The organism is Pseudomonas sp. DG56-2 (genome assembly GCF_004803755.1).
GTDB classification, from domain to species: domain Bacteria; phylum Pseudomonadota; class Gammaproteobacteria; order Pseudomonadales; family Pseudomonadaceae; genus Aquipseudomonas; species Aquipseudomonas auratipiscis.
The window spans coordinates 4,533,271-4,986,562 of record NZ_CP032311.1 but is presented as its reverse complement, the minus strand read 5'-3'; the positions used below and the strand labels follow the sequence as shown (position 1 = coordinate 4,986,562).

At 58.7% G+C, this 453,292-nt stretch carries 415 protein-coding genes, 2 tRNA genes, 3 rRNA genes, 5 pseudogenes and 1 riboswitch (2 of these 426 running past the window's edge); of the genes and pseudogenes, 254 read left to right on the top strand and 171 right to left on the bottom strand.

The features are described from left to right. The 5 genes from D3Z90_RS22945 to D3Z90_RS22925 all read left to right on the top strand — a co-directional run. A protein-coding gene (locus D3Z90_RS22945; RefSeq protein WP_136478184.1) for a MexW/MexI family multidrug efflux RND transporter permease subunit crosses the window boundary here: on the top strand, positions 1 to 962 show its final stretch. The gene continues 2,128 nt to the left of window position 1, outside the view; the window shows 962 of its 3,090 coding nt (coding positions 2,129-3,090); its start codon lies off the left edge, out of view; the stop codon is at positions 960 to 962. 9 nt (positions 963 to 971) lie between these two features. Beyond that, positions 972 to 2,411, top strand: coding sequence for an efflux transporter outer membrane subunit (locus tag D3Z90_RS22940; protein WP_136478183.1), 1,440 nt, complete (start codon positions 972 to 974; stop codon positions 2,409 to 2,411). A gap of 20 nt (positions 2,412 to 2,431) precedes the next feature. Further along, a complete protein-coding gene (locus D3Z90_RS22935; protein ID WP_136478182.1) occupies positions 2,432 to 2,920 on the top strand; it encodes a DUF2165 family protein in 489 nt (162 codons plus the stop codon). Positions 2,921 to 3,322: 402 nt separating this feature from the next. After that, positions 3,323 to 5,758 (top strand): membrane-bound PQQ-dependent dehydrogenase, glucose/quinate/shikimate family, encoded by a 2,436-nt coding sequence (locus D3Z90_RS22930; protein WP_136478181.1) that lies wholly within the window; start codon positions 3,323 to 3,325, stop codon positions 5,756 to 5,758. Positions 5,759 to 5,846: 88 nt separating this feature from the next. Further along, entirely contained in the window at positions 5,847 to 7,139 is a 1,293-nt protein-coding gene (locus D3Z90_RS22925) for a carbohydrate porin (protein WP_136478180.1), read from the top strand. Between the two features lie 95 nt (positions 7,140 to 7,234). On the opposite strand, the gene ychF is transcribed toward D3Z90_RS22925, so the two are convergent. From ychF to D3Z90_RS22885, 8 genes are all read right to left on the bottom strand, one after another. Continuing rightward, the gene (gene ychF, locus D3Z90_RS22920; RefSeq protein WP_136478179.1) at positions 7,235 to 8,335 is read right to left on the bottom strand and encodes a redox-regulated ATPase YchF; all 1,101 of its coding nucleotides are present in this window, start codon (positions 8,333 to 8,335) and stop codon (positions 7,235 to 7,237) included. Positions 8,336 to 8,356: 21 nt separating this feature from the next. Continuing rightward, positions 8,357 to 8,941: an aminoacyl-tRNA hydrolase gene (gene pth / locus D3Z90_RS22915; protein WP_136478178.1), complete on the bottom strand. Its 585-nt coding sequence runs from the start codon at positions 8,939 to 8,941 to the stop codon at positions 8,357 to 8,359. 73 nt (positions 8,942 to 9,014) lie between these two features. Then, complete coding sequence (locus D3Z90_RS22910; RefSeq protein WP_136478177.1) at positions 9,015 to 9,614, bottom strand: 50S ribosomal protein L25/general stress protein Ctc; 600 nt, start codon at positions 9,612 to 9,614, stop codon at positions 9,015 to 9,017. 138 nt (positions 9,615 to 9,752) lie between these two features. Then, positions 9,753 to 10,694, bottom strand: coding sequence for a ribose-phosphate pyrophosphokinase (locus tag D3Z90_RS22905; protein ID WP_028944092.1), 942 nt, complete (start codon positions 10,692 to 10,694; stop codon positions 9,753 to 9,755). A 47-nt stretch (positions 10,695 to 10,741) separates the two neighbouring features. Continuing rightward, positions 10,742 to 10,816: transfer RNA gene (locus D3Z90_RS22900), tRNA-Gln, on the bottom strand. A gap of 34 nt (positions 10,817 to 10,850) precedes the next feature. Further along, complete coding sequence (gene ispE / locus D3Z90_RS22895; RefSeq protein ID WP_136478176.1) at positions 10,851 to 11,696, bottom strand: 4-(cytidine 5'-diphospho)-2-C-methyl-D-erythritol kinase; 846 nt, start codon at positions 11,694 to 11,696, stop codon at positions 10,851 to 10,853. 1 nt (position 11,697) lies between these two features. Then, positions 11,698 to 12,318, bottom strand: coding sequence for a lipoprotein insertase outer membrane protein LolB (gene lolB / locus D3Z90_RS22890; RefSeq protein WP_136478175.1), 621 nt, complete (start codon positions 12,316 to 12,318; stop codon positions 11,698 to 11,700). Positions 12,319 to 12,322: 4 nt separating this feature from the next. Next, the gene (locus D3Z90_RS22885) at positions 12,323 to 14,047 is read right to left on the bottom strand and encodes a tetratricopeptide repeat protein (protein WP_136478174.1); all 1,725 of its coding nucleotides are present in this window, start codon (positions 14,045 to 14,047) and stop codon (positions 12,323 to 12,325) included. Between the two features lie 176 nt (positions 14,048 to 14,223). Between D3Z90_RS22885 and hemA the strand changes: the two genes are divergently transcribed. The 6 genes from hemA (at position 14,224) to D3Z90_RS22855 (ending at position 19,585) form a co-directional block, all read left to right on the top strand. Further along, a complete protein-coding gene (gene hemA / locus D3Z90_RS22880; protein ID WP_136478173.1) occupies positions 14,224 to 15,501 on the top strand; it encodes a glutamyl-tRNA reductase in 1,278 nt (425 codons plus the stop codon). Continuing rightward, positions 15,498 to 16,580 carry a peptide chain release factor 1 gene (prfA, locus tag D3Z90_RS22875; protein ID WP_136478172.1) on the top strand — a complete coding sequence of 361 codons (1,083 nt, stop codon included), beginning with the start codon at positions 15,498 to 15,500 and terminating at the stop codon, positions 16,578 to 16,580. The genes hemA and prfA overlap by 4 nt, the downstream gene beginning before the upstream one ends. Further along, complete coding sequence (prmC, locus tag D3Z90_RS22870; protein WP_136478171.1) at positions 16,581 to 17,411, top strand: peptide chain release factor N(5)-glutamine methyltransferase; 831 nt, start codon at positions 16,581 to 16,583, stop codon at positions 17,409 to 17,411. It abuts the gene before it with no gap. Then, positions 17,405 to 18,160, top strand: coding sequence for a molybdopterin-synthase adenylyltransferase MoeB (locus tag D3Z90_RS22865; protein ID WP_136478170.1), 756 nt, complete (start codon positions 17,405 to 17,407; stop codon positions 18,158 to 18,160). The genes prmC and D3Z90_RS22865 overlap by 7 nt, the downstream gene beginning before the upstream one ends. After that, positions 18,153 to 18,953 (top strand): glutamate racemase, encoded by an 801-nt coding sequence (murI, locus tag D3Z90_RS22860; RefSeq protein WP_136478169.1) that lies wholly within the window; start codon positions 18,153 to 18,155, stop codon positions 18,951 to 18,953. The genes D3Z90_RS22865 and murI overlap by 8 nt, the downstream gene beginning before the upstream one ends. 113 nt (positions 18,954 to 19,066) lie before the next feature. Further along, positions 19,067 to 19,585 (top strand): acyloxyacyl hydrolase, encoded by a 519-nt coding sequence (locus D3Z90_RS22855; RefSeq protein WP_136478168.1) that lies wholly within the window; start codon positions 19,067 to 19,069, stop codon positions 19,583 to 19,585. A gap of 38 nt (positions 19,586 to 19,623) precedes the next feature. Here D3Z90_RS22855 and D3Z90_RS22850 read toward each other — a convergent pair whose 3' ends face one another. The 4 genes from D3Z90_RS22850 to D3Z90_RS22835 all read right to left on the bottom strand — a co-directional run bounded on the left by D3Z90_RS22850 (position 19,624) and on the right by D3Z90_RS22835 (position 23,885). Beyond that, positions 19,624 to 20,277 (bottom strand): SDR family NAD(P)-dependent oxidoreductase, encoded by a 654-nt coding sequence (locus tag D3Z90_RS22850; protein WP_168198495.1) that lies wholly within the window; start codon positions 20,275 to 20,277, stop codon positions 19,624 to 19,626. Further along, a complete protein-coding gene (gene phrB / locus D3Z90_RS22845; RefSeq protein WP_136478166.1) occupies positions 20,237 to 21,766 on the bottom strand; it encodes a deoxyribodipyrimidine photo-lyase in 1,530 nt (509 codons plus the stop codon). The genes D3Z90_RS22850 and phrB overlap by 41 nt, the downstream gene beginning before the upstream one ends. A gap of 26 nt (positions 21,767 to 21,792) precedes the next feature. After that, the gene (locus tag D3Z90_RS22840) at positions 21,793 to 22,758 is read right to left on the bottom strand and encodes a DUF523 and DUF1722 domain-containing protein (protein WP_136478165.1); all 966 of its coding nucleotides are present in this window, start codon (positions 22,756 to 22,758) and stop codon (positions 21,793 to 21,795) included. A 140-nt stretch (positions 22,759 to 22,898) separates the two neighbouring features. Continuing rightward, positions 22,899 to 23,885, bottom strand: a complete 987-nt coding sequence (locus D3Z90_RS22835; protein WP_136478164.1) for an NAD(P)/FAD-dependent oxidoreductase — start codon at positions 23,883 to 23,885, stop codon at positions 22,899 to 22,901. Positions 23,886 to 24,072: 187 nt separating this feature from the next. Here D3Z90_RS22835 and D3Z90_RS22830 point away from each other — a divergent pair, with 187 nt between their 5' ends. Both D3Z90_RS22830 and hemH read left to right on the top strand, forming a co-directional pair. Then, positions 24,073 to 24,978, top strand: a complete 906-nt coding sequence (locus D3Z90_RS22830; RefSeq protein WP_136478163.1) for a TIGR01777 family oxidoreductase — start codon at positions 24,073 to 24,075, stop codon at positions 24,976 to 24,978. Between the two features lie 13 nt (positions 24,979 to 24,991). After that, on the top strand, positions 24,992 to 26,005 hold the full coding sequence (gene hemH / locus D3Z90_RS22825) for a ferrochelatase (protein WP_136478162.1): 1,014 nt from the start codon (positions 24,992 to 24,994) through the stop codon (positions 26,003 to 26,005). A gap of 90 nt (positions 26,006 to 26,095) precedes the next feature. Here hemH and D3Z90_RS22820 read toward each other — a convergent pair whose 3' ends face one another. Continuing rightward, entirely contained in the window at positions 26,096 to 27,370 is a 1,275-nt protein-coding gene (locus D3Z90_RS22820) for a uracil-xanthine permease family protein (protein WP_136478161.1), read from the bottom strand. A gap of 2 nt (positions 27,371 to 27,372) precedes the next feature. Beyond that, on the bottom strand, positions 27,373 to 28,011 hold the full coding sequence (upp, locus tag D3Z90_RS22815) for a uracil phosphoribosyltransferase (RefSeq protein ID WP_136478160.1): 639 nt from the start codon (positions 28,009 to 28,011) through the stop codon (positions 27,373 to 27,375). 164 nt (positions 28,012 to 28,175) lie between these two features. On the opposite strand from upp, the gene D3Z90_RS22810 reads away from it, so the two are divergent. From D3Z90_RS22810 to D3Z90_RS22795, 4 genes are all read left to right on the top strand, one after another. After that, positions 28,176 to 28,733: a hypoxanthine-guanine phosphoribosyltransferase gene (locus D3Z90_RS22810; protein WP_136478159.1), complete on the top strand. Its 558-nt coding sequence runs from the start codon at positions 28,176 to 28,178 to the stop codon at positions 28,731 to 28,733. A gap of 4 nt (positions 28,734 to 28,737) precedes the next feature. After that, positions 28,738 to 29,211: a WbuC family cupin fold metalloprotein gene (locus D3Z90_RS22805; RefSeq protein WP_136478158.1), complete on the top strand. Its 474-nt coding sequence runs from the start codon at positions 28,738 to 28,740 to the stop codon at positions 29,209 to 29,211. An 85-nt stretch (positions 29,212 to 29,296) separates the two neighbouring features. Then, positions 29,297 to 29,764, top strand: a complete 468-nt coding sequence (locus D3Z90_RS22800) for a hypothetical protein (protein WP_136478157.1) — start codon at positions 29,297 to 29,299, stop codon at positions 29,762 to 29,764. Positions 29,765 to 29,834: 70 nt separating this feature from the next. Continuing rightward, positions 29,835 to 30,122, top strand: coding sequence for a PA4642 family protein (locus D3Z90_RS22795; protein WP_136478156.1), 288 nt, complete (start codon positions 29,835 to 29,837; stop codon positions 30,120 to 30,122). A 54-nt stretch (positions 30,123 to 30,176) separates the two neighbouring features. Here D3Z90_RS22795 and mqo read toward each other — a convergent pair whose 3' ends face one another. Both mqo and D3Z90_RS22785 read right to left on the bottom strand, forming a co-directional pair. Then, a complete protein-coding gene (gene mqo / locus D3Z90_RS22790) occupies positions 30,177 to 31,682 on the bottom strand; it encodes a malate dehydrogenase (quinone) (protein ID WP_136478155.1) in 1,506 nt (501 codons plus the stop codon). Between the two features lie 605 nt (positions 31,683 to 32,287). Beyond that, on the bottom strand, positions 32,288 to 32,521 hold the full coding sequence (locus D3Z90_RS22785) for a hypothetical protein (RefSeq protein ID WP_136478154.1): 234 nt from the start codon (positions 32,519 to 32,521) through the stop codon (positions 32,288 to 32,290). Between the two features lie 177 nt (positions 32,522 to 32,698). Here D3Z90_RS22785 and D3Z90_RS22780 point away from each other — a divergent pair, with 177 nt between their 5' ends. Together D3Z90_RS22780 and D3Z90_RS22775 are read left to right on the top strand one after the other, a co-directional pair. Beyond that, positions 32,699 to 33,283 (top strand): YajG family lipoprotein, encoded by a 585-nt coding sequence (locus D3Z90_RS22780; protein ID WP_136478153.1) that lies wholly within the window; start codon positions 32,699 to 32,701, stop codon positions 33,281 to 33,283. Positions 33,284 to 33,489: 206 nt separating this feature from the next. Beyond that, entirely contained in the window at positions 33,490 to 33,750 is a 261-nt protein-coding gene (locus tag D3Z90_RS22775) for a hypothetical protein (protein WP_136478152.1), read from the top strand. Between the two features lie 42 nt (positions 33,751 to 33,792). Here the strand turns inward: D3Z90_RS22775 and D3Z90_RS22770 are convergent, their stop codons facing one another. Then, positions 33,793 to 34,959, bottom strand: coding sequence for a 1-acyl-sn-glycerol-3-phosphate acyltransferase (locus D3Z90_RS22770; protein WP_168198494.1), 1,167 nt, complete (start codon positions 34,957 to 34,959; stop codon positions 33,793 to 33,795). A 121-nt stretch (positions 34,960 to 35,080) separates the two neighbouring features. Between D3Z90_RS22770 and D3Z90_RS22765 the strand changes: the two genes are divergently transcribed. The 4 genes from D3Z90_RS22765 to D3Z90_RS22750 all read left to right on the top strand — a co-directional run bounded on the left by D3Z90_RS22765 (position 35,081) and on the right by D3Z90_RS22750 (position 37,065). After that, complete coding sequence (locus D3Z90_RS22765; RefSeq protein WP_010225771.1) at positions 35,081 to 35,263, top strand: CPXCG motif-containing cysteine-rich protein; 183 nt, start codon at positions 35,081 to 35,083, stop codon at positions 35,261 to 35,263. After that, positions 35,263 to 35,523 carry a putative signal transducing protein gene (locus D3Z90_RS22760; protein ID WP_136478150.1) on the top strand — a complete coding sequence of 87 codons (261 nt, stop codon included), beginning with the start codon at positions 35,263 to 35,265 and terminating at the stop codon, positions 35,521 to 35,523. The genes D3Z90_RS22765 and D3Z90_RS22760 overlap by 1 nt, the downstream gene beginning before the upstream one ends. Positions 35,524 to 35,536: 13 nt before the next feature. Then, positions 35,537 to 36,160 (top strand): SOS response-associated peptidase, encoded by a 624-nt coding sequence (locus D3Z90_RS22755; RefSeq protein WP_136478149.1) that lies wholly within the window; start codon positions 35,537 to 35,539, stop codon positions 36,158 to 36,160. An 89-nt stretch (positions 36,161 to 36,249) separates the two neighbouring features. Further along, a complete protein-coding gene (locus tag D3Z90_RS22750; protein WP_136478148.1) occupies positions 36,250 to 37,065 on the top strand; it encodes a M48 family metallopeptidase in 816 nt (271 codons plus the stop codon). A gap of 48 nt (positions 37,066 to 37,113) precedes the next feature. On the opposite strand, the gene D3Z90_RS22745 is transcribed toward D3Z90_RS22750, so the two are convergent. The 5 genes from D3Z90_RS22745 to D3Z90_RS22725 all read right to left on the bottom strand — a co-directional run bounded on the left by D3Z90_RS22745 (position 37,114) and on the right by D3Z90_RS22725 (position 40,953). Further along, positions 37,114 to 37,701, bottom strand: a complete 588-nt coding sequence (locus D3Z90_RS22745; protein ID WP_136478147.1) for a TMEM165/GDT1 family protein — start codon at positions 37,699 to 37,701, stop codon at positions 37,114 to 37,116. 88 nt (positions 37,702 to 37,789) lie between these two features. Beyond that, positions 37,790 to 37,909, bottom strand: a riboswitch (yybP-ykoY riboswitch). Positions 37,910 to 37,948: 39 nt separating this feature from the next. Beyond that, on the bottom strand, positions 37,949 to 38,947 hold the full coding sequence (locus D3Z90_RS22740; RefSeq protein WP_136478146.1) for a class I SAM-dependent methyltransferase: 999 nt from the start codon (positions 38,945 to 38,947) through the stop codon (positions 37,949 to 37,951). A 51-nt stretch (positions 38,948 to 38,998) separates the two neighbouring features. Beyond that, complete coding sequence (locus D3Z90_RS22735) at positions 38,999 to 39,964, bottom strand: 2-hydroxyacid dehydrogenase (RefSeq protein ID WP_136478145.1); 966 nt, start codon at positions 39,962 to 39,964, stop codon at positions 38,999 to 39,001. A 26-nt stretch (positions 39,965 to 39,990) separates the two neighbouring features. Further along, positions 39,991 to 40,362, bottom strand: a complete 372-nt coding sequence (locus D3Z90_RS22730; RefSeq protein WP_136478144.1) for a MerR family transcriptional regulator — start codon at positions 40,360 to 40,362, stop codon at positions 39,991 to 39,993. A 12-nt stretch (positions 40,363 to 40,374) separates the two neighbouring features. Next, entirely contained in the window at positions 40,375 to 40,953 is a 579-nt protein-coding gene (locus D3Z90_RS22725; protein ID WP_136478143.1) for an NAD(P)H-dependent oxidoreductase, read from the bottom strand. A gap of 142 nt (positions 40,954 to 41,095) precedes the next feature. On the opposite strand from D3Z90_RS22725, the gene D3Z90_RS22720 reads away from it, so the two are divergent. From D3Z90_RS22720 to D3Z90_RS22680, 9 genes are all read left to right on the top strand, one after another. Continuing rightward, on the top strand, positions 41,096 to 41,725 hold the full coding sequence (locus D3Z90_RS22720; RefSeq protein ID WP_136478142.1) for a LysE family translocator: 630 nt from the start codon (positions 41,096 to 41,098) through the stop codon (positions 41,723 to 41,725). 123 nt (positions 41,726 to 41,848) lie between these two features. Next, positions 41,849 to 43,531, top strand: a complete 1,683-nt coding sequence (locus tag D3Z90_RS22715; RefSeq protein WP_136478141.1) for a fatty acid--CoA ligase — start codon at positions 41,849 to 41,851, stop codon at positions 43,529 to 43,531. A gap of 337 nt (positions 43,532 to 43,868) precedes the next feature. Further along, positions 43,869 to 45,752, top strand: coding sequence for a DUF1302 domain-containing protein (locus D3Z90_RS22710; RefSeq protein WP_136478140.1), 1,884 nt, complete (start codon positions 43,869 to 43,871; stop codon positions 45,750 to 45,752). Between the two features lie 27 nt (positions 45,753 to 45,779). Next, on the top strand, positions 45,780 to 47,144 hold the full coding sequence (locus tag D3Z90_RS22705) for a DUF1329 domain-containing protein (protein ID WP_136478139.1): 1,365 nt from the start codon (positions 45,780 to 45,782) through the stop codon (positions 47,142 to 47,144). Positions 47,145 to 47,350: 206 nt separating this feature from the next. Beyond that, positions 47,351 to 50,074 (top strand): LuxR C-terminal-related transcriptional regulator, encoded by a 2,724-nt coding sequence (locus D3Z90_RS22700; protein ID WP_136478138.1) that lies wholly within the window; start codon positions 47,351 to 47,353, stop codon positions 50,072 to 50,074. A gap of 73 nt (positions 50,075 to 50,147) precedes the next feature. Beyond that, on the top strand, positions 50,148 to 50,738 hold the full coding sequence (locus D3Z90_RS22695) for an MliC family protein (RefSeq protein WP_136478137.1): 591 nt from the start codon (positions 50,148 to 50,150) through the stop codon (positions 50,736 to 50,738). A gap of 164 nt (positions 50,739 to 50,902) precedes the next feature. Then, positions 50,903 to 51,079, top strand: coding sequence for a diguanylate cyclase domain-containing protein (locus D3Z90_RS22690; protein ID WP_136478136.1), 177 nt, complete (start codon positions 50,903 to 50,905; stop codon positions 51,077 to 51,079). Positions 51,080 to 51,176: 97 nt separating this feature from the next. After that, entirely contained in the window at positions 51,177 to 52,784 is a 1,608-nt protein-coding gene (locus tag D3Z90_RS22685; protein WP_136478135.1) for a response regulator, read from the top strand. After that, positions 52,781 to 53,473, top strand: a complete 693-nt coding sequence (locus tag D3Z90_RS22680) for a sensor histidine kinase KdpD (protein ID WP_136478134.1) — start codon at positions 52,781 to 52,783, stop codon at positions 53,471 to 53,473. Before D3Z90_RS22685 ends, D3Z90_RS22680 begins: the two co-directional genes overlap by 4 nt. Positions 53,474 to 53,557: 84 nt before the next feature. Here the strand turns inward: D3Z90_RS22680 and D3Z90_RS22675 are convergent, their stop codons facing one another. From D3Z90_RS22675 to D3Z90_RS22655, 5 genes are all read right to left on the bottom strand, one after another. Then, entirely contained in the window at positions 53,558 to 54,763 is a 1,206-nt protein-coding gene (locus tag D3Z90_RS22675) for an MFS transporter (RefSeq protein WP_136478133.1), read from the bottom strand. Positions 54,764 to 54,835: 72 nt separating this feature from the next. After that, positions 54,836 to 55,873, bottom strand: a complete 1,038-nt coding sequence (locus D3Z90_RS22670) for a DUF3445 domain-containing protein (RefSeq protein ID WP_136478132.1) — start codon at positions 55,871 to 55,873, stop codon at positions 54,836 to 54,838. 17 nt (positions 55,874 to 55,890) lie between these two features. Beyond that, complete coding sequence (locus tag D3Z90_RS22665; RefSeq protein WP_136478131.1) at positions 55,891 to 56,859, bottom strand: PDR/VanB family oxidoreductase; 969 nt, start codon at positions 56,857 to 56,859, stop codon at positions 55,891 to 55,893. Continuing rightward, positions 56,856 to 57,461, bottom strand: a complete 606-nt coding sequence (locus tag D3Z90_RS22660; RefSeq protein WP_136478130.1) for a dimethylamine monooxygenase subunit DmmA family protein — start codon at positions 57,459 to 57,461, stop codon at positions 56,856 to 56,858. Before D3Z90_RS22660 ends, D3Z90_RS22665 begins: the two co-directional genes overlap by 4 nt. Positions 57,462 to 57,524: 63 nt before the next feature. Further along, complete coding sequence (locus D3Z90_RS22655; protein WP_136478129.1) at positions 57,525 to 58,949, bottom strand: gamma-aminobutyraldehyde dehydrogenase; 1,425 nt, start codon at positions 58,947 to 58,949, stop codon at positions 57,525 to 57,527. 283 nt (positions 58,950 to 59,232) lie between these two features. Here D3Z90_RS22655 and D3Z90_RS22650 point away from each other — a divergent pair, with 283 nt between their 5' ends. From D3Z90_RS22650 to D3Z90_RS22615, 9 genes are all read left to right on the top strand, one after another. Continuing rightward, on the top strand, positions 59,233 to 60,009 hold the full coding sequence (locus tag D3Z90_RS22650; protein WP_136478128.1) for a FadR/GntR family transcriptional regulator: 777 nt from the start codon (positions 59,233 to 59,235) through the stop codon (positions 60,007 to 60,009). Positions 60,010 to 60,077: 68 nt separating this feature from the next. Continuing rightward, positions 60,078 to 60,833, top strand: a complete 756-nt coding sequence (locus D3Z90_RS22645; protein WP_136478127.1) for a cache domain-containing protein — start codon at positions 60,078 to 60,080, stop codon at positions 60,831 to 60,833. Between the two features lie 200 nt (positions 60,834 to 61,033). Further along, complete coding sequence (locus D3Z90_RS26880) at positions 61,034 to 61,753, top strand: hypothetical protein (RefSeq protein WP_256658273.1); 720 nt, start codon at positions 61,034 to 61,036, stop codon at positions 61,751 to 61,753. 86 nt (positions 61,754 to 61,839) lie between these two features. Beyond that, positions 61,840 to 62,676, top strand: a complete 837-nt coding sequence (locus D3Z90_RS22640) for a DUF6502 family protein (protein WP_136478126.1) — start codon at positions 61,840 to 61,842, stop codon at positions 62,674 to 62,676. Continuing rightward, positions 62,673 to 64,373, top strand: a complete 1,701-nt coding sequence (locus D3Z90_RS22635; RefSeq protein ID WP_256658272.1) for a DUF5666 domain-containing protein — start codon at positions 62,673 to 62,675, stop codon at positions 64,371 to 64,373. Before D3Z90_RS22640 ends, D3Z90_RS22635 begins: the two co-directional genes overlap by 4 nt. 104 nt (positions 64,374 to 64,477) lie before the next feature. Beyond that, positions 64,478 to 65,227, top strand: a complete 750-nt coding sequence (locus D3Z90_RS22630) for a hypothetical protein (RefSeq protein ID WP_136478125.1) — start codon at positions 64,478 to 64,480, stop codon at positions 65,225 to 65,227. 75 nt (positions 65,228 to 65,302) lie between these two features. After that, positions 65,303 to 65,947 carry an MBL fold metallo-hydrolase gene (locus D3Z90_RS22625; RefSeq protein ID WP_136478124.1) on the top strand — a complete coding sequence of 215 codons (645 nt, stop codon included), beginning with the start codon at positions 65,303 to 65,305 and terminating at the stop codon, positions 65,945 to 65,947. 96 nt (positions 65,948 to 66,043) lie between these two features. Continuing rightward, positions 66,044 to 66,739, top strand: coding sequence for an OmpA family protein (locus D3Z90_RS22620; RefSeq protein ID WP_136478123.1), 696 nt, complete (start codon positions 66,044 to 66,046; stop codon positions 66,737 to 66,739). Positions 66,740 to 67,116: 377 nt separating this feature from the next. Then, positions 67,117 to 67,419 (top strand): DUF3077 domain-containing protein, encoded by a 303-nt coding sequence (locus D3Z90_RS22615; RefSeq protein ID WP_136478122.1) that lies wholly within the window; start codon positions 67,117 to 67,119, stop codon positions 67,417 to 67,419. Positions 67,420 to 67,513: 94 nt separating this feature from the next. Here the strand turns inward: D3Z90_RS22615 and D3Z90_RS22610 are convergent, their stop codons facing one another. The 4 genes and pseudogenes from D3Z90_RS22610 to D3Z90_RS27250 form a co-directional block, all read right to left on the bottom strand. Next, entirely contained in the window at positions 67,514 to 68,092 is a 579-nt protein-coding gene (locus D3Z90_RS22610) for a hypothetical protein (RefSeq protein WP_136478121.1), read from the bottom strand. Positions 68,093 to 68,241: 149 nt separating this feature from the next. Next, positions 68,242 to 69,144, bottom strand: coding sequence for an acyltransferase (locus D3Z90_RS22605; RefSeq protein ID WP_136478120.1), 903 nt, complete (start codon positions 69,142 to 69,144; stop codon positions 68,242 to 68,244). 2 nt (positions 69,145 to 69,146) lie between these two features. Then, positions 69,147 to 71,243 carry a phosphate acetyltransferase gene (gene pta / locus D3Z90_RS22600; RefSeq protein WP_136478119.1) on the bottom strand — a complete coding sequence of 699 codons (2,097 nt, stop codon included), beginning with the start codon at positions 71,241 to 71,243 and terminating at the stop codon, positions 69,147 to 69,149. 174 nt (positions 71,244 to 71,417) lie between these two features. Next, positions 71,418 to 71,533 (bottom strand): annotated as a pseudogene (locus D3Z90_RS27250) (DUF3565 domain-containing protein); the annotation flags it as partial. Between D3Z90_RS27250 and D3Z90_RS22590 the strand changes: the two are divergent. The 3 genes from D3Z90_RS22590 (at position 71,502) to D3Z90_RS22580 (ending at position 73,880) form a co-directional block, all read left to right on the top strand. Then, positions 71,502 to 71,987 carry a peptidylprolyl isomerase gene (locus tag D3Z90_RS22590; protein ID WP_136478118.1) on the top strand — a complete coding sequence of 162 codons (486 nt, stop codon included), beginning with the start codon at positions 71,502 to 71,504 and terminating at the stop codon, positions 71,985 to 71,987. The pseudogene D3Z90_RS27250 and the gene D3Z90_RS22590 overlap by 32 nt on opposite strands. Positions 71,988 to 72,143: 156 nt before the next feature. Continuing rightward, positions 72,144 to 72,626, top strand: a complete 483-nt coding sequence (locus D3Z90_RS22585; RefSeq protein WP_136478117.1) for a glutathione peroxidase — start codon at positions 72,144 to 72,146, stop codon at positions 72,624 to 72,626. A gap of 150 nt (positions 72,627 to 72,776) precedes the next feature. Then, positions 72,777 to 73,880 (top strand): NADH:flavin oxidoreductase, encoded by a 1,104-nt coding sequence (locus D3Z90_RS22580; protein ID WP_136478116.1) that lies wholly within the window; start codon positions 72,777 to 72,779, stop codon positions 73,878 to 73,880. Here D3Z90_RS22580 and D3Z90_RS22575 read toward each other — a convergent pair. Continuing rightward, positions 73,849 to 75,063 carry a glycosyltransferase family 1 protein gene (locus tag D3Z90_RS22575; RefSeq protein ID WP_136478115.1) on the bottom strand — a complete coding sequence of 405 codons (1,215 nt, stop codon included), beginning with the start codon at positions 75,061 to 75,063 and terminating at the stop codon, positions 73,849 to 73,851. The two genes, D3Z90_RS22580 and D3Z90_RS22575, sit on opposite strands and share 32 nt — an antisense overlap. Positions 75,064 to 75,177: 114 nt before the next feature. On the opposite strand from D3Z90_RS22575, the pseudogene D3Z90_RS27450 reads away from it, so the two are divergent. Together D3Z90_RS27450 and D3Z90_RS27445 are read left to right on the top strand one after the other, a co-directional pair. Beyond that, a pseudogene (locus tag D3Z90_RS27450) lies at positions 75,178 to 76,011 on the top strand (PAS domain-containing protein); the annotation flags it as partial. Positions 76,012 to 76,125: 114 nt separating this feature from the next. Further along, positions 76,126 to 76,557 (top strand): methyl-accepting chemotaxis protein, encoded by a 432-nt coding sequence (locus tag D3Z90_RS27445; protein WP_371922332.1) that lies wholly within the window; start codon positions 76,126 to 76,128, stop codon positions 76,555 to 76,557. A 58-nt stretch (positions 76,558 to 76,615) separates the two neighbouring features. Here the strand turns inward: D3Z90_RS27445 and D3Z90_RS22565 are convergent, their stop codons facing one another. Beyond that, positions 76,616 to 77,608, bottom strand: coding sequence for a cytochrome-c peroxidase (locus tag D3Z90_RS22565; protein ID WP_136478113.1), 993 nt, complete (start codon positions 77,606 to 77,608; stop codon positions 76,616 to 76,618). Positions 77,609 to 77,691: 83 nt separating this feature from the next. After that, positions 77,692 to 78,447 carry a sulfate transporter CysZ gene (gene cysZ, locus D3Z90_RS22560; RefSeq protein ID WP_136478112.1) on the bottom strand — a complete coding sequence of 252 codons (756 nt, stop codon included), beginning with the start codon at positions 78,445 to 78,447 and terminating at the stop codon, positions 77,692 to 77,694. Between the two features lie 266 nt (positions 78,448 to 78,713). Between cysZ and D3Z90_RS22555 the strand changes: the two genes are divergently transcribed. Both D3Z90_RS22555 and trxB read left to right on the top strand, forming a co-directional pair. Next, the gene (locus D3Z90_RS22555; protein WP_133216766.1) at positions 78,714 to 79,313 is read left to right on the top strand and encodes a peroxiredoxin; all 600 of its coding nucleotides are present in this window, start codon (positions 78,714 to 78,716) and stop codon (positions 79,311 to 79,313) included. A 136-nt stretch (positions 79,314 to 79,449) separates the two neighbouring features. Beyond that, positions 79,450 to 80,406: a thioredoxin-disulfide reductase gene (gene trxB / locus D3Z90_RS22550; RefSeq protein WP_136478111.1), complete on the top strand. Its 957-nt coding sequence runs from the start codon at positions 79,450 to 79,452 to the stop codon at positions 80,404 to 80,406. A gap of 86 nt (positions 80,407 to 80,492) precedes the next feature. Here the strand turns inward: trxB and nadC are convergent, their stop codons facing one another. Beyond that, the gene (nadC, locus tag D3Z90_RS22545; protein WP_136478110.1) at positions 80,493 to 81,341 is read right to left on the bottom strand and encodes a carboxylating nicotinate-nucleotide diphosphorylase; all 849 of its coding nucleotides are present in this window, start codon (positions 81,339 to 81,341) and stop codon (positions 80,493 to 80,495) included. 151 nt (positions 81,342 to 81,492) lie between these two features. On the opposite strand from nadC, the gene D3Z90_RS22540 reads away from it, so the two are divergent. The 7 genes and pseudogenes from D3Z90_RS22540 (at position 81,493) to D3Z90_RS22515 (ending at position 89,727) form a co-directional block, all read left to right on the top strand. Further along, positions 81,493 to 83,685, top strand: coding sequence for a DUF1631 domain-containing protein (locus D3Z90_RS22540; RefSeq protein WP_136478109.1), 2,193 nt, complete (start codon positions 81,493 to 81,495; stop codon positions 83,683 to 83,685). A gap of 80 nt (positions 83,686 to 83,765) precedes the next feature. Further along, on the top strand, positions 83,766 to 84,332 hold the full coding sequence (gene ampD, locus D3Z90_RS22535) for a 1,6-anhydro-N-acetylmuramyl-L-alanine amidase AmpD (RefSeq protein ID WP_136478108.1): 567 nt from the start codon (positions 83,766 to 83,768) through the stop codon (positions 84,330 to 84,332). Then, on the top strand, positions 84,329 to 85,162 hold the full coding sequence (gene ampE / locus D3Z90_RS22530; protein ID WP_136478107.1) for a regulatory signaling modulator protein AmpE: 834 nt from the start codon (positions 84,329 to 84,331) through the stop codon (positions 85,160 to 85,162). Before ampD ends, ampE begins: the two co-directional genes overlap by 4 nt. 188 nt (positions 85,163 to 85,350) lie before the next feature. Then, positions 85,351 to 86,493 (top strand): annotated as a pseudogene (locus D3Z90_RS27440) (HAMP domain-containing protein); the annotation flags it as partial. 141 nt (positions 86,494 to 86,634) lie between these two features. After that, a complete protein-coding gene (locus D3Z90_RS27435) occupies positions 86,635 to 87,348 on the top strand; it encodes a methyl-accepting chemotaxis protein (RefSeq protein ID WP_371922331.1) in 714 nt (237 codons plus the stop codon). A gap of 171 nt (positions 87,349 to 87,519) precedes the next feature. Continuing rightward, entirely contained in the window at positions 87,520 to 88,719 is a 1,200-nt protein-coding gene (fabV, locus tag D3Z90_RS22520; RefSeq protein ID WP_136478105.1) for an enoyl-ACP reductase FabV, read from the top strand. A 60-nt stretch (positions 88,720 to 88,779) separates the two neighbouring features. After that, complete coding sequence (locus tag D3Z90_RS22515; protein WP_136478104.1) at positions 88,780 to 89,727, top strand: alpha/beta fold hydrolase; 948 nt, start codon at positions 88,780 to 88,782, stop codon at positions 89,725 to 89,727. Here the strand turns inward: D3Z90_RS22515 and D3Z90_RS22510 are convergent. From D3Z90_RS22510 to D3Z90_RS22495, 4 genes are read right to left on the bottom strand one after another with little or no spacing between them, the layout of a single operon-like run. Next, on the bottom strand, positions 89,714 to 90,052 hold the full coding sequence (locus tag D3Z90_RS22510; RefSeq protein ID WP_136478103.1) for a HopJ type III effector protein: 339 nt from the start codon (positions 90,050 to 90,052) through the stop codon (positions 89,714 to 89,716). The two genes, D3Z90_RS22515 and D3Z90_RS22510, sit on opposite strands and share 14 nt — an antisense overlap. Further along, positions 90,045 to 90,341 carry a DUF1244 domain-containing protein gene (locus D3Z90_RS22505; protein ID WP_136478102.1) on the bottom strand — a complete coding sequence of 99 codons (297 nt, stop codon included), beginning with the start codon at positions 90,339 to 90,341 and terminating at the stop codon, positions 90,045 to 90,047. Before D3Z90_RS22505 ends, D3Z90_RS22510 begins: the two co-directional genes overlap by 8 nt. A 24-nt stretch (positions 90,342 to 90,365) precedes the next feature. Beyond that, positions 90,366 to 91,064, bottom strand: a complete 699-nt coding sequence (gene folM, locus D3Z90_RS22500) for a dihydromonapterin reductase (protein WP_136478101.1) — start codon at positions 91,062 to 91,064, stop codon at positions 90,366 to 90,368. A 55-nt stretch (positions 91,065 to 91,119) separates the two neighbouring features. Beyond that, positions 91,120 to 91,689 (bottom strand): antibiotic biosynthesis monooxygenase, encoded by a 570-nt coding sequence (locus tag D3Z90_RS22495; protein ID WP_136478100.1) that lies wholly within the window; start codon positions 91,687 to 91,689, stop codon positions 91,120 to 91,122. Between the two features lie 225 nt (positions 91,690 to 91,914). On the opposite strand from D3Z90_RS22495, the gene D3Z90_RS22490 reads away from it, so the two are divergent. After that, entirely contained in the window at positions 91,915 to 92,865 is a 951-nt protein-coding gene (locus tag D3Z90_RS22490; RefSeq protein WP_136478099.1) for a MerR family transcriptional regulator, read from the top strand. On the opposite strand, the gene D3Z90_RS22485 is transcribed toward D3Z90_RS22490, so the two are convergent. Together D3Z90_RS22485 and D3Z90_RS22480 are read right to left on the bottom strand one after the other, a co-directional pair. Further along, positions 92,850 to 93,467, bottom strand: coding sequence for a hypothetical protein (locus D3Z90_RS22485; protein WP_136478098.1), 618 nt, complete (start codon positions 93,465 to 93,467; stop codon positions 92,850 to 92,852). The two genes, D3Z90_RS22490 and D3Z90_RS22485, sit on opposite strands and share 16 nt — an antisense overlap. Before the next feature lie 72 nt (positions 93,468 to 93,539). Continuing rightward, a complete protein-coding gene (locus tag D3Z90_RS22480; protein WP_136478097.1) occupies positions 93,540 to 93,998 on the bottom strand; it encodes a PAS domain-containing protein in 459 nt (152 codons plus the stop codon). Positions 93,999 to 94,137: 139 nt separating this feature from the next. Between D3Z90_RS22480 and D3Z90_RS22475 the strand changes: the two genes are divergently transcribed. Beyond that, positions 94,138 to 94,593 carry a flavodoxin gene (locus tag D3Z90_RS22475; RefSeq protein WP_136478096.1) on the top strand — a complete coding sequence of 152 codons (456 nt, stop codon included), beginning with the start codon at positions 94,138 to 94,140 and terminating at the stop codon, positions 94,591 to 94,593. Here the strand turns inward: D3Z90_RS22475 and D3Z90_RS22470 are convergent, their stop codons facing one another. Then, the gene (locus D3Z90_RS22470) at positions 94,594 to 95,481 is read right to left on the bottom strand and encodes a LysR family transcriptional regulator (protein WP_136478095.1); all 888 of its coding nucleotides are present in this window, start codon (positions 95,479 to 95,481) and stop codon (positions 94,594 to 94,596) included. Between the two features lie 97 nt (positions 95,482 to 95,578). Here D3Z90_RS22470 and D3Z90_RS22465 point away from each other — a divergent pair, with 97 nt between their 5' ends. The 5 genes from D3Z90_RS22465 (at position 95,579) to D3Z90_RS22445 (ending at position 99,200) form a co-directional block, all read left to right on the top strand. After that, entirely contained in the window at positions 95,579 to 95,965 is a 387-nt protein-coding gene (locus D3Z90_RS22465) for a CidA/LrgA family protein (RefSeq protein WP_136478094.1), read from the top strand. Continuing rightward, complete coding sequence (locus tag D3Z90_RS22460) at positions 95,955 to 96,641, top strand: LrgB family protein (RefSeq protein ID WP_136478093.1); 687 nt, start codon at positions 95,955 to 95,957, stop codon at positions 96,639 to 96,641. The genes D3Z90_RS22465 and D3Z90_RS22460 overlap by 11 nt, the downstream gene beginning before the upstream one ends. A gap of 184 nt (positions 96,642 to 96,825) precedes the next feature. Next, on the top strand, positions 96,826 to 97,728 hold the full coding sequence (locus D3Z90_RS22455; protein WP_136478092.1) for an alpha/beta fold hydrolase: 903 nt from the start codon (positions 96,826 to 96,828) through the stop codon (positions 97,726 to 97,728). 126 nt (positions 97,729 to 97,854) lie between these two features. Beyond that, positions 97,855 to 98,769, top strand: a complete 915-nt coding sequence (locus D3Z90_RS22450) for an SDR family oxidoreductase (protein WP_136478091.1) — start codon at positions 97,855 to 97,857, stop codon at positions 98,767 to 98,769. A 74-nt stretch (positions 98,770 to 98,843) separates the two neighbouring features. Further along, positions 98,844 to 99,200: a hypothetical protein gene (locus D3Z90_RS22445; RefSeq protein WP_136478090.1), complete on the top strand. Its 357-nt coding sequence runs from the start codon at positions 98,844 to 98,846 to the stop codon at positions 99,198 to 99,200. A gap of 280 nt (positions 99,201 to 99,480) precedes the next feature. Here the strand turns inward: D3Z90_RS22445 and D3Z90_RS22440 are convergent, their stop codons facing one another. Continuing rightward, a complete protein-coding gene (locus D3Z90_RS22440) occupies positions 99,481 to 100,275 on the bottom strand; it encodes an IclR family transcriptional regulator (RefSeq protein ID WP_136478089.1) in 795 nt (264 codons plus the stop codon). Between the two features lie 172 nt (positions 100,276 to 100,447). Here D3Z90_RS22440 and hmgA point away from each other — a divergent pair, with 172 nt between their 5' ends. The 3 genes from hmgA to maiA are packed head-to-tail and all read left to right on the top strand — an operon-like array spanning position 100,448 to position 103,687. Then, a complete protein-coding gene (hmgA, locus tag D3Z90_RS22435) occupies positions 100,448 to 101,749 on the top strand; it encodes a homogentisate 1,2-dioxygenase (RefSeq protein ID WP_136478088.1) in 1,302 nt (433 codons plus the stop codon). Between the two features lie 3 nt (positions 101,750 to 101,752). Next, the gene (fahA, locus tag D3Z90_RS22430; protein ID WP_136478087.1) at positions 101,753 to 103,045 is read left to right on the top strand and encodes a fumarylacetoacetase; all 1,293 of its coding nucleotides are present in this window, start codon (positions 101,753 to 101,755) and stop codon (positions 103,043 to 103,045) included. A 12-nt stretch (positions 103,046 to 103,057) separates the two neighbouring features. Continuing rightward, entirely contained in the window at positions 103,058 to 103,687 is a 630-nt protein-coding gene (gene maiA / locus D3Z90_RS22425; protein ID WP_136478086.1) for a maleylacetoacetate isomerase, read from the top strand. On the opposite strand, the gene D3Z90_RS22420 is transcribed toward maiA, so the two are convergent. Continuing rightward, complete coding sequence (locus D3Z90_RS22420; protein WP_136478085.1) at positions 103,684 to 104,490, bottom strand: SirB1 family protein; 807 nt, start codon at positions 104,488 to 104,490, stop codon at positions 103,684 to 103,686. The two genes, maiA and D3Z90_RS22420, sit on opposite strands and share 4 nt — an antisense overlap. Before the next feature lie 125 nt (positions 104,491 to 104,615). Between D3Z90_RS22420 and D3Z90_RS22415 the strand changes: the two genes are divergently transcribed. Then, positions 104,616 to 105,635 (top strand): Glu/Leu/Phe/Val dehydrogenase dimerization domain-containing protein, encoded by a 1,020-nt coding sequence (locus tag D3Z90_RS22415; RefSeq protein ID WP_136478084.1) that lies wholly within the window; start codon positions 104,616 to 104,618, stop codon positions 105,633 to 105,635. Positions 105,636 to 105,642: 7 nt separating this feature from the next. On the opposite strand, the gene D3Z90_RS22410 is transcribed toward D3Z90_RS22415, so the two are convergent. Continuing rightward, entirely contained in the window at positions 105,643 to 105,906 is a 264-nt protein-coding gene (locus D3Z90_RS22410; protein ID WP_136478083.1) for a YebG family protein, read from the bottom strand. 238 nt (positions 105,907 to 106,144) lie between these two features. On the opposite strand from D3Z90_RS22410, the gene D3Z90_RS22405 reads away from it, so the two are divergent. The 10 genes from D3Z90_RS22405 (at position 106,145) to D3Z90_RS22360 (ending at position 115,873) form a co-directional block, all read left to right on the top strand. Then, positions 106,145 to 106,651, top strand: a complete 507-nt coding sequence (locus tag D3Z90_RS22405) for a disulfide bond formation protein B (protein ID WP_136478082.1) — start codon at positions 106,145 to 106,147, stop codon at positions 106,649 to 106,651. Between the two features lie 563 nt (positions 106,652 to 107,214). After that, positions 107,215 to 108,159, top strand: coding sequence for a ubiquinol oxidase subunit II (cyoA, locus tag D3Z90_RS22400; protein ID WP_136478081.1), 945 nt, complete (start codon positions 107,215 to 107,217; stop codon positions 108,157 to 108,159). A 3-nt stretch (positions 108,160 to 108,162) separates the two neighbouring features. Then, positions 108,163 to 110,181 carry a cytochrome o ubiquinol oxidase subunit I gene (gene cyoB, locus D3Z90_RS22395; protein ID WP_136478080.1) on the top strand — a complete coding sequence of 673 codons (2,019 nt, stop codon included), beginning with the start codon at positions 108,163 to 108,165 and terminating at the stop codon, positions 110,179 to 110,181. A gap of 3 nt (positions 110,182 to 110,184) precedes the next feature. After that, the gene (locus D3Z90_RS22390) at positions 110,185 to 110,814 is read left to right on the top strand and encodes a cytochrome o ubiquinol oxidase subunit III (protein WP_136478079.1); all 630 of its coding nucleotides are present in this window, start codon (positions 110,185 to 110,187) and stop codon (positions 110,812 to 110,814) included. Beyond that, positions 110,815 to 111,147, top strand: a complete 333-nt coding sequence (gene cyoD, locus D3Z90_RS22385) for a cytochrome o ubiquinol oxidase subunit IV (RefSeq protein WP_045188206.1) — start codon at positions 110,815 to 110,817, stop codon at positions 111,145 to 111,147. A gap of 11 nt (positions 111,148 to 111,158) precedes the next feature. Beyond that, positions 111,159 to 112,046 (top strand): heme o synthase, encoded by an 888-nt coding sequence (cyoE, locus tag D3Z90_RS22380; protein WP_136478078.1) that lies wholly within the window; start codon positions 111,159 to 111,161, stop codon positions 112,044 to 112,046. A 154-nt stretch (positions 112,047 to 112,200) separates the two neighbouring features. Beyond that, positions 112,201 to 113,334 (top strand): hypothetical protein, encoded by a 1,134-nt coding sequence (locus D3Z90_RS22375; protein ID WP_136478077.1) that lies wholly within the window; start codon positions 112,201 to 112,203, stop codon positions 113,332 to 113,334. Between the two features lie 143 nt (positions 113,335 to 113,477). Next, positions 113,478 to 114,695, top strand: a complete 1,218-nt coding sequence (gene alaC / locus D3Z90_RS22370) for an alanine transaminase (RefSeq protein WP_136479028.1) — start codon at positions 113,478 to 113,480, stop codon at positions 114,693 to 114,695. Positions 114,696 to 114,845: 150 nt separating this feature from the next. After that, positions 114,846 to 115,220, top strand: coding sequence for a YkgJ family cysteine cluster protein (locus D3Z90_RS22365; protein WP_136478076.1), 375 nt, complete (start codon positions 114,846 to 114,848; stop codon positions 115,218 to 115,220). Positions 115,221 to 115,315: 95 nt separating this feature from the next. Beyond that, positions 115,316 to 115,873: a hypothetical protein gene (locus D3Z90_RS22360; protein WP_371922222.1), complete on the top strand. Its 558-nt coding sequence runs from the start codon at positions 115,316 to 115,318 to the stop codon at positions 115,871 to 115,873. Here D3Z90_RS22360 and D3Z90_RS22355 read toward each other — a convergent pair. Continuing rightward, positions 115,866 to 116,348 carry a DMT family transporter gene (locus tag D3Z90_RS22355; RefSeq protein ID WP_136478075.1) on the bottom strand — a complete coding sequence of 161 codons (483 nt, stop codon included), beginning with the start codon at positions 116,346 to 116,348 and terminating at the stop codon, positions 115,866 to 115,868. The genes D3Z90_RS22360 and D3Z90_RS22355 overlap by 8 nt on opposite strands. Before the next feature lie 89 nt (positions 116,349 to 116,437). Here D3Z90_RS22355 and D3Z90_RS22350 point away from each other — a divergent pair, with 89 nt between their 5' ends. Beyond that, positions 116,438 to 117,349: a LysR family transcriptional regulator gene (locus D3Z90_RS22350; RefSeq protein WP_136478074.1), complete on the top strand. Its 912-nt coding sequence runs from the start codon at positions 116,438 to 116,440 to the stop codon at positions 117,347 to 117,349. Positions 117,350 to 117,462: 113 nt separating this feature from the next. Beyond that, complete coding sequence (locus D3Z90_RS22345) at positions 117,463 to 117,843, top strand: lysozyme inhibitor LprI family protein (protein WP_136478073.1); 381 nt, start codon at positions 117,463 to 117,465, stop codon at positions 117,841 to 117,843. Between the two features lie 8 nt (positions 117,844 to 117,851). On the opposite strand, the gene mnmH is transcribed toward D3Z90_RS22345, so the two are convergent. Next, the gene (mnmH, locus tag D3Z90_RS22340) at positions 117,852 to 118,955 is read right to left on the bottom strand and encodes a tRNA 2-selenouridine(34) synthase MnmH (protein ID WP_136478072.1); all 1,104 of its coding nucleotides are present in this window, start codon (positions 118,953 to 118,955) and stop codon (positions 117,852 to 117,854) included. Next, complete coding sequence (gene selD / locus D3Z90_RS22335) at positions 118,955 to 119,989, bottom strand: selenide, water dikinase SelD (protein WP_136478071.1); 1,035 nt, start codon at positions 119,987 to 119,989, stop codon at positions 118,955 to 118,957. Before selD ends, mnmH begins: the two co-directional genes overlap by 1 nt. A gap of 124 nt (positions 119,990 to 120,113) precedes the next feature. Here selD and D3Z90_RS22330 point away from each other — a divergent pair, with 124 nt between their 5' ends. Genes D3Z90_RS22330 through phnE form a run of 4 tightly spaced genes read left to right on the top strand, consistent with a single transcriptional unit; the run spans position 120,114 to position 123,344 of the window. Next, positions 120,114 to 120,968 carry a putative selenate ABC transporter substrate-binding protein gene (locus D3Z90_RS22330; RefSeq protein ID WP_136478070.1) on the top strand — a complete coding sequence of 285 codons (855 nt, stop codon included), beginning with the start codon at positions 120,114 to 120,116 and terminating at the stop codon, positions 120,966 to 120,968. Next, on the top strand, positions 120,965 to 121,759 hold the full coding sequence (locus D3Z90_RS22325; protein WP_136478069.1) for a phosphonate ABC transporter ATP-binding protein: 795 nt from the start codon (positions 120,965 to 120,967) through the stop codon (positions 121,757 to 121,759). The genes D3Z90_RS22330 and D3Z90_RS22325 overlap by 4 nt, the downstream gene beginning before the upstream one ends. Continuing rightward, the gene (locus tag D3Z90_RS22320; RefSeq protein ID WP_136478068.1) at positions 121,753 to 122,580 is read left to right on the top strand and encodes an ABC transporter permease; all 828 of its coding nucleotides are present in this window, start codon (positions 121,753 to 121,755) and stop codon (positions 122,578 to 122,580) included. Before D3Z90_RS22325 ends, D3Z90_RS22320 begins: the two co-directional genes overlap by 7 nt. Next, positions 122,577 to 123,344 carry a phosphonate ABC transporter, permease protein PhnE gene (gene phnE / locus D3Z90_RS22315; RefSeq protein WP_136478067.1) on the top strand — a complete coding sequence of 256 codons (768 nt, stop codon included), beginning with the start codon at positions 122,577 to 122,579 and terminating at the stop codon, positions 123,342 to 123,344. The genes D3Z90_RS22320 and phnE overlap by 4 nt, the downstream gene beginning before the upstream one ends. Here the strand turns inward: phnE and D3Z90_RS22310 are convergent. From D3Z90_RS22310 to D3Z90_RS22295, 4 genes are all read right to left on the bottom strand, one after another. Continuing rightward, positions 123,341 to 123,814: a DoxX family protein gene (locus D3Z90_RS22310; RefSeq protein WP_136478066.1), complete on the bottom strand. Its 474-nt coding sequence runs from the start codon at positions 123,812 to 123,814 to the stop codon at positions 123,341 to 123,343. The two genes, phnE and D3Z90_RS22310, sit on opposite strands and share 4 nt — an antisense overlap. Before the next feature lie 37 nt (positions 123,815 to 123,851). Further along, entirely contained in the window at positions 123,852 to 124,598 is a 747-nt protein-coding gene (locus tag D3Z90_RS22305) for a DNA-binding domain-containing protein (RefSeq protein WP_136478065.1), read from the bottom strand. Further along, positions 124,595 to 125,410, bottom strand: coding sequence for a DUF692 domain-containing protein (locus tag D3Z90_RS22300; protein WP_136479026.1), 816 nt, complete (start codon positions 125,408 to 125,410; stop codon positions 124,595 to 124,597). The genes D3Z90_RS22305 and D3Z90_RS22300 overlap by 4 nt, the downstream gene beginning before the upstream one ends. Before the next feature lie 67 nt (positions 125,411 to 125,477). Then, on the bottom strand, positions 125,478 to 125,759 hold the full coding sequence (locus tag D3Z90_RS22295; RefSeq protein ID WP_136478064.1) for a DUF2282 domain-containing protein: 282 nt from the start codon (positions 125,757 to 125,759) through the stop codon (positions 125,478 to 125,480). A gap of 182 nt (positions 125,760 to 125,941) precedes the next feature. On the opposite strand from D3Z90_RS22295, the gene D3Z90_RS22290 reads away from it, so the two are divergent. Beyond that, the gene (locus D3Z90_RS22290) at positions 125,942 to 126,511 is read left to right on the top strand and encodes a sigma-70 family RNA polymerase sigma factor (protein WP_136478063.1); all 570 of its coding nucleotides are present in this window, start codon (positions 125,942 to 125,944) and stop codon (positions 126,509 to 126,511) included. Next, a complete protein-coding gene (locus D3Z90_RS22285) occupies positions 126,511 to 127,152 on the top strand; it encodes a DUF1109 domain-containing protein (protein WP_136478062.1) in 642 nt (213 codons plus the stop codon). The genes D3Z90_RS22290 and D3Z90_RS22285 overlap by 1 nt, the downstream gene beginning before the upstream one ends. Before the next feature lies 1 nt (position 127,153). On the opposite strand, the gene D3Z90_RS22280 is transcribed toward D3Z90_RS22285, so the two are convergent. After that, complete coding sequence (locus D3Z90_RS22280) at positions 127,154 to 127,630, bottom strand: GNAT family N-acetyltransferase (RefSeq protein WP_136478061.1); 477 nt, start codon at positions 127,628 to 127,630, stop codon at positions 127,154 to 127,156. Between the two features lie 101 nt (positions 127,631 to 127,731). Here D3Z90_RS22280 and D3Z90_RS22275 point away from each other — a divergent pair, with 101 nt between their 5' ends. Then, positions 127,732 to 128,913, top strand: coding sequence for a YeeE/YedE family protein (locus D3Z90_RS22275; RefSeq protein WP_136478060.1), 1,182 nt, complete (start codon positions 127,732 to 127,734; stop codon positions 128,911 to 128,913). Positions 128,914 to 128,915: 2 nt separating this feature from the next. On the opposite strand, the gene D3Z90_RS27430 is transcribed toward D3Z90_RS22275, so the two are convergent. Beyond that, positions 128,916 to 129,023, bottom strand: a complete 108-nt coding sequence (locus D3Z90_RS27430; protein ID WP_168198492.1) for a DUF3077 domain-containing protein — start codon at positions 129,021 to 129,023, stop codon at positions 128,916 to 128,918. On the opposite strand from D3Z90_RS27430, the gene D3Z90_RS22265 reads away from it, so the two are divergent. After that, complete coding sequence (locus D3Z90_RS22265) at positions 129,024 to 129,266, top strand: addiction module antidote protein (RefSeq protein WP_136478059.1); 243 nt, start codon at positions 129,024 to 129,026, stop codon at positions 129,264 to 129,266. Here D3Z90_RS22265 and D3Z90_RS22260 read toward each other — a convergent pair. Further along, positions 129,263 to 130,129 carry a LysR family transcriptional regulator gene (locus tag D3Z90_RS22260; RefSeq protein ID WP_136478058.1) on the bottom strand — a complete coding sequence of 289 codons (867 nt, stop codon included), beginning with the start codon at positions 130,127 to 130,129 and terminating at the stop codon, positions 129,263 to 129,265. The genes D3Z90_RS22265 and D3Z90_RS22260 overlap by 4 nt on opposite strands. 132 nt (positions 130,130 to 130,261) lie before the next feature. Between D3Z90_RS22260 and D3Z90_RS22255 the strand changes: the two genes are divergently transcribed. From D3Z90_RS22255 to D3Z90_RS22240, 4 genes are read left to right on the top strand one after another with little or no spacing between them, the layout of a single operon-like run. Next, positions 130,262 to 131,314 (top strand): agmatine/peptidylarginine deiminase, encoded by a 1,053-nt coding sequence (locus tag D3Z90_RS22255; RefSeq protein WP_136478057.1) that lies wholly within the window; start codon positions 130,262 to 130,264, stop codon positions 131,312 to 131,314. A gap of 3 nt (positions 131,315 to 131,317) precedes the next feature. Next, the gene (gene aguB, locus D3Z90_RS22250) at positions 131,318 to 132,226 is read left to right on the top strand and encodes an N-carbamoylputrescine amidase (protein WP_136478056.1); all 909 of its coding nucleotides are present in this window, start codon (positions 131,318 to 131,320) and stop codon (positions 132,224 to 132,226) included. Between the two features lies 1 nt (position 132,227). Next, a complete protein-coding gene (locus tag D3Z90_RS22245) occupies positions 132,228 to 133,331 on the top strand; it encodes an extracellular solute-binding protein (RefSeq protein ID WP_136478055.1) in 1,104 nt (367 codons plus the stop codon). A 48-nt stretch (positions 133,332 to 133,379) separates the two neighbouring features. After that, on the top strand, positions 133,380 to 134,504 hold the full coding sequence (locus D3Z90_RS22240; protein WP_136478054.1) for an agmatine/peptidylarginine deiminase: 1,125 nt from the start codon (positions 133,380 to 133,382) through the stop codon (positions 134,502 to 134,504). Between the two features lie 10 nt (positions 134,505 to 134,514). Here the strand turns inward: D3Z90_RS22240 and D3Z90_RS22235 are convergent, their stop codons facing one another. Beyond that, entirely contained in the window at positions 134,515 to 135,918 is a 1,404-nt protein-coding gene (locus D3Z90_RS22235; RefSeq protein ID WP_136478053.1) for an amino acid permease, read from the bottom strand. Positions 135,919 to 136,278: 360 nt separating this feature from the next. On the opposite strand from D3Z90_RS22235, the gene D3Z90_RS22230 reads away from it, so the two are divergent. Then, positions 136,279 to 136,467 (top strand): YhfL family protein, encoded by a 189-nt coding sequence (locus D3Z90_RS22230; RefSeq protein WP_136478052.1) that lies wholly within the window; start codon positions 136,279 to 136,281, stop codon positions 136,465 to 136,467. A gap of 198 nt (positions 136,468 to 136,665) precedes the next feature. On the opposite strand, the gene D3Z90_RS22225 is transcribed toward D3Z90_RS22230, so the two are convergent. The 3 genes from D3Z90_RS22225 to D3Z90_RS22215 form a co-directional block, all read right to left on the bottom strand. Beyond that, positions 136,666 to 139,143: a TonB-dependent receptor gene (locus tag D3Z90_RS22225; RefSeq protein ID WP_136478051.1), complete on the bottom strand. Its 2,478-nt coding sequence runs from the start codon at positions 139,141 to 139,143 to the stop codon at positions 136,666 to 136,668. Between the two features lie 118 nt (positions 139,144 to 139,261). After that, on the bottom strand, positions 139,262 to 140,230 hold the full coding sequence (locus D3Z90_RS22220) for a FecR domain-containing protein (RefSeq protein WP_136478050.1): 969 nt from the start codon (positions 140,228 to 140,230) through the stop codon (positions 139,262 to 139,264). Next, positions 140,206 to 140,718: a sigma-70 family RNA polymerase sigma factor gene (locus tag D3Z90_RS22215; RefSeq protein ID WP_136478049.1), complete on the bottom strand. Its 513-nt coding sequence runs from the start codon at positions 140,716 to 140,718 to the stop codon at positions 140,206 to 140,208. The genes D3Z90_RS22220 and D3Z90_RS22215 overlap by 25 nt, the downstream gene beginning before the upstream one ends. Positions 140,719 to 141,225: 507 nt before the next feature. On the opposite strand from D3Z90_RS22215, the gene D3Z90_RS22205 reads away from it, so the two are divergent. The 3 genes from D3Z90_RS22205 (at position 141,226) to rrf (ending at position 146,222) form a co-directional block, all read left to right on the top strand. Continuing rightward, positions 141,226 to 142,762: ribosomal RNA gene (locus D3Z90_RS22205) — 16S ribosomal RNA — on the top strand. A 315-nt stretch (positions 142,763 to 143,077) separates the two neighbouring features. Next, positions 143,078 to 145,968: ribosomal RNA gene (locus tag D3Z90_RS22200) — 23S ribosomal RNA — on the top strand. 138 nt (positions 145,969 to 146,106) lie between these two features. Beyond that, positions 146,107 to 146,222 (top strand): 5S ribosomal RNA (gene rrf / locus D3Z90_RS22195). Together the 16S, 23S and 5S rRNA genes form the textbook arrangement of a ribosomal RNA operon. Positions 146,223 to 146,743: 521 nt before the next feature. Here the strand turns inward: rrf and D3Z90_RS22190 are convergent. After that, positions 146,744 to 146,828, bottom strand: a tRNA-Leu gene (locus tag D3Z90_RS22190). A 108-nt stretch (positions 146,829 to 146,936) separates the two neighbouring features. On the opposite strand from D3Z90_RS22190, the gene queA reads away from it, so the two are divergent. The 6 genes from queA to D3Z90_RS22160 all read left to right on the top strand — a co-directional run bounded on the left by queA (position 146,937) and on the right by D3Z90_RS22160 (position 153,017). After that, positions 146,937 to 147,986 carry a tRNA preQ1(34) S-adenosylmethionine ribosyltransferase-isomerase QueA gene (queA, locus tag D3Z90_RS22185; protein WP_136478048.1) on the top strand — a complete coding sequence of 350 codons (1,050 nt, stop codon included), beginning with the start codon at positions 146,937 to 146,939 and terminating at the stop codon, positions 147,984 to 147,986. Between the two features lie 14 nt (positions 147,987 to 148,000). Next, positions 148,001 to 149,116 (top strand): tRNA guanosine(34) transglycosylase Tgt, encoded by a 1,116-nt coding sequence (gene tgt, locus D3Z90_RS22180; RefSeq protein ID WP_168198526.1) that lies wholly within the window; start codon positions 148,001 to 148,003, stop codon positions 149,114 to 149,116. 46 nt (positions 149,117 to 149,162) lie between these two features. Beyond that, the gene (yajC, locus tag D3Z90_RS22175; RefSeq protein ID WP_010223473.1) at positions 149,163 to 149,498 is read left to right on the top strand and encodes a preprotein translocase subunit YajC; all 336 of its coding nucleotides are present in this window, start codon (positions 149,163 to 149,165) and stop codon (positions 149,496 to 149,498) included. Between the two features lie 63 nt (positions 149,499 to 149,561). Then, positions 149,562 to 151,427, top strand: a complete 1,866-nt coding sequence (gene secD, locus D3Z90_RS22170) for a protein translocase subunit SecD (protein ID WP_136478046.1) — start codon at positions 149,562 to 149,564, stop codon at positions 151,425 to 151,427. Between the two features lie 9 nt (positions 151,428 to 151,436). Continuing rightward, the gene (gene secF / locus D3Z90_RS22165) at positions 151,437 to 152,348 is read left to right on the top strand and encodes a protein translocase subunit SecF (RefSeq protein ID WP_136478045.1); all 912 of its coding nucleotides are present in this window, start codon (positions 151,437 to 151,439) and stop codon (positions 152,346 to 152,348) included. Positions 152,349 to 152,468: 120 nt separating this feature from the next. After that, positions 152,469 to 153,017: a glycine zipper 2TM domain-containing protein gene (locus D3Z90_RS22160; RefSeq protein ID WP_136478044.1), complete on the top strand. Its 549-nt coding sequence runs from the start codon at positions 152,469 to 152,471 to the stop codon at positions 153,015 to 153,017. 84 nt (positions 153,018 to 153,101) lie between these two features. Here D3Z90_RS22160 and suhB read toward each other — a convergent pair whose 3' ends face one another. Continuing rightward, positions 153,102 to 153,920 carry an inositol-phosphate phosphatase gene (gene suhB, locus D3Z90_RS22155; protein WP_136478043.1) on the bottom strand — a complete coding sequence of 273 codons (819 nt, stop codon included), beginning with the start codon at positions 153,918 to 153,920 and terminating at the stop codon, positions 153,102 to 153,104. Between the two features lie 145 nt (positions 153,921 to 154,065). Between suhB and trmJ the strand changes: the two genes are divergently transcribed. The 21 genes from trmJ to D3Z90_RS22050 all read left to right on the top strand — a co-directional run bounded on the left by trmJ (position 154,066) and on the right by D3Z90_RS22050 (position 172,739). Beyond that, positions 154,066 to 154,839, top strand: a complete 774-nt coding sequence (gene trmJ / locus D3Z90_RS22150; protein WP_136478042.1) for a tRNA (cytosine(32)/uridine(32)-2'-O)-methyltransferase TrmJ — start codon at positions 154,066 to 154,068, stop codon at positions 154,837 to 154,839. Further along, entirely contained in the window at positions 154,840 to 155,622 is a 783-nt protein-coding gene (cysE, locus tag D3Z90_RS22145; protein WP_136478041.1) for a serine O-acetyltransferase, read from the top strand. A gap of 153 nt (positions 155,623 to 155,775) precedes the next feature. Next, the gene (gene iscR / locus D3Z90_RS22140; protein WP_136478040.1) at positions 155,776 to 156,267 is read left to right on the top strand and encodes a Fe-S cluster assembly transcriptional regulator IscR; all 492 of its coding nucleotides are present in this window, start codon (positions 155,776 to 155,778) and stop codon (positions 156,265 to 156,267) included. Positions 156,268 to 156,309: 42 nt separating this feature from the next. After that, positions 156,310 to 157,524, top strand: a complete 1,215-nt coding sequence (locus D3Z90_RS22135; protein WP_136478039.1) for an IscS subfamily cysteine desulfurase — start codon at positions 156,310 to 156,312, stop codon at positions 157,522 to 157,524. Positions 157,525 to 157,570: 46 nt separating this feature from the next. Continuing rightward, positions 157,571 to 157,957, top strand: coding sequence for a Fe-S cluster assembly scaffold IscU (gene iscU / locus D3Z90_RS22130; RefSeq protein WP_002552476.1), 387 nt, complete (start codon positions 157,571 to 157,573; stop codon positions 157,955 to 157,957). 28 nt (positions 157,958 to 157,985) lie between these two features. Beyond that, positions 157,986 to 158,309, top strand: a complete 324-nt coding sequence (gene iscA / locus D3Z90_RS22125; RefSeq protein ID WP_136478038.1) for an iron-sulfur cluster assembly protein IscA — start codon at positions 157,986 to 157,988, stop codon at positions 158,307 to 158,309. An 8-nt stretch (positions 158,310 to 158,317) separates the two neighbouring features. Further along, positions 158,318 to 158,839, top strand: a complete 522-nt coding sequence (gene hscB / locus D3Z90_RS22120; protein ID WP_136478037.1) for a co-chaperone HscB — start codon at positions 158,318 to 158,320, stop codon at positions 158,837 to 158,839. Positions 158,840 to 158,881: 42 nt separating this feature from the next. Beyond that, entirely contained in the window at positions 158,882 to 160,744 is a 1,863-nt protein-coding gene (hscA, locus tag D3Z90_RS22115) for a Fe-S protein assembly chaperone HscA (protein ID WP_136478036.1), read from the top strand. A 3-nt stretch (positions 160,745 to 160,747) separates the two neighbouring features. Beyond that, on the top strand, positions 160,748 to 161,089 hold the full coding sequence (gene fdx, locus D3Z90_RS22110; RefSeq protein WP_133216617.1) for an ISC system 2Fe-2S type ferredoxin: 342 nt from the start codon (positions 160,748 to 160,750) through the stop codon (positions 161,087 to 161,089). Between the two features lie 12 nt (positions 161,090 to 161,101). Beyond that, positions 161,102 to 161,302: a Fe-S cluster assembly protein IscX gene (gene iscX, locus D3Z90_RS22105; RefSeq protein WP_136478035.1), complete on the top strand. Its 201-nt coding sequence runs from the start codon at positions 161,102 to 161,104 to the stop codon at positions 161,300 to 161,302. Positions 161,303 to 161,393: 91 nt separating this feature from the next. Continuing rightward, a complete protein-coding gene (gene ndk / locus D3Z90_RS22100; RefSeq protein WP_136478034.1) occupies positions 161,394 to 161,819 on the top strand; it encodes a nucleoside-diphosphate kinase in 426 nt (141 codons plus the stop codon). 28 nt (positions 161,820 to 161,847) lie between these two features. Further along, complete coding sequence (rlmN, locus tag D3Z90_RS22095) at positions 161,848 to 162,993, top strand: 23S rRNA (adenine(2503)-C(2))-methyltransferase RlmN (RefSeq protein ID WP_136478033.1); 1,146 nt, start codon at positions 161,848 to 161,850, stop codon at positions 162,991 to 162,993. A 13-nt stretch (positions 162,994 to 163,006) separates the two neighbouring features. Further along, the gene (gene pilW, locus D3Z90_RS22090) at positions 163,007 to 163,765 is read left to right on the top strand and encodes a type IV pilus biogenesis/stability protein PilW (RefSeq protein ID WP_136478032.1); all 759 of its coding nucleotides are present in this window, start codon (positions 163,007 to 163,009) and stop codon (positions 163,763 to 163,765) included. Continuing rightward, a complete protein-coding gene (locus D3Z90_RS22085; RefSeq protein WP_136478031.1) occupies positions 163,765 to 164,802 on the top strand; it encodes a RodZ domain-containing protein in 1,038 nt (345 codons plus the stop codon). Before pilW ends, D3Z90_RS22085 begins: the two co-directional genes overlap by 1 nt. A 3-nt stretch (positions 164,803 to 164,805) precedes the next feature. Further along, positions 164,806 to 165,915, top strand: a complete 1,110-nt coding sequence (gene ispG / locus D3Z90_RS22080; protein ID WP_136478030.1) for a flavodoxin-dependent (E)-4-hydroxy-3-methylbut-2-enyl-diphosphate synthase — start codon at positions 164,806 to 164,808, stop codon at positions 165,913 to 165,915. A gap of 24 nt (positions 165,916 to 165,939) precedes the next feature. Further along, on the top strand, positions 165,940 to 167,229 hold the full coding sequence (gene hisS / locus D3Z90_RS22075) for a histidine--tRNA ligase (RefSeq protein ID WP_136478029.1): 1,290 nt from the start codon (positions 165,940 to 165,942) through the stop codon (positions 167,227 to 167,229). A 39-nt stretch (positions 167,230 to 167,268) separates the two neighbouring features. Next, on the top strand, positions 167,269 to 167,910 hold the full coding sequence (locus D3Z90_RS22070; protein WP_136478028.1) for a tetratricopeptide repeat protein: 642 nt from the start codon (positions 167,269 to 167,271) through the stop codon (positions 167,908 to 167,910). Between the two features lies 1 nt (position 167,911). Further along, entirely contained in the window at positions 167,912 to 169,054 is a 1,143-nt protein-coding gene (bamB, locus tag D3Z90_RS22065; RefSeq protein ID WP_218571412.1) for an outer membrane protein assembly factor BamB, read from the top strand. A 116-nt stretch (positions 169,055 to 169,170) separates the two neighbouring features. Then, on the top strand, positions 169,171 to 170,634 hold the full coding sequence (gene der / locus D3Z90_RS22060; protein WP_136478026.1) for a ribosome biogenesis GTPase Der: 1,464 nt from the start codon (positions 169,171 to 169,173) through the stop codon (positions 170,632 to 170,634). A gap of 177 nt (positions 170,635 to 170,811) precedes the next feature. Beyond that, positions 170,812 to 171,960 (top strand): pyridoxal phosphate-dependent aminotransferase, encoded by a 1,149-nt coding sequence (locus D3Z90_RS22055; RefSeq protein WP_136478025.1) that lies wholly within the window; start codon positions 170,812 to 170,814, stop codon positions 171,958 to 171,960. Continuing rightward, positions 171,948 to 172,739 (top strand): amidohydrolase, encoded by a 792-nt coding sequence (locus D3Z90_RS22050; protein WP_136478024.1) that lies wholly within the window; start codon positions 171,948 to 171,950, stop codon positions 172,737 to 172,739. Before D3Z90_RS22055 ends, D3Z90_RS22050 begins: the two co-directional genes overlap by 13 nt. Positions 172,740 to 172,806: 67 nt before the next feature. On the opposite strand, the gene D3Z90_RS22045 is transcribed toward D3Z90_RS22050, so the two are convergent. Both D3Z90_RS22045 and D3Z90_RS22040 read right to left on the bottom strand, forming a co-directional pair. Continuing rightward, complete coding sequence (locus D3Z90_RS22045; protein WP_136478023.1) at positions 172,807 to 175,356, bottom strand: sulfite reductase flavoprotein subunit alpha; 2,550 nt, start codon at positions 175,354 to 175,356, stop codon at positions 172,807 to 172,809. A gap of 105 nt (positions 175,357 to 175,461) precedes the next feature. After that, the gene (locus D3Z90_RS22040) at positions 175,462 to 177,741 is read right to left on the bottom strand and encodes a TonB-dependent siderophore receptor (RefSeq protein ID WP_136478022.1); all 2,280 of its coding nucleotides are present in this window, start codon (positions 177,739 to 177,741) and stop codon (positions 175,462 to 175,464) included. 219 nt (positions 177,742 to 177,960) lie between these two features. Here D3Z90_RS22040 and D3Z90_RS22035 point away from each other — a divergent pair, with 219 nt between their 5' ends. After that, positions 177,961 to 178,641: a Fe2+-dependent dioxygenase gene (locus tag D3Z90_RS22035; protein WP_136478021.1), complete on the top strand. Its 681-nt coding sequence runs from the start codon at positions 177,961 to 177,963 to the stop codon at positions 178,639 to 178,641. Positions 178,642 to 178,644: 3 nt separating this feature from the next. Then, the gene (locus D3Z90_RS22030) at positions 178,645 to 179,403 is read left to right on the top strand and encodes a tetratricopeptide repeat protein (protein WP_136478020.1); all 759 of its coding nucleotides are present in this window, start codon (positions 178,645 to 178,647) and stop codon (positions 179,401 to 179,403) included. Positions 179,404 to 179,485: 82 nt separating this feature from the next. Here D3Z90_RS22030 and D3Z90_RS22025 read toward each other — a convergent pair whose 3' ends face one another. Further along, positions 179,486 to 180,649, bottom strand: a complete 1,164-nt coding sequence (locus D3Z90_RS22025; RefSeq protein WP_136478019.1) for a type III PLP-dependent enzyme — start codon at positions 180,647 to 180,649, stop codon at positions 179,486 to 179,488. Positions 180,650 to 181,306: 657 nt separating this feature from the next. Here D3Z90_RS22025 and D3Z90_RS22020 point away from each other — a divergent pair. The 3 genes from D3Z90_RS22020 to D3Z90_RS22010 all read left to right on the top strand — a co-directional run bounded on the left by D3Z90_RS22020 (position 181,307) and on the right by D3Z90_RS22010 (position 185,344). Then, positions 181,307 to 181,795 (top strand): RNA polymerase sigma factor, encoded by a 489-nt coding sequence (locus tag D3Z90_RS22020; protein WP_136478018.1) that lies wholly within the window; start codon positions 181,307 to 181,309, stop codon positions 181,793 to 181,795. A 17-nt stretch (positions 181,796 to 181,812) separates the two neighbouring features. Continuing rightward, positions 181,813 to 182,787 (top strand): FecR family protein, encoded by a 975-nt coding sequence (locus D3Z90_RS22015; RefSeq protein WP_136478017.1) that lies wholly within the window; start codon positions 181,813 to 181,815, stop codon positions 182,785 to 182,787. A 109-nt stretch (positions 182,788 to 182,896) separates the two neighbouring features. Beyond that, positions 182,897 to 185,344, top strand: coding sequence for a TonB-dependent siderophore receptor (locus tag D3Z90_RS22010; protein WP_371922221.1), 2,448 nt, complete (start codon positions 182,897 to 182,899; stop codon positions 185,342 to 185,344). A 95-nt stretch (positions 185,345 to 185,439) separates the two neighbouring features. Here D3Z90_RS22010 and D3Z90_RS22005 read toward each other — a convergent pair whose 3' ends face one another. The 8 genes from D3Z90_RS22005 to D3Z90_RS21970 form a co-directional block, all read right to left on the bottom strand. Next, positions 185,440 to 186,198 (bottom strand): hypothetical protein, encoded by a 759-nt coding sequence (locus D3Z90_RS22005; protein ID WP_136478016.1) that lies wholly within the window; start codon positions 186,196 to 186,198, stop codon positions 185,440 to 185,442. Positions 186,199 to 186,505: 307 nt separating this feature from the next. After that, on the bottom strand, positions 186,506 to 187,261 hold the full coding sequence (locus D3Z90_RS22000; RefSeq protein WP_136478015.1) for a hypothetical protein: 756 nt from the start codon (positions 187,259 to 187,261) through the stop codon (positions 186,506 to 186,508). Positions 187,262 to 187,386: 125 nt separating this feature from the next. Beyond that, complete coding sequence (locus D3Z90_RS21995; protein ID WP_136478014.1) at positions 187,387 to 188,148, bottom strand: hypothetical protein; 762 nt, start codon at positions 188,146 to 188,148, stop codon at positions 187,387 to 187,389. Positions 188,149 to 188,165: 17 nt separating this feature from the next. Next, positions 188,166 to 191,636: a T6SS effector BTH_I2691 family protein gene (locus D3Z90_RS21990; RefSeq protein WP_136478013.1), complete on the bottom strand. Its 3,471-nt coding sequence runs from the start codon at positions 191,634 to 191,636 to the stop codon at positions 188,166 to 188,168. Positions 191,637 to 191,881: 245 nt separating this feature from the next. Next, positions 191,882 to 193,036: a betaine/proline/choline family ABC transporter ATP-binding protein gene (locus tag D3Z90_RS21985; protein WP_136478012.1), complete on the bottom strand. Its 1,155-nt coding sequence runs from the start codon at positions 193,034 to 193,036 to the stop codon at positions 191,882 to 191,884. Further along, positions 193,033 to 193,680: an ABC transporter permease gene (locus tag D3Z90_RS21980; protein ID WP_136478011.1), complete on the bottom strand. Its 648-nt coding sequence runs from the start codon at positions 193,678 to 193,680 to the stop codon at positions 193,033 to 193,035. The genes D3Z90_RS21985 and D3Z90_RS21980 overlap by 4 nt, the downstream gene beginning before the upstream one ends. A 2-nt stretch (positions 193,681 to 193,682) precedes the next feature. Continuing rightward, on the bottom strand, positions 193,683 to 194,591 hold the full coding sequence (locus D3Z90_RS21975) for a glycine betaine ABC transporter substrate-binding protein (protein WP_136478010.1): 909 nt from the start codon (positions 194,589 to 194,591) through the stop codon (positions 193,683 to 193,685). A 14-nt stretch (positions 194,592 to 194,605) separates the two neighbouring features. Further along, positions 194,606 to 195,319: an ABC transporter permease gene (locus tag D3Z90_RS21970; RefSeq protein WP_136478009.1), complete on the bottom strand. Its 714-nt coding sequence runs from the start codon at positions 195,317 to 195,319 to the stop codon at positions 194,606 to 194,608. A gap of 333 nt (positions 195,320 to 195,652) precedes the next feature. Between D3Z90_RS21970 and D3Z90_RS21965 the strand changes: the two genes are divergently transcribed. Continuing rightward, complete coding sequence (locus tag D3Z90_RS21965) at positions 195,653 to 197,236, top strand: peptide chain release factor 3 (RefSeq protein WP_136478008.1); 1,584 nt, start codon at positions 195,653 to 195,655, stop codon at positions 197,234 to 197,236. A gap of 105 nt (positions 197,237 to 197,341) precedes the next feature. Here D3Z90_RS21965 and D3Z90_RS21960 read toward each other — a convergent pair whose 3' ends face one another. The 13 genes from D3Z90_RS21960 to D3Z90_RS21900 all read right to left on the bottom strand — a co-directional run bounded on the left by D3Z90_RS21960 (position 197,342) and on the right by D3Z90_RS21900 (position 212,918). Next, positions 197,342 to 198,421: a polyamine ABC transporter substrate-binding protein gene (locus tag D3Z90_RS21960; RefSeq protein WP_136478007.1), complete on the bottom strand. Its 1,080-nt coding sequence runs from the start codon at positions 198,419 to 198,421 to the stop codon at positions 197,342 to 197,344. A gap of 54 nt (positions 198,422 to 198,475) precedes the next feature. Then, positions 198,476 to 198,817, bottom strand: coding sequence for a cupin domain-containing protein (locus D3Z90_RS21955; RefSeq protein ID WP_136478006.1), 342 nt, complete (start codon positions 198,815 to 198,817; stop codon positions 198,476 to 198,478). A 33-nt stretch (positions 198,818 to 198,850) separates the two neighbouring features. Next, a complete protein-coding gene (locus tag D3Z90_RS21950; RefSeq protein ID WP_136478005.1) occupies positions 198,851 to 200,257 on the bottom strand; it encodes an FAD-binding oxidoreductase in 1,407 nt (468 codons plus the stop codon). Positions 200,258 to 200,320: 63 nt separating this feature from the next. Continuing rightward, complete coding sequence (locus tag D3Z90_RS21945) at positions 200,321 to 201,130, bottom strand: nuclear transport factor 2 family protein (protein WP_136479023.1); 810 nt, start codon at positions 201,128 to 201,130, stop codon at positions 200,321 to 200,323. Between the two features lie 99 nt (positions 201,131 to 201,229). Further along, complete coding sequence (locus tag D3Z90_RS21940; RefSeq protein ID WP_136478004.1) at positions 201,230 to 202,198, bottom strand: peptide ABC transporter ATP-binding protein; 969 nt, start codon at positions 202,196 to 202,198, stop codon at positions 201,230 to 201,232. Further along, complete coding sequence (locus D3Z90_RS21935) at positions 202,198 to 203,166, bottom strand: ABC transporter ATP-binding protein (protein ID WP_136478003.1); 969 nt, start codon at positions 203,164 to 203,166, stop codon at positions 202,198 to 202,200. Before D3Z90_RS21935 ends, D3Z90_RS21940 begins: the two co-directional genes overlap by 1 nt. Positions 203,167 to 203,176: 10 nt before the next feature. Beyond that, entirely contained in the window at positions 203,177 to 204,106 is a 930-nt protein-coding gene (locus D3Z90_RS21930) for an ABC transporter permease subunit (protein WP_136478002.1), read from the bottom strand. 10 nt (positions 204,107 to 204,116) lie between these two features. Beyond that, the gene (locus D3Z90_RS21925) at positions 204,117 to 205,127 is read right to left on the bottom strand and encodes an ABC transporter permease subunit (protein WP_136478001.1); all 1,011 of its coding nucleotides are present in this window, start codon (positions 205,125 to 205,127) and stop codon (positions 204,117 to 204,119) included. A gap of 74 nt (positions 205,128 to 205,201) precedes the next feature. Next, a complete protein-coding gene (locus D3Z90_RS21920; protein WP_136478000.1) occupies positions 205,202 to 206,797 on the bottom strand; it encodes an ABC transporter substrate-binding protein in 1,596 nt (531 codons plus the stop codon). A gap of 74 nt (positions 206,798 to 206,871) precedes the next feature. Then, the gene (locus D3Z90_RS21915; RefSeq protein ID WP_136479022.1) at positions 206,872 to 208,197 is read right to left on the bottom strand and encodes an OprD family porin; all 1,326 of its coding nucleotides are present in this window, start codon (positions 208,195 to 208,197) and stop codon (positions 206,872 to 206,874) included. Positions 208,198 to 208,419: 222 nt separating this feature from the next. After that, a complete protein-coding gene (locus D3Z90_RS21910; RefSeq protein WP_136477999.1) occupies positions 208,420 to 210,012 on the bottom strand; it encodes an ABC transporter substrate-binding protein in 1,593 nt (530 codons plus the stop codon). Positions 210,013 to 210,263: 251 nt separating this feature from the next. Continuing rightward, positions 210,264 to 211,889 carry an ABC transporter substrate-binding protein gene (locus D3Z90_RS21905; protein WP_136477998.1) on the bottom strand — a complete coding sequence of 542 codons (1,626 nt, stop codon included), beginning with the start codon at positions 211,887 to 211,889 and terminating at the stop codon, positions 210,264 to 210,266. Positions 211,890 to 212,204: 315 nt separating this feature from the next. After that, a complete protein-coding gene (locus D3Z90_RS21900; RefSeq protein ID WP_136477997.1) occupies positions 212,205 to 212,918 on the bottom strand; it encodes an SIMPL domain-containing protein in 714 nt (237 codons plus the stop codon). Positions 212,919 to 213,120: 202 nt separating this feature from the next. Between D3Z90_RS21900 and D3Z90_RS21895 the strand changes: the two genes are divergently transcribed. The 4 genes from D3Z90_RS21895 (at position 213,121) to D3Z90_RS21880 (ending at position 217,411) form a co-directional block, all read left to right on the top strand. Beyond that, positions 213,121 to 214,377, top strand: coding sequence for an ATP-binding protein (locus D3Z90_RS21895; RefSeq protein ID WP_136477996.1), 1,257 nt, complete (start codon positions 213,121 to 213,123; stop codon positions 214,375 to 214,377). Continuing rightward, positions 214,377 to 214,937 (top strand): response regulator transcription factor, encoded by a 561-nt coding sequence (locus tag D3Z90_RS21890; protein ID WP_136477995.1) that lies wholly within the window; start codon positions 214,377 to 214,379, stop codon positions 214,935 to 214,937. The genes D3Z90_RS21895 and D3Z90_RS21890 overlap by 1 nt, the downstream gene beginning before the upstream one ends. Before the next feature lie 107 nt (positions 214,938 to 215,044). Further along, positions 215,045 to 215,986 (top strand): AEC family transporter, encoded by a 942-nt coding sequence (locus tag D3Z90_RS21885; RefSeq protein ID WP_136477994.1) that lies wholly within the window; start codon positions 215,045 to 215,047, stop codon positions 215,984 to 215,986. Between the two features lie 51 nt (positions 215,987 to 216,037). Next, entirely contained in the window at positions 216,038 to 217,411 is a 1,374-nt protein-coding gene (locus D3Z90_RS21880; RefSeq protein WP_136477993.1) for an amino acid permease, read from the top strand. A 24-nt stretch (positions 217,412 to 217,435) separates the two neighbouring features. On the opposite strand, the gene D3Z90_RS21875 is transcribed toward D3Z90_RS21880, so the two are convergent. From D3Z90_RS21875 to gatC, 6 genes are all read right to left on the bottom strand, one after another. Next, a complete protein-coding gene (locus D3Z90_RS21875; RefSeq protein WP_136477992.1) occupies positions 217,436 to 217,813 on the bottom strand; it encodes a carboxymuconolactone decarboxylase family protein in 378 nt (125 codons plus the stop codon). 10 nt (positions 217,814 to 217,823) lie between these two features. Further along, a complete protein-coding gene (locus tag D3Z90_RS21870) occupies positions 217,824 to 218,867 on the bottom strand; it encodes a calcium/sodium antiporter (RefSeq protein ID WP_136477991.1) in 1,044 nt (347 codons plus the stop codon). A gap of 62 nt (positions 218,868 to 218,929) precedes the next feature. Beyond that, positions 218,930 to 219,301, bottom strand: a complete 372-nt coding sequence (locus D3Z90_RS21865) for a septal ring lytic transglycosylase RlpA family protein (RefSeq protein WP_136477990.1) — start codon at positions 219,299 to 219,301, stop codon at positions 218,930 to 218,932. A gap of 91 nt (positions 219,302 to 219,392) precedes the next feature. Next, the gene (gatB, locus tag D3Z90_RS21860) at positions 219,393 to 220,838 is read right to left on the bottom strand and encodes an Asp-tRNA(Asn)/Glu-tRNA(Gln) amidotransferase subunit GatB (protein ID WP_136477989.1); all 1,446 of its coding nucleotides are present in this window, start codon (positions 220,836 to 220,838) and stop codon (positions 219,393 to 219,395) included. Between the two features lie 11 nt (positions 220,839 to 220,849). Beyond that, positions 220,850 to 222,301, bottom strand: a complete 1,452-nt coding sequence (gene gatA / locus D3Z90_RS21855) for an Asp-tRNA(Asn)/Glu-tRNA(Gln) amidotransferase subunit GatA (protein WP_136477988.1) — start codon at positions 222,299 to 222,301, stop codon at positions 220,850 to 220,852. A gap of 16 nt (positions 222,302 to 222,317) precedes the next feature. After that, positions 222,318 to 222,605, bottom strand: coding sequence for an Asp-tRNA(Asn)/Glu-tRNA(Gln) amidotransferase subunit GatC (gene gatC / locus D3Z90_RS21850; RefSeq protein ID WP_136477987.1), 288 nt, complete (start codon positions 222,603 to 222,605; stop codon positions 222,318 to 222,320). Positions 222,606 to 222,808: 203 nt separating this feature from the next. Between gatC and mreB the strand changes: the two genes are divergently transcribed. From mreB to tldD, 8 genes are all read left to right on the top strand, one after another. After that, on the top strand, positions 222,809 to 223,846 hold the full coding sequence (gene mreB / locus D3Z90_RS21845) for a rod shape-determining protein MreB (protein WP_008371426.1): 1,038 nt from the start codon (positions 222,809 to 222,811) through the stop codon (positions 223,844 to 223,846). A gap of 214 nt (positions 223,847 to 224,060) precedes the next feature. After that, a complete protein-coding gene (gene mreC / locus D3Z90_RS21840) occupies positions 224,061 to 225,065 on the top strand; it encodes a rod shape-determining protein MreC (protein ID WP_371922330.1) in 1,005 nt (334 codons plus the stop codon). Beyond that, complete coding sequence (gene mreD / locus D3Z90_RS21835) at positions 225,065 to 225,553, top strand: rod shape-determining protein MreD (protein WP_136477985.1); 489 nt, start codon at positions 225,065 to 225,067, stop codon at positions 225,551 to 225,553. Before mreC ends, mreD begins: the two co-directional genes overlap by 1 nt. A gap of 34 nt (positions 225,554 to 225,587) precedes the next feature. After that, a complete protein-coding gene (locus tag D3Z90_RS21830; protein ID WP_136477984.1) occupies positions 225,588 to 226,193 on the top strand; it encodes a nucleoside triphosphate pyrophosphatase in 606 nt (201 codons plus the stop codon). Between the two features lie 76 nt (positions 226,194 to 226,269). Continuing rightward, on the top strand, positions 226,270 to 227,727 hold the full coding sequence (rng, locus tag D3Z90_RS21825) for a ribonuclease G (protein ID WP_045184755.1): 1,458 nt from the start codon (positions 226,270 to 226,272) through the stop codon (positions 227,725 to 227,727). A gap of 85 nt (positions 227,728 to 227,812) precedes the next feature. Further along, positions 227,813 to 231,622 (top strand): YhdP family protein, encoded by a 3,810-nt coding sequence (locus D3Z90_RS21820; RefSeq protein WP_136477983.1) that lies wholly within the window; start codon positions 227,813 to 227,815, stop codon positions 231,620 to 231,622. Positions 231,623 to 231,636: 14 nt separating this feature from the next. Then, complete coding sequence (locus D3Z90_RS21815) at positions 231,637 to 232,488, top strand: carbon-nitrogen hydrolase family protein (RefSeq protein WP_136477982.1); 852 nt, start codon at positions 231,637 to 231,639, stop codon at positions 232,486 to 232,488. 2 nt (positions 232,489 to 232,490) lie between these two features. Then, positions 232,491 to 233,930: a metalloprotease TldD gene (tldD, locus tag D3Z90_RS21810; RefSeq protein ID WP_136477981.1), complete on the top strand. Its 1,440-nt coding sequence runs from the start codon at positions 232,491 to 232,493 to the stop codon at positions 233,928 to 233,930. A gap of 42 nt (positions 233,931 to 233,972) precedes the next feature. On the opposite strand, the gene yjgA is transcribed toward tldD, so the two are convergent. Then, positions 233,973 to 234,494 carry a ribosome biogenesis factor YjgA gene (gene yjgA, locus D3Z90_RS21805; protein ID WP_136477980.1) on the bottom strand — a complete coding sequence of 174 codons (522 nt, stop codon included), beginning with the start codon at positions 234,492 to 234,494 and terminating at the stop codon, positions 233,973 to 233,975. 108 nt (positions 234,495 to 234,602) lie between these two features. Between yjgA and pmbA the strand changes: the two genes are divergently transcribed. From pmbA to D3Z90_RS21775, 6 genes are all read left to right on the top strand, one after another. Beyond that, positions 234,603 to 235,949, top strand: coding sequence for a metalloprotease PmbA (pmbA, locus tag D3Z90_RS21800; protein WP_136477979.1), 1,347 nt, complete (start codon positions 234,603 to 234,605; stop codon positions 235,947 to 235,949). A 178-nt stretch (positions 235,950 to 236,127) separates the two neighbouring features. After that, positions 236,128 to 236,529 (top strand): FagA protein, encoded by a 402-nt coding sequence (locus D3Z90_RS21795; RefSeq protein ID WP_136477978.1) that lies wholly within the window; start codon positions 236,128 to 236,130, stop codon positions 236,527 to 236,529. Next, positions 236,522 to 237,898 (top strand): class II fumarate hydratase FumC, encoded by a 1,377-nt coding sequence (gene fumC, locus D3Z90_RS21790; protein ID WP_136477977.1) that lies wholly within the window; start codon positions 236,522 to 236,524, stop codon positions 237,896 to 237,898. The genes D3Z90_RS21795 and fumC overlap by 8 nt, the downstream gene beginning before the upstream one ends. 20 nt (positions 237,899 to 237,918) lie before the next feature. Next, complete coding sequence (locus D3Z90_RS21785) at positions 237,919 to 238,380, top strand: hypothetical protein (RefSeq protein ID WP_136477976.1); 462 nt, start codon at positions 237,919 to 237,921, stop codon at positions 238,378 to 238,380. Between the two features lie 2 nt (positions 238,381 to 238,382). Continuing rightward, positions 238,383 to 238,994 carry a superoxide dismutase gene (locus D3Z90_RS21780; RefSeq protein ID WP_136477975.1) on the top strand — a complete coding sequence of 204 codons (612 nt, stop codon included), beginning with the start codon at positions 238,383 to 238,385 and terminating at the stop codon, positions 238,992 to 238,994. A gap of 11 nt (positions 238,995 to 239,005) precedes the next feature. Then, positions 239,006 to 239,899 (top strand): ZIP family metal transporter, encoded by an 894-nt coding sequence (locus D3Z90_RS21775; protein WP_136477974.1) that lies wholly within the window; start codon positions 239,006 to 239,008, stop codon positions 239,897 to 239,899. 17 nt (positions 239,900 to 239,916) lie between these two features. Here the strand turns inward: D3Z90_RS21775 and D3Z90_RS21770 are convergent, their stop codons facing one another. The 10 genes from D3Z90_RS21770 to D3Z90_RS21725 all read right to left on the bottom strand — a co-directional run bounded on the left by D3Z90_RS21770 (position 239,917) and on the right by D3Z90_RS21725 (position 246,920). Next, positions 239,917 to 240,189, bottom strand: coding sequence for an HPr family phosphocarrier protein (locus tag D3Z90_RS21770; RefSeq protein WP_136477973.1), 273 nt, complete (start codon positions 240,187 to 240,189; stop codon positions 239,917 to 239,919). Positions 240,190 to 240,209: 20 nt separating this feature from the next. Further along, the gene (gene rapZ / locus D3Z90_RS21765; protein WP_136477972.1) at positions 240,210 to 241,064 is read right to left on the bottom strand and encodes an RNase adapter RapZ; all 855 of its coding nucleotides are present in this window, start codon (positions 241,062 to 241,064) and stop codon (positions 240,210 to 240,212) included. A gap of 2 nt (positions 241,065 to 241,066) precedes the next feature. Further along, positions 241,067 to 241,531, bottom strand: a complete 465-nt coding sequence (gene ptsN, locus D3Z90_RS21760; RefSeq protein WP_136477971.1) for a PTS IIA-like nitrogen regulatory protein PtsN — start codon at positions 241,529 to 241,531, stop codon at positions 241,067 to 241,069. Between the two features lie 12 nt (positions 241,532 to 241,543). Next, complete coding sequence (hpf, locus tag D3Z90_RS21755; protein WP_028942831.1) at positions 241,544 to 241,852, bottom strand: ribosome hibernation-promoting factor, HPF/YfiA family; 309 nt, start codon at positions 241,850 to 241,852, stop codon at positions 241,544 to 241,546. A 78-nt stretch (positions 241,853 to 241,930) separates the two neighbouring features. Next, positions 241,931 to 243,424, bottom strand: a complete 1,494-nt coding sequence (locus D3Z90_RS21750) for an RNA polymerase factor sigma-54 (RefSeq protein ID WP_136477970.1) — start codon at positions 243,422 to 243,424, stop codon at positions 241,931 to 241,933. A gap of 178 nt (positions 243,425 to 243,602) precedes the next feature. Further along, positions 243,603 to 244,328, bottom strand: coding sequence for an LPS export ABC transporter ATP-binding protein (gene lptB, locus D3Z90_RS21745; protein WP_038614382.1), 726 nt, complete (start codon positions 244,326 to 244,328; stop codon positions 243,603 to 243,605). Continuing rightward, positions 244,329 to 244,853 (bottom strand): lipopolysaccharide transport periplasmic protein LptA, encoded by a 525-nt coding sequence (lptA, locus tag D3Z90_RS21740; RefSeq protein WP_133217060.1) that lies wholly within the window; start codon positions 244,851 to 244,853, stop codon positions 244,329 to 244,331. Then, positions 244,840 to 245,412 carry an LPS export ABC transporter periplasmic protein LptC gene (gene lptC, locus D3Z90_RS21735; protein ID WP_136477969.1) on the bottom strand — a complete coding sequence of 191 codons (573 nt, stop codon included), beginning with the start codon at positions 245,410 to 245,412 and terminating at the stop codon, positions 244,840 to 244,842. Before lptC ends, lptA begins: the two co-directional genes overlap by 14 nt. Positions 245,413 to 245,420: 8 nt before the next feature. Next, a complete protein-coding gene (locus D3Z90_RS21730) occupies positions 245,421 to 245,945 on the bottom strand; it encodes an HAD family hydrolase (RefSeq protein WP_136477968.1) in 525 nt (174 codons plus the stop codon). Continuing rightward, positions 245,946 to 246,920 carry a KpsF/GutQ family sugar-phosphate isomerase gene (locus tag D3Z90_RS21725; RefSeq protein ID WP_136477967.1) on the bottom strand — a complete coding sequence of 325 codons (975 nt, stop codon included), beginning with the start codon at positions 246,918 to 246,920 and terminating at the stop codon, positions 245,946 to 245,948. It lies immediately after the preceding gene. Between the two features lie 245 nt (positions 246,921 to 247,165). On the opposite strand from D3Z90_RS21725, the gene D3Z90_RS21720 reads away from it, so the two are divergent. The 14 genes from D3Z90_RS21720 (at position 247,166) to D3Z90_RS21655 (ending at position 258,113) form a co-directional block, all read left to right on the top strand. Then, positions 247,166 to 247,975, top strand: coding sequence for an ATP-binding cassette domain-containing protein (locus tag D3Z90_RS21720; protein ID WP_136477966.1), 810 nt, complete (start codon positions 247,166 to 247,168; stop codon positions 247,973 to 247,975). Next, complete coding sequence (gene mlaE / locus D3Z90_RS21715; protein WP_136477965.1) at positions 247,975 to 248,772, top strand: lipid asymmetry maintenance ABC transporter permease subunit MlaE; 798 nt, start codon at positions 247,975 to 247,977, stop codon at positions 248,770 to 248,772. The genes D3Z90_RS21720 and mlaE overlap by 1 nt, the downstream gene beginning before the upstream one ends. Further along, positions 248,772 to 249,239, top strand: coding sequence for an outer membrane lipid asymmetry maintenance protein MlaD (gene mlaD, locus D3Z90_RS21710; protein ID WP_136477964.1), 468 nt, complete (start codon positions 248,772 to 248,774; stop codon positions 249,237 to 249,239). Before mlaE ends, mlaD begins: the two co-directional genes overlap by 1 nt. 9 nt (positions 249,240 to 249,248) lie before the next feature. Further along, entirely contained in the window at positions 249,249 to 249,899 is a 651-nt protein-coding gene (locus D3Z90_RS21705; RefSeq protein WP_136477963.1) for a phospholipid-binding protein MlaC, read from the top strand. Next, positions 249,896 to 250,201, top strand: a complete 306-nt coding sequence (locus D3Z90_RS21700) for a lipid asymmetry maintenance protein MlaB (protein ID WP_136477962.1) — start codon at positions 249,896 to 249,898, stop codon at positions 250,199 to 250,201. Before D3Z90_RS21705 ends, D3Z90_RS21700 begins: the two co-directional genes overlap by 4 nt. A 115-nt stretch (positions 250,202 to 250,316) precedes the next feature. After that, a complete protein-coding gene (locus tag D3Z90_RS21695; protein ID WP_010223373.1) occupies positions 250,317 to 250,556 on the top strand; it encodes a BolA family protein in 240 nt (79 codons plus the stop codon). A 24-nt stretch (positions 250,557 to 250,580) separates the two neighbouring features. After that, the gene (gene murA, locus D3Z90_RS21690; protein ID WP_136477961.1) at positions 250,581 to 251,846 is read left to right on the top strand and encodes a UDP-N-acetylglucosamine 1-carboxyvinyltransferase; all 1,266 of its coding nucleotides are present in this window, start codon (positions 250,581 to 250,583) and stop codon (positions 251,844 to 251,846) included. A 107-nt stretch (positions 251,847 to 251,953) separates the two neighbouring features. Further along, positions 251,954 to 252,589 carry an ATP phosphoribosyltransferase gene (gene hisG / locus D3Z90_RS21685; protein WP_136477960.1) on the top strand — a complete coding sequence of 212 codons (636 nt, stop codon included), beginning with the start codon at positions 251,954 to 251,956 and terminating at the stop codon, positions 252,587 to 252,589. A 126-nt stretch (positions 252,590 to 252,715) separates the two neighbouring features. Further along, complete coding sequence (gene hisD / locus D3Z90_RS21680; RefSeq protein ID WP_136477959.1) at positions 252,716 to 254,041, top strand: histidinol dehydrogenase; 1,326 nt, start codon at positions 252,716 to 252,718, stop codon at positions 254,039 to 254,041. 2 nt (positions 254,042 to 254,043) lie between these two features. Further along, positions 254,044 to 255,090: a histidinol-phosphate transaminase gene (gene hisC / locus D3Z90_RS21675; RefSeq protein ID WP_136477958.1), complete on the top strand. Its 1,047-nt coding sequence runs from the start codon at positions 254,044 to 254,046 to the stop codon at positions 255,088 to 255,090. A gap of 135 nt (positions 255,091 to 255,225) precedes the next feature. Beyond that, positions 255,226 to 255,876 (top strand): FadR/GntR family transcriptional regulator, encoded by a 651-nt coding sequence (locus D3Z90_RS21670; protein ID WP_136477957.1) that lies wholly within the window; start codon positions 255,226 to 255,228, stop codon positions 255,874 to 255,876. A 15-nt stretch (positions 255,877 to 255,891) separates the two neighbouring features. After that, positions 255,892 to 257,175 (top strand): MFS transporter, encoded by a 1,284-nt coding sequence (locus D3Z90_RS21665; RefSeq protein ID WP_136477956.1) that lies wholly within the window; start codon positions 255,892 to 255,894, stop codon positions 257,173 to 257,175. Positions 257,176 to 257,303: 128 nt separating this feature from the next. Then, positions 257,304 to 257,774, top strand: a complete 471-nt coding sequence (locus tag D3Z90_RS21660; protein WP_136477955.1) for a nuclear transport factor 2 family protein — start codon at positions 257,304 to 257,306, stop codon at positions 257,772 to 257,774. A gap of 39 nt (positions 257,775 to 257,813) precedes the next feature. After that, a complete protein-coding gene (locus tag D3Z90_RS21655) occupies positions 257,814 to 258,113 on the top strand; it encodes a GIY-YIG nuclease family protein (protein ID WP_136477954.1) in 300 nt (99 codons plus the stop codon). Here the strand turns inward: D3Z90_RS21655 and yejK are convergent. After that, positions 258,094 to 259,101, bottom strand: coding sequence for a nucleoid-associated protein YejK (gene yejK / locus D3Z90_RS21650; RefSeq protein WP_136477953.1), 1,008 nt, complete (start codon positions 259,099 to 259,101; stop codon positions 258,094 to 258,096). The genes D3Z90_RS21655 and yejK overlap by 20 nt on opposite strands. A 408-nt stretch (positions 259,102 to 259,509) precedes the next feature. Between yejK and D3Z90_RS21645 the strand changes: the two genes are divergently transcribed. Beyond that, the gene (locus D3Z90_RS21645; protein WP_009398256.1) at positions 259,510 to 259,791 is read left to right on the top strand and encodes an HU family DNA-binding protein; all 282 of its coding nucleotides are present in this window, start codon (positions 259,510 to 259,512) and stop codon (positions 259,789 to 259,791) included. Between the two features lie 75 nt (positions 259,792 to 259,866). Here D3Z90_RS21645 and rlmF read toward each other — a convergent pair whose 3' ends face one another. The 5 genes from rlmF to D3Z90_RS21620 all read right to left on the bottom strand — a co-directional run bounded on the left by rlmF (position 259,867) and on the right by D3Z90_RS21620 (position 266,214). Next, the gene (gene rlmF, locus D3Z90_RS21640; protein WP_136477952.1) at positions 259,867 to 260,811 is read right to left on the bottom strand and encodes a 23S rRNA (adenine(1618)-N(6))-methyltransferase RlmF; all 945 of its coding nucleotides are present in this window, start codon (positions 260,809 to 260,811) and stop codon (positions 259,867 to 259,869) included. Positions 260,812 to 260,912: 101 nt separating this feature from the next. Further along, positions 260,913 to 263,759 carry a valine--tRNA ligase gene (locus D3Z90_RS21635; RefSeq protein WP_136477951.1) on the bottom strand — a complete coding sequence of 949 codons (2,847 nt, stop codon included), beginning with the start codon at positions 263,757 to 263,759 and terminating at the stop codon, positions 260,913 to 260,915. Between the two features lie 114 nt (positions 263,760 to 263,873). After that, a complete protein-coding gene (locus tag D3Z90_RS21630) occupies positions 263,874 to 264,233 on the bottom strand; it encodes a DNA polymerase III subunit chi (protein WP_136477950.1) in 360 nt (119 codons plus the stop codon). 5 nt (positions 264,234 to 264,238) lie between these two features. Then, positions 264,239 to 264,667 carry a DNA polymerase III subunit chi gene (locus D3Z90_RS21625; RefSeq protein WP_136477949.1) on the bottom strand — a complete coding sequence of 143 codons (429 nt, stop codon included), beginning with the start codon at positions 264,665 to 264,667 and terminating at the stop codon, positions 264,239 to 264,241. A gap of 53 nt (positions 264,668 to 264,720) precedes the next feature. Continuing rightward, on the bottom strand, positions 264,721 to 266,214 hold the full coding sequence (locus D3Z90_RS21620) for a leucyl aminopeptidase (RefSeq protein WP_136477948.1): 1,494 nt from the start codon (positions 266,212 to 266,214) through the stop codon (positions 264,721 to 264,723). Positions 266,215 to 266,499: 285 nt separating this feature from the next. On the opposite strand from D3Z90_RS21620, the gene lptF reads away from it, so the two are divergent. Both lptF and lptG read left to right on the top strand, forming a co-directional pair. Next, entirely contained in the window at positions 266,500 to 267,615 is a 1,116-nt protein-coding gene (gene lptF / locus D3Z90_RS21615) for an LPS export ABC transporter permease LptF (RefSeq protein WP_136477947.1), read from the top strand. Beyond that, positions 267,608 to 268,669, top strand: a complete 1,062-nt coding sequence (gene lptG / locus D3Z90_RS21610) for an LPS export ABC transporter permease LptG (protein WP_136477946.1) — start codon at positions 267,608 to 267,610, stop codon at positions 268,667 to 268,669. The genes lptF and lptG overlap by 8 nt, the downstream gene beginning before the upstream one ends. A 49-nt stretch (positions 268,670 to 268,718) precedes the next feature. Here lptG and D3Z90_RS21605 read toward each other — a convergent pair whose 3' ends face one another. The 12 genes from D3Z90_RS21605 to arcD (D3Z90_RS21550) all read right to left on the bottom strand — a co-directional run bounded on the left by D3Z90_RS21605 (position 268,719) and on the right by arcD (D3Z90_RS21550) (position 282,945). Further along, positions 268,719 to 269,207: an RDD family protein gene (locus D3Z90_RS21605; protein ID WP_136477945.1), complete on the bottom strand. Its 489-nt coding sequence runs from the start codon at positions 269,205 to 269,207 to the stop codon at positions 268,719 to 268,721. A gap of 173 nt (positions 269,208 to 269,380) precedes the next feature. Beyond that, positions 269,381 to 269,593, bottom strand: a complete 213-nt coding sequence (locus tag D3Z90_RS21600) for a cold-shock protein (RefSeq protein ID WP_007931076.1) — start codon at positions 269,591 to 269,593, stop codon at positions 269,381 to 269,383. A 349-nt stretch (positions 269,594 to 269,942) separates the two neighbouring features. Then, a complete protein-coding gene (gene gcvT / locus D3Z90_RS21595; RefSeq protein ID WP_136477944.1) occupies positions 269,943 to 271,067 on the bottom strand; it encodes a glycine cleavage system aminomethyltransferase GcvT in 1,125 nt (374 codons plus the stop codon). A gap of 28 nt (positions 271,068 to 271,095) precedes the next feature. Then, positions 271,096 to 272,472, bottom strand: coding sequence for an L-serine ammonia-lyase (locus D3Z90_RS21590; RefSeq protein ID WP_136477943.1), 1,377 nt, complete (start codon positions 272,470 to 272,472; stop codon positions 271,096 to 271,098). Positions 272,473 to 272,564: 92 nt separating this feature from the next. After that, positions 272,565 to 275,420 carry an aminomethyl-transferring glycine dehydrogenase gene (gene gcvP / locus D3Z90_RS21585; protein WP_136477942.1) on the bottom strand — a complete coding sequence of 952 codons (2,856 nt, stop codon included), beginning with the start codon at positions 275,418 to 275,420 and terminating at the stop codon, positions 272,565 to 272,567. A gap of 9 nt (positions 275,421 to 275,429) precedes the next feature. Next, on the bottom strand, positions 275,430 to 275,813 hold the full coding sequence (gcvH, locus tag D3Z90_RS21580; protein WP_136477941.1) for a glycine cleavage system protein GcvH: 384 nt from the start codon (positions 275,811 to 275,813) through the stop codon (positions 275,430 to 275,432). A 274-nt stretch (positions 275,814 to 276,087) separates the two neighbouring features. Continuing rightward, positions 276,088 to 277,596: a sigma-54-dependent transcriptional regulator gene (locus tag D3Z90_RS21575; protein WP_136477940.1), complete on the bottom strand. Its 1,509-nt coding sequence runs from the start codon at positions 277,594 to 277,596 to the stop codon at positions 276,088 to 276,090. A gap of 97 nt (positions 277,597 to 277,693) precedes the next feature. Next, positions 277,694 to 278,056, bottom strand: coding sequence for a DUF5064 family protein (locus tag D3Z90_RS21570; RefSeq protein WP_136477939.1), 363 nt, complete (start codon positions 278,054 to 278,056; stop codon positions 277,694 to 277,696). A gap of 54 nt (positions 278,057 to 278,110) precedes the next feature. Next, entirely contained in the window at positions 278,111 to 279,043 is a 933-nt protein-coding gene (gene arcC, locus D3Z90_RS21565; RefSeq protein ID WP_136477938.1) for a carbamate kinase, read from the bottom strand. Positions 279,044 to 279,148: 105 nt separating this feature from the next. Next, positions 279,149 to 280,159: an ornithine carbamoyltransferase gene (locus tag D3Z90_RS21560; RefSeq protein WP_028942868.1), complete on the bottom strand. Its 1,011-nt coding sequence runs from the start codon at positions 280,157 to 280,159 to the stop codon at positions 279,149 to 279,151. A 70-nt stretch (positions 280,160 to 280,229) separates the two neighbouring features. Continuing rightward, positions 280,230 to 281,486 carry an arginine deiminase gene (gene arcA / locus D3Z90_RS21555; protein ID WP_136477937.1) on the bottom strand — a complete coding sequence of 419 codons (1,257 nt, stop codon included), beginning with the start codon at positions 281,484 to 281,486 and terminating at the stop codon, positions 280,230 to 280,232. Positions 281,487 to 281,517: 31 nt separating this feature from the next. Then, complete coding sequence (arcD, locus tag D3Z90_RS21550; RefSeq protein ID WP_136477936.1) at positions 281,518 to 282,945, bottom strand: arginine-ornithine antiporter; 1,428 nt, start codon at positions 282,943 to 282,945, stop codon at positions 281,518 to 281,520. A gap of 441 nt (positions 282,946 to 283,386) precedes the next feature. Here arcD (D3Z90_RS21550) and arcD (D3Z90_RS21545) point away from each other — a divergent pair, with 441 nt between their 5' ends. Beyond that, a complete protein-coding gene (arcD, locus tag D3Z90_RS21545) occupies positions 283,387 to 284,814 on the top strand; it encodes an arginine-ornithine antiporter (RefSeq protein ID WP_136477935.1) in 1,428 nt (475 codons plus the stop codon). A gap of 134 nt (positions 284,815 to 284,948) precedes the next feature. Beyond that, positions 284,949 to 285,749, top strand: coding sequence for a hypothetical protein (locus D3Z90_RS21540; RefSeq protein ID WP_136477934.1), 801 nt, complete (start codon positions 284,949 to 284,951; stop codon positions 285,747 to 285,749). Between the two features lie 40 nt (positions 285,750 to 285,789). Here the strand turns inward: D3Z90_RS21540 and D3Z90_RS26870 are convergent, their stop codons facing one another. From D3Z90_RS26870 to gap, 7 genes are all read right to left on the bottom strand, one after another. Beyond that, positions 285,790 to 285,933, bottom strand: coding sequence for a hypothetical protein (locus D3Z90_RS26870; RefSeq protein WP_168198417.1), 144 nt, complete (start codon positions 285,931 to 285,933; stop codon positions 285,790 to 285,792). Between the two features lie 79 nt (positions 285,934 to 286,012). Then, a complete protein-coding gene (locus tag D3Z90_RS21535) occupies positions 286,013 to 286,438 on the bottom strand; it encodes a YbaN family protein (protein WP_136477933.1) in 426 nt (141 codons plus the stop codon). 59 nt (positions 286,439 to 286,497) lie between these two features. Further along, positions 286,498 to 287,112, bottom strand: a complete 615-nt coding sequence (locus D3Z90_RS21530; protein ID WP_136477932.1) for a biliverdin-producing heme oxygenase — start codon at positions 287,110 to 287,112, stop codon at positions 286,498 to 286,500. 127 nt (positions 287,113 to 287,239) lie between these two features. Further along, entirely contained in the window at positions 287,240 to 289,834 is a 2,595-nt protein-coding gene (locus D3Z90_RS21525; RefSeq protein WP_136477931.1) for a TonB-dependent receptor, read from the bottom strand. 119 nt (positions 289,835 to 289,953) lie between these two features. Next, positions 289,954 to 290,916 (bottom strand): FecR domain-containing protein, encoded by a 963-nt coding sequence (locus D3Z90_RS21520; RefSeq protein ID WP_136477930.1) that lies wholly within the window; start codon positions 290,914 to 290,916, stop codon positions 289,954 to 289,956. Positions 290,917 to 290,984: 68 nt separating this feature from the next. Then, positions 290,985 to 291,503 (bottom strand): RNA polymerase sigma factor, encoded by a 519-nt coding sequence (locus D3Z90_RS21515; protein ID WP_136477929.1) that lies wholly within the window; start codon positions 291,501 to 291,503, stop codon positions 290,985 to 290,987. 118 nt (positions 291,504 to 291,621) lie between these two features. Further along, the gene (gap, locus tag D3Z90_RS21510; RefSeq protein ID WP_136477928.1) at positions 291,622 to 292,623 is read right to left on the bottom strand and encodes a type I glyceraldehyde-3-phosphate dehydrogenase; all 1,002 of its coding nucleotides are present in this window, start codon (positions 292,621 to 292,623) and stop codon (positions 291,622 to 291,624) included. 263 nt (positions 292,624 to 292,886) lie between these two features. On the opposite strand from gap, the gene edd reads away from it, so the two are divergent. The 10 genes from edd (at position 292,887) to D3Z90_RS21460 (ending at position 304,584) form a co-directional block, all read left to right on the top strand. Continuing rightward, a complete protein-coding gene (gene edd / locus D3Z90_RS21505; protein ID WP_136477927.1) occupies positions 292,887 to 294,713 on the top strand; it encodes a phosphogluconate dehydratase in 1,827 nt (608 codons plus the stop codon). Then, positions 294,710 to 295,669, top strand: a complete 960-nt coding sequence (locus tag D3Z90_RS21500; protein WP_136477926.1) for a glucokinase — start codon at positions 294,710 to 294,712, stop codon at positions 295,667 to 295,669. Before edd ends, D3Z90_RS21500 begins: the two co-directional genes overlap by 4 nt. 15 nt (positions 295,670 to 295,684) lie before the next feature. Next, entirely contained in the window at positions 295,685 to 296,401 is a 717-nt protein-coding gene (locus D3Z90_RS21495) for a response regulator (protein ID WP_136477925.1), read from the top strand. A 43-nt stretch (positions 296,402 to 296,444) separates the two neighbouring features. Then, positions 296,445 to 297,839, top strand: a complete 1,395-nt coding sequence (locus D3Z90_RS21490) for an ATP-binding protein (protein WP_136479021.1) — start codon at positions 296,445 to 296,447, stop codon at positions 297,837 to 297,839. A gap of 142 nt (positions 297,840 to 297,981) precedes the next feature. After that, positions 297,982 to 299,244, top strand: a complete 1,263-nt coding sequence (locus D3Z90_RS21485) for an ABC transporter substrate-binding protein (protein ID WP_136477924.1) — start codon at positions 297,982 to 297,984, stop codon at positions 299,242 to 299,244. 57 nt (positions 299,245 to 299,301) lie between these two features. Then, positions 299,302 to 300,210, top strand: a complete 909-nt coding sequence (locus tag D3Z90_RS21480; protein WP_136477923.1) for a carbohydrate ABC transporter permease — start codon at positions 299,302 to 299,304, stop codon at positions 300,208 to 300,210. Beyond that, positions 300,203 to 301,048 (top strand): carbohydrate ABC transporter permease, encoded by an 846-nt coding sequence (locus D3Z90_RS21475; protein ID WP_136477922.1) that lies wholly within the window; start codon positions 300,203 to 300,205, stop codon positions 301,046 to 301,048. The genes D3Z90_RS21480 and D3Z90_RS21475 overlap by 8 nt, the downstream gene beginning before the upstream one ends. 5 nt (positions 301,049 to 301,053) lie before the next feature. Next, positions 301,054 to 302,211 (top strand): ABC transporter ATP-binding protein, encoded by a 1,158-nt coding sequence (locus tag D3Z90_RS21470; RefSeq protein WP_136477921.1) that lies wholly within the window; start codon positions 301,054 to 301,056, stop codon positions 302,209 to 302,211. 54 nt (positions 302,212 to 302,265) lie between these two features. Beyond that, complete coding sequence (locus tag D3Z90_RS21465) at positions 302,266 to 303,612, top strand: carbohydrate porin (protein ID WP_136477920.1); 1,347 nt, start codon at positions 302,266 to 302,268, stop codon at positions 303,610 to 303,612. 117 nt (positions 303,613 to 303,729) lie between these two features. Beyond that, positions 303,730 to 304,584, top strand: a complete 855-nt coding sequence (locus D3Z90_RS21460; protein WP_136477919.1) for a D-hexose-6-phosphate mutarotase — start codon at positions 303,730 to 303,732, stop codon at positions 304,582 to 304,584. On the opposite strand, the gene hexR is transcribed toward D3Z90_RS21460, so the two are convergent. After that, the gene (hexR, locus tag D3Z90_RS21455; RefSeq protein ID WP_176794343.1) at positions 304,577 to 305,437 is read right to left on the bottom strand and encodes a DNA-binding transcriptional regulator HexR; all 861 of its coding nucleotides are present in this window, start codon (positions 305,435 to 305,437) and stop codon (positions 304,577 to 304,579) included. The two genes, D3Z90_RS21460 and hexR, sit on opposite strands and share 8 nt — an antisense overlap. 215 nt (positions 305,438 to 305,652) lie before the next feature. Between hexR and zwf the strand changes: the two genes are divergently transcribed. Genes zwf through D3Z90_RS21440 form a run of 3 tightly spaced genes read left to right on the top strand, consistent with a single transcriptional unit; the run spans position 305,653 to position 308,514 of the window. Beyond that, positions 305,653 to 307,122, top strand: a complete 1,470-nt coding sequence (gene zwf, locus D3Z90_RS21450; protein ID WP_136477918.1) for a glucose-6-phosphate dehydrogenase — start codon at positions 305,653 to 305,655, stop codon at positions 307,120 to 307,122. After that, positions 307,109 to 307,822: a 6-phosphogluconolactonase gene (gene pgl / locus D3Z90_RS21445; protein WP_136477917.1), complete on the top strand. Its 714-nt coding sequence runs from the start codon at positions 307,109 to 307,111 to the stop codon at positions 307,820 to 307,822. The genes zwf and pgl overlap by 14 nt, the downstream gene beginning before the upstream one ends. Before the next feature lie 17 nt (positions 307,823 to 307,839). After that, the gene (locus tag D3Z90_RS21440; RefSeq protein ID WP_136477916.1) at positions 307,840 to 308,514 is read left to right on the top strand and encodes a bifunctional 4-hydroxy-2-oxoglutarate aldolase/2-dehydro-3-deoxy-phosphogluconate aldolase; all 675 of its coding nucleotides are present in this window, start codon (positions 307,840 to 307,842) and stop codon (positions 308,512 to 308,514) included. 1,172 nt (positions 308,515 to 309,686) lie between these two features. On the opposite strand, the gene D3Z90_RS27425 is transcribed toward D3Z90_RS21440, so the two are convergent. The 5 genes and pseudogenes from D3Z90_RS27425 to xseA form a co-directional block, all read right to left on the bottom strand. After that, positions 309,687 to 310,394, bottom strand: coding sequence for a methyl-accepting chemotaxis protein (locus D3Z90_RS27425; protein WP_371922329.1), 708 nt, complete (start codon positions 310,392 to 310,394; stop codon positions 309,687 to 309,689). Between the two features lie 156 nt (positions 310,395 to 310,550). Further along, positions 310,551 to 311,531 (bottom strand): annotated as a pseudogene (locus D3Z90_RS27420) (nitrate- and nitrite sensing domain-containing protein); the annotation flags it as partial. A gap of 392 nt (positions 311,532 to 311,923) precedes the next feature. Continuing rightward, a complete protein-coding gene (gene leuA, locus D3Z90_RS21430; protein ID WP_136477914.1) occupies positions 311,924 to 313,597 on the bottom strand; it encodes a 2-isopropylmalate synthase in 1,674 nt (557 codons plus the stop codon). Between the two features lie 311 nt (positions 313,598 to 313,908). Further along, entirely contained in the window at positions 313,909 to 314,733 is an 825-nt protein-coding gene (locus D3Z90_RS21425; RefSeq protein WP_136477913.1) for a M23 family metallopeptidase, read from the bottom strand. 3 nt (positions 314,734 to 314,736) lie between these two features. After that, positions 314,737 to 316,116: an exodeoxyribonuclease VII large subunit gene (gene xseA / locus D3Z90_RS21420; RefSeq protein ID WP_136477912.1), complete on the bottom strand. Its 1,380-nt coding sequence runs from the start codon at positions 316,114 to 316,116 to the stop codon at positions 314,737 to 314,739. Between the two features lie 72 nt (positions 316,117 to 316,188). Here xseA and D3Z90_RS21415 point away from each other — a divergent pair, with 72 nt between their 5' ends. The 3 genes from D3Z90_RS21415 to guaA all read left to right on the top strand — a co-directional run bounded on the left by D3Z90_RS21415 (position 316,189) and on the right by guaA (position 319,958). Then, positions 316,189 to 316,746 carry a sugar ABC transporter ATPase gene (locus D3Z90_RS21415; RefSeq protein WP_136477911.1) on the top strand — a complete coding sequence of 186 codons (558 nt, stop codon included), beginning with the start codon at positions 316,189 to 316,191 and terminating at the stop codon, positions 316,744 to 316,746. 85 nt (positions 316,747 to 316,831) lie between these two features. Then, a complete protein-coding gene (gene guaB / locus D3Z90_RS21410) occupies positions 316,832 to 318,301 on the top strand; it encodes an IMP dehydrogenase (RefSeq protein ID WP_136477910.1) in 1,470 nt (489 codons plus the stop codon). 79 nt (positions 318,302 to 318,380) lie between these two features. After that, entirely contained in the window at positions 318,381 to 319,958 is a 1,578-nt protein-coding gene (guaA, locus tag D3Z90_RS21405; protein WP_136477909.1) for a glutamine-hydrolyzing GMP synthase, read from the top strand. Between the two features lie 65 nt (positions 319,959 to 320,023). Here guaA and D3Z90_RS21400 read toward each other — a convergent pair whose 3' ends face one another. After that, positions 320,024 to 322,693: a dermonecrotic toxin domain-containing protein gene (locus D3Z90_RS21400; protein ID WP_136477908.1), complete on the bottom strand. Its 2,670-nt coding sequence runs from the start codon at positions 322,691 to 322,693 to the stop codon at positions 320,024 to 320,026. A gap of 217 nt (positions 322,694 to 322,910) precedes the next feature. Between D3Z90_RS21400 and D3Z90_RS21395 the strand changes: the two genes are divergently transcribed. Together D3Z90_RS21395 and tadA are read left to right on the top strand one after the other, a co-directional pair. Next, positions 322,911 to 324,290 (top strand): multicopper oxidase family protein, encoded by a 1,380-nt coding sequence (locus D3Z90_RS21395; protein ID WP_136479020.1) that lies wholly within the window; start codon positions 322,911 to 322,913, stop codon positions 324,288 to 324,290. Then, the gene (gene tadA, locus D3Z90_RS21390) at positions 324,290 to 324,772 is read left to right on the top strand and encodes a tRNA adenosine(34) deaminase TadA (protein WP_136477907.1); all 483 of its coding nucleotides are present in this window, start codon (positions 324,290 to 324,292) and stop codon (positions 324,770 to 324,772) included. The genes D3Z90_RS21395 and tadA overlap by 1 nt, the downstream gene beginning before the upstream one ends. A 30-nt stretch (positions 324,773 to 324,802) precedes the next feature. Here the strand turns inward: tadA and mltF are convergent, their stop codons facing one another. Then, complete coding sequence (gene mltF, locus D3Z90_RS21385; RefSeq protein ID WP_136479019.1) at positions 324,803 to 326,263, bottom strand: membrane-bound lytic murein transglycosylase MltF; 1,461 nt, start codon at positions 326,261 to 326,263, stop codon at positions 324,803 to 324,805. Between the two features lie 245 nt (positions 326,264 to 326,508). Between mltF and purL the strand changes: the two genes are divergently transcribed. Beyond that, positions 326,509 to 330,408, top strand: coding sequence for a phosphoribosylformylglycinamidine synthase (gene purL, locus D3Z90_RS21380; protein ID WP_136477906.1), 3,900 nt, complete (start codon positions 326,509 to 326,511; stop codon positions 330,406 to 330,408). Positions 330,409 to 330,410: 2 nt separating this feature from the next. Continuing rightward, entirely contained in the window at positions 330,411 to 330,722 is a 312-nt protein-coding gene (locus D3Z90_RS21375) for a YqfO family protein (RefSeq protein ID WP_136477905.1), read from the top strand. An 83-nt stretch (positions 330,723 to 330,805) separates the two neighbouring features. Here the strand turns inward: D3Z90_RS21375 and D3Z90_RS21370 are convergent, their stop codons facing one another. From D3Z90_RS21370 to D3Z90_RS21355, 4 genes are all read right to left on the bottom strand, one after another. Further along, positions 330,806 to 335,347, bottom strand: a complete 4,542-nt coding sequence (locus D3Z90_RS21370) for a hemagglutinin repeat-containing protein (RefSeq protein ID WP_136477904.1) — start codon at positions 335,345 to 335,347, stop codon at positions 330,806 to 330,808. Between the two features lie 24 nt (positions 335,348 to 335,371). Continuing rightward, the gene (locus D3Z90_RS21365; RefSeq protein ID WP_256658267.1) at positions 335,372 to 337,006 is read right to left on the bottom strand and encodes a ShlB/FhaC/HecB family hemolysin secretion/activation protein; all 1,635 of its coding nucleotides are present in this window, start codon (positions 337,004 to 337,006) and stop codon (positions 335,372 to 335,374) included. A 250-nt stretch (positions 337,007 to 337,256) separates the two neighbouring features. Further along, on the bottom strand, positions 337,257 to 337,811 hold the full coding sequence (locus D3Z90_RS21360; RefSeq protein WP_136477902.1) for a murein L,D-transpeptidase family protein: 555 nt from the start codon (positions 337,809 to 337,811) through the stop codon (positions 337,257 to 337,259). A 19-nt stretch (positions 337,812 to 337,830) separates the two neighbouring features. Next, complete coding sequence (locus D3Z90_RS21355) at positions 337,831 to 338,385, bottom strand: NUDIX hydrolase (protein ID WP_136477901.1); 555 nt, start codon at positions 338,383 to 338,385, stop codon at positions 337,831 to 337,833. Between the two features lie 133 nt (positions 338,386 to 338,518). Between D3Z90_RS21355 and D3Z90_RS21350 the strand changes: the two genes are divergently transcribed. The 5 genes from D3Z90_RS21350 (at position 338,519) to purT (ending at position 341,705) form a co-directional block, all read left to right on the top strand. Then, the gene (locus D3Z90_RS21350; RefSeq protein ID WP_136477900.1) at positions 338,519 to 339,118 is read left to right on the top strand and encodes a CoA pyrophosphatase; all 600 of its coding nucleotides are present in this window, start codon (positions 338,519 to 338,521) and stop codon (positions 339,116 to 339,118) included. A 43-nt stretch (positions 339,119 to 339,161) separates the two neighbouring features. Beyond that, a complete protein-coding gene (locus D3Z90_RS21345; protein ID WP_136477899.1) occupies positions 339,162 to 339,686 on the top strand; it encodes a gamma carbonic anhydrase family protein in 525 nt (174 codons plus the stop codon). Then, the gene (locus D3Z90_RS21340) at positions 339,686 to 339,898 is read left to right on the top strand and encodes a DUF1289 domain-containing protein (protein ID WP_136477898.1); all 213 of its coding nucleotides are present in this window, start codon (positions 339,686 to 339,688) and stop codon (positions 339,896 to 339,898) included. The genes D3Z90_RS21345 and D3Z90_RS21340 overlap by 1 nt, the downstream gene beginning before the upstream one ends. 63 nt (positions 339,899 to 339,961) lie before the next feature. Beyond that, positions 339,962 to 340,429 (top strand): VUT family protein, encoded by a 468-nt coding sequence (locus D3Z90_RS21335; protein WP_136477897.1) that lies wholly within the window; start codon positions 339,962 to 339,964, stop codon positions 340,427 to 340,429. Between the two features lie 94 nt (positions 340,430 to 340,523). After that, positions 340,524 to 341,705 carry a formate-dependent phosphoribosylglycinamide formyltransferase gene (gene purT, locus D3Z90_RS21330; protein ID WP_136477896.1) on the top strand — a complete coding sequence of 394 codons (1,182 nt, stop codon included), beginning with the start codon at positions 340,524 to 340,526 and terminating at the stop codon, positions 341,703 to 341,705. A 91-nt stretch (positions 341,706 to 341,796) separates the two neighbouring features. On the opposite strand, the gene D3Z90_RS21325 is transcribed toward purT, so the two are convergent. From D3Z90_RS21325 to D3Z90_RS21315, 3 genes are all read right to left on the bottom strand, one after another. Further along, complete coding sequence (locus D3Z90_RS21325) at positions 341,797 to 343,101, bottom strand: MFS transporter (RefSeq protein ID WP_136477895.1); 1,305 nt, start codon at positions 343,099 to 343,101, stop codon at positions 341,797 to 341,799. A 268-nt stretch (positions 343,102 to 343,369) separates the two neighbouring features. Next, positions 343,370 to 344,584 carry a transporter associated domain-containing protein gene (locus D3Z90_RS21320; protein WP_136477894.1) on the bottom strand — a complete coding sequence of 405 codons (1,215 nt, stop codon included), beginning with the start codon at positions 344,582 to 344,584 and terminating at the stop codon, positions 343,370 to 343,372. Positions 344,585 to 344,597: 13 nt separating this feature from the next. Further along, positions 344,598 to 345,410: an inner membrane protein YpjD gene (locus D3Z90_RS21315; protein ID WP_136477893.1), complete on the bottom strand. Its 813-nt coding sequence runs from the start codon at positions 345,408 to 345,410 to the stop codon at positions 344,598 to 344,600. Between the two features lie 196 nt (positions 345,411 to 345,606). On the opposite strand from D3Z90_RS21315, the gene ffh reads away from it, so the two are divergent. From ffh to D3Z90_RS21285, 6 genes are all read left to right on the top strand, one after another. Then, positions 345,607 to 346,983, top strand: coding sequence for a signal recognition particle protein (ffh, locus tag D3Z90_RS21310; protein WP_136477892.1), 1,377 nt, complete (start codon positions 345,607 to 345,609; stop codon positions 346,981 to 346,983). 263 nt (positions 346,984 to 347,246) lie between these two features. After that, a complete protein-coding gene (gene rpsP, locus D3Z90_RS21305; protein ID WP_136477891.1) occupies positions 347,247 to 347,498 on the top strand; it encodes a 30S ribosomal protein S16 in 252 nt (83 codons plus the stop codon). A 5-nt stretch (positions 347,499 to 347,503) separates the two neighbouring features. Then, on the top strand, positions 347,504 to 348,040 hold the full coding sequence (gene rimM, locus D3Z90_RS21300; RefSeq protein WP_136477890.1) for a ribosome maturation factor RimM: 537 nt from the start codon (positions 347,504 to 347,506) through the stop codon (positions 348,038 to 348,040). A gap of 3 nt (positions 348,041 to 348,043) precedes the next feature. Then, positions 348,044 to 348,796, top strand: a complete 753-nt coding sequence (gene trmD / locus D3Z90_RS21295) for a tRNA (guanosine(37)-N1)-methyltransferase TrmD (RefSeq protein ID WP_136477889.1) — start codon at positions 348,044 to 348,046, stop codon at positions 348,794 to 348,796. Positions 348,797 to 348,839: 43 nt separating this feature from the next. After that, positions 348,840 to 349,190 (top strand): 50S ribosomal protein L19, encoded by a 351-nt coding sequence (gene rplS / locus D3Z90_RS21290; protein WP_038996821.1) that lies wholly within the window; start codon positions 348,840 to 348,842, stop codon positions 349,188 to 349,190. Between the two features lie 94 nt (positions 349,191 to 349,284). Then, complete coding sequence (locus D3Z90_RS21285; protein ID WP_136477888.1) at positions 349,285 to 349,692, top strand: acyl-CoA thioesterase; 408 nt, start codon at positions 349,285 to 349,287, stop codon at positions 349,690 to 349,692. 52 nt (positions 349,693 to 349,744) lie between these two features. On the opposite strand, the gene D3Z90_RS21280 is transcribed toward D3Z90_RS21285, so the two are convergent. Beyond that, positions 349,745 to 351,547, bottom strand: coding sequence for a sodium:proton antiporter (locus D3Z90_RS21280; RefSeq protein ID WP_136477887.1), 1,803 nt, complete (start codon positions 351,545 to 351,547; stop codon positions 349,745 to 349,747). A 76-nt stretch (positions 351,548 to 351,623) separates the two neighbouring features. Between D3Z90_RS21280 and xerD the strand changes: the two genes are divergently transcribed. The 6 genes from xerD (at position 351,624) to D3Z90_RS21250 (ending at position 361,276) form a co-directional block, all read left to right on the top strand. Beyond that, positions 351,624 to 352,520, top strand: coding sequence for a site-specific tyrosine recombinase XerD (gene xerD, locus D3Z90_RS21275; protein ID WP_136477886.1), 897 nt, complete (start codon positions 351,624 to 351,626; stop codon positions 352,518 to 352,520). Positions 352,521 to 352,664: 144 nt separating this feature from the next. Beyond that, positions 352,665 to 353,399 (top strand): bifunctional protein-disulfide isomerase/oxidoreductase DsbC, encoded by a 735-nt coding sequence (gene dsbC / locus D3Z90_RS21270; protein ID WP_136477885.1) that lies wholly within the window; start codon positions 352,665 to 352,667, stop codon positions 353,397 to 353,399. 81 nt (positions 353,400 to 353,480) lie between these two features. Continuing rightward, the gene (locus D3Z90_RS21265; RefSeq protein WP_136477884.1) at positions 353,481 to 354,785 is read left to right on the top strand and encodes a homoserine dehydrogenase; all 1,305 of its coding nucleotides are present in this window, start codon (positions 353,481 to 353,483) and stop codon (positions 354,783 to 354,785) included. 104 nt (positions 354,786 to 354,889) lie between these two features. Continuing rightward, positions 354,890 to 356,299 (top strand): threonine synthase, encoded by a 1,410-nt coding sequence (gene thrC / locus D3Z90_RS21260; protein WP_136477883.1) that lies wholly within the window; start codon positions 354,890 to 354,892, stop codon positions 356,297 to 356,299. Between the two features lie 83 nt (positions 356,300 to 356,382). After that, complete coding sequence (locus D3Z90_RS21255; protein ID WP_256658266.1) at positions 356,383 to 359,985, top strand: transporter substrate-binding domain-containing protein; 3,603 nt, start codon at positions 356,383 to 356,385, stop codon at positions 359,983 to 359,985. Positions 359,986 to 360,061: 76 nt separating this feature from the next. Then, positions 360,062 to 361,276: an EAL domain-containing protein gene (locus tag D3Z90_RS21250; protein WP_136477882.1), complete on the top strand. Its 1,215-nt coding sequence runs from the start codon at positions 360,062 to 360,064 to the stop codon at positions 361,274 to 361,276. 8 nt (positions 361,277 to 361,284) lie between these two features. Here D3Z90_RS21250 and D3Z90_RS21245 read toward each other — a convergent pair whose 3' ends face one another. The 3 genes from D3Z90_RS21245 to D3Z90_RS21235 all read right to left on the bottom strand — a co-directional run bounded on the left by D3Z90_RS21245 (position 361,285) and on the right by D3Z90_RS21235 (position 364,277). Next, positions 361,285 to 361,947, bottom strand: a complete 663-nt coding sequence (locus tag D3Z90_RS21245) for a response regulator transcription factor (protein ID WP_136477881.1) — start codon at positions 361,945 to 361,947, stop codon at positions 361,285 to 361,287. Positions 361,948 to 362,143: 196 nt separating this feature from the next. Beyond that, entirely contained in the window at positions 362,144 to 363,031 is an 888-nt protein-coding gene (locus tag D3Z90_RS21240; RefSeq protein ID WP_371922218.1) for a TIGR02285 family protein, read from the bottom strand. Positions 363,032 to 363,077: 46 nt separating this feature from the next. Next, entirely contained in the window at positions 363,078 to 364,277 is a 1,200-nt protein-coding gene (locus tag D3Z90_RS21235) for a CaiB/BaiF CoA-transferase family protein (RefSeq protein ID WP_136477880.1), read from the bottom strand. A 131-nt stretch (positions 364,278 to 364,408) separates the two neighbouring features. On the opposite strand from D3Z90_RS21235, the gene D3Z90_RS21230 reads away from it, so the two are divergent. The 3 genes from D3Z90_RS21230 to D3Z90_RS21220 all read left to right on the top strand — a co-directional run bounded on the left by D3Z90_RS21230 (position 364,409) and on the right by D3Z90_RS21220 (position 367,923). Continuing rightward, complete coding sequence (locus tag D3Z90_RS21230) at positions 364,409 to 364,951, top strand: YaeQ family protein (RefSeq protein ID WP_136477879.1); 543 nt, start codon at positions 364,409 to 364,411, stop codon at positions 364,949 to 364,951. Positions 364,952 to 364,989: 38 nt separating this feature from the next. Next, a complete protein-coding gene (recJ, locus tag D3Z90_RS21225; protein ID WP_136477878.1) occupies positions 364,990 to 366,699 on the top strand; it encodes a single-stranded-DNA-specific exonuclease RecJ in 1,710 nt (569 codons plus the stop codon). A 117-nt stretch (positions 366,700 to 366,816) separates the two neighbouring features. Continuing rightward, the gene (locus tag D3Z90_RS21220; RefSeq protein ID WP_136477877.1) at positions 366,817 to 367,923 is read left to right on the top strand and encodes an NADH:flavin oxidoreductase/NADH oxidase; all 1,107 of its coding nucleotides are present in this window, start codon (positions 366,817 to 366,819) and stop codon (positions 367,921 to 367,923) included. A gap of 505 nt (positions 367,924 to 368,428) precedes the next feature. Here D3Z90_RS21220 and D3Z90_RS21215 read toward each other — a convergent pair. The 6 genes from D3Z90_RS21215 to ydcS all read right to left on the bottom strand — a co-directional run bounded on the left by D3Z90_RS21215 (position 368,429) and on the right by ydcS (position 375,732). Next, positions 368,429 to 370,291, bottom strand: coding sequence for an FAD/NAD(P)-binding protein (locus D3Z90_RS21215; protein ID WP_136477876.1), 1,863 nt, complete (start codon positions 370,289 to 370,291; stop codon positions 368,429 to 368,431). A gap of 13 nt (positions 370,292 to 370,304) precedes the next feature. Next, entirely contained in the window at positions 370,305 to 371,729 is a 1,425-nt protein-coding gene (locus D3Z90_RS21210) for a gamma-aminobutyraldehyde dehydrogenase (protein WP_136477875.1), read from the bottom strand. An 18-nt stretch (positions 371,730 to 371,747) separates the two neighbouring features. After that, on the bottom strand, positions 371,748 to 372,554 hold the full coding sequence (locus tag D3Z90_RS21205) for an ABC transporter permease (RefSeq protein WP_136477874.1): 807 nt from the start codon (positions 372,552 to 372,554) through the stop codon (positions 371,748 to 371,750). Beyond that, a complete protein-coding gene (locus D3Z90_RS21200; RefSeq protein WP_136477873.1) occupies positions 372,544 to 373,458 on the bottom strand; it encodes an ABC transporter permease in 915 nt (304 codons plus the stop codon). The genes D3Z90_RS21205 and D3Z90_RS21200 overlap by 11 nt, the downstream gene beginning before the upstream one ends. After that, on the bottom strand, positions 373,459 to 374,499 hold the full coding sequence (locus D3Z90_RS21195) for an ABC transporter ATP-binding protein (RefSeq protein WP_136477872.1): 1,041 nt from the start codon (positions 374,497 to 374,499) through the stop codon (positions 373,459 to 373,461). It abuts the gene before it with no gap. Between the two features lie 81 nt (positions 374,500 to 374,580). Beyond that, positions 374,581 to 375,732: a putative ABC transporter substrate-binding protein YdcS gene (ydcS, locus tag D3Z90_RS21190; protein ID WP_136477871.1), complete on the bottom strand. Its 1,152-nt coding sequence runs from the start codon at positions 375,730 to 375,732 to the stop codon at positions 374,581 to 374,583. Positions 375,733 to 375,888: 156 nt separating this feature from the next. Between ydcS and D3Z90_RS21185 the strand changes: the two genes are divergently transcribed. From D3Z90_RS21185 to D3Z90_RS21115, 15 genes and pseudogenes are all read left to right on the top strand, one after another. Next, positions 375,889 to 376,617, top strand: a complete 729-nt coding sequence (locus D3Z90_RS21185; RefSeq protein WP_136477870.1) for a tellurite resistance TerB family protein — start codon at positions 375,889 to 375,891, stop codon at positions 376,615 to 376,617. 129 nt (positions 376,618 to 376,746) lie between these two features. Next, entirely contained in the window at positions 376,747 to 378,369 is a 1,623-nt protein-coding gene (locus tag D3Z90_RS21180) for a methyl-accepting chemotaxis protein (protein ID WP_136477869.1), read from the top strand. A 6-nt stretch (positions 378,370 to 378,375) separates the two neighbouring features. Further along, positions 378,376 to 378,912: a chemotaxis protein CheW gene (locus D3Z90_RS21175; RefSeq protein WP_136477868.1), complete on the top strand. Its 537-nt coding sequence runs from the start codon at positions 378,376 to 378,378 to the stop codon at positions 378,910 to 378,912. Beyond that, positions 378,909 to 380,183, top strand: a complete 1,275-nt coding sequence (locus tag D3Z90_RS21170; protein WP_136477867.1) for a protein-glutamate O-methyltransferase CheR — start codon at positions 378,909 to 378,911, stop codon at positions 380,181 to 380,183. The genes D3Z90_RS21175 and D3Z90_RS21170 overlap by 4 nt, the downstream gene beginning before the upstream one ends. Further along, positions 380,180 to 380,845 (top strand): chemotaxis protein CheW, encoded by a 666-nt coding sequence (locus tag D3Z90_RS21165; RefSeq protein ID WP_136477866.1) that lies wholly within the window; start codon positions 380,180 to 380,182, stop codon positions 380,843 to 380,845. Before D3Z90_RS21170 ends, D3Z90_RS21165 begins: the two co-directional genes overlap by 4 nt. Continuing rightward, on the top strand, positions 380,842 to 383,136 hold the full coding sequence (locus tag D3Z90_RS21160; RefSeq protein ID WP_136477865.1) for a hybrid sensor histidine kinase/response regulator: 2,295 nt from the start codon (positions 380,842 to 380,844) through the stop codon (positions 383,134 to 383,136). Before D3Z90_RS21165 ends, D3Z90_RS21160 begins: the two co-directional genes overlap by 4 nt. Further along, on the top strand, positions 383,133 to 384,146 hold the full coding sequence (locus tag D3Z90_RS21155; protein ID WP_136477864.1) for a chemotaxis response regulator protein-glutamate methylesterase: 1,014 nt from the start codon (positions 383,133 to 383,135) through the stop codon (positions 384,144 to 384,146). The genes D3Z90_RS21160 and D3Z90_RS21155 overlap by 4 nt, the downstream gene beginning before the upstream one ends. Before the next feature lie 51 nt (positions 384,147 to 384,197). After that, a pseudogene (locus D3Z90_RS21150) lies at positions 384,198 to 385,231 on the top strand (diguanylate cyclase). A 106-nt stretch (positions 385,232 to 385,337) separates the two neighbouring features. Then, a protein-coding gene (prfB, locus tag D3Z90_RS21145; RefSeq protein ID WP_136477862.1) for a peptide chain release factor 2 occupies positions 385,338 to 386,433 on the top strand; the annotation gives its coding sequence in 2 pieces (ribosomal slippage) (positions 385,338 to 385,409 and positions 385,411 to 386,433; 1,095 coding nt in all). A gap of 100 nt (positions 386,434 to 386,533) precedes the next feature. Then, the gene (lysS, locus tag D3Z90_RS21140; RefSeq protein WP_038614096.1) at positions 386,534 to 388,036 is read left to right on the top strand and encodes a lysine--tRNA ligase; all 1,503 of its coding nucleotides are present in this window, start codon (positions 386,534 to 386,536) and stop codon (positions 388,034 to 388,036) included. 111 nt (positions 388,037 to 388,147) lie between these two features. Further along, positions 388,148 to 388,852 carry a TetR/AcrR family transcriptional regulator gene (locus tag D3Z90_RS21135; protein ID WP_136477861.1) on the top strand — a complete coding sequence of 235 codons (705 nt, stop codon included), beginning with the start codon at positions 388,148 to 388,150 and terminating at the stop codon, positions 388,850 to 388,852. A gap of 28 nt (positions 388,853 to 388,880) precedes the next feature. After that, on the top strand, positions 388,881 to 389,426 hold the full coding sequence (locus D3Z90_RS21130) for a hypothetical protein (RefSeq protein WP_136477860.1): 546 nt from the start codon (positions 388,881 to 388,883) through the stop codon (positions 389,424 to 389,426). Positions 389,427 to 389,450: 24 nt separating this feature from the next. Next, the gene (locus D3Z90_RS21125; RefSeq protein ID WP_136477859.1) at positions 389,451 to 390,728 is read left to right on the top strand and encodes a flavohemoglobin expression-modulating QEGLA motif protein; all 1,278 of its coding nucleotides are present in this window, start codon (positions 389,451 to 389,453) and stop codon (positions 390,726 to 390,728) included. Continuing rightward, on the top strand, positions 390,700 to 391,626 hold the full coding sequence (locus D3Z90_RS21120) for an alpha/beta hydrolase (protein WP_136477858.1): 927 nt from the start codon (positions 390,700 to 390,702) through the stop codon (positions 391,624 to 391,626). The genes D3Z90_RS21125 and D3Z90_RS21120 overlap by 29 nt, the downstream gene beginning before the upstream one ends. Next, positions 391,623 to 391,952, top strand: a complete 330-nt coding sequence (locus tag D3Z90_RS21115; protein WP_136477857.1) for a hypothetical protein — start codon at positions 391,623 to 391,625, stop codon at positions 391,950 to 391,952. The genes D3Z90_RS21120 and D3Z90_RS21115 overlap by 4 nt, the downstream gene beginning before the upstream one ends. A 64-nt stretch (positions 391,953 to 392,016) precedes the next feature. Here the strand turns inward: D3Z90_RS21115 and D3Z90_RS21110 are convergent, their stop codons facing one another. The 3 genes from D3Z90_RS21110 to D3Z90_RS21100 all read right to left on the bottom strand — a co-directional run bounded on the left by D3Z90_RS21110 (position 392,017) and on the right by D3Z90_RS21100 (position 393,868). Further along, positions 392,017 to 392,805, bottom strand: a complete 789-nt coding sequence (locus D3Z90_RS21110; RefSeq protein ID WP_136477856.1) for an OmpA family protein — start codon at positions 392,803 to 392,805, stop codon at positions 392,017 to 392,019. Between the two features lie 51 nt (positions 392,806 to 392,856). Further along, complete coding sequence (locus tag D3Z90_RS21105; protein WP_136477855.1) at positions 392,857 to 393,270, bottom strand: DUF4398 domain-containing protein; 414 nt, start codon at positions 393,268 to 393,270, stop codon at positions 392,857 to 392,859. A gap of 253 nt (positions 393,271 to 393,523) precedes the next feature. Next, positions 393,524 to 393,868 (bottom strand): pilin assembly protein, encoded by a 345-nt coding sequence (locus tag D3Z90_RS21100; RefSeq protein ID WP_136477854.1) that lies wholly within the window; start codon positions 393,866 to 393,868, stop codon positions 393,524 to 393,526. A gap of 134 nt (positions 393,869 to 394,002) precedes the next feature. On the opposite strand from D3Z90_RS21100, the gene ppc reads away from it, so the two are divergent. The 7 genes from ppc (at position 394,003) to D3Z90_RS21065 (ending at position 401,147) form a co-directional block, all read left to right on the top strand. Next, on the top strand, positions 394,003 to 396,630 hold the full coding sequence (gene ppc / locus D3Z90_RS21095) for a phosphoenolpyruvate carboxylase (RefSeq protein WP_136477853.1): 2,628 nt from the start codon (positions 394,003 to 394,005) through the stop codon (positions 396,628 to 396,630). A gap of 253 nt (positions 396,631 to 396,883) precedes the next feature. After that, positions 396,884 to 397,534, top strand: a complete 651-nt coding sequence (gene adk, locus D3Z90_RS21090; RefSeq protein ID WP_136477852.1) for an adenylate kinase — start codon at positions 396,884 to 396,886, stop codon at positions 397,532 to 397,534. Positions 397,535 to 397,619: 85 nt separating this feature from the next. Continuing rightward, positions 397,620 to 398,294: a tRNA (adenosine(37)-N6)-threonylcarbamoyltransferase complex dimerization subunit type 1 TsaB gene (tsaB, locus tag D3Z90_RS21085; protein ID WP_136477851.1), complete on the top strand. Its 675-nt coding sequence runs from the start codon at positions 397,620 to 397,622 to the stop codon at positions 398,292 to 398,294. 129 nt (positions 398,295 to 398,423) lie between these two features. After that, positions 398,424 to 398,711: a hypothetical protein gene (locus tag D3Z90_RS21080; protein ID WP_136477850.1), complete on the top strand. Its 288-nt coding sequence runs from the start codon at positions 398,424 to 398,426 to the stop codon at positions 398,709 to 398,711. A 3-nt stretch (positions 398,712 to 398,714) separates the two neighbouring features. Continuing rightward, a complete protein-coding gene (locus D3Z90_RS21075) occupies positions 398,715 to 399,584 on the top strand; it encodes a DUF72 domain-containing protein (RefSeq protein WP_136477849.1) in 870 nt (289 codons plus the stop codon). 33 nt (positions 399,585 to 399,617) lie between these two features. Then, positions 399,618 to 400,448 (top strand): oxaloacetate decarboxylase, encoded by an 831-nt coding sequence (locus D3Z90_RS21070; RefSeq protein WP_136477848.1) that lies wholly within the window; start codon positions 399,618 to 399,620, stop codon positions 400,446 to 400,448. 6 nt (positions 400,449 to 400,454) lie between these two features. Beyond that, positions 400,455 to 401,147: an extensin family protein gene (locus tag D3Z90_RS21065; protein ID WP_136477847.1), complete on the top strand. Its 693-nt coding sequence runs from the start codon at positions 400,455 to 400,457 to the stop codon at positions 401,145 to 401,147. Between the two features lie 3 nt (positions 401,148 to 401,150). Here the strand turns inward: D3Z90_RS21065 and D3Z90_RS21060 are convergent, their stop codons facing one another. After that, positions 401,151 to 401,771, bottom strand: coding sequence for an energy transducer TonB (locus D3Z90_RS21060; protein ID WP_136477846.1), 621 nt, complete (start codon positions 401,769 to 401,771; stop codon positions 401,151 to 401,153). A 94-nt stretch (positions 401,772 to 401,865) separates the two neighbouring features. On the opposite strand from D3Z90_RS21060, the gene D3Z90_RS21055 reads away from it, so the two are divergent. Continuing rightward, entirely contained in the window at positions 401,866 to 402,645 is a 780-nt protein-coding gene (locus D3Z90_RS21055; protein WP_136477845.1) for a class I SAM-dependent methyltransferase, read from the top strand. Here D3Z90_RS21055 and D3Z90_RS21050 read toward each other — a convergent pair whose 3' ends face one another. Next, entirely contained in the window at positions 402,646 to 403,314 is a 669-nt protein-coding gene (locus D3Z90_RS21050; RefSeq protein WP_256658265.1) for a TetR/AcrR family transcriptional regulator, read from the bottom strand. It abuts the gene before it with no gap. Between the two features lie 161 nt (positions 403,315 to 403,475). On the opposite strand from D3Z90_RS21050, the gene D3Z90_RS21045 reads away from it, so the two are divergent. Together D3Z90_RS21045 and D3Z90_RS21040 are read left to right on the top strand one after the other, a co-directional pair. Beyond that, the gene (locus D3Z90_RS21045) at positions 403,476 to 404,576 is read left to right on the top strand and encodes an efflux RND transporter periplasmic adaptor subunit (protein ID WP_136477844.1); all 1,101 of its coding nucleotides are present in this window, start codon (positions 403,476 to 403,478) and stop codon (positions 404,574 to 404,576) included. A gap of 6 nt (positions 404,577 to 404,582) precedes the next feature. Further along, entirely contained in the window at positions 404,583 to 407,651 is a 3,069-nt protein-coding gene (locus tag D3Z90_RS21040; protein ID WP_136477843.1) for an efflux RND transporter permease subunit, read from the top strand. A gap of 64 nt (positions 407,652 to 407,715) precedes the next feature. Here D3Z90_RS21040 and D3Z90_RS21035 read toward each other — a convergent pair whose 3' ends face one another. Genes D3Z90_RS21035 through plsB form a run of 3 tightly spaced genes read right to left on the bottom strand, consistent with a single transcriptional unit; the run spans position 407,716 to position 411,334 of the window. Next, positions 407,716 to 408,405, bottom strand: coding sequence for a DUF4197 domain-containing protein (locus D3Z90_RS21035; protein WP_136477842.1), 690 nt, complete (start codon positions 408,403 to 408,405; stop codon positions 407,716 to 407,718). Positions 408,406 to 408,437: 32 nt separating this feature from the next. After that, positions 408,438 to 408,836 (bottom strand): YbaY family lipoprotein, encoded by a 399-nt coding sequence (locus D3Z90_RS21030; protein WP_136477841.1) that lies wholly within the window; start codon positions 408,834 to 408,836, stop codon positions 408,438 to 408,440. Between the two features lie 11 nt (positions 408,837 to 408,847). Then, positions 408,848 to 411,334: a glycerol-3-phosphate 1-O-acyltransferase PlsB gene (gene plsB / locus D3Z90_RS21025; RefSeq protein ID WP_136477840.1), complete on the bottom strand. Its 2,487-nt coding sequence runs from the start codon at positions 411,332 to 411,334 to the stop codon at positions 408,848 to 408,850. A gap of 219 nt (positions 411,335 to 411,553) precedes the next feature. Here plsB and D3Z90_RS21020 point away from each other — a divergent pair, with 219 nt between their 5' ends. Continuing rightward, positions 411,554 to 411,763 (top strand): cold shock domain-containing protein, encoded by a 210-nt coding sequence (locus tag D3Z90_RS21020; RefSeq protein WP_136477839.1) that lies wholly within the window; start codon positions 411,554 to 411,556, stop codon positions 411,761 to 411,763. A gap of 72 nt (positions 411,764 to 411,835) precedes the next feature. Here the strand turns inward: D3Z90_RS21020 and D3Z90_RS21015 are convergent, their stop codons facing one another. The 4 genes from D3Z90_RS21015 to D3Z90_RS21000 all read right to left on the bottom strand — a co-directional run bounded on the left by D3Z90_RS21015 (position 411,836) and on the right by D3Z90_RS21000 (position 416,953). After that, positions 411,836 to 412,213 carry a hypothetical protein gene (locus D3Z90_RS21015; RefSeq protein ID WP_136477838.1) on the bottom strand — a complete coding sequence of 126 codons (378 nt, stop codon included), beginning with the start codon at positions 412,211 to 412,213 and terminating at the stop codon, positions 411,836 to 411,838. 18 nt (positions 412,214 to 412,231) lie between these two features. After that, the gene (locus D3Z90_RS21010) at positions 412,232 to 413,044 is read right to left on the bottom strand and encodes a putative RNA methyltransferase (protein ID WP_136477837.1); all 813 of its coding nucleotides are present in this window, start codon (positions 413,042 to 413,044) and stop codon (positions 412,232 to 412,234) included. Next, positions 413,044 to 414,195, bottom strand: a complete 1,152-nt coding sequence (dapE, locus tag D3Z90_RS21005; RefSeq protein WP_136477836.1) for a succinyl-diaminopimelate desuccinylase — start codon at positions 414,193 to 414,195, stop codon at positions 413,044 to 413,046. Before dapE ends, D3Z90_RS21010 begins: the two co-directional genes overlap by 1 nt. Before the next feature lie 166 nt (positions 414,196 to 414,361). Beyond that, entirely contained in the window at positions 414,362 to 416,953 is a 2,592-nt protein-coding gene (locus D3Z90_RS21000; RefSeq protein ID WP_136477835.1) for a glycosyltransferase, read from the bottom strand. Positions 416,954 to 417,242: 289 nt separating this feature from the next. On the opposite strand from D3Z90_RS21000, the gene tcdA reads away from it, so the two are divergent. Further along, entirely contained in the window at positions 417,243 to 418,064 is an 822-nt protein-coding gene (gene tcdA, locus D3Z90_RS20995; protein WP_136477834.1) for a tRNA cyclic N6-threonylcarbamoyladenosine(37) synthase TcdA, read from the top strand. Here the strand turns inward: tcdA and D3Z90_RS20990 are convergent. Genes D3Z90_RS20990 through D3Z90_RS20975 form a run of 4 tightly spaced genes read right to left on the bottom strand, consistent with a single transcriptional unit; the run spans position 418,037 to position 421,149 of the window. Beyond that, positions 418,037 to 418,453: a SufE family protein gene (locus D3Z90_RS20990; RefSeq protein WP_136477833.1), complete on the bottom strand. Its 417-nt coding sequence runs from the start codon at positions 418,451 to 418,453 to the stop codon at positions 418,037 to 418,039. The genes tcdA and D3Z90_RS20990 overlap by 28 nt on opposite strands. Next, entirely contained in the window at positions 418,450 to 419,655 is a 1,206-nt protein-coding gene (locus D3Z90_RS20985; protein ID WP_136477832.1) for an aminotransferase class V-fold PLP-dependent enzyme, read from the bottom strand. Before D3Z90_RS20985 ends, D3Z90_RS20990 begins: the two co-directional genes overlap by 4 nt. A gap of 54 nt (positions 419,656 to 419,709) precedes the next feature. Next, entirely contained in the window at positions 419,710 to 420,744 is a 1,035-nt protein-coding gene (dapD, locus tag D3Z90_RS20980) for a 2,3,4,5-tetrahydropyridine-2,6-dicarboxylate N-succinyltransferase (RefSeq protein ID WP_136477831.1), read from the bottom strand. A gap of 42 nt (positions 420,745 to 420,786) precedes the next feature. Beyond that, positions 420,787 to 421,149 (bottom strand): ArsC family reductase, encoded by a 363-nt coding sequence (locus D3Z90_RS20975; RefSeq protein ID WP_136477830.1) that lies wholly within the window; start codon positions 421,147 to 421,149, stop codon positions 420,787 to 420,789. A gap of 230 nt (positions 421,150 to 421,379) precedes the next feature. On the opposite strand from D3Z90_RS20975, the gene D3Z90_RS20970 reads away from it, so the two are divergent. Continuing rightward, positions 421,380 to 423,026 (top strand): Na+/H+ antiporter, encoded by a 1,647-nt coding sequence (locus tag D3Z90_RS20970; protein ID WP_136477829.1) that lies wholly within the window; start codon positions 421,380 to 421,382, stop codon positions 423,024 to 423,026. 62 nt (positions 423,027 to 423,088) lie between these two features. On the opposite strand, the gene dapC is transcribed toward D3Z90_RS20970, so the two are convergent. Genes dapC through map form a run of 3 tightly spaced genes read right to left on the bottom strand, consistent with a single transcriptional unit; the run spans position 423,089 to position 427,808 of the window. Continuing rightward, a complete protein-coding gene (gene dapC, locus D3Z90_RS20965) occupies positions 423,089 to 424,282 on the bottom strand; it encodes a succinyldiaminopimelate transaminase (protein ID WP_136477828.1) in 1,194 nt (397 codons plus the stop codon). A 22-nt stretch (positions 424,283 to 424,304) separates the two neighbouring features. Further along, positions 424,305 to 427,004, bottom strand: coding sequence for a [protein-PII] uridylyltransferase (locus tag D3Z90_RS20960; protein WP_136477827.1), 2,700 nt, complete (start codon positions 427,002 to 427,004; stop codon positions 424,305 to 424,307). 21 nt (positions 427,005 to 427,025) lie between these two features. Continuing rightward, positions 427,026 to 427,808 carry a type I methionyl aminopeptidase gene (gene map / locus D3Z90_RS20955; RefSeq protein ID WP_136477826.1) on the bottom strand — a complete coding sequence of 261 codons (783 nt, stop codon included), beginning with the start codon at positions 427,806 to 427,808 and terminating at the stop codon, positions 427,026 to 427,028. Between the two features lie 434 nt (positions 427,809 to 428,242). On the opposite strand from map, the gene rpsB reads away from it, so the two are divergent. The 22 genes from rpsB to ftsB all read left to right on the top strand — a co-directional run. Beyond that, on the top strand, positions 428,243 to 428,977 hold the full coding sequence (gene rpsB / locus D3Z90_RS20950; protein WP_130263453.1) for a 30S ribosomal protein S2: 735 nt from the start codon (positions 428,243 to 428,245) through the stop codon (positions 428,975 to 428,977). A gap of 188 nt (positions 428,978 to 429,165) precedes the next feature. Then, positions 429,166 to 430,029: a translation elongation factor Ts gene (gene tsf / locus D3Z90_RS20945; protein ID WP_136477825.1), complete on the top strand. Its 864-nt coding sequence runs from the start codon at positions 429,166 to 429,168 to the stop codon at positions 430,027 to 430,029. 181 nt (positions 430,030 to 430,210) lie between these two features. After that, a complete protein-coding gene (gene pyrH / locus D3Z90_RS20940) occupies positions 430,211 to 430,954 on the top strand; it encodes a UMP kinase (protein ID WP_016392310.1) in 744 nt (247 codons plus the stop codon). After that, on the top strand, positions 430,951 to 431,508 hold the full coding sequence (gene frr / locus D3Z90_RS20935) for a ribosome recycling factor (RefSeq protein WP_136477824.1): 558 nt from the start codon (positions 430,951 to 430,953) through the stop codon (positions 431,506 to 431,508). Before pyrH ends, frr begins: the two co-directional genes overlap by 4 nt. 18 nt (positions 431,509 to 431,526) lie before the next feature. Beyond that, positions 431,527 to 432,282, top strand: a complete 756-nt coding sequence (gene uppS / locus D3Z90_RS20930) for a polyprenyl diphosphate synthase (RefSeq protein ID WP_136477823.1) — start codon at positions 431,527 to 431,529, stop codon at positions 432,280 to 432,282. Continuing rightward, positions 432,282 to 433,097 carry a phosphatidate cytidylyltransferase gene (locus D3Z90_RS20925; RefSeq protein ID WP_136477822.1) on the top strand — a complete coding sequence of 272 codons (816 nt, stop codon included), beginning with the start codon at positions 432,282 to 432,284 and terminating at the stop codon, positions 433,095 to 433,097. The genes uppS and D3Z90_RS20925 overlap by 1 nt, the downstream gene beginning before the upstream one ends. After that, entirely contained in the window at positions 433,094 to 434,284 is a 1,191-nt protein-coding gene (gene ispC, locus D3Z90_RS20920) for a 1-deoxy-D-xylulose-5-phosphate reductoisomerase (RefSeq protein WP_136477821.1), read from the top strand. The genes D3Z90_RS20925 and ispC overlap by 4 nt, the downstream gene beginning before the upstream one ends. A 42-nt stretch (positions 434,285 to 434,326) precedes the next feature. Continuing rightward, positions 434,327 to 435,679 carry an RIP metalloprotease RseP gene (gene rseP, locus D3Z90_RS20915; RefSeq protein WP_136477820.1) on the top strand — a complete coding sequence of 451 codons (1,353 nt, stop codon included), beginning with the start codon at positions 434,327 to 434,329 and terminating at the stop codon, positions 435,677 to 435,679. A 74-nt stretch (positions 435,680 to 435,753) separates the two neighbouring features. After that, the gene (bamA, locus tag D3Z90_RS20910; protein WP_136477819.1) at positions 435,754 to 438,102 is read left to right on the top strand and encodes an outer membrane protein assembly factor BamA; all 2,349 of its coding nucleotides are present in this window, start codon (positions 435,754 to 435,756) and stop codon (positions 438,100 to 438,102) included. 44 nt (positions 438,103 to 438,146) lie between these two features. After that, positions 438,147 to 438,650, top strand: coding sequence for an OmpH family outer membrane protein (locus tag D3Z90_RS20905; protein WP_038996736.1), 504 nt, complete (start codon positions 438,147 to 438,149; stop codon positions 438,648 to 438,650). Between the two features lie 2 nt (positions 438,651 to 438,652). After that, positions 438,653 to 439,708 (top strand): UDP-3-O-(3-hydroxymyristoyl)glucosamine N-acyltransferase, encoded by a 1,056-nt coding sequence (gene lpxD, locus D3Z90_RS20900; protein ID WP_136479015.1) that lies wholly within the window; start codon positions 438,653 to 438,655, stop codon positions 439,706 to 439,708. Positions 439,709 to 439,819: 111 nt separating this feature from the next. After that, positions 439,820 to 440,260 (top strand): 3-hydroxyacyl-ACP dehydratase FabZ, encoded by a 441-nt coding sequence (gene fabZ, locus D3Z90_RS20895; RefSeq protein ID WP_010224833.1) that lies wholly within the window; start codon positions 439,820 to 439,822, stop codon positions 440,258 to 440,260. Next, positions 440,257 to 441,033 (top strand): acyl-ACP--UDP-N-acetylglucosamine O-acyltransferase, encoded by a 777-nt coding sequence (gene lpxA, locus D3Z90_RS20890; RefSeq protein WP_136477818.1) that lies wholly within the window; start codon positions 440,257 to 440,259, stop codon positions 441,031 to 441,033. Before fabZ ends, lpxA begins: the two co-directional genes overlap by 4 nt. A gap of 2 nt (positions 441,034 to 441,035) precedes the next feature. Next, on the top strand, positions 441,036 to 442,163 hold the full coding sequence (gene lpxB, locus D3Z90_RS20885) for a lipid-A-disaccharide synthase (protein ID WP_136477817.1): 1,128 nt from the start codon (positions 441,036 to 441,038) through the stop codon (positions 442,161 to 442,163). Beyond that, positions 442,164 to 442,793 (top strand): ribonuclease HII, encoded by a 630-nt coding sequence (rnhB, locus tag D3Z90_RS20880; protein WP_136477816.1) that lies wholly within the window; start codon positions 442,164 to 442,166, stop codon positions 442,791 to 442,793. It abuts the gene before it with no gap. A 108-nt stretch (positions 442,794 to 442,901) separates the two neighbouring features. Beyond that, positions 442,902 to 446,423, top strand: coding sequence for a DNA polymerase III subunit alpha (gene dnaE, locus D3Z90_RS20875; protein WP_136477815.1), 3,522 nt, complete (start codon positions 442,902 to 442,904; stop codon positions 446,421 to 446,423). Positions 446,424 to 446,521: 98 nt separating this feature from the next. Then, positions 446,522 to 447,469, top strand: a complete 948-nt coding sequence (locus D3Z90_RS20870) for an acetyl-CoA carboxylase carboxyltransferase subunit alpha (RefSeq protein WP_136477814.1) — start codon at positions 446,522 to 446,524, stop codon at positions 447,467 to 447,469. Positions 447,470 to 447,523: 54 nt separating this feature from the next. Then, the gene (tilS, locus tag D3Z90_RS20865) at positions 447,524 to 448,810 is read left to right on the top strand and encodes a tRNA lysidine(34) synthetase TilS (RefSeq protein WP_136477813.1); all 1,287 of its coding nucleotides are present in this window, start codon (positions 447,524 to 447,526) and stop codon (positions 448,808 to 448,810) included. Positions 448,811 to 449,082: 272 nt separating this feature from the next. Then, the gene (locus tag D3Z90_RS20860) at positions 449,083 to 450,711 is read left to right on the top strand and encodes a CTP synthase (RefSeq protein WP_136477812.1); all 1,629 of its coding nucleotides are present in this window, start codon (positions 449,083 to 449,085) and stop codon (positions 450,709 to 450,711) included. Between the two features lie 3 nt (positions 450,712 to 450,714). After that, positions 450,715 to 451,560: a 3-deoxy-8-phosphooctulonate synthase gene (gene kdsA, locus D3Z90_RS20855; RefSeq protein ID WP_136477811.1), complete on the top strand. Its 846-nt coding sequence runs from the start codon at positions 450,715 to 450,717 to the stop codon at positions 451,558 to 451,560. A gap of 154 nt (positions 451,561 to 451,714) precedes the next feature. Then, positions 451,715 to 453,004: a phosphopyruvate hydratase gene (gene eno, locus D3Z90_RS20850; protein WP_136477810.1), complete on the top strand. Its 1,290-nt coding sequence runs from the start codon at positions 451,715 to 451,717 to the stop codon at positions 453,002 to 453,004. 162 nt (positions 453,005 to 453,166) lie between these two features. Continuing rightward, positions 453,167 to 453,292 carry the 5' end (the start) of a cell division protein FtsB gene (ftsB, locus tag D3Z90_RS20845; RefSeq protein WP_136477809.1) on the top strand. Its footprint extends 153 nt past the window's final position, so 126 of the gene's 279 nt are visible here — the first part of the coding sequence; the start codon lies at positions 453,167 to 453,169; the stop codon falls past the right edge of the window.

Genomic DNA, 453,292 nt, shown 5'->3' with positions numbered 1-453,292 from the left:
CTGCCAGCCTGGGTATCAGCATGGAGGATATCGGCGAGTCGCTTGGCGTGTTGGTCGGCGAGCAGTACATCAATCGTTTCGCGCTCTATGGCCGTTCCTATGACGTTATTCCGCAAAGCATCCATGATCAGCGATTGAGCCCCGCGGCGCTTGCCCGTCAATACGTGCGTGCCAGTGACGGTCGACTTGTGCCGCTGTCGGTGGTGGTGCGCCTGGAAATGACGGTGGCGCCAAACCGCTTGCTGCAGTTCGATCAGCAGAATGCAAGCACGCTGCAGGCGATAGCCGCACCCGGTGTCTCAATGGGCAAGGCCGTGGATTTTTTGCAGCAGCTCGCTGCCGAGTTGCCGCCGGGCTTCAGTCATGACTGGCAATCGGAATCCCGTCAATACGTGCAGGAAGGCTTTGCCTTGATGTGGGCTTTTCTTGCCGCCTTGGTGGTGATCTATCTGGTGCTTGCTGCGCAGTATGAAAGCCTGATGGACCCACTGATCATTCTGGTGACGGTGCCCTTGTCCATTTGCGGCGCCTTGCTGCCACTGGCACTGGGCTGGGCCACGCTCAATATATATACCCAGATAGGCCTCGTTACCCTGATTGGCCTGATCAGCAAGCACGGCATTTTAATGGTGGAGTTTGCCAACGAGATACAGGTTCGTGAAAACCTCGATCGAACGGCAGCAATCGTTCGCGCTGCGCAGATTCGCTTGCGTCCGGTACTGATGACCACGGCGGCGATGACATTTGGTGTGGTGCCACTGTTGTTTGCCAGTGGGGCGGGAGCCAATAGCCGTTTCGGCCTTGGCGTGGTGATCGTCTGTGGCATGGTGGTGGGGACCCTGTTCACCCTGTTTGTACTGCCGACGATCTACGTCTGGCTGGCGCGGGATCACCGAGTCCACAGCCCGCGCCAACAGCAACTTGAAGAAGCCGAACGGCGTCTTGGCATCCGTGCTGCCTGAGGAGCGACCATGAACAACCTGAAACGTTATCCGGTCCTGCTGAGTGCGCTGCTGAGCCTTGCTGCTTGCTCGGTCGGCCCCGAAGGCAAGGCCCCGCAGGTGGCGCCAATCGAATACGTCAGTCCCCAGGTGCGGGAGTTTGCAAACACGGCCATACAACCTGACGCAGCCTGGTGGACGTTTTTCGACGATGCTCAGCTGGAGCAACTGATCGCTACCGCTGTGGCGCACAACCGCGATGTACGTCAGGCCCGAGCGAGCCTGTTGCTGGCGCGGGCGAACTTCGATGAGCAAGCGCTGCAACGACTGCCGGTGGTTACCAGCGAGCTCACCTATCAACGCAGCATTGAGCAACGGGAAGCGCCGGACACTCGACCGCAGCGCAGTTTGTCCGAATCATGGCGAGCAGGGCTCGACGTGCAGTGGGAGCTGGATCTGTTTGGCCGTCTCGATCATTTGAGCAGCGCTGCGCAGTCACGAGTCGAAGCGTCGCAGGCCGATGTCGAACAGGTGCAACTGAGCATTGCCGCTGAAGTGGCGCAGACCTATTTCGCGGCGCAAGGTTTGCGCCAGCAATTATTGTTGGCCAATGATGAAGTGCGCAGTTGGGGGGAGACTGTGCGCATGGTCGAAGCACAGATGCTGCTGGGCAGTGGCTTGCCTGAAGACCGTGAAAGCGCCCAGAGCAAGTTGCTGCTTGCGCAGGCGGCGATTGCGCCACTCCAGGGCCGATTGCAAAGAAACCTGTATCGCCTGCAAGTGCTATCTGGCCGGCGTCCAGGCAGTGCTCCTGTGCCGCTTGAGGACGCGCCACCACTACCATTGGCCCGGCAGATGCCACTCGGGGATCCGAATGCCCTGATTCTCAATCGTCCTGATGTGATTCGCGCTCAGCGGCTGCTGGCGGCGCGGGTCGAGGAAGTGGGCGCGGCAACCGCAGATTTCTATCCCCGACTCAGTCTTGGCGGCTTTATCGGTTTTTTTGCCTTACGCAATGCTGATGTCGGCAGCGCCTCGCGCGCGTTCGAACTGACCCCCGGGGTGACCTGGCCGGCGTTTGATCTAGGGAGCGTTCGGGCGCGTCTGCGCGCTGCGCAAGCATTGTCCGAGGCTGAAACCGAACGCTTCGAGCAGGTGCTCCTGCTCGCTATCGAAGAGGTGGAAGGGGCGATTGTGCAGCTCACCGAGCATCAGCGGCACCTGCAAACCCTGGTGCGTTCAGCCCGGCATGCCGAGGTTTCGTTCGATATCGCCAGTCGGCGTTATGACAGCGGATCGGGCAGCTATCAGGCAGTGCTGGAAAGCCAGCGCGAGTTGCTCCGAATGCGCCAGGACATCTCCCAGGCAGAAACCGCGTCTTATCGAAATGTCGTCGATCTGTACAAAGCACTCGCTTGGAGAACGCCTGCAACCAGCACGCAGCTCCAGCAGGCAATGGCCTCTCAATAATTAATGTGCAAGGACTTGTGATGGATACGGAAACCTCGCAGCTGTTTTTTCTGGCTGTCCACTTCCTGGGGTTCAGCCTGTGGCTGAGTATTGCTCTGATCAACAACCTTCAGGCGTTTTCCGCTTCGGTGGGGGCCGTTGGCGCCACCCTGTCGATGGCTCCGCTCAAGCAGCACCCGCGGATCGATATTCCGTTGCTCAAGCGAAGCATGGACTCTCCTGCTCTGCACAAATTGGCCCTGTCGATCATTGTGTTGCTGCAGTTGGCAGCAGTCGTCAGCGCGTGGACGGGCTGCTACAACCTTGTATTTGGCGATAGCTTGGAAGTCGCTCGGTCGTGGCTGAATCTTTCCTTGAGTGCAGCGCTGGGTTCTATTTTCGCCATGTTGCTGGGAGGACTCTGGTTTGGTTACTGGATACGCCAGGAGGGCCTGCAGTTAACCCATCTGGCACTCGTATTATGGATGATGCTCAGCTTCATATTGCTCAACTCGAGTTGGCTGAGTTAACCCAGCGAGTCGCCGGATTGTTACTGTTTCATCAACATTGTTTTCCAGTCTTTTGGAATTATCCCCAAAGGCCATCGCGATAAACTGTCCCTAGAGTCAGGGCGCGCAGCTATCTATCCAAACCGGTAGCGGCCGCCTTGACTCCATCTTGAATATCGAACTCGCGTCGAGTTTCGATTCCAGACTGCCGGGTTGCGGCGACCTAACGTCAGCATCCGGGCCTAAACGTATTGGCGGCAATGTGCGCCGCTGATCTTCCATGCTTACTTGCCTCGGCAGGGTAGTGCATAGGGATTTTGAACTAACCACGCGTAGCCAGATACAGGACGGTCCGATCATTCGGCCGATTTGCTCACCTTCTGTGGGAGCCGTTCTGTATTCACCAACAGGGCATATTTACATATGACGGACGACAATCTTTCCCATAAGGGAAGACGCTCAATCAGTGACGTCGCAAGGGTGCTGTTTTCTTTGCTGGCTTTTATCGTGGCGCTTGCATTGATCTATGGCGGGATCAAATTGCTGGCGTTGGGCGGATCAAGTTATTACTTGATAGCAGGCCTGGCGTATTTGCTGTTAGCTGCACTTTATCTACTTCGCAAGCGACTTGGCCTTGCACTTTCTGTGGTTATATTCCTGGCGACGTGTGTCTGGGCCTTTTACGAGGTACGCCAGTTCAGTTACTGGCAATTGCTTCCGCGCCTGGTCGTTCCGGCCGTTATTCTCACGCTTAGTCTGTGGGTAAGTGCAGCACTTGCTGGCACTTCCTTGCGCACGCAGCGCTTGGCTAACCGTTTTGGTTTTGCCGTGTTCCTGGGACTGATCGCTACATTTGTTGCGGCGTTTTTTCCGCACGGTGCGATCTCCAACCCAGTGGCTACGACGGCCATGCCTGCTTCGAAGGCATCCCAATCAGCCCCGGAAAACTGGGAGTTCTTTGGCCGCAATGCGTCGGGCACCCGGTTTGCACCCTACACGCAAATCACTGCGGAAAACGTCAATGAGCTGCAGGTTGCCTGGACTTACAGAACAGGCCGCAGAACCACTGGCGCGGGCGCGGGTGTGGACGAAAACACCCCGCTGCAGATTGGCAGTGTTCTGTACTCCTGCACCCCGGAAAATCTGATTACAGCGCTCGACGGTGACACAGGCAAGCCGATCTGGAAGTTCGATCCGCATGCCAAAAGTGAAGAGCACGTAACCTGCCGCGGCGTCGGTTACTACGATATCGACAAGGACGACAGTCTCACGGCCGAGGTCAAGGCGTCGTACAGCAACGACCAGCAATGCCGCCAGCGCATTCTGGTGTCGTCGGTGGACGCCCGCTTGTTCGCGCTCGATGCCCACACCGGCGAGCTGTGCCCAAGCTTTGGCGACAACGGCTATGTCGACCTCAAGAAAGGCATGGGCCCGACAGAGAACAGCAAGCGCTATCACCCAACCTCGCTGCCGGTGGTCATGGGCCACCTGACCGTCGTGGGTGGCTGGGTACGCGATATCGTCGCAAACGAGCCTTCAGGCGCTGTGCGGGCGTTCGACGTGCTCACCGGCAAGTTGGTATGGGCTTGGGATGTAGGCGCGCCTGAGAGCGCAGATGCAGCCGCCGACGATCATCAGTTCTCGCTCGAAACGCCGAACGTATGGACCATTCCGACCTACGATAAAGCGTTGAACCTGGTCTACCTGCCAACCGGTAACGGCCCACCCGACTATTGGGGGGGTGATCGGAACCAGGCCAAGGAAAAATACGGCTCGGCAGTGGTCGCCGTCGACGCGTCCACAGGCAAGGCCAAATGGGTCTACCAGATCGTCCACCACGATGTGTGGGACTACGATCTGCCTTCGCAGCCTGTTCTTTATGACATGAAGAATGCTCAGGGCGAGACCACCCCGGTGCTGATCCAGACCACCAAGACCGGTCATATCTTTGTATTGGATCGGCGTACCGGCAAGCCGGTGACTGAAGTTCAGGAGCGTCCAGTACCGACCTCGCCAGCAGCCGAAGGCGAGCACCTGTCGCCGACGCAGCCGTACTCGGTTGGCATGCCGGTGATCGGTGCCGAGCCACTGACGGAAGAGTCCATGTGGGGCGTGAGTACCTTCGATCAACTCTATTGCCGAATCATGTTTAAGGACTCGGTCTACGTTGGACCCTTCACGCCGCCAACTGAAAAGCCCTATATCGAATGGCCAGGCTTGTTGGGTGGCATGAACTGGGGTGGCATCTCCATCGACGAAAACACCGGCATGATGTTCGTCAATGACATGCGTGTGCCGCTGCGAATGTCCTTGGTCACCAAGGAAAACACCAAGAAATTCAAAGTTTCGACTGATGAAGTACCAGGCTTCATGGGCACAATTCGTCCGCAAGTTGCCGGTATCTATGGTGGTATCAGAATCGACATTCTGCAGTCGCCACTGGGCGTGCCATGCAACAACCCGCCTTTTGGCAGCATGAGCGCGATCGATCTGAACACGCAGAAGCTGGCCTGGCAGGTTCCATTGGGAACCGTCCAGGACACCGGGCCTCTGGGTATCAAGACGAAGATGCCGATCCCCCTGGGTATGCCGACACTCGGTGGCCCAACCTCGACCGCGTCCGGCTTGGTGTTCTTTGCCGGTACCCAGGACTACTACCTGCGTGCACTCGATTCGGCAACCGGTAAAGAGGTGTGGAAAGCGCGCCTGCCGGTTGGCGCAGTGGCGGCTCCGTTGATCTACAAGTCACCCGCCACAGGCAAACAGTACGTGGTCATCTCCGCCGGTGGGATGAGCCATTCCCCGGATGTGGGCGACTACATCATCGCCTATGCGCTGCCCGACAGCGCTAGCAAGTAACGCCTCGGCTGACCTTGTTGAAAAATAATCCCCGTTTACGGGGATTATTTTTGCAGCACCCACATCTTTGAAACGGAGCACATCTGGGATGTTTTTTTCTTTCCGCGCACTGCTGACCAGCAGCCTGTGCAGCGGTCTGTCGCTATGCATCTTGCCACTATCCTCAGCACAGGCTGACACCTCCGATCTGATGAGTCGTTCGACACTCACCGGCGACTGGGGGGGCGAACGCCAGAAACTGGCCGACGCGGGGGTCAAGCTCACGGGGGACTACAGTTCTGAAACCATTTCCAACCTGCACGGCGGGATCAAGCGCGGTACACGCTACGCCCAACAAATTCGCATTGGCGCCCAGTTCGATCTGAGCAAACTGCTGGACACGCCTGATGCGGGAGTGGTGCAGATCATCGTCAATGATCGTCGCGGACACAGCGCTACGGAAGACTTGCTCGGCAACCGCCTGTCCGCACAGGAGAACTATGGTGGTCAGTACACTCGGCTGACCGAGTTCAGCTATCAGCGCAAGCTGTTTTCGCCAGACCTGTCGACCAAGGTTGGCTTCATGGTAATGGGCACCGACTTTGGCGGCATGCCAATCCTGGCCAACTTTGTCAGCGCAGGCTTCTGTGCACATCCGCTGACCATGGGCAGCGGCAGTGGCTGGGGCAATTATCCGACGGCACATTGGGGCGGTGAGTTGCGCTACAACGTCAACCCATCATTGACGCTGCAAACGGCTGTATTCCAGGTTAACCCGGAGTACAACATGCGCTCCTCCAAAGCCTTCTCCATGCCCAGTAACGGTACCACCGGTGCAATTTTGCCCCTGGAAGCGATCTTCGATAACGACGATTTTCTTGATGGCCAGTACAAGGTGGGGTGGTACTACGACACCTCCGACGCTGCCAAAATTGGCAGCACGGAAAAAAGCAGCAACCGCACAGGCGCCTACGTGTTGATGGACCAGGCAATCTGGAAAGATGAGCAAGATCCGGAAAGCGTGCTGCGCCTTTTTGGCCAGGCGGCCACCAGCAATGCGGCAACCTCGCCGATGCGCCGCTGGTACTCGATAGGACTGGTCAAGCAAAAGCCTTTTGCAAGTCGCCCGAAAGACTCCATCTCGTTTGGTTACGGCCGTGCGGTGCTCAACTCGCGCACGCGAGACGTACAGGAGGCGGCTGCCGGCAGCCCGGGGGAATACGACATGATCGCGGGGCTGGACAATGCAGAGCAGATGCTGGAGCTCAACTATGGTGCGCAAGTCACACCCTGGCTGCTTTTGCGCCCGGACCTGCAGTACTACATTGAGCCTGGTGCGTTCTTTGGCAAGAAAAGGGGGAATGCGTTGGCGTTAGGGTTACAGGTCAAGGCGACGTTTTAACGGCATCCAGAAACAGAAAAACCGCGACCAGGCGCGGTTTTTCAGGGAGCAGTTTCTCAGTGCGTGAGTTAACACACTGAGACGGGATGCTCCAATCAGACGTTGAAGCGGAAGTGCATCACATCACCGTCCTTGACGATGTAGTCCTTGCCTTCCAGGCGCCACTTGCCGGCTTCCTTCGCGCCGCTCTCACCCTTGAACTGAATGAAGTCGTCATAGGCGATCACTTCGGCACGGATGAAGCCTTTTTCGAAGTCGGTGTGGATCACGCCAGCAGCCTGTGGGGCGGTGGCGCCGATGCGTACGGTCCAGGCGCGAACTTCCTGTACACCTGCAGTGAAGTAGGTCTGCAGGTTGAGCAGACCGTAGCCTGCACGGATAACGCGGTTCAAGCCAGGCTCTTCAAGGCCCAGGGCCTCGAGGAACATGTCTTTTTCTTCGCCTTCGTCGAGCTCGGCGATTTCTGCTTCGATCTTGTTGCACACCGGTACCACGACGGCGCCTTCTTCTTCAGCGATGGCGCGAACAACGTCCAGCAGCGGGTTGTTCTCGAAACCGTCTTCGGCAACGTTGGCAATGTACATGACCGGTTTGCTGGTCAGCAGGTGGAAGCCACGGATCAGTGCCTTCTCGTCATCTGCCATGTCCTTCATCAGGCTGCGCGCAGGCTTGCCTTCGGTGAAGTGCGGAATCAGCTTTTCCAGGACAGCCTTCTGGGCCAGGGCATCCTTGTCACCGCCTTTGGCATTACGCGTGACCTTTTGCAGTTGCTTCTCGCAGCTGTCGAGGTCGGCGAAGATCAGTTCCAGATCGATGATCTCGATATCGCGCTTGGGGTCGACACTGTTGGAAACGTGAATCACGTTCTCGTCTTCGAAGCAGCGGACCACATGGGCAATGGCGTCGGTCTCACGGATGTTGGCCAGGAACTTGTTGCCCAGACCTTCACCTTTGGATGCACCGGCTACCAGGCCTGCGATGTCGACGAATTCCATGGTGGTCGGCAGCACGCGGTTCGGCTTGACGATGGCCGCCAAGGCGTCCAGGCGCGGATCAGGCATCGGCACGATGCCGCTGTTCGGCTCGATGGTGCAGAAGGGGAAGTTCTCTGCCGCGATGCCGGATTTGGTCAAGGCGTTGAACAGGGTGGACTTGCCGACGTTGGGCAAACCGACGATGCCGCAATTGAAACCCATGGTGAATCCCTCTTCGTGGAGTCAGGCCTTCTGGCTGTGCAGCTCTCTCATCGCACGCGTCCAGTCGCCGGCGAGGATGTCCGGCAGCACGCCGAGGGCAAAATCGATACTGGCGTCCAGCTTTTCCTGCTCGGCGCGCGGCGCCTTGCCCAGGACAAAACCGGAGACCCTGCTGCTGTCACCCGGGTGGCCAATGCCAAGCCGCAGACGGTGAAAGTCGTTGTTGTTGCCGAGCTGCGCAATGATGTCGCGCAGACCGTTATGCCCACCATGGCCGCCGCCTTTCTTGAGTTTGGCGACGCCAGGAGGCAGGTCGAGTTCGTCGTGAGCCACCAGGATGGCATCTGGCGGGATGCGGAAAAAGTTCGCCAGTGCAGCAACGGCCTGGCCGCTGCGGTTCATAAAGGTGGTCGGGATCAACAGACGAACGTCGTTGCCCTGAAAGCTGAATTTAGCTGTCAGGCCGAAATACTTGCGGTCAGCAGTCAGATTGACACGCTGGGCGCTGGCAATACGTTCTACGAAAAGAGCCCCTGCGTTATGCCGGGTCTGTTCGTATTCGGGGCCAGGGTTTCCCAGGCCGACGATCAGTTGGATGGCGGTCACGTCAGGGGCTCTTCCTTGGAGTTGGGGTTACAGTGCGGGGCACTGTAACCCGATCAACACCGGCGTGCTGAAATTACTCAGCAGCGCCTTCTGCAGCTTCAGGCGCAACACGCGGAGCGTGGACGTTGGCAACAGCCAGGTCGTTGCCGTGGGCCAGAGCGACGAACTCGACGCCTTTCGGAGCTTTGAGGTCCGACAGGTGAACGATGGTGCCGACTTCGGCGTTAGCCAGGTCGACTTCGATGAACTCAGGCAGGTCCTTGGCTTCGCAAGAAACTTCGATCTCGGCCACTACGTGGGAGATTTCGCCGCCTTTCTTGACCGGGGCTTCTTCGTTGACGAAGTGAACTGGTACTTTGGCGGTCAGTTTCTGGCCAGCAACAACGCGGACGAAGTCAGCGTGCATGATGAACTGCTTGGCAGGGTGACGCTGCATCGCTTTAACGATGACGTTTTGCTTGACGCCGTCAACGTTCAGTTCGATCACGTGGCTGAAAGCAGCTTCGTTTTCGAACAGTTTGGCGATTTCCTTGGCCACGATGGTCAGGGATTGAGCTTCCTTGTCACCACCGTAAACTACGGCAGGGATGCTGGAGGCGAGACGACGCAGGCGGCGGCTCGCACCTTTCCCCAGGTCGTTACGCGCTTGGGCGTTCAGAGTGAATTCAGTCATTTTGTATCTCCAAAATAGCCATCTCCCGCAGGCGTTTGCGACCAGCGCCAAACGGGGTGGGCAAAAAAGCCCCGCCCCAACAACAGGTGTTGGGGCGGGGCGCTTTTCGTCAACGAGCGTTTCGCGAGGGCAGGACCCTCAGCGGAACATTGCGCTGATCGATTCTTCATTGCTGATGCGGCGGACCGCTTCAGCAACAACCGGTGCGATATCCAGTTGACGGATACGTGCACAGGCTTGTGCAGCAGCGGACAACGGGATGGTATTGGTTACCACCAGTTCGTCCAGCACGGAGTTCTCGATATTCTCGATCGCTCGACCCGACAGGACAGGGTGCGTGCAGTAGGCGTAAACCTTGGCAGCGCCGTGTTCTTTCAAAGCCTTGGCCGCGTGGCACAGAGTGCCGGCGGTATCGACCATGTCGTCGACGAGAATACACGTACGTCCTTCGACGTCGCCGATGATATGCATCACTTCGGAGTGATTGGCCTTTTCACGGCGTTTGTCGATGATACCCAGATCGACACCCAGGGACTTGGCAACAGCTCGTGCACGCACGACGCCGCCGATGTCCGGGGACACGATCATGAGATTCTCGAAACGCTGGTCTTCGATGTCATCCACCAGAACGGGGGAGCCGTAGATGTTATCTACCGGAATATCGAAGAAGCCCTGGATTTGGTCTGCGTGCAGATCGACGGTGAGAACACGGTCGATACCAACGACGGTGAGCATGTCAGCGACAACTTTGGCGCTGATTGCAACACGCGCCGAACGCGGACGGCGATCCTGGCGGGCATATCCGAAGTAAGGAATCACGGCAGTGATTCGGGACGCTGAGGAGCGGCGGAAGGCGTCGGCCATCACTACCAGTTCCATCAGATTATCGTTGGTTGGCGCGCAAGTCGGCTGAATGATGAAAACGTCCTTACCACGAACATTTTCATTAATCTCAGTGCTGATTTCGCCGTCGGAGAACTTACCGACAGAAACATCACCCAGTGGGATATGCAGCTGACGTACGACACGCCGAGCCAGATCGGGGTTAGCGTTCCCCGTAAAGACCATCATCTTGGACACGCGCAGTACCTGAAGGCTGAGGGTATACCTGGATGAGTATAGGAAAATGGCAGGGGCGGCTGGATTCGAACCAACGCATGGCAGGATCAAAACCTGCTGCCTTACCGCTTGGCGACGCCCCTGTATCTGTTGCTGCGAGTACTTGGTACTCGATTCCTAGAGCAGACTTTGAAGCTTGCGATGCAACATCGAAACGTTGCTTCCCTTTGCTACAAACCCTGATTGGGTATCTGCAAGAAGGGCCAAAACTTTATCAGCTTCAGCTTTGCTTGGGAAGGCCCCAAACACACAACTTCCAGTTCCGGTAAGTCTAGCTTCAGTGAATTTGTTTAGCAAATTCAGTGAGTTACGTACTTCTGGGTAACTTTGCTCTACTACCAGTTGACAGTCATTTCGACTGTTTCCCTTGGGAACGGGGCGCATCTTAAGGGGCAAAGAATCACGTGTCAACTGCGGATGCGAAAAAATTTCTGCAGTACTAACAAATACTTGCGGGACCAGCACGACGTACCAGGGTTCTTCCGGGTCTGCGGGGGTGAGGATCTCGCCTACACCTTCGGCGAATGCAGCGTGACCACGGACGAAAACCGGAACATCGGCGCCCAGGCTCAGGCCCAGTTCGGCCAACTGATCTTCACTGCATTGAAGTTTCCACAGGTGATTCAGACCGAGCAGGGTGGTGGCGGCATCAGAGCTGCCACCACCGATACCGCCGCCCATGGGCAGGACTTTTTCCAACCAGATGTCAGCGCCTTGGGTGCAGCCGGTCAGTGCCTGCAGTTTGCGCGCTGCCTTGACGATCAGGTTGCTGTCATGGGGTACGCCTTCAATGTTGCTGTGAAGACGGATTTCACTGTTATCGCGCACTGCGAAAGACAGCTCATCGCCGTAGTCGAGAAACTGGAACAGTGTTTCCAGCAGGTGATAGCCATCGGCTCGGCGACCAAGAATGTGCAGCATCAGGTTGAGCTTGGCGGGTGCCGGCAAGGTCAGTCGTGACATTTCAGTGCCCCAGCTGGCGTGGTTGCCAGTCTTTCACTACCACCGTAACGTCGATGTTCTGGCCATGCAGCTTGAGGCGTTCGGGCAGCCAGTAGCCGTTCTGCTCGGTGTAGCTCAGGTACTCGACGTTCCAGCCATCCTGCTTGAGGTTTGCCAGGCGGCTGTCGCTACCCAGGGTCAACTGGCTTTTGCTGTCGGGTGCGGGCAGGCCGCGAACCCACCAGACCAGGTGCGAAACCGGTAGCTCCCAGCCCAGTTGTTCGGCCAGAAGTGCTTCCGGGTTCTTCGCTTCATAGCGTCCCTGGTTGGCAACCTCCAACACTACGCCTCCCGGGCGACCGGTCAGCCGCGCAGCGCCACGACCCAGCGGGCCGGACAGGCGAATGTCGTAGTAGTCCTGGCGTTGCAACCAGAACAAGGTGCCGCTGCCAGAGTCTTTCGGCGCGCGGATTCCCACCTTGCCGTTGATCTGCCAGCCATCAAGCGTGCTCAGCTGTTGTTTGTGCTCGCGCCAGAGTTGTGGGCTGCCCTGGCCCTGTTGTAGGGCCTCGCGGGAACCGAATCCGGCACAGCCGGTGAGCAGGGCGATCAGGCTGAAGGTGATGCAGTGGCGCAAAAACATAGGCTTAAAGAGTCTCGGATCCGGTCAGGCGCAAAATAGTCTTGCGCAGGATTGGGCTGTCTGGTTGGGCTTCGAAACCCTTGGCCCAGATCTGGCGTGCTTCGCGGCGCTTGCCGTTGGACCACAGCACTTCACCCAGGTGGGCGGCCACTTCATGGTCAGGGAAACGTTCCAGGGCCTGGCGCAAAAGGCGCTCGGCCTCGTCGAGATTACCCATCCTGAAATTGACCCAGCCCAGGCTGTCGAGCACTGCGGGGTCGTCCGGATTGATCTGATGGGCTTTGTCGATCAGCGCCTTGGCTTCTGCATATCGCGAGGTGCGGTCAGCCAGCGTGTAGCCCAGGGCGTTGAGGGCCATGGCATTTTCCGGCTCGCGGGCAATAATGCTGCGCAAATCCTTTTCCATCTGGTCCAGGTCGTTGCGTTTCTCTGCCAGCATGGCCCGGGTGTACAGCAGGTTGTTGTCGTCCGGGTATTGTTTCAGTGCTTGCTCCAGCACCTGCAGGGCCTGGGCATCCTTGTCGTTGTTGCCAAGGGCTTCGGCTTCGATCAGGTACAACTGGATGGCATAGTCGGGCTGGATCTCACGGGCCAGGGCCAGGCGCCGCGAAGCTTCGGTGCTGCGGCCGTTGGCAACCAGGATGTCTGCCTGACGCAATTGGGCGGGCAGGTAGTCGTTGCCCGGGCCGACCTGGGCGTATTCGTCCAGTGCCGCTTGCTGTTGATTGCGCTCCTCATGGATGCGACCCAGGTTCAGGTGGGCAGCATCGACATGGCTATCGCGCTCGATCAACTCTTCCAGATAACCGGCTGCTTCATCCCAGTTCTTGGTTTCCAGGCAGATGAGGGCCAGGGAATAGCGCAGCTCATCGTCATCCGGGTACTGTTCGACCAGGCTGGAAAACTCGATCTTGGCATCGTCCAGGCGATCCTGTTCAACCAGGGTGCGGGCGTAGGTAAGGCGCAGACGTTTGTCGTCCGGGTACTGGCGGATGGTTTTCTGCAGCAGCGGCAGGGCCTCATCCCCACGACCTACGCTTTGTAGCAGGCGCGAGCGCAGGAGTACCGGGGCGATCTCGCCGTCTTCCGGTGGGTGCTCCTCCAGCAGTGCCAGGGCTGCGCTGGCATTGCCGTCCTGTTGTAGCAGCAGGGCTTTGCCGAATACCAGTTGGCTATTGTCCGGGTACTTCTGCAGCAAGCGATCGAAGCTTTTTTGCAGGCCGTCGCGAGTGTCCTGATCGGTTTCCGCAGCCGATAGCGCGAGGAAATCGAAGTGGGTGTCGCCTTTGCCCTGGAGGACCTTCTCCATGTAGGTCATCGAATCATCGTAGCGTCCAGCCCGCGCCAGCTGAATCGCAGCGGCACGTTGGGCGTCGAGATTGTCTGGATCGTTTTTCGCCCAGATCAGGGCGGTGTCCAGCGCCGGTTGATCGGCGCCCAAATATTCGGCAATGCGATAGGCACGCTCGGAAATGCCGGCGTCCTGGGTCTTGATCGCTTCGCTGACGTAGTTGTCCAGGGCAATGTCGAAGCGATTGCGCTGGCCGGCCAATTCCGCGCTCAACAGATTGTAGATGGTGTCCTGGCTGAACGATCCATACACCACAGGCTTGTCCGGCTGCTGTGCAGCGTCAAGGGCAGGCGCCTGGGTATCCGTCGATTCGGGGGCCAGGGTCTGACAGCCCTGAAGCAGGGCAAAGGCAAGGAACAACGCGTAGGATCTATTCATATTGAGGATTTAGGCGGCTTACCAGCGGTCGGATCATCATGACACAAGCGCAGGGGCAAACCCATAAGCGAAGGTCTTAGTAGAGGTAGACTATAGAGACAATAGCGAGCGGTGGTTGTTCTGGAACCTGCGAAGTAGGACAATTATCGGCTTCTTGTCATTATCAGCGACTTTGCATGGCCTTTCTTGCACTCGGTATCAACCATAAGACTGCCTCGGTAGACGTTCGCGAGCGCGTGGCGTTTACCCCTGAGCAGCTGGTGGACGCCTTGCAGCAGCTCTGCCGACTGACTCCCAGCCGCGAAGCCGCGATCCTTTCGACCTGCAACCGCAGCGAGCTCTATATAGAGCAGGACCACCTGACAGCGGAAAGTATTCTGCGCTGGCTGGCCGAGTACCATCAGCTGAGTCTCGATGAACTGCGGGCTTGCGCCTACGTCCACGAAGATCATGATGCGGTTCGGCACATGATGCGGGTAGCCTCCGGGCTCGACTCGTTGGTGCTCGGTGAGCCGCAGATCCTCGGCCAGATGAAGTCTGCCTATGCCGTGGCCCGCGAAGCCGGCACCATTGGTCCGTTGCTTGGCCGACTGTTCCAGGCCACTTTCAGCGCGGCCAAGCAGGTGCGTACCGACACTGCCATTGGTGAAAACCCAGTCTCGGTGGCCTTTGCCGCGGTCAGCCTGGCCAAGCAAATTTTCAGTGACCTGGGCCGTAGCCAGGCATTGTTGATCGGCGCGGGTGAGACCATCACGCTGGTCGCGCGGCATCTGCACGAGCAAGGTGTCCGGCGTATCGTGGTTGCCAACCGTACCCTGGAGCGAGCCAGCACCCTGGCCGAGCAGTTCGGTGCTCACGCTGTACTGCTGGCAGATATTCCGCAGGAACTGGTCAACAGCGATATCGTCATCAGTTCCACCGCCAGCCAACTACCGATTCTGGGCAAGGGCGCGGTTGAAAGCGCCTTGAAACTGCGCCGGCACAAGCCCATCTTCATGGTCGATATCGCCGTACCGCGCGATATCGAGCCCGAAGTCGGTGAGTTGGACGATGTGTATCTGTACACCGTCGATGACTTGCACGACGTAGTCGCTGAAAACCTCAAGAGCCGCCAGGGCGCTGCCCAGGCTGCTGAGGAGCTGGTCTCGTCAGGTGCCGAGGATTTCATGCTGCGCCTGCGCGAGCTGGCGGCGGTCGATGTACTCAAGGCTTACCGTCAACAGAGCGAACGCCTGCGTGACGAAGAGTTGCAAAAGGCCCAGCGTCTTTTGGCCAATGGTGGCAGCGCTGAAGAGGTGCTGGTGCAATTGGCGCGCGGGCTGACCAACAAATTGCTTCATGCACCCAGTGTGCAACTGAAAAAGCTCTCTGCCGAAGGCCGCCTCGATGCGTTGGCCATGGCTCAGGAACTCTTTGCCCTCAATGAGGGATCGACGGATAAACCCCCGCAATGAAAGCGTCGCTGCTCAATAAACTGGATACCCTCCAGGACCGATTCGAGGAATTGACCGCCCTGTTGGGTGATGCTGAAGTCATTTCCGACCAGACCCGCTTTCGCGCCTATTCCCGTGAATATGCCGAAGTCGAGCCCGTAGCCTTGGCCTACGCCCAGTTGCGCAAGGTGCAGGATGACTTGGCCGGTGCCCAGGCATTGCTCAAGGACAGCGACCCGGACATGCGCGAAATGGCCGTGGAAGAAGTGCGCGAAGCCAAGGAGCTGCTGGTCGAACTGGAAAGTCAGTTGCAGCGCATGCTATTGCCCAAGGACCCCAACGACGGGCGCAACGTGTTTCTGGAAATCCGAGCCGGTACCGGTGGCGACGAGGCAGCGATCTTTTCTGGCGATTTGTTCCGCATGTACGCGCGCTATGCCGAGCGGCGGGGCTGGCGCCTGGAAATTCTCTCGGAGAATGAGGGGGAGCACGGCGGCTACAAGGAAATCATCGCTCGCATCGAAGGCGATCATGTCTATGGCAAGCTGAAGTTCGAATCTGGTGCGCATCGTGTGCAACGGGTGCCGGAAACCGAATCCCAGGGTCGCATTCATACTTCGGCCTGCACCGTGGCGGTACTGCCCGAACCAGACGAACAGGTGGCGATCGAGATCAATCCGGCGGATTTGCGGGTAGACACCTACCGTGCTTCCGGTGCGGGCGGTCAGCACATCAACAAGACCGACTCGGCAGTGCGTATTACCCACTTGCCTACAGGTACAGTAGTCGAGTGTCAGGAAGAACGATCCCAACACAAGAACCGCGCTCGCGCGATGTCCTGGCTGTCGGCCAAGCTCAACGACATTCAGACCAGTGCGGCGCAGAATGCAATTGCCAGCGAGCGCAAGCTGCTGGTTGGCTCGGGCGACCGTTCCGAGCGTATTCGCACTTACAACTATCCTCAGGGCCGGGTTACCGATCATCGTATCAATCTGACCTTGTATTCCCTGGATGAAGTGCTGGCCGGAGGAGTCGATGCCGTGATCGAGCCGCTGCTGGCGGAGTATCAGGCTGACCAACTGGCCGCATTGGGTGAGTAAATGACCATTATCGCCAGCCTGCTCCGCGCTGCGGAGCTTCCGGATTCGCCAACGGCGCGCCTGGATGTCGAATTGCTCTTGGCGGCTGCAATTGGCAAATCGCGTAGCTACCTGCATACCTGGCCGGAGCGCATCGTCAGCAGCGAAGCGGCATTGACCTTTGCCCAATACCTGCAGCGCCGCCGCAGCGGCGAGCCGGTGGCCTATATTCTCGGCCAGCAAGGTTTCTGGAACCTGGACCTGGAAGTTGCGCCCCACACCCTGATTCCGCGCCCGGACACCGAGTTGCTGGTAGAAACAGCGCTTGAGCTGCTGCCGCGTGAGCCCGTTCAGGTGCTGGATCTGGGGACGGGTACCGGGGCCATTGCACTGGCACTGGCCAGCGAACGCCCGCAGTGGCAGGTGATGGCTGTCGACCGTGTACTTGAGGCAGTCGCCTTGGCCGAGCGCAACCGTCAGCGCCTGCAACTGGATAACGTCCAGGTGCGTAGCAGCCACTGGTTCGACTCCGTCGATGGCGAGCGTTTTGATCTGATTGTCAGCAACCCACCCTATATCGCCGCCCTGGACCCGCACCTGCAATCCGGTGATGTGCGCTTTGAGCCGAGCAGCGCTCTGGTGGCCGGGGCTGATGGCCTGGACGATCTACGGACTATTATCAGCCAGGCGCCTGCGCACCTGAAACCGGGCGCTTGGTTGTTGCTCGAGCATGGCTTCGATCAGGCCGCATTGGTACGTGAACTGCTGGCATTGCATGATTTCGAGCAGATCGAGAGTCGTATCGATCTGGGTGGACACGAACGTATCAGCCTGGGGCGACTATCGTGCTAAGTGATCAGGAACTGTTGCGCTACAGCCGGCAAATTTTGCTCTCCCAGGTAGATATCGACGGTCAGTTGCGGCTGAAAGACAGCCGGGCCTTGATCGTCGGTCTGGGTGGCCTGGGTTCGCCGGTGGCGTTGTATCTGGCCGCAGCGGGCGTCGGAGAACTGCACCTTGCAGACTTCGACAGCGTCGACCTGACCAACTTGCAGCGCCAGGTCCTGCACGACACGTCATCGGTTGGCTTGAGCAAGGTCGATTCGGCCCTGAAGCGGCTGCAGGCGATCAACCCTGAAATACGCCTGGTCGCCCATCGCAGTGCCCTGGACGAAGACTCACTGGCCGCAGCCGTGCAGGCTGTGGACCTGGTGCTCGACTGCACCGACAATTTCGCTACCCGCGAGGCGGTCAATGCCGCCTGCGTAGCGCAAGGCAAGCCACTGGTCAGTGGTGCAGCCATTCGCCTTGAGGGGCAATTGTCGGTGTTCGATCCGCGACGTCCGGAAAGCCCTTGCTACCACTGCCTCTATGGTCATGGCAGCGAAGCCGAGCTAACGTGCAGCGAAGCCGGGGTGATAGGCCCGCTGGTAGGGTTGGTCGGCAGCCTGCAAGCGCTCGAGGCGCTCAAGGTCCTGGCGGGTTTTGGCCAGCCGCTAGTGGGGCGGTTGCTGCTGATCGATGCCCTTGGCAGCCGTTTTCGCGAGCTGCGCGTCAAACGTGATCCTGGTTGCAGCGTTTGTGGCGCACAGGATGACTGATCCGGCAGCAGCGCCTATCGGCGTTTTTGACTCCGGCGTGGGTGGCTTATCGGTGTTGGCCGAGATTCAGCGTTTGTTGCCCAACGAGTCGCTGTTGTACGTCGCCGACTGTGGAAATATTCCTTACGGCGAGAAGTCTCCCGAATTTATCCGCAAGCGTTGCCGCCTGGTTGCCGAATTTTTCCGCGAGCAAGGTGCCAAGGCTATGGTGCTTGCTTGCAACACGGCGACTGTCGCCGCAGTCGCCGACCTGCGTGAGCAGTATCCGAGCTGGCCGTTGGTGGGCATGGAACCTGCGGTCAAGCCAGCCGCTGCCGCCACCCGCAGTGGCGTCGTCGGTGTACTTGCCACCACCGGGACTCTGCAGAGTGCCAAGTTCGCCGCGCTTCTTGACCGTTTTGCCAACGATGTTCGTGTGATAACGCAGCCCTGTCCTGGGCTTGTGGAGTGCATCGAAGAAGGCGACCTTGGCAGTCAGCATTTGCGTGACTTGCTTGAGGGCTACGTGAAGCCGTTGCTCGATGCAGGGTGCGACACGCTGATTCTGGGCTGTACGCACTACCCGTTCCTCAAGCCATTGTTGGCGCAATTGGTGCCAGCACACATTGCCATTATCGATACGGGGGCGGCTGTCGCGCGTCAACTGCAACGGCTGTTGGGCGAACGGCACTTGCTGTCTGACGGCCCTGCACGTGCCGCGCAGTTCTGGACCAGCGCCAGCCCGGATCATTTGCACAAGATACTGCCAATGTTGTGGAATAAATCTGACAGTGTGCGAAGCTTCTTGCTGTAGAAAGTGCGATAAACGCAGATATCCAGATGAACTAACGCCACACCACTGATTTCTATAATTTGTCCGATGAGACAAAAGAATCAATATTAGCATTAGGAAAAAGGACGTTTCTCATGAGGAAACTGCTTTGTTTGGCTGCTATTGCAGCTGTGACCCTGGGGCAATCGTTTACAACTCAAGCGGCTGATGTTTCCCTGTCGGTTGGGCAGACGGGTGATTCAACCATGACCTATCGCCTTGGCTTGCAGTCGAACTGGGATGCCAGTTGGTGGCAGACCAGCGTTGGTCGGCTCACTGGCTATTGGGATGCCGGATACACCTATTGGGAGGGCGACGAAACCGCAAGTAATCACAGTCTTTCGTTTGCTCCTGTATTTGTCTACGAATTTGCTGGCGAGTCGGTCAAGCCTTATATCGAAGCCGGTATTGGGGTCGCGGCGTTTTCCAGTACCGAGATCGAAGACAACAAACTGGGGTCGTCCTTTCAGTTTGAAGACCGTATCGGTTTTGGCCTGCGCTTTGCCGGTGGGCATGAAGTGGGCGTACGCGCTATTCACTACTCCAACGCCGGGCTACAAACCCCCAACGATGGCGTAGAAAGTTATTCGCTGCACTACCGTATGGCGCTGTAGTTCAACGTCGGCCCCGCAGTAACTGTGGGGCCGAATGCCTACTTCGGAAGTGGCCAGAGATCGTGCTGGTGCAACGCTTCCAGCACCAGGTTGCCTTGACGTTTTGGCAGGTGCTCAACAATCACCTCCGCGGCGCTTTTCGCTGTCCAGCGTTCTGGTGTAACGGATGCCGATGTTTGCGGTGAGTTCCTGTTGAGCGCAGCGATGAGCGTCATGTCGATGAACTGAGCAGCCAGCGCGGCGCGGTGAGCCTCGAACAATCCGGTCAGGCTGTTGTTGGCTCCGGGGGGATGGCTGGGGTCGTTCAACTGTAGCGCTGAGTATCGGCTGAGAATACCCACCAGTTGGGGCGAGTTTCCGCTTTGCAGTAACGTCAAGGCACTGTCCAGGCAATACCGGGCGGCGTTGAGGTTGCTGCGCACGAGGCTTGCGAACAACGTCGCGGCCGAGACATCGCTTGCCAGGTAATCACTGGTGCCGGCGTTGATAATCAAACAGTCCAACGCGCCCCATCGATAGTAGATCTGTTGGGCCGCCGCTGTCGCTTCAAGCGGATTGCTGAGATTGCCATCCAATAGCAGAAATTTTGCATCGTATTGCCATTCCAGGTTGCGCAAGGCTGCACTGGAGCGACCACTGGCCGCTACAAAATCACCTTCTTCCAGTAGTTTTTCTACCAGTGCAAGTCCCAAACCGCTGCTGGCACCTGTAATCCAGGCACGCCGGGCAATAGGGTGGCTCAAATGATGGTTCCTCAACCTGTTTCGTAAGCACATCCTTGTAAGTGCTCAACGCCCGAAGACGGCTGCCACCGAGGTCCACAATGGGTGGGGGGTAATCATTTGTAGCAAACAATCCGTCTTGTAGGACAGGGTTGTGAACATTTTTTTCATCGGAATCTGCCAACTCCGGTAGCCATTGCTTGATGAAACGGCCCTTGCTGTCAAAACGTCGCGACTGGCTGATCGGGTTGAACAGGCGGAAATACGGCACCGCGTCGGTCCCGGTGGAGGCGCTCCACTGCCAGCCTCCGTTGTTAGCGGCCAGATCGCCGTCGATCAAGTGGCGCATGAAAAAGCGTTCGCCTTCGCGCCAATCAATCAGCAGGTTCTTGGTCAGGAACATCGCCACTATCATGCGTAGCCTGTTGTGCATCCAGCCGGTTGCGAGCAGTTGGCGCATCGCCGCATCGATGATCGGAAAGCCGGTACGGCCTTCCTGCCAGGCTTTGAGATCTTCAGGGGCGTCACGCCAAGGCAGGGCCTCGGTTTCCTGGCGGAAGGCACGGTTTCGCGAGACGCGCGGATAACCCACCAGGATGTGTTTGTAGAACTCACGCCAGAGCAGTTCGTTTATCCAGGTCACCAATCCGCTACTACCGCTATCGAACTCCCCGTAGTTGTGTGCCAGGGCCCGGTGCAGGCACTGGCGAGGCGAAATGACGCCTGCGCCAAGGTAGGGGGACAGTTGGCTGGTGCCAGCGACGGCGGGGAAGTCCCGTTGCGTCTGGTAATCGTCAACGGACTCATCGATAAATCGTTGCAAGCGCGCATTCGCTTCATCTTCACCGGCAGGCCAGAGATTGCGCAGACTGGCGGGGGGCACTGCAAATCCCGGCACCTGGGCAGGAACTTCGTCGCTGGTGATTTCCAGCGGTTGTTGAGGTGTGAGGGCGCGTTGCAGGGCCGGCGGGCTCAGGCGCAAGCGCTCAAGGCAAACCTTGCGGAATTGGCCGAAGACCTGGAAATAGCCGCCGCTGCGAGTAAGGATGCTTCCAGGTTTGAATAGCAGTTGATCCAGGTAGGAATGAACGGCAATGCCTTCCTGTGCCAGCCTGTCGCTCACGGCCTGATCGCGCCGGTGCTCATTGACGCCGTATTCTTCGTTCAGGTGCAGCGCCTGAATCTGATACTCCTGACACACCTTGAGCAGCACGTCGGGTGCCTGGTCCCAGGTGTCGGCGTCGCGCACCAGCAATGGAATGTTCAGCGAGGCGAGTTGTTTTTCCAGCAATGCGAGGTTGCGTAACCAGAAGTCGATCTTGCACGGTGCATCGTCATGATTGCGCCACTGTTGCGGGCTTACAAGCCAGAGCGCCACGCTAGGGCCCCGCTCGCAGGCAGCGGATAGCGCGGTGTTGTCCAGTACGCGCAGATCGCTACGCAGCCAGATAAGTTGCATGGTCATTCCTGTTGGGTAGCTGCGTCTCAGATGGCATTGCGCAGGCTAAGGCTTTCCGGGTGCGGCTGCAGGTACACCTGCTGCTGCAAGTAGGGATCGGGATGGCAGCGCAAATGATGCTTGAGCAGCGTTAGCGGTACGACCAGAGGGACGATGCCTGCATGATACTGATTGATCAGTTGGCGGATTTCCTGGCGGTCATCCTGGCTAAGCGCAGTGCGCAAATAGCCGCTCAGATGAAGCAGCACGTTGCTGTGGTTGCCGCGACTCGCACAGCGGCGCAGGGCGAGCATCAACTGAGTGAAATAGTGTTGGCCAAGTACCTGCGGATCATCATCGCGGGTCATGCTGCCCAACAGCTTGCCCAATACCTTGTACTGCTGTGGATTGTTGGCCATCAACTGGTACTTGTAGCGCGCATGAAAAGCGATCAGCGCGCCACGGCTCAGACCCTTGGCCAGCAATTGCTGCCAGTCAGCGAAGGCGTAGACGCGAGTGATGAAGTTTTCCCTCAACACGGGATCGCACAGGCGCCCATCTTCTTCGACCGGCAGATCCTGGCGTTGCTCGCAGAACGCTGCCGCGTACAAGCCGCGGCCGTCAACGTGTGCAGGCTTGTCGTTCGCCCGGTAGACCTTGACGCGCTCGAGCCCACAGGATGGAGACTTCTGCATGAAAATGTAGCCGCAGATATCGGTGAGCTCTCTGGCCATCTGGTGCCCATAGGCTTGCAATGGCCCGGAAAGCTCCAGCGCGGAGTCGTGGCTCATTACGGCCTGCGGGGATTGCGAATTACCTACCAGTCGAATCGGGGCGCGAGGAATCCCCAGGCCAATGGCTACTTCGGGGCAGACCGGAACGAGTTCGAAGTAGTCGCCTAATACTGCACACAGGCGCGACGCTTTGTGCCCGCCGTTGTAGCGAACCTGGGCACCGGTCAGGCAGGCGCTTACAGCGATTTTTGGCTTGCGGGCGGAGTGAGAGCTGTCCATAGGCGGGCCCCGTGTTTAATCTTGTACAAATAAAATTAATTGTACAGGTTTATCATAGAGACAAAACTGCACAAGTAAATGAGTTTGTACAAAACATGCCCAGGCCGTTGTTGCAGATACCCAGCGAGCGTCCCCAGGACCTATTCAAGATGCTCGAGTAATCGTCGTGCCGCTTCCTGGCCGCTGAGCCAGGCGCCTTCGACGCGTCCGGACAGGCACCAGTCGCCGCAGGCATACAAGCCCTGATCGGCATCGGCCAGGGCTCCCCATTCATGGTTGCCGGCCGGGCGTGCATACAGCCACCGATGGGCGAGGGCGAAATTGGGCGCCGGGACCATGCAGCCCACCAGCTCGGCAAACTCCCCGCGTAGGTGTTCGATCACCGCTTCCTTGCTCAAGTCGATGTGCTGTTTGCTCCAGTCAGAGGTCGCATGCAGCACCCAGGTATCCTTGTGCGCGTCGCGGCCGGGCTTGCTGCGATTACGTGCAAGCCAGTCAAGGGCGCAGTCCTGGACGAAGCAACCTTGCATAGGGGTATCCAGCGGTGAATCGAAGGCCAGGGCGACAGCCCATGTCGGGTCCATCTGCACCCCCGCAGCGGCAGCTGCAAGCTTGGGTGTGGCAGCCAGCAACTGTGTGGCTTGAGGTGCCGGTACCGCGACAATGACCCGACTGAACGGGCCGTGGCTACAGCCCTCTGTATCTTGCAAGTGCCAGTAGTTCTTGCCGCGAAACACTTCGGCAATTCGGCAGGTGAAGTTGACCGTCAGATCCTTGAGCAAGCCGCGGGTAATGGCGCTCATACGCGGCACGCCGACCCAGCGGGTCTGCTCGTCCGGTGACGGGCTTAGAATGCCGTTTTGATAGGTGTACAACTGGGGTTTCCATTCGGCGACCCAGCCGGCAACGACCCACTGCTGGATCTGCTCGACAAAGCGCCGGTCGCGGGCAGTAAAGTACTGCGCCCCCAGATCAAGCGCGCCGGCCTCGCTGCGTTTGCTGGCCATGCGCCCCCCGCTACCGTGGCCCTTGTCGAACAAGTGGACGGTTTGTCCGGCTTTCTGCAGAGCCTGGGCGGCGGACAGCCCGGCAATACCGGCACCGATGATGGCAATAGGTACGGTCATGATGGCCTCTTTGAACCGTGATGGTTTAAGACTACTCCGTTGGGCAAACCTGTACAGCTTCTAACTTCCGTATAAGATGCCTTCCTTCGTTCCCGCTGGTTGGCCTATGTTTATCCGAGGGTCGTTGGGTCAAAAAAGTGCCTTGATCTTAAAAATAGACCAGGGCGCGCCATGTGAGGACACAGCCATGCATATATTGCTGACCGGTGGCACAGGTTTAATTGGTCAACAGCTTTGTCAGCGCTGGCTGGGCCAGGGGCATCGCTTGACTGTGTGGAGCAGGCGGCCTGAACAGGTGCCCAGGCTGTGTGGTGCCGGGGTACAAGGCGTCGCCAGGCTAGAAGCCCTGAATGAGGATGATCCCATTGATGCGGTGATCAATCTGGCCGGCGCACCGATAGCGGATCGCCCCTGGAGTGCTCATCGTCGCGCCGTGCTTTGGGGGAGTCGCATAACGCTCACCGAGCAATTGCTTACATGGCTTGAGAAGCGCCAGCAGCGCCCGTCAGTGCTGATCTCAGGGTCAGCGGTAGGTTGGTATGGCGATGGTGGCGAACGTGAGCTGACCGAGGCTTCACAGCCCGTCAAGGAGGATTTTGCCAGCCAGCTGTGCATTGCCTGGGAGGAAACGGCGCTACGTGCGCAGGCTTTGGGTATGCGTGTGGTGCTGGTGCGCACGGGGCTAGTGCTGTCCAGTGAGGGCGGCTTTTTGTCGCGTTTGCGGCTGCCGTTCAAGTTAGGCCTGGGCGGGCCGATCGGTGATGGCCGACAATGGATGCCGTGGGTTCATATAGACGATCAAATCGCCTTGATTGATTTTCTCTTGCAGCACAACGATACCAGCGGTCCATATAATGCCTGCGCCCCGGAACCGGTGCGCAACCGTGAGTTTGCCAAGCGCCTGGGACGCACCTTACATCGCCCGGCCTTCATGCCGTTGCCGGCACTGGTGTTAAAAGCGGGGTTGGGTGAGCTGTCGACGCTGCTGTTGGGCGGGCAGCGAGCACGCCCGGTGCGCTTGCTCGCCGCAGGGTTCACTTTCCGCTTCAATGATTTGCAATCGGCGCTGGATGACTTGTCTGGTCGCCTCTGAAATAGGACGTTGCATGACCGATCACGCTCTGCTGCTGGTCAACCTGGGTTCGCCAGCCTCCACTTCGGTGGCTGATGTGCGCAGCTACCTCAATCAGTTTTTGATGGACCCTTACGTCATTGACCTGCCTTGGCCGGTACGACGCTTGCTGGTGTCGCTGATCCTGATCAAGCGTCCTGAACAATCGGCCCATGCCTACGCGTCGATCTGGTGGGATGAAGGCTCGCCACTGGTGGTGCTGACCCGCCGCCTGCAAGCAGCGATGCGTGAGCATTGGCAGCATGGCCCGGTGGAAATTGCCATGCGTTACGGTGAGCCATCGTTGCCGACTGTGCTGCAGCGCCTGGCCGCGCAGGGTGTGCGTAAGGTCACCCTGGCGCCTCTGTACCCTCAGTTTGCAGATAGCACGGTAACCACGGTGGTCGAGCAGGCTCGGCAAGTGATAGCCGATCAGCATTTGCCACTGCAAATGGTGGTGCTGAAGCCATTCTACGATCAGCCGGAATATATCGATGCCTTGGTGGAAAGTGCGCGACCCTACCTTGAACAGGATTACGACCATCTGCTGATGAGCTTCCATGGCTTGCCCGAGCGCCATTTGAAAAAGCTCGATCCCACGGGCAAGCATGATTTTCAGGCTGAGGATTGCTGCCGGGACTCTTCAGCGCAGATGCTTGCGGTCTGCTATCGCGGACAATGCCTGCGAACAGCGCAGGCGTTCGCGAAAAAGATGGGGATCGCCGACGGCAAATGGTCGGTGTCGTTCCAGTCGCGCCTGGGGCGGGCGAAATGGATCGAACCCTATACTGAGGCGCGCCTGGATGAGCTGGGCAAAGCGGGAGTGAAGAAGCTGCTGGTCATGTGCCCGGCCTTCGTCGCCGACTGCATCGAAACACTGGAAGAGATCGGAGACCGTGGGCGTGAGCAGTTCACCGCGGCAGGCGGGGAGGAACTGGTGTTGGTGCCTTGCCTGAATGACCACCCGCAGTGGGTGCAGGCGCTGAAAAGCATGTGCGAAAAAGCCTGAGCCTTGAGTAGCCGGTAGGAGCGGCTTGCCCCGCGATTGCGATCGTCGAGTCCTATCGCATCGCGGGGCAAGCCGGCTCCTGCCGATTGATCAAGGCAACTGGTCGTCCAGCGCCTTTTTCTTCCAGCCGTCATTGCCTGGCAGCAGCAGGTTCAGGGCGATCGCCACCACCGCACACAGTGCGATGCCTTTGAGGCCCCAATCGTCCGGGCCAGTACCGCTACCGACCAGCACGCCACCAATACCGAACACCAGGGTCACCGAAACGATCACCAGGTTGCGCGCTTCGCTCAGGTCGATCTTGTGGCGGATCATGGTATTCATGCCCACCGCGGCAATCGAACCGAACAGCAAGCACAGAATTCCGCCCATTACCGGTACTGGAATGCTCTGCAGCAGGGCGCCGAACTTGCCGATGAAGGCCAGGGTGATAGCGAATATTGCCGCCCAGGTCATGATCTTCGGGTTGTAGTTCTTGGTCAGCATTACTGCGCCAGTGACTTCGGCGTAAGTCGTGTTGGGCGGGCCGCCGAACAGTCCGGCAGTGGTGGTGGCGATACCATCACCGAGGAGGGTGCGGTGCAGGCCTGGTTTCTTCAGGTAATCACGCCCTGTCACGCTACCTACTGCGATCACCCCACCGATATGCTCGATGGCTGGCGCCAGGGCGACAGGTACGATGAACAGGATTGCTTGCCAGTTGAAGGCGGGCGCGGTGAAGTGCGGCACGGCCAGCCAAGGCGCGGCGGCGATCTTGGCGGTATCGACCACACCGAAGTAGAACGACAGGCCAAAACCTACCAGTACACCTGCGATGATCGGCACGAGACGGAAGATGCCCTTGCCGAATACGGCAACGATCAACGTGGTCAGCAGCGCTGGCATGGAAATCATCATTGCGGTGCCGTACGGCAGCAGCTCTGCTCCGTCACCGGCCTTGCCCATTGCCATGTTGGCGGCAATCGGGGCCATGGCCAGGCCAATGGAAATGATCACCGGGCCAATCACTACAGGGGGAAGCAGGCGGTCGATGAAGCCGGTGCCCTTGATCTTCACGGCAAGGCCGAGGAAGGTGTAGACAAACCCGGCTGCCATCACCCCGCCCATGGTTTCGGCCAGGCCGAACTGGCCCTTGGCTAAAATGATCGGGGTGATGAATGCAAAGCTGGACGCCAGGAACACAGGCACCTGGCGACCGGTGACGACCTGAAACAGCAGAGTTCCCAAACCGGCGGTGAACAGCGCGACGTTCGGGTCGAGGCCGGTGATCAGTGGCATCAGTACCAGCGCACCAAAGGCTACGAAGAGCATTTGTGCGCCGGAGACGACCTGACGCCAGAGCGGGTCGTTGAACTCATCCTGCATGTTCAGGCGTCCTTCTGCTTGGTGCCGAAGATTTTGTCGCCAGCATCGCCCAGGCCCGGAATGATATAGCCGTGCTCGTTCAGGCGTTCATCGACCGAAGCGGTGTAGATCTGCACATCCGGATGCGCCTTCTCGACCACGTCAATACCTTCCGGCGCAGCCACCAGGACCATTGCGCGGATATCCTTGCAGCCGGCTTTTTTCAGCAGGTCGATGGTGGCAACCATCGACGCGCCAGTGGCCAGCATCGGGTCAATGATCAACGCCAGGCGTTCATCGATTTCCGGGGCAAGCTTTTCCAGGTAGGTATGGGCTTCGAGGGTTTCTTCGTTGCGGGCAACGCCTACGGCGCTGACCTTGGCGCCTGGAATCAGGCTGAGCACGCCTTCGAGCATGCCAATGCCTGCGCGTAGGATTGGTACTACAGTAATCTTCTTGCCGGCGATTTTCTCGACCTGGACCTTACCGCACCAGCCATCAATCTCGTAGGTTTCGAGTGGCAGATCCTGGGTGGCCTCGTAGGTCAGGAGCGTACCGACTTCCTGGGCGAGTTCGCGAAAATTCTTGGTGCTGATGTCAGCGCGGCGCATCAGGCCGAGCTTGTGGCGGATCAGCGGATGGCGGATCTCACGGATAGGCATAGGAAAAGCTCCGGGGGGCGGGCAAAAAAACCGCGGTAGATTAATCTATTCAGCCGTGTGTGTCCTCTAGGCAATCTGGACGTTAGTCCATAAATGCTTGATCTGACGCCCTGGGATGCGTACCTTTGCCCGCTTTTCTCATTTGCAGCCCCCTGGAGAGCGCCATGTCCGCTGATCTCGAGCATATCCGTCAAGTCATGCGAGAGGCTGACTGCCTGTACAACGAAGCCGAAGTAGAGGCCGCCATTGCTCGTGTTGGCGCCCAGATCAGCGACGTGCTCGCCGAACGTAACCCGGTGGTATTCTGCGTGATGAACGGTGGCCTTATCTTCGCCGGCAAGCTGTTGACCCACTTGCAGTTCCCGCTCGAGGCTTCCTACCTGCACGCTACTCGCTATCGCAATCAGACCAGCGGCGGCGATTTGTTCTGGAAAGCCAAGCCCGAGGTTTCGTTCATTGACCGCGACGTACTGATCATCGACGACATTCTCGACGAAGGGCACACCCTCAGCGCGATCATCGATTTTTGCAAGCATGCTGGCGCCCGCGCCGTGCACACGGCGGTGCTGATCGACAAGGATCACGACCGCAAGGCCAGTGCCGAACTCAAGGCTGACTTCTGCGGCTTGAGCTGTGTCGACCGTTACGTGTTCGGTTACGGCATGGACTACAAAGGCTACTGGCGCAACGCCAACGGTATTTTTGCCGTCAAGGGACTCTGACCCCATGCGCCAGCCCGGATTTCTCGACCAATCGTTGTTTACCGAGCTGGCCAGCAAGGCTGCCGCCAACCCACGTGGCCGCCAGCACCATAATTTTCACGCCATGGAAGAACCCTGCCACCGCATGGCGGTAGGGCTCCAGCCTTCGACCTACATCCCGCCGCATCGGCATCTGTCGGCTGACAAGGCGGAATGCCTGATCGTGCTGCGTGGCAAGTTGGGGCTGCTGATCTTCGACGAGCAAGGCGTGGTGCTGGACAAGCGGGTGCTCGAAGCCGGTGGGGAATGCCTGGGCGTGGATCTAGCGCCAGGCACCTACCATGGCCTGGTTGTGCTGGAGGCCGATAGCATGATGTTCGAATGCAAATCCGGTCCTTACCGCCCGGTCGGCGAAGGTGAGATGGCGAACTGGGCGCCGCGCGAGGGCGAGCCAGGGGTGGCTGAGTATCAAGCCTGGATGCGCGCTCAGTTCGAGTGAATCGGCCACGCCTTATCAACCGTGGGCTTGCTCCGCGATATGACCGTCCCATGCTAAAGTGCCCGGCCGCCTCGAGGAGCCTGTCATGCGTGCGATCGTCCCTGTCCTTCTGTTACTGAGCATGCCGCTGGCCGCTGCGCCCTTGCACAGTCAGTTCCTGCCACCGGATGACTTGTCCTTGCGTCAGGAAGTGCCCGAGTTTCAGCAACTGCTCCAGGTCACCGACTACTCAGTAGTCGTTGGTAACCAGCGACAGTCAAACCAGCAGCCGATCCCGGTGACGTCACCTTTGACCCTGCGCCTCAAGGGCAAGCCGCTGAGCAAGGGGACTACGGTCAGCCAGGTAGTGATCAGCTTTGACGCCGAGAGTAAGAGCCTGAAAAAAGCCGTGTTCGATGACAAGCGCAAAGTGCTGAGCCTGAACTACCCGTCGAGCCAATATCAGGTGATTATCGATCTGCTGCGCAACAACACGGTCTACGTGCAATTCCTCAGTTACGCCAATGGTCACGTCTGGGCCGATTTGCATACCGGAGCCGTACGCGCGCGTTGAGCGCCGACGCCGGGCAGGGGTAAACTGCCGGCCCGTGAAAATGTCCGTGATGGTTCAGTTGGAGTCGGTAATGCGTAAAGACAAGAAGCAAGTGATTGGCGACGAGATCAGTGACGACTACATCAAGTCCTTCCTGCAGTTCGAACCGGCGGATGCTACTTCACCTTCGCTGCACAAGCTGATCAAGGCTTATCGTGGCCTGCGCATCGATGACTTCGAGCGTTTTGTCGGTTTCTTTGTTGAGGCGGGTCTGGATGTCGACGGCAAGGACGAGCATGGTCAGACGTTCGTCGACGTGATCAAGGATCAGCGCAACGCCGCTGACTACATCGAAATCATCGACAAGGCACGCAGCTGATTAACGTGCGTGCATAAAAAAACGCCCCGAAGGGCGTTTTTTATTGCCGGTGCGTTACGCGTAATGCTGCGCCGGGCTGTTTTCGACCAGGCCCAGGGCTTCGTCGTTTTGCACGCTGATCTTGTGATACAGGGCAGCGTCGGTAGCCAGGACTTTTTCCCGGGCCGGGAAAATTTCCTTGAGCTTGGCGGCCCAGGCACCCTTGGTCTGCTCGGGGAAGCAGCGCTCGATCAGGTCAAGCATGATCGATACGGTCACCGATGCACCTGGGGAAGCCCCCAGCAGCGCGGCCAAGGTACCGTCCTTGGCTGATACCAGTTCTGTACCAAACTGCAGCACGCCGCCTTTTTTCGGGTCTTTCTTGATGATCTGCACGCGCTGCCCTGCCACTTCCAGGCGCCAGTCTTCGGCTTTCGCTTCTGGGTAGAAGCGGCGCAGGGAGTCAAGGCGTTGCTCCATCGACTGCATCACTTCGCTGACCAGGTATTTGGTCAGGTCCATGTTGTCGCGGGCCACGGCGAGCATCGGGCCGATGTTGCCCATGCGCACCGACAGCGGCAGGTCGAGGAACGAGCCGTGCTTGAGAAACTTGGTGGTAAACCCGGCATAAGGGCCGAACAGCAGCGAAGTCTTGCCGTCGACGACACGGGTATCCAGGTGTGGTACCGACATCGGTGGCGAGCCAACAGCGGCCTGGCTATAGACCTTGGCCTGGTGCTTCTTGACCACTTCCGGGTTGTCGCAACGCAGCCACTGACCGCTGACCGGGAAGCCACCGAAGCCCTTGCTCTCTTCAATGCCCGACTGCTGCAGCAATGGCAGTGCAGCACCACCGGCGCCGAGGAATACGAAGCGAGCATCCACTTCACGGCTGCTGCCGCTGTTCACGTCCTTGATGCTGACGGTCCAGCCGCTGCCGTTACGGCGCAGGCCAGTCACGCGCTTGCAGTACTTGACCTGGGCATCCGGCGTGCTTGCCAGGTGCTTGAGCAGTTTGTTGGTCAGGGCGCCGAAGTTGATATCGGTACCTTTCATGACACGGGTGGCGGCGATTGTCTGGTCGGCAGGGCGACCCGGCATCATCAGCGGCATCCAATCGTTCATGACCGATTTGTCTTCGGTGTATTCCATCTCGGCGAAGGCATGGTGCTGCTTGAGCAGCTCGAAGCGCTTCTTGAGGAAATCGACGCCTTTTTCACCTTCGACGTAGCTCAGGTGTGGAACCGGGTTGATGAACGCCCGTGGAGAGCTGAACGCGCCTTTCTTGCTCAGGTAGGCCCAGAACTGCCGGGACACTTCGAACTGAGTGTTGATGAGCACCGCTTTCTTGATGTCGATGCTGCCGTCGGCGGCCTGCGGCGTGTAGTTCAGTTCACACAGCCCGGCATGGCCGGTCCCGGCGTTGTTCCACGGGTTGGAACTTTCCGCGGCACCCGAATCCATCAACTCGACGACTTCCAGCTTGATGGCCGGGTCGAGTTCCTTTAGCAGTACGGCCAGGGTGGCACTCATGATGCCTGCCCCTACCAATACCACATCGACTGCTTCGTTCTGCGCCATTTAACGCGTCTCCAAAATCTACAGCACCAAATTGACAGCATAGGATCACTGGCCTAGCCAGGATCGCCATGTCCGATTCTTCGCAGTTTTTGCAACTTCAGCGGACACCGCCAAACGGGCTTTACGTTGCTTATGAACGCATTTTAAGACCGATGCGGCAATTCGACTTATGGTCAAGGTGTCCGTCGTGCGTTATGGACCGGCCTCAGGCTCTCATCCTGGAAGAGAGCTGTTGCCAGCTGTTCAGGGCTGCTAGGGACACTTTCGGTGCTTTTGCACATGCCAGACTGTTCATTGCTCGCCACACTCTCGTGAAGTTGTGAAAACCCGTTTTTTCACGCTCTTTTGGAGTCGTGAACCTCAAAAAGGGCTGCGCGATGGCAGACCCGGCAGGTTCAGGCAGAGCAGAGGGCCGAATGATGCTGGCACTGGCTGGTGCAAGACCTGTGTGGAAGGCTCTCTGTGGGCGGTGCGGAGGATGCCGAATGGTGAACATTGGCGGTGCTGCGAGGCCCGATCAGGAGACGTCCTTATAATCGGGGGGAGATTATAACGATGTCTCGGGCAGAAATGATCTTTATTAGCGACTTTTATTGATGCACGGCTCAGGCGGCCAGGCTGCGCTGGATCCAGTTGCCGCCAGGGCGCGCGCAAACCCTTGCGCTAGAGGGCAGCGGGCGATTGAGCCAGGTCAGGCAGATTTCGTTGATTTGCACCCAATTGCCGACAGCAGGCTGATCGGCGCACTGCTTGAACGCCAGGCAAATACCCTGAGCATCCAGGCGCGCGAAGTTGCGCATGGGGCGGCGGGTCAGCAGTGAAGTCCAGAAGTTGGACATGGCGGTCTACCTCTTCAAGTGTTCTTGGCGCCAGCATACCGGTGGGGTCATTAAACGATTGTGACAACGAACCGGCGCCGCGCTTGCCTGTCTCATTCGCTAATGGCACAGCGATGGCTGGGCCGCGCTGCGCTGAGTATACTGGCGGCCTTTGCTGCCTATTCTGGAGAGATGAGCATGTTGCAACGTTTGTTGTTCGGTTTGATCGCGGTGACCAGTCTGACCCTGGTCGGTTGTGCCCACAGCCCGCAACAACTCAGCCCGCAACCAAAACTCACCGCCCAGCTCGCGCCGGTAGGCCATGGCCAGCCGGTCGTGGTCAAGGTGGTCGATGGTCGTGCGTCGCAAACCCTGGGCACCCGCGGTGGCCTGTACCCTGAAACTAGCGCTATTACGGTTACCGGCAACGATATCCTGCCCAAGCTGCAAGCTCAGGCAGAAGCGGCAGTACGCCTGCTGGGCTTCACCCCTACGCCGAACGCCTACAACGCCCCGCAGCTGACCGTGACCCTGGCAGAGCTCAAGTATCAGTCGCCAAAAGAAGGCATGTACGTCACCGAGGCCACCATTGGTGCGACCTTCAAGGCCGACGTTGCCAATGCCAACCGTCGTTACAGCGGCCGTTATGGTGCCTCCCTGGACCAGCGCTTCGGCATGGCGCCAAACCAGGAAACCAACACCAAGCTGGTCGGTGATGTCCTCAGCGACGCGCTTACCCGTCTGTTCAAGGACCAGGCCATCGGCCAGATCCTCGGCGAATAAGCCCGCTAAACCCGTACACCTGAAGAAGCCCGATGACTGTGTGGCAGTCGTCGGGCTTTTTTGTAGGTGATTTCAGGCTGCTTCAGGTGAGGCATCCGGATGACGCTCGCATGACGATGATCGTCGTTGGTCGCAAAAGCCGGGACACAAAGGGAGGCTTGGGTAAAATGCGCGCCGTTGTTACGTCGCTTTTCGAGGTGCTGTAAATGTCGTTACAAATGTTCTGGGGGCTGATCGCTGCCCATCCGGCCAAGCTGATCAACCTGTTGGCACTGCTGATTACCTGCCCTGGCGGCCTGTTGTTGCACAGCGCGCGGCGTCGTGAAGCGCTGGCAGTGGCCAAGGCCCCGAGCGACGAGACGGTGGTCGATGGCATGACGCTGCGCATCAACCGCTTCTACTACATCCTGGGCTTTGCCTTCCTGGCGCTGGCCTTGCTGTTGTCCTGGTTCAGCACCTGGGTATGAGAGGGGGCGGCTACGCGCCCCGTTGGTGCCTCCAGGTAATTCTCAGAGCGCCAAGCCTGCCTTGACCCGGTACTGGTTGCGCACTGGCGTGGCGTACTGCTGCACCAGGTAGGGGCGCTGTTCGAGCGGGCAAGCGTCCAGGCGGCGCTGCCATTCGGCTTGGGCGCGGTCCAGCTCTGGGGCCGGGAACACCTGGTCGGCCGTCGGCACCTGCAGTTGCGGGTCGGCATCGGCCCACTGCGCATAAGCCAGGTAGTGCACCGGAAACAAGCGATAACCCGCCAGAATCTGCCGATCGATCTCCACTGCCAACTGCTTGGTGTCTTCGAAGAACGTCGTTACCGGTGGCGCGAAGTTGATGTGTACGCGTCCCTTGTAGCCGGTAATGCCCTGGGCGATGCTCAGGTCATCCTCGCCCGGTGCCTTGGTGTAGGTACCGGTCGTGGCGCGAATGTACAACTCGCGCGCCTTGGCCTGATCGCAGGGGTCGTATTCGTAGCTGATCGACACCGGGCTCAGGTTCAGCGACTGAATAACCGCGCCGAACGGCTCGTCCTTGCGGCTCATGTGGAACATTTTCAGGATCGCTGAATCAGTGCGATCGTCACCATCCTTGGCACGACCTTCGGCCTGGGCGATCCAGATCGACTGGCCGTCGTTGCGGATCGAATGGTTGATATAGGCTGAAAGCAGCTGGTAGGCGGCAAGCTTTTCCCGCCGCCCGCTGATTGAACGGTGAACGATGAAGCTTTTGTTCAGGCGCATCATGTCGCTGACGAACGGCTTTTGCAGCAAGTTGTCACCGATGGCGATCCGCGGCGTAGGCAGGCCGGCGTGGTACACCGCGTAATTGACGAATGCCGGGTCCATGACGATGTCGCGGTGGTTGGCCAGGAACAAATAGGCCGTTCCGGACTTGAGCAGTTCGACGCCTGTGTAGGTGACCCCGTCGGTTGCCCGCTCGATGGTATGGTCGACGTAGTACTCGACTTTGTCCTGCAGGGTCGAAACGCAAGTAACGCCAGCAAACTCTTTGCGTAGGCGTCGGGCGATCAGTGGCTTGAGCAACCAGCCAAAGGCTCCGGCAGCGCGCGGAAAGCGGAAGTGGGTGAGGATATCGAGAAATGCCGGGTCGCTGAGCAGGCGTGCCAGAACGGCAGGGACCTCAGCGTCGTTGTACGGTCGGATGGCATCGAATTCGCCCATCATGCTCTCTTGTTGGAAACGGCTAGGGTAATAGGTAGGACCGGGCTTCGAAAAACGGCTCGAACACGCGCAGGTCCTGTAAATAGACCGGCAATTATACGCACAAGTCACTCGGGAGGCCGCGATGCTGGAAACTGCGATCTACGATTGCCCTTATTGTGGTGAAGAAGTCGAGACAACGGTGGACCTGTCCGGTGGCGATCAGGAATATATCGAAGACTGTCAGGTCTGCTGCAAGCCGATCCGCTTCGTGCTGCAAGTGCACGGGGAGGAGTGGATGCTGGATGTTTACGGTGAGAACGACTGATGCAGCGAATTTATGAGCCGGAAAGCCTGCTGGAAGCCGAAATGCTGATCGGAATGCTTGAAAGTGAAGGGATCAAGGTCCACCTGATCGGTCGGGACCTGATGGGCGCCATGGGCGATCTACCGATGCAGGGCTTGCTGGCCCTGGCGGTTGCCGATGACCAGGCCGAGTACGCACGGCAGATGATCGCCGCGTACAATAGTGCCCAGCCACTGGCTGGCGACGAACCGGAGCACATTCCGGGAACCCTGATTTGCTAGGTCTTTATCCCCCATGTGTGGACGTTACGCGCTGTTTAGATGGTCGCCTGCCTTTGCTGCATTGCCGGGGTTTCCGGCCGACCAGCAGGCTCAATGGAATATTTCTCCCGGCGCTTCGGTACTGATCCAGCGAAATGCAGAGCAAGGCCAGGTGGAACTTGCCCGCGCGCGCTGGGGGCTGACCCCAGCCTGGTTGACGGATTTGTCGCGAACGCCCGCGCATGCCCGGGCCGAAACCTTGGCCGAGCAGCCGATGTTTCGCGAGGCGTTTCGCCTGCGTCGGTGCCTGATGCCGGCCAACGGTTTTTACGAATGGCGCGGTACGGTGCGCAAAAGGCCCTATTGGTTGACGCCTGGAGAAGGCTCTTCGTTGTTTTTTGCCGCGATCTGGGAGGCCTATCCGGTGCAGGACCAGGTCTGGCTGAGTACTGCGGTGGTAACCCAGGCTGCAGTGAACCAGCGTCGGCCGCTGATTCTCGATGCCGCCGGTCAAGCAGCATGGCTGGACCTGCAAACACCTGTGGCACGCTTGTATGAGTTACTGGCCAGCGCCCAGGCACCTTTACGAGAGCGCGTGCTGGCCAACTTCGTCAACGATCCCAAGGTCAATGGGCCTGAGTGCCTGACCCCGGCGTAACCAGCCGCCTGGAGATTTCTTCGTTTGGGGTGTAGCGGCCTCAATCGACTCGGCCTAGGATACGCGGCATGTTCGAATGGAGTGTTTTCATGCGTAAGTCATTTGTTATCGGTGCTCTGAGTGCCAGTGTGCTACTTGCCGGATGCCAGGCAGTAAACACCACCAGCGGCGGCGCCGTGGGTGTCGAGCGTAAGCAATATATGTTCAGCATGCTCTCGACCGATGAAGTCAACCAGATGTATGCACAGTCTTACCAGCAGACCCTGGGCGAGGCGTCCAGTAAAGGTGTGCTCGACAAAACCAGCGCCGATGCCAAGCGGGTGCAGGTGATTGCCGATCGTCTGATTGCCCAGGCACCGAAGTTTCGCCCGGATGCGGCGCAGTGGAACTGGGAAGTTAACCTGATCAAGAGTGATGAGCTCAACGCCAACTGCGGCCCAGGTGGCAAGATTTTCTTCTACACCGGCCTGATCGATAAGCTCAAGTTGACCAACGACGAGATCGCCGCGGTCATGGGCCATGAAATCGCCCATGCCCTGCGTGAACACGGGCGTGAGGCTATGTCCAAGGCCTACGGTGTGCAGATGGCGCGTCAGGGTGCGGGTGCATTGCTGGGGCTTGGCCAGGATAGCCTGGCGATTGCCGACACTGTGGTGCAGTACAGCATGACCTTGCCCAACAGCCGCTCGAACGAGAACGAAGCTGATCTGATTGGCCTGGAGCTTGCGGCCCGTGCCGGTTACAACCCGAATGCCGCGATCACCCTGTGGGACAAGATGAGCCAGGCTTCGGGTGGTTCGCAGCCGGAGTTCATGAGCACTCACCCAGCTTCCGACAGCCGCCAGGCTGCGTTGCGAGCGGCGATCCCCAAAGTGATGCCGCTGTACGAACAGGCTAAGAAGTAAGCTGGGCCCGGGCCGCCGAGCGGCCCATCGCCGGCTTGATACGAACAGTCAGCCTATCCAGCCACTGACTTCCATCGCTGAGTACACCGCCACGGCAGCCAGGACAAAGAAGGCCGCCGATGCGAGGCGACGAATCAGGGTCAGTGGCAGTTTTTCTGCGGCGAAGTTGCCCGCCAGCACCACCGGTACGTTGGCAATCAGCATACCCAGGGTGGTACCGATGATAACCATGATCAGGTGCGGATACTGGGCGGCCAGCATCACTGTGGCGACTTGAGTCTTGTCGCCGATCTCGGCGATGAAAAACGCAATCAGGGTGGTCAGGAAAGGCCCGAAGCGCCGGGCGGAGCTGGCTTCGTCGTCATCCATTTTGTCTGGAATCAGGGTCCACAGGGCGGTGGCAGCGAAGCTGGCAGCGAGAATCCAGTGCAGGGTGGCTGCAGAGAAGAAAGTGCTGAACCAGGCGCCGACAGCGCCAGCAGCAGCATGGTTGGCCAGGGTGGCGGCGATGATACCGGCGATGATCGGCCAAGGCTTGCGGAAGCGGGCGGCAAGGATAAGCGCGAGCAATTGGGTCTTGTCGCCAATTTCGGCAAGGGCCACGATCGCGGTTGGGACGAGCAGTGATTCCAGCATCAGGGTTCCTACGGGGGCGGGTCGACACGGCTATGACACGTACAGCCTTCCCGCCCCGGGTAAGGTGTTCGTGTCATAGGTCTTGTCAAACCCTGGGTCCGTCTATGCGGACCGTGGGTCGCACGCGCCATGGTCTGTTGACCAAGTATGTTGACGCGTACCGGGCGAGCTGGGTGCTCGCGGGAGACTACTCCCCTAGGACGGAGCGGATTCTGCCTAGGCAAATCCGTTTCGGCAAGGGTTGATTTTAACCGCGTGTTGCCTGATAGATTTTGAAGCCCTGTCCTTCGGCCCGTATCTGGCAATTGCCCAGCGCACTTTCGATGAGCGGTTGGTAGCGCAGGAAGCTGTTGGCAACAAGCCGAAGTTCGCCGCCTTTTCTCAGATGATCGGCTGATTTTTTTAGCAGGTTTTCCGATGCCTGGTAATTGGTGTGTACCCCGGTATGGAACGGCGGGTTACTTAGAATCACATCCAGATCGTAAGGTGCAGCATCGATGCCGTCACCACAGATTACCTCTCCCTCCAGGCCGTTGGCAGCCAGGGTCAAGCGGCTGCTGGCGACGGCAAAGGCGTCGACATCAAGCAGCGTGATCCGACTTTGGGGATAACGGCGCTTGAGCGCCGAGGCCAACACACCGGCACCGCAGCCGAAATCAAGAACGTGGCCGACCGGCAATTGCTGAAGATTTTCCAGCAGCAGGGCACTACCGCGATCCAGGCGGCCGTGACTGAATACACCCGGCAGGCTGACGATCTTCAACGGCCCTTCGGGCATGTCCAGTTCGAAGCGCTCGGCCAGGCTCTCCAGCGGTTTGGCGTCGGGTGCGTGCTCGACGGTGACTTGCCACAGTTGACAGTGGCGTGCGCTGTCGAGCTTGCGAGGCTTGCCGAAGGCATGCAGTTGTTTGGCCGCGCCTTCGATACCCCCGCGTTTTTCCCCCACCAGATACAGCTCGCGGCCTGCCAGGCGCGAGGCCAAGGCATTGAGCAGGTAATTGGCCAGGTCGCGGGACTTGGGCAGAAACAGCACAGCCGCTTCGAAATGCTCGGCGGGTGCCTCTACACCAAAATGGCTACGGCCTGCAAAGCGGGCATCCAGAGCCGTCTGGTCACCGGCGTGCCAGCACCAGCCATGTGCTGCGGGCAGTTTGCCGAGCAGGTCGTCGGCAGGCAAACCGGCCAGCAACAGCGAGCCCTGGAATAGCTCGGCCTGACGAAGCAACACTTCACTGCGCGGGTCCATGGATGGCGGCTCCTGAAAAAAGTGGCGCAGTTTAGCAGAGCCGGGCGTGGCTTAACCGACCTGTCGGCGTGGACGGCCGGCAAAATAGGCTTCTGCGTTTTCGCTCAACTGCTCGACGATGCGCTGGCGCGATTCCACGGCTCCCCAGGCGCTGTGCGGGGTGATGATCAGCCGTGGGATGTCAGCAGCCAGTAACGGGTTGCCATCGACTGGGGGCTCGACACTCAACACATCGGTGGCAGCGCCACCCAGATGACCTGCCCGTAACGTATCCGCCAGGGCTTGTTCGTCGATCAGGCCGCCCCGGGCCGTATTGATTACAAACGCACCGGGCTTGAGCAGGGCCAGCTCTTTGGTGCCAATCAGGTTGCGCGTGTGTTCGTTGAGCGGGCAATGCAAGGTCAGGGCGTCGATCTGGGGAAGCAGTTCGTCCAGGGGCAGGCGATCTTCACGAGCCGGGCGTCCCGGCAATTGCCCTAGCAGAACACGCATGCCAAAGGCCTCTGCCAAGCGAGCAACGGCACCGCCTAGCTCACCGTGACCGAGCATGCCAAGGGTTTTGCCTTCAAGCTCGACGATAGGGAAGTCCAGAAGGCAGAACTGCTTGGCCTTGCCCCATTGCCCGGCGGCAACAGCGTGCTGATAGTCGGGCAGGCGAGTGGCCAGTGCCAGCAGCAGGGCCAGGGTGTGCTGGGCGACAGAGGGCGTGCCGTAGCCCTGGCAATTGCTCACCACAATGCCGTGAGCCCGCGCAGCCTGCAGGTCGACATTATTGGTGCCGGTGGCGGACACCAGGATCAGTTTCAGGTTCGGACAGGCGGCCAGGGTGCTGGCATCGATCATCACTTTGTTGCTGATCGCCACGGTCGCCTCCTGCAAGCGCTGCGCTACCTGCTCAGGGGCGGTCGCCGGATACAGTTGCAACTCGTCGAAACAACCGCGCAGGCGATCCAGATTGAGGTCGCCCAGGTCCAGGGAGTGGTGGTCGAGAAATACGGCGCGGCGTGGGACAGACATGGAAGCTCCAGTAAGGTCGGTCGGGCTCAGGTCGGGTAGCTGAAGCAATCGTATCGGGTCTGCTCAAGGCTCGCTGCAAAAGCTTCGAGGTTTTGCTGTTGCTGCTGCAGGTCGGCGATTTGGGCCTGCAGTTGGGCGCTCTTGCTGGCAATGGCCTGGTGAATGCGAGCCAACGGTAATGCGCCGGGATCGTTGCCATCGACCAGCGCCTGCATCTGCTTGAGACTGAAACCGAGCTTTTGCGCGCATTTGATCAGGCTGACCAGGGTCACGCTCTGTTGATCGTAGATGCGATAGTTGCCTTGGCGTCGAGGCGGGGGGAGGAGACCGATCTTTTCGTAATGGCGTATGCATTTGATCGTGGCACCGGAAAGCTGCGCCGCTTTGCCAATGTACATCGAAAATCCCTTTTAACCGGTGCCGGCCAGCGTGCGGGCCTGTTGCAGCCAGGCATCGCGTTGCTTTGCGGTCGAGCTGATGATGGGGCCAAACGTTAGCGTCTTTTTTGGCCTGATTCCACAAAAGCGCAAGGTCGTACGGCGCATCTGTTCCAGACCTGGCATTCGGTAGACCCAGCGGTAGTACCAAGGGGGTGTATCCATGCACACCAGCAGATCGGCACTGCGACCCTTGAGCAGTTGCTCGGGGAAGGGCGAGCCACTGCGGTACTTGAAAGCGAAGCCTGGAAGCAGGACACGGTCCAGGAAACCTTTCAACAAGGCAGGAATTCCGCCCCACCAGATGGGGAACACGAACACCAGGTGTTGCGCCCAGCTCATCAGTGCCTGCGCGTGCAACAGATCGGACTCCAATGGCTGCTCTTGGCGGTACCCCTGGCGTAACAGAGGATCGAAGTTCAGCGTGCCAAGCTCCAGTACCTGCACATCATGGCCAAGCGCTCGGGATGCACTGATATAGGCGCTGCTCAATGCGGCGCAGAAACTTTGGCTCGAGGGATGTCCGAGAATCACCAGTACACGTTTGTTCATTGAAGGCGGCCTGTGATGTAAAGCAGCCACGCTAGCGCCTGCCCCTAAGGGGAGAGTCAAGCGGCTCACAGGTTGTTACATGGTATGTCGAGGGCGTAATGTACGTGTTCTTTGTATTTCCCTTTTCGCGCAAGGAGCCCCCATGTATTGGGCTGAATTTTTGACGGTTGCCCTGATTCACCTGCTCGCCGTGGCCAGCCCCGGTCCTGATTTTGCCGTGGTGGTGCGCGAGAGCGTGACACATGGACGGCGCGCTGGCACCTGGACTGCCTTTGGCGTCGGCATGGCGATCTTTCTGCATGTCGGGTATTCGCTGTTGGGTATCGGTCTGATCGTGTCGCAGTCGATCGTGCTGTTCAATGCCTTGAAATGGCTGGCAGCGGCCTACCTGCTGTACATCGGTTTCAAAGCCCTGCGCGCCGGCCCGGCTGCACCCGGCAGCGAGACAGTGCAGGCCTCCACGGTCGAGCGCACACCACGCGCAGCCTTTGTTGCAGGCTTCATGACCAATGGCTTGAACCCGAAGGCGACCTTGTTCTTCTTGTCGCTGTTCACCGTGGTCATCAATCCGCACACCCCGCTGGCGATTCAGGCCGGGTATGGCGTTTATCTGGCCGCCGCCACCGGTCTGTGGTTCTGTCTGGTCGCCATGTTGTTCAGCCAGCAGCGCGTACGCGCCGGATTCGCTCGTATGGGACATTGGTTTGATCGCACCATGGGTGCGGTACTGATTGCCCTGGGTGTGAAAATCGCTTTTACCGAGATGCATTGATGGCAAATTGCCTGTAATCACACCTCCGGCTAAATCATTCCTTTGGCTGATTTAGCCGGCGTTAGGGCGTTCTAGAGTGGGCCATGTCTTGCCCAGCACGTGCACTCCAGAAAAGGGACCCTTATGTTGCAGACTCGTGTCATTCCTCCCGCCGAGGGCGCTTATCAGTTTCCCCTGTTGATCAAGCGTTTGCTGTTGTCAGGCAGCCGCTACGAGAAAACCCGCGAAATCGTCTATCGCGATCAACTGCGCTTCAGTTACCTGACCCTCAACGAGCGTATTGCGCGCCTGGCCAACGTGTTGACCGAAGCCGGGGTCAAGGCTGGAGATACGGTGGCGGTGATGGATTGGGACAGCCATCGCTATCTGGAATGCATGTTCGCCATCCCGATGATTGGCGCGGTGGTGCATACCATCAACGTGCGCCTGTCACCGGATCAGATCCTCTACACCATGAACCATGCCGAAGACCGCTTCGTGCTGGTCAACAGCGATTTCGTCGGCCTCTACCAGGCGATTGCAGGGCAACTGACCACGGTCGAGAAGACCCTGCTATTGACCGACGCCGAGTCCAAGACCGCCGACCTGCCCAATCTTGTGGGTGAGTACGAGGCGCTGCTGGCTGCGGCCAGCCCGGTCTATGACTTCCCCGATTTCGACGAAAATTCGGTAGCCACCACCTTCTACACCACCGGTACTACCGGTAACCCCAAAGGTGTGTATTTCACTCACCGGCAATTGGTTCTGCACACCCTGGCTGCCGCTTCCGTTACCGGTAGTATCGACAGCGTGCGCCTGCTGGGCAGTGACGATGTCTACATGCCTATCACGCCAATGTTCCATGTGCACGCGTGGGGAATTCCCTACGTGGCGACCATGTTGGGAATCAAGCAGGTGTATCCGGGGCGCTACGAACCGGAACTGCTGTGTGAACTGTGGCGCAAGGAAAAGGTTACGTTCTCCCACTGTGTGCCGACCATTTTGCAAATGCTGCTCAATGCCAAGGGCGCGCAAGAGCAGGACTTTGGCGGCTGGAAGATCATCATTGGCGGAAGCGCCCTGAACCGAGCCTTGTACGAGGCAGCCAAAGCCCATGGCATTCAGTTGACGGCGGCCTACGGTATGTCCGAAACCTGCCCGCTGGTGTCTTGTGCCCACCTCAACGAGGAGCTGCTGGCCGGTAGCGAAGATGAGTGCATCACTTATCGGATCAAGGCGGGTGTACCGGTGCCCTTGGTGGAATCGGCGATTGTCGACGGTGAGGGCAACTTCCTCCCGAACGATGGTGAAACCCAGGGTGAGTTGGTGCTGCGCGCCCCTTGGTTGACCATGGGTTACTTCCGCGAGCCGGAGAAAGGCGCCGAGCTGTGGCAGGGAGGCTGGCTGCACACCGGGGATGTGGCTACGCTCGACAGCATGGGCGTGATCGATATTCGCGACCGCATCAAAGACGTGATCAAGACCGGGGGCGAGTGGATTTCCTCGCTGGAGTTGGAGGACCTGATCAGTCGCCATCCAGCGATCCGCGAAGTGGCGGTGGTGGGCGTGGCCGATCCTCAGTGGGGTGAGCGTCCTTTTGCGCTGTTGGTGGTGCATGAGCAGCAGAGCGTCGATGCCAAGGCACTCAAGGAGCACCTCAAGCCGTTCGTGGAGCTTGGCCACATCAACAAGTGGGCGATTCCGAGTCAGATTGCCCTTGTTACTGAAATTCCCAAGACCAGCGTCGGCAAACTCGACAAGAAGCGTATCCGTCTCGACATCACTCAATGGCAAGCCAGTAACAGTACCTTTCTCTCGACGCTGTGACCCGCCCTGGGTCGCGCCTGCTTGGGCGCGATCCGCGGGCTAGACGCATCCCAACCTTGTAAAATGTCGTTTTTCGGCCATTCTTCCCCTCGCCAGCGCTGTGGCCGGTTCAACAACCACGCCACTGGGGCAAACATGCAAATCACACTTTAGAGGGATCAAGCAGAAGTACCTGCTGGCTATAGTCGGGTCAGGGGATTTTCAGGAATGGGGGGCAGCACACGCATGTGCCTAGCCACTTGCTCGACGTACAAGGTGCGCTCACACCTGTCGAACGAGGCGTTTCTGCAAAGGACTCACTGCCATAAAAATAAAGAAAGTACATGGAGTAGCGTCGATGACATCAGCAAATCTGTTCTGGCGCCGGGCGAAACTGCCTTTGGCTGTCAGCCTCGCTTCTACGCTCGCCGGTCCTGCATTCGGCGTCAGTTTCAACATCGGTGAAATTGAAGGGTCGTTTGACTCCTCGCTGTCTGTCGGCGCCAGTTGGTCGACGGAGAGTCCGAACAAGAATCTGATCGGCGTCAACAACGGCGGTCAGGGTCTGTCGCAGACCTCCGACGATGGTCACCTGAACTTCAAGAGCGGTGAGACCTTTTCGAAGATCTTCAAGGGCATTCACGACCTGGAACTCAAGTACGGTGATACCGGTGTATTCGTACGCGGCAAGTACTGGTACGACTTCGAGCTCAAGGACGAAAGCCGTCCATTCAAGGATATCAGCGACTCCAACCGCAAAGAGGGCGCCAAGTCCTCGGGTGGTGAGATTCTCGACGCCTTCGTCTATCACAACTACGCCATTGCCGATCAGCCAGGCTCGGTGCGCCTGGGTAAGCAAGTCGTCAGTTGGGGTGAAAGTACCTTCATTGGCGGTGGTATCAACTCGATCAACCCTATCGACGTCGCCGCCTTCCGTCGCCCAGGTGCCGAGGTCAAGGAAGGTCTGATCCCGGTCAACATGTTCTATGTGTCCCAGAGCCTCACCGACAACCTGTCGGCTGAAGCGTTCTACCAGATCGAATGGGACCAGACCGTTGTTGATAACTGCGGTACTTTCTTCTCGCAACCTGACGTCATCGCCGACGGCTGTACCGACAACCTGCGCCTGCTCAACAGCAGCCGCAGCCTGTCGCCACAAGCGCTGGGCTTCCTCGCCAGCCAAGGTGTCGACATCAACCAGGAAGGGGTGAAGGTAGCCCGTGGCCCGGATCGCGATGCCCGTGACAGTGGTCAGTTCGGTGTGGCACTGCGCTACATGTTCGAGCCGCTGGACACCGAGTTTGGCGCCTACTTCATGAACTACCACAGCCGCGCACCGATCTTCAGTGCCACCGGTGCTGATCCTTCGGTTTATGCCGGCTTGAGCAACCTTCAGGGGCCGCTGGCGCAGTTGGCGCCGTTGATCGTCGCCGGTAACTCGCAGTACTTCGTCGAGTACCCGGAAGACATCCGCCTCTACGGCCTGAGCTTCTCCACCACGCTGTCCACCGGCACCGCGTGGAGCGGTGAGCTCAGCTACCGCCCCAACGCGCCAGTTCAGCTCAATACCACGGACATTCTTTACTCCGGTGTCACGCCAATCCCAGGCTTTGGCAATGCCTCGCTGCTCAAAGGCGTTCCAGGCCAGGACCAGCATGGCTACACCCGTAAGGAAATCACCCAGTTCCAGACAACGCTCACCCACTTCTTCGATCAAGTCATGGGCGCCAGCCGCCTGACCGTGGTCGGTGAAGTTGGTGTGACTCACGTGGGTGGTCTGGAAAGTGCGCACAAGATGCGTTACGGCCGTGACCCAGTATTTGGTCCGGGGCCACTGGAGCCTACGGGGCCGGTCAGTACCTGTGAGTTCCTCAACAGCCGAACCATCGCCGGTGCGGGCAACAACGCTTCTTCGGCCAACCTTTCACGCAAGTGCGAGAACGACGGTTTCACCACCAGCACTTCCTGGGGCTACCGCGCTCGCGCCATCTGGGACTACAACGACGTCTTCGCCGGGGTCAACCTCAAGCCTAACGTAGCCTGGTCCCATGACGTTTCCGGTTACTCGCCGGGTCCTGGTGGCAACTTCGAGGAAGGCCGCAAGGCAGTCAGCCTGGGTCTGGACGCCGAGTACCAGAACACCTACACCGCCAGCCTGTCGTACACCAACTTCTTCGATGGTAAGTACAGCACTGTGGATGATCGCGATTTCGTCGCCCTCAGCCTTGGCGTGAACTTCTAAGAACACCGATTCAGGACGAGCATAAACATGAAAATGACCAAGAGTCTGCTGCAAGCCGGTGTACTGGGCCTGTCGCTGCTGGCCACCAGTGTCATGGCGGCGGTGTCCGCCGACGAGGCCGCCAAGCTGGGTTCGACCCTGACGCCAATGGGCGCGGAAAAGGCCGGTAACGCCGATGGTTCGATCAGTGCCTGGAAACCGCTGACCAAGTCGGCCGGCGCCGTTGATAGCAAAGGTTTTCTTGCTGACCCCTACGCGGGTGAAAAGCCGCTGTACACCATCACTGCCCAGAACGTTGACCAGTACAAGGACAAACTGTCGCCTGGCCAGGTAGCGATGTTCAAGCGCTACCCGGACACCTACAAGATCCCGGTGTACACCACTCACCGCGGCTCGACGGTTCCGGATGCAGTGTTTGCCGCGATCAAGAAAAATGCCACCAGCACCAACCTGGTAGGCGGTGGTAACGGTCTGGAGAACTTCGATACAGCAGTGCCGTTCCCGATTCCGAAAAGCGGCGTGGAGGTGATCTGGAACCACATCACCCGCTACCGTGGTGGCAGCGTGACCCGCTTGGTAACCCAGGCCACGCCGCAGCAAAATGGCTCGTACAGCCTGGTGTATTTCCAGGATCAATTCGTCTTCCGTGACCGGATGAAGGATTACGATCCGAGCAACCCTGGCAACATCCTGTTCTATTTCAAACAGAAGGTGACGGCGCCTGCGCGTCTGGCCGGTACCGTGTTGCTGGTCCACGAGACCCTCGACCAGGTCAAAGAGCCGCGTAAGGCATGGGTGTACAACGCCGGTCAACGTCGTGTACGCCAGGCGCCACAGGTGTCCTATGACGGTCCGGGTACTGCCGCCGATGGCCTGCGTACCTCCGACAACCTGGACATGTTCAACGGTGCTCCGGATCGCTACGACTGGAAGCTGGAAGGCAAGAAAGAGCTGTATATCGCCTCCAACAGCTACAAGCTTGACGATCCAAAGCTCAAATACAGCGACATTATCAAGGCCGGTCACATCAACCAGGACCTGAGCCGTTATGAGCTGCGCCGTGTCTGGCACGTGGTTGCTACCCTCAAGCCGGGTCAGCGTCACATCTACGCCAAACGTGACTTCTATATTGACGAAGACACCTGGCAAGCGGCAGTGATCGACCAGTACGACGGTCGCAACCAACTGTGGCGTGTGTCCGAAGCGCACTCCCAGGACTACTACAACGTCGAGGTGCCGTGGTACACCCTGGAAGCCATCTACGACCTGCAGTCGGGCCGTTATCTGGCACTGGGCATGAAGAACGAAGAGAAAAAGGCCTACGACTTCGGGTTTACCGCAGTCAAGGCTGACTTCCAGCCTGCAGCGCTTCGCCAGGAAGGTGTGCGCTAAGTTTCAAACCTCCTTGTGATCTCCCAGAACGCCCCGGCTTGCCGGGGCGTTTCTGTTTATGCAGGTGGGAGCGGGATAGGAACTGTCGCTTTTTGTTGTAGTCTTTTTTCGGCAAGACGACGCAATCATCTTCAAATGCGCGTTTATAACCGCTAGTCTGCCCAGATCTGTGTTGCCGAAGATTCTCTAACTAAAACGAGCCGGCCATGACTGATCTGTCCCGTACGCAAGGGTTCGCCAGCCAGGCCATGAACGTCCTGGAAGGACGCTTCTATCGTCCGCCACTGCCCGAAGGGCACGTGCCGCGGGCGCGCTTGTGCCAGCGCCTGCAATCTGGTCTGGGTGGTCGCCTGTTGCTGGTGACAGCACCAGCAGGATTCGGCAAAAGCTCGCTGGCCGTGGAGTTCTGCCAAAGCCTGCCCAACCACTGGAGCAGTCTCTGGTTGGGGTTGAGCCGCCGCGACAATGACCCGGGACGTTTTCTCGAACGTTTGCTTGAAGGTTTGCAGCAGGTTTGCCCGGCCGTGGGCAACCAGTCACTGGGCCTGCTCAAAATGCGCCAGCGCCACCAACCCTTTGCCTTCGAAGAATGGCTCGATGGGCTGCTCGATGAGCTGGCCCGTCACCTGCAGCCGCAAAATCCTTTGTTGTTGGTACTCGATGACTACCATCTGGTGCAGGGGCCAGTGCTCGACCGTTGCTTGCAGTTCTTCCTCAACCATCTGCCACCTGGGCTGGTCCTGCTGGTAACCAGCCGCCTGCGCCCTGACTGGCACCTGGCGCGGCTGCGCCTGTCGCGACAATTGCTCGAGCTCAACGAGCAGGACCTGCGTCTGACACCCGACGAGTCGCTGGCTGTATTGGGACAACAACCCAGCGGTTTGCGCGGTCAGGCGCTGGACAATCTGATTCAACGCAGTGACGGCTGGATCGCCGGCCTGAGGTTCTGGCAACTGGCGGTCAGCGAATCGGGCGGCGACAACGCGTTGCCGCAGGCTTTGCATGGTGGCGAGGGTTTGATTCGCGATTATTTGCTTGAAGAAGTGATCGACATTCTGCCTGCCGAAGTACAGGGCTTTCTCAACGACACAGCCTGTCAGGAGCGATTCTGCAGTGAGCTGTGCGATGCGCTGCGGGAAAGCCATGACAGTGCCGAGATCATCGGTTATCTACAGGCGCATCAGGTATTTCTGGTGCCGCTGGACGAACATGGCCGCTGGTATCGTTACCATCACCTGTTCTCCGACCTGCTGCGCAGCCGTCAAACCAGCTTGCCGCTTTCGAGCTTGCACTTGCGCGCCTGTCGCTGGTTCCACGGCCAGGGATTGCTTGACGAGGCAGTCGAGCAGGCATTGCGTGCGGGGCACCTGGATGTCGCCGCCAACCTGGTGCAGAACCTTTCTGAAGAGCAACTGCTGGCCGAACAGAACGTCGGTATGTTGCTGCGCTGGAAAATGGACCTGCCTGACAGCTTGCTGATCAGCACACCACGGCTGATCGTCTTGTACAGCTGGGCCCTGGGCCTGGCTGGGCAACTGGACGCCGCCGAAGAACTGGCCAGCCACTTGAGTCGGTTTCTGCCGGCCCCCTCGGCAACCGCACAGAAATCGATGCTGGCGCAGTGGCTGGCGCTCAGTGGAGTGATCGCTCGCGGTCGTGGTGATCGCGAACGTACCCGCATCTTCTGTGTAGAAGCCTTGCGCAGCTTGCCGCAAAAACGCTACGGCCAGCGTCTGGTGTGCTTGTCGACGCTATCGAACCTGGCCATTGCCGATGCCGATTTTTCGCGGGCACGCACGTGGAACCGCGAAGCGCTGGAACTGGCGCAACGGATCGGCAACCCACTGTTCGAAGCCCTTGCTCATTACGATCGCGCGCGGGTGCTGCATGCCCGTGGCGAGGTGCTGCGCGCGCTGGATGAAGTGCGTCAGGGCTTGCAACGCCTGCAAGGGCTGTCGGCGCAACGCTTGTATGCGGCAAGAGCGCGCTTGACGTTATACGAAGGCTATCTGCTGGTTGCGCGCCTGCAGCCGGAGGCCGGACGCAGCCGCCTGCGGGCGGGGCTGATCGAAGCGCGAGCCTGTCGCGACATCAGCGTGTTGATCGGCCACTGTGTGATCGCTTCGCTGGATGGCCGCGAAGGCCGCTTCACCGAAGCGTTTGCCGAACTGGCCGAAGCCGAACGGCTGATGCACATATGGGACGTGCCACCGATTTTCTACTTGGCCATGATCACCCTGATCAAGTGCGAGCTCTGGTTGGCCCAGGGGCGCATCGACCTGGCCGAGTCCTGGCTGTTGCGTCTGGGGCAGACCTACGGCGGCAAAAAGCCTGCTGCAGCACCGGAGTTCCATCCCTTGCTGCCACTGCATATCGAGGTGCTGCAAACCTCACTCGACCGTACCCTGGGGCGCCTGGAACAGGCCGGTCAACGTCTGCAGGCGCTGGTTGCACGTGGACAGGCAAGCGGTGGGCATATGCTTTGTGTCACCGCGCTATGCCAGTGGACAAGTTTGCTGCTGGGCAACAACAACCCGGCGCAAGCCCGTGACCTGCTGACCTTGAGCCTGGAGGCGGCGCGAGGTGGCGCCCTGCAACCTTTTCAAAGCTTGTTGAACGAGCATCCGCAATGGTTGCGCGAACAGCTGCTGCTGCAACCGGCTAGCGCAGCGCAAGCCAGTTTGCTGGCGCTGCTACCGGTTCAGGACATTCCGGAGGCAGTGGGCGGCAGTTGTGAAGCGTTGAGTGCACGCGAGAAGTCGGTGCTGGAGTTGATCGCCCAGGGCTGCTCCAATCAAGAGATCAGCGAGCGTCTGTTTATCTCGCTGCATACCGTCAAGACCCATGCCAGTCATATCAACAGCAAATTGGGCGTCGAGCGCAGGACCCAAGCTGTCGCTCGAGCCAAGGCCCTGGGTTTGCTAGCCTGACGATTGGATAAGGGCAGGGGAAAAATATCTGCTGTACTCTCTGGCAGATTATTTTTTGCTGGAGGTTTCACCAATGATCCGCGCGCGTACGCAACTACTGCTGGCCGCTTTATTTTGCGCAGGTGCAGTACAAGCAGCTGAAGGGCCGTCGTTTTCTTGCGACAAAGCGCAGGGTGTGGAGCTCAAAGTCTGCCAGAGCCCGCAACTGAGCAAACTTGATCGAGACCTTTCCGCGCTTTACAAGCAAATGCTGGCAAAGGCCGATAGCGACGGACAGAAACAACTCAAGGCAACCCAACGGGGCTGGATCAAAGGCCGGGACGAATGCTGGAAAGCCTCTGACGCCGATGCCTGTGTGCTTGAGCAATATCAGGTGCGCATCGTCAAACTACAGATCCAGTCTGGCGCTGTGCAAGTACCGCCAGCGGTCGAGTTTGACTGTGACGATAACAACAACGACAAGCCCTTCACCGCGGTGTTCTACAACCAGCTCGAGCCCCAAGCGGCGGTGCTCACCTACGGCGGTGATCAGACCATCGCGATTGCCCAGCCGGCGGCAAGTGGCAGCAAGTATGGCAGCCAGGGCGTCGAGTTCTGGGAGCATCAGGGCGAAGCCAAAGTGAAATGGTACGGCTCGGAGATGACCTGCCAGGTTGCTCGCTGAGGCTTCTTTTATCCACAGCTTTACGAGCAAGTGCGGATCCAGGATGATGGCTACTAGCTATCATTGTTGAGCGCTTGCTCATGACGCCGACGCCGTGATCCGGGCCTGCGCCAGAGCACGTCCGGCGTGGTTGCGCGTGAAGATATCGAGCGTTATCAACGCAGGTGGCGCAGGACAAGGTGCGCAACAGCACTCGCGGCGCCTTGGCGTTTCTGGACTTGAACGATTTCAAGGTGATCAATGACCGCAATGGCCCTGCTATTGGTGATCAAGTACTGACCTTTACCGCCAAGCAGCTCAAGCAAATGCTGCGCCCGGCCGATACCACAAGCCAAGGGTGACGATGCTGATGTCGTCCCTGGATTTACCCGCGAAGCCAGGCTGAGGTTGTTGAGCTCTGTGCATCCTTCTTATTTTTTGCCATGTCAGGTTTCGTGGATGCAGGTCTACAGCCAAAAAAGTTTTCTGATCGTCGACGACTTCTCGGATTTTCGCAGTTCGGCCCGTTCCATGCTGCGTGAGTTGGGTGTGCGCGATGTCGACACAGCCGACAGTGGTGAGCAGGCCCTGCGCATGTGCGCACAGAAACGCTACGACTTTATTCTTCAGGATTTTCACCTTGGGGACGGCAAGAAGAATGGCCAGCAAGTGCTCGAGGACCTGATCCTCGACAAGCTGATCAGCCATGAGTGCGTGTTTCTCATGGTCACCGCCGAAACCAGCCAGGCCATCGTTCTCAGTGCTCTGGAGCACGAGCCGGATGCCTACCTGACCAAGCCATTCAACCGTATTGGCCTGGCCCAGCGCCTGGAAAAACTGGTGCAGCGCAAGACCTTGCTCAAGCCGATCCTGCAGGCCCTCGATCGTGGTCGCCCAGCCGAGGTGCTGGCGGCGTGCGCCGAGCTGTGCAAAAAAGACCCGCGCTTTGCGCCGTTGTGCCTGCGCTACCGCGCCGATGCCCTGCGCGACTTGAACCGCTTCGATGAGCTGGGCAAGTTTCTCACCAGTATTATTTCCAGCCGGGCCACCCCTTGGGCCTACGCGGCCCTGGGTAGCTTGCTGTACAAGCGCAACCAGTTGGCCCAGGCCCAAGGGGTGTATGAGCAGGCGCTTAAAGCCTTCCCGATGATGCCGGGCCTATACGACGGGTTGGCCGAGGTGCTGATCGCCCAAGGGGAAAGCAAGCGCGCCCAGGGCGTCCTGGAGGAAGCGGTGCGTTTGTCTCCGTTGGCGGTGCGCCGGCAAATGATGCTGGGCAAGCTGGCGCTGAGCAACGATGACTTCGACACCTCTTCCAAGGCTTACCGGCATGCAGTCAGCCAGGGCCAGAGTTCTCGATACAAAGACCCGGAAAGTAACCTCGGCCTGGTCCAGGCACTGATGAATAAGAACGCTGGCAACGGCCTCGATGCGCGCACGCGTGTGGAGATCAACACCGTGCTTAGCGAAGTTGCCAAGGAAAACGTCGAAGACCAAGGTTTGCAGGTGCGTGCCCGGTTGATGAAAGCCGCCAGCCTGCAGCAGGCCGGCGACCCGGAAACCGCTGCCAAACTGACCGAGCAAGCCATGACCCGGCTGGACAAGATGGAGCAGTTTTTCTCCGTTGAGGCCGCACTGGTTGTGGCCAGCCAGCTGCAGAAGCTGGGTCAGGAATCGGCCGGTACGTCGATTCTGAAAAGCTGCGTGGAAACCTACGGTGACGATCCCAAGGTGATGCAGAGCGTGTCGCGCCTGACGGAGGACCCGACGGTGCTCGGCGCGGTGACCGAAGCGGTGGACCTTAACCGTCAAGGCGTTCGCAGCTATCAAGCGGGTGAGTTGAGTGAAGCGTTGGGGCAGTTCCGTCGCGCGTTGAGCTTGCAACCGAAGAACATCAGTATCGCGCTCAATACCGCTCAAGCCTTGCTGCGCATAGGTGGGGAAACGCCGCCACCGGCAATCATGGAGGAATGCCGAGCGTGCCTGACCTGCGTCGCCGGCATCCCCGAAAGCGACAGTCGTTATGACCGTTACCGCAAACTGCACATCCGGGCTTTTGGCGCATGAACCAGGACAATCAGGGGTTGGATTTCTCCACGGTGATCGCCTCCACCGTACACGACATGAAGAACTCGCTGTCGGCCCTGACCCAGGCACATGGCCAGTGGTTGGCACGTCTGCCAGAAGCCCAGCGCAGTGGTAGCGAACAGGGGGTGATGGAGCATGAGTTCACCCACCTCAATGGCATGCTGGTGCAACTGTTGGGGTTGTACAAGCTCGGCATCAACCAGTTACCGATGTGCCCGGACTACCATGAGCTGGATGACTTTATCGAAGCGCAATTGGCGGCCCAGCAGAACCTGCTCCAGCACCGCGATATCCTTGCCAGCTGGCGCATCGAGACGGCCAGCCCATTGGGTTTTTTCGACCGTGAACTGGTCAGTTCCGTGGTTGCCAACATTCTCAACAATGCTATCCGCTATGCCGGTCATACCCTGTTGATCATGGTGACTGACGAAGATGATCAATTAGTACTGAGCATCAACGATGACGGCCCGGGCTTCTCTGCGCGCATGCTCGAACGTCAGCAGGATTATGTGCAAGGTATCGATGCGCAGACGGGTAGTACGGGCTTGGGCTTGTACTTTGCTGCGCGGATCGCAGCGTTGCACGAGCGCAATGGTGTTCGTGGGCGGATCGAAATCGCCAATGGCGGGGCCTTGGGTGGTGGCATGTTCAGACTGTATCTGCCCTGATTTATCGCGGGGCCAATCGACCCCTACCGGGTGACGGCGGTCTTGCCGCACACGGTAGGGCTTACCCTGCGAAACGATGACTGGCTAGATCGCTGCAGCCAGCTTCAAACCAGCCTCTTCGCGACGAATGCTCGCCAATGGGACTATCACCAGCAGCAAGGTCAGCAGCACGGTGACGGCAATTCCCCACGCCGCCAGGCTGAATCCACCCAGCGAAATCAAGCCGCCGGAAATCGCCGGGCCGACAGCCAGGCCCAGGCTCAGGAAGCTGCTTGCCGCCGCAACTACCCGGCCTTCCCGATCCAGCGCCGCAGCCAGACCAGTGAGGTAACTGAGGGCGTAGAAGTAGGTCACGCAGATGGTCATCACACCGATGGTGTACAAGGTCTTGGAGTGCTCGCCAAGTACATAGCTCAAACTGGTTGCGCCAGTCAGCAGGATCGCCAGGATCACCGGGGTGCTCAGACCGAAACGCTTGCCGACCATGGCTGCCAGTAACGGGCCGATCAACCCGACGAAGGATTGGAAGGACAGCAGCACGCCGACTTCATCTCCGCTGTAACCGACCATCGTGCCAATGCGCTCGACAAACGCCCAGCCCATGGTGTCGCGTGCCTGGAAGACGAACATGGCCAACATCATGCAGATTGCAGGCAAGCTCAGCAGGATATTGCCCGAACCCTTACTAGCGTACAGATTCACAGGCGCAGCCACCACCGGCGCCCGCTGCGGCATCGCCGGAATCGCCAGCAACATCACCGCCATGGTTGCGGCCATGGCGTAGTACAGCCCCGGCAAACCATAAGCGGCCATGACTTTGGCGTAGCCGAGCATCACCACGATCATCAGCAGCACCGACAGAACGTTCATGTGTCCGGCAATTCGATCGGGTTGCTTGGCGCTGGAAACGCACGCATTACCGCAAGCCAGCGCCAGGCCCGCGCCAATGCCCGCCACACAACGTACGGCAGCCAGCGAATAGAGCTCGGTCATGCTCGCGCTGACCAGGTTGGCAGCGATGGCCAGCATGGTGCCGAGCAGCGCCAATGTGCGTCGCGGCGCTCGCCCCATGAAGGGCGCAACCAGCAACGATGCGAGCATGGTGAAGACAAATTCGGCTGACATGAGAATGCCGGCCTGTGCCTCATTGAGCTTGAGGTCATTGATAATTGCGCTGATCAGGAACGGCAGCGCCCACAGCCCTAGAAGGCCGACGCCGTAGGCCGAACCTGCAGCGGAGAACACCAGACTCCAGCTTTCAGGCAGAAAACTGTTTATTGTTTTTTTCATCGGGGTAATCCCTGGTTGGCTAGCACGCGGTGCAAAAAAGCGCGCCTTAGGGCGCGCTCATCATCTGGAAACTTACTGCTTGCTCTCGTCCACTGGTGTGCCGTCGTCGTATTGCGACAGCCAGGTGACCATTGCATCGCGATAACGGGTAAAACCCTTGTAATCGACCAGTTCCTGGTCCAGGTCGCGGATTACCCGGTGCATGCGTTTGGCCCACTGCGGAGCGAACTCGGCCAGTTGCTTGAGGCTTACCAAGTAGGTGCGCACCGGGAACAGCACGGCGTTACTGCGCGGCAGACGATGCAACGGTTGCAGTTCAACACGCAAGTTGACCAGATCACCGGCATTTTCCGCTGTGACCACGGTACGGTCCGGCGCCCAGTCCGGCAGGGTCTCGGCCGAGGTTTCCAGGCGTGGGTTAACCGTGATCGACCAGTTGGTGCGGCGAACCGGGTGACCCGGACGCAGGCGCAGGAGGAACTTCAATGCGCGTTGCAGAATGCCCATTTCATGCAGTTTCGGCACCGGACCGTGGAACTCCATGAAGCTCATGCCCAGGTTGAAGCGCAAAGAGTAATCGGCGCGTTGGGTAGCCATGCCGGCCCCCATGATCAGCGTTTCATCGCGCTCTTCGAGGAGAATGAATTCGCCTTGGGCCTGACGGGTGATGTATTCCATCGGGTCCATCGGCAGGGTGCTGGCGTCGCCGAAGGTGAAGGTCTGATCGATCTGCAGCGGGCGGTTGATCCAGTGCCACTGGCTGCCGTTCTTCTCCAGGGTGAAGTGCTCGGGAAAGTCGCGGGAGTAAGATTCCATCAACAGTTCAAGCAGGTCCCACTGGGCTTCCATCATGTGCGGCAAGGCGGCGTAATGCACACCAGGTTGTTCTTCGAGGGTTTTCGCCCGGTGATGGCACTCGGAGATATAGTGTTCGTCGATATCGAACTGGGCGCGCAGCGCTCCGGTACCAAAAGGAACATGCGGCTCGACGTTCATCGAGTACATGTACTGGTCTTCTGGGTAGGGGAACGGCAAGCGCGTAATGGCTTCGCGGCTGTTGCTGTAGGTGTAGTCGTCGGAATAGGTTTCGATGGGCTTGAAAGCGGTCATGACGTTTGTTCCTGTTATTAGAGGTCTACGACCAGGCGGCTGCCGCAGGCGCGGGATACGCACGGCATGAATTTGCGATTGCTTTGTTTGTCTTCTTCACTAAGCCAGTCGTCGCGGTGATCCAGCTCGCCCTCGACCTCCAGCACTTCGGTTTCGCAGTATCCACAGGCGCCGCCACGGCACAGGTAAGGCACTTTGTAGCCAGCTTGTTCGGCTGCTTCGAGCAACGACTGGTCTGGTGGCACCTCGATGGTTACGCCTTGGCGAGCCAGGGTGACGCTGAATGGCTGGCCGTTTGAGCCCTGTTCGACAAAGCGCTCGTAGTGAATGTGACTGTCGGTCCAGCCCAGCGCGCGTGCGCTGTCGAGGGTGTCATCGATCATGCTGTCCGGACCGCAGACATACACATGACTGCCCAGTGGCCGTGCAGTAAGGATCTGGCGGATATCCATGCGCGCTTCCTGACCCTGTACGTAGAGCTGCACGCGCTGGCCATAACGTGCCTGCAGCTCCAGGCCCAGCGCGGTGTGTTCCGGCCCACGAACTGCCAGGTGCAGCTCGAAATCAGCCTGTTTGATGTGCAGCTCTTCCATCTGCGAGTACACCGGGGTGATACCCACGCCACCGGCGATGAACACGTGCTGGCGAGCATGCTTGGCCAGCGGGAAGAGGTTGGCAGGTTGCAGGATCTGCAACAGCGCACCTTCTTCCAGGGTGTCATGCAGGTAGCGTGAACCGCCGCGGCCATCGCTGACCCGGCGCACGGCGATCTGGTAGGCGCTGGAGTCGTAGGGCGAACCCATCAGCGAATAGGCGTTGCGATGGGTCTTGTCACCGTCCTCGACCACCACGACCACGTGGCTGCCACCGGAGAATGCAGGCAAGTGCTTGCCATTGAGGTCCACCAGGGTAAAGCGCTTGATTTCCGGGGTGAGGTTCTCGATGCGCGCAACCCGAACACTGAGGGTTCCGTTGTGGGTATTCATGTATCGAGCTCCTCGGCAGCAGGCATTTCGCCTGGGACTTCACCGTCGGCCTTGATGCCCTGGAAAGCGGCCAGGCGACGGGAGTAGTGATCGCGCACGACCAGGTCGAGCTTGCAGCCGGGGCAGGTGAATACGCGGTGGGTGACGTTTTCGGTGTAGGTGTCGCAGTGAGCGCACCAGACGCGACGAACCAGGGTGCCGCTGTGTTCACGCAGTACTTCATCGCGGTTCAGATCGACCGCATTAGCCGCCTGCATAGTGGTGCCGATGAAGCTTTCCGAACCGCTGAGGTACAGACGCGTGCCCATGTGGGCGGTGTCGAGCAGGCGACGAAGGCCTTCGATCAGCGCATGGTTGCTGTCAAAAACCTGCAAGTCGCCCGCCGGGGCCTGGCGTAGAGCTGCCAGGTGGTTGTGTCCGGAGAAGGATTCGGTGGAGTACAGCAGCGTGCTGTTTTCACGCTGTGCCGGGGTCATTTCCTCGATCAGCCGCAGCATGGCCGTGCCGCCGCTGCCCTGGCCGACGACCAGGTGGCGTAAACCACCTGCCATCGGGTGCAGGTGGTCGTAGACCGGGCGGCTTTTGATGCCGGTGATAAGCATGGCATATTACCTATTATTTTATATGTTTATAGTGGTGCAGCTCAGCGCAAATGTGCGGCGTCCTTAGTGCTTGAACATCACGTGGCGTACGCAGGTGTAGTCTTCCAGGCCGTACATCGACATATCTTTGCCGTAGCCCGACTGCTTCATGCCGCCGTGGGGCATTTCACTGATCAACATGAAATGGGTATTTACCCAGGTGCAGCCGTACTGCAGGCGTGAGGCCAGGCGGTTGGCGCGGCCTACATCGCGGGTCCATACCGATGAGGCCAGGCCATAGTCGGAGTCGTTGGCGAAAGCCAGCGCCTGGGCTTCATCGCTGAATGGGGTGATGCTGACCACCGGGCCGAAAACTTCGCGCTGAACGATTTCGTCCTCCTGGCGAGCGTCGGCCAATACGGTTGGCTCGAAGAAAAAGCCGGGACCCTCAACACGCTTGCCGCCAGTGATCACGCGAATGTGCGGCTGCGCCTTGGCGCGCTCGACAAAAGCTTCGACGCGTTGCAGATGGTCTTGAGTGATCAGCGGACCGAGTTCGGTTTCTGGGTCGTCCTGCAAGCCATGGCGAATGCTGGCCACGGCTTCGCCCAGCTTTTTCACGAAAGTTTCGTAGACACCTTGTTGCACATACAGGCGGCAGGCAGCGGTGCAATCCTGGCCTGCGTTGTAGAAGCCGAAGGCGCGAATGCCCTCTACGGCTGCATCGATATCGGCATCATCGAAGATCAACACCGGAGCCTTGCCACCCAGTTCCATGTGCGTGCGCTTCACGCTGCTGGCGGTGTTGGCGACGATGCGTGCGCCAGTGGCCACCGAACCGGTAAGCGAAACGAGGCGAACCTTGGGGTGGGTGACCAGAGGCTCGCCCACGCTCGGACCGCGGCCGAAGAGAATGTTGACGACGCCTGCCGGGAACAGCTCGGCAATGATTTGCGCCAACTTCAAGGCAGTCAGTGGCGTTTGCTCGGATGGCTTGAGCACCACGCAGTTGCCGGCAGCAAGGGCCGGAGCAAGTTTCCACGCCACCATCATCAGGGGGTAGTTCCAGGGCGCAATCGAGGCCACGACACCCAGCGGGTCACGACGAATCATCGAGGTGTGGCCTGGCAGGTATTCGCCACCGGCCGAACCATTCAGGCAGCGGCTGGCACCGGCAAAGAAGCGGAACACATCGGCAATTGCCGGAATCTCGTCATTCAGCGCTGCCTGGTAGGGCTTGCCACAGTTTTGCGATTCCAGGCGCGCCAGGGTCTGCGCGTCGGCCTCGATACGGTCGGCCAGCTTCAACAGCAACTGGGCGCGATCCTTGGGCGGGGTTTGAGACCAGGCGTCGAATGCCTGATCGGCGGCCTGCACAGCGGCATCGACCTGGGCACTGCTGGCCTCGGCGATGTTCACCAGCACGGTGCCCAGGGCCGGGTTGTAAACGGCGTACTGGTCGCCTTCACCGTCGACCAACTGGCCGTTGATCAGGAGTTTGGTTTGCATGGCGTGTCCCTTGATTAGTCTTGTAGGTTGAGAATCGCTGGGCCAATGCGGGGGCGCAGAGGTTGAGTTGCCCGCTGTTCACACTAAACATATAAAAACATATCTTAATGTTCGAGGTTCGGCAACTCTCCATCTGTCGGCTTGAAAACCGCGTTTGAACGGATTTTTAATCGATCAAGAGCCGAAATCGCCGGTGTCGGAGGCAGTGCAATCTCTATAAGATACGAAACTGAACGTTTAGCAGGCTCCATCTGGGCCAATACATGCTGACTATGGAGAGCCAATGAATGCCCTGAATACTGCCCGTAGTACTGCCTTCATCCGGCTGCGCCAGGAAGGGCGCACCGATGAAGTAGCGCGGCGGCTGGTTGAAGCTATCGAACTGGGCCTGTTCGCCGAAGGGCAGCAGCTCCCGAGTGAAACCGAATTGGCGATGCAATTGGGGGTGGCCACCGTTACTCTGCGCGAAGCGCTGGTGGTGCTGCGTCAGCGGGGTCTGATCGAGACCCGGCGCGGACGCAATGGCGGCAGTTTCGTCTGTGCGCCAGTGGAGTTGCCCGAAGGCCTGCTGCTGCAGCGACTGCGCGAGATGAGCGGGCCAGACCTGCGTGACCTGGGTGATGAGCAAATGGCAATTTCCGGCACGGCCGCACGCCTTGCTGCCCAACGCGGCTCACGCGAACAGTACGCTCGCATCGCGCAACACATCGACACCTTGAAGCAGGCAGGCACTCGGTTGGCGCGGCATCGCGCCGATGCACGTTTTCATATCGAGGTGGCGGCTGCCGCACAGTCGCTGCGCTTGACCCATGCCGAAATGCGCCTGCAGTCAGAGGTGGGTGAATTGCTTTGGCTTGAAGCAGCCGGGGGCGGCGATGTGACGGTGGTCGAGCACGAACACCGCGCCATTCTCGAAGCCTTGCTCAGCAATGACACGGTGCTTGCCGGTGCTCTTGCCGAGGCGCATGTCAGCCGTGGAATCAAGCGTCTGATCAGCCTGCGACTCGAGTTATTGGCTGGCAGCGACGACGAAGATCAGGCCGGCGCGATAATTGCCTAGACCTTCGTGGGTTTTTACCCAAAACCCGAACGGATAATAATAAAGCCAACCCTGCGTGAGGTAATACCATGTTCGCCCTGAGCGAAAACGACCCCCTGTGTGCTTGCGCTCGGCAGCTCAACAGCACGCTGGAGAGCATCTTCAGCCAGGTCCGCCAGTTGGTGGATGAAACCATCGGTATCTGGGAGCGCGTACTCTCTGAAGGCCGTGTACCCAACGTCAAGGACCTGGCTTTACTCAGGCCGGCAATTGATCAGCAGCTATTGGCCACAGGGGCCTTCGGCTGTGGCGGTGGGGTGATTATTGAGCCGGGCAGCTTGAGCGACCAGGCGATGCACCTGGAATGGTGGTATCTGGCAGATGCAGGCAAGACTCTGCCGCTGCGGCCCAACTTCGATCGTCGGCGGGAAAACTTCTACGATTACACCGCCGCACCCTGGTTCAGCCGTCCGCGTGACTCCGGTAACAGCAGCGTCGAGGGACCCTACGTCGACCTCTACGGCACCAACATGTATGTGCTGACCTTCACCATGCCCATTTTCGTGCAGGGGCGTTTCGTTGGCGTGGCGGGGCTGGACCTATCGTTGCACAACGTCGAACGCATGCTGGTACGCAGCCTGATGCGCCTTGAGCATGAAGCGGTGCTGGTTTCCGCCGATGGCCGCGTGATCGCTTCCAATACAGCCAACTGGATGGTGGGTGATCTGGCGCCGAGGCTGCTGGACCCTTCACTCAGTCACGGGGTGCGAGTGGTATTGGCTGAGCCTGAAGGGGGCTGGTCATTGATTCGTCTGCCGGACCTGCGTAAAGCCGCACCCGTTTAGGGGCGGCTACACCGCGCAATCCTTGTTCACTTCATCTGGCCACCACTGGTCGGCTTTCTCCTGCGTCGCTTGAATCCGTGGATGAACAGGTCTAGTTTTTTGATGTGGGAAAATTTCCCACGAAAATATAAAGTAGAAAAACAAACATCGATTTCCAACTTTATTCGACGTTTCTCACGGCAATGACCAGGAGACGGAAGATGCACACTCACAAGTTATTCACCAAGGCATTGTTGGCGATAGCGATTGGAGGCGTGCTGTCGGCCTCCATGGTTCTGCTCCCCGATTCGATTTCCCATGATTCCAGTGCATACGCCAAAGATGGCGGTGGCGGAGGTGGCCACGGCGGAGGTGGCGGCGGTGGTCATGGCGGCGGCGGTGGTCATGGCGGCGGCGGAGGTGGTCACGGCGGCGGCGGAGGTGGTCACGGCGGAGGTGGTGGCGGAGGCCACGGTGGAGGTGGTGGCGGTGGTCATGGTGGCGGCGGCGGAGGTGGTCACGGCGGAGGCAGTGGCGGCGGCCATGGTGGTGGAAGCGGAGGTTCAGGTGGCCATGGTGGAAGCGGCAGTGGTGGCGGCCATGCTGGCAATGGTAGTGGCGGCAGCAGTGGCAGCGGTCATAGCGGCAGCGGCCATAGTGGTAGCGACCATGGGGACGCCGGCCAAGGGCAGGCCGGAAACTCGAACTCCGGTCGCAGCAGCAACCATTCAGAACCTGGCGATGATCATGGCAATCATGTGGGTGGCGAGCCCGGCGATGACCATGGCAATCACGTTGGTGGTGAGCCCGGAGACGATCATGGCAATCATGTTGGCGGCGAGCCTGGTGATGATCGTGGTGATCATGTGGGGGGCGAGCCGGGTGATGACCGTGGCGATCACGTCGGCGGCGAGCCTGGAGACGATAACAGCAGAAGTTGACTGACTGAGGGTTCTCGTACAAAACCCAGGGGCGGGTTTTGTACGAGCACTGTATTACTGCAACCATCTGTCAAGGAATGTCCCCAATGCCATCGCCCACACTTGCACCTTCCCTCATAAGCGCGCTGCGACGAGTCATGCGTCCGCTGGTGCGTCTTATGTTGCGCAAGGGCATCACCTATACGGTGTTTGTCGATTTGCTCAAGGAGGTATTCGTTGATGTGGCCGATCGAGAATTCCGTCTGGACGACAAAGTTCCAAGTGACAGCCGCATCAGTCTACTGACCGGTGTGCACCGCAAGGACGTCCGGCGTTTACGCCATGAGGCTGACGCCTCCAGCATGGCACTCCCCGACAACATCACCTTGGGCGCCCAACTGGTCAATGTCTGGAGCAATAGTCCACCTTTCTGTAAAGAAACTGGCCAGGCTTTACCTCTGCCGCGCTTGGCGAGCGTTGGCGGCGAAGCCTCGTTTGATGCCTTGGTTGCGAAAGTCAGCACGGACATTCGTGCGCGCGTGGTGCTCGATGAATGGTTGCGCCTGGGCGTGGTGCGACTCGATGAGCAAGACTGTGTGCACCTGGAGGCTCAGGCATTTTTGCCGCAGAAGGGCTTCGATGAGAAGGCGGCGTACCTCGGCCATAACTTGCATGACCATGCGAGCGCAGCTGTTCATAACCTCAGCGGTGAGGAGCCGCCCTTCTTCGAACGAAGTGTGCACTACGATGCGCTGGCCCCGGGCAGTGTCCAGGTCCTGCGTGATGCAGTTGCCAGTGAAGGCATGCAGACGCTGCTCGAATTCAGCCGACTTGCCGCAAGTCTGGAAAACCGCGATCTATCCAGCCTGGAGCCACGCCAGCGCATCACTATCGGGCTTTATTTCTACACTGAGCCTAACTCGCCGACGACGCCTCGCTCATGAACTCACTCCTGCGCCGCGCTCATACCTTTATTGCTGCCCTGGGGCTGTTGTCAGGCCTGGGGTTCTGCTCCTTGGGCAGCGCAGCACCGGCCTGCGTCAGCCGTGATGAGATTGGTATGGCGGGCGCATCGAGCCTGCAGTTTCCCGGAGGCACGGGAGGCACCGGGGCCCGCTCGGGCGGCGTGGGCGGCACGGGGATTCAGAGTGATAACGGGGGGATGGGCGGCAGCGGTGCGCCAATCCAGCAACGCCCGGGTGGAACGGGTGGTACCGGTGCGCCGATTTGGTCTCCCGGTGGAACCGGCGGCACCGGTATCGTCGGCACCATAACCGGCTTCGCTTCAATCTGCGTCAATGGCGTGGAGGTGCATTACGGCAAAGATGTACCGGTGAGTGAAAATGGCGTCGCAGCCAGCAGCGCAAACCTGGCAATCGGGCAGGTAGTGGCGGTGGAGTCTTTCGCCGGCAAGCGAGGCCTCGAGGCTGGACGCATTTCGATCCTGAACGTTTACGAAGGCCCGCTGACGCAGCTGCCAAATACCACCTCGCCACTGCGAGTAATGGGCCAGCCCGTGCACCTGGCCAAGGGCGCAAGAGTCGCAGAAGGCCTGCGACCCGGTGAACCGGTCAAGGTCAGCGGCCTGCGCAATGCCCGTGGCGAGGTAGTTGCCAGCCGTATCGAGCGAGCGCCGGGCCTCAAGGAGTCCAGCGCCATTGGCGTGGTGGACCGCACGGGTAGCCTTCAAGGGCTGAAGCTGGGAAGCCGGGTAACGGCAGCGCAAGAAGTGCTCGTGCGTGGTCAGTGGACCGGTCGCCAGTTGGAAGTCGCCCAGAGTCGCCCCGATCCGAGCATGCCGTTTACCGCCAGAGTGCATCAGGTAGTAATCGAAGGGCTGGTGCAGGGCCGGCAGGAGCGGCGCCTGGTAGTGGGAGGCGTCAATGTGACCCTGGGCCACGACACGGTAATTGTCGGTGAGCAGGGCTCGGCATTGGCAATTGACCAGCGGGTGCGAGTGAGCGGCGTGCTCAGTGGTGCTAGAGAGGTGCGTGCCACTCGGGTTGAACTGCACAGCGAGCGCGCCGAAACACCGGGCAGGGACCGCTCCGGTCACCACGAACATTCCGACGATGACCACTCGGGCAGCGGCAGTAGCGGGAAGGGTGGCGTGACCGTGAGCGCTCGTTCTGATGCCAGCCACGGGGGTGATGACCGTGACGACGGCAGCCATGGCAGTGGTCGCGAAGACAGCGGCACGCCTGAGGCTGTGGATAACTCTGGAAAATCAGAGCACGTCGAGAAAGTTGAGCAAGCCGAAAAGGAAGACCGCAGCGGACGATCCGAAAAGGGCGAAAAGGCTGAAAAAGTCGAGAAGGTTGAGAAGGTTGAGAAGGTTGAGAAAGCCGAAAAGGTAGATAAGCCTGAGAAGGTAGAAAAGGCCGAAAAGATAGAGAAGCCTGAGAAGGTGGAAAAGGCCGAAAAGGTAGAGAAGCCCGAGAAGGTGGAAAAGATCGAGAAAGTAGAGAAGCCCGAGAAGGTGGAAAAGGTCGAGAAAGTAGAGAAGCCTGAGAAGGTCGAAAAGGCGGAGAAAGTAGAGAAGCCTGAGAAGGTCGAAAAGGCGGAGAAAGTAGAGAAGCCCGAAAAAGTGGAAAAGGTCGAAAAAGTCGAAAAGCCCGAGAAAGCAGAGCGCCCCGACTGAGCGTATCGGCGTTTTTTCTGCCCTGTCGGCAGCCAACAATTTGCTGATAAGCAACTAGGCTGACAAGGCCTGATAGCGTTTCCCTGCGCGGCCTTGAGGTGATGATGAGACCTACGCTCACTTTGCTCGCTAGCCTGTTTGCCAGTTTAAGCCTGCCGGCTCTGGCCGATACGTTCAGTACTGCTGTTGGCTTCGATTACTCAAGCGGTGACTATGGCACCGACACCACCTCGGAAATCTGGTACGTGCCCGTTGTCGGCAAGTACGAAACCGGGCCCATGACCTACAAAGTGACCGTGCCCTGGTTGCGGATTACCAACCCCGAAGTGGGCCCGGACGGAGACCCACTGCCCGGTGGTTGTCGGGATGTAGAAAGCGGCCTCGGCGATACGGTGGGCAGCGCAAGCTATGCGCTGCTCGATGGCAGTGAAAATGGCGTCTTCGTGGATCTGATAGGAAAGGTGAAGTTCCCCACCGCAGATGAAGACCAGTGTTTGGGCACGGGCGAGACCGACTATACCGCTCAGGTTGATGTCGCCAAGGCATTTGGCCCGGTAACCGGCTTCGCTACGCTGGGCTGGAAAAAATACGGCGACCCGCGCGATAGCGATTTTGATGATCCGGTATTTGCCAGCCTGGGTTTCGCCACGCCCATCGCAGTACGCACCACTGCAGGAGCGTCCTACGATTGGCGGCAGAAAGTGGTTTCCACCGGTTCGCAAATCCAGGAGCTCACGTTATTTGTCACTCATAAGCTCAACCAGCAATGGAAAGTCCAGCTGTACGCTGTAAAAGGTTTTTCCGACGCCAGCCCGGATGCCGAGGGAGGGATGCTGGTCTTCCACTCGTTCTGATCGGCTTGCTGCCAAAGTGGTCGCCCACTTTCTTTTACTGCGTCAAAATGGGCCATCAATGTTCAAGGAGCACCCATGGAATCCGGAAAACCTGCGCTCATTCGCGAAACCTTCCCTGTCGGCCCGTTGCAGTGCAACTGCACCATCATCGGCGACCCGATCAGCAAGAAGGCCATCGTCGTCGACCCCGGTGGCAACCATGAACAGATCCTCGCACGCCTGGATGCGCACGGCCTCAAGGTGGTGAGCATCATCCATACCCACGCACACCTGGATCACTTCCTGGCCTCTGGGCAGTTGAAGGAAAAGACCGGTGCAACCTTGCACCTGCACAAGGACGATCAGTTCCTCTGGGACAACCTGGAAATGCAGTGTCAGATGTTCGGCGTGCCCTACACGCCGGTGCCATCGCCAGACAGCTGGTTGGCCGATGACGAAGAGCTGGCGTGTGGTTGCGGCGTGGCCCTGCACACGCCGGGGCACACGCCTGGCTCAATGAGTTTCTGGTTCGCCGATGCCAAGCTGTTGATCGCCGGTGATACCTTGTTCCGCCGGGGAATTGGTCGTACTGATTTGTGGGGCGGTGACCAAGCGACTATCGTTCGCTCGATCAAACAGCGTCTGTACAGTCTGGATGAGGACGCCACGGTAGTCACCGGGCACGGTCCGGACACTCGTCTGGGTGACGAAATGCGTCAGAACCCATTCGTACGCGCTTGAGCGTTACGGAATTTTTTTACTATTTCGCAATCCAAGGCTGGCACAGAACCGCTAATCGGTCTGCCTGCACTTTTGAATTTCAGTAGGAGCTTGTCCATGTTCACCATGCGTCGTTTGATTATCGTCGCTACTGTTGCCGCCTTGATGTCCGGCTGTGCCAGCCAGAACCCGTACGACAGTCAGGGTCAGGCACAACAGGGCTCCACCGGGATGAGCAAAACCGCCAAGTACGGCGGCCTGGGCGCGTTGGCCGGTGCAATTGCCGGTGCGGCCATCGACCATAACAATCGTGGCAAGGGCGCGTTGATTGGTGCCGCTGCCGTAGGGGCTGCCGCAGCAGGTTACGGCTACTACGCCGACAAGCAGGAAGCTGCCTTGCGTGAAAGCATGGCCAATACCGGTGTAGAAGTGCAGCGTCAGGGCGATCAGATCAAGCTGATCATGCCGGGCAACATCACTTTCGCGACCGACTCGGCGAACATTGCTCCAAGCTTCTACTCGCCCCTGAACAACCTGGCCAACTCCTTCAAGCAGTTCAACCAGAACACCATTGAAGTCGTGGGCTATACCGACAGCACCGGCAGCCGCCAGCACAACATGGACCTGTCCCAGCGTCGTGCGCAATCGGTCGTGTCTTACCTGACCTCCCAAGGTGTTGACGCCAGCCGCGTTACCGCTCGTGGCATGGGCCCTGACCAGCCGATCGCGAGCAACGCCGATGCCAATGGCCGTGCGCAAAACCGTCGTGTAGAGGTCAACCTGAAGCCGATTCCTGGCCAGCAGTACCAGTAAGTTTCAGCGAATGTAAGAAGGGGAGCCAAATGGCTCCCCTTTTTTCTGAATTGCTGTCGGTAAAAGCGGTCTGCAACAGGCTTGTACTGGCTTTGCTTGGTTCCTAGGACCTATCCTACGAATTCTGTCGCTCTGCAGATGATTGCTCCGAGGGAAGTACGCCACTAGGCTAATTGGGTCGCTGCATTATCAGCGATCGGGTTTGGCGACTCGGAGCGAACAAAAGACCTCACCATAGTTTTTATGGTGGCTGTGCGCGGGAGGGCTTTCGCCCTGCCGGGTTTTCCTTTTGTCTCGGTTCGCCAACCCGCGTACAGCCGCCACCCATTCGTTTGGCGACGATTTGGTGGTGGCTCCACTTCAAAAGGAGTTCCATCATGAAGAAAACTGTTCCCGATCTTCCAGAATTTCACCTCCTCGAAACCACGGAAACCCCTTTTGGCCTCTGTGATGTAGGCCATCCGCCGTTATTTTCCGTGTGCAGAGGAGTCAATGTCGAAGATGCCTTGGTGCATGCAGCGCTGTATCTGAAGTGCGCGAGCATGACCGCGCCACTGGCGGTTGAATACACCCGCGAGCCTGGCCGAGGATTCGTCCAGTCGTCCTTGCATTCAATGGAAATGGCCAAGGGCCTGATCGATTCGTTGCTCGATGGCCTGGAGAGTCGCACAATGCGCTAACTGCAACTCACCACTGCGGGAGCGGGCTTATCCTGGGATGCGATGTAACAGCCAGTTCGCAATCGTAGGGTAAGCCCGTTCCTAATCACAGTGGTCAGTGTTTGGTGGTGATCTTCAGTACATCGGTGAAGACGATGTCGACAGTCTGACCCACCTTGAGGTTTTTCATCCGAGCCTGCAGTTCTGGGTCTTCAACTTTCACCACTTTCTGCGGGCCTTCTGGCGGCATCAGGGTGACTTCGTGAGACTTCAGGTCGATCTTGGTGATCTTCGAGGTAATTTTGATCTGGCGGAACGCTTCGCCGCCCGGATTGGGGTTTTCCTTGGTGGCGCGGATGATTCCGGCTTCCTTGCTGGCACCTGGCTCGCCGCCGACGTTGGTATCCAGCACCGTCGCCACAGAGCGGGTTACATGCACGTTTACATCATCGCCGACCTTCAGGTTGCCCAGCGCCTTGGCCTGTTCTGAAACCTGAATCGGGACCTGGGTGTCATTCGGGCCTGCGACCGTTACCAGGCGCTTGTCCATGTCGATCGCCAATACTTTGGTTACCACATCATCCTCAATGGCCGTGCCACTGATCAGGATATCCTGCGCCTGCACCGAGAAACTGGCTGCAGTCATGAGCGAAGCGAGAGCAATGGCGTGAGTCAGGGTGCGCAGCGGTTTCATAGGCATGCTTTCCATGTGATGGCTATTGAGAAACATCGTGGAGAGAGCATAGATGCTGAAAGGAAACTTGGAAGCGCTAGGTGATTTTCTGTTGATTTGACTCAGTCCCAAGGGGAAGAAAACTTCCCGCTTGGGCAGGGCAGGTTTACTCAGGCAGGGTGTTGGGCCTTGAGGCGCTCGAGCAGGGCGTCTTTGTCTTGCCACAGCTGGTTGATCCATTGCTGGAAGGCCAAGCGGTAGGCTTCATCCTGGTCGTAGTTTTTACCCAGGAATTCAGCCGGAATGGCCAGCTCTTCGAGATGTACGACAAAGTGCTTCACTCGCCCGCACAACAGGTCCCAGAACCCGGGTGCGCCGGCTGGGTAATGGAGGGTGACGTTGACGATCGACTGCAACTGTTCGCCCATGGCATCGAGCACGAAGGCGATGCCGCCAGCCTTGGGCTTGAGTAAATGCTTGAAGGGCGATTGCTGTTGGTGGTGTTTGCCCAGGGCGAAGCGGGTGCCTTCGGCGAAGTTGAAAATGGCGGTGGGTTTGCCACGGAACTTGGCACAGGTTCGCCGGGTGGTCTCCAGGTCTTTACCGGCCTTTTCCGGGTGCTTGGCCAGATACGCCTTGGTGTAGCGCTTCATGAACGGAAAACCCAGGGCCCACCAGGCCAGGCCTATCACTGGCACCCATATCAGTACCTGCTTGAGGAAGAACTTCAACGGGCGAATACGTCGATTTAGCACGTACTGCAGGACCAGGATATCCACCCAGCTTTGATGATTACTGGTGATCAGATAGCTGTGCTGATAGTCCAGCCCAGCCAAACCTTCGACCTGCCAGCGGGCTTTGCCCAGCAGATTGATCCAGGCGTTGTTGTTGCTGATCCAGGCTTCGTGGATGTGCCGCATCAGTTCATCGGTAACCCGCTGCGCCGCCGCGAACGGCAGGCACAGTTTGAACAGGCTGACGATGAACAACGGCGTGCAGCAGACGATGGTGTTGAGGCCTAGCAACAACGAGGCTATTACCCCGCGCAGCGGCGCGGGTAGAAATCCGAGCATGGTCAGCTATCCAGTGAGCGGTTGGCCTGAATCGCAGTCAGGGCAATGGTGTAGACGATGTCATCGACCTGGGCGCCGCGTGGCAGATCGTTGACCGGTTTACGCAGGCCTTGCAGCATCGGCCCAAGGCTTACACAGTCGGCGCTGCGTTGCACTGCCTTGTGGGTCGTGTTGCCGGTGTTCAGGTCGGGGAACACGAAGACCGTCGCACGGCCCGCTACCTGGCTGTTGGGCGCCAGTTCGCGAGCGATCTGCAGGTTGGCGGCCGTGTCGTACTGCAAGGGGCCATCGATCTGCAGATTGCGTTGAGTTTCCTGCGCCAGCAAGGTGGCCTCGCGCACCTTCTGCACTTCTTCGCCGCTAGCCGACTCACCGCTGGAATAACTGATCATTGCCACGCGTGGAGCGATGCCGAAGGCTTCGGCCGAGTCGGCACTTTGCAAGGCGATCTCTGCCAATTCATTGGCGGTAGGGTGCGGATTCATTACGCAATCGCCGTACACCAGGACCTGTTCGGGAAACAGCATGAAAAACACCGAAGACACCAGGCTGCAGCCCGGCGCAGTCTTGATCAGTTGCAAGGCGGGGCGGATGGTGTTGGCAGTAGAGTGGACCAGCCCGGAAACCAGGCCATCGACTTCGTCCAGTGCCAGCATCATGGTGCCGATCACTACCGGGTCTTCAAGTTGTTGCTCGGCCATGGGGGCGTTCAGGCTCTTGCTTTTGCGCAAGCTGACCATCGGTTCTACATAGCGCTCGCGAATCAGGTCCGGGTCAAGTATTTCCAGACCTTCGGGCAAGGTGATGCCCTGAGCCCGCGCCACGGCCTGTACATCGTCAGGCTTGGCCAGCAACACGCAGCGGGCGATGCCGCGGGCCTGGCAAATGGCCGCAGCCTGCACGGTCATCGGCTCGGCGCCCTCAGGCAAGACGATGCGCTTGTTGGCTTGTTGGGCGCGCTGGATCAACTGATAACGGAACACCGCTGGCGACAGTCGCAGCTCGCGTGGGGTACCGCAGCGCAGGTGCAGCCAGTCGGCATCCAAGTAACTGGCGACGAAGTCGGTGATGATTTCCGCACGCTCGCGGTCATCCACCGGGATTTCCTTGTTGAGCTGGTTCAATTGGTTGGCGGTGTCGTAGGAGCCGGTGCTCACCGAGAGAATCGGCAGGCCTGCCAGCAAAGCGCCCTGGCACAGTTCGAGAATGCGCGGGTCAGGCTTGCTGTCGCTGGTCAGCAGCAGACCAGCAAGCGGTACGCCGTTGATCGCTGCCAGGCTTACCGCGAGGATGATGTCGTCACGGTCACCCGGTGTTACCACCAGGGTGCCCGGCTTGAGCAGGGGCACGGTGTTGGCCACGGTTCGGGCGCAGATAATGATCTTGTTCATCCGCCGCTGTTCGTAGTCACCAGCGTTGAGCACTTGGGCACCGAGCAACTCGGCCACATCGCGGGTGCGTGGGGCGTTGAGGTCTGCCTGGTAGGGAATGCAGCCCAACAGGCGGAAGTCACCACCGCGTAGCAACGGCGAGTGCTCTTTCAAGCGGTCGGCGAACACGTTCATGCTTTCGTCGGTGCGCACTTTGTTGAGGATCACACCTAGCACTTTCGGGTCTTTCGGGCCGCCGAACAGTTGCGCCTGCAACTCGACTCGGCCGGACAGCTCGGTGAGCACTTCGTTTTCCGGCGCCGATACCAGAATTACCTCGGCATCCAGGCTTTTGGCCAGGTGCAGGTTGACCCGAGCGGCATAGCTGGCGTGGCGGGTAGGGACCATGCCCTCGACCACCACCACGTCCTTGCCAATGCATGCCTGCTGATACAGGGTGATGATTTCTTCGAGCAATTCATCCAGCTGACCATCACCGAGCATGCGTTCGACATGACCCAGGCTCAATGGCTGGGGTGGCTTGAGGCCGTGGGTGCGGGCAACCAGCTCGGTGGAGCGCTCCGGGCCGGTGTCGCCAGGGTGCGGTTGGGCAATCGGCTTGAAGAAGCCGACTTTCAGGCCGGCGCGCTCCAGGGTACGAACCAGGCCGAGACTGATGGAGGTCAGGCCGACACCAAAGTCGGTCGGCGCGATGAAAAATGTCTGCATGCGAGCTTCTCGAAAAGAGCTGTGGCAAAAAATTCAATTGCCAAGGGTATCGTTATCGACACCCAGCCGATAGCGGGTATTGCGCCGGAGCGGGCTTGTTCCGCGATTGCCGGCCACCTGCCCGCGACATTCTATCGCAGGGCAAACCTGCTCCTGCAGGCCAGGTGCGGGGGCCCGTTGGTCCGGGTTGCGTTCGCTTTCAAGCGATGCGTTGGTTACACTTGTTGCTCTACATTCTTATGCAAAAGGTCTCGCCCCATGCTGATCGCCGCCAACAAGGCTGTCTCCATCGACTATACCCTCACCAACGACGCTGGTGAGGTCATCGACAGCTCCGCCGGCGGCGCTCCGCTGGTTTACCTGCATGGCGCAGGCAACATCATTCCTGGCCTGGAAAAAGCCCTGGAAGGTAAAACTGCCGGTGACGAACTGGAAGTTGCCATCGAACCAGAAGACGCCTACGGCGAATACCTGGCCGAACTGGTCAGCACCCTGAACCGCAGCATGTTCGAAGGCGTCGACCAACTGGAAGTGGGCATGCAGTTCCACGCTTCTGCTCCAGATGGCCAGATGCAGATCGTTACCATCCGTGATCTGGATGGCGACGACGTAACTGTCGACGGCAACCACCCACTGGCGGGTCAGCGCCTGAACTTCAAGGTCAAGGTCATCACCATTCGTGACGCCAGCGAAGAAGAAGTAGCTCATGGCCACGTCCATGGCGAAGGTGGCCATCACCACTGATTTTCTGCGCTAAGCTCAGAGAGTCGCGAAGGCGCCCGGGCAAGTCCGTCGCACTCCAGATAGGGGAAGACGGCTTGGCAGGGCGCTTTTTTAATGGGCTGGTGTTACTGATTGCAGCCTGCAGCGGCAACCGGGATCTGGAGAGGGGAGTACGTCATGAGTGCATTTCACGACCTGAAGTTGCAGGCGTTGAATGGGCAGGAGTTGCCTCTGGCGCCGTTCAAGGGCCAGGTGGTGCTGGTGGTCAATGTCGCCTCCAAGTGTGGCCTGACCCCGCAATATGCAGCGCTGGAAAACCTTTATCAGCAATACAAAGGCAAAGGTTTCAGTGTGCTGGGCTTGCCATGCAACCAGTTTGCCGGGCAGGAGCCGGGCACTGAAGAAGAAATCCAGCAGTTTTGCAGCCTGAATTACGGAGTGAGCTTTCCGCTGGGCAGCAAGCTGGACGTCAACGGCGCTGAACGCCACCAGTTGTATCGTCTGCTCGCCGGTGAAGGGGCCGAGTTCCCTGGCGACATTACCTGGAACTTCGAGAAATTCCTGGTGGGCAAGGACGGTCGGGTGCTGGCACGTTTCTCACCGCGCACCGCACCGGATGATGCGACCGTGGTGCAGGCGATCGAAAAGGCGTTGGATTAGTCGATCTGATCGCGGGACAAGCCCTCTCCCATGAGACTGTGGGAGTGGGTTTGGCCCGCGATGCTGTTAAATCACTCAAATCAATAGTGCTGGGCCACCCACACCGCTGACCCTATGCTTTGGCGCATTCCTACTTCTTTGGAGCGTCGCATGTCCGCTACTGCACTGTTCACCCCTTTCCAACTGGGCTCTCTTGAGCTGCCAACCCGTGTGGTGATGGCGCCGATGACCCGCACGTTCTGCCCCGGTGGCGTGCCCCACGCCAAGGTCGTCGAGTACTACCGTCGACGTGCCGCTGCAGGTGTCGGGCTGATCATTACCGAAGGCACCACCGTCGATCATAAAGCCGCTAACGGTTACCCGAACGTTCCACGCTTTCACGGTGAAGACGCACTGGCGGGTTGGAAACAGGTGGTTGATGCCGTGCATGCCGAAGGCGGACGTATCGTTCCGCAGCTCTGGCACGTGGGCAGTGTGCGGCGTGTGGGCACCGAGCCTGATGCCAGCGTGCCGGGCTACGGCCCAAGTGAGAAGATCAAGGACGGCCAGGTAGCGGTCCATGGCATGAGCCATGACGATATTCGTGAGGTTATCGAAGCCTTTGCCCAGGCTGCTCGTGACGCTCAAGCCATCGGCATGGACGGCGTGGAGATTCATGGTGCCCACGGCTATCTGATCGATCAGTTTTTCTGGGCCGGCAGTAATCAACGTACCGACGAGTATGGTGGCGATTTGGCTGGACGTTCGCGTTTTGCCATCGAGCTGATCCAGGCTGTACGGGCCGCCGTGGGTGCTGATTTCCCGATCATTTTCCGCTTCTCGCAGTGGAAGCAGCAGGACTACAGTGCCCGTCTGGTTGAAAGCGCCGAAGCGCTGGGTGCATTTTTGCAGCCGCTGGCCGATGCCGGTGTGGACATTTTCCATTGCTCCACTCGCCGCTTCTGGGAGCCAGAGTTCGCAGGCTCTGACCTGAACCTTGCTGGCTGGACTCGCCAGCTCACCGGGAAACCGACCATTACCGTGGGGAGCGTTGGCCTGGATGGCGAGTTCCTGCAGTTCATGGTGGCCACTGACAAGGTGGCGCAGCCGGCCAGTCTGGAAAACCTGCTGGTGCGTCTGAGCAATGATGAGTTCGACCTGGTAGCAGTAGGGCGTGCGTTGCTGGTCGATCCGGATTGGGCGGCCAAGGTGCGCGATGGGCGCGAGCAGGACATTTTGCCATTCAGCCGTGAAGCGTTGACGACTCTGGCTTGATGATCAGCGCTGGCGGCGGTGGCTGCATTACGTTGCGGCCTTGGCGACAGGCAGCGTGAAGATGGCCCTCGAACTGCTCGACAACTGCTGACCAGCCTTGCCGGCTGGCGTGTTGTCGGGCGTTCAAGCGTACTCGTCGTAACGCTTCGGGGTCATTGAGCAGCCAGTTACAGGCATCGATAAAAGCTGCTTCGTCGCCCGGCATGGCCAGCGCACCGCTGTGGCCGTGCCGGATGTGCTGGGCGGCGGCTGCCTGATCGTAGGCCACCACTGCCAGCCCCGCTGCCATTGCTTCAAGCACCACGTTGCCGAAGGTTTCGGTCAGGCTGGGGAATAGGAAAATATCCCCGGACGCGTAATGTTCGGCCAGGGCTTCAGCGCGTTGGGCTCCGCAGAACAAGGCGTCAGGTAGCTGCTGTTGCAAAGCCCTGCGCTGCGGGCCATCACCGACCACAATCAACTTGATGCGTCGCTGTGGATAGTTTTTCTGTGCTGCGTGCAGGCAGTGTTGCAGCACGCCGAGGTTTTTCTCCGGCGCCAGACGTCCGACATGCAATAACGCGATGTCGTCGTTTCCCAGTCCCCACTGTTCACGCAATGCCTGGCTTCGCCTTCCCGGCTTGAACAATTGGCTGTCCACGCCGTGGCCCATCAGCGTGAGGTTGTCGAAACCGCGACGTCCTAGTTCAAGATGCTGGCTGACGCTTGCTACCAGGGTGGTATGGGTACGACGGTGGAACGCGCGTAGGTAGTGGGTAAGCAACCTGGCCAGCATCCCCAGCCCATACTCGCTCGAATACTGGTGAAAGTTGGTGTGAAAGCCGCTGATCACGGCTATTCCCAGCCTGCGCGCCGCCCTCAGAGCACTTAAGCCCAGCGGCCCTTCGGTGGCGATGTACAGCACGTCTGGACGCTGTCTGCGCCAGCGTCGCATCAGCTTGTGCATAGAAACCTGGCCCCATTGCAATCCTGGATAGCCCGGTAACGGCCAGCCTCGGCAGAGCAATTGCCAGTCACTTTTGTCACCCGGCGGATCCTCCGCCTGACGTGGGCGGATCAGCTCGACGTGATGGCCTCGCTGGCACAACCCCTCGATCAAGTGGCCAAGGGTAATTGCCACGCCATTGATTTCCGGTGGGAAGGTTTCGCTGACCAGGGTGACGTGCAGGGATGGGGCGCTCATAAGGCCAGTTTCAGCGGCCTCGATTGCGCAGCAATGACATATTGATGACTGATTTGTGATGCCCGGTTTTTAGTGCTTGCTGGCTGAAAATATTTCCCAGGCGGGTACTCAAGAATGTGTGCCGATCTGCCGATGCAGAGGCACTCGAATGACCGATTTCGCTCCAGGAGAGCGTTGATGTTCAACAGCAAACTGAAAAAAGAAAACCTCAAGTTGCGCGAAGAGCTGCTGTCGATGGAGCAGGTCAAAAGCAGTCTGGACAGCGAGATGCTGGTTCTGGAGCTTGACCCTCAGGGGCGGATTGAATCGGTCAACAGCAATTTCGAAAAGGAAATGATCTACAGCAGCCATCAACTGATTGGCCGTAATATCGAGGAAATAATCCCGCCTCACGTCAAGCAACTGGATTTCTACCAGCGCATGAAGGCTGCAATTACTCGCGGCGAGCACCTCAACGGTGCGTTTCGCCTGCTGCGCGGCAATGGTGAAGAGGCTTGGCTGCGCTCCATTCTGCAGCCGGTGAAAAACAGTGAGGGACGCCTCAAGTTTTTCACTCTGCACTCCAGTGATCTGACCCGTACGATCGAGACCTCGCGTGAACATGAGAGCCTGATCAAGGCACTGATGCGCTCTACTGCCGTGATCGAGTTCAATCTGCAGGGCGAAGTACTGACCGCCAATGACCGCTTCCTGCAGACCATGGGCTATCGCCTGGAGCAAGTTGTCGGCAAACATCACCGTATGTTCTGTGAGCCGCAGGAGTACAACTCCACTGCCTACCATGCGTTCTGGGAGCGTTTGCGCCACGGTCAGTTCGTTGCCGAACGCTTCAAGCGTGTGGACGCGCATGGCCGGGTGGTCTGGCTGGAAGCGTCCTATAACCCGATCATCGATGCTCATGACGTACTCTACAAAGTGGTCAAGTTCGCTACCGTGATCACCGAACAGGTCAATCAGGAAATTGCCGTGGCTGCAGCGGCCGATATCGCCTACACCACCTCGCTGGAAACCGACAGCAGTGCGCGCAAGGCTACGGATGTGGTGACCCAGACCGTCGATGTCATGCGTGGCCTGGAGTCGTGCATGCAGGAAGCGGCGGAGGGTATCGAAGCGCTGAACAAGCAGTCGCAGGTCATCGGTTCGATCATCAAGACCATCAGTGACATCGCCGGACAAACCAACCTGTTGGCCCTCAATGCCGCCATCGAGGCAGCTCGCGCCGGAGAGCAGGGGCGCGGCTTTGCCGTTGTAGCCGACGAAGTACGGCAGTTGGCTTCGCGCACCAGCACGGCCACCGAGGAAATCGCCCGGGTGGTGCAGCAGAACGAGCAGTTGGCCAAGGCTGCGGTGGATATCATCGACAGCAGCAAGCGTCAGGCCGAGGAGGGGCTGATGCTTGCCGGTCACACCGGTACGGTGATCGTTGAAATCCAGGACGGGGCGAAAAAGGTCGTCAATGCCGTGGGGCAGTTTTCAAGTCAACTGAACGTCTGAGTACGGGCGCCTGCCTTGCACACAAGGCAGGCGCCCGCATTGACCAAGCCGATGTGGCTCAGTTGAACGGTGCCGGACGCGGCGTTTGCGCCGAAGACGGTGGCAGTATTGGCAGTTTGAAACTCGGTTGATCGCCGGTCAGCGTATCGAGGAAGGCGACGATCTGGGAGACCTCGTCACCGCTCAACTTGCGCCCCAATTGCAACCGCGCCATCACATCCACTGCTTCTTCCAGTTGCCAGTAGGCGCCGTCATGGAAGTAGGGGTAGGTCAACGCGACGTTACGCAGCGTCGGCACCTTGAACATCATACGGTCCTGATCCTTGCCGGTCAGCCCCGCGACACCTTGGGCCGGGTTTTTGGTGGCATAGGGTTCGACCATGCCCATTTTCTGGAACGAGGCGCCACCTACGGCTTCGCCATTATGGCAAGCGACGCAGCCGATGCTTTTGAACAACTGATAGCCTTTCTCGGCGGTGGCGCTGATGGCTTTTTTGTCCCCCTTCAGCCAACGATCGAATGGAGCGTTGGGTGTGACCAGGGTTTCTTCGAAGGCTGCAATGGCGTCGGTTACCTCGTCGATGGTGACGTTGTCATTGCCGTACACCTGCTTGAACGATGCTTTGTACTGGGGAATCGAGCGCAGCACGTCCACCGCCAGGTCGTGGGTGAAGCCCATTTCTCCGGGGTTGGCGATGGGCCCACCGGCCTGCTCTTTGAGGGTAGCGGCGCGGCCATCCCAGAACTGGGCGACGCTCATGCTCGAGTTGAGCACGGTAGGGGAGTTGATCGGGCCTTGATGCCAGTTGTGACCGATGGAGGTTGGCAGGTTATCGCTACCGCCCATGCTCAGGTTGTGGCAAGAGTTGCAGGAAATGAAGCCGGACTTGGACAGGCGTGGATCAAAGAACAACTGCTTGCCCAGCTCAACCTTGGCTGCATTGGTGATCTTCGCCGGTTGTACCGGCAAGATGGGCTCGTTGGCAGGGGCTGAGCCCCATGCCTGTCCTCCCGCCATTAACCCGAACATCAGCATCAGTGGTCTAAACATGGTGCACTCCCCTACAGGCTTATAGTTTTAATAACCATGTTCCATGTAGGGGTTTGCTGCCGTGATACAGATCAACGCCGATATCAGCGTTTCTGTACTGCTGCTGTTTCGGCTCCGCGCTCGCGCACCCAGAACAAGGTGGCGCCAGCAACCGCGGCGGGCATCATCAGGATGTTGACGAAAGGAATCATCAGCGCCAGATAGGTGATGCCACCAAAGCCCAGGCTCTGCCAGCGCTTTTCGCGCAGCCAGGCGAGCATGTCTTGCCAACTCATCTTGTGGTTGTCGGCCGGGTAGTCGATGTACTGGATCGCCATCATCCAGATACCGAACAGCAGCCACAGCGGCGCGGCGATGATGTTGACCACTGGAATCAGCGACAGGACGAAAAGCGCCAGGGCCCGCGGCAGGAAGTAGCCCAGCTTGCGCATCTCGCGGCTGAGGGTGCGCGGGACCATGGCGGTCAGTTCGGCCCAGCTGAAGGCCGGGAAGTCATCCGTGCCGCGTACGACCACTTCGACCTTTTCAGCGAGAAAGCCGTTGAAGGGCGCAGCGATAATGTTCGCCAGCAACGTGAAGGTGAAGAACACCATCAACACCACCAGTGCGACGAACAATGGCCACAGCACGTAGTTGAGAAAGCTCAGCCAGCTCGGCAGGCTTGGCATGAGTGAATCGACCCAGAGGCTGAATTGATGGCCAGCGAAATAGATCAAACCGACGAACAGCAGCAGGTTGACTGCCAGAGGCAGCAATACGAATAGGCGCAGGCTCGGGCTCAGGACCAGATTCAGTCCTTCACGCAGGTACTGAGGGCCAGAGAGTACAGGGGCTTGCATAGAGAACTCCGGGTAAAGGCAAACGCGCTGACCTTACCGAGTTTGAGCGGCTGGCGAAAGCGCGGCGCTATGGAGGAAACGGGCTGTAACAAAGCTCGGCTCCTGGCTAGGCGTACTGTCATAGGCAAACAGCTGTAGTCCCTGATGATGAATAGAGCCGGCCTATAAGGTGGATTGTCTAAGGATATTTCCTTAATCTCTGCGGCCTCGCTAAAGTGCGCACATATTTTTCAACGCCTTCGAATTCTGATCTTCAAGGAGTTTTCATGAGCATTCTGGTCAACAAGCAAGCCCCTGATTTCGATGCGGCGGCAGTTCTGGGCGACGGTTCTATCGTCGACAGCTTCAAGCTTTCCTCGCTGCGCGGCAAATACGTCGTGCTGTTCTTCTGGCCGCTGGACTTCACCTTTGTCTGCCCGTCGGAAATTATTGCCCACAACAACCGCATGGATAAATTCCGTGAGCTGGGTGTTGAAGTGGTAGGTGTCTCCATCGATTCGCAGTTCACTCACCACGCCTGGCGCAGCACGCCGGTGGAGAAGGGTGGTATCGGCGAAGTCGAATTCACCATGGTTGCCGACGTCAAGCACGAAATCACCCGTGCCTACGGTATCGAACACGATGCTGGCGTAGCACTGCGTGCCTCGTTCCTGATCGACCAGCAAGGCGTGGTCCAGCACCAGGTTGTCAACAACCTGCCGCTGGGTCGTGAAGTCGACGAGATGATCCGTCTGGTCGAAGCACTGCAGTTCACCGAGCAGCACGGCGAAGTTTGCCCTGCTGGCTGGCGTCCGGGCCAGAAAGGTATGAAGGCTGATGCCAAAGGCGTTGCCGACTACCTGGCGGAAAACGCCGCCAGCCTGTAAGGCTGCGTTTAAACGGTTTTCAGAACCTGCGGCCAAAAGCCTTCCCCAAGTGCTTCGCAGGTTCTTTTTTATCCCAGCCGGCCACCCCGGCGATACGAAGCGGGCAATCCAGCGCCCGCTTTGACAGGAGAGCGTCATGTCTGAAGTTCGTCATTCGCGTGTGATTATTCTTGGCTCCGGCCCTGCCGGTTACAGTGCCGCCGTGTACGCCGCACGTGCCAACCTCAAGCCGCTGCTGATTACCGGCATGCAGGCTGGCGGCCAGCTGACCACCACCACGGAAGTCGACAACTGGCCGGGCGATGCCCATGGCCTGACTGGTCCGGCACTGATGCAGCGTATGCAGGAACACGCCGAACGCTTCGAGACCGAAGTGGTGTTCGATCACATCAACGCCGTTGACCTGGCCAGCAAGCCGTACACCCTCAAAGGTGACAGCGCCACCTACACCTGCGATGCCCTGATCATCGCTACCGGTGCCAGCGCTCGCTACCTGGGCCTGCCATCGGAAGAAGCGTTCATGGGCAAAGGTGTTTCTGCCTGCGCGACCTGCGATGGTTTCTTCTACCGCAACAAGCCAGTGGCAGTCGTCGGTGGCGGTAACACCGCTGTTGAAGAAGCCCTGTACCTGGCCAACATCGCCAGCAAGGTTACGCTGGTTCACCGCCGCGAAACGTTCCGCGCCGAGAAAATCCTGGTCGACAAGCTCAACGCACGTGTGGCTGAAGGCAAGATCGAGCTGAAGCTCAACGCCACCCTGGACGAAGTTCTGGGCGACGACATGGGTGTCACCGGTGCTCGTCTGAAGAACAACGATGGCAGCTTCGATGAAATCAAGGTTGACGGCGTGTTCATCGCTATCGGTCATACCCCGAACACTTCGCTGTTCGAAGGTCAGCTGACCTTGAAGGATGGCTATCTGGTGGTAAACGGTGGGCGTGATGGCAATGCTACCGCTACCAACGTTGAAGGCGTGTTTGCCGCGGGCGACGTAGCCGACCACGTGTATCGCCAGGCGATCACCTCGGCCGGTGCTGGTTGCATGGCTGCGCTGGATGTCGAGCGCTACCTGGACGGTCTGCAGAACGCTTGATTCTGCTGTAGCAAAAATTGCGGGGCAATCCCGCTCCCACCGGTGGCTGCACTAGCCGGTAGGAGCGGGATTGCCCCGCAATGCGTTTACAGGCTCAGACGCATGGACAAGTCCACAGCCTTCACATCCTTGGTCATGGCACCAATGGAGATGTAGTCCACGCCGGTCTCGGCAATCACCCGCAGGGTGTCTTCGTTTACGCCCCCGCTGGCCTCAAGCTTGGCCTTGCCGGCATTCAGGCGCACGGCTTCGCGCATGTCGTCCAGGCTCAGTTCGTCGAGCATGACGATGTCGGCACCGGCAGCCAAGGCTTGCTCGAGCTCTTCCAGACTTTCCACTTCGACTTCCACCGGCTTGCCGGGCGCGATCTTGTGGGCGGCGCTGATAGCCTGGGCAATTCCGCCGCTGGCGGCGATGTGGTTTTCCTTGATCAGGAAGGCATCGAACAGACCGATACGATGATTGTGGCAACCGCCACAGGTGACCGCGTACTTCTGCGCCAGGCGCAGGCCCGGCAGGGTCTTGCGGGTATCGAGCAGCTTGACCTGGGTATCGGCGACTTTATCGGCGAAGAACTGCGCGCGCGTTGCCACACCCGAGAGCAATTGCAGGAAATTCAGCGCACTGCGCTCCCCGGTCAGCAGCGAGCGGGCGGGTCCTTCCAGATGAAACAGCGGCTGGTTGGGCTGGGCACGCTCGCCGTCCTTTACCTGCCAATGCACCGCTACCCGCGGATCGAGCTGACGAAACACGGCATCGACCCAGGCACTGCCGGCGATGACGCACGCATCGCGGGTAATGATAGTGGCTTTGGCAAGGCGCTCGGCCGGGATCAACTGGGCGGTGATGTCGCCACTGCCAACGTCTTCGAGCAACGCACGGCGCACGTTGGCTTCGATTTCGGCGGTCAGGTCGGCGAGGCGTAAATTCGGCATGGCAGGCTCCACAAGCTAATTGCCCGGGATTATAGGGCAGCCCGTGCTGGCGAGTGTCTTGATTTTGCCAGATAATGCGACTTGTATTTGACGTCATGGCTTTGACGATCTGTCGCCTCACTACAAAAATCTACCCTGCAAGGAGTCCGGGATGCACAAAGACGGGAAGGTGGTGCCAATCAAGGCCACCATCGATCAGGCGCTCAACGCGCCTATGGCTCGTCTGCCGGTGGTGCTTCTGCAGGTGCGTGACAAAGCTGCATTACAACTGCGTCAAGGGCTGCAGGCGTTGTTCGAGAATGCCGACGACATGCTGTTCGAGATGGCTGATAAAGCGGTCAGTAACAGTGAGCAGAACGCACTGTTCGAAGCCATGCGAGACCTGCGGCTGAAAAGCAAGAATATCGAGCGTGGCTACCTGGACTGCTTCTATGAAGCCTTCGGGCGCATGGGGCAGGCCGAGATGCTGTTACCCGGGCAGTCTGGCAGCCGTGAACAGTCAGCTCAGACGGTTTTGAACGAGCAAGAGCGCTCCAGCGTGCTGGAGGCGATGGTCGAGCGGATTCTTGCGCGCGACGGCTTTGCCCTCAATCAGCTGACCTTGCGTTTCAGCGCACTGACCGGCCAGCCTCTCGATGACCGACGCAATCCACTCGGCCCGGCCATGCTATGTGAGTACTTTCTCCAGGCTGGGCGCAATCTGGGGGTGGGCATCAAGGTCAAGCTGATCATCCTCAAGCTTTTCGAGCGTTACGTCCTGCAGGACGCCCAGCAACTGTATGGCGAAGCCAATCAGTTATTGATGGCGACCGGGATTCTGCCTGAACTCAAAGCGGTACATCGGCGTCGAGCGCAGCACCGTCCCATACCAAGCGTCGAGGACACCTCCTGCCAATGTGGTGAGCCGAATATAGAGCTGGATGCCAACGAGCAGGCGGTATTCGCCTCTTTGCAAAGTTTGCTGTCGAGGGTGCGTGGACGTGTAGCGCCGCGGCTTGAGGCGTGTAGCCCGGTGCAGCCGATCAGTACTCGTGATCTGCTGCGCCTGCTTTCTCATCTGCAGCACTATGTACCGCCGGCCTGCGAGGCTGATGATTTCGACCTGCACCAGCAGCTTGAGCAGTTGTTGACTCGCGTCAGTGTAAAGAGCGGCACCTACCGCAAGGTCGAAGGGGTTGATGAGGATGTCATCAACCTGATTGCCATGCTCTTCGATTTCATTCTTGCCGATCACAACCTGCCGCATTCTCTGCGCAGCCTGATCGGACGTATGCAGATCCCCATGCTCAAGGTTGCAGTGCTGGATAAGCGCTTTTTCAGTCGCAGCTGTCATCCCGCCCGACGCCTGCTCAACGAAATCGCCACCGCAGCCGTGGGTTGGGAGGCAGGCGATGACGGCCAGCGCGATGCCTTTTACCTGCGCGTGGAGAAAATCATCCAGAGCCTGCTTAACGACTTTGACGATGATCCGGTGATTTTTTCCGAACTGCTTAACGAATTTGTCGCCTTCAGCAGCGAAGAGCGACGGCGCAATGAACTGCTGGAACAACGCACGCGTGATGCCGAAGAAGGCCGCGCACGCGCGCATCTGGCGCGTCAACGCGTGCAGCAGGAGCTCAATCGCCGGCTCTTGGGCAAAAGCCTGCCACGGGTGGTGGTGCGCTTGCTCGAAGAGGCCTGGAGCCAGGTGCTGCTACTGGCTTATCTCAAGTATGGTGATACATCGGTTTCGTGGCTCGAAGGGCTGGAGACCATGGATGAATTGATCTGGAGTGTCGAGCATTCCACCGACGAGCCGCAGGCGCGCCAGCGCTTGCTTGAGATTTTGCCGGGGTTGCTCAAGGCTCTGCGTGATGGCCTGGCCAGCGCTGCTTTTGATCCCTTCGCCACCAGCGAGTTCTTTGCGCAACTGGAAGCCTTGCACATACAGGCATTCGACAATCCGTTCACTGACAGCCAACTGAGCAACGCCGGATTGGAGCGTGTGCTGGTGCTCGATGAAATCAACCTGATCGGCCCGGAACAGGCAATGCCGGTGGACAGCGTGATGTGCATGACCAACGACGATCCGGCTTTACTGCAAGTGCAACGCTTGCGTATTGGCAACTGGGTAGAGCTGAAGGATGGCGAAGATGTGCAGCGATGCAAGCTGATTACCCAGATCGACAGCACTGACCGGCTGGTGTTCGTCAACCGCACCGGCCTCAAGGTTTGTGAGTATTCGCCGCTCGCGCTGGCAGCTGCCTTTCGCCGCGGTAATGCGCGCGTACTCGACGACACGCTGCTGTTCGACCGGGCGTTGGACTCGGTAGTGAGTCAATTGCGCCGACATCAGCTGCGTTAGTTTTCCCACGTGTTTTAACCATGCATCCCTTTACGCCTCGGGGCATACTGAGAGCGTGCTCTCGTGCCTCAGGATTTTCTATGCAACTGGACCGCACTACAGGTTGGTTCGCCGGCATCACTCATTGCCCTTCGCCGAACTTCAATGCCCGCGCCGACGGCGAAGTCATCTCTCTGCTTGTGATTCACAATATCAGTCTGCCGCCCGCGCAGTTTGCTACCGGCAAGGTCCAGGAGTTCTTTCAAAATCGCCTGGACCCGGACGAACACCCCTATTTCGAAGGGATCAAGCATCTGCGCGTGTCAGCGCACTTTCTGATTGAGCGAGACGGCAAGGTGACCCAGTTCGTTTCCTGTCTGGATCGCGCCTGGCATGCTGGGGTGTCCTGTTTTGCCGGACGTGAATCCTGCAACGACTTTTCCATCGGCATCGAGCTTGAAGGCACGGATGAGCTGCCTTTCACCGATGCCCAGTATCAGGCTCTGGAGCAACTGACCCGTCAGATCCAGGTTGCCTGGCCGGCCATTGACGAGCAGAGAATCCAGGGCCACAGCGATATTGCCCCGGGGCGCAAGACCGACCCGGGCCCAGCTTTCGACTGGTCGCGATACCGTGCGGCCTTGCAGAACAAAGAGGGCAGATCATGAGTTTTCTGGTGTTGTTACTGGTGCTGTGGGTCGAGAAATTTTCGGCATTGCGCCAGCGACTGCAACGCGACGGTTTCTTTCGTGCCGAACTTGCCCGCCTGGAGCGCAGCGGCAAAAGCCATCCATGGTGGCTGCTGCTGATACTGGTGCTGTTGCCGGTGCTGCTGGTGGCTTTGCTGGTTCATGTGCTGCAACCGGTCGCCTACGGCTTGCTGGCACTGCCAGTGCATTTGCTGGTGCTGATCTACAGCCTGGGCCGCGGTGACGTCAAAGCATCACTGGGCCCGTTTCGCGACGCCTGGCGGCGCGGCGATGAGCAAGCTGCGGTGCACGTGGCCGAACGTGACCTGAATGTGACCGGCGACGACGCGTCATCTCTGCTCGAGCGGGTTCAGGGGCACTTGTTGTGGCAAGCGTACCAAAGCTTCTTTGCGGTGATTTTCTGGTATGCCCTGTTGGGCCCGGCGGCGGCGCTGGCCTATCGTTTGCTGGCGTTGAGCGCCGAGCATGCCAATACGGCAGCGCTGCGTGAACGTGCCCAGCAATTGCGTCATGCCTTCGACTGGGCGCCGGTACGAGTGCTGGGTGTGAGCTTTGCCCTGGTCGGCAATTTTGTTGCAGTAAGCCGAGTGATGCTGCACGAGTTGCTCAATTGGCACATCAGTGCGGAAAAATTGATCGCATCGGTCGGTAAAGTCGCCGGGGACATGCCAGCAGATGTGCCAGCAGGACCTGTTGGTCTGGTCGGGCTGGATTCGCTATGGGAGCTGCTGCTTCGCTCTGCAGTGCTCTGGTATGCGTGTTTCGCCCTGTGGACCGTCCTTGGCTGACTCCGCGAGCGGGAGCAGCCGCTGGTCTGCTCCCGCATCGGTTTACCTTAAGTTACAAAACCTCCTTCCGATATGCGTTATACAGGTGCTGAAATTTCATCAGTGGCCTAGTGCCATTGTGCGCGCATAACAATAAGAATCGGAGGGGACCGCCTGTGAAGAGTCTGTTGTATCCGGCCATCGCACTGATGAATCGGCTGAGCTTCGGGATGAAATTCAGCCTGATCAGTATTCTGTTCTTCCTGCCTATGTTGGTGACCAACTACTACCTGGTCCACGACTCCTACGCGAAATTCCATGCCACCCAGGTCGAGCTCAAGAGTCTTGAACTGCTGGGTAACAGTATGACCTTGCGTGGTGACCTGGAAACCCTGGGCAACCTGGTACAAATCAACGCCATACTCGGCCAGTCGGGTAAGGCCGGCGATCTTGAGGCGCAGATTTCGACGCTTGAGCAGCAAGTGTTCGAGCGTTTGTCGGGTATTTCTGCTGTTATCGCCGATGAGGGCCAGGCGCGGGACCTCCATGGCAAGCGCGATGACATGCTCAACTTGCTTAAAGCTGCCCAAGCCGAGTCGTCCCTGACCAGCAAGGTTGCCCATCTCGACAAGCTTCTGGCGCAGGCGCAGGTGTTGAGCAAAATGATTGCCAGTCAGGCCGGACTTACCCAGGACGGCGATGTGGCAATTCGCCAACTGACAGAATTGATGGTCAACGTCACTCCTGAAGTGACCCAGACCCTGGGCGAAGGCCGGGCGATGGGGGCTTATTCGCTGGGCCAAGGCTTTCTCAACTCTGCTGTCAGTACCCGCTTCGAAGATTTGCTGCAGCGACTGGACAAGCTCTCAGCAAACTATGCGTTGAGGGTCCAGGAGGCATTGGCCAGTGAGCCTGCTGCGCAGGCGCGTCTAGGCAGCCTGGCCAGCAGCAGCCAGGCTTCGTTGAAGCAGGCCAGTGAGCTGTTCGAAGAACAGGTGGTCATGGCCGAAACCTTCGACGCACCGTGGTTGGGGTTCTACCAGCAAGTCAGCGCGCTGATGGCCCATACCTACGCGCTCAACACGGCTACAGGGGAGTTTCTGGATCAGCAATTACAGCAGCGTCTCGGCGAGCATCGTTTGCACATGATCTTGCTGGTATCTGCGCTGGCAGGCGTATTTTTACTGATCGTCTATCTCTACGGCGGTTTCTACGCATCTACCCGTCATACCCTGAAAAGCCTGGGCGAGGTGATGGACAAGGTTGCTGCCGGGGATATGACCGTAAGCTTTCGAGCCAACAGCCGTGACGAACTGGGTGAGCTGGGGCAGGTGTTCAACGGTACGGTCCAGCGTATTCATGATCTTATCGAGCAGGTCGGTCGCACTGTGGTTGAAGTCGAGCACCAGGCAGAGCAGGTGCATGCGGTGTCGGCACGCAGCAATCAGGCGGTCAGTGGCCAGCGTGGGCAGATCGAGCAGGTGGCCACGGCCATGAATCAGATGTCGGCCACTGCCCAGGAAGTGGCGCGCAGTGCCGCGGCGGCGGTCAACAGTGCTCATAGCGTCAATCAGGAAACCGTGAGTGGCCGCGGTCTGGTAGAGGTTCAGCAAGGCAATATTGCGCGACTGGCCGGAGAAATCGATCAGTCAGTGGCGGTCATCAATCAACTAGCAGGTGACAGTCAGGCCATCAGTCGCGTACTTGAAGTCATCAAGAGCATTGCCGAGCAAACCAACCTGCTGGCACTCAATGCTGCCATCGAGGCCGCGCGTGCCGGAGAACAGGGGCGTGGCTTTGCCGTGGTGGCCGATGAAGTACGTACCCTGGCCAAGCGTACCCAACACTCGACCGAAGAAATCGACCAGATGATCTCGCGCCTGCAAGGCGGTGTCGGTGCTGCGGTCAAGGCCATGGATGCCAGCCACCAAGTGGCTGCCGGTACGGTCGGGCAGTCGCAGCAGGTGCAGCAGGCCCTGGAAAACATACTGGGCGCGGTTGGTACCATCGTCGATCAGAACCAGCAGATTGCGGCGGCGGTCGAGCAGCAGACAGCGGTTGCCCAGGACATCGACCAGAATATCGTGCAGATCAATCGGGCAGCCGAACACACCACCCAAGGCGCTCACCAGACTGAAGATGCCAGCCGCCAGCTGTCAGCCCAGGTGATGGAGCTCAAGCGCCTGATCGGAGCATTCAGAGTCTGATATCAGCAGTTGCTGAACTTTTCCACGCTGTGACAAAGTAGCGCCCTTAAGGATTCCAGGGAGCCGGATGTGTCGGCAACGCTGCGGGTGTAGTCTCACCCTCACAGCAACGGAACCACGAGTCCCCCGCGATTCGGCTCCCTCAGCATATTCACTGACGAGGTACAGACATTGGCCATCATCCACCCTAAAGTTCGCGGTTTTATCTGCACCACTACGCATCCAACCGGTTGCGAGCTGAACGTACGTGATCAGATCGAAGCCACCCGCAAGCAGGGCGTGCGCAAGGATGGTCCGAAGAAGGTCCTGGTGATCGGTGCATCCAGCGGCTACGGCCTGGCAGCACGCATCACCGCCGCGTTCGGCTTTGGTGCAGACACCCTGGGCGTATTCTTCGAAAAGCCGGGTACTGAGACCAAGCCAGGCACTGCCGGCTGGTACAACGCCGCCGCATTCGACAAGTTCGCCAAGGCCGAAGGCCTGTACAGCAAGTCGATTAATGGCGATGCCTTCTCCGACGAAGCGCGGGCCAAGGTCATTGAACTGATCAAGAACGAAATGGGCGGCCAGGTCGACCTGGTGGTCTACTCGCTGGCTTCGCCTGTGCGCAAACTGCCACAGACCGGTGAACTGGTACGTTCGGCCCTCAAGCCGATTGGCCAGCCGTACAAGTCGACTGCCATCGACACCAACAAAGACACCATCATCGAGGCCTCCATCGAGCCTGCTACCGAGCAGGAAATCGCTGATACCGTTACCGTCATGGGTGGCCAGGACTGGCAACTGTGGATCGATGCCCTGAATGCTGCCGGCGTTCTGGCCCCGCAAGCTCGTACTGTTGCCTTCAGCTACATCGGTACCGAGATTACCTGGCCGATCTACTGGCACGGCGCCTTGGGCAAGGCCAAGATGGACCTGGACGAAACGGCCAAGCGTCTGAGCAGCAAAGTCGGTGGTGGCGCCAATGTGGCGGTGCTCAAGTCCGTGGTTACCCAGGCAAGCTCGGCTATTCCGGTGATGCCGCTGTACCTGTCGATGGTCTTCAAGATCATGAAGGAAAAGGGTGTTCACGAAGGTACTCAGGATCAGTTGGACCGTCTGTTCCGTGACCGTCTGTACCGTGAAGATGGTGCACCGGCAGCACTGGACGAAGAAGGCCGCCTACGTCTGGACGATTGGGAGCTGCGTGATGACGTCCAGGATGCCTGCAAAGCCCTGTGGCCAACTGTGACCACCGAGAATCTGTTCGACGTTACCGACTATAAGGACTACAAGCGCGAGTTCCTCAAGTTGTTCGGTTTCGAGCGTGCGGACGTTGATTACGACGCCGATGTAGCCACCGACGTTAAATTCGACTGCATCGAGCTGTAAGCAGTCCTCTGCCGCCGTTCCCGTATTCGTGCGGGAGCGGCGACTGTTTGAGGTTTCCCGATGAGCAGCCTCGAAGCATTTTCACCTCTATTGGCCGCCAGCAGCGCTGCACAAGCGTTTCGCGAAACGGCAAGCGATGGTTATTCCATTGGCGGTTTCAGCTGGCACCATCCCTTGGTCGACAGCGCACGCCCGGTGGTGATCATTAACGCTGCCACCTCGGTGCGTTGCAGTTACTACGCCCGTTTTGCCCAATACCTGTTCAACCACGGCTTCGATGTCATGACCTATGACTATCGCGGCATTGGAGAGTCGCGCCCGGCATCGATGCACAACTTCAAGGCGACCTGGACCGACTGGGGCGTACTGGACTTCGAAGCGGTATTGCAGCGTGCTCATCGAGAGTTTCCCGGCCAGCCGATCGATGTTGTCGGCCATAGCTTCGGTGGCTGTGCGGCAGGATTGGCGGCATCGTCCACCCAGTTGCGCAGGTTGGTAACGGTGGGCGCGCAGTTTGCTTATTGGCGTGACTATGCCGCCGACAGCCGCTGGCAGCTGTTTGGCAAGTGGCATGTAGTAATGCCGCTGCTGACGCAGCTCTTCGGATATTTTCCCGGCAAGCGCCTGGGTTGGTTGGAAGACACCCCGGCCGGCGTGGTCAAAGACTGGAGCACGTTGAGCGCAGCCTACGAGCGGCGTCCCAGCGGCAAGGCGTTGATCGAACGGCCGTTTACCCGGTTCAGGGCGCAAACCTTGGCGATCAGTCTGACCGATGATCCTTTCGGCACGGTTGCGGCAATCGAGCGCTTGCTCAGTTACTGTGCCTCCAGTTCACCCAGCCATTTGCGCATTGCACCGGCCGATATCGGCGAGGCGCAGATTGGCCATTTCGCTTTTTTCCACAATCGTTTCGAGACCCGGCTCTGGCCAATTGCCCTGCAGTGGCTGCAACACGGGCAATTGGCCGATGGCGCGCCGGGACGCCTGCTCGCCCTTAGCGAGCCTTGAGCGGCGGTGCCGCAAACGTGACGCCGGCCAGGCCGTGCTGCATCAGGGCGCGGATGTTGCCGTGGTCGCTGCCTTCAGGGGTAGCCAGGACCGAGCGGTAGTGTTCGCCGAATGCCAGCAGCGTTTCTTCGTTGCTCAGACCTTCGAGCAGGGCCAGGCCCAAGGTTTTGCATGAGCCTTCGTTCTGTCCGGCAGTACTTTCCACACCGCCATTGCTGAATGCTTGTGGCTGATACTCGTAGTGGGCAGCGACAAAAGCCAAGGTGTCCGCGAAGGCATGTTCGCCACTGTTCAGGCTTTTGCGCAGGGTGTTCAGATCAGTCATGGGGTTTTCCTTTGGCAAAGGCAGCTTGCTGTTCGGAGCTGGCTTCTTTCTGGTATTGGGCTTTCCACTCGGCATAGGGCATGCCGTAGACCACTTCGCGGGCGTCATCCAGGCTCAGTTCGATCTGGCGCTCGTCGGCGGCGGCCTTGTACCACTTGGACAGACAGTTACGACAGAAACCGGAAAGGTTCATCAGGTCGATGTTCTGTACATCCTTGCGGCTGTCCAGATGAGCAACCAGCCGGCGGAAGGCGGCGGCTTCTAGCTCAAGTTTTTGTTGGTCGTTCATGGTCATTCTCGTGACAAGGACAATTCAGTCTACCGCGATGCGGTTTTTCAGATGGCGGCCACCGTTGATGACCACATTGCTGCCGGTGCTGTATTGGCTTTCGAGGAGGAATTGCACCGCCTCGATCAGCGGCTGCGCGCCCGGCTCAAATTCCAGCAAGGCCTTCTTCAGGGTTTGTTGACGGTACGCGTCGTCGCTGTTTTCCTTGAGAATCAGCAGCCCGGGCAGAATCGCATTGACCCTGACCACCGGTGCGTATTTCTCGGCAAAGGACAACACCATGTTCTGCAGCGCAGCCTTGGTAGCGGCATAGCCAATGTGGCTCTTGCTGCCGCGCGAGGAGGTTTCGTCGCAGATATGGATGATATCGGCCTTGGCCATTTTCAACAGCTGCTCGCCCAGCGCCAGGTTCAGGTGGTACGGCGCTTCGACGTGCAGTTTGAACATGGTGTTGAGATTGACCAGATCGTCGTCGAGCCACAACGAGGCGTTGTGAATAATTGCTCTGAGGCCGTCATAGTTGCTCTTGAGATGCTCGATCAGGGCCTGGCGGTCGTCTTCCCGGCACAAATCGGCCTGGAACTGGATGATGTTCGGGTGCGTAGCCTCGGGGTTTTTGCTACGGCTGGCGCTGACCACGGTATGGCCGGCCTGCGCCAGGTTCAGGGCCAACGCCAGTCCGACTCGTTGGCTGGCTCCGGTGACAAGAATTGGGCTGTTCATGGTGGGGACGGTCAACTTTTGCAGGTTCGCTTGGATGACCGCCAGCATACCCGAACTAGACCGCGTTGCGCGCACCCTGCGGCCTGCAGCTGCGTGCCGGGGCGTTGAGCCAGTTGGCCAGCAGGCGGGTGGACAAGGGAATGAACACATACACCATCAAGGGCGTTAACCCTAGCGTGCTCAGCAGTATGCGCGGAACCAGGTCGAGGGCGCCCAGCCATTGGCCGAACAACAGGTTGAACAAAAGTGAGACCGGAAAGAACGCCAGCCAGATTGCCACAGCTTGTTTCCAGCGTGGAGGGCGCTGTACCGGATTGGTGCCAAACCAGCCGTCCAGGCCACTGGCCCGCAGCTCGTGCGGCTGCTCGAACAAACCGTCGCCACGGGTCAACCAGGCGTTACGCGAAGCCGAGTGCTCCCAGGCATGCATGGTGTGCTCGTTGGTAAAGCGGAAGATGATTTGAAACTCGTCGCCCTGTGGCGGTGGCGCCAGTACGCCCGAGCCCAGGTAGCCGGTAAAGTCGGTGGCCAATTGTTCGCCTTCGTGAAGCCAGCTCATCAGATCCTGATAGCGGCCTTCGGCGACGCGGCGCGTTACCATCAACGTAACGGGAGGGGTAGACATTGTGTATCTCCTGGCAACGGGGCAGGGCGGATGGCCTTGCCCGTATAATGCGTCCGGGGTGGAGGACGGCATTGGGTTGCATGCAAAAAGCGGGCACGGATTATTCCTGAAATAACCTGACTCGTCAGTGCTGGGTTGTCGCCAACTGACAGAAATGCCAATAGTCGCTTTTGTATTGCCCGGAGTAGAATGTGCTCTACCCCAAAAGAGTCGTGGTTTCTGGCAATGCTTGAGTCTGCCCAGCCTTCATCGAACGCCGGTGACCTCGATCATGAGGAGCTGTTTCCCATTCGTGAAGTCTCGCGCCTGACGGGTATCAACCCGGTTACGCTACGCGCGTGGGAGCGTCGATATGGGCTTATCCAGCCGACACGCACCGAAAGTGGGCACCGCCTCTATTCCCAGGCCGATATCGATGAGGTGCGTAATATCCTCGGTTGGATCGAGCGTGGCGTTGCCGTGAGTAAAGTAGGCAAGATCCTGGCGCGCAGCCAGAGCCTCAAGCTGCAAGGCGAAGTTCGACCCAACCCGATTTCCAAAGACGATTTCAAGCAGTGGCAACTGCAACTGCGCCAAGCTGTAAGAGCGTTCGATGAGCTGCGCCTGGAGCAGGTGTACGGTCAGGTGTTCAGTACTTATCCACAGGTGGTGGCATTCCAGGACATCTTTTTGCCAGTCTGGCAGGAGTTGCGCAGCACCCAGGAAGCGTTCGGTCACCTCAGCGAATGGCTGTTTCTCGATGGTTTCCTGCGCGGCCGCGTGCTCCAGCGCCTGCAGTTGAGCGCTGGGCAGCAGGAGATCAGGGTGGTGCTTGCGGCGATACCTGGCCACTGCCGCGAGCTGGAACTGCTGGTAACCGCGCTGATGCTGGGTACCAGTGAAATTGGGGTGACAGTACTCGGTCTGGGCCAGCCTGTGGAAGAACTCACCCTGGTCTGCGAACGCATGAGTCCACACGCCCTGGTGCTGTTCTCCAATCATCCTCCGGCGCATGACTTGCCCAAGCGTTTGGCTCGGCTTGCTCTGGGCTTGGAGTGTCCGTTATTGCTGGCGGGAGAGGCTGCGGAAATGGCCCAGGACAGCCTTATCGGGTCGCAAGTGGCGTGCCTTGGCAATGAAGGCCGCTTGATGCTGCGTCGTTTGCAGCAATCGCTGGCAGGTCACTTGGATAGTTGAGGATGCAGTTCCGGGTGAGCTTGGCGATGGGCCTGGAGAATGTACTCGCGTAGCCGGTCGATTTCTCCCTGCTGGCTCTGGCTCAGCTTGTACGCAGCCAGGTTTTGCCCGGTCCGACGCTGCAGAATCCCGTGCAAGGCAATGGGCGGGCAATTGTCCGGGGCGAACCAGAGGTCGAAGGTTTTCGGCGGTTTGGGCTGATCCCGAAATTCCACCAATACGCCCTTGAAGGAAATCTCCCGTACCCACAAACCGGTGCTCAGGCCCAGTTCATCTACCAGCGCGACTGGAGTATCGAGGGTCAGGCGCCATGGCCGTACCATCGGGCCTTCTTCATAGATGTGCGGCGCACCCAGTTGCAGCTGCAGGGAGTGGAACTCATCTTCGACCAGATGCAGGGGGAAGGTCATCTGGTGGTTGTCGAACTGCGCCTGCAGGGTGACTTGCTCCTGGGCAATCAGTTGGGTCAGCAGGTGCTTGATCTCGGTGCCGCCATTGACCATCAGGCGCGAAGGCGACTCAGCCGAAGAAGGCTGCGAGGCGCGCTGCATGGTCCTGATAAAGTCCAACTCATCCTGAGTCAGGAGGGCATCTGCTTGCATGGTCGAACTCGAATGGGTCAGTCGTGAATGCATTTAGTCACCGTGATGGACAACCATACGGTAGTTTTGTTTTTACCGTTCGTCGCTTTCCAGCCTGAAAATATATGCCTTGGCTTCGGCGAGCTCGCGTTCCAGTTCCACCAGCCGATGTTCGCTCTCGACCTGGCGGGTGACATCCTTCTGAATACCGATGAAATACTTGAGCTGATCGGCCTCATTGAGCACCGGGGTGATCGACAGTTCATTCCAGAACATGCTGCCATCCTTGCGGTAGTTACGCAGGATTTCCCGGCTTGGTCGGCCGCTGTTGATCGCCTCCCGGATTCGCGCGCGGGCGTCCTGGTCTCGATCATCGGCCTGCAGGAATCGACAGTCTTGATAAAGAATATCGTTGGCTTGGTAACCGGTCATTCGCTCGAACGCCGGGTTCACATAAATCAGGATGGTGTCATCATCACCTTCTTGCTCGGCAATCACGACGCCGTCGACCGAGGCATCGACCATACGTTGCAGCAATGTTGCGTTAATCATTCGACGAGGTCCGCAAGGCTGAAACAAGAACGGCGGTTGATTCTAGAGGATTGGCTGGCGCCTCACATCCGGAGAATGAGGCCTTTTGCCAGTGTCCGATGCTAGTATCCTACGTTTTTACTCAGCTTCGGAATCCTTTATGAAAGTCGCCATCCTTTCCGGTTCGGTCTACGGTACGGCCGAAGAAGTCGCCCGGCATGCTCAGTCCCTGCTCAACGCTGCAGGATTCGAGGCCTGGCACGCCAATCGCGCTACTTTGCAAGATCTTCAGGGCTTTGCTCCTGAAGCCTTCCTGGCGGTGACCTCAACCACGGGGATGGGCGAGTTGCCTGATAACCTGATGCCATTGTTCAGTGAAATTCGCGACGTGCTGCCCGCAGCCTGGCGCGGGCTTCCCGGCGCAGTGATCGGCCTGGGTGATTCCAGTTACGGCGATACCTTCTGTGGAGGTGGCGAACAGATGCGTGAGTTGTTCGCTGAAATGGGCGTGCGCGAAGTGCTACCAATGTTGCGCCTGGATGCCAGCGAAACCGTCACTCCGGAAACCGATGCCGAGCCATGGCTGGCAGAATTGACCAGCGCGCTGCGCGGCTGATCAGTCCGCGTGAGGTTGCTCACGCAGCAATTGCAGCCAGGCCTGCGCTGCGCGTGACAGATAAGCGCCTTTTCGCCAGATGAAGGCGATGTCCCAGCGCAGTTCGGTTGGTTCGCTCAACGTCAGGCGAACCACGCCTGGGCGTTCCAGGCCTCGGGCTACTACGCTCGGCAGCAACACGACGCCCTGGCCTGCGGCGACTAGCGCAGCGAGGAAGTCGGCTTGGCCGCTTCGTCCACCCTCCCTCGGGGTAAAGCCCAGTTGCTGGCACGCGCCAAGCAGCCGGTCATTGAGCACGAAGCTGCGCTGATAGAGCAAAAATGGTGTCTCAGCCAATTGCGCCAGACTGACTCGTCCGGCCCCAGCCAAGGGGTGATCGGTGGGCAGCAGTGCATCGAGCGGCTCATTGCAGAACGGCTGAAACGCGAACGCCGGATCATTCGGTGTCAGGCTGCCACCGAGCTCCAGCTCACCGCTTAGCACGGCCTGCTCGACACTGCGGCTACCGCCTTCAAGCAAATGAATGGTGATGTTGGGATGGCGCCGACGGTACTCGGCGAACAGCCTGGCAAACAGCGCGTCGCTACCAAGCTGCGGCAGTCCAAGACGCAGTTCGCCGCGGCCCAGTTGGCTCAAGTCATCGAGCTCATTGAGCAGTTCCTGGCGCATGCGCAGCATCGCTTCGCCTCGTTCCAGCACAATCCTGCCGGCAGACGTCAGGTGTAATTGTGAACCTTGGCGTTCCAGCAATGGTGTGCCCAGGTCGTGCTCGAGCTGGGCCACTTGCTTGCTGACGGCCGACTGGCTGATGTTCAGGGTGTGCGAGGCTTGAGTGAAACCACCGTGGTGGATCACTTCGATGAAACTGCGTAGCTGTTTGAATTCCATGTTCTGAATTCCATTATGGAATGGAAGCTAGTCTAACAATTCGTTTTTAGCGTGGTGAAGGGGACTCTAGAATAGAGCCTTGAAGAGGTCCACTGCGATGAAACCCGCATCATTCAAACGCTTCCTGCGTCTACTTGCCGAACTGGCAGTATTTCTTTCTCTTTATGCAATTGGCGGCCAGTTGGCAGCTTGGCTCGGCTGGCCAATTCCCGGCGGAGTCATGGGGCTGGCGCTGCTGCTGATCGCATTTGCCCTGGGTTGGCTCAAGCCTGCAGCCTTGCAGCTAGGCGCCGGTTTGTTGATGGCCGAAATGCTGCTGTTCTTCATTCCAGCGCTGATGAGCCTGCTCGACTACGGTAGCTTGCTGCGCGATGAGGGCTGGCGAATTCTTCTGGTGATCGCGGTCAGTACCTTGATGGTCATGGTTATGACCGCCGTCACCGTGGAGTGGGTGTGCCGCTGGAGGATGCGTCATGACGCTTGAACCCATGCCCCTGTTCTGGCTGATGCTGACGCTATCGGCTTACCTGGGAAGCCGCTGGTTGTACCGGCGCACAGGTCGTTACCTGTTGTCGCCACTGATTCTGGTGCCAGCGTTGCTGCTGGCGGTTGCGGTACCGTTGAACACGGCTTACGCCGAATACTCACGGGACACCCATTGGCTGATGGCGGTCCTGGGGCCGGTGACGGTGGCGTTCGCGGTTCCGATCTGGCAACAGCGGGCCCTGCTGGCTCGTCACTGGCCGGCATTGACCCTGGGAATGCTGGTGGGCAGCGCCGCATCTATCTCCAGTTCCTGGGGCTTGGCGCACCTGCTGTCGCTGGATAACTCGGTGAGCCTGTCGTTGTTGCCGCGCTCGATTACCACGCCCTTTGCCATGCCGATGGCCCGGGATTTGGGTGGGGTGCCGGAGCTGACAGCGGTTTTCGTGATGTTCACCGGCGTGCTGGGCGCGATGTTTGGTGGGGTGTTGCTGAAGTTCCTGCCGTTGCGCACGCCCTTGGCACGAGGCGCGTTGTTTGGTGTTGGCGCGCATGGCGCAGGGGTCAGTCGGGCCCATGAGGTCGGGGGCGAAGAAGGCTCTGTAGCGGGCCTGGTGATGGTACTGACCGGGCTTCTCAACCTGTTTGCCGCACCGTTGCTGCTATTGGTGGTGTGACCGGTCGAGTTATTTTACTACCTGACTCACAAGGTCAATAAGCTGGCTGCCAATGCAACTTACCTTTGCCAGTGTGCTGATTAGACTGCGTCACTAGAGCACACGAATGTGCCGAGGTGATTGCAATGATCGCAACTGATGCCTTGCCCAACCCGCTATCCCCCTGTTCAACGGGGATACGCTGATGCCCTTGACCGAAATTCCATTATGCGTCTGGCGCACTCGAGGGCTGAACTTTACCTTCCGTGGCCAGACCATTCGATACTGGACAGCAGGTCAAGGTGAACCACTGCTGCTTATCCACGGCTTTCCCACTGCAAGCTGGGACTGGCACTACCTGTGGGCTCCACTGACCCAGCGCTTTCGGGTAATTGCCTGTGACATGCTCGGCTTTGGCGATTCCTCCAAACCCGCTCATCACCACTACACCTTGATCGAGCAGGCCGATCTGCAACAGGCTTTGCTTGAACACCTGCAAGTTGATCAGCCGGTTCACTTGTTGGCCCATGACTATGGCGGCAGCGTCGCTCAGGAACTGCTGGCACGCCATCATGAAGGTCGGGCCGACATTGCCAGTTGTGTGTTCCTTAATGGCGGGCTGTTTCCTGAATGCCATCGTTCACTGTTGATCCAGAAACTGCTGCTCAGCCGGCTCGGTTGGTTGGTGGCGCGCTCGTTCGGCCGTGATGATCTGGTGCGTAACGTCACCCAGGTCTACGGGCCTTGCACGCATCCCAGCGAGAGTGCCCTGGATGACTGCTGGAGCCTGATGGTTGCCAACCGCGGCACCCGTATCCTGCACAAGTTGGTGGCCTACGTGCCGGAGCGGGCGACCCACCGCGAGCGTTGGCTCGCGGCGATGCAGAAAGAGGGCATACCGCTGCGTTTTATCAACGGTGCAGTGGATCCGGTTTGTGGCGCACATATGTATCAGCGTTACCTGGAATTAATTCCAAACCCAGATGCTGTCTTGCTCCCGGGCATTGGTCATTACCCTCATACAGAAGCGCCAACGCAAGTGTTGCGCCATTATCTGGCGTTTCGCGAGCAGGCCCTGCCTGCGCCGCAGAAGGTGGCCTGGTCCTGAGGACAGGCGAATTGCATCATTTTCTGGCCTTATCGACTGCCATTCATCTCAGGTGCGCTTGATTGTGTGCGGGCCGATGCTGGCCGACACTCGGACATCCCCTGTTGATTTGTTGGAGTGTCGAGCATGAGCGATTCTGTGCGCCTGGACGATAAAGTGGTGATAGTGACGGGCGCCGGAGGGGGGCTGGGCCGAGCCCATGCCTTGTTGTTTGCTCGTCACGGGGCGCGGGTGGTGGTCAATGATCTGGGCGGCTCCACTCATGGCGAAGGTGCGAACGCCTCTGCGGCCGACCGGGTGGTTGTACAGATCCGGGAGGCGGGAGGTACAGCACTGGCCAACCATGACTCGGTGGCCGATGGTCATCGTATTGTCGAGCAGGCGCTGGATACCTTTGGTCGCGTCGATGTGGTGGTCAACAATGCCGGTATTCTGCGCGACAAGACATTCCACAAAATGGAAGACAGCGACTGGGATCAGGTCTATCGGGTTCATGTCGAAGGGGCCTACAAGGTCACTCATGCGGCCTGGCCACATCTACGTGAACAGAATTGGGGACGGGTGATTTTCACCGCCTCCACTTCGGGTATCTATGGCAACTTCGGCCAGTCCAACTACGGCATGGCCAAATTGGGTCTCTACGGTTTGACCCGAACCTTGGCCATCGAGGGACGCAAACACAACATTCTGGTCAATGCCATTGCGCCTACAGGCGGCACGCGCATGACCGAAGGTTTGATCCCTCCTCAGGTTTTCGAGCAATTAAAGCCCGAGCTGGTCAGTCCGTTGGTCGTTTACCTGGGCAGTGAGCAATGCCAAGACAGTGCAGGCTTGTATGAAGTGGGCGGTGGCTGGGTTGGTAAAGTGCGTTGGGAGCGTAGCCTGGGCGTGGGCTTCAATCCCCACCAAGGATTCACGCCCGAAGACATCGCCGCCAACTGGCAGGACATTGGCGACTTTACCGATGCCGTACACCCGCACGACAGCCTGCAAGCATTGCAGCAAATGATGGCCAACCTGCAGAAATTCCCACAGCGCTGAGGCTGCCTGAGGTTGTGGTCGCCCGAGGTTCTTTCCTATGCTGGGCGGTCATGATCGTGACAGGAGTGACAAGGATGTACGAGTCCAAGACAGAAGCGCTCATTTCGCCTCGGCAGTTTCGCTTTCGTTTATTGCGCCATGGCCTGGCGGCCTGCGTGTTGCTGGTCGCCTCGGTGCTGTTCGGGGTACTTGGTCATTGGTACTTCGAACCGCACATTCCCCTGCACGACGCCATCTTCAATGCCACCTTGTTACTGGGTGGGGTAGGGCCGGTGATCTTGCCGCAGACCATGGGCGGCAAGCTGTTCTTTGCTATCTATGGCTTGTATGTCGGGCTGGTGTTCGTTGCCAGTATCGGGTTGATCCTGACCCCTGTCGCTCATCGGATACTGCATCGCTTTCACTTCGACGACAGCGATGACGACGATTGACCGCAGCCGATAGGTGTGGGCTTGCCCTGCGATGAGCGCATAAAAAAGGCCGCTGCAAAGCAGCGGCCAAGTAAGACGTTAGATCAAGGAGCTTCAAAATCAACGTCGGTGAACCTGTTGCCGGGGACGGGGTGTGCACGTCTGAAATGCCCGGGCCAGAGCGGCTGCCTATGATGGCGCGATCCAGCTGCAAACAGAATAAGCCGCTGACCCCAAAGGAAAAATAGCCAATTCGGACATTCACTGTTACATCACTGGCAACAGTGCAGGGCGTCTCGAGTCAGGCATGCAGGGGCGCTTCTTCGTAGCCCATGCGCCAACTGATCATTTTTGCCGCCGCCAATAGTTGTTGCGCTGCCGGACCTTGTTCATCGGCATGGAAGATCGAAGTCGGCCCAACGACAGTCAATACCGCGACAATTTTTCCCACCGCATTGAACACCGGGGCCGAGAGCGCGTCGACGCCTGGCATAAGCAAGCCATGGATATGGTGCAGGCCGCGCAGGCGAATGTCGGCGAACAGCGTTTCGTAGTCGTTGACGTTGTGTCCGAGGATGGCCAGTTCCTGATCGCGTAGTTCGACAGTTTCGCGCTCGGGAAGGTAGGCACCAAACACCAGCCCTGTCGATGAGCTAAGCAAAGGCAGCACCGAACCGATCTGGGTGACCACGGTCACCGCGCGGACCGCCGGTTCGATGCTGACCACTGTGGCGCCCTGATTGCCCCACACGGCAATGAAGCAGCTTTCGTTGAGTGCATCACGCAATTGCGACAGCGGCATGGCCGCAACTTTCAGCACGTCCATACCGCCGAGGGCGGCGAGACCTACGCGCAGCGCTTCACGACCCAGCCCGTAGTGGTTGGTGGCCGGATTTTGCTCGGCAAAGCCACTGGCGATCAGCGCCTGCAAATAGCGATGGACTTTACTGGCCGGCATGTCGACATGTTCGGCAAGGCGCGACAGCGAGGTGGAGGGCGATAGTTGGGCCAAGGCCTTGAGGATATCGGTACCGACCTCGGCCGAGCGTACCTTCTGTTTGCCGGTGCTGTCGGCGGGGGAGCTGGCTTTGGCCATTGTAGGAATGTTCCGGATGGTTCAGATGGGCGTCTTTATAGCTTGACGGTCTTCGCCAATCAAATTACGTTATGCGTAATGTAATTACGATAAAAATAATGCAGCCTGTTTGCCAGCGTCACCGGCGCCAGCCAGCTGCCATCAACCGGCCTGCATTGGGCCCGGAGGCTCGATGAACCTCGAAAGCACCCCTGTCCTCGACTACTTGAGCGGTTTCGGCAACGAATTTGCCAGTGAAGCCTTGCCCGGTGCCCTGCCGGTCGGCCAGAACTCGCCACAAAAGGCGCCCTATGGCCTGTATGCCGAGTTGCTTTCCGGCACGGCCTTCACCATGACCCGTAGCGAGTCGCGCCGCACCTGGCTCTACCGTATTCGTCCGTCGGCCTTGCATCCGCGTTTCGAGCGCCTGGAGCGGCAGTTGGCCGGTGGTCCGCTGGGCCCGGTTACCCCTAACCGCCTGCGCTGGAGCCCGCAACCCATCCCGAGCGAGCCGACCGATTTCATCGACGGCTGGGTGGCCATGGCGGCCAACTCGGCGGGCGAAAAGCCGGCCGGAATCAGCATTTACACCTACTGCGCCAATTGCTCCATGGAGCGGGTGTTCTTTAACGCCGACGGTGAATTGCTGCTGGTACCTGAACAAGGCCGCCTGCGCATCGTAACGGAACTGGGTGTACTGGAAGTCGAACCGCTGGAAATCGCCATACTGCCTCGTGGCCTCAAGTTCCGGGTTGAACTGATCGACGCTCAGGCCCGTGGCTATCTGGCCGAAAACCACGGGGCGCCATTGCGTATCCCGGACCTGGGGCCGATCGGTAGCAATGGCTTGGCCAATCCGCGAGACTTCCTCGCGCCAGTGGCACATTACGAAGAAGTCGACGCACCGGTGCAATTGGTGCAGAAGTTCCTCGGTGAACTGTGGAGTTGCCAGCTCAACCATTCGCCACTGGACGTGGTCGCCTGGCACGGCAACAACGTGCCGTACAAGTACGACCTGCGTCGCTTCAACACCATCGGTACTGTCAGTTTCGATCACCCGGACCCGTCGATCTTCACTGTGTTGACCTCGCCGACCAGCGTGCCAGGCATGGCCAACCTCGACTTCGTGATCTTCCCGCCGCGCTGGATGGTGGCCGAGAACACCTTCCGTCCACCATGGTTCCACCGCAACCTGATGAACGAGTTCATGGGGTTGATCAAGGGTGAGTACGACGCCAAGGCCGAAGGGTTCCTGCCTGGCGGTGCCTCGCTGCACGCTTGCATGAGCGCCCATGGTCCGGACGCCGAAACCTGTGCCAAGGCCATTGCCGCGGATCTTGCGCCGAACAAAATCGACAACACCATGGCGTTCATGTTCGAGACCAGCCAGGTGCTGCGTCCGAGCCGTCATGCGTTAGAGTGCCCGCAGTTGCAGGCCGACTACGATAGTTGCTGGGCCTCGTTGCCGAGCACCTTCACCCCGAATCGGAGATAACCCATGAATCAGTCCGCAATTGCCCGCAGTTGGGTCGAACACGCCAACGGGCATCGCGATTTTCCACTGCAGAACCTGCCGCTGGGGATCTTTACCCACAAGGATCAGGCCAAGCGCTGCGGCGTGGCCATTGGTGACGCGATTCTCGACCTTGAAGGTGCCTTGAGCGCTGGGCTGTTCGACGGTGAGGCACGTGCCGCTGTCGAGGCCACTCGTGGCGGCGTGCTGAATGCGTTCTTCGCCCTGGGCCGAGGCGCCCGTGTGGCTTTGCGTGAACGCCTGTTGCAACTGCTCGGTGAACACAGTGAGCATCAGGCTGCGCTAACGCCGCTGTTGCTCGTCAGTGCCGAGTGTCAGTTGCATCTGCCTGCGCAGATCGGCGATTACACCGATTTCTATGTTGGCATCGAGCATGCCAAGAACGTCGGCAAGCTGTTCCGTCCCGACAACCCATTGCTGCCCAACTATAAGTACGTGCCGATCGGTTACCACGGTCGCGCGTCGACCATTCGCCCGTCCGGCACAGATGTGCGTCGACCAAAAGGCCAGACCCTGCCCGCCGGCCAGAACGAGCCGAGCTTCGGCCCGTGCGCGCGCCTGGACTACGAACTGGAACTGGGCATCTGGATCGGCCAGGGCAATGATATGGGCGATTCGATCCCAGTCGCCGAAGCCGCTGAACACATCGCGGGCTTCTGTCTGCTCAACGACTGGTCGGCACGCGACATCCAGGCCTGGGAATATCAGCCGCTGGGTCCGTTCCTGTCCAAGAGCTTTATCTCGACCATCTCTCCATGGGTGGTGACCGCCGAAGCCCTTGAGCCATTCCGTTGCGCCCAGCCGGCGCGTCCAGAGGGCGACCCGCAGCCGCTTTCGTACCTGCTCGACAAGCGCGACCAGGCTAACGGCGCCTTCGATATCGAACTGGAAGTGCTGCTGCTCACCGAGCGTATGCGCGAGCAAAATCTGCCCGCCCATCGCCTGACGTTGAGCAATACTTTAAGCATGTACTGGACCGTGGCTCAGATGGTCGCCCATCACAGCGTCAACGGTTGCCAGCTGCAGTCGGGCGATCTGTTCGGTTCGGGCACTTTGTCCGGCGCCCAGCCTGGCCAGTTCGGCAGCCTGCTGGAGATCACCCAGGGTGGCAAGGAGCCGGTGCAACTGGCGTCGGGTGAAGTGCGCAAGTTCCTCGAAGATGGCGACGAAGTCATTCTGCGTGCTCGCTGCGTCCGGGACGGCGTGGCATCGATCGGCTTTGGCGAGTGCCGAGGCAAGATTCTGCCGGCACATTGAGAGGGCAACATCATGGATCTGCTCAATTACTACCGTTCGACCTCATCCTACCGGGTGAGGATTGCGCTGGCGCTCAAGCAACTCGAGTACCAGTACGTTCCGGTCAACCTGCTCAAGGGTGAGCAGCGCGAAGAGCATTTCCTCGCCCTCAATCCTCAGGGCCGAGTGCCGGCCTTGAAGATTGACTCCGGTGAACTGCTGGTGCAGTCACCCGCAATCATCGAGTATCTGGAAGAGGTTTATCCTAGCCCGGCGCTACTCCCTCAAGACCCGGTGCAACGCGCCCAGGTGCGGGGCGTGGCGGCATTGATTGGTTGCGATATTCATCCGTTACACAACGTCAGTGTGCTCAATCAGCTGCGAGGGTTGGGGCAGAACGATGCGCAAGTCAGCCAGTGGATTGCCCACTGGGTAAGCCAGGGGCTGGCAGCCGTCGAACAACTGATTGGGGACGAGGGCTTTTGCTTCGGAGAAGAGCCGGGGCTGGCCGATGTCTACTTGATTCCACAGCTGTATGCGGCTGAACGTTTCAACATCGATCTTGGCGGCTTCTCGCGTATTCGTCGGGTCGCCGGGTTGGCCGAACAGCATGCCGCCTTTGTCCAGGCTCATCCGTCCAAACAACCGGATATGCCGGGTTAGTGCACGGATGGCGATGTATGGGGCAGATGGCTCAAGCGTTCAGTCAGGCGCAAACGTTGGATTGGATCGTCACTGAGTAGCAATGCATGCTCCAGGTCGAAGCGTTCGGCCTGGGGGCATTCAAGGTGTTGGTACAAGGTGGCGCGGGCCATGTAGTCGCTGGCCAGGGCAGGGCCCAGTAGCAAGACTCTTTCGGCGTCCTTGAGTGCTGCCAGGTCATCGTCATGAGAGGTGTGCAATTGGCGCAGGTTGCGTGACAGGCGTTGAAGTATCTGCTTGGGACTTGCAGTCAGCAGGTGCTCGGCATTTAGCTGCAATTGCGGACCAAACTGACGACCGAGTAATTCACGGCAATCGGCCGGGTAAAGCCTGCGTCCACCGCACGGGTCGAGCAGATGGTCGGCGCCGGGCACGCGCAGAAGAAAATGCCCGGGAAAGTTCACCCCCTCCAACGGAATCGACAAGCCACGGGCAAGCTCCAGGGTCAGCAATGCCAAGGCCAGCGGTTGGCCGCGACGTCGCTCCAGGACTTTGTCGAGCAAGGCCACCTGGGGGCGCAAGGGGTGGTATTCGTCTTGCTGGAATCCCAAGGCGCTGAGCCTGCGCAACAACGGCTGGGCCAACTCGCAAAGCGGCAGCATCGGCAGGCCTGCGCTGACCTCCTGCTGAAGCGCCTTGACCTGTGCCATGACATCCGCTGTACGCAGGTTGTCGTCGTGCTCGGCTGCCACCCACACCGCCGCCTCCAGCAAATCGACCGGTTCGCGTTCCAGGCAGGCAAGACAAGCTTGGCGTGGGGTCATGACAATCTCCGCTCAAGCTTATTTTGTAGCGCTGACTCAGCCTTTCGTCCAGTGGTCCGGGTGAAGCCATCAATCGGTGTGGCGCAGCCTATACTGGGATCAGCACCTCACTGAGGAGCCCGCTGATGTTCGCGATCATGCAAAGCACCCGCACGCAATCGCTGCACATGTGCATTGACCCCTGTACCGGGCTCAAGGCGGTGGTCGCTATCCACAGCGAGCATCTTGGGCCGGCTATGGGCGGTTGTCGCTACCTGGCCTATCCCGATGACGACAGCGCGATGATCGATGCCATGCGTCTTGCCCAAGGCATGAGCTACAAGGCAGCGTTGGCGGGCCTGCCTTTGGGGGGTGGCAAGGCGGTGATCATTCGTAATCCACATGTGGAAAACCGTGCTGCGTTGTTTGAAGCGTTTGGTCGCTTCGTCGAAACCCTGCAAGGCCGGTTCATTACCGCCGTAGACAGCGGTACTTCTACCCTGGATATGGACTGCATCGCCCAGACTACCCAACACGTCACCAGTACCACTTCTGCCGGCGACCCGTCGCCTCATGCTGCCATGGGGGTATTTGCCGGCATTCGTGCCACCTCTATGGCCCGACTTGGTAGTGACAATCTGGAGGGGTTGCGGGTGGCAGTACAAGGCCTGGGGAACGTTGGCTATGCACTTGCCGAGCAACTGCATGCCGCGGGTGCCGAGCTGCTGGTCAGCGACCTGGACCAGGGAAAAGTGCAATTGGCGATCGAGCAGTTCAATGCACGCCCGGTGGCCAATGAAATGTTGATCAGCACCCCCTGCGATATCTTCGCCCCTTGTGGGGTAGGGCCGGTACTCAACGGACAGACTGTGATGCAATTGCGCTGTGCAGCCGTGGCGGGAGCGGCGAACAACCAGCTCACCACACTGCAGGTGGCTGATCAGTTGGAGAGTCGCGGGATACTCTATGCGCCTGACTATGTAATCAATGCCGGCGGCTTGATCTACGTAGCACTCAAGCACAGGGGAGAGGAACTGCAGACGATCACTGCGCACCTGGCGCGCATCCCTTCGCGGCTCACCGAAGTATTTGCCCATGCGCAGGCCGAAAAGCGCTCACCTGCGCGAGTCGCGCAGATGCTTGCCGAACGGTTGATCTACAACTGACGGGTATTTATTCTGCTGCGCTGTCAGTCAGCAGCTCGGACAATGCGTCCGGTTGGCTCTTGAACGCCTTGGCAAACACATCGCGGTTTTTCGCCATATAAATGCCAGCATCCTCGACTTGTTGCTCGCTCAGCGACGGCACGGCTTTTTTCAGGACCTCGGCGAGCAGCTCGGCCAACTCGAGCATTTTGTCGTGACGGTCAGCTTCGGCTTTATCCATGAACAAGCGCTCCAGATCGCGGCTGCTGCGGTATACCACTTCGACGGCCATTCATCACCTCACATGCCTTTTGAATATCGAGGTACTCGATACTGTTTATTTGTACAGTGTTAATGATAGGGTAATCCACACGACTAAGATAGTGGCAAATCAGCATTCTGCTTTTGCAGAACCGGTCATGCCGGGTTGAAACCGTCAGCGCGGCACTTTTACCGTTCTTGAAGGTCTTGATGAGCGTGTAGAATTCCCGCCAAGGCAGAAGAGCCATTCAGTCAACTAAGGATATGCAATGAACGAGCACACATCGCGCCTGAACCGGGAACGGCGCTTTCTGGTACTGCTGGGGGTGATCTGCCTGGCCTTGATTGGCGGTGCCTTATATATGCAGATCGTTCTCGGCGAGGCGCCTTGCCCGCTGTGTATCCTGCAGCGCTACGCCTTGCTGTTGATAGCGGTGTTTGCATTCATCGGTGCGGCAATGCCAGGACGTCGCAGCCTCACCATCCTTGAAGGCCTGGTGGTACTGAGCGCCATCGGCGGCATGGCCGCTGCTGGCAACCATGTGTATATCCTCGCCAACCCTGCGATCAGTTGCGGCATCGATACCCTGCAGCCGATCGTCGATGGCCTGCCCCTGGCGTCGGTATTGCCACTGGTGTTCCAGGTCGATGGATTCTGCTCTACGCCTTACCCACCGGTGTTGGGTTTGTCGTTGGCGCAATGGGCATTGCTTGCCTTTACGCTTACGGCTGTTCTGGTGCCCGTCGGTATCTACCGCAATCGCCGCAAGCCTTAGACAAAAGTAATGTTTTGATACATCTGCGCCACCTTCGGAAACATCGCTGCGACGTTGCACTTCTCTTGATTCAGATCAAGCGCGAGACCTTGTATTTCAAGGGCTTCAGGGGTATTGAGAGGGGTGCGACAAACTGTCGCGAAACTGATTTTTTAGGCTTGATTATTGTCAATTCTGTAAAGGACTGTTGCTCAATTAGTCATAGTCATTGAATGACGACCTATCTACAATCGCCCCCAATTTCCGTTCGGCACCGCTTGCGAGTCGCAGGATTAAAGGAGCTCAGGCTCTTTTTTGCAGACTCTGACGAGCATCGCCCGCGGCGATGCCGGGCTGACCCCCCTCCGTGATTTCCCGCACCAAATGGAATTGGTCTGAACACAGGCCTGTTGCCTACGAAGTCAAAACAATAAACACCGCAGTACCCGGTTTATGCCGAGCCGCCGCAGCTGGCCTCAAGGCATGACCGTACCCGCTCCCATAAATGCTAACGCTTGGCAGGACGAAGTGTTGGCGACCAAAACACAAATTGCATTGAAGCAAGCTGCTCTAGAGGTCGTGAGATGAGTAAAAAGCGTTACCCCAGACTGTTTGGCATTCTGCCCTTTTTAGGCATGCTTTTACTCAGTGGGTGCAACTGGACCCTGCTCGACCCGAAAGGTCAGGTCGGCATTGAGCAAAAGAACCTTATCCTGATCGCTACCGGCTTGATGTTGCTGGTGGTGATTCCTGTCATTTTCATGACCCTCGCTTTCGCCTGGAAGTACCGCGCCTCCAACAAGGCCGCTACTTACACGCCTGACTGGTCGCACTCGACCAAGATCGAAGTGGCGGTGTGGACTATCCCGGTTCTGATCATCATTGCCTTGGGCTATGTGACCTACAAGACCACCCATGAGCTGGACCCGTATCGTCCGCTGGTTTCCGATGTGAAGCCGGTGCAGATCGACGTGGTTGCCCTGGACTGGAAATGGCTGTTCATCTACCCGGAACAAGGCATTGCCACGGTCAACAAGATCGTCTTCCCGGCTAACACCCCGATCAACTTCCGCGTGACCTCGGACTCTGTGATGAACTCGTTCTTCATCCCGGGCCTGGGCGGCCAGATCTATGCAATGGCCGGCATGACCACCAAGCTGCACCTGATCGCCAACGAAAATGGCGAGTTCGACGGTATCTCGGCGAACTACAGCGGCGCGGGCTTCACCGGTATGAAGTTCAAGGCAACCGCCACCTCCCAGGCTGATTTCGAAGCATGGGTGAACGAAGTCAAGCAATCGCCAAAACAGCTGGATGCGGCTGAATACGCTGCATTGGCCAAAACTAGCGAAAACAATCCAGTCGCGCTGTACAGCGTGGCCTCGCCTGAGCAGTTCCAGTCCATCGTCGACAAGTACGAAGGCATGAACCGCGGCCGGCCAGTCCACGAGAAAGAGCAGAGCAAAGAAGCGGCCGGTACCGAAGGGATGGACGTGAGTATGCATTCAGCTGCTGGGGCAGAGGAGTAAGAGATGTTCGGTAAACTAAGTCTGGATGCGATTCCGTATCACGAGCCGATAGTCATGGTGACACTTGCCATGATTGCGCTCGGCGGTCTCGCGCTCGTTGGTGCAATCACCTATTTCAAAAAATGGACCTACCTGTGGTCCGAGTGGCTGACTTCGGTCGACCACAAGAAAATCGGGGTGATGTACATCATCGTCGCGATGATCATGCTGCTGCGCGGTTTTGCCGATGCCATCATGATGCGTACGCAGTTGGCCATGGCCACCGGCGGTTCCGAAGGCTACCTGCCTCCCGAACACTATGACCAGATCTTCACCGCTCACGGTGTGATCATGATCATCTTCATGGCAATGCCATTCTTCACCGGCCTGATGAACCTGGCCCTGCCTCTGCAGATCGGTGCGCGTGACGTTGCTTTCCCGTTCCTCAACTCCCTGAGCTTCTGGCTCCTGGTGTCCGGCGTCGTGCTGGTCAACGTGTCCTTGGGTGTTGGTGAATTCGCCAAGACTGGCTGGGTCGCTTATCCACCGCTGGCGGGTATCCAATACAGTCCGGGCGTGGGTGTCGACTACTACATTTGGGCGCTACAGCTATCGGGGCTAGGTACGACGCTAACGGGGGTCAACTTCCTGGCCACCGTGCTGAAAATGCGTGCCCCTGGCATGAAGCTGATGGACATGCCGATCTTCACTTGGACCTGCACCTGGGCCAACGTACTGATCGTTGCTTCGTTCCCGATTCTGACCGCCGCTCTGGCACTGCTGACTGTTGACCGTTATCTGGACTTCCACATTTTCACCAACGAGCTTGGTGGGAACCCGATGATGTACGTCAACCTGTTCTGGGCTTGGGGTCACCCTGAGGTCTACATCCTGATCCTGCCGGCCTTCGGTGTGTTCTCGGAAGTGACCTCGACCTTCGCAGGTAAGCGTCTGTTCGGCCACAAGTCGATGATCTACGCTTCGGGCGCGATCGCGGTACTGGGCTTTGCGGTATGGCTGCACCATTTCTTCACCATGGGTTCGGGCGCAAGCGTCAACACCTTCTTCGGGTTGGCAACCATGCTGATCTCGATTCCGACCGGGGTGAAGTTGTTCAACTGGCTGTTCACGATCTACCAAGGCCGTCTGCGCTTCACCGCGCCGGTCCTGTGGACCCTGGGCTTCATGGTTACCTTCTCCATTGGTGGTATGACCGGCGTACTGCTGGCTGTTCCAGGTGCTGACTTCGTTCTGCACAACAGCCTGTTCGTAATCGCTCACTTCCACAACGTGATCATCGGTGGTGCGGTATTCGGCTACATTGCCGGCTTCGCCTTCTGGTTCCCGAAAGCCTTCGGTTTCACCCTGAACGAGAAGTGGGGCAAAGCTGCCTTCTGGTTCTGGATCTCCGGTTTCTACGTGGCCTTCATGCCACTGTACGCACTGGGCTTCATGGGTATGACCCGTCGTCTGAACCACTCCGACAACCCACTGTGGGAACCCTACCTGTACGTAGCCGTATTCGGCGCCGTGCTGATCCTGTTCGGTATCGCTTGCCAGCTGATCCAGCTGTACGTTTCGATCCGCGACCGCAAGGACAACATGGACGTGACCGGCGACCCATGGGGCGGCCGTACCCTGGAATGGTCGACTTCGTCGCCACCTCCGTTCTACAACTTCGCCACCATGCCTGAAAACGTCGAGCTCGATGCCTGGCACGAAACCAAGCAAGCCGGCGGCGCCTACAAGGTTCCGGCCAAGTACGAAGCGATCCACATGCCGAACAACACCTCTACCGGTGTGTTCATGGGTGCGTTGCTCACCGTATTCGGTTTCGCTTTCATCTGGCACATCTGGTGGCTGGTTGCAGCCAGCCTGGTTGGCACCATCGCTGTCTTCGTCGCCCACGCTGCGCGTGACGACCAGGGCTACATGGTTCCTGCCGAGGAAGTGGCGCGTATCGAAGGCGAGCGCATGAAGGCCCTGGGCCTGGCTACCGGTTCGCCGGACGGCGCACGTGTCAAATCGTTTGAGCGGGTTTAATCAATGTCCAGTCATGTAATCAATGCAGACACTCATGCCCATGGTCACGACCATGGCCATGACGATCACCACCACGACTCGGGCCAGATGACCGTCTTCGGTTTCTGGCTGTACCTGATGACCGACTGCATCTTGTTTGCGTCGCTCTTCGCTACCTACGCGGTGCTGTCCGGCAGTTTTGCCGGCGGCCCGTCCGGTCACGACATTTTCCAACTGGACTTTGTCGCGGTCGAAACCGCGTTGCTGTTGTTCTCGAGTATCACCTTCGGCTTCGCCATGTTGCAGATGTTCAAGGGCAACAAGAGCGGCGTGCTGGGCTGGCTGGCTGTCACCTTCCTGTTTGGTGCCGGCTTCATCGCGATGGAAATCTATGAATTCCATCACCTGATCGCTGAGGGCTTCGGCCCGCAGCGCAGCGGTTTCCTCTCGGCGTTCTTTGCGCTGGTGGGCACCCACGGTCTGCACGTGACTGCTGGTCTGATCTGGATGGCGGTGATGATGTACCAGATCAACAAGCACGGTATCACTGGCACTGCCAAGACCCGCATGAGCTGCCTGAGCCTGTTCTGGCACTTCCTGGACGTGGTCTGGATCTGTGTGTTCACCGTCGTGTATCTGCTGGGGGTTCTGTAAATGGCTAATGCACATAACAGCCACGCCGAGGGCAACCACGGTAGCGTCAAGTCCTATGTAATCGGCTTCATCCTCTCGGTGATCCTGACTGCAATTCCATTCGGCCTGGTGATGTTCCCAAGCATGCCGAAGGACATCACTATCATGGTCGTAGTGGCCCTGGCGGTCATTCAGGTGGTCGTGCACTTGGTGTACTTCCTGCACATGGACCGTTCTGCCGAGCAGCGTTCCAACGTGTCGACCTTCCTGTTCACCGCGATGGTCATTGCACTGCTGGTAGGCCTGTCGCTGTGGATCATGTTCAGCATCCACACCAGCATGATGGCGAAGTGAGGTAAGACGACATGTCCATTAAGCACTTTATCCAAATCACCAAACCGGGGATCATTTTCGGTAACGTGCTTTCTGTGGCGGGCGGTTTCTTCCTTGCCGCGCAAGGGCATGTCGACTTCCTGCTGTTCCTGGCCACAGTGATTGGTACTTCGTTGGTGGTGGCGTCCGGTTGCGTGTTCAACAACTGCATCGACCGTGACATCGACATCAAGATGGAGCGCACCAAGAACCGTGCGATGGTTCAAGGCCAGATCTCGCTGAAAGTCGCTTTGGCCTATGCCACCCTGCTCGGGGTGGCCGGCCTTGGCCTGCTGTACGTGCAGGCCAATGCGCTGGCAGCGTTGTTCGGCCTGATCGGCTTCATCATCTATGTAGGTTTCTACAGCCTGTATCTGAAGCGTAAATCGGTGCACGGCACCCTGGTTGGCAGCCTGTCCGGTGCCATGCCTCCGGTGATCGGCTACTGCGCCGTGAGCAATACCTTCGATCTGGCTGCACTGACGCTGCTGGTGATGTTCAGCCTTTGGCAGATGCCGCATTCCTATGCCATCGCGATCTTCCGCTTCAACGACTACCTGGCAGCCTCCATTCCGGTTCTGCCGGTCAAGCGCGGCATCCTGGTCGCCAAGAAGCACATCCTCTGGTACATCGTCGCGTTCCTCGCGGCAACCCTGATGCTTACCATCGGTGGTTATGCGGGCATGAGCTACATGGCGGTGGCTGCGGCCATGGGCATGTACTGGCTGTACATGGCCTGGACCGGCTACAAGGCGGTGGATGATCGCCTGTGGGCACGCAAGTTGTTTGTGTTCTCCATCTTCACCATCACAGCCTTGAGCGTGATGATGTCGCTGGACACCAAAGTGCCGACAGAGCTTTTGCTGACCTACGCACATTGAGTGTGTCGGGTTGAATGAGAACGCCCCGAACCGCAAGGTTCGGGGCGTTTTTGTTTGTGCCTCGGTCAATGCGCAGTAGGGCAGGGTTGCCCTCTGCTGCTGTGTGAACACCGTGATTAGAGTGCGCCACTACTTGTTCACGGAGGATAATTACATGAGTGTACTGACCGTCTACTTTTGTGGCACCGGCTCCCATCGCTTCGATGATGCCAACCCCAGCTTCTGGAATGGCGAGCTGGTTTCGACCCTGGCTGCCAACGATCAGGGCAAGGAGTACGCCCATTGGATTGCAGTCGACGGGCCTGGCAGTGGCAACCTGCAAGCCGATGAGCTGTTCGTAAAACCCGGTGGCTACTACAACTGGAATCAGACCTTGTTCGGTAAGGGCTGGGAAGAGAACGTTCAGCACGCAATGCAGATCATCAAGGGCCGCAGCAATTGGCAGCGCAAGGAGCTCAGTGAAGACGAGTATCAGCGCCTCAAGGCATCTGGCGTGCCTATTCCTGAGCCTACGGCGACAGCCTCCTGGTTCTGGCGTACGTACAACTACGGTCACCGCAAAATCACTCCACAGATGCTTCAGGAGCAGATCATCAAGCAATTTCGCAAGGACGGCATCATCCCTACCCAGGTCAACCTGGTCGGATGGAGCCGGGGCGGTATCAGCTGTCACATGCTCGCTAATGCGATGCTCGCAGACAGTGAACTGAGCAAGCTCCCGGTTAACATTTTCGCCATTGACCCGGTTCCAGGTGTTGGCAATTTCGACAGCCATCGTGTGCAACTCGGTGCCAATGTGAAGGAGTACGTTGGCTTCTTCTCACGCGATGAGCGATCCAAGGGTTTTTCCTGCGTTGTTCCGAAAACCCACGGCACTACCCGCTGCCATATCTACCCTATGTCAGGCCGACACGCGACGTTGGTGGGCAACGCCTCGGCGGATGGTGCCGGTGGCGGCAAGGTGCTCGCCGAACCTGGCTTGATCGTTCGCCATTTTGCTGAGGTCTGCCTGACGCGCTGGGGGGTAAAGTTGAACAAGATGCTCAAACTCAGTGAAGGCGATTTGAACAACCACCATCAGGCACTGGCTCGCGATGAGGGCAAATATGAGTCGATGCGCAAGCACTCATACACGGTGATCACCGAGTCCGAGAAGAATGAGCGCCGCGTCAGTCTGGGGGGCCAAAGTGTGGCGTTCTCAAGTATCCAGGGCGGGGCCTTCCAACCGGACAGCGCCCTTGCGAGTCCTGTGACTTGGAGCGCCGCCACTTACAAGGACATCCGCTAGTTGCCTGCCGGCCTGGGCTGGCCGTCCTGGTGTTTACTTTGCTACTGGACAGGCGGCACGCCCAGGCTCTATTGTTTGCCCCGGCCACCGCAGTGGCCAACGTCGCTCGGACGGTTCCGGGCGCTTACGTCTTCGAGGAAACCATGGCTGACCAAGGTTCGCCGCGCCGCTTTGCGCGCATTGATCGTCTCCCCCCTTACGTTTTCAACATCACCGCCGAACTCAAGATGGCTGCGCGCCGTCGTGGCGAGGATATTATCGACCTGAGCATGGGCAACCCCGATGGGGCGACGCCGCCGCACATTGTCGAGAAACTGGTGCAAGTCGCCCAGCGTGATGACACCCACGGCTATTCGACCTCTCGCGGTATTCCCCGCCTGCGCCGGGCGATTTCGCGTTGGTACAAAGAACGCTACGAGGTCGAGATCGACCCGGAAAGCGAAGCCATCGTCACCATTGGTTCCAAGGAAGGCCTGGCGCACCTGATGCTTGCCACCCTGGACCATGGCGATACCGTGCTGGTCCCCAACCCAAGCTACCCGATTCATATCTACGGTGCGGTAATTGCCGGTGCCCAGGTGCGTTCGGTACCGCTGGTGCCGGGTGTGGACTTCTTCAACGAGCTGGAACGGGCGATTCGCGAGTCGATCCCCAAGCCGAAGATGATGATTCTCGGCTTTCCTTCCAACCCTACTGCACAGTGTGTAGAACTGGACTTCTTCGAGCGCGTAGTGGCCTTGGCCAAGCAGTACGACGTGCTGGTCATTCACGACCTGGCTTACGCCGACATCGTCTACGACGGCTGGAAAGCGCCATCGATCATGCAGGTTCCCGGCGCCAAGGACATTGCCGTCGAATTCTTCACGCTATCCAAGAGCTACAACATGGCAGGCTGGCGAATCGGTTTTATGGTCGGTAACCCGGAGCTGGTCAACGCTTTGGCGCGAATCAAGAGCTACCACGACTACGGCACCTTCACCCCCCTGCAAGTTGCCGCGATCGCTGCCCTGGAAGGCGACCAGCAGTGCGTACGGGATATTGCCGAGCAGTATCGCCAGCGTCGCAATGTGCTGGTCAAGGGGTTGCACGAGCTGGGCTGGATGGTCGAGAACCCCAAGGCTTCGATGTACGTCTGGGCAAAAATCCCAGAGGAATACGCTCATCTGGGTTCTTTGGAGTTTTCCAAAAAGCTGCTGGCTGAGGCCAAGGTTTGCGTATCCCCAGGTATTGGCTTTGGCGACTATGGCGATGACCACGTACGCTTTGCCCTGATCGAAAATCAGGACCGGATCCGTCAGGCAGTCAGGGGTATTCGTCAGATGTTCCGCGCTGATGGGGTAGGGGGCAAGTCTCAGAAGTAAGCGCAGCAGTCGCACTGCGAGACCACGAAAAAACCGTCCGTCAGCGACGGTTTTTTTCTGCTCGCACCCCCTTCTCAAAATCGTTGCGAAGCATAGAATGGCGGCGGGTTTTCTCCCAATAACGATAACTTGCCCCCCCGTCTTCTCATCATGTCCGAACATAATCCTTGTTTGAACTGCGGCGCCTGCTGCGGGTATTTCCGTGTGTCATTTTTCTGGGGCGAGTGCGAGTCGTCGGGAGGTTTGGTGCCCGACGACCTGGTGGTTCAGATCAATCCTACCCGCGTAGCGATGATCGGCACCGATAGCAAGCCTTGCCGCTGTATTGGCCTGGAGGGCGAGATTGGTAAAGGTGTCAGCTGCAGCCTTTATGAAAAACGCTCCACCCCTTGCCGGGAGTTCGAAGCGGCGTGGGTCAATGGTCAGCCCAATCCGAGTTGTGATGCTGCGCGGGCAGCCTATGGTTTGACCCCGCTTGAAGCCAACGAGCCGATCTGGCCGGATGATGGCGCTGAGGTAGCCTGATCGTCGTGGGCAGCGCCCGGCAACCTTGAGGTAGACTGTGCGGCTCTCGGAAAGGACAGGCGTTCTGACCGTGCCGCATCCTCGGGTACTGCGCAATGATTGCTAGCCGTTACATTTCGATTACCCTGGCGCTGTTCTTGGTGAGCTTGTGCTTCAACGCCATGTACCTCACCGGTGGCGGGCGCCTGCACGCCTTGCAGGCGCTGTTGTATGGCCCTTGGGGCATGGTATTTGGCATGTTCGGCTGGTTTGCCAATCCCTTGCTTGGGCTGGCAATTCTTCTGCATCGTCGCTGGCGCTGGGTATCGTTGGTGTTGGGATTGGGCGCGTTGTGCCTGGCGTTGACCAGCTTCGGGGTTGATCGGATGCCGGATAATCGTAGCTACAACTTTGTCTACCTGACCCACTTCGCGCCGGGTTTTTACATCTGGTTGCTGTCGATTCTGGGCTTTTGCCTGGCGCAAGCCTGGTGGTGTGTTCAGGCGCGTCGAGGTGCCACACTCCCTGGCTGGCATTGGCTGGACGGCGGCTTGCTGGTAGTGCTGGGCCTTACGATCAGTTTTGCCATTGAAGAACCGGGCCTGAGATTTGAGATCGATCGCGCCCTGGAGCCGCAACCTACAATCCAGCCGATTACCCCCGACACTATCTAGCCGACGTCGAAGTGCCCCATTGCACCACCAGCATGCCGAGCACAATCAGACCGACGCCGGCCAGGCGCAGTCCATTCACCGGCCGCTGCGCCAGGCCCATCAAACCCCATTGATCGATCAGCAGGGATGACAGTACTTGACCCGCAATCACGCAAACGATAAACCCGGCTGCGCCCAGGCGTGGGGTGAGCATCAGCGCTGCGGTGATGTAAGCCACACCTCCTACTCCGCCCAGCCAGGCCCACCAAGGGGCCTGAGCCAGGGCGCCGACCTGGGGTAGCGGCGCGCGCAGCATCAGCAGGGCCGGTATCACCATGAGCACGCTCACCCCCAGCGATACCAGCGTGGCCCACAACGGATGACCGAGCAGACGGCCCAAGGCGGCATTGCTGCCAGCCTGAAAAGGAACTGCTGCGCCGGCTAGCAGGGCGATGGCAAGCGGCAGCAGGGCCGCCGGGGTGAAAGATACGCTCATGGCAAGACTCCTTGAAAATGTCTTGGTAAAGTCTTCGCTATCCATGTTGCTAATGGAAATTCGAATGCTGCACAGGAGTTATTCGCCCGATGGATGATCTGCGCCGTATCGACCTTAACTTGCTGCTGACCTTGCACGCCTTGCTGGCGGAAAAGCATGTCTCGCGCGCGGCGTTGCGTTTGCACCGCAGTCAGCCTGCGGTGAGTCATGCCTTGGCGCAGTTGCGCGAGCTGTTTGCCGATCCCCTGTTGGTGCGCCGTGGTGGGCGCTTGCAGGCCACCGCCCGGGCGCAGGCCTTGGTCGAGCCATTGCAACAGGCCTTGGAGCAGCTGGATGGGTTGCTTGCCCATCCGGGATTTGACCCGCGCAAGGCACGTCGCAGCTTTCGCCTGGCCATGTCGGACTATGGAGCGCGGGTGGTATTGCCGGGGCTGATGCGGGTGCTGCGTGATGAAGCACCGGAGGTAGACCTGGTGGTGATCCAGGGCAGTCGAGAAGCGATGCTCGGGCATCTGTTCGATGGAGAGGCCGACTTGGCATTGGGTGTTTTTGCGCAGCAACCGGCAGAGCTACAGGTTGAAACCCTGTTTGAGGAACGTTTTACCTGTATCGCTGATCGTCGTCATTTGCCTGTCCGTGGTGGTCTGGAGTTAGCCGAGTGGCTGTCGCGCCCGCACGTACTGGTTGCGGTGCGACCTGGTGTCGACAACGAGATCGATCTGGCGCTCTCAGCGATTGACGCCCGTCGCCGGGTGGCACTGGCATTGCCGCACTGGGCAGCGGCGCAGGAAGTGATTGCCGGTACCGACCTGGTCCTCACCATTGCCCAACGTAGCCTCGACAACAGCAAACTCGACCCGCGCCTGCGGCGCTTCGATCCGCCGCTGCCGATCAAGGCCTTTGCTTTCCAGCAAGCTTGGCATCAACGTCGCGAAAGTGAGCCTGGGCACCGCTGGTTGCGCGAGCGAGTAGCGCAGGTGTCAGCCTCACCACCCCGGTAAGCGCGGGCTTGCGCTGCGATTGGCTGCGCAGCAGCTGCGAAACCTGAGTGCTGCCTATTGTGACGCACCCCTTCACCCTGCATTCTGAGGGCCCCTTACAAGGAGTTCCGAAGATGAAATACCCGCTACTGGCTTTCACGCTGCTGGCCGTTGTTGCCCCATTCGCCATGGCTCAAAACGATTCGCCTGCCTACAGCCAATGCATGGAAACGGCCCAATCAACGTTGGACATGAACAACTGTAACGGCGCCGAAATCGAACGCCAGGACGCGCGCCTCAACAGTGCCTACAAAAAAGCCAAGGCTGCGCTGGAGCCTGCCCAGCAAACTCAGTTGCTCGATGCCCAGCGCTTGTGGATCAAATACCGTGACGCCAATTGCAAGGTGTACTTCAACCTCACTGGCGGCACCATCGATCAGCTCAATGGTGCTGGCTGTGTCCTGGATATGACCAAGGCTCGTGCAGATGAGTTGGCAACACTGAGTCAGCCTTGATTGCTTGATCAGCGTCGGGCTACGCGGGCTCGCAGGTATTCGCGGACTTCGACATGATTGCCGGAAAACTCGATGCGCTCGACCTTGCTGTTGCGATGGAAGGCGTACATCGGGTCGTAGTACTCGCTGAGCAAACCACTGATCCAGGCACGGTGCAGGTCGACTGCACCGCTGCGCTGTTGTTCTTCCAGGGCTTGCAGCAACAACGTTGAAAGCCGCTGGTAGCGTTCGCCACCCAAGCGCTTGAGGATATTGCCCATGCTCTGGTTGAGGCGCGCGGCGAACAGCGTGAAGCCTTGCTCAGGGCCATGCAGCGCCACGAACTCGGCGCACAGGTTGGTCACATAGTCGCCAAGAATGCGCTCGACGCGATTGTCGAAACTGTCTTCCAGCCATACCAGCGGGTACTGCTGCATGCCTTGGTACAGTTCCAGGGGCAGCGAGCAACTGCCAACGATTCGACCTTCATCCTCGAGCACGAACTGTTCGAGACCGCGTGCGCGTTTCTTCAGGATGTCGATGGCCAAGCTGTTTTCGAAATCGATTTGCACCGGTTGCCCGGTGGCGCGCTTCCCGAAGCTGGAGCCACGATGGTTGGCATGGCCTTCAAGATCCAGGGCGTTGTTCAGGTCTTGCAGCACCTCGGTCTTGCCGGTGCCCGTCAGGCCGCCAATCAATACGAAATCACACTCGGCCACCGCACTCTGGGTAGTGTCGAGGAGAAAGTTACGCAGCGCCTTGTAGCCACCAACCACCTTGGGATACTCAATGCCTGCCTCGCTTAGCAGCCATTGCTGGACGATCTGCGAACGCAGGCCGCCGCGAAAGCAGTAGAGGTAGCCCTCAGGGTTGGCTTGGGCAAAGGCGACCCAGGCAGCAACACGCTCGTCCTTGGTCTGCCCGCTGACCAATTGATGGCCGAGGGCGATGGCGGCCTGTTGGCCTTGCTGCTTGTAGCAGGTGCCAACCTTTTGCCGCTCAAGGTCGTTCATCAGTGGCAGGTTGATCGCGTTGGGAAAGGCGCCCTTGGCAAATTCGACCGGGGCGCGCATGTCCATCATGGGTACATCGTGCAAAAACAGCTGGCGGTAGTCGGTGGTGTTGTCACGCATTACAGCACCTCAACCGCATGGCTCTGTCGCTCGACCAGTTCGCCGATTGGTGCCAGGTTCAAGCCCAGTTCAGCGGCCAGGGCGAGAAACTCTGCTTCACCTTCAGGTGTTACCGCTACCAACAGGCCACCGCTGGTTTGCGGGTCGCACAGCAGGTGTTTCTGCTCGTCGTTCAACGGCGCGATTTTTTCGCCATAGCTTTCGAAATTACGCAAGGTGCCGCCGGGTACACAGCCCTCAGCCAGATAATGCTCGACGCTCGGTAGGCGCGGAACGGCGTTGTAATTCAGGCGTGCGCTCAAGCCGCTGCCGTCTGCCAGTTCAACCAGATGGCCGAGCAGGCCGAAACCGGTAACGTCGGTCATGGCCTTGACGCCTGCAAGCTTGCCGAAGCGGCTGCCGGGGGTGTTCAGCGTGCACATCCAGTCGCGGGCCAGCCCTTTGTCCTGGTCGCGCAGCTTGGATTTTTTCTCGGCGGTGGTGAGGATGCCGATGCCCAGAGGCTTGGTCAGGTACAGGCGGCAACCTTGCACGGCGGTGTCGTTGCGTTTCATGTGGCGCTTTTGCACAACGCCGGTCACGGCCAGGCCGAAGATAGGTTCTGGCGCATCGATCGAGTGACCACCAGCCAGCGGGATACCGGCTTCGGCGCACACCGCGCGACCGCCGCGAATCACTTCGCGGGCTACTTCCGGGGCCAATACATTGATCGGCCAGCCGAGAATGGCAATGGCCATGAGCGGATCGCCGCCCATGGCGTAGATATCGCTGATGGCGTTGGTGGCGGCGATGCGACCGAAATCGTACGGGTCGTCGACGATAGGCATGAAGAAATCGGTGGTCGAAACTACGCCACGTTCATCGTCCAGCGCGTAAACTGCCGCGTCATCACGCGAGGCATTGCCAACCCAGAGCTTAGGGTCCAGCGCCTGTGTACCGCTTTCGGCAAGGATCACCTCCAGCATCTTCGGAGAGATCTTGCAGCCGCAACCGGCACCATGGCTGTACTGGGTCAGACGAATCGGCTCGCTCATACGCACCTCGAAAAATCGTGAAGCCCGATTGTAGCAAAGCTGGTCTTTGCGCCGATGCCTCTTATAATTTCCGCAGCTAGCCCAGTGCTGGCTCATTCCCCGCTATTGAACCGGAGAACCCCTCATGCTCAAACGTCCCCTGGCGCTGTTCGCCGGCCTCGTACTGTCGTGTTCGACTTACCTGGCCCAAGCGGCCGACACCCTGCGCGTCAGTGCCATCCCCGACGAGGCACCCACCGAACTGCTGCGCAAATTCAAGCCGCTGGGCCAATACCTGGAGCAGAAGCTAGGCATGAAGGTCGAGTTCGTGCCGGTTTCCGACTATCCGGCTGTGGTCGAGGCATTGGCCACCGACCGTCTGGACATGGCCTGGCTGGGCGGCTTCACCTTTGTTCAGGTACACCTGAAGAGCCCGACCGCGACACCACTGGTGCAGCGTGAGCAGGATGCCGAGTTCACCAGCAAATTCATCACCGCCAACCCGGAAATCGAGAGCCTGGCCGATCTCAAGGGCAAAACCTTTGCCTTCGGCTCGATCTCGTCCACCTCCGGCAGCCTGATGCCGCGCTACTTCATGCTCAAGGACAACAACATCAAGCCGGAAACCTACTTCAGTCGGGTGGCCTACTCCGGGGCTCACGATGCGACTGCAGCCTGGGTACAGGCCGGCAAGGTCGATGCCGGCGTGCTCAACGCCAGCGTCTGGGACAAGCTGGTCGCCTCGGGCAAGGTCGATACCAACAAGGTCAAGGTGTTCGCCACCACCCCGAGTTACTACGATTACAACTGGACCGTTCGCGGCAGCCTCGATCCGGCCTTGAAAGACAAGATCAAACAGGCCTTCCTTGACCTTGATCCGGCCAAGCCCGCAGACAAGGCGATCCTCGACCTGCAGGCTGCCAGCCGATTCATCGCCACCAGCCCGGACAACTACAAGGGTATCGAGGAGGCCGCTCGCGCTGCTGAGTTGCTCAAGTGACGATCCAGCTCAACTGCGTCAGCCTGCGCCATGGTGCGGTGCAGGCCTTGCTTGAAGTCGATCTGAGCGTCGAGGCCGGCGAGCGGCTGGCAATCATCGGCCCTTCGGGCGCCGGCAAGTCCAGCCTGCTGCACCTGATAGCCAGTGCCCTGGCGCCCACCAGCGGTAGCGTGGAGCTGCTCGGTGAAGCGCCTTGGCGCCTTTCTGCAGGTGCGCGCCAACGTCTGCGCGCGCGTATCGGTATGGTTCATCAAGCGCCGCCACTGCCGCCGCGCCAACGCGTGGTGACAGCGGTGCTGGCTGGGCGTCTGGGCCAATGGAGCACCTTGCGTGGGTTGCTCAATCTGTTGCACCCCTCGGATGTACCCGGTGTGCGCGCGGTGCTGTCGCGGCTGGGCATGGCGGAAAAGGTCTTTGCCCAGTGCGGGCAGTTGTCTGGCGGGCAGTTGCAGCGTGTCGGCATTGCCCGCGCCCTGTATCAGCAACCGGAAATCCTGCTGGCGGATGAGCCTGTTTCGGCCATGGACCCCGTGTTGGCCGAACACAGCCTGAGAACCCTCAATCAACATGCTACCGAACGTGGTGTCACCCTGGTGGCGAGCCTCCACGCGGTGGAGCTTGCGTTGGCGCACTTTCCACGGGTAATCGGCATTCGCGAAGGGCAGGTGATGTTCGATCTGCCGGCTGCGGAGGTCTCCAAAGACATGCTCGATGCGCTGTATGCCAACGAACATCTGGTTTCGCCTCAAGTGCCTTTGCCGGCCCTGCCCCAGCAGATTCCACGATGCTAAGCGCCGAAAAACGCGACCCTGCAGCCTTGCCCAGGCTGTTGCTGACCCTGCTGATTATTGCCGTGCTCTGGCCTGGTATTCAGTTGAGCGAGCTTAATCCCGGCGTGCTCCTACAGGCTGAAAACCGTCGTGAAATGGGCAATTTCGTCAGCGCTTTCTGGCCACCAGCGCATGACCCGGATTTTCTCGTCTTGCTCTGGCAGGCCACCTTGCAAACGCTGGCGGTGGCCACTGCCGGTATGGCCCTGGCGTTGATGCTGGCTATTCCTGCCAGCTTGCTGGCTAGCCGGGCGCTGTCCATGGACGCCGCCTCTCGTGGTGGTCGCTTGGGGCTGTGGTCACGCACGGTGCGCCTGCCGGTGCGTGGCTTGCTGATCTTTCTGCGCAGTGTGCCGGAGATTGTCTGGGCGCTGCTGTTCGTTCGCGCGGTGGGCCTGGGGCCGACTGCCGGGGTGTTGGCCATCGCCATTACCTACAGCGGCATGCTCGGCAAGGTGTACGCGGAGATCTTCGAGTCGGTCGACCAGCGTCCTGCCCATGCCCTACTGCAGGCGGGCAGTAGTCGTCTGAGCGCATTCTTCTACGGCATCCTCCCGGACGCAGCCGCGGAGCTTGTGTCATACACAGTGTATCGCTGGGAGTGCGCGATTCGCGCCTCCGTAGTGATGGGCTTTGTTGGCGCCGGAGGGCTCGGGCAACAGATCGATTTGTCGATGCGCATGTTCGCCGGTGCCGAGGTGGCGAGCATGTTGCTGGCTTTCCTGGTGTTGGTATGGCTGGCGGACCAACTCAGCCGAGTGCTGCGCGGGAGGCTGGCATGAGACGCTTGCTCAATGCTTCGTTGATCCTTGCCCTGCTGGCGGCCGTGTTTGCCTCGTTCGCCTACCTCAGCCTCGATTTGCAGTCGCTGTTCGGTAACGGCGGGCTGGGACAAATGGGGGCCTATGCATCGCGCTTTCTCAGCCCGGACCTCAGTGCCGGGCATTTACAGGCTGTGGGCAAAGGCGCGTTGGAAACCTTGGCCATGTCAGGTTTGGGTACTTTGCTCGCGGTGATCCTCGGCCTGTTGCTGGCGCTGCCAGCTGCCGGGCGTTTTGGTTGGCCGCTGCAGGGGGCTGCACGGTTGTTGCTCAATGCCCTGCGGGCGATACCGGAACTGGTCTGGGCCGCGCTGACCGTGTTGGCAGCTGGGCTGGGACCGAACGCCGGCACCCTGGCGTTGGCCCTGCACACCTCGGGAGTGCTGGGCCGGTTGTTCGCTGAAGCGCTGGAGAACGCGCCGCCAGAGCCGGCTGCAGCCATTCGCTTGCAGGGCGGCAGCCAAGTGGTCGCCTTCTGCTTTGGCACCTTGCCCAACCTCTGGCCGCAGTTGCTGGCCTACAGCCTATATCGCTGGGAAAACAATATTCGTATGGCCAGCGTGCTCGGCTTCGTGGGGGCCGGTGGCCTGGGGCAGATGCTCTACACCACCTTGAGCCTGTTCCAGGAGGCCCAGGCCAGCACGGTAATCATTGCCATGCTGGTGCTGGTGTTGCTGGTGGATGCCTTGAGTGATGTGCTCAGGCAGCGTTTTGTGCGGGCCTAACGGATGCCCAGGCGGTGATCCAGTGACCAGCGACCACCGCCACGACCGATCACCACCAGCAGCAAACCTGCCCAGCTCAAGTGAGTTGGCCAGGCGTCGGGATAGACAAACACCTGGATCACCAAGGTCATTCCCAGCAGCGCCAAGCCGGCGAAGCGGGTGCACAGGCCAAGTACCAGCAACAGCGGAAACAGGTGTTCGGCATAAGTGGCCAGGTGAGCGGCCAGCCAGGGCGGGAGCAGCGGCAACACGTACTCGGCACGAAACAACTCATAGGTGCTCGGCGTGATGCTGAGCAAGCCTTCGACCTTGGTGCGCCCTGAAAGAAAGAAGATCGCCGCGATGCCCAGGCGGGCGATCAGTGACAGCAACGAGTCGCTGATCAGTCCTTGCAGTTGCCCTGCGCAACGCGACCAGAATGTGCCAGCGGCGGTTGGATGTTTGTCGGGCGTTTCACTGATCGAGTGCATGGTGTTCTCCATTCAAGGGCACATGGGTGGGCGCTGCTCAAGCAAATACTTCCGCCGCCAGCAGGCGGGCGAGCAGGGTGGTGAAGTCCAGCGTTGGGTCGAACGTCAGGACGCTGTTGGTTGCCTGTTCCAGGGAGTTGCCCGCGGCGCAGGCGTCGAGAAAGATGCAATCGGCTTCACTCAGAACTTGCCAAAGCACCTGGCCGTGCTGTCGGCGCATCAATACCCCTTCACCCTCCCAGGCAAGCGGCTCCGGCACGGGCGCGGCCCTGCGGTTACTGTCCCAAATGCTGTAGATCGGTTGTTCGGCGAACCATTGCCAGCGCACATCGGTGCGCGGGCGCAGGTGTTGTTGACCGAGCAGTTCAGGTACCAGGTTGGTCATCGCCAGCATGTTCAGGCTGCTGTCGATAGGCGCGGTGTGCACCTCGATCCACAGCCTGTCAGCGCGGGCCACATCAGCCAGGTAAGGCAGATGTTGTGCGGGCTCGAATTGCTCAATGAAGGTTGCGAAGTGCTCTCCATAGAGGATCAGGCGGGCGTCACTGGGCGGCGTCAGGGTTGCATGAACCGTAGCAGCAGCGCGGAACCATGGGTTGCCCACCAGACGCTCGACGGAGGGAAAGTTGGCCTGCAAGGCATCCACACACCCTTTGAGCACGGTATTGCGATACACCGTGAAACCAACTTGCTGGGTGAGTGCAAGCAGCTCATTCGACGCTTCGCCGCCATACAAGGCGTTGACGAAAGCTGTCTGGAATTGTCCCAGCGTTGAAGTGCTCATGGTTGTCTACTGTTGCTATCGAGCAGCAACTGGGCCATGTCGCGCTCGCGCAGCAGTGCCTCGAAGGGGGGGATCTGATCGTCGCGCTCAATCAGGGTAGGACGCGTGCCAATGCGTTTTATCAAGCGCAGATAGAGCGTCCACACCTCGGCGGCAATGGGAGCATCGTGGGAGTCAATCAACAGGTCGCTGTTGGCGTCCTGACTGTAACCGGCCAGGTGAATCTCGCTGATCAGGTGGGCCGGAAATGCATCCAGGTAGGTGCTGGCCTCAAAGCCCATGTTATGGGCGCTGACATGCACATTGTTGATATCGAGCAACAGGCTGCAGCCGGTACGCTGGGAAAGCTCGGTGAGAAAGTCGATCTCACTGAAGTCATGCCCGTCCAGGTGCGTGTAGTGGCTTGGGTTCTCGATCGCCAGCGGGCGGCCCAGGATATCCTGGGCGTAGTCAATGTTCTCGACTATGCGTTGCAGGGCCGCGTGGCTGCGCGCAAAGGGCAGCAAGTCCGGGTGGTACTGCCCTTGCCAGGTAGACCAGGCCAGGTGCTCCGACAACAGTTGTGGTTGCACTCGTTCGGTCAGCGCCTTGAGGCGATACAGATGCTCGGCATCCGGTAACTGGTCGGCGGCCAACGACATGGACACACCATGCAAAGACAGCGGGTGCTGCTCGGCAACGGCTTGTAGCCATTCCAGTCGAGGGCCTGCGACCATGTAATTCTCCGGGTGAACCTCGAACCACATTCCGGGTGTCCTGCAGGCCACGGCGTCTTCGTAATGCTCGGCCTTGAGCCCGAGGCCGGCGCCCAAGTCGGTGTTCGCACTCAGAGAGGAAGGTGTGTTCACGGTCGCTTCGCCCTTTACCGGTTGCCGAGGATCAGGACTGTTTTGCAGTCAGCGAGCCCATGCCGTTGGGAGTTTTGATCGAGGTGCAGGTGCCAGCAGGCACGTTCTTCCAGGCGTTGGCTTGGTAGTCCATTTTTGCTGTACCGGCGCAACTGGTGCCGGCCCCGGCTTTGCAATCGTTTTTACCTGCCATGGCCACGCCGTAGCATTTTTCCATGGCAGGTGCTGGCGCATCGGTGGACGAAGCGGCAACGGCAGTCCCAGCGATCGAAGCGAAGGCGAGAGCGGCGGCGGTAGCGGCGAAAGTTTTCATGGCGTCATACTCCAAAGGTTAGGTGGCCGGGCATCTTTGCTTGCGGCTCGTGAAGTAGTTCGCCGGGTTTGGTCGATGGGTTACAGCCCAGCAGAATTTTTTTTGTCTTTTCGCCAGGTAGTTAAAAACGCTATCGTTTCTGGCAGCTATTTTCTTTTCGTCCCCTGTAACCAGAGCCCTGGATGGACCGAACTAAACAGAGTGAACTGCTGCGTTCGCGTGAAGCTGCGTTGCAAGGCTTGTTGGTGGCAGGACTGGACGGCGATGCGCAGGCTTATCGACTGTTCCTGCAGCAACTGAGCGGGCACCTTCGAGGTTTTTTGCGCAAGCGCCTGTATTCGCGCTCGGACGATCTCGAGGACGTGCTCCAGGAAGTGCTGCTGGCGGTGCATAACGCCCGTCAAAGCTATCAGCGCGATCAGCCGTTGACCGCCTGGGTGCAGGCTATTGCCCGCTATAAACTCGCCGATCATTTGCGCGGCCAGGGGCGACGAGACGCCTTGAACGACCCACTGGAGGACAGTGACGAGCTGTTTGCACAGGAGCAGCAAGCGCCGGCTCAAGCCCAGCGGGACTTGGGTAAACTGCTGCAGCAACTGCCAGACAAGCAACGCTTGCCGATTGTGCACGTCAAGTTGGAGGGGCTGTCGGTGGAGGAAACCGCACATCTGACCGGGCTTTCCGGGTCAGCGGTGAAGGTTGGCATCCATCGGGGGCTCAAGGCACTCGCAGCGTTGATTCGAGGTACATGATGAAAACCGACGACCTGATTTCCCTGCTTGCCACCGGTATCGAACCGATCGATCGGCAGCAGTTTACGCGACGTATTGGCCTTGCCATGCTGATCGCCATTGTCGGCGCCAGCGTGCTGACAGTGCTGCTGTATGGGGTGCGTGCCGATCTTGCCGTGGTGGCGGCAACACCGTTGTTCTGGGGCAAGATCGCCTTGCCGGCAAGCTTGATGGTTGCTGCGCTACTGGTCTTCAACCGGTTGGCACGTCCTGGCCTTGAGGTTGGCCTGCGCTGGGGCGGGATTGGCGCGCCCGTGCTTGGGGTTTGGGCGGTGACGTTGCTGGTATTGAGCGGTGTGCCTGAAGAACAGCAATTGAGCATGATCTTCGGCCAGACCTGGCGCAGCTGTGCGTTCAACATTGTGTTGTTGTCGGTGCCGGGCTTCTTTGCGTTGATTCGTGTCTTGCGCGAGTTTGCACCTACTCAGTTGCGCCTGTCGGGTGCAGTGGCCGGTTTGTTGGCGAGCGCCACTGCGACCTTGGCCTACTGCCTGCATTGCCCAGAGATGGAGGTGCCGTTCTGGGGCGTCTGGTATGTGCTGGGCATGGCCATTCCCACGCTGCTAGGCGCGTTGCTCGGGCCGCGCTGGTTGCGTTGGTAGCTCACAACATCTGCTTCATCTGCACCAAGGCTATCCGCGTATTGCCAGGCCCTTGGCGCTCCTCGATGGCAAAGGGTTCAAAGCCCAGCTGTGGATAAAGCAACAAGCCGGCAGTATTGCTGTTGAAGCACGATACCCATACTTCGCGGGCATCGAACTCCCTGCGGGCCAGGTCGATCATGCTCTGCACCAAATAGCGCGCTACGCCATGACCCCGGGCCGCAGGGGCTACCACCACATTGCCCAAGGCGCAGACACCGCCTTGCTCGGCCTTGTAGAAGTTGGCGAATGCCAGCACCGTCCCATCGCCTTCTACCACTGTCGAGCCGGCTCGCTGTGTAATTGCGTCACTCAATTGCGCTGGCGTCAGTGGGTAATTGGCCTTGGGGAACATGTAGAACAGCTCGTCGGGGCCTTGGGGAAAGCAGCAGATGGCGGCGATGTCCGCGGCCTGGACTGGGCGATGAGTCAGTTGCATAAGGTGGCTCGCTGATGGGGGAGGGTGTCAGGAATCCTACACTGCCTGCTGGCTTGCGCAGGTACAATCGCCAACTGAAAAATCGCCACGCGGATATTGTCATGAGTCTTTCTGTTCCCATCGTGCCTGAACGTCGCCTCGGTGCGCCGCTGTTCGCCATGGCGCTGCTGCTGATCGGCGCCCTGTTCCTCAAGGCTTATGTCGGCACCAACCAGGTGTTGTTGTTGATCGTCGGCGCCGCCTTGGGGCTCACCCTGTATCACGCCGCCTTTGGCTTTACCTCGGCTTGGCGCGTGTTCATCAACGAACGCCGCGGGGCAGGGTTACGGGCGCAGATGGTCATGCTGACCATCGCCGTGTTGCTGTTCTTTCCGGCGCTGGATGCCGGCACGCTGTTCGGTCAGCCGGTCAAAGGACTGGTGGCTCCGGCCGGGGTTTCGGTAGCGTTTGGTGCCTTCATCTTTGGCATCGGCATGCAGATGGGCGGTGGCTGTGCTTCCGGTACCTTGTTCACCGTCGGCGGCGGCAACGCACGGATGCTGGTGACCCTGCTGTTTTTTATCATCGGTTCAGTATCGGCCACCCATCACGTCGATTGGTGGTTCTCGCTGCCATCGTTTCCGGCTACCTCGATTGTTCAGTCCTTTGGCCTGCTGCCGGCAGTGCTGGTGAGCCTGGCGGTATTCGCGGTAATTGCATGGACCACAGTGGTGTTGGAAAAGCGCCGTCACGGTCTGCTGGAAACTGCGCCTCCCAGTGAGCACCAGGGCCTGCGTCGTTTTCTGCGTGGCCCATGGCCGCTGGTGTGGGGCGCCGTGGCCCTGGCGTTGCTCAATTACGCAACCCTGGCACTGGCCGGGCGACCATGGGGCATCACCTCGGCATTCGCCCTGTGGGGCGCAAAAACCCTTGGCGGCCTGGGCGTAGACGTCGGCAGTTGGGCGTTCTGGCAAGTACCGGCCAATGCCAAGGCCCTGGCTTCGCCACTGTGGGAGGATGTCACCACGGTGATGGACATCGGCATTGTCCTCGGTGCGCTGCTGGCCGCAGGCTTGGCAGGTCGCTTTGCGCCAAACCTGAACATTCCCTTGCGATCACTGGTAGCTGCGGTTATTGGCGGACTGCTATTGGGTTACGGCTCGCGCCTGGCCTATGGCTGCAACATCGGTGCGTACTTCAGCGGTATTGCCTCCGGTAGCGTGCATGGCTGGTTATGGTTGATTGCGGCGTATGCGGGCAACGTGGTTGGCGTGCGTATTCGTCCGTTCTTCTTCGCGCGATAAGCCTACAGAACCACATCATCGATAATGGCTTTAGCCATCTCTCCTGGAAAATGCGCGGCCCATACCAGGGCCGCGTCTTCATCTGCAGCCCCGGCAACGCGGGCTCCCACATGGAACGGTATTACCCGCACTTTGTAGGCATTGGCAAAGCCTGCGAGCTCATCAGAGCGCTTGGGTATGTTGCCGAAGCTCGTGGCATGGCTCAGGTAGCCGTTGCCAGTGGGTCAGGTCGTGAAAGCCTCTACAAGGCATTGTCTCCAGGTGCGAAGCCTCGTTTCGACACAGTGCTGAAAGTTATTCGCGCCCTGGGAATCGACCTTTTGGCGATGCCGCATACAACGCCACATCATTAATCGCCATCAACTTGCAGGCTAGCCTGTAACCAAGTACTAAAACTCCGCGTCAACGGGCTCTTCTCGCTATCGCGATGTATCAGGCAGCTCCAGTCAGGCCCGCGTACAGTTTGTGCGCACAGCGGCTGCAATAATCCTTGGCTGTTTGCCTGATTTGCCAGTAGTTGGCTGACCAAGGCAATTCCATGGCCCGCGCAGGCGGCATCGAGCAGCAGGCCAGGGTCGGAGAAGTTCAGGCCATTGCTGCGTTGGCCAACATCTTCGCCGCCCTCTATTACCCAGTGACTCCAGTCCATTTCGCGTTCGCCATGCAAGGTGGTGCGCTGCTCCTTGGGCGTGTCGAGCAAATCAGGATGGCAAGCCGGGTAAAGACGATCACGGTGCAGGGTCAGGTGGCTGCATTCAGCCTGGGCGCTGAGGTCGTCGCGAATGCTCAGGTCGATGGTTTGTGTGGCCATGTCCGGTGGATCGAAGCTGGTGAACAACCACAGGTCAACCTCGGGGTGCTGGCGATGAAAGTCGCCCAGGCGCGGCAGCAACCAGTGGCGGGCGAACGCTGGTGTGGTGTTGACCACCAGTTGGTTGGGCTTGCGGTATTGCTCCAGACGGCGAATACCCACTGACAGTTGCTGCAGCATCGCCTGGGTGGTGCTTTGCAGGTCGTAGCCGGCATCGGTAAGGCTCACGCTGCGGCCGCTGCGAAAGAACAACGGTTGCTCCAGGAATGTTTCGAGGCTGCGTATCTGCTGGCTGATCGCCGATTGAGTGAGGTGCAGCTCTTCGGCTGCCTTGTGAAAGCTGCCCAGGCGGGCGGCAGCTTCAAAGCCGCGCAGGGCATTCAGGGGAGGCCAGTGCTTTAGCATTGATTAGCTCTACTTATCAGTTGTCGGCTAAATCTATCGTTTGTTTACGCATTTATGAAGCCATAGCATGGACTTTCTTACCGCAGCAGCGGTTTTCAGTAATTAATATCCCTTAACTGAAAGGTGGGAAGCATGCAGCGCAATGACGATCTGAACAGTGGTTGGTTCATGCCCGCAGAGTGGGTGAACCATGCAGCGACCTGGATGGTCTGGCCGCACAACCAACAGTTGTGGGAGTCCGGCTGGAAGGTGACGCTGGAGCAGGTTCAGGTGGACTTTGCCCGTGTTGCCAATGCGATTGCGCGCTTCGAACCGGTCAAGATGGTGGTCGATCCCTCCGCCCGCGCCAGTGCCAGTAAACTCTGTGGGGTGAACATCGAGTTGATCGAGCTGCCGGTGAACGACAGCTGGTGCCGCGACTCGGGCCCAAGCTTTGTTTGTCATCCCCAGTTTGGGTTGGCCGGTGTCAGTTGGCGCTTCAACGCCTGGGGCGGCAAGTCGGCGCATGACCTGGATGAAGGCCTGGCGCGGCGTGTGCTTAACACGCTTGGCCTGGACTGCTTTGGCACGGCCTTGAGCAACGAAGGCGGGGCAATTCATGTGGACGGCGAGGGTACGTTGATTACCACCGAGTCGGTGTTGCTCAACCCTAACCGTAATCCGGGAATGACCAAGGCCGAGATCGAGGAGATTTTCTCGCGCTTTCTGGGTATCAAAAAAACCATCTGGCTGCCGGGTGACCCAGATTACGTTACTGGCGACATGACCGATGGTCACGTTGATGGCGTCTGCGCGTTCGCTCGTCCTGGCGTGTTGCTGGTCGATGCGACCCGCGACCAGAGTTCGGTGTATGGCCACGTCGCTCGGGAAAACCGTCGGGCGCTGGCGCTGGCCACCGATGCCCAGGGTCGCAGGTTTGAAATGCACGAGCTGTACGAAGCGAGCGAGGCGGTGGATGTCGATGCCGAGGTGTTCTGTGCCTCTTACACCAACTTCTATATTGCCAATGGCGCCATCATCATGCCGGCCTACGGCATCGAGGCGGACCATGCGGCTGCCGAGGTATTGGCCAAGGCGTTCCCTGGACGTGAAGTGGTCCCGGTGCAGATCAACCATCTGGCCCACGGTGGTGGGGGCGTGCACTGCATCACTCAACAGCAACCTGCCTGGCCGATGAAGGGGTGATGCATGAGCATGTTGACCGTTGCTGCTATGCAGATGCCTTGCACCTGGAATTTGCAACACAATCTTGATCAGGCCGAACAACTGGTGCGTCAGGCGGCGGCCCAGGGCGCCCAGGTAATCCTGCTGCAAGAATTGTTCGCCACGCCCTATTTTTGCATCGAGCAGCATCACAAACATTTGGCCCTGGCCGAGGAATATCAACACAGCCAGGTACTCAAGCGCTTTGCCGCTTTGGCTGCAGAGCTGGGCGTAGTTCTGCCGCTGAGCTGGTTCGAAAAGGCTGGTAATGCCTACTTCAATTCGCTGAGCGTGGCTGATGCCGACGGCCGTCTGTTGGGGGTGTACCGCAAAACCCATATCCCCAACGCCATCGGCTATCAGGAGAAGGAATACTTCAGCCCAGGCGATACCGGCTTCCGCGTCTGGGATAGTGCATATGGACGTTTGGGCGTGGGCATCTGCTGGGACCAGTGGTTCCCCGAAACTGCACGCTGCCTGGCGCTGATGGGCGCCGAGGTGTTGTTGTTCCCGACCGCCATCGGCTCTGAGCCGGGTGCTACGGAATTGGATTCGCGGGATCACTGGCAGATGGCAATGCGCGGACATGCAGCGGCCAACATCTTGCCGGTGGTCGCCTCCAACCGTGTGGGGCTCGAGGCCGCGACCACCGATCCCGAGTTGCAGATGACCTTTTATGGCTCGTCCTTTATCAGCAACCACAAAGGCAAGATGCTGGCCGAAGCCGACCGCGATACTTCTGGTGTGCTGGTGCAGCATCTGGACCTGGCGGCGATGCGTGAAGAGCGCCTTACCTGGGGTATTTACCGCGACCGCCGCCCGGAAATGTATGCAGCGCTTCTGGGGCTCGATGGTCGTCGAGTCAATGCGTGCTGGAAGACTCAAGGGGTTTGATATGAACATCAGCCATAAACGTTTGCTCGTTACCCTGGGCTTCGCGCTGGGGGCCACCTTGACCACGGCACACGCTGAGGAAAAGACCCTGCGCCTATACAACTGGGCTGATTACTTTGCCGAGGACACCCTATCCAAGTTCACCGCCGAGACTGGCATCAAGGTGATCTACGACGTGATGGACGGCAGCGAAGTGCTGGAAGCCAAGTTGATGACCGGTGGCAGCGGCTACGACCTGATCTTTCCTGGCGACACCGTGGCGGAGCGACTGATGCGTGCCGGCAGCCTGCAGGAGCTGGACCGCTCGAAGATAACCGCGCTGGCCGATGTGGAGCCGGGCCTGCAGAAGCTGCGTACTCATTATCCGCACGCCAGCAAGGCGACAGTGCCTTATACCTGGGGCACCATCGGTCTGACGTACAACGATGAGCAGATTCGCAAGCGCATGCCGGATGCACCGGTGGACAGCCTGGATTTGTTGTTCAAGCCGGAGCTGGCAGCCAGATTTGCCGACTGCGGGATCTCGATGATCGATTCGCCGGACGAAGCCCTGGCGGTGGTACTTAATTACTTGGGCCGCGATCCGCGCAGTGCCAAGAAGGAAGACCTCGTTGCGGCCAGTGAACTGCTGCTCAAGATCAGGCCGTATATCCGCAAGTTCCAGTCGCAACCGGTCACTGACCTGGTCAACGGCAACTTGTGCCTGTCGCTCGGTTACAGCGGCGACATGACCCAGGCTCAGCGCACGGCCGACTCAGCGTCCAGGAAAGTCAGCTTCCAGTACCGCATCCCCCGTGAGGGCACCACGGTATGGATGGACAACATGGCGATTCCGGTCGATGCCAAACACCCGGAATACGCCTATACCTTTATCAACTTCGTCATGCGTCCAGAGAACATGGCGGCCATCAGCAATTTCACCGGTTACCCCACCTCGAACGCCAAGGCGCGCCCGGATGTCGATCCGCAGATGCGCAACAACCCGGACATCTATCCGGCTGAAGAGGCCTTCGAGCGCCTGGTGACAGGCAAGGACATTCCTCAATCCGACATGCGTGCGCGGATGCGGGTGTGGACCAAATTCAAAACGGCGTCCAGCAACTAACGGCGTGGCGCCCGTTCACTGTTATTGATTTGATCGAGGGACATACAGATGCCAACGCGTCGTGAGTTTATACAGCAGGTTTCAGCGGCCGCCGGTCTGGGTCTGGTTGCATCAATGGGCTTTGGTTTCGGCACCCCACGGGCGTTGGCAGCCGGTAAAGGTCACTGGTTCATGCCGGACGAGGGCGATAAGCAGCAATGCGCCTTCGTATCGTTTGGAGCCCAAGAAGCCATCTGGGAAGACTTCACCGGTGACGTGCAAGAAGCGATCGGCCGGATCGCCAGCACCATCGCTCGCTACCAGCCTGTGGTTGTGCTGTGCCGTGCCCATGAACGGGATCTGGCCGAAGAGCTGTGTGGAAGCAAGAACACCACCTTTGTCGTCACCGAACTGGATGACATCTGGATGCGTGACATCGGCGCCAACTTTGTCATAACCGAGCAAGGCGACCTGGGTGCGGTCGATTTCAACTTCAATGGTTGGGGCAACAAGCAACAACACGCCTTTGATGCTCGGGTGGCAAGGCTGGTAGCGAACAACGCCGAGGCCACCTATCAGCGCAGCGAATTGGTAGGTGAGGGTGGTGGCATCGAAGTGGACGGTCACGGTACGGGCATCATGACCGAAAGCAGCTGGATCAATGCCAATCGCAACCGTGACTGGAGCAAGGCCGAGGTTGAAGAGGAACTCAAGGCGCAACTGGGGTTGCGCAAGATCATCTGGTTGCCGGGGATCAAGGGCAAGGACATCACCGATGCGCATGTCGATTTCTATGCGCGTTTTGTCAGCCCTGGCGTGGTTATTGCCAACCTCGACACCGACCCTGATTCATACGATCACAAGGTAACCAAGAAGCACCTGGAAATTCTCAAGAACGCGACCGACGCCGATGGCCGCAAGCTCAAGATATACACGGTGTCACCGCCACTGAATCCGCGCCGCAATCGCTTCAGCAAGGACAACCCGGATTTTGCGGCCGGTTACATCAACTACTTCGTTATCAACGGCGCAGTCATTGCTCCGCAGTTCGGGGATAAAGCCGCCGACGCCAAAGCGTACGACTTGCTCACTGAACTGTACCCGGACCGTGATGTGGTACAGCTCAATATCGACGCCATTGCAGCGGGTGGGGGCGGTATTCATTGCGTAACCCACCAACTGCCGATGGTATAAGTCCAGGTGTTCACTGAGCGGTAGAGCGCACGCGTGCAGGCTGCCCATGCTGGCGGGTCAGTACAATGCCGAACAAGGAAATCACCAGCGCCAGGCCGATGGTAGTGGTGACTTCGGCGCGGTGCTCCGGGGTCACCAACATGACCCCGAGCGCTGCGACGATAAAGGCGATCACCGCATACGTGAGCCACGGAAACAGCCACATCTGAAAGTTGAGCTGAACCCCTTGGCGCCGCAGCCTTGCGCGCATGCGCAGCTGTGAAATTGCGATAACCAGATACACCAGCAAGGCAATGGCGCCGGAGCTGGCCAGCAGGAACTGGAACAACCCAGCCGGGGCGAAGTAACTGACTACGGTGATCACGGCACCGAGCACGGTGCTGGCGATCACGGCAGTTCTTGGTACCCCGACTTTCGAGGTGACCTTAACCTGCCTGGGCGCCTCGCCACGCTTGCCCAGCGAATAGAGCATGCGAGAGGCAATGTAAATCGAGGAGTTCATGCAACTGGCCACCGCGACCAGCACCACCACATCCATCATGAACTTGGCGTGGGGAATGTCCATTAGTTCCAGCGCTCGCTGGTAGGAACCCACCGACGCCAACAACGGATCGTTCCATGGCACGATGGAAATGATCACGGCAATCGACAGTAGATAAAACACCCCGATCCGCCAGATGACCGAGCGAGTAGCCTTGGCGATGTTCTTTGCCGGACTTTGTGATTCAGCCGCGGCAATGGTGACCGCTTCGATACCAATGAAGCTGAACATGACGGTAATAAAGGCACCTACCACGGCCGAGGCGCCATTAGGTGCGAAGCCGCCGTGTTCCTCCAGCAATCGGCTCAACCCACTGACCTCCCGTTCTGGCACCCAGTCCATCAGCACCGCAGCGCCCAAGCCAATGAAGGCGATGATTGCCAGCACCTTGAACATCGCGAACCAGAATTCGAACTCACCGTACTTGGCAACACTGAACAAGTTGGTGGCCGCCAGGGCGATAATAGAGATCAGCGCAAACAACCAGGACTCGACCTCAGGAAACCAGGTGTTAAGTACATGGCCTGCAGCCAGCGCTTCAATAGGAATGACCAGCACCCAGAACCACCAGTACATCCAGCCGATGCTAAAGCCTGCCCATGACCCGATAGCCTGGTCGGCGTAAGTGGAAAAAGAGCCGGTATCAGGATTGGCGACGGCCATCTCGCCAAGCATACGCATCACCAGGATGACCAGAATGCCGGACAAAAAGTAAGCCAGGATTGCAGCGGGACCGGCAGCGGCAATTGCATGTCCGGAACCGACGAATAGCCCCGCACCAATAATACCGGCAATGGAAAGCATGGTGACGTGGCGAGGTTTGAAACCTTGCGCCAACTGACCTTTCGAATCTTCGGAGCCCAAGCTGATCATTATGCTTATTCTCTTTGTGTTTGATCTTGGGGCGTGCTGACTGACCGTTAGGCGAACATCAATTCTTCCCGTTCGAACACCTTGAAAGCGGCATAGCTGAAACGCGCAGTTGCTCTAGTCGATCAGTCATCACGACGAACGCACGGTTGAAAAAGGCCTGGTCACATTACCTACGAGTGTGGGCTGGAGTGTTTGTCGAGCGCGCCGTAGCCAAGTCCGATTGCGACACGACATGGCTGATCAGTAGGGTTAAAAACACGCTCTAGAGCGAGTCCATTGCTGACTGGTGAGTTTTACAAGTTTTCCGTATAATCGCGCCGCCGCTATTAGGGCGGTGTTTCATAAATTAAAGGACTTAGTATGAAAAAGCTGTTGAAAGCATCTGTTGCTGTTGCCCTGGTTTCGGGCGTTGCTCTGCTGTCGGGCTGCACTGGCCAAGTTTACAACCAGCCAAAAAACTGCACCTACGACTACCTGTTCCACCCTTCGGTTTCCGTTTCTAAAATTATTGGTGGTTGCGGTCCTATCGACAAGCTGCCACAGCAGTAAGTTTAGAAGTGACTCGACTGGTCCCTTTCGGGATCAGTCCAAACCCCCTGTTACTGACGTAGCAGGGGGTTTTGTTTTTCTGCTGTTGTTAAGCTGCTTGTATCCCAACTAACTTGATTTTCAGGTTAACAATTTGTCAGGCTCTGGCGGCACGGGGAATGGTGCTAACATCCGCGATTGCAGCAGCGAGCTACGGCCTTACAATGACCAGCGAACAGTCACCATCGCATTGCGTGGCTCACCGTACAGGCTATTGCCGTAGTCGGTGTTGGAGCTGATGTCCTGGTAGTAGGTTTTGTCGAAGACGTTGTTCAGGTTCACACGTACGTTCACGTTTTCCGAAGCTTGGTAACTGGTCATCAGGTCTACGACGGTGTAGGCCTTTTGTTCGATGCGATAGTCGAACGTGGTCAGGTAGTCGTTAGTGCCTTTGTTGTAGACAGTGTTCTGTCGAGAGAGACCGCCACCGATCGTCCAGCGATTGAGTTCACCCGGCAGTTGATAGGTGGTGAACGCCTTGAATATATGACGCGGAATGTTGGTGCTGAACAAGCGCCCGACATTATTGTGGTCAGTGTCCTTGGTGTATTTAGCCGCGGAATAGGTGTACCCGGCGCCCAACTCCCAGCCGGGCATCAGCGAGCCATTCACTTCCAGTTCGAAACCTTCGCTACGCACTTCCCCAGCGGCTTCAAAACAGGTGCTGCCCACCGGATTGCACTGGTTGGGGTTGAGCTCCTTGGCGCGGTTTTCCTGATCGATGCGAAAGATAGCTGCGCTGGCATTCAAGTTGCCGTCGAAGTATTCGCCTTTGATGCCGATCTCGTAGTTTTTACCTTCAATAGGCTTGAGTGCGTTGCTCTGAGCGTCTAGCTCGGTTTGCGGGCGGAAGATGTCGGTGTAACTGACATACACCGAGTGGTTCTGGTCCAGGTCATAGACAGCGCCGGCATAGCGGGTCAGATGGCGGGTGACTTTGTTCGGCAGGCTGCTGGCCGAGGTCTTGCCGTTCCAACTGGTATCTACATCAAACTCGTACCAGTCCAGGCGTGCGCCGAGGATCAATTTCAAGTCTTCGCTGATGCTCAACCGCGTGGTGACATAGGCACCTTCCTGCTCGCTGGTACGGTCTTGTTTCCAGGGATTAGAATTCAAGTCTGGCTTGGGAATGCCGCTGGGATTGTGCAGGTCGGTATGGGTATCGAGCGAAGTGGCCAGGCCCTTGCCCTTGAACGTCAAGTCGCGCTTGCTGGCGCCGACGACCAATTCATGGGTGCGGCCGAGCAGCGAGAAGGGGCCGGTTACATAAGCGTCGTAACTGCTCTGCTGGTCGTCGTAGTCGTACCTGCCGATGTACTGACCGAATTGGTCAAAGTTGTCGCCCATTCGTTCCGGAATGGAACCGGCCATGCTCAGGTCCGACCAGCTTTTGCTGGCCGCCAGCAGCATTTTCCAGCTATTGGCGAAGCGATATTCCAGGCGCGTGAAGGCGGTGGTGTTGTCTTGGTCCCAGAATTCCCAGTTGCTACCCAGATAGGTGGAGCGCTTGAGGTGCAGGTCGCTGCCATCGGCGGCAACCGGCAGGCCGCCCCAGGCGCCGTTGTAGTTGGAGTTCTGGTTACTGATGCCAAAGGTGAAAGTGGCGTCTTCGTTCAGGTCCGCCTCGGTAATGCCGTAAAACACCGAGCGCTCGGAGCTGACAAAGTCCTGAAAGCTGTTTTTGCTTTGGTAGGCGGTGACCACACGGCCGCGCAGGGTGCCGCTTTCATTGAGTGCATTGGAGGCATCAAATTCGGTGCGGTAGTTGTCCCAGCTGCCGGCGCTGCCAGTGATGCTCACGCGCGGTATGGCGGTCGGGCGTTTGCGGATCATGTTGACCGCTGCCGCGGGGTTGCCGGAGCCTTGCATCATGCCAGTTGCGCCACGGACCACTTCCACCCGGTCGAAAATCGCCATGTCGGGTGAGGAGTTCATGTCACGGGTCAGGTAGTGCGAGAGATCGTTGGCCAGGCCGTCTGTCATCAGGTTTTCCACGGCAAAGCCGCGGGAATAGAAGGTCGAGCGTTGCGGACCATCTTTGGTGACGGCGATGCCGGGGGTGCTTTTCAGCACATCCTCCAGCGATTTCATGTTCTGGTCATCCATGCGCTGACGGGTAATGACCGTGACCGACTGCGGTGTTTCGCGAATGGACAGCGCAAGTTTGGTTGCCGTTTGCATGGGGCCAGTGGTGTAGGAACCGGTGTCTTCGGTGGTAGCGCCCAGGTATCCACCGGTGATGTTGGTGGTGCCCAGCTCCAGGGCCGAGCCGGATGGCGTCTTGACCAGGCTAAAGCGTCCCGCCCCCTCCTGACGCAGCTGCAGCCCACTGTTGGCCAGCAGTCGGGTAACGCCCTCATTGAATGAGTAGCGGCCCTTGATTCCCGCAGTGACCAGGCCCTGGGTTTGCGTTGAACCGAACGATAAGGTCACCCCACTTGCTGCGGCAAATTGGCTGAGCGCGGTTCCCAAGGGCCCGGCCGCAATGTTGTAGTCGAGCTGTTCAGTGGTTTGTTGCGCCCAGGCGCAAGGCGCAATGGCGGCGGAGCACAAGGCAGCGCCGAGGCTCATGCGCAATAACGCACCATTGAGGTTCAGCCGCAATGCGGTCTTCTGGAGGGGACTTGGGTGGCTCATGTTGCGCTTCCTATGCCGTTGCAGTAAAGGCGGCTGATTAACCGCTCTACTGATGAGCCGAACGAAAAAAGGAATCGGCAAGACGAGATTTATTGTTATTCGCAGGTAGGCGCGCCGACTATGCCTCGACCCGCACCCAATACCTGGAAAAGCGCCGCACTTTCACAGGGAGCGAAACCTGCAGGTTGGCCAGCACACCATCGATATCGTCCAGGCGGAAAGCGCCGGAGATGCGCAGATCGCCGACGTTATCGGCGCACCCGAGATATCCCCGGCGATAGCGAGCCAACTCGGCGACAAAGTCTGCCAGTCGCCAGTCCACGGCCACCAACAAACCTTGGCTCCAGGCGCTACTGCCGACAGGACTCGGGCGCAGCTTACCGAGCTGGGAAGTACCGAAGGTCAGCGCTTGCCCTTCTTCGACTCTTTGTACTTGAAGTGGGGCGTCCAGAGCGCGCACCTCTACTGCGTGCTTTTGCACCTCGACACTGCTGAAGCCCTGCTGCAGACGTACATCGAATCGAGTGCCCAGGGCCAGGATACGGCCGTGCGGCGTTTGTACCGACAACGGCCGAGTGGGGGCACGATCTGCTGCGGTGGTGACGAGGATTTCGCCGTGTCGCAGCAGAATCAATCGTTCCTCCAGGCTGTATGCGATGTCCACACGGGTATCGGTGTTCAACTCAAGGTTGCTGCCATCGGGCAGGGTCACGCGGCGTTGCTGGCCGGTGCCGGTGGCGAAATCCGCACTGTAGGGGGAGGCGCGGTAACCTGCAAAAGCCGTGGCGCCGGCGGCCAGCACCATCAGCATCTTCAGGCCCTGGCGTCGCTGCACGCCCATATGCGACAACACTGGCAAGGCCACATCGGGCGTTACACCGCGCAATTGCTGCTGGAGCTTTTCGATTCGCGCCCAGGCATTTGCGTGTCGGGGGTCAGCGCCAAGCCAGCGCTGCCAGGCCGTGCGCTGATCGCCGCTGACATCGGCGTCGTTGAGCGTCAGATACCACTGTACTGCCGCTTGCAAATGCTCCTTGGTCGGCGCATCGATATGTGCACCGCTCAATCGCCCATCAACAGAATGCATTGCATCAGCGCCTTTGCCAGATGGTTTTTCACTGTCGTAACCGATAGTCCCAACTGTTTGCCCACTTGCACGTAGCTAAGGCCTTCGAGCTGAACCAGCAGAAAGATTTTCCGAGTGCGTGCCCCAAGACCATCGAGCAATGCGTCGATGGCCATCAGCGACTCAATGATCAGGTGATGCGTTTCCGGTGATATCTGCAACGGTTCAGAGCGAGTGGCAAGTACGTCCAGATAAGCCCGTTCCAGGGTTTGACGTCGGGCCTTGTCTATCAATAGCCCGCGCGCAATGGTCGCCAGGTAATGCCGTGGCTCGCGCAAGAGGGGCGTGCTGCGCAGGGTCAGCATACGTATAAAGGTGTCTTGAGCCAGGTCCGCAGCATCGGCGCTATTGCCTATACGCGAACGTATCCAGCCTTTCAGCCAGCTATGATGCTCGCCGTACAGATGCTCGACATCCAGTGGTGTTGAAGCTTTGACCCCTGCGTCCATGATTGATCGCTGCAAATGATAATATGTCTCATTATTTGCGATGCTGCGCTTTAAGGCAATCGTAAGCGCTTGGTCAGCAGGGGCCAAAAGCAGTCAGTCAGTATCTATAGTGGCAACCCGGTGCTTTGATAAGGAAAAAGAATTTCCAGGCAGGGGTTGACCCGGTATTTGAATGCTGTATTATTCGCCTCCCGCTAACGAGCAGTTCGAAACTGCTTTTAGCTTAAGCGATTGAAGTTGAAAGAGAAATTCTGAAAAACTTCAAAATAAACGCTTGACACACTCTGAGGAAAGCGTAGAATGCGCGCCTCGGTTGAAGCGAAAGACTTCAACCAACGCTCTTTAACAATCGAATCAAGCAATTCGTGTGGGTGCTTGTGACTCAGACTGATAGTCAAAAAGATTATCAGCATCACAAGTGACTGCACGAGAAGTCGAAAGACTTCGAATTAGTCATTTGAGATTGCTGAGCCAAGTTTAGGGTTTTCTCAAAACCCAAGCAGTATTGAACTGAAGAGTTTGATCATGGCTCAGATTGAACGCTGGCGGCAGGCCTAACACATGCAAGTCGAGCGGATGACGGGAGCTTGCTCCTTGATTCAGCGGCGGACGGGTGAGTAATACCTAGGAATCTGCCTGGTAGTGGGGGACAACGTTTCGAAAGGAACGCTAATACCGCATACGTCCTACGGGAGAAAGCAGGGGACCTTCGGGCCTTGCGCTATCAGATGAGCCTAGGTCGGATTAGCTAGTTGGTGAGGTAATGGCTCACCAAGGCGACGATCCGTAACTGGTCTGAGAGGATGATCAGTCACACTGGAACTGAGACACGGTCCAGACTCCTACGGGAGGCAGCAGTGGGGAATATTGGACAATGGGCGAAAGCCTGATCCAGCCATGCCGCGTGTGTGAAGAAGGTCTTCGGATTGTAAAGCACTTTAAGTTGGGAGGAAGGGCATTAACCTAATACGTTAGTGTTTTGACGTTACCGACAGAATAAGCACCGGCTAACTCTGTGCCAGCAGCCGCGGTAATACAGAGGGTGCAAGCGTTAATCGGAATTACTGGGCGTAAAGCGCGCGTAGGTGGTTCGTTAAGTTGGATGTGAAATCCCCGGGCTCAACCTGGGAACTGCATCCAAAACTGGCGAGCTAGAGTAGGGCAGAGGGTGGTGGAATTTCCTGTGTAGCGGTGAAATGCGTAGATATAGGAAGGAACACCAGTGGCGAAGGCGACCACCTGGGCTCATACTGACACTGAGGTGCGAAAGCGTGGGGAGCAAACAGGATTAGATACCCTGGTAGTCCACGCCGTAAACGATGTCAACTAGCCGTTGGAATCCTTGAGATTTTAGTGGCGCAGCTAACGCATTAAGTTGACCGCCTGGGGAGTACGGCCGCAAGGTTAAAACTCAAATGAATTGACGGGGGCCCGCACAAGCGGTGGAGCATGTGGTTTAATTCGAAGCAACGCGAAGAACCTTACCAGGCCTTGACATCCAATGAACTTTCCAGAGATGGATTGGTGCCTTCGGGAACATTGAGACAGGTGCTGCATGGCTGTCGTCAGCTCGTGTCGTGAGATGTTGGGTTAAGTCCCGTAACGAGCGCAACCCTTGTCCTTAGTTACCAGCACGTAATGGTGGGCACTCTAAGGAGACTGCCGGTGACAAACCGGAGGAAGGTGGGGATGACGTCAAGTCATCATGGCCCTTACGGCCTGGGCTACACACGTGCTACAATGGTCGGTACAGAGGGTTGCCAAGCCGCGAGGTGGAGCTAATCTCACAAAACCGATCGTAGTCCGGATCGCAGTCTGCAACTCGACTGCGTGAAGTCGGAATCGCTAGTAATCGCGAATCAGAATGTCGCGGTGAATACGTTCCCGGGCCTTGTACACACCGCCCGTCACACCATGGGAGTGGGTTGCACCAGAAGTAGCTAGTCTAACCTTCGGGAGGACGGTTACCACGGTGTGATTCATGACTGGGGTGAAGTCGTAACAAGGTAGCCGTAGGGGAACCTGCGGCTGGATCACCTCCTTAATCGACGACATCAGCTGTTTCATAAGCTCCCACACGAATTGCTTGATTCATTGAAAAGACGATAAGTTGCTCCTTATGGAGTAACTGTATTTTCATGTCAAAGCTTAGAAATGAATATTCGGGTCGAATATTGATTTCTGAACTTTTTCAGAATCGTTCTTTAAAAATTTGGGTATGTGATAGAAAGATAGACTGGATAGCACTTTCACTGGTGTTGTTCAGGCTAAGGTAAAATTTGTGAGTGACTCTTAAGAGTTTTGCGAATTTTCGGCGAATGTCGTCTTCACAGTATAACCAGATTGCTTGGGGTTATATGGTCAAGTGAAGAAGCGCATACGGTGGATGCCTTGGCAGTCAGAGGCGATGAAAGACGTGGTAGCCTGCGATAAGCTTCGGGGAGTCGGCAAACAGACTTTGATCCGGAGATCTCTGAATGGGGGAACCCACTCAGCATAAGCTGGGTATCTTGTACTGAATACATAGGTGCAAGAGGCGAACCAGGGGAACTGAAACATCTAAGTACCCTGAGGAAAAGAAATCAACCGAGATTCCCTTAGTAGTGGCGAGCGAACGGGGACTAGCCCTTAAGTGGCTTTGAGATTAGCGGAACGCTCTGGAAAGTGCGGCCATAGTGGGTGATAGCCCTGTACGCGAAAATCTCTTAGTCATGAAATCGAGTAGGACGGAGCACGAGAAACTTTGTCTGAATATGGGGGGACCATCCTCCAAGGCTAAATACTACTGACTGACCGATAGTGAACCAGTACCGTGAGGGAAAGGCGAAAAGAACCCCGGAGAGGGGAGTGAAATAGATCCTGAAACCGTATGCGTACAAGCAGTGGGAGCCTACTTTGTTAGGTGACTGCGTACCTTTTGTATAATGGGTCAGCGACTTATATTCAGTGGCGAGCTTAACCGAATAGGGGAGGCGTAGCGAAAGCGAGTGTTAATAGCGCGTTTAGTCGCTGGGTATAGACCCGAAACCGGGCGATCTATCCATGGGCAGGTTGAAGGTTAGGTAACACTGACTGGAGGACCGAACCGACTACCGTTGAAAAGTTAGCGGATGACCTGTGGATCGGAGTGAAAGGCTAATCAAGCTCGGAGATAGCTGGTTCTCCTCGAAAGCTATTTAGGTAGCGCCTCATGTATCACTGTAGGGGGTAGAGCACTGTTTCGGCTAGGGGGTCATCCCGACTTACCAAACCGATGCAAACTCCGAATACCTACAAGTGCCGAGCATGGGAGACACACGGCGGGTGCTAACGTCCGTCGTGAAAAGGGAAACAACCCAGACCGTCAGCTAAGGTCCCAAAGTTATGGTTAAGTGGGAAACGATGTGGGAAGGCTTAGACAGCTAGGAGGTTGGCTTAGAAGCAGCCACCCTTTAAAGAAAGCGTAATAGCTCACTAGTCGAGTCGGCCTGCGCGGAAGATGTAACGGGGCTCAAACCATACACCGAAGCTACGGGTGTCACTTAGGTGACGCGGTAGAGGAGCGTTCTGTAAGCCTGTGAAGGTGAGTTGAGAAGCTTGCTGGAGGTATCAGAAGTGCGAATGCTGACATGAGTAACGACAATGGGAGTGAAAAACTCCCACGCCGAAAGACCAAGGTTTCCTGCGCAACGTTAATCGACGCAGGGTTAGTCGGTCCCTAAGGCGAGGCTGAAAAGCGTAGTCGATGGAAAACAGGTTAATATTCCTGTACTTCTAGTTATTGCGATGGAGGGACGGAGAAGGCTAGGCCAGCTTGGCGTTGGTTGTCCAAGTTTAAGGTGGTAGGCTGAGATCTTAGGTAAATCCGGGATCTTAAGGCCGAGAGCTGATGACGAGTTGCCTTTAGGCGACGAAGTGGTTGATGCCATGCTTCCAAGAAAAGCTTCTAAGCTTCAGATAACTAGGAACCGTACCCCAAACCGACACAGGTGGTTGGGTAGAGAATACCAAGGCGCTTGAGAGAACTCGGGTGAAGGAACTAGGCAAAATGGCACCGTAACTTCGGGAGAAGGTGCGCCGGTGAGGGTGAAGGACTTGCTCCGTAAGCTCATGCCGGTCGAAGATACCAGGCCGCTGCGACTGTTTATTAAAAACACAGCACTCTGCAAACACGAAAGTGGACGTATAGGGTGTGACGCCTGCCCGGTGCCGGAAGGTTAATTGATGGGGTTAGCTAACGCGAAGCTCTTGATCGAAGCCCCGGTAAACGGCGGCCGTAACTATAACGGTCCTAAGGTAGCGAAATTCCTTGTCGGGTAAGTTCCGACCTGCACGAATGGCGTAACGATGGCGGCGCTGTCTCCACCCGAGACTCAGTGAAATTGAAATCGCTGTGAAGATGCAGTGTATCCGCGGCTAGACGGAAAGACCCCGTGAACCTTTACTATAGCTTTGCACTGGACTTTGAATTTGCTTGTGTAGGATAGGTGGGAGGCTTTGAAGCGTGGACGCCAGTTCGCGTGGAGCCAATCTTGAAATACCACCCTGGCAACTTTGAGGTTCTAACTCAGGTCCGTCATCCGGATCGAGGACAGTGTATGGTGGGTAGTTTGACTGGGGCGGTCTCCTCCTAAAGAGTAACGGAGGAGTACGAAGGTGCGCTCAGACCGGTCGGAAATCGGTCGTAGAGTATAAAGGCAAAAGCGCGCTTGACTGCGAGACAGACACGTCGAGCAGGTACGAAAGTAGGTCTTAGTGATCCGGTGGTTCTGTATGGAAGGGCCATCGCTCAACGGATAAAAGGTACTCCGGGGATAACAGGCTGATACCGCCCAAGAGTTCATATCGACGGCGGTGTTTGGCACCTCGATGTCGGCTCATCACATCCTGGGGCTGAAGCCGGTCCCAAGGGTATGGCTGTTCGCCATTTAAAGTGGTACGCGAGCTGGGTTTAGAACGTCGTGAGACAGTTCGGTCCCTATCTGCCGTGGACGTTTGAGATTTGAGAGGGGCTGCTCCTAGTACGAGAGGACCGGAGTGGACGAACCTCTGGTGTTCCGGTTGTCACGCCAGTGGCATTGCCGGGTAGCTATGTTCGGGAGAGATAACCGCTGAAAGCATCTAAGCGGGAAACTTGCCTCAAGATGAGATCTCACTGGAGCCTTGAGCTCCCTGAAGGGCCGTCGAAGACTACGACGTTGATAGGTTGGGTGTGTAAGCGCTGTGAGGCGTTGAGCTAACCAATACTAATTGCCCGTGAGGCTTGACCATATAACACCCAAGCAATTTGCGTCGAATGACCAGATTGCGGTGTTGTGAAGACGAAACGAACCGAAAGTTTGCAGCTCACAAGCATCACATACCCGATTCGCTGGAGTGTCTGAACAAGACCTTCTGGCAACAGAATTTCTTGACGACCATAGAGCATTGGAACCACCTGATCCCATCCCGAACTCAGTAGTGAAACGATGCATCGCCGATGGTAGTGTGGGGTTTCCCCATGTGAGAGTAGGTCATCGTCAAGATTAAATTCCGAAACCCCTATCTGCACACGCAGGTAGGGGTTTTGTCTTTTCCGCCATCGCACACCTCGCCGCTGTGGTAGCGAGCGTGCCCGGCGATACCATCCCTTCCAGCAAATCGATGGCAAAAAAACACCCCGTAGGGTGGTCTTGGACATCTGTATGCTTACACAAAAGCCTGTGGCGCTACGCCGCAAGACACCCCTCATGCGCCAGCCATAGCGCTGTAACGCTCCTGGAGCTTCTCCCGCGGGGTCTGGCTACTTTGCGTAGCTTTCTCTGACAGCGCTCTTCCAGCGTTCAGCTGGAGGGTTCTAGGCACTGCTTAAAATCGATTTCATCCATCGTGGCCCACGGCATTACGCCGGGTCGGCTTGTCACCATCTGCGATGGTTTGTTTACCACAAGGTTGGGGGTCATCGGCTTGCGAGGAGGGGGGGGCAAACCCCAGAGACTAAAAAGCCCGCAGTTAGCGGGCTTTAGAGATGTTACCTAGACGCTGGTAGTCGTCTATGTACTGCAGATGGTGCCCCGAGGGAGACTCGAACTCCCACTCCTTTCGAAAACGGATTTTGAATCCGCCGCGTCTACCAATTCCGCCATCAGGGCTTGTGGCGGCGAAGTATAGAGAGGTCATTACCGTTGGTCAATCAGCTTTCATGGTTAATTTTTGTCTTTTCGGCTAAACTTTGCGGCCCTGTCAAACCGAACACCATCATGCGCGTTGCTGATTTTTCCTTTGAGCTTCCTGATTCCCTGATTGCTCGCCATCCCTTGGCGCAGCGCCACAGTAGCCGACTGTTGACCCTGGATGGTCCGAGCGGGGCTCTGGCTCATCGCCAGTTCACCGATTTGCTCGAGCATCTGCGTCCGGGCGACCTGATGGTGTTCAACAATACCCGGGTAATTCCTGCGCGGCTATTTGGCCAGAAGGCCAGCGGCGGCAAGCTGGAGATTCTGATCGAGCGGGTGTTGGACAGTCATCGAGTGCTGGCCCACGTGCGTTCGAGCAAGTCGCCCAAGCCAGGCACACAGATTCTTGTCGATGGCGGTGGCGAGGCCGAGATGGTGGCTCGTCACGACACCTTGTTCGAGCTGCGATTTGCCGAAGAGGTGTTGCCGCTGCTCGATCGCGTCGGCCACATGCCGCTGCCTCCTTATATAGATCGTCCAGATGAGGGCGCTGACCGTGAGCGCTATCAGACGGTGTATGCCGAGCGCGCTGGTGCCGTTGCCGCGCCGACTGCAGGGCTGCACTTCGACGAAGAACTGATGGCCAAGATTGCTGCCAAGGGCGTGGAAACCGCCTTTGTCACTCTGCACGTCGGCGCGGGTACCTTCCAGCCTGTGCGTGTCGAGCGCATCGAAGACCACCACATGCATAAAGAGTGGCTGGAAGTGGGTCAGGACGTGGTCGACGCCGTGGCCGCTTGCCGTGCGCGTGGCGGTCGGGTAATTGCCGTGGGCACCACCAGCGTGCGTTCGCTGGAAAGTGCTGCCCGCGACGGCGTGCTCAAGCCGTTCAGTGGTGACACCGACATCTTCATTTTCCCAGGCCGCCCCTTTCACGTAGTCGATGCCCTGGTTACCAACTTTCATTTGCCTGAATCCACGCTGTTGATGCTGGTTTCGGCATTCGCCGGCTACCCCGAGACCATGGCTGCCTATGCCGCGGCGGTTGAAAACGGGTACCGCTTCTTCAGTTACGGTGATGCCATGTTCATCACCCGCAATCCGGCGCCGCGCGGCCCCGAGGATCAAGCATGAGTCGCACCTGTCGTATGTCCTTCGAATTGCTGGCCACCGACGGCAAGGCCCGTCGTGGCCGCCTGACGTTCCCCCGTGGTGTGGTCGAAACCCCGGCGTTCATGCCGGTAGGCACCTACGGTACGGTCAAGGGCATGTTGCCGCGTGATATCGAGGCCATCGGTGCGCAGATGATCCTGGGTAATACCTTTCACCTGTGGCTGCGACCAGGCACCGAGGTAATCAAGGCGCACGGCGACCTGCACGACTTCATGAAGTGGCAAGGTCCGATTCTCACTGACTCCGGTGGCTTCCAGGTGTTCAGCCTGGGCGCAATGCGCAAGATCAAGGAGGAGGGCGTCACCTTCGCCTCGCCGGTCGACGGTTCCAAAGTGTTCATGGGTCCGGAAGAGTCGATGCAGGTTCAGCGTGACCTGGGCTCTGACGTGGTAATGATCTTCGACGAGTGCACCCCGTATCCGGCCGATGAAGATGTCGCGCGCATTTCCATGGAGTTGTCGCTGCGCTGGGCACAGCGTTCGAAGAATGCGCATGGTGACAACACTGCAGCGCTGTTCGGCATCGTCCAGGGTGGCATGCACCATGACCTGCGCATGCGCTCGCTCGAAGGCCTGGACAAGATCGGCTTCGATGGCCTTGCCATTGGCGGTCTGTCGGTAGGTGAGCCCAAGCACGAGATGATCAAGGTGCTGGATTACCTGCCAGGCCAGATGCCGGCTGACAAACCTCGTTACCTTATGGGGGTAGGCAAGCCGGAAGATCTCGTTGAGGGTGTGCGCCGCGGCGTCGACATGTTCGATTGCGTGATGCCTACGCGTAACGCGCGTAACGGTCATCTGTTTATCGATACCGGCGTACTAAAAATCCGTAACGCGTTCCATCGTCATGATGATTCGCCTCTGGATCCGACCTGTGACTGCTACACCTGCCAGAACTTCTCCCGTGCTTATCTGCATCACTTGGATAAGTGCGGCGAAATGTTGGGCAGCATGTTGAATACGATCCACAACTTGCGCCATTACCAGCGCTTGATGGCTGGTTTACGCGAGGCTATTCAACAAGGTACATTGGCCGCCTTTGTCGATGCCTTTTACGCTAAGCGCGGGCTTCCTGTGCCGCCCTTGGACTGATGTTTTGTCGATCCCTAACAAGTACTGATTGCAACTGGAGTGCTAAATGAGCTTTCTGATCCCCGCCGCTTACGCGGACGCCGCCGCCCCTGCCGCCGGTCCAGCCGGAACCGGTTTCGAGTGGATTTTCCTGGTCGGTTTCCTGGTTATCTTCTACCTGATGATCTGGCGCCCACAGGCCAAACGTGCCAAAGAGCAGAAGAACCTGCTGAGCAACCTGCAAAAAGGTGATGAAGTTGTCACCAACGGCGGCATCGCTGGCAAGATTGTCAAAGTTGCCGATGACTTCGTGGTACTGGAAGTTTCCGACAACGTTGAACTGAAGTTCCAGAAGGGCGCCGTTGCCGCGACCCTGCCAAAAGGTACGCTCAAAGCGATCTAAGTTTCAGTTTTTTTCCAATCGACGGGGCGCGCAAGGCGCCCCGCGTCTTGAACGGGCGGCGTGATGCTGAACAAATACCCTCTGTGGAAATACGCACTGATCCTGGTGGTACTGGCGATCGGTTTTATTTATTCCGCTCCCAACCTCTATCCTGATGATCCGGCCGTACAGGTCAGTGGTGCCAGCACGGCGTTGCAGGTCACTCAGGCGGATCTGGATCGCGCGAGCAAAGCGCTCGTCGATGCCGGTATCCAGGTCAAGGCCGCAAGCCTGGGCGAGAAAGGCAAGGGCGCACTGTTGCGTCTGACCAAGCAGGAAGATCAACTTCCAGCCAAGGATGTAGTGCGCAAGGCACTGGGCGACGACTATGTTGTAGCTCTGAACCTGGCTCCGACCACCCCGCAATGGCTGCGTAATCTGGGTGCGAGCCCGATGAAGCTGGGTCTGGACCTTTCTGGTGGTGTGCACTTCCTGCTTGAAGTGGACATGGACAAGGCCATGTCGGCCCGCCTGAAAGTCTACGAAGGTGAAGTCAAAAGCCTGCTGCGCAAAGAGCGCGTGCGCTATCGCAGCCTGCCGCAACTTGATGGCGGTATTCAGCTGGGCTTCTCCGATGATGCGTCCCGCGAGCAGGCCCGTAGCCTGATCCGCAAGAATTTCAATGATTTCGAGTTGACCACCACCGAGCGTAATGGCCTGTCGGTGCTGCGTCTGGCGATTACCCCGGCCAAGGTCGCGGAAATCCGTGAATACTCGATCAAGCAGAACTTGACCACGGTACGTAACCGCGTCAACGAGCTGGGCGTCGCCGAGCCACTGGTACAGCGTCAGGGTGCAAACCGCATTGTGGTTGAGCTGCCAGGCGTGCAGGACACTGCCGAAGCCAAACGTATTCTCGGCAAGACCGCTAACCTCGAGTTCCGTCTGGGTGCTGAGCCGGGCGCTTCGAAAGCGACCACCGAAACCTTCGAATTCCGCGAAGGTGGTCGTTCTGCAGCGGTCGAGCGTGGCCTGATCATCACGGGTGACCAGGTTACCGATGCTCAAGCCAGCTTCGATGAGCAGGGGCGTCCGCAGGTGAACATCCGTCTGGATGGTCATGGCGGTGAACTGATGAGCCGCGCAACTCGCAGCAACGTCGGTCGCAGCATGGCGGTGATCTTCATCGAGCAGCGTCCTACCACGCGCTACGTGAAGCAGATGGTCGATGGTGTTGAAAAAGACGTTCCTGTCCAGACCTTCACCGAAGAGAAGAAAATCATCAGCCTGGCAACGATTCAGTCGCCACTGGGCAGTCAATTCCGCATCACCGGCCTCAATGGCCAGGGCGAGTCGTCGGAACTGGCCCTGCTGCTGCGTGCCGGTGGCCTGGCTGCTCCGATGTACTTCGCTGAAGAGCGCACCATTGGTCCTAGCCTGGGTGCCGACAACATCACCAAGGGTATCGATGCATCCTTGTGGGGCATGCTGTTCGTGTCGCTGTTCATCATGGCTATCTACCGCTTCTTCGGTCTGATCGCCACCATCGCCCTGGCCGGTAACATGGTCATGCTGCTGGCATTGATGTCTCTGCTGGGTGCAACCCTGACCTTGCCAGGTATCGCCGGTATCGTTCTGACCATGGGTATGGCGGTCGATGCCAACGTACTTATCTTCTCGCGTATTCGAGAGGAACTTGCCAATGGCATGTCGGTGCAGCGCGCCATCCACGAAGGCTTCAACCGTGCCTATACAGCGATTGTCGACGCCAACCTGACCACCTTGCTGGTCGGCGGCATCCTCTTCGCCATGGGTACCGGTCCGGTCAAGGGCTTCGCGGTTACCATGTCCCTCGGGATTTTCACCTCGATGTTCACGGCCGTTATGGTTACCCGTGCAATGGTCAACCTGACCTGCGGTGGGCGTGATATCAAGAAGCTGTGGGTTTAAGGGGCTGCCATGTTACGTACCATTAACTTCATGGGTGTGCGCAACGTTGCGTTCGGCATCACCCTGCTTCTTACGGTTCTGGCGCTGTTCAGCTGGTTCTATAAAGGTCTCAACTTCGGTTTGGACTTCACCGGCGGTACGCTCATCGAGCTGACCTACGAGCGTCCAGCCAACCTCGGCGAGGTTCGCGAAGAACTCGGCAAGGCTGGCTTCCACGACGCTGTGGTGCAGAGCTTCGGTGCCACCACGGACCTGCTTGTGCGTATGCCAGGTGATGATCCGCTGTTGGGTAACCGTGTTGCCGAGGCGCTGAAGAAGGTCAATACCGACAACCCAGCTGTAGTCAAGCGTGTCGAATTCGTGGGTCCGCAAGTGGGTGAGGAGCTGCGCGACCAGGGTGGCCTGGGTATGCTTCTGGCCCTTGGTGGCATCATGATCTACCTGGCATTCCGCTTTCAGTGGAAATTTGCCTTGGGCGCGATTCTGTCGCTGATCCACGACGTGGTGGTGACGATGGGGATTCTGTCGTTCTTCCAGATCACCTTTGACCTGACAGTGCTGGCAGCGGTACTGGCGATCATCGGTTACTCGCTCAACGACACCATCGTTGTATTCGACCGGGTGCGCGAGAACTTCCGTGTACTGCGCAAGACTTCGCTGATCGACAACATCAACATTTCGACCACTCAGACCCTGTTGCGTACGGTCGCAACGTCGATCTCGACCTTGTTGGCTATCGCTGCGCTGCTGTTCTTCGGCGGCGACAATCTGTGGGGTTTCTCGCTGGCACTGTTCATTGGTGTAATGGCGGGTACCTACTCGTCGATCTATATCGCCAACGTCGTGCTGATCTGGCTGAACCTGAGCAGTGAAGACCTGATTCCTGCCGTCAAGGCTGAGGGTGTAGACGACCGTCCATAACGACGTCTCCTACACTGTTCGTCTTAGAAGAAGGCGCGAGTATTGAACTCGCGCCTTTTTTTATGCTCCAAGGCAAGGAGAAAGCGGGCAATGTCCCGTAGGTACGATCAGGAGGTTCACGTGAACAAGTCAATGTTGGTGGGTGCGGTTCTGGGTGCGGTCGGTGTGACTGCCGGAGGTGCTGTAGCCACCTACAGCCTGGTCAAGGGTGGGCCGGAATATGCCGAGGTGTTGGCAGTGCAGCCGGTCAAGCAGACCGTCAAGACTCCGCGAGAGGTGTGCAAGGACGTCACCGTTACACGTCAGGCGCCGGTGAAGGATCAGCATCAGATTGCTGGCACCGTGCTGGGTGCTGTAGCGGGTGGTCTGCTGGGTAACCAGGTTGGCGGTGGTACCGGTAAGAAGATTGCGACGGTAGCAGGTGCTGTTGGTGGCGGTTATGCCGGTAACAAGGTGCAGGAAGGTATGCAGGAGCGTGATACCTACACCACTACGCAAACTCGCTGCAATACGGTCAATGACTTGAGCGAGAAAGTGGTTGGTTATGACGTGAAGTATTCGATTGGAGACAAGGTTGGCAAGGTGCGTATGGACCGTGACCCTGGCTCGCAAATCCCGTTGGATAAAGAAGGCAAGCTGATGTTGAGTGAAGCCCAGCCGGGTCAATAATCACTCGCTGCCAAGGTAAGGGGTGTGGATAAGTCCTCGCCCAAAAAAAGCCCCGAATAACGGGGCTTTTTTTTGGAGCTTGTCTTAGCGCTTGATCGAGGCCGGCAGATGCGGCTGGATAGCGGTCAGAACTGCCTTGAAGCACTTGATGTTGCCAGCAACGATGTGGCCTTTCTCGAGGAAGTCGTGACCACCGGTGAAGTCGCTCACCAGGCCGCCAGCTTCCTGGATCAGCAGCGCGCCTGCAGCCATGTCGTATTCCGACAGGCCCGACTCCCAGAAGGCATCGAAGCGACCTGCGGCCACGTAGGCGAGGTCGAGGCTTGCGGCGCCAGCGCGGCGGATGCCGGCGGTCTGGCCGACCAGGGCGCGGAACATGCCCAGGTAGTTATCCAGGTCAGCCATTTGGTTGTCGCGGAACGGGAAGCCGGTACCCAGCAGGGCGCCTTCCAGGCTGGTGCGAGAGCTTACACGCAGGCGACGGCCGTTGAGTTGCGCGCCGCGGCCACGGCTGGCGGTGAACTCTTCCTGGCGGACAGGATCCAGTACAACGGCGTGCTCGAGGCGGCCGCGGTATTTGCAGGCGATGCTGACAGCAAAGTGCGGAACGCCACGCAGGAAGTTGGTAGTACCGTCCAGTGGGTCGATGATCCACAGGTAGTCCTTGCCTTCTTCGCCGCTACCAGCGTGCAGGCCGGTTTCTTCACCGTAGATGGAGTGGTTCGGGTATGCCTTGCGCAGGGCATTGATGATGCTCTGCTCAGCCGCGCGATCGACTTCCGAGACGTAATCCTTGGCGTCTTTTTCATCAACCTTGATGGTATCCAGGCGCTCGATGGAGCGGAAAATCAATTCACTGGCGCTGCGGGCGGCGCGCAGCGCGATATTCAGCATGGGCTGCATGGACGTTTCACCTGGGTCGTTAAAGAAAGCCGAACATTCTAACAGAAAACTCTGCGCACAGAAGAGCGACATTTGCTTTCGTAGCGTAAAGTCGGTGCGTTCTGTAAGATTTGCTCCTTCTTTTCCGTGTCTGTGAGCGCTCGCCTTGCTGCAAAATATTCGTGTTGTTCTGGTCAATACCAGCCACCCCGGCAATATCGGCGGCGCTGCGCGTGCCATGAAAAACATGGGCTTGTCGCGTCTGGTGCTGGTCGATCCACAGGATTTCCCTTCCCATGAGGCCGATGCCCGTGCGTCGGGTGCCGATGATGTACTCGGCGGTGCCCAAGTGGTTGCCACCCTTGAGCAAGCGTTGGTCGGTTGCAACCTGGTGTTTGGCACCAGTGCGCGAGAGCGACGCATTCCCTGGCCGTTGGTCGATCCGCGCGAATGCGGGGCCAAGGTCATCGAACATGCTGGCGAGGGTGAGGAGATCGCCCTGGTGTTTGGTCGTGAATATGCCGGTCTGACCAATGAAGAGCTGCAGCGCTGCCATTTCCATGTGCACATTCCCTCCAATCCCGACTTCAGTTCGCTGAATCTGGCGGCGGCAGTGCAAGTGCTGGCCTATGAGGTGCGCATGGCCTGGCTCGCCGCTGAAGGCCAGCCATCGAAAGTCGAAAAATTCGAAGTAACTTCGGTGCGCAGCAGTGAATTGGCGACCATGGATGAAATGGAGCTGTTCTACGAGCACCTGGAAAAGACCCTGGTCGATATCGGTTTCCTGGATCCAGAGAAGCCCAAGCACCTGATGCCGCGGTTGCGTCGGCTGTATGGGCGTAGCTCAGTCAATCGTTCAGAAATGAGTATTTTGCGCGGCATTCTTACGGAGACCCAGAAAGTGGCCCGTGGCGAGCCGCATAAGCGCAAGGATCAGTAAATGTTCGAGCGTCTGCGTGAGGATATCCAGAGCGTCTTCCACCGCGATCCGGCGGCGCGCAATGCCTTTGAAGTGCTGACCTGCTACCCGGGTATGCATGCGATCTGGCTGCATCGGGCGGCGCATGCGCTATGGAAGCGTGACTGGAAGTGGCTGGCACGGCTGGTGTCGAATTTCGGCCGCTGGATGACTGGTATCGAGATTCACCCGGGTGCCAAGGTCGGTCGGCGCTTCTTCATAGATCACGGTATGGGCATCGTGATCGGTGAAACGGCCGAGATCGGTGACGACGTCACTCTGTACCAGGGCGTGACCCTTGGCGGCACCAGTTGGAACAAAGGTAAGCGCCACCCGACGTTGGAAGATGGTGTTGTAGTGGGGGCAGGCGCCAAGGTGCTGGGTCCGTTTACCGTGGGCGCTGGGGCCAAGATCGGTTCCAACGCCGTGGTTACCAAGGCGGTACCGGCAGGTGCTACAGCCGTCGGTATTCCGGGACGAATCATCGTCAAGACCGACGCTGAGGTCGAAGCCAAGCGCAAGGCAATGGCCGAAAAGATCGGTTTCGATGCCTACGGCGTCAGCGAAGACATGCCCGACCCGGTCGCGCGCGCCATTGGTCAGCTTCTCGATCATCTGCAGGCAGTGGACGGCAAGCTGGAAGACATGTGCGGCGCGTTGAAAAATCTTGGCAGTGACTACTGCGCCAAGGACTTGCCGGTATTGCGCGAAGAAGATTTTGCCCAGATCAAGGACGAAGCCCGCAGCGACGCGTCGGCTCATTGATAGAAGGGGCGTGCGCACGCGCCCCTTAGTTTGCTATCATTCGGCCGCCCTCTTGCGGCAAACCCGACTAAAGCACTAGGTCTTATAGTTGACTTAAATGCTCGGGAATTGCATACTCGCTCCCATCCCGTAACCCCGTGGTACCTACTAGCCATGCGACTGACTACAAAAGGCCGATACGCCGTGACCGCCATGCTCGACCTGGCGTTGCACGCGCAGCATGGGCCGGTGTCTCTGGCCGACATTTCCGAGCGCCAAGGCATCTCCTTATCTTATCTGGAGCAGCTGTTTGCAAAGCTGCGCCGCAGCAGTCTGGTTTCCAGTGTGCGCGGCCCTGGCGGCGGCTACCAACTGTCGCGAAGCATGGAGAGCATTCAGGTTGTCCAGGTTATCGACGCGGTCAATGAATCGGTCGATGCAACACGCTGTCAAGGCCTGGGCGATTGTCACGCCGGTGATACCTGCCTGACCCATCATCTGTGGTGTGACCTGAGCCAGCAGATTCACGAGTTTCTCAGCGGCATTAGCCTGGCTGACCTTGTTACTCGCCGTGAGGTACAAGAAGTCGCCCAGCGCCAGGATCTGCGTCGTATTGCAGGCCGGGCTCCGCAGCTGGACAAGATTGAGACGTCAGCCGTCGAATGACCGTTTCGACGCGCGGCGCGACCGCCTGATAGGAGATATTCAATGAAGTTGCCGATCTACCTCGATTACTCCGCGACCACACCGGTCGACCCACGCGTTGCTCAGAAGATGAGCGATTGCCTGCTGGTCGATGGAAACTTCGGTAACCCGGCGTCGCGTTCGCACGTATTTGGCTGGAAAGCCGAAGAAGCGGTCGAGAATGCTCGTCGCCAGGTCGCTGACCTGGTTAATGCCGATCCGCGGGAAATTGTCTGGACCAGCGGTGCTACCGAGTCCGACAACCTGGCAATCAAGGGCGTTGCGCACTTCTACAACACCAAGGGCAAGCACATCATCACCTCCAAAATCGAGCACAAGGCTGTCCTGGACAGCACTCGTCAACTGGAGCGTGAAGGCTTTGACGTCACCTACATCGAGCCAGGCGCCGATGGCCTGATTACCCCGGCCATGGTCGAAGCTGCCCTGCGTGACGACACTATCCTGGTGTCGATCATGCATGTGAACAATGAAATCGGCACCATCAACGACATCGCTGCCATTGGCGAACTGACCCGCGCACGTGGCGTCATGTTCCACGTCGATGCTGCCCAGTCCACTGGCAAGGTCGAGATCGACCTGCAGAAGCTGAAAGTCGACCTGATGTCGTTCTCGGCACACAAGACCTACGGTCCAAAAGGTATCGGCGCGCTGTACGTCAGCCGCAAGCCTCGCGTACGCCTGGAAGCCACCATGCACGGCGGCGGTCACGAGCGCGGCATGCGTTCGGGCACCCTGGCTACCCACCAGATCGTTGGCATGGGCGAAGCGTTCGCCATTGCCAAAGAGCAGATGGCCAGCGAGAACGCGCGTATCAAGGCGTTGAGCGATCGTTTCTACAAGCAGGTTGAAGGTCTGGAAGAGCTGTACATCAACGGCAGCATGACTGCGCGTATTCCGCACAACCTGAACCTGAGCTTCAACTACGTCGAAGGCGAGTCGCTGATCATGGCCCTCAAGGACCTGGCAGTGTCTTCGGGTTCGGCCTGTACATCGGCATCGCTTGAGCCGTCCTACGTTCTTCGTGCCCTGGGCCGCAACGACGAGCTGGCTCACAGCTCCATCCGCTTCACCTTCGGTCGTTTTACCACCGAAGAAGAAATCGACTACGCCGCGCAGAAGGTGTGCGAGGCCGTAACCAAGCTGCGCGAACTGTCGCCGCTGTGGGATATGTACAAAGACGGCGTCGACATCTCCAAGATTGAGTGGGCTGCGCACTAAGTAGTCGCCGGCAAGAGCGGCTCTCTGATGAGGAAGGAATTGCACCATGGCATACAGTGAAAAGGTCATCGACCACTACGAAAACCCACGTAACGTCGGCAAGATGAATGCCGAAGATCCGGATGTCGGCACCGGCATGGTCGGCGCCCCGGCGTGTGGTGATGTGATGCGTCTGCAAATCAAGGTTAACGAGCAGGGCGTCATTGAAGATGCCAAGTTCAAGACCTATGGCTGTGGTTCGGCCATCGCCTCCAGCTCCCTGGCCACCGAGTGGATGAAGGGTAAGACGCTGGACGAAGCCGAAACCATCAAGAACACCCAGCTGGCCGAAGAACTGGCGTTGCCGCCAGTGAAAATCCACTGCTCGGTACTCGCTGAGGACGCCATCAAGGCAGCCGTACGCGATTACAAGCAGAAGAAAGGTTTGCTCTAAGTTCGCCTGTTGCAGGTAAGGAGTCTCGATGGCTATCAGCATGACAGAAGCCGCCGCCAACCACGTGCGGCGCTCTCTTGACGGACGCGGCAAAGGTGTTGGTATTCGCCTTGGCGTGCGTACCACCGGCTGCTCGGGTCTGGCCTATGTGCTGGAATTCGTCGATCAGCCAGACGACGAGGATCAAGTGTTCGAGAGTCACGGCGAAAAGGTCATTATCGACCCGAAAAGCCTTTCTTATCTCGACGGCACCGAACTGGATTTCGTCAAGGAAGGGTTGAACGAAGGCTTCAAGTTCAACAACCCCAACGTGCGCGGTGAGTGTGGCTGCGGCGAAAGCTTCAACGTTTGAGGCTGCGCGTGGGTACTCCTTGTCATTTCGCCCTGTTTGACCTGCAACCTGGCTTCCGCCTGGACCTCGACAAGTTGGCCGTTCGTTATCGCGAACTGGCCCGCGAGGTTCATCCGGATCGCTTCGCCGATGCCTCCGAACGTGAACAGCGTGTTGCGCTGGAGCGTTCGGCTGCGCTGAACGAGGCTTACCAGACGCTAAAGAGCGCGCCCCGGCGTGCCCGCTACCTGTTGGCTATCAGCGGCGCCGAAGTGCCGCAGGAAGTCACTGTCCACGATCCCGAGTTTCTGTTTCAGCAAATGCAATTGCGTGAAGAACTCGAAGATCTTCAGGATAGTGCCGACCTTGATGGCGTCGCTGCTTTCAAGCGCCGCTTGAAAGTCGCCCAGGAAGCGCTCAACGAGGACTTCGCTGCCTGCTGGAATGATCCTGCGCAGCGCGAACAGGCCGAGCGCCTGATGCGCCGCATGCAGTTTCTGGAAAAGCTCGCCTATGAAGTGCGCCAGCTGGAAGAGCGCCTCGACGATTAACCCGGCGCTGCCTTTGGCGGCGCCCCTGGTATTCAGATAAGCATGGCCCTACTGCAGATCGCCGAACCCGGTCAGAGCCCTCAACCGCACCAGCGTCGCCTGGCGGTGGGTATTGACCTTGGTACCACCAACTCCCTGGTTGCCGCCCTGCGCAGCGGCCGTAGCGAGCCCTTGCCCGACGCCCAAGGCCAGGTCATCCTGCCTTCGGCGGTGCGTTACCACGCCGACCACATCGATGTCGGCCAGGTGGCGCGCGACGCTGCTGCTCGCGACCCGCTTAACACTGTATTGTCGGTCAAACGCCTGATGGGCCGTGGCCTGGCGGACGTGAAGCAACTGGGTGAGCAGCTTCCGTATCGGTTTGTCGGTGGTGAGTCGCACATGCCGTTCATCGACACCATTCAGGGCCCGAAAAGCCCGGTGGAAGTCTCAGCGGATATCCTCAAGGCGCTGCGTCAGCGGGCCGAAGAGACCCTCGGTGGAGAGTTGGTGGGGGCGGTCATCACTGTACCTGCCTATTTCGACGACGCTCAGCGTCAAGCCACCAAGGATGCTGCGCGTCTGGCTGGGCTGAACGTGTTGCGCCTGCTCAATGAGCCTACCGCGGCAGCCGTGGCGTACGGTCTGGACCAGAACGCCGAAGGCGTGGTGGCCATCTACGACCTGGGTGGTGGCACCTTCGATATTTCGATCCTGCGCCTGACGGGCGGCGTGTTCGAGGTATTGGCTACGGGTGGTGATACTGCCCTGGGTGGTGACGACTTCGACTACGCAATTGCCAATTGGATTGTCGAGCAGGCCGGCCTGTCTTCGAATCTCGATCCAGGCGCCCAGCGCGAATTGTTGCAAACCGCTTGTGCATCCAAGGAAGCCCTGACCACTGCCGATTCAGTGTCTGTGGCCTATGGCAACTGGCAGGCCGAGTTGACCCGCAGTGCCTTCGATACCCTGATCGAGCCAATGATCGCCCGTAGCCTCAAGGCCTGCCGTCGCGCCGTGCGCGACAGCGGTGTCGAGCTCGAAGACGTGGGCGCCGTTGTCATGGTAGGGGGATCGACCCGCGTTCCACGTGTGCGCGAGGCTGTAGGTACGCTATTTGGTCGTACTCCGCTGACCGAGATCGACCCGGATCAGGTTGTGGCCATCGGTGCTGCAATCCAGGCTGACACCTTGGCTGGCAACCGTCGCGATGGCGGCGAGCTGCTTTTGCTTGACGTAATTCCGCTGTCCCTGGGGCTGGAAACCATGGGCGGACTGATGGAGAAGGTGATTCCGCGCAACACCACCATTCCAGTTGCCCGTGCCCAGGAGTTCACCACCTACAAGGATGGCCAGTCGGCCATGATGATTCACGTGCTGCAAGGCGAGCGTGAACTGATCAGCGACTGCCGTTCCCTGGCGCGCTTCGAATTGCGTGGTATTCCGGCCATGGTGGCGGGTGCTGCAAAAATTCGCGTGACGTTCCAGGTCGACGCCGATGGCCTGCTCAGCGTTTCCGCGCGTGAACTGGGTTCGGGTGTGGAGTCGAGCATTCAGGTCAAGCCGTCCTATGGCCTGACCGACGGCGAAATCGCCCGGATGCTCAAGGATTCCTTCGAGCATGCCGGTTTCGACAAAGTTGCCCGCCAGCTGCGCGAGCACCAGGTTGATGCCGAGCGCCTGCTCGAAGCGGTCCAGGGAGCCCTGGATGCTGATGGCGACCGCCTGCTTGACGCCGAAGAGCGTCTGGCTATCGAACAACAGATGCAAGACTTGCGTGATTTGATCAACGGCACCGATGGCGCCGCCATCGAGCAGCAGACCAAACGTCTGTCGCAGGTGACCGATGCCTTTGCCGCCCGTCGCCTTGATTCGACGGTAAAAGCCGCGTTGGCCGGGCGCAACCTGAATGAGATCGAGGAATAACAGATGCCGCAGGTGATTTTTCTGCCCCATGAGAAGTTCTGCCCGGAGGGCATGGTCGTAGAGGCCGAGACGGGCAAGTCCATTCTTGAAGTGGCACATGACAACCACATCGAGATCGAAAGCGCCTGCGGCGGCGTCTGCGCCTGCACCACCTGTCACTGCGTCATTCGCGAAGGTTTCAATTCGCTCAATGAGGCCGACGAGCTGGAAGAGGACTATCTGGACCGCGCCTGGGGCCTGGAGCCAACGTCGCGCCTGACGTGTCAGGCCAAGGTCGGCACCGAAGACGTGACCGTCGAGATTCCCAAGTACTCCCTCAACCACGCTGCTGAAGCGCCGCATTGATCTGGAGCTGACATGAGCCTGAAATGGGTTGATGTACTTGAAATTGCAATCCAGCTTGCCGAAAGCAAGCCGGAAGTCGATCCTCGTTATGTGAACTTCGTCGATCTGCACCAGTGGGTGCTGGCATTGCCGGAATTCAGTGACGATCCTAGCCGGGGTGGCGAGAAGGTTCTCGAAGCCATCCAGGCGGCCTGGATCGACGAAGCCGACTGAGCGCACTCGGCAGGTTAGGCAATCCCCCAGAACCCGCGTATAATTCGCGGGTTTAATTTTTCGCATCACTCAACGTTTCTGGAGTTTCACCATGGCTGTTCAACGTACTTTCTCCATCATCAAGCCTGACGCCGTTGCCAAGAACGTGATCGGCAAGATCACCACTCGCTTCGAAGAAGCCGGCCTGAAAATCGTTGCCTCGAAACTGAAGCAACTGTCCAAAGCCGAAGCAGAAGGCTTCTACGCCGAGCACAAAGAGCGCGGTTTCTTCGGTGACCTGGTTGCTTTCATGATCTCCGGTCCAGTTGTTGTTCAGGTTCTGGAAGGCGAAAACGCTATCGCTCTGAACCGTGAGCTGATGGGCGCTACCAACCCTAAAGAAGCTGCTGCCGGCACCATCCGTGCTGACTTCGCCGAGTCCATCGACGCCAACGCCGTTCACGGTTCGGACTCCGAAGCCGCTGCTGCTCGCGAAATCGCTTACTTCTTCGCAGCTACCGAGGTAACCACTCGCTAAGCGAAAGCTTACGAGTGAGGGTGAATCCATGACGACATCGACTGGTAAAACTAACCTGTTGGGGCTTACCCAACCGGAAATGGAAAAATTCTTCGACTCTATCGGGGAGAAGCGTTTCCGTGCCGGTCAGGTAATGAAATGGATTCACCACTTTGGTGTCGATGATTTCGACGCCATGACGAATGTCGGCAAGGCCCTGCGCGAAAAGCTCAAGGCTGTTGCCGAGATTCGCGGTCCGGAAGTGGTCAGCGAGGACATCTCCAGCGACGGCACCCGTAAATGGGTGGTGCGTGTGGCGTCCGGCAGCTGTGTCGAGACCGTATACATTCCTCAGGGTAAACGTGGCACGCTGTGTGTCTCGTCTCAGGCCGGTTGTGCCCTGGACTGCAGTTTCTGCTCCACCGGCAAGCAAGGATTCAACAGCAACCTCACTGCCGCCGAAGTCATCGGTCAGGTGTGGATTGCCAACAAGTCGTTCGGCAGTGTTCCAGCCACCATCGACCGCGCCATTACCAACGTGGTGATGATGGGCATGGGTGAGCCGCTGCTCAACTTCGATAACGTCGTCGCTGCCATGCACCTGATGATGGACGACCTCGGCTATGGCATTTCCAAGCGCCGGGTGACGCTGTCCACCTCCGGCGTGGTTCCGATGATCGAAGAGCTGGCCAAGCACATCGACGTCTCCCTGGCCCTGTCGCTGCACGCGCCGAACGACGCGCTGCGCAACGAACTGGTGCCGATCAACAAGAAGTACCCACTCAAGGTCCTGCTCGAGGCGTGCATGAACTACATGTCGCAGTTGGGCGAAAAGCGCGTGCTGACCATTGAGTACACGCTGCTCAAAGACGTCAACGACAAGCTCGAACACGCCGTGGAAATGGCCGAGCTGCTCAAGAACGTTCCCTGCAAGATCAACCTGATTCCGTTCAACCCGTTCCCGCATTCCGGTTACGAGCGGCCGAGCAACAATGCCATTCGTCGCTTCCAGGATCACCTGCATCACGCCGGCTACAACGTAACCGTGCGTACCACCCGTGGTGAAGATATCGATGCAGCATGTGGTCAATTGGTAGGTCAAGTGATGGACCGCACCCGCCGTAGCGAGCGCTATATCGCCGTGCGTCAGCTGAATGCTGATGGTGATATGCAAGACAGCGCTGCTCGGAACTGAAGAGAGGAACTCCATGACTTTGCGCGTCGCGCTGTCGATCCTGTCGCTCGCCCTGCTTGCAGGTTGCGTGTCCGGCGGGAGTTCGGACACGCTGGCGAGCCGCGAAGGGCGCACGCAGGCCGGCAAGGCCTACGTGCAATTAGGGTTGGGATATTTGCAACAAGGTTTGACCGAGCAGGCCATGGGGCCACTGAAAAAAGCGCTTGATCTCAATAGCCAGGATGCCGCAGCACATGCGGCCCTGGCTTTGGTCTATCAGGCGCAGGACGAACCGGGGTTGGCCGACAGGCATTATCTGAAGGCTCTGGCCAGCAATCCAGGTGACACGCGGATTCAAAACAACTACGGCAGTTTTCTGTATGCCCAGGGGCAATACGCCCAGGCGCAGAAGATGTTTGCCCAAGCGGCGGCCGATACCCTGTATCCTGAGCGTTCACGAGTATTCGAAAGCCTTGGCTTGACCGCTCTGCGGCTTGGCCAGCGCAACCAGGCGCAGGAATACCTGGTAAAAGCTTTGCGACTCAACCAGAAGCAGCCACGCGCGTTGCTGGAAATGGCTGAGTTGTCTTACGAAGACAGGCATTATGTGCCGGCCCGCGACTACTACGATCGTTTCAGCCAGCTGAGCGACCACGGTGCTCGGAGCTTGCTGCTGGGCAGTCGCCTGGCCAATGTCTTCGAAGAACGGAACAAGGCCGCCGATCTGGGCCTGCAATTACAACGACTTTATCCCGGTACGCCGGAATATCAGCAATACCTGTCGGAGCAATGATGAAAGCGGCGCATCCCGAAGCAGCAGCAGCGACTCGCGAGAACCCAGGTGAGACTTTGCGTCAGGCCCGTGAAAGCAGGGGTTGGTCGCAGGCCGAAGTGGCTCAGAAGCTGAACCTGACCGTGAGTTCATTGAACAACCTTGAATCCGGTGCCTTCGACAAGCTACCCGGGCACACCTTCGCCCGTGGTTACATCCGTGCCTATGCAAAGCTGTTGGGCATGGACCAGGCCGTTCTGGTACAAGCGTTCGACCAGTGCACCGGGACTCATGCCCAAGGCAGCGACGTCCACGCTCTTGGGCGTATCGAAGAACCGGTGCGCCTGTCGCACAATATTTTGCGCGTGGTCAGCCTGCTGTTGCTGGTGCTGGTGATCGGCGGTGGCTTCTTCTGGTGGCAAGATCAAAGCAGCCAGCGCAGCAAAGACCTGGTCAACATGGCGCTTGAACATGTTGAAGTCGAAAGCGCTGATGGCACCACACAGATCCATCCGCTGGACGAGCCTGAAGACCAGGCCGTCGACGCCGCTCAGCAACCGCAAAGCACACCACTGAATCTGGAACAGACGCCGGCGGCCACCACCGAGTTGGCTGATTCCGAACCGGCCGCGCCAGCGAGCGCAGGCACCCCGATCGCACCTGTCGTGCCGCCGGTCAATAGCGCCGTATCCCCAACCACGCCGGTCGCTGCAGTTCCTGCGCCCGCACCTGCTGCGGTTGCGCCGGTCGTGGCGGCAACTGCGGTCGCTCCTGCAGTTACTCCCGCTCCTGAGAGCACCACCACCGCTGCGGTCGGTAGTGGCAAGTTGCACATGCAATTCAGCGCCGATTGCTGGACTTCGGTCACCGACGGCAATGGCAAGGTGCTGTTCAGCGCCATCAAGCGCAAGGGCGACAGCCTGGACCTGACCGGCAAGCCGCCGTTTGCGGTACGCCTGGGCTTTGCCCGGGGCGTTCAGGTCAGCTACAACGGTCAGCCTGTCGACGTTGCGCCGTTCACCAGTGGCGAGACTGCTCGCCTGAAGTTGGGACAATAAGTCATGCACGGCGAATCACCGATCAAACGTCGCGAATCCCGCAAAATCTGGGTGGGTAATGTACCTGTCGGCGGCGATGCCCCCATCGCCGTCCAGAGTATGACCAACACCGACACCAACGACGTTGCCGCAACTGTGGGACAAATCAACCGCCTGATCGATGCCGGCGTCGACATCGTTCGCGTCTCGGTGCCGGACATGGATGCCGCAGAAGCCTTTGGCCGCATCAAGCAGCAGGTCAGCGTGCCACTGGTAGCCGATATCCACTTCGACTATCGCATTGCCTTGCGGGTGGCTGAACTGGGCGTAGATTGCCTGCGCATCAACCCAGGCAATATCGGTCGTGAAGACCGAGTGCGTGCAGTAGTTGATGCTGCCCGTGATCGCGGTATTCCGATTCGCATCGGCGTCAACGCCGGTTCCCTGGAAAAAGACCTGCAGAAGAAATACGGCGAGCCGACTCCGGCAGCATTGGTCGAATCGGCCATGCGTCATGTCGAGCATCTCGACCGCCTGGACTTCCAGGACTTCAAGGTCAGCGTCAAGGCATCTGACGTGTTCATGGCGGTTGAAGCCTACCGCCTTCTGGCCAAACAGATCGTGCAGCCGCTGCACCTGGGTATCACCGAAGCCGGTGGCCTGCGTTCAGGTACGGTGAAATCCGCTGTTGGCCTCGGTATGCTGCTTGCCGAAGGGATTGGCGATACTATTCGCATTTCGTTGGCGGCAGACCCGGTAGAGGAAGTGAAGGTCGGTTACGACATCCTCAAGTCCCTGCACCTGCGTTCGCGTGGCATCAACTTCATCGCCTGCCCGAGTTGCTCGCGGCAGAACTTCGATGTGGTGAAAACCATGAACGAGCTGGAAGGGCGTCTGGAAGACCTGTTGGTACCGATGGACGTGGCTGTGATCGGCTGCGTGGTCAACGGTCCGGGCGAAGCCAAGGAAGCCCACGTAGGGCTGACCGGTGGTACGCCGAACCTGATCTACATCGATGGCAAGCCAGCGCAGAAACTGACCAATGACAACCTGGTCGATGAGCTCGAACGACTCATCCGCCAGAAAGCGGCCGAAAAAGCCGAAGCTGACGCGACGTTGATCGCGCGTGGCTGACCACCAGATTCGTAAGGATTTTCCGTGAGTAAATCGCTGCAAGCCATTCGTGGCATGAACGACATCCTGCCCGAGCAGACACCGCTGTGGCGCTATTTCGAAAGCACCGTCGCCGGCCTGCTGGACACCTACGGTTATCGTCAGATCCGCACGCCGATCGTTGAGTTCACCGAGCTGTTCAAACGCTCGATTGGTGAAGTCACCGACATCGTCGAAAAAGAAATGTACACCTTCGCTGATCGTAACGGCGACTCCCTGACCCTGCGTCCGGAAGGCACCGCAGCTTGCGTACGCGCAGTGCTCGAACACGGTATCAGCGGTGGTGGCCAAGTGCAGAAGCTCTGGTACATCGGCCAGATGTTCCGCCACGAGCGCCCGCAAAAAGGCCGCTATCGCCAGTTCAACCAGATCGGGGTCGAAGTCTTCAACCTCGACGGCCCGGACATCGATGCCGAGTTGATCGTGCTCACCTGGCGCCTGTGGGGTTTGTTGGGTATTCGCGATGCAGTCAAGCTCGAGCTCAACAGCCTGGGCACCAGCGAAGCCCGTGCCCGCTACCGTGATGCGCTGGTCGAGTTTCTCTCGGCGCGTCTGGAGCAACTGGACGAAGACAGCCAGCGTCGCCTGAAGACCAACCCGTTGCGTATCCTCGACAGCAAGGATGCCAATACCCAGTCAGTGCTGGTTGGCGCGCCGAAGCTTGAAGACTACCTGGACGAAGAGTCGCGGGTGCATTTCGAAGGTTTGAAAGCACGTCTGGATGCCGCCGGCATTCCGTTCGTGATCAATACCAAGCTGGTACGTGGCCTGGACTATTACAGCAAGACCGTGTTCGAGTGGGTCACCGACAAGCTCGGTTCCCAAGGTACTGTCTGCGCCGGCGGTCGTTATGATGGTCTGGTCGAGCAGATGGGTGGCAAGCCAACCCCAGGCGTCGGTTTCGCCATGGGTATCGAGCGCCTTATTCTGCTGCTGGAAACCCTGGAGCAAATTCCCGAATCGATCAATCGTCAAGTCGACGTCTACCTGTGCGCCTTCGGTGAGCAGGCAGAGCTGGCCGGCCTGGCCTTGAGCGAGCGTCTGCGTGATCGCCTGCCGGGCCTGCGTCTGCAGGTAAACGCCGGTGCCGGCAGCTTCAAGAGTCAGTTCAAGAAGGCCGACAAGAGCAACGCGCTGTTTGCCTTGATCCTGGGGGACGACGAACTGGCGCAACAAGTGGTAGGTTTCAAACCCCTGCGTGGCCAGGGCGAACAACAAAACATTGCCTGGGATGCTCTGGCAGAGCACCTGGAAGCTTCCCTCGCGCAGGCGTGAAGCGGGTCAACAGCCGATTTGGTGAAAAGGAGTATTGGGGTGTCGAGTACCGATGATGAACAGCTGGCGGCATTCAAGGACTGGTGGCAGCGTAACGGCAAGCCACTGGTAACCGGCGGCCTGCTGGCACTGGTGATAGTGTTCGGCTGGCAAGCTTTCCAGAAGTACCAGGGTAACCAGTCACAAGGTGCCTCGAACCTCTATCAGGCCCTGCTGGAAACGACTTTGACGCCTAGCGGCGAACCAGATGCGGCCAAAGTCGCAGAGCTGTCCGGCAAGCTCAAGAACGAGTTTGGCGGTTCTGCCTATGCGCAATACGGCAGCCTGTTCGTGGCCAAGGTCGCCGTTGAGTCGGGCAAGCTGGATGACGCTGCTGCCGAGCTCAAGTCGATCGTGGACAAGCCAGCTGACGCTACCCTGGGCGAAATCGCCCGTCAGCGTCTGGCTCGCGTCCTGGCAGCCCAGGCCAAGGTCGATGAGGCTCTGAAGCTTCTGGACGGCGATGCCGACAAGGCATTCCTGGCCAGCCGTGAAGAACTCAAGGGCGATCTGCTGGTGCAGTTGGGTCGTGCTGCTGATGCTCATACTGCTTACGAAAAGGCCAAGGCCGCGCTGTCTGACGACGCTGCGATCGGTGGCTTGCAACTCAAGCTCGACGACCTTGCCAAAGGGGATGCGTGACGTGATCGGTTGGAAACATGCAGCAGTGCTGACCCTGGCCCTTTTGGCCGTGGGTTGCAGCAGCAACAGCAAAAAGGAATTGCCCCCGGCCGAGCTGACCAAGTTCACCGAAGAGGTTGTCCTCAAGAAGCAGTGGAGCCGCTCGATCGGTGACGGTCAGGGCGAGTCTTTCAATATGCTGGTTCCGGCGATCGAGAACGATCGCATCTACGCCGCCGATGTTACTGGTGTAGTGATGGCCATGGATCGCAACAACGGCGACGTGGCGTGGAAAAAGGATCTTGAACTACCTGTTTCCGGCGCCGTTGGCGTGGGTTACGGGATGGTCATGCTGGGCACGCTCAAGGGCGAAGTCATCGCTCTGGACGCGAGCACCGGTGAAGAGCGCTGGCGCTCGCGCGTGACCAGTGAGGTTCTGGCACCACCTGCCACCAATGGTGACGTAGTGGTGGTACAGACCCAGGATGACCGTGTGATTGGCCTGGATGCCAGCACCGGTGATCGTCGCTGGATCTATGAGAGCACTCCAGCAGTACTGACGCTGCGTGGCACAGGCGCCCCGATTGTTACCAATCATCTGGCGGTCGCCGGGCTGTCGACCGGTAAGGTCGTTGCCCTGGATACCCGCAATGGTGTACCGGTCTGGGAGCAGCGCGTGGCGATTCCGCAAGGTCGCTCGGAGCTTGATCGCGTTGTCGATATCGACGGCGGTCTGTTGCTGTCAGGCGGTACCTTGTACGTCGCGAGCTACCAGGGTCGGGTTGCCGGCCTGGACCTGGAAAGCGGACGTGTGATGTGGCAGCGTGATGCTTCCAGCTACACCGGTGTGGCCCAGGGTTTCGGTAACGTCTACGTAAGCCTGGCTTCGGGTACCGTAGAGGGCATCGACGAACGCTCATCGAGCGCACTGTGGAGCAACGACTCTCTGGCGCGTCGTCAACTGTCGGCACCGGAAGTGTTCTCAAGCTATGTAGCCGTAGGTGACCTGGAAGGTTACTTGCACCTGCTCAGCCAGGTTGACGGTCGCTTTGTCGGTCGTGAGCGTATCGACAGCGATGGCCTGCGTGCCCGTCCGCTGGTGGTGGGTGACACCATCTATGTGTACGGCAACAGCGGCAAGCTCGAGGCGCTGACTATCCGCTGAGGCTATGCTTGAGGCCATGCAGGCCTCGGGCTGCGGCATTTTGGGTGCCGCCTGAACTCCGGCCGCTGCAGTGCAGCGGCTTTTGTATTTTTTGAATTTATGAAGTGGAGAGCCGCATGGTTCCCGTAATTGCCCTGGTGGGCCGACCGAACGTCGGTAAATCCACCATGTTCAACCGCCTGACCCGGACTCGCGACGCTATCGTCGGCGATCTGTCCGGGCTTACCCGTGACCGTCAATACGGTGAAGCGCGCTGGCAAGGCCGCTCGTACATTCTGGTCGACACTGGCGGTATCTCCGGTGACGAGCATGGCATGGACGAGAAAATGGCTGAGCAATCGCTGCTGGCCATCGAAGAAGCTGATGTCGTGCTGTTTCTGGTTGACGCACGTGCAGGCCTGACTGCTGCCGACCAGATGATTTCCGAGCACTTGCGCAAGCGCAACAAGCGCTCGTTCCTGGTGGCGAACAAGATCGACAACATCGATCCGCAAATCGCCATTGCCGAATTCTCGCCATTGGGTATGGGTAATGCCATTGGCGTGGCCGGCGCTCAGGGGCGTGGTGTCAACAACCTGCTGGAAGTCGTGCTCAGTGACTTCCCTCGGGACAAGGACGAGGAGGAGATCGACACCGATGTCGCCGAAGGCGAGGAAGCGGTGCGCATCCCTGGCCCGAGCGAAAAAGATGGTATCAAGATCGCCATCATCGGTCGTCCGAACGTCGGTAAATCGACCCTCGTCAACCGTATGCTCGGTGAAGACCGAGTCATCGTCTACGATCAGCCGGGCACCACTCGCGACAGTATCTACATTCCCTTCGAGCGTAACGAAGAGAAGTACACCTTGATCGACACTGCCGGAGTGCGCAAGCGCGGCAAGATCCACGAGGAGGTCGAGAAATTCTCGGTAGTCAAGACGCTGCAGGCGATCAAGGATGCCAACGTGGTCATCTTCGTCATGGATGCCCGCGAAGGCGTGGTCGACCATGATTTGAACCTGCTGGGCTTTGCCCTGGAAGCCGGTCGCGCCATCGTCATCGCCCTGAACAAGTGGGATGGCATGCAGCCAAGCGAGCGTGACTACGTGAAGACCGAGTTGGAGCGTCGGTTGTTCTTCGTCGACTTCGCCGACATCCACTTCATTTCGGCGCTGCATGGCACTGGCGTAGGCAACCTGTACCAGTCGGTGCAGAACTCCTTCAAGTCGGCGGTTACCCGCTGGCCGACCAGCCGCCTGACCCAGATCCTCGAAGATGCGATCAGCGATCACCAGCCGCCGATGGTAAACGGTCGTCGAATCAAGCTGCGTTACGCCCACCTGGGTGGTGCCAACCCGCCGATCATCGTGATCCACGGCAACCAGGTCGAGAAAGTGCCGAAGTCGTACTCGCGCTACCTGGAAAATACTTATCGCCGAGTGCTCAAGCTGGTCGGTACCCCGATCCGTATCGAGTACAAAGGCAGCGATAACCCGTACGAAGGCAACAAGAACACCCTGACCGATCGCCAGGTCAACAAGAAGCGCCGCTTGATGTCGCACCACAAGAAAGCTGAGAAGAAGCGTAAAGACAAGCGCTGACGCCAGCGCGGGGCAAGCCGAGTCGTCGCGCCGCCGCTCCCACTGGGTTCTGATGAGCCCATGGGGAGCGGGCTTGCCCCGCGATTGATGTGCGACTGTTACAACCTTTTTCCTGATCACTCAATCCGCTATGCTCGGTCTCTGACCGCAGGATTGTTCAGAAGGAAAGAGGGCTCCATGATCAGCAGCAAGTTGCCGAACGTCGGCACGACCATCTTTACCACCATGTCCCAGCTCGCCGTGCAAACCGGCGCTTTGAACCTGTCCCAGGGTTTTCCCGATTTCAGCGGCCCGCAGGCCCTGCTCGATGCAGCAGGTCGGCATATCAGTGCCGGCCACAACCAGTATTGCCCCATGACAGGTCTGCCGGCGCTGCGCCAGCAGGTCGCGACCAAGATCGCCCGCAGTTATGGCGTCAGTGTCGATGCTGACACCGAGATCACGATTACCCCCGGTGCTACCGAAGCGATCTTTTGTGCCATTCATGCGGTCATTCGTGCAGGTGACGAGGTCATCGTTTTCGATCCCAGTTATGACAGCTACGAGCCCTCTGTAGAGCTGGCCGGCGGTCGCTGTGTGCATGTGCAACTGACAGATGGCGAATTTGCCATCGACTGGCAGAAGCTCATCGATGCTCTGAGCCCCCGTACGCGGATGATCATTATCAACTCGCCGCACAATCCCAGTGGTGCGCTGATCAGCCGTGACGACCTGGAGAAATTGGCGCTGTTGATTGCCGAGCGGGACATCTACCTGATCAGCGACGAAGTCTACGAGCACCTGGTGTTCGACGGCGCCAAGCACGCCAGTGTGTTGGCGCACGAAGCACTGTACCAGCGTGCGTTCGTGGTCAGCTCATTCGGCAAGACCTACCATGTCACGGGCTGGAAAACCGGCTACGTGGTTGCACCACCTGCTCTGAGCGCCGAGCTGCGCAAGGTTCATCAATACGTCAACTTCTGCGGCGTTACGCCGCTGCAGTGGGCGCTGGCTGACTTTATGGCCGAGCATCCAGAGCATGTTGAAGCGCTTCCGGCGTTCTACCAGGCCAAGCGCGATCTGTTTTGTGATCTGCTGGAACCATCGCGCTTTGCGCTCAAGCGGTCTGCCGGTACTTACTTCCAGTTGGTCGATTATTCGCAGATCCGCCCGGACCTGAACGATGTCGACATGTCGCTGTGGCTGACCCGCGAGCATGGCGTGGCGACTATCCCGGTGTCGGTGTTCTATCAACAACCCATTCCCGAGCAGCGCCTGGTGCGCCTGTGCTTTGCCAAACGCGAGGAGACGCTGCGTCAGGCAGCGGAGAAGTTATGCGCGATCTGAGTGATTTGCCTAACCTGAAAGTGGCCCTGGTGCAGACAACCCTGGCCTGGCAGGACCGTTTGGCGAACTACGAGCATTTTGAAGGCTTGCTCGAGCAAGCCCGTGGCGCCGATCTGATTATCCTGCCGGAAATGTTCACCAGCGGTTTTTCCATGGACTCCGAGCGTCTGGCTGAGCCTGAAAACGGCCCCACCTACAAGTGGCTCAAAAGTCAGGCGAAAAAGCTTGATGCAGTGGTCACCGGCAGCGTGATTATCCAGGCTGCCGATGGCAGTCATCGCAACCGCTTGCTGTGGGCCCGTCCAGACGGCGAGATTCTGTTCTACGACAAACGTCACCTGTTCCGCATGGCGGGCGAGCACAAGCATTACACCCCAGGCGAGCGCCAGGTGCAGTTCGAGGTCAAGGGTTGGCGGGTGCGTACACTGATCTGCTATGACCTGCGCTTTCCGGTGTGGAGTCGCGATGCGCAAGACACCGATCTACTGCTTTACACCGCCAACTGGCCTGCAGCCCGTCGCCAGCACTGGAACCGTTTACTGCCGGCGCGGGGCATCGAAAACCTGTGCTATGTAGCGGCAGTGAATCGAGTGGGTACCGATGGGAAGGGTTTTGCTTACTCTGGCGATAGCCAGGTTCTGGATTTTCAGGGTGAGAGTCTGCTCAGCGCGGGTGAGGCAGATGGCGTGTTCACCGTGACCCTCAGTGCTGCGGATCTTGGGGCTTACCGCACGCGCTTCCCGGCCAATCTGGATGCCGATACCTTCGATTTGCATTGACACCGTAATTGCGGGGTAAGCCTCCCACAGCAGTTGATTGAGTGGGAGCGGGCTTGCCCCGCGATGTTCAGTATACGTCCCGACGGTAACGCCCCAGCTCGATCAAGCGCTCCACCTCGGCGCTTCCAAGCACATCAACGAGCACGCTATCGACGCCGTTGGCCATGCCTTGCAGGCTGCCACAAATGTACAGCGAAGCGCCGTCATCCAGCCAGCGACGTAGCGTGTGCGCCTGCTCACGCAAGCGATCCTGAACGTAGATCTTGTGGGACTGATCACGGGAAAAGGCCAGGTCCAGGCGTGCCAGTTCGCCGTTGCGCAACCAGCCTTGCAGCTCATCCGCGCAGAGAAAGTCGTGAACTTGGTTACGTTCGCCGAACAACAGCCAGTTACGCTGCTCACCGGCTGCGATGCGGGCCTTGAGCAGGCTGCGCAGGCCCGCGATGCCGGTGCCGTTGCCAATCAGGATCATTGGCGTTGCCGCGGCTGGCAGATGGAAACCGCTGTTGCTGCGCAAGCGCAGACTGACACTGTTATCCACAGGCAAGTACTCGGTCAGCCAACCTGAGCCCAGGCCGAGGCTACCATCGGCATGCCGCTCCTGGCGCACGATCAGTTCCAGGACGCCGTCGCTGGCAATCGAGGCTATCGAGTATTCCCTTGCTGCCAACGGGATCAGCGCATCGACCAACGCCTGGCCGTGTAGGCCGACCAGATGCTCGCGGCTGGTGGGCAGTTGCCGACCAGCGAGGGCCTGGAGCAGGCTTTCGTTCAACCCGTCGAGCTGTACCTGAGACTCGCCATCAAGCCCCAGCCCTCGCAGGAAGTGTTCAACGCTGCGAGCGTTATTGCGCGGCAGAATTTCGACAAGATCACCGGCTTGCCACTGTGCTGGTTGCTCGGGTTCGAGTGCCAGCAAATACACCGCTGAGCCCTGGCTGCCAGGGTTCAATAATGTGCGTTTTATCAGTGTCCAGTTGCTGAAAGTGGGTGCCTTCCACGCTGCTGGCGGTTTACTGCCGGTCAGTTGCGCCAGTTGTTGTTGCCACAATTGCAAGGCGGCGGGGTCTGCGCTGTCGACTTCGACAGTAGCGAAGGCATTGGTTGCGCCGCGTTCGCCAAGCCAAGCTTGCAGGCGTTTGGCGAAGCCGCAGAAGTGCGGGTATTGCCGATCACCCAAGGCGAGCAGGGCGTAGTTCAGGTTCTCCAGTGCCCAAGGCTGACCGAGTATTTTGCGTTCGAAGCCGCGGGCGCTGTCGGGCGCTTCACCGTCGCCAAAGGTGCTGACTACAAACAATGCACGCTCGGCCTGGTTGAGATCGTGTTCAGTCAGTTCGGCAAGCGGGCGTACTTGTACCGGTAAACCGGCTGCCTGCAGTTGACCGGCACTTTGCCAGGCAAGTTGCTCGGCAAAACCGCTTTGGCTGGCAAAGCCCACCAGCCAGCTCTGCCCTTGGACAGGGGAAGGCGAAAAGCTGCTTCGCGCTGCGCGCACCTGGCGCTTTTTGCGGCGTCGATCCAGATAGAGCAACCAGCCGGTAACGAAGAACAGCGGCATTGTCAGGCTGGCAATGGTCAGCAGAATACGGCCGGTAAGGCCAAAGTAGCTGCCTACGTGCAAGGCATAGACGCTAGCCAGCAGTTGCGCCTTGAATGACTTATCGGCATAGCGATCGTGTTTTTTTATCTGGCCATTGGCCGGGTCGAGGCTCAGTGTGTTCAGTGCACGTTCGTGCTCAGCGCCTTCTAGCAGGTAAAAGATGTTCGCCGGTTGCCCCCCGGCAGGCGGCAGACGCAGGTTGTAACTGGTCATGGTTGGGCCGGCGGCGGCTTGCAGGTTGGCCCAGACCGCGTCGTAGTCGACCACCAGCGGCTTGGCATCTTTGCCAGGCGCGCCAGGGCGACCGCGGCCTTCGCCACGTTTGTGCTGCTCGCCTGCGACGGGGGCATCAGCCAGTAACTTGTTCAACCCTTCGCGGTACCACTCATAGGACCAGAACAGGCCGGTGAGGGCGAAGAGTAAATAGAACAGCAGGCACCAGGTGCCAGCCACGGCATGCAGGTCCCAGTTGAACGCGCGGCCTTTCCTGGCCCAGTCAAGGGTCAGCCAGGTCCGCCAGTTCAAGGCCTTGCGCGGCCAGCGCAAGTACAGGCCGGAAAGACAGAAGAAAATCAGCATGAGCGTACAAGCGCCCGTGATCTGCCGCCCGGTGTCGCCCATCGCCAGAAAGCGGTGGAGCTGCAACATCAGATCGAAGAAACCTTGCCCGGCAACATCGCCCTGCAATTTGCCGGTATATGGGTCGGCATAGCGCATCAGGCCCCGGCGCTCGCCGGGGGGAGGGGTGAAGAAGACGCGTGCGGCGTTGTCACTTTGGGTTCGGACCCAAAGCATGGCGACCTTGTCACCCTGTTCCGCCTCGATCCGCTTCACCAGCTCAGGCATCGGCAGCACCCCTTCCGGGCGCACTTCTACCTGGAGTACGTCAGGGTTGAACGTTTGCAGCAGTTCATCTTGAAACGACCAGATTGCCCCGGTAATACCCATCAAGGCCAGCACCAGCCCGGCTGTGATACCGAAGAACCAATGCAGTTGGAACAGCGATTTCTTCAACACATCAACACACCTTGTCATGCTGCAAAAACGAATGCGTCTCGCATTATGCCTTGATAGACAAAAGCCCCGGTCACCGAAGTGAACGGGGCTTGCCAGTCAGTGCACTTAGAAGTGGACGCTGGTGGTCAGCAGAGCAGTGCGCCCGGCTGCCTGGTTGGCGAAGTGAGAGGCATAGGCCTTGTCGTAATAGACCTCATCAGTGAGGTTTTGCACGTTCAACTGCAGGTCGACGTTCTTGGTCAGCTTGTAGCTGGCCATAGCGTCGTAGCGCACATAGGAAGGCACGTAGACAGTATTGTTCAGGTCGCCCCATACATCGTCGACGTAAAACGCACCACCGCCCAGAGTAAATCTGTCGGTTACGTCATAAGTGGTCCAGAGGCTAAAGCTGTTCTTCGGAGTGTTTGGCAGTTGATTGCCTTTGGCTGGGTTCGCACCGCCGGTCAACTGGCCATTTCGATTGCCGGCTTCTCCCGGGTCAACCGCTTCGCTCTTCAAGTAGCTATAACCAGCGAATATTTGCCACTTGTCGGTCAGCTTACCGCTAGCGCCTAGCTCAATCCCATCAACGCGAGTGGTGCCAGAGTTTTCATAGGTGCTATTGGCGACCAACACACGGGTGTTTTCTTTCTCGGTGCGGAAAATGGCAGCGGTCAGGGCTACACGCTCGTGGAACAGGTCCCATTTGGTGCCAATTTCATAGTTTTTGGTAGTTTCCGGTTCCAGGTCGCTGATCAAAGTACTGTTACCCGGCGTATTCGGGTTGGTATCCACACCGTCGGTCACCCCTCCTGGCGGGGTCGCCGAGGTGGCAAAGGAAGCGTAGATACTGCCATTCTCAGCAGGTTTCCAGACGAGGCCAGCTTGCCAGTTCCAGAAGTGAGAGTTGTTGCGAGCTTTGCCGGTGGTACTGCTGTCAGCTTCGGTTTTGAACGAGTCGTAACGGGTGCCCAGGTTGAGCAACCATTGCGGATCGATTTCGATCGTATCGAAGATGTACGCTGCCCGAGTAGTGGATTCGGTGTCGGTAACACTGGCGTAGTTACGTGTAATCGAGCCTGTCCATGGGTCGTTCGGGTTTGGATTGGAAAGCGAGGTGCAGTTTGGAATACTGCCCGGGTTACACACCAACTTGCTGTTTGGACTGACCTGATAGCCACTGACCATGGTGTCTTCACGGGTGAACTCCACACCGGTGGAGTAACTGTGCTTAAAGCCCAGAGCCTGGAATTCGCCAAACAGGTCAGTTTGGTTGGTAGTCGTGGAGGTATTACTGATCCGCGAGTTGGCTCGGCGCCATACGGTGCCAAATTGGCTGACGTTGCGAGCACTGTCGTCTGGTTGGGTCAAAACATAGTCTTGACTGGTGCTGCCATGGCGCAAAGTATTCTTGATGGTCATCGAGTCATTGATATCGTGCTCGATGGATACAGTGCTGATATCTGCACGGGTTTTGCGGAAATCCCGCCCTTTGAGACCGTAGAAGTTGTCGCTATCACCGCCGTCTGTTGGCTTGTCGTGATCATGCGGCGCGGTCGCACCTGGCAGCTTGTAGCCATAAGGAATGCCTGAGTCCGGCAGATCATCGCTTTCCATATGGTAGTAGTTCAGATTGACGCGGGTAGGCGTACCCAAACCGAAGGTCAACGACGGAGCTACTCCCCAACGGTCGTAGTTGATCGAATCACGGCCAGCAACATTCTGCTCGTGGCTCATCAGGTTCAGGCGAAAAGCGGCGCTGTCCAGAAACTGGCGGTTTACATCCAAGGTGTAGCGACGAGTCTGATCCGAACCGTAAGTGAATCCACCGTTCAGGAAATCTTCCTGTTTCGGCGTTTTGCTGACCAAGTTGAGGCTACCCCCAGCCGAGCCTCGCCCGCCGACAGCAGAGTTTGGTCCTTTGCTGACCTCAATGGATTCAACGGCGAAGATTTCCCGCGTTTGAGCGCCTGTATCACGTACGCCATCGAGATAGGTGTCGCCTTGTGCATCAAAGCCGCGAATAAAGGGACGGTCGCCCTGCGGATTCCCGCCTTCGCCTGCACCAAAAGTGATGCCGGGAACGGTCCGCAACGCATCTTGCAGCGATACGGCACCGGTGTCCTTCAACACTTGTTGTGGAACGACTGTAATTGAGCGAGGGGTATCAACCAGCGGAGCGGTGTACTTCTGCGAGGAAGCGCGATCTACCTTGTAACCGGTATCTGCCGCATCGGCCTGCCCGGTCACGCTGGTTGCGTCCAAGGCAATCGCACCATTCTTGGCTGGCTCAGGATCTGCGGCATAGGCCATATGCCCCGCAGAAGTAGCGGTAATCGCTACACCAATGGCAGAAGCGAGCAAACGAGGTGAGCTGACAGCGGTTGGCACGTAGTGACGCGGCATGGTGGAACCCTTCCCCAGGTTTTTTAGGCCGCGAAATATAATGTAAACAAATATGAGTAACAATTGAGAAAAATTGCTATTTGTTAGAAATTTACAATCTTTACAATTTGTTGCTGAGGGTTTTTCTTGCTGAAACGTCGCACCCCTCGGAAAGGACTTGTAGTAAGTCAATGGGAATCAATACCATTGACGTTCTTTCTGCCTATAGGTGCACGCGCCATGCTGCTACACATCTCCGGACTGTTCTCCACCGAGGAAGTCACGCGTATTCGTGAAGCGCTGTCGCAGACCGATTGGGCTGACGGCAAGGTCACTGCCGGTTACCAATCGGCGAAGGCGAAGCACAATCTGCAGTTGCCTGAAGGCCATCCGTTGGCCAAAGAGGTCGGCACGGCACTGATCGAGCGTCTGTGGCAGCATCCAACGTTTATGTCGGCGGCATTGCCGCACAAGGTCTTCCCGCCGTTGATCAATTGCTATCAAGAGGGCGGCAATTTCGGCTTTCATATCGATAACGCCCTACGCCAGCCGCGTGGTAGCCACGAACGGGTGCGTACAGACTTGTCTTCGACACTGTTTCTGAGCAACCCCGAGGACTACGACGGCGGCGAACTGGTCATCCAGGACACCTATGGTGTGCAACAGGTGAAGCTGGCGGCAGGCGACCTGGTGTTGTACCCGGGAACCAGCCTGCACAAGGTCAACCCGGTCACCCGTGGCGCCCGCTATGCCGCGTTCTTCTGGACCCAGAGCCTGGTGCGTGAAGACAGCCAGCGCGCCCTGCTGTTTGAAATGGACAACGCCATCCAGGCATTGACGGCCGATATGCCTGATCACCCGGCGTTGATCCAGTTGACGGGCACCTATCACAACCTGCTGCGTCGTTGGGTCGAGGTCTGAGTCATGGCTTTTGCACTGCGTAATCGCCAGGAAGTGGACAGCGACCAGTTCGCCCAGATGCTTGAACACAGCCCGGCCAAGGCGGCTCAGGCAATACTCGCGGCTGCAGGGCAAGAGGTCGTCGAGGCGCAATTGCTGCTCGGGCAGATTTTGCTCGACGGCCGGGGTATCGAGAAGGACCCTGAACTGGCGCGTCGATGGTTCTTCATTGCTGCCACTCTAGGCAGTGTCATGGCCGATAACATGCTTGGACGCTGCTGGGAGCATGGTTGGGGTGGCGATGTGAGCCACACTCAGGCTGCCAAGCACTACCGGCAGGCGGCTCATGCCGGGCTGGACTGGGGGATGTACAACTACGCAAATATGTTGGCAACCGGTCGCGGAGTCGGCCAGGACCACGCTGCAGCGCTGGCGTGGTATCGCCAAGCGGCAGAACTAGGCCATGCCAAATCAATGAATCTGCTGGGGCGTTATCTGGAAGAGGGCGAATGTTGTCCGCGTGATGTGGCTGCTGCGAGGCACTGGTACCAGTGCTCGGCTGAGGCGGGTGATTTTCGCGGTCAGTTCAGTCATGCCGGAGTACTGGCAGCGCAAGGGCTGACGCAAGAGGCGCTTGAGTGGTTGCAGCAGGCCTTGGCAGGCGGCAATGAAAACTTCCTGCGTATTGCCGGGCCCGCGCTGGAGCAGGCCGAGCACGTCGAAGTGCGCAACATGGCAGTGGCCTACCGAACACGTCTGGCGCAATTGCAGGCTGAACGCTGAATGCACTGCGAGGCCATCCTGCGCCTTGTTATAAGGCGAATGATGGCCCCGCAGTAGGCTGGCTGGCAGCCCGGTACCGCGCTTACAGGTAGAAGGCTTTCAGCGGCGGGAAGCCATTGAACTCAACTGCGCTGTAGCTGGTGGTATAGGCGCCGGTCGACAGCCAGTACAGGCGGTCCCCGATGGCCAGGTTCAGTGGCAGGCCGTACTTGTAGTGCTCGTACATGATGTCGGCGCTGTCGCAGGTTGGGCCGGCGATAACCACTTCTTCCATCTCGCCTTTCTTTTCGGTCCAGATCGGGAACTTGATGGACTCATCCATGGTTTCGATCAGGCCGGAGAATTTACCCACATCGGTGTACACCCAGCGCTCGACAGCAGTACGCGACTTGCGCGCGACCAGCACGACTTCACTGACCAGGATGCCAGCGTTGGCGATCAACGAGCGACCGGGCTCAAGGATGATTTCCGGCAGATCGTCGCCGAAGTCTTCCTTGAGGAAGCGGATGATTTCTTCGGCATAGGTTTCCAGGCTATTGGTGCGGGTGATGTAGTTGGCCGGGAAGCCGCCACCCATGTTGATCAGTTTGAGTTCGATGCCGTCTTCTTCCTTGAGGCGCTCGAAGATCACTTTGACCTTGGCGATCGCCGCATCCCAGACGCTGATGTCGCGCTGCTGCGAGCCTACGTGGAAGGACACACCGTAAGGCACCAGGCCCAGGTCACGGGCGAGGATCAGCAGGTCCATGGCCATGTCGGTCTGGCAGCCGAATTTGCGCGACAGCGGCCAGTCGGCAGTGGTCGAGCCTTCGGTGAGGATACGCACATACACTTTCGATCCCGGGGCGGCCTTGGCAATGTTGCGCAGGTCGGCTTCGGAGTCGGTGGCATACAGACGCACGCCCTTTTCATAGAAGTAGCGAATGTCTTTGGATTTCTTGATGGTGTTGCCATAGCTGATACGGTCAGCGCTGACGCCACGGTCCATCACTTTGTCCAGCTCGTAGATCGAGGCGATGTCGAAGCTCGAGCCTTTTTCCTTGAGCAGGTCGATGATCTCGACGGCCGGGTTGGCCTTGACCGCGTAGTAGACCTTGGCGAATTCGAAACCGGCACGCAGGTCGTCATAGGCCTGGCTGATCATCTGGGTGTCGATGAGCACGAACGGGGTTTCTTGCTTGTCGGCGAAAGCCTTCATTTTCTGGAAGGTATCGCGCGCGAAGTAGTCTTCGACCTGAATCGACATGCTTGGGACTCCATGGGCAAACTGAATAAAAAAGTGGCTGCAACTGAACGCCCTCCGTATCCCCACTTTGGTTCGCCTACTTCCCAAGGCATGTCGCCGAAAGCAAAAAGGTCAACCGTGCGTGATGAAGCGAGCTACGGGTGACCTTGCTGTCTCGTCGTCAGTACTTGAGCCGGATGGATCGTTTCCAGCATGGACGTTCGGCGCGAACTTTAGGACCTGAGGGGTTCAAGATCAACAAAAAATGTCGCGATTTTGCACACGTCTGTCGCCCGGTATTGCACAGCCACTTTTTAACCGACCCAGGTAAACAGTAGGTGTTCAATTTGATGACAAAAGCGTTAAAAATACCGAAATACCCAGCTAAATCCTGCCTATCGAGTCAACTCGCGTTGATGCAGTATTATTGGCGAAGTTAGCTGCGAAACTGGCGGAATTAGCTCGTTTGTTCGTTGCGCTTCAGGAAAATGGCGGCACGGAATATCTCAGGCACCGTTCAATTTATTTTTCGTGTTCTGCAGCGCCGTTCAACCCTGGCAACCTGTACTTTTTTTCCCGGTTTGCGCTTCGTCGCTCGCCAAGATCTTCGATTGCTGTGCTTAATAAGAAACATTACTATTCGCGACATTCCCCCAACGCTTGGCGAAGACCTGCATCGTGTCGCGACACAAAGGCTTTCTCGACCACTACCAAGAGCTGATCGGCACCTGGACGCGCAAGTTGCGCAATCGCCAGCAGGCCGAGGATCTGACACATGACGCTTTTGTCCGGGTTCTGGAGAACGATCAACTCGGGGTCGAGCAGCCACGGGCCTATTTGCATCAAACGGCGCGCAATATCGCGGTTGATGGCTATCGTCGGGAAGACCGTCGCCAATCCCTCGAACACGATATGTTCGAGGGATTGGCTGACAGTAACGGTGACCCGGAGGCCTTCATGCACGCGGTCGAGTTGGCTGACAGTGTCGAGCGCGCCTTGGCGCAACTGCCGCTCAATTGCCGACGTGTGTTTATCTGGCAGAAGCTCGAAGGGCTGACCCAGGCGGAAATCGCCGAACGCATGGGCTTGACCAAGAACATGGTCGAAAAGTATATGATCCGCACGCTCCGGCATCTGCGTGAGCACCTGGATGTGTCAACGAGATGAGTCAGGCAAATGTTTTCATGAATCAGGACGCGTGCCGCTGTGGCAACGAGGCTGTACGGGAGCAGGCCGCCCAGTGGTTTGCCCGCACCCGTGACGGCGCGCTGAGCACGGACCAGCAGGCCCAATTCGATGCCTGGCTGGCCGAGCATGTACCGCATCGGCAAGAGTACGATCTGCTCGCCCAACTGTGGAGCGCGGCGGATATGTTGCCGCGTGCGCGCCTTGAGGTGCTGTGCCAGGCAGATCCGGTACGCCAGTTGCCGCGTCGACGCTTCATTCAAAAGGCGCTGGCCGCTGGTATCGCGATCATGGCTATAGGATCAGGCTGGATGGGCTGGCAGCACCTTCAGCTCAACTATCAAGAGCAATTGCACACAGCGTTGGGTGAGCGACGCCAGGTTGATCTGCCGGATGGCACACGCCTGGAGCTCAATTCGCGTACACGACTGACCGTCGACTTCAGCAGCGGCCAACGGCGCATCGAATTGACTGCTGGTGAAGTCATGTTCAGCGTTGCTCACGACACCTCGCGGCCTTTTGTGGTGAGTACTTTCAACGGCACGGTAACCGTGACTGGCACCCGTTTCGACGTGCGCCTCGATCCGACCCGCACTCGCGTGGCAGTCGAGCAAGGCTCGGTCAAGGTACAAGGCAGTGGCAGCAATCAGGCGCTGCTCAGCGCCGGGCTGGGCTCACAGATCGATGCCCAAGGCCAGGTCGCCGCACCGTATGCGGTGGATGCTGCGGCGTTGACGGCGTGGCGCAACGGCAAGCTGGTCTTCAATGACGCACCGTTGAGCGAAGTGGTCGAGGAGGTCTCGCGCTACCGTGCCCAACCCTTGCGCGTTGCACCTGGCAAGGTGGCGGCATTGCGCTTGAGCAGCAGCTTCAGCGCTGACGATACCGACGCCTTGCTGCGCGCACTGCCTAGCATCTTGCCGGTGACTATCCAGGCCAACGCCGACGGCTCCAGCGAAATAATTTCAAAATAAATTCAGGTTTTTTTTCAGTTGTTCGTCTTCCTGGCCAACTGCAACTGTCAAGCATTTACATTCGCATGCAGCTGGCACTTATCCCGGACTTTCAGGATTTCTCGACGACGTGAACAACAACAAGTTTTCCCTGCGTATTGCCGCACGCTCCCGTTTACTACCGCTCGCTCTGGCCTTGGCGGTCAGTGGTGGTATTGCCAGTAGCTATGCCGATCAGGCTGCGACCACCATACAGATCCAGGCTCAATCCTTGGCTTCGGCGCTGAGTCAACTGGGTCAACAAACCCCGTTGCAATTGTTCTTCAGCCCAGAGCTGGTCGCCGGCAAAATGGCTCCGGCAGTGTCCGGCACCTTGACCCCCGAACAGGCCCTGCAGACCTTGCTGCAAGGCAGCGGTCTTACCTATGAAATTTCCCAGGGCACGGTGGTGCTCAAGCCTGCGCAAGGCGCCGGTAGCCTGAGTACCGGTAGCCTCGAACTGGCTCCTACAGACATCAAGGTCGTAGGCGACTGGCTGGGCAATGCCGAAGAGACTGTGGTTCAGAACCACCCAGGGGCCCGTACCGTGGTGCGTCGCGAGGCCATGCTCGAGCAGGGTGCGATGAACGTGCGTGACGTGCTGCGTGGTGTTCCGGGCGTGCAGGTGCAGGATTCGAACGGTACAGGCGGCAGCGACATCGCGTTGAACGTAGGGGTACGCGGTTTGACGTCTCGTTTGTCGCCACGCTCCACGGTACTCATCGATGGCATCCCGGCGGCCTTCGCCCCTTACGGTCAGCCGCAGTTATCGATGGCGCCGATCTCCTCGGGCAACCTCGACAGTATCGACGTGGTCCGCGGCGCCGGGTCGGTGCGTTATGGGCCGCAGAACGTCGGTGGGGTGATCAACTTCGTTACCCGAGCGATTCCCGAAAAGGCTACCGGCGAACTTTCCACCACCATGGAGACTTCTCGCCATGGCGGCTGGAAGCACATCGAGTCGGCGTTTCTCGGTGGTACAGCGGACAACGGTTTGGGCGCGGCGCTGTTGTATTCCGGGGTTAACGGCAACGGCTACCGCAGCAGCAATAACGGCAACGATATTGATGATGTGCTGCTCAAGACCCACTGGGCTGTCACCGATAGCGATGAACTGTGGCTGAACTTCCACTATTACGATGCCAAGGCCGATATGCCTGGCGGCTTGACCCAAGCGCAGTTTGACGATGATCCCTACCAGTCCGACCGCGACTACGACTACTTCAGTGGCCGTCGCAAGGATGTTTCGCTCAAGTACCTGCGCCAGATCGACGACGTCACCCAGTTTGAAGTCCAGACCTACTACACCGATAGCTTTCGTGGCAGCAGCATCGCCGCGCGTGACCAGCAGACGCTGTCCTCTTATCCGCGTAGCTACCACACCTTCGCCATCGAGCCACGCGTGTCGCGGATCTTCTTCGCAGGCCCCACCACGCAGGAGGTCAGCGTGGGTTATCGCTACCTCAAAGAAGCAATGCACGAGCAGGCAACCCGCCTGGCGTTGATCGATAACGTGCCAACCCCAGCTCCGGGCTCGGATGGCCATGTGTACCAGGACCGTACCGGTGGCACCGAGGCCAGCGCGTACTACATCGACGATAAAATCGACGTTGGCAACTGGACCGTCACGCCAGGAATTCGCTTTGAACACATCAACACCGATTGGCATGAACGGCCTGTAATCGGCACGAATGGAAAGCCGGTCAGCGAGAAAAATCGCAGCGTCACCAGCAACGAGCCGTTACCTGCACTCAGCGTGATGTATCACCTGTCCGATGAGTGGAAAGTGTTCGCCAACTTCGAAACTTCATTCGGCAGCCTGCAGTACTTCCAGTTGGGCCAGGGCGGCACCGGCGACCAGACTGCCAATGGCTTGCAAGCGGAAAAGGCCAAAACCTATGAAGTGGGGACGCGCTACAGCAATGGCGCATGGGGTGGCGAACTGACGGCGTTCTACATTGATTTCGATGACGAATTGCAATACATCAGCAACGACGTCGGCTGGACCAACCTGGGTGCCACCAAACACCAGGGTATCGAAGCGTCCATGCACTATGACCTGTCGGGGCTGGACCCGCGCCTGCAGGGATTGAGCGCCAATGCCGGCTTCACCTATACCCGCGCAACCTATGAAGGCGAGATACCAGGCTTCAAGGGGCGCGACCTGCCGTTCTATTCGCGGCAGATTGTCAACGCCGGGCTTCGCTACCAGATCAATCGCTGGACCTGGAACCTGGATGCCTATGCACAATCGAAGCAACGCGCACCTGGCACCGGCATGAACAAAGATGGCAGTTTCAATGGTGACTACATCACCGAGCCAAGTGCAGATGGCCAGTACGGTGATATTCCAGGCTACGTGACCTGGGCGGCGCGGGGAGGCTACGACTTCGGTAAGGAGCTGTCGAACTTGAAGCTGGCAGCCGGAGTGAAGAACATTTTCGACAAGCAGTACTACACCCGCTCCAGCGACAACAACTCGGGTATTTACCTGGGAGAACCACGCACTTTCTACGTGCAGGCGAGCGTCGGGTTCTAAACCCTATTACGGGCGAACCCCAAAAAGGGGGTTTGCCCGTAATTCAGGAGCATAGGGTGGCGATTATTTAGCCGGGATGGTTCTTCAGGTCGCTATCAATCGGTTCCTAGCGGTACGTCTACTTTTGCCCTTATTAAAGGGACGCCAGGAAAAAGATAGGGCTTGATGAAATTAGCGACACGCTCTTTGTCTTTTTTTTGGCAATGGATATTAAAGTTCCAGCACATCTTGACGGTATCACCATCGCGGAAAAACTTGAATTTCACATCGACCACTTCTCTATTGGTGGCAATGGCGATCTGGACAATATCCTTCCACTCGTATTCGTGATGGTGGTACTGAGTGTGCAGCTCGCGATAGCTTTTGGAGTGTGCCATTGAAAGATACGTCAAGCCTAGACCGCCTGGGCCTACCAAGGCGCCGATCAAGAAAGAAGGGTCTATGGTTGCCATGAAAATGAAGATGACCGCTGTGATGCCAGCCATCCATTTTAGGCAGGGCAGTGCCCATTTCGGAAAGTCTTTCCATTCACAATACTCCACGCCAGACTTGCTGAAGCGATAGGCGAAATTCATCCGCTGGTGAGTCATGCAGGAAATGATTAATATTATAACAATATAAAAGCCTATGCTGATGGATGCTTGAGCAAGGAGTCCCTCTCCTGGAGCGGGATTTAAGTATACGGAGTATGTGACGCCTAATGTTATTAGGTTCATGAATGCAAACATGCAATTTGCTATAAGTGTGTTGTAGTTTCGCGCTTGAATTGTCCAGCCCAGTAGTTCTGGTTCGTGCGCAAATTTCCAGATGAGTTGTGGTGGGAGGTCAGGTGCTCTATAGAGATTAAATAGCATGGTCGTTACGATGTTTTCAGGTTAGGTATAATTGATTTTAAAGTGGGTATTGTTGCCCGGTAGTGCAATGTCGTTCCTTTTCCTGAATTCGATCTTAAAGTTGTGATTGCGTTATTCGCTTCTTGTTCTAAACATTTCTATTGCCAATTACTGGTGTTCGCGACCGTCCGCGCGCCTCAGTACATTGGTTAGACATAAGCCTCCAATTCAGTAGAAGGATGATTTGTCGATGCTCTGATCTGCGCGTTTCTAATGGTTCTGGTTGTCGATGGTTGTTTTTAGTATCGCTCTCGATAGTCGAATTGCATTAGTCAGTCCCTAGCGGAACATTTACTTTTGCTCTTATCAAAGGTACGCCAGGCAAAAGGTAGGGTCTAATGAATTTCGCAATGCGCTCTTTGTCTTTCTTTTGGCAATGAATGTTGAAATTCCAGCACGTCTTGACGGTATCACCATCGCGGAAGAACTTGAATTTCACATCGACCACCTCTCTGTTGGTGGCAATGGCGAGCTGTACAATATCCTTCCACTCGTATTCGTGATGGTGGTACTGAGTGTGCAGCTCGCGATAGCTTTTGGAGTGTGCCATTGAAAGATATGTCAAGCCTAGACCGCCTGGGCCTACTAGCGCGCCTATCAAGAAAGAAGGTTCAATGGTCGCCATGAAAATAAAGATAACAGCTGTGATGCCAGCCATCCATTTTAGGCAGGGCAGTGCCCATTGCGGAAAGTCTTTCCATTCACAATATTCCACACCTGACTTGCTGAAGCGATAGGCGAAATTCATTCGTTGGTGGGTCATGCAGGAAATGGTGGAAAGTATAAGGATAAAGAAAAAAATACAGGATAATGTCCGCCAGGGCTGGTCCATTTTTTCATAAACGGAGTACATGGCGAGCGTGCCGCAAAATATCAATATTGCCATGAAGGTAAACATGCAGTTGGCAACTAAAGTGTTATAGTTTCTCGCCTTTATTGACCAGCTTTCCAATCCCGGTTCATGCGCAAATTTCCACATGAGCTGCGGTGGAAGACTGGGCGGTTTGTTGAGTTTGAATGGCATAGTGCTCACTGGCTTTTTAATGGGTGTGGTTAGGGTTAATGTTGGGAGCAAGGGTTAAATTAATATTTGCCAATTATCTCAGGCGACTGGCAGTGGTCTAAGTTTTTCGTCCATTGATCTATGCTTCAGTAATCAGTGCTGAGCGGGACGTTGACTTTTGCTCTTATGAAAGCTACGCCGGGGGATAGGTACGGTTTTATAAAGGCAGCTACGTTTTTCTTTTGATTTCTCTTGCAATATATGTTTAGGTTCCAGTTGGTTTTATAGTTATCTCCCTTTTGGGTGACACTGTATTTCAAATCTACTATTTCTCTGTTGGTTGCAATGGCTAGCTGTGTGATCTCTTTCCATTTGTAGGCGTAGTGATGGTATTGGGTGTGTAAATCTCTATAGTTTTTTGAGTTTGCCATAGTGAGATACATTAAACCCATTCCGCCCGGTCCCACCAATGCCCCGATTAAGAACGTTATGTCGATGGTGGCCATGAAAATAAAAATAATCGCAGTGATGCCAGTCATCCACTTCAAGAAAGTAAGTGCCCATTGGGGGAATTCCTTCCACTCGCAATATTCAATTCCGGATTTTGTAAATCGATAGGCAAAATTCATCCGTTGGTGGGTCATGCACGAAATTATTAGCATGGTGAATATATAAAATCCGGTGCAGGATGTGAGTTTAGATAATTCGGTTTCGTTAGGTGCTGAGGTGGAGTATAAGAAATATGCTGCTCCAGCTGTTGTGAGAGACATGAATGCGAAGATGCAGTTTGCAGCAAATGTGTTGTAATTGCGTGCGCAGATCGTCCAGCAGAGTAACTCAGGCTCATCGGAATATTTCCAGTTGAGCTGCAGCGGGAGGCTAGGCAGTTTGTTAAGGTTGAATAACATAGCTCTCGCTCAGTGCTTCAACTTGGTATCGTTAGCTTTAATAGTTGAGTGTGATTTTGAGTCAATACAATTTCGTTCTCTTCTTTCAAATCATCACTGAAAGCTGTGTTGGCTCGATCGGCTTCTTTAATAGCCCACTCAAATGCTAAACGGAAAAAATAACCTCGACCATCTGCACGTCGCAATACATCGGAAGGGTATATAACTTCCATTTCAAAGGTTGGGTCGGCAGTCGAAGTTTCGATCCAGACTTGCCAAAGGCGATGCTGGTCGCTATCGGTGTACGTATAGTCATACGTGCTAGTCGTGCTGCGAGGACTATTGGGTAGCGTGCCTAGTAGATTGGGATTTACCCAATGACCGTTGAGGAATTGGGCATAGTAGTTTTCCGGCGTGAGTTGCATGCCGGCCTTGCAAAAATAGGTCTTCTCAACCATTGCCGGCTGTAAGGTCAATGTTTTTCCCGCCAATGTCGCAGGCACTTGGACTTGAACCCAAAAACCCAACCACTTTCTCGGTGTGCTGCCACCTCCGTAATATAGGGATCTTCCTACGACAGTCGGGCGCTGAAGGGTCTCCATCAGCGCGCGCATTTGCAGGGGGTGACCCTCGTTGGCCATCCATTCAGTCTTTGCGCCGCGCCCCCAACTGCACCTGTGCAGCCATAAACGTAAACCCTCACGCTTGTAAGTGTTGGCGGCCATTGTGATCAATAAGTAGGCAATGCCGAGAACTGCTAAGATAATAGTTACTGGCGTGGACATCACCCAAGCAAAGTTGAACCAATAGCCCAAGCCTGCTCCAACTAGTTGGCCTGCAGCCACAAAGGAAACTCCGGATACTGCACCAAACTTTGTCCAAAGAAGAAATTCCTCTTCCTTGCTCGTCGCTCTGTCGGCTTCACTGGATATTTGCCAAGCCTCCAATCCCGCTGCAACAGCCCCCAGCGTTGTCCATGTCACTGTACGGAGAATCAGACCTTTCGAAACCGCCGCAAACTCTCGTGTTACTGCGGCCTGGCTACTACCGCTGGAAACGGTTTGCGCCTCCCGTAGCCAATGGGTATAGCCAGCCTGAGCAACCTTCAGTGTTTTGTCGCCCAACTTCGCAACCATCCCTCCCGCCCGATTCCACGCCGGCCCCACCCACAGCGCCGCCACCGCATTCCCCGCATACGCCGCATTGGCACTCAGTACACGCCATTCCTCCGCCGTGAACTGTCCGTCATTGCTGGCTTGTTTGGCGGTGTTCCACAGGTTCCATGCGTTCAAGCCGACCAGCACCACGGGGAGGGCGGTGCCCAGGTTTTGTCCCATCCAGGCTTTGGTGCGGGCCAGGTACTGGCCTCGATCGGCGGTTTGCATGTTTGCCATGACTTCGGCCTGGCCCAGGTCGGTGAGCCAGTGGTTGATTTGCGTCACGCCGATCCTCAGGCGGGTGGCGCCACTGGCGCTGGCGATGATTTGGTTGGGGCGCATCAGGACCTGCGTTTTCATTCGCCCATCCAGCGCCTGCAGGGCATAGCGGGCGGCGCGTTGATCGTGTGCGTTGCGGGCCGTTCGCAAGGTAAATCGGTTGCCTTCGATGTCTTTGTTCAGGGCGGCAACCTTGAGCATCCAGATCTGGTAATCGCGCTGGTAGTTGGGGTTGATCAGCAGGCGGATGGAGCTGGCGATTTCGTAGGAGATCAACACTTGGGTCACTGCCAGGGTCAAGCCGATCTGCTGTTTCATCGCCGGCAGGAACATGCTGCTCAGGCCGTGCCAGGCTTCGTTGGCTTGGCTGTTCGCCACCTTGATCAAGGTGCTCAGGGCATGTTTGGCTTCCGTGCTCATGGCTTGGTAGAGCTTGCTGTCACGCACCGCTTCCAGGTCGAGCACGCCTTTCAGTTCGCTGAGACGGCTGCCGAGGTTGGTGGCGTCGGCGGCGGAGCCGGGGGTTAGCGCCGGGGAGCTGCCATCCCCTTCGCGACCCTGATCATCCAGGGTGCCGTAGGTGCTGAAGTTGTGCGTCACGGTTTTGATCAGGCTGGCGATTTCAGGGTTGAAGTTGAACAGGGCCAGGCCGAACAGGGTGCTGGGTTGTTCAGCCTGCTCGATCAGCCACCGCTGGCCCTGTTCGCCATTGCCCAGCAGGGTGTAGACGGCGTGGGCGGTTTCCAGCAATTGGCTGGCCTGCTGCTCATCAATGGTGTCGTGGTAGACCCTTTCGCCGCCAGGCTGCAGTTGGTTGAGCCAGGTGAGCAGGTCGGCTTCGCTGCGTTGGCAGTGCGCTTGCAACTGCTGCGCCTCGACCGTGGTCTGCCTCAGGTACTGCAGCACGTCATCGAAGCGCACGTCTTCGCGCCAACTGCGCTTGTCGTGCCATTGCTCAAGGGCTTGCTGCCATTTCTGTTGATCAGGCAGATGTCCCCACTGGCCTTTGAAAGCCGATTGGGCGGCAGCGACGGTGCGGGCTGAGGCCAGGTCCACCATGCCTTCCTGGCCGAAAGACACCAGCTCATTGCCTCGCTCGACCTGATCAAAGGTTTCCAGCAGGGTGTACAGGTCGTCGGTATAGGCCTGGCGCTGGATCGGATCTTTGATCCGTTCTGGTATGAAGGCTTCGGTATCGAAGCCGCACAGGTTCTGTACGGCGAGGGCGCTCTCCAGGTTGGCTTGGTGCAGGCGCGAAAACTGGTCTTGCTCCATGAGCCGACCCGCCAGGTTCATGCTCAGGTCATCGACCAGCGCCAGAGGATCATCCAGGGCGATGAACAGCGAGGTGTCCTGTTCCGGAACTAGCCCGCGGACCAGCGCCTCTTCGAACGCAGGCTTGTAGGGCGCGCCTGTTTCGCTCTGTTGGGTCGGTAACAGGGTGCTGGTGAAGCTGGGTGCTTGTTCACCCTCGACAAGAATGTCGGCGACGCTGTTGCCCAGTTCGGTGATCCAGCCACCATGCTCGGCTTTGCCGTTGTAGCAAAAGGCGGGCAGATCGAGCTTGCGCATCCATTGCTGCTGGGCGCTGGCACTGCTGCGCAAGTGCTCGCACAGACGCCAGGTGATCTGCACGGGTGAATAGGCGATGCGCAACTGGCTGTTGCGCGAGTAGAGCAGGTACGGATGGGTTTCACCGGGGTTGTTGCGGATGTCCTGATTCAGCTGGGCTTGGGTCCAGATGTGGCGAGTGAACTGCTCGCCAGTGACCTGATACTCATGAAAGGTTTGCTCGACGCTGTCCCATACATACAACCAGCCGTCACGCAGTTGGCGCAGGGTGTAGCTGCGGGTTTTCAGCGTGGGCAGTTGCCCCTGCCAGTTCGGTGGCAGCGGGTTCGGTCCTTGGTTGCTGGCTTTGCTGTGCGGGGATTCATCCAGTGCATAGCGCACCGGAAAGATGCTCACTTGCGGCTGCCTGAACGCGCATTGGGCTACATCGAAGGGTGTATTGGTGAATTCCTGGTTGCGCCTGGCACGGTGCAGTTCGGCTTCAGAGGCGGGCTTGTGCATCACACGTCCTTGTTCGATTCGAGCTGATGGCGAACAGAGAAAGTGTGTCGTTCGTTGAGCGCGGCATTTACCGGTACGAACGTAGGCTTGCCCTGAACCTGAGAAAAGGAGAGGGCACGCTAACAAGGGTTAAAAAAAATTGATGTAGGACGCTTCCTTAAGTGCTTATAAGTGAGTCCTGTTGTCGATTGCCCAGGCGAGCATCAAGGCCCAATCACCTTGTTGCTGCCTGGGGGGCTAATGACTCAGACCACGACTTCTGCCGGCGATACGATAGTGGTCTTGCCACCGCGCGAGCGTCCCGAGCTTAGGTAGGCGGCGATCGATTCCTGGGTCACTTCGCCAAGAAACACTTGCTCGGCATCGAGCACTGGCAGCCACGAGCGGTTGAACTCGTACATTCGCGACAGCAGGATTCGCAGGTGTTCATCGTGGGCGGCTGTTGCGTTGAAGGTCCGCAGGAAATCGCTGCAACTGCCTTGCTGGCGATGCAGGTCACGTCGGCGCACGTAGCCCATGGCCTTGTTCTGCGCATCTGTCACCACGACATAGCGGCGGTCATGTTCGTCCATCAGCTCCAGAGCGTCACTCACCGGCGTCTCGGGGCTTACCGACGGTGCATTGTCGGCAGCGTCTTCGGCGCGGACCAGCAGCAGGCGCTTGAGTGTGCTGTCCTGACCCACGAAATTGCTGACAAACTCATCGGCTGGGTGCGCCAAGAGAGTGTCGGGATGGTCGATCTGGATCAGTTTGCCCGCGCGGAAAATGGCAATTTTGTCGCCCAACTTGATGGCTTCATCAATGTCATGGCTGACCATGATCACGGTTTTGTTCAATGCCCGCTGCATCTCGAAAAACTCGTTCTGAATCATCTCGCGGTTGATCGGGTCGACCGCGCCGAACGGTTCGTCCATCAGCAGCAGCGGCGCTTCAGCGGCCAAGGCGCGGATCACACCGATACGTTGTTGCTGTCCACCGGACAACTCCCGCGGGTAGCGCTGCAGGTATTGCTTGGGCTCAAGCTTGATCATGCTCATCAGCTCGCGAGCACGCTCGTGGCATTTTTGTTTGTCCCATCCAAGCAGGCGCGGGACCACGGTGATGTTTTCCTCGATGGTCATGTTGGGGAACAGACCGATCTGCTGAATCACATAGCCAATGCGCCGACGCAGGGTTACTTCGTCAAGGCCGGTAGTGTCTTCGCCATTGATCAGGACCTTGCCGGAGGTGGGTGTGATCAGGCGGTTGATCATTTTCAGCGTGGTGCTCTTGCCGCACCCGGACGGGCCGAGGAATACGCAGATCTCGCCTTCGTTGACGGTCAGGCTGACAGCATCGACGGCTTTGACGTCTTTACCGTTGGCGTGAAAGGTCTTGCTCAGGTTCTGAAGTTCGATCATTTGCGCAGTCCTTCTGGAGTCAGGGCACGTTGCAGGGTTTGCAGCAGCAGGTCGGCGAAGATGGCCAGAAGGCTCACCAGCAAGGCACCGACCAGCAGCATCGACATGTCGCTACGGCTGATAGAGGTAAGGATAAGTACACCCAGGCCACCGGCACCGATGGTGGCGGCGATGGTCATGACGCCGATGTTCATCACCACGGCAGTACGCACCCCGGCGAGGATCACCGGCACGGCGATAGGCAGTTCGACCATGCGCAGGCGCTGGCCGAAGGTCATGCCGATACCGCGTGCGGCTTCACGAATACCGGGCTCGACGTTGGTCAGCGCCAGGTACGTGTTACGCAGGATCGGCAGCAGTGAATAAAGGAACACGGCGGTGATTGCCGGCAATGGCCCCAGGCCCTGGCCGAATTTGGAGTAGAACGGCAGCAGCAGGCCAAACAACGCAATCGACGGAATGGTCAACAGCACCGTGGCGCACGCCTGCAGGGGACCGGCCAGGGAAGGGAAGCGGGTCATCAGGATGCCCAGTGGCACGCCGATCAGAATCGCCAGGCTTACGGCAATGCCGACCAGGGTGATGTGTTGCCAGGTCAGATGCAGAACCTCGGCCCAGTCCAGGTGAGTAAAGGTATCGAGCATGATTATGGCTGCTCCTGTGCAGGTGGATGCTGGCGCAGGTATTCGGCGGCGACCTTGCTCGGGCTCTGGTGCTCGACGTCGACTTTGGCGTTGAGCTCGCGCATGGTCTGGTCATCCAGTTGCTCGGCCAGCGGTTTGAGCAGGGTTGCCAGTTGCGGGTGAGCGTCGAGGATTTCCTTGCGCACCACGGGAGCCGCGGTGTAATCGGGGAAGTAGTGTTTGTCGTCTTCGAGCAGCTTGAGGTCGAAGGCGCTCAGGCGTCCGTCCGTGGTGTAGACCAGCCCGCTGAATACCTGGCCGTTGCGCAGGGCGGTGTAGACCAGTCCTGCATCCATTTGCCGGATGTTGCGGCGGGTCAGTTGCAGGTCGTAGGTTTCGGTCAGGCCGACAAGGCCGTCGGGGCGATTGGCAAACTCGGTATCGAGCGCCACCACATGATCGCGATCCTTTTCTTCACGCAGCACCTGATTCAACTGGCTGATGCTGTTGACCTGCGGATACTGCTCGGCAATCTTGCGTGGCAGTGCCAGGGCATAGGTGTTGCTGAATTTCGAAGGCGTGAGCCAGATCAGGTTTTTCTTCGCATCCAGCTCCTTGACCTTGGCATAGGTTGCAGCGGCGCTGGGCATGCGCTCATCGATATGGTTGTAGGATACCAGCGACACGCCGGTGTATTCCCAGACCATGTCCAGTTGACCGGTTTCGTGGGCGCTCCGGGCCAGGCTGCTGCCCAGTCCACCGGTAATGCGCACATCAAAACCGTTCTGGTTCAGGTAGCGGGCAGTAATTTCGGCTAGCACAGTCTGTTCTGTGAACACCCGCGCGCCGAGGCGAATTACAGGTTTTGTCGCGGCTTGGGCAAATCCGGAGAACAGCAGGGCCGCGCCCAGAAACAAGGCGATTCTTTTCATTGGAGTTCCTTCGCTTAGTGGGCCAGGCCGCGTTCAAGCCAACGCCGACTGCCTTGGGCCACCAGGGCGTCGAGCAAGAGGGCGAGCAAAGCGGTGCAGGCCGCGCCGAGCAGCAGTTGCGGCTGATTGTTCAGGGCAATGCCAGGGAAAATCAGACTGCCCAGGCTATTGGCGCCAATCAGAAACGACAGCGGTGCGGTGCCCACGTTGATTGCCAGGGCGACGCGCACACCGCCGACGATGATCGGCACGGCATTGGGCAGCTCGACACGCCATAAGCTTTGACGAGGCGTCATGCCGATGCCGGTGGCGGCTTCCTTGAGCGAGGCGGGAACGTTTTTCAGGCCCTCGTAGGTGTTGCGCACGATGGGCAAGAGAGAGGCGAGGAACAATGCGAAGATCGCGGGGCCTGCGCCGATGCCCAGGAAACTCAGGGCAATGGCCAGAACGGCCAAGGGGGGGATGGTGTTGCCAATGTTGAAGAACTGCATGAAACGTTCGGCGCGGTCGACTCTATGAGGTCGACTCAAGGCAATTCCAGCGGGTATGCCCACGGCTAACGCCGCCACCATCGACAGCAGCACCAACACCAGGTGTGCTTGCAGGTAGAACCATAGATCGGCGCGGTAGTGCGCGATCGTATCAATGCCGATCCAGTGGATCAGCAGGGCCAGGATGACGAGCGCGAAGGCACATCCCATCAGCCCCTTGCCATAGCTTTTAGCCACAGGCGGACTCCTTTTGTTGTCGGCGAACACACTCCCGTGGCGGCCACCATTCCAGGCGGCAGGCAGTGTGATCGCGATAAGCAGCGTGTGGCCCGGATCGGAGCCAAACACGCCATAAGCGAAGCCTCGTCAGGCTCGTGTTGCCAGTGAAATCGGCCCTGACGAATGGTTAAAACCAATTGCGAATCAGGGCAGTGGACGCCTCCACAGTCCTAAAGGTTCCCATCTGAAGCGGCATTTGGCCAGCGTTAATCGACCCAACGGTTCAGTTCGCAGGTTAAATTGGGCTATAATCTGCGCCCTTTTTTTGAATCACCTGCCAGGCGATTTCCCATGACCAACCAGGCCGCCGAAGTCGCGAAACGCCGCACCTTCGCTATTATTTCCCACCCCGATGCGGGTAAGACCACCATCACCGAGAAGCTGTTGCTGATGGGCAAGGCGATTGCCGTTGCCGGTACGGTGAAATCGCGAAAGTCCGACCGCCATGCCACCTCCGACTGGATGGAAATGGAGAAGCAACGGGGTATCTCCATCACCACCTCGGTGATGCAGTTCCCGTACCGCGAGCACATGATCAACCTGCTCGACACCCCCGGTCACGAAGACTTCTCCGAAGATACCTACCGCACGCTCACGGCGGTGGACTCGGCGCTGATGGTGCTCGACGGCGGTAAAGGTGTTGAGCCGCGTACCATCGCCCTGATGGATGTCTGCCGTCTGCGTGACACGCCGATTGTCAGCTTCATCAACAAACTCGATCGTGATATCCGTGATCCGATCGAACTGCTCGACGAGATCGAGGCAGTATTGAAAATCAAGGCTGCGCCGATCACCTGGCCGATTGGTTGCTACCGCGATTTCAAGGGTGTGTATCACCTGGCGGGTGACTACATCATTGTCTACACCCCAGGTCACGGACACGAGCGTACCGAGGTGAAGATCATCGAGAAACTCGACTCCGATGAAGCCCGGGCCCACCTGGGTGACGAGTACGAGCGCTTCATCGAACAACTGGAACTGGTTCAAGGCGCTTGCCACGAATTCGACCAGGGCGAATTCATGCGCGGTGAGCTGACCCCGGTGTTCTTCGGTACTGCATTGGGCAACTTCGGTGTCGACCATGTACTCGACGCAGTCGTCGACTGGGCTCCGCGTCCATTGCCACGTGCCGCCAACGAGCGCACCGTCGAACCGACCGAAGAGAAATTCAGCGGCTTCGTGTTCAAGATCCAGGCGAACATGGACCCCAAGCACCGCGACCGTATCGCGTTCATGCGTATCTGTTCCGGACGCTACGAGAAAGGCATGAAAATGCGCCATGTGCGCACCGGCAAGGACCTGCGCATCGGCGATGCACTGACGTTCTTCTCCTCCGAGCGTGAGCAACTGGAAGAAGCCTGGGCGGGCGACATCATTGGTTTGCACAACCATGGCACCATCCAGATCGGCGACACCTTCACTGAAGGCGAAGCGCTGGGCTTCACTGGTATTCCGCACTTCGCCCCGGAGCTGTTCCGCCGCGTTCGCCTGAAAGATCCACTCAAGTCCAAGCAGTTGCGCCAGGGCCTGCAGCAACTGGCTGAAGAGGGTGCTACCCAGGTGTTCTTCCCTGAACGCAGCAACGACATCATTCTCGGCGCCGTGGGTGTGCTGCAGTTCGATGTGGTCGCCAGCCGCCTGAAGGAAGAGTACAAGGTCGAATGCGCCTACGAGCCAATCACCGTCTGGTCCGCGCGCTGGATCAGCTGTGAGGACAAGAAGAAGCTTGAGGAATTCAAGACCAAGGCAGTGGAGAACCTGGCGATCGACGGCGGTGGTCACCTGACCTACCTGGCCCCGACGCGTGTCAACCTGGCGCTGATGGAAGAGCGCTGGCCAGACGTCAAGTTCCGCGCAACCCGCGAGCATCACTAAAAGCCACAGGCTTTAAGCTACAAGCTGCAAGAGGACAGCAGGCCGGACACCCGCCTGCTTTTTCTTGCAGCTTGAAGCTTGAAGCTTAAAGCTGGCCGAAGGCCGTCAATTCCCCGCTTTGATGCTGGTCCAGATTCGTGTGCGGATGCGGTCGATTTTGGCCGGCATGGCTTCCAGGGCGAACAGCTTGCCGAGCATTTCTTCGCTCGGATAGATCATGGTGTTGGCCTTCATAGTCGGGTCGACCAGGGCGTCCGCCTTGAGGTTGCCGTTGGCGTATTGCACGTGCTCGCTGATGTTGGCCATGACCTCGGGTTGCAGCAGGTAGTTCATGTACGCATAGCCGGCTTTTTCGTTGGGTGCGTCGACCGGCATGGCAACCATGTCGAACCACATCGGTGCGCCTTCCTTGGGAATCGAATAGCCCACCTTCACACCATTCTTCGCTTCCTCTGCACGGTTCTTGGCCTGCAGCACGTCACCCGAGAATCCCACGACAACGCAGATGTCGCCATTGGCCAGGTCGCCGGTGTATTTCGACGAGTGGAAGTAGTTGATGTAAGGACGTGCCTTCATCAGTAATTCCTTGGCCTTTTCATAATCCTTGGGGTCTTGGCTGTGATGCGGCAAGCCCAGATAGTTGAGGGCAATTGGCAGCAGTTCGGGACCGTTGTCCAGCACCGCTACCCCGCAACTTTTCAGCTTGCTGATGTACTCGGGTTTGAAGATCAGGTCCCAGGAGTCCACCGGGGCGTTGTCGCCCAGAACCGCCTTGACCTTGTCGATGTTGTAGCCAATGCCGGTACTGCCCCACAGGTAGGGGAAACCGTACTGGTTACCAGGGTCGTTGACTTCCAGGGCCTTGAGTAGCACGGGGTTGAGGTTCTGCCAGTTTGGCAGTTGGCTCTTGTCGAGCTTTTTCAGGGCCTTGCCCTGGATCTGCCGGGCCATGAAGTGGTTGGACGGAAATACGACGTCGTAGCCGGAATTGCCAGTCATCAACTTGCCATCGAGGGTTTCGTTGCTGTCGAACACGTCGTAGGTCGGCACGATACCGCTGGCTTGTTGGAAGTTCTTCAGCGTATCGGGGGCAATATAGCTGGACCAGTTGTAGATTTTTACCGAGTCGGCTGCCTGGGCAGCGACGGTGGCCAACAACAGCGGTGCGATGAGCAATGGGCGCATGTCTGGATTCCTTGCTTTGTCTGTTTTTATCGAAGGAGGCAGGCGATCAAACGATCAGAAAATCAATACATAGGTTTTGCGCACGGTTTCCTGGATATCCCAGATTCCAGTGCTATTGGCTGGCAGCATGATTGCGTCACCGGCCTCGATGGTCAGTGGTTCGCCACCATCCGGGGTAAAGGTGCAGCGGCCCTTGATGAAGTGGCAGAACTCCTGTTGCACAATCTGGCGCCGCCAGCGGCCCGGGGTGCATTCCCAGATGCCGGTTTCAACACCGTCGCTGCGCTCGACAGACGTCACCGAGGCAATTGAAACCGGCTCGCTCAGCGGCACGGCAACTGGATTGGATTCTTGCAGGACTGCAGTGTCGGTGTTCTTGAATTGGGTAATGCTCATACCGGTAAATCCTGTACAGGGGGAACGAAAAGGTCAGCGCATGAAACCTTCCATGAAATCCGCGACACCACTGGCCAAGCGACGGCGCCAAGGGGCGCTGTTCGGGTTGGCGAGGGTCTGGTCTTCATGGACAAAACTTTTGATGATGGCGTTGTAGCCCAGCCAGCGGCACGGCTCCGGCTCCCAGGCGGCGAGGCTGGACAGCGTTCTGTCCGGATGCGCCCACGGCTGCTGGGTAAGCACGCTCGAGCGCTCAAGAATCAGATCGGCCAAGGTACGCCCTGCCAGGTTGGTGGCACCGACGCCTTCGCCACCGTAGCCTCCAGCGAGGGCGATATGCTGTTTGCGGTCACAGAGCATGTGCGGCTGGAAGCGTCGGGCCATGCCCAGATTACCGCCCCAGGAATGGGTGATGGCGACGTCCTTGAGCTGTGGGAACAGCTCACCAAACAAGTAGCGACGCAGTTCTATCTCGCTGGTGGTGAGGTCGAAATCTTCCCGCAGGCGTCCGGCAAAGCGGTAACCGCCACGGGCGCCGAACACCAGACGATTGTCAGCGCTGCGCTGGCCGTAGGTAACCTGACGACTGTTTTCACTGAAGGCCTGGCCACGGCTGAGGCCGATCTTTTGCCAGACCTGTTCAGGCAGCGGCTCGGTTGCCACCAGCAGGCTCTGCACCGGCATCTGGTATCGACCTAGTGGTGGCAGGTTGACCGAATAGCCTTCGACCGCTGGCACCACCCACTGGCATTTGATCCGCGCTTGGGCGGTGCGCACTTCACCGGGTTGCCAGTCGATGACCGGGCTGTTTTCGTAAAGATGAACACCCAGGCGCTCAACGGCTCGGGCCAGGCCGCGAACCAGCTTGGCCGGCTGGATCGTTGCCACATTCGGGTTGAAGATAGCGCCGTAAGGCTTGCTGATGCGCAACTGGGTCGCCAGTTCTTCCGCGTTCATCCAACGGTAATCGTCTTCGGTCAGACCCTGCTTGTAGAGCTTTTTCAGGTAGTCACGCAGCGTGGCTTCCTGCTCCGGATAACGTGCGGCACAGTACAGTACGCCACCTTTGCGGTAGTCGCAGTCGATGTCCTCAAGCTCCAGAACACGCTGCACTTCATCGGGTATGCCATGCAGCAAGTCGAAGGATGCCCGGCGCTGTTCGGGGGAGCTGGCAGCCAGCAAGCGATCTTCGCCGAGCAGGTTGCCCATCAGCCAGCCACCGTTGCGCCCGGAGGCTCCGAAGCCGGCAATACTGGCCTCGACAATGGCGATGTTCAGGTGCGGGGCTTGCTGCTTGAGGTAGTAGGCGGTCCACAGCCCGGTGTAGCCGGCACCGATGACGCAGACATCCACGTCCAGGTCCTTGTGCAGGGCTGGGCGGGTAGTCAGCGTCTCGTCCAGCTGGTCCATCCAAAGGCTGATTTTGCGCCATGGCTGCATTATGTTCGGCTCCACATCCGTTACGGTCTGTGGCGATCCTAGAAGCAGGCGGGGGGTGTTGTCTTAGCTGCGTGCACGCAGAGAATTTTGCTTCACCCAGGCCTTTGGCGAGAGGCCGGTATGCTGGCGGAAACACTTGTAGAAGGCCGATAGCGAATTGAACCCGGCGGCAAAGGCCAGGTCATCGATTTTCGCGCTGGACGTCGCTTGCGCCAGGCCATTGAGCAGGTGTTGCAGGCGCGCATGGTTGACGTAGCGGTAGAAGCTCTGGCCCAGCACCTGATTGAGCAGATAGGAAATCTGGTTGCGGCTGTAGCCGCTTTCCTGAGCTACGCGTTGCAGGTCCAGCTCGGGGTCGAGATAGGGTTGCTGGCGCTGGAAATACTGCTCCAGGTCTTGTGCCATGGAACTCAGTTGTCGTGGCGACAGACCGAGTCGGCTGATAGTCGGGCGCACATCGCTCTGGGCCGACTCTGGGTTGGGCTCGCGCACCAGAGATGCGTATTCGTTGACCCGCCAGACCAGGCCGTCACGTACCGTAATCGCCTCACTGGACTGGAAGGCCACCAACCCCTCGCCGCCTTGCAAGGTGACTTGGTACTGGATGAAGGCGGTACAGCCGTCGACGCGGATGCGGTCGCTGTGAACGATGTCTTCATCCACTTCACGAGGCATGCTGGCGCGTACGTACTCACGCAGCTCGGCAAGGTGCAGCACACGGTTTTGAAAGTAGTCGTTGTACTGGATTTGTGGGTGAAACAAGGCCATCACCCCGTCGAGGTCGCGATGCTTCCAGCACAGGTGATAGCGCAGCACGGTAGCGGCGGTTTCCGGGGTCTGTTCCGGGCCGTCGGGGAGGCAGTCAGGGATCATGTCGGAATAGTGATGGAGTGCTTGATCGCGGGTCAAGCCCGCTCCCGCAGGCCAGCATTGAATCCGGCCTGGGGAAGTGGGCTTGCCCCGCGAAGGGTCCTAGAGGAACTGCTCGGCGTAATGACACGCCACCTGCCGAGTCGCCACCTGCCGGAACGCTGGCTCCTCGGAGGAACAGCGCTCGGTGGCATACGGGCAACGCTTGTGAAAGGCGCAGCCAGATGGCGGATTAAGGGGGTTGGGTAGCTCACCGACGATTTTTATCTTCGGCTTGAGCGGGTCCGGGTGAATGGTCGGTGTGGCCGACAGCAGGGCCTGGGTGTAGGGGTGCAGGGGCTTGTTGTAGATGTCTTCCTTGGGCCCCATTTCCGCTGGACGCCCCAGGTACATCACCAGTACCTGATCAGCCACATGACGAACCACTGCCAGGTTATGCGAGATGAACACGTAGGCGGTGTTGAACTCTTTCTGCAGGTCCATGAACAGGTTCAACACCTGGGCTTGAATCGACACATCGAGGGCCGAGGTGGGTTCGTCGGCCACCAGTACCTTGGGTTGCAGCATCATTGCCCGGGCCAGGGCAATACGCTGGCGCTGACCTCCGGAAAACATGTGCGGGTAGCGCTGGTAGTGCTCGGGGCGCAGGCCGACCTGTTGCATCATGGCCTGGACTTTTTCCCGCCGTTCGTTCTTTGACAGCTTGGTATTGATCAGCAGCGGTTCGGCCAGTTGGTCACCGATTTTCTGACGCGGGTTGAGTGAAGCGTAAGGGCTCTGGAACACCATCTGCACGTCTTTGCGCAGTTGTTTGCGCTCGGTCTTGTTGGCCCCGGCCACTTCCTGACCGGCAATTTTCAACGAGCCGGAAGAGGGTTCCTCGATCAGCGTCAGGGCACGTGCCAGGGTTGATTTGCCACAGCCGGACTCACCGACCACGGCCAGGGTCTTGCCCGCTTCTAGTTCAAACGAGACCCCATTGAGTGCACGTACCAGGGCATGGCCTTTGAACAGACCGCGGGAAACTTCGTAGTGACGGGTCAGTTCACGGGCGGTAAGGACGACAGTCATCACGCCACCTCCTGGTTCAACGGGTAGAAACAGCGCACCTGGCTATGGGCCTGGGGATCGAGGGTCGGGCGTTGGCGACGGCAGTTTTCCTGCACGTACGGGCAGCGCGGTGAGAGCAGGCAGCCTTCGGGACGGTCGTAACGGCCGGGAACAATTCCCGGCAGGGTCGCCAGACGCTCGGCGCCTTCACTGTGCTCTGGAATAGCTGCCAGCAGGGCTTCGCTGTAGGGATGCGCAGGCACCTCGAACAGCTCCGGTACCTGACCGACCTCCACGGCTTGACCGGCATACATCACACAGACGCGTTTGGCTGTTTCGGCGACGACAGCCAGGTCGTGGGTGATCAGGATCAGGGCCATGTTCTGTTCTTGCTGCAGGTTGAGCAGCAGCTCCATGATCTGCGCCTGAATGGTGACGTCCAGGGCGGTGGTCGGCTCATCGGCAATCAACAGCTTGGGTTCGCCAGCGATGGCCATGGCGATGGCCACGCGCTGACTCATACCCCCGGACAGTTGATGAGGGTAGGCGTCGAGGCGGCTTTCGGCCGCGGGAATCTCGACTTTCTTGAGCAGTTCCAGAGCGCGTTGGCGCGCGGCCTTGCCACGCAGGCCAAGGTGCTGGCGCAGGACCTCCTCAATCTGGAATCCCACGGTGTAACTGGGGTTCAGGGCGGTCATCGGGTCCTGGAAGACCATTGCCATATCCTTGCCCACCACTTTGCGACGTTGCCGACCGCTGAGGGTGAGCATGTTGACGCCGTCAAAGCTCAGGGCATCGGCGGTGATGCGTCCTGGCGCATCGATCAAGCCCATCAGTGCCATCATGGTGACCGATTTGCCCGAGCCCGACTCGCCGACAATTGCCAGAACTTCGCCTTCGCTGACGGTAAGGTCCAGACCATCGACAACCGGCACCGCGTTGGTGTCGCCGAAGCGCACACTCAAATTCTTGATTTGCAGAAGTGACATGGCGTTCCCCTCAGGCGGCATTCTTGAGTTTTGGATCGAGCGCGTCGCGCAGTCCGTCACCCATCAGGTTGATTGCCAGCACGCTGAGCAAAATGGTCAGCCCAGGCAGGCTCACCACCCACCAGGCACGTTCTATGTAGTCACGGGCCGAGGCCAGCATGGTGCCCCACTCAGGGGTCGGTGGTTGAACACCAAGGCCAAGGAAGCCCAAAGCTGCGGCATCGAGAATCGCCGAGGAGAAACTCAAGGTGGCCTGGACGATCAGCGGCGCCATGCAGTTGGGCAGCACGGTGATGAACATCAGGCGTGGTAGGCCAGCGCCTGCCAGGCGTGCAGCGGTGACGTAGTCACGGTTCAGTTCAACCATTACCGCTGCCCGGGTAAGTCGCACGTAGGAGGGCAACGAAACGATAGCGATGGCAATGACGGTGTTGATCAGGCCAGGGCCGAGGATGGCGACAATCGCCACGGCCAACAACAACGATGGCAGGGCCAGCATCACGTCCATCAGGCGCATGATCGAGGGGCCGAGAATACGCGGGAAAAAACCCGCCAACAGGCCGAGAAAAACACCGGGGATCAGCGAGATCAGCACCGAGGACAGGCCGATGAGCAGCGACAGGCGTGAGCCCTGGATGAGGCGCGAAAGCAGATCGCGGCCCAGTTCGTCAGTGCCGAAGATAAATTGCCAGTTGCCGCCCTCAAGCCAAACCGGTGGCGTCAGCAGGAAGTCGCGGTACTGCTCGCTGGGGTCGTGGGGCGCCACCCAAGGAGCGAACAGGGCACAGAACACGATAAGGCTCATGAACATCAGCCCGGCGACCGCGCCCTTGTTGCGCGAAAACGCCTGCCAGAACTCTTTGTAGGGTGACGGGTAAAGCAGGCTGGTATCGACAGCGGTGACCGGGGCGGTGTTAGGTTTGGCAATTGGGGTTGTCATGAAGTGGCCCTCAGCGCTGATGACGGATGCGTGGGTTGGCCAGGCCGTAGAGGATGTCCACGACGAAGTTGACCAGGATCACCAGGCAAGCAATCAACAGAATGCCGTTCTGTACCACGGGGTAGTCACGGGCGCCGATAGCTTCGATCAACCATTTGCCGATGCCTGGCCAGGAAAAGATCGTCTCGGTCAGTACCGCACCGGCCAGCAATGTGCCGACCTGCAGGCCGAAAACCGTAAGTACGGGAATCAGCGCATTGCGCAGGCCATGGACAAATACCACCCGAGCAGGCGACAGCCCCTTGGCCCGGGCGGTGCGAATGTAATCTTCGCGCAGCACTTCAAGCATTGAGGAGCGAGTCATCCGCGCGATCACTGCCAACGGAATGGTACCGAGCACAATGGCTGGCAGAATCAGGTGCATAACGGCGTCCTTGAACGCGCCTTCCTCATCGCTGAGCAGGGTGTCGATGAGCATGAAGCCGGTTTTCGGCTCGATGTCGTAGAGCAGGTCGATGCGCCCGGAAACCGGGGTCCAACCAAGGCTTACGGAGAAGAACATGATCAGAATAAGCCCCCACCAGAAGATCGGCATCGAATACCCTGCCAGGGAAATGCCCATTACCCCGTGATCGAACAGCGAACCGCGCTTCAGTGCGGCGATTACCCCCGCCAGCAGGCCTATCACGCCGGCGAACAGCAAGGCGGCCAGGGACAGTTCCAGGGTCGCCGGAAACAGGGCGAGAAACTCGGTCCACACGCTTTCACGTGTACGCAGCGATTCACCCAGGTCGCCTTGGGCAAGTTTGCTGACGTAATCCAGATACTGCTCTGGCAGGGGTTTGTTCAGGCCGAGGCGCTCCATGGCCTGCGCATGCATTTCTGGGTCGACCCGGCGTTCACCCATCATCACCTCCACCGGGTCACCGGGTATCAGGCGTATGAGTGCGAAGGTAAGCAAGGTAATGCCGAAAAAAGTCGGGATCAAAAGTCCCAGGCGCCGGGCAATAAAACTAAACATCTTATGGTGTACCTCATCAGCCGGTCAGGCAGTCCCGCCAGCGCCCGGGTAGGGCACTGACGGTCGTTCTTGTTCTACTTCACCTGGGTGGTGGCGAAGTTGTTATTGGTGAGGGGGTTGATGTGGTACCCCTCCACGTTGCTACGCATGGCAGTGAACATCTTCGGATGCGCCATGCTGATCCACGGTTGATCTTCATCGTACACCGCCAGGGCCTTTACATAGAGCGCTGCGCGCTCATCTGTGTCGGACACTGTACGTGCCTTGTCGATCAATGCCTGGAATGTCTTATTGCACCAGCGTGCATAGTTCTCTCCGCTTTTGACTGCATCGCAACTGAGCAGGGGAGTCAGGAAATTGTCCGGGTCGCCGTTGTCGCCTGCCCAGCCGGTAGAGACCATATCGGCTTCACCCTTTTTCGCCCGGCGCAGCATTTCGGCCCACTCCATGATACGGATATCGACTTTCAAACCGATCCTGGCAAGGTCGGCCTGAAGCATTTCTGCACTCAGGCGGGGGTTGGGGTTGGTCGGGCCGCCGCCATTGCGGGTGAATAGGGTCAGCACTGTACCGGGCGGTACGCCGGCTTGCTTGAGCAGGTCGCGGGCCTTGTCGAGGTCGCGGGGTGGGTTGCGGTTACTGGTGTTGTAGCCCATCAGTGTTGGCGGATAGGGGTTGATCGCCACGAGCGCATTGCCTTTGCCAAACAACTGGTCGACATGGGTCTGGCGATCGAAGGCGATGTTGATCGCTTTGCGCACGCGCACGTCACTCAAGTATTTGTGTTCGGTATTGAGCGAGATGTAGCCGGTGGTCAACGCCTCCATTTCGGCAACCTTGAGTGTGGGATCTGCCTTGATGCTGTCGATGTCATCCGGCTTGGGATAAAGCGCCACCTGGCACTCATTTGCTTTGAGCTTCTGCAAGCGCACGTTGTTGTCGGTGGCGATGGCGAAGATCAGGGCATCGGCGGGTGGTTTGCCGCGAAAGTAGTCCGGATTGGCTTTATAGCGAACCTGGGCGTCCTTGTTGTAACGCTGGAAGATGAACGGACCGGTGCCAATAGGTTTGCTGTTGAGCGCTGCTGTTTGTCCGGCCTTGAGCAACTGGTCGCCGTACTCCGCCGAGTAGATCGAGGTGAAGGCCATGGCCAGATCAGGCAAGAACGGCGCTTCAGGACGATTAAGGGTAAAGACTACGGTGTGATCATCGGTTTTCTCGACGCTCTTGATCAGGGCCTTGAACCCCATGCTTTCAAAATAGGGAAAGCCGATGCTGGTCTTGTTGTGCCACGGATGGTTGGAGTCCAGCTGGCGACGGAAGCTCCACAGCACATCGTCGGCATTCAGTGGACGAGTCGGTGTGAAGTAGGCAGTGGTGTGGAACTTCACACCTTCGCGCAAGTGAAAGGTATAGGTCATGCCGTCGGCACTGATCTCCCAGCGCTCGGCCAGGGCCGGCTGGATTTCAGTGGTGCCGGGCTTGAAGTCCACCAGGCGATTGAAAATGGTTTCAGCCGACGCATCGGCAGTCACCGCGGTGGTGTACTGGACGATATCGAAGCCTTCCGGGCTGGCTTCGGTACAGACCACCAACGGCTTGGCCGACAGGCTTGCAGCGGCGCTCAACAGGACGGCTGTCAGGGCAGCCTGTAGCGGTAGCGATTTCATGAACTCTCCCTGCTATCAATTAAGCCAGCGTAGTCGCCACGACCGATTCAGCGAACCGGTCGTGGCTGCCGTTGCTAGAGAATGTTGAACGGAATGGTGGTCACGATGCGCAGCTCATCGAGACTGCCGTCCGCCTGGGCCTTGCTCGCCCGGTGGGCGGTGTAGGTCGCGCGGACAGTGGTGTCCTTGAGCGCACCGCTCTGCACGGCATAGCTGGTACCGATACCCCACTCATAATGGTTCTCGCCGTCCTGGTTCTGCACGTCATAGCCAGTGCCCTTGTAGTGTGTGCCATCGATGCCCCAGCCGCGTGCGTTGTATAGGTTGAATTTCAAACCTGGTACGCCGTACTGGGCCATGTTCAACACATAAGCTATCTGCATCGATTTTTCGTTCGGACCGTTGAAGTCCGAAAGCAGGGAGTTGGCCAGGAAGATGGCGTTGGTTTCATGCAGGTAGTCGAAGTACTCGTTACCGTTGACCTGCTGGTAGGAGAACGTCAGGTTGTGCGCCTGATGCGTGAGCCCCAGCGACAGGCTGTAGGTATCGTTGTCAATTTCACCAAGTTTGCTGCGTCCCTCGTCCTTGGTTTTGTAGTAGTTCAGCCCGGTGTTCAGGCTCACTACCGAACTGTCGCCCAGCTCATGGTTGGCACTGAAGTAGTACTGGTTCCAGAAATCCTCGACCTTGGAAGCATACAGGCTGGTCCTCAGGCTTTGCAGTGGCTGGTAGGTGATGCCGGCCATGCTGATGCGATCAGTTTCTACACCATTGGCCGCGTACTCGGAGCGGAATTTGCTCAAGCTCTGCTCCGTGCGTGGCGAGACGCGATCAAAGGAGCCGACGTCGAACGACAGGTTGTTGAACTCTTCGCTATGAATGCTCACACCCTGGAAACTTGAGGGCAGGGCGCGGTTGCCGATGTACGCAATCACCGGTGTATCCACCGAGTGGCGGCCGGCGGTCAGGGTAGTGTTGGAGACCCGCGCCTTGACGTTGGCCAGGCCCATCTTGCTCCATTGGCCGATGACATCACCGTCACTATGGGTAAGGGTGCGATTGTTCGGTCCGGCGACGGCGGCACGGCCTTGCTCCAGGGCCACGGCGTTATAGGCTGCGACTTCTGTGGCGAAGCCTACGGTGCCTTGGGTGAAGCCGGAGCTGTAATTGAGAATGGTGCCTTGCAGCCAGTTGTCACGGCTGTGGGTATCGTGGCGAGTGCCATCACTCTTGTAATACTTCCAAAGCGGTGCGCGGGTGGCACGTTCGCGGGCATACCAGTTACGTGTCGAGCCGGACAGGCTGTGTCCCTCGATGAAACCTGTGGCTTGTTCTTGGGCACTGGTGGTTTTGACGCTGAGCGGAACATAGTCCTGGCTCGCGGGTTCGGCCTGGGCCATGGTTGACAAGCCACCAAGGGACAGGGCCAATACTGCAGTTTGGGTTCGTCTCAAGTTGAAGCTCCCTTTTCTTTTCTTTTTTTAGTTGCCGCCTGGCCTCGTGAGCTGGGCGTCTTGCCGGTTGCAGCAAGCCTTGCAAACGTTTGCTTGAGCACAAACGGTCTTATTCGGGCAACGATCGCCCGTGGGGATGGTGTTCACCCCCTTGGACGATCCCGGTTTTTATTCGGTGCTGACGCCTGAGAAGCTGTTACGTCCGAACGGACTGACCTTGAAATCCACGACCTTGGCACTGAGCGGCTGGTTGACCGTCGAGTGCGCAATCGGGGTGATAGGCAATTGCTGTCGCAGCCGTTGTTGCGCCTGTTTGTAGAGAACGGTGCGTTGCTCGCGGTCGGTAACGGTCTTGGCTTGCTTGACCAGAGCGTCATACTGCGGGTCACACCACATTGAATAGTTGTTGCTGCCAATCGCATCACAGCTGTAGAGCGTGCCCAGCCAGTTGTCTGGGTCGCCGTTGTCACCGGTCCAGCCGATCAGCGTTACATCGTGTTCACCATCCTTGGTGCGCTTGAGATATTCCCCCCACTCGTAGCTGACAATTTTCACTTTGAAGCCGATTTTGCTCCAGTCAGCCTGGAGCATTTCGGCCATCAGCTTAGCGTTGGGGTTGTAGGGGCGTTGCACAGGCATAGCCCACAGGGTGATTTCGCTGCCTTCTTTGACGCCTGCAGCCTTGAGCAGCTCGCGGGCTTTGTCCGGGTTGTAATCTGCATCCTTGATGGTGTCGTCGTAGGACCATTGCGTGGGTGGCATGCTGCCGACCGCCAGTTGTCCGGCATGTTGGTACACCGCTTTGACGATGGCCGACTTGTTCACCGCCATATCCATCGCCTGGCGTACTTCGAGCTGGTCGAACGGTTTGTGTTGAACGTTGTAGGCGATGTAGCCGAGGTTGAACCCGGGCTTTTCGATGACCTGCAGTTTTGGATCACGCTTGAGGCTGTCGAGGTCGGCAGGGCGGGGATTGAGGGTGACCTGACACTCGTCCTTGCGCAGTTTTTGGATGCGTACCGAGGGGTCGACGTTGATCGAGAAGATCAGTTGCTCGATCTTGACCTGGCTGGGGTCCCAGTAATCCTTGTTGCCGCGGTAGCGGATCTGCGAGTCCTTCTGATAGCGCTGAAATACGAACGGACCGGTGCCGATGGGTTTCTGGTTGATATCGCTGGGCCGGCCAGAGGTCATCAGCTGGTGGGCGTATTCGGCGGAAAGGATCGAAGCAAAGCTCATTGCCAGGTTCTGCACGAAAGCGGCATCGACGCTGTTGAGGGTGAATACCACTGTCATCGCGTCGGTTCTCTCGATCCGGGCAATGTTTTTGTCCAGGCTCATGCTGGTGAAATAGGGAAACTCGGTGGGATAGGCCTTGCGAAAAGGGTGTTCGCGGTCGAGCATGCGCTTGAAAGTGAATAGCACGTCGTCGGCGTCGAACTCGCGGGTCGGCGTGAATTCCTTGTTGCTGTGAAATTTGACCCCTTCGCGCAGGTGGAAGGTGTAGGTCAGGCCGTCCGGCGAAACCTCCCAGCTTTTTGCCAGCGCTGGCTTTACTGCGGTAGCTCCGCGTTCGAACTCTACCAGGCGGTTATAGATCGGCTCGGCGGCGTCGTTGTCGGTGGCGCTGGTGTATTGGGCGGTGTCGAAACCGCCTGGGCTGCCTTCGGAGCAGAACACCAGGTTCTTGGCCAGCCCCTGGGGGGCCTGGGTGAGCAGGCCGAGGCCCAGTAAAGCTGCAAAAATGGAGGTATGGCGCATGGGCAATCCCTTCTCTCTTGTTGTTTTGAGCGGTTCAAGGCGCACAGCCATGCGGATCGCACCGACTGAAGTGGAGCTTTGACGGTAAGGCCATCAGCGCACTTCAGCGAGGTACAATTCCGTATAGATGTGTAGGAAGATTCCGAGAGTGCGGTACGACTTTTCCTTGTCGTTGCACGGGCGGATTGCCTGCCAAGCCTCGGGCTTCAGCCCTGGACGTCATTGCGTCGCAAGGCTGAAGAAGTTGGCGGCTATTTGCTGACGCTGACCCCATAGAAGGAGTTCAAGCCGAATGGGCTGATCTTGAAGTCCTGTACGGTGGCGCGCATAGGTTGATACACCGTCGAGTGAGCGATCGGTGTCATTGGAACCTGGTCTTTGAGGCGATGCTGGGCTTGCTTGTACAGCTCGGTACGCTTGGCTTGGTCAGAAGTGGCCTTGGCCTCTTTGATCAGCTTGTCGTATTCAGGGTCACACCATTTCGAGAAGTTGTTACCGCTGATGGCGTCGCAGCCGAACAGAGTGCCAAGCCAGTTGTCCGGGTCGCCGTTGTCACCGCTCCAACCAATCAGCATTGCGCCGTTCTCGCCGCCCTTGGAGCGCTTGATGTACTCGCCCCACTCGTAGCTGATGATCTTGGCCTTGATACCGATCTTGCCCCAGTCGGACTGCAGCATTTCGGCCATCAATTTGGCGTTGGGGTTGTAGGGGCGTTGAACCGGCATGGCCCATAGGGTGATCTCGGTGCCTTCTTTGACCCCGGCTTCCTTGAGCAACTGTTTGGCTTTTTCCGGATCGTATGGCACATCTTTGATGGTGGTGTCGTAGGACCATTGGGTTGGCGGCATAGCGTTGACCGCCAGTTGCCCGGCACCTTGGTAGACCGAGTCGATGATCTGCTGTTTGTTCACCGCCATGTCCAGGGCCTGGCGAACCTTGAGTTGGGCCATGGGGTTGGGTTCGTTGCTGCCCTTTATCTTGTCCATCACGTTGTAGGCGATGTAGCCGAGGTTGAAACCGGCCTGGTCGGGCATCTTCAGGTTCGGGTCTGCCTTGAGTGGCTCGATGTCGGCGGGTCGTGGGAACAGCGTGACCTGGCATTCGTTTTTCTTCAGCTTCTGCATCCGCACCGAAGCGTCGGTGGTGATGGCGAAGATCAGGTTATCGATCTTCACGTCATCGGGTTGCCAGTAGTCCTTGTTGCCCTTGAAGCGGATCTGCGCATCTTTCTGGTATTTGCTGAACACGAAAGGACCGGTGCCGATCGGCTTTTGATTGAGATCGGCGGGTTTGCCCTGCTTGAGCAATTGCTCGGCGTATTCGGCGGACTGGATTGAGGCGAAGCTCATCGCCATGTTCTGGATGAATGCTGCGTCGACACCATTGAGGGTGAACCTGACGGTGTGATCGTCGATCTTCTCGACCTTGGCGATGTTTTTGTCCATGCCCATGTCAGTGAAGTACGGGAACTCGGTTGGATAGGCCTTGCGGAACGGCATGTCCTTGTCGAGCATTCGATTGAAGGTGAACAGGACATCGTCGGCGTTGAATTCGCGGGTTGGCTTGAAGAAGTCGGTGGTATGGAATTTAACCCCTTCACGCAAGTGGAAGGTGTAGGTCAGGCCGTCGGGGGAAACGTCCCAGCTGGTTGCCAGACCTGGAATTACTGCCGTGCCGCCGCGCTCGAACTGGCTCAATCGGTTGAAGACAGTCTCGGCTGAAGCATCGAAGTCTGTTCCGGTGGTGTACTGCCCCGGGTCGAAGCCAGCGGGACTGCCTTCGGAGCAAAACACCAGGTTAGTCGCCGCTAGGGCGGATGGAGCGCTGGCAAGCAAGCCGGCGCCGACTAGAAACGGAATGACCGCGTGTTTGAGCATGGTGGCCTCATTGTTGTCATTTTTAATAGAGGTGGCCTTGTGAGCCGACCTTTGGATACTTATGCAGGGCCCGTACCTAATGCAAGAGTGAATTTGATACGTGATGACAAACAGTGGAACGAACGTACAGGAATGTCGCCTCAGTATAATTTTTCTACGAAGTTAAACGTTTGCGCGGTTCAATTTATGGATGTTTCGAAGATGTTACATGTTGGCGGGCGCACCTAAGGCACCACATTGGTGCGTTGAGGTGCTGAATGTAGTGGGGTTCGCGGCAGCCTCAGCTACCGCGAACAGTACAAAAGGTAACGCTACTTAAGGCATCTGGATTTCAATGGTACCGTCGGCACTGAGGGTGACCTGGCTGGTACCCGCTTCGATTTCCGGCGCGGGTGCTGCATCTTCGGCCATGCTCGCTTTCATCATCATAGGCGCACTGCGGGCATACGGATGCGGATAACCGCTGCTATTGAGGTTCAGGTTGACGACTTTGTAGCCCTTGCCACCCAAAGCTTCAGTGGCCAACTGCGCACGGGCCTTGAAGGCGTTGACTGCATCCTTGAGCAAGTCGTCTTCGCTGATCTTGCGCGTTGCCGGGGCGATGGAGAAATCCATGCCGCCCATTTTCAGGTCTTGCAGCAAGGTACCGGTGAGCTTCGACAAGGCCGGGAAGTCGGCGCTTTCCAGGCGCAGTTCGGCACGTTCACGCCATCCAGTGATTTTCTGGCCTTTGTTGTCGTAAATCGGGTAGCTGTTGCGGCTGCCCTGACTGATCTTGATCTCCTTGACGTCGCGGGCCTGCTCCACCGCCTTGTTCATGGTCTCAGTGATCTCTTTTGCCAGCTTGCCCGGGTCGGTGTTCTGCGCTTCGCTGTACAAAGTCACAATCATCAAGTCACGTGCAACTTCTTTGCTGACTTCAGCACGCAGCGAGATCTGGTTGTAGCGTGGCTCTTCTGCCAAGGCAGGAAGGCTGGCAAGCAGGCTGGAGGCCATCACGAGAGCAGCGCTGCGACGGGAATTAAGCATGTATGACTCCTTGAAAATGAGGCGTGGACGCTGTGAAATCCATTCCACGCAGGCTCATAAGACTGGCAACAGTGTAGTGAGGTTCAAAAAGGCCATCATTGTTGTGTAAAAAAGTGTGGCGCTTTGCCGCATCCCTGCAGACCACGGTGCAGCTTCGGTATACTCGCCACGATTCGCCCTGGAGCACTCATCAGGAGAGCTCATGCTCGCCCCCGTACAAATGCTTTCTGCAACTCGTCAGAACCTCTGGCGCCTGACCTTCATCCGCATTCTGGTACTGGCTGCCCAGGCAGGCTCGGTGGGCGTCGCCTACTGGACCGACTTGCTGCCGCTGCCTTGGTTGTCGCTGGTCATTACGCTCGGCCTGTCGAGCCTGTTGTGTGCCTTTACGGCCTTGCGCCTGCGTTTGTCGCTGCCGGTCACCGAACTCGAATACGCCTTCCAGCTCGCTTGCGACCTGTTGATCCACAGCGCCTTGTTGTATTACTCCGGTGGCTCGACCAACCCATTCGTTTCTTATTACCTGGTGCCTCTGGCTATTGCCGCGGTGACCTTGCCCTGGGTCTACTCATTGGTGCTCTCGGGCATCGCCCTGGCGGCCTACAGTTTGTTGCTGGTGCAGTTTTACCCGCTGGAAACCTTCCCTATGGCGCGGGAGAAAATGCAGGTCTACGGCATGTGGTTGAGTATTGCCCTGGCTGCTGCGGTGATCACATTCTTTGCGGCGAAGATGGCTGAAGAGTTACGTCGCCAGGAACAGTTGCGTGCAGAGCGGCGCGAAGAAGGGCTGCGCGACGAACAGTTGCTGGCTGTCGCCACTCAGGCCGCCGGTGCTGCCCATGAGTTGGGCACGCCGCTGGCGACCATGAGCGTCCTGATCAAGGAAATGCGCCAGGACCACCACGATCCATTGCTGCAGGAAGACCTGGCGGTGCTGCAGGATCAGGTCAAGTTGTGCAAGGAAACCCTGCAGAATCTTGTGCGCGCTGCAGAAGCCAACCGGCGTATGGCGGTGGAGCTTCAAGATGTTACTGCCTGGCTGGATGAGGCACTCAATCGCTGGCACTTGATGCGTCCCGAGGCCAGCTATCGCTTTCAGCGCCTGGGGCAAGGCAGCGTACCGCAACTGGCGCCACCGCCGGACCTTACTCAGGCGCTACTGAACCTGTTGAACAATGCAGCCGATGCCTGTCCGGATGACCTCGAAGTGCGCCTGGATTGGGACGCCCAGGATGTACTGATCAGCATCCGCGATCATGGCCCGGGCGTGCCGGCTGCCATAGCCGAATCGATCGGAAAACCTTTCTTTACTACCAAGGGCAAGGGTTTCGGCCTAGGCCTGTTCTTGAGCAAGGCCAGCGTTACCCGTGCTGGCGGCTCGGTAAAACTCTATAGTCATGAAGAGGGCGGTACGCTCACTGAGCTACGCCTGCCGCGTGACGCGCGAGGAGATGTGTGATGAGTGATGAAATCCAGGTTGAAGGCGAAGAGCTCCCGCACTTGTTGCTGGTAGACGACGACGCCACCTTTACTCGAGTCATGGCGCGGGCCATGAGTCGCCGAGGTTTTCGCGTGAGCACGGCGGGTTCCGCTGAAGAGGGGTTGTTGCTTGCCCAGCAGGATGTACCGGACTACGCCGCCCTGGATTTGAAGATGGATGGCGACTCGGGCCTGGTGTTGTTGCCCAAGCTGCTTGAACTCGATCCGGAAATGCGCGTGGTGATCCTCACCGGTTACTCGAGTATCGCTACGGCGGTGGAAGCCATCAAGCGCGGCGCCTGCAACTACCTGTGCAAACCGGCCGATGCCGACGATGTACTGGCGGCCTTGTTGTCCACCCACGCAGATCTTGACAGCCTGGTACCGGAAAACCCGATGTCGGTAGACCGTCTGCAGTGGGAACATATTCAGCGCGTGTTGACCGAGCACGAAGGTAATATCTCTGCCACGGCACGTGCCCTGGGTATGCATCGTCGTACCTTGCAGCGCAAACTGCAGAAGCGCCCGGTTCGGCGCTGAAACATATTCTTGGGTGCCCCAATGGGCGTAGACCTGCTCTGCGATTGCGTGGCGTCGTTGCTGGCGTATCATTAGCCACCTAACGACAACCCACGGAACCCTTGCGCATGCTCGCCCTTTTCCTTCAGACGCTGAACATCACGGCACCTGTGTTTGCCATGTTGTTCATGGGCGTGCTGCTCAAACGTATCCATGCAATCAACGACGGCTTTATCCACACCGCCTCGGCATTGGTGTTCAACGTTTGTATGCCGGCGCTGCTGTTCCTGGGGATTTATCACGCCGACCTGACCACGGCAGTGCAGCCGCAATTGCTGCTCTATTTTGCCGCCGCCACCCTTATCGGCTTTGGTCTGGCCTGGGGCATGGCAATCTGGCGTTGCCCGCGGGAAGACCGCGGGATCTACACCCAAGGTGCGTTTCGCGGCAACAACGGGGTGATTGGTCTGGCGCTGGCGGCGAGCATGTATGGCGACTATGGCATTTCACTCGGCGCTATTCTCGCCGGCCTGGTCATCCTGCTCTACAACTCGCTATCAGTGGTGGTGCTTGCGGTGTACAGCCCCAGTGCCAAGTCCGACCCCTGGAGTATCTGCAAAAGCATTCTGCGCAACCCACTGATCATCAGTGTGCTGCTCGCGGCTCTGCTCGCTTATGGGCAGGTTGCATTGCCTAATTGGCTGCTGACCTCGAGCGATTACCTTGCACAAATGACCTTGCCGCTGGCACTGATTTGCATCGGTGGCACATTGTCGCTGACGTCCCTGCGCCAAAGTGGCGGGTTGGCGGTGAGTGTCAGTCTGCTGAAAATGGTCTGGCTGCCACTACTGGCCACCGTGGGTGCTTTTCTCTGTGGTTTTCGTGGCGCCGAACTGGGTATTTTGTTCCTCTATTTCGGTAGTCCCACGGCAGCTGCTAGCTATGTGATGGCCCGATCCAGCAATGGCAACCATCAGCTAGCCGCAGCGATCATCGTAATAACTACGCTGATGGCAGCGATTACCACCAATATCGGCATCTTTTTCTTGCAGTGGGGCGGCTGGATCTAGATTCTGTAAAAAAATAATTCCAATACTGCCTCTTACCTTCGAGGACACTTCATGCAAGACGAGATCACCCCAGAACGGCTGCACCGGGGGCTGAAAAACCGCCATATCCAGTTGATTGCGCTGGGGGGCGCTATCGGCACCGGTCTGTTTCTTGGGATTGCACAAACAATCCAGCTGGCCGGCCCCTCAGTATTGCTCGGTTATGCCATTGCCGGTGTGATTGCCTTTTTCATCATGCGCCAGTTGGGTGAGATGGTGGTCGAAGAGCCGGTGTCCGGCACCTTCAGCCACTTCGCTCATCGCTACTGGAGCGAGTTCGCCGGGTTCATGTCCGGCTGGAACTACTGGGTGCTCTACGTACTGGTTGGTATGGCCGAACTGACGGCCGTGGGTATTTACATTCAGTATTGGTGGCCGGGCTTTCCGACCTGGGCGACCGCCGCCATCTTCTTCGCGATAATCAACCTGATCAACCTTAGCCAGGTGAAAGTCTTTGGCGAGATGGAGTTCTGGTTTGCTTTGATCAAGGTCGTTGCCATCGTCAGCATGATTGCCTTTGGTGGCTACTTGCTGATCAGTGGCAATGGTGGGCCTGACGCCAGCGTTGCCAACCTGTGGCAGCACGGCGGCTTTTTCCCCAATGGCATCGGTGGCCTGATGATGGCCCTGGCAGTGATCATGTTTTCCTTCGGTGGCCTGGAACTGGTGGGTATCACCGCCGCTGAAGCCGACAATCCCAAGCACAGCATTCCCCGCGCGACTAACCAGGTTATCTATCGCATTCTGATTTTCTACATTGGTGCCCTTGCAGTGCTGTTGGCATTGTATCCGTGGCAGAAAGTAGTGCAGGGCGGCAGTCCCTTCGTGATGATTTTTCATGCCCTGGACAGCAACGTTGTCGCCACCATCCTCAACCTGGTGGTGCTGACCGCGGCGCTTTCGGTCTACAACAGCTGTGTGTACTGCAACAGCCGCATGCTCTTCGGCCTGGCTGTGCAGGGTGATGCACCCAAGCGTCTGCTCAAGGTCAATGCCAGGGGCGTACCGTTGGCAGCCTTGGGGATTTCAGCGCTGGCGACCGGCTTGTGTGTGGTAATCAACTACCTGATGCCGGCTGAAGCCTTTGGCTTGCTGATGGCGTTGGTGGTGTCATCGCTGGTAATCAACTGGGGCATTATCAGCATTACCCACTTGAAGTTCCGTCGCGCCAAGCATGCTGCAGGCCAAACGACGTTCTACAAGAGCTGGGGCTATCCGCTGACCAACTATGTGTGCCTGGGTTTTCTGGCCCTGATTCTGGTCATCATGTACCTGACCCCAGGCATCCGCATTTCGGTGTTGCTGATTCCAGCCTGGCTGGCGGTACTGGGTGTGGCTTTCTGGTTGAAGAAGAAAGGCCACAAGGCCGCCGTCGCTGCCGATTGACGACCTGTGCCTGGAGGTGATCGATCAGCTGTTCTGGTAGCTATCGATCACTTCCTGGGCGGCGCGAAACGCGTCGATTGCCGCCGGAACACCGGCATACACTGCGCAATGCAGCAACGCTTCACGAATCTCTTCGACACTGCAACCATTGTTCAAGGCGCCGCGTACGTGGCCCTTGAGTTCCTGTGGGCATTTAAGTGCTGTCAGCGCAGCCAGGGTAATCAGGCTGCGGGTTTTCAACGGCAAACCTTCACGGCTCCATACACTGCCCCAGGCATGTTCGTTGACGAAGTCCTGTAGCGGCTGGGTGAACGCTGTGGCATTTCCCAGTGCACGGTCGACAAAGGTGTCGCCCATGACTTGGCGGCGGACCTGCTCGCCGGTTTTGGTGTTGTCGCCCATCTTGTTTTCCTTAGTGTTGGCGGCGCCAGGCGCGCAGGGTGGTATACAGCAAGAGCGCGCCTAGTGCAGGCAGCGCATAGAACAGCATCAGTTTTTCCAAGCGGGTGGCCAATGGCATGCCCGTGGTGAAGGCCACCACGTGCAAACCATAAGCCAGGTACAAGCCAAGAAACACCAGACCTTCGGCGCGGGTCACGCGATAGCCCGAGTAGAACACTGGTAGGCTCAAGGCGGCGACGCCAAGCATTACCGGCAGGTCGAAATCCAGGGCGTTAGGGGAGATGGACAGCGGCTCAGGGGCCAGCAGGGCGGTAAGGCCGAGCACTCCCAGGAGGTTGAACAAATTGCTGCCAATCACGTTGCCCACGGCAATTTCCCGCTCGCCGCGCAGTGCGGCAATCAGCGAGGTGGCCAACTCCGGTAGAGAAGTGCAGACCGCAACGACTGTCAGGCCGATTACGCGTTCAGACAGCCCCAGGTCGCTGGCAACTTCGACAGCGGCTTCCAGCAGCAAATGGCCGGCCACACTCAACAAGCCCAACCCGGCAAGCATCATCAACAGGCTGGTAAGCCAAAACCCGCCGTCTTGCTGCGGGCGTGGGCCGGGAGCAGGGAAGGTGCGTGCATAGTGACGCGACTGATGCCAAAGCACCGCCAGATAGGCGACCAAGGCCAGTAACAGCAACATCCCCTCGAGTCGGCCAAGCAATTCATTGAGTGCCAGCAGGTAGACCAGCAGGCTGGCGCCGATCATCAGCGGTATATCCAGGCGCACCAGTTGGCGCGAGACTCGAAGTGGGATGATCAGGGCTGCGAGGCCGAGGATGACCAGGATGTTGAAAATGTTGCTGCCAATTACGCTGCCCACCGCCACGTCTGGGGCCCCGGTGTAGGCTGCCTGCAGGCTGACCGTCAGCTGCGGCGCACTGCTGCCGAAGGCTACCAGGCTCAAGCCGATGATCAGTGGGCGAACCTGCAGGCTGGCGGCCAGACGCAGGGCCGAACGTACCAGCAGTTCGGCGCCGGTGATGAGCAACAGCAAGCCTACCGCCAGTTGCAGCAGGCTGAAGGTGGGTAAGGCGGCCAGGTCGAAAATGATCGTGCTCCGTAACAGCGTCAGTCGCTGAGACTTTGTACCCGTACACGCGCCGTTCCGCTACGGATCATGCCCAGTTTTTCTGCGGCAGCCCGTGACAGGTCAATCAATCGCCCGCGGGTATGGGGGCCGCGGTCATTGATGCGCACAATTACGCTACGGTCGTTGTTGAGGTTGGTGACCTTGACCTGGGTGCCAAATGGCAAGCTGCGGTGGGCCGCGGTCATGGCATTTTGATTGAAGGGCTCGCCACTGGCAGTACGTTTGCCATGGTGACGGGAGCCGTAATAGGAGGCAGTGCCGGATTTGTCGTAACCGCGAGGATCAATATTGTGGCTGGCACAACCGGCCAGCAGGGTAAAAAGCGCGAGTGCGCTGAGGGGACGCCACATGTGTGCAGATGCTCCGTGGGGTGGCTTTCGCGGGCACACCAGCTCCTACTGTGTAGGAGCCGGTGTGTCGGCGAAAAGCAGGTGACGCGAATTACCCTTCGAGCTTGCTTTTGAGCAATTGGTTCACTTGCTGCGGGTTGGCCTTGCCCTTGGAGGCTTTCATGGCCTGACCGACGAAGAAGCCGAACATCTTGCCGCGCTTGGCTTCATCGGCGGCACGGTACTGTTCGACCTGCTCGGCATTGGCGGCGAGCATTTCGTCCAGCACCTTCTCGATTGCACCGCTGTCAGTCACTTGCTTGAGGCCTTCGGCTTCGATGATCTGGTCAGCATCACCTTCACCCGCCGCCATCTTCTCGAACACAACCTTGGCAATCTTGCCGCTGATGGTGTTGTCGAGGATACGCTGCAGCATGCCGCCCAACTGCGCTGCAGTGACCGGAGCCTGGTCAATTTCCAGGCCAAGCTTGTTGAGCAGGCTGCCCAACTCGACCATGACCCAGTTGGCGGCCAGTTTGGCGTCGCCGCATACCGTCACTACCTGCTCGAAGTAGTCGGCTTGTTCGCGGCTCGATGCCAGCACGTTGGCGTCGTAGGCCGACAGGCCGAACTGGCTCTGGAAGCGCTCGCGCTTCTGCGGTGGCAGTTCTGGAAGGGTGGCGCGAATGGTGTCGAGGAACGCGCCTTCGATGACCACTGGCAGCAGGTCCGGATCGGGGAAGTAACGGTAGTCGTTGGCTTCCTCTTTGCTGCGCATGGAGCGCGTCTCGTCCTTGTTCGGATCGTACAGACGGGTTTCCTGGACGACCTTGCCGCCATCTTCGATCAGTTCGATCTGGCGCTGGATTTCGCTGTTGATCGCGCGCTCGATGAAGCGGAACGAGTTGACGTTCTTGATCTCGCAGCGGGTGCCGAATTCAACCTGGCCTTTTGGTCTGATCGAAACGTTGCAGTCGCAACGCAGCGAACCTTCAGCCATGTTCCCGTCGCAGATGCCCAGATAACGGACCAGGGCGTGGATAGCCTTGACGTAGGCGACCGCTTCCTTGGCGCTGCTCATCTCCGGTTCGGAAACGATTTCGAGCAACGGGGTGCCGGCACGGTTCAGGTCGATACCGGTGGAGCCGCTGAAATCTTCGTGCAGGCTTTTGCCGGCGTCTTCTTCCAGGTGCGCGCGGGTAATGCCGATACGCTTGACGGTGCCGTCTTCAAGGGCGATGTCCAAGTGGCCCTTGCCGACAATCGGCAGCTCCATCTGGCTGATCTGGTAGCCCTTGGGCAAATCAGGGTAGAAGTAGTTCTTGCGCGCGAAGACGTTGTGATGACCGATCTCGGCGTCAATCGCCAGACCGAACATGCAGGCCATACGCACAGCTTCCTGGTTGAGCACCGGCAGTACGCCGGGCATGCCCAGGTCGATCAGGCTGGCCTGGGTGTTCGGTTCGGAACCGAAGGTGGTGGCGCTGCCGGAGAAAATCTTCGACTGGGTGGCGAGCTGGGTGTGAATCTCCAGCCCGATGACAACTTCCCATTGCATGTGGTGATCCCTCAGAAGCCGTTAGGTGCGCGGGTGTGCCAATCAGTCACTTGCTGATAGCGGTGCGCGACGTTGAGCAGGCGGCCTTCCTGGAAATACGGGGCGAGCAGCTGCACGCCGACCGGCAGACCATCGACAAAACCGGCTGGCATGGACAGGCCCGGCAGGCCCGCCAGGTTGGCGGTGATGGTGTAGACGTCTTCCAGGTACGCAGCGACCGGGTCGTTGTTCTTGGCGCCGATCTTCCAGGCCAGGTTTGGCGTGGTCGGGCCGAGAATCACGTCGACGTCGTTGAACGCTGTCATGAAGTCGTTCTTGATCAGGCGGCGGATTTTCTGCGCTTGCAGGTAATACGCGTCGTAGTAGCCGGCCGAGAGCGCATAGGCACCCACCATGATGCGACGCTGTACTTCGGGGCCGAAGCCTTCGCCTCGGGAGCGTTTGTACAGGTCGGTCAGGTCAGCCGGGTTCTCACAGCGGTAGCCGAAACGTACGCCGTCGAAACGCGACAGGTTGGACGAAGCTTCGGCAGGGGCGATGACGTAGTAGGCCGGAATCCCGTGCTGCATGTTCGGCAGGCTGATTTCCTTGACCACGGCACCGAGCTTTTCCAGCTCCTTGACGCTGGCCTGGATCAGGTCGGCGATACGTGGGTCCAGGCCCGCTCCGAAGTACTCCTTCGGCAGGCCGATGCGCAGGCCTTCGAGCGAGCCGTTCAGGACGGCGCTGTAGTCGGGTACCGGCTCATCGATGCACGTGGAGTCCTTGGCGTCGAAACCGGCCATGCCTTGCAGCATCAGTGCGCAGTCTTCGGCAGTGCGAGCAAGCGGGCCGCCCTGGTCGAGACTGGATGCGTAGGCGATCATGCCCCAGCGTGAAACACGACCGTATGTCGGTTTCAGGCCTGTGAGGCTGGTCAGCGCAGCCGGCTGTCGGATAGATCCGCCGGTATCAGTGCCGGTAGTCGCCGGCAGCAGGCGCGCAGCCACAGCCGCGGCCGAACCGCCGGACGAGCCGCCCGGTACGTGCTCCAGGTTCCATGGGTTCTTCACCGCGCCGTAATGGCTGGATTCGTTTGCCGAACCCATGGCGAACTCGTCCATGTTGGTCTTGCCAAGGGTCACTGTGCCGGCTTCGGCCAGCTTGCTGACGACGGTGGCGTCATAAGGTGCCTTGAAGTTGTCGAGCATCTTCGAGCCACAGCTGGTGCGGATCCCTTGGGTGCAGAACAGGTCTTTGTGGGCGATTGGCGCGCCGAGCAGAGGGCCATTGTCGCCCGCCGCACGGCGGGCATCAGCCGCACGAGCCTGACTGATGGCCAGCTCTTCGGTGACACTGATGAAACTGTTCAGTTGTGGGTCGAGCTGGTTGATCCGCGCCAGCAGGGTGCGGGTCAGCTCTTCGGAGGAGAAGCTCTTGTCGGCGAGTCCGCGGGCGATCTCGGCCAGGGTCAGTTGATGCATGGCAGGCTCTATTCCCTTACTCGATGACTTTCGGAACCAGGTACAGGCCGTTTTCCGTCGACGGGGCGATGGCCTGGTAACTGTCTCGATGGTTACTTTCTGTTACCACATCGGCGCGCAGGCGCTGATTGGCTTCCAGCGGATGCGCCAGTGGCTCGATGCCAGTGGTGTCGACTGCTTGCATCTGGTCGACCAGTCCCAGAATACTGTTCAAGGCATCGGTAGTGCGTGGTAGATCGGCTTCATTCAGGCCCAGTCGGGCTAGATGAGCGATCTTTTCCACGTCGCAGCGTTCAAGCGCCATGGGGATCTCCTGGGGAAACAAAAAACGGATTTGGTCCGCGATGAGGAACATGCTGGCGGATTTACGGTCATAAGGCCGCGATTGTGCGCTGGCTTGCTCGGAAAAACTGCCAATTTAACATATTGGCGCCTTGCCCAAAATCCCCGCCGTTGTTAGAGTTTGCCGCACTTTTTTACCCACGCGTTGCCTAGGGTCACTTTCCCATGTTCAAGAAACTGCGTGGCATGTTTTCCAGCGATCTTTCCATCGACCTGGGCACTGCCAACACCCTTATTTACGTGCGTGAGCGCGGTATCGTCCTGAATGAGCCCTCGGTTGTGGCCATTCGTACTCACGGCAACCAGAAAAGTGTCGTCGCGGTAGGTACCGAAGCCAAGCGTATGCTGGGCCGTACGCCCGGCAACATTGCTGCCATTCGTCCGATGAAGGACGGCGTCATCGCCGATTTCAGCGTTTGCGAAAAAATGCTGCAGTACTTCATCAACAAGGTTCACGAGAACAGCTTCCTGCAGCCAAGCCCGCGGGTGCTGATCTGTGTGCCGTGCAAATCGACCCAGGTCGAGCGCCGTGCCATCCGTGAGTCGGCGCTGGGCGCCGGTGCCCGCGAAGTGTTCCTGATCGAAGAACCGATGGCTGCCGCTATCGGTGCCGGCCTGCCGGTCGAGGAAGCTCGTGGTTCGATGGTCGTCGATATCGGTGGTGGTACTACCGAAATCGCGCTGATCTCTCTCAACGGTGTGGTCTATGCCGAATCCGTTCGTGTGGGCGGTGACCGCTTCGACGAAGCGATCGTGACCTATGTGCGTCGTAACTATGGCAGCCTGATCGGTGAGTCCACGGCTGAGCGCATCAAACAGGAAATCGGCACTGCCTACCCAGGTGGTGAAGTGCGTGAAGTCGATGTTCGCGGCCGTAACCTGGCCGAGGGCGTGCCTCGTGCTTTCACCCTGAATTCCAACGAAGTGCTCGAAGCACTGCAGGAGTCCCTGGCGACAATCGTTCAAGCGGTCAAAAGCGCGCTGGAACAGTCGCCGCCGGAGCTGGCTTCGGACATCGCCGAGCGTGGCTTGGTCCTGACCGGTGGTGGCGCCTTGCTGCGCGATCTGGACAAGCTGCTTGCCCAGGAAACCGGCTTGCCGGTTATCGTTGCCGAAGACCCGCTGACCTGTGTTGCTCGTGGCGGTGGCCGCGCCCTGGAAATGATGGATAAACACACCATGGACCTGCTCTCCAGCGAGTAAGCTGGCTGCAGTAAACATGCCGCCCGGTTTACAGGTAGTGCCCACAGTGCTACCTGTATGTGCTGGGCTGACGTCCGCGTGGGCGTCATTTTCTGTCAATCCGCAAGCAGGCCGGTGCTTTGCCGTATGAATGACCTCTTGAATCGTCTTCCACGAGGAGCGGCTTATTAAACCGCTTTTCGCCAAGGGCCCTTCGCTGGGCGTGCACCTGCTCGTGCTGGTTGTGATGTCTATCACCTTGATGGTGGTCGATGCGCGCTTCCCGTTGCTCAAGCCCGTACGCAGCCAGATGGGTCTGGTGTTGATGGAGTCCTATCACATCACCGACTTGCCGCAGAGCCTGTGGCAGGGTATCGCCAGCCAGTTTGGCAGCCGCACGGAGCTGGTCGCCGAAAACGAAAAACTCAAGACCGAAGCCTTGCTGATGCAAGGGCGCGTACAGAAACTCGCCGCCCTTACCGAGCAGAACGTGCGCCTGCGCGAACTGCTCAACTCCTCAGCATTGGTCAATGAGAAAGTCGAAGTCGCCGAGCTGATCGGTGTCGATCCCAATCCGTTCACGCACCGCATCCTGATCAACAAGGGCGAGCGGGACGGCGTGGTGTTGGGGCAGCCCGTCCTCGATGCCCGGGGCTTGATGGGGCAGGTGGTCGAGTTGATGCCCTACACCGCGCGTGTATTGCTGCTCACCGACACCACCCACAGTATCCCGGTGCAGGTGAACCGTAACGGCTTGCGCGCAATTGCCAGCGGCACGGGTAATCCCGAGCGCCTGGAACTGCGGCATGTCGCTGACACTGCCGACATCAAGGAAGGCGACCTGTTGGTCAGCTCCGGCCTCGGGCAGCGCTTCCCAGCCGGTTATCCGGTGGCCACGGTAAGAGAAGTCATCCACGACTCCGGCCAGCCGTTCGCCATCGTCCGGGCTGTGCCGACTGCAGCACTCAATCGCAGCCGTTACTTGCTGCTGGTGTTCACCGACAGCCGTACCCCCGAGCAGCGTGCCGCCGATGCCGCCATGGCTCAGGAGGCAGCGGATCGCCAAGGCTTGCCGGGTAGTGGTGATGCTGCACAGCCCGGCGCTGCTACAGCACCTGCTCCGGCGGCCGGCACAACGCCAGCAGCGCCTGTTAGCAACGGCCAGGCACCAGGCGTAGCGCCCGCACCGGCGACAACTCCGGCCGCAACTGCCCCGACACCTACCCCGGAGAGACACTGATGGTGAGTACTCGCAGCCGTAACGGCTGGGTGGTCTGGCTAACGTTTGTGTTGGGCCTGTTGCTCAGCGTTTCGCCATTGCCGCAGTTCATGGAAGTCTTCCGCCCCATGTGGCTGGCACTGTTGCTGGCGTTCTGGACCCTGGCCCTGCCGCATAAAGTCGGCATGACCACAGCCTTTTTTCTGGGACTTGCCGAAGATGTGCTGTACGGCACCTTGCTGGGGCAGAACGCGCTGGTACTGACCCTGATTACTTTCCTGGTGCTGACCTTGCAACAGCGCCTGCGGATGTTCCCGATGTGGCAACAGAGCCTGGTGATCCTGGTGATCTTCGGTCTGGCCCAACTGGTACAGCTATGGTTGAGCGCACTTACCGGCAACCGTCTGCCGACGCTTGCCCTGATCTGGTCGGCGGTCATCAGTGCCTTGCTATGGCCGTGGATCAGCTTTGCCCTGCGCGGACTGCGACTGCGTCTGAGCATCAACTGAGCCCGCTTCCCGACGTTGACAGGGAGAAGTCACGATGACCCAGCTGTACCTGGCCTCCGGTTCACCCCGCCGCCGCGAGTTGCTGACCCAGATCGGCGTACCCTTCACTACTCTTAGTGCGGCGGTGGACGAAAGTCCGCTGCCCGATGAGGCGGCACCCGCATACGTCGAGCGCCTGGCCGTAGCCAAGGCTAAGGCCGGACTGGCCGCTCTGCCGCCAATGGACACGAGTGCTCACCTGGCGGTGCTGGGTGCAGACACCGCCGTAGTCCTCGATGGCCAGATCCTGGGCAAGCCTGTCGACCGCGACGACGCCTTGGCGATGCTGCTCTCGCTTTCCGGGCGCGAGCACCAGGTGCTGACGGCTGTTGCATTGGCAGACCAACAGCGCTGCCTGAGTGTTTGCGTCGCCAGCCTGGTACGTTTTCGCACGATCTCCAGGCAGGAGGCCGAAGCCTATTGGGCCAGCGGCGAATCCATGGATAAAGCCGGAGCCTATGCCATCCAGGGCCTGGGTGCGATATTCGTTGAGCGCATAGAAGGCAGTTATTCGGCAGTGGTGGGTTTGCCGCTGAGTGAAACCGCCGCATTGCTGGGGCAATTCGCCATTCCTTGTTGGCAGTCGTTGTCGGCCCGTTGATTGAGGACAATGCCGTTGCTAGCCAGTCGCCTCAGAGCGATCCATCATTACTGAAGTCCTTTGACGAGAGCCTGCCATGAGTGAAGAGATTCTGATCAATATCACACCGATGGAATCACGCGTGGCGGTGGTGGAGAACGGTGTTCTTCAAGAGGTGCATGTCGAGCGTACGCAACGGCGCGGTATCGTCGGCAATATCTATAAAGGTAAGGTGGTTCGCGTGTTGCCTGGAATGCAGGCGGCGTTTGTCGATATTGGCCTGGATCGCGCAGCGTTCATTCACGCATCGGAGATTTCCCAGCGCGAAGGGTCGTCTGTGGAAAGCATCAGCGCATTGGTGCATGAAGGCCAGAGCCTGGTAGTGCAGGTCACCAAAGACCCGATTGGCTCCAAGGGCGCACGGCTGACCACCCAGTTGTCGATCCCCTCGCGTTACTTGGTGTACATGCCGCGTACCAGTCACGTCGGTATTTCCCTGAAGATCGAAGACGAAGCCGAGCGCGAGCGACTCAAGCAGGTAGTGACCGATTGCGTTGCCCAGGAAAACATCCAGGATGCCGGCGGTTTTATTCTGCGTACGGCGGCAGAAGGGGCGGGCGCTGATGAAATTCTCATGGATATTCGTTATCTGCGCAGGCTTTGGGATCAGATCGGTGCGCAGATCAAGACGGTTGGGGCACCAACGGAAATCTATGAAGACCTCGGTCTGGCGTTGCGAACCCTGCGCGATCTGGTCAACCCGAAAATTGAGAAAATCCGGATTGATTCCCGGGAAACCTTCCAGAAAACCACGCAGTTCGTCGGCGAATTGATGCCCGAAATTGCCGATCGCCTCGAGCACTATCCAGGCGAACGGCCGATTTTCGACCTGTATGGCGTCGAAGATGAAATTCAGCGTGCGCTGGACCGCAAGGTACCGCTCAAGTCAGGCGGTTATCTGGTGGTAGACCCGGCAGAAGCGATGACCACCATCGACGTCAATACCGGGGCGTTCGTCGGCCACCGCAACCTTGAAGAGACCATTTTCAAGACCAACCTCGAAGCCGCCACCGCCATTGCCCGCCAGCTGCGCCTGCGCAACATAGGCGGCATCATCATCATCGATTTCATCGACATGGAAGATGAAGAGCACCAGCGCCAGGTGTTGCGGACCCTGGAAAAGCAATTGGAGCGCGACCACGCCAAGACCAACATCATCGGTATCACCGAACTTGGCCTGGTGCAGATGACCCGTAAGCGTACCCGCGAAAGCCTCGAGCAGGTTCTGTGCGAGCCATGCCATTGCTGCCAGGGGCGGGGCAAGTTGAAAACTCCGGAGACAGTTTGTTACGAGATTTTCCGCGAGATCCTCCGCGAGGCCAGGGCCTATCAGGCTGAAGGCTATAGAGTGCTGGCCAATCAGAAGGTAGTCGACAGGCTGCTCGATGAAGAGTCGGGCAACGTCGCCGAGCTTGAGACCTTCATTGGTCGAACCATTCGTTTCCAGGTCGAGTCAATGTACTCCCAGGAACAATACGATGTGGTGCTGCTCTGACGTCTGAATGCATCCGGTCGCACCGAGGGCTGGAAAAGTACTCGGTTGCGGCCATAGTTAACGCACGAGTTGGAGGGCCATTGCCATGGAACGTCTAATGCGCGTTCTTGGCGCGATGACCCGCTGGGGCCTGGGGATATGTGCCTTGCTGGCGGTGCTGGTAGCACTGTATGTCAGCCTTGGCCGGCAACTGGTGCCGCTGGTGGCCGAATACCGTGCCGAGATTGAAGACAAGGCTCAGCAGGCCTTGGGCATGCCCGTGCACATCGGTAGCCTGGAAGGGCACTGGAATGGCTTGGCCCCAGTGCTGGTGGTCAATGACATTCAAGTGGGCGAGGGCGCCACGGCGTTGCGCCTCGATGGGGTCAAGGCAGTCCCTGATCTGTGGGCCAGCTTGAGCGAGCGACAGGTGCGCCTGGCCAACCTGGAAATAGGCGGCCTGCACGTGAGCCTGCGCGAAGATGAACAGGGGGCCTGGACCCTCGACGGGCTGCCGAAAACCGATGATCAACCGCTCGACCCCGAGCAGTTGCTGCAGCGCATGCAAGCGGTGTCGAAGATTACTGTGCTCGACAGCCAGGTGACCCTCGAGCCGTTCCAGCACGAACCAATGACCCTTACCTATGTCAGCCTTGGCCTGCAGACCGGGAGTGTGCGCCAGCGTCTGGATCTGCGCCTGACCCTGCCGGACGGCCAGCCGGTGGCCATGAGTTTGCGCAGTCGCGTGCGTGCGCAACAATGGCGCGATGGTCAAGTCGATGCCTATCTCAGTCTGCCCCAGAGCGATTGGGCCCGCTGGTTGCCGCCTCGGCTGCTTGGGCAATGGCAGGCCAAGGAGCTCAAAGCGGGTGGTGAGTTCTGGCTGAACTGGGGTAAAGGCCAGATGCAGAGCGCTGTGGTTCGCCTGAACGCGCCTCAATTGCGCGCTGCCTATGGTGATCGCAAAGAAGCCAAGGTGGAAAACCTGGCGCTCAATGGCTGGTTCCAGCGTTCGGCGCAAGGTTTTGATGCAAAGATCGATTCGTTGGCCATGAGCCTGGGCAAGACACGCTGGGAGTCGCGCTTGCAGCTCAGTCAGACCGCGGCCAGTGAAAGTTCAGAAGAAACCTGGAGGGTTCAGGCCGATCGTTTGAACCTGACCCCGCTTACACCGCTGATCGAATCACTGGCACCGTTGCCCGAACAGGGCATGGCCGCGGTCGAGGGGCTCAAGGTTACCGGCAGTTTGCGTAACGTCTTGCTGGATATCCGGCCCAAGGCAAGTGGGGATCAACGCTTGAGTTTCGCTGCCAATCTTGAGCGAGTGGGCTTCGATGCTTATCACGGCGCACCGGCAGCGGGAAATGTCAGCGGCAGTATCAGCGGTGACCTGGGCCACGGCGAGCTGCGCCTGGACACCGACGCCTTCATGCTGCACCTGGACCCTATTTTCGCCAAACCGTGGAATTACCAGAAAGCCAATGCGCTGCTCACCTGGCGTCTCGACCAGGAAGGTTTCACCCTCATCGCGCCGTACCTGAAGGTGTTGGGCGAAGAAGGCAAGATCGCCGGTGACTTCCTCATTCGCCTGCTGTTCGATGAGGCGCGTGAAGACTACATGGATTTGCGTGTCGGCCTGGTCGAGGGCGACGGTCGCTACACCGCCAAGTACTTGCCTGAGGTCTTGAGCCCGGCATTGGATGAATGGCTGCGTACCGCGATTCTCAAAGGCGCAGTCGATGAGGGTTACTTCCAGTACCAGGGCTCGCTCAATCATGGCGCGTCAGAGCAGGCGCGCAGCATCAGCCTGTTCTTCAAGGTTCATGATGCTGCGCTGGATTTCCAGCCTGGTTGGCCGCAGGTACAAAAGGTCGATGGTGAAGTGTTCATCGACGACGATGGCGTGCGGGTCAACGCCAGGAGTGGACAGCTACTCGATACCCAAGTCAGTGATGTACAGGTCAATATCCCGCATGTCGCCAGTGGCGAGCACACTCATATGTACCTGGATGGCGCCTTTGACGGAGGCCTGGGCGACGGCCTGAAAATCCTTCAGGAGGCGCCGATCGGGACCGCTGCCATGTTCGCCGGCTGGGAAGGACAGGGTAGCCTGAACGGCAAGATCAAGTTGGACGTGCCTTTGGCCAAGGGGCAGCAACCGCAAGTAATGGTGGATTTCGACACCAGCGACGCACGATTGAAAATCGCTGCTCCTTTGCTCGAACTGAACCACCTCAAAGGTGCGTTCCGTTTCGATTACGCCAAGGGTCTCAGCGGTCAGAACATCAGTGCGCGGGTATTCGACAAGCCGATCACCGCGCAGATCTTTGCCGAAGGCAAACCCGGCCAATTGCAGACCCGGATCCAGGCCAAGGGTCAGGTTGCACTCACAGCATTGACCCAGTGGTTGCAGGTCAAACAGGCCTTGCCGCTTGCCGGAGAACTGCCGTATCAACTGCAACTGTCATTGGGGAGTCAAGATAACCAACTCAAGGTCGACTCCACACTCAAGGGCCTGACTATCAATTTGCCTGCCCCGTTCGGCAAGACTGCCAACGAAACCCGCGACAGCCAGTTCGGCATGAGCCTGCAGGGGCCTGAGCGACGCTTCAACTTCAGCTTCGCAGACGTCGCCAACATGGTCTATGCCGCGCCCATGGACAAACTTGACCAAGGGCGTGGTGAGCTGGTGTTTGGCAGTGGTAACGCGCAACTGCCTGGAGGCCAGGGCGTGCAGGTGCGTGGTCGCCTGGCTGAACTGGACCTGGCTCCCTGGCAGCAGCAAGCGCAAAGCTTGGGTGGCGATGATCCAAGTGGCAGCGCCCGGCAACTGTTGCGTGGCGTCAACCTGAGTATCAATCGCCTCAAGGGCGTAGGCCTGGAGCTGAACCAGGCGGTGGTAAGCCTGGTGCGAAACAGCAATAACTGGGCACTGCGTCTGGACAGTAAGGAAGTCATCGGAAATGCTCGCCTGCCTGATGCCAAGGGCGCACCGCTGGTGGTCAATCTGCAGACCATTCATTTGCCACCTCAGGACCCGGCCGAAATTACTGTACCCAATGCCCCTGATCCAATGGCCAGTATCGATCCTCGCAAAATTCCTTCTATCGACCTGAGCATCGACAGGCTTTTTCGTGGCGATGATTTACTTGGCAGTGCGGCGGTCAAAGTGCGATCGACGGCCAAGGGCATTGCACTGAATGACCTGGACCTCAACCTCAAGGGCTTGCAGATCGATGGTAGCGGGGGCTGGGAAGGCGCACCGGGCGCCAGTACCAGTTGGTACAAGGGCCGCCTGGAGGGCAAGAACCTCGCGGATGTGCTCAAAGCCTGGAACTTCGCTCCGACCGTTACCAGCCGTGACTTTCGTCTGGATGTCGATGCGCGTTGGCCAGGCTCGCCAGCCTGGGTCAGCCTGGCGCGGCTATCCGGCAGCCTCGATGCCGCCCTGCGCCAGGGGCAGTTCGTTGAAGTCGAAGGGGGCGCCCAGGCGTTGCGAGTATTTGGCCTGCTCAACTTCAATTCCATTGGCAGACGCTTGCGGCTGGACTTCTCCGACCTGTTCGACAAAGGCCTGAGTTACGACCGAGTCAAAGGCCTGCTGGTAGCCAGCGAAGGTGTCTATGTGACACGAGAGCCGATCACCGTGACTGGGCCTTCGAGCAACTTTGAGCTCGATGGTACTCTGGACATGGTGCGTGACCGCGTCGATGCCAACCTGCAGGTGAGTTTGCCGGTCACCAACAACTTGCCGTTGGCGGCCTTGATCGTGGGGGCGCCGGCAGTGGGGGGGGCGCTGTTTCTGGTCGATCGCTTGTTGGGTGACCGAGTGTCTCGCTATGCAAGCGTGCACTATCGCGTCGAAGGTCCCTGGAAAGAGCCTAAAATCAGCTTTGTAAAACCGTTCAACAAGTAGCCTCGGGAGCGCGCATGAAGTCAGCAGTGATCCAGATGGTCAGCCAGAGCGATATTTCGGCCAATCTCGAGCGCGCCCGGCAGTTGCTCGAACAGGCGGCTGAACGCGGTGCACGCCTCGCGGTGTTGCCTGAGAATTTCGCCGCGATGGGACGGCGCGACAGTGCAGCCATCGGCCGCGCCGAAGCACTCGGGCACGGGCCGATTCTGCCCTGGTTGAAACAGGCTGCTCGCGACCTCAAATTATGGGTGGTGGCCGGTACCTTGCCTTTGCCACCGCAAGGACTGCCCGACGCCAAGGCGCATGCGTGTTCGCTGTTGATCGACGATCACGGCCAAACCGTTGCACGCTACGACAAGCTTCACCTGTTCGATGTCGATGTCGCTGACAACCGTGGCCGCTATCGAGAGTCAGATGATTATGCTCACGGCGCCCAGGTGGTAGTGGCGGATACGCCGGTTGGTCGGTTGGGCTTGAGCGTATGCTATGACCTGCGATTTCCCGAACTCTACAGCGCCTTGCGCGCCGCCGGGGCCGAGTTGATCAGTGCGCCCGCGGCATTCACAGCGGTAACCGGTGCGGCTCACTGGGAGGTATTGATTCGCGCTCGGGCGATTGAAACCCAATGCTATGTGCTGGCAGCCGCCCAGGGCGGTACTCACCCGGGGCCGCGTGAAACCTATGGTCATGCGGCGATCATCGATCCTTGGGGGCGTATCGTCGCCGAACAGGCCAGCGGTGAGGCGGTGCTGTTGGCCGAACGCGACAGCAGCGAACAGGCGTCCATTCGGGCGCGGATGCCGGTGGCCTTGCACCGGCGCTTTTTCTCGCAGGACGCCTTGCGGCCTGCGCACACCTCGGAGTGACTATGAGCGAGATGTTATCCACTGTCAGCGAGCACCTGCTGGCGCCGGGGGGGCTCACCCTCGATAGCCTGCAGTCCGTGCTGGGTGAGTTGGCCGGCCCGGGTATCGATGCCGCCGACCTGTATTTCCAGGGACAGATTTCCGAATCCTGGGCACTTGAAGACGGAATCGTCAAAGAAGGCAGCTTCAACCTCGACCAAGGCGTCGGTGTCAGGGCCCAATCCGGTGAAAAAACCGGTTTCGCCTACAGCAACGCCATCAACCTCGAAGCGCTGACGTCGGCTGCCCGAGCCGCTCGCTCGATTTCCCGTGCCGGGCAAAATGGCAGTGTCCAGGCATTCAAGAGTCAGGAGATCGTCCAGCTTTACGGTACCGATAACCCGCTGGAAGTAATCAGCCGGGCAGAAAAGGTCGAGCTGCTCAAGCGTGTCGACGCCGCTACGCGGGCGCTGGATCCACGCATCCAACAAGTCACAGTGAGCATGGCCGGGGTCTGGGAACGTATCTTGATCGCCGCGGCCGATGGCAGCCTGGCTGCGGATGTACGGCCACTGGTGCGTTTCAACGTCAGTGTGATCGTTGAGCAGAACGGCCGGCGTGAGCGCGGTGGTCATGGCGGCGGCGGTCGCACCGACTATCGCTACTTCACCGACGAGCGGGTCATGGGCTTTGCACGTGAGGCGCTGCGCCAGGCCTTGGTCAACCTCGACGCTATTCCTGCACCGGCCGGCACGTTGCCAGTGGTGTTGGGTTCCGGTTGGTCTGGGGTCTTGCTGCACGAGGCGGTAGGCCATGGCCTTGAAGGCGACTTCAATCGCAAAGGCAGCTCAGCCTATAGCGGGATGATAGGCCAGAAGGTCGCCTCCAACCTCTGCACGATTGTCGATGATGGCACCCTGGAAGGGCGTCGTGGCTCGTTGAGTGTGGATGACGAAGGTACCCCGACCGAATGCACCACGTTGATCGAAAACGGCATTCTCAAGGGCTACATGCAAGACAAGCTCAACGCGCGTCTAATGGGTATGGCGGTCACGGGCAACGGTCGTCGCGAATCCTATGCGCACTTGCCGATGCCACGGATGACCAATACGTATATGCGTGCCGGTGAAAGTGATCCTGAAGAAATCATCAAGTCGGTCAAGCGCGGTATCTATTGCGCCAACCTTGGTGGTGGTCAGGTGGATATCACCAGTGGCAAGTTCGTGTTCTCGACCAGCGAAGCCTATCTGATCGAAGACGGCAAGATCACCGCACCGGTCAAAGGTGCGACCTTGATTGGTAATGGTCCGGAGGCCATGAGCCGAGTGTCGATGGTGGGTAATGATTTATCCCTGGACAGCGGCGTCGGCACCTGTGGCAAGGATGGTCAGTCGGTTCCGGTTGGCGTGGGCCAGCCGACGTTGAAGATCGATGCGATCACCGTTGGTGGCACGGGCGCATGAAATTGAGACCGGGCGGGCAGGTTGCCTGCCCGGTAGCAAGGGTCAGCGCAGGCCGCGCTGGCGCTCGTCGAGGTCGCGGATGTACTTGAAGATCTTGCGGCTGGCGGTCGGCGTCTTGTTGGTTTTCAACTCGTGCTGGGCCTGGCGGATCTGCGAGCGCAGTTGCTGGCGATCAGCATCGGGGAATTCCTGGACGAATTTCTCCAGGACATCGTCGGTGCCATTGATCAGTCGGTCGCGCCAGCGTTCAAGGTTGTGGAAACGCTCGTTGTACTGACGGGAGGATGCGTCGAGTTGGTCAAGAAGCGCAGTGATGGCGTCGATGTCCTGATCACGCATGAGCTTGCCGATGAACGACCGATGGCGTCTTTTCGCCTCGTTGGCGGTGTGCCGCTTGTGCTCTTCCAGAGCGGCGCGCAGTTCGTCGGTCAACGGCAATTTGGCCAGGATATCGGGCTTGAGCGTCGTAAGGCGCTCGCCCATCTCGACCAGGGCCTGCATTTCGCGCTTTACCTGAGTTTTGCTTTTTTCGCCGTCAAAGGCGGTGTCGTAAGAATCAACCATGGGGGCAGTCCGCTGAGAATCGCCGCCATGATAACCAGTCGGGGGCCGCTTGTCCGGTCCGGTCGTAGATTGACCCATGCCGAACGCAGAATTTGAGTGGAGAAAACCATGAGTGTAGTCCAGAGCGTAGGTCCACAGGCCCTGCCAGCCTTGCAGGAGCAGGTTGAGCAGATTATTGCCGAAGCCAAGCGCCAGGGGGCCAGCGCCTGTGAAGTGGCGGTCTCGCTGGAGCAGGGTTTGTCGACGTCGGTGCGCCAGCGTGAAGTGGAAACGGTGGAATTCAACCGTGATCAGGGCTTTGGCATCACCCTGTATGTCGGTCAGCGCAAAGGTTCGGCCAGTACCTCGGCCAGTGGTGCCGAGGCCATACGCGAGACCGTCGCGGCCGCCCTGGCAATCGCCAAGCACACCTCCGAAGACGACTGTGCCGGCTTGGCTGACCCGGCGTTAATGGCGCGTGACCTGACGGACTTCGATCTGTATCACGCCTGGGACATCACCCCTGAGCAGGCTATCGAGAAGGCGCTGGCTTGCGAAGCCGCCGCGTTCGACGCCGACACGCGAATCAAGAACGCCGACGGCACCACCCTCAACACCCACCAAGGCTGCCGCGTATATGGCAACAGCAATGGCTTTATCGGTGGCTATGCATCGACTCGCCACAGCCTCAGTTGCGTAATGATTGCCGAAGCCGACGGGCAGATGCAGCGGGACTATTGGTATGACGTGAATCGCCAGGGTGAGTTGCTCGCCGATCCGCGCAGCATCGGCCAGCGTGCCGCACAGCGGGCGGCCAGCCGGCTGGGCGCACGTCCGGTTCCCACGTGCGAAGTGCCGGTGCTGTTTTCCGCTGAACTTGCCGGTGGCTTGTTCGGCAGTTTCCTCTCGGCGATTTCCGGAGGCAGCCTGTATCGCAAGTCGTCGTTCCTGGAGGGGACCATGGGCCAGCGCCTATTTCCCAGCTGGCTGACCCTGGATGAGCGTCCACACCTGATGCGCGCCCTGGGCAGCGCGGCGTTTGATGGCGATGGTCTGGCGACCTACGCCAAACCGTTCGTCGAAAAAGGCGAGTTGGTGTCCTATGTTCTGGGGACTTATTCCGGACGCAAACTTGGCTTGCCGAGCACCGCCAATGCCGGTGGCGTGCATAACCTATACGTAACTCACGGTGTGGAGGATCAGGCGGCACTGATTCGGCGCATGGGCCGAGGGCTGCTGGTGACCGAACTGATGGGGCACGGGTTGAACATGGTGACGGGCGACTACTCACGAGGCGCAGCAGGCTACTGGGTCGAGAATGGCGAAATTCAGTTCGCGGTACAAGAAGTCACGATCGCCGGCAATATGAAAGATATGTTCCAGCAGATTGTCGCGATCGGGAACGACCTGGAAACCCGCAGCAATATTCATACGGGCTCGGTGTTGATTGAACGGATGACCGTCGCCGGCAGCTGATTTACGGATACGCGGGTTTGTCCCGCGAGTGTGTTTGCTCAGTGAAATAATTGAGCGCGGGGCAATCCCGCGCCTCCCCAAGCAGCCCGGCCATGTGTCGGGCTTTTTGTTTTTTCTGCTTTGCTCATCTTGAACTGATTATGATTATCACCTAATAATGAATATCATTATCTAGGCGATGATGTTCATGAAACCTGTCCTTCACGAATTGCCCTACCTTGAAAACTGGCGCTGGCTCAGTCGCCGTATACGTTGTGCGATGGAGCCGGACGAGCCGCGCTTGATCGAACATTACCTGGCTGAAGGTCGCTATCTGGTGTGCTGCACCGAGACTTCGGCATGGACCGTCGCCCTGACCTCATTCCGCTTGCTCCTGGATACCGCTTGCGATCGCATGCTGCCCTGGCATTGGCGCTGCCTGTGCCTGGACCAGGCCTGGAAGCCACTGTTGCAGTTGCGCAAGCTCGATGGTGGCGAGCATGGCCAGCGTTGGCAGCCTCTTGCCCTGCAATTGGCGAACTGCACGCTGCTGCCTTCGATTTCTTTCGCTGAACTGATGCAAGGACTTGATGATGAGTAATACCCGTATCGAGCGTGACAGCATGGGTGAACTGCAGGTGCCGGCCGAGGCCCTGTATGGCGCTCAAACCCAGCGCGCGGTAAACAACTTTCCGGTTAGCCAACAGCGCATGCCCGTCCAGTTCATTCGTGCACTGTTGTTGGCCAAGGCCGCTGCCGCCAAGGCCAACGTCGAACTCGAACAATTGGAAGCAGGCCAGGGCGACGCTATCGTCAAGGCGGTAGAGCAGCTCCTGGCCGGCGATTTTATCCAGCACTTCCCGGTGGATATCTTCCAGACTGGTTCCGGCACCAGCTCGAACATGAACGCCAACGAGGTGATTGCCACTCTTGCGACTCGTATCTTTGGCGACAATATCAACCCGAATGACCACGTCAATTGCGGGCAGAGCAGCAACGACATCATCCCCACCACGATTCATGTGAGCGCCGCTCTGGCATTGCACGAGCAGCTGCTGCCGGCCTTGAAGCATCTGGTACAGGTGATCGAGCGCAAGGCAGTTGAAGTGCATCCATTCATCAAGACCGGTCGCACCCATCTGATGGATGCGATGCCCGTGCGCATGAGCCAGGTGCTCGGTGGATGGGCGGCGCAGATTTCGGCCGCAGTCGCACACCTTGAGTCGACGTTGCCCGCTCTGCAGGCACTGGCCCAGGGCGGTACAGCGGTGGGGACCGGGATTAATGCCCACCCGCAATTCGCTGCGCACTTCAGCCAACAGCTTTCGACGCTCACCCAAGTACCGTTTACGCCGGGGCAAAATCTGTTTGCGTTGATTGGCTCGCAGGACACCGCTGTTGCGTTGTCGGGTCAGCTCAAGACCACTGCCGTCGCTCTGATGAAAATCGCCAACGACCTGCGCTGGATGAACTCCGGGCCACTGGCAGGCTTGGGCGAGATCGAGCTTGAGGGCCTACAACCTGGCTCTTCGATCATGCCCGGCAAGGTCAACCCTGTGATTCCGGAAGCCACTGCGATGGTAGCCGCCCAGGTTATCGGCAATGACGCGACCATTGCCGTGGCCGGTCAGTCGGGCAACTTCGAGCTAAACGTGATGCTGCCGATCATTGCCCAGAACCTGCTCAGCAGCATCGAGCTCATGGCCAATGTCAGCCGCTTACTGGCGGACAAAGCGATTGCCAGCTTCAAGGTCAACGCGCCAAAGCTCAAGGAGGCGTTGGCGCGCAACCCGATTCTGGTCACCGCGTTGAACCCGATCATCGGCTACCAGAAGGCCGCAGAAATCGCCAAGACCGCCTACAAGCAGGGGCGCCCGATTATCGACGTGGCCCTGGAACACACCGATCTGTCGCGTAGCCAACTTGAAGTACTGCTGGACCCGGAAAAGCTCACTGCTGGCGGTATCTGACACCGCCCTGGAGGTTTGTCATGCAGCACTGGAAACGCACCACCGAGATCGCCAACCGCCTGTTCGAACAAGGTGAGCTGGTAGATGCCCGCGAGTTGTATCTGCAGGCCCTGGCCCTGGCCCAGGTGTTATTCGAGCGCTGGCATGACGCCGACGAAGCGGTTGCCGTGTGTGTGATCGCGCATCACAACCTGGCCGATCTGCACTTGCGCCTGAATCAACCGCAGGAGAGCGCGGAATACCTCTGCGCTGTCCACCAGCGGTTGCTGCAGGCCATGCAGGATCAGCGTCTGGCCCCTGCACTGCGCCAAGCGGCGCTACGTCATAGCAGTAAAACCTACACCGAGCTATTGAATTTCATCAGCGAGTACGGGCAGTACCCGCGAACCGAACGCCTGCTTCACAGTCATGGCCCGCAACCGGTGGTACTGGCCGGTCAGGAAAGCGCCGGGTCTTCAGCACACCAATATGGAATCCACTGAGTATGCCTTACACCTTGCCTGCATTGCCTTACGCCTACGATGCGCTGGAACCGCACATCGACACCCAGACCATGCAAATCCACCACAGCAAGCACCACCAGACTTACATCAACAATCTCAATGCCGCGGTCGAAGGGACCGAGTGGGCTGATTGGCCGGTGGAAGCGCTGGTGGCTGCAGTCAAACAATTGCCGCACAAGCTTCAGGCTGCGGTCATCAATCAGGGCGGCGGCCACGCCAACCATTCACTGTTCTGGACGGTAATGTCTCCTCAGGGAGGCGGTGAACCCTTTGGGACGGTGGGCGAGGCGATCGATGCGCAACTGGGGGGCTTTGGGGCCTTCAAGGATGCTTTCACCAAGGCTGCGTTGACCCGCTTCGGCAGCGGCTGGGCGTGGCTGAGCGTAACGCCGGAAAAGACCCTCGTCGTGGAGAGCAGTGGCAACCAGGACAGCCCGCTGATGAATGGCAATACACCAATTCTGGGACTGGATGTCTGGGAGCATGCGTATTACCTGCTGTATCAGAACCGTCGCCCTGAATACATCAATGCTTTCTACAACGTGATCGATTGGTCCGAAGTAGAACGCCGCTATGTAACTGCCCTGGCGTGAGTCGCTCCGGTATGCGTTCAGATGTGATGTCCATTGGCAGCGTGCGCTTGTTTCGCCTGGCGCTGGGTACTGTGTTGTTACTGGTAGGCTTTGCACTGCTGGTGGCCCAGGGTTTTGCCTGGCTCGACCTTGAGCCACGAATGATGCGCGCGCTGGAAGGAGGCGCCTTGTGTGCGCTGGGCACCGCTCTGGGTGCAGTACCGGTGTTGGTAATCCGCAGTATGCCGGTTGCCTTGGCCGATACGTTGCTGGGCTTTGGTGCAGGGGTAATGTTGGCGGCGACTGCGTTTTCCCTGGTCATTCCCGGCCTCGATGCCGCTCAGGCGATTGGCCTGGGCAAATGGGGCGCCGGAGGGATGATCAGCTTCGGTTTGCTGTTCGGTGCGTTCTGTATCTACCTGGTCGACCTGAAAGTCTCCGGCGCATCGCCCGAGGCGTTGGTGGGCAACGCCCAACAGCCGGTGATTGCAGCGCGAATCTGGGTTTTCGTCATTGCCATCGTCGCTCATAACATTCCGGAAGGCATGGCTATCGGCGTGTCGGCAGGCGGTGGGATGGCCGATGCCGACAGTCTGGCGATGGGCATCGCGCTGCAGGACGTGCCTGAAGGTCTGGTGATTGCCCTGGTCTTGGCTGGCGCCGGTATGGCCCGGTTCAAGGCCTTCGCCATTGGTGCGGCATCTGGACTGGTCGAGCCGGTGGCGGCGGTGATTTGTGCCTGGCTGGTGACGGTGGCGCAGGTGCTGTTGCCGCTTGGCTTGGCCTGCGCGGCTGGGGCCATGTTGCTGGTGGTGACCCAGGAGATCATTCCCGAGTCACGCAGCAACGGTCATCATCGCCTGGCAAGCCTGGGGCTTTGCGTGGGCTTCTGCCTGATGATGGTGATGGATACGGCCTTGTCTTGAGAGGCGGGCGAGGGCGCTTACTCGCCCTCGTCGAAGTAGTTGTTGATCAGCTCGATCAGTGCCGTGAGCGCTGCATCTTCATCTTCACCCTCGGTGTGCAAGTGAACCTGGGTACCTTTGCCCGCGGCGAGCATCATTACCGCCATGATGCTCTTGCCGTCCACCAGTTTGTCGGGGGCTCGACCGACGCGCACGGTACAGGGGAAGCGTCCGGCCACGCCGACAAACTTTGCCGCAGCCCGGGCGTGCAGCCCCAGCTTGTTAATGATGGTTATTTCACGAGCGGGCATCGCGGCGGTGGTCCTGTGGGCTAGAGGTCGCGGTGGCGAACCTGGACATTCTTCAAGGATTGCTGCAGCAACTGGCCCAGGCGTTCAGTCAAATAAACCGAACGGTGGTGTCCCCCGGTACAGCCAATGGCAATGGTTACGTAAGCGCGGTTGCTGGCGGCAAAGCGTGGCAACCATTTAAGCAGGTAGCTGGAGATGTCCTGGTACATTTCCTCGACATCAGGCTGTGCAGCGAGGTAATCGATAACAGGCTGTTCGAGCCCGGAGTGATCACGCAGTTCCGGCTTCCAGTAAGGGTTGGGCAGGCAGCGCACATCGAACACGAGGTCGGCATCCACCGGCATGCCGCGCTTGAAACCGAACGACTCGACCAGAAATGCAGTACCAGGCTCCGGCTGGTTGAGCAGGCGTAGCTTGATCGAGTCACGTAACTGATAGAGGTTCAGGTTGGTGGTGTCGATCTTCAGGTCGGCAAGGTCGGCAATCGGCCCCAGCAGGTCGGTTTCGACCTTGATCGCTTCGGCCAGCGAGCGATTGGCGTTAGTCAGCGGATGGCGCCTGCGGGTTTCCGAGAAGCGCTTGAGCAGCGTTTCTTCATCGGCATCCAAGTACAGCACATCACATTGAATGTGCTTGCTTCGGGCGTCCTCCAGAAGTTCCGGGAATCGAGTCAGGTGACTCGGGAGGTTACGCGCATCGATCGACACTGCCACTTTCGGCTGCATCAACTCGGTGTTGATCAGGGCGTTTTCAGCCAGCTGCGGCAGCAGTCCGGCAGGCAGGTTATCGATGCAGTAGTAGCCGTGGTCCTCCAGGACTGCGAGGGCGGTGCTCTTGCCGGAGCCGGATCGGCCACTGACGATAATCAGGCGCATGTTCAGTGCTCGTTCTGTACGTCCAGTACAACCTGGTACAGGGCTTCACTGCTCTGGGCGGCACGTAGCCGGTCACGCACGTCCTTTCGGTCGAGCATGCTGGCAATTTGGCGCAACAGCTCGAGGTGCGCATCGGTAGCCGCTTCGGGAACCAGCAGGACAAACAGCAGATCGACCGGGGCGCCATCGATGGCGTCATAGTCGATCGGTGCTTCCAGGTGTATCAGGGCGCTGATGGGGGAAGTGCAACCTTTGAGGCGGCAATGTGGAATGGCAATGCCATTACCAAATCCGGTCGACCCGAGTTTCTCCCGGGCAAACAGGCTTTCAAAAACGATCTGCATCTCCAGGTCCGGAACTTCCCGGTGGATCAGGGTGGCGACTTCCTGGAGGGCGCGCTTTTTACTGCCACCCGGCGCGTTCACCAAGGAACGGCCGGGGGTCAGGATGGTTTCAAGTCGGATCATGGATGAGGGGGATCAGCGGGCCGCTGCACCTTGCAGCAGGCTTTGCTGTTTTTCCTTGTGTTTTTTCAGTTGGCGGTCGAGCTTGTCGGTCAAGGCGTCGATCGCTGCATACATGTCTGTGTGTTCGGCATTTGCAACCACTTCGCCGCCGGGAATAAACAGCGTTGCTTCAATTTTCTGCTGCAGTTTCTCGACCTTCATGATCACCGTTACGTTGGTAATCTTGTCAAAGTGCCCTTCCAGCCGTTTCAGTTTCTGTTCGACGTACTCGCGCAGCGGCTGGGTGACTTCTACATGCTGTCCACTGATATTGACTTGCATACAGCTTCTCCTTTTGTTGCCCGTGCATAAGAGGCAGGTGTTGCGCCTGCCACTGAACTGCTGTGGCGATCCTAGGGGCTACATCAGTCGCTTGCGTTCACTCGACGGTGCAATGCCGAGGGACTCGCGGTACTTGGCGACGGTGCGACGGGCTACCTGGATGCCTTGTGCCTCCAGTAAACCAGCGATCTTGCTGTCACTCAATGGCTTTTTCTGATTTTCCGCTGCAACCAGTTTTTTGATGATCGCGCGAATCGCTGTAGACGAGCACTCGCCGCCTTCAGAGGTGCTTACGTGGCTGGAGAAAAAGTACTTCAGCTCGTAAATTCCCCGAGGTGTATGCATGTATTTTTGCGTGGTGACCCGAGAAATGGTCGACTCGTGCATGCCCACCGCCTCGGCGATGTCGTGCAGGACCAATGGCTTCATTGCTTCGTCGCCGTGGTCGAGGAAACCACGCTGGTGCTCGACGATCTGGGTGGCAACCTTCATCAGGGTTTCGTTGCGGCTCTGCAGGCTTTTGATGAACCATCGAGCCTCCTGCAACTGGTTGCGCATGAAGGTGTTGTCGGCACTGGTATCGGCGCGGCGCACGAATCCTGCGTACTGCGGGTTGACCCGCAGGCGCGGCACGGCTTCCTGGTTGAGTTCGACCAGCCAGCGCTCGTTGTCCTTGCGTACGATTACGTCGGGGACTACATATTCGGGCTCGCTGGATTCGATCTGCGAGCCCGGGCGAGGGTTGAGGCTCTGGACCAGTTCAATGACCTGGCGCAACTCGTCTTCCTTGAGTTTCATCCTGCGCATCAATTGGCTGTAGTCGCGACTGCCGAGCAGGTCGATGAAGTCTCGCACCAGTCGCTGGGATTCGGCCATCCAGGGGGTATTGGCTGGCAGCTGGCGCAATTGCAGCAGCAAGCACTCACTGAGGTTGCGCGCGCCGATTCCGGACGGTTCGAACTGCTGGATACGGTGCAGCACGGCTTCGACTTCATCGAGCTCGATGTCCAGCTCGGGATCGAAGGACTCGCAGATTTCCTCGAGGGTTTCGTCCAGGTAGCCCTGGCTGTTGATGCAGTCGATCAGGGTAACGGCGATGAGCCGATCGGTATCGGACATCGGCGCCAGGTTCAACTGCCAGAGCAGGTGGCTTTGCAGGCTCTCGCCCGCCGACGTACGGGTGGTGAAGTCCCACTCGTCATCGTCGTTGCTGGGCAGGCTGCTGGCGCTGGTTTGGTAGATGTCTTCCCAGGCGGTATCGACGGGAAGTTCGTTGGGTATGCGCTCGCTCCATTCGCCATCTTCCAGGTTATCCACAGTTTGCGTGGTTTCCTGGAAGCTGCTGTCCTGGACTTCGGCGACAGGCTTGCTTTCGGCGTTATCCGCCATCGGGTCGCTGTTATCGAAGTCCTCGCCTTCTTCCTGGCGTTCGAGCATCGGGTTCGACTCCAGCGCTTCCTGGATTTCCTGTTGGAGGTCCAGGGTAGACAGCTGGAGTAGTCGGATAGCCTGTTGCAACTGAGGAGTCATCGTCAGTTGCTGGCCCATTCTTAGGACGAGCGATGGTTTCATGGCAGGGGCTTAACACCTTTTTCGCCGGCGCACATGCGCCATCCACTACAAGGGCACCGAAGCGCCAACTTTAAGCAAGTTATATGCCTGAAATTGGAGCGTTTGCCTAGGGTGCCGTACCAATTAAGCCGGATTTCACCGGATCAGCAGCCCAAGGCAAATGCTGGTCGCTTCGAACTTACAAGCGGAACTCGTGGCCCAGGTAGACCTCTTTGACCAGGTCGTTGGCCAGGATAGTCTCTGCGTCGCCTTCGGCAATCAGTTGACCATCATTGACGATGTAAGCTGTTTCGCAGATATCCAGGGTCTCTCGGACGTTGTGGTCGGTGATCAACACACCGATGCCCTTGGCCTTGAGGTGGTGGATGATCTGCTTGATGTCACCGACCGAAATCGGGTCGACACCGGCAAAGGGTTCATCGAGCAGGATGAATTTCGGCGCGGTAGCCAGGGCGCGGGCAATTTCCACGCGGCGACGTTCGCCACCGGAAAGGCTCATGCCAAGGTTGTCGCGAATGTGGCTGATGTGAAATTCCTGCAGCAGGCTTTCCAGTTCTTTGCGACGTCCGGCGGTGTCGAGGTCCTTGCGGGTCTCGAGGATCGCCATGATGTTGTCGGCAACCGAAAGCTTGCGAAAGATCGAGGCTTCTTGCGGCAGGTAGCCGATGCCGGCGCGTGCGCGGCCATGCATGGGCTGGTGGCTGACATCCAGGTCGTCGATCAGGACGCGGCCCTGATCGGCCTGGACCAGGCCAACGATCATGTAGAAGCAGGTGGTCTTGCCGGCGCCGTTAGGGCCTAGCAGGCCGACGATCTGGCCGCTGTCGATAGACAGGCTGACGTCGCGTACCACTTGCCGGCTCTTGTAGCTCTTGGCCAGGTGCTGGGCTTTGAGGGTCGCCATTTACTCGGCCTTCTTCTTCGGCTGGATCACCATGTCGATACGTTGGCGCGGCGTGGTCACGTTGCCGCCACGACCGGCAGTCGCTACCTGGGACTTGGTGTTGTAGACGATCTTCTCGCCTTCGGTGGTATTGCCTTCGTTGACTACCTTGGCACGGTCGGTGAGCACGACCAGATCTTTTTGTGCCTGGTACTGGATGGTCACGGCATAGCCTTGCATTTTGTCGGGCTTGGCGGCGCTCTGCTGCTGCTCGAAGTAGGCCAGGTTGCCCACCGAAGTCACCACGTCGATATCGCCGGATTCGGCGCGCGTGATGGTTACGGTATTGCCTTTGATCATCATCGACCCTTGAGTGATGATGACGTCGCCGGTATAGGTGGCAACGCCTTTCTTGTCATCCAGATGCGCGTTGTCGGCCTGGATACGGATAGGCTGATCGCGGTCGTTCGGCAGGGCCCAGGCGCTCGCGCTTCCCAGTGCTGCGCTCAGGCTGAGCAAAAAGGGGAGGGTTTTAACGAGCCTCATACTGTCCTCTTACGTTAGAAAGCAGGTCCATCCTGCCTTCTTTCAAATACGCTTTCATTCCATTGCCCGTAGTGACGCCACCGGCGCCGTCGATTCTAACGGCTTGCTCGGTTTGAGCATATTGCTTCTGCGGGAATACGGTCATGCGACTGCTGGTAATGATCATGGTGCGGTTCTTTTCATCGGTCCGGGCAACCCGTACCGAGTCGATCAGTTCCACTTCAGTGCCGTCAGGATTGACCTCGCCCTTTTCACTTTGCACATGCCAAGGGTAGGTGGTGCCGCGATACATCTGCAGGTCCGGCTTGGTCAGCAAGGTCACTTCGCTGACCATGAGGTGCTCGACCTTATCTGCAGTCATCTCGTACTGCATTTTGCCATCAGGCAGGAACTGCACGCTGTGGGCATTGGTGGCGTAGTAATCGATTGCGTTCTTGTCGACGGTCGCCTGGGGCTTGTCGAGGAAGGTCTCGGGACTGATGTTCCAGTAGCCGACCGCCACCAGCAAGGCGGCGATCACACTGAACAGCGCAATGGTTCGAATCTTTTTACTGAACATGTGTCGCTCTACAGGTAATTGGCATTGGCCGCGTCGAGATTGCCCTGGGCTTGCAGGATCAACTCGCAGAACTCTCGTGCGGCGCCTTCACCGCCACGGGCCTTGGTGATCCCGTGGGCGTGCTCGCGTACGAAGGTTGCGGCATTGGCCACTGCCATGCCCAGGCCGACGCGACGGATCACCGGCAGGTCGGGCAGGTCGTCGCCCAGATAGGCGACCTGTTCATAGCTTAGGTTGAGTTGGCCAAGAAGTTCGTCCAGCACCACCATTTTATCTTCGCGGCCTTGATACAGGTGAGGAATACCGAGGTTCTTGGCCCGGCGTTCGACTACCGGGGTTTTGCGCCCACTGATAATTGCCGTGGTAACGCCCGAGGCCATGAGCATTTTAATGCCTTGGCCATCGAGAGTGTTGAATGTCTTGAACTCGCTGCCATCTTCGAGGAAATACAAACGCCCGTCGGTCAAGACGCCATCAACGTCGAAGACGGCGAGTTTGATGGCCTTGCCACGTTGAAGCAGGTCCTGGCTCATTTACATCACTCCCGCACGCAACAGATCGTGCATGTTCAGGGCGCCAACCGGGCGCTCGTTCTTGTCGATCACAACCAGGGCGCTGATCTTGTGATCTTCCATGATTTTCAGGGCCTCGGCGGCGAGCATTTCGGCACGGGCAGTCTTGCCATGAACGGTCATGACGTCTTCGATCAGGGTTGTGTGCACATCGATGCTGCGATCCAGGCTGCGGCGCAAGTCACCGTCGGTGAAGATCCCGGCCAACCGTCCGTCGGCTTCGAGGACCACAGTCATGCCCAAACCTTTGCGAGACATTTCAAGGAGCGCGTCCTTGAGCAGGGTGCCGCGCTGCACGTGAGGCAACTCCTCGCCTGCGTGCATGACGTTTTCGACTTTCAGCAGCAGTCGACGCCCGAGGGCGCCGCCAGGGTGAGAGAACGCGAAGTCTTCAGCGGTGAAACCGCGCGCTTCGAGCAGCGCAATGGCCAGGGCATCGCCCAATACCAACGCCGCGGTCGTCGAGGACGTCGGAGCCAGGTTGAGCGGACAGGCCTCCTGGGCGACGCGAGCATCAAGATTGACCTCCGCAGCCTTGGCCAGGGGCGAGTCTGGGTTGCCAGTGAGGCTGATCAGTTGGATGCCCAGACGTTTGATCAACGGCAGCAACGTAACGATTTCGGCGGTAGATCCGGAATTGGACAGGGCGAAGATGACGTCGTCACGCGTGATCATGCCCATGTCGCCGTGGCTGGCTTCAGCCGGGTGCACGAAGAATGCCGGGGTGCCGGTGCTTGCCAGGGTGGCGGCGATCTTGTTGCCGATGTGCCCAGACTTGCCCATGCCGACCACTACCACCCGGCCCTTGCTGGCCAGGATCAGTTCGCAGGCCTTGACGAAATCGGCGTCGATGTGGGCCAGCAAGCCCTCAACCGCTTCGAGTTCGAAACGGATGGTGCGTTGCGCGGATTGGATCAGGTCGCTGGATTGGCTCATGTCGAAAATCGGATTGCCTGATGAAAAGGCGGCGATTATAGCGGTAATGCGCAAAACCCTCACCTTGTGATTGTCATACAGTCGCTCAGTTACCTTAACCGTAGCTGAACAAGCACAGCAGCGGCCTTGGGGCGCCGCTATCAGCGATGCTATAGTTCGCCGCCTGTTCGGCCCGCTTCGGGCGTTCGTGCCTCCATGAAGGGGGCGCGCGTCTGAGTGAAAAGGGTGCATCGCAAGGAGTTTAGATGAGCGTTGATAACGCCTACGCGGTCGAATTGAAGGGCCTGTCCTTCAAGCGCGGTTCGCGCAGCATCTTCAATAATGTCGATATACGCATTCCCCGCGGCAAGGTCACCGGCATCATGGGACCCTCCGGGTGCGGCAAGACCACACTGTTGCGTCTGATGGGGGCACAGCTGCGTCCGAGCAGCGGTGAAGTCTGGGTTGCCGGTCAGAATCTGCCGACGCTGTCGCGCAGCGATCTGTTCGATGCACGCAAGCAAATGGGAGTGCTGTTTCAAAGTGGTGCGCTGTTTACGGATCTCGATGTATTCGAGAACGTGGCGTTTCCGCTGCGGGTACATACCAAGCTGTCTGACGAGATGATTCGCGATATCGTCTTGATGAAGCTGCAGGCCGTCGGCTTGCGCGGCGCCATCGAATTGATGCCTGACGAACTGTCCGGTGGCATGAAGCGCCGAGTGGCCTTGGCGCGTGCCATTGCCCTGGACCCGCAGATCCTCATGTATGACGAACCCTTCGTCGGCCAGGACCCGATCGCCATGGGCGTTCTGGTGCGCTTGATCCGCTTGCTCAACGATGCCTTGGGTATTACCAGCATCGTGGTATCCCATGACCTGGCCGAAACTGCCAGTATTGCCGACTACATTTACGTGGTCGGTGATGGCCAGGTGCTTGGCCAGGGCACTCCGGATGAGCTGATGGGGTCGGATAACCCGCGCATTCGTCAATTCATGAAAGGCGACCCGGATGGCCCGGTGCCCTTTCACTTTCCTGCGCCGGATTACCGCGCCGATCTTCTGGGGAAGCGTTGATGCGCAGAAAATCCTTACTCGAACGTATTCGCCGCTTTGGCCGTTCGGCCATCGATGTGCTGGCGATACTCGGCCGCTCGTTCCTGTTCCTCCTGCATTCTCTGGTAGGGCGCAGTGGGACTGGCGGCGGTTTTCAACTGCTGGTCAGGCAACTTTATTCGGTCGGCGTCCTGTCGCTGGCGATTATCGTCGTATCCGGTGTGTTCATCGGCATGGTGCTGGCGCTGCAGGGCTTCAGTATTCTGACCAAGTACGGCTCGGAACAGGCGGTGGGGCAGATGGTTGCCTTGACCCTGCTGCGAGAGCTGGGTCCGGTGGTCACTGCGCTGTTGTTCGCCGGGCGGGCCGGTTCGGCGCTTACCGCCGAAATCGGCAACATGAAGTCCACCGAGCAGTTGTCCAGCCTGGAAATGATCGGTGTTGATCCGCTCAAGTACATTGTTGCTCCGCGGCTATGGGCTGGCTTCATCTCGCTGCCATTGCTGGCGCTGATTTTCAGCGTGGTGGGAATCTGGGGTGGGTCGTGGGTGGCAGTCGACTGGCTGGGCGTCTATGAAGGCTCGTTCTGGGCGAACATGCAAAATAGCGTGTCGTTTACCGATGACGTGCTCAATGGCGTGATCAAAAGTATTGTTTTTGCCTTCGTTGTTACCTGGATTGCCGTATTCCAAGGTTATGACTGTGAGCCCACGTCAGAGGGGATCAGTCGTGCCACTACCAAGACCGTGGTCTATGCCTCGTTGGCAGTCCTGGGTCTGGACTTTATTCTGACCGCCTTGATGTTTGGAGATTTCTGATGCAAAACCGCACCCTGGAAATCGGTGTCGGCCTGTTCCTCCTGGCGGGGATCCTGGCGCTGATTCTGCTGGCCCTGCGTGTCAGCGGCCTGTCGGCGAGCCCGAGCAGCGATACGTATAAAGTTTATGCAAATTTCGACAATATCGCTGGTTTGACGGTCAGAGCTAAAGTGACCATGGCCGGTGTAACCATCGGTAAGGTCACAGCCATCGATCTGGACCGTGACACCTATACCGGTCGAGTGACGCTGCAACTGGAAAAACGCGTAGACAACCTGCCTACCGACTCCACTGCATCTATCCTCACCGCTGGGTTGCTCGGCGAGAAGTACATCGGGATCAGCGTGGGCGGTGAAGACGCAGTACTCAAGGATGGTTCGACCATCCATGACACGCAGTCGGCGCTGGTGCTGGAAGATCTGATTGGCAAGTTCCTGCTCAATACCGTTGGCAAAGAAGCTAAATAAGGGGTTTCCATGATTTCTATCCTGCGACGCGGCTTGCTGGTGATTTTGGCGGCGCTGCCGTTGATGGCTGGCGCGGCTGCCCAGTCACCCAAAGAGGTGATTCAGGGCACCACCAATCAATTGTTGGCCGATCTGAAGGCCAACAAGGAGCAATACAAGGCCAATCCTAGTGCGTTCTACGATGCGCTCAATGCCAACCTGGGTCCGGTTGTGGACGCCGATGGCATTTCGAAAAGCATCATGACCGTCAAATATTCGCGCAAGGCCACCCCGGAGCAGATGCAGCGCTTCCAGGAAAATTTCAAACGCAGCCTGATGCAGTTCTATGGCAATGCCCTGCTCGAATACAACAACCAGGGCATTACCGTCGGCAATGCCAAGCTTGACGGTGATGATCGTGCCAGCGTCGACATGACGGTCAAGGGCAATAATGGCGCCGTCTACCCGGTGTCCTACACCCTGACCAAGCTGGGTGGCGAGTGGAAGGTGCGTAATGTCATCGTCAATGGCATCAACATCGGCAAACTGTTCCGTGATCAGTTCGCCGATGCCATGAACCGCAATGGCAATGACCTGGACAAGACCATCGACGGCTGGGCAGGTGAAGTGGCCAAGGCCAAGGAAACCGCCGACGAAGCAGTCGAGAAGCAAGCCCAATGAGTGATAGCGCCGTAACCATGAGCGAGCCGGGCGTCCTCAGCCTGGCCGGGGTGCTGGACCACCGCAGTGGTCCCACCTTGCGCAAGGAAGGCAAGGCCTTGATTGCTGCGTGCAAGGCCCAAGGCCTGGTGCTCGATTGTTCCAGGGTGGAAAAATCCAGCAGCGTCGGACTGTCGCTGTTGTTGGCGTTCATGCGCGATGGCAAGGCGGCCGGGAAGGCAGTCGAGTTGCGTGCGATGCCCCAGGACATGCGTGAAATCGCCGAGGTTTACGACCTCGATGAGGTGCTGGTCGGTCAATGATCGCCAGCCAGTAACTGGCCCCTCTGTCAGAGTCTCCGATTACGGGGTTCGCAGGCGAGGGGCTTTTTTGTATGATGGCCGACCCGCGCGCACAGGGCGCCGATTGAGGTTGAGCATGCAGGCCGTAGAAGTTAAGAACTTCCTTGAAGAAAAGTTGCCGGGAACCCGGGTCGAAGTTGAAGGCGAAGGCTGCAACTTCCAGTTGAACGTGATCAGCGACGAGTTGGCGGCCCTGAGCCCGGTCAAGCGTCAGCAGCAGATCTATGCTCATCTTAATCCGTGGATCACCGATGGCAGCATCCATGCGGTAACCATGAAATTTTTCAGCAGCGCAGCCTGGGCTGAGCGCACCTGAGCCTAAATTGGCGGCGAGACAGAAATGGACAAACTGATTATTACTGGCGGTGTTCGCCTCGATGGCGAAATCCGCATTTCCGGTGCCAAGAACGCGGCTCTGCCGATTCTTGCCGGTACTCTGCTTTGTGATGGACCAGTAACGGTCGGCAACCTGCCGCACCTGCACGACATCACCACCATGATCGAGCTGTTCGGACGCATGGGCATCGAGCCTGTGATCGACGAAAAGCTCTCGGTTGAAATCGATCCGCGCACCATCAAGACCCTGGTCGCACCGTACGAGCTGGTTAAAACCATGCGTGCCTCGATCCTGGTTCTGGGCCCAATGGTCGCTCGTTTCGGCGAGGCCGAAGTGGCGCTGCCTGGCGGTTGCGCCATCGGTTCGCGTCCTGTCGACCTGCACATCCGTGGCCTTGAAGCCATGGGCGCGAAGATCGAGGTCGAAGGCGGCTACATCAAGGCCAAGGCGCCTGAAGGTGGCCTGCGTGGTGCACACTTCTTCTTCGACACCGTCAGTGTGACCGGTACCGAGAACATCATGATGGCCGCGGCCTTGGCCAAGGGCCGCAGCGTTCTGCAGAACGCCGCGCGTGAGCCGGAAGTGGTGGACCTGGCCAACTTCCTCAACGCCATGGGCGCCAAGGTTCAGGGTGCCGGTACCGATACCATCACTATCGATGGCGTCGAGCGTCTGGGTTCTGCAACCTACCGCGTCATGCCAGACCGTATTGAAACCGGTACCTACCTGGTCGCTGCTGCCGTCACCGGTGGCCGTGTCAAGGTCAAGGACACCGACCCGACCATACTTGAAGCCGTCCTTGAGAAGCTCAAGGAAGCCGGCGCCGAAGTCACCACCGGTGAAGACTGGATCGAGCTGGACATGCATGGCAAACGGCCAAAAGCCGTCAACCTGCGTACCGCTCCGTACCCGGCTTTCCCGACCGACATGCAGGCGCAGTTCATCTCTCTCAACGCGATTGCCGAAGGCACTGGCGCAGTGATCGAGACGATTTTCGAGAACCGTTTCATGCACGTCTACGAGATGCATCGTATGGGCGCATTGATCCAGGTCGAAGGCAACACCGCGATCGTTACCGGTACCAAGACCCTCAAGGGTGCTCCAGTAATGGCCACCGACTTGCGGGCCTCGGCCAGTCTGGTGCTGTCGGCCCTGGTCGCCGAGGGTGACACCTTGATCGATCGCATTTACCACATCGACCGTGGTTATGAGTGCATCGAAGAAAAACTGCAGATGCTGGGCGCCAAGATCCGTCGCGTACCGGGCTAGTCTGTTATCGGCGCAGGGACGCGCCAGCCAATTGCTGCACCGAATTGAATGCGGTCGGGCCAACTCAGGCCCGGCCGGCTGTAGCCGCATAAGGACCGACGTTTCCCATGTTGACCATCGCGCTATCCAAAGGTCGGATTCTCGACGATACCCTGCCACTGTTGGCAGAAGCGGGTATTGTTCCGACCGAAAACCCGGACAAGAGCCGCAAGCTGATCATTCCTACGACGCAGGACGATGTACGCCTGTTGATCGTACGCGCTACCGACGTGCCGACCTATGTCGAGCATGGCGCCGCCGATCTGGGTGTGGCCGGCAAGGACGTGCTGATGGAGTACGGCGGTCAGGGTCTCTATGAGCCGCTCGACCTGCAGATTGCTCAGTGCAAGCTGATGACTGCCGGCGCAATCGGCGCAGCCGAGCCCAAGGGCCGGTTGCGAGTGGCGACCAAGTTCGTCAACGTTGCCAAGCGCTACTATGCCGAGCAAGGCCGTCAGGTCGATATCATCAAATTGTACGGTTCGATGGAGCTGGCGCCGTTGATCGGTCTGGCTGACAAGATCATCGACGTCGTCGATACCGGCAATACGCTGCGCGCCAATGGCCTGGAACCCCAGGAAATGATTGCCACCATCAGCTCCCGGCTGGTGGTCAACAAGGCTTCGATGAAGATGCAGCATGCACGCATTCAAAGCCTGATCGACACCCTGCGCCAGGCTGTCGAATCGCGACACCGCGGCTGACCTCTGCGCGCGACCTTCGCTGTCGCGCCCGTCTATCCGCGTCATAGCCAATTTTCTCGGGTGCCCGCGCGGATGGACTGGTAGCTTAGGGTGCCTGAGCAATCGCCATTTATTGAGGCCCTCGCTATGACCACGTCCACTGCAATTGCCCGACTCAATGCCGCTGACCCGGATTTCGCCCGACATCTGGATCATCTGTTGAGCTGGGAAAGTGTGTCTGACGATACGGTCAACCAGCGTGTGCTCGACATCATCAAGGCTGTGCGTGAGCGCGGTGATGCGGCACTGGTGGAATTTACCCAGCGTTTCGATGGCGTGGATGCCAAATCGATCGATGACCTGATCCTCGGTCGTGAACGCCTGGAGCTGGCTCTGACACGCATTACCCAAGCTCAGCGCGAAGCCCTGGAAAAGGCTGCCAGCCGTGTGCGCAACTATCATGAACGGCAGAAGCAGGATTCCTGGAGCTATACCGAAGCCGACGGTACCGTGTTGGGCCAGAAGGTTACGCCACTGGATCGCGCCGGCCTCTACGTCCCGGGCGGCAAGGCATCCTATCCTTCCTCGGTGCTGATGAATGCGATTCCAGCCAAGGTGGCCGGTGTTGGTGAGGTCGTCATGGTGGTGCCAACCCCGCGCGGTGAAGTTAACGAGCTGGTGCTCGCAGCGGCCTGTATTGCCGGTGTCGATCGGGTGTTCACCATTGGTGGAGCGCAGGCGGTCGCCGCGCTGGCCTATGGCACCGAAAGCGTGCCGCAGGTAGACAAAGTGGTCGGGCCCGGCAACATCTACGTGGCTACTGCCAAGCGTCATGTATTCGGCCAGGTAGGTATCGACATGATTGCCGGACCTTCGGAGATCCTGGTGGTGTGTGACGGCCAGACCGACCCGGACTGGATTGCCATGGACCTGTTCTCCCAGGCTGAGCACGACGAAGACGCACAATCGATCCTGGTGAGCCCGGATGCCGCGTTTCTCGACAAGGTGGCGGCGAGCATCGACAAGCTGCTGCCGACCATGGAACGTGCCGAAATCATTAAAACGTCGATCAACGGCCGCGGTGCGCTGATCCAGGTACGTGACATGCAGCAAGCCATGGAGGTCGCCAACCGTATCGCGCCCGAACACCTGGAGCTTTCGGTAGCTGATCCACAAGCCTGGCTTCCACAGATTCGCCACGCCGGTGCGATCTTCATGGGGCGTCACACCAGCGAAGCGTTGGGTGACTACTGCGCAGGTCCAAACCACGTATTGCCGACCTCGGGCACCGCACGCTTCTCATCACCACTGGGGGTCTACGACTTCCAGAAGCGTTCGTCGATCATCTACTGCTCCGAACAGGGTGCATCGGAGCTTGGCCACACTGCGTCGATCCTGGCGCGCGGCGAATCGTTGACCGCCCACGCCCGCAGTGCTGAATACCGTATCGTTGCCGACAAAAAGGGGAACTGAGCATGAGTAAATTCTGGAGCCCCTTCGTCAAGGACCTGGTGCCTTACGTACCGGGTGAGCAACCGAAACTGGCCAGGCTGGTCAAGCTCAATACCAATGAAAATCCGTATGGCCCATCGCCAAAGGCGCTTGAGGCGATGCGTGGCGAGTTGAGCGACAATCTGCGTCTTTACCCCGATCCCAACAGCGATCTGCTCAAGCAGGCGGTAGCGAACTACTACGGGGTAAATGGCAACCAGGTGTTCCTGGGCAACGGCTCGGATGAAGTGCTGGCGCACATTTTCCACGGCCTGTTCCAGCACGGCGCGCCCTTGCTGTTCCCGGACATCAGTTACAGCTTCTATCCGGTCTACTGCGGTCTTTATGGCATTCCTTTCGAACAGGTTGCACTCGACGAGCAGTTCCAGATTCGTGTGGAAGATTATGCCAAGGCCAATGGCGGCATCATTTTCCCCAACCCTAACGCGCCTACTGGCTGCCTGTTGGCGCTGGATGCCATTGAGCACTTGCTCAAGGCCAACCCCAACTCGGTGGTGGTGGTCGATGAGGCCTACATCGACTTCGGTGGCGAAACGGCAATCAGCCTGGTGGATCGCTATGACAACCTGCTGGTCACTCAGACCTTGTCCAAGTCGCGCTCGCTGGCAGGCTTGCGAGTGGGTCTGGCAGTAGGGCATCCCGACCTGATCGAGGCTCTGGAGCGGATCAAGAACAGCTTCAACTCCTACCCGCTCGATCGCATGGCAATCGTCGGTGCGGCGGCGGCGTTCGACGATCGCGCCTACTTCGATGACACCTGCCGCAAAGTCATCGATAGCCGTGAAGCGCTGGTGGGCGAGCTTACTGCCCGTGGCTTTGAAGTGCTGCCTTCGGCCGCCAACTTCATTTTCGCCCGTCATCCGCAGCACGATGCCAGCGAATTGGCGGCGAAGCTGCGCGAGCAAGGGGTAATCGTGCGTCACTTCAAGCAAGCGCGTATTGCCCAATTCCTGCGCATTACTATCGGTACACCGGAGATGAATCAGGCATTGCTCGATGCGTTGAACTGACACTGCTACAAGTGGCTCGCGGGGCAAGCTCGCTCTCACAGGTTGGGAGCGGGCATGCCCCGCGATTGCTTTTACACATTCGAGAGGGGTATTCTCTCTCGCCTGAATTCATCCGATGATTGGATGTAAGTGCACATGACGCTACTCATCAAACGTTCTCTGGTCGAACAGGCTGTCGATCAACTCCGTCAACGCATTGCCAACGGTGCTTGGTCGATAGGGCAGCGTCTGCCTACCGAACCTGAACTGGCCACCGAGCTTGGCATCAGCCGCAACACTGTGCGCGAAGCTATGCGGGTGTTGGCGTTCAGTGGTCTGGTCGAAGTCCGCCAGGGCGATGGCAGCTATCTGCGTACTGCTGTCGATCCGCTGCAGGCGGTGCAGGCTTTGTCGCGCTGCAGCCTGGAGCAGGCACGCGAAGCCCGGCACATTCTGGAAGCTGAGGCGATTGGCCTGGCAGCCTTGCGCCGCACCGATGAAGACCTGCACGGCCTGCGTGAGGCACTCGCTCATAGCAGCGAGCATTTCCATGCAGACCTCGAGCGTTACGTAGACTGCGATCTGATCTTTCACCAACGCCTGGTCGACGCTGCGCACAATCCGGCCCTGAGTGAGTTGTATCGCTACCTCTCCGGCGTGGTGGCGGCGACGGTCCATCACAATTTGAGCCACGCTCCGCGCTGCCAGCTGGTTTTCGACCTGCATGGGCAGATTCTCGAGGCCATCGAACAACGTGATTCGGACAAAGCCAAAGCGCTGAGCCGAACCCTGATCAACGAATCCTGACCTTGCGAGACTGCCATGGCGCATGACACTACCCGATCCGCTCCAGTGGCCAGTGGCCCGGAGCTTGAAGAACTGTTGATCGATGCCGAAGTGGACGATGAACAGGTGCAGCAGCAACCTGTGATGTTGCTGCGGCCCTGGTTGCTTCTGGTCGGCCTGGTGCTGGTGGCCCTGAACCTGCGCCCGGCATTGTCGAGCATGGCGCCGTTACTCGGTCTGGTTTCCGAAAGCCTCGGCCTCAGTGCTTCTCAGGCTGGACTGCTGACGACCTTACCCGTGCTTTGCCTGGGTTTGTTCGCGCCGTTGGCGCCGGTACTGGCTCGGCGTTTTGGCAGTGAGCGAGTGATCCTCGGCATTCTCCTGACCTTGGCGGCGGGCATTGCCGTGCGCAGCGCATTTGGTGCCACCGGGGTGTTCGTTGGCAGTGTCATGGCCGGCGCCAGTATCGGTGTGATTGGTGTGCTGTTACCCGGTATCGTCAAGCGCGACTTTCCCAGGCACGCCGGCACCTTGACCGGGGTCTACACCATGGCGCTGTGCCTGGGGGCTGCGATGGCGGCGGGCGGCACGGTGCCGTTGAGTGAGCACTTGGGCAATAGCTGGGAGTTGGGCCTGGGTTTCTGGTTGATTCCGGCGCTATTCGCTGCGCTGGTATGGCTGCCTCAGGCGCGCCAGGGCCATGGGCCGCATCATGTGGCCTATCGAGTTCGCGGTCTGCTGCGTGATCCGCTGGCCTGGCAGGTAACGCTGTACATGGGATTGCAGTCGTCACTGGCTTACATCGTATTCGGCTGGTTGCCATCGATTCTTATCGGCCGTGGCCTGTCGCCGACCGAAGCCGGCCTGGTGTTGTCCGGCTCGGTGATTGTGCAATTGATCAGCTCACTCAGTGCGCCTTGGCTGGCAACGCGAGGGCAAGATCAGCGCCTGGCCATTGTGTTGGTCATGCTGTTGGCCCTGGCTGGCTTGTTTGGATGCCTCTATGCGCCGATTGAAGGCCTCTGGGGCTGGGCTGTGGTGTTAGGCCTGGGGCAGGGTGGTACCTTTGCACTGGCGCTGACGCTGATCGTGTTGCGCTCCAAAGACGCTCATGTGGCGGCCAATCTATCGAGCATGGCTCAGGGTGTAGGTTACACCTTGGCATCCATGGGGCCATTTGCCGTGGGGCTGGTGCATGACTTGACCGGCGGCTGGGATGCAGTCGGCTGGATCTTTGCCGTGCTGGGCGTCGGCGCCATTGGCTTTGGCTTGAAGGCTGGGCGCAATCTGCATGTTCAGGTGGTCAGTGAGCGTGTGTGAGGCCTCACGAGTCATGCATTAGTCGGCATTTTGGAGGTTGCCGCTATTCATCCGGCAAATGCTCGTAGCTTTTTGCCACTTGCGCAGACTATCGTGCGGGTCCCTCCCTTCGGAAACGGATCCGCCTCATGAGCGCTGGCAATTGTGCTTTGATCAATCGCTTCTATCAGGCTTTCCAACGCCTGGACGCAGAAGCCATGGTGGCGTGCTACAGCGATGACATCGTCTTCAGTGACCCGGCCTTTGGTACCTTGCGTGGTAAAGACGCTGGCGACATGTGGCGCATGCTGGTCACCCGCGCCAAGGACTTCTCCCTGACCTTTGACAGCGTGCGCGCTGATGAGCACAGCGCAAGTGCTCATTGGGTCGCTACTTACCTGTTCAGCCAGACCGGTCGTATCGTAATCAATGACATTCAGGCCCATTTCGTTTTGCGCGATGGAAAAATCTGCGAGCACCGGGACAGTTTCAGTCTGTGGCGCTGGTCGCGTCAGGCGTTGGGCACCTCAGGGCTGTTGCTGGGGTGGACGCCGTTGGTGCAGGGCAAGGTGCGTGCTCAGGCGCTCAAGGGCTTGCGAGCGTTTCAGGCAGGCCGCTGAGGCGTTAAGCTGTGCGCTTTACCCTTCGCAGTCGATACCGTGACAGAGCCTATTGCCCAAGCACTGAACAAATCCTGGTATGTCTATCTGGTTCGCGCGGCCAACGGTTCGTTGTATTGCGGGATCAGCGATAACCCGCAGCGGCGTTTCATTGCTCATCAAAAAGGCCAGGGTGCCCGCTACTTCAGTACCAGCCCGGCAGTGGCGCTGGTATACGTCGAGGCGTGGCCGGACAAGGCCGAGGCATTGCGTCAGGAGCGCCTGGTAAAGAAACTGCGCAAGAGCGCAAAGGAGGCCTTGGTGGCCTCCTGGCAGGGGCTCAGTCCTTGCGGCGCTTGAGCTGATCGGTGAGCTGCGTCGGCAGTCCCTTGATGATCAGCGTGCCATTCTCTTCGTCATATTCGATCTTCGAACCCAACAGGTGTGCTTCGAAGCTGATCGACAGGCCTTCAGCGCGTCCGGTGAAGCGGCGGAACTGGTTCAAGGTGCGCTTGTCAGCGGGAATCTCCGGTGACAGGCCGTAATCCTTGTTGCGAATGTGCTCGTAGAACGCGCGGGGACGATCCTCGTCAATCAACCCGGAAAGCTCTTCCAGGGTCACTGGTTCGCCGGCCTTGGTTTGACTGGTGGCGTAGTCGACCAGGGTCTGGGTTTTTTCCCGGGCGGCCTCTTCAGGCAGATCCTCGCTTTCGACAAAATCGCTGAAAGCCTTGAGCAAGGTACGGGTTTCGCCGGGACCGTCGACGCCTTCCTGGCAGCCGATGAAGTCGCGGAAGTACTCCGAGACTTTTTTGCCGTTCTTGCCTTTGATGAACGAGATGTACTGTTTCGACGCCTTGTTGTTCTGCCACTCCGAAAGGTTGATCCGCGCGGCAAGGTGCAACTGGCCAAGATCCAGGTGACGGGACGGAGTGACATCCAGCTCGGCGTTCACCGCCACGCCTTCACTGTGGTGCAGCAGGGCGATTGCCAGGTAGTCGGTCATGCCTTGCTGATAGTGGGCAAACAGGACGTGGCCACCCACCGACAGGTTGGATTCCTCCATCAGCTTTTGCAGGTGCTCGACGGCAACGCGGCTGAAGGCAGTGAAGGTGCTGCTATCTTCCAGGTATTCTTTCAACCAGCCGCTGAACGGATGGGCGCCGGATTCGGCGTGAAAGTAGCCCCAGGCTTTGCCCTGTTTGGCGTTGTAGCTGTCGTTGAGGTCGGCCAGAAGGTTTTCGATGGCGCCGGACTCGGTAAGCTCGGAGTCGCGAGCGTGCAGCACAGCAGGGCTGCCATCGGGTTTCTTGTCGATCAGGTGGACGATGCAATGACGGATCGGCATGGGATTCTCGGTTGAAAATGGGCGGTGCTGGCCGCGTTGCAAAGTTGCCAAGTGTACCTCAGGCCGAAGGTGATTCTGCGGCCAGATGTTGGCAGAAATGTCGGTTGTTCGTTTTTTGTTCAGTTTTTTGCGCTTTTTCGCGCAAACCCCCGAAAAACCTGCACATTTACCGTGTCAGCAGCGGATATTTATCCATTCCTGTGGTAGTTTTGCCCGGTCTTGCGCACCGTGTGTGGCGCATTGCTGGCAGACCGCTCGCGTCAGGTCGAACCAAACGTCTTTTTGCGTATCTACATACGCGATTGACATGGCTTTAACTCCGGACCGCTGGATACCCCGCAGGTCTGGCTCGATGACTGACGTAGCACTCTGCATACTCACTGAATTTGATAGGGAAGGAACACCACCATGGCATTGACCAAAGACCAACTGATCGCCGACATCGCCGAAGCTATCGACGCGCCGAAAACCACCGCGCGTAACGCTCTGGAGCAACTGGGTCAGATCGTTGCTGATCAACTGGAAAATGGCAGCGAAATCACTCTGCCAGGCATTGGCAAACTGAAAATCACCGAGCGTCCTGCCCGTACCGGCCGCAACCCTTCGACTGGCGCTGCCATCGAAATCGCTGCCAAGAAAGTTGTTAAGTTCGTGCCAGCCAAAGTGCTGACCGACGCTGTAAACAAGTAATTGTAAACAGCAAAAAAAACCGCGTCTGGTGTGAGCCAGGCGCGGTTTTTTTGTGCCTTGTGCTGGGCGCGCGCGTTACTTGCTCGCCCAGCGGGCTTGGCGGGCGCTGGCATCCTGGAAGGTCCAGGCCACCATCCGGCTTTGCTTCTGTCCTTGGCCCATCTCGACAATGCGCACTTCCTGAGCACCGGCCTTCTTCAATGCAGCTTCAATGCCGGGCAGGTTGGACGCCTTGGACACCAATGAGGTGAACCACATCACCTGTTTAGCAAGCGCAACGCTTTCAGCCACCAACTGGCTGACGAAACGGATTTCTCCGCCTTCGCACCAAAGTTCATTGTTCTGGCCACCAAAGTTGAGCACCGGCAACTTGCGCTTGGGGTCTGCCTTGCCCAGTGCGCGCCATTTGCGCTGGCTACCACGAGTGGCTTCCTCTCGCGAGGCGTGAAACGGCGGATTGCACAGGGTCAGGTCGTAACGCTCGTCGTCTTTTAGCAGGCCCATGAGAATGTGCTTGCGGTTGCTTTGCTGGCGCAGGCTGATGGCTTTGTCCAGGCCGTTGGCGTGCACGATGGCCTTCGCTGCCGCTAGCGCCGTGGCGTCGATGTCCGAGCCGAGGAAGCGCCAGCGGTAATCACTGTGGCCCAGCAACGGGTAGATGCAGTTGGCACCGACACCGATATCCAGGGCGCGTACCTGGGGCCCACGGGGGATTTCGCCGCCGTTGTCCAGGGCCAGCAGATCGGCTGCTACGTGAATGTAGTCGGCACGACCAGGAATTGGTGGGCACAGATAGTCGGCGGGAATATCCCACTGTTGGATACCGTACTGAGCCTTGAGCAGGGCACGGTTGAACACCCTGACTGCCTCGGGATTGGCAAAGTCGATACTGGGCTTGCCGTATGGATTGGTGATCATGAACTGGCCCAATTCAGGGCTACTCTTGATCAACTCGGGGAAGTTGTAACGGCCCTGGTGGCGGTTGCGCGGATGCAGGGTCGGTTTGTCAGGTGTCGTCATTTTAAGGTCCGGTGAAAAGCATCGCGGGTCAAGCCCGCTCCTACAGGGTGTCCTGTGGGAGCGGGCTTGACCCGCGATAGCATCACTGAAATCAGCGATGTTTACAGGGCGGCGATCCGTGCATGCTGCTCGGTGAAGTTGGCCAGGGCTTGTTCAGCCTCGGCCAGCTTGGCGCGTTCCTTGTCGATCACTGCTGGCGGCGCCTTGTCGACGAAGGCTGCGTTGGAAAGCTTGCCGCCCACACGCTGAACTTCGCCTTGCAGACGCTGAATTTCCTTGTTCAGGCGTGCCAGCTCGGCGTCCTTGTCGATCAGGCCAGCCATCGGCACCAGCACTTGCAGGTCGCCCACCAGCGCCGTGGCGCTCAGCGGTGCTTCGTCCTGTTCGCCCAATACGGTGAAGGACTCGATTTTCGCCAGCTTCTTCAGCAGCGCTTCGTTTTCCTGCAGACGGCGTTGGTCTTCGGCGTTGGCGTTCTTGAGGAACAATTGCAGCGGCTTGCCAGGGCCGATGTTCATTTCGCCACGGATGTTACGGACACCGAGCATCAATTCCTTGAGCCACTCGATATCGTCTTCGGCCGCCGCATCGATGCGGCTGTCATTGGCCACCGGCCATGGCTGCAGCATGATGGTCTTGCCTTCGGCACCGGCCAGCGGCGCGAGGCGCTGCCAGATTTCTTCGGTGATGAACGGCATGAACGGGTGCGCCAGGCGCAAGGCCACTTCCAGCACTCGCACCAGGGTGCGGCGGGTGCCACGGGCGCGCTCGACCGGGGCGTTTTCGTCCCACAGCACAGGCTTGGACAGTTCCAGGTACCAGTCGCAATACTGGTTCCAGATAAACTCGTAAAGCGCCTGTGCAGCCAGGTCGAAGCGGAACTGCTCCAACTGGCGGGTGACTTCGGCTTCGGTACGCTGCAACTGAGAAATGATCCAGCGGTCAGCCAGCGACAGCTCGTAGGCTTCGCCGTTCTGGCCACAGTCTTCACCTTTGTCCAGCACGTAGCGGGCGGCGTTCCAGATCTTGTTGCAGAAGTTGCGATAGCCTTCTACGCGGCCCATGTCGAACTTGATGTCACGACCGGTAGATGCCAGCGAGCAGAAGGTGAAGCGCAGGGCATCGGTGCCATAGCTGGCGATGCCTTCGGGGAACTCGGCCTTGGTCTGCTTGGCGATTTTTTCGGCCAGCTTGGGTTGCATCAGGCCGCTGGTGCGTTTTTCCAGCAGTTCATCCAGGGTAATGCCGTCGACAATGTCCAATGGGTCAAGGACGTTGCCCTTGGACTTGGACATCTTCTGGCCCTGGCCATCGCGAACCAGGCCGTGAACGTACACGGTCTTGAACGGAACTTGCGGGGTGCCATCCTCGTTCTTCACCAGGTGCATGGTCAGCATGATCATCCGGGCAACCCAGAAGAAAATGATGTCGAAACCGGTGACCAGTACATCGGTGGAGTGGAAGGTCTTGAGGAATTCGGTCTGCTGCGGCCAGCCCAGAGTCGAGAAGGTCCACAGGCCCGAGCTGAACCAGGTATCGAGTACGTCGTTGTCCTGATTCAGGACAACCTCGGCGCCGAGGTTGTGCTTGCTGCGAACCTCTTCTTCGCTGCGGCCTACATAAACCTTGCCGGACTCGTCGTACCAGGCAGGAATGCGGTGGCCCCACCACAACTGACGGCTGATGCACCAGTCCTGGATGTCACGCATCCACGAGAAGTACATGTTTTCATACTGTTTAGGCACGAACTGGATACGGCCATCTTCAACGGCGGCAATGGCAGGCTCGGCCAGCGGTTTGGTCGACACGTACCACTGGTCGGTCAGCCAAGGCTCGATGACAGTGCCCGAGCGGTCGCCTTTCGGCACTTTAAGGGCGTGGTCATCGACGCTTACCAGCAGGCCGGCGGCGTCGAAGTCGGCGACGATCTGCTTGCGCGCAACAAAACGGTCAAGGCCAGCGTACTGGGCGGGCAGGGTGGCGTCGACGCTTTCGTTGACGCTGCCGTCGAGATTGAATACCTGGGCAGCAGGTAATACGAAGGCGTTCTTGTCGAAGATATTGAGCAGTGGCAGGTTGTGGCGCTTGCCGACTTCATAGTCGTTGAAGTCGTGGGCCGGGGTGATCTTCACGCAACCGGTACCGAACGCCGGGTCACAGTAGTCGTCGGCGATGATCGGGATGCGACGGCCAACCAGCGGCAACTCGACAAACTTGCCGATCAGTGCCTTGTAACGTTCGTCTTCGGGGTTAACGGCAACGGCGGCGTCGCCGAGCATGGTTTCCGGACGGGTAGTTGCAACCACCAGGTAGTCTTTGCCGTCGGCGGTCTTGGCACCGTCAGCCAGTGGGTAACGCAGGTTCCACAGGTGACCTTTCTCGTCGTGGTTCTCCACTTCGAGATCGGAGATCGCCGTGTGCAGCTTGGTGTCCCAGTTGACCAGGCGCTTACCGCGGTAGATCAAGCCGTCTTCGTGCAGGCGCACGAAGGCTTCCTTGACCGCTTCGGACAGGCCGTCGTCCATCGTGAAACGCTCACGGCTCCAGTCGACGGAGGAGCCCAGGCGGCGGATCTGACGGCTGATGTTGCCACCGGACTGATCTTTCCATTCCCAGACTTTTTCCAGGAACTTGTCGCGGCCCAGGTCGTGGCGGCTCTGGCCTTTGGCTTCAAGCTGACGCTCGACCAGCATCTGGGTAGCGATACCGGCGTGGTCGGTGCCCGGCTGCCACAGGGTGTTGCGGCCCTGCATACGACGGAAACGGATCAGGGCGTCCATGATCGCGTTGTTGAAGCCATGACCCATGTGCAGGCTGCCGGTTACGTTCGGCGGCGGAATCATGATTGTGTAGGCATCGCCCGCGCCTTGCGGAGCGAAATAATTCTCTGACTCCCAGGTGTTGTACCAGGAAGTTTCAATGGCGTGCGGCTGGTAGGTCTTATCCATGCGCGGCGGGACCCTATGGCATTTATTCAGGAAAGCCGGAGAGTATAACGAAGCGGCAAGCTTCAAGCGACAAGCTCAGCGCGCCGCACGGCGCTTGAAGCTTGCCGCTATTGCCTATTGATTGAGCAGGCGTTCGAGCCGGGCATCGAGGCGACGCTTGATTTCGTTCTCGATGTGCGGGGTAAAGTCGTTGATCACGTCCTGCATGATCAACTGCGCCGCCGCGCGCAGTTCGCTATCAAGGTGCAGCAGGGTTTCCTGACGCTTTGCCTGTGGGTCGGCTGGCGCTTGCGGTGTGGGTTCTGTTGCCACCACAGGGGCTGGATCGGCTTCTTCGAGCAGTAGTGGAATCTGCTCTTCGACGGTCTCGGTCAGCAGTGGTGGCTCGAGAGACTCATCGCCCAGCAATTGGCGAATCGATTCGAGGTCGTCCAGCAGGTGGGCGGATTGGGGCAAGGGAGTGGGTTTGTCCATTGTCTTCAGAGTCGCTGTAAGCGGTGATCTTGCAGAGCATAGCCCTGTTCGCGATAGAAACGGAAACTCTCTCGGGCGGCCTGGCGGATCGTTGGCTCTTCGACAACGATCTCGGCAATGCGGGCAAAGCGCGCGGCGAACGGAGCCACCTTCAGATCAAGGTTGATCAGCAGGTCCGTGTGGCTGCCGCAGTCAGCACCGAGCCCCAGCACGACACCGCCCAGAGCGAACTCTTCGGCGTTGTTGTGTGGTACGAACGTCTCAGCCTTGAACGCCCACAGGCGCGCGTCCAGATCGTCACGCTGGGCGGCATCGGCACAGTGCAGGTAGACCTGATGGCCCATGCGCCAGGCTTTCTCGCAGAGTTTGCAGGCAAAATCCAGGCGCGCCGACGGCGCGTCACTGGGCAGAATATAAAAGTCGACTTTACTCATGATTAGCGGGCCGGCCGGCTACGCCCGAATGGGCGCAGGCGGCAGGCACTGTCTCAGACGTTGGCGCGGTCGAGCAGGTATTGGGTCAGCAGCGGGACCGGACGGCCAGTGGCGCCTTTGTCCTTGCCGCCACTGATCCAGGCGGTACCGGCGATATCCAGGTGCGCCCAGTTGTAGGCCTTGGCAAAGCGCGACAGGAAACAGCCAGCGGTTATGCTGCCTGCCTTGGGGCCGCCAATGTTGGCGATGTCGGCAAACGGGCTGTCGAGTTGCTCCTGGTACTCGTCGAACAGAGGCAACTGCCAGGCGCGGTCGTCAGCGCGCTTGCCGGCGTCGAGCAACTGGTTGATCAGATCGTCGTTGTTGCCCATCAGGCCCGAGGTGTGGCTGCCCAGGGCGACGATGCAGGCACCGGTGAGGGTGGCGATGTCGATCACTGCCTGAGGCTTGAAGCGCTCTGCGTAGGTCAGGGCATCACACAGTACCAGGCGGCCTTCGGCGTCGGTATTGAGGATTTCGACGGTCTGACCGCTCATGGTGGTAACGATGTCGCCTGGACGGGTGGCGCCGCCGCTTGGCATATTTTCGGCACAGGCCAGCAGGCACACCAGGTTGATCGGCAGTTGCAGTTCGAGCACTGCACGCACAGTGCCGAAGACACTGGCAGCACCACCCATGTCATATTTCATTTCGTCCATGCCGGCACCGGGCTTGAGGCTGATGCCACCGGTATCGAAGGTGATGCCTTTGCCCACCAGCACGTAGGGCTTCTCGCTTTTCTTGCCACCCTGATAGTTGAGCACGATCAGGCGTGGTGGCTGGTCGCTACCCTGGCCTACGGCGTAGAAGGCGCCCATGCCCAGTTCCTTGATTTTTTTCTCATCAAGGACTTCGACCTTTAGACCCTTGTAGGCCTTGCCCAGACCTTTGGCCTGTTCGGCGAGGAAGCTTGGGTGGCAGACGTTAGGTGGCAGGTTGCCCAGGTCACGGGCAAGGCTCATGCCGGAGGCAATGGCGCTAGCGTGCTTGACGGCGCGCTGGACCTCGGCGGCACCGGCCTTGTCGGCCAGCAAGGTGATTTTCTTCAGGGCGCGAGGCTCGGCTTTTTTACTCTTGAACTGGTCGAAGACGTACTCGCCATCGAGCAGGGTCTCGGCCAGCAGGCGCGATTGGCTGTAGAAAGCATCGCGGCCGGTCACTGCCACTTCGTCCAGTGCCAGCACCGCGTCGCTGCCGTTGAGGCCCTTGAGTACGTTCAGCACGCAAGAAACCACTTTGCGCCAGCTGCGGTCTCCCAGTTCGTTGTCCTTGCCGGTGCCAACCAGTAGAACCCGTTCGGCCTTGAGGTTGGGCAGGCCTTGCAGCAGCAGGGTCTGGCCCAGCTTGCCGGTCAGGTCGCCACGCTTGAGAACAGCGCTCAGCGCGCCGGCGCAGGCTTCATCGACAGCCTTGGCGCTGGCGCCAAGCTTGCGCCCTTCGCCCACCCCAAGCACCAGGGTGGCGGTTTTCAAGGATGCAGCGGCTACACTTTTTACAACCAGTTCCATGTCAGGGTCCCCGAATGATCTGTCTTTGCGCGTTGTCTATGCAGGCGCTTGAGCGAGCTGGCCGCGTACTCGCGCACCAGTGAGAAAGCTGCCAGTTTGAGCCTGCTCGGACCGCCCTGACAACCCCGTTGACCACGCATTGTGCGTCGCCAGTGACAGGCACGGCCAATCACAGGATAATGCGCCAACTTTTGTGCAGGTTCGCTCAGGCGAGCCAGCAACTATCTTGGCTGTTATGGATTTCTTGTTTGGCTGTCCGAGCCTGACAACCCAGGAGTGTCTGGTTTGATCGTCTTCCGATATCTATCCCGCGAGGTCCTGGTGACCTTGAGTGCCGTCAGCGCCGTGCTGCTGGTGATCATCATGAGCGGGCGCTTCATCAAGTACCTGGCCCAGGCGGCCCAGGGCATACTCGATCCGGGTGTGCTTTTTCTGATCATGGGCTACCGCCTGCCGGGTTTCCTGCAACTGATCCTGCCTCTGGGGCTGTTCTTGGGAATTCTCCTGGCCTACGGTCGCCTTTACCTTGAGAGCGAGATGACCGTGCTCTCGGCCACCGGCATGAGCCAACAGCGATTGCTGGGCATGACCATGGCGCCAGCTGCACTGGTGGCCTTGCTGGTCGCCTGGTTGAGCCTGGGCCTGGCACCGCAGGGCGTTACCAAGGTTGCGCAGATCATCAATCAGCAGGATGCCCTGACCGAGTTCGATACCTTGGTACCGGGCCGTTTCCAGACCTTGCGCGATGGCAGCCGTGTGACGTACACCGAACAATTGTCTGAAGATCGTGGCAACCTGGCGGGTGTGTTTATCTCCGAGAAGCGTTTCTCCCAGGACAAGACCAAGGAGCGTGCACCCTCGGTATTGGTGGCTGAAAAGGGTCGCCAGGAAATCGGTGCCGACGGCAACCGTTACCTGATCCTGGAAAACGGCTATCGCTATGATGGCAACCCAGGACAGGCCGACTACCGTGCCATCAAGTACGACACCTATGGCGTATTGCTGCCCAAGCCCGAGGTCAGCGAAGAAATCACTGATCGCGAGGCCATTCCAACTTCCGAGTTGTTTGCCAGCGACGGGCGCCGCGAGCGTGCCGAGCTGCAATGGCGTCTGTCGTTGCCACTGCTGGTATTCGTCGTAACCCTGTTGGCAGTGCCATTGTCACGGGTCAATCCTCGCCAGGGTCGCTTCCTCAAGCTGCTGCCGGCAATTCTTCTGTATATGGCGTATCTGACCATGCTGATTGCCGTGCGCGGTGCCCTGGAAAAAGGCAAGTTGCCGATCGGCCTTGGCATCTGGTGGGTCCACGGACTGTTCCTGCTCATCGGCCTGGGCTTGATGTATTGGGAGCCATTGCGCCTCAAGCGTGCCGCGCGTCGTGCGGAGGTGGCCCATGGTTAAGCTCGACCGCTACATCGGCAGGAGTGTGCTGGTGGCCATTCTTGCCGTGCTCGGGATCATCCTGGGCCTGGCATCGCTGTTTGCCTTTATCGATGAGATGGGCGATATCACGGACAGCTACACCCTGATGGATGCGGGCAACTTCGTGTTGCTGACCGCGCCGCGGCGCCTTTACGACATGCTGCCAATGGCAGCCCTGATCGGTTGCCTGATCGGCCTGGGCAGCCTGGCCAGCAGCAGCGAACTGACCATCATGCGTGCTGCCGGGGTTTCCATCGGACGCATCGTCTGGGCGGTCATGAAGCCCATGCTGGTACTGATGCTCGCCGGTATCCTGATCGGTGAGTATCTGGCCCCAGTAACCGAAAACAAAGCCCAGGCCGACCGCTCCCTGGCTCAGGGCAGTGGTAACGCCCAGAGCTCCAAGCGCGGTATGTGGCACCGCCAGGGCGACGAATTCGTGCACATCAACTCGGTGCAGCCCAATGGCCTGCTGTACGGGGTAACCCGCTACCGCTTCGATAACGAACGGCACCTGGTTACCTCGAGTTTTGCGCGCCGTGCGCAATACCAGGAAGACCACTGGCAGTTGAGTGACGTGACCACCACGCATTTTCGTGGTGACCACACCGAAGTCGTCAAGGCGCCGGCAGAGCGCTGGGATGTTACGGTTACCCCGCAACTGCTCAACACCGTGGTGCTGGCACCAGAATCTCTATCGATTACAGGCTTGTGGGATTACATCCATTATCTGTCCGACCAGGGCCTGAACAATGCTCGCTACTGGCTGGCTTTCTGGACCAAGGTGTTGCAGCCGATGGTTACCGCTGCGCTGGTGCTCATGGCTATTTCCTTCATCTTCGGTCCGTTGCGTTCGGTGACCTTGGGTCAGCGAGTGTTTACCGGTGTACTGGTAGGCTTTGTATTCCGCATTGCCCAGGACCTGCTGGGCCCGTCCAGCCAGGTATTCGGTTTCCCACCGCTGCTGGCGGTAGTGATACCCGCGGCGATCTGTGCGGGTGCAGGATTGTGGATGCTGCGTCGAGCGGGTTGAGTACACGCGCGTAAAAAAGCCGACCCCAGGGTCGGCTTTTTTGGGCCTGTCACTTTTTGCTCTTGGGCAACTGAACCAGTTGCGTCTCGGAGTACATGTCATGCCAGGTACGCTGGCGCTTGTCGAGCAGCGACCATATGAAGCCCAGGCCCAGGCACAACCAGGAGGCGATGGAGACGACGAAACGCAACAGGGCCTGCCACAGGCTGATGCCACTGCCGTCGGCGTTCTGTACGCGAATGCGCCATACCTGCATGCCGAGCGTCTGTCCGCCGTGGGTCCAGAACTTGGCGAAAAACCCGAATAGCACGAACAGCAGCACCGTCGACAGCAGCGGATCACCGTCCAATGCGCCGGCATCGGTCATTGCGCGCATTTGCGCTTCTCCGATAATCGCCATCTGGATCATTTTGTAGATGCCAGCGGTCACGATCAGCAATGCGGTACACAGAAGAAAGTCATAGAACATGGCAGCCAGGCGCCGGCCGAGGCCGACGGTGGGGTAATCACCCTGGGGCTGCAACAACTGCTTGGGCATACTAAGTGCCCTCCTTGGGCAAAAGGAGCCATTCTACGGAATTGCGCGGAAAAATCGTTGCCCTGTGGCACGGTTTAGCTGCCAGGTTGTTTTCGCCGTGCCAGTGCGTGGTCACCGAGCGCGCACAAAAAAGCCCCTGCTGTTGCCAGCAGGGGCCTCTTTGTTGAGGAAGATCAGCCTTCGGCTTGAACTTCGTCAGCCTGCATGCCTTTCTGGCCTTGCACGGCGATAAAGGTAACTTTCTGGCCTTCTTTCAGGCTCTTGAAGCCGTTACCCTGGATAGCGCGGAAGTGTACGAACAGATCCGGACCGCTTTCTGGAGTGATGAAACCAAAACCTTTCTCGTCGTTAAACCACTTGACGGTACCGCTCTGACGTTGGGACATTGTCTTATTTCCTTTGAAACTTAGAATTAGTAACAGCTTCTTCCAAATGAAAGAGTACTGGGCTGGGTTGCAGGAAAGTAAGAGACGTCGAACGGGTTGTAGCAAATCTCAGCGCTACTGCCCAGGTCACGAACCATAGCGACCCATGCAAACACAGTGCAGTGACTCTACGCTAACTCAGTTGGCAAAAACAAGCCCTGGAAGCCGCTCCCTCTCTACCTTTTAGCTGTCCTTCGGTCGATTTTTTTTTGCTCATTCCAGACCGTGCAGAGGCGCTTTTCGAAAGTTATAAAACACGTTCGAATTCGAAAATCCGAACGCGTTATGACACAAAGTTTCAACTATCGTTTCAGCCCCGGTAATAGCGTTGGGCAACGAACGGCATCTTGCTAACTTTCATCGCGACCCGCTTACCGCGAACAATAGCCCAGACCGGTGTATCAATTGCGCTATGGGCAGTATCGAGATAACCCATTGCCACCGGCGCGGTCAGGGTTGGACCGAAACCACCGCTGCAAACTTTACCGATGACCGAACCGGCTTCATCGACAATCTCTGCCTCTTCACGTACCGGTGTGCGCTCTTGTGGCAACAAGCCCACACGCTTGCGAACGACGCCGTTCTTCTGCTGGGCGAAAATCTGCTCGGCACCTGGGAACCCCCCTGCGCGTTCGCCATCGGTGCGGCGCACCTTGGAAATTGCCCACAGCAGACTGGCCTCGATAGGGGTGGTCTGGGTGTTCATATCGTGGCCGTACAGGCACAGGCCGGCTTCAAGGCGCAAGGAGTCGCGAGCACCGAGGCCGATTGCCGCTACTTCTGGTTCTTCCAGCAGTCGGCGGGCCAGGGCGTCGACCTGCTCGGCCGGAACGGAAATTTCGAAGCCGTCTTCACCGGTGTAGCCGGAGCGGCTGACGAAGCAGTCGGCGCCAAGCAGTTGCACAGGCTTGAATTGCATGAAGGTCATGGTGGCTACTTCTGGTGCCAGGCGCTCGAGCACATTGACTGCCTTCGGGCCTTGCAGGGCCAGCAGTGCGCGTTCTTCGAACAATGGCTGGATCTGGCACTGTTCGCCAATGTGCTTGCGCAGGTGGGCCAGGTCCTGGTCCTTGCAGGCGGCGTTGACCACCAGGAACAGTTCATCGTTGCCCAGGTTGGCAACCATCAGGTCGTCCAGGATGCCACCCTGTTCGTTGATGAACATTGCGTAGCGTTGCATACCCACTGGCAGATCGATGATATCCACCGGAACCAGGGTTTCCAGCGCCTTGGCAGCGTTAGCGCCGGTCAGCCGGATCTGGCCCATGTGTGAGACATCGAACAGACCCGCCTGTTCACGGGTATGCAAATGCTCCTTCATCACGCCCAGAGGGTATTGGACCGGCATGTCGTAGCCTGCGAAAGGCACCATGCGTGCGCCCAGTTCCAGATGCAGGGCATGCAACGGGGTCTTGTGCAGCGTTTCGGTGGACATTGATGACTCCTTGGGACTTGAGAGGGTGTCAACATTCAATGATGTTGACGGCCAGACCGCCGCGGGCGGTCTCCTTGTATTTGCTTTTCATGTCGGCGCCGGTCTGGCGCATGGTGCGAATGACCTTGTCGAGAGAAACAAAATGCTGACCATCACCCCGCAGGGCCATTCGCACCGCATTGATAGCCTTCACCGAGCCCATTGCGTTGCGCTCGATGCAAGGCACCTGAACCAATCCTCCAATTGGATCGCAGGTCAGGCCCAGGTTGTGTTCCATGCCAATTTCGGCGGCGTTCTCCACCTGTTGCACGCTGCCACCCATGACTTCGCACAGAGCGCCGGCAGCCATTGAACAGGCGACCCCGACTTCGCCCTGACAGCCGACTTCGGCACCGGAGATCGAAGCATTTTCCTTATAGAGAATGCCGATGGCCGCCGCGGTCAGCAGAAAGCGCACGACGCCATCTTCATTGGCTCCGTTGATAAAGCGCATGTAGTAATGCAGTACCGCAGGCACGATTCCGGCGGCGCCGTTGGTGGGGGCGGTAACCACGCGTCCGCCGAAGGCGTTTTCTTCGTTTACCGCCAGTGCGTAGAGGTTGACCCAGTCCAGTACCGAGAGGGCATCACGCAGGCTTGCTTCGGGGTTGCTGCAGAGCTGGCGGTACAGCGCGGCTGCCCGGCGCTTGACCTTCAGTCCACCCGGCAGGATGCCTTCGTTGCGGCAACCGGCGGCCACGCAGTCCTGCATCACTTGCCAGATACGCAACAGCCCGCTGCGGGTTTCGCTTTCCGTACGCCAGGCCGCTTCATTGGCCAGCATCACCTGGCTGATCGAGAGGTTCTGTGCAGTGCAGTGGCCAAGCAGTTCCTTGGCAGTCTTGAACGGGTAGGGCAGGACGGTGCTATCTTCGACGATACGGTCGGCACCAGCGGCGTCTTCATCAACGACAAAGCCTCCGCCCACCGAGTAATACTCGCGGCTACGGATTTGCAGGCCGGCGCTGTCGAAGGCGCGGAAAATCATGCCATTGGGATGGTAGGCCAAGGGCTTGCGAATCATCGCCAGGTGTTGCTTCTCGATGAATTCAATGTCGTGCTCGCCCAACAGCTTGAGCCTACCGCAGCTGCGGATGGCCTGCAGGCGAGTGGGGATGGTTTCGGTATCGACGCTGTCTGGATGTTCGCCTTCGAGGCCCAGAATCACGGCCTTGTCGCTGCCGTGCCCCTTGCCGGTGGCACCCAGCGAACCATACAGCTCGACTTTAACGCTGGTAGTGGCCTTTAGCAGATCGTCGCGGCGCAGTCCTTCGGCAAATCGCGCAGCGGCGCGCATCGGGCCGACGGTATGAGAACTGGAGGGGCCGATGCCGATCTTGAACAGGTCGAAGACGCTAAGTGACATGGTTGTGCCCTCGTGATGGTGAAGGGATTCGCGGGGCAAGCCCGCGCCCACAGTCTGCGTGTGGGCGCGCGCTTTACCCGCGATCAGCCCCCTCAAACGTCCTGGTAGCTCTCGATCGATGGGCAGGCACACACCAGGTTGCGGTCACCGAAGACGTTGTCGACGCGACCGACCGGTGGCCAGTACTTGCCTTCGACCAGCGTAGCTACCGGGTACACCGCTTGTTCGCGGCTGTACGGATGGCTCCACTCGCCAGCAATTTCGGCAGCGGTGTGCGGGGCGTTCTTCAGCGGGTTGTCATCCTTGTCCAGGCTGCCGTTTTCAACCGCACGAATTTCTTCGCGGATTCGGATCATTGCCTCGCAGAAGCGATCCAGCTCTTCCTTGGACTCGCTTTCAGTCGGTTCGATCATCAGCGTACCCGCTACCGGGAACGACATGGTCGGAGCGTGGAAGCCGAAGTCGATCAAGCGCTTGGCGACGTCGTCAACGCTGACACCGCTGCAGTCCTTGATGGGACGCAGGTCGAGGATGCACTCATGCGCCACCAGACCGTTGCTGCCGGTGTACAACACAGGATAGTGCTCTTCCAGGCGACGGGCGATGTAGTTGGCATTGAGGATGGCCATTTGCGAGGCACGTTTAAGACCGGCGCCGCCCATCATGCGGATGTACATCCAGGTGATGGGCAGAATGCTGGCGCTGCCGAACGGTGCAGCGCAGACCGCGCCTTGCTTGTTCTGCATGTGGCCGTGGCCAGGCAGGAACGGCGCCAGGTGCGACTTGACGCCAATCGGGCCGACACCCGGACCGCCACCGCCATGCGGAATGCAGAAAGTCTTATGCAGGTTCAGGTGCGAGACGTCGCCGCCGAACTTGCCCGGGGCGCAAAGACCGACCATGGCGTTCATGTTGGCACCGTCGATGTAAACCTGACCGCCGTTGTCATGGATGATCGCGCAGATTTCGCCGATGGCTTCCTCGAACACACCATGAGTCGACGGGTAGGTGATCATCAGTGCCGCGAGGTGTTCGCGGTGCTCGATAGCCTTTGCACGCAGGTCGTCGATATCGACGTTTCCACGTGCATCACAGGCGGTTACCACCACACGCATGCCAGCCATATGGGCGGTGGCCGGGTTGGTACCGTGCGCCGAAGACGGAATCAGGCAGATGTCGCGTCGGGCATCGCCGCGGCTCTGGTGGTAGGCGCGAATGGCCAGCAGGCCTGCGTATTCGCCTTGCGAGCCGGCGTTGGGTTGCAGCGACACAGCGTCATAACCGGTGGCGGCGCAGAGCATGGCCTCTAACTCGTCGGTCAGTTGCTGGTAGCCCTGGCTTTGCTCGGCGGGGGCAAACGGGTGCAGGTTGCCGAACTCGGCCCAGGTGACCGGGATCATTTCGCTGGCGGCGTTGAGCTTCATGGTGCATGAGCCCAACGGAATCATGGTGCGGTCCAGCGCCAGGTCCTTGTCGGCCAGACGGCGCAGGTAGCGCATAAGCTCGGTTTCGCTGTGGTAGCGATTGAATACCGGGTGTTCGAGGATTGCAGATTGGCGCAGCAGAGTGACAGGCAGTTGCACCTGAACGTTGGCGGCGAGGACCGCGAAGTCGGGTACGACGTTGCCATCGGCAAACAGCTGCCAGAGTGTTTCCACGTCTGCCTGAGTGCTGGTTTCATCCAGCGACAGGCCCAGGCGTTGGCTGTCGATCTGGCGCAGGTTCAGGCGTTGGGCGCGCGCCTGCTCATGCAGGGTTGCAGTGGCGGTGCCGGTGACCAGGGTCAGGGTGTCGAAGAACGCTTGGTTTTCGACGCTGGCGCCAAGCTGCTTGAGGCCCGCGGCGAGAATCGCGGTCAAGGCATGGGTGCGGCCTGCGATTTGCTTCAGACCCTGTGGGCCGTGGTAAACGGCATACATGCTGGCAATGTTGGCCAGCAGTACTTGGGCGGTGCAGATGTTGCTCGTCGCCTTTTCGCGTCGGATATGTTGCTCGCGGGTCTGCATCGCCAGACGCAGGGCGGTCTTGCCGAAGCGGTCGATCGAAACACCGACCAGGCGACCTGGCATGTCGCGCTTGAACGCATCGCGGGTAGAGAAATAGGCCGCATGCGGGCCACCGAAGCCCAGCGGCACACCGAAGCGCTGGGCGCTGCCGATGGCGACGTCGGCGCCGAACTCGCCAGGCGGGGTCAGCAGGGTCAGTGCCAGCAGATCAGCGGCAACCGCGACCAGGGCATTGGCTGCGTGCAAGCGTGCCACCAGTTCGCTGTAGTCGAAAACTTCGCCATTGCTGGCTGGGTACTGCAACAGGGCACCGAAGAAGGCGCTGACATCGTCGAGCTCGCGCTCGTCGCCTACCACCACCTCGATGCCCAACGGCTCGGCACGGGTGCGCAGCACATCGAGGGTTTGAGCATGGCAATGCACGGAGGCGAAGAAGGTGTGGCTACCTTTGTTCTTGCTGAGGCGTTTGCAGAAGGTCATGGCTTCGGCAGCAGCAGTGGCTTCGTCGAGCAGCGAAGCGTTGGCAATCGGCAGGCCAGTGAGGTCGCTGATCATGGTCTGGAAGTTCAGCAGCGCTTCGAGGCGGCCTTGGGAAATTTCTGGCTGATACGGGGTGTAGGCGGTGTACCAGGCCGGGTTTTCCAACAGGTTGCGCAGGATCGGCGCGGGGGTGTGGCAGTTGTAGTAACCCTGGCCGATGAAATTCTTGAACAGTTGGTTGTTGCCAGCGATGGCTTTGAGCGAGGCCAGGGCATCGGCTTCGCTTTGGCCTGCGCCCAGCTCCAGCACACTGGTGCCCTTGATGCTGTCGGGAATGACCGCGGCACTCATGGCTTCCAGGGAGTCGAAACCCAGGGTCGCGAGCATTAGTTGCTCGTCATTCTGGCGTGGGCCGATATGGCGGGCGATGAATTCGTTGGCAGTGCCCAGGTTGATGGTCATGGTGATTCCTCAGGCGTCAGCGTTGGCTTTGATCAGGCGGTCGTAGGCATCCTGGTCGAGCAGTTGCGCAACGGCGTCGGCATCGGCTGGAATGAAGCGGAAGAACCAGCCTTCGCCCAGTGGGTCTTCGTTGACCAGCTCTGGGTTGTCTGCAAGTTGGTCGTTGACAGCGACCACTTCACCGCTCAGTGGCATGTACACGCCGCTGGCAGCCTTTACCGATTCTACGGTCGAGGCTTCAGCACCCTGCTCGTAGCTTTGCAGTTCCGGCAACTGCACATAGACCACATCACCCAAGGCGTTCTGAGCGAAGGCGGTAATGCCGACAGTAACGCTGCCGTCAGCTTCGGTCCGCAGCCATTCGTGATCTTCGGTAAAACGCAACTCGCTCATGGAAACTCCTCAAGGGTAGGCGTGGCCCAGGTTCGGCGCTGAGCCCTGATAATGAGCGTTGTCTCTGCAATTTCACTGCCATTTATAAAAATGTGTTTAAAAACAATAGGATATGAAATTTATGAGCTGAGTGTGCGTCTGGGCCGTAGCGAAATCGCTACACCGCAGTGTAGGAAAAAAAGCTTAAAGGGATCAGAACCTTGCAGGGCAACGTTTCCCTTGCCCTGTACTGAAATCGCTACGCTGTAGCGTTTTCAGTACAGGGCGTTAGGGCTCAAACCTTGGTGGGAATGCCGTATTTTCGCAGGCGATGGGCGATAGCGGTGTGCGAGGTCTGCAAACGATTGGCCAGTTGGCGAGTTGAGGGGTAACTGGTGTAGAGCTTTTCCAGTAGAGTGCGTTCGAAGTCCTCCACGGCCTGTTCCAGGCTGCTCACCTCGCTATTGTGGTTGCGGGCTACCGAAGTGCCAGCAATATCCAGATCGCCGATGTCGACCACATTGCTTTCGCAGATGGCCGCAGCGCGAAAAATCACGTTTTGCAGTTGGCGGACATTGCCCGGCCAACGGTTGTCGAGCAGGGCTGCATAGGTACCCGCAGCCAGCCGGCATAACGGTCGCTGAATCTGGGTGCAGGCTTGCTGCATGAAGTAGCCGGCCAGCAGGAGAATGTCCTGGCCGCGTTCGCGCAGTGGTGGAACCTGGAGGTTAAGCACATTCAGGCGGTAGAACAGGTCCTCTCGAAAACTGCCTTCGGCGACCATTTTTTCCAGGTCACGGTGTGTGGCGCTGAGGATTCGCACATTGACCTTGACCTCGCGATCACCGCCAACCCTGCGAAAGCTGCCGTCATTGAGAAAACGCAGGAGCTTGGCCTGTAGATAGGGGGACATTTCGCCGATTTCATCGAGAAACACCGTGCCCTGGTTGGCCAGCTCCATCAGGCCCGGTTTGCCACCGCGCTGGGCGCCGGTAAAGGCGCCTGGGGCATAGCCGAACAGTTCGCTCTCGGCGAGGTTCTCGGGCAGCGCTGCGCAGTTCAGGGCCAGGAAAGGGGCACTGTGGCGACTGCTGATGGCATGGCAGGCGCGGGCTACCAACTCTTTACCCGTGCCGGTCTCGCCATGGATCAGCAAGGGTGCATCGAGCGCTGCCACCCTCAGGGCGCGGGCCTTCAAGGTGCGGATGGGGGGCGAGTCGCCGAGTAGGGCGTCAAAACCTTCAGCGTGGTCGTGATGCAGTGCCGAGAGCCGTTCGCCGATACGGTTAGGCTGATACAAGGTCAGCAGGGCGCCGGCATTGGTGATTGGAGTAGCATCGAGCAGCAAGGTCTGGCCATTGAGCACTACCTCGCGCATTGGCAGGCGGAAGCCCTGTTCGATCAGTGCCTCCAAAAGGCCGGGGTCGTCGAACAGATCGACTACCGAGCGATCGGAGGGTTCCTGACCACACAAGGCTATCAGCGCCGGGTTGGCCAGGAGTACATGGCCGGCGCTGTCCAGGGCCAGTACCGGATCGCTCATGGCTGCGAGCAGGGCGTCGAGTTGCAGGTGGCGGCGCTGACCGGGGAGAATGTCGACCACGCGCACCGATTGCACGCCATGTACGTTCAGTAATGCGTCGTGCAGTTCTTCAAGTACATGCGGGCTTAAAGTCGGGGCATCGATGTAGACGTTGGGCGGCACCATCTCCACCGCATCCAGGTTGAGATTGCGGGCACCTAGCAGGGCCAGCACTTCCTGGGTGATACCGACGCGGTCGATGAAACTGACGTGGATGCGCATTAGGCGAGAGGGTTCAAGGCTGCCGAAGAGGGCAAGTATGCCTTAAATTGCGGGGCAAGTCGGATAGCCGGCGTGCCCCGTGAAGGGAATGGGTGGGTTACTCGAAGTGCTCGGGGTTTACCGGGTCGCCCGACTTCATGCTCAGCTGTTTACGCACATCCTCGAACATCGCGTCGTAAGGTTTGTGCATGGAGCCAATGCTGCTGAGGTGTTTTGGAATACCGTATTTTTCCGCGATCTTGGTCACGTTGCTGGCAAAGTTGTAGGCCTGTTCTTTGGCCAGGAAGAAGACTTCCTTGAAATCCTTTCCTTCGATGGTGCCATGCATGGTGAACTGCATGCCCTTGCCTTCCTTGGGGTCGGTCGTGACTTCGTAGTCGATGAACAGATTGTAATTGCAGTCATCCTTGGTCAGCGCGTGGCGCTCGATATGCAGATGACCGGGTTCGAACTTGGCCATGGAAGGCTCCTCTGGAAGGGTGAAACGGGCGGACCTTGAGTCCGCCCAACTGCATCAACGGTAGCTTATTCCAGGCTTGGCCGTACTGACACGGGTTCCGGCAGTACCTTCGACAATTTTTTCGATATCCGCCAACGAACCAATCACCGCGACTTTGCCGGTTTCGCGGGCAAATTCGCAGGCTGCCTGGACCTTCGGTCCCATGGAGCCTGCGGCAAAGCCAAGGCGCTCCAGTTCGTCCGGGTGGGCCTGGGCCACGGCTTTCTGGGTTGGTTTGCCCCAGTCGATATAGGCGGCATCGACGTCGGTAGCGATAACCAGCAGGTCGGCCTTGAGTTGTTGAGCCAGCAAGGACGAGCACAAGTCTTTGTCGATCACCGCTTCTACGCCACTGAGCACCTTGCCGCTCTCATCGTAAATAGTCGGAATGCCGCCGCCACCCGCACAGATCACCACGGTGCCTTTTTCCAGCAGCCAGGTAATGGGGCGAATTTCAAAAATTCGTTTTGGCCGAGGGCTGGCGACAACACGGCGGAACTTGTCGCCATCCGGGGCGATCGCCCAGCCTTTTTCTGCCGCCAGGCGCTCAGCATCTTCTTTGGAATAGACCGGCCCGATTGGCTTGCTCGGCTTCTGGAACGCCGGGTCTTTACCGTCGACTTCAACCTGGGTCAGCAGGGTGGCGAACGGCACTTCGAACGCCAGCAGGTTACCCAGCTCTTGCTCGATGATGTAGCCGATCATGCCTTCGGTTTCAGCCCCGAGAACGTCAAGCGGGTAGGCTTCGTCCGGCTTGTAGGACTGCGCCTGCAGCGACAACAGACCAACCTGAGGACCATTGCCATGGGCAATGACCAGTTCGTTACCTGGATGGATCTTGGCGATCTGCTCGGTGGCAATGCGGATATTGGCGCGTTGATTTTCCGCGGTCATGGGTTCGCCACGGCGTAGCAGGGCGTTACCGCCCAATGCAACAACGATACGCATGATGAAATTCCTTCTGAAGAAGTGATATGTGGGAGCGGGCCTGGCCCGCGATTACGACGTGCCGGGCACATCGCATCGCGGGGCAAGCCCGCTCCTACAGAGGTGTTACAGGTCAGCCAGGGTCGATACCAGGATGGCCTTGATGGTGTGCATGCGGTTTTCCGCTTGCTCGAAGGCGATGCAGGCTGGGGACTCGAACACGTCGTCGGTGACTTCGATGCCGTTGGCCAGGTTCGGGTACTGCTCGGCGATCTGTTTGCCGACTTTGGTGTCGGAGTTATGGAACGCTGGCAGGCAGTGCATGAACTTGGTCCGAGGGTTGCCGGTGGCTTTCATCAGCTCGGCGTTGACCTGGTAAGGCAGCAATTGCTGGATACGTTCGGCCCAGGCTTCCACTGGCTCGCCCATCGATACCCAAACGTCGGTGTGGATGAAATCGACGCCTTTGACGGCGGCTTTCGGGTCTTCGGTCAGGGTGATGCGTGCGCCGCTTTCTTCTGCGTATTTCTTGCAGCGTGCGACCAGGTCGTCATGTGGCCACAGTGCCTTGGGTGCGCAAATGCGTACGTCCATGCCCAGTTTCGAACCCACCAGCAGCAAGGAGTTGCCCATATTGTTGCGGGCATCACCCAGGTAAACGTAGCTGATCTCGTGAATTGGCTTGTCGGCATGCTCACGCATGGTCAGCACGTCGGCGATCATCTGGGTTGGGTGGTATTCGTCAGTCAGGCCGTTGAACACCGGTACACCGGCAAACTTGGCCAGCTCTTCGACGATTTCCTGTTTGAAGCCACGGTATTCGATGGCGTCATACATGCGGCCAAGAACCCGAGCGGTGTCCTTCATGCTTTCTTTGTGGCCGATCTGCGAGGAGTTAGGGTCGATATAGGTAACGTTGGCGCCCTGGTCGTAAGCGGCCACTTCGAAGGCACATCGGGTGCGGGTCGAGGTTTTCTCGAAAATCAGCGCAATGTTATTGCCTTTGAGGTGTTGCTGTTCGGTGCCGGTGTACTTGGCACGTTTCAGGTCACGGGACAGATCCAGCAGGTAGCGCAACTCGCGAGGGGTGTGGTGCTCCAGGCTCAGCAGGTTACGGTTGTGAATATTGAACGCCATGATGATATTCCTTGAATTCGGTAATCGGTCCAGCCGGCGCCGGGTAGGCGCGGCTGGGTTGATGGTCGTTTTAGTAGTCGATAGGGTCGCGGACAATTGGGCAGGTCATGCAGTGACCGCCGCCACGGCCGCGGCCGAGTTCGCCAGCGCTGATGGTGATGACTTCGATACCAGCCTTGCGCAGCAAGGTGTTGGTATACGTATTGCGGTCATAACCGATGACTACGCCAGGCTCTACAGCCACCACGTTGTTACCGTCATCCCACTGCTCGCGTTCAGCGGCAAAGCTGTTGCCGCCGGTTTCGACGACACGCAGTTTTTTCAGGTTGAGGGATTCGGCAACCACCTCGATGAAGGTCTTGTTCTCGCGGCGTACATCCATACCGTAAGGCTTGCTGCTGTCCGGACGGATGACGAACGGTACGATTTCCTTGACCACTTCAGGGAAGACCGTGACCAGGTCGCGGTCGCAGAAGCTGAACACGGTGTCCAGGTGCATCGCTGCACGGGACTTTGGCAGGCCGGCGACAACGACTTTCTCGACCGCGCCCTTGGCGAACAACGATTGAGCCAGTTGGCCGATGGCCTGACGCGAGGTGCGCTCGCCCATGCCGATCAGAACCACGCCGTTGCCAATTGGCATTACATCGCCGCCTTCAAGCGTGGCTTTGCCATGATCCTGATCAGGATCGCCATACCAGATTTCGAAGTCAGCTTCAGTGAACTCTGGGTGGAACTTGTAGATGGCAGTGGTCAGCAGGGTTTCTTGGCGTCGCGCTGGCCAGTACATCGGGTTCAGGGTGACGCCGCCATAGATCCAGCAAGTGGTGTCGCGAGTGAACTGGGTGTTGGGTAGTGGGTCCAGCAGGAAGCTGGAGTGGCCCAGGTAGTCGCGGTACATCTTGATGACGCCGGAACCTTCACTTTCTGGCAGGTCTTCACCGGCCACGCCGCCAATCAGGAATTCGGCAATCTTGCGTGGTTCCAGGCCTTCGATCCAGCTGCGTACTTCGTTGGTCAGGCCGATACCCACGGTATCAGGGGTGAGCTTGCGATCGAGGATCCATTTCAACGCTTCTGGGTTCTGAACGGTTTCGGTCAGCAGATTGTGCATTTCCAGCACTTCGATACCGCGCTCACGCATCTTGGTGACGAAATCGAAGTGGTCACGCTTGGCCTGGTTGACCCAGATGACGTCGTCGAACAACAGCTCGTCGCAGTTACTCGGCGTCAGGCGCTGGTGCGCCAGGCCTGGGGAGCAGACCATCACTTTACGTAGTTTGCCGGCTTCAGAATGTACGCCGTACTTAACTTTTTCCGTGGACATGGTTATTTCCTCCAAGTTGCGAATACGGGGGTTACAGAGTCAGGAAACCGTCGTACAGGCCATAGGCAGCCACCAGGGCGCCAATAACCACGGCGGCGAAAAGCAGCTTCTCCACATTGGTAAAAATCGGTTGGCCGACCTCGCGCTTGGCCTTGGCGAACAGGATCACGCCAGGGGCATAGAGCAGAGCCGAGAGCAGCAGGTATTTGACGCCACCGGCGTACAGCAGCCAGATGGCATAGACCAGGGCGATACCGCCGATGATCAGGTCTTTCTTGCGTTCAGCCAGCGCTTGCTCGTAAGTCTCGCTGCGCCATGCCAGCAGGAAGGCGTAGGCCGCAGACCACAGGTAAGGCACCAGGATCATCGAGGTGGCGAGGTAGATCAGCGACAGGTAGGTACTGGCCGAGAACAGGGTGATGACCAGGAAGATCTGCACCATGGCGTTGGTCAGCCACAGCGCATTGGCAGGTACATGGTTAGCGTTCTCGCGGCGCAGGAACTCCGGCATGGTGTGGTCTTTGGCGGCGGCGAACATGATCTCGGCGCACAGCAGTACCCAGGACAGCAGGGCACCGAGCAGCGAGATGATCAGGCCTACGCTGATCAGCACTGCACCCCAGTGGCCAACCACGTGCTCAAGCACCGCTGCCATCGACGGATTCTGCAGTTTGGCCAGCTCAGGCTGAGTCATGATGCCCAGTGACAGGACGTTGACCAGAACCAGGAACAGCAGCACGGTGATGAAGCCAATGACGGTCGCCTTGCCTACATCCGAGCGCTTTTCTGCTCGGGCGGAGAAGATGCTCGCACCCTCAATACCGATGAACACCCAGACGGTGACCAGCATCATGTTGCGCACCTGGTTCATCACGCTACCGAGGTCCGGGTTCATGGTGCCCCAGATGTCAGCGGTGAAGATGTCCAGCTTGAACGCGAACAGCGCGATGAGGATGAACAGCGCCAGTGGCACTACCTTGGCTACGGTAGTGACGAGGTTGATGAAGGCAGCTTCCTTGATGCCACGCAGCACCAGGAAGTGTACGGCCCACAGCAGCACCGAAGCGCCAATGATGGCTGCCGGGGTGTTACCCTCGCCAAAGATCGGGAAGAAGTAGCCCAGGGTACTGAACAGCAGCACGAAGTAGCCGACGTTGCCCAGCCAGGCACTGATCCAGTACCCCCAGGCGGACGAAAAGCCCATGTAATCGCCAAACCCAGCCTTGGCGTAGGCGTATACCCCACCGTCAAGATCCGGCTTTCGGTTGGCCAGGGTCTGGAACACGAAGGCCAGGGTCAGCATGCCGATGGCGGTGATGCCCCAACCGATCAGCACTGCGCCTACGTCAGCACTTGCAGCCATGTTTTGCGGCAGCGAAAAGATCCCGCCGCCAATCATTGAACCGACTACTAGTGCAACAAGTGCACCAAGTCGTAGTTTCCCGGGAGTGTCTGACATCGAATAACTCCATATCAGTTGAAAAGATGAAGCTAGAGTAAATCCAGCGACGTATTCGTAAGCTGATTCAAGTCAGTTTATGGTGCGGTCCGTTGCATCGTTGACAGAAAGAGCTCCCCCCGGAGTATGCCGATGGCCTTGCTGAAAGCCTCGTACACAGGCACCTCCATGGTGTTTTAGAGCATTCGCTCTGACAGCCTGCGAGAATTGAAGCTAGCCCGTTTCACAGCTTTAGCAAATTTTTAACGAGATTTTCTCTTGTTTACTTGAAAGGCCCGATCTAGTGCACAAAACTCACCATCTAGTTCGTCCGGCATAGGCGTCATAGTTATGATGAGGATAGTTTTAAAGACGTAATATTTATAAACGCCTAAACTGCACATATATTTAACTTCAGGGTGCCTCGCTGAGGTTACAAAGACGAGACAAAAGGGGATCTGCATGTCCGAACCGGGACAAAAACTGCGCTTGGGTGCGTTGATCGCGCTGGTGGTCGGCTCGATGATCGGTGGCGGAATTTTTTCCTTGCCACAGAACATGGCCGCGCGCGCTGACGTCGGCGCCGTGCTGATCGGTTGGGGCATCACAGCGGTGGGCATGTTGGCCCTGGCTTTTGTGTTCCAGACCCTGGCCAACCGCAAGCCGGACCTGGATTCGGGGGTTTACGCCTATGCCAAGGCCGGGTTTGGCGATTACATGGGCTTTTCGTCCGCCTGGGGATACTGGATCAGCGCCTGGCTGGGCAACGTCGGCTATTTCGTGCTGCTGTTCAGCACCCTGGGGTTTTACTTCCCGGTTTTTGGTGAGGGCAACACGCCCACCGCCATTGCCTGTGCCTCTCTGCTGCTGTGGGCCGTTCACTTTCTGGTGCTGCGCGGCATCAAGGAAGCCGCTTTCATCAACCAGGTGACCACGGTGGCCAAGATCGTGCCGCTGCTGATGTTTGTCGTCATCGCGGCGGTGGCCTTTCGGGCGGATATCTTTACGCGCGACATCTGGGGCCTGAGCAACCCGAAGTTCGGCAGCGTGCTCGACCAGGTGCGCAACATGATGCTGGTGACCGTGTTCGTGTTCATCGGCATCGAGGGCGCCAGCGTTTACTCAGGCAGAGCTCAGAAACGCTCGGACGTAGGTAAGGCCACGGTGATTGGCTTCGTCGGTGTGCTGGCTTTGCTGGTGCTGGTCAACGTGCTGTCGTTGGGTGTCATGACCCAGCCCGAACTGGCAGCGTTGCAGAACCCGTCGCTGGCGTCGGTGCTGGAGCATATCGTCGGGCCGTGGGGCGCATTGCTGATCAGTATTGGCCTGGCTATTTCGTTGTTGGGGGCATTGTTGTCGTGGGCACTGTTGTGTGCCGAAATTCTCTTCGCCACTGCGCGGGACCAGACCATGCCGCGCTTCCTAGCCAAGGAAAACGCCAATCATGTGCCTGCTAATGCCTTGTGGTTGACCAACGTGATGATTCAGCTATTCCTGCTGATTACGTTGTTCTCGGCAGGTACCTATACCAGCCTGATTTACCTGGCTTCGTCGATGATCCTGGTGCCTTACCTGTGGTCGGCAGCCTATGCCTTGTTATTGACGATACGCGGGGAAAGTTATCAGGAGCACGCAAGGGCGCGACGCAAGGATTTCCTGATTGCGGGGATCGCGCTGGTCTATGCAGTTTGGCTGCTGTATGCCGGTGGCTTGAAGTACTTGCTTCTCTCGGCGTTGCTGTACGCACCAGGCGTAATCCTTTTTGCTCGGGCCAAGCATGAGCAGGGCCAGGCGCTTTTTACCCATTGGGAGAAGTTGATTTTTCTGATGGTACTGGTGGGGGCGGGGGTGGCGGCTTATTCGCTTTACAGCGGGTTGTTGAGCCTATAGAGGTGCGCTACCGGTCAGCTATTGCCTAGTATTTTTGTCAGTTGTGGAGGGACAAACGGAACGCCTAACGTCGTGTCTGAGATGGTCACCAGCGACTGGTGCCAATGATGAGCGACGACAGGGTGGGAATTGACATGAGTACAATTGATCGATGGGAACGCACATTATCATTCGAGGGATTGATGCTGGCGGACATAGCGCCACCTACCGACACCGGTAATCCCTTCAAGGCCGATTTACTGGATATTTATCGTCTAGGGAATGACATTCACGTCTGGGGGCTGCAGGGTGATGTCGACGAAAACTACAGCCTGATTCTGTTCATGATCCCGGAAAACATAGCAAATGGTGACCATCCGATCGTACCTGAAGGCGCAGATGGCATACGCGCCGTTTTCGTGACTTCCCGGGGGGCGAGTTTTGCGTCATCAGGCGTGGTCAAGCGTTTGGAAAAGGGAGAAAAAGTCCTCCGTGCCGGGTTCTTTTTTGTGGCCTCGATTGACGATAGGGAACACATCGTTCAAGGCAACGTAACGTTCGAGAACATCGGCATGAGTGAACGAGCGGACTCGGTTGTTTCATCTGTGACCGCCAAACTGTCCCCAGGGCTGATCCCGAAGGTGGAATCGTTCGAGGCCTCAGGGTTCGAATTTCATAAAAAGAGCGAAATGCTCTACGAGCTTCATGCCTGGCAAACACTTCGCTCCGGGGATGAGCAGGCAATCATTATGCTCGTATCCTTCGACAACCTTAAAGCGCCTGCTCTCACATTGTTCGCCAAGAACTCCGGGGTTTATCTGACCAAGAACAGCACCCTGAACGGAACCGAATGGGACAAAGTCAAGCAAACCTTCACCGCAGGTTTCTCATTCGAGTTCAACGCCGGCGGCAAAACCCATAAGGTACAGGACGGTAAGATCGACCTGAAATATTGATCGATCTTGTTCATTTTTCAGGCCTTGGACCGACGCCAGTTCACACGCTGAACGGGTCCATCAGCGCCATTTGCTGGGACGAAAGGGTGTTGAGCTGGCTGCTCACCTTGTCACCCATGGCGTGTGGCTCGAACGCCAGCCAGATACCCAGTACCTTGGGGTTGCGCTCGAAGCTGGTGGCCAAGCTCTGGTTAATCGCTTCGCGTAAGTCGCCGGCACTCCGGTCTCGGCGCTGGGCCAGTCACTGCATCGGCGTTTCCGCGTTAGCCTTGAGTGGGCGCCGATGAGCGGTCGGCGTGGCTCAACGGCGCGGATTCCGGGCGTGACCAGATCCACAGGTTGCCCAGGGCCATGCCGCCAATCGCAAGAAAAACCGGCCAACGGTGGTCGAGAAACACCAGCATCACGCTCGCGCACACGACCATGCTTACGGTGGCGCTGAGTTTGGCGCGGCGCTGGATTACTTTGCCGTTACGCCAGTTGTGCAGGATCGGTCCGAACAGTCGATGATTTTCCAGCCAGGCGCTCAGGCGCGGCGAACTGCGGGTGGCCGCCCAGGCAGCGAGAAGAATGAACTCGGTGGTGGGTAAGCCAGGCACGACGATTGCGACCAGGCCAATGGCCAGGCTTACATAGGCCAGAAGGCCGAACAGCAGGCGAGCGAGTTTCGAGCTGGAGGGGCGTGTCATGGCATCGTCGGTAGCACGGGTAGGGCCCGGTTACCAAAAGGGTAACCGGGTACGGCGCATCAGGCCAGTTCGGCTTTAGGCGCAGTCGCGTAAGCGTGTTTGAGCAGTTCGGTGAATCGCTCGAATGCAGCGACTGCACCTTGCTCGGCCTTGGCTTCTTCTTCGGCGCTCAGTTCCAGGCCGTCGAGAATGCGCGTGAACTGCTTCCAGCCTTCGGCGCGACCGCCGGCTGGTTCGCCCAGGTGACGAGCACCGAAGCTGTCGGACAGGCCCAGGCCTACCGCACGCTTGATCAGGAAGGCAGCACCGAGCTTGGAGCCTTCGGAAACGAAGATCCAGCCCATGGCTTCACCCAGACTTGGGTTAATGACCGCACCGGCGAAGTCGGCGGGAATTTCGGTGTTCAGATCCGCCAAGTCAAGACCAGCCTGTTCGGCGCGGCAGCGTTCGGCCAGGTCAGGGACGATGGCGATCAGTGCCGGGTCGGTGTACAGCGCTTTGAGTTCATTCTGGAACAGGTACTGAGCGACAACGAAACGGGCGAAACTTTCGCGAGTTTCAAAAGGCGCATGTGATTTGACCAACGCATCGAGCTCGGTGTGCGGAGCGTGGGTCAGTTGGTTCAGGCGCTGCGAACGCAGGCTGGCGCGTTCGGTGGTGGTTGCGGCGGTCATGGTGATTCCTTGCGAATTGGGCGTGCCTTGTTACTAGACGAACAAGAGGACGTACGACAGTAAAAAATCCTCACCTGAGTGGGATGTCACGGGGCACGTCGAGTCATCGACCCGCCCCGCGAAGCACTCAGATGTCCCAGACCAGATTGATGGCGAAGTTACGGCCAGGCATGGTCAACCGGTCGAGGTTGGCAGGCGAGGTCACCGCCGCTTCACCGAGGCCGTCATAGCCGCGTACGTCATCCCACTGCCAGTATTTCTTGTCAGTCAGGTTGTAAAGACCGGCGTTGACGGTGATGTCTTCGGTAACTTTGTAGAAGCCGGCGAGGTCGAGTACGCCGTAGCCAGGCGTGCGGAACTGCTTGCTGGTACCGTCGGGGGCGAAGAAGGTGGTGTCGTCGACGCGATCCTTGCGCTTGACCAAGGTCCAGCTCAGCAACGCACCGTATTGCTCCTGTTCGTAACCCAGGCCCATCACCGCGGTAAGCGGGTTGACGCTGTTCAGTGGTTGCCCGGTGTCGTCGTTGCGACCGTATGCATAAGCCAGCGAACCCTGGGTGTAGACGCCTTGAGGCGCACCGAAGTGATCGAGGTTCAAGCGACCTTTGAACTCGGCACCCTTGATGGTGGCGTGCTTGATATTGTTGGCTTCGAACGTGGTGCCAATGTTGGAGCCTTGGATGGCGTCTTCGTTGATGAAGTCGCGGTACTTGTTGTAGAACACCGCGACATCAAAGTTGCCTGCATCAAAGTTGCCACGCAGGCCGGTTTCATAACTTTTGCTGGTTTCCGGATCGAGATTGGAGTTCCCCCGTACGCTGTAGCCCAGCCCTGGATTTTCGAAACGGCCATAAAGTGCTTTTGCCGTTGGTGTACGGAAGCCTTCGGCGTACTGACCGTACCAGGTGTAGTTATCGTTGAAGGCGTACGTTACGCCGAACTTGGGCGATACCCGGTGCCACTTCTTCTGGTCATCGTTGACCGGATCGTTACTTGAAGCTTCAACGCCGCGCAGGTACTCATCACTCATGTGGGGTTTGAGTTGGGTGTAGTCGTAGCGCACGCCAGGCAAGAAGGTCCACTGATTCCAGCGAATCTCATCCTGAGCAAACAAACTGTAGGTGTTGACGGTCGGGTCCGGGAAGTCACTCACCCGCACCTGGCCATCGTCTGGGCTATCGGCGCCGATAGCGGCGCAGGTGCCGCCGACGTTCAGACAGGTGCCGGTGCCGCTGCGCGAACCGGTGACTTTCTGATGCTTGAGCGTGGTGCCGTAAGTCAGCAGATGTTCGGTTTCACCGATGTTGAACGCCTTGTCCAACTGAGCATCGAAGACCCATTGGCGATCCTTGTAGGTGGTCTTGCGGTCACGGAAAACTTCACGGCCCCGGGCAAAGTATAACTCTTCGGTGCGTTGGTCGGTTTTACCGATCTGGTAGTTCAGGCTCCACTTCATGTTGTCGGCCAACGAACTGCCCAAGGCGAATTCGTGGTTGATGCCGAAACGTTCGCGGGTCACGGTATCGTTGCCGGTGCGGTCGCGGTAGGAGTTCATGGCGCCGAAACCAGGAATGAACGGTCCACCTACGGCGCTCTTTTGATCAAGGTCGCGATCGTCCTTGTAATGCTCATAGGTCAGGGCCAGGCGCGAGTCGTCGGCATAGTTCCAGCCGGCCTTGGCCAGAATGTTGGTGGTGCGCACGTCTTCAGGGTTGGCCTCGGTCCGCTCAAGGCCGGTTCCGCCGTGATTGCCGTAGGACTCTGTTTCATGGCCATTGCGTTGGCTCAGGTGTAACAGACCGTCGAAATCGCCTTGGCGCCCGGCGACGGTGGCGGCGTTCAACCAGCTTTCGTCAGCTGAGCTGTAGCCGGTTTTCAACCGTGCACCGACATCCTGGCCAGGCTTGATGATGTCGTCGGCATCCAGGGTGAAGTAACTGACCGCGCCGCCAATGGCGTTGCTGCCATACAGCACCGAAGCTGGGCCTCGAAGAATCTCCACACGTTTGACGATTTCCGGGTCGACATAGTTGCGCTGGGTTTGTGCGTAGGGACCGAAGAAGAAACTGTCGGGGATCGACACACCGTCGATCTGAGTCAGTACCCGTTCACCGTCGATACCGCGAATGTTGTAGCCGTTCAGACCGCTGCGCTGGCCTGTTCCGCTTACCGATACACCTGGCTCGTAGCGCACCAGATCCTTGATGCTGTTGACGTTCTGGCGGTCGAGTTGTTCGCGGGTTTGTACCGACACCGTGCTTGGTACTTGGCTGATGTCCTGGGCGCTGCGAGTAGCGGTGACAGTGATCTGCTGCAGGGCGATAGCGCTGGAGTTGCTGCGCTCCAGTACCACGTTGCCTGGTCCAAGCTTGCGGTACTTCAGACCCGTGCCCACGAGCAGGCGCTGCAGGGCTGCATCTGGCTTCAGCGAACCTTGGACCCCTGGCGAGGCCACCCCTTCTGCCAGTTCAGCCGACAGCCCAACCTGCCAACCGGTTACCGCGGTGAAGGCATTAAGCGCCGAAACCAGTGGCTGCTGGTTGATTGCAAAACGGTAGTCACCCATGCGCGAGGCACTGGCCTGAACGGGTTCGGCCGCCAATGCAGGCAAGCTGCAGGCGCCGCTGGCAAGCATGGCCAGGGTCAACAGGGAGAGGGTGCAACGTTGCAGGCCGGGTGTACGTGAAGTGTCCGAGGACCGACGAGTGAAACCAGTAGACATCGAAAGCGCTCCCTGTCGCGCGAATGTTATAGGTGCTACCTGATTCAAAAATAAGAATCAGTTGCATTGGCTATAACGAGACGAATCGTCGCAGGGGATCGCGTAAAAATACTTCCAGGTCAGTTGAGAATAACCACTGCCGGGAACTCGTACAGTTGTGCCGAGGTTATGTGGGCCAGGGAGCGCAAGGTCTCCAGCGGCTGGTCGAGGCGATAGTTGCCTGTAACGGCGACCTGCTCCAGGCGCTCATTGCGAGAGATGATGAGGCCAGGATAGTAGCGACGCAATTCGGCCAGTACCTGGTTGAGTGGGCAATTTTCAAAGATCAGTCGACCCTCGACCCAGGCCAGGTCCTTTTGCGCGTCGACGCGTTCGCGCTGGCCAAAGCCGTGTGGTCCGACCTTGATGCTGTCCCCACTGGACAGGCGAATACGCTGGTCGCTGCTGCCCTGAAGATCGATATCGCCGCGCTGCACTCGCACCTGGGCTTCCCCGTCGAGGTAGCGGACGGCGAAATCGCTGTCGCGAACACTGGCACGCAACGGCCCTGCCTGCAGTTCCAGTGGCTGTTCAAGGCCGGCGGGCACTTCGAAGAATGCCTCGCCCTGGTACAGGCGAGCGACGCGCTGACGATTATCGATGTCGCTGGAGAACGCTGAGTTGGTATTGAGCAGAACCTTCGAGCCGTCCTCAAGTTGCAGGCGCTGACGCTCGCCAACCACTGTCAGGTGATCGGCCTGAAGGCGCACCGGCAGATTGCCGAGAGTAAACACGCCAATCAGCAAAACCGCAGCCGCAGCCATGGGCTTCCAGTGTGGGCGCAAACGCGCCAGGCGCGAGGGGCGGTGGGCCTGGGCAATCTGGCTGGCAGCCTGGCGCACGGTTTCACCTTGCCAAAGTGCTTCAGCATCGACATAGGCCTGGGCGTTGGCAGGATCGGCTTCCAGCCAGGCTTCGAACGCCTGGGTGTCTTCGGTGGTGGCGCATTGCAGACGGATCAGCCAGTCCAGTGCCTGATCCATGGCGATATCGCAGGCAGCCGGGTCCGGCGGCGAAGGGCGGTCAGAGGCGCTATCGGTCACGGAGAGTCCTGGGTGGTCTTGTCGTTCTATTTATGATCAAGCGTAATGCGTTGCGTGGCAAGCCGGGTCTATTCGCGGTTCAGACGATTGGCGACGCCGACACAGATGGCCATGATCAATTTCAGTTCCTTCTGAACCGTGCTGGCCGAGACATTGAGCTGTTCGGCAATTTCCATATAGCTTGCGCCATGCAGGCGGCTGAGAATGAAAATTCGTTGCTGGCGCGGGGTCAATTGCCCAAGGCTGACGCTTAGGCGCTTGAGCAGTTGCTCGGCATGGGCAGCATCTTCGGCGCTACTGCTGGGGGCGGCGACGTTGTGCAGAATTTGTTCGGGCACATCGTCAACCAGATTGCGCGACTGCGCCCGACGAGCGCGCAGGTGGTCCAGCGCCAGGTTGCGAGCGGTCTGGAAAACGAACGGTTCCAGGTGTTCGATCGGACGCTCGCCCAGGGCGCGGGTGACGCGCAGGTAGGTCTCTTGCAGCAGGTCTTCGGCAGTACTGGGGTTGTCGACCATGCGCTGCAGGGTACGCAGCAGACTGAGCCGCTGGGCGAGGAACACCGCGTTGAACTGAGACTGACTCACAGCAATACCCGACCAATGTGAAGCGAATGATAATGCTTATCATAAACCTGATGGTCAAGTAGTTGCAGCTTCAGAACCTGTTTTACCACCCCTGGTCAGCTATGGAAGCAGGCCAGGATCATTGCGCGTTACAAAGCGCCAGGCAGTTATCGAGCATGCGGTTGGAGAACCCCCACTCATTGTCATACCAGGCCAGTATTTTGAGCATTCGGCCGTTGGTACGGGTGTGGTTGGCGTCGAATATCGACGACAGCGGGTTGTGGTTGAAGTCGCACGACACCAGCGGCAGGCTGTTGTAGCCGAGCACCTTGGAATGGCGGCTGGCATCCTTGAGCAAGTTGTTGACCTCTTCGACGCTGGTTTCGCGCTTGAGGTTTACCGTCAGGTCGACCAGCGAGACGTTGATCACCGGCACGCGCACGGCCATGCCGGTGAGTTTGCCGGCAAGCTCCGGCAGTACCAGGCCTACAGCTTCGGCTGCCCCGGTCTTGCTCGGGATCATTGACTGAGTGGCTGAGCGGGCACGAAATGGATCGCTGTGGTAAACGTCGGTCAGGCTTTGGTCGTTGGTGTAGGCGTGGATGGTCGTCATCAAGCCTTGTTCGATGCCCAGCTCGCGGTGCAGAACCTGGGCCACGGGCGCGAGGCAGTTGGTGGTGCAGGAGGCACTTGAAATGATCTGATGCGAGGCGCGCAACAGGTCATGGTTCACACCATAGACAATGGTTGCATCTGCACCTTTGGCCGGTGCCGAGATAATCACTTTGCGCGCCCCAGCAGTGAGGTGGGCGGCAGCCTTCGTGCGTTCGGTGAATAAACCAGTGCATTCGAATACCACATCGATGGCTTCGGCTTTCCATGGCAGATCAGCCGGGTTGCGAATGGCACTGACGGCGATACGGTCGCCATTGACGGTCAGGCTTTCGTGATCGGACTCGACGCTGGCAGCAAAGATGCCATGGACGCTGTCGTATTTGAGCAGGTGCGCATTGATCGCGCTGTCGCCTAGATCGTTGATCGCGACGACCTGCAGGTCCTGACGGTAGCCTTCGGTATAGAGTGCGCGAAGGATATTGCGGCCAATGCGGCCAAAGCCATTGATTGCGATACGTAGGGTCATGGAGCTACCTCTGCTAGCGGTGAAGCCGTGGTAAAACGAGGGATTGCTTCACTTAAACGTTTTTGTTGTTGGAATTACAAGATTATTCGTAAAAAAATAGAAAACAAGCCTTTTTGCTGGCAGTATTTTATTTAATCTACAACGAGCGATCGGCCAAGCCGTCCTCCCGCAACAGTCGCCCCTGGTTTTGAGCCTAGGTGGTGAACGCTGATTAGGGAAACTGCCGCAGAGGTCGCAACCACCGTTAGCCTGGAGTTCAGTACATGCATCCGCGCATTCTTGAGGTCACCCAACGGCTGATCGCCCGCAGCCGTCCTACCCGTGAACGCTACTTGCAATTGATTCGCGGGGCAGCCAGTGACGGACCGATGCGGGCCAAGCTGCAATGCGCAAACTTTGCCCACGGGGTGGCCGGTTGTGGCAGCCAGGACAAGAACAGCCTGCGCATGATGAACGCCGCTAACGTCGCTATCGTTTCTGCCTATAACGATATGCTCTCGGCGCATCAGCCCTACGAACACTACCCCGAGCAAATCAAGCAGGCCTTGCGCGAAATCGGTTCGGTCGGCCAGTTCGCCGGCGGCGTACCCGCCATGTGCGACGGTGTAACTCAGGGCGAGCCGGGCATGGAGCTGGGGATCGCCAGCCGTGAAGTGATTGCCATGTCTACGGCCATTGCCTTGTCGCACAACATGTTCGATGCGGCGCTGATGCTGGGAATTTGTGACAAGATCGTACCGGGCCTGTTGATGGGCGCTCTGCGCTTCGGTCATCTGCCGACCGTCTTCGTCCCTGGCGGCCCGATGCCTTCTGGCATTTCCAACAAGGAAAAGGCCGATGTGCGTCAGCGTTACGCTGAAGGCAAGGCGAGCCGCGAAGAGCTGCTCGAGTCGGAAATGAAGTCCTACCACAGCCCTGGCACCTGCACGTTCTATGGCACTGCCAACACCAATCAACTGCTGATGGAAGTGATGGGCCTGCACTTGCCTGGGGCTTCGTTCGTCAACCCGTATACGCCGCTGCGCGATGCGCTTACGGTCGAGGCTGCACAGCAGGTGACGCGGATGACCAAGGCCAGCGGTGACTTCATGCCGCTGGGCGAAATAGTCGATGAAAAATCCCTGGTCAACTCCATCGTTGCCCTGCACGCAACGGGCGGCTCGACCAACCATACCCTGCACATGCCTGCGATTGCGCAAGCGGCCGGTATCCAGTTGACCTGGCAGGACATGGCCGAGCTGTCCGAAGTGGTGCCGACCCTGTCGCACGTTTATCCGAACGGCAAGGCTGATATCAACCACTTCCAGGCGGCGGGCGGCATGGCCTTCCTGATTCGCGAGCTGCTCGATGCCGGGCTCTTGCATGAAGACGTCAATACCGTGGCCGGCCACGGCTTGCGCCGCTACACCCAGGAGCCGTTCCTGCAGGATGGCAAACTGGTCTGGCGCGAAGGGCCGCAGGCGAGTCTTGATGAGGCCATTTTGCGTCCGGTCGCGCGGCCGTTCTCGCCCGAGGGTGGCTTGCGCGTGATGGCGGGCAACCTAGGTCGCGGGGTCATGAAGGTTTCTGCCGTCGCCCCCGAACATCAGGTTGTCGAAGCGCCGGCACGGGTATTTCATGATCAGCAAGCGTTGGCAGATGCCTTCCAGGCTGGGGAGCTGGAATGCGATTTCGTCGCGGTGATGCGCTTTCAGGGTCCCCGTTGCAATGGCATGCCGGAGTTGCACAAGATGACACCGTTCCTGGGGGTGCTGCAGGACCGCGGTTTCAAGGTCGCGTTGGTGACCGACGGCCGTATGTCTGGCGCCTCAGGGAAAATCCCGGCGGCTATTCATGTCTGCCCGGAAGCGTTTGACGGTGGGCCGCTGGCGCGGGTGCGCGATGGCGATATCGTGCGTGTCGATGGCGTGGCCGGCACGCTGACGGTGCAACTGGATGCTGCTGAATTGGCAGACCGCGAACTTCCCCCGGCACCCACGGGCAACGACCTGGGCTGCGGACGTGAGCTGTTCGGTTTCCTGCGCATGGCCTTGAGTCCTGCCGAGCAGGGTGCCAGCGCCTTTACCTCGGCGCTGGAGGCGCTTAAATGAAGCGTGCCCTGGTAGGTGACATCGGCGGTACCAACGCTCGTTTTGCCCTCTGGGAAAATAATCGGATGCACTCGGTACAGGTGTTCGCCACCGCCGATTACACAAGTCCTGAGCAGGCTATCGGTGCGTACCTGCTGGCACAGGGGTTGGTCAGAGGGGATCTGGGCGCGGTCTGCCTGGCGGTCGCGGGGCCGGTCAATGGTGATGAGTTTCGCTTTACCAATAATCACTGGCGCCTGAGCCGTGAGGCGTTTTGTAAGACCCTGCATGTTGAGCAACTGCTGTTGATCAATGACTTTACCGCCATGGCCCTGGGCATGACGCGGCTACAGCCGCACGAATGCCTTGGTGTTTGCCCTGGTCAGGCCGAGGCGCGGCGTCCGGCGGTGGTCATTGGCCCTGGAACCGGGTTGGGTGTGGGAACCTTGCTCGGCCTGGACGATGGCCGCTGGATGGCGTTACCGGGAGAAGGAGGGCATGTCGACCTGCCGGTCGGTGATGCCCGCGAGGCGCAGATCCGTCAGCAGATCGCCAGCGAGACCGGTCATGTCAGCGCCGAGACCGTGCTCAGTGGCGGTGGTTTATTGCGCTTGTACCAGGCAATTTGTGCGCTGGACGGGCAAGCGCCGGTGCTGCAGAGTCCTGCAGCCATTACTGATGCTGCATTGGCCGGTGATGCGCTGGCGCTGGCGGTAATCGAGCAGTTCTGCCGCTTTCTGGGGCGGGTCGCCGGTAACAATGTTCTGACCCTGGGTGGACGCGGTGGCGTGTACATTGTCGGCGGCATCGTACCTCGTTTCGCCGAGCTGTTCTTGCGCAGCGGCTTTACCGAAAGTTTTGCCGCCAAGGGCTGCATGAGCGGCTATTTCAAAGGGATCCCCGTGTGGCTGGTGACCGCTGAATTCTCTGGCTTGCTTGGGGCGGGTGTGGCGCTGCAGCAATTTAGCTGTCACTGAACAAGGAACAGGACTGTGAGCAAGTCGATACTGCTGGTCGACGACGACCAGGACATTCGCGAACTGCTGCAAACCTATCTGAGTCGCTGCGGTTTCACTGTTCAGGCCGCTGCCGATGGTCGCGGATTTCGCCAGGCCCTGGATGGCAGCGATTGTGACCTAGTGATTCTCGATGTGATGTTGCCGGATGAAGACGGCTTCAGCCTTTGTCGCTGGGTGCGTCAGCATCCGCGTCAGGCGCAGGTTCCGATCATCATGTTGACAGCCAGTTCCGATGAAGCTGACCGCGTCATCGGCCTTGAGTTGGGGGCTGATGATTATCTGGGCAAACCCTTCAGCCCACGCGAGTTACAGGCCCGCATCAAGGCACTGCTGCGTCGCGCCAGTTTCGGTCAGGAGCGTAGCAGTGGCGACGTGCTGGCTTTCGATGACTGGCGACTTGATACAGTCAGTCACCGCTTGTTCCACCGCGATGGTGAAGAGGTGATTTTGTCTGGCGCTGATTTTGCCTTGCTCAAACTGTTTCTCGATCACCCCCAGCAGATCCTTGATCGTGACATGATCGGCAATGCCACGCGTGGGCGTGAACCCATGCCGCTGGATCGTATTGTCGATATGGGGGTCAGCCGTTTGCGCCAACGCTTGCGCGACACCCACAAGCCGCCGCGACTGATTCGTACCGTGCGTGGCAGTGGCTACTTGTTGGCGGCCAGTGTTGCGCCTGCGCACTGACGGGCGTTGGCGTTTGCCGCTGCCTCGATCATTGCTCGGGCGCATGCTGCTATTGACCCTGTTGGTGGTGCTGATGGCGCAGGGCTTGTCGAGTCTGATCTGGCTGTCACAACTACGTGCCAGCCAGTTGCAAGGGCTGGTTGCCAGCGCTCGCAGCCTGGCCCACTCGATGAGTGCCAGTGTCAGTTATTTTCGCTCGTTACCGCTGGCCTACCGGCCCATGGTTCTCGACCAGTTGCGCAGCATGGGCGGCACCCGTTTCGTTGTTTCGCTCAACGACAAGCCGCTGGGCATGCAAGTGTTGCCCGAGACTCCGCGTAAGCGCGCGGTGGTCACAGCGGTGGCTGAAGTGTTGCGACAGCGCCTGGGCGAACAGGTAGACATCTCTCTCGCGTTTGTAAGCCCCCGGGATCTGCGTATTTTCAACAGTGGCCTGAAACTCGATGAGTTACCGCGTTCCTGGGCGCATTACGCGCTGACGCTGGAGCCGGTCGATCCGCCGATACTGGTCACTCAGATTCGCCTTGGCGAAGACGAGTGGCTGTATATCGCCTCACTGATGCCCCAACCCTATACCAGTCTAGAAGACGAAGGTCTGCCGTATCAGCAGGTGTGGTTCATCGGCCTGACCAGCTTCTTTCTGCTGCTGTTCATTGGCTTGCTGGTGCATTGGCAGAGCCGACCACTCAAGCGCCTGGCGCGGGCGGCGCGAGAGATGTCGCTGGGCGCCGATGTTCAGCCTGTGGTGGAGGGTGGTGCAAGTGAAGTGGTCGAGGTCAGTCGCGCGTTCAATACCATGCGTGAGCGCATCAGCCGATATTTGACCGAGCGCAGTCAGTTGTTCAGTGCGATCTCGCATGACCTGCGCACCCCGATTACGCGTTTGCGCTTGCGGGTCGAGTTACTTGAGGATCCACAGCAGCAAGGCAAGTTCAGCCGTGACCTCGATGAGTTGGAAATGCTGGTCAAAGGTGCGCTGCAGTGCGTCAAAGACACTGATATTCACGAGAACATCGAGCATATCGATCTCAACCATGTACTCGATTGTCTGGTCGAGCCCTATCTGATCAATGGGCGGGTTACGGTACAGGGTAGGGCGCTTGCGCTGTATGCGGGCAAACCACTGGCGTTGCGTCGGTGCATGGGCAACCTGATCGACAATGCCTTGAAATACGGTGAGCGCGCGCACCTGCGCGTACTCGACAGTGAGACGGGGTTTGTCCTGCAGGTAGATGACGAAGGACCGGGTGTACCTGAGCACAGTCAGGAGCAGGTGTTCGAACCTCATTTTCGTCTCGCCGGGCAACAGCAAGGATATGGGCTTGGCTTGGGCATCGCGCGCAACATCGCGCACAGCCACGGCGGGGAAGTGAGCTTGCGAAATTTACGTGACGGTGGCTTGCGGGTGACCCTGAGCCTGCCTCGTTACAGCGACTGACGCGGTGCTCTGCTGAATGTCACCGACTGGTGACATTCACGCATCCCTTCGTTACTTCTGTCGCTCCACGGGCTGGTTAGACTCCAGGCAAGCGCAAGCACCCTGACTTGCACCTGCATAACAACAAGAAAAGGTTTTGCCCATGAATGCGATCAATCGCCTCGCCGCTGTCGTTGCTCTTGCCTCCTTGTTGCCCTTGAACGCCATGGCCGCTGACAACGGTACCGTGGAGGTGCTGCACTGGTGGACTTCTGGCGGTGAAGCCAAGGCCGTTGAAACCCTCAAGGCACAGGTGGAAAAAGACGGTTTCATCTGGAAGGACAATGCCGTCGCCGGTGGCGGTGGTGCGGCGGCCATGACAGTGCTCAAAACCCGGGCCATTTCCGGTAACCCGCCAGCTGCTGCACAGATCAAAGGACCGGACATTCAGGAATGGGGCGCGCTGGGTCTGCTTACCGAGCTCGACGATGTCGCCAAGGCCAACAACTGGGATGCCCTGTTGCCGCAGAAAGTCGCGCAGATCATGAAGTACGATGGCCACTTCGTGGCAGTGCCGGTGAACATCCATCGGGTCAACTGGTTGTGGATCAATCCGGAGGTTTTCGCCAAGGCCGGGGCGAAGGTCCCGACCACGCTCGATGAGCTCTTCGCTGCTGCCGACAAGCTCAAGGCCGCCGGTTTTATCCCCTTGGCCCATGGCGGTCAGCCGTGGCAGGACAGCACTGTGTTCGAGGACATTGCCCTGAGTATCCTCGGTCCCAAGGGTTATCGCGCGGCGTTCGTCGAACTCGACCAAGACACCCTCACCGGAACGCAGATGGTTGAGGTGTTCAAGACCCTGCAGCGCCTGGGCACCTACATGGACCCCAATCGCGCCGGTCGTGACTGGAACATCGCCGCCGCCGAAGTCATCAACGGCAAGGCTGGCATGCAGATCATGGGTGACTGGGCGAAAAGCGAATGGACTGCCGCCGGCAAAGTCGCCGGCAAGGACTACCAATGTGTGGCCTTTCCGGGCACCCAAGGCAGCTTCGCCTACAACATCGACTCCCTGGCGATGTTCAAGCTCAAGAACGAAAACGACATCAACGCCCAGAACGACTTGGCAAAAGTCGCTCTTGAGCCGCAGTTCCAGACAGTGTTCAACCAGAACAAAGGTTCGCTGCCGGTGCGCCAGGACATGGACATGAGCCAGTTCGACGCTTGCACGCAGAAGTCCGCGGTGGACTTCAAGGAGGCCGAGAAAGGCGATGGCCTGCAACCGAGCATGGCCCACAACATGGCCACGACCCTGGCGGTGCAGGGGGCAATCTTCGACGTGGTGACCAACTTCCTCAATGACCCGAAAGCGGATCCCGCAACGGCGGTCAAGCAGCTTGACTCGGCGATCAAGTCGGCCAAGTGAATTCCTGTGGGAGCGGGCTCGCCCCGCGTTGACCCTCACCTCACTCGAGAGTCTCTGATGAGCACTGTTGCCATATTCAACAAGGCCTCGCCTGTCGATGCCTTGCAGCGCTGGCTGCCCAAGCTGGTACTGGCGCCAAGTATGCTGATTGTCCTGGTGGGCTTCTACGGCTACATCCTCTGGACCTTCATTCTGTCCTTTACCAATTCCAGCTTCATGCCCAGCTACAAGTGGGTTGGTCTGGCGCAATACGCCCGGCTGATGGAAAACGATCGTTGGTGGGTGGCAAGCAAGAACCTGATGGTGTTCGGCGGCATGTTCATCGCGATCACTCTGGCGATCGGCGTGCTGCTGGCGGTGTTGCTGGACCAGCGCATTCGCCGGGAAGGCTTTATCCGTACCGTCTACTTGTACCCCATGGCACTGTCGATGATCGTTACCGGTACAGCCTGGAAGTGGCTGCTCAACCCAGGGCTGGGCCTGGACAAGATGTTGCGCGACTGGGGCTGGGAAGGCTTTCGCCTGGACTGGCTGGTCGACCCTGACCGGGTTGTCTATTGCTTGGTAATAGCAGCAGTATGGCAGGCCTCGGGTTTTGTCATGGCGCTGTTTCTGGCTGGGCTTCGCGGCGTCGATCAGTCGATTGTTCGCGCCGCCCAGGTCGATGGTGCCAGCCTGCCGAGTATCTACCTGCGCATCGTGCTGCCCAGCCTGCGTCCAGTTTTCTTCAGCGCGGTGATGATTCTTGCGCACATCGCCATCAAGAGCTTCGACCTGGTCGCCGCCATGACCGCAGGCGGCCCTGGGTATGCCTCCGACTTGCCGGCAATGTTCATGTATTCCTTCACCTTCAGCCGCGGGCAGATGGGGATGGGCTCGGCCAGTGCGATGCTGATGCTTGGCGCGATCCTGGCCGTTCTGGTGCCCTACCTGTATTCGGAACTGAGGAGCAAGCGCCATGACTAGATCCCTGGCTGCGCGAACCTTCAGCTTCAGCCGAATGGCCATCTACTCGACACTGTTGCTGGCTTGCCTGCTTTACCTGATTCCATTGATTGCCATGCTGTTGACCAGCTTCAAATCAGTGGATGACATCCGTACCGGTAACTTGTTGAGTTGGCCCGAGGCAATCACTGCAATCGGCTGGATCAAGGCCTGGGACATCGTCGGCGGTTACTTTTGGAATTCGCTGAAGATCACCGTTCCGGCGGTGCTGATCTCGACCTTGCTCGGCGCGCTCAACGGCTATGTCCTGTCGATGTGGCGCTTTCGTGGGTCGCAACTGTTCTTCGGGCTGTTGCTGTTCGGCTGCTTCCTGCCGTTCCAGACGGTATTGCTGCCTGCCTCCTTTACCCTCGGCAAACTTGGCTTGGCCAGTACCACCACCGGCCTTGTTCTGGTGCATATCGTCTACGGCCTGGCGTTCACCACGCTGTTTTTCCGCAACTACTACTGCAGTGTGCCGAGTGCCTTGGTGCAGGCCGCACGGTTGGACGGGGCAGGCTTCTTCACCATCTTCGGACGCATCCTGTTGCCGATGTCGGTGCCGATCATCATGGTCTGCCTGATCTGGCAGTTCACCCAGATCTGGAACGACTTTCTTTTCGGTGTGGTATTCGCCAGCGGCGATGCGCAACCGATCACTGTAGCCCTGAACAATCTGGTCAACACCAGCACCGGGGCCAAGGAATATAACGTCGACATGGCGGCGGCGATGATCGCCGGGTTACCGACCCTGTTGGTCTATGTGCTGGCTGGCAAGTATTTCCTGCGCGGGCTTACGGCCGGCGCGGTCAAGGGGTAAACACTATGGCAACACTGGAACTGCGCAACGTCAACAAGACATACGGCAGTGGATTGCCGGATACCCTCAAGCATATCGACCTGTCGATCGAATCAGGCGAGTTCCTGATTCTGGTCGGGCCTTCCGGGTGCGGCAAGTCGACCCTGATGAACTGTATTGCCGGACTTGAACAGATCAGCGGCGGGGCGATTCTGCTCGACGATACCGATATTAGCGGGGTGAGCCCCAAGGACCGCGATATCGCCATGGTCTTTCAGTCCTATGCGCTGTACCCGACCATGAATGTGCGTGACAACATCGCCTTCGGCCTGAAGATGCGCAAGATGCCTGCGGCGGCCATTGATGACGAGGTCGCCCGGGTTGCTAAATTGCTGCAGATCGAGCACCTGCTGACACGTAAGCCTGGCCAGCTCTCTGGGGGGCAGCAGCAGCGCGTGGCCATGGGAAGGGCATTGGCCCGGCGGCCGAAGATCTATCTGTTCGACGAGCCGCTATCCAACCTCGACGCCAAGTTGCGGGTGGAGATGCGCACCGAGATCAAGCTGATGCATCAGCGCCTCAAGACCACCACGGTATACGTCACCCACGATCAGATCGAAGCGATGACCCTGGGTGACAAAGTGGCGGTGATGAAGGATGGCTTGATTCAGCAATTCGGCACCCCGCAACAGATCTATAGCGATCCGGCCAATCTGTTTGTGGCCAGCTTCATTGGTTCGCCACCGATGAACTTCGTGCGTGTAGGTTTGCAGCACAAGGATGGCCGCTTGCAGGCAACGCTCGACAGTGGTCAGGCCCGCTGCGAGCTACCGTTGGGTATCAGTGATGCGAGTCTTGATCAGCTTGAAGTGATTCTTGGCATTCGTCCCGAGCAGATCAGCCTGGCGCCTGCGCAGGGAAATGGTTTGCCGAGTATTCACGCCGAGGTGCAGATTACCGAACCCACCGGCCCCGACCTGTTGGCCTTCGTCACCCTCAACCAGACCAAGGTTTGCTGTCGATTGGCACCGGATGTGTCGGTGCGGGTTGGCGACACGCTCAAGCTCCAGTTCGATCCTGCACGGGTGCTGTTGTTCGATGCTGTCAGCGGCGAACGCCTTGGTGTGAACGTTGCTCCGTCAAGCGTGACCAAAGACAGCGTAGCGCAATTCAAGGGCCGTTGAATTCGTTGTAAGCCGTATGAACCCATCAAGAACAATAAAATGAGGAAACAAAGGATGGATCACTTCAAACGCATCAAGCCGTTGGGGGCGCTGACCCTGCTGGCTGCCCTTGGGCTCAGCGGTGCGGCGCAAGCGGCTGGCGCTTTTGCCCCGGAATCGAAATGGATGAGCGGCGATTGGGGCGGTAAGCGTACCGAGCTGCTGGAGAAGGGCTACGACTTTACCCTGGACTACGTGGGCGAGGTGGCGGGTAACCTCAACGGTGGCTACAACAACGACAAGACGGCCCGCTACAGCGATCAATTTGCCTTGGGCGCGCACCTGGACCTGGAGAAAATTCTCGGCTGGCACGATGCTGAGTTCAAACTGGCAGTTACCGAGCGCAGTGGGCGTAACCTGTCCAACGATCGTATCAGCGACCCGCGGGCTGGGCAGTTCAGTTCGGTGCAGGAGGTCTGGGGGCGCGGTCAGACCTGGCGCCTGACGCAAATGTGGGTCAAGCAAAAGTACTTCGATGGCGCCCTGGATGTGAAAGTCGGCCGTTTCGGTGAGGGCGAGGACTTCAACAGCTTCCCTTGCGACTTCCAGAACCTGGCGTTCTGCGGTTCGCAGGTCGGCAACTGGGTCGGCGGCATCTGGTACAACTGGCCCGTCAGCCAGTGGGCAATGCGGGTGAAATACAACCTCACTCCGGAGTTTTTCGCGCAGGTCGGGGTGTACGAGCAGAATCCTTCCAATCTTGAGACCGGCAATGGTTTCAAGCTCAGCGGCAGCGGCACCAAGGGAATGATCCTGCCGGTGGAGTTGGTGTGGTCGCCGAGGCTCAACGAGCTGCCGGGCGAATATCGTTTGGGTTATTACTACAGTACGGCCAAGGCGGACGATGTCTTCGATGATGTCAACGGCCAGCCCCAGGCGGTTACTGGCAATGACTTCAAGTCGCACTCCAGCAAGCATGGTTGGTGGGTCGTGGCTCAACAGCAGGTGACAGCTCATAACGGCGATGCCAGTCGTGGCTTGAGCCTGTTTGCCAACTTCACCGTGCATGACAAGGCCACCAACGTTGTCGATAACTACCAACAGCTCGGCATGGTCTACAAAGGCCCGTTCGACGCGCGCCCCAAGGATGACATCGGTTTTGGTGTGGCGCGGATTCATGTCAATGACGACGTCAAGGACCGCGCCGAACTGCTCAACCAACAGAGCGGCATCAGCGATTACGACAATCCGAACTTTGTGCCGATTCAGAAGACCGAGTACAACGCCGAGCTGTATTACGGCTTTCATGTGACCAACTGGCTGACCGTGCGCCCCAACCTGCAGTACATCAAGCGTCCGGGTGGGGTAGACGAAGTAGATAACGCGCTGGTCGCCGGCTTGAAGATTCAGTCGTCGTTCTGAGGAAATATGTTGTAAATTTACGAGCTGATCGCGGCCCGAGTCCGTCTCCACCCTATACGCAGGGGGGGGCGGGCAGGCCTAGCGGTACGCTCCTCACTAACAACAAGAGTTCCAGACATGCCCGAGCACCCGCTACAACGCTTCTTCACCTCACAGAGGCCGAGGCCGACCTTTGAGTGGGAGCGTTATCAGCAGCGCGATGTGCTGATCATCGATCATCCCCAGTGCCAGGCTGCGTTCAGCCGCCAGGGCGCGCAGTTGTTGCACTTCCAGCCCACAGGTGAGCGCCCGTGGCTCTGGTGCGCGGCGCAATGGCCGCAGGTGGGGGCCATCCGCGGGGGTGTGCCGGTGTGCTGGCCCTGGTACGGTCGTCATCCCAGTGAAGATATGTGGCCAGCCCACGGTTGGGCGCGTTTGCTCGACTGGAAGTTGATCGACAGCAGCGAGGACGAAGAAGGCGTGGCGCTCACGTGGCGTTTGCAACTATGCGACTGGCAGGTCGACCTGTCGGCCAGGTTGGGCAAAGGCATGGAGTTGCAACTGAGCACGTCGCATCAGGACAGTCAGCCGTGTCAATTGAGTCATGCTCTGCTGGCTTACTGGCGTATTAGTGACGTTGCCGAGATAGCGCTATCTGGGCTAGAAAACATTGACGGTTATGACCGTTTGAACCGTCAGGCCTGTCGCCAGAAAGGTGCCTTGAAGGTCCATGGCGGCTGTCAGCGCGTGTTTCCCAATGCGGCGAATGTGCAGTTGCACGATTCAGCTTGGCAGCGGCAGCTGAGTATCGATACCGGCGATAGCGAAAACACAATCGTCTGGCATCCGGGCAATCGGCCTCTGTTGGGCGTCAGCAGCAGTGAAACCCTGGGCTTCGTCTGTGTCGAGGCCGCCAGTGGCAGCAGCGACAGCCTTAGTCTTGCCCCAGGCGAACAGGCTCACCTGCGTTTGCAGGCGCAATTGTTCAGTTGAGTTCGTCGTCGATCGGGTAGCGGCTGGCGTTGAGGCTTTCCTTGATTTTGCGCAGGTGCGGCTGGAAGTCCACGCCCCGACGCAATGTCATGCCGGTAGCCAGAACGTCGAGCACTGTCAGTTGGATGATGCGTGAGGTCATCGGCATGTAAATATCGGTGTCTTCTGGCAGCGGTATGTTCAGGCTCAGGCTGCTGGCTTTGGCCAGGGGCGAATCGGCAGCGGTCAAGCCAAGCACCGAGGCGCCGTTTTCCCGGGCCAGGCGTGCAACCTCGACGAGCTCACGGGTGCGCCCGGTGTAGGAGATGATCACGAACAGCTCGCCGGTGTGAGCCACCGAGGCCAGCATGCGCTGCATCAACACATCGGCGTGGGCCGACACGGCCAGGTTGAAGCGAAAAAACTTGTGCTGAGCGTCCAGTGCCACCGGAGCGGACGCACCGAGGCCGAAGAAATGGATCTGCCGGGCCTGGATCAGCATGTCTACGGCGCGACTGACCAGTTGTGGATCAAGTTGTTGGCAGGCGCTGTCCAACGAGGCGATGGCGCTGCCGAAGATTTTCTGAGTGTAGGAGGCCGGATCATCATCGGCTTCAACTGCTCGGCTGACGTAGGCAGCGCCGCTGGCCAGGCTCTGGGCCAGTTGCAGTTTGAGCTCGGGGTAGCCGCTGACGCCGAACGAGCGGCAAAAGCGATTTACGGTCGGCTCGCTGACCTTGGCAGCCTGGGCAAGGGCGGCAATGCTGAAACGGGTGGCTTGTTGAGGGTTGAGCAGGATGACTTCGGCGACTTTGCGCTCAGCCTTGTTCAGTTCTTCGAGGCGGCCCTGGATCTGCTCCAGGAGGTTTCGCACGCGGTCCATGGGTATGTGTCCTTGGGTCGATGAGGCGGCCCGTGCTGGGAGCAGTGGGCTTTTGAAGCGGTGGCCTATCGTACTGATGGCATGGGTGGCACACCACTCGAATCTATTCGTGGCGCAAAATGTTATGGTTTTTACTACATTATTCCTTGAAAACTCGGATTGAAACCGGTATTTCTACGTCAACTTGATAAAAGAACCAACATATCATGGCATCGATCAGCGTTGAACCTTGCACCTTTGCCCTGTTTGGCGCCCTTGGGGACCTGGCGTTGCGCAAGCTGTTTCCGGCGCTTTATCAGCTTGATCGCGCCGACTTGCTGCATGCTGACACCCGCGTGCTGGCGCTTGCCCGCGAACCGGGCAGCGTTGCTGAGCACCTGGCGACAATCGAAAGCCATCTGCGAGAGTTCGTCCCGCAAGATCAGGTCGAAACCCTGGCGTTGCAGCGTTTCTTGGCGCGCTTGAGCTACGTGCATGTGGACTTCTTCAAGGCCGAGGACTACCAAGCGCTGGCCAGCCAGGTTGGTGATGATAACCAGCTGATTGCTTATTTCGCGACGCCAGCGGCGGTTTATGGCGGCATCTGTGAGAACCTCGACAAAGCCGGGCTCAGCGCACGCACCCGCGTTGTGCTGGAAAAGCCCATCGGCCATGACCTGGACTCTTCACGCCGGGTGAATGACGCGGTGGCCCAGTACTTCCCGGAGGACCGCGTCTACCGTATCGACCATTACCTGGGCAAGGAAACCGTTCAGAACCTTATAGCCCTGCGTTTTGCCAACAGCCTGTTCGAAACTCAGTGGAATCAGAACTCGATTTCCCACGTTGAAATTACCGTGGCGGAAAAAGTCGGAATCGAGGGGCGCTGGGGCTATTTCGACAAGGCCGGGCAACTGCGTGACATGATCCAGAATCACTTGCTGCAGCTGCTATGCCTGATTGCCATGGATCCGCCGAGCGACCTGTCTGCCGACAGCATCCGCAATGAGAAGGTCAAGGTACTCAAGGCCCTGGCACCGATCACTGGCGAAGGCCTGAGCACGCATGTGGTGCGCGGCCAGTACATTGCAGGCTACAGCGAAGGCAGGTCGGTGCCCGGCTATCTGGAGGAAGATAACGCCAATGCCCAGAGCGATACCGAAACCTTCGTCGCCTTGCGGGCGGATATCCGCAACTGGCGTTGGGCTGGCGTGCCTTTTTATCTGCGCACCGGCAAGCGCATGCCGCAGAAGCTCTCGCAGATCGTCATCCATTTCAAGGAAACACCGCACTACATCTTCGCCCCGGAACAACGCTTGCAGATCGGTAACAAACTGATCATTCGCCTACAGCCGGACGAAGGTATTTCGCTGCGGGTGATGACCAAGGAGCAGGGGCTGGACAAGGGCATGCAACTGCGCAGTGGCCCGTTGCAGCTGAATTTTTCCGACACCTGGCGTAGCGCCAGGATCCCTGATGCCTACGAACGCTTGTTGCTGGAAGTGATGCGCGGCAATCAGAACCTGTTTGTGCGTAAAGATGAAATCGAATACGCGTGGAAATGGTGTGATCAGCTTATCGCTGGTTGGAAGCGCAGCGGTGAAGCGCCCAAGCCCTATGCCGCAGGCTCCTGGGGGCCGATGAGTTCAATTGCATTGATTACCCGTGATGGGAGGTCTTGGTATGGCGATATCTGAATTGCAACTGCCTGAGGGCGTGACGGCGCATGACTTCAATAGCGCTGCACAGTTGGCCGAAGGGCTGGCCAAGGATGTAGCAGGGCGCTTGAATACCGCGATAGCGGCTAACGGCCAGGCTACGTTGGTGGTGTCCGGTGGGCGTAGCCCGGTGGCATTTTTTTCGGCGCTAATTCAGCAGCCGCTGGACTGGTCGAAAGTGCTGGTGACTTTGGCCGACGAGCGCTGGGTGCCGGTCGAGCATGCCGACAGCAATGCGGGTCTGCTTAAACGTCACTTATTGACCGGCAAGGCTGCCAAGGCGCGCTTCCTCAACTTATACCGCGCCGCTGCCAACCTTGAGGCCGCAGCGTTGGACGCTGACAAGGCCCTGGCCGAGCTGCCCGGGATCGATGTGCTGGTACTGGGGATGGGTGATGACGGGCATACCGCTTCACTGTTCCCCAACAGTCCGAATCTGGCCGAGGGCCTTGACCCGCAAAGCAGCCGCCGTTGCCTGCCGATGCTGGCGCCAAGTGTTCCTCATCAACGCCTGAGCATGACCCGTGCGCTGCTGGCCAGTGCCGAATTTACCGCCTTGTCCGTGCAAGGGTCGGGCAAACTCGCTACCCTGCGCGCCGCCTTGCAGGGCACAGACATCGCCGAAATGCCGATTCGTGCTTTTCTTCAAGACCCTCTGGATATTTACTGGTGCCCATGAACCAAGGATCCGCCGTTATGACCACGCATGAACTGAAACAGCCGGGAATTTCGATGACCGACAAGATTGCCCGGATCGATCAGATATGCACCCAGGCGCGCATTCTGCCGGTAATCACCATTGCCCGCGAAGAAGACATCCTGCCATTGGCCGATGCCTTGGCTGCCGGTGGCATCAAGACCCTGGAAGTGACCCTGCGTTCGGAGCATGGCTTGAAGGCCATCAAGGTACTGAGCGAACAGCGCCCTGAGCTGTGCGTGGGTGCCGGCACAGTGCTCGACCGCAACATGTTTGCTGCGGTCCAGGCTGCTGGTGCTCAGTTTGTGGTGACCCCGGGCATTACCCAGGACATTCTCCAGGCGGGCGTGGAAAGTGACATTCCGTTGTTGCCAGGTATCAGCACCCCCTCGGAAATCATGATGGGTTACACCCTGGGCTACCGCCGCTTCAAGCTGTTTCCCGCAGAGATCAGTGGCGGTGTAGCGGCAATCAAGGCGTTTGCCGGTCCGTTTGGTGATGTACGTTTCTGCCCAACCGGCGGGGTCAACCCGGAAAATGTCAAAAGCTATATTACGTTACCCAATGTGATGTGCGTGGGTGGCACCTGGATGCTCGACAGTGGTTGGATCAAGAACCGCGACTGGGCGCGCGTCCAGGCTTGTAGTGCCGAGGCACTGGCGCTGCTGGATTGAACTGAATCGTTGTGTGCTGCACGGCTTATGGGGGCGCTTGGTCGGCGCCCCCCTTTTTTTGGTTCTTCACGAAATCCCGGGGGCATGATCTTTGGGCTGGGCTGGGCTGGGCTGGGATTTGAGGCTGTGAGCTTATCCATTCGATGCGGCGGCGCTGTTGGCCCCTTCCGCCCTTACGGCGGGTCCCTTTTGTCTTGGCAAAAGGAACCAAAACCGTGTGTCCCTGCATTCGGCCCTACGCTGCGCTCCGGGTCCCTTCGCTCCGGCATTGCTCCCGTCGGGACCGCACCGAAGGGCCGTCCTGGCCCTACGGTGCTCGCAGGCCATCCATAGCCTGCACCCGACTACGCAATACCTACACTCAGCCTACTGAAGGGGCGATCCAGGGTGTCTGGGCTGGCGATGTACGAAGAGCCAGATCAAAAGCAAAAGCTGCACACCAGCACCTCGCTGTTGCCGTTGCCGCTGCTGTGCTTCTACCTGCACAAATCGTGCAGACGCCACAAATCGTCCCTTCAGTAGGCCGAATGGAACCCTTGCGTAGTGGGGCGACGGCCATGGATGGCCGGCGAGCGCCGCAGGGCCAGGACGGCCCTTCGGCGCGGTCCCCACGGGAGCAAGGGTGGAATGAGGGAGCCCGGAGCGCAGCGCAGGGCCGAATGCAGGGACAAGGGTTTTGCCCACTTTTGCCCCGACAAAAGCGGGTCGCCGTAAAGGCGAAACCAGCCAGTGGTGCCACCACATCAAAAGGATATGCCCATCGACACCTGAGCCACATTCCGGTGCGTAGGTGGTGCCCCATTCAGCCAGTGCTGATCCATTGGCTTAGGCGGTTTCGGATCACCTTTGCGCTCTTACGGCGCATCCCTTTTGTCTAGGCTGCACCCGACTACGCAATACCTACACTCAACCTACCGAAGGGACAACCCGGATGGCAGGCGATAATGTGTCAACGATGTCTCCGTACACGTGTCCACCATGTGTCCGGTCCATACACCCCGACGAAAGTGGGTCGCCGTAAAAGCGAAGCCGGCCAGTAGTGCCACCCCAACAAACGGATATGTCCATCGCCATTCGAGCCACATTCCGGTGCTCACTCGCTAGCAGGCCCCGGTGCGTAGTTCCCGGAATTCCGTGAACAACCTTTTTTTTGCCTGGCGTACCTACAGGCCTTAGGCAACTTTGAAGCGGTTGACCAGGTCTTGTTGCTGTTCCGCCAGTCGCGCCAACTCCTGGCTGGTCACAGCCGTCTGCTGCGCGCCCGCACTCACCTGTATCACCAGGTCGTTGATCTCGTTCACATTGCGGTTGATGTCTTCCGATACTGCACTCTGCTCTTCTGCGGCAGAGGCGATTTGAATATTGCGGTCATTAATACTGGCAACCCCGTCGGCAATTTCGCAGAGCAGTTCACCGGCGCGTTCGATATTGTTGGCGCCTGACTGAGCCTTGCTCAAGGTTTCAAGCATCGAGGTGCTGGCGCGCTCCGAGCCGGCTTGCAGATTGCTGATCATCTGCTGAATGTTGCCGGTTGATTCCTGGGTTCGCTGTGCCAAAGTCCGCACTTCCGAGGCGACTACAGCGAAGCCGCGACCGTGATCTCCGGCGCGAGCCGCCTCTATCGCTGCGTTCAAGGCCAGCAAGTTGGTCTGGTCGGCAATCCCGCGGATGACATCCAGCACTGAAGAGATGGCATCGCTTTCGCGCTTGAGGTCATCAATGGTGCTGGCAGTCTGCTCGGCTTGGTCCGACAGCTGACGGATCAGCTCGATGGTGCTCTCGATCTCGATTCGGCCCTGAGCCGCGTTGGCATTGACTTGCTGAGACATGCTCGCCGCGTCGCTAGTGCTGTGAGCCACTTCGCGTACGGTTGCGCTCATTTCGTTGATGGCCGTGGCAACCAATTCGGTGCTTTGGCGTTGTTGTTCGACGCTGCGGCTGGTTTGCAGCGTGACCGCCGAGGACTCTTCGGCGGCAGTCGCTACCTGCGTGGTGGCATTGCTGATTTCCTCGACAATGTTGGTGATCTCTTTGCTCATGCGATTGAGGTTGTTGGCAATCTGGCCGAATTCATCGTCACTCTGGTAAGTGGTCCTGGAGGTCAGGTCGCGTTCGGCCAGCTTGTTCAATGCTTGATTGATATCGCGTACAGCTACATCGATGCTGCGAATTATCGCCCAGGCCAGCAGTGCTACTGCCAGCAGTGCGACAAGGGCGCTACCAATGGTCAGCCACATAGCCCTGCTTGCCTCGCTGCGTGCTTGCTCGGCCAGAGTGCCGACCGTCTGGGTCAGTGAATGCTCGACCTCGCTCATCTGATCAATGCGCTGGGTGGCTGTTTCAAACCAGACTTGCGGATTGACGCCGAGTCGCTGGCCTAGTGGTACTTCAAATGCCAGGCGTTGCAAACGGGCAACTTCGACGGCGGCGGCTGATTGCATTTTTTCGTCGAATTGGCGCAGTGCTGCAGGAGGGGCCTTGCGTCGAAACCCGTCGGCATATGCGCTGAATTCTCCCAAGTTGCGGGCGAAGCGTGATAGCAAAGTTTCATCGAAACGATCTTGATGGAAGACCAGGCCAAATGTTACTCGCTCACGGCCGGCCCGCTCTTTCATTTCAATGAACTGGTTAAGGGCGCTCAAGGCATGAATCACACGGGTATTAGTTACACCGCTTTCTAGTGAATGGGTGTAGCCGATCAACTGATCGATAATTTGCGTGTAGCGTGTTCCTGACTCGGTGCTGTCGATGCTCAGTTTGTCCACTTGGCTACGGATTTCAGGCAAGCGCTGCAGGGCTGCAATTACTTTCTCAAGCCCGGCGTCTTGCTTGCTGGACTGCCTGCTCACTGCTTCGACGGCCGCAGTGGATTCGCTGCGCATGGACATCAGGTGGTCGGCCATGGCGGTCCCGCGGCTGCCAAGAAACACTCCGCTGGTGCCGCGTTCGCGTTGCAAGGTGGTAATCAACTGGCTCAGAAGTGTTGCCGTTCGGGTGGCTTCGACAGTGGTATCCATGTCCTTGAGCGTTCGGTAGTTGTCGACGATGAATACGCCTGCAAGGCTCAAAAACCCGAGCACTGGTAATACCAGCAGCAATAATAGTTTTAGACGAAGCGGAGCGTTCTTGAGCATGTTGATTCAAACCTCATATGCATTCTGTAGTAAGCGTTTGGCCGGTTCCTTTTATTGTTTGGTGGCACGCAGCCACTATTCTACTGGAGTGGATATAAGTGGGGATAGCGTTAACTAAGTTGAGGGATTAATTAATCATTCCGTTAGCATAAGGTTTGATATATGAAATTGACGAGAGTCAATTTTAATAAAACTTAAAGTTTGCGAGTAAGCATTGAATAATAAAAAAGGCCCGTATTCTGGAATACGGGCCTTTGCGGTTTTACAGCGTCCGCTTATGCGGCTTTGGCTTCCTGCTGGCTCAATGAACGGTTCAGCGCGCTGAACAGTGCTTTGAAGCTGGCAGTGGTGATGTTCTCGTCGATACCCACGCCGTGTACTGGGCGACCACCGGCGACACGCAGCTCGATGTAGGCAGCGGCCTTGGCATTGGTGCCGGCGCCGATGGCGTGCTCGTTGTAGTCCATGATTTCTACGGCAACCGGCAGGCCGGCGACCAGGGCTTCGAGAGCACCATTGCCTTTGCCGCGCCAGTGCAAGGTGGTCTCGCCTTCACCGGACACTTCCACCTCGACATTGCTGTTGCCGTTCTCTTCCTGCAGGCGGTGGCTGACCAGCGCGTAGGGTGAGTTGGCTTGCAAGTATTCGCGGTGCAGCAAGCTGTAGATCTGTTGGGCAGTCATTTCCAGGCCCAAGCGGTCGGTTTCACCCTGGACTACCTGGCTGAACTCGATCTGCATGCGGCGCGGCAAGCTGATGCCGTACTCCTGCTCGAGCAGGTACGTGATGCCACCTTTGCCCGACTGGCTGTTGACGCGAATGACGGCTTCATAGCTGCGGCCAATGTCTGCAGGGTCGATCGGCAAGTAAGGCACCTCCCACTTGGCATCGTCCTTCTGCTGCGAGAAGCCTTTGCGGATGGCGTCCTGATGCGAGCCGGAGAATGCGGTGTGAACCAGATCGCCAACGTACGGGTGACGCGGGTGAACAGGGAGTTGGTTGCACTCTTCGACCACTTTGCGTACGCCGTCGATGTCGGAGAAATCCAGCTCGGGGTCGACACCTTGGGTGTAAAGGTTTAAGCCCAGGGTAACCAGGTCGACGTTGCCGGTGCGCTCGCCGTTGCCGAACAGGCAGCCTTCGACACGGTCGGCGCCAGCCATCAGGCCAAGCTCGGTAGCTGCGACGCCCGTACCGCGGTCGTTGTGGGTGTGCAGGCTGATAAGCACGCTGTCACGGCGGCTGACATTCCGACCAAACCATTCGATCTGGTCGGCGTAGATGTTCGGCGTCGAGACTTCGACGGTCGCTGGCAGGTTGAGGATGATCTTGTGCTCTGGTGTCGGGTTCCACACCTCGATCACTGCGTCACAGACTTCCTTGGCGAACTCCAGTTCGGTAGCGCTGAAGGTCTCTGGGGAATACTGGAAGGTCCACTGGGTTTCCGGCTGCTGTGCAGCATATTTGACGAACAGCTTGGCCGCGTTCACCGCGATGTCTTTCACACCTTGCTTGTCCTGATTGAAGACGATACGGCGGAACGATGGGCTGGTAGCGTTGTACAGGTGAACGATGGCTTTCTTCGCCCCGCGCAGGGACTCGAACGTCCGGGCGATAAGATCTTCACGGGCCTGGGTCAGCACCTGAATGGTGGTGTCATCTGGGATGTGGCCATCTTCGATCAGGGTGCGAACGAAGTCGAAGTCGGTTTGCGATGCCGACGGGAACGACGCTTCGATTTCTTTCACGCCAACGCTGACCAGGGTTTTCCAGAAGCGCAGCTTCTTCACCGCATCCATCGGCTCGATCAGCGACTGGTTACCATCACGCAGGTCAGAGCTGCACCAGATCGGCGCCTGGGTGATGGTCTTCGACGGCCAGGTACGGTCAGGCAAGTTGACGGTAGGGAAGGCACTGTATTTTTTCGAAGGGTCTTTGAGCATGGTCATGAAAGCAATCCTTGAGTGTGCGGCCTGGAAAGGTGGCCTGCCGAACGAAAACGAGATGAAAAGGCGAGGCAACGCGTTTCAGCTTGGTAGTCGTGCACTGACCAGGCAGAGGCTGCGATGTTGACGAAGCAGGATGAGGGTCTGAAAGTTCTTCATGGCTTCAACCCTAACCAGTGGGATTGAGGATGGCAAGCCTTCAGAAAAAATTGAGAGGAATGCTTAAAAATAGCTTCTTGTCGAGATTTTATAGCTGTTTGTGAATGGAAAGACCGCGATTATTGCGCGGTCTTTTTGAATGACGCAAGCCGGCGTCAGGGCTGGAATGCACCGATGAAGATGGCTGGATCCACCCGTGCATCATTGAGGCTGACGTTCCAGTGCATGTGCGGGCCAGTGGCGCGCCCGGTCGAGCCGACCTTGCCGACCACGGCGCCGCGACTGAGCATCTGGCCGGGTTTTACATCGATCTTGGACATGTGGCAGAACATGCTGATAAAGCCCTGTCCGTGGTCGACGAACACCGTGTTGCCATTGAAGAAGTAATTGCCGATCAGAATCACTTTGCCGTTGGCCGGGGTTTTGATTGGAGTGCCGGCAGGTACGGCAAAGTCGAGGCCGGCATGGGGGTTGCGTTCTTCACCGTTGAAGAAGCGACGTACGCCGAACTTGCTCGACAAAGGGCCAATGACGGGCTTGTCGAGGATCAGGTTGCTCGGCAGGTTGGGACTGAAGCTACGATAGGCCTTGAGCTGTTCGGCAAGCTCGGCATCGATGCGCTTGAGGTCGGCAGGGTCTGGATTGACCTGGCGCTTGTTCTTCAAGGTAATGCGTTGCTCGGGGTATTTTTTGCTGCCTACGGTAAAGCTCAGTGTTCGTGAGCCTTGTCTGAGCTGCGCCGGGCCGGGCTTCTGGGTCAGTGGCAAGCCGACGATGGCCAGCCAGTTGTTCTGCTCCTTGACCACCAGTACGGGTTTGCCGTCAAAGCGAGCGCTTGGCGCCTGGGCGGCTGGGCCAAGGTTGATGACGGCAACGCCTCCGGGTACGGGTTTGTTCAATTGACGGGTGATGTAGCTGGCATGGGCACTGCTGGCGAACATCAGGCACAGCATTAACAGCGGCGTAATCAGACGGGACATGGCTCAATCCAGTAGAGATAGCGTGACCGGGGTCAGGTGATTGTCTTCAACCCGTACTTGCAACTCACCTTCACCCAGGCGGGCAGTCAGGCGCTGGCCGTTGTGGGTCTGCGCGGCACTGCGGATAGCCTGGCCGCGCTCATCGAGAAGAATGCTGTAGCCGCGACCCAGGGTCGCCAGGGGGCTGACGATCTGCAGGGTTTGCGCGTGGGCCTGGAGGCGTTGACGACGATCCTTCAGGGTGTCGCGCATGGCGCGTGGCAAGCGTTCGGCGAGGCTGTCAAGGCGCTGCTTGAGCAACGCCAGGGTACGTCCAGGATGCTGCGCCGCCAGGCGCGTGTCGAGACGGGCGAGGCGTTCGCGGCGCTGGTTGAGGCGTTGTTCGAATGCCCGGCGCAAACGCATGTCCAGGTCATCCAGGCGCTGGGCTTGTTGACGCAGGCGTTCGCCTGGGTGGCGCAGGCGACGTGTCAGGCTGTCCAGGCGCAGGCGGTCGTGCATCAGTCGGCTTTGAATGCGCAGTAGCAGACGCCGCTTTAGGCTGTCGATGCGTCGCTGCAGGTCGCTGCTGTCGGGCGCCAGCAGTTCGGCGGCGGCCGATGGTGTTGGGGCGCGAACATCGGCGACAAAGTCGCTGATCGAAACATCGGTCTCATGACCGACGGCGCTGACGATGGGCGTCACACAGGCGGCGATGGCGCGCGCTACCGCTTCTTCGTTGAAGCACCAGAGGTCCTCCAGCGAACCACCGCCACGGGCCAGGATCAGCGCATCGAAGCCGCGACCATCAGCCAGTTGCAAGGCGCGAACGATCTGATTGATGGCCTCGCGTCCTTGTACGGCGGTGGGGATCAAGGTGAGTTCGACCTGCGGGGCACGTCGGCGGAACACGCTGATAATGTCGCGAATAACGGCACCGGTCGGCGAGCTGATAATACCGATGCGTTGTGGATGCGCGGGCAGGGCGACCTTGTTCTCGGCACTGAACAAGCCTTCAGCGCCGAGCTTCTCTTTAAGAGCGTCGAACGCCAGGCGCAGGGCGCCATCGCCTGCTGGCTCGACGGTGTCAAGAATCAGTTGATAGTCGCCGCGGCCCTCGAACAGTGAAACCTTGCCGCGCACTTTCACTGCCAGGCCGTCGCGCAAGGCCTGGCGAACGCGTACAGCGTTCTGCCGAAACAGTGCGCAACGCACCTGGGCGCCGCTGTCCTTGAGGGTGAAGTAGATGTGACCAGACGCTGGGCGGGCGAGGTTGGATATCTCGCCTTCCACCCAGACATTGCGGAACACGTCTTCGAGCAGCACTCGGGCGCGGCCATTAAGTTGACTGACGGTGAGGACTTCGCGGTCCAGGCCGAGTCTTTCGAAAGGGTCTTTGATCATGGGACAGCATCATAAAGGAATGTGGCACCGCGATGGTAAACTGGCAGCTTTCAAGCATGTTTGGCTGCCGTCATGATTACCCAGAGCATCATTGTCCCGAAGATATCCAGCGTTCCTGTGCATGAGCCGCGTGCGCGGGCGATTCTGCGTTGGCTGGTGCGTGAAAGGATCGTTGAGGAGCAGTTGAGCACCTGCGGCGGCACTGGCAATCGCATGGCGTATGCCATCGGCGAGGGCGCGCGCAAAGTAGTGGAGCGTCCTGAACTGTTGCCCTATGACAACGCGGTCAACGGCCTGGAGGTGATTACCAAGCGTTGCATCTATACCCCGCTCGACGATTTCCTCGAGGAGGCTGGCTGCCCGCAATGCCGTCGAGAGGTTGGCGTGGCCTTGTTCGAAAGCCTGGAGGAGTGGATGCCCGGGCAGACCGACAACTTCATTTGCCCATTGTGCGCACATGAAGACGACATCAATGGCTTTCTGTTCTTGCAACCTTGCGCTTTTTCCAACCTGGGTTTCATCTTCAACAACTGGAGCGCAGCGGGGTTCAAGCAAACGTTTCTCGATGACTTCGCCGACTGGCTGGATCAGCCAGTGGCCCTGGTGCAGGTCAGTCGCGCAGGTAACTGACCGAAGGCCCATCTTTGCATTGAGCGAAGGGCTCTGGATGAGTATAATGGCGCGCTTCCATTTTTCCCGCCCGGGAGCCCCCGCGATGCTGCGTATCAGCCAAGAAGCCCTGACCTTCGACGACATTCTCCTAGTGCCTGGTTATTCAGAGGTACTACCCAATGAAGTCAGTCTCAAGACCCGTTTGACCCGTGGCATCGAGCTGAATATTCCGCTGGTTTCTGCCGCCATGGATACCGTGACCGAAGCCCGCCTGGCCATTGCCATGGCCCAGGAAGGTGGCATCGGCATCATCCACAAGAACATGACCATCGAGCAGCAAGCTGCCGAAGTGCGCAAGGTCAAGAAGTTCGAGGCCGGCGTGGTCAAGGACCCGATCACCATCGAGGCTGACGCCACGGTCCGTGACCTGTTCGAATTGACTCGCCTGAACAACATCTCCGGTGTTCCGGTGCTGCATAACGGCGACCTGGTCGGCATCGTTACTTCCCGTGACGTTCGCTTCGAAAGCCGCCTGGATGCCACCGTCCGCGAAGTGATGACGCCTAAAGAAGGGCTGGTCACGGTCAAGGAAGGCGCCGACAAGAACGAAGCGCGCGAACTGCTGCACAAGCATCGCATCGAGCGCGTGCTGATCGTCGACGACAAGTTCGCTCTCAAAGGCATGATGACCGTCAACGATATCGAGAAGGCCAAGGCCTATCCGCTGGCCAGCAAGGACGACCAGGGTCGTCTGCGTGTTGGTGCCGCGGTCGGTACCGGCAAAGACACCGCTGACCGCGTTTCCGCGCTGGTCGCCGCTGGCGTCGATGTAGTGGTTGTCGACACCGCTCACGGTCACTCCAAGGGTGTGATCGACCGCGTTCGCTGGGTAAAAGAGAACTTCCCACAGGTACAGGTCATTGGTGGCAACATTGCGACTGGCGCTGCAGCCAAGGCCCTGGCCGAAGCTGGCGCTGACGCAGTCAAGGTCGGTATCGGCCCAGGCTCGATCTGCACGACTCGCATCGTCGCAGGTGTTGGCGTTCCGCAAATCAGCGCGATCGCCAATGTTGCCGCTGCGCTGGAAGGCACCGGTATCCCATTGATCGCCGACGGCGGTATCCGTTTCTCCGGTGACCTGTCCAAGGCCATCGTAGCCGGTGCATCGGCTGTGATGATGGGCTCGATGTTCGCCGGTACCGAAGAAGCGCCTGGCGAGATCGAACTGTTCCAGGGGCGCTCCTACAAAGCTTACCGCGGCATGGGCTCGCTGGGCGCAATGTCCCAGGCTCAAGGTTCCTCCGACCGTTACTTCCAGGACTCCTCGGCAGGTGCCGAGAAACTGGTACCGGAAGGTATCGAAGGTCGCGTGCCATACAAGGGCACTCTGACCGCGATCATCCACCAGTTGATGGGTGGCCTGCGTTCCTCGATGGGCTACACCGGCAGTGCCAACATCGAAGAAATGCGCACCAAACCTGAGTTCGTGCGTATCACCGGTGCCGGCATGGCCGAGTCCCATGTGCATGACGTACAAATTACCAAAGAAGCGCCAAACTACCGCGTAGGTTGATGCTTCTGGCAACACTTGCAAGCGGGGCTGTTATCGACAGCCCCGCGTCGTTTCTGATTACCACTGACGAGATTGAGTCATGGCCCTCGACATTCACGCTCACCGCATCCTGATTCTCGACTTCGGTTCCCAGTACACCCAGCTGATCGCCCGCCGCGTGCGCGAAATCGGCGTGTACTGCGAACTGCACCCGTTCGACATGGACGATGAAGCGATTCGCGAGTTCGCTCCTCGCGGCATCATCCTTGCCGGCGGCCCAGAGTCCGTGCACGAAGCCAACAGCCCGCGCGCGCCACAGGCCGTCTGGGACCTGAACGTACCGGTTTTTGGCATTTGCTACGGTATGCAGACCATGGCCGAGCAACTGGGCGGCAAGGTTGAAGGTTCCGAGCTGCGCGAGTTTGGTTACGCCCGTGTCGATGTAGTTGGCAAGAGCCGCTTGCTTGATGGCATTGAAGATCACGTCGATGCCGATGGTGTGCTGGGCCTGGACGTCTGGATGAGCCATGGTGACAAGGTCACCCGCATTCCAGAAGAGTTCCACATCCTGGCCAGCACCCCGAGCTGCCCGATCGCCGGCATGGCCGACGACACTCGCGGCTACTATGGCGTGCAGTTCCACCCCGAGGTAACCCACACCAAGCAGGGCGGTCGCATCCTCTCGCGCTTCATCCTCGACGTCTGCGGCTGCGAAGCCCTGTGGACGCCCTCGAAGATCGCTGAAGACGCCATTGCTCAGGTGCGTGCCCAGGTGGGTACCGACAACGTTCTGCTCGGTCTGTCCGGTGGCGTTGATTCCTCGGTAGTTGCCGCGCTGTTGCACAAAGCCATCGGCGACCAGTTGACCTGCGTCTTCGTCGACAACGGTCTGCTGCGCCTGCACGAAGGTGAGCAGGTCATGGCCATGTTCGCCGAGAACATGGGCGTCAAGGTTATCCGCGCCAACGCTGAAGACCAGTTCCTGAATAACCTCGCTGGCGAGGCGGACCCTGAGAAGAAGCGTAAAATCATTGGTCGCACCTTCATCGACGTGTTCGATGCCGAGTCGAACAAGCTGCACAACATCAAGTACCTGGCTCAGGGCACCATCTACCCTGACGTGATCGAGTCGGCTGGCGCTAAAAGCGGCAAGGCTCATGTGATCAAGTCGCACCACAACGTGGGTGGCCTGCCGGAAGAAATGAACCTCAAGCTGGTCGAGCCGCTGCGTGAGCTGTTCAAGGACGAAGTCCGTCGTCTTGGCTTGGAGCTGGGCCTGCCTTACGACATGGTCTACCGTCACCCGTTCCCGGGCCCGGGCCTGGGCGTGCGTATCCTGGGTGAAGTGAAGAAGGAATACGCCGACCTGCTGCGTCGTGCCGACCACATCTTCATCGAAGAGCTGCGCAAGGCCGACTGGTACCACAAGGTCAGCCAGGCCTTCGTGGTGTTCCAGCCGGTGAAATCGGTTGGCGTGGTCGGTGACGGCCGCCGTTACGCCTGGGTCGTGGCCCTGCGTGCGGTAGAAACCATCGACTTCATGACTGCACGTTGGGCGCACCTGCCTTACGAACTGCTGGAAACCGTCAGCGGCCGCATCATCAACGAAATCGAAGGCATCTCCCGCGTCACTTACGACGTGTCGAGCAAGCCGCCTGCCACGATCGAGTGGGAGTGAGTTGAACGACAAGGGCGCCTCGGGGCGCCCTTGTCGTATCTAGTGCTGTTGCCTGTAGCCTGCACTTACATCCAGGGCCGCGATATCGGCACTTTCAACAGCAGGTCGTTTCTGACGAACAAAGCCTCACCTTCTATTTCGTCCCATACGCCCGCGTCGGCACCAATGCTTCCCGCCTGGCCAATTTCAATGTCTTCAATACGCAGGCCAATGGCGCCTTGCAATTCACTTAGCCCAGGAACACCCTCGAAGTTATTGGTGTGCGAGTTACCCACCAATGCCACCCAGCGCCCGGCCCCTCGGCGTGCCTGGTCAGCCTCGATGATTCTGTGGGCGTAGAAGTTCATCATTTCCTGGCGAATGGTGAGTGAAGGTTGCACATACCAAGCCTGGCGATAAGAGGCCATGCAGTCGATGCCTTGTATCCGTATGTTTTGCCGAAATGCCTCGTACATCACTTTTTTGAGCGTGTGAGGTGTCTGCATGCCCAAAGTGGCCATGTAGTCATGTTTCTCAACGTAGGCTTTCAACTCTGCAGGCATCGTTCCGGTTCGATTGAACAAGTCCAGGTCGGCCTGCTGAAAGTCGGTCATGAAATGTTCCATGTAAAAGACATCCACCCCGAGCTTCTTCAACTGACGCATGTTGTTCATCAGAAATTGCTTGGCACTTTCCTGGGTGTGGGACTCGCCGATCACAAGTCCTTCACTCTCTTCGTACAGGCTGCGCAGTATTTCTTTGGGGCTGGCGGTGCTGGGGATTTCGGGAATCGATGGGCGCGGCGGTTGTTCGAATGATCCATAGAACTGGTGTGCGTCAAGGGCCAGCTGGTCACGTAGCTGCCTGTAACGTGAGTGCGGCGCGCCGCTGTCTGGGTCGCCCAATGCAAAGTTTTCTCTGCCGTCCGCTGCGGCCCTCAATGCCTCGCGCTCGGCCTGTGGCACTTCATAAGGGCTAGGTTCCAACGCTGGTAGGCCAGGTCGTGGTGCCACTCTGCCCCAGATTTTCAGCAAGAATCGAGGTGCACCTCCTTTGAGTCCCAAACGCGGCTTGATCTGCCAGTTCCCCTGGTCATCCACTGCAATGGGAATATTGCGGGAAAATGAGTAGGGGTTGTCTGGATCAATGATCACCCAAGTCGATAACTCTCCTACGTAGCGCACCTGGTAGGTTTGCTCGCCCACCATGGCGTATTGTTTGCCGTCCTGGACAAAAATGCCTTTGAATTGGCTGTCAGGCGCAGTCCTCAGGATATCGTTGCTTTCAAGCGACTCCAGCAACTGCGCCTGTCCTTCGTACCTGAATGACTCAGGGACCCAGGTCTGCAGGTCCGCAGGTGTGATGGGTTCGAATTCTTCGCTTGCGAATGGGTTTTCAGGGGTGTTCGTGGCGGCTTCGTCACCTGCAGTTGTTTCCGTCATTTCCCCGGCAGCATCAACGCCGCCAGCGCGCAACAGGGTGGCGTTGAACAAGGTATTGATGCCCGCCAGTATCGCGCCTGTGACACCCGCCTGACGCTCTGCGGTGGTGTGTCCGTTAATGGCCTGGTCAACATTCAGCCCGGTTTCCGCCAGACCAGCGCCTACTACGGCGAGCGCCACCGGCCAATCAAAAGCCGCCATGGGTCCGAAAACCTTGGAGAAGGCTGCGAGGTAGCCGATCCAGAGTTGTTTGCGCAGATCGGCATTTGAGCGCAGGGCAAAATGGGCGTCGTCGAGCATGCGTTGACGTGCCGCATCGCGTAGGTGGCTGAAAGCATCCGTGTGCAGGGTCGTATTCAGGGTGTTCAGTCCATCGTAATGGAGGCTGCCCCATTGTGTTTTCATGACGTCAAGTAGATGCCCGAGACCTACGCCTCGATCATCCTCATCCTGGCTGCTGAGAGCGAAGTGGTTCAGCAGGCGAGCGCGTTTCTCTGCTGTGCCGGTCTGCGCCAGCACCCAGGTACGAAGTTCGAGGTTGCTGGCAAACAGCTGAAACGTATCAACCTCACCGGGGAGGTAGAGCAACTGGTAGCCATCATCCATGACCACTCTGAGGATGGAACTGGCGACATGACCACCAATGTCAAAGGTGCACAGGCGAACTCCCTGTGCCGGTGTCACCGTGTTCTGCAGTTGTTGCAGGGTCGGCGGCCATGTTGTCTCTGCCGCCAAGGCGACAGCGACCTTGCGCAGGTATCTGACCAGCGTCTTGTCACCTTTCTCGGCGCAGGCTTCTAGCACTTTGCTGAGGAAAGTCGATTTGGCCAATGTGCGATAAGCGTCTGAATAGTGCGCCCAGAAACGTTCAAGGCGTTGGCTATAGTCCGCGCTTAAATTGACGTCCCAGAAGTATTCGAGCACGTCCTTGGGTGCCAAGGGGATTTCGTTGTGTTCGTCGTAAGTATCCTTGCCCGGTCCGTCGGAATAGAAACCGGTGTAGGTACCGAGCTCGTCGGTGCCGTCCTGATCGGCAACATTGAAGCGGTGCAGTACCAATTGCGCCAGGGTCAGGGATTGATACGGATGGCCGCAATGTTGCCAACCACTGAAGGTGCGGGGGCTGCTCGACCCCGAGTGAAAACGGTGGAAATAGACATGGTCAGGATCGAGGCCTGCAAGGTTGTGCCGGACGAGCAGGGCGATGGCAGTATCGCGGGCCATTTGGCGAATGTCCGGGCAGTGCGTGCTCACCTGGGTGGCCATCAGTCTCAGGTCTTCAAGATCCTTGTTTTGCTGTGCGGTTTTCAGCATGAGCGTTCTCGTAGGAGAGGGAAGGGCGCTCAGCGTGAGGCAGGCAATAGGGGTAGTGGTGGTACTTAATGCTGGGAGGGTGCGACATCGTGCGCAGGTGATTGAACAAGACTTAACTTAATATTTCGCAATTGCAGGTGTATCGTATTCGCCCTTCATCGTCGGCACCTGGCAAGGTGCCGGCATGTTGTTCCTGGCATTACGAGGTACCTGTGGCATGTCCTTTACCCGGCGACAAATACTCGGTGGCCTGACTGGCCTTGTGGCAATCGGCCTGGGCGCCGGCGGCGCATCCCGTTATTGGCTGGGGCGCACTGACCCTGATGCCGGCCACGACTACGAGTTGATTGCTGCCCCGCTGGATGTAGAGCTGGTCTCTGGGTACAAGACCGAGGCTTGGGCATTCGGCCCGTCGGCACCTGGAACCGAGTTGCGAGTGCGCCAGGGGGAATGGCTGCGCGTGCGTTTCATCAACCGCCTGCCAGTAGCCACTACCATTCATTGGCACGGTATCCGCCTGCCGCTGGAAATGGATGGGGTACCTTACGTTTCGCAGTTGCCGGTATTACCGGGCGAATACTTCGATTACAAGTTCCGCGTGCCGGATGCCGGCAGTTACTGGTACCACCCGCATGTGAACAGTTCCGAAGAACTCGGCAAGGGCCTGGTAGGTCCATTGATTGTCGAGGAGCGCGAGCCTACCGGTTTCAAGCATGAGCGCACCTTGAGCCTGAAAAACTGGCATGTGGACGAGCAGGGCGCGTACCTGCCCTTCAGTATTGCCCGTGAAGCTGCCCGCGGGGGCACTGCCGGTCGCCTGATCACCATCAATGGCCAGGCCAATGCGGTCGTTGATATGCCCGAAGGGCAAATTGTCCGGGTGCGCCTGCTTAATCTGGACAATACGCTGACCTACCGCATCAACCTGAAAGGCAACTTCGAGGCGCGTATTTATGCGCTCGACGGTAACCCGATTACGCCAAGGCCGTTGGGCAAGGACTACTGGCTTGGGCCTGGCATGCGTATTTGCCTGGCAATCAAGATGCCACCGGCGGGTGAGGAGTTGTCCCTGCGCGATGGTTCCGTGCGCCTGGGCACCTTGCGTTCGGTGGCCAGCAATGAAGCACCAGGCGAGTGGCCCCCGGAGTTGCCGGCCAACCCGGTCGCCGAGCCGGACCTGGCCAATGCCGAGAAGCTCAATTTCAATTTTGAATGGGTAGGGTCGGTGTCGGTGAACACCGAGAATGGCAAGCCGCCAAGCCTATGGCAGATCAACGGTCAGGCCTGGGATATCACCGACAAGACCTGTGCAGATCGGCCGATCGCGACGCTGACCAAGGGCAAGAGCTACATCTTCGAACTCAAGAATATGACCCAGTACCAGCACCCTATTCATTTGCATGGCATGAGCTTCAAGGTTCTCAGTTCGAACCGGCACAAGTTCGCGCAGCAGTACTTCACTGATACGTACCTGCTGGGCAAGAACGAGAGTGCACAAGTGGCCTTGGTTGCTGATAACCCGGGAACCTGGATGTTTCATTGTCACGTGATCGACCATATGGAAACCGGCCTGATGGCCGCTATCGAGGTCGTCTGATGCGTCAGCCGCAAATTATCGATCGCAGCCGTGATCAGGAATTCATGCGTCTGGCTCTGGAGCTGGCTGCGCAGGGTGCAGCGCGGGGTGAAGTGCCGGTGGGCGCCGTTCTGGTGCAACATGGCCAGGTCATTGGTCGTGGCTTCAATTGCCCGATCAGTGGCAGTGATCCGAGTGCGCATGCCGAGATGGTCGCCATCCGTGCCGCTGCCCAGGCAGCGAGTAACTATCGTCTGCCTGGAAGCACCCTGTACGTAACGCTGGAGCCCTGCAGTATGTGTGCCGGGCTCATCGTTCACGCACGCATCGCTAGGGTGGTGTATGGGGCGCTGGAGCCCAAGGCGGGCATCGTACAGAGCCAGGGGCAGTTCTTTACCCAAGGTTTCCTCAATCATCGTGTGATGTTCGAGGGTGGGGTACTGGCAGAGGAATGCGGCACGATCCTTTCCGAATTCTTCAAGGCGCGCCGCGCCAAGGCTTGAGTGACGCCACTGTGGCAGGCGTGGGACGCGTTAGAGGGGAGGTGTCTGCTCGGTCGGCTTGGTCTTGTCGACGCCAGGGACATGCAGGTTGCCATCAGCGACCTGGCTGCCTTCGAGCTGTGGCTGGGTTACCCAGGTGAGGATGTCGTAATAGCGGCGGATGTTGGCCACGAAATGTACGGGCTCGCCGCCTCGGGCATAGCCATAGCGGGTTTTGCTGTACCACTGCTTCTGTGCCAGGCGCGGCAGCATTTTTTTCACATCCAGCCATTTGTTCGGGTTCAAGCCCTCGCGTTTGGCCAGCTTGCGCGCATCCTCCAGATGGCCACCGCCGACGTTGTACGCCGCCAGGGCGAACCAGGTTCGGTCCGGCTCCTTGATCGAGTCGTCCAGTGCTTCTTTGACGTGCATGAAATACTTGGCCCCGCCGCGAATGCTTTGCACCGGGTCCAGACGGTTGGACACGCCCATGGCCTGGGCTGTGCGCTGGGTTAGCATCATCAGGCCGCGTACGCCGGTCTTTGAGGTGACTTCAGCCTGCCACATCGATTCCTGGTAACCGATCGCTGCCAACAAGCGCCAGTCGACCTGTTCTTTTTTCGCGGACGCCTTGAAGTGCTTTTCGTAGCGTGGCAAACGCTGCTGCAAATGTTGGGCAAAGGTGTAGGCGCCCACATAGCCGAGTACATCGACATGGCCGTAATAGCGATCTTTCAGGCGCTGTAAGGTGCCATTTTTCTGAACTTTGTCGAGAAATTCGTTGATTTCGTTGAGGAGACTGTTGTCGTCGCCGGCAGCCACTGCCCAACGTTGATCGCGGGAATCGCCAAGATCGAAGGCGACGCGCACCTTGGGGAAGTAGACCTGATTCATCGCCAGTTCGTTGGAGTCGACCAGGGTCAGGTCGATTTGGCCTTCATCGACCATACGCAGCAGGTCGACCACTTCTACTGCATCAGATTCTTCGTACTCGAGCGCGGGATATTGCTTTTTGAGCTCGGCCAATTGCTCGGCATGAGTGCTGCCCTTGAGCACCATAATCTTCTTGCCGACCAGGTCCTTGGCATCGGTCGGCCGCGAACGACCATTGCGGTAGATAATCTGTGGGGTCACTTCAAGGTAGGGGTGGGAAAAACGTACCTGTGACCTGCGCTGCTCGCTGCTGACCAGGCCTGCAGCTGCTACCACCGGTCCGGAAGGCTTGCCGAGCTGGTCGTACAATTCGTCGAGATTGTCGGCTGTTTCGATTTTAAGCTCGACCCCGAGGTCGTCGGCAAAGCGCTTGACCAATTCGTATTCGAAGCCGGTTTCGCCGTTGCGGTCCTCGAAGTAGGTAGCAGGGCTGTTGCGAGTAATCACGCGCAGTACACCGTCCTCCTTGACGCGCTCCAGGGTGCTGGGTTTTTCAACACAGGCACCGAGCATCAGGAAGAGTCCGGTTGCGATGAGCCATTTGGCGCAGCGCTGGCGCAAAGCAGTTTGGGCGAACATAGGTTGCAGTATACGCAAAGGACTGGTCCCGCCATATCTCGACAACTGTTTGCTTGTCTGCTAGCACGCTTTGCGCTATTTACGCGGTAAGGCTCCGGACAGGCCGGTTTTTTGACCCCTGAGTCCGCTTTACTCCACCGACATGCGGCTGCGTCAGAATGCTGTGTTGCGGGTGCCGGAAGCGACGGATTTAGGCTAGAATGCACGGCCTCTAAGCACACCCCCTTCCTGAGGCTGTCCCGACGATGTTGATCCTGCGCGGCGCTCCTGCCCTTTCTGCCTTTCGCCACGGTAAATTACTCGAGCAATTGAGTCAGAAAGTCCCCGCTGTTAGTGGTTTGTACGCTGAATTCGCTCATTTCGCCGAGGTTGACGGCGATCTGACTGCCGACCAACAGCAAGTGCTCGCGCGCTTGCTCAAGTACGGTCCGAGCGTACCGGTACAGGAGCCTAGTGGTCGCCTGTTCCTGGTAATGCCGCGATTCGGTACCATCTCGCCCTGGTCGAGCAAGGCCAGCGACATTGCCCACAACTGCGGCCTGGAAAATGTCCGGCGCCTGGAGCGCGGTATTGCCTTCTACGTCAGCGGCCAGCTGAGCGAAGCCGATGCTGTCAACGTAGCCGACATCCTGCACGATCGCATGACTCAAATGGTCCTGAGCAAGCTCGAAGAGGCCGCTGGTCTGTTCAGTCATGCCGAGCCCAAGCCGATGACCTCGGTGGATATCCTCGGCGGTGGTCGTGCTGCACTGGTACAGGCGAACACCGACCTGGGTCTGGCACTGGCAGAAGACGAGATCGACTACCTGGTCGAGGCCTTCCAGACGCTTGCGCGCAACCCGAATGACATCGAACTGATGATGTTCGCCCAGGCCAACTCCGAGCACTGCCGCCACAAGATTTTCAACGCCAGTTGGGATATCGACGGCCAGAGCCAGGAAAAAAGCCTGTTCGGCATGATCAAGAACACCTACCAGATGCACAGCGAAGGCGTGTTGTCCGCTTACAAGGACAACGCCTCGGTGATCGTCGGTAACGTCGCCGGCCGGTTCTTCCCGAACCCTGAAACCCGCCAATACGGCGCGGTGCAGGAACCGGTGCACATCCTGATGAAGGTCGAGACCCACAACCACCCGACCGCCATCTCGCCATTCTCCGGTGCTTCAACAGGTTCCGGCGGCGAAATTCGCGATGAAGGTGCCACAGGTCGCGGCGCCAAGCCAAAAGCAGGTCTCACCGGTTTCACCGTTTCCAACCTGCAGATCCCAGGCTTCGAACAGCCATGGGAGAAGGCCTACGGCAAGCCTGAGCGCATCGTTACCGCGCTGGACATCATGATTGATGGCCCGCTGGGTGGCGCGGCCTTCAACAACGAGTTCGGTCGTCCGGCTCTCACTGGCTACTTCCGTACTTTCGAGCAGTCGATCACCACACCTCATGGCGAAGAAGTGCGCGGCTACCACAAGCCGATCATGCTCGCCGGTGGTATGGGCAACATCCGCGAAGATCACGTCCAGAAGGCCGAAATCACCGTGGGCGCCAAGCTGATCGTCCTCGGTGGCCCGGCCATGCTGATCGGCCTGGGCGGTGGTGCGGCATCCTCCGTAGCCACTGGCGCCAGCTCTGCGGACCTGGATTTCGCTTCGGTACAGCGTGAAAACCCTGAAATGGAACGCCGCTGTCAGGAGGTCATCGACCGCTGCTGGCAGCTGGGTGAGCAGAACCCGATCGCTTTCATCCACGATGTGGGTGCGGGCGGTATTTCCAACGCCTTCCCTGAGCTGGTCAACGACGGTGGTCGTGGCGGTCGTTTCGAACTGCGTAACGTGCCTAACGACGAGCCGGGCATGGCCCCCCATGAAATCTGGAGCAACGAATCCCAGGAACGTTACGTCCTGGCAGTCGATGCTGCCGACTTCGAACGCTTCCAGGCCATCTGCGAGCGTGAGCGCTGCCCATTCGCCGTGGTCGGTGAAGCCACTGAAGAACCGCACCTGACCGTTACCGACAGCCACTTCGGCAACAGTCCAGTGGACATGCCGCTCGAAGTGCTGCTGGGCAAGCCACCGCGTATGCACCGTTCGGTTACCCGTGAAGCAGAGCAGGGTGACGACTTCGATCCGTCGGGCCTTGAGTTGAACGACTCGGTCGAACGCGTGTTGCGTCACCCGGCCGTGGCCAGCAAGAGCTTCCTGATCACCATTGGCGACCGGACCATTACCGGCCTGGTTGCCCGTGACCAGATGGTGGGTCCTTGGCAGGTTCCGGTGGCCGACGTTGCTGTCACCGCGACCAGCTTCGACGTCTACACCGGTGAAGCGATGGCGATGGGCGAGCGTACGCCGCTGGCACTGCTGGACGCTCCGGCCTCCGGGCGCATGGCTATCGGCGAAACGCTGACCAACATGGCCGCTTCGCGTATTGCCAAGCTTTCCGACATCAAACTGTCGGCCAACTGGATGTCCGCAGCTGGTCACCCAGGCGAAGACGCGCGTCTGTACGACACCGTCAAGGCTGTCGGTATGGAACTGTGCCCTGAGTTGGGCCTGACCATTCCGGTCGGCAAGGACTCCATGTCGATGAAGACCAAGTGGAGCGAAGAAGGTGCGGAGAAATCCGTCACCTCGCCGCTGTCGCTGATTGTCACCGGTTTTGCCCCGGTAACCGACATTCGCAAGACCCTGACCCCGCAACTGCGCATGGACAAGGGCGAAACCGACCTGATTCTGATCGACCTGGGTCGTGGTCAGAACCGCATGGGCGCCTCGATCCTGGCCCAGACTCACGGCAAGCTGGGTAGCCAGGCGCCGGACGTCGATGATGCCGAAGACCTCAAGGCGTTCTTTGCAGTGATTCAGGGCTTGAACGCGGATGGCCATTTGCTGGCCTATCACGACCGTTCCGACGGCGGCCTGATGACCACCGTGCTGGAAATGGCTTTCGCCGGTCATTGCGGCCTGGAGCTGGAACTGGACACCCTGACCAGCAAACGCGAAAAGATTGCCGCCATTCTGTTCAACGAAGAACTGGGTGCGGTCATCCAGGTGCATCAGGACGCTACCCCGGATGTACTGGCGCAGTTCAGCGCTGCCGGCCTGGGTGAAGACTGCGTCGCGGTTATCGGTCAGCCGATCAACAACGGTGAAGTGGTGATCAACTTCGCTGGCGAACAGTTGTTCCAGGGCGACCGTCGTCTCCTGCAGCGCCAGTGGGCCGAGACCAGCTACCAGATCCAGCGCCTGCGTGACAACGCCGACTGCGCCGATCAAGAGTTCGAAGGTCTGCTCGAAGAAGACAATCCGGGCCTGAGCGTCAAGCTCGGCTTCGACGTCAACCACGACATCGCTGCGCCTTACATCAAGAAGGGTATTCGTCCTCAGGTGGCGGTGCTGCGCGAGCAGGGCGTCAACGGTCAGGTCGAGATGGCTGCGGCTTTCGATCGTGCCGGGTTCAACGCAATCGATGTGCACATGAGCGATATTCTCGCCGGTCGCATTGACCTGGACGCGTTCAAAGGCCTGGTGGCTTGCGGTGGCTTTTCCTATGGTGACGTGCTCGGCGCCGGCGAAGGCTGGGCCAAGTCGGCGCTGTTCAACAACCGTGCGCGTGATGCCTTCCAGGGCTTCTTCGAGCGCACCGACAGCTTCACCCTCGGTGTGTGCAACGGTTGCCAGATGATGTCCAACTTGCACGAACTTATTCCTGGCACCGACCTGTGGCCGCATTTTGTGCGCAACCGCTCCGAACAGTTCGAAGCCCGCGTGGCCATGGTTCAGGTTCAGGAGTCGAACTCGATCTTCCTGCAAGGCATGGCCGGTTCGCGCATGCCGATCGCCATCGCTCACGGTGAAGGCCATGCCGAATTCGAAAGCGAAGAAGCGCTGCTGGAAGCGGATCTGTCCGGTTGCGTGGCACTGCGCTTTGTCGATAACCATGGCAAGGTTACTGAAACCTACCCTGCCAACCCGAACGGTTCGCCGCGTGGCATCACTGGCCTTACCAGCCGCGACGGTCGCGTTACCATCATGATGCCGCACCCAGAGCGGGTTTTCCGTGCCGTGCAGAACTCCTGGCGCCCGGATGACTGGAACGAAGACGCCGCTTGGATGCGCATGTTCCGCAACGCGCGGGTGTGGGTGAACTAAGGGTGTACAAACTCGCCTTCTTCGTCCCGCCCAGCCATGTGGAAGTGGTCAAGGCCGCTGTGTTCGCCGCAGGTGGCGGACGCATCGGCGACTACGACTGCTGTGCCTGGCAGGTGCTGGGCCAGGGCCAGTTCCGCCCGTTGGACGGTAGCCAGCCGTTTATCGGGCAAACGGGCGTGGTTGAACAGGTCGAAGAGTGGCGGGTAGAACTGGTGGTGGCTGACGAGCTGATTCAGTCGGCGGTCGCTGCGCTCAAGCACAGTCACCCTTACCAGACACCGGCTTATGAGGTTTGGCAGCTCGCCAGTTTCTGAGGTTTTATAAGCTGTATCGCGGGGCAAGCCCGCTCCTGCCCGTTAGGGGGGAGCGGGCTTGCCCCGCGCTGCTTTTCAGCTCCTCAATTGCTGGATTTGCTGATCAAGCTCGATGCCAGAACGGTCCTGCGGTCATGGCCGCTGGTGCTGACCAGACCAAGGTCGACGGCGTTTTCGCCTTCGCCGCTGTTCGCCGAGCTGTAGTGCTCGATCAAGCCGCTGATCAGATCCACTGGGGCATTTGAAGCGTTGACGTTTACGGCGCGACGGTAGTCTCGACCATTCAGGGTTTCCTGGCTAATCGGACCGTTGCCGAGTTCGACCTTGTCATGGGCTGCCTGTACCCGGGCACCTGAAAGCGCGGTTTCGCCACCGACCATCAAGGTTACGCCGTCACGGCCACTGAGCAGGCTTTGACTGGTCACGCTGTCACGCTGGGTGTGTTCGATGTCGAGCTTGAATGTCGGCGACAGCTTCGGGTCGGCGGTCTGAACCAAGGGCCCAACCTGTTTTTCCACCTTACCGGCAAATGGCCCAGCCAGGGCGGTAGCGGCGTTGATGTAGCCTTGCGGGTTTTTTTCCTGGCTAAGGCGTGCGTCGGCATCCACCTTCAAGGTGTTGATCCGGTCCTGGCGACTGGCAACGCGAAGATCACCGCCAATCTTGCCCTCTATAGCTTCGGCTTCCATGCGTACACCTTCCAGGCGAGTGTCGGTCAGGCTATTGAGGGTGATGTGTTTGGCCCGCCACTCGCTGTTTGCATAAGTCAGGTTGTCGCGTCGATCAATGTTCGCTTCTGCCCGGGCATACAACCCACGAGTGGATTGCTCGGAGGTTGCGCCAGGTGCGCCGCTGACCCCAGCACCTGCGGTAATTTCCTGGTTATTGCGCTGCTCGGTATTGCTGGTCGCCTCGATGAGTACGCCACCATTGCTGGCGCTGATGTCGACTTCTGCTGCCGAGGCCTTTACACCTTGTAAATGCACGGCGTCGGCGTTTGCCCCGGCACTGCTCGCTGTCAGTTTGCCTGTGGTCGACCATTGAGCTGCACTGCTGCTGGTGCTGCGCTCTTCAGTGTGACCAATGCTCACGTGACCACCGACTCCGCCGCCCTTGCCAGCGGCAGTGCTATTGCCCAGCAGCTCAACGCCGCCTCCTAACAACTTGCCGTGAGCGGTGTGGGAGTCCGTGGCGGCCTTGGCTGCCAATGCATCGTTGCCGTGCAAGCTGATATTTGCGACTTTGGCACTGTTGCTGCCAATGCGGGCCCCTGCCAGTTCAAGTGTTCCACCTGCCTGCAACTGCACGTCGCCCTTGGCGTCGATTGTGGCGATCCTGGCCTGGCTATCGGTAGTGTCGAGCGTGGCGTGATCGAGGTAGCCTCGCAGCTCCAGGCTCGTATCCAAGGGATTGTTGCCCCCCTTGGCCCAAGCGCTACCGTCGAGCTGTTTCAGCTGGCTCTGCTGTTTGTCGTTGGCCTGCTCCAGGCCCAGGTTGCCGTCGGCCAACAGCTTCAAAGAGCCTTGGCCTGCGTCGAAGTGCGTGCCCTCGTAGGCACCGTCGCTGCCCAGTTGTATCTGGATACCCGTCTTTCCGTACAGGCTGCCGGGGTTGGCCGTCTGCCTGAGTTGATCATTTTGCAAAGAGCCGCCCTTGCCCGAAAGGCGCAGGTTGATATCGCTGCCTGTGCTGGTATCGGCGCGTACAGTGGTCTCTACATCCAGGCGTCGGACACTGTTCGCGCTGCTGTTCTGGGCGGCGGCGAAGCGATGGTTCTGTGCCTGAATTGACAATGGCCCCTGCGCGGCGCGGTATTGAGTGCCGGTATCCTCGATTGTGTCGGATTTGATATCGATGCCACCAGCGTTCAACTGGGCGACCTGAGCAGTGGTGGTCTGGCTGATCTCCTCACGGTTCAGATGCTTGAACTCAAGTTCAGCGCCTATTGCCGGAGGCGCCAAGGCGTCTTCGATAGAAGCCTGCTGGAATCGACTGGCTTCTTCGCCCTTGATCAGATTTTCGATAGGACGGGTCAGGCCGCGGTAGGCAACACTGGCGCCCAGGCTTGCCTGCCAGTTCTGTTCGGTCTTGCTGCTGGTCTGGGTGTCATCTACTGCACGGTTTTGCAAGGTGCCGGTGTTCAGTGCCAGCCCCTGACCGGCCGTCACAACCGCGCCCTCGTTGACCATTGTGCCGGTTGCCACACGCAAGTCTTTGTTGCTTTGCAGGCTGCTGCGCTGCGCCTGGCTCGAGTGCTCCTCTAGGTCCTTTTGCTTGTGATAACCGTCAAACGCGCTACCCAGTTTATCGATACCTCCGCTGACAGAGAGCCCCCCACCGTCATCGCGAGTGCTGGTCTTTTGTGACTGCTGGTCATGTGCTGCCACAAGGTTGATGTCCTGCGCATCGACCTGCAGGTCTCCAGCGGTTGCACTGATGCTCGAGCCCTTGATATTGACGTCGCTTTGGCCGTTGATTTTCACCTGTGCGCCCGTCAGGGCGCTGGCAATCTGCTTTTTATCGGCGCGAGTGCTTTCGGTTGTGCTGACGTTGTAGCCTACCGAGGCGTTGTATTGATGAGAGTCGGGTTTACCGTCGGCGGCGTCCTGGGTCTGGCTGGCACTGGCAGTGAAACCTTTGTTTTGCTGGCGGACGCTCAGGCTCTGCGATTGCTCAGCGGTGCCGACGGTGATGTCCTTTTTAGCCTGTAGCTGTAGTTGCTGTCCGGCATCGATCTTGGCCCCCAGTATCCGCAGTTCATCGGCGCTGGCCAGGCGCAGGTTACTTTGTGACGCAACGTCACTGGTCAGTACTTCCTTGCGTTGCTCTTGCTGTTCGCGCTGTTCTTTGATCAACCCGAACAGCTTGCTGTTGCTTGCGCGCTGATTGAGGGAAGTCTGGCTTTGAGCTGCGTCGACTGTCAGCAATCCTTTTTCGCTGAGCACCAGCGCGTCGCCCAGACTGTTCACCTTGGAGCCTTTGATCTGCACCTGCTGCGCAGCCACGGTTAACGCGCCACCGGCGTGAATGGAACTGCCGCTGGCGTTTTGGCCGTTGCCATCGGATTGCTCGTTGGTGCCGAAGAAAGTGCCCGAAGCCAGGTCTCCTCGATAACCTTTTGCATGCATGCTGTTGTTCAGGGTGGTTTCGGCAACCTCCAGGGTGCCAGCTTTTATGTTGGTGTCACCTTTGCTGGAAAGGCTACTGCCAAGCACCTGGGTAGGCCCTGCCGATACGAGGGATATCTGCTGGCCGGAGAGCTCGCTGGGCTTGGCGTTTTCCTTATATTGACGGGTGTCCTGATCCCCGCGCCAAAGGTGTTTGCGATGGTGAATCTGTTCGTCAACCTGCTGGCTGTCAGTCGCGGCAATGATGTTCAGCGTGCTCCCCGCGAGGACGCTCAGGTCTCCTTTGGCCTGCACGGTGGCCGCAACCAGACTGATGTCTTTACCTGCTTGCAGATCGATGTTTTCACTGGCCTGCAATTGACTGGCAAGATGCTTGCGCGCGGTGTGGGTGACTTCTCGGTTGTAGGTTTCGGTAGGAACGAACCACCACTTTTCTTCACGGTTTTCGTGCTCACGGCTCAGCGCTTGGTGCATGCGGGTATCGAGGGTCAGGTTGCTGCCTGCCTTGGCCAAAATCTGCTGCCCTTTGACTTCTACGGCAGACAAACTGAGGTTCTCTGCGGCATTCAGTGTTACCGCGCCATGCTCGGTATTGAGCACGCTGCGCTTGTTTTGCGTGCCGCTGATTGCCAGCCCGCCCTGGGATTGAATGCTTATTCCGTCGCGAGCACGCAGTTGGGTGTCAGCCATCCGCACGCCAGCGCCTTCTGCGGTACTGAGAATTCTGATTCGCCCAGCCTGCATAGCCCCAAACAAGCTGGCATCGACGCTCGAGGTTGGCGCCGCACGATGATCGATTACCTGTTGGTCGGTGCTGCGGACAAGATTTCGGCCCACGGTAAGATTCAGATCGTCGCGCGCCACAAGTGAACCCCGGTTGTCAACGCGGGGTGCAATCAGGTCGAGCGCTCCTTCCAGGTTGCTCTGGCCACCTCGAAGCACTTGCAGGGTGCCAGTGGCGTTGCGGGTATCAAAGTGCTTGATGCTTTGCCCGTCGACTTCGGGGCTGCCGACCAGAAAGCCTGCGCGAGTGGTATTGATAAACGTGCCGCCATTGAGTGTGATGCCATTAGGATTGGCCAGTATGTAGTCCGCGCGGCTGCCGAAAATTTCCTGTGGGCCCTCGATGCGCGAGGCGTTGCGGCTGATGACTTCGTTGAGGATGGTCGAGGCGGCCTGGCCTTGAAATTGCGGGTTGGCAGCCAAAGCCCCGGCCAGTTGCGATTGTCCGGCCTGCACGGCGTTGTTGAGCACCACGCCTGGCGTGTTGACGTTGTAGTCGAGAAATTGATTGTGTGAAAGGCCGCCTGCATTGGGCGCAACAATGTTGATTACCGGCACGCCATGCTGGTTATTGATCAACGCGGTACCGCTAGCACCGGCTGCGGCCTGCAGGCCATTCTCGGCCAGGCTGACGTAGGGAGTGAGCAGGCACAAGGCAATTATCCAGCGCAGGTAATTGGGGCTGATTCGCTCGAAGGTTTGTTCGGACATCATGGTCTCTCTTTTTTGTGGTGGTAATCAGATGTTCACTACCCATTCCAGCAACCAGTAGCCCTTTTCCAACGCTACGCGGGGAGTAGCGCTGGCATAGATGGCGTGCTGGTAGTCGAGCTTCAGTTGACTGTCGGGCAGGCTCAGCTCCAGGCCGGCATGTGCGCCGACCAGACGTTGTGCGGCAGTGCCGTGGCTGAACTTGCTCCAACCCAGGTCCACGCCCAGTTGTGGGCGCAGCACCAGGGCCCGGGGCAGGTCCAGGGCCAGCGGCTGGCTTAGGGTGTTGCGCCAGACGGCGCCATTGGCACCGGCGACCACCTGCTGGCGAAAGCCGCGTACAGCGGTGGTATCACTCAATTGCTGTTGTTCCACGGCAGGGAGCACGTCGGGGCTGTACTGCAGGTTCAAGTCACTTTGCCAACGCCAGGGCCAATTCGGACTGCGACCCTGGCGCATATGCATGAGGGTGGCGCGATACTTTCGAAAATGCGGTTGAGGTGCATTGTCGTGTAATGTTTCACGATCGGCGCCAAACCAGTCCAGGCCCTGACTCACACCCAAGTAGGCGCTCCATAGACCGTCACTGAGCCATAGCAGATTCAGGCCGGCCTCGATTGTGGTGAGCGTGGGGCTTTGGAGTGCCAGGCGCTGTTCGCTCAGACGATTTTCCAGGCGTTTTTGCTCCATGCGCACACTGGCACTGAGCAGTCCCTGCTGATTGCGCCACAGCGTGCGCTCCAGGCTTAAGCCGTAGAAGTCACTTTGGCCGCTGCTGTGCAAGTGTCGACCTGGAAGCTGAGCCTGGTAATGCAGTTGATTGAAGCTCAGGGCGTAGGTCCAGGCACCGTACGGAACGCTGTAGTACACGCCATACCCGCGGCTGTAGCTTGAACCTGACGGGAGTGTGGCGTTAGCCGATACCTGTACGAAGTCATTGAGTTGCAGAGGACTGTCCAGGCTTAAGTTGACGCCCAGCCGCTCGCGCCCGGTCTGTTCGCTGCCGCGATTGTCGAGGCAGCCGCCAAGATGCCAACGGCGCTTGATTTGCCTGGGGACCACCACGACCCGGCTTGCACCTTGGCGACTGCCCGGAAGAATATCGGCACCCAGATCGAATGCCCTCAACCGGTTCAATTGGTCCATGCCTTGCTCCAGTTCAGTCAGGCGCAAGGGTTGTCCCAGCAATGAGGGAAATGCACTGTTCAATGACAGGGGCAAGGCAGGGTCAGCGAGTTCGATCGACTCGACATAGCCTTCGATAATCACAATATCCAGTGTGCCACCGGCGACCAGAGGCGCTGCCAGGTACGGCCGGCTGGCCAAGTAACCGGCCTGGAGGTACCGCTGGGTAATAGCTTTGAGGATCTGATTAATTCGCGCCGGGCTCATGCACGGCAGGATCAACTCTGTAAGCGCGTCACTGAGTTCGGCCGATGACAGTTGCTGGTTGCCTGCCAGGCGCACGCCCTGCAATGGCCAGCACGCACCTGTAACTGCAGGGGTAAGTTGTTTGTCGATTTCGGTGGATGCTTCGTCCGCGCGTTGCAACGTGCGCAGGCGTTGGCGTTGTTCCAGTTGTTCGCGCTGCTGGCGCTGGTCCTGCAGTTGTTGCACCGCTGGATGGCTTTCGGACGCAGTCGAGGGGATGGTCCACAACACGAGACCAAGGGCAAGAGCGCTCAATTGCCCGGGGCGAAGGCATGAGCCAGCGGGTCTGCAGGCAAAAGGCATAAGGTGGCGTCCAGGGCGTTGGGTGCTGAGAACACCCGCGTTTATCCGAATGCACGGATTCTATGGACGCTACTATTCGTTTGGATGCGATACCGGGCCGATAGCGCTGTAGGGCAGAAGTTGGAATTGGGTAGGGAATTTCCGGCGCGATGCGCCGGAGAGGAGAATTGGCAAATTCTCAGGGGCGAATTTCGATCATCGTGCCGTCTGGCACCAGGTTCCAGACCTCGCGCATGTCGCTGTTGGTCATGGCGATGCAGCCTTCGGTCCAGTCCAGGGTATGGAAGACTTCTTCTGGATACTCTTCGTCCAGAGGGGTGCCGTGGATCATGATCATTCCGCCAGGTGGTACGCCTTCGCGCCGCGCACGTGCCGAATCGCTGATGTTCGGGTAAGACACATGCATGGCCAGGTTGTAACGGTCGCTGACTTTGCGCCAATCAATCCAGTAGAAGCCCTCGGGGGTACGCTTGTCGCCTTCGCGCTGTTTGGCGCCCTTGGGCTGTTTGCCCAGGGAGATGCGATAGGTTTTCAGCGGGGACCCGGCGCTGATCAGTTGCAGGCGTCGCTCGGATTTGAGCACCAGGATCTTGTCGATCGAGGATTGCTGGGGCTTGAGTTGCAGAGGCGAGGGCGCGACCTTCTCAATTGGCTTGGTGACGATGGTTTCGGTAAACGCTGCCTGGGACACCGAAGCCACACTGAGGCAGAAAAGGGCAAGCAACCAGCGCATGAAACGATATCCCTGAAAACTAGGTGTTGGGTGACGGAACGAGCAATGGCGGCAAGTATTCGTTGCCAATCGGGTAGTACTGCTCGATACGGTCGCGATAGTAGCATTCTAGGGTACGACTGACGGTCCTGAAAGCCAGCTCGTCCCACGGGATCTCACTTTCATCGAAAAGTCTCACTTCCAGGCTTTCGACGCCGACGGCGAAATCCCGGTCGGCGAGTTCGGCGCGAAAAAATACATGGACCTGGTTGATGTGCGGCAGATCGAATAACTGGTAGAGGCTCATTTGCCCGACCCGGGCGCAGGCTTCCTCGATGGTTTCGCGACGGGCGGCCTGTTCCAGGGTTTCTCCGTTCTCCATAAAGCCCGCCGGCAGGGTCCAGTAGCCGCGCCGTGGCTCGATGGCTCGACGGCACAACAAGACCTGCTGGCCCAGGGTCGGAAGTACCCCGGCGACGATATTGGGATTTTGGTAGTGGACAATGTGACAGTGGTCGCAGACGTAACGCAGGCGAGTATCACCGTCGGGAATACGCTGAATTACCGGATTGGCGCACGCACTGCAGAATTTCATGCTTTTATTCCTATAGGTTGTGCTTATCTTGGCGCGACTTTCATCGCCGCTGCAAGCCGGTTCACCTCAGGGCTTGGGCGGCTCGCGGCTTTGGTGCATCATGCTGACCAAGCTTTGGAATCGAGAGAGAGCAATGCTGGACGAGCTACTTCGCCGCGTGAGCAGTCATACGCCGGGCACCCTGGAAACCGATCACCGTTTTCCCGAGGCTGCAGTGTTATTGCCCATTACCCGCAGCGAAGCGCCTGAGCTGGTACTAACGTTACGTGCCAAGGGCTTGTCGACCCATGGCGGCGAGGTCGCCTTTCCGGGCGGTCGGCGTGACCCTGAAGACCCCGATCTGGTGTTCACCGCCTTGCGTGAAGCCGAAGAGGAAATTGGCCTGCCGCCAGGACTGGTGGAGATTATCGGCCCTTTGAGCCCTCTGATTTCCCTGCATGGGTTAAAGGTGACGCCGTTCGTCGGCTTGATTCCAGACTTCGTCGAATACCGGGCCAACGACGCTGAAATTGCCGCCGTGTTCACTGTGCCCCTGGAGTTTTTCCGCCAGGATCCCCGCGATCATACTCACCGCATCGATTACCAGGGGCGCAGTTGGTATGTGCCCAGTTATCGCTTTGGCGAATATAAAATCTGGGGGCTCTCCGCGATCATGATCGTCGAGCTGGTCAACTTGCTTTACGATGCCGATATCAATCTGCACCATCCGCCTGAACGCTTCATTCCAATTTGAGCGGGCCCACCCGCCGTCATTGCCGGACCGTGAGGAACCACGCATGAAATATCGTCTGGGCGACCTGAAGGTCGAGACCCATCCACGCAGTTGGGCTGCGCCCACTGCCACGCTGATTGGCAAAGTGCGACTGCAGGCGGGGGCCAGCGTCTGGTTCGGCGCAGTGCTGCGCGGTGATAACGAACTGATCGATGTAGGTGAGAACAGTAACGTTCAGGACGGTACAGTGATGCATACCGACATGGGCTCGCCACTGACCTTGGGCAAAGGCGTGACTGTCGGCCACAACGCCATGCTGCATGGCTGCAGTGTCGGCGACTACAGCCTGGTCGGTATCAATGCGGTCATCCTCAACGGTGCGCGTATCGGCAAATATTGCATTATTGGCGCCAATGCACTGATTCCGGAGGGCAAGGAAATTCCTGACGGATCATTGGTGATGGGCTCTCCCGGCAAGGTGGTGCGCGAGCTGACCGAGGCGCAGAAGAAAATGCTTGAGGCAAGCGCCGCGCATTATGTGCATAACGCCGAGCGTTATGCCCGTGACCTGGCCCCGCAGGAGGATTGATGAGCGGTAGTGAACGCCCGGTCGCGTCGCCCTGCGTGCATATCTGCGCCCTGGATGAGGCCGACATCTGCACGGGCTGCCAGCGCAGCGCTACAGAAATTACCCGCTGGGGACGGATGGACAACATCGAGCGCCGGCAGGTGCTCAAATTGTGTCATGAGCGGGCAGTGGCGGCGGGGATGATGCTCAGCGTCGGCAGCGTCACGTGCTGATCTGGCACTTGGCCGCAAGCGGTCGCTCAAGTACCCTGTAGGGCTTGTCCAGCGGTCTATTCCATGCCTTTTCTGATTGCCTACATCAGCAGCGTCGTGCTGATCAACTACGCCTTCTCCAGCGCCCCGCACCTGGACGTCATCTGGTCTGCCTGGGGCGGACTGGTGTTCATCCTGCGGGACATGGTGCAAACCCGTTACGGTCATGGCGCTCTGGTGGCTATGTTGGTGGCGCTGGTGCTGTCCTATGTGACCTCCGAGCCTGCCATTGCCTTGGCCAGTGCGACCGCGTTCGCCGTCTCCGAGCTTATTGACTGGCTGGTTTTCAGTATTACCAAGCGGCCCTTGCACGACCGTTTATGGTTGAGCTCGGCGCTGAGTATTCCTATCGACACCTTGATCTTCTTCGGCATGATCGGCGCCTTGACGCCGGCGGTGGTCGGTACCGCACTGGCTTCAAAATTCGCCGGGGTGACGGCAGTCTGGCTGATCATGGCCTGGCGCCTGCGCAAGCGTGCCATCGTTGGCTGAGGTCATGCGCCCCAGTTCATGTAAAATGTCGCTCCTTTTCACTGGCCTGCACCGCTTGGAGCAGCCCGGGATTCCTTCCCTCTGAGGACCTGAAATGACTCGTATCGGAACCCCATTGTCGCCGACAGCGACCCGCGTACTGCTTTGTGGCTGTGGCGAGTTGGGCAAGGAAGTCGTGATCGAGCTGCAACGCCTGGGCGTTGAAGTGATTGCCGTGGACCGTTACGCCAACGCCCCTGCCATGCAAGTGGCCCATCGCAGCCATGTGGTCAACATGCTCGATGGCGCGGCCCTGCGGGCAGTGATCGAGGCCGAGAAGCCGCACTACATCGTGCCGGAAATCGAAGCCATCGCCACCGCGACCCTGGTCGAGCTGGAAAATGAAGGTTTCACCGTGGTACCGACCGCCCGTGCTACCCAGTTGACCATGAACCGCGAAGGTATTCGGCGCTTGGCTGCTGAGGAGCTGGATCTGCCGACCTCGCCTTACCATTTTGCCGATACCTTCGAAGACTATCGCAAAGCGGTCGAAGACCTGGGCTTCCCCTGTGTGGTAAAGCCGGTGATGAGTTCATCGGGCAAAGGCCAGAGCTTGCTGCGCAGCACAGACGATGTGCAAAAAGCCTGGGACTACGCTCAAGAGGGTGGTCGTGCCGGCAAGGGGCGAGTGATCATTGAAGGCTTCATCGACTTTGATTACGAAATTACGCTGCTGACTGTACGCCACATCGGCGGGACCACCTTCTGTGCACCGGTGGGGCATCGCCAGGAAAAAGGCGACTATCAGGAATCGTGGCAGCCGCAGGCCATGAGCCCGGTGGCGTTGGCCGAGTCCGAACGCGTAGCCAAGGCTGTTACTGAGGCATTGGGCGGTCGGGGTCTGTTCGGTGTGGAGCTGTTCATCAAAGGTGATCAGGTGTGGTTCAGCGAAGTATCCCCGCGACCGCACGATACCGGCCTTGTGACCCTGATCTCCCAGGACCTGTCGCAATTCGCCTTGCATGCCCGCGCCATTCTCGGCCTGCCGATTCCACTTATTCGTCAGTTTGGCCCATCGGCATCGGCGGTAATCCTGGTGGAAGGGCAATCGCAACAGACCTCGTTCGCCAACCTGGGTGCAGCCCTGAGCGAGCCGGATACAGCCATTCGTCTGTTCGGCAAGCCTGAGGTCAATGGCCAGCGCCGCATGGGGGTGTGCCTGGCCCGTGACGAATCTATCGACACCGCCCGAGCCAAAGCTACTCGTGCCTCCCAAGCGGTCAACGTCGAGTTCTAAACGCCGCAAGCGCGCAGCTGCAAGCTGCAAGCACGATCGCTTGCAGCTTGCAGCTTGCAGCTTGCAGCTTGCAGCTTGCAGCTTGCAGCTTTCAGAGCTCCGAGTGCCGGGTTTCTTTCAGGCACAGGACGGCAATCAGGCTTAACAGCGCTGCTGCCGAGACATACCCGCCAACCCAGCTCAAACCGCCCATCGTTACCAGCTTCTGGGCAAAGAACGGTGCAGCCGAAGCACCGACAATTCCGCCCAGGTTGTAGGCTGCCGAGGCGCCGGTATAACGCACGTGGGTCGGGAACAGTTCGGGCAGCAATGCGCCCATCGGGGCAAATGTCACGCCCATCAGAAACAGCTCGATGGCCAGGAACAGTGCCACCCCTGCAGTTGAGCCCGAGGTCAGCAACGGCTGCATGGTAAAGCCCGAAAGAATTGCCAGGATCGCACCGACGATCAGCACCGGTTTGCGCCCGTATTTGTCGCTCAACCAGGCCGACAGCGGCGTGGCCAGGGCCATGAACAGCACGGCGAAGCACAGCAGGCCGAGGAAGGTTTCGCGACTGTATCCCAAGGTGGACACGCCATAACTGAGCGAGAACACTGTGGATATATAGAACAGGGCGTAACACACCACCATGGCCGAGGCGCCGAGCAGAACCGGCATCCAGTAGTTGGCGAAAAGTTCGACCACCGGCATTTTCACCCGTTCGTGACGGGCAATGGCTTTGGCGAACACTGGAGTTTCTTCGAGCTTGAGCCGTACATACAGGCCAACAATGACCAGTGCTGCGCTGAGCAGGAAGGGAATGCGCCAGCCCCAACTGCGGAACTGCTCGTCGGTCAGCGTCATGGCGAGGGTCAGGAATAGGCCGTTGGCGGCCAGAAAGCCGATTGAAGGCCCAAGCTGGGGGAACATGCCAAACCAGGCACGCTTGCCTTTGGGCGCGTTTTCAGTGGCCAGCAGTGCTGCGCCGCCCCATTCACCGCCCAGGCCCAAGCCCTGGCCAAAACGCAGTATGCACAATAGGATCGGTGCCCAGGCCCCGATGCTGTCGTAGCCCGGCAGTACACCGATCAGGGTGGTACACACCCCCATCAGCAGCAACGATGCCACCAAGGTGGATTTACGCCCGATACGATCACCGAAGTGGCCAAACAGGGCAGAACCCAGGGGGCGGGCAAGGAAGGCAATGCCAAAGGTCAGAAAAGCCGAAAGCATCTGGGCGGTGCCAGAGGTCTGCGGAAAGAACACCGGTCCAATCACCAAGGCGGCGGCGGTGGCGTAGACATAAAAGTCGTAGAACTCAATGGCGGTGCCGATGAAGCTGGCGGTTGCCACTCTCGCCGGCGAATTGCCGGGACTGGTCTGTGCCGTTTCGGCGTAGGTGCTGCTGGTTGTCATGCGATTATCCCTGACAGTCGAGTGCTCCATGGGCGCAGTAGCTGACCTGCACAGGCAGGTAGCAGCGGGCAGGCGCCGGAGCATATTTGTTGTTGGTCGCGTGACTGAGCATACGCCCGTTGGGGATAGGGGCGGCGCGGGCAATCTTCGGGGGTGTGAAGCAGTGCCGGAAAAATGCGCGGTATTCAGTGATGCGGGCTGGCCGGGAGACGCAGGGTGCGGGTAGCAAGCGAGACGGCCAGGCTGGGTAAGCGTTGGCCGAGTATAGCTAGCGAGTTACCGTCCAGACCAGTATGCGACTGGCACAATTGTCTTCTGTTTCGAGAATTTCCAGCCGGTAACGACCAATTTTCAGACATACCGCGCTGGCCGGGATACTTTCCAGGGCTTCGGTGACCAGGCCATTTAGCGTTTTCGGGCCATCGCTGGGGAGGTGCCAACCCAGGCTGCGGTTCAGCTCTCGGATCGACACCGTTCCTTCGATGACGAAGCGCCCATCGGCTTGAGGGTGGATGTGCGGATTGTCCAGGCTGTGCTCATCTTCGAATTCGCCGACGATTTCTTCGAGAATGTCTTCCAGGGTAACGATGCCCAGCACTTCGCCATACTCATCGACCACTACGCCGAGGCGTCGTTGTTGCTTGTGAAAGTTGAGCAACTGCAGTTGCAAGGGGGTGCTTTCAGGCACGAAGTAGGGGTCGTAGCAGGCTGCCTGCAGGGCTTCGCGGGTCAATTCGGCCTTGGGCAGCAAATGGCTGATCAGCTTGGTGTTGAGTATGGCTTCAACCTGGTTGATGTCGCTGTGATAGACCGGCAGGCGCGTGTGACGGCTGATGATCAGCTGTTCGATGATCTGCTCGATCGGGTCGTCGAGATTGATGCCGTCGACATCATTGCGCGGTACCAGAATGTCGTTAACAGTGATTTTGTCCAGGGCCAGCAGGCTTTCGGGAAGATTGAGGCGGTAGTCGGCATGCAGTTGTTCTTCTGGGGCAGTATCGTAGCTGTCCTGGTCGTGCAGGGTCACCGCGTGGGGCTGAACCCGAAACGGACGCAGCAGCACTCGCGCACAGCCATCGAGCAGCCAGGCCAGGGGCTGGAGCATCTTCAATGGCGCTTTGAGCAAGCTGTTGCCCAAGGTAATGAACGTTTGTGGATTGCGCCGCGCCAATTGCCGTGGCAGGTACTCGGCCAGGACCAGTACAAGGGCTGCGCCTGCCAGGCCACTAAGCCAGAAACCTTGTTCGCCGCTATAGCGTTGACCCAGCAGGCAGGCCAGAGCCAGGACCAGCAACTTGCCCAGGGTCGAGCAGAGCACCAGCGATTGTGGTGCGACCGCCAGTTCCGGATGTTCGTCCGTCAGACCGTTGCGTCGCGCGCTGTTGAGTTGCTGCTGGGCGGCGTCCACCGCAGTGAATATTGCCGACCAGAGCAGCGCCAGGGGCAGAATGCCAAGCAAGGGTCCTAACGGCAGTTCGTCCATTTACCTGTGCCTGTCAGATATGCAGGATGAATTCACGCACCAGCTTGCTCCCGAAGTAGGCAAGCATCAGCAGGCAGAAACCGGCCAGGGTCCAGCGGATTGCCTTGTGGCCACGCCAACCAAGGCGGGTGCGGCCCCACAGCAATACGCTGAAGACTATCCAGGCCAGGCACGCCAACAGGGTCTTGTGTACCAGGTGTTGGGCAAACAGATTGTCGAGGAACAGCCAGCCGGATATCAGCGATAGCGACAACAAGCCCCAGCCGGTCCAGAGAAAGCCGAACAGTAAGCTTTCCATGGTCTGCAGTGGTGGGAAGTTGCGGATCAGGCCGGAAGGATGCTTGTGCTTGAGCTGGTGGTCTTGCACCAGCAGCAGCAACGACTGGAACACGGCGATGGTAAACAGCCCGTATGCCAGTATCGACAGCAGTATGTGCGCGAGTATGCCGGTCTCTTCGTTGATCAGCGGTACCGTTCCCGATGGTGCGAACTGGGCCATCAGCGCCGTGGCCATGCCTAGCGGAAACAGCAGCACCAAAAGGTTTTCCACCGGGATGCGCAGACAGGCCAGCAGCGTCAGGGTGATCACTGCCATTGCGATCAGGCTGGCAGCACTGAAGAAGTCCAGGCTCAGCCCTAGAGGCGTGAGCAACTGCCAGAACAGTGCGGTGCCCTGGGAAATGACCGCAAGCGCGCCAAGCAGGCCGAGCAGGCGTTTGTCGGCCTTGGCACCTTGCGCCAGACGGGAGCCTTGATAGAGGGTCGCGGCGGCATACAGGCAGGCGGCGATAAGATTGGGTAGCAAGCTGGGTGACAAGGGGAGCATAAGTCCTGTTAGGCAAGCCCGAAAAGAATTGAGTTTGGCATAGAACGCGCCTGCCAAGGAAGACTGTCAGCCGACGGCGAGGTGTGCGCTTGCCCGAGTCTTCGTTATAATCGCCGATCTGCCCCTGCCCAAGGCCCGTCGAATACGCCAGAGGCAGCTGATAAATCTCGGTTCTACAGAACCTGAAAGGATCACCATGTTTGAAAACCTGACCGACCGTCTGTCACAGACGTTGCGCCATGTCACTGGCAAGGCCAAGCTGACCGAAGACAACATCAAAGACACCCTGCGTGAAGTGCGCATGGCGTTGCTCGAGGCTGACGTCGCCCTGCCGGTGGTCAAGGATTTCGTCAACAAAATCAAGGAGCGTGCGGTCGGTACCGAAGTGTCGCGCAGCCTGACGCCAGGCCAGGCGTTCGTGAAGATCGTTCAAGCCGAACTTGAAGGCTTGATGGGCGCAGCCAACGAAGACCTGACGCTCAATGCCGCCCCTCCGGCCGTGGTGCTGATGGCGGGCTTGCAGGGCGCGGGCAAGACCACCACTGCCGGCAAACTGGCGCGCTTCCTCAAGGAGCGCAAGAAGAAATCGGTAATGGTTGTGTCGGCCGACGTTTACCGTCCTGCTGCAATCAAACAGTTGGAAACCCTGGCAACCGACATCGGCGTTACCTTCTTCCCGTCTGATATCAGCCAGAAGCCAGTGGCTATCGCTGAAGCCGCCATTCGCGAAGCCAAGCTGAAATTCATCGACGTGGTGATCGTCGATACCGCAGGTCGCTTGCACATCGACGCCGAGATGATGGCCGAGATCAAGGACCTGCACGCTGCCGTCAAGCCGATCGAGACGCTGTTCGTCGTCGATGCCATGACCGGCCAGGACGCGGCCAACACCGCCAAGGCCTTTGGTGATGCGTTGCCGCTGACCGGCGTGATCCTGACCAAGGTCGATGGTGATGCCCGTGGCGGTGCGGCGCTCTCGGTGCGTGCCATCACCGGCAAGCCGATCAAGTTCATCGGTATGGGTGAGAAGAGCGAAGCGCTCGAACCGTTTCACCCGGACCGTATTGCCTCGCGCATCCTGGGTATGGGTGATGTGCTCAGCCTGATCGAACAGGCCGAACAGACCCTCGACAAGGAAAAGGCCGACAAGCTGGCCAAGAAGCTGAAGAAAGGCAAAGGCTTCGACCTCGAAGACTTCCGTGACCAGCTGCAACAAATGAAGAACATGGGCGGCCTCGGCGGCCTCATGGATAAACTGCCAAGTATCGGCGGGGTAAACCTGGCGCAAATGGGCAATGCCCAAGGCGCAGCCGAAAAGCAGTTCAAGCAGATGGAAGCGATCATCAACTCGATGACCCCGGCCGAGCGCCGCGACCCTGAACTGATCAGTGGTTCGCGCAAGCGCCGGATCGCCCTGGGTTCCGGCACCCAGGTGCAGGACATTGGTCGCTTGATCAAGCAGCACAAGCAAATGCAGAAAATGATGAAGAAGTTTTCTGCCAAAGGCGGCATGGCGAAAATGATGCGCGGCCTGGGCGGAATGATGCCCGGCGGTGGCATGCCAAAGCTGTAACCTGATTCAGGTTGTCGGTGCATGTCGCACCGACGACCGGAACCTGCGCCGGGCCGAAGTTAACATTCTTGGTCCGTGCGGTAGGACACTGTTGCCTTATATAGAGGCAGCGTTATTCGCAGATCGACAGGCGGGCCTTTTTGCTTGAGCTAAAAAGGCATTTGCAAAAGTCCGTGTATTCCTTGAGAATATGCGGCCTTTCGGGCACCCGTGTGCCCGCTGTGCATTATGATTTGCAGCACCGACTACAGGAACGATGTTCAATGCTAACCATCCGTCTTGCCCGTGGTGGCTCTAAAAAGCGCCCATTCTACACCCTGACCGTGACCGACTCGCGTAACCCAGTTACCGGTTCGCACATCGAGCAGGTTGGTTTCTTCAACCCTATCGCTCGTGGCCAGGAAGTTCGTCTGTCCGTTAAGCAAGACCGCGTTGCTCACTGGTTGAGCGTTGGCGCGCAGCCGTCTGAGCGCGTTGCTCAGCTGCTGAAGGACGCTGCCAAGGCTGCTGCCTGAGCAATATGAACGCGACGCCAGAAAGTGCTGACGATTTGATCGTTGTCGGCAAGATTTTTTCGGTTCACGGCGTTCGCGGCGAAGTGAAGGTTTATTCCTTTACTGATCCGATTGAAAACCTGTTGGGGTACCGCAACTGGACGCTTCGGCGCGAAGGCGTGGTGAAACAGGTCGAGCTGGTCAGTGGCCGTTCCACTCAAAAGGATCTGGTCGCCAAGCTCAAAGGCCTCGACGATCGTGATGAAGCGCGTCTTCTGAGCGGTTATGAGATTTGTATCTCGCGAAGCCTTCTGCCCAACCTGTCTAGCGACGAGTACTACTGGTACCAGTTGGTAGGCCTGAAAGTCATCAACCAGGACGAACAACTGTTCGGCAAGGTTGATCACCTGTTGGAGACCGGCGCGAATGATGTATTGGTGGTCAAGCCCTGCGCGGGCAGCCTGGATGATCGCGAGCGGTTGTTGCCCTATACAGAGCAATGCGTGCTGGCAATCGACCTGGATGCAGGCGAAATGAGGGTGGAATGGGACGCGGACTTCTAAGCAATGGCCAGCCTGCGCGTAGACGTCATCACGCTGTTTCCCGAGATGTTCTCGGCCATCAGTGAGTACGGCATTACCAGCCGAGCGGTAAAACAGGGGTTGTTGCAATTGACCTGCTGGAACCCGCGGGACTACACCACAGATCGACACCATACGGTGGATGATCGGCCTTTTGGCGGTGGTCCAGGCATGGTGATGAAGATCAAGCCTCTGGAAGATGCCCTGGTGGATGCAAGGCAGGCAACCGGAGAGGCGGCAAAGGTAATTTACCTGAGCCCACAAGGCCGCAAGCTGACTCAGTCGGCGGTCAAGGACCTGGCGAAGCACGAATCGTTGATTCTGATAGCCGGTCGTTATGAAGGCATTGACGAGCGTTTTATTGATGCTCATGTCGATGAAGAGTGGTCGATTGGTGATTATGTGTTGTCCGGTGGTGAGCTGCCGGCGATGGTCCTGATTGATGCGGTTACGCGGCTGCTGCCCGGAGCTTTAGGGCATGCGGACTCGGCGGAGGAAGATTCCTTCACTGACGGTCTGCTTGATTGCCCGCACTACACCCGACCGGAGGTGTATGCGGATCAGCGTGTTCCCGACGTGTTGCTTAGTGGCAACCATGCACATATCCGGCGATGGCGTTTACAGCAGTCCCTTGGGCGGACCTATGAACGACGCGCCGATCTTCTGGAAAGTCGCTCACTTTCTGGAGAAGAGAAGAAGCTGCTGACGGAATACCTCCGTGAGCGGGACGATAGTTAACGTATCGATGGTAAATCCAATTGATTTACCTTAGGAGCACAGCATGACTAACAAAATCATCCTTGCACTCGAAGCAGAGCAGATGACCAAAGAGATCCCGACCTTTGCCCCGGGCGACACCATCGTCGTTCAGGTGAAAGTGAAGGAAGGCGATCGTTCGCGTCTGCAGGCTTTCGAAGGCGTTGTCATCGCCAAGCGTAACCGTGGTGTGAACAGTGCTTTCACTGTTCGTAAAATCTCCAACGGTGTTGGTGTTGAGCGTACTTTCCAGACCTACAGCCCGCAAATCGACAGCCTGGCCGTGAAACGTCGTGGTGACGTGCGTAAAGCCAAGCTGTACTACCTGCGCGACCTGTCCGGTAAAGCCGCTCGCATCAAGGAAAAACTGTCCTGATGACAGTTTGACCGGTGGCTGCGGCCACCATGCGAAAAAAGCAGCCTTCGGGCTGCTTTTTTGTTGTCTGTAATTTGTCCCAGATGTGAAGTTTATGAGTTCAAGAGAGCAGGAAATCGAACGCCGTACCGAACTGTCGGTAACTCGCGTTACCAAGGCGGTGTTCCCGTCCACCACAAACCATCACAACACCTTGTTCGGTGGTACCGCTTTGGCCTGGATGGATGAAGTATCGTTTATCGCTGCCACGCGTTTTTGCCGGTTGCCGCTGGTGACTGTGTCCACTGACCGAATCGATTTCAAGCATCCGATTGCTGCTGGTTCCATTGTTGAGTTGGTCGGGCGGGTGGCGACGGTAGGCAACACCAGCCTCAAGGTCGAGGTTGAAGTGTTTGTCGAAAGCATGAGCTGTGACAGTCGCGAGAAGGCGATCCATGGCCTGTTCAGCTTTGTGGCTATCGACGAAGACAAGCGCCCGGTGCCGGTGTTGCCAGGGTTTTGAACTCACCCTGGGCACGCAGCGGCTGAGTGCAGGGCAGATGGGCTAACGACCATCATTCAACTTCGGGCTGGATCAATGCCACCACCGTCCAGCCCGCGCTTGGCTTGAGCACGCTTTCTGGGCCAAACACATGCACCCAGCCGCTGCTGTCTCGAGCAAACAGCAAGGTCGCACGTTGGCCATGCAACGCCTGGTAGTCCTCCCAACCAAAGGTCTCGGTCAGGTGGGTGCTGTACAGCTCAGCGCCCTGGTGCAGGCGGTTGGCCAGTTGTACATAGGTCAGCTCCTGGCTGCCGAGAACGTGTCCGCGATGTTCATTGCTGGCGCGGTGCTTGTCGCTGCGGCGCGCTTCCAGGCCGCTGGCGAGCACAAACAGGCGTGCATGGCCAAAGTCATGGCGAAAGCGCGCACAGGCCAAGGTGTTCAGCTCTCCAGAAGGCGAAAGTCCGAGCAGATGCCCCAAACCGACCAGGTCCAGGTGGGCATCGGCATGTTGCGAGGCCGGGTTGCCAAAGTAGGTGGGCAGCCCTTCCATGCGTGCTGCGCGGATGTTCTCCCAGCTCGAATCGGTCAGCAATACGCGGCAGTCCAGTTGCTGCAATGCCTTGGCGATGGTCCTGGCCGGTGGGTTGGCGCCAACGATTAGAAAGCCGCTGGGCGCGGGTTCGGCAACCTTGAGCATGCGTGCCAGGGGGCGCGCTGTGGCGCTTTGCAGCACGACTGTGCCGATAATAACGGCAAAAGTCAGCGGTACCAGCAGTAGGGCGCCCTGGTGTCCGGCTTCATGCAGACGAATGGCGAAGATTGCCGACACCGCCGCTGCCACGATTCCGCGGGGGGCGATCCAGCTCAGCAAGGCACGTTCTCTCCAGTTCAGTTGCGAGCCCCAGGTTGATAGCGCCACGTTCAATGGCCGCGCGATCAGCTGGATCACCAACAGCAGGGCCAATACCGCCGGGCCAAGGCCAAGCAGTGCATTGAGATCCAGGCGAGCGGCGAGGAGGATGAACAGGCCTGATATCAGCAAGACGCTGAGGTTTTCCTTGAAGTGCAGGATTTGCCGGACGTCCACCCCTTTCATGTTGGCCAGCCACATACCCATGATGGTCACCGCCAGCAGGCCGGACTCATGCATGACCTGGTTGGCGGCAATGAAGATCCCCAGCACGGCGGCCAGAGAGGCGAGATTGTGCAGGTATTCGGGGAGCCACTGCTCGCGCATGACCTGCCCAAGTATCCAGCCACCGGCTGCGCCGAAGGCACTCCCGCAGAGAATCACGCCGGCAAAGGTCATCAGGCTCTGGCTCAGGCCGTTACCGGCCGCGCTGGCAATGATGAAGCTGTATACCACCACTGCCAGCAGGGCGCCGATCGGGTCGATGACAATGCCTTCCCAACGCAGGATATTGGCAATCGTGGATTTGGGGCGCACCACGCGCAGCATCGGCACAATGACCGTGGGGCCGGTGACCAGTGTCAGGGTGCCGAACAGGGTCGCCAGTAACCAGTCGAAACCGAGCAGCCAGTGGGTAGCGACGGTGATGATTATCCAGGTAGACAGTGCGCCGAGGGTTACCATGCGCCGGACAACCGTGCCGATTTCGCGCCATTGCGACAGGTGCAGGGTCAGGCTGCCTTCGAACAGAATCAGCGCAACCGCCAGTGAAACGAGGGGCATCAGCAGTGGGCCGAACATCTGTTGTGGGTCAAGCCAACCAAGAATCGGCCCGGCAAGAATGCCGCTGAGCAGCAGAAAGAGGATCGCAGGCAGTTTCAGGCGCCAGGCCAGCCACTGGCAGGCGAGGGCGGCACCACCGATGCCGCCGAAAGTCAGCAATATTTGTTGATCGTTCATTCCAATTCCCTATGCCGACCGTGTTGTGGAAGACTAGCGGCAATTTTCCGATTTTGTCTTTTGCCTTCGAGTTGTCATGCCCGCACTAGAGCATCCTCTGATAGACCAGTTCCTCGATGCCCTGTGGCTGGAGAAGGGCCTGTCCGACAATACCCGCGACGCTTATCGAAGTGACCTGGCCTTGTTCAATGGCTGGCTCCAGGAGCAAGGCGTCGCGTTGCCCGCTGCTGGTCGTGAGTTGATTCTCGATCATCTGGCCTGGCGCCTGGATCAAGGCTACAAGCCTCGTTCTACTGCACGTTTTCTCTCCGGTGTGCGTGGCTTTTATCGTTATTTGCTCAGGGAAAAGCTGATCGGCATCGATCCAACCCTGCAGGTCGACATGCCCCAGTTGGGACGGCCATTGCCCAAGTCTTTGTCCGAGGACGACGTGGAGGCGTTGCTACAAGCGCCGGACCTGAGCGAGCCGATTGGTCAGCGCGACCGGGCAATGCTGGAGGTTCTCTATGCTTGTGGTTTGCGTGTAACCGAACTGGTGAGCCTGACCCTGGACCAGGTCAATCTACGCCAGGGCGTATTGCGCGTGATGGGTAAAGGCAGCAAGGAGCGCCTGGTGCCGATGGGGGAAGAGGCGGTGGTGTGGATCGAGCGCTACCTGCGCGATGGGCGCATCGAAATGCTCGGCGGTCGCCCAAGCGATGTGTTGTTTCCCAGCCTGCGTGGCGAGCAGATGACCCGGCAGACCTTCTGGCACCGCATCAAGCACCAGGCTCAGGTCGCCGGCATCGGTAAAAGCCTTTCGCCGCATACCTTGCGCCATGCTTTTGCCACTCATTTACTCAATCACGGCGCCGACCTGCGTGTGGTGCAGATGTTGCTCGGACACAGCGACCTGTCCACCACGCAAATCTATACCCATGTGGCCCGTGCGCGATTGCAGGAGTTGCATGCGCGCCATCATCCACGTGGCTGAGTGCACCGCGCATGTGTCGCCTGGGGGCGGTCTGCGCGGGGATGTTGTGGTAGGCTTGGACGGTTTGCATCAAGGGCCGTTCGACCGCCGTTATTTCAAGACGCGCGTTGCTCACCGGCTCTTTGCCCGCCTTCAGGAGTTCCCATGCGCGTGACCCAGATTATCGCCACCGCCGCCCTGGCGTTGGTCAGTACTTTTGCTGCTGCTACCGATACCGCCGAGCAGACGATCCGCAAGACCCTGCAAACCCTGGAGTTGGGCTTGCCGGTTGAAAGTGTTGCCTCCAGCCCGTTGAACGGCCTTTACGAAGTGAAGCTGCAGGGCGGTCGGGTACTGTACGCCAGCCCCGACGGCCAGTTCGTCATGCAGGGCTATCTCTACCAGATCCAGGACGGTAAGCCGGTCAACCTGACTGAAAAAACCGAGCGTCAGGCCATCGCCAAGACCATCAATGCTATTCCAGCCGCAGAGATGGTGGTTTATCCTGCCAAGGGCGAAACCAAATCGCACATCACTGTGTTTACCGACACTACCTGCCCGTACTGCCACAAGCTGCATGCCGAAGTTCCCGAGTTAAACCGCCGCGGTATTGAAGTGCGCTATGTAGCCTTCCCGCGTCAGGGTCTCGGCTCCGCGGGCGATGAACAACTGCAAGCCGTCTGGTGCTCCAGCGACCGCAAGGGCGCTCTGGACAAGATGATCGACGGCAAAGAAATCAAAGCTGCCAAATGTGCCAATCCGGTCAGCAAACAGTTCCAGTTGGGCCAGTCCATTGGTGTCAACGGTACCCCGGCCATCGTTCTTGAAGACGGCCAGGTAATCCCGGGTTATCAACCGGCACCACAGGTAGCCAAGCTGGCATTGGCCGGCGGTAAATAATTCAACAAGCGAGCCGTCACCATGGGGAGACGGCTGATATCACGGACGGCTTAGCGCCGTTCGTTCAATGGGGAGTTCACAGTGAAACCGGTCAAAGTAGGCATCTGTGGGTTGGGGACCGTCGGTGGCGGTACCTTCAATGTACTTCAGCGTAACGCCGAGGAAATCGCCCGTCGTGCCGGGCGTGGTATCGAAGTGGCGCAGATTGCCATGCGTTCGCCAAACCCGAATTGCCAGATTACCGGTACCCCCATTACCGCTGATGTATTCGAGGTCGCAACGAACCCGGAAATCGACATTGTCATCGAGCTGATTGGCGGCTACACCATTGCCCGTGATCTGGTGCTCAAGGCGATCGATAACGGCAAGCATGTTGTCACCGCCAACAAGGCGCTGATTGCCGAGCATGGCAATGAAATCTTCGCCAAGGCACGCGAAAAGGGCGTTATCGTTGCCTTCGAAGCAGCCGTAGCCGGTGGCATTCCCGTGATCAAGGCAATTCGTGAAGGACTGTCGGCCAACCGCATCAACTGGGTAGCGGGGATCATCAACGGTACCGGCAACTTCATTCTCACCGAGATGCGTGAGAAAGGCCGTGCCTTCCCTGACGTGTTGGCCGAAGCCCAGGCCCTGGGCTATGCCGAAGCCGACCCAACCTTTGACGTCGAAGGTATCGATGCTGCGCACAAGCTCACCATCCTGGCTTCCATTGCCTTTGGTATTCCGCTGCAGTTCGACAAGGCCTACACCGAAGGCATCACCAAGCTGACGACTGCCGATGTGAACTACGCAGAAGCGCTTGGCTACCGTATCAAGCACCTGGGCGTTGCCCGCAGCACTGCCAACGGCATCGAGCTGCGCGTACACCCCACGCTGATTCCATCCGATCGCCTGATTGCCAACGTCAATGGCGTAATGAACGCTGTCATGGTCAACGGCGATGCCGCTGGCTCCACCTTGTTTTACGGCGCTGGCGCTGGCATGGAACCTACCGCATCCTCGGTGGTGGCCGACCTGGTCGATGTGGTCCGGGCCATGACCTCCGATCCGGAGAATCGCGTGCCGCACCTGGCCTTCCAGCCGGACTCGCTGTCGGACCACCCGATCCTGCCGATCGAAGCCTGCGAATCAGCGTATTACCTGCGTATCCAGGCCAAGGATCACCCAGGCGTACTCGCCCAGGTGGCCAGCATCTTGTCTGAGCGGGGCATCAACATCGAATCGATCATGCAGAAGGAAGTCGAGGAACAAGACGGCCTGGTGCCGATGATCCTGCTTACCCATAGCGTGGTCGAGCAACGCATGAACGATGCGATCACCGCCCTGGAAGCGTTGCAGGACGTGGTCGGCAACGTGGTACGTATCCGCGTCGAACAACTCAGTTAACTTTAGTTGCAAGTCATAGGCTGCAAGCGGCAGGCAGGGAGCAACGCGCTCCTGCTTGAAGCTTGAAGCCTGAAGCTTGAAGCCCAAACCGAAGGTTTGTCCTTATGCGTTATATCAGTACTCGCGGCCAGGCACCGGCCCTGAATTTCGAAGATGTGCTGTTGGCTGGTCTGGCCAGTGATGGCGGCTTGTATGTGCCGGAAAACCTTCCACGGTTCACCCAGGAAGAGATCGCTTCCTGGGCTGGCCTGCCGTATCACGAGCTGGCTTTTCGGGTGATGCGCCCGTTCGTCACCGGCAGCATTGCCGATGCCGACTTCAAGAAGATCCTCGAAGAAACCTATGGCGAGTTCGCTCACGCCGCTGTCGCCCCCCTGCGTCAATTGGGCAGCAACGAATGGGTATTGGAGCTGTTCCACGGCCCGACCCTGGCCTTCAAGGACTTTGCCCTGCAACTGCTGGGGCGCCTTCTTGATCACGTACTGGTCAAGCGCGGCGAGCGCGTAGTGATCCTTGGCGCTACCAGTGGTGACACCGGTTCGGCTGCGATCGAAGGCTGCCGTCGCTGCGACAACGTCGATATTTTCATTCTGCATCCGCATCAACGTGTCTCCGAGGTTCAGCGTCGGCAGATGACCACCATCTTCGGCGAGAACATCCACAACTTTGCCATCGAAGGCAACTTCGACGACTGCCAGGAAATGGTCAAGGCCAGCTTCGCTGACCAGAGCTTCCTCAAGGGTACCCGCCTGGTGGCGGTAAACTCGATCAACTGGGCACGCATCATGGCCCAGATCGTTTACTACTTCCATGCGGCCCTGCAACTGGGTGGCCCGGCGCGTTCGGTTGCATTCTCGGTGCCGACCGGCAACTTCGGTGACATCTTCGCCGGTTACCTGGCGCGTAACATGGGTCTGCCGATCAGCCAACTGATCGTCGCCACCAACCGCAATGACATCCTGCACCGCTTCATGAGTGGCAACCAGTACGTCAAGGAAACCCTGCACGCGACCCTGTCGCCGTCGATGGACATCATGGTTTCGTCCAACTTCGAACGCCTGTTGTTCGATCTGCATGGTCGTAACGGTGCAGCAATTGCCGACCTGATGGACAACTTCAAACAAGGTGGCGGCTTCAGCGTTGAACAGGATCGCTGGACCGAGGCGCGCAAATTGTTCGACTCGCTGGCTGTCGATGATGCGCAAACCTGCGAAACCATTGCCGAAGTCTTTGCCCAGACCGGTGAAGTACTCGACCCGCATACCGCAATCGGGGTCAAGGCAGCACGCGAATGCCGGCGCAGCCTGGACACGCCGATGGTGGTGCTCGGTACTGCCCACCCGGTCAAGTTCCCCGAGGCCGTCGAGAAAGCTGGCGTGGGTAAAGCGCTTGAGCTGCCAGCGCACCTGAACGATCTGTTCTCGCGGGAAGAGCGCTGCACGGTTCTGGCCAACGACTTGAAGGCTGTTCACGCGTTCGTCGCGCAGCATGGCAATCGCGGCAAACCGTTGTGATCATCCGATAGATACCCAGAAAAGCCCGTCTCTGACGGGTTTTTTTTTACTGGCCTGGGCCAGGCAAGAGCGACGAGGAACCGATGAGCAAGTGGCAGCAACGATCAATAGGGCTGGTAATTGCCTGCCTGTTGTGGGCCTGCGCAGGTGCATGGGCATTGGCTGCACAGCTACCTTTCACCTTGGTGCCCCCGTTCATCAGCCTCCAGCCGATGCCGTTGAATCAGGTCGAACGCCAGTGGCTTGGACCTTCACGAGTGTTACGGGTGGGCATTTCCTTTGCCGACTACGAACCTGTCGACATAACTATCGACCGTAACCGCTATCAGGGTATCAGTGCCGATTACTTGAGCCTGGTCGCGGCCCGCCTGGGAGTGCAGACTCAGGTTCTGGCGTTTGCCAGACGCGAGGAAGCAATCAAGGCGCTGCAGGAAGGCGAAATCGATGTGCTGACCAGCGCCAACGGATTCGAGCGCAGTGTGCCTGACCTGGTGTTTACCCGTGACTACATTCCGGACCGCTCCATGGTCGTGGTGCGCGGCGGTGCGCCGGTTCCACAAGCGTCACTGGCTGGGAAAAAAATCGCATTGCTCGATGGCTATGCCGATTTCCAGCAAATGCAGCGAGATTACCCTCAGAGCAAGGTAATCCTTGCACCCACCCTCAGCAGCGCGCTGGAAGCGCTGCGCCAGGGTGAGGTCGATGCGTTCATTGGTAACGAGGTCATCATTCGTGCCTATAACGGCTTGCGACCCTATCTCGGGTTGCAGGTGGTGGGCCCCAGTGCCTTGCCGCCGATAGGCTTTGCCTTTGCCATGCGCGCTGAGGATCGCACCTTGCGTGACGTGTTTGACCGCGCCTTGATCAGCATCGATGATTCGATTCGCGGTGAAATTCTTGCGCGCTGGACCTCGGGGCTGGGATCGGATGTAGCCCACAATCGGATCGAATTGACCGAACAGGAGCGTCAATGGATTACCCAGCATCCCACAGTGGCTGTGGTAGGCATTCAGTATCCGCCTTACCTGTTTCGCAATCGTCAGGGCGACTGGGTGGGTCTGAATAGCGATGTGCTGGCAACTATTGCGCAATTGACCGGCCTACAATTTCGCTTCACCGCTTCGACGTCCATCGCCCACAGTTTGGCATTGCTCAAGAGCGGCGAGGCAGACATGAGCACCACACTCAGTGACTCACCTGAGCGACGTGCGTTTCTTGACTTCAGCCATACCCTGGGTGGGCAGAGCTGGGTGTTTATTGTTCGCCAGCCTGACCTCGGTCCGGCTTCGCTGAACGAGCTGTCAGGACAAACGCTAGCGCTGCCAGCCAAGCATGCGCTGGAAAGCAGTATTCGTCAGTCTCATCCCGACATCCGCCTGTTGCTGGTGGACTCGCTGGAGCAAGCGCGGGAAAAGGTTCGCCGAGGCGAGGCCGTCGCGACCATCGACAGCGAAGTCGGTGCTTACATGGAGCTCAGTGACGATCCGACAATCAAGGTTGGCCGTGGCGTTGAGGGACAATGGGCGCCCGACCACTTTTCGGTGCGACGTAGCGCGCCGGAGCTCCTGAGTATTCTCAATAAAGCGCTGGAAGCCTTTCCGGTTGCCGAGCTTCGGGCATTGCGGATGCGATGGCTGGGGGCGCAGGCACCCCCAGCGTCGGCCTGGCGACGCATCGCACCTTGGGTTTATTGGGCTGTTGGCGCCGCAGTGCTGTTGGGTTTGGTGTCGCTGCTTTGGAGCAGTCGCTTGCGTGCCCAGATCCGCCAACGAGAGAAGGCGGAGGAGGCGCTGAACGATCAACTGGCCTTCAAGCGCGCGTTGCTCGACGGCATTCCCAATCCCATCTATGTGCGGGATTTAGAAGGGCGCTTGATCACCTGTAACAAAAGCTACGAACAGGCGTTCTCGTTGCGCCTGGAAGACGTCAAGGGGCGTCGCCTCACTGATATCGCAATGATTCCACCTGAGCTTGCAGATGAACTTCATGCTGACTACATAAAGTTGTTACAGGACTCTAAGCCGTTATTCGTCGATCGGCGCATCGAGTTGGACGGACAGTGTACTGAGGCCTATCAATGGACAGTGCCTTTCTACCGCGCTGACGGGCAGTTGCAGGGTTTGCTGGGGGGCTGGATCGACATCACCAAGCGTAAGCAACTGGAGGCCGACCTGATGCAGGCGCGCCAGCAGGCGGAACAAGCCAATCAGGCCAAAAGTACGTTTCTGGCGACGATGAGCCATGAGATTCGCACGCCCATTGCCGTGATCGTCGGCTTATTGGAACTGGAGCGGGAAACCGCTCTAGTCCAAGGCAAAGCGCCGTCGTCAGGGCTGGAGATGGCGTACCGAACGGCGAACGAGTTGATTGCCTTGATTGGCGACAGTTTGGATCTGGCCCGTATCGAGGCCGGTAGTTTGCAATTGGCACCGCAGGCAACCGCTCTGCTCCCTTTCGTTGAAGACATTGTCAGCCAGTTTCGAAACCAGGCTCAAACGCAAGGCTTGCACCTGCAATTGCAGGTTGCCGACGACGCACATGGCACGTATTGGTTCGATCCGTTGCGACTGCGCCAAGTACTGGTCAATTTGCTGGCTAATGCCCTCAAGTTTACTCATCTGGGCCGAGTGAGCCTGCAGGTAAGTCGCACCGGGGAAGATTCGCCAGCGGGTGTCGGGCTGCTTTTGAGCGTGTGCGACACGGGTATTGGCATCAGCGCCAAGCAGCAGTCAGAACTGTTCACCCCATTTGCCCAGGCCAATGCGCGCCTGGCTGCCGAGTACGGTGGGTCTGGCCTGGGGCTTAGTATCTGTCGGCAACTTGTGGAACTGATGGACGGTACCATCATCTTGCACAGCAATCCGGGCGAGGGGACCGAAGTACGGGTGACACTGACCCTTGAACCGCTGGTGCAGGCGCCGGTTGAAGCCACGGCAGTGGTTACGCTTCGCCAGGAAAGCCCGGTAAGGCGCATCCTGGTGGTTGACGACCTGTCTGCCAATCGCCTGGTTCTCAGCCAGCAACTGGCGTTTCTCGGGCATCAGGTGCAGGCGGTGAAAAATGGTCAGGAGGCGTTGGATGCCTGGCAAGCAGATCACTTCGATCTGGTAATGACAGATTGCAACATGCCAGTGATGAGTGGCTATGCCTTGGCCCGTAGTATTCGTCAGTTGGAAGGACGTATGCAGCGTTCGCCCACAGCCATAATCGGCTGCACCGCCAATGCCATGAAAGAGGAGCGCGAGCGCTGCCTGGCAGCGGGAATGGACGAACTGCTGGTCAAGCCGGTGTCCCTCAACCATCTGGCGGCCATGATCGAGGAGCAGGCGCCGGTGTGCAGCTTCCGCATGCAACTACTCCAACAAATGACTCAAGCCAATCACCAGGTGATGCGACGCATGCTGGAGGAGCTTAATAAAAATCTGATTGAGGAGCAGGGGTTGCTCGGCGAAGCAGCCGCGAGCCAGGCCGTGGGCGCTATCCGGATCTCCCTGCATCGGCTCGAGGGCATTGCTTGCTTGGTTGATGCAGTGCAGTTGGCGCAAGCGTGTTCTGCCTTGAGTCGAGCGTGTGCTGAAGGAAGCCCAGGCGCCTTGAATGGCGCGTGGGAGGAGATGAAGCGCGTGTTGTCGCAGCTCAACCGAGATATCGATAAGGAATTAGCGAAAATTCCGGTCCAACTTTAGGACTTGTCCGATAGGTTGCGGAGGGGTTCTTTCCTAAAGTGTCGCTCGCACATGTTTGCAGACGCGGGTAAGACTCATGCACTCACTCAAGGTTCTGATTCTAGAAGATCATCCTTTCCAACTTATGGCGTTGCATCAGATGCTCAATGCCATCGGCGTGTTTGACGTACTGACCGCTGACTCGGTTGAGGTCGCCCGGCAGACCCTGGCGCGTCGCGGTCGCGTTGACATTGCCATCTGTGACCTGCAGATGGACGGGCAAGATGGCCTGGCGTTGATCCGCCATCTGGCGGAAAACAATCTGGCCGCAGCGTTGATCATTCTCAGCAGCGCCGAGGCCTGTGTTATCGACAGTGTCGGCGTGCTGGCTCGGCAACTTGGACTGAAGGTGCTGGGTTGCCTGCAGAAACCGGCCAACAGCGTTGTCTTGAACCAGTTGTTCCGCCGCTACCTGGAGCAGGTTCAGGTCGAGCCCAGCCCTACCAGGCCGGTATTACAGTTGGAACTGTCGGAAGTCACTGCGGCTGAGTTGGCGCAGAGTAAAGATCAGTGGACCGTTCACTATCAGCCCAAGGTCTGCTTCGATGGCAAGCTGGTGGGCGTCGAGGCTTTGGTGCGATGGCAGCATCCTAGGCTGGGTATTTTGTCGCCCGCGCAGTTTTTTCCGCTTATCGAGCGCACTGACTTGTTCGATACCCTGTGTTGGCATGTTCTCGATCAAGCCCTGGCACTGAGTGCGCAGCATCAGGCCTGCGCGGGTAAGGCATTGCCGGTAGCGGTAAATATCGCTCCCGATCTATTGGTTCGAGATGATTTTCACGACCAGGTGAAGTCAGCGCTGGATCGTCACGAAGCTCCAGCAAGCGCGTTGACCCTGGAAATCGTCGAAACCGCCGGCAGTGCATTGGATAACCAACAGCTCGAAGGGTTGCTGCGCTTGCGGATTCTGGGTTGTCAGTTGTCTATCGATGATTTCGGTACGGGCGTTTCCAATGTCCAGCGATTGCTGGAGCTGCCGTTCAGTGAGTTGAAACTGCCGAGCGAGTTCGTTCGCGGCATGGCCCACGACGGGCGCAAGGCTGCGGTGGTGGCTGGCGCCCTGATGATGGCGCGGCGCATGAACTTGAATGTAGTGGTTGAAGGCGTGGAAACCGCTGACGATCTGCTGGCACTCAAGGACCTTGGGCAACCGGTCATGCAGGGGTATTTCATCGCCCGCCCCATGCCCGAGGCCGAGCTGCAGCAATGGATGGATGAACGTACGCGATTCAACCGCCAGGCCATTGCCTGAGGCACTGTTCAGGTCAGGCCATTTTCCTGCAGATAAAGGTAAAGCGCCGCATCGTTGCTTACGCCTAGCTTGCGCATGGCGCTGACCTTCTGGGAACTGACAGTCTGCTTGCTGCGACTGAGCAGTGCCGCAATCTGGTTCACCGTGTGACCAGCGGCAAGCAACCGGGTGACTTCAAGTTCTTTGGGGGAAAGTGGATCTTTGTCCGCCATCCTGTCTTCGCGTACTGCACCGTCCTGCATTAGCAGATGCTGGACTGAAGCAGCCAGATAAACCTTGCCCCGCGACATGCTGCCAATCGCTTGGGGAAGTTCGTCAGCCAGGCTGGCCTTGCTCAAAAGGCCGCTCACACCCAAGCCGAGCATCGCTCTGAACAGTCCGGCATTGTTGAGCATGGTCACCACCAGGATCGGCAACTGCGGGTGCTGTCGGCGAATCTGCTCGAGTAGTTTCAGACCATCGTTCTGCTGGTCCACCGGCATCATGAAGTCGGTTACCAGTATGTCGCATTCCACGGCCTGCAGATGAGTCATGAGTTCCAGTGGGCTTGCTGCCTGGGCGACCACTTTTACGTTGGGTATCTGTTCAAGGACGGCCTGTAGCCCGATGCGAAAGATCGGATGATCGTCTGCCAGGACGATACGCAAGGGCGACTGTGCAGAGGTGCTCAAATTGCGGCTCCGGTAGACCAATGGAAAGACTCGGGCTGTCTGTGAATGAACCTTTGCCCCGCTAGGTAATCAGAACGTGTAAGGCCAGTTGAATGGCATTTTGCTCCGATGTCTTTCAACTGTCGCTAAAAGTCCTACGGGGCTTTTGTTTAACCCTGAGCGGTCTCCCCAACGTTCGGGGTTTCTTTTTGCCTGCTCATTGGGGGTCGACGAAGAACCGCCGACTGTCTTCGAGGTAGTGCTCGCGTAGCTCCGGATCCAGCCACTGGGCATACAGATTGGGCAGGGTGTCGCGACGCAAGCTGTCGAGCAGTTGATTGATATGGCTGACGGCCTCGCGTCCCTGGGGGGTATCGGCACAGCCCACGTGAATGAACTGATAGCGTGCCACACCTTGGATGGGGTAGAAGTCGTAGTCGGCTACGGTCCACCCTTGTTGCTTGATCAGGTAGCGAACCTCCGGCCAATAGCCGAGCAACAGTTGCAGGCGTTCGCGCTTTTGCATCTGTAGCAGGTTGGTAACGGCATCATTGCCGAAATGACGACTGAGGGTTGCCGATGGCACTGTTTTGAGCAAAGTGTCGACTGAAGGGCTGTAACTGCGTTCTGCAACTACTCCCAGTTTGAGTTCGGTGTCTTCGAGCAATTTGCGCAGGTCGATCTCACCCTTGTTCAGAAAAGGGGTAAGCAGTTGCTGGTCCTTCTGTCGGACCACCAGGCCACTGCTGAGTACGCCCAGGCTGGGTTGCGAGAAGTGTATGTACTTGGCTCGTTCAGGGGTCCAGAGCAGCATCGGGTCGCAGGTGAAGCGTCCCTCCTGCAGCATCTGGTTACCGCGAGCGCGGTTGACCCGAAGAATACTGTGATCGTACTCAGGCATTTTTTCGATCAGCATCGGCAGCAGTTGATCGACGATACCCTGACCTTTGCTCGAGCCCTCGAAGACGGTCAGCGGCGGTAGATCACGCAGCAGCCAGACAAGATGTTCCTTGGCCCAGGCCGCACCCGGAATGCCGGCCCCCATCAGGGTACAGAAGGCCCATACCAGCAGCGTACGACAGCGTTGTTGCCTGCGTCGGGTCATATACGAGTCTCCACCGTCGGGCTGCTCACCGGGCCAGGCGCAATGTTTACACCGCGCCTTGCTGACGCAGACGAGCAATCTCTGCCCCGTCGTAACCCAGCTCACCTAGCAATTGCTCGGTATGTGCGCCTAGTTCCGGCCCCACCCATTCGCTGGAGCCTGGCGTCTGCGACAGCTTGGGCACGATGCCGGGCATCTTGAATGGCTTGCCGTCCGGCAGCTTGGCTTGCAGGAACATCTCCCGAGCGAGGAACTGCGGGTCACTGAACATATCTTCGGCACTGAAGATTCGACTGGCCGGCACTTGGGCGTCGTTGAGCAGTTGCATCAGCGCATCCAACGGCAACGTGCGGGCCCAGCGATCGATGACGCCATAGAGTTCATCGCGGCGCAGGTCACGCCCGTCGTTGCTGGCCAAGGTCGGATCGTCGGCAAGATCCTGGCGCCCGATGGCTTGCATGAAACGCTTGAAAATCGCATCGCCGTTGGCCCCGATCTGTACATGCTTGCCATCGGCACTGGTATGGATCGAGGAGGGGGTAATGCCCGGCATGATGTTGCCGGTACGTTCGCGAATAAAACCAAACACGTCGAACTCGGGCACCATGCTTTCCATCATCGCGAAAATGGCTTCATACAGCGCCACATCCACCACTTGGCCTTCTCCGCCGTTGACTTCGCGATGACGTAGCGCCATCAGCGCGCCGATCACCCCCCAGAGCGCGGCAATCGAGTCGCCAATGGAGATGCCGGTCCGTACCGGCGGACGGTCGTCGAAACCGGTGATATAGCGCAGGCCACCCATGGATTCACCGACCGCACCAAAGCCGGGCTGATCTTTCATTGGGCCGGTCTGGCCGAAACCTGAAAGCCGCACCATGACCAGTTTCGGATTCAGGGCGTGCAGTGTGTCCCAGCCCAGTCCGAGCTTTTCCAGCACACCGGGGCGGAAGTTTTCGATAAGGATGTCGGCTTCGGACAACAGCTTCTTGAGAATTTCGATGCCTTCGGCATGCTTGAGGTTGAGCGTCAGAGACTGTTTGTTCCGCGCCTGCACAAACCACCACAGCGAGGTGCCTTCATACAACTTGCGCCACTTGCGCAAAGGGTCACCGCCATCGGGTGACTCGACCTTGATGACCTGGGCGCCAAACTCGGCGCAGATGCGCGAGGCAAACGGGCCGGCGATCAAGGTGCCGAGTTCGATGACTTTGAGGCCGGCGAGGGGTTTGCTGGGCGTAGGCATGGGGCGTCCGTAGCAACTGGTCAGAACCCCCGTTTTTATCATAGCTGGGCGCGCTCAGATACTGCCGCGGCGCAAGGAACATGCGGATCGGTTAGACTGGGCGACTTTCCCTGTCGCAAGAAGCCCCGTCCATGGCCCAGCCGTCCACTACCTACAAATTTGAACTGAACCTCACCGACCTCGACCGCGGCGTGTACGAAAGCGTAAAGCAGACCATCGCCCGTCATCCGTCGGAAACCGAGGAGCGTATGGCCGTTCGGTTGCTGGCCTATGCCCTGTGGTACAACGAACAGCTGTCGTTCGGGCGGGGTCTTTCAGATGTGGATGAAGCAGCCCTGTGGGAAAAAAGCCTGGACGATCGCATCCTGCACTGGATCGAAGTAGGGCAGCCGGACGCTGACCGCCTGACCTGGTGTTCGCGTCGTACCGAACGCACCAGCCTGCTGGCCTATGGCAGCCTGCGGGTGTGGGAGACCAAGGTACTCCCGGCTGTCAAAAACCTGAAGAACGTGAATATTGCAGCGGTACCGCAGGAGGTTCTCGAGACCCTGGCCACCGACATGCCGCGGGCGATCAAGTGGGACGTAATGATTAGCGAAGGCACGGTGTTCGTTACCGATGACCGTGGCCAGCACGAAGTCCAGCTGCAGTGGCTGCTTGGCGAGCGCGGCTGATTTTTTCCCTTCATCCATAGAGAAGCTTTTACTGCCCCATGCGCATCGAATCGCGTCCCCTGCCAGTTAATTTGCCGTTCCTTGGCGACTTGCCGCCGCTGTTGACCCGCTTGTACGCCGCCCGTGGCGTACAAAGTGCGGCCGAACTGGACAAAAGCCTGGCGCGACTGCTGCCTTATCAGCAACTCAAGGGCATTGGGGCGGCAGTAGACCTGCTGGTAGAAGCCCTGGCTCAGCGCCAGCGTATCCTGATTGTTGGCGACTTCGACGCCGATGGTGCCACGGCCAGCACGGTAGGGGTGCTGGGCTTGCGCTTGCTGGGAGCGGCCCATGTCGATTATCTGGTGCCCAATCGCTTCGAGTATGGCTATGGACTTACCCCTGAAATCGTCGAAGTTGCGCTGCAGCGCCAGCCGCAACTGCTGATTACCGTGGATAACGGCATCTCCAGTGTGGAAGGAGTGGCCGCGGCCAAGGCGGCCGGCCTGAAAGTGTTGGTGACCGATCACCATTTGCCGGGCCATGACCTGCCCGCCGCCGATGCCATCGTCAATCCAAACCAGCCGGGTTGCGAGTTCCCGAGCAAGGCGCTTGCCGGAGTCGGGGTTATTTTCTATGTGCTGATGGCCTTGCGCGCTCGTTTGCGCAGCCTTGGCCATTACGACAATGCAGCACAACCGAATATTGGCGAATTGCTCGATCTGGTGGCGCTGGGTAGCGTTGCCGACGTCGTGCCGCTGGATGCCAACAACCGTATCCTGATTCATCAGGGGCTTGAGCGGATCAGGGCGGGGCGGGCACGACCGGGGCTCAAGGCCATCCTGGAGGTCGCCCGACGTGATCATGCGCGGATCACGTCCACTGACCTTGGTTTCATTCTCGGCCCGCGCCTGAACGCAGCCGGTCGTCTGGATGACATGAGCCTGGGTATCGAATGCTTGCTCAGCGACGATCCAAATCTGGCACGTGAGATGGCTGGGCAGCTCGATGAGTTGAACCAGGACCGCAAATCCATTGAGCAGGGCATGCAGCGCGAGGCACTCGCTCAGCTCAAGGACCTGCCGCTGGAATCCATGCCTTTCGGCTTGTGCCTGTTCGAAGCGGATTGGCACCAGGGCGTGATCGGTATTCTTGCTTCGCGCCTCAAGGAACGCTATCACCGTCCTACCATTGCTTTTGCCGATGCCGGCGAGGGCATGCTCAAAGGCTCGGCCCGTTCGGTGCCAGGCTTTCACATTCGTGACGCACTGGATGCAGTGGCCGCTCGTCATCCGCAACTGATCAGCAAATTCGGTGGTCATGCCATGGCCGCGGGTCTGTCGTTGCCCGGCGAAAACTTCCCGGCCTTTGCCCAGGCATTCGACGAAGAAGTTCGCCGGCAACTGTGCGAGGACGATTTGACCGGTCGCCTGCTTTCCGATGGCACCCTGGCCGTCGAGGAATTTCATCTGGAACTGGCCCGTGCCCTGCGTCATGCCGGGCCATGGGGACAACATTTTCCCGAGCCGCTGTTTCATGGGGTATTCCAGTTGGTCGAGCAGCGGGTGGTCGGTGAGCGACACCTGAAAGTAGTGCTCAAAAGCGAGTGTGGTTCGGTGAAGCTCGACGGCATCGCGTTCGGCGTGGACCGTGATGTCTGGCCCAATCCAACGGTGCGCTGGGTCGAGCTGGCCTTCAAACTCGACGTCAACGAGTTTCGCGGGCAGGAAAGTGTGCAATTGATGATCGCTCATATGGAGCCACGCTGAACCCTAGGATCAAAGTGGTCTAGGCTCAGAATGATTGGTCGATGAACCTGCGGGGAAGATTCTGTGGTCGACCGGTCAACCATCTGGAGCCTTACCACTTGATTTGAGAGGTGCCCCATGAGCCTGCTGCTTGATCCCTACACCCTGCGTCACCTGACCTTGCCCAACCGAATTGCAGTTTCACCCATGTGCCAGTATTCCAGTGTCGATGGCCTGGCCAATGATTGGCACCTGGTCCATCTGGGTAGCCGGGCGGTGGGGGGCGCTGGGCTGATTTTTACCGAAGCAACAGCCGTTACTGCTGACGGACGAATCACCGCCCAGGATCTGGGGTTGTGGGACGATGCGCAGATCCCGCCGTTGCAGCGCATTACCCGCTTCATTACCGCCCAGGGCGCCGTGCCGGGCATTCAACTGGCTCATGCCGGGCGCAAGGCCAGTACCTATCGACCCTGGCTTGGCAAGCATGGCAGCGTCAAGGTGGAGGAGGGCGGCTGGATCCCCATGGGACCGTCGAAAATCGCCTTTGATCCGCAGCACACTGCGCCCGTGGAAATGACTCAGGAGCAGATCGACGAGACCATCCAGGCCTTTGCGGACGCAGCCAGGCGCGCGCTGGAGGCGGGCTTCAAAGTGGTCGAGGTGCATGCCGCGCATGGTTATCTGCTGCATCAGTTTCTTTCACCGTTGAGCAATCAGCGCCGCGACGACTATGGCAGCAGTTTCGAAAATCGCATTCGCTTGACCTTGCAAGTGACCGAAGCGGTTCGGGAAGTGTGGCCAGAGGAATTGCCGTTGTTCGTGCGCCTGTCGGCTACCGACTGGGTGGAGGATGGCTGGAACCCGGATGAAACCGTAGAGCTGGCCAAGCGCTTGAGAAAGCTGGGGGTGGACCTGATCGATGTGTCATCGGGCGGCACCTCGGTCAACGCCGAGATCCCTACAGGTCCTGGGTATCAGACGCAATTTGCTGCGAAAGTGCGCGAGGAGTCAGGCATTGCCACGGGGACGGTTGGGATGATTACCGATCCCATGCAGGCTGAAACTATCCTGCGCACGGCCCAGGCCGATATCATTTTCCTGGCCCGGGAACTGCTGCGCGATCCGTACTGGCCGTTGCATGCGGATGATGATCTGGGGGGGAATCGGGCGACCTGGCCGGCACAGTATCAGCGTGCCACCAGTCGGGCTAATCCCATTCATGAGTCTGATTTGCGTGACTGAATTGGGGGGCAAGCTTGCTGTCATTGACTGGCTTTCAGCAGAGCGTATGTGATCGGGGCGAGCTTTTTGGCGATCCAGTTTTGTCGCAAGTGCAGCCGGTGGTGGTGGTGGGCTTGTGATGAGGCTCTTCGATTTGGGGCTGATCCGTTTGCGCGGGTGGCGCTTAGTCACCTTTGCGCCCTTACGGCGCCTTACTTTGGCAGTCGCCCCAAAGTAAGCAAAGGGCTTGCCCCACCAGGGGCCCTACGCTGCGCTTCGGGTCCCCTCGCTACGGTGTCGCTACAGGGCATTGCGATCTACGCGTTGCAAGCAACACTACGATTCGCAACTTCGGCCAAGGCCGAAGGCGCTGCGCGCTAGCCCTTTCGCAACACCTTCACTCGGCCCTTCTGGTTAACGGGGCAGGTGGATCAAGATCAAAAGCAGGTCAAAAGCAGGTCAGAAGCAGATCAAGAGCAGGTTGAATTGCCTTCCTTCAGTGAAGGGCTTGGCCGGTGATACGCGTCTAAGCTTGCTCGCCAACCGCCCGCCACGCCTCGTCGATTGCAGCATGGGCATAGGCGCTCCAGGCGGCATCGGAGTTGGCGATGCTGACCTTGCCCAGCGGTTTGCGTGCCAGTTCTATCCATTGCTCTGTCTGCTCGGCATTGTCGTAGAGGGTGTTGGTGAAACAGGCGTAGCCATGTGGCCAACGGTTGACGGTGATCGCCAGGATGTCCTGGTTGTGATCGAAGCCGCCTGGCCCGAGCATGCGTTGCAGTTGGTCGCGCAGTTGGCTTTCCAGCGCTTCGAACGGGGTGCCGTACAACCTGCCACGCCCAGCGCGAGCCTGGTCGCGGCTGTTCATGCCGCTGTCCGGGCTGGTGGGCACATAGACCATGTGCAGGCCGATTGGCTGCGCCGGATCACGGGGATGCTCATAACCGCCCATGCTTACCGGGTAGTCCAGCTTGATCCGGCTATAGGGTTGGGTGGCGGCGTAGATTTCATGCACGCCGAGTTTCTCGAAGGCATGCCAGTTGCGCACGATGACCTTGGTGTAGACCAGGGGAAATTTTACATTCTGGCTCAGCGCAAACGCTTGTTCGGCCGAGAGGTCGCGCAACAGGTATGGGATCATCATGTTGTAGCAAGCCAGGATGCAGTGCTTGCCACGCACTTGGGCCAGCTTGCCATCCCGGCTGTAGCCGATGTTCACGCCGCCATCGACGTTGCGCACGCTGACTGCGGTACTGTTCAGGCGCAGGCGTACCGGGTGCGCCGCACGGTCGAGTTGGCTGTAGTCGAAGTTGGCCAGAACGATATCATTCATGTCCTTGCCCGCTGCCACGTCTGGAATCAGGCTACGCACCAATAGACGCGCCAGCGAAGCATTGCCATCAGGGAAGTGGTAGATGTAGGGCTCCTCCATCTCCGCCTGGGCTTCTTCACTGATAGGCTCAAGGTTCATTGCCCCAAACCCGGGGAAGCCAACGTAGTAGGCATCGGCAGCGGCCACGGCATCGATACTCAGCGCCATGAAATCGTTGCTGCGGCCCTGGAAGTACTTAACCGCCGTTGGCGACAGGCCGACATCCTTGAGCAGGAAGTCCTGGTAGCTGGTGCGTTCCAGGTAGGCGGTCTTGTCCTTCAGCGACTTGCCCGCCAGGTAATCCCTGGGGGCTTCATGCAGGTCGATCAGCGCCGTGCGGTCGCTCTCGGGCAAAGGGAAATCGTTGATGAAGGCGCGGATTGGACGAGCGTTCAGGCGTTCAGGAGCAATATCGTCTGCGACCATTGGCGTTGGGTCACCGCTGACCAGTTTGTCTTCGCCGAAATTCTCCTTGTCGAAAAATACCCCGCGAGACAGGCCCAGATCCGGGTAGAAGTTGCGGTCAAAAGCGCTTTCAAAGCGCTTGATATCGACGCCAAGCTTTTTCAGCAGTCCGTTGACTTCGGGGCTGTACAGATGATTGGGTGACTGGAACGCCTCGCTGCCGCCGTAGCCGATAATCATCCGGCCATCGACGCTGAATTCGTTGCGCTTGGCATGGCCGCCAAAATCATCGTGGTTTTCGATAATGAGGATTTTTGCCGTGGGATGCCTTTCTCGATAGAAGTACGCCGCCGAGAGCCCGCTGATGCCAGCACCCACCACTACCAGGTCATACTCCTCGCTGATCGGCAGCGCGTCGGTTGCAAAACGCTTTTTCTCCCAGCCCATCTGGTGAGCCACCTCGAACGCGCCAACATGGCTGCCCCGCAGCCCGGTCAAGGCGGGTGGGTAATAGCGCTCGCTCTGGGCAGCTTGCAGCAGTTGCAGGGGCGTCAGGCCCGCCGCAATGCCGATAGCGACGCCATTGATGAAGTCGCGTCGGGTAATTTCCATGGGTTTCCTTACCTTAATGTTTGAACATCACATGCCGAACGCAGGTGTAGTCTTCCAGTCCGTACATGGACATATCCTTGCCGTACCCCGACAGTTTTTGCCCACCGTGGGGCATTTCACTGACCAGCATAAAGTGCGTGTTGACCCAGGTACAACCGTACTGCAGTCGTGCCGAAACCCGGTGGGCGCGCCCTACATCCTGGGTCCATAGCGAAGAGGCGAGGCCGTAGTCGGAGTCATTGGCCCACGCCAGGGCCTGGGTTTCGTCGTCAAAGCGAGTGACCGAGACCACCGGCCCGAAGACTTCGCGCCGGACGATTTCGTCATCCTGCTGCACATCGGCCAGTACAGTGGGCTCGAAAAAGAAGCCGTCACCCGCCACGGCCTTGCCGCCTGTTACCAGACGTACATGCGGCTGGGCGACAGCGCGCTCGACCATGGCAGCGACTCGATCACGGTGCTGGGCGGTAATCAGCGGCCCGAGTTCGGTCTGTGGATCGTTCTGCAGGCCATGCTTGATACTGGCTACGGCGTTGCCGAGCTTTTCCACGAATTGTTCGTAGATGCCGCTCTGCGCATAAATCCGGCAGGCTGCCGTGCAGTCCTGGCCAGCATTGTAGAAACCGAAGGTGCGGATGCCTTCGACGGCGGCGTCAATATCGGCATCGTCGAAGATGATCACCGGGGCCTTGCCGCCGAGCTCCATGTGCATGCGTTTTACACTTTCTGCCGTGCTGGCAATGATGTTGGCGCCGGTGGCTATGGAACCGGTCAGCGATACCATGCGCACCTTCGGGTGGCTGACCAGCGGTGTGCCGACGCTCGGCCCACGGCCAAAAAGAATATTCAGCACGCCAGCGGGGAACAGATCGGCAGCCAGCTGTGCCAGGCGCAAAGCGGTCAGCGGTGTTTGCTCCGAAGGCTTGAGCACCACGGTATTGCCTGCCGCCAGGGCCGGGGCGATTTTCCACGCTACCATCATCAATGGGTAGTTCCACGGTGCGATGGAGGCGACCACGCCGAGTGGGTCGCGACGAATCATCGAGGTATGCCCTGACAGATATTCCCCCGCGGCCGATCCTCCCAGGCAACGGGTGGCGCCGGCAAAAAAGCGAAACACGTCGGCAATCGCCGGGATCTCGTCGTTGAGCGCGGCAGCGTAGGGCTTTCCGCAATTGTCCGACTCCAGGCGGGCCAATTCCTCGCCATGAGCCTCGATGCTGTCGGCCAGCTTCAGCAACAACAGCGAACGGTCCTTGGGCGTGGTCTGCGACCAGCTCTCGAAAGCATGATCGGCTGCGCGTACAGCGGCATCGACTTGAGCTTCGCTGGCTTCGTTGATTTCCACCAGGACGCTGCCCAACGCCGGGTTGAGGACTGCCAGCGCGTTACCTTCGCCAGCTACCAGTTGGCCGTTGATCAACAGTCGGGTTTGCATCGTAAAGTCCTCTTGGAGTTATTTGCCGCTGCCGGCAACGCTTTCGCCGCCACGGGTAAGGTAATAGGCGCCAAGAATCGGCAGCATGGTGACCAGCATGACCAGCATGGCGACCACGTTAGTCACCGGTACGTCCCGGGGGCGACTGAGCTGGTTGAGCAACCAGATCGGCAAGGTTCGTTCGTGTCCGGCGGTGAAGGTGGTGACAATGATTTCATCGAATGACAAGGCAAATGCCAGCATGCCGCCGGCCAGCAGCGCCGACCCCAGATTGGGCAGGATGATGTAGCGGAAGGTTTGCCAACCGTCAGCCCCCAGGTCCATCGACGCTTCGATCAGACTATGGGAGGTGCGGCGCAGCCTGGCGATGACGTTGTTATAGACGATCACCACGCAGAAGGTCGCGTGGCCCACGACAATGGTGAATATGCCTGGCTCGATCCCCAGGGTTTTGAACGCCGAAAGCAGGGCGATGCCGGTGATGATCCCGGGCAGTGCGATAGGCAGGATCAACATCAGTGAGATGCTTTCTTTGCCGAAGAAACTGCGTCGATACAGTGCTGCGGACGCCAGTGTGCCGAGTACTAGGGCAATCAAGGTGGCCAGGCAGGCAACCTGCAGCGACAACTTGATCGACTCCAGCACATCGGGCCGGGAAAAGGCCACGCTGAACCATTTCAAGGTAAAGCCCTGTGGCGGGAAGCTGAACGCCGCATCCTGAGTATTGAAGGCGTACAGAAAAATGATCAGGATTGGAAAGTGCAGGAACACCAATCCGCCCCAGGCCGCCAGACGCAGGCCCCACGAAGCGCGCTCAGAGTGCATCGAAAGCCCCCAGACGTTTGACCATGGACAGGTAGATGGCAATCAACACGATGGGCACCAGGGTGAACGCTGCTGCCATGGGCATGTTGCCAATGGCGCCTTGCTGGGCGTAGACCATGCTGCCAATGAAATAACCCGGTGGACCCACCAGCTGCGGCACGATGAAGTCGCCCAGGGTCAGTGAAAAAGTGAAGATCGAGCCGGCTGCGATTCCGGGAACCGCCAGCGGCAGAATCACCTGCATGAAGGTTTGTCGGGGTTTGGCGCCAAGATCCGCCGAGGCTTGCAGCAACGACGGCGGCAAACGCTCCAGCGAGGCCTGGATGGGCAGGATCATGAACGGCAGCCAGATGTACACAAACACCAGAAAGCGTCCCAGGTGCGACGTTGACAAGGTGCTGCCGCCAACGCCAGGAATGCCAAGAATGAACTGTAGCAACGGCTCCATGTGAAGCTGCTGGACAAACCACTGCGCCACGCCGCCTTTGGCCAACAGCAGGGTCCAGGCATAGGCCTTGACGATATAGCTGGCCCACATCGGCATCATCACCGCGATGTAGAAGAACGCCTTGGTTTTGCCCGTGGTATAGCGGGCCATGTAATAGGCGATTGGAAAGGCCAGGGCGGCGCTGGCGACGGATACCGCAACAGCCATGCCCAGCGTGCGCAAGATAATGTCGAAGTTCGAGGGGTTGAACAGGGCGGCGAAGTTGGTCAGGGTCAGCGTCGGGGTGACCGCCATGGTGAAGTCGTCAAACGTGTAGAAACCCTGCCAGAGCAGGCTCAGCAATGATCCAAGGTAGATGGCACCGAACCAGATCAACGGTGGTATCAGCAGTAGCGCCAGATAAAGATTGGGTCTGCGGTAGAGCAAATTTGAGAAGCTGCGCAGGGCCTGGCTCATCTATGGGCCCTCGTTCAAGACGGTTTCCTGTAGCGAGGTCATCGCTTCCCGTGCCCAACGAGCCTGCAGGCGCTGGCCCGGCTGCCAGGGCGCGGCTTGCTCTTGCCATTGGTTGTTGGCTTGACTGACATTGAGCAACTGGCCATTGTCCAGTTTCAGTTCGTAGCGAGTGGCACTGCCCTGATACTGGATATCGTGGAGCAACCCGCTGACCTGGATCTCATCGCCAGCTGCTGGATGTTCGCCCAAACGGATGTGCTCCGGGCGAATCGAAAAGGGTAGCTGACTGCCATTCAACTGGGCCGCCAGCTCCCCACGCAGCACGTTGGAGGTACCGACAAACTCGGCGACGAAGGTGGTGGCTGGCTTCATGTACAGGTTGCGCGGGGTATCCACCTGCTCGATGCGACCGCGGTTGAATACCGCGACACGATCGGACATCGACAGCGCTTCGGTCTGGTCATGGGTAACAAAGATGAAGGTAATGCCCAACTGACGCTGGAGTTTCTTCAGCTCGCTCTGCATTTGCTCACGCAGCTTCAGGTCCAGTGCGCCCAGGGGCTCATCGAGCAGCAGCACCCGGGGGCGGTTGACCAGTGCCCGGGCCAGGGCCACGCGCTGACGCTGGCCGCCGGACAGTTGAACCGGCTTGCGTTGCCCGTAACCTTCCAGGGCGACCATGGCCAGGGCTTCTTCGGCACGGGCCAGACGATCCTGCTTGCCCACGCCCTTGACCTTCAGGCCATAGGCGACGTTGTCGCGGACATTCATATGCGGAAACAGGGCGTAATCCTGGAACACCGTGTTGACGTCACGTTGGTAGGGCGGCAGCCCGGCCGCCTCCTCACCATGAATGCGGATAGAACCGGCGCTGGGTTGCTCGAAGCCGGCAATCAGGCGCAGGCAGGTGGTTTTGCCCGAACCGGAAGGGCCGAGCATCGAGAAAAACTCGCCGTCCTGGATGTCTATGGACACCCGGTCGACGGCCCTGACCTCGCCAAAGTAGCGGGAAACATCGGTGAACTGGACTGCAAGGGTCATGCTGCGGTGCTCCCGGTGTCTAGACGGAATCGCCGGGCAAGTCGCACGCTCTGGCGGCGCCGCTTGCCCGGCGACAGGGCCTCAGCGGCCACCCATGATTGCGATATAGTCCTGAGTCCAGCGGCTGTACGGCACAAACTTGCCACCCTCTGCCTGCGGGGTTTTCCAGAAAGCGATTTTGTCGAAGTTGTCGAAGCCGTTGGTTTTACAGCCCTCAGCGCCGAGCAGTTCACTGCCGGTGCAGGCCGCCGGCACCGCAGGCAGAGAGCCGAACCAGGCTGCCACATCGCCCTGGACCTTGGGTTGCAGTGACCAGTCCATCCATTTGTAGGCGCAGTTGGGGTGTTTGGCCTCGGCATGCAGCATGGTGGTATCGGCCCAGCCGGTGGCGCCTTCCTTGGGAATGGTCGAGGCCACCGGTTGGTTGTCGGCCTTCAGGGTGTTGACCATGTAGCCCCAGGAACTGGACGCGACCACGCCTTCGTTTTTTACATCGCTCATCTGGACCGTCGCATCGTGCCAGTAGCGATGAATCAACGGTTGTTGCTGGCGCAGCAGATCGAGTACGGCCTTGTATTGTGTTTCATTGAGTTCGTAAGGGTTCTGGATGCCCAGATCGGGCTTGGTCGACTTCAGGTACAACGCTGCGTCGGCTATATAGATGGGGCCATCGTAGGCCTGGACGCGACCCTTGTTCGGCTTGCCGTCAGGCAAGTCTTGCGGCTCGAAGACCACGCTCCAACTGGTAGGCGCTTGCTTGAAAACGTTGGTGTTATACAACAGCACATTGGGACCCCACTGGTAAGGGGTGCCGTATACCTGGTCGTCCACTACATACCAGGCGCCATCCTTGAGCCGTGGATCGAGGTTTTTCCAGTTCGGGATCAATGCGGTGTTGATCGGCTGAATACGTTTGCCCGCAATCAGGCGTAGCGAAGCATCGCCGGACGCCGTGACCAGGTCGTAACCACCCTTGGTCATCAAACTGACCATCTCGTCGGAAGTGGCAGCGGTCTTGACGCTGACTTTGCAGCCGGTTTCCTTCTCGAAGCCGCTAACCCAATCGTAGGCTTTGTCACTTTCACCGCGCTCGATATAACCGGGCCAGGCGACGATATCCAGTTGCCCTTCGCCAGCGCCTACAGCCTTCAGAGGTTGCGCCGCCTGCAGGCTGGTGCTGGCCAGCAAGGCGGTACCCAGGGCACTGAGCAAAGCGGTCTTGTTCACAAGCATGGTGTTCCCTCTTGTTCAAATTATGATCGGGTCAGTCATGAAAGCGGTGGCACATCGCTTTAAGCGTAGTGCAACATCTGGATGCAAATGCATTCAGCTTGATTTCAGCTTGCGGCAGTAATCTTGGGGTTTATTTCCCGTCCTTGGAGGTTCCAGATGAACACCCGTGGTTTGCTCGATCAGTTGCTCAAATCCGGTCAGGACCTGCTGCAGAATCAGGCTGGCAAGAACTCAGCCGGCAAGGCTGGTGGGTCAGGCGGTCTTGGCGATCTGCTGGGAGGCAAAGGCGGCGGTGGCCTGGGCAGTCTGCTTTCCGGAGCCGGTGGCGGAGCCCTGGCAGCGGGTGCAATGGGGCTGTTGATGGGCAGCAAAAAGGCGCGCAAGTATGGCGGCAAGGCCCTGACCTACGGCGGCCTGGCGGCACTTGGCGTGCTGGCGTACAAGGCTTATGGCAACTGGCAGGCCAAACAGGGCACTGCGGTGCAGGGCGAGCCGCAGACGCTCGATCGCCTGCCCCCGGCGCAGGTCGAGCAACACAGCCAGGCCATCCTCAAGGCCCTGGTGGCCGCGGCCAAGTCCGATGGTCATGTCGATGAGCGCGAGCGAGCGCTTATCGAAGGTGAATTCGTCAAGCTTTCCAACGATCAGGAGCTGCAGCACTGGTTGCATGCCGAGCTCAACAAACCCCTGGATCCCGCTGATGTCGCGCGCGCCGCTACTACGCCGGAAATGGCCGCGGAGATGTATATCGCCAGTGTCATGCTGGTCGACGAGGAGCACTTCATGGAGCGCGCTTACCTTGACGAATTGGCGCGGCAACTGAAGTTGGACCCGGCATTGAAAGTAGAACTCGAGAACCAGGTAAAACAAGCTATTGGCCAATAATTTCAGGCTAGTGGCCATTATCCTGGCTGCTAGGTCCGGTCCAGCCTGAAAGTCAGGCGCAAAAGCCCTTGGAGCCTGGGCTATACTCTGCCCATTTTTCTGCTCGCGTAGAACACTTGAGGGCTGACTGTGAAAAACTGGACCTTGCGCCAACGGATTCTGGCGAGCTTCGCCGTGATTATCGCCATCATGCTGTTGATGGTGGTGGCGGCCTATTCACGGCTGGTGACCATCGAATCCGGTGAGGAAGCAGTTCGAACCGATAGCATTCCCGGGGTGTATTACAGCTCCATGATCCGCAGTGCCTGGGTCGACAGTTACGTGTTGACCCAGCAATTGGTGGGTTTGAGCGGTAATCGCGAGATCACCTCCGCTGACATGGCGTTGTACAAGAGCTTTGAGGCACGCCTGAAACAGCATATGGCCAGCTACCAAGGCACCATCAAGGATCCGCAGGACCAAACCAGCTTCGATGAGTTCGAGCACCTCGAGGACGGCTATATCAAGTCGATCGAGACGGTGCTTGAAGCCTATCGTCGCAAGGACTACAGCGAGGCTGAGCGCCTGATCAACGAGGTGTTGACGCCGGCCTGGAATACAGGTCGCAATCACCTGAACGCAGTAATCGAGCGCAACCGCCATTCTGCCGAAGAAGCAGCCGAATCGATCGTCGGCGCTGTGGTGACGGCCAAGTTCAGCATGATCACTTCTCTGGTCCTGGCGATTATCGCAGCAACTATCTGCGGCTTGCTGCTGATGCGTGCCATTACCGCGCCGATGCAACGTATCGTCCACGCCCTGGATAAGCTCAGCAGCGGCGACCTGAGCGTGCGCATGAACCTCGACCGCAAAGACGAATTCGGTGCAGTGGAAACCGGCTTCAATGAAATGATGGGCGAGTTGACCAGCCTGGTCTCCCAGGCCCAGCGTTCATCCGTGCAAGTGACTACGTCGGTCACCGAAATTGCTGCCACCTCCAAGCAACAGCAGGCTACCGCTACCGAAACGGCAGCCACTACCACTGAAATTGGCGCCACCTCACGGGAAATTGCCGCAACTTCCCGTGACCTGGTACGCACAATGACCGAAGTTACTTCAGCCGCCGACCAGGCTTCGAACCTTGCAGGTTCCGGCCAACAAGGGCTGGCACGCATGGAAGAAACCATGCACCAGGTGATGGGCGCCGCCGACCTGGTCAACAACAAGCTGGCGATCCTCAATGAGAAGGCCGGCAACATCAATCAGGTCGTGGTCACAATCGTCAAGGTTGCCGATCAAACCAACCTGCTCTCACTTAACGCTGCCATCGAAGCTGAAAAGGCTGGCGAATACGGTCGCGGCTTTGCGGTGGTGGCCACTGAAGTACGACGCCTGGCAGACCAGACCGCGGTTGCTACCTATGACATCGAGCAGATGGTCCGTGAGATTCAGTCAGCGGTGTCCGCTGGGGTGATGGGCATGGACAAGTTCTCCGAGGAGGTGCGCCGTGGCATGTTCGAGGTGCAACAGGTAGGTGAGCAACTGAGCCAGATCATTCATCAAGTCCAGGCCTTGGCGCCGCGGGTGCTGATGGTGAATGAAGGGATGCAGGCCCAGGCCACTGGCGCCGAACAGATCAACCACGCCCTGGCCCAGCTGGGCGATGCCAGCAGCCAGACCGTTGAGTCGCTGCGTCAGGCCAGCTTTGCCATCGACGAGTTGAGCCAGGTTGCTACCGGCCTGCGTGGTGGCGTGTCGCGGTTCAAAGTCTGATTGGCGATGACTGACTTCAAGCTTGATCGTAGCCAGCACATGATCGCTCACGGCACGTTGTACCTGTTGTTCCGTATGGGTGAGCAGCGCTTTGCGCTCGACGCCCATGAAATTGCCGAAGTCTTGCCGCGGCTGCCGCTCAAACCTCTGGCCCATACCCCAACCTGGGTTGCCGGGGTGTTGGCTCACCGCGGCGCATTGGTGCCGGTAATCGACGTCGGCGCCTTGAGCTTCGGAGTGCCTGCCCCGGTGCGTACCAGTACACGGCTTGTGCTGGTGCATTACCGTAACGACCCGTTGCAGCCCGAGCGATTGCTGGGGTTGATTCTTGAGCAGGCCACCGACACCTTGCGTTGCTCGCCGCAAGCGTTCCAACCCTACGGTGTGGATAACCATCAGGCTCGCTACCTTGGGCCGGTGCGCGAGGATGCTCAGGGCTTGGTGCAGCGCATCAGCGTGCAGGACCTGCTCAGCGACGAGGTACGTGCCTTGCTGTACCCCTTGCCTGAAGAGCAGGTGTCTGTGCACGGGGAACAGCCATGAGTCATGAACAACGTTTTTTTCGTTTTCTGCAGGAGCGCATCGGTCTGGATGTCGCTTCGGTCGGCACCTCGATGGTCGAGCGCGCATTGCGCCAGCGTTGCGCTGCAGTAGCGGCGATCGATCTGGACGACTACTGGCTGCGGCTGCAGCAGTCGAGTGAGGAAAAACAGGCGCTGATCGAGGCAGTGATCGTCCCCGAGACCTGGTTTTTCCGTTACCCGGAGTCCTTTTCGGCATTGGCGAGCCTTGCCCGCAAGCGTTTGGTCGAGCTGGCTGGGGCGCGTCCATTGCGCATTCTCAGCCTGCCATGTTCCACCGGAGAGGAACCTTACTCGATTGCCATGACCCTGCTGGATGCCGGGCTTGGCGCGCACGCGTTTCGTGTCGACGGCATGGACATCAGCCCAATCTCGATAAACCGGGCTGAGCAAGGCCTGTACGGGCGGAACTCGTTTCGCGGGTCGGATCTGCAATTTCGTCAGCGGCATTTTGATGAAAGCCAGGAGGGACACCGACTACACGAGCGAGTGCGTCAACAGGTCAAACTGCAAGTCGGCAATGTGCTCGACCCAGCGCTGCTCAGCCTGCAAGGCAGTTATGATTTTGTCTTCTGCCGCAATTTGTTGATCTATTTTGACGTACCCACCCAGAAACGGGTTTTCGAGGTGCTCAAGAGTTTGATTCACGAGGAGGGTGTGCTGTTTATCGGTCCGGCCGAAGGTAGCTTGCTGGCGCGCATGGGCATGCGCCCGCTGGGTATCGCACAATCCTTTGCCTATATGCGCCAGGCCGAAATCATCGAGCCTGCGCCGCTGTTTTCCAGCAAACCGCTACTGCCACCTATGCCGCCATCGCCGGTGGCCAAAAGCGTGCTCGCACCGTTGCCTGTACCCGCGCGTAAACTCAAGATCGTTGCACCGCCGGCGGTTGCCCAGGCCGCGCTGGCAGACAGCCGTGTCGAGTTGCTGGCGCAGATCACCCGGCTGGCCAACAGCGGCAGCAGTGCCGAGGCCAGGGCTGCCTGTGCTCGCTACTTGCAGCAGTATCCGCCGCATGCCGAGGTGTTCTACTGGCTTGGGCTGCTCAGTGATACGGCAGGTGATGCGGGCGAGGCGCTCAGCCACTATCGTAAAGCGCTCTACCTCGACCCGCAGCATGCCGAGGCACTGGCACATCTGGCAGCATTATTGGCGTCCCAGGGCGATGTTGCTGGCGCGCGTCGTCTGCAGGAGCGCGCTGCGCGGCGAGCGGATCGGGAGTCTGAACAATGATCACTGATGATCAGGTACAACTCGTTGCCGCCGATGCCAGTGCAATCGATGATTGCTGGAATCGTATCGGTGTGCGCGGCGATAAAAGTTGCCCGTTGTTGGTCGAGCACATTCACTGCCGCAACTGCGATGTCTATGCCAGTGCTGCGACGCGATTGCTGGACCGTTATTCGTTGTCCCAGGACGCCCACCAGCAGGTTCAGGTTCAGGAGCGGCGGGCCACTCGCTCGATGCTGCTGTTCCGGCTCGGTGAAGAGTGGCTGGCACTGGCTACCCGTTGTCTGGTCGAGGTCGCGCCGCTGCAGCCAGTGCATTCACTGCCTCACCAACGTTCGCGAGTGCTGCAGGGCGTAGCCAATGTGCGTGGCGCCCTGGTGCCGTGCCTGTCACTGGCAGACCTGCTTGGCCTGGAAGTTCAGGCTGAGGTCAATGCTTCGGGCAGAATCATGCCGCGTATGTTGATCCTGGCCGCTGCTGGCGGTTCGGTGGTGGTGCGTGTGGATGAAGTCGATGGTATCCACGGTATTGACCCGGAACTTGTGCACCACGAGCACAGCGAGGCAGCACGTTTTACCGCTGCCGTCCTGCAGTGGCGCGAGCGCAGTGTGCGGGTGCTGGATGAAGAACAGGTGCTTTCTGCTGTGAACCGGAGCCTTTCATGACCCCAGAGCAAATGCGGGACGCGTCCTTGCTCGAGTTGTTCAGCCTGGAAGCCGAAGCTCAGACCCAAGTGCTCAGCGCCGGTCTGTTAGCGCTGGAGCGCAACCCAACCCAGGCTGACCAGTTGGAAGCCTGCATGCGTGCAGCTCACTCGCTCAAGGGCGCAGCGCGAATCGTTGGCGTCGACGCCGGGGTCAGCGTTGCGCATGTGATGGAAGACTGCCTGGTCGGCGCTCAGGAAGGGCGCCTGCGCTTGCGCGCTGAACACATCGATGCGTTGTTGCAGGGCACTGATCTATTGATGCGCATTGCCACGCCTGGCGATGCCACGTTGGAACCTGCGGTACAGGCTTTTCTCCTGCAAATGGCGGCTCTGCTCGACCCCTCTGCTGCGCCAGCGAGGGGGGCACCGGCGGCGCCGATTGTCACTGCATCGGAGCCGCAGCCGAGAGAAGCGATAGCTGAACCGGTAGTGGAGCCCTCAAGCATTGACGCCGAACCAGAGGTCGCCAGCAAGCGCAGCGGCAAGCGCGCCGCTGAAGGCGGTGAACGGATATTGCGGGTAACTGCCGAGCGCCTGAACAGCTTGCTCGATCTGTCCAGCAAGTCGATGGTCGAAACCCAGCGGCTCAAGCCTTACCTGGCCACGCTGCAGCGCCTCAAGCGTATGCACAGCCAAAGCATCCGGGCCCTGGACGGGCTCAAGATCCAACTGGAGGCCAGCGGCCAGAGTCCGGAAGTTCAGGAATCGCTGGCCCAGGCCCAGCAACTCCTTGCACAAACCCAGCAGATTCTTCTGCAACAGGCAGCCGACCTGGACGAATTTGGTTGGCAAGCCAGCCAACGCGCACAACTGCTTTATGACACAGCTCTGGCGTGCCGCATGCGCCCGTTTGCCGATGTGTTGACCGGACAAAGCCGAATGGTCCGAGACCTGGGGCGCTCGCTGGGCAAGCAGGTTCGTTTGGAGATCGAAGGCGAGAAGACCCAGGTTGATCGCGATGTCCTGGAAAAGCTCGAAGCGCCGTTGACCCATCTGCTACGCAATGCAGTCGACCATGGTATCGAGTTGCCCGAGCGGCGGCTGTTGGCAGGTAAACCGGCGGAAGGCCATATCCGTTTGCGGGCCTCGCACCAGGCTGGCCTGCTGGTATTGGAACTCAGTGATGATGGCGGCGGCGTCGACCTGCAGCGGTTGCGTCAGAGCATTATCGAGCGGCAGTTGTCCCCTGCTGAAACCGTGGCGCAGATGAGCGAAGCCGAGTTGCTGACCTTCCTGTTCCTGCCGGGCTTCAGTCTGCGTGACAAGGTGACCGAGGTTTCCGGGCGTGGCGTTGGCCTGGATGCAGTGCAGCATATGGTCCGACTACTGCGCGGGTCTATCGTGCTGACCCAGACTAACGGGCAGGGCAGCTGTTTTCACTTGGAAGTACCCCTGACCCTTTCGGTCGTGCGCAGTCTGGTTGTGGAAGTCGGCGCGGAAGCCTATGCCTTTCCGCTGGCGCACATCGAGCGAACCCTGGAACTGCCCCCTGAGGCCATCGTACAGATAGAGGGGCGTCAGCATTTCTGGCATGAAGGTCGGCATATCGGCTTGGTCGCGGCCAATCAGTTGCTCAATCGGCCGCCGACCGAGACTGATGCGCCGACGATTAAAGTAGTGGTTATCCGCGAGCGAGACATGCTCTACGGCGTGGCCGTCGAACGCCTGGTCGGCGAGCGGGTGTTGGTGGTTATGCCGCTCGATGCGCGGTTGGGTAAAGTCCAGGATATTTCCTCTGGGGCCCTGCTGGATAATGGCAGTGTGGTGTTGATCATCGACGTCGAAGATCTGTTGCGCTCGGTCGAGAAGTTGCTCAGCACTGGCCGTCTGGAGCGCATCGAACGTGGTCACCGCAATACTCGCGAGGCGGCGCGCAAGCGCATCCTGGTGGTTGATGACTCACTGACCGTGCGCGAACTGCAGCGCAAGCTGTTGAGCAATCGCGGCTATGAAGTTGCGGTGGCGGTTGACGGCATGGACGGCTGGAACGCGCTGCGTGGTGAGGATTTCGATTTGCTGATTACCGATATCGACATGCCGCGGATGGATGGTATCGAGTTGGTCACTTTGTTGCGTCGCGACAGCCGCCTGCAATCGCTGCCAGTCATGGTGGTGTCCTACAAGGATCGTGAAGAAGATCGTCGCCGTGGACTGGACGCTGGAGCCGACTACTATTTGGCAAAAGCAAGTTTCCATGATGATGCCTTGCTTGATGCTGTGGTCGAGTTGATCGGGGGAGCCCAGGGATGAAGATCGCTATCGTCAACGACATGCCCATGGCGGTGGAGACTCTGCGCCGGGCGCTAGCGTTCGAGCCACTGCACCAGGTCATCTGGGTAGCCAGCAACGGTGCCGAAGCCGTGAAGATGTGTGCCGGACAGACGCCGGACCTGATCCTGATGGATCTGATCATGCCTGTCATGGATGGTGTAGAGGCCACCCGGCGAATTATGGCCGAGACACCCTGCGCCATTGTGATTGTCACCGTGGACCGTCAGCAGAATGTCCACCGCGTATTCGAAGCCATGGGGCATGGCGCGCTGGACGTGGTCGACACCCCGGCGTTGGGAGCGGGTGATCCCAAGGAAGCGGCAGCGCCGCTGCTGCGCAAAATCCTCAATATCGGCTGGTTGATCGGCCAACAACGCAGCAACACCCCGCAGCCCATGACGGCGCCCGCGCGCGAACTCGCGCAGCGCCAGAAGCTGGTTGCCATTGGCTCCTCTGCCGGTGGTCCTGCGGCTCTGGAAGTGCTGCTCAAAGGTTTGCCGCGGGATTTTCCTGCCGCTATCGTGCTGGTGCAACACGTCGATCAGGTATTCGCCGCGGGCATGGCCGAATGGCTCAGTAGCGCCTCGGGTTTGACCGTGCGCTTGGCCTGTGAGGGAGAAGCGCCGCAACCAGGGCAGGTACTGCTGGCCGGCACCAACCACCACATTCGCCTGCTCAAGAACGGCACCCTGGCTTACACCGCAGAACCGGTGAACGAAATCTACCGGCCTTCGATTGATGTATTTTTTGAAAGCGTTGCCCGTTACTGGCGCGGGGACGCAATAGGCGTGCTCTTGACCGGGATGGGCCGCGACGGTGCCCAAGGTCTGAAATTGATGCGCCAGCAAAGCTTCCTGACCATCGCTCAGGACCAATACAGCAGCGCCGTTTACGGCATGCCCAAGGCCGCGGCTGCGATAGATGCGGCCATGGAAATTCGCCCTCTGGAGCGAATTGCTGCACGATTGATGGAATTTTTTCCAAAATGACGATATGTATTTCGCCACGCCGGACCTCCGGCAGTGACCAGGTGACAACGCATGAATGATTTACCGCTCGACGGTTTTCCGGCCGCCAATGAAAATTCGGCAATGGTCCTGCTGGTCGACGATCAGGCAATGATCGGTGAGGCGGTGCGGCGTGGGCTGGCGCATGAAGAGAACATCGATTTCCACTTCTGTGCCGACCCTCATCAGGCCGTTGCACAAGCTGTGCAGATCAAACCAACGGTGATTCTCCAGGACTTGATCATGCCCGGGCTCGACGGTCTGACGCTGGTGCGTGAGTACCGGAACAATCCGGCAACCCAGGACATTCCGATCATCGTTCTGTCGACCAAGGAAGACCCGCTGGTAAAAAGCGCAGCCTTTGCCGCCGGCGCCAACGACTACCTGGTCAAACTGCCCGATAACATCGAGTTGGTAGCGCGAATTCGCTACCACTCGCGCTCATACCTGACCTTGTTGCAGCGCGACGAGGCGTATCGCGCCTTGCGCGTGAGCCAGCAGCAGTTGCTCGATACCAATCTGGTGCTGCAACGCTTGATGAATTCCGACGGCCTTACTGGCCTGTCCAATCGTCGTCATTTCGATGAGTATCTGGAGCTTGAGTGGCGCCGGGCGATGCGCGAGCAGGCTCAGCTTTCGCTGCTCATGATCGACGTCGATTACTTCAAGGCATTCAACGACACGTTCGGGCACCTGGCCGGCGACGAGGCGCTGCGCAAGGTTGCCGAGGCCATTCGCGGCTCCTGCGCTCGTCCTACCGATCTTCCCGCGCGATATGGTGGCGAAGAGTTTGCCCTGGTTCTGCCCAACACCTCGCCGGGTGGCGCGCGCCTGGTAGCGGAAAAACTGCGCCAGATCGTGGTCGGGATGAACATCGCGCACAACATGCCGGTCGCCGACGCCAGCCTGACGGTGAGTATCGGCTTGTCTACCCTCACGCCTGCGATTGGCAGCCATTGTCGGCAGCTGATTTCGGCGGCAGACAAAGGCTTGTACCTGGCCAAGAACAATGGTCGCAACCAGGTTGGCGTGGCATGAGGCAGGCCTTGGTGCCAGCCCCGATTTAGCGATGCAGATCCTTGTGCAACAACCGCCCGACGGGCTGCCGTCGGGTTCCAGACTCGGTTATACTCTCCGGCTTTTCTACAGATTACGCACGAGAGCCGCCCGCCCATGGAAATCCAACCAATCCTGAATACCATCAAGGACCTGACCGAGCGTTCCGAGTCTATTCGGGGGTATCTTTGACTACGATCACAAGCATGAGCGCCTGATCGAAGTCAACCGTGAGCTTGAAGACCCTAGCGTCTGGAATAAGCCTGAATACGCCCAGGAGCTGGGCCGCGAGCGCGCTGCGCTGGCGCAGATCGTCGACACGCTCGACGAAATGGCCAGTGGCCTGGCCGACTCGCGCGAATTGCTCGACATGGCTGTCGAAGAAAACGACGAAAGCTCCGTCAACGATGTCGTCGAGATGCTTGAAGGCCTTGAGGCCTCTCTCGCGCAGTTGGAATTCCGCCGCATGTTCAGCGGTGAAATGGACATGAACAACGCCTACCTGGATATCCAGGCCGGCTCCGGCGGTACCGAAGCCCAGGACTGGGCCAACATCCTCTTGCGCATGTACCTGCGCTGGGCTGACAAACGCGGTTTCGACGCTACCATCATGGAGCTGTCGGCCGGTGAAGTCGCCGGGATCAAAGGCGCTACCGTGCACATCAAAGGCGAATATGCCTTTGGCTGGTTGCGCACCGAAATTGGTGTGCACCGCCTGGTACGTAAAAGCCCGTTCGACTCCGGCAACCGCCGCCACACCTCGTTCTCGGCGGTGTTCGTGTCCCCTGAGATCGACGACAAAGTCGAAATCGATATCAACCCGTCGGACCTGCGTATCGACACCTATCGCTCCTCGGGTGCCGGTGGCCAGCACGTTAACACCACCGACTCGGCCGTCCGTATCACCCACGTACCGACCAACACCGTGGTCAGTTGCCAGAACGAACGTTCCCAGCACGCCAACAAAGACACCGCCATGAAAATGCTGCGGGCCAAGTTGTACGAGCTGGAAATGCAAAAGCGCAATGCGGCGTCCCAGGCCCTGGAAGACAGCAAGTCGGACATTGGCTGGGGTCACCAGATCCGTTCGTATGTGCTTGACGCCTCGCGGATCAAGGATCTACGCACCAACATCGAGCGCAGCGACTGCGACAAGGTGCTCGACGGCGATATCGACGAATACCTGGAAGCCAGCCTCAAGCAGGGGCTGTAACCGCGACACCGATGCCGCGGGCAAGCGCTCCTGTAGCGCTTGCCCCGCGATCCCAGGCCCGAGCCTGGGACAATGAACCTGTGATGGAAGATGTGACGACATGAGCGACCTAAAACTCGACCCGCAAGACCTGCAACAGGAAGAAAATACCCTGATCGCCTTGCGCAAGGAAAAACTTGCCGCAGAGCGTGCCAAGGGCAATGCCTTCCCCAACGACTTCCGCCGTGACAGCTACTGCAACGACCTGCAGAAACAGTATGTCGACAAGACCAAGGAAGAGCTGGAAGCTGCAGCGATTCCGGTCAAGGTTGCCGGGCGCATCATGCTCAACCGTGGCTCGTTCATGGTGATCCAGGACATGACCGGTCGTATCCAGGTCTATGTCAACCGCAAGACCCTGCCGGAAGAAACCCTGGCCGCGGTCAAGACCTGGGACCTGGGTGACATCATTGCCGCCGAAGGTACCCTGGCGCGTTCCGGCAAAGGCGACTTGTATGTCGAGATGACCAACGTGCGCCTGCTGACCAAGTCGCTGCGCCCGCTGCCCGACAAACACCATGGCCTGACCGACACCGAGCAGCGCTATCGCCAGCGTTATGTCGACCTGATGGTCAACGAAGAAGTGCGCGATACTTTCCGCGTGCGTTCCCAGGTCATCAACCATATCCGCAACTTCCTGATCAAGCGCGACTTCCTGGAAGTGGAAACGCCAATGCTGCAGACCATCCCGGGTGGTGCAGCGGCCAAGCCGTTCGAAACCCACCATAACGCCCTGGACATGGCCATGTTCCTGCGTATCGCGCCGGAGCTGTACCTCAAGCGCCTGGTGGTGGGTGGCTTCGAGAAAGTTTTCGAGATCAATCGCAACTTCCGTAACGAAGGTGTTTCGACCCGGCACAACCCCGAGTTCACCATGCTCGAGTTCTACCAGGCCTACGCCGACTACGAAGACAACATGGACCTTACCGAAGAGCTGTTCCGCGAGCTGGCGCAGCTGGTTCTGGGCAGCACCGACGTGCCATATGGCGACAAGGTGTTCCACTTCGGCGAGCCATTCGTGCGTCTGTCGGTATTCGACTCGATCCTCAAGTACAACCCTGAGCTGACTGCCGACGACCTTAACGACATCGACAAGGCTCGTGCCATCGCCAAGAAAGCCGGTGCCAAGGTCCTTGGTTTCGAAGGTCTGGGCAAACTGCAGGTGATGATTTTCGAAGAACTGGTCGAGCACAAGCTGGAGCAGCCTCACTTCATTACCCAGTACCCGTTCGAAGTCTCGCCATTGGCTCGTCGCAACGACGAGAATCCGAACGTTACCGATCGCTTCGAGCTGTTCATCGGTGGCCGTGAGATTGCCAACGCCTACTCCGAGCTCAATGATGCCGAAGACCAGGCCGAGCGCTTCATGGCGCAGGTTGCCGACAAGGACGCCGGTGACGACGAAGCCATGCACTACGATGCAGATTTCGTCCGCGCCCTGGAATATGGCATGCCGCCAACCGCGGGTGAGGGTATCGGTATCGACCGTCTGGTGATGCTGCTGACCAACTCGCCGTCGATTCGCGACGTTATTCTGTTCCCGCACATGCGCCCACAAGCCTGAGGGGAGCAATGAAAAAACCGCCTTTTCAGGCGGTTTTTTATTGAGCTGCAAGCGCGAATGCAGCGTCGTCGAACGCTCCACTATCCAAACTTCCCGAGGTATCCCGTGACAATGGCCCATCAAGGCGCCGCTGGCGTAGCAACCGCCGTGGCCGAAAGTGTTCGATATCAAGGCCGAAAGGCCAGTCGCCAGGGCAGCGAGCAGCGTCGGCAGGATATTCTCGATGCAGCCATGCGCATTGTCGTTCGTGATGGCGTTCGTGGTGTACGTCATCGCGCTGTAGCAGCCGAGGCCGGGGTGCCTTTGTCGGCGACCACCTATTACTTCAATGACATTGAAGACCTGCTTACCGATACCTTTGCCCAGTATGTGGAGCGCAGCGCCGCTTACATGGCAAAGCTGTGGGAGCACACGGAAGTGGTCTTGCGTCAGTTGCTTTCTCAAGGTGATCAAAGCCTGCCATGCCGCGCGCTCCTGGCCGATGAAGTGGCGAAAATGATGGCCGACTATGTCCAGCGCCAACTGCACAACCGGCGTGACTTTCTCATGGCCGAGCAGGCCTTTCGCCAGGAGGCATTGCTGTGCCCGCGTCTGGCCGAACTGGTCAAGCTGCACGAGCAGATTCTGCTCCATGGCGCCTGTCAGATGCTGGAGGTTGTCGGCTCGCGTCAGCCGCAGCAGGATGCGCTGGTGTTGACGGCGATTGTCGAGCAGATGGAATATCAGGGCCTGCTCGACAGTTCACAGGTCGATGCGCATACGCAGATGCTCGCTATCCTTACTCGGTACTTGCATCTGGTGCTGGCCGCCGTGTGAGCCGCGACCCTATTTCAAGGAGAACCCGATGAAAGCCAGAAGTCTGTTGTTGGCATTGTCGTTTTTGCTGCTTGGCGGTTGTCTGGTCACCTTCAATGAGCCGATGCCGGCCAATGAGGCCGCGCCCAAGGCGCTGCTGGGCAAATGGATCAGCAAGGACGCCTGGGGGGAACCGTTGAGCCTGCAGATCAGTCGCAGCGGTGGCGACGCCTACAAGGCGGTGGCTATCGGCAAAGACAAGAAGCGCGATGAGTACGTGTTCACGGTGTCCCGCCACGGCAACCGTTGGTATCTCTCGGCGGGTGTACCCAAGCGGCTCGGCGGAAACTTCCTGATCGGCGGGTTCGAGGTCGTCGATGGCAAGGAACTGGTGGTCTACAACCTCGATGTCGAGCAGGTCAACCAGGCCGTGGAGAAGAAAGAGCTCAGCGGGCGTACCTATGACGTTCCGGAGGACAACGGTGAAGGCGTGCTGATCGACAGCCCGGCCGAGCGGGTCCTGGCCTACCTTGACGATCCGGCCAACTCCGACCTGTTTATCGAAGTGGCGCGGTTCCAGCGGGCAGGCAAGTAAAAGAGTCAATTCAAGGAGAGTAGGGTGGACGAGTACCAGCAGACGATACGTGCCCTGTCTGATCGCATTGTCCTGGCACAAACGCCCATTCGCGTGCTCGATGCGGTGAAATGGGATGACAGCATCCGCCAGGGGTTTCTCAAGGCCAAGGGCAAGGAGATGCCCGCGGTCGATCGGGCTTATTACCAGGGCCGGCCGTTGTCGTTCGACTCTGGCGCAGTAAAGCTCGAGTTCCAGAACATCGAGCGTGACATTACCCGGCAACTGGGCCAGTTCAATCCGGTTGGGCAGATCATGCGGCGCATGTGCAAGGAGTACCGCATGGTGGTGCGCATGCTTGAAGCGCGCGGCACCGAGGATTTCGGGCTGATTTCTCAGGAGCTTTACGGTGCCGCTTCCGATGCGTTTCACGCCGGCGACCCGACCCTGGCTGACCTGGGGTTGATGCTCTCGGATTACCTGAACAATATCGACGGCCGAGGCGACCTCAAGGATGAACCGAAGAACCTCACGGCAAAACAAGCCGTCGAGATGCTGCAGAGGCGTTTGAACAAGGTGTTCAACGAAGCCGAAGACACAATTCGGGTGTTCGAGTCCGACGGTATCGTCGCTGACGCCGCAGCGGGTGCCGACTACATCAAGATTCGCGCCGATGCGATGTTCAACAGCCGCGACGTGCGTGCACTGGAGGTCCATGAAGGGTTGGTGCATGTGGGCACCACACTCAATGGCCTGAACCAGCCGATCTGCACCTTTCTGGCCAAGGGGCCGCCCTCGTCGACTGTTACACAGGAAGGCCTGGCGATTCTCATGGAGGTCATTGCTTTTGCTTCCTACCCGAGCCGCCTGCGCAAACTGACGAACCGCACCCGGGCCATCCATATGGTCGAGGAGGGTGCCGACTTCATGCAAGTCTACGAGTTTTTCCGCGCCCAGGGCTTCGGCATGCCGGAGAGCTATGGCAATGCCAGTCGAGTGTTCCGCGGATCGGTACCCAATGGGCTGCCATTTACCAAGGATTTGTCCTACCTCAAAGGCTTCATCATGGTTTACAACTATATTCAGTTGGCCGTGCGCAAGGGCAAGCTTGAACAGATCCCGTTGCTGTTTTGCGGAAAGACCACGCTTGAGGATATGCGCACATTGCGCCAATTGGTCGATGAAGGCCTGGTGGAACCACCCAAGTACTTGCCGGAACAGTTTCGTGACCTCAACGCGCTATCGGCCTGGATGTGCTTCTCCAACTTCCTTAACCACCTGAGCCTGGACCGGATTGAAGCCGACTATTCGAACATTCTCTGAATCGGGGTGCAAAACCCTGGGCTTGCTGCTGGTGGTGGTGCTGACACTGGGTGGTTGCAGTTCGCTGCTGTTCTACCCTGAGCCTGGCCAGCCGTTCACCCCCGAGAAAGCCAAGCTTGAATACCGTGACGTAGCCCTGACCGCGGCTGACGGTACGCGCCTGCACGGTTGGTGGCTGCCAGCCAAGCCGGGGGTCGAGGTCAAGGGCACGGTTCTGCACTTGCATGGCAACGGTGGCAACCTGGCCTGGCATCTGGGTGGCAGTTGGTGGCTTCCGGAACACGGTTATCAGGTACTGTTGCTGGACTACCGCGGTTACGGCTTGTCCCAGGGCAAGCCGGCACTGCCTGAAGTCTATCAGGACATCGCCGCAGCACTGGACTGGCTCGACAAGGCCCCGCAGGTGCAGGGTAAGCCGCAAATACTGCTGGGGCAGAGCCTGGGTGGCTCCATGGCTATTCATTACCTGGCGCACAACCCAGAGCAAGCCAAGCGTTTCAAAGCGATGGTGTTTGACGGCGTGCCGGCCAGCTATCGTCAGGTCGGACGCTTTGCCCTGAGCAATTCGTGGGTGACATGGCCATTGCAAGTACCCCTGTCGTGGCTAGTGCCTGACAGCGACAGTGCAATCAACTCGATTGCGCAGCTCAAGACACCGCCGAAGTTGTTCTTTCACAGTATCGACGATCCTATTGTGCCGCTGGCCAATGGCATTGAGCTGTATCAGGCAGCGCCGCCGCCAAGGGTGTTGCAATTGACCCGCGGTGGTCATGTGCAGACGTTTGCCGACCGTACCTGGCGGCAGGTGATGCTGCGCTTTTTGCAAGATCCTGAACATTTCAATGGGCTGCGGCGTTTGGCCGAAGTCCCTAATTACCCTGACGAGACGTCACAATGAGTGAAGAACGTAACGCTGTCCCCCTGATCATTACCGGTGTCTGCAGCATCATCTGCACCGTTGCAGCGCTGTGGTACTACGGCTACCTGCATTTTGCCAAGCCGGAAGATGCACTGCTGCTGTCGGATTTCACCATGCTCAAGACAATACCGGGGGAGGATTACAAGATTTCGCTCAAACCGGCCAACCAGGTCGCTCAATGTGTCGATGGCGTGCTGGTGTTGTTCGATATGTCGCAAAAAGGCCTGACCGGTGTGTTGGTGGACAACAAGAAGCAGGCCGTGCGTTGCCTGGGTCAAGAGACGCCGCAGCAACTCGAACAGTAACGGCAAGCCCGCCCCACGGACTGGGTTCCGTGGGGCGGGCTTGCTTTTGCGATGCAGCTTTACATCAATGCGCCTGGCTTACCGAGCGCGGTGCCACGGGCTGGTTGTCGTTGGAAATAGTCACTTCCACGCGACGGTTCTGGGCACGGCCCGAGTTGCTCGCATTATCGGCAATGGGGTATTCCTTGCCGTAGCCCTGGGCAACGATTCGTGATGGATCGACACCTGCACGTACCAGCGCCATGCGCACCGAGGCTGCGCGACGCTCGGACAGCGTCTGGTTGTAGTTGGCGCTACCTTTGCTATCGGTGTAGCCCTCGACAATCACTTTGCGGTCAGGGTTTTCCTGGAGGTAGCGAGCCAATGTGGTGATATTGGGCAAGGCGCTGCTTTTCAGATTGGCCTTGTCGAAATCAAATAGTACATCGCCAAAGGTCACCAAGGTGCCGCGATCGGTTTGTTTGGCGTTGAGGCTGTCCTGTAGTTTCTGGATCTGTGCATCACGTGATTCCAGGCGGGCCTTGGCGCGCTGGGCAGAGGCATCTTTCAAGTTGCCTTCGGCGGTGCGCAGAGCGATGGTCTGCTTGGCCACTTCAATGCGCTGGTTGGTCAGGTAGGCGAGTTGATCGACCTTCTTCTCGTCATCCTTGTTCATGTAGGCCGCGTCGGCCTTGTTCAGCCAGTCCTGGGCATCCTTGGTTTCCAGCGCGGCAACTTTGCTGGCCTGTGGATTGCTCTGCAGGGTAGAGAAGTTGGTCCGTGCCGATTCCAGGTTGGCGTTCGGCTGCGTTGAGCAAGCGGCCAGACCGACGCTCAGCGCCAGCAGGGCGGGGATCATCATGTGTTTGCGCATAATGGTTCATCCTTTGATCAATTACGAATGCTTGGGTCGACAGTGCAGCGCTCACTGCGCGCTGCGCATGCCTTCCTCACGCAAGTCCTGAACGCCCTCGTGGGCATCTTGAACGGCTTTTTCGGCCTTGGCGGCCTGTGCCTTGCGTTCGGCAACACGTGCATCCCATTCGGCCTGTTCGGCCAGGCGCTTGGCATCGTCGTATTGCTTGTCATGCATGGCGATTTCAGCCTGCTTGAGCTTGTCCTGGGCGGCCTTCATTTCCACTGCGGCAAACTCGGTACCGCCGGCGCTGACTGCCGAGTTGACCGCCGACTGGGTGACGGCGTACTGCTCGGTGGGTGGGTTGCCGGCACAGCCTGCCAGCACCAGGCTGCTGCCCAGTGCCAGCGCAGCCAGTTTGAGCCCGCGCAGGTGAGAGGGTGAGGTGTTAGCGGTATGGGTCTTCATACTGGTCAACTCCATTGGATCGCTCCTGATGAACAACAGATTCCGTAACAGTCCATCGGCAGTCCGGTCAGCTTCGGTGGCTGATGGGCTTTGCCGTGATGGCTACTGGCTGTGACCGAGGTGTTTTTTCAATAGTTCAGAAAAAAGTGCGTCAAAAAAGCGGGTTTTTCTGACTGATCAGTCAGTGCTTTTTTGCCGGAACTTCGAGCGGTGCGCGGGGTACGCGGGCGCATGCGCGAGCGCCCGATACCGGAGCGGAAGAGGGATTTCAGTGGGTCGGTTCGTCTTTCTGGCTGCTCAGGTCGTGCAGATAGCGACGAGACAAGGCGAGGAAGCGCGGAGTGGGGCCGATGTCCTCGTAGAGCGGATCGCCTTCTTCATCGGTGGCGATTACGTGTTGTCCCTGGATGTAGGGGAAGCTGGCTTCCAGCTCTTCCAGCGCTGCACCCAGTAGCTCGCCGAGTAATTCTTCGGGGCGCCGCTTGGGGTACATTTCTGCCAACGCGGCCAGGCGCGCCGCGGATTCCACGTCCAGGTGCAGGATATGACCGGTGGGGCTCAGACGGCCCTTGTCGTTCTGTTCCCAGTGCTGGGCAAGCTCACGGATTTTCATGATCACCTCATCAATCCTCAAGGATCTGTTTTCAGCGTAGTCACTGTGCAGTCATTGGTCTGCCTTGAAGCATGACCGGTAGTGGGGCACTCTGGAGCCAGAGCGGTTTTCCAGGAATGCCGGAGACAAGGCTGATGACTGATATCGATGTGCGCTTGCGTGAAGATGTTCATTTGTTGGGTGAATTGTTGGGGGACACCATACGTGATCAGCACGGTGAGGCGTTCCTGCAGAAAATCGAAGAAATCCGCCGCAGCGCCAAAGCTGATCGCAGTGGTGCGGCCGAGCAATTGAGCTCTACCCTCAATGACTTGGCTGACGATGAATTGTTGCCGGTAGCGAGAGCGTTCAACCAGTTTCTCAACCTGGCCAACATCGCCGAGCAATATCAATTGATACGGCGGCGCGATAGCGGTCAGCCCGAGCCGTTCGAAGCGCGGGTACTGCCGGAATTGCTGGCGCGACTGAAGGCGGCAGGGCACAGTGATGATGCCTTGGCGCGCCAGGTCGGCAAGCTGAGTATCGAGCTGGTATTGACCGCTCACCCCACCGAAGTCGCTCGTCGCACGCTGATTCAAAAATACGATGCGATTGCTGCGCAGTTGGCTGCTCAGGATCATCGCGACCTGATCCCTGCCGAACGCGAACAAGTGCGTCAGCGCCTGCAACGCTTGATCGCTGAAGCCTGGCACACCGAAGAAATTCGCCGCACTCGGCCAACGCCAGTCGATGAGGCAAAGTGGGGCTTCGCGGTGATCGAACACTCGCTCTGGCATGCTATTCCCCATCATCTGCGCAAGGTCGATAAGGCGCTTCACGCCGCCACCGGCCTGCACTTGCCGCTGGAAGCGGCGCCGATACGCTTTGCTTCGTGGATGGGCGGTGACCGTGACGGCAATCCCAATGTCACTGCGCCGGTAACCCGCGAAGTGCTGTTATTGGCGCGTTGGATGGCCGCTGACCTGTTTTTGCGTGATGTCGAATCCCTGGCCGCCGAGCTGTCCATGCAGCAGGCCAGCGAGGCCCTGAAGGCCAAGGCTGGTGACTGCGCCGAACCCTATCGGGTGATACTCAAACAGCTGCGTGACCGCTTGCGGGAAACCCGTGCCTGGGCGCACAGCGCATTGAAGTCGCCGCAGGTGCCATCGCCGCTGGTGCTGCAGGACAACCATGAACTGTTCGAGCCGTTGCACCTGTGTTTCGAGTCCTTGCATGCCTGCGGCATGGGTGTGATTGCCAATGGGCCGCTGCTGGATTGCCTGCGCCGGGCGGTTACCTTTGGCCTGTTCCTGGTACGCCTGGACGTGCGTCAGGATGCTGCCCGGCACACCGCCGCGCTTAGTGAGATCACCGAGTATCTGGGGCTGGGACGCTACGCCGACTGGGACGAGGATGAGCGTATCGCCTTCCTGGCCCAAGAACTCACTAGCCGACGGCCATTGCTGCCTGGCTATTTCCAGCCGCAGGCCGAAACTGCCGAGGTTCTTGCCACTTGCCGCGAGATCGCCGCTGCACCCGCTGCGTCGCTGGGCTCTTATGTAATCTCCATGGCGGGTGCTGCTTCCGACGTGCTGGCCGTACAGTTGCTGCTCAAGGAGGCCGGTGTACTGCGCCCAATGCGTGTGGTGCCACTCTTCGAAACGCTGGCGGACCTGGATAACGCAGGTCCCGTGATGGAGCGCCTGCTCGGTCTGCCGGGTTATCGCAGCGCCCTGCACGGTCCTCAGGAAGTCATGATCGGCTACTCCGATTCAGCCAAGGATGCTGGCACCACTGCAGCTGCGTGGGCGCAGTATCGGGCGCAGGAAACGCTGGTCCGTATCTGCCGTGAGCAGCAAGTCGAGTTGCTGCTGTTTCATGGCCGTGGCGGCACGGTTGGACGTGGCGGCGGCCCAGCCCATGCGGCCATTCTTTCGCAGCCGCCGGGATCGGTCGCAGGACGTTTTCGCACGACCGAACAGGGCGAGATGATCCGCTTCAAGTTTGGTCTGCCGGATATCGCCGAGCAGAACCTGAACCTGTATTTGGCGGCAGTGCTGGAAGCGACGTTGCTGCCGCCACCGCCGCCCCAGCCAGCCTGGCGGACGTTGATGGACGCGTTGGCCGCCGACGGGGTCAAGGCCTATCGCGGCGTGGTGCGGGATAATCCCGAGTTCGTCGAGTATTTCCGTCAGTCCACCCCGGAGCAGGAACTTGGACGCTTGCCCTTGGGCAGCCGCCCGGCCAAGCGTCGTGCGGGTGGCATCGAGAGCCTGCGCGCGATTCCGTGGATCTTCGGCTGGACACAGACCCGCTTGATGCTCCCAGCCTGGCTGGGTTGGGAAGCCGCGTTGAACAACGCCTTGCGTCGCGGTCAGGGTGATCTGCTGGCGCAGATGCGTGAGCAGTGGCCGTTTTTTCGCACGCGTATCGACATGCTGGAAATGGTCCTGGCCAAGGCCGATGCGGAAATTGCCCGCTCCTACGACGAACGTCTAGTGCAACCAGAGCTGCGACCTTTGGGTGCACATTTGCGCGACCTATTGTCGCAGGCGTGTGGTGTGGTACTGGGTCTGACCGGGCAGCCGGTGCTACTGGCGCACAGTCCCGAGACCCTGGAATTCATCCGGCTGCGCAATACCTACCTGGACCCGCTGCATCTATTGCAGGCGGAGTTGCTGGCACGTTCGCGCAAACGTGAAGCCGCTCTGGACAGCCCATTGGAGCAGGCTCTGCTGGTTACTGTGGCAGGCATTGCCGCAGGTTTGCGCAATACCGGTTGAGTTCAGGCGCAACACTGCGATTCGCCTCGTAGCGAGGAGGAGATTGCTTGCAAAGCAATGGGTTGCGCTCGGCGCAACCTGTGCTTTGTATGGCGCGTGTGTGTGCTTTCTTCCGACTTTCGAGCGCTTGTGTGGCTTGAAGCCGCTGTGTATCTTGAGCAGCCTTTTGACCGATTTGTGGTCATGACCCAATTCCGGACTTGGCCCTCTGCGCCGACTCCATTGATTTGCTTACAAAAATGAGGAGCACAATATGCGCGTGATTCTGCTGGGAGCTCCCGGGGCCGGTAAAGGTACTCAGGCAAAGTTCATCACCGAAAAATTCGCCATTCCACAGATCTCCACCGGCGACATGCTGCGTGCTGCTGTAAAGGCCGGCACTCCGTTGGGCCTGGAAGCCAAGGCGATCATGGACGCAGGCAAGCTGGTTTCTGACGAGTTGATCATCAACCTGGTCAAGGACCGCATTGCCCAGGCCGACTGCGCGAACGGTTTCCTGTTCGACGGTTTCCCGCGCACCATTCCTCAGGCAGAAGCCCTGGTGACTGCTGGCGTTGAAATTGATGCCGTCGTCGAAATCGCCGTCGAAGACGAAGAGATCGTTCAGCGTATCGCCGGTCGCCGCGTGCACGAAGGTTCTGGCCGTGTCTACCACATCGTCTACAACCCGCCGAAGGTTGAAGGCAAAGACGACGAAACCGGCGAAGCGCTGGTTCAGCGTAAAGATGACACCGAAGAAACCGTGCGTCATCGCCTCGCTGTCTACCATGACCAGACCAAGCCGTTGGTAGACTTCTACCAGAAGCTGTCGGCTGCCAATGGCGGCAAACCGAAGTACGCCCATATCGAAGGCGTAGGTTCGGTTGATGCCATCACCGCCAAGGTACTGGCTGCTCTGAGCTGATTGATACTCGGTAGCAGACAACGGCCCGCTTGCGGGCCGTAGTTGTTTATAATGCCGCTCTTTTTTCTCTCGCCTGGAACCCCCGATGACCACCTTGCTGGCCCTGGATACCGCCACTGAAGCCTGCTCCGTTGCCTTGCTGCATGATGGCAAGGTTTCCAGCCATTACGAGGTGATCCCACGCCTGCATGCGCAAAAGCTGCTGCCGATGATCCAACAGTTGCTGGCGGACGCCGGCACCACCCTGGCGGCGGTCGATGCCATTGCCTTTGGTCGTGGCCCGGGTGCGTTCACCGGTGTGCGTATCGCCATTGGCGTCGTCCAGGGCCTTGCCTTTGCCCTGGAGCGGCCGGTGCTGCCGGTTTCCAACCTTGCAGTACTGGCCCAGCGCGCGCTGCGCGAGCAGGGTGTGAGCCAGGTTGCGGCAGCCATTGATGCGCGCATGGACGAAGTGTACTGGGGTTGCTACCAGGAAACGGCAGGGGAGATGCGTTTGATCGGCAGCGAAGCGGTGTTGTCTCCAGAGCGCGCAGCGCTACCTGCCGGTGCCAGCGGTGAGTGGTTTGGCGCAGGCACCGGCTGGGGCTATGCCGAGCGCATAGGGGTGAAACTGTGCGCACAGGATGCAAGCCTGTTGCCTCACGCCGTGGATTTGCTGACCTTGGCTACCTTTGCCTGGCAGCGCGGGGAGGCCATTGCTGCCGATCTCGCCCAGCCTGTGTATTTGCGCGATAACGTGGCGACCCCAAAGGCGCGCTGACGGCTGCTCGTCTACTATTTCCAGAGCAAATAAAACCTTTTGCCCGAACTGTGGTCCAGTTATCAATCGGGCATTAGCGAAGGCACTCTGATGCTGCTAAATTGCCATCATTGCTTCTGAGAGATCGCCATGCGCATCGACGGTTTTTCCTCACAGTCCTACCCGATCAAGCGAACCCCGCGCAGGGCGCCGGTGCTCAGCGACGATGTGGACGAGGATCTACCCGGCGAATTCGAGGTTCAGCCGCAAGCCACCACTGGTCAAGCGCGCACCGGGGGGGTGCCCGCGCGCCAGCAGGACATGATCTTTCCTCGTGCTTGCAACAAGCGCACCGCCCAGGCCCTCGCCAGCTACCTGACCACCGCGGGCTTTGTCGATTGGGAGATGGAAGTGCTGGGGCTGGACCTGTACATTTGATGGATGATTCTGTCCACGCTTCCCTATTTTCTCGGTTGTCCCTCCTGGAGTGAAAACGCCTGGCGTGAGTATCTTTATCCTGCGGACGCTAAAACCGGCGACCTGCTGAGTCTGTACAGTCAGGTATTCAACGCTGTAGAAGGCAACACTACCTTCTATGCCCGACCGGCACCGGCGACCGTCGAGCGCTGGGCACAAATCATGCCCGCGCATTTTCGCTTCACCGCCAAATTTGGGCGCGACATCAGCCACGCTGGTGACTTGCGGGATCAGTTGACGGCTGCTCAGGCCTTCACCCAGTTGCTCAAACCACTCGGGCCCCGCGTTGCTCCATATTGGCTGCAATTGCCGGCAACCTTCGCGCCAGCGCGCCTGGGCGAGCTGGTAGCCTTTCTGGATGAGGTCGATGTACCGATCGCGGTAGAAGTGCGCAATCGCGCATTCTTTGCCAGGGGCGAGGAAGAGCGCGCGTTGAATCGCTTGTTGCAGGGGCGCGGTGTCGAGCGAATCTGCCTCGATCCACGCGCTTTGTTCAGTTGTACGTCACAGGCGCCGGGAGTGCTCGACGCCCAATCGAAAAAGCCACGGGTGCCACCCCGACCGACTGCTTTCAGCCAGCATCCACAGGTGCGTTTCATCGGTCACCCGGAGCTGGCGGCCAACGAACCCTTTCTGTTGCCCTGGCTGGACAAGGTAGCCGCCTGGATCGAGGAGGGTCGCAGCCCCTATGTTTTCCTGCATACTGCCGATAATCGCTTGGCCGCTGCCCTGGCTCAGCGTTTTCATCGCGGCCTGATGGAACGCTTGCCCGGTTTGCCGGCCTTGCCTGAATTGGACAGGGCGCCAGAGGCCGAACAACTCGGTCTGCTGTGAACGCCTCCTGTCATTTGCCCAGGAGCCATGATCATGGATGTACAAACGCTACGTGCCGAAGCCTTCAAAGCCCTGCATGAACGCGACAGGGCGTTTGTCATTCCCAACCCTTGGGATGCCGGTTCCGCCAAACTGTTAGCCAGCCTCGGCTTCGAGGCGCTGGCGACTACCAGTGCCGGGCTGGCGTTCTCCTTGGGGCGCCCAGACGCCGAAGGCGCCATGAGTCTTGAGGAAACCTTGGCAAACGCGCGCGCTATAGTCGATGCGACCGCTCTGCCGGTGGCGGCGGATCTGGAGAATGGCTTCGGTGACAGTGCCAAGGATTGTGCCGAGGCCATCTTGCAAGGCGCGCAGGCAGGCTTGGTGGGCGGTTCTATCGAGGACGCCAGTGGTAATGCCGAGGAGCCGATCTACAGCTTCCATCACGCAGTGGAGCGGGTCGAAGCTGCCGTGGCAGCGGCCCGTAGCCTGGACTTCCCTTTCATGCTCTGTGCTCGCGCGGAAAACCTTTTGCATGGTCGCATGGACCTGGACGACACCATCGCGCGCCTGCAAGCGTTCGCCGAAGCTGGCGCCGACGTGCTTTACGCGCCTGGTTTGCGCACGGCGGAAGAAATTCGCGCCGTGGTGCAGGCTGTAGCGCCCAAGCCTGTCAACGTGTTGATGGGCATGACTGGCGTGGCGTTGAGCGTTAATCAACTTCAAGACCTTGGCGTGCGACGTATCAGCGTCGGGTCGTCGCTGGCACGTGCTGCGTACGGTGCGTTTTACCGTGGTGCCGAAGAGATTTTCAATCAAGGCACGTTCAGCTATGGCGATCAGGCGCTGCCTTTCGATCATTTGAACCAGCTGTTCCAGCGTTGATCGTGTATGCGTAAAGGTGTAGTCCTGCTGTTCCTGGTGTTGATCGGCGCAACGGTATACGCCTGGCGTCAGGGGTGGCGTGTACCGGATGCCTGGAATCCATGGGCGGTGCTCGATGTGCGCCAGCCACCGAACCTGCTGACGCCTTATAAGCTTGGGCGATTGCAGGATAATCCGCAGCTCTGTGCACAAGCCCTGGCAAGTTCCGATCTGCGTTATCGCCCGCAAGCAGACAGCGCGACCGGAGCGCAGTGCCCGTTGCAGAACGTGGTGCGTGTCGAGGGTTCATCCGTACGCCTGAGCAGCAGTTTTCTTGCCAGTTGCCCCTTGGCGGTTGCCTATGCCCTGTTCGAACGCCATGCGCTACAGCCTGCCGCGCAGCGGGCATTTGCCCAGCCCGTGGTGCAAGTCGATCATCTCGGCAGCTTTGCCTGTCGCAACATGTACAACCGCAAAGAGGGAAGGCTCAGCCAGCATGCCACGGCCAATGCGCTGGACATAGCCGGCTTTCGCCTGGCGGATGGCCGGCGTATCAATCTAATCAATGACTGGCAGGGCGAGGGCGCCAAAGCGCGCTTTCTCAAGGATGTTCATGCCAGTGCCTGCGACAGCTTCAACACGGTTCTGGGGCCGGACTACAACGCAGCCCACCGTAATCACTTTCATTTGGACATGGGCTTCTGGCAGATCTGTCGCTGAGACTCAGGCGGCGATGCGCACGTTGTTCAGTACTACCGGACGAGCCCAGCGGGTGTCGAAGTCCAGCGCCGATTGCTGGGCTACCAGGGTAGGCTCGTCGAACGGCTCAGGTGCTTTGTCTAGCAGCTCCATTTCGAACTCGGCGATAGGCAGGAACAGCGATTTGGGAGCCGGCCCCGGGCCAGGTTCCGGTAGTGGCTGACCCTGGTTCATGACCACCGGGCGCACCCAGCTATTGCTGATGTCCAACTGGCGCTGTTGTTCGATGAGTTCGACATCGTCGAACGGCGGTGGCAGTTTTTCCAGCAACTGCGGTTCGAACTCGGCAATTGGCAGGAACAGCGGTTCGGGTGGAGCGATCTCGGTGTCCAGTACATTGCATTGACGCTGGCTGTGGATGTGCGCCAACAGCTGGCTGCCACCCAAGGGCTCGCCCGTGGCCTTGTCGAATTGCTCTATCTCGAGGGCTGCTTGCGGTTCGACTTCAGCGTGTTGCTCAGCCAGAGCGCGGGCAAAAAAATCCTGCCACAGGTGGCTGACGCCGCCCAGTGCCTGAGTATTGTGCCGGCCATAGTCGCCTACGGGCGATAAGTAGCCTGAGCTGAGCTGAAGAATGTCGGTCATGGCAGTCGCGGGCCGTAAGGTCTGGCAAAATAGCGAATACTTCGTATATCGGCAGTGGCCGACGATCATTTAATTTTTTTGAGTACAGGATTCGATGGTGGAGCAACTGGCAGACGGCGGTATCCGGGTCGAGGCGCTGACAGCCGACTATCAACCCAAGGCGCAAGAGTGGGCACAGCGTCTGGGCCTGCCTCTGGAAAGTGTGCACGCCGAGTTCGCCGTGCAGGTGGGTGCCAGCGGGCTGCAGATCCAGCAGCTTGGCCCACAGGCCCCCGGCCCGGTGCGTGTCGACTTCGTCGAGGGGGCCGCCGCGCACCGACGCGTTTTTGGTGGGGGTAGCGGGCAGATGATCGCCAAGGCAGTGGGCATTGCCCAAGGCGTTCGACCACAGGTGCTCGATGCCACCGCAGGGCTTGGCAAGGATGCCTTTGTATTGGCCAGCCTTGGCTGTCAGATGACCTTGATCGAACGCCAACCATTGGTGGCTGCACTGCTTGAGGATGGGCTGGCACGGGCAGCGGCTGACGCTGAGGTGGGGCCCATTGTGGCCCGCATGCAGTTGCTCACTGGTAACGCCATCGAGCGCATGGGTAGCTGGCAGGGCGAGCCGCCACAGGTCATTTACCTCGATCCGATGTTTCCGCACCGGGACAAGAGCGCTCTGGTGAAAAAGGAGATGCGGGTGTTCCGGCCATTGGTTGGCGATGACCTGGACGCACCTGCACTGCTTGAGGCAGCCCTGGCGCTGGCCAGTCACCGGGTAGTGGTGAAGCGTCCGCGCAAGGCGCCAATCATTGAGGGGCCCAAGCCGAGTCACAGCTTGGAAGGCAAGTCGAGTCGCTACGATATCTACCCGAAAAAAGCCCTCAAGTGATCAGGAGCGGTAGGCGCGCAAGAACACTTCAACCACCTCTGCGACATGAGCCTTGGCGGCTTCATCGTCCAGCGGCGGGGCGTAACCGAGCAAAAGGCGATAGTTCGGTGCGCCCTTGAGTAGACAGAAGAAGTGCTCCGCCGCCTTATCGGGGTGTTCGATACGAAGCAGGCCGCGCTGATCGACGCGGCGCAACAACAGTTCCATTTCCCGCAACACTCTTAATGGGCCCGCCTCGAAAAAAATCTGGCTGAGCTTGGGGTCCTGGTTTCCGAGGGTCATGATCAAGCGGGTCAGTTGCACCGACTGTTCGCTGCTGATCAATGCCTGGAAATTGCAGCCGATGTTGAGCAGCACCTGCTCCAGTGGCACACCGTCGGGCAGCTCGAAGATCAGCTCGGGCAATTGCGCCGTACACGTGGCGGAAATGGCTGCGGTGAACAGCGTTTCTTTGTCGGTGAAATGGCTGTAGACGGTTAATTTTGAAACACCTGCCGCTGTCGCGACCGCATCCATGCTGGTGCTGGCATAGCCAAGCGTAAGAAACAGCTGCTTGGCCGCCTCGAGAATTGCCTGGCGCTTTGCCAGATCCTTTGGTCGGCCTGGGCCGACGGGAGCGGTGAGATCGTTGTGCATGGGTGACTTGTACAGATTCCGGTAAGTGAGCATGGTACATCGCCAGGGCATGGCGAGGCTGACAGATATCGTCATAACGAAGCGCTGTTAATACGTTTTTTCTCTTGGGCAGACGCTTCCCCGGTTCGATTCACTGATTTAATATACTCGCGAGTATAAATATTCCAAGCGTCACTCGCGAAAGGTCATTCATCATGTTGCGCCATGCCTTGCCCCTCGCTCTGCCCATTGGTCTTGCCTTGCTGCTAGTAGCGTGTGGGCAGGAAAGTGCGCCGCAGACCTCCCTGCGCCCCGCCCTGGTGGTGCAGCCGCAACCGGCCAGCGCTGCTGCCGACAGCTATCCGGGCGAGGTGCGCGCGCGCTTCGAACCGGAGCTGGCGTTTCGCATTGCTGGCAAGGTCAGCAAGCGCCTGGTGGAGGAAGGGCAGCGGGTCAAGGCTGAGCAGCCACTGGCCGAGTTGGACCCACAGGATGTGCGCCTGCAGTTGGAAGCCAGTCGTGCCCAGTTGGCTGCCGCTGAAGCCAACCTGAGTCTGGTGAAGGCTGAGCGCGATCGCTACCAGACCCTGCTGGAACGGCAAATGGTCAGCCGTTCCCAGTTTGATAACAGCGAAAACCTCTATCGCGCCGGCCTTGCCCGGCTCAAGCAAATGCGCGCCGAATTCGATGTGGCTGGCAATCAGGCAGAGTACGCGGTACTCCGCGCTTCCCAGGACGGGGTGATCGCCAAGCGTCAGGTCGAGGTGGGGCAGGTGGTCGCTGCAGGTCAAACCGTGTTCACCCTTGCTGCCGACGGCGAGCGCGAGGTATTGATTGGCCTGCCCGAGCAGCAGTTCGGTCGCTTCAAGGTTGGCCAACCCGTGGCGGTCGAGCTTTGGTCGCAGCCGGATCAGCGTTTCAGCGGGCGTATTCGTGAACTGTCTCCGGCCGCCGACCCACGCTCGCGCACCTTTGCCGCGCGTATTGCCTTCAGCGCCGGCAAGGTGCCAGCAGAGCTTGGGCAGAGTGCACGGGTTTATATCCAGCATGACCAACAGGTGGCACTGGCGGTGCCGCTGTCGGCGTTAACCGCTGAAAATGGTCAGACCTATGTCTGGCGTGTGGATGCCAGCAACACGCTCAAGCGAGTTCCAGTTCGTGTGGGGGCCTATGGCGAAAACACTGTCCCGGTGCTTGAAGGCTTGAGTGCATCGGACTGGGTAGTGGCGGCTGGCGTGCATGTGCTCCAGGAGGGGCAACAGGTGCGGCCGGTAGATCGGTCCAATCGTGTGGTGAATCTGGCGGCCAAGGAGTAAGTCCCGATGGGTTTCAACCTTTCCGCCTGGGCCCTGCGCAATCGCCAGATTGTGCTGTTCCTGATGATTCTGCTGGCTGTTGTCGGCGCGTTGTCCTACACGAAGTTGGGACAGAGCGAAGACCCTCCGTTTACCTTCAAAGCCATGGTCATTCGCACCAATTGGCCAGGGGCCAGCGCAGAAGAAGTCTCGCGTCAGGTGACCGAGCGTATAGAAAAGAAGCTGATGGAGACCGGGGAGTACGAGAAGATCATTTCGTTCTCCCGGCCGGGTGAATCGCAGGTCACCTTCATGGCCCGCGACTCGATGCACTCGGCGGATATACCCGAGTTGTGGTATCAGATCCGCAAGAAAGTCGCCGATATTCGACATACTCTGCCGCCTGGTATCCAGGGGCCGTTCTTCAATGACGAGTTTGGCACCACCTTTGGCAATATCTATGCCTTGACCGGCGAAGGCTTCGACTATGCCGTGCTCAAGGATTACGCCGATCGCGTGCAGATCCAGCTGCAACGAGTCAAGGATGTGGGCAAGGTCGAGCTGCTGGGGCTGCAGGACGAGAAAATCTGGATCGAGCTGTCCAACCTCAAGCTGGCCACCTTGGGTTTACCGCTGGCAGCTGTACAGCAGGCCCTCGAAGAACAGAACGCCGTAAGCACTGCGGGCTTTTTCGAAACCCCCAGCGAGCGCTTGCAGCTCCGGGTCAGTGGTCGGTTCGATACCGTCGAGCAGATCGAGCAGTTCCCGATTCGGGTAGGGGATCGCACGTTCCGCATCGGCGATGTGGCTCAGGTCCGTCGTGGTTTCAATGACCCTCCCGCACCTCGCATGCGCTTCATGGGTGAGGATGCCATCGGTCTTGCGGTGTCCATGAAAGCCGGCGGCGACATTCTGGTGCTGGGCAAGGCACTGGAAACTGAGTTCGCGCGCATTGCCCACAACCTTCCCGCCGGCATGGAACTGCGTAAGGTTTCCGATCAGCCGGCAGCAGTGAAAACCGGGGTCGGTGAGTTTGTTCAGGTGCTGATCGAAGCGCTGGCTATCGTCTTGCTGGTAAGTTTCTTCTCCCTGGGCGTGCGCACCGGTCTGGTGGTGGCCCTGGCTATCCCGTTGGTGCTGGCAATGACCTTTGCGGTCATGTATTACCTCGGGATCGGCCTGCACAAGATTTCTCTCGGCGCCCTGGTGCTTGCCCTTGGATTGCTGGTGGATGACGCGATCATCGCGGTGGAGATGATGGCCATCAAGATGGAGCAGGGTTTCGACCGTATCAAGGCCGCCAGCTACGCGTGGACCAGCACCGCGTTCCCGATGCTGACCGGGACCCTGATCACCGCGGCGGGTTTTTTGCCCATTGCCACCGCGCAGTCCAGTACTGGTGAATACACCCGCTCGATCTTTCAGGTGGTAACCATCGCCTTGGTTGCCTCCTGGATTGCCGCCGTAGTATTTGTGCCGTACCTGGGTGAGCGCCTGCTGCCGGACCTCGCCAAGCGGCATGCTGCCAAGCACGGTACGGCAGACGGCGGACCTGATCCTTATGGCACGCCGTTCTATCAGCGTGTACGGCGGGTGGTAGGCTGGTGCGTGGAGCGGCGCAAGACAGTGATCGTGGCGACCATTGCGCTGTTCATTGGCAGCATTGTGTTGTTTCGCTTCGTACCGCAGCAGTTCTTCCCGGCCTCCGGGCGCCTGGAGCTGATGGTCGATCTGAAGTTGGCCGAAGGCGCATCGCTGAGCAACACGGCCGAGCAGGTCAAGCGTCTGGAGACAATGCTCAAGGAGCGTGCCGGCATCGATAACTATGTGGCCTATGTCGGCACGGGCTCACCGCGTTTCTACCTGCCATTGGACCAGCAATTGCCGGCGGCCAGTTTTGCCCAGTTTGTGGTGCTGGCCAAGACCATCGAAGAGCGTGAAGCCTTGCGAAGCTGGCTGATCGCGACCCTCGATGAGCAGTTCCCCGACATGCGCTCGCGCGTCACCCGCCTGGAAAACGGTCCACCTGTGGGCTATCCGGTGCAGTTCCGGGTTACTGGCGAGCACATCGAGCAGGTACGAGCCCTGGCGCGCAAGGTGGCGGCCAAGGTGCGCGAGAATCCACATGTGGTCAATGTGCACCTGGATTGGGAAGAACCGAGCAAGGTGGTTTACCTCAACATCGATCAGGACCGCGCGCGTGCTCTTGGCGTGAGCACCGCCAACCTTGCCAAGTTCTTGCAGAGTTCGCTGACCGGCTCATCCGTCAGCCAGTTCCGTGAAGACAACGAGCTGATCGAAATCCTTCTGCGGGGTACTCAGCAGGAGCGCAGCGAGCTTGCCAGCCTGCCGAGCCTGGCGGTACCGACCGACAATGGACGCAGCGTTGCCCTATCGCAGGTAGCGACGCTGGAGTATGGCTTCGAGGAAGGCATCATCTGGCACCGCAACCGACTGCCGAACGTAACCGTGCGTGCCGATATATACGGTAAGGAGCAGCCTGTGACGCTGGTCCAGCAGATCCTTCCCACCCTGGACTCGATACGTGCAGAGCTGCCTGACGGCTACCTGCTGGACGTGGGCGGGACAGTGGAAGACTCGACGCGTGGGCAGAAGTCGGTGAATGCGGGTGTGCCGCTGTTTATCGTTGTCGTGTTGACCTTGCTGATGCTGCAGTTGCGTAGCTTCTCGCGCACGGTGATGGTGTTCCTCACCGCACCGCTTGGGTTGATCGGCGTAACCTTGTTCCTGCTGGTGTTTCGTCAGCCGTTCGGCTTTGTCGCGATGCTCGGTACCATTGCCCTTTCAGGAATGATCATGCGCAACTCGGTGATTCTGGTTGACCAGATCGAGCAAGACATTGCCGCCGGCCTGGATCGTTGGCAGGCGATCATCGAAGCCACGGTACGCCGCTTCCGTCCTATCGTGTTGACCGCGCTGGCAGCGGTGCTGGCAATGATCCCGTTGTCACGCAGTGTTTTCTTCGGGCCGATGGCGGTGGCAATCATGGGTGGGCTGATTGTGGCGACTGCGCTGACGCTGTTGTTCTTGCCGGCACTGTACGCGGCCTGGTTCAGGGTCAGGAAGGGCGGTTAGCTACAAGCTACAAGCTACAAGTGAAGGGTTGTAAACCCCCATTTGCAGCTTGCAACCGGCGCGCTCAAAGCGCGCCAAACACCTTCTTGGCCAAACCGGTTGCAGCAGCAGCCGGGTTCTGGCGAATGCTTTCTTCCTGCTTGGCGATCATCTCGAACAGGCCATCGAGCGCTTGTTCGGTCACATAGCCTTCGACATTGGCGTTCTTGGCTTCCAACACCCCAAAGGTCGCTGCTTGGCCGGCGAAGCTGTTGTACTGTTGGGCCAGGCCAACCTGGTCGGTAGCTTTCTTGACGATGGGCAGGAACTTGGCGCGGATCTGTTCGCGGCTGGTCTTGTTCAGGTACTGAGTTGCCGAGTCATTACCGCCGGCGAGAATGCCCTTGGCGTCTTCGACGGTCATCTTCTTGACTGCATCCACCAGCAGAGCCTGAGCTTGTGGTACCGCAGCTTCGGCAGCCTGGTTCATGCTTGTCTCCAGTGCCTCGACCTCTGCACCCATACCAAACTGCTTCATCTTCTTCGCGACTTTGCCAAGGTTGCCCGGCAATTCGATGCGCACCTCAGGGTTGTTGCTGAAGCCTCCAGGGGCACCGAGTTGTTTTACGGCGACCTGAGCCCCTTGGGTCAGTGCGTCCTTCAGGCCACCAGAGGCGTCCTTCTGTGACAGGTCACCAAGTGACAGTGCCATGGCACTGGCCGAGAGCAGCAGGCCGGCGCACAAGCCGGTCAAGGTAAGAGCAGGGCGGAACATGGCAGCATCCTTATCTGTAATCGGAACGGATATCAACGAACGGCATCAACTTTGATGCGTACCGGCTGCGGATCGCTGCCGTCGAGCTGCACACCATGATGCTCGGTGTTGATGAACAGCAGCTTGCCATCCAGTTCGATACGCGCGCTGACTGCATAGCGATGACCAGGTTTTACCTGGGCAGGGTCATAGCTCAAATGAAAAGGCAGTGGAACGTTGCCTTTGACTGGACCGTTCTGGCTCGCCAGGGTGACCGCTGGGGCATCCATCAGCGATACGTCCTGCAGGCTTACGCTCAGGGTGGCAGCGGGTGGCAGGGCGATGCGCTGCAGGTAGTAGACTTCGCCGTCGAGGCTGGCCTTGGGCGCTTGCGGGGTACTGCTGCAGGCGGCCAACAGACCACCAAGAAGGATCAGGGACAGCTTTTTCATTTGTAACTCCTTTATGCCGGGGTATCGGTGGTGTCTTCATTGCGGTGCAAGGCCACCTGGCGGATCGACAAGCGTATCTCCGCGGAGAGCACGCGTTTGGCCGCCCCTTCGGCCAATTCACTCAGTTTTTCATGGTACCCAAGTTTGCCGTTTGTATCCGGGCGCAACACACCCTGTGTGATCTGGGTCTGGATGAAGTGGCGGAACAAGGTCTTGTCAAAGAACTCAGGCGCATTGAGGCCGTGCAGAATCGACAGGCGTTGGGCCATGACCACGCACAAGTCTTCAAGCTCTTCAGCGCTCAGGGTGTGCTGGCCACTATTGAGCAGCAAAGCGGTCGCCATGTAGAAGCGTTGCAGAGTCTGGGTAATGGCCCGGGCCAGCAATGTCAGCAAGACAAACTGACGCGAGCTGGGTGCCGGACGCAAATACACGCCGTTTTCATAGCGCAGCAGGCCTTGCTCGACGAATGCTTGCAGCCACTGGTCAATTATCGCCTCCAGTTCCTGCGGCCCCCAGCGAATGAAAAGTTCGGACTGTAGATATGGGTACAAGGCCCGGGTGTACTGCAGGATCAACTCGCGGCTCATGCGCGAGCTGCTCTGGAAGAAGCTCGCCAGCAATGCCGGCAGGGCGAAGATGTGCAGGACATTGTTGCGGTAGTAGGTCATCAGGACCGCGTTCTGCTCGTCCAGGTAGAGAATTCTGCCCAGGGCATCGCTTTGCTCGGCCAACAAGTCCATACCCTTGACGTAGCTGATCAGGGCCAGGCCGTCGCCTTCGGGCAAGGTGGTGTGCGGCGAGTAAGGCACTTTGCGCAGCAACGCCAGGTACAGATCCAACACCCGTGCCAGGGCGCGTTCGTCCAGGGCCAGGCGGCTGGTAGAGAGCAGCGCGAGGGCCACCAGATTGACCGGATTGATCGCCGCTGCCTCGTTGAGATGCTGGGCAACTTTTTCACCCAGGCGGGAGGTGGTCTCATTGAGCCAGGCCGGGCGGAACTGTGGCGCATAGGACTGCTCGCGCCAGCCAGGTTGTTGCTGGTCGAGGAAGGCGCCGAGGCGGATCGGCTCGCCGAAGTTCACCGCTACCTGACCGAAACGCTGCTTGAGGGCACCCACGACTTTGAAAATATCGAAGATCGATTCTTTCTTCTTGCTCGCACCGCGCAGCTCGCCCAGGTAGGTACGCCCTTCCAGGACTCGTTCATAGCCGATGTACACCGGCACGAAGACGATTGGGGTGCGAGATGAACGCAGGTAGCTGCGCAGGGTGATAGCCAGCATGCCGGTTTTGGGTTGCAGCATGCGACCGGTTCGCGAGCGGCCGCCTTCGACGAAGTACTCGACCGGGAAGCCCTTGGTGAACAGGGTGTGCAGGTATTCGTTGAACACCGCCGTGTACAGTGGATTGCCCTTGAACGTGCGGCGCATGAAAAATGCCCCACCACGGCGCAGCAGGCCGCCGATCACCGGCATGTTCAGGTTGATCCCGGCGGCAATGTGCGGTGGTGTCAAGCCGTTGCGAAACAGCAGGTAGGACAACAGCAGATAATCGATGTGACTTCGGTGGCAAGGCACGTAGATAACTTCGTGGCCTGGAGCGATGCCTTGCACTTGCTCGATGTGATTGACCTTGATGCCATCATAGATTTTGTTCCAGAACCAGCTGAGCACCACTTCGAGAAAACGAATGGCGGTGTAGGTGTAGTCCGAGGCTATCTCGTTGCCGTAGCGCAAGGCCTGCGCCTCGGCTTTGGCAAGGGTGATTTTCTCCCGCTCGGCCTCGTCGGCGATGGCCTGGCGCACCAACGGATCGTGGACCAGGCCTTTTACCAGGTTACGACGGTGCGAGATATCCGGGCCAATGACCGCGGTTTTGAGGTTGCGAAAGTGCACTCGCAGCATGCGTTGAGCCATGCGCACCGTGCGCTCATGACCCTTGTCGTGCTGGACCAGCTCTCGCAGGTGAATCGGAGCAGAGAACTGCACCCGGGTTTTGCGTCCCAGAATCAGTACCGTCAACAACCGACGCAGCCGTCCGGTAACCGCCCAACTATCGGCAAACAGCAGCTTCCACGGGCTGGACTCACTGGCAGGCGATTGCCCCCAGAACACACTGACCGGAATGATCTGCGCGTCTTCTTCTGCATGCTGGCTGATGACATTGACCAGTCGCGACAGTGTCGGTGGCGCGCCACGTTTGTCTTGACGGCCCAGCCAATCAGGCTCGGGAGTCAGGTAGAAAAACGCCGCGGGTTCGAGCAGGGTGCCAACGGCTACCGGCAATACCGGGCGTGGAAGCCCCGCTTTGGTGCACTCACGGTCAAGCACTGCCAGATCGGTCAGGGAGGGTGATTGAAGGGCGTAGAACACTGGTCGGCTGCGATCCAGATTCAGGGTGAAGGAGGACTGGTTGATGGTCTCGGAGCGAACCCACAGGTACAACAGGCGACGCAGGGCGCCAAAGATCAGACGGCGCAGGGGAGAACGGGTCATACAGTGTGTGCTCTGGGTGATATTTTGAGTGATTGCTCAGCCGGTTAGTGTGACGTATCTGCGCAAGTTCAGCAAAATGCTCGCCCGTCATAAAAAATATTTCTAGCCTGACATATACTCGGTCCGCAGCTTGCAGGGTAATGCTCAAGCTGCGACAGCGAAGGAGGGTGATCCTTCGCTTGCAAGGCGATTCCAAAATAAAAATTCGGAGTAGTTCAGATGTCGTCTCGTGAGACTGGAAGTGTAAAGTGGTTCAACGACGCTAAAGGTTATGGCTTCATTCAGCGTGGAGATGGTGCGGATGTGTTCGTTCACTACCGTGCCATTCGTGGTGAGGGACATCGCACCCTGATCGAAGGCCAGCAGGTCGAATACAATCTGACTCAGGGCCAGAAAGGCTTGCAGGCAGAAGACGTTATAGGCCTCTGACCCCGCAAGAATGAAGCTGTAAGCTACAAGTTGACCGTGCTCGACTTGTAGCTTGCAGCCCACCGCGTGAAGCTACTGCGTCCGCCAGGTGATTTCTTCTTCGCCATCGGCACTGATGCGAATCCAGCGATCGGCATCTTCCTCACCTTCTTCTTCGACCCAACTGCCAGGTGCGCAACGCACTTCGACGTTCAGGGCAGCGAACGCAGCGCGAGCGCAGGCGATGTCGTCATCCCACGGGGTCTTGTCACTTTCCAAGTACAAACTGTTCCATTTGCCCACAGCCTTCGGTAACCAGGTAACCGGAATGTTACCGGCCATGCACTTGTAGGTCTGGCCTTTCTGCTGCCATTCACTGCAAGGGCCCAGTGCTTCGGTCAGCCACGCAGCGATCTGTTTGTGATCGACGTCGGCGTCTTTGAGGTAAATCTCGATATCGGGTTGGCGCATTGGGGACTCCGGGTGTGCTCAGTCTTGGCGCACGAAATAGTCGTATCGCATCGAGACCGTGACCTCGAAAGGCTCGGCCTGCTCGATGACGCGGGCTCGTTTTTCAGCGCTGGCGCGCCAGCCATGGGGCGTCATGGCCAGCAAGTCGGCGCGGGATTTGCCATCGACAAGGGTCAAGCGGAATTTGAGGATTTCGCTGTGAGCGTGCTGCATACCTGCCGGGACCAATGCCAAATGCTTGTCGTCGGCGTAGTCGCGCACTTCATCATAAAGCTTGTGGCGCAGTTCGATCAGGTGCTCGTTGGTTGGGCCGACGCGCATCAGGCCACCCCCCGGCGCGAGCAGGCGCATGGCTTCCTGCCAGTCGAGCGGGCTGAATACGCTGGCCAGGAACTGGCAGCTGGCATCAGCCAGGGGTATGCGGGCCATGCTCGCCACCAGCCAAGTCAGCGCCGGGTTGCGTCTGCAGGCGCGTTTGACCGCTTCGCGGGAAATGTCCAGGGCGTAGCCGTCGGCGTTGGGCAGCGCCTGGGCAATCTGTGCGGTGTAATAGCCCTCGCCACAGCCGATATCCAGCCAGCGCTGTGGTGCCCGTTCAGCAGCAAGCTCTGCCAGCCGGCGGGCTACCGGGGCGTAATGCCCGGCATTGAGAAAGTCGCGGCGGGCTTCCACCATTGCCTGGTTATCACCTGGGTCGCGACTGTTCTTGTGCTGCACCGGCAACAGGTTCAGGTAGCCCTGACGAGCACGATCGAAGCGGTGTCCGGCCGGGCAGGCCACGCCGTTGTCGAGGGTGCTCAGCGGGGCGCTGCAGAGGGGGCAGGTGAGCATCAGGCAAGCAACCGGGTGAGGGTCTGGTAATAGATTTCGGTCAGGACGTCGAGGTCGCTGGCCAGAATTCGCTCGTTGACCTGATGGATAGTGGCATTGACCGGGCCCAGTTCAACCACTTGAGTACCCAGGGTGGCAATGAAGCGACCATCGGAAGTACCACCGCTGGTCGAGGCTTGGGTGTCACGGCCGGTGACCGCCTTGATGCTGGCCGACACCGCATCGAGCAGGGCACCCGGTTCGGTCAGGAAAGGCAGGCCGGACAACGCCCAGTCAACGTGCCAATCGAGTTGGTGCTTGTCGAGAATAGCTGCGACCCGCTGTTGCAGGCCTTCGACGGTCGACTCGGTGGAAAAGCGGAAGTTGAACAGTGCCGTCAGCTCGCCCGGCACAACGTTGGTCGCGCCCGTGCCTGAGTTCAGGTTGGAGATCTGGAAGCTGGTCGGCGGGAAGAATGCGTTGCCCTCGTCCCAGTGTTCGGCGGCCAGCTCTGCCAGCGCCGGGGTGGCGAGATGAATCGGGTTTTTCGCCAGGTGCGGATACGCTACATGACCTTGTACACCCCGCACTGTCAGTTTGGCGCCGAGCGAGCCGCGTCGGCCGTTCTTGACCACGTCACCGACCAGGCTGGTGCTCGACGGTTCACCGACGATGCACCAGTCCAGACGCTCTTTACGTGCAGCCAGACGCTCGACCACCGCCTTGGTGCCATGGTGGGCCGGGCCTTCCTCGTCGCTGGTAATCAGAAAGGCGACTTTACCGCGGTGATTCGGATAGTCGGCGACGAAACGCTCGGTGGCCACGACCATGGCTGCCAGGCTGCCTTTCATGTCAGCAGCACCGCGGCCACAGAGCATGCCATCGGCATCGATCAGTGCATCGAAGGGATCATTTTGCCAAGCTTGCACCGGGCCGGTGGGTACGACGTCGGTGTGGCCGGCAAAGCACAACACCGGACCTTCCTGGTTGCCATGGGTGGCCCAGAAGTTATCGACATCCTCGATGCGCATTGGCTCGAGCATGAAGCCGGCATCACCCAGGCGCTGCATCATTTGTTTCTGGCAGTCGAAGTCCAGAGGGGTTACCGAAGGACGACGGATCAGGTCGCAGGCCAGTTCTAAGGTAGGCGAAAGGTCGGCTGAGGCCGTCATTGAAGGAACTCCGGGGGCAAGGCAGGGCACGAATTCGAGGGGCGTTATCTTATAGCAAAACGATCAAGTGAGGGTTGCCGGTAAGCGTGAGCAGGAGCGGGAATGGCCTGCGATGCGATGTGTTGCAGATCACATCGCAGGGCAGGCCCATTCGTACCGAGTGCGCTCAGGAGGCTTGGGCCGGCTGGACGGCACTCACCGGCTTGGGCAATGACGACAGCATGGCCATGATCAGCGCCGCCAGGTAGGGCAGCGACTGTACCAGCAGCATGGTCACCCAGAAGCGCATGTCATTGCTCGGCAGGCCCTGGACCAGGTAGATCCCGGCAGCAGCTCCCCAAAGCAGCAGCATGATGAACAATTCTTCGCGGGCCTCGGAGAGCGCCACCAGCAAGCCGTGGCTGTCGGCATTCTTGGGCGTGCGGAAGAACGGAATGCTGCTGGTGAAGAAGCCGTAGAGCACGGCCTTGGCAATGGTGTGCGACAACGCCAGACCGGCCAGGGCCGCGGCGAAGGCGTCCTTGAGATTGACCCCGACCGCGCGGCGGTAGAGGAACACGATCTTGCCGACCTTGAACACAAACAGTGCCAGGGGTGGAATGGCGAAGATCAGCAACGGTGGGTCGACCCGTTGCGGCACGATGATCATCGCGGCAGACCAGAGCAGCGCACCGACGGTAAAGAAGATATTCATGCCGTCGGCAATCCATGGCAGCCAACCTGCCAGGAAGTGATAGCGCTGCCCACGGGTGAGCTCCGAGTCCTTGCCACGCAATAGGCTGGCAGCATGGCGCTTGATGATCTGGATGGCGCCATAGGCCCAGCGGAAACGCTGCTTCTTGAAGTCGATGAAAGTGTCCGGCATCAGGCCTTTGCCGTAGCTCTCATGGGAGTAGGCTGCCGAGTAGCCTTTCTCGAACACGCGCAGGCCCAGTTCAGCGTCTTCGCAGATGCACCAGTCGGCCCAGCCCAGTTCTTCAAGCACCGAGCGCCGGGTCATGGTCATGGTGCCGTGCTGGATGATCGCGTCACGATCATTGCGGGTTACCATGCCAATATGGAAGAAGCCCTTGTACTCGCTGTAGCACAGCTTCTTGAAGGTGCTTTCGTTCTGGTCGCGATAGTCCTGCGGCGACTGCACCACGGCGATTTTCGGATCGGCGAAATGCGGCACCATGTGCTTGAGCCAGTTGCGGTCCACACAGTAGTCGGAGTCGATCACTGCGATCACCTCGGCATCCTTGGCTGTGTGCGGAATCAGGTAATTCAGTGCGCCACCCTTGAAGCCGGCCAGGGGTGCTACGTGGAAAAACTTGAAGCGTTCACCGAGCATTTCACAGTGTGCCTTGATCGGCTCCCAAACCGCCGGGTCCTTGGTGTTGTTGTCGATGATCAACACTTCGTAATCCGGATAGTCCAGTGCTGCCAGAGCGTTGAGGGTCTGTTTGACCATCTCTGGCGGCTCGTTGTAGCACGGTACATGCACCGAGACTTTAGGTCGGTAGGCGCTGTCGGCCTGCACCGGCAAGAACTCCCGGCGCCGTTTGTGAATCCACACGGCTTCGGCCAGTTCATGGGCCTCGGTCAGCAATACGATGAACACCCCCAGCGCACCGAGCGCAAGCAAAAAGCCTACCGTCAGGCTGAACCAGGTGCTGTATTGTTGGCTGTAGTCGTAGCCGATCCACACCAGCACCGACCCACAGAGAAAGGCGATGAAGGTCAGGAATGTACGCCCGCGCTGACGCAGGGCCGAGCCGTCGATCAGTAGCAAGGTCAGCGACAGCATCGCCAACACCACTGAGCCCACGGCCAGGACCCGCCATTGCGGAATGGCCACTACCGGGCCTTCGAAGTTGAATTTTTGCTGGCGGGCGGCGTTGAACACGCCCCAGTAGGCGCCAACCGAACCTTCATCGCTGGCCTTCCAAGGCTGGTCGTAGGCCTCGATGACGAAGTAGTTGTAGCCCTGGCGGTTGAGCTTGTTGACCAGGGTGCGCAGGTAAATGGCCTGGTCAGCCTGGGTTGCGTCGGCGCCGCCACGCATGCGGCCATTGCTTGGCCAGCCGACTTCCGAAAGCAGAAGCGGTTTACGTGGGAATTGTTGTTTGAGGTCGCGGGCACGGTCGAGTACGAATTGACCGGCATCCTTCATCGGGATGAACTCCCAGTACGGCAGGATGTGCGCGGCAATCAGGTCAACGTGTTTGGCCAACTCCGGGTGTTCTTTCCAGATATGCCACTGTTCACTGGTGGTCACCGGCACCTTCACCGCCGCACGCACGCGATCCAGATACTGAATCAGGGCTTCGGGGGTGATTTCCTCACGGAACAGGGCTTCGTTACCGACCATCACCCGCACAACGCTGCGCGAACTGTTGGCCAGTTCGATGGCTTTCTGTATTTCCCGCTCATTGCGCTCAAGATCCGGACTGATCCACACGCCAAGGGTTACCCGCAGGCCGAACTCTTCGGCCAGGCGCGGAATGTCGGCCTGGGTGCCTTCAACGGTATAAATACGAATACTGTCGGTCAGCTTGCTCAGCTGTTCCAGGTCCTGGCGCAGCTCGTCCTCAGTGGGGTACTGGCCTTTTTGTGGGCTTTCTCCGAGGCGAAACGGCGAGTAGGAGAAACCGGAAATCTGCTCCGGCCAGTTGGGTGCGGAAACCGGGCGGTTGATCAGCGCCCAGAACCCGGTAAATAGCGCGGCGATGGCCATGACTATTACCAGGTTGATACCAAATTTACGCGATGACATAGATAGTTCGGGTTCCGAAAGGTGGAACGGGCGAGCGCCACATGGCGCTATTCCTGCTGTACGAGCGCCTATGCTGTGTAGGCAAAGGTGGGCGCAGAAGGTTAGATAGACTTCAAGCGTTGAAGTTCTGAGGCCCGTGCTGTTGTCGTCCTGGACCAGGGGTTGCGTGGCACATTAAAGCAGGAATACCGCCGACATTCCTAATGTGGCCAAGGCGACTGGTCCGAAGCGGGATGGCATCAGGCCTCAAGAGGCCTATAATGCGCGCCGGTTTTTTCGGGGTTTGGCCATGAGTACAGATGATCCACGCTTTGCCGGTGTTGCCCGGTTATACGGTGACAACGGCCTACAGCGCCTGCGCGAGGCCCATGTGGCTATCGTCGGTATCGGCGGTGTTGGCTCCTGGGCAGCTGAAGCCATGGCGCGAAGCGGTGTGGGGGAAATATCGCTGTTCGACCTCGATGATGTTTGCGTCAGCAACACCAATCGTCAGTTGCATGCCCTGGAAGGCAGCATTGGTCGCGCCAAGGCTGAAGTCATGGCTGAGCGTCTGCGCGCCATCAACCCTGCGTGCAAGGTGCATGCGGTGGTTGATTTCGTGACCAAGGAAACGCTTCCTGAATATATCGGCGAGCACATCGACTGCGTGATCGACTGTATCGATAGTGTCATGGCCAAGGCGGCGCTCATCGGTTGGTGCAAGCGCCACAAGGTCACCATTATCAGCACCGGTGGTGCCGGAGGGCAGATTGATCCTACCCAGATCCGCGTTGCCGACCTGAACAAGACCTTCAACGACCCGCTGGCCTCGCGAGTGCGTTCAACCTTGCGTCGCGACTATGGCTTTTCGCGCACGGTCACCCGCAACTACAGCGTACCCTGTGTGTTCTCCACCGAGCAGCTGCGCTACCCCAAGGGGGATGGCAGCGTGTGTCTGCAGAAGAGTTTTGTCGGTGAAGGCGTCAAGCTTGATTGTTCAGGCGGTTTTGGTGCCGTGATGATGGTCACGGCGACGTTCGGCATGGTTGCCGCCAGCAAGGCGGTGGAAAAACTGGTAGCGGGTGCGCGTCGCCCAAGTGAGCGTCAGGCTAAGTTGCCAGCGGCAAGCTGAGCCATACGCTGCAACACGGCATTCAGACCGTTGCTGCGCGAAGGGGAAAGCTGGCGACCGAGTCCTAGCTGATTGAACCAGCCGGGCAGATCGAGTTGTTGCAGCTCGGCACTGGTCAACCCTTCTACTCGTACCAGCAGCAGCGCCAGTAGACCGCGGATGATTCGGGCATCGCTGGCACCTTTGAAGCGCCAAATCCCATCTTCCTGCTCGGCAACCAGCCAGACCTGGCTTTCACAGCCATGAACCCGGTTGGCTTCCGATTTTTGCGCATCGCTCAATGGCGCCAGGCGCTCACCCCATTGCATCAGCAAGCGCGCGCGCTGCTCCCAGCCAGCCGCTTGCTCGAAGCTGAGCAACGCGTTCTGGGCACTCTCGGACAGGTTCATCGCAGCAGCTCCAGAGCTTGATCCAGTGCCTCGAAGAAGCGCTGTAGGTCGTCTGAGTCGTTGTACAAGGCCAGCGACACCCGAATCGCGCCGTCCAGGCCCAGGGACTTGAGCAGCGGCATGGCGCAGTGGTGCCCTGCGCGTACGGCGATCCCCTGTTCGGTCAGCATGTGTGCAAGGTCGGCGTTGTGTACACCTTCGATGACGAAGCTGGCCAATGCCAACTGTGGTTGACCCAACAGACGGATGCCTTCGCGATCATTCAATCCGCGCAAAAGACTGCGGTGCAGGCTGGCTTCGTGCGCGCAAACCGCATTGGCATCGAGCCCTGTAAGGTAGTCCAGGCTGGCGCCCAGGCCGATGACGCCGGCAATTGGCGGCGTGCCGGCTTCGAAGCCGAGAGGCGCCGTGCGGAAGCTGGCGCTCTGGTAGTCGGCCACATGGACCATCTCGCCACCGTACTGCCAATGTTTCAGGCGGGCCAGCGCCTCGCTGCGGCCGTAGAGCACGCCAACCCCGTCCGGACCGTAGAGTTTGTGGCTGGAGAATACATAGAAATCGCAACCGAGCTGTTGTACATCCTGGCGAGCATGGACCACCCCCTGGGCGCCGTCGACGACGGTCAGCGTCCCTTGCGCGCGGGCGTGAGCCAACAGCGGGGCAAGTGGCTGCCAGGCGCCGAGCACGTTGGACAGTTGGCTGACTGCCAACAGTCGGGTGCGCGGGCCAATCAATTGCAGTGCAGCCTCAAGATCAATCAGACCGCGGCTGTCCAAGGGCAGAACTACCAGCTTGAGGCCACGGCGATGGGCCAATTGTTGCCACGGCAACAGGTTGGCATGGTGTTCCAGCGCACTGATGGCGATTTCATCCCCGCTTTCAAACCCACTTTCCAGGCCGTAGGCCAGCAAGTTCAACGCTGATGTGGCGCCGTGGGTGAAAACGATTTGTTGTGCATCGCTGGCATTCAGCCAACCTGCAACTTTCTCCCGGCTTCGTTCAAACGCCTGAGTAGCGAGAGCGCCAGGAAGGTGTTGGGCACGATGCACATTGGCAGCACCATGACCGTAATAATGGCTCAAGGCATCGAGCAGAATTTGCGGTTTTTGCGTGGTAGCAGCGTTGTCCAGGTAGGTCTGGTGCTGGCGCTGCAGAGCGGCGATGGCTGGAAAATCAGCGCGCCACGGGGAAGGCTGGAACATGATGGTCGGACCTGAAAATCGGGCCTGGCGTTAGGCCAGACCCGATGGTACCACTTAGTTGTGAGCGTGCAGCGCTTCGTTCAGCTCGATCGCCGACTTGTGAGTTTTGCACTCCACGGCGCCGTTCAGCGAGTTACGACGGAACAGAAGGTCGGTCTGGCCAGCCAGATCACGGGCCTTGACGACCTTGACCAGTTGGTTGTTCTCGTCCAGCAGGTTCACCTTGGTACCGGCAGTGATGTACAGACCGGCTTCAACGGTATTGCGGTCGCCCAGCGGAATGCCGATACCGGCGTTTGCGCCGATCAGGCAGCCTTCGCCGACCTTGATCACAATGTTGCCGCCGCCCGACAGGGTGCCCATGGTCGAGCAACCGCCGCCGAGGTCCGAACCCTTGCCGACGAATACGCCAGCCGAGACGCGGCCTTCGATCATGCCAGGGCCTTCGGTGCCGGCGTTAAAGTTGACGAAACCTTCGTGCATGATGGTGGTGCCTTCGCCGATGTAGGCGCCCAGGCGCACGCGGGCGCTGTCGGCGATACGAACGCCGGCCGGCACGACGTAGTCGGTCATTTTCGGGAACTTGTCTACCGAGAATACTTCCAGCAGCTCGCCTTTGAGGCGCGCTTCCAGTTGTTGTCCGGCCAGTTCGGCCAAGTCGACGGCGCCCTGGCTGGTCCAGGCCACGTTCGGCAGCAGCGGGAAGATGCCCGCCAGGCTCAGGCCGTGGGGTTTGACCAGGCGATGCGAAAGCAGATGCAGCTTCAGGTACGCCTCTGGTGTCGAGGTCAAGGCAGCGTCTTCTGCCAGTACCGTGGCGACCAGGGGTTTGTTGCTTTCGGCTAGGCGGGTCAGGAGAGCCGCCTGGGCAGCGTCGACACCCTTGAGGGCGTCAGCCAGCTGTGCCGCCTGGGTGTTGCTGAAGGCGATGGCCTGGTTGCCGCCTTCATAGCCCAGCACTGGGGTGATCGCGGCGACCAGTTCGGCGCTCGGGTTGATCAGTGGTTGAGCGTAGAAGACTTCCAGCCAGGCGCCTTGACGGTTCTGGGTGCCGACACCGAAGGCCAGGCTGAACAGAGTAGTGGACATGCAGTTACCTCTTGCGAATTAGAGTGAAAGCGTGGCGCCGCGTTACTGGAGGGCGGCCGCGTACAGGTCTGGCTTGAAACCGACAAGGGTCCGTTCGCCAAGGTCGAGCACCGGGCGCTTGATCATCGACGGTTGGGCTAGCATCAGTTCGATGGCTTTGTTCTGGTCGAGGTCGGCCTTCTGGGCGTCTTCAAGCTTGCGGAAGGTCGTGCCGGCACGATTGAGGACTGTCTCCCAGCCGTGCTCGGTGCACCAGCGGGTCAGGCTCTCACGGTCGATGCCTTGGGTCTTGTAATCGTGAAAGTCGTAATCCAGGCCTTTGTCTTCCAGCCAGGTACGGGCTTTCTTCATGGTGTCGCAGGCCTTGATTCCATAAAGGTGCAATGGCGTGTCGCGTTTGGTCATGTCTTGCCCCTCCTGGGAAAAAATGGTGAAGGATTATGCCACGGTCGGCCGGGTTGGGTTGGCCTTGGCGAGGCACTTTGTAGCATTGTGTTACAGGTTTTGGCAGCCTCTGCGACTTTTGTGCAGCGGTGCGTCAGCAGCCTGAACGGCTACTATGTCGTTTCAATGGCAATGTCCAAAATGGGCAAAAGGTGCGCCGTTGACTGTTTGAATTGAAAGGAACACGCCGTATGCAATCAGCCTACACCGTTCTCATCCTGCTGATGCTGGTGAGTGTCTCCAAACTTGTCGGCCGAGTGATCCCGTTGCCGTTGCCGCTGGTGCAGATCGGCGCTGGCGCATTACTTGCCTGGCCGACACTCGGCTTGCATGTGGCGCTTGACCCTGAACTGTTCCTCTTTCTGTTCTTGCCGCCCTTGCTCTTCGCTGACGGTTGGCGCATGCCCAAGCGTGATCTCTGGCGTCTGCGCGGTCCGATCCTGACGCTGGCTGTGGGTCTGGTGCTGTTCACGGTCGTCGGAGCTGGCTACTTCATTCACTGGATTCTACCGAGCATTCCTTTGCCAGTGGCTTTTGCCTTGGCCGCAGTGTTGTCACCAACCGATGCTGTGGCGGTATCGGCCATTACCCAGGACCGTCTGCCAACGCCCTTGATGCATATGCTCCAGGGCGAAGCGCTCATGAACGATGCAACGGGCCTGGTGACTTTCAAGTTTGCCTTGGCGGCTGCCATCACTGGAGCGTTCTCTCTGGCCGAAGCCAGCTTCACCTTTGTTCTGGTTGCACTCGGTGGGCTGGCCATTGGTGTGGCGTTGAGTTGGTTGGTTGGGCGCCTGCGCGCCTGGATGATCGCCCGGGGCTGGGATGACCCAGCGACCCACGTAGTGTTCATGCTGTTGCTGCCGTTTGCCGCCTATGTACTTGCCGAACGCCTGGGGGCTTCAGGGATTCTCTCGGCGGTGGCGGCGGGCATGATGCAGAGCTGGCTCGACCTGTTACCTCGGCAGACCAGCACCCGCTTGCTCAATCGTAGTGTCTGGTCGCTGTTGGAGTTCAGTTTCAATGGCCTGATCTTCCTGTTGTTGGGCTTGCAACTGCCAGACATCATCAAAGCTGTGACCAGTCACGAAGCGTCCTTGTGGCCAACCTTGCTATGGCGTTGTCTGGACGTGGTAGCGATCTTTGCGGTGTTGCTGGTCCTGCGTTTTGTCTGGGTACAAAGCATCTGGCGCTTGATTGGGATGATCCGTCGCTGGCGCGGCAAGGAAGATCTGGTGCTGGTGCCCAATGCCCGCTCCTGCTGGTTGCTGACCATCGGTGGAGTACGTGGCGCGGTGACCTTGGCCGGTGTTATGTCGGTGCCGCTGTTGATCAGTGCGGGCAAGGCTTTTCCGGAGCGAGACCTGCTGATCTTCATTGCTGCCGGGGTCATTCTGTTGTCGCTGGTTTCGGCTTGCGTAGCGTTGCCGCTGTTGCTGCGTGGCGTGGCGAAGAGCCCCGATGACACCTTGCGCCAGGAGGCTAAGGACGCTTGGCGGCGCACAGCAGAGGCGGCCATCCATGCGCTCGAAGCCGAAGACCTGGTTGAGCCGGGTGCGCCTCAGGACGCCGCGCAGTCTGCATTGGCGGCGGAGTTGAAGGCGAGGTTGATGGCCGAATACCGCCATCAGTTGGACAGCTACAACGACAGTGCCGAAGCCCAGGCGCTGGCCGAGCAGATGGACTTGTTGGAGCGGCGTCTGCGTCTGCGTGCGCTGCGTGCCCAGCGACTGGAACTGTACAAGCTGCACCGTGATCATCAGATAGGCGACGACGTAGTACGGGAGGTGTTGGGGGAGCTCGACATGAGTGAGGCGAACCTGGGCGCGGTGAAATAGCCTCAGCCTCGCTTTTGCCACCTTGAGGAGCAGTCATTGTCCTCAAGGTGGTCACGTTGCGCTTATTTCTGCAGGAATGCGCGGATCCGCTCGGCCGCTTCCACACACTCGGCCAGCGGGGCAACCAACGCCATGCGCACACGCCCGGCCCCCGGATTGACACCCTGCACTTCACGCGACAGGTATGAGCCTGGTACGACGGTCACGTGCTGGGTTTCGAACAGGTCACGACAGAACTCGGCGTCATCGCCAGGGACCTTGGCCCATAGGTAGAAGCCACCATCCGGGCGTTGTACGTCGAGCACAGGCGCCAGAATTTCCAGCACGGCGTCGAACTTCTCACGGTACAGGTCGCGGTTGGCCAGTACGTGCGCTTCATCGTTCCAGGCAGCAATGCTTGCCAGCTGGGTTTGTACGGGCATGGCGCAGCCGTGGTAGGTGCGATACAGCAGGAACGGCTTGATGATCTCGGCGTCGCCGGCGACAAAGCCCGAGCGCAGACCCGGTAGGTTGGAGCGCTTGGACAGGCTGTGGAACACCATGCAGCGCTTGAAATCACTACGCCCCAACTCAACGCAGGCGCTGAGCAGACCCGGCGGCGGGGTTTGCTCGTCGAAGTACAGTTCGCTGTAGCACTCGTCGGCGGCAATCACGAAGTCGTGCTCGTCAGCCAGGGCAATCAGTTTCTTCAGGGTTTCCATCGGCACCAAGGCGCCAGTGGGGTTGCCGGGGGAGCAGATGAACAGAATCTGGCAACGCTTCCAGGTTTCGGCTGACACGGCATCGAAGTCGGGGTTGAAACCATTGCTGTCCAGGCACGGCAGATAATGTGGGGTGGCGCCCGCCAGCAGGGCTGCACCTTCGTAGATCTGGTAGAACGGATTGGGGCTGATGACCAGGCCGTCGGCGCTACGATTGACTACCGCTTGGGTGAAGGCAAACAGTGCTTCACGGGTGCCATTGACCGGCAGCACGTGTTTGTCGGCATCCAGCCAGCCGCTTGGTACGCCAAAGCGACGTTCGCACCAGCGTGTAATGGCCTGACGCAATGCAGGCAGGCCTACGGTGGTCGGGTAAACGGCCATCTGTTGCAGGCTGTCGGCCAAGGTCTGGGCGACGAACGCTGGCGACTCATGCTTGGGCTCACCGATCGACAAGGCGATGGCGCGTTTGTCGGCGGCAGGCTGGACGCTGCCGAGCAAGGCGCGCAGTTTCTCGAACGGGTAGGGCTGAAGCTGAAGCAAATCAGAGTTCATCGGCGCGGGGTCTCGTCAAACGTTAAATGGTCAGGCGGGAAATCGGTGCCACAGCAGCCATATCGACGCGCAGTTGTTCGACAATGGCGTCCTGAAGGCGGCTGCACAGCTGTGGATCGGACAATGGTTGGTTGTCGGCATCGGTAATGAAGAACACGTCTTCGACCCGTTCGCCGAGCGTGGCAATCTTGGCGTTTTGCAGCGACAGGTCGAACTCCAGGAAGATCTTGCCGATTCGCGCCAGTAGACCTGGACGGTCGGGAGCGCTGAGTTCGAGAATTGTCACCGGACGCTGGGCGTCGTTGTGAATAGTGACCTGTGGTGCGAAATTGAAGTGTTTGAGCTGACGCGGTACCCGACGTTTGATGATGGTCGGGTAGTCGTCCGGATTGCGTAGAGCATCGCTTAGGCCGTCGCGGATTTCCTTCACTCGCTGCGGGTTGTCACCGATCGAGCCGCCATCGTTATCGAGCACGATGTAGGTGTCGAGGGTGAACTGGCTGCTTGAGGTGATGATGCGGGCATCATGGATGTTCAGGTTGAGCTGGTCCATGGCCGCTACGGTCACGGCGAAAAAATCGTGCTGGTCGGGTGCATAGATGAATATCTGCGTGCCACCCTCAAACTCTCGCTGGGTGGTTTCCTTGATCAGCACCAAGGGACCGCCGTCGGCAGGTTGCTGCAGGATCGCATCGCTGTGCCAGGCCACATCGGCCGCGGTGTGGCGCAAGAAGTAGTCATCGCCCAGTTGTGCCCAGAGCTGTTCGACGTCGTCGGGGTCGGTGCCTTCGCGAATCAGAATGTCCAGTGCTGCGCTCTGGGTCTGGCGGATCTGTTCTTCCCGATCCAGCGGGTTTTCCAGGCCGCGGCGCAGGGCACGCTTGGTTTCGGTGTAGAGCTGGCGCAGCAGGCTGGCGCGCCAGGAGTTCCATAAGCTGGGGTTGGTGGCGTTTATATCGGCCACGGTCAGCACGTAGAGGTAATCCAGGTGAGTTTCGTCGCCTACCAGTTGGGCAAAGTCGTGGATAACCTGCGGGTCGGACAAATCCTTGCGCTGGGCGGTGGTCGACATCACCAGGTGATTCTGGACCAGCCAGACGATCAGGCGGCTGTCCCAGGCGGGCAATTGGTGGCGTGCACAGAACGCCTGGGCATCCACGGCGCCGAGCTCCGAGTGATCGCCCTGACGCCCCTTGCCGATGTCATGGTACAAGCCGGCCAGGTAGATCAGTTCAGGCTTGGGTAGGCGACCCATGAGTTTGCTGGCCAACGGGAATTTCTCGGACACCGGGGTGTACTGCAGTTTGCGCAAGTGCTTGATCAAGTTCAGGGTATGGGCATCGACCGTATAGATGTGAAACAGGTCGTGCTGCATCTGCCCGATAATCAGGCCGAACTCTGGCAGGTAGCGGCCGAGGATGCCGTAGCGGTTCATGCGTCGCAGATTACGATGGATACCGATTTCGCACTTGAACAGCTCGATGAACAAGCTGGTATTACGAATGTCGTTGCGAAAGTCATCGTCGATCAGGTGCCGATGTTCGCGCAACAGGCGAATGGTGTCGGCGCGTGCCCCCTTGATCTCGGGGTGCTGCGCCATCAGCACGAAAATCTCCAGGATGGCAAAGGGCGTTCGCTTGAATACGTTCGGTCGCACCGCCTCGATATAACCGTCGTGCAGCCTGAAACGGGCGTTCAGCGGCTGGGTGTTGCCGCTGTCGTCGTCGAGGATGACCTCTTCGAAGTGCTGGATGATCAGGTCGCTGAGCTCGGCAATGCTCATGACCACCCGATAGTACTGCTGCATGAACTGTTCGATGGCACGCTTGGGGTTGTCATCGGTAAAACCAAGCAGGGCGGCGATACTGCGTTGGTGATCGAACAGTAGCCGGTCTTCGGCACGCCCGGCGAGCATGTGCAGGGCGTAGCGAACCTTCCAGAGGAATTCCTGGGAGGAGGCCAGCAGGGCGTTCTCACTCTCCAGCAAAAAGCCTTCATCTGCCAAGGCATGCAAGTTGAGGGTGCCGTATTGGCGGCGGGCGATCCACAACACGGTCTGGATGTCGCGCAGGCCGCCAGGTGAGCCTTTGACGTTGGGTTCCAGGTTGTATTCGGTGTCGTTGTACTTGTGGTGCCGGGCCTTTTGCTCTGAACGCTTGGCCAGGAAGAATTCCTTGCTCGGCCACATATTGACCGTGCTGGTCACCTCGAGCATGCGTTGGCGCAGGCGCTCGGGGCCAGCAATGGTGCGGCTTTCCATTAAGTTGGTGACGACGGTCAGGTCGGCCCGCGCTTGCTCGGCGCACTCATCGACCGAGCGCACGCTTTGCCCTACTTCCAGGCCGATGTCCCAGAGCAGGGTCAGAAAGCGCTCGATAGAGTCGCGAAACACCTCGTGATCCGCACTGTCGAGCAGGATCAACAGGTCGATGTCGGAGTAGGGGTGTAATTCACCCCGTCCATACCCCCCGACTGCCACCAGGGCAATATCGGCTTCATCGCTCCAATCGAACTGGTTCCATGCCTGCTGCAGGATGTTATCGACGAACCAGGCGCGGTCTTCGATCAGTCGGCGGATCTCCCTGCCTTCGCGAAAGCGCTTGTCCAGCGCTTCCCCAGCCTGGCGGATGGCCTTCTTGAAGGCTGCGATTGGGCTAGACTTTAGGGCCAGTTCCGCTTGGAACTGGCCGCGGTCGAACAGCTCGGGATCCACCTGGGGCATTGAGTCACTTTCCTGTTCGAATCAGGCCGACGTGCGGGGAATGGTGTCGTCTTTACGCAGGGTGAAGATTTCGTAGCCAGTCGCCGTTACCACCAGCGTGTGTTCCCACTGGGCCGAAAGTTTGCGGTCCTTGGTGATGGCAGTCCAGCCGTCACCCAGCACTTTGGTGTCGGCGCGGCCCTGGTTGATCATTGGCTCGATAGTGAAGGTCATGCCTTCCTTGAGTTCCATGCCAGTGCCAGCGCGGCCATAGTGCAGAATCTGCGGCTCTTCGTGGAACACTTTACCGATACCGTGGCCGCAGAACTCGCGGACCACCGAGAAGCCGTTCTTCTCGGCGTGTTTCTGGATCACTTCGCCGATATCGCCCAGGCGGCAGCCCGGCTTGACCAGCTCGATGGCCTTGTACATGCATTCCTGGGTAACCTGGGACAGACGCTCAGCCCAGACCGGCACGTTGCCGACATGGAACATGCGGCTGGTGTCGCCGTGGTAGCCATCTTTGATGACGGTGACGTCGATGTTCAGGGTGTCGCCGTCCTTGAGGGGCTTGTCGCCCGGGATGCCGTGGCACACCACATGGTTGACCGAGGTGCAGATCGACTTCGGGAAACCTTTGTAGTTGAGCGGAGCCGGGATCGCCTTCTGTACGTTGACGATGTAGTCGTGGCACAGGCGGTCGAGCTCTTCGGTGGTGATGCCAGGCTTGACGTGCTCCTCGATCATCTCCAGCACTTCAGCGGCCAGGCGGCCGGCGACGCGCATCTTTTCGATGTCTTCGGCGGTTTTAATGGTGACGGTCATTACAGGCTCTCTACGGCGCATAGATGCGCGAATAAACTGGGGAAAGCTCGGATTCTACCAGAGCAGCGCCCGCTCGGGCGGCTATGGCAGTGATGCAACCTTTATATAAGGGCATTTTGGCGCGATTAACCCGTCGGTGCAAAATCCTGTAACAGCGCAAGCGTTGAGCCGCTGGGCCCGGGCCTTGCCCCGTGATCGGGCCCGCTACGTGAGGCCCGGATTACAGTCCCGCGAGGCAGGGGCGCGCACTGATGCTAATTCGGGTTCCGTTCGCTGCGCTTCTGTGATATAAAATGCGCCGCTTTACGGGGATAGCCTCGTGAGCTTAAACCCACACACGTGTCGACACGATGACCTGGGTGCCTTCGATCTACGGATCCTGGGTTGGTCATTGGGATACGTGGAGGCCCAACCCGACTTATCAAGGAACTATCATGTCCCAAGTCAACATGCGCGATATGCTGAAGGCCGGTGTGCACTTCGGTCACCAAACCCGTTACTGGAACCCGAAAATGGGCAAGTACATTTTCGGCGCGCGCAACAAGATTCACATCATCAACCTTGAAAAAACCCTGCCAATGTTCAACGACGCACTGACTTTCGTCGAGCGTCTGGCCCAGGGCAAAAACAAGATTCTGTTCGTCGGCACCAAGCGTTCCGCTGGCAAGATCGTTGCTGAAGAAGCAGCACGTTGCGGTTCGCCGTACGTCGATCACCGCTGGTTGGGCGGCATGCTGACCAACTACAAAACCATTCGTGCTTCGATCAAGCGCCTGCGCGACCTGGAAACCCAGGCCGAAGACGGCACTTTCACCAAGCTGACCAAGAAAGAAGCGCTGATGCGCTCCCGTGATCTGGAAAAACTGGATCGCAGCCTGGGCGGTATCAAGGACATGGGCGGCCTGCCTGATGCCCTGTTCGTGATCGACGTTGACCACGAGCGCATTGCTATCACCGAAGCCAACAAGCTGGGCATCCCGGTAATCGGCGTTGTCGATACCAACAGCAGCCCAGAAGGCGTTGACTACATCATCCCAGGTAACGATGACGCCATCCGCGCTATCCAGCTGTACATGGGTTCGATGGCTGACGCAGTAATTCGTGGTCGCAACAACGTTGCTGGCGGCACCGAAGTTTACGCTGAAGAAGCAGCACCAGCTGCTGAGTAATTGACGCCTGGCGTCTACTCGGCACGCAAAAAGGGGGCTAGGCCCCCTTTTTGCCACCTTGAAATCCTCTTGTCAGCATCGCCGTTGCAATCTTGTTGGGCATGAGTGCTGGTGAGTGGATTTACAGAATTGAACGCCCGTCAAGTATCGGGTGGAATGGTTGAAAACCTATCCAAGAGGAATTTGAAATGGCAGCAATTACTGCAGCGCTGGTTAAAGAACTGCGTGAGCGTACCGGCGAAGGCATGATGGATTGCAAGAAAGCCCTTGAAAAGGCTGACGGCGACATCGAAAAAGCCATTGATGACATGCGCGCTTCGGGCGCCATCAAGGCGGCTAAAAAGGCTGGTAACGTTGCCGCTGAAGGCGCAATCGCCATCAAGGCTGACGACAAGTCTGCCGTTCTGCTGGAAGTTAACTCGCAGACCGACTTCCTGGCCCTGCAAGATGACTTCAAAAACTTCGTTGCTGAAAGTGTTGAACAAGCTTTCGCCGAAAAATTGAGCGACGCTGCTCCGCTGATCGCATCGCGTGAAGCTGCTCGTGAAGCCCTGGTTGCCAAGGTTGGCGAAAACGTCAACATTCGCCGCCTGGTGCGCGTTGAAGGTGACGTCGTCGGTACTTACCTGCACGGCAACAAGATTGGTGTTGCAGTTGTCCTGAAGGGCGGCGACGTCCAGCTGGCCAAAGAAATCGCCATGCACGTTGCTGCCAGCAACCCTGAGTTCCTGCTGCCGTCGGAAGTTTCGGCTGAAGCGATCGAGCGCGAGAAGAATGTCTTCCTGACGCTGAACGAAGAGAAGATCAAGGGCAAGCCTGAGAACATCGTTGAGAACATGGTCAAAGGCCGTATCTCGAAGTTCCTGGCCGAAGCTAGCCTGGTCGAGCAAGCGTTCGTCATGAACCCAGAAATCAAGGTCGGTGATCTGGCCAAGAAAGCTGGCGCTGAAATCGTTTCCTTCACCTACTTCAAAGTAGGCGAGGGCATCGAGAAGCCAGTCGACAACTTCGCAGAAGAAGTTGCCGCTCAGCTGGCTGCTGCCAAGCAGTAAGACAGACTCACATCTGTCGCCCCAAAGAGGCTGCCCGCTTACGCGCGCAGCCTCTTTGTCAAAGCGGTAGCGGTTTACAAAGCCGTTGTCCGCTGGCGCAGTAGCTGCGCCACGCTAGAGTTACGCGCAGGCTGAAAGCAGCCCGCAAGATTTTTTTCAAACGCCGCAGGAGAGATTCGCAATGGCTCAGCAGGGCAGTGGTTATCAGGCTCGCTATAAACGCATTCTACTCAAGCTTAGCGGCGAGGCCCTGATGGGCTCGGAAGAGTTCGGGATCGACCCCAAGGTCCTGGATCGCATGGCACTGGAAGTTGGCCAGCTGGTCGGAATCGGTGTCCAGGTAGGCTTGGTAATCGGTGGTGGTAACCTGTTCCGTGGAGCGGCGCTCAGTGCAGCCGGCATGGATCGCGTTACTGGCGACCACATGGGCATGCTGGCCACCGTAATGAACGCCCTGGCCATGCGTGATGCGCTGGAGCGTGCGAACATCACCGCTATCGTCATGTCCGCCATTTCCATGGTTGGCGTGACCGATCACTACGATCGCCGCAAAGCCATGCGTCACCTCAACGCCAAAGAAGTTGTAATCTTCGCTGCCGGTACCGGTAACCCGTTCTTCACCACTGACTCTGCCGCTTGCCTGCGCGCCATCGAAATCGATGCCGACGTGGTATTGAAGGCAACCAAGGTCGATGGTGTATACACTGCAGACCCATTCAAAGACCCGCATGCCGAGAAGTTCGATCATCTGACCTACGATGAAGTGCTGGATCGCAAGCTGGGCGTGATGGATCTCACTGCAATCTGCCTGTGCCGAGACCACAAGATGCCGTTGCGCGTCTTCAACATGAACAAGCCCGGCGCCCTGCTGAACATCGTGCATGGTGGCGCGGAAGGTACTCTGATCGAGGAAGTTCAAAAATGATCAACGAAATCAAGAAAGACGCTCAGGAACGCATGGGCAAGACCCTGGAATCGCTAGCGCACGCTTTCAGCCGGATTCGTACCGGTGCAGCCAACCCGCAGATCCTGGCTGGTGTCATGGTGCCTTACTATGGCGCTGATACCCCGATCAACCAGGTTGCCAACGTTACCGTCAAAGATGCCCGCACCCTTCAGGTTGTAGCCTTTGAGCGCAACATGCTGGCAGCCGTCGAGAAAGCGATTCTCAACTCTGGCCTGGGTTTCAACCCGACCAACCTGGGTGAGCTGCTGCTTATCTCGATGCCAGCGCTGACTGAAGAAACCCGCAAGGGCTTCACCAAGCAAGCGCGTGACGCTGCCGAAGACGCCCGTGTTGCGGTGCGCAACATCCGTCGCGACGCGTTGAGCCAACTGAAAGACCTGGTTAAAGAGAAAGAGATCAGCGAAGACGAAGAGCGTCGTGCAGCTGATGACGTGCAGAAGCTGACTGACAAGTTCGTAGCCGAAATCGAAGTCGCTGTGAAAGCCAAAGAAAAGGACCTGATGGCCGTTTAAGGGTCGGGACTTTTTTTAATGGAAAAGACCAAACAGGGTGTGTCCCCATCGGTGCCGCGCCATGTCGCGATCATCATGGATGGGAATAATCGCTGGGCGAAGAAGCGCCTGTTGCCTGGTGTTGCCGGGCACAAGGCAGGCGTCGACGCAGTGCGCGCGGTCATTGAAGTGTGCGCCGAGGCCAAGGTCGAGGTCTTGACCCTGTTCGCCTTCTCCAGCGAAAACTGGCAACGACCGGCCGAAGAGGTCGGTGCGTTGATGGAGCTGTTCTTCTCGGCCTTGCGCCGAGAAGCCAAGCGCCTCAACGACAACAACATCAGTTTGCGCATCATCGGTGATCGCTCGCGCTTTCACCCTGAGCTGCAGGCTGCCATGCGTGAGGCCGAAGCGCTGACCGCTGGTAGCAACCGCTTCATTTTGCAGATCGCCGCCAACTATGGTGGCCAGTGGGATATCGCCCAGGCCGCCCAGCGCCTGGCGCGTGAGGTTCAGGCCGGTCATTTGCGTGCCGATGACATCACCCCTGAGCTGCTTCAGACCTGCCTGGCTACAGGCGATCTGCCATTGCCCGATCTGTGCATCCGCACCGGTGGCGAGCACCGCATCAGCAATTTCCTGTTGTGGCAGCTGGCCTATGCCGAGCTGTACTTCTCCGACCTGTTCTGGCCGGACTTCAAACACGAGGCCATGCGCACTGCGCTGGCCGATTACGCTTCGCGCCAGCGCCGCTTCGGGAAAACCAGCGAGCAGGTCGAAGCTGGAGCCCGTGCTTAATGCTTAAACAACGCATCATCACTGCGCTGATCCTGCTGCCAATCGCCCTCGGGGGCTTCTTCCTGCTCGATGGTGGGGACTTTGCCCTGTTCATTGGCCTGGTCGTTACCCTGGGTGCCTGGGAGTGGGCACGCCTGGCAGGGCTGGTGGCACAAACCGTGCGTGTGGCCTACGCCGCCGTGGTAGCCGGGCTGCTGATGCTGCTCTACCTGATGCCGGACCTGGCACCCTGGGTGTTGGGCGCTGCAGTTTTGTGGTGGGGTGTGGCGACCTGGCTGGTACTGACCTACCCACGGACCAGCGAGTTGTGGTCCAGCGTCGCCTGCCGTTTGCTCATCGGTCTGCTGATCCTGCTGCCTGCCTGGCAAGGCCTGGTGCTGCTCAAGCATTGGCCATTGGGCAATTGGTTGATCATGGCCGTCATGGTCCTGGTTTGGGGGGCGGACATTGGAGCCTACTTCTCTGGCCGTGCTTTCGGTAAGCGCAAGTTGGCCCCACAGGTGAGCCCGGGCAAGAGCTGGGAGGGCGTGTACGGTGGCCTTGCGCTTAGTCTGGTCATTACCCTGGTGGTCGGCCTGAATCGTGACTGGAGTGTCGCGCAGTTGCTACTGGGCCTGCTGGGTGCCGCAGTTGTGGTATTGGTTTCGGTGGTGGGTGATCTGACCGAGAGTATGTTCAAGCGTCGTTCCGGGATCAAGGACAGCAGCAACCTGCTGCCAGGGCATGGTGGCGTGCTTGACCGTATCGACAGCCTGACCGCCGCCATTCCGCTGTTTGCTGTGCTGCTTTGGGCAGCCAACTGGGGCGTGATGTGAGCAGTGTGCAGCGTATTACCGTTCTCGGTGCGACCGGCTCCATTGGGCTGAGTACCCTGGATGTCATTGCTCGCCACCCCGAGCATTATCGAGTGTTTGCCCTGAGCGGCTATTCCCGTCTGGATGAGTTGCTGGCACTGTGCCTGCGTCATGCGCCAAAGTTCGCCGTGGTGCCGTCGGCACAGGCGGCCGAACAGTTGCGTGCAGGCCTGGCGGCAGCCGGCTCGGCAACCGAGGTGCTGGAAGGCGAGGCTGGTTTGTGTCAGGTCGCAGCCGCCTCCGAAGTCGACGCGGTGATGGCAGCGATTGTCGGCGCGGCAGGCTTGCGTCCTACCCTGGCCGCTGTCGAAGCCGGCAAGAAGGTCCTGCTGGCCAACAAAGAGGCGCTGGTTATGTCCGGCGCCCTGTTTATGCAGGCGGTGCAGCGCAGTGGCGCGGTATTGCTGCCAATCGACAGCGAGCACAATGCAATTTTTCAGTGCCTGCCGGGCGATTATGCTCGCGGCCTGTCGCAGGTAGGCGTACGGCGCATTCTGCTCACTGCATCCGGTGGGCCGTTTCGCGAAACGCCAGCAGCTGAACTGGCGCAAGTCAGCCCCGAGCAGGCGTGCGCTCACCCGAATTGGTCGATGGGTCGCAAAATCTCGGTCGATTCGGCGAGCATGATGAACAAAGGGCTTGAACTGATTGAGGCGTGCTGGTTATTCGATGCGCGCCCGAGTCAGGTCGAGGTGGTCGTGCATCCGCAGAGTGTGATTCACTCGCTGGTCGACTATGTCGATGGTTCGGTGTTGGCCCAGCTGGGCAATCCGGATATGCGCACGCCGATTGCCAACGCCCTGGCCTGGCCGAAGCGGATCGACTCCGGAGTGGCCCCGCTTGATTTGTTCGCCATTGCCCGCCTGGACTTCCAGGCGCCCGATGAACAACGTTTTCCATGCTTGCGCCTGGCGCGTCAGGCAGCCGAGGCGGGTAACAGTGCACCGGCGATGCTCAACGCTGCCAATGAAGTGGCAGTGGAGGCATTTCTGCAGCGGCGCATTCGCTTCCCGCAGATCGCGAGTATGATCGAACAAGTGCTCGACCAGGAACCGGTCGTAGCGGTGCAGACGCTCGACGCGGTATTTGCCGCTGATCAGCGGGCCCGGCAGTTGGCTGGGCAGTGGTTGAACCAGCACGGGTGCTGATGCAGGGCGTCTGGTTGGGCTGAACGTCATTCGGAGAAAGATATGAGTGCGCTCTACATGATTATCGGCACCCTGGTGGCATTGGGTGTGCTGGTCACCTTTCACGAATTCGGTCACTTCTGGGTGGCCAGGCGTTGTGGCGTCAAGGTTTTGCGTTTTTCCGTAGGTTTCGGTATGCCCCTGTTGCGCTGGCATGACCGCCACGGCACCGAGTTCGTGGTCGCGGCGATTCCGCTGGGTGGCTACGTAAAGATGCTCGACGAGCGTGAGGGCGAAGTTCCGCATGATCAGATCGAGCAGTCTTTCAATCGCAAGTCAGTACGCCAGCGCATTGCTATCGTGGCAGCCGGACCTATCGCCAACTTCCTCTTGGCCATTTTGTTTTTCTGGGTGTTGGCGATGCTCGGCACTCAGCAGGAGCGACCGGTCATTGGTGGCGTTGAGGCGGGTAGCATTGCTGAGACCGCTGGCCTGAAGGCTGGCCAGGAAATTGTTTCCATTGATGGCAAGGCGACCAATGGCTGGTCTGCTGTCAATTTGCAGTTGATTCGCCGTTTGGGCGAGAGCGGTCAATTGCACATCAATGTACGGGAAGAGGGCGCTACGGTAGATAGCGCTCATGTATTGACCCTCGACAACTGGCTCAAGGGGGCTGACGAACCCGATCCAATTCGTTCGTTGGGCCTGCGTCTGTGGCGGCCGGCGTTGCCACCGGTTCTGGCCGAGTTGGACCCTAAAGGGCCGGCCAAGGCTGCGGGCCTGCAACCCGGTGATCGCTTGTTGACGCTTGACGGCACTGCACTCAATGACTGGCAGCAGGTTGTCGATACCGTGCGCGGACGAGCAGGCAGCAAGGTCCTGCTACAAATCGAGCGCAACGGCGCGACGCTGGATGTTCCGGTTACGCTGGCCAGTCGTGGCGAGGGCAAGTCGGCGAGTGGTTACCTTGGGGCTGGCGTAAAGCCAGTGAAGTGGCCTGATGCCATGCTTCGCGAGGTCAGTTATGGGCCACTGGAGGCCGTGGGAGAGGGGCTTTCACGGACCTGGAACATGAGCATCCTTACCTTGGAATCGCTGAAGAAAATGCTGTTCGGCGAGCTCTCGGTAAAAAACTTGAGCGGACCGATAACCATTGCTAAAGTGGCGGGCGCTTCAGCCCAGTCAGGCGTTGGGGATTTCCTGAATTTCCTCGCCTACCTGAGCATTAGCCTGGGGGTTCTTAATTTGCTGCCCATTCCCGTACTGGATGGGGGGCATTTGCTGTTTTACCTGATCGAATGGGCGCGTGGTCGTCCGCTTTCGGATCGGGTGCAGGGTTGGGGGATTCAAATCGGTATCAGTTTGGTAGTCGGGGTGATGTTGCTTGCCCTGATCAACGATTTGGGTCGACTGTAAAGCTTCGCTCAATTGCGAACCTGTCGCGTCCCGCGACGGGTCGTTTATTGCCAGTTGGAATAAGAAAGGACTTCATGAAACGTCTGTTGCTAACTGCGGTTCTCGCCGTACTGATGATCGCTGAAGTTCACGCCGAGTCCTTCACCATCTCCGATATTCGTGTAAACGGTCTGCAGCGGGTATCCGCGGGCAGCGTTTTCGGTGCTCTGCCATTGAACGTCGGAGATGAAGCTGACGACCGTCGCCTGGTGGATTCCACCCGCGCGCTGTTCAAGACCGGCTTCTTTCAGGACATCCAACTGGGTCGTGACGGCAACGTCCTGATCATCACCGTGGTCGAGCGTCCTTCGGTCTCTAGTATCGAAATTGAAGGTAACAAGGCAATCAGCACTGAAGACCTGATGAAAGGTCTGAAGCAGTCTGGCCTGGCCGAAGGCGAGATCTTCCAGCGCGCTACCCTTGAGGGCGTACGTAACGAGCTGCAACGTCAATACGTTGCCCAAGGTCGTTACTCGGCTGAGGTAGAGACCGAAGTCGTGCCACAGCCGCGCAACCGTGTTGGCCTTAAGATCAAGATCAACGAAGGTACCGTTGCTGCCATCCAGCACATCAACGTGGTTGGTAACACTGTCTTCCCAGAAGAAGACCTTGTCGGACTGTTCGAGCTCAAGACCACCAACTGGCTGTCGTTCTTCAAAAACGATGACAAGTACGCCCGCGAAAAACTCTCCGGTGACCTGGAACGTCTGCGCTCCTACTACCTGGACCGCGGCTACATCAACATGGACATCGCTTCTACCCAGGTGTCGATCACCCCGGACAAAAAGCACGTCTACATCACTGTCAACGTCAACGAAGGCGAGAAGTACACCGTTCGTGACGTGAAACTGTCCGGTGATCTCAAAGTGCCGGAAGACCAGGTCAAGTCGTTGATGCTGGTGCAGCCAGGCCAGGTGTTCTCGCGTAAGGTGATGACCACCACTTCCGAACTGATCACCCGTCGTCTGGGTAACGAAGGCTATACCTTCGCCAACGTCAACGGCGTACCGCAGCCAAACGACCAGGACCATACCGTCGACATCACTTTCGTTGTCGATCCGGGTAAGCGTGCTTACGTCAACCGTATCAACTTCCGCGGCAACACCAAGTCTGAAGACGAAGTGCTGCGTCGCGAAATGCGCCAGATGGAAGGCGGCTGGGCGTCGACCTACCTGATCGACCAATCCAAGACTCGTCTGGAGCGTCTGGGCTTCTTCAAGGAAGCCAACGTCGAGACCCCGGCAGTTCCAGGTACCGACGACCAGATCGACGTCAACTACAGCGTTGAAGAACAAGCTTCCGGTTCGATCACCGCCAGTGTCGGTTTCGCCCAAAGCGCCGGTCTGATCCTCGGTGGTTCCATCAGCCAGAGCAACTTCCTGGGTACCGGTAACAAGGTTTCCCTCGGCCTGACCCGCAGTGAATACCAGAGCCGCTACAACTTCGGCTTCGTGGACCCCTACTGGACTGCCGATGGCGTCAGCCTGGGTTACAACGCCTTCTATCGCACCACTGACTACGACGACCTTGACGTAGACGTTGCCAGCTATGCGGTCGACAGCCTGGGTGCGGGCGTAAGCGTCGGCTACCCAATCAGCGAAACTTCGCGTCTGACCTTCGGCCTGACCGTACAGCAGGACGAGATCAAGACCGGTAAGTACACCGTCGACGAGATCTTCGACTTCGTTAACGAAGAAGGTGACAAGTACCTGAACTTCAAGGCGTCCGCCGGCTGGTCCGAGTCGACCCTGAACAAAGGTGTGCTGGCGACCCGTGGCCATTCTCAGAGCCTGGTGCTCGAGGCGACCACCCCAGGCAGCGACCTGTCGTTCTTCAAGCTCGACTACCGTGGCCAACTGTTCAAGCCAATCACCAACGACTACACCCTGCGCCTGCACACCGAGTTGGGCTATGGTGATGGTTTCGGTGGCACTTCGGGCCTGCCGTTCTACGAGAACTACTATGCCGGTGGTTTCAACTCGGTACGTGGCTTCAAGGACAGCAGCCTGGGTCCACGCAGTACCCCAAGTGACGGTCACAACCCGGGCACCATTGCCGACCCGGATCAGGATCCACTGCCGTTCGGTGGTAACGTTCTCGTACAGGGTGGTGTAGAACTGCTGTTCCCGCTGCCGTTCGTCAAGGACCAACGCTCGCTGCGCACCTCGGTATTCTGGGATGTGGGTAACGTGTTCGATACCAACTGCGGCTCCAAGCCTGATTGTGAGAAGGTCGGCCTGTCGGGTCTGGCCAGCTCCGTCGGCCTGGGCGTCACCTGGATTACCGCGCTCGGTCCGTTGAGCTTCAGCCTGGCAATGCCGGTCAAGAAGCCGGACGAAGCCGATACCCAGGTGTTCCAATTCTCTCTGGGCCAGACCTTCTAAGGTCTGCCCCTTGCTAACGACATCGGATTCTGTAGGAGTGCATCGTGCGTAAGTTGACCCAACTGGCAGTACTGGCTGCGACCCTGATCGCAACCCCGGCTTTCGCCGAAATGAAGGTTGCTGTCCTGAACTATCAAATGGCATTGCTGGAATCGGACGCGGCGAAGAAATACGCTGTCGATGCCGAGAAGAAATTCGGCCCGCAGCTGACCAAACTTAAAAACCTGGAAAGCAGCGCCAAGGGCATCGCCGACCGTATCCGTGCCGGTGGCGACAAGATGGCTCAACCAGAACGCGAGCGTCTGGAGCTTGAGTACAAGCAAAAGGCCCGTGACTTCCAGTTCCAGTCCAAGGAGCTGAACGAGTCCAAGGCTGTTGCCGACCGTGAAATGCTCAAGCAACTGAAGCCAAAACTCGATGGCGCTGTTGAAGAAGTGATCAAGAAGGGCGGATTCGACCTGGTGCTCGAGCGTGGCGCGGTGATTGATGTCAAACCTCAGTACGACATCACTCGCCAAGTCATCGAGCGCATGAATCAGTCCCGTTGAACATGACTGTGACCATGAAACTCGGTCAGTTGGCCGAGTTCCTCGGTGCCACTTGCAGTGGTCCCGAGGAGCTGGAAATCACTGGCCTGGCGACGCTTCAGGAAGCCGGGCCGGGACAGTTGAGCTTTCTTGCCAACCCGCAGTACCGCAAGTACCTCGCAGACAGCAAGGCGGCGGCGATTCTGCTCAAGGCAGCCGATGCCGAGGGTTTTGCCGGTAGCGCGCTCATTGTTCCAGATCCGTACCTCGCTTACGCGCGCATATCCCACCTGTTCGATCCAAAGCCCAAGGCTGTAGCGGGAATTCATCCCAGCGCCGTGGTTGCCGACGATGCGCAGGTCGATGCCAGTGCAAGTATTGGTGCTTGTGCGGTGATCGAAAGTGGCGCGCAAATCGGTCCGGGTGTGACGGTCGGTGCCCATTGCTTCATCGGTGCGCGGTGCGTGATCGGCGAAGGGGGCTGGCTGGCCCCGCGAGTGACCCTGTATCACGACGTACGCATCGGTAAGCGGGTTGTGATTCAGTCGGGAGCGGTTATCGGTGGCGAAGGCTTCGGCTTTGCCAACGAGAAAGGTGTCTGGCAGAAGATCGCTCAGATCGGTGGCGTCAGTATTGGCGATGATGTCGAGATCGGTGTGAACACCGCGGTCGACCGTGGCGCGCTGGCGGATACCCGCATCGGAAACGGGGTTAAGCTCGACAACCAGATCCAGATCGCCCATAACGTACAGATCGGTGATCACACGGCGATGGCGGCTTGCGTCGGCATTTCCGGTAGCACCAAGATTGGCAAGCACTGCACTATCGCCGGCGGCGTCGGCATGGTGGGACATATTGATGTCTGCGACGGTGTTTTCGTATCCGGCATGACCATGGTCACACGCTCTATCACCGAGCCTGGGGCCTATTCTTCTGGTACGGCGATGCAGCCGCTGGGCGAATGGCGCAAGAGCGCCGCACGTATTCGCCAGCTCGACGAAATGGCGAAACGTCTTCAACAGTTGGAAAAGCGTGTCGAGGTCGTGACCTCGGGCAGCCAGCCTTCATCAGAAGGCTGATACCATTTCCTGATCGAGAGTGAATAGCCGCAGGCTGACTCTTTGATTTTGCAAAAGGAGCACCTGGCAAAAGCAGGCGCTCCCTATCTTTACTACAGGCTTCCCCCCGAAATGATGGACATCAACGAGATTCGCGAATATTTGCCTCACCGTTACCCGTTCCTGCTGGTGGACCGGGTAGTGGAACTGGACGTAGAGGCTCAGCGCATTCGTGCCTACAAGAATGTCAGCATCAACGAACCTTTCTTCAATGGTCACTTTCCGGCGCACCCGATCATGCCGGGCGTGCTGATCATCGAAGCGATGGCCCAGGCAGCTGGTATCCTCGGCTTCAAGATGCTGGATGTTAAGCCTGCGGACGGTACGCTGTACTATTTCGTCGGTTCCGACAAGCTGCGGTTCCGTCAACCAGTACTGCCGGGCGATCAGTTGATCCTGGAAGCCAAGTTCATCAGCTGCAAACGTCAGATCTGGAAGTTTGAATGCCAGGCGTCGGTCGACGGCAAGCCTGTGTGCTCGGCCGAGATCATCTGTGCGGAACGCAAGCTATGAGTTTGATTGACCCTCGGGCAATCATCGATCCTTCGGCGAAGATCGCCGATGGCGTCGAGGTTGGCCCTTGGTCTATCGTCGGTGCTGGTGTAGAGATCGGGGAGGGGACCGTCATCGGTCCGCATGTAATCCTCAAGGGGCCCACGCGCATTGGTCGGCACAACCGCATCTACCAGTTCTCATCGGTAGGCGAAGACACTCCCGATCTCAAGTACAAGGGTGAAGCTACACGCCTGGTAATCGGTGATCATAATGTCATTCGTGAAGGCGTGACCATCCATCGTGGAACCGTGCAGGATCGTTCGGAAACCACCTTGGGTGATCACAATCTGATCATGGCCTACGCTCATATCGGCCATGACAGCGTCATCGGCAATCACTGCATCCTGGTCAACAATACGGCGTTGGCCGGGCATGTTCATGTCGATGACTGGGCGATTCTTTCCGGGTTTACCCTGGTGCATCAGTTTTGCCATATCGGCGCTCACAGCTTTTCCGGTATGGGCACCGCCATCGGCAAGGATGTACCGGCTTATGTCACCGTATTCGGCAACCCGGCCGAAGCACGCAGCATGAATTTCGAGGGTATGCGCCGTCGTGGATTCACTGAAGAAGCCATTCATGCCCTGCGCCGTGCCTACAAAGTTGTCTATCGTCAGGGACTGACGGTCGAGCAAGCGATTACCGAGCTGGCCGAGCCTGCATCTCAGTTCCCTGAAGTCGACGTTTTTCTCAAGTCGATCCAGAACTCTACCCGCGGCATCACGCGCTGATCATGGCCGAGTTATGTGTTGCGCTGGTGGCCGGCGAGGCCAGCGGCGATATTCTTGGCGCTGGTTTGATGCGCGCGCTCAAGTCCCGCCATCCTCAGGTACGTTTCATTGGTGTCGGCGGACCGCTGATGCAGGCCGAAGGGCTGGTGTCGTACTTCCCCATGGAGCGCTTGGCCGTCATGGGCCTGGTCGAGGTGCTGGGTCGCCTGCGTGAGCTGCTCAAGCGACGCAAGGTTTTGATCCAGACGCTGATCGAGGAACGCCCAGACGTGTTCATCGGTATCGACGCGCCAGATTTCACCCTCAACATCGAAATGAACCTGCGTAAGGCCGGGATCAAGACTGTGCATTATGTCAGCCCTTCGGTCTGGGCTTGGCGTCAGAAGCGTGTGCTGAAGATTCGTGAAGGCTGCGATCTGATGCTGACGTTGTTCCCCTTCGAGGCGAAGTTCTACGAAGAGAAGGGCGTGCCGGTGCGTTTTGTCGGTCATCCGTTGGCTGACAGCATCCCGTTGGAAGCTGATCGGCATGCTGCTCGTGAACAGCTGGGGCTTGGCGAAGGGCCGCTGGTCGCCCTCATGCCGGGAAGCCGTGGTGGTGAAGTGGGACGCCTCGGTGCCCTGTTCCTGGAAGCCGCCGAGCGCTTGCGTGAGCGTGTGCCGGGCGTGCGCTTCGTTTCGCCGTGTGCCAACGCCGAGCGCCGAGCGCAGTTGGAGCAGATGCTTGAAGGCCGTGACTTGCCGCTGACCCTGCTTGATGGTCAGTCCCACCAGGCTCTGGCCGCATGCGATGCGGTGTTGATCGCCTCCGGCACAGCAACCCTGGAAGCATTGTTGTTCAAGCGGCCGATGGTGGTCGCATATCGCCTCGCTCCGCTGACCTACTGGATTCTCAAACGACTGGTCAAAAGCCCTTACGTGTCGCTGCCCAACCTGCTAGCCCAGCGCATGCTGGTGCCTGAGTTGCTACAAGAAGCCGCTACTCCGGAAGCCCTGGCCCAGACGCTGGCGCCCTTGGTCGAAGGTGGCGCCCAGCAGACTGAAGGTTTTGACCAGATTCACCGTACCCTGCGCCGCGATGCCTCCAATCAGGCAGCTGAAGCAGTGCTGGCTCTGCTGGAAACTCGATAGATGCAAATAGGACTGGACTTCAACCTGGTCGAAGACCTGGTCGCTGGCGTCGACGAAGTCGGCCGTGGCCCTCTGTGTGGCGCGGTGGTGACGGCTGCGGTAATTCTTGATCCAGAGCGGCCTATTCTCGGCCTGAATGATTCGAAGAAGCTGACCGAAGCACGTCGTGAAAAGCTGTTCGATGAAATCTGCGAGAAAGCCCTGAGCTTCTGCATCGCCCGTGCTGAAGTCGAGGAAATCGACCAGTTGAACATCCTGCACGCCACCATGTTGGCTATGCAGCGTGCGGTCGAAGGCTTGAGTGTTACGCCGAAGTTGGCCTTGATCGACGGCAATCGCTGTCCCAAGCTGTCAGTGCCTGCAGCGCCGGTGGTCAAAGGTGATAGCCAGGTTCCGGCGATTGCTGCTGCGTCGATCCTGGCCAAGGTTACCCGTGACCGGGAAATGGCTGCTTTGGAGCTGATTTATCCAGGTTATGGCATCGGTGGTCACAAGGGCTACCCGACGCCGGTGCATCTTGAAGCGCTGGCGCGCCTTGGGCCGACGCCGATTCATCGGCGCTCCTTTGCCCCGGTGCGTGCGGCGTTCGAAGCGCGTGATGCACTTGCCAGCGGATTTGGAGAGGTGTGATCGGGTGAGGTAAATGTCAGCAGTCTGGTTCACTCTTCACAGGCTGCTGTTTTGATCAAGGCCCGGTACAATCCGGGCCTTGTTGTTTTGTGTTGCTATAGGATCATCATGTCGGCTTCTTTCGTTCATCTTCGCCTGCACACTGAATTCTCCCTGGTCGACGGCCTGGTGCGGATCAAGCCGCTGGCCAAGGCATTGGCGTCGATGAACATGCCGGCCGTAGCGGTTACCGACCAGAGCAACATGTGCTCGCTGGTCAAATTCTACAAAAACGCCATGGGCTCAGGCATCAAGCCGATTTGTGGGGCTGATCTGTGGTTGGCCAATAGCGATCCGGATGCCCCGCTGTCGCGAATCTGTTTTTTGGCCATGGATGCCCAGGGCTATCGCAATCTCACCGAGTTGATTTCCCGCGGTTGGGTCGAAGGCCAGCGCAACGGCCTGGTGATCATCGAGCGTGACTGGATCGCCCCTGCCAGTGAAGGCCTGATTGCCTTGTCGGCAGCCAGGGAGGGCGATATCGGCATGGCGTTGCTCAATGGCAACCCCGATGAAGCGCAGGCGCTGCTGCAAGACTGGATGGCGATGTTCCCGGACCGCTTCTACGTCGAAGTGCAGCGCACCAACCGCGCAGGTGACGAAGAATACCTGCATGCGGCTGTCGCCCTGGCCGACAAGCTGAATGCTCCGCTGGTTGCGACCAACGATGTGCGTTTTATCAAGCAGTCGGATTACGACGCCCATGAAACGCGCGTATGTATCGGCGAAGGCCGTGCCCTGGACGACCCGCGCCGTTCACGCAACTACAGCGACCAGCAATACCTGAAAAGCCCGGAAGAAATGGCCGAGCTGTTCAGCGACCTGCCCGATGCGTTGGCGAACACGGTAGAAATTGCCAAGCGCTGCAACATCCAAGTGCAACTGGGCAAGCATTTTCTACCTGATTTCCCCACCCCCAATGGCATGGGCATCGATGACTACCTTCGCCACGTTTCCCATGAGGGGCTGGAAGAGCGCCTGGCGGTGTTGTGGCCGAAAGAGACCACGCCCGATTACGAGGAAAAGCGCCAGGTCTACCTCGATCGCCTGAAATTCGAGCTGGATATCATCATCCAGATGGGGTTCCCCGGCTACTTCCTGATCGTTATGGACTTCATCAAATGGGCCAAGAACAACGGCGTGCCCGTGGGGCCTGGTCGCGGCTCGGGTGCAGGTTCGCTGGTCGCCTATGTACTGAAGATCACCGATCTCGATCCGCTCGCCTACGACCTGCTGTTCGAACGTTTCCTCAACCCGGAACGGGTATCGATGCCCGACTTCGACGTCGACTTCTGCATGGACGGCCGCGACCGGGTAATCGAGTACGTGGCCGATGCCTATGGTCGTAACGCGGTAAGTCAAATCATTACCTTCGGTACCATGGCTGCCAAGGCGGTGGTGCGCGATGTGGCGCGGGTGCAGGGCAAGTCCTATGGCTTGGCTGATCGCTTGTCGAAGATGATTCCTTTCGAAGTAGGCATGACGCTGGATAAAGCCTACGAGCAGGAAGAAGTGTTGCGCGACTTCCTCAAGACCGACGAGGACGCCAAGGAAATCTGGGACATGGCCCTCAAGCTTGAGGGTGTCTGCCGTGGTACCGGTAAGCACGCAGGTGGTGTGGTAATCGCACCGACCAAGCTTACCGACTTCTCGCCGATTGCCTGTGATGAAGAAGGCGGCGGCCTGGTCACCCAGTTCGACAAGGATGACGTTGAAGCCGCTGGTCTGGTGAAGTTCGACTTCCTCGGCCTGCGCACGCTGACGATCATCAAGTGGGCGATGGAGACCATCAACCGCGAGCAGGCCAAGCAGGGGCTGGAAGACCTGAACATCGATTTCATCCCGCTGGATGACAAGAAAACGTTCGACCTGTTGCAAAAGGCGGAAACCACTGCGGTGTTCCAGCTTGAGTCCAGGGGCATGAAGGAGCTGATCAAAAAGCTCAAACCCGACTGCCTGGAAGACCTTATTGCACTTGTGGCGCTGTTTCGTCCCGGCCCGCTGCAATCGGGGATGGTTGATGACTTCATCAACCGCAAGCACGGTCGCGCAGAGCTTGCGTATCCGCATTCCGACTATCAGTACGAAGGCCTCAAACCGGTACTGGCGCCCACATACGGCATCATCCTGTATCAAGAACAGGTGATGCAGATTGCCCAGGTCATGGCTGGTTACACCCTCGGTGGTGCGGACATGCTGCGTCGGGCCATGGGTAAGAAAAAACCCGAGGAAATGGCCAAGCAGCGTGGCGGTTTCATCGAAGGTTGTGCATCCAACAATATCGACCCAGATCTGGCGGGTAACATCTTCGATCTGGTGGAGAAGTTCGCGGGCTACGGCTTCAACAAATCTCACTCTGCAGCCTATGGCTTGGTGTCTTACCAGACCGCATGGTTGAAAACCCACTTCCCGGCACCGTTCATGGCAGCAGTGCTGTCGGCGGATATGCATAACACCGACAAGGTCGTTACGCTGATCGAGGAAGTTCGCAGCATGAAGCTGCGCCTGGATGCCCCGGATGTTAACTCTTCCGACTTCAAGTTCACGGTCAACGACGACGGCCGAATTGTCTACGGGCTCGGCGCAATCAAGGGCGTGGGCGAGGGGCCGGTAGAGGCTATCGTCGAAGCGCGGCGCAACGGGCCGTTCAAGGACCTGTTCGACTTTTGCGAGCGTGTCGATCTCAAACGCATCAACAAGCGCACGCTCGATGCCCTGGTGCGCAGCGGCGCCCTGGATCGCTTGGGGCCGTATTTCCATGATGAGCTCAAGGCTTACCAGGCGAACGTCGACCGCAATCGCGCGGTGTTGCTGGCGACCATGGAGGAAGCGATCAAGTCTGCCGAGCAGACTGCCCGTACCGCCGATAGCGGCCACGCCGACTTGTTCGGCGGGTTGTTTGTGGAAGAAGACGCGGATGTCTACGCCAAGCACCGCAATACACGGGAGTTGACCCTCAAGGAGCGCTTGCGAGGCGAGAAGGACACCCTGGGCCTGTACCTGACCGGGCACCCGATCGACGAATACGAAGGCGAGATCCGTCGGTTTGCCCGCCAGCGCATCATTGATCTGAAACCGGCCCGCGACACGCAGACGGTAGCCGGCATGATCATTGCGCTGCGGGTGATGAAGAATAAAAAGGGTGACAAGATGGGCTTTGTCACTCTTGATGACCGCTCCGGGCGGATCGAGGCCTCGTTGTTCGCCGATGCGTTCATGGCTGCCCAGCCCCTGTTGCAGACCGATGCGATGGTCGTCGTCGAAGGTGAAGTCAGCAATGATGACTTCTCCGGTGGTTTGCGCCTGCGGGTAAAACGGGTCATGAGCATGGAAGATGCGCGGACCAATTTGGCCGAGAGCCTGCGCCTGAAAGTGCACAGCGATGCCCTCAAGGGCGATCGTCTCACCTGGCTGGGCGAGCTGTTCAAGCGCCATCGTGGTGCCTGCCCGATTACCATGGAGTACACCGGTAGCGATGCCAAGGCGATGCTGCAGTTTGGAGAAGGCTGGCGGATCGACCCGGCAGATGGCCTGATTCAAGCCCTGCGTGACCAGTTCGGGCGTGAGAACGTCTTTTTGCAATATCGATGAATTTTTAATCTCGACCTGAATGCGCCTGATCCCTTAAGGTAGGGCGCCAAACGGATCAACCGGCCGGCCGCCTGGCCGTAGACCCAAGACGGATGCCTATGAACCCGAATTTTCTGGATTTCGAACAGCCGATTGCTGACCTGCAAGCCAAGATTGAAGAGCTGCGCTTGGTGGGTAATGACAACTCGCTGAACATCGGCGATGAAATCGCCCGTCTGCAAGACAAAAGCAGCACCCTGACCGAAAGCATCTTCGGCAACCTGACCAGTTGGCAGATTGCCCGCCTGGCGCGTCATCCTCGTCGTCCGTACACCCTGGACTACATCGATCACCTGTTCACCGAGTTCGACGAACTGCACGGCGATCGGCACTTCTCCGATGACGCAGCAATCGTTGGTGGTATTGCGCGCCTGGACGACAAGCCAGTCATGGTCATTGGTCATCAGAAAGGTCGTGAAGTGCGCGAAAAAGTTCGCCGCAACTTCGGCATGCCACGTCCAGAGGGCTACCGCAAAGCTTGTCGCCTGATGGAAATGGCCGAGCGTTTCAAGATGCCAATCCTGACCTTCATCGACACCCCAGGTGCTTATCCGGGTATCGACGCTGAAGAGCGCAACCAGAGCGAAGCAATTGCCTGGAACCTGCGCGTCATGGCTCGCCTGAAAACCCCGATCATCGCCACCGTTATTGGTGAGGGTGGTTCCGGCGGTGCGTTGGCCATCGGCGTATGCGATCAGTTGAACATGCTGCAGTATTCGACCTATTCGGTCATTTCGCCGGAAGGTTGCGCATCGATTCTGTGGAAAACCGCTGAGAAGGCGCCTGATGCCGCCGAGGCCATGGGGATTACTGCCGAGCGCCTCAAGGGCCTGGGTATTGTCGATAAAGTCATTGCCGAGCCTTTGGGCGGTGCCCATCGCGATCCGGCGAAGATGTCCGCGAGCATCCGTGGCGAACTGATCGAGCAGTTGGACATGCTCAAGAAGCTCGACAACGAGACATTGCTCAAGCGCCGTTATGATCGTCTGATGAGCTACGGGCTCTGATCTGAGCGTTTCGCGGGGCTCCATGGCCCCGCGATCACTGCCGAGCCTGCGCCGATGATTGATCTGAGCAGCAAGCTTTCTCCCTGGCTAAGTGCCCCTTCCTGGTGTGTCGCCTTCTCCGGCGGCCTGGACTCCACTGTCCTTTTGCATCTGTTGGCGAACCTGCCGCATAAGCCCGTCATTCGCGCCATCCATGTTCACCACGGCCTGCAGGCTGTCGCTGAGGCGTGGCCAAGCCATTGCCAGCAGCTGTGCGAAGGGCTGGGCGTTAACTTGCAGGTCATCCATGTCGAGGTGAGCGCCGGTGCCAGTCTTGAGCAGGCTGCCCGAGACGCCCGTTATGCCGCCTTCAACGCTGCGTTGCGGCCTGGAGAAGTGTTGCTGACCGGCCAGCACCGTGAAGATCAGGCGGAAACCCTGCTGTTTCGTTTGCTGCGCGGGGCGGGGGTGCGAGGCTTGGCGGCAATGCCGATTCAGCGCGCGCTGGGGCAAGGCGTGCTGCTGCGACCTTTTCTCGATGTCTCGCGAAAAGCACTGGAGGCCTACGCCCGAGAACATCAGCTGACATGGGTCGAGGATCCGAGTAACAGCGATACGCAGTACTCACGCAACTACCTGCGTCACGCAGTGTTCCCGACCTTGCGTCAACGTTGGCCGCAAGTTGCGCAGAACCTTGCACGTACAGCGGAGCATTTGAGCGAGGCCCAAGGCTTGCTCGACGAGTTGGCGCGACAGGATCTGGCACTTGCCTCGACGGCGAACGCCTATGACTGGCTCGGATTGGCGTCTCTGGATCTGCGCGTCATGCGCAGTTTGTCTCCCGCTCGTCAGCGTAATGCATTGCAATACTGGATGGCGCAGCGCACACGCCTGCCGGATGCAAGGCATTGGGCAGGCTGGGAGGCGCTACGTGATGCAGCAGGCGATGGCCGCCCGGTGTGGCGGCTCACCGACGGGGAACTGCACCGCAGCAATGAACGTGTCTGGTGGCTTTCTGGAGACTGGCTCAAAGCGCCGCAGGGGCCGCAGGTGTGGAGCGCTCCGAACGAAGCGCTGGTGTTGAGTGGAAATGGCCAGGTCAGCCTCAGCGGCACGTTGCCGCAGGGTGTATTGCACATTGCCTACCGCCAGGGCGGTGAGTCATTGCTTGTACACGGGCGAGGTCGACGTGATCTGAAACGCTTGCTCAACGAGCTGGAGGTGCCGGCTTTTGTTCGTTCGCGGTTGCCGCTGCTCTATTGTGACGACCAATTGGTGGCTGTCGCCAACCTGCCGGTCTTGAGTCGGCAGGGCGCCGATTTGAATTGGTGTCTACCGACGAGTGAGCAAGGTTTGAGATGAAAGGGACATTCCGGTAGACTACGCTCCCTTCTTGATACAACTTCTGTGGCTTCCCTCAGAACCGCAGTAATTGCCGATTACCAAGCAGTTTTTTGCTGGGCGATTCTAAAAATGTGTAGCGAGCTCCGTACCGGGTCTAAAGCCCCCGGTCTGTCCAGGCGCGGCAGTTTTTTAAGTGGCACTGTGATTGACGCAGGTGATCGGGGGCTTCGGCCTTCCTTCGCTTTCCCCGGCGGCACTGACCGCTTTAACGCAGACTTCTAGGGTTTTTCATGACGCGCTACATATTCGTCACGGGCGGTGTTGTTTCTTCATTGGGGAAAGGCATTGCCTCGGCTTCATTGGCGGCTATCCTGGAGGCGCGGGGGCTCAAGGTCACCATGCTCAAGCTGGATCCGTACATCAACGTCGACCCGGGCACCATGAGCCCGTTCCAGCACGGCGAAGTGTTCGTCACCCACGACGGTGCCGAAACCGACCTGGACCTGGGCCACTATGAGCGGTTCATCCGCACGACGATGACCCAGAACAACAACTTCACCACAGGCCGCGTCTACGAGCACGTGCTGCGCAAAGAGCGTCGTGGTGACTATCTGGGCGCCACCATCCAGGTGATCCCGCACATTACCGACGAAATCAAGCGCCGCATCATCAAGGGTGCTGGCGATGCCGACGTGGCAATGGTCGAAATCGGCGGTACCGTGGGCGACATCGAGTCGCAACCGTTCCTCGAAGCCATCCGTCAGTTGCGTTTCGAAGTAGGCGCCAAACGCGCAATGCTGATGCACCTGACACTGGTACCGTACATCGCCACTGCAGGTGAGACCAAAACCAAGCCTACCCAGCACTCGGTCAAGGAGCTGCGCTCCATTGGCCTGCAACCAGACGTGCTGGTTTGCCGTTCCGATCACCCGATCGACAGCTCGTCGCGTCGCAAGATCGCACAGTTCACCAACGTTGAAGAACGTGCGGTGATCGCGCTGGAAGACGCCGATACCATCTACAAAATCCCGGGCATCCTGCATTCTCAGGGCCTGGACGATTTCGTCGTCGAGCGTTTCGGCCTGCAGTGCGAAAGTGCAGACTTGTCCGAGTGGGACGCTGTAGTCGATGCCAAGCTCAATCCAGAGCACGAAGTCACCATCGCCATGGTCGGCAAGTACATGGAGCTGCTGGATGCCTACAAGTCGCTGATCGAAGCGATGAGTCACGCCGGTATCAGCAACCGTACCAAGGTCAACCTGCGCTACATCGATTCCGAAGACATCGAGAACCAGGGCACCAGCCTGCTTGAAGGCGCCGATGCCATCCTGGTACCAGGCGGCTTTGGCCTGCGTGGTGTCGAAGGCAAGATCACTGCCGTGCAGTACGCTCGCGAGAACAAGGTCCCTTATTTGGGGATCTGCCTCGGTATGCAGGTAGCTGTCATCGAGTTCGCCCGTAACGTAATGGGCTGGAAAGATGCCAACTCCACCGAGTTCGATCGCAACAGCGGTCACCCGGTCGTCGGTCTGATCACCGAGTGGGAAGATGCTACCGGCGCGGTCGAAACCCGTACCGAAGCCTCCGACCTGGGTGGCACCATGCGTCTGGGTGCCCAGGAATGCCAGCTGGAAAGCGGCTCCAAGGTTCATGACTGCTACGCCAAGGATGTGATTGTCGAACGTCATCGCCATCGTTACGAAGTGAACAACAAGTTGCTGCCGCAGTTGATTGACGCCGGCTTGAAAGTTTCCGGTCGCTCCGGTGACGGTGCACTGGTAGAAGTGGTCGAGTCCCAGGATCATCCTTGGTTCGTCGCTTGCCAGTTCCACCCTGAGTTCACCTCGACTCCGCGTGACGGGCACCCGCTGTTCAGCGGCTTCGTCAAAGCGGCATTGGCTCAAAAGAACAAGGCCTGATACATGACCCAGAAGATCATTCGCGTCGGTAACATCGAGATCGCCAACGACAAGCCGTTCGTCCTGTTCGGCGGCATGAACGTGCTGGAATCCCGTGACCTGGCCATGAAGGTCTGCGAAGAATACGTACGGGTTACCGAGAAACTGGGTATCCCTTATGTCTTCAAGGCCAGCTTCGACAAGGCCAACCGTTCGTCGATCAACTCCTACCGTGGCCCTGGCCTGGAAGAGGGGATGAAGATCTTCGAAGAGATCAAGCGCACCTTCAATGTTCCGATTATCACCGACGTTCACGAGCCGCATCAGGCGCAAGCCGTGGCGAACGTCTGTGACATCATTCAGCTGCCGGCTTTCCTGTCGCGCCAGACTGACCTGGTGGTGGCGATGGCCAAGACCGGCGCAGTGATCAACATCAAGAAGGCCCAGTTCCTCGCACCCCAGGAAATGAAACACATCCTGACCAAGTGCGAAGAGGCCGGAAACGATCAGTTGATTCTCTGTGAGCGTGGTTCGAGCTTCGGCTACAACAACCTTGTGGTAGACATGCTCGGCTTCGGTATCATGAAGCAGTTCCAATACCCGGTGTTCTTCGATGTGACCCATGCCCTGCAGATGCCGGGTGGTCGCTCCGATTCCGCTGGTGGTCGCCGTGCCCAGGTCACCGACCTGGCCAAGGCTGGCCTGAGCCAGGGTCTGGCCGGGCTTTTCCTCGAAGCCCACCCAGACCCGGACAACGCCAAGTGCGACGGTCCATGCGCCCTGCGCCTGGACAAACTGGAGCCATTCCTGGCCCAGCTCAAGCAACTGGACGATCTGGTGAAGAGTTTTCCGACGGTAGAAACCGCGTAATCCTCAATTCTCCGGTAAAGTACCGCTCGTTCAATCCCTGACCCACGGGTCAGGGGTGTGTCTTCGTCGGGCCTGCCCTTTTTCAACAGCCAGGCGAACGGCAAGGATTTTTCTCAGCTGCGTTGTTTTCGTCAATTCTGGAGTGCTTACAACAATGGCAAAAATCGTCGACATCAAAGGTCGTGAAGTTCTCGATTCGCGTGGCAACCCCACCGTAGAAGCGGACGTACTGCTCGACAACGGCATCATCGGCAGTGCTTGCGCGCCGTCCGGTGCTTCCACTGGCTCGCGCGAAGCGCTGGAGCTGCGTGATGGCGACAAAAGCCGTTACATGGGCAAGGGCGTGCTGAAGGCTGTTGCCAACATCAACGGTCCGATCCGCGACCTGCTGCTGGGCAAAGACCCGGTTGACCAGAAAGCCCTCGACCGCGCCATGATCGACCTGGACGGTACCGAGAACAAAGCCAATCTGGGCGCCAACGCCATTCTGGCTGTATCCCTGGCCGCTGCCAAAGCTGCTGCCCAGGATCAGGACCTGCCGTTGTACGCGCACATCGCCAACCTGAACGGCACCCCGGGCCAGTATTCGATGCCGGTTCCGATGATGAACATCATCAACGGTGGCGAGCACGCCGATAATAACGTCGATATTCAGGAGTTCATGGTTCAGCCGGTAGGCGCCAAGACTTTCTCTGACGCGCTGCGCATGGGCACCGAAATTTTCCATCACCTCAAAGCTGTGCTCAAGGCTCGCGGCCTGAACACTGCAGTGGGTGACGAAGGTGGTTTCGCACCGAACCTGGCTTCCAACGAAGACGCTCTGTCGGCTATCGCCGAAGCTGTGGCCAATGCTGGCTACAAGCTGGGCACCGATGTAACTTTGGCGTTGGACTGCGCTGCCAGCGAGTTCTTTGAAGATGGCAAGTACAACCTGTCCGGCGAAGGCAAGTCCTTCGACGCTGCTGGTTTTGCCGACTACCTCAAGGGTCTCAGTGAGCGCTTCCCGATCATCTCGATCGAAGATGGCCTGGACGAGTCCGACTGGGCTGGCTGGAAGATCCTCACCGACAAGATCGGCGACAAGGTGCAGTTGGTCGGTGACGACTTGTTCGTAACCAACACCAAGATCCTCAAGGAAGGCATCGACAAGAACATTGCCAACTCGATCCTGATCAAGTTCAACCAGATCGGTTCGCTGACCGAAACCCTTGAAGCCATTCAGATGGCCAAGGCTGCCGGTTACACTGCAGTGATCTCGCACCGTTCGGGCGAAACCGAAGACTCGACCATTGCCGACCTGGCCGTGGGTACCGCTGCCGGCCAGATCAAGACCGGTTCGCTGTGCCGTTCCGACCGCGTTTCCAAGTACAACCAGTTGCTGCGTATCGAAGAGCAACTGGGCAGCAAGGCTGTGTACCGTGGTCGTGCCGAGTTTCGCGGCTAAGCAAGAGATGGTAAAAAGACAGCAGCCAAGGTTAGCTGAGCAGCCATACTGACTGTTCAGCAACTTGTGCAGCAGGTCTGTGTACACAAAGCCTGGCTTCGGTCAGGCTTCGTGCCATCAGTGCCCTGTACAGGCGGCGGTCTTTTTCCACTGGATACCCTGATGCGCAGTCCTTATTGGTTGTTCCTCGTCCTGCTCCTACTGCTCGGTGGCCTGCAGTATCGCCTGTGGGTGGGCAATGGCAGCCTGGCCCATGTCACCGAACTCAAGCAGCAAATTGCGGAACAG

Excerpts from the sequence above, each read along its gene's own strand:
- D3Z90_RS22940 (WP_136478183.1), top strand. The coding sequence starts at position 972 with ATGAACAACCTGAAACGTTATCCGGTCCTGCTGAGTGCGCTGCTGAGC.
- D3Z90_RS22935 (WP_136478182.1), top strand. The coding sequence starts at position 2,432 with ATGGATACGGAAACCTCGCAGCTGTTTTTTCTGGCTGTCCACTTCCTG.
- D3Z90_RS22930 (WP_136478181.1), top strand. The coding sequence starts at position 3,323 with ATGACGGACGACAATCTTTCCCATAAGGGAAGACGCTCAATCAGTGAC.
- D3Z90_RS22925 (WP_136478180.1), top strand. The coding sequence starts at position 5,847 with ATGTTTTTTTCTTTCCGCGCACTGCTGACCAGCAGCCTGTGCAGCGGT.
- ychF (WP_136478179.1), bottom strand. The coding sequence starts at position 8,335 with ATGGGTTTCAATTGCGGCATCGTCGGTTTGCCCAACGTCGGCAAGTCC.
- D3Z90_RS22910 (WP_136478177.1), bottom strand. The coding sequence starts at position 9,614 with ATGACTGAATTCACTCTGAACGCCCAAGCGCGTAACGACCTGGGGAAA.
- ispE (WP_136478176.1), bottom strand. The coding sequence starts at position 11,696 with ATGTCACGACTGACCTTGCCGGCACCCGCCAAGCTCAACCTGATGCTG.
- lolB (WP_136478175.1), bottom strand. The coding sequence starts at position 12,318 with ATGTTTTTGCGCCACTGCATCACCTTCAGCCTGATCGCCCTGCTCACC.
- D3Z90_RS22885 (WP_136478174.1), bottom strand. The coding sequence starts at position 14,047 with ATGAATAGATCCTACGCGTTGTTCCTTGCCTTTGCCCTGCTTCAGGGC.
- hemA (WP_136478173.1), top strand. The coding sequence starts at position 14,224 with ATGGCCTTTCTTGCACTCGGTATCAACCATAAGACTGCCTCGGTAGAC.
- prfA (WP_136478172.1), top strand. The coding sequence starts at position 15,498 with ATGAAAGCGTCGCTGCTCAATAAACTGGATACCCTCCAGGACCGATTC.
- prmC (WP_136478171.1), top strand. The coding sequence starts at position 16,581 with ATGACCATTATCGCCAGCCTGCTCCGCGCTGCGGAGCTTCCGGATTCG.
- murI (WP_136478169.1), top strand. The coding sequence starts at position 18,153 with ATGACTGATCCGGCAGCAGCGCCTATCGGCGTTTTTGACTCCGGCGTG.
- D3Z90_RS22855 (WP_136478168.1), top strand. The coding sequence starts at position 19,067 with ATGAGGAAACTGCTTTGTTTGGCTGCTATTGCAGCTGTGACCCTGGGG.
- phrB (WP_136478166.1), bottom strand. The coding sequence starts at position 21,766 with ATGCAACTTATCTGGCTGCGTAGCGATCTGCGCGTACTGGACAACACC.
- D3Z90_RS22840 (WP_136478165.1), bottom strand. The coding sequence starts at position 22,758 with ATGGACAGCTCTCACTCCGCCCGCAAGCCAAAAATCGCTGTAAGCGCC.
- D3Z90_RS22835 (WP_136478164.1), bottom strand. The coding sequence starts at position 23,885 with ATGACCGTACCTATTGCCATCATCGGTGCCGGTATTGCCGGGCTGTCC.
- D3Z90_RS22830 (WP_136478163.1), top strand. The coding sequence starts at position 24,073 with ATGCATATATTGCTGACCGGTGGCACAGGTTTAATTGGTCAACAGCTT.
- hemH (WP_136478162.1), top strand. The coding sequence starts at position 24,992 with ATGACCGATCACGCTCTGCTGCTGGTCAACCTGGGTTCGCCAGCCTCC.
- D3Z90_RS22820 (WP_136478161.1), bottom strand. The coding sequence starts at position 27,370 with ATGCAGGATGAGTTCAACGACCCGCTCTGGCGTCAGGTCGTCTCCGGC.
- upp (WP_136478160.1), bottom strand. The coding sequence starts at position 28,011 with ATGCCTATCCGTGAGATCCGCCATCCGCTGATCCGCCACAAGCTCGGC.
- D3Z90_RS22810 (WP_136478159.1), top strand. The coding sequence starts at position 28,176 with ATGTCCGCTGATCTCGAGCATATCCGTCAAGTCATGCGAGAGGCTGAC.
- D3Z90_RS22805 (WP_136478158.1), top strand. The coding sequence starts at position 28,738 with ATGCGCCAGCCCGGATTTCTCGACCAATCGTTGTTTACCGAGCTGGCC.
- D3Z90_RS22800 (WP_136478157.1), top strand. The coding sequence starts at position 29,297 with ATGCGTGCGATCGTCCCTGTCCTTCTGTTACTGAGCATGCCGCTGGCC.
- D3Z90_RS22795 (WP_136478156.1), top strand. The coding sequence starts at position 29,835 with ATGCGTAAAGACAAGAAGCAAGTGATTGGCGACGAGATCAGTGACGAC.
- mqo (WP_136478155.1), bottom strand. The coding sequence starts at position 31,682 with ATGGCGCAGAACGAAGCAGTCGATGTGGTATTGGTAGGGGCAGGCATC.
- D3Z90_RS22785 (WP_136478154.1), bottom strand. The coding sequence starts at position 32,521 with ATGTCCAACTTCTGGACTTCACTGCTGACCCGCCGCCCCATGCGCAAC.
- D3Z90_RS22780 (WP_136478153.1), top strand. The coding sequence starts at position 32,699 with ATGTTGCAACGTTTGTTGTTCGGTTTGATCGCGGTGACCAGTCTGACC.
- D3Z90_RS22775 (WP_136478152.1), top strand. The coding sequence starts at position 33,490 with ATGTCGTTACAAATGTTCTGGGGGCTGATCGCTGCCCATCCGGCCAAG.
- D3Z90_RS22770 (WP_168198494.1), bottom strand. The coding sequence starts at position 34,959 with ATGATGGGCGAATTCGATGCCATCCGACCGTACAACGACGCTGAGGTC.
- D3Z90_RS22765 (WP_010225771.1), top strand. The coding sequence starts at position 35,081 with ATGCTGGAAACTGCGATCTACGATTGCCCTTATTGTGGTGAAGAAGTC.
- D3Z90_RS22760 (WP_136478150.1), top strand. The coding sequence starts at position 35,263 with ATGCAGCGAATTTATGAGCCGGAAAGCCTGCTGGAAGCCGAAATGCTG.
- D3Z90_RS22755 (WP_136478149.1), top strand. The coding sequence starts at position 35,537 with ATGTGTGGACGTTACGCGCTGTTTAGATGGTCGCCTGCCTTTGCTGCA.
- D3Z90_RS22750 (WP_136478148.1), top strand. The coding sequence starts at position 36,250 with ATGCGTAAGTCATTTGTTATCGGTGCTCTGAGTGCCAGTGTGCTACTT.
- D3Z90_RS22745 (WP_136478147.1), bottom strand. The coding sequence starts at position 37,701 with ATGCTGGAATCACTGCTCGTCCCAACCGCGATCGTGGCCCTTGCCGAA.
- D3Z90_RS22740 (WP_136478146.1), bottom strand. The coding sequence starts at position 38,947 with ATGGACCCGCGCAGTGAAGTGTTGCTTCGTCAGGCCGAGCTATTCCAG.
- D3Z90_RS22735 (WP_136478145.1), bottom strand. The coding sequence starts at position 39,964 with ATGTCTGTCCCACGCCGCGCCGTATTTCTCGACCACCACTCCCTGGAC.
- D3Z90_RS22730 (WP_136478144.1), bottom strand. The coding sequence starts at position 40,362 with ATGTACATTGGCAAAGCGGCGCAGCTTTCCGGTGCCACGATCAAATGC.
- D3Z90_RS22725 (WP_136478143.1), bottom strand. The coding sequence starts at position 40,953 with ATGAACAAACGTGTACTGGTGATTCTCGGACATCCCTCGAGCCAAAGT.
- D3Z90_RS22720 (WP_136478142.1), top strand. The coding sequence starts at position 41,096 with ATGTATTGGGCTGAATTTTTGACGGTTGCCCTGATTCACCTGCTCGCC.
- D3Z90_RS22715 (WP_136478141.1), top strand. The coding sequence starts at position 41,849 with ATGTTGCAGACTCGTGTCATTCCTCCCGCCGAGGGCGCTTATCAGTTT.
- D3Z90_RS22710 (WP_136478140.1), top strand. The coding sequence starts at position 43,869 with ATGACATCAGCAAATCTGTTCTGGCGCCGGGCGAAACTGCCTTTGGCT.
- D3Z90_RS22705 (WP_136478139.1), top strand. The coding sequence starts at position 45,780 with ATGAAAATGACCAAGAGTCTGCTGCAAGCCGGTGTACTGGGCCTGTCG.
- D3Z90_RS22700 (WP_136478138.1), top strand. The coding sequence starts at position 47,351 with ATGACTGATCTGTCCCGTACGCAAGGGTTCGCCAGCCAGGCCATGAAC.
- D3Z90_RS22695 (WP_136478137.1), top strand. The coding sequence starts at position 50,148 with ATGATCCGCGCGCGTACGCAACTACTGCTGGCCGCTTTATTTTGCGCA.
- D3Z90_RS22685 (WP_136478135.1), top strand. The coding sequence starts at position 51,177 with ATGCAGGTCTACAGCCAAAAAAGTTTTCTGATCGTCGACGACTTCTCG.
- D3Z90_RS22680 (WP_136478134.1), top strand. The coding sequence starts at position 52,781 with ATGAACCAGGACAATCAGGGGTTGGATTTCTCCACGGTGATCGCCTCC.
- D3Z90_RS22675 (WP_136478133.1), bottom strand. The coding sequence starts at position 54,763 with ATGAAAAAAACAATAAACAGTTTTCTGCCTGAAAGCTGGAGTCTGGTG.
- D3Z90_RS22670 (WP_136478132.1), bottom strand. The coding sequence starts at position 55,873 with ATGACCGCTTTCAAGCCCATCGAAACCTATTCCGACGACTACACCTAC.
- D3Z90_RS22665 (WP_136478131.1), bottom strand. The coding sequence starts at position 56,859 with ATGAATACCCACAACGGAACCCTCAGTGTTCGGGTTGCGCGCATCGAG.
- D3Z90_RS22660 (WP_136478130.1), bottom strand. The coding sequence starts at position 57,461 with ATGCTTATCACCGGCATCAAAAGCCGCCCGGTCTACGACCACCTGCAC.
- D3Z90_RS22655 (WP_136478129.1), bottom strand. The coding sequence starts at position 58,949 with ATGCAAACCAAACTCCTGATCAACGGCCAGTTGGTCGACGGTGAAGGC.
- D3Z90_RS22650 (WP_136478128.1), top strand. The coding sequence starts at position 59,233 with ATGAATGCCCTGAATACTGCCCGTAGTACTGCCTTCATCCGGCTGCGC.
- D3Z90_RS22645 (WP_136478127.1), top strand. The coding sequence starts at position 60,078 with ATGTTCGCCCTGAGCGAAAACGACCCCCTGTGTGCTTGCGCTCGGCAG.
- D3Z90_RS26880 (WP_256658273.1), top strand. The coding sequence starts at position 61,034 with ATGCACACTCACAAGTTATTCACCAAGGCATTGTTGGCGATAGCGATT.
- D3Z90_RS22640 (WP_136478126.1), top strand. The coding sequence starts at position 61,840 with ATGCCATCGCCCACACTTGCACCTTCCCTCATAAGCGCGCTGCGACGA.
- D3Z90_RS22635 (WP_256658272.1), top strand. The coding sequence starts at position 62,673 with ATGAACTCACTCCTGCGCCGCGCTCATACCTTTATTGCTGCCCTGGGG.
- D3Z90_RS22630 (WP_136478125.1), top strand. The coding sequence starts at position 64,478 with ATGAGACCTACGCTCACTTTGCTCGCTAGCCTGTTTGCCAGTTTAAGC.
- D3Z90_RS22625 (WP_136478124.1), top strand. The coding sequence starts at position 65,303 with ATGGAATCCGGAAAACCTGCGCTCATTCGCGAAACCTTCCCTGTCGGC.
- D3Z90_RS22620 (WP_136478123.1), top strand. The coding sequence starts at position 66,044 with ATGTTCACCATGCGTCGTTTGATTATCGTCGCTACTGTTGCCGCCTTG.
- D3Z90_RS22615 (WP_136478122.1), top strand. The coding sequence starts at position 67,117 with ATGAAGAAAACTGTTCCCGATCTTCCAGAATTTCACCTCCTCGAAACC.
- D3Z90_RS22610 (WP_136478121.1), bottom strand. The coding sequence starts at position 68,092 with ATGAAACCGCTGCGCACCCTGACTCACGCCATTGCTCTCGCTTCGCTC.
- D3Z90_RS22605 (WP_136478120.1), bottom strand. The coding sequence starts at position 69,144 with ATGCTCGGATTTCTACCCGCGCCGCTGCGCGGGGTAATAGCCTCGTTG.
- pta (WP_136478119.1), bottom strand. The coding sequence starts at position 71,243 with ATGCAGACATTTTTCATCGCGCCGACCGACTTTGGTGTCGGCCTGACC.
- D3Z90_RS22590 (WP_136478118.1), top strand. The coding sequence starts at position 71,502 with ATGCTGATCGCCGCCAACAAGGCTGTCTCCATCGACTATACCCTCACC.
- D3Z90_RS22585 (WP_136478117.1), top strand. The coding sequence starts at position 72,144 with ATGAGTGCATTTCACGACCTGAAGTTGCAGGCGTTGAATGGGCAGGAG.
- D3Z90_RS22580 (WP_136478116.1), top strand. The coding sequence starts at position 72,777 with ATGTCCGCTACTGCACTGTTCACCCCTTTCCAACTGGGCTCTCTTGAG.
- D3Z90_RS22575 (WP_136478115.1), bottom strand. The coding sequence starts at position 75,063 with ATGAGCGCCCCATCCCTGCACGTCACCCTGGTCAGCGAAACCTTCCCA.
- D3Z90_RS27445 (WP_371922332.1), top strand. The coding sequence starts at position 76,126 with ATGCGTGGCCTGGAGTCGTGCATGCAGGAAGCGGCGGAGGGTATCGAA.
- D3Z90_RS22565 (WP_136478113.1), bottom strand. The coding sequence starts at position 77,608 with ATGTTTAGACCACTGATGCTGATGTTCGGGTTAATGGCGGGAGGACAG.
- cysZ (WP_136478112.1), bottom strand. The coding sequence starts at position 78,447 with ATGCAAGCCCCTGTACTCTCTGGCCCTCAGTACCTGCGTGAAGGACTG.
- D3Z90_RS22555 (WP_133216766.1), top strand. The coding sequence starts at position 78,714 with ATGAGCATTCTGGTCAACAAGCAAGCCCCTGATTTCGATGCGGCGGCA.
- trxB (WP_136478111.1), top strand. The coding sequence starts at position 79,450 with ATGTCTGAAGTTCGTCATTCGCGTGTGATTATTCTTGGCTCCGGCCCT.
- nadC (WP_136478110.1), bottom strand. The coding sequence starts at position 81,341 with ATGCCGAATTTACGCCTCGCCGACCTGACCGCCGAAATCGAAGCCAAC.
- D3Z90_RS22540 (WP_136478109.1), top strand. The coding sequence starts at position 81,493 with ATGCACAAAGACGGGAAGGTGGTGCCAATCAAGGCCACCATCGATCAG.
- ampD (WP_136478108.1), top strand. The coding sequence starts at position 83,766 with ATGCAACTGGACCGCACTACAGGTTGGTTCGCCGGCATCACTCATTGC.
- ampE (WP_136478107.1), top strand. The coding sequence starts at position 84,329 with ATGAGTTTTCTGGTGTTGTTACTGGTGCTGTGGGTCGAGAAATTTTCG.
- D3Z90_RS27435 (WP_371922331.1), top strand. The coding sequence starts at position 86,635 with ATGAATCAGATGTCGGCCACTGCCCAGGAAGTGGCGCGCAGTGCCGCG.
- D3Z90_RS22515 (WP_136478104.1), top strand. The coding sequence starts at position 88,780 with ATGAGCAGCCTCGAAGCATTTTCACCTCTATTGGCCGCCAGCAGCGCT.
- D3Z90_RS22510 (WP_136478103.1), bottom strand. The coding sequence starts at position 90,052 with ATGACTGATCTGAACACCCTGCGCAAAAGCCTGAACAGTGGCGAACAT.
- D3Z90_RS22505 (WP_136478102.1), bottom strand. The coding sequence starts at position 90,341 with ATGAACGACCAACAAAAACTTGAGCTAGAAGCCGCCGCCTTCCGCCGG.
- folM (WP_136478101.1), bottom strand. The coding sequence starts at position 91,064 with ATGAACAGCCCAATTCTTGTCACCGGAGCCAGCCAACGAGTCGGACTG.
- D3Z90_RS22495 (WP_136478100.1), bottom strand. The coding sequence starts at position 91,689 with ATGTCTACCCCTCCCGTTACGTTGATGGTAACGCGCCGCGTCGCCGAA.
- D3Z90_RS22490 (WP_136478099.1), top strand. The coding sequence starts at position 91,915 with ATGCTTGAGTCTGCCCAGCCTTCATCGAACGCCGGTGACCTCGATCAT.
- D3Z90_RS22485 (WP_136478098.1), bottom strand. The coding sequence starts at position 93,467 with ATGCAAGCAGATGCCCTCCTGACTCAGGATGAGTTGGACTTTATCAGG.
- D3Z90_RS22480 (WP_136478097.1), bottom strand. The coding sequence starts at position 93,998 with ATGATTAACGCAACATTGCTGCAACGTATGGTCGATGCCTCGGTCGAC.
- D3Z90_RS22475 (WP_136478096.1), top strand. The coding sequence starts at position 94,138 with ATGAAAGTCGCCATCCTTTCCGGTTCGGTCTACGGTACGGCCGAAGAA.
- D3Z90_RS22470 (WP_136478095.1), bottom strand. The coding sequence starts at position 95,481 with ATGGAATTCAAACAGCTACGCAGTTTCATCGAAGTGATCCACCACGGT.
- D3Z90_RS22465 (WP_136478094.1), top strand. The coding sequence starts at position 95,579 with ATGAAACCCGCATCATTCAAACGCTTCCTGCGTCTACTTGCCGAACTG.
- D3Z90_RS22460 (WP_136478093.1), top strand. The coding sequence starts at position 95,955 with ATGACGCTTGAACCCATGCCCCTGTTCTGGCTGATGCTGACGCTATCG.
- D3Z90_RS22455 (WP_136478092.1), top strand. The coding sequence starts at position 96,826 with ATGCCCTTGACCGAAATTCCATTATGCGTCTGGCGCACTCGAGGGCTG.
- D3Z90_RS22450 (WP_136478091.1), top strand. The coding sequence starts at position 97,855 with ATGAGCGATTCTGTGCGCCTGGACGATAAAGTGGTGATAGTGACGGGC.
- D3Z90_RS22445 (WP_136478090.1), top strand. The coding sequence starts at position 98,844 with ATGTACGAGTCCAAGACAGAAGCGCTCATTTCGCCTCGGCAGTTTCGC.
- D3Z90_RS22440 (WP_136478089.1), bottom strand. The coding sequence starts at position 100,275 with ATGGCCAAAGCCAGCTCCCCCGCCGACAGCACCGGCAAACAGAAGGTA.
- hmgA (WP_136478088.1), top strand. The coding sequence starts at position 100,448 with ATGAACCTCGAAAGCACCCCTGTCCTCGACTACTTGAGCGGTTTCGGC.
- fahA (WP_136478087.1), top strand. The coding sequence starts at position 101,753 with ATGAATCAGTCCGCAATTGCCCGCAGTTGGGTCGAACACGCCAACGGG.
- maiA (WP_136478086.1), top strand. The coding sequence starts at position 103,058 with ATGGATCTGCTCAATTACTACCGTTCGACCTCATCCTACCGGGTGAGG.
- D3Z90_RS22420 (WP_136478085.1), bottom strand. The coding sequence starts at position 104,490 with ATGACCCCACGCCAAGCTTGTCTTGCCTGCCTGGAACGCGAACCGGTC.
- D3Z90_RS22415 (WP_136478084.1), top strand. The coding sequence starts at position 104,616 with ATGTTCGCGATCATGCAAAGCACCCGCACGCAATCGCTGCACATGTGC.
- D3Z90_RS22410 (WP_136478083.1), bottom strand. The coding sequence starts at position 105,906 with ATGGCCGTCGAAGTGGTATACCGCAGCAGCCGCGATCTGGAGCGCTTG.
- D3Z90_RS22405 (WP_136478082.1), top strand. The coding sequence starts at position 106,145 with ATGAACGAGCACACATCGCGCCTGAACCGGGAACGGCGCTTTCTGGTA.
- cyoA (WP_136478081.1), top strand. The coding sequence starts at position 107,215 with ATGAGTAAAAAGCGTTACCCCAGACTGTTTGGCATTCTGCCCTTTTTA.
- cyoB (WP_136478080.1), top strand. The coding sequence starts at position 108,163 with ATGTTCGGTAAACTAAGTCTGGATGCGATTCCGTATCACGAGCCGATA.
- D3Z90_RS22390 (WP_136478079.1), top strand. The coding sequence starts at position 110,185 with ATGTCCAGTCATGTAATCAATGCAGACACTCATGCCCATGGTCACGAC.
- cyoD (WP_045188206.1), top strand. The coding sequence starts at position 110,815 with ATGGCTAATGCACATAACAGCCACGCCGAGGGCAACCACGGTAGCGTC.
- cyoE (WP_136478078.1), top strand. The coding sequence starts at position 111,159 with ATGTCCATTAAGCACTTTATCCAAATCACCAAACCGGGGATCATTTTC.
- D3Z90_RS22375 (WP_136478077.1), top strand. The coding sequence starts at position 112,201 with ATGAGTGTACTGACCGTCTACTTTTGTGGCACCGGCTCCCATCGCTTC.
- alaC (WP_136479028.1), top strand. The coding sequence starts at position 113,478 with ATGGCTGACCAAGGTTCGCCGCGCCGCTTTGCGCGCATTGATCGTCTC.
- D3Z90_RS22365 (WP_136478076.1), top strand. The coding sequence starts at position 114,846 with ATGTCCGAACATAATCCTTGTTTGAACTGCGGCGCCTGCTGCGGGTAT.
- D3Z90_RS22360 (WP_371922222.1), top strand. The coding sequence starts at position 115,316 with ATGATTGCTAGCCGTTACATTTCGATTACCCTGGCGCTGTTCTTGGTG.
- D3Z90_RS22355 (WP_136478075.1), bottom strand. The coding sequence starts at position 116,348 with ATGAGCGTATCTTTCACCCCGGCGGCCCTGCTGCCGCTTGCCATCGCC.
- D3Z90_RS22350 (WP_136478074.1), top strand. The coding sequence starts at position 116,438 with ATGGATGATCTGCGCCGTATCGACCTTAACTTGCTGCTGACCTTGCAC.
- D3Z90_RS22345 (WP_136478073.1), top strand. The coding sequence starts at position 117,463 with ATGAAATACCCGCTACTGGCTTTCACGCTGCTGGCCGTTGTTGCCCCA.
- mnmH (WP_136478072.1), bottom strand. The coding sequence starts at position 118,955 with ATGCGTGACAACACCACCGACTACCGCCAGCTGTTTTTGCACGATGTA.
- selD (WP_136478071.1), bottom strand. The coding sequence starts at position 119,989 with ATGAGCGAGCCGATTCGTCTGACCCAGTACAGCCATGGTGCCGGTTGC.
- D3Z90_RS22330 (WP_136478070.1), top strand. The coding sequence starts at position 120,114 with ATGCTCAAACGTCCCCTGGCGCTGTTCGCCGGCCTCGTACTGTCGTGT.
- D3Z90_RS22320 (WP_136478068.1), top strand. The coding sequence starts at position 121,753 with ATGCTAAGCGCCGAAAAACGCGACCCTGCAGCCTTGCCCAGGCTGTTG.
- phnE (WP_136478067.1), top strand. The coding sequence starts at position 122,577 with ATGAGACGCTTGCTCAATGCTTCGTTGATCCTTGCCCTGCTGGCGGCC.
- D3Z90_RS22310 (WP_136478066.1), bottom strand. The coding sequence starts at position 123,814 with ATGCACTCGATCAGTGAAACGCCCGACAAACATCCAACCGCCGCTGGC.
- D3Z90_RS22305 (WP_136478065.1), bottom strand. The coding sequence starts at position 124,598 with ATGAGCACTTCAACGCTGGGACAATTCCAGACAGCTTTCGTCAACGCC.
- D3Z90_RS22295 (WP_136478064.1), bottom strand. The coding sequence starts at position 125,759 with ATGAAAACTTTCGCCGCTACCGCCGCCGCTCTCGCCTTCGCTTCGATC.
- D3Z90_RS22290 (WP_136478063.1), top strand. The coding sequence starts at position 125,942 with ATGGACCGAACTAAACAGAGTGAACTGCTGCGTTCGCGTGAAGCTGCG.
- D3Z90_RS22285 (WP_136478062.1), top strand. The coding sequence starts at position 126,511 with ATGAAAACCGACGACCTGATTTCCCTGCTTGCCACCGGTATCGAACCG.
- D3Z90_RS22280 (WP_136478061.1), bottom strand. The coding sequence starts at position 127,630 with ATGCAACTGACTCATCGCCCAGTCCAGGCCGCGGACATCGCCGCCATC.
- D3Z90_RS22275 (WP_136478060.1), top strand. The coding sequence starts at position 127,732 with ATGAGTCTTTCTGTTCCCATCGTGCCTGAACGTCGCCTCGGTGCGCCG.
- D3Z90_RS22265 (WP_136478059.1), top strand. The coding sequence starts at position 129,024 with ATGGAACGGTATTACCCGCACTTTGTAGGCATTGGCAAAGCCTGCGAG.
- D3Z90_RS22260 (WP_136478058.1), bottom strand. The coding sequence starts at position 130,129 with ATGCTAAAGCACTGGCCTCCCCTGAATGCCCTGCGCGGCTTTGAAGCT.
- D3Z90_RS22255 (WP_136478057.1), top strand. The coding sequence starts at position 130,262 with ATGCAGCGCAATGACGATCTGAACAGTGGTTGGTTCATGCCCGCAGAG.
- aguB (WP_136478056.1), top strand. The coding sequence starts at position 131,318 with ATGAGCATGTTGACCGTTGCTGCTATGCAGATGCCTTGCACCTGGAAT.
- D3Z90_RS22245 (WP_136478055.1), top strand. The coding sequence starts at position 132,228 with ATGAACATCAGCCATAAACGTTTGCTCGTTACCCTGGGCTTCGCGCTG.
- D3Z90_RS22240 (WP_136478054.1), top strand. The coding sequence starts at position 133,380 with ATGCCAACGCGTCGTGAGTTTATACAGCAGGTTTCAGCGGCCGCCGGT.
- D3Z90_RS22235 (WP_136478053.1), bottom strand. The coding sequence starts at position 135,918 with ATGATCAGCTTGGGCTCCGAAGATTCGAAAGGTCAGTTGGCGCAAGGT.
- D3Z90_RS22230 (WP_136478052.1), top strand. The coding sequence starts at position 136,279 with ATGAAAAAGCTGTTGAAAGCATCTGTTGCTGTTGCCCTGGTTTCGGGC.
- D3Z90_RS22225 (WP_136478051.1), bottom strand. The coding sequence starts at position 139,143 with ATGAGCCACCCAAGTCCCCTCCAGAAGACCGCATTGCGGCTGAACCTC.
- D3Z90_RS22220 (WP_136478050.1), bottom strand. The coding sequence starts at position 140,230 with ATGCATTCTGTTGATGGGCGATTGAGCGGTGCACATATCGATGCGCCG.
- D3Z90_RS22215 (WP_136478049.1), bottom strand. The coding sequence starts at position 140,718 with ATGGACGCAGGGGTCAAAGCTTCAACACCACTGGATGTCGAGCATCTG.
- queA (WP_136478048.1), top strand. The coding sequence starts at position 146,937 with ATGCGCGTTGCTGATTTTTCCTTTGAGCTTCCTGATTCCCTGATTGCT.
- tgt (WP_168198526.1), top strand. The coding sequence starts at position 148,001 with ATGTCCTTCGAATTGCTGGCCACCGACGGCAAGGCCCGTCGTGGCCGC.
- yajC (WP_010223473.1), top strand. The coding sequence starts at position 149,163 with ATGAGCTTTCTGATCCCCGCCGCTTACGCGGACGCCGCCGCCCCTGCC.
- secD (WP_136478046.1), top strand. The coding sequence starts at position 149,562 with ATGCTGAACAAATACCCTCTGTGGAAATACGCACTGATCCTGGTGGTA.
- secF (WP_136478045.1), top strand. The coding sequence starts at position 151,437 with ATGTTACGTACCATTAACTTCATGGGTGTGCGCAACGTTGCGTTCGGC.
- suhB (WP_136478043.1), bottom strand. The coding sequence starts at position 153,920 with ATGCAGCCCATGCTGAATATCGCGCTGCGCGCCGCCCGCAGCGCCAGT.
- cysE (WP_136478041.1), top strand. The coding sequence starts at position 154,840 with ATGTTCGAGCGTCTGCGTGAGGATATCCAGAGCGTCTTCCACCGCGAT.
- iscR (WP_136478040.1), top strand. The coding sequence starts at position 155,776 with ATGCGACTGACTACAAAAGGCCGATACGCCGTGACCGCCATGCTCGAC.
- D3Z90_RS22135 (WP_136478039.1), top strand. The coding sequence starts at position 156,310 with ATGAAGTTGCCGATCTACCTCGATTACTCCGCGACCACACCGGTCGAC.
- iscU (WP_002552476.1), top strand. The coding sequence starts at position 157,571 with ATGGCATACAGTGAAAAGGTCATCGACCACTACGAAAACCCACGTAAC.
- iscA (WP_136478038.1), top strand. The coding sequence starts at position 157,986 with ATGGCTATCAGCATGACAGAAGCCGCCGCCAACCACGTGCGGCGCTCT.
- hscA (WP_136478036.1), top strand. The coding sequence starts at position 158,882 with ATGGCCCTACTGCAGATCGCCGAACCCGGTCAGAGCCCTCAACCGCAC.
- fdx (WP_133216617.1), top strand. The coding sequence starts at position 160,748 with ATGCCGCAGGTGATTTTTCTGCCCCATGAGAAGTTCTGCCCGGAGGGC.
- iscX (WP_136478035.1), top strand. The coding sequence starts at position 161,102 with ATGAGCCTGAAATGGGTTGATGTACTTGAAATTGCAATCCAGCTTGCC.
- ndk (WP_136478034.1), top strand. The coding sequence starts at position 161,394 with ATGGCTGTTCAACGTACTTTCTCCATCATCAAGCCTGACGCCGTTGCC.
- rlmN (WP_136478033.1), top strand. The coding sequence starts at position 161,848 with ATGACGACATCGACTGGTAAAACTAACCTGTTGGGGCTTACCCAACCG.
- pilW (WP_136478032.1), top strand. The coding sequence starts at position 163,007 with ATGACTTTGCGCGTCGCGCTGTCGATCCTGTCGCTCGCCCTGCTTGCA.
- D3Z90_RS22085 (WP_136478031.1), top strand. The coding sequence starts at position 163,765 with ATGAAAGCGGCGCATCCCGAAGCAGCAGCAGCGACTCGCGAGAACCCA.
- ispG (WP_136478030.1), top strand. The coding sequence starts at position 164,806 with ATGCACGGCGAATCACCGATCAAACGTCGCGAATCCCGCAAAATCTGG.
- der (WP_136478026.1), top strand. The coding sequence starts at position 169,171 with ATGGTTCCCGTAATTGCCCTGGTGGGCCGACCGAACGTCGGTAAATCC.
- D3Z90_RS22055 (WP_136478025.1), top strand. The coding sequence starts at position 170,812 with ATGATCAGCAGCAAGTTGCCGAACGTCGGCACGACCATCTTTACCACC.
- D3Z90_RS22050 (WP_136478024.1), top strand. The coding sequence starts at position 171,948 with ATGCGCGATCTGAGTGATTTGCCTAACCTGAAAGTGGCCCTGGTGCAG.
- D3Z90_RS22040 (WP_136478022.1), bottom strand. The coding sequence starts at position 177,741 with ATGCCGCGTCACTACGTGCCAACCGCTGTCAGCTCACCTCGTTTGCTC.
- D3Z90_RS22035 (WP_136478021.1), top strand. The coding sequence starts at position 177,961 with ATGCTGCTACACATCTCCGGACTGTTCTCCACCGAGGAAGTCACGCGT.
- D3Z90_RS22030 (WP_136478020.1), top strand. The coding sequence starts at position 178,645 with ATGGCTTTTGCACTGCGTAATCGCCAGGAAGTGGACAGCGACCAGTTC.
- D3Z90_RS22025 (WP_136478019.1), bottom strand. The coding sequence starts at position 180,649 with ATGTCGATTCAGGTCGAAGACTACTTCGCGCGCGATACCTTCCAGAAA.
- D3Z90_RS22015 (WP_136478017.1), top strand. The coding sequence starts at position 181,813 with ATGAATCAGGACGCGTGCCGCTGTGGCAACGAGGCTGTACGGGAGCAG.
- D3Z90_RS22005 (WP_136478016.1), bottom strand. The coding sequence starts at position 186,198 with ATGCTATTTAATCTCTATAGAGCACCTGACCTCCCACCACAACTCATC.
- D3Z90_RS22000 (WP_136478015.1), bottom strand. The coding sequence starts at position 187,261 with ATGCCATTCAAACTCAACAAACCGCCCAGTCTTCCACCGCAGCTCATG.
- D3Z90_RS21995 (WP_136478014.1), bottom strand. The coding sequence starts at position 188,148 with ATGTTATTCAACCTTAACAAACTGCCTAGCCTCCCGCTGCAGCTCAAC.
- D3Z90_RS21990 (WP_136478013.1), bottom strand. The coding sequence starts at position 191,636 with ATGCACAAGCCCGCCTCTGAAGCCGAACTGCACCGTGCCAGGCGCAAC.
- D3Z90_RS21985 (WP_136478012.1), bottom strand. The coding sequence starts at position 193,036 with ATGATCGAACTTCAGAACCTGAGCAAGACCTTTCACGCCAACGGTAAA.
- D3Z90_RS21980 (WP_136478011.1), bottom strand. The coding sequence starts at position 193,680 with ATGCTCGATACCTTTACTCACCTGGACTGGGCCGAGGTTCTGCATCTG.
- D3Z90_RS21975 (WP_136478010.1), bottom strand. The coding sequence starts at position 194,591 with ATGAAAAGAATCGCCTTGTTTCTGGGCGCGGCCCTGCTGTTCTCCGGA.
- D3Z90_RS21965 (WP_136478008.1), top strand. The coding sequence starts at position 195,653 with ATGACCAACCAGGCCGCCGAAGTCGCGAAACGCCGCACCTTCGCTATT.
- D3Z90_RS21960 (WP_136478007.1), bottom strand. The coding sequence starts at position 198,421 with ATGCGCCCATTGCTCATCGCACCGCTGTTGTTGGCCACCGTCGCTGCC.
- D3Z90_RS21955 (WP_136478006.1), bottom strand. The coding sequence starts at position 198,817 with ATGAGCATTACCCAATTCAAGAACACCGACACTGCAGTCCTGCAAGAA.
- D3Z90_RS21950 (WP_136478005.1), bottom strand. The coding sequence starts at position 200,257 with ATGCAGCCATGGCGCAAAATCAGCCTTTGGATGGACCAGCTGGACGAG.
- D3Z90_RS21945 (WP_136479023.1), bottom strand. The coding sequence starts at position 201,130 with ATGATCCCTGACTGCCTCCCCGACGGCCCGGAACAGACCCCGGAAACC.
- D3Z90_RS21940 (WP_136478004.1), bottom strand. The coding sequence starts at position 202,198 with ATGACTGTCGTCCTTACCGCCCGTGAACTGACCCGTCACTACGAAGTT.
- D3Z90_RS21935 (WP_136478003.1), bottom strand. The coding sequence starts at position 203,166 with ATGTCACTTCTGCAAATCAAGAATTTGAGTGTGCGCTTCGGCGACACC.
- D3Z90_RS21930 (WP_136478002.1), bottom strand. The coding sequence starts at position 204,106 with ATGACAACCCCAATTGCCAAACCTAACACCGCCCCGGTCACCGCTGTC.
- D3Z90_RS21925 (WP_136478001.1), bottom strand. The coding sequence starts at position 205,127 with ATGTTTAGTTTTATTGCCCGGCGCCTGGGACTTTTGATCCCGACTTTT.
- D3Z90_RS21920 (WP_136478000.1), bottom strand. The coding sequence starts at position 206,797 with ATGAAATCGCTACCGCTACAGGCTGCCCTGACAGCCGTCCTGTTGAGC.
- D3Z90_RS21915 (WP_136479022.1), bottom strand. The coding sequence starts at position 208,197 with ATGGCCCAGGCCGAACCCGCGAGCCAGGACTATGTTCCGCTCAGCGTC.
- D3Z90_RS21910 (WP_136477999.1), bottom strand. The coding sequence starts at position 210,012 with ATGCGCCATACCTCCATTTTTGCAGCTTTACTGGGCCTCGGCCTGCTC.
- D3Z90_RS21905 (WP_136477998.1), bottom strand. The coding sequence starts at position 211,889 with ATGCTCAAACACGCGGTCATTCCGTTTCTAGTCGGCGCCGGCTTGCTT.
- D3Z90_RS21900 (WP_136477997.1), bottom strand. The coding sequence starts at position 212,918 with ATGCTTAATTCCCGTCGCAGCGCTGCTCTCGTGATGGCCTCCAGCCTG.
- D3Z90_RS21895 (WP_136477996.1), top strand. The coding sequence starts at position 213,121 with ATGCTCGCCCCCGTACAAATGCTTTCTGCAACTCGTCAGAACCTCTGG.
- D3Z90_RS21890 (WP_136477995.1), top strand. The coding sequence starts at position 214,377 with ATGAGTGATGAAATCCAGGTTGAAGGCGAAGAGCTCCCGCACTTGTTG.
- D3Z90_RS21885 (WP_136477994.1), top strand. The coding sequence starts at position 215,045 with ATGCTCGCCCTTTTCCTTCAGACGCTGAACATCACGGCACCTGTGTTT.
- D3Z90_RS21880 (WP_136477993.1), top strand. The coding sequence starts at position 216,038 with ATGCAAGACGAGATCACCCCAGAACGGCTGCACCGGGGGCTGAAAAAC.
- D3Z90_RS21875 (WP_136477992.1), bottom strand. The coding sequence starts at position 217,813 with ATGGGCGACAACACCAAAACCGGCGAGCAGGTCCGCCGCCAAGTCATG.
- D3Z90_RS21865 (WP_136477990.1), bottom strand. The coding sequence starts at position 219,301 with ATGTGGCGTCCCCTCAGCGCACTCGCGCTTTTTACCCTGCTGGCCGGT.
- gatB (WP_136477989.1), bottom strand. The coding sequence starts at position 220,838 with ATGCAATGGGAAGTTGTCATCGGGCTGGAGATTCACACCCAGCTCGCC.
- gatA (WP_136477988.1), bottom strand. The coding sequence starts at position 222,301 with ATGCATCAACTGACCCTGGCCGAGATCGCCCGCGGACTCGCCGACAAG.
- gatC (WP_136477987.1), bottom strand. The coding sequence starts at position 222,605 with ATGGCGCTTGAACGCTGCGACGTGGAAAAGATCGCTCATCTAGCCCGA.
- mreB (WP_008371426.1), top strand. The coding sequence starts at position 222,809 with ATGTTCAAGAAACTGCGTGGCATGTTTTCCAGCGATCTTTCCATCGAC.
- mreD (WP_136477985.1), top strand. The coding sequence starts at position 225,065 with ATGGTGAGTACTCGCAGCCGTAACGGCTGGGTGGTCTGGCTAACGTTT.
- D3Z90_RS21830 (WP_136477984.1), top strand. The coding sequence starts at position 225,588 with ATGACCCAGCTGTACCTGGCCTCCGGTTCACCCCGCCGCCGCGAGTTG.
- rng (WP_045184755.1), top strand. The coding sequence starts at position 226,270 with ATGAGTGAAGAGATTCTGATCAATATCACACCGATGGAATCACGCGTG.
- D3Z90_RS21820 (WP_136477983.1), top strand. The coding sequence starts at position 227,813 with ATGGAACGTCTAATGCGCGTTCTTGGCGCGATGACCCGCTGGGGCCTG.
- D3Z90_RS21815 (WP_136477982.1), top strand. The coding sequence starts at position 231,637 with ATGAAGTCAGCAGTGATCCAGATGGTCAGCCAGAGCGATATTTCGGCC.
- tldD (WP_136477981.1), top strand. The coding sequence starts at position 232,491 with ATGAGCGAGATGTTATCCACTGTCAGCGAGCACCTGCTGGCGCCGGGG.
- yjgA (WP_136477980.1), bottom strand. The coding sequence starts at position 234,494 with ATGGTTGATTCTTACGACACCGCCTTTGACGGCGAAAAAAGCAAAACT.
- pmbA (WP_136477979.1), top strand. The coding sequence starts at position 234,603 with ATGAGTGTAGTCCAGAGCGTAGGTCCACAGGCCCTGCCAGCCTTGCAG.
- D3Z90_RS21795 (WP_136477978.1), top strand. The coding sequence starts at position 236,128 with ATGATGTTCATGAAACCTGTCCTTCACGAATTGCCCTACCTTGAAAAC.
- fumC (WP_136477977.1), top strand. The coding sequence starts at position 236,522 with ATGAGTAATACCCGTATCGAGCGTGACAGCATGGGTGAACTGCAGGTG.
- D3Z90_RS21785 (WP_136477976.1), top strand. The coding sequence starts at position 237,919 with ATGCAGCACTGGAAACGCACCACCGAGATCGCCAACCGCCTGTTCGAA.
- D3Z90_RS21780 (WP_136477975.1), top strand. The coding sequence starts at position 238,383 with ATGCCTTACACCTTGCCTGCATTGCCTTACGCCTACGATGCGCTGGAA.
- D3Z90_RS21775 (WP_136477974.1), top strand. The coding sequence starts at position 239,006 with ATGCGTTCAGATGTGATGTCCATTGGCAGCGTGCGCTTGTTTCGCCTG.
- D3Z90_RS21770 (WP_136477973.1), bottom strand. The coding sequence starts at position 240,189 with ATGCCCGCTCGTGAAATAACCATCATTAACAAGCTGGGGCTGCACGCC.
- rapZ (WP_136477972.1), bottom strand. The coding sequence starts at position 241,064 with ATGCGCCTGATTATCGTCAGTGGCCGATCCGGCTCCGGCAAGAGCACC.
- ptsN (WP_136477971.1), bottom strand. The coding sequence starts at position 241,531 with ATGATCCGACTTGAAACCATCCTGACCCCCGGCCGTTCCTTGGTGAAC.
- hpf (WP_028942831.1), bottom strand. The coding sequence starts at position 241,852 with ATGCAAGTCAATATCAGTGGACAGCATGTAGAAGTCACCCAGCCGCTG.
- D3Z90_RS21750 (WP_136477970.1), bottom strand. The coding sequence starts at position 243,424 with ATGAAACCATCGCTCGTCCTAAGAATGGGCCAGCAACTGACGATGACT.
- lptB (WP_038614382.1), bottom strand. The coding sequence starts at position 244,328 with ATGGCGACCCTCAAAGCCCAGCACCTGGCCAAGAGCTACAAGAGCCGG.
- lptA (WP_133217060.1), bottom strand. The coding sequence starts at position 244,853 with ATGAGGCTCGTTAAAACCCTCCCCTTTTTGCTCAGCCTGAGCGCAGCA.
- lptC (WP_136477969.1), bottom strand. The coding sequence starts at position 245,412 with ATGTTCAGTAAAAAGATTCGAACCATTGCGCTGTTCAGTGTGATCGCC.
- D3Z90_RS21730 (WP_136477968.1), bottom strand. The coding sequence starts at position 245,945 with ATGAGCCAGGACCTGCTTCAACGTGGCAAGGCCATCAAACTCGCCGTC.
- D3Z90_RS21725 (WP_136477967.1), bottom strand. The coding sequence starts at position 246,920 with ATGAGCCAATCCAGCGACCTGATCCAATCCGCGCAACGCACCATCCGT.
- D3Z90_RS21720 (WP_136477966.1), top strand. The coding sequence starts at position 247,166 with ATGAGCGTTGATAACGCCTACGCGGTCGAATTGAAGGGCCTGTCCTTC.
- mlaE (WP_136477965.1), top strand. The coding sequence starts at position 247,975 with ATGCGCAGAAAATCCTTACTCGAACGTATTCGCCGCTTTGGCCGTTCG.
- mlaD (WP_136477964.1), top strand. The coding sequence starts at position 248,772 with ATGCAAAACCGCACCCTGGAAATCGGTGTCGGCCTGTTCCTCCTGGCG.
- D3Z90_RS21705 (WP_136477963.1), top strand. The coding sequence starts at position 249,249 with ATGATTTCTATCCTGCGACGCGGCTTGCTGGTGATTTTGGCGGCGCTG.
- D3Z90_RS21700 (WP_136477962.1), top strand. The coding sequence starts at position 249,896 with ATGAGTGATAGCGCCGTAACCATGAGCGAGCCGGGCGTCCTCAGCCTG.
- D3Z90_RS21695 (WP_010223373.1), top strand. The coding sequence starts at position 250,317 with ATGCAGGCCGTAGAAGTTAAGAACTTCCTTGAAGAAAAGTTGCCGGGA.
- murA (WP_136477961.1), top strand. The coding sequence starts at position 250,581 with ATGGACAAACTGATTATTACTGGCGGTGTTCGCCTCGATGGCGAAATC.
- hisG (WP_136477960.1), top strand. The coding sequence starts at position 251,954 with ATGTTGACCATCGCGCTATCCAAAGGTCGGATTCTCGACGATACCCTG.
- hisD (WP_136477959.1), top strand. The coding sequence starts at position 252,716 with ATGACCACGTCCACTGCAATTGCCCGACTCAATGCCGCTGACCCGGAT.
- hisC (WP_136477958.1), top strand. The coding sequence starts at position 254,044 with ATGAGTAAATTCTGGAGCCCCTTCGTCAAGGACCTGGTGCCTTACGTA.
- D3Z90_RS21670 (WP_136477957.1), top strand. The coding sequence starts at position 255,226 with ATGACGCTACTCATCAAACGTTCTCTGGTCGAACAGGCTGTCGATCAA.
- D3Z90_RS21665 (WP_136477956.1), top strand. The coding sequence starts at position 255,892 with ATGGCGCATGACACTACCCGATCCGCTCCAGTGGCCAGTGGCCCGGAG.
- D3Z90_RS21660 (WP_136477955.1), top strand. The coding sequence starts at position 257,304 with ATGAGCGCTGGCAATTGTGCTTTGATCAATCGCTTCTATCAGGCTTTC.
- yejK (WP_136477953.1), bottom strand. The coding sequence starts at position 259,101 with ATGCCGATCCGTCATTGCATCGTCCACCTGATCGACAAGAAACCCGAT.
- D3Z90_RS21645 (WP_009398256.1), top strand. The coding sequence starts at position 259,510 with ATGGCATTGACCAAAGACCAACTGATCGCCGACATCGCCGAAGCTATC.
- rlmF (WP_136477952.1), bottom strand. The coding sequence starts at position 260,811 with ATGACGACACCTGACAAACCGACCCTGCATCCGCGCAACCGCCACCAG.
- D3Z90_RS21635 (WP_136477951.1), bottom strand. The coding sequence starts at position 263,759 with ATGGATAAGACCTACCAGCCGCACGCCATTGAAACTTCCTGGTACAAC.
- D3Z90_RS21630 (WP_136477950.1), bottom strand. The coding sequence starts at position 264,233 with ATGGACAAACCCACTCCCTTGCCCCAATCCGCCCACCTGCTGGACGAC.
- D3Z90_RS21625 (WP_136477949.1), bottom strand. The coding sequence starts at position 264,667 with ATGAGTAAAGTCGACTTTTATATTCTGCCCAGTGACGCGCCGTCGGCG.
- D3Z90_RS21620 (WP_136477948.1), bottom strand. The coding sequence starts at position 266,214 with ATGGAACTGGTTGTAAAAAGTGTAGCCGCTGCATCCTTGAAAACCGCC.
- lptG (WP_136477946.1), top strand. The coding sequence starts at position 267,608 with ATGGTTAAGCTCGACCGCTACATCGGCAGGAGTGTGCTGGTGGCCATT.
- D3Z90_RS21605 (WP_136477945.1), bottom strand. The coding sequence starts at position 269,207 with ATGCCCAAGCAGTTGTTGCAGCCCCAGGGTGATTACCCCACCGTCGGC.
- D3Z90_RS21600 (WP_007931076.1), bottom strand. The coding sequence starts at position 269,593 with ATGTCCCAACGTCAGAGCGGTACCGTCAAGTGGTTTAACGACGAGAAA.
- gcvT (WP_136477944.1), bottom strand. The coding sequence starts at position 271,067 with ATGTCCACCGAAACGCTGCACAAGACCCCGTTGCATGCCCTGCATCTG.
- D3Z90_RS21590 (WP_136477943.1), bottom strand. The coding sequence starts at position 272,472 with ATGTCACTTAGCGTCTTCGACCTGTTCAAGATCGGCATCGGCCCCTCC.
- gcvP (WP_136477942.1), bottom strand. The coding sequence starts at position 275,420 with ATGACCATCAACCTGGGCACTGCCAACGAATTCATCGCCCGCCATATC.
- gcvH (WP_136477941.1), bottom strand. The coding sequence starts at position 275,813 with ATGAGCGAGTTGCGTTTTACCGAAGATCACGAATGGCTGCGGACCGAA.
- D3Z90_RS21575 (WP_136477940.1), bottom strand. The coding sequence starts at position 277,596 with ATGCGCATCCACGTCAGTTTCATCGACCGCGTCGGTATCACCCAGGAA.
- D3Z90_RS21570 (WP_136477939.1), bottom strand. The coding sequence starts at position 278,056 with ATGGCCAAGTTCGAACCCGGTCATCTGCATATCGAGCGCCACGCGCTG.
- arcC (WP_136477938.1), bottom strand. The coding sequence starts at position 279,043 with ATGCGTATCGTTGTTGCATTGGGCGGTAACGCCCTGCTACGCCGTGGC.
- D3Z90_RS21560 (WP_028942868.1), bottom strand. The coding sequence starts at position 280,159 with ATGGCGTTCAATATTCACAACCGTAACCTGCTGAGCCTGGAGCACCAC.
- arcA (WP_136477937.1), bottom strand. The coding sequence starts at position 281,486 with ATGTCCACGGAAAAAGTTAAGTACGGCGTACATTCTGAAGCCGGCAAA.
- arcD (WP_136477936.1), bottom strand. The coding sequence starts at position 282,945 with ATGTCAGACACTCCCGGGAAACTACGACTTGGTGCACTTGTTGCACTA.
- arcD (WP_136477935.1), top strand. The coding sequence starts at position 283,387 with ATGTCCGAACCGGGACAAAAACTGCGCTTGGGTGCGTTGATCGCGCTG.
- D3Z90_RS21540 (WP_136477934.1), top strand. The coding sequence starts at position 284,949 with ATGAGTACAATTGATCGATGGGAACGCACATTATCATTCGAGGGATTG.
- D3Z90_RS21535 (WP_136477933.1), bottom strand. The coding sequence starts at position 286,438 with ATGACACGCCCCTCCAGCTCGAAACTCGCTCGCCTGCTGTTCGGCCTT.
- D3Z90_RS21530 (WP_136477932.1), bottom strand. The coding sequence starts at position 287,112 with ATGACCGCCGCAACCACCACCGAACGCGCCAGCCTGCGTTCGCAGCGC.
- D3Z90_RS21525 (WP_136477931.1), bottom strand. The coding sequence starts at position 289,834 with ATGTCTACTGGTTTCACTCGTCGGTCCTCGGACACTTCACGTACACCC.
- gap (WP_136477928.1), bottom strand. The coding sequence starts at position 292,623 with ATGACCCTACGTATCGCAATCAATGGCTTTGGCCGCATTGGCCGCAAT.
- edd (WP_136477927.1), top strand. The coding sequence starts at position 292,887 with ATGCATCCGCGCATTCTTGAGGTCACCCAACGGCTGATCGCCCGCAGC.
- D3Z90_RS21500 (WP_136477926.1), top strand. The coding sequence starts at position 294,710 with ATGAAGCGTGCCCTGGTAGGTGACATCGGCGGTACCAACGCTCGTTTT.
- D3Z90_RS21490 (WP_136479021.1), top strand. The coding sequence starts at position 296,445 with ATGCTGCTATTGACCCTGTTGGTGGTGCTGATGGCGCAGGGCTTGTCG.
- D3Z90_RS21485 (WP_136477924.1), top strand. The coding sequence starts at position 297,982 with ATGAATGCGATCAATCGCCTCGCCGCTGTCGTTGCTCTTGCCTCCTTG.
- D3Z90_RS21480 (WP_136477923.1), top strand. The coding sequence starts at position 299,302 with ATGAGCACTGTTGCCATATTCAACAAGGCCTCGCCTGTCGATGCCTTG.
- D3Z90_RS21475 (WP_136477922.1), top strand. The coding sequence starts at position 300,203 with ATGACTAGATCCCTGGCTGCGCGAACCTTCAGCTTCAGCCGAATGGCC.
- D3Z90_RS21470 (WP_136477921.1), top strand. The coding sequence starts at position 301,054 with ATGGCAACACTGGAACTGCGCAACGTCAACAAGACATACGGCAGTGGA.
- D3Z90_RS21465 (WP_136477920.1), top strand. The coding sequence starts at position 302,266 with ATGGATCACTTCAAACGCATCAAGCCGTTGGGGGCGCTGACCCTGCTG.
- D3Z90_RS21460 (WP_136477919.1), top strand. The coding sequence starts at position 303,730 with ATGCCCGAGCACCCGCTACAACGCTTCTTCACCTCACAGAGGCCGAGG.
- zwf (WP_136477918.1), top strand. The coding sequence starts at position 305,653 with ATGGCATCGATCAGCGTTGAACCTTGCACCTTTGCCCTGTTTGGCGCC.
- pgl (WP_136477917.1), top strand. The coding sequence starts at position 307,109 with ATGGCGATATCTGAATTGCAACTGCCTGAGGGCGTGACGGCGCATGAC.
- D3Z90_RS21440 (WP_136477916.1), top strand. The coding sequence starts at position 307,840 with ATGACCACGCATGAACTGAAACAGCCGGGAATTTCGATGACCGACAAG.
- D3Z90_RS27425 (WP_371922329.1), bottom strand. The coding sequence starts at position 310,394 with ATGAGCGCAACCGTACGCGAAGTGGCTCACAGCACTAGCGACGCGGCG.
- leuA (WP_136477914.1), bottom strand. The coding sequence starts at position 313,597 with ATGACCATGCTCAAAGACCCTTCGAAAAAATACAGTGCCTTCCCTACC.
- D3Z90_RS21425 (WP_136477913.1), bottom strand. The coding sequence starts at position 314,733 with ATGTCCCGTCTGATTACGCCGCTGTTAATGCTGTGCCTGATGTTCGCC.
- xseA (WP_136477912.1), bottom strand. The coding sequence starts at position 316,116 with ATGATCAAAGACCCTTTCGAAAGACTCGGCCTGGACCGCGAAGTCCTC.
- D3Z90_RS21415 (WP_136477911.1), top strand. The coding sequence starts at position 316,189 with ATGATTACCCAGAGCATCATTGTCCCGAAGATATCCAGCGTTCCTGTG.
- guaB (WP_136477910.1), top strand. The coding sequence starts at position 316,832 with ATGCTGCGTATCAGCCAAGAAGCCCTGACCTTCGACGACATTCTCCTA.
- guaA (WP_136477909.1), top strand. The coding sequence starts at position 318,381 with ATGGCCCTCGACATTCACGCTCACCGCATCCTGATTCTCGACTTCGGT.
- D3Z90_RS21400 (WP_136477908.1), bottom strand. The coding sequence starts at position 322,693 with ATGCTGAAAACCGCACAGCAAAACAAGGATCTTGAAGACCTGAGACTG.
- D3Z90_RS21395 (WP_136479020.1), top strand. The coding sequence starts at position 322,911 with ATGTCCTTTACCCGGCGACAAATACTCGGTGGCCTGACTGGCCTTGTG.
- tadA (WP_136477907.1), top strand. The coding sequence starts at position 324,290 with ATGCGTCAGCCGCAAATTATCGATCGCAGCCGTGATCAGGAATTCATG.
- mltF (WP_136479019.1), bottom strand. The coding sequence starts at position 326,263 with ATGTTCGCCCAAACTGCTTTGCGCCAGCGCTGCGCCAAATGGCTCATC.
- purL (WP_136477906.1), top strand. The coding sequence starts at position 326,509 with ATGTTGATCCTGCGCGGCGCTCCTGCCCTTTCTGCCTTTCGCCACGGT.
- D3Z90_RS21370 (WP_136477904.1), bottom strand. The coding sequence starts at position 335,347 with ATGATGTCCGAACAAACCTTCGAGCGAATCAGCCCCAATTACCTGCGC.
- D3Z90_RS21360 (WP_136477902.1), bottom strand. The coding sequence starts at position 337,811 with ATGCGCTGGTTGCTTGCCCTTTTCTGCCTCAGTGTGGCTTCGGTGTCC.
- D3Z90_RS21355 (WP_136477901.1), bottom strand. The coding sequence starts at position 338,385 with ATGAAATTCTGCAGTGCGTGCGCCAATCCGGTAATTCAGCGTATTCCC.
- D3Z90_RS21350 (WP_136477900.1), top strand. The coding sequence starts at position 338,519 with ATGCTGGACGAGCTACTTCGCCGCGTGAGCAGTCATACGCCGGGCACC.
- D3Z90_RS21345 (WP_136477899.1), top strand. The coding sequence starts at position 339,162 with ATGAAATATCGTCTGGGCGACCTGAAGGTCGAGACCCATCCACGCAGT.
- D3Z90_RS21340 (WP_136477898.1), top strand. The coding sequence starts at position 339,686 with ATGAGCGGTAGTGAACGCCCGGTCGCGTCGCCCTGCGTGCATATCTGC.
- D3Z90_RS21335 (WP_136477897.1), top strand. The coding sequence starts at position 339,962 with ATGCCTTTTCTGATTGCCTACATCAGCAGCGTCGTGCTGATCAACTAC.
- purT (WP_136477896.1), top strand. The coding sequence starts at position 340,524 with ATGACTCGTATCGGAACCCCATTGTCGCCGACAGCGACCCGCGTACTG.
- D3Z90_RS21325 (WP_136477895.1), bottom strand. The coding sequence starts at position 343,101 with ATGACAACCAGCAGCACCTACGCCGAAACGGCACAGACCAGTCCCGGC.
- D3Z90_RS21320 (WP_136477894.1), bottom strand. The coding sequence starts at position 344,584 with ATGGACGAACTGCCGTTAGGACCCTTGCTTGGCATTCTGCCCCTGGCG.
- D3Z90_RS21315 (WP_136477893.1), bottom strand. The coding sequence starts at position 345,410 with ATGCTCCCCTTGTCACCCAGCTTGCTACCCAATCTTATCGCCGCCTGC.
- ffh (WP_136477892.1), top strand. The coding sequence starts at position 345,607 with ATGTTTGAAAACCTGACCGACCGTCTGTCACAGACGTTGCGCCATGTC.
- rpsP (WP_136477891.1), top strand. The coding sequence starts at position 347,247 with ATGCTAACCATCCGTCTTGCCCGTGGTGGCTCTAAAAAGCGCCCATTC.
- rimM (WP_136477890.1), top strand. The coding sequence starts at position 347,504 with ATGAACGCGACGCCAGAAAGTGCTGACGATTTGATCGTTGTCGGCAAG.
- trmD (WP_136477889.1), top strand. The coding sequence starts at position 348,044 with ATGGCCAGCCTGCGCGTAGACGTCATCACGCTGTTTCCCGAGATGTTC.
- rplS (WP_038996821.1), top strand. The coding sequence starts at position 348,840 with ATGACTAACAAAATCATCCTTGCACTCGAAGCAGAGCAGATGACCAAA.
- D3Z90_RS21285 (WP_136477888.1), top strand. The coding sequence starts at position 349,285 with ATGAGTTCAAGAGAGCAGGAAATCGAACGCCGTACCGAACTGTCGGTA.
- D3Z90_RS21280 (WP_136477887.1), bottom strand. The coding sequence starts at position 351,547 with ATGAACGATCAACAAATATTGCTGACTTTCGGCGGCATCGGTGGTGCC.
- xerD (WP_136477886.1), top strand. The coding sequence starts at position 351,624 with ATGCCCGCACTAGAGCATCCTCTGATAGACCAGTTCCTCGATGCCCTG.
- dsbC (WP_136477885.1), top strand. The coding sequence starts at position 352,665 with ATGCGCGTGACCCAGATTATCGCCACCGCCGCCCTGGCGTTGGTCAGT.
- thrC (WP_136477883.1), top strand. The coding sequence starts at position 354,890 with ATGCGTTATATCAGTACTCGCGGCCAGGCACCGGCCCTGAATTTCGAA.
- D3Z90_RS21255 (WP_256658266.1), top strand. The coding sequence starts at position 356,383 with ATGAGCAAGTGGCAGCAACGATCAATAGGGCTGGTAATTGCCTGCCTG.
- D3Z90_RS21250 (WP_136477882.1), top strand. The coding sequence starts at position 360,062 with ATGCACTCACTCAAGGTTCTGATTCTAGAAGATCATCCTTTCCAACTT.
- D3Z90_RS21240 (WP_371922218.1), bottom strand. The coding sequence starts at position 363,031 with ATGACCCGACGCAGGCAACAACGCTGTCGTACGCTGCTGGTATGGGCC.
- D3Z90_RS21235 (WP_136477880.1), bottom strand. The coding sequence starts at position 364,277 with ATGCCTACGCCCAGCAAACCCCTCGCCGGCCTCAAAGTCATCGAACTC.
- D3Z90_RS21230 (WP_136477879.1), top strand. The coding sequence starts at position 364,409 with ATGGCCCAGCCGTCCACTACCTACAAATTTGAACTGAACCTCACCGAC.
- recJ (WP_136477878.1), top strand. The coding sequence starts at position 364,990 with ATGCGCATCGAATCGCGTCCCCTGCCAGTTAATTTGCCGTTCCTTGGC.
- D3Z90_RS21220 (WP_136477877.1), top strand. The coding sequence starts at position 366,817 with ATGAGCCTGCTGCTTGATCCCTACACCCTGCGTCACCTGACCTTGCCC.
- D3Z90_RS21215 (WP_136477876.1), bottom strand. The coding sequence starts at position 370,291 with ATGGAAATTACCCGACGCGACTTCATCAATGGCGTCGCTATCGGCATT.
- D3Z90_RS21210 (WP_136477875.1), bottom strand. The coding sequence starts at position 371,729 with ATGCAAACCCGACTGTTGATCAACGGCCAACTGGTAGCTGGCGAAGGT.
- D3Z90_RS21205 (WP_136477874.1), bottom strand. The coding sequence starts at position 372,554 with ATGCACTCTGAGCGCGCTTCGTGGGGCCTGCGTCTGGCGGCCTGGGGC.
- D3Z90_RS21200 (WP_136477873.1), bottom strand. The coding sequence starts at position 373,458 with ATGAGCCAGGCCCTGCGCAGCTTCTCAAATTTGCTCTACCGCAGACCC.
- D3Z90_RS21195 (WP_136477872.1), bottom strand. The coding sequence starts at position 374,499 with ATGACCCTTGCAGTCCAGTTCACCGATGTTTCCCGCTACTTTGGCGAG.
- ydcS (WP_136477871.1), bottom strand. The coding sequence starts at position 375,732 with ATGCTTGTGAACAAGACCGCTTTGCTCAGTGCCCTGGGTACCGCCTTG.
- D3Z90_RS21185 (WP_136477870.1), top strand. The coding sequence starts at position 375,889 with ATGAACACCCGTGGTTTGCTCGATCAGTTGCTCAAATCCGGTCAGGAC.
- D3Z90_RS21175 (WP_136477868.1), top strand. The coding sequence starts at position 378,376 with ATGACTGACTTCAAGCTTGATCGTAGCCAGCACATGATCGCTCACGGC.
- D3Z90_RS21170 (WP_136477867.1), top strand. The coding sequence starts at position 378,909 with ATGAGTCATGAACAACGTTTTTTTCGTTTTCTGCAGGAGCGCATCGGT.
- D3Z90_RS21165 (WP_136477866.1), top strand. The coding sequence starts at position 380,180 with ATGATCACTGATGATCAGGTACAACTCGTTGCCGCCGATGCCAGTGCA.
- D3Z90_RS21160 (WP_136477865.1), top strand. The coding sequence starts at position 380,842 with ATGACCCCAGAGCAAATGCGGGACGCGTCCTTGCTCGAGTTGTTCAGC.
- D3Z90_RS21155 (WP_136477864.1), top strand. The coding sequence starts at position 383,133 with ATGAAGATCGCTATCGTCAACGACATGCCCATGGCGGTGGAGACTCTG.
- lysS (WP_038614096.1), top strand. The coding sequence starts at position 386,534 with ATGAGCGACCTAAAACTCGACCCGCAAGACCTGCAACAGGAAGAAAAT.
- D3Z90_RS21135 (WP_136477861.1), top strand. The coding sequence starts at position 388,148 with ATGGCCCATCAAGGCGCCGCTGGCGTAGCAACCGCCGTGGCCGAAAGT.
- D3Z90_RS21130 (WP_136477860.1), top strand. The coding sequence starts at position 388,881 with ATGAAAGCCAGAAGTCTGTTGTTGGCATTGTCGTTTTTGCTGCTTGGC.
- D3Z90_RS21115 (WP_136477857.1), top strand. The coding sequence starts at position 391,623 with ATGAGTGAAGAACGTAACGCTGTCCCCCTGATCATTACCGGTGTCTGC.
- D3Z90_RS21110 (WP_136477856.1), bottom strand. The coding sequence starts at position 392,805 with ATGCGCAAACACATGATGATCCCCGCCCTGCTGGCGCTGAGCGTCGGT.
- D3Z90_RS21105 (WP_136477855.1), bottom strand. The coding sequence starts at position 393,270 with ATGGAGTTGACCAGTATGAAGACCCATACCGCTAACACCTCACCCTCT.
- D3Z90_RS21100 (WP_136477854.1), bottom strand. The coding sequence starts at position 393,868 with ATGAAAATCCGTGAGCTTGCCCAGCACTGGGAACAGAACGACAAGGGC.
- ppc (WP_136477853.1), top strand. The coding sequence starts at position 394,003 with ATGACTGATATCGATGTGCGCTTGCGTGAAGATGTTCATTTGTTGGGT.
- adk (WP_136477852.1), top strand. The coding sequence starts at position 396,884 with ATGCGCGTGATTCTGCTGGGAGCTCCCGGGGCCGGTAAAGGTACTCAG.
- tsaB (WP_136477851.1), top strand. The coding sequence starts at position 397,620 with ATGACCACCTTGCTGGCCCTGGATACCGCCACTGAAGCCTGCTCCGTT.
- D3Z90_RS21080 (WP_136477850.1), top strand. The coding sequence starts at position 398,424 with ATGCGCATCGACGGTTTTTCCTCACAGTCCTACCCGATCAAGCGAACC.
- D3Z90_RS21075 (WP_136477849.1), top strand. The coding sequence starts at position 398,715 with ATGATTCTGTCCACGCTTCCCTATTTTCTCGGTTGTCCCTCCTGGAGT.
- D3Z90_RS21070 (WP_136477848.1), top strand. The coding sequence starts at position 399,618 with ATGGATGTACAAACGCTACGTGCCGAAGCCTTCAAAGCCCTGCATGAA.
- D3Z90_RS21065 (WP_136477847.1), top strand. The coding sequence starts at position 400,455 with ATGCGTAAAGGTGTAGTCCTGCTGTTCCTGGTGTTGATCGGCGCAACG.
- D3Z90_RS21060 (WP_136477846.1), bottom strand. The coding sequence starts at position 401,771 with ATGACCGACATTCTTCAGCTCAGCTCAGGCTACTTATCGCCCGTAGGC.
- D3Z90_RS21055 (WP_136477845.1), top strand. The coding sequence starts at position 401,866 with ATGGTGGAGCAACTGGCAGACGGCGGTATCCGGGTCGAGGCGCTGACA.
- D3Z90_RS21050 (WP_256658265.1), bottom strand. The coding sequence starts at position 403,314 with ATGCTCACTTACCGGAATCTGTACAAGTCACCCATGCACAACGATCTC.
- D3Z90_RS21045 (WP_136477844.1), top strand. The coding sequence starts at position 403,476 with ATGTTGCGCCATGCCTTGCCCCTCGCTCTGCCCATTGGTCTTGCCTTG.
- D3Z90_RS21040 (WP_136477843.1), top strand. The coding sequence starts at position 404,583 with ATGGGTTTCAACCTTTCCGCCTGGGCCCTGCGCAATCGCCAGATTGTG.
- D3Z90_RS21035 (WP_136477842.1), bottom strand. The coding sequence starts at position 408,405 with ATGTTCCGCCCTGCTCTTACCTTGACCGGCTTGTGCGCCGGCCTGCTG.
- D3Z90_RS21030 (WP_136477841.1), bottom strand. The coding sequence starts at position 408,836 with ATGAAAAAGCTGTCCCTGATCCTTCTTGGTGGTCTGTTGGCCGCCTGC.
- plsB (WP_136477840.1), bottom strand. The coding sequence starts at position 411,334 with ATGACCCGTTCTCCCCTGCGCCGTCTGATCTTTGGCGCCCTGCGTCGC.
- D3Z90_RS21020 (WP_136477839.1), top strand. The coding sequence starts at position 411,554 with ATGTCGTCTCGTGAGACTGGAAGTGTAAAGTGGTTCAACGACGCTAAA.
- D3Z90_RS21015 (WP_136477838.1), bottom strand. The coding sequence starts at position 412,213 with ATGCGCCAACCCGATATCGAGATTTACCTCAAAGACGCCGACGTCGAT.
- D3Z90_RS21010 (WP_136477837.1), bottom strand. The coding sequence starts at position 413,044 with ATGCTCACCTGCCCCCTCTGCAGCGCCCCGCTGAGCACCCTCGACAAC.
- dapE (WP_136477836.1), bottom strand. The coding sequence starts at position 414,195 with ATGACGGCCTCAGCCGACCTTTCGCCTACCTTAGAACTGGCCTGCGAC.
- D3Z90_RS21000 (WP_136477835.1), bottom strand. The coding sequence starts at position 416,953 with ATGTCATCGCGTAAATTTGGTATCAACCTGGTAATAGTCATGGCCATC.
- tcdA (WP_136477834.1), top strand. The coding sequence starts at position 417,243 with ATGAGTACAGATGATCCACGCTTTGCCGGTGTTGCCCGGTTATACGGT.
- D3Z90_RS20990 (WP_136477833.1), bottom strand. The coding sequence starts at position 418,453 with ATGAACCTGTCCGAGAGTGCCCAGAACGCGTTGCTCAGCTTCGAGCAA.
- D3Z90_RS20985 (WP_136477832.1), bottom strand. The coding sequence starts at position 419,655 with ATGTTCCAGCCTTCCCCGTGGCGCGCTGATTTTCCAGCCATCGCCGCT.
- dapD (WP_136477831.1), bottom strand. The coding sequence starts at position 420,744 with ATGTCCACTACTCTGTTCAGCCTGGCCTTCGGTGTCGGCACCCAGAAC.
- D3Z90_RS20975 (WP_136477830.1), bottom strand. The coding sequence starts at position 421,149 with ATGACCAAACGCGACACGCCATTGCACCTTTATGGAATCAAGGCCTGC.
- D3Z90_RS20970 (WP_136477829.1), top strand. The coding sequence starts at position 421,380 with ATGCAATCAGCCTACACCGTTCTCATCCTGCTGATGCTGGTGAGTGTC.
- dapC (WP_136477828.1), bottom strand. The coding sequence starts at position 424,282 with ATGAACTCTGATTTGCTTCAGCTTCAGCCCTACCCGTTCGAGAAACTG.
- D3Z90_RS20960 (WP_136477827.1), bottom strand. The coding sequence starts at position 427,004 with ATGCCCCAGGTGGATCCCGAGCTGTTCGACCGCGGCCAGTTCCAAGCG.
- map (WP_136477826.1), bottom strand. The coding sequence starts at position 427,808 with ATGACCGTCACCATTAAAACCGCCGAAGACATCGAAAAGATGCGCGTC.
- rpsB (WP_130263453.1), top strand. The coding sequence starts at position 428,243 with ATGTCCCAAGTCAACATGCGCGATATGCTGAAGGCCGGTGTGCACTTC.
- tsf (WP_136477825.1), top strand. The coding sequence starts at position 429,166 with ATGGCAGCAATTACTGCAGCGCTGGTTAAAGAACTGCGTGAGCGTACC.
- pyrH (WP_016392310.1), top strand. The coding sequence starts at position 430,211 with ATGGCTCAGCAGGGCAGTGGTTATCAGGCTCGCTATAAACGCATTCTA.
- frr (WP_136477824.1), top strand. The coding sequence starts at position 430,951 with ATGATCAACGAAATCAAGAAAGACGCTCAGGAACGCATGGGCAAGACC.
- uppS (WP_136477823.1), top strand. The coding sequence starts at position 431,527 with ATGGAAAAGACCAAACAGGGTGTGTCCCCATCGGTGCCGCGCCATGTC.
- D3Z90_RS20925 (WP_136477822.1), top strand. The coding sequence starts at position 432,282 with ATGCTTAAACAACGCATCATCACTGCGCTGATCCTGCTGCCAATCGCC.
- rseP (WP_136477820.1), top strand. The coding sequence starts at position 434,327 with ATGAGTGCGCTCTACATGATTATCGGCACCCTGGTGGCATTGGGTGTG.
- bamA (WP_136477819.1), top strand. The coding sequence starts at position 435,754 with ATGAAACGTCTGTTGCTAACTGCGGTTCTCGCCGTACTGATGATCGCT.
- lpxD (WP_136479015.1), top strand. The coding sequence starts at position 438,653 with ATGACTGTGACCATGAAACTCGGTCAGTTGGCCGAGTTCCTCGGTGCC.
- fabZ (WP_010224833.1), top strand. The coding sequence starts at position 439,820 with ATGATGGACATCAACGAGATTCGCGAATATTTGCCTCACCGTTACCCG.
- lpxA (WP_136477818.1), top strand. The coding sequence starts at position 440,257 with ATGAGTTTGATTGACCCTCGGGCAATCATCGATCCTTCGGCGAAGATC.
- lpxB (WP_136477817.1), top strand. The coding sequence starts at position 441,036 with ATGGCCGAGTTATGTGTTGCGCTGGTGGCCGGCGAGGCCAGCGGCGAT.
- rnhB (WP_136477816.1), top strand. The coding sequence starts at position 442,164 with ATGCAAATAGGACTGGACTTCAACCTGGTCGAAGACCTGGTCGCTGGC.
- dnaE (WP_136477815.1), top strand. The coding sequence starts at position 442,902 with ATGTCGGCTTCTTTCGTTCATCTTCGCCTGCACACTGAATTCTCCCTG.
- D3Z90_RS20870 (WP_136477814.1), top strand. The coding sequence starts at position 446,522 with ATGAACCCGAATTTTCTGGATTTCGAACAGCCGATTGCTGACCTGCAA.
- tilS (WP_136477813.1), top strand. The coding sequence starts at position 447,524 with ATGATTGATCTGAGCAGCAAGCTTTCTCCCTGGCTAAGTGCCCCTTCC.
- D3Z90_RS20860 (WP_136477812.1), top strand. The coding sequence starts at position 449,083 with ATGACGCGCTACATATTCGTCACGGGCGGTGTTGTTTCTTCATTGGGG.
- kdsA (WP_136477811.1), top strand. The coding sequence starts at position 450,715 with ATGACCCAGAAGATCATTCGCGTCGGTAACATCGAGATCGCCAACGAC.
- eno (WP_136477810.1), top strand. The coding sequence starts at position 451,715 with ATGGCAAAAATCGTCGACATCAAAGGTCGTGAAGTTCTCGATTCGCGT.